We start from the raw sequence: 461,373 nt of genomic DNA, 5'->3' as shown, positions 1-461,373 counted from the left end.
CGGATGATAAAACTCCTGAAGCTGATGCAATTGATTTTTACCTACTGCGGCAACTCACCAATTCCCAACGGTGGCAAATGGGGGCAAAATTAAATCGTTGGGCAAAAACTGTTAGCTTGCGCGGGATGAAAAAAGCTTGTCCCTCAACCTACAAAGAGCGATTTGCTCGATCGATATTAGGTAGCAAGTGGTTGCCAATTTTAACCCCCACCAGTGAGCCCTCTATGTGGACGCAAGACCCCAGCGAAATTGCTAGACTGTTGCACCCAATTTTTGAAACATTAGGTGTCTCTTATTATATTACAGGAGGCGTTGCCGCTTCTGTCTATGGCGACCCGAGAACAACACGCGATTTAGATTTAGTAATTGAATTGCTGCGGGACAATATTTTTCAATTAGTTGCAGCACTTGAAACGGCTGGTTTTTACTGCCCTCCTGGTTCGGTAAAAGATATTCAAGAGGGTAGAGGGATGGTGTTGAGCGTCACTCACATGACTTTAGTATTGAACGCTGATATTGTGCTGAATTCTCATACTGAATTCGATCGCTCAAAAATGGCAAGACGACGATTAGAAGCGCTTGACGAAGCTGGTGTAGAACAATTTTGGGTTGCTTCTCCTGAAGATATTGTGTTGGCAAAACTGCTCTGGCGGCAACAGTCTCAGTCTCAAAAACAATGGAATGATATTTTGGGAATTCTGAAAGTCCAATCTGAGAATTTGGAGCGGGGTTACTTAACAGAGTGGGCCCAACAATTGGGATTGATTGATGATTTGAACCTAGCTTTTACTGAATCAGGGATTTGATGCGATCGCAATTCGCGCAGTGCGAGGGAAAAAAAGATCGATCGATAGTATAGAAAATAGTGCAATGGATAAACTAATCGAGTCTCCCCAATTAATCAAACGTATTTTGACCGAGTATATAGAATTGTGCGATCGGCCTTCTCAACAAGACATCGAGACATTCTTGATTGCAGACGAGCAAAACGGTCATTACATCTGGATGAATCTGGGCTGGCCTCATGGCGATCGCATTACCGGTATCACTGTTTACGTTCGGATTCGCGATCGCAAATTCTGGATTGAGGAAGACTGGACAGAAGATGGGATTGCAAAGGCTTTGGTGCGTGCAGGGGTTCCCAAGGAAGATATTGTGTTGGCATTTCACGAGCCTGGGATGCGGCAATACACCGATTTTGCAGTAGCTTCTTAGCACTTCATGAAACTTTATTCAGATGTCATCTTGCTGTGCAACCTTCCAGAAGAAGGACTTTATGCCGGCGATATCGGTACGGTTGTAGAACAACATCACCTTGAGGGACTAGAAACAGGTTATAGCGTTGAGTTCTTCGATTTGTTGGGGAACACTATAGCAGTTGCGACGCTACCTGGAAGTTATTTGCGATCGCCCACAAGTGCAGACATACCTAAAGTCATGATATTGTCCGAAGGATCTCGCCCCTAAATATTTACAAAACTAAATCTGGTATCCGATCTATATCTAGCTCTTAGAATAGATCAACCTGAGCGTTAAAATTGCAAATGTATGACAGCAAAAATACACCTCAGCAACTTGGGTAATTCCTTGGCTTTGCCAATGCCGGACTACGGCGATCGCATCGGGTTTAAGCGGTGATAATGCGCTGACGGCGGCTTTTGAAGAAAACGCTAGCTATCTGGCCTGCAGTGGCGGCAGCTAGGGTTCTGCGGTAGAATTCTACTCATGTAGCAAGGAGCTTTAAGCCCCTTGTCCGAGTTCCTACACACTATGCAATGGAATATCTAATTTTTAGAGAAGCCGATCGAGATGACATACAGGCGATCGTCAATATTCACAATTCTCATGCGCGCAGTCAAAATACGTCGATCGAGCGCGGCTTTTTGCTAACACAAATTACTGAAGATGAGATTGTCAAAAGCTTAAATAATTCATGCAGATATTTTGTGGCAGCTAAAACCGATGGGGAAATTCTGGGATTTGTGGCTATATCAAAACCCAAAATATCTGATGAAATGTTGGATAAAATTATCTGGAAAGATGAGGTTTTTCAGAAACGAGTCACAAGCGATCGGCATTTTTATCTCGAAAGAGTAGCAACAAAGTTAGATTGGATGGGTAGAGGTGTTGCTCGATTTATGTATAAAGAAATTTATCAATTTTTTCCAAATTCCTTTATTTCACTGTTTATTGTTACCCAGCCAATATCTAATACCCGTTCCCTAATGTTTCACCAAAAACAGGGATTTGAACAAATAGGAACTTTGCAAATTGACCTATTTCTAGATTTAGAAAATTATGAATGTATTGTGATGTTTAAAGAAACTTGAATTTATCATGAGTGAGTCTCCCACCAGATAGCCGACCTCAATCCAGCCTAACAGGAGTTACCAGAAGCGAGGGAACTGTTATCTCCGCAAATTGCCATCTCAAATAAGCTCGATCTAAGTCCCTTGGCGGCAGCTATACTTGCCATCCTCGCCGGAAAAACCTTTTTTCCCAAACAAAAAGCGCCCCTATTTCTAGGAGCGCTTTTTGCTAATCAAAAGCTAAAACTTAGCCGTTGATAGAAGGAGCAACCAAAGCTACTGGAGTAGTTTCAGCAGCAGCCAAGTCGAGCGGGAAGTTGTGAGCGTTGCGCTCGTGCATTACTTCCATACCCAAGTTAGCGCGGTTGATGACATCAGCCCAAGTATTGATGACGCGACCTTGAGAGTCGATAATCGATTGGTTGAAGTTGAAACCGTTCAAGTTGAACGCCATCGTGGAGATACCCAAAGCGGTAAACCAGATGCCGACTACTGGCCATGCACCTAACAAGAAGTGCAAGGAACGGCTGTTGTTGAAGGAAGCGTATTGGAAAATCAAACGACCGAAGTAGCCGTGGGCTGCGACGATGTTGTAGGTTTCTTCTTCTTGACCGAATTTGTAACCGTAGTTTTGCGATTCGGTTTCGGTTGTTTCGCGAACCAAGGAAGATGTTACCAAAGAACCGTGCATGGCGGAGAACAAGCTACCACCGAAGACACCGGCAACTCCCAACATGTGGAAGGGGTGCATCAGGATGTTGTGCTCGGCTTGGAACACGATCATGAAGTTGAATGTACCGGAGATACCCAAGGGCATACCGTCAGAGAAGCTGCCTTGTCCTATAGGGTAGATCAAGAATACTGCGGTTGCTGCTGCTACTGGTGCAGAGTAAGCTACGCAGATCCAAGGGCGCATTCCCAAGCGGTAGGACAGTTCCCATTCGCGACCCATGTAGCAAAATACACCGATCAGGAAGTGGAAGATTACCAATTGGTAAGGGCCGCCGTTGTACAGCCACTCATCGAGGGAAGCTGCTTCCCAGATGGGGTAGAAGTGCAAGCCGATGGCGTTGGATGAGGGGACAACTGCACCTGTGATGATGTTGTTGCCGTACATTAAGGAACCTGCTACTGGTTCGCGGATGCCGTCGATGTCCACTGGTGGGGCAGCGATGAAGGCGATGACGTAGCAGATGGTGGCGCTGAGCAGGGTGGGAATCATCAAGACGCCGAACCAACCTACATAGATGCGGTTGTCGGTGGATGTTACCCACTCGCAGAAGCGTTCCCAGACGTTGGCGCTAGAGCGCTGCTGTAAGGTCGTTGTCATGGTTTTATGATTGCGTATGAATTTGTCAATGTTCGGATGATGTTTATATTATTACGCCTATCGTTAAGGTTTGTAAAGGGGTGTGGCGACAGTTAAACTGATGACTGTGATTAGGAAAGCTGATGTAAGGAGAGAGATGGGCGGTAGCTTGCGGGACCCGACGCCATCGCCCCCGCGCGAAAAGAGATGACAGCGTGCACGCGCGGCGCACCTCAACCCTAACGAACGGGAGCGATGGGAGTTGGAGAAGGTGGAGAAACAGGAGCGATGGGAGGTGGAGAGGCCGGGATGCGAGGAGGTGGAGCACTGCTGAACTGCTGGAGTTGCTGCGGGGTTAGCGATCGCAAAATTCTCAGTCCGAGAGTGTCTCGGGAGATGCTTAAAGCGTAGGATGGCTCCAAATACGGGCGGAAATTGGATTTGTTGTTCAAATAGCTTTCCATGAAAGCTAGGCTGAGTCCGCTGAGGTAGCGGCGGGCTAAAGCTGGTTCGGGTCCGATGACCTCTGCTGGTGGCAGAAAGAGGCTTTGAGGGGATTCCTCGATCGTTGAGAAGTGAGTCCCGTTGTTCATCAGTACCAGATATTTGTTGGGCGATGTCAGCCAAGTGAACGGTTGAATTTGTTCGAGCAAAGCGGGGGCGACGGTATCGGCGCTGCCTCCGATTAGCATGACTGGGATTTGGATTTTGCTGAGGTTTGTTTCTCCGAGAATGCTGCTGACGATCGGGTTGACGGCAATCACAGCTTTGATGCGCGGGTCGTCGAAATTGTACTGGTTGCGCTCTAGCCCGCGGGCGCGGCACTGCAACAGCAGGGAGAGGTTCCAAGTTTGGTTTTCGAGCTGGCAGTCTTTGTCTAGCTGTGCAAAATTAATCCCCGCCCCGGCTAACGCTAAAGCCGTATAGCCACCGAAGGACTGGCCGATGACTCCGACTCGCTGCAAGTCGAGCTGCCCTTGGTAGGCCGGATCGGTTATGGAAAGTTTGGTTAAATAATCGAGCAAGTCTTTGATGTCGAGGGGGCGGTTGACAAATTCTGCTGGTTCTGCTACTTCATTGGCTCTCCCTGTTACTAAGTTTTGGATTTGTTGGGCGTTGCTGCCTGGGTGTTCGGGCACGGCGACGGCAAAGCCGTAGGAGGCTAGGTGTTTGGCTAAATACTCGAAGGAAAGGCGATCGGAACCTAAACCGTGGGAAATTACTACTACTGGGGCGGGTTGCGGACTCCGCTGCGGCAGGTAAATGTCCATATCAAACGTGCGATCGCGATTTGGACTCGTCAGAGTTACCGATGATTTTTTCCAAGTATAGGGGCCCGGTAGCTGGGGCTGCAGCATTTCGGCGGGCGGTATGGCGGGTTCCAAAGCTGCTTGTGCTTCAGACAACTGGGCGACTCCGGCGATCGTCTGATTGGAACGGTTGATCAGCGATGTCAGCTCGTTGGCGATAGCCAAGCCGCGGGCGATGTCAATCCTGATGCCATAAGTGGGGAATTTCCGCAGCACGTTGAGTATTGTCAGCCCTTCTGGATCTGAGGCTGCTAAAATCAGGGCCGATCGGATGGCATAAAATCCGGGCTGCCGAGCTTTGGTTTGAATTACTCGGCCCAAGCGTTTCAGCAGCACTTCTCCTTGAGGCGTGTAGAGGAATTGGGCGATCGTCACGTGGCTGATTTCAGCTTTTGCTTGCAAGGCGCTGCGAATCTCAGCTAGCTGAGATTTTTTGACGTACTGAGCGAAGCCGTCCAAATTCGAGTCTATTTTGCCTTCTTTGGCGAACAGTGCCAGGGATTCGATCGGAACTGATTCTTCTAGCGGCCCGTAAGTTACGTAAATTCGCTCGGCACCCATTGCCGGTGCGGCGGTGCAAACAGCCGTGAATGCAAACAATCCTAGGTATTTTTGGGCGATCGACCGCCGAGTGCGAAGGGCAGCAGGGGAGAGGCTCGAAAACAGACAGTTCATAACTTTCACACCTAGGACTTCTAATAATTAGTCGGTGAAATGATGTAAATTGTTTCGCCAATATTTAATGCCAAAAAATCGATCTGTTGCTTCGGATGCTTCGGAAATTAGGTTATCTTGGGAAGCATAGCCAAAAAAGCAATTTTCTGACCTGACAAGACTAGCTGAAATTTAAAATTCAACGCCGAGGGGTCAAACCTACTGGAATGCCCATCGATTATTTTTTCAGCTATGCAAGATATTTTCGATCGAGTTTGTAACTAAAGTCTGAGTGAGAGAATTTATCATGTTCAATGCAACTGCTATCCTGATTGACGCTTTTGTGCAAGAGCTGCAGGCCGGCTACCGCCGCACCTACGGCAAGTACAAGCCTGACTACCCTGAAATTATCGCCTGGGCAGGGACTATGGCTCTGGAAAATATCGCTAACTGCGATGCTCTGTACCACAATGTGGAACACACAATGCTCGTGGCTTTGGTGGGACAAGAGATTCTCCGCGGCAAGCATATTCGCGAAGGGGGAGTGTCGCCGGAAGATTGGCTGCACTACCTGATCTCGCTGCTGTGTCACGATATCGGCTACGTCAAAGGTGTTTGCCGCCAAGACCAAGAAGCTGTGGGACTCTACGCTACGGGTATTGACGGGGGCATGGTTTCTGTGCCGATCGGCGCAACTTCTGCCAGTTTAACTCCTTATCATGTCGATCGAGGAAAACTCGTAATTGACGAACGCTTCGGCGGCCACACATTAATTGATGCCGAACAAATCAAGCGCAATATTGAATTGACGCGCTTCCCAGTTCCTGCTAGCGAAACTCATCAAGACCGAAATAATTATTCTGGACTCGCTAGGGCCGCCGATTTGATCGGTCAGTTGAGCGATCCAAATTACCTGCGAAAAATAAGTGCCCTGTTCTACGAATTTGAGGAAGTCGGCACTAATAAAATCTTGGGCTACAAATCTCCGGGAGATTTGCGGCAAAATTACGCCAAGTTTTATTGGAATGGAGTTTTTCCCTACATTCCAGCAGCTTTGAACTACTTGGAATTGACCCAGGGAGGCAAACAAATTATTGCCAACCTCTACGCCAATGTCTTTCAGGTTGAACACGCTGAACCGCTCGCTTTCAAGCCAAAGGGTCAAGAATTAACCAAATACCCCGCCCATAGCCACTTAAACGGCGAAAAAGATGGTGATAGTCTTCAACCCGTGTCCGGGGAAAACAAGAAATTTACCGACTTTCAAGACTTAAATTTGTGATGATTGACGCGCTGAATTAGGCAGCTAAAAACAAGAATCATAATTAAAACAAGATGGATCTTTTAGTTGGGGATTCCTTTTTTTTTAGCTATGATCTAGCTAAAAATTAGTTGTTGATTAGGAAGAGTGAGGTCATGGAAACCAACAATATTGAAGTCGTTTTTAGCTTTGATACAACTGGCAGTATGTACCCTTGTTTGACACAAGTTCGTCGGAAAATCAAAGAGACGGTAACGAGACTGCTCGATGAAATTCCCGGCATTCGGATTGGAATTATTGCCCACGGAGACTATTGCGATGCTGGCAGCACCTACGTAACTAAACACCTCGATTTGTCCGGCGATGTCGGCAAGATTTGCAATTTTGTTCAAAATGTAGAGCCAACTGGCGGCGGCGATGCTCCAGAATGTTACGAATTAGTCTTGCACGAAGCTCAGTCACTTTCTTGGACTCCAACTAATTCCAAAACCTTGGTACTAATTGGCGACGACATCCCCCACGCACCCGCTCAAACTCCTCAAAAACTTAACTGGCGTCAGGAAGTAGATAAGTTAGCACAGATGGGAATTACCGTGTATGGCATCCAAGCTCTCAACCGCCAGCACGCTACTTTATTTTACAAAGAACTAGCCGAAAAATCTGGCGGTTTTCACCTCAATCTAGACCAATTTTCCTACATTACAGATTTATTTTTAGCAGTTTGTTACCAACAGTCATCTAACGAACAACTGCAAGCTTACGAACAAGAAGTTGTCAGCCAAGGTCGCATGAGTCGCGGATTAAACAAGATGTTTGATACCATGCTGAAGCGGGAAGACGCCACTGTTTACGAATCAGCAGAATTGCGAGCCGTAAAACCGGGGAGATTTCAGATTCTAGAAGTTGACAGCGAGATTTCCATTAAAGCTTTTGTTCTGGAAAATGGCTTGACTTTTAAAACCGGGCGCGGGTTTTATGAATTTACTAAAACAGAAACTATCCAAGGTAAGAAAGAAATTGTGCTGATGGAACGTTCGACAGGGGATTTGTTTGAAGGAGAAGCGGCGCGAGAAATGTTGGGTTTGCCAATGGGCGAAACTGTTCGCATCAAACCGAGCAATCTAGAAAAGTATGCGGTTTTTGTGCAAAGTACCTCAGCAAATCGCAAGCTGATGGGGGGAACTCGTTTCCTTTATGAAGTTGAAGATTGGGATCGTTAATTAATTTTAAATGTCCAAACTACAACCGCAGAGTGACCCAGAGCGTGGTAAAATCCGCTATAAGTAAGGTAAGGTGCGCCACAAGCACCCTACAAATAGTTGGTGCGTCGATGACTGTACGAGCTGTGTTTATCCTATACATCTGCAGTTAAAAAATATACATTTTAAAATTAATATGCAACCCGAAATCCAGCAGCAAATTCAAAAGTTGAGGCAGCAGCTACAGCAAGCTAGCTATGCTTATTATGTTCTCGATGCGCCGATTATGCCAGATGAGGTGTACGATCGACTTTATCGCCAGTTGCAAGAATTAGAATCAGATTATCCGGAATTAATTACTGCGGAAAGTCCAACTCAGCGGGTGGGAGAACAGCCTGCTACTCAATTTTTTAGCGTCAAACACAATATTCCTCTCTACAGTTTGGAAAATGCTTTTAATTTTGAGGAATTTGCTAAATGGCAGGAACGCTGGCAAAGGGTAGCGCCCCCCCTAACCCCCGATCAAGAAGGAAATGCACCCCCCCTAACCCCCCCTTATCAAGAGGGGGGACAAGAGGGAAATCCACCCCCCCTAACCCCCCCTTATCAAGGGGGGGGACAAGAGGGAAATGCACCTACGCTTAGCAATAAGAAAAACAGGGAAACTACTCCCCCCCTTAGCAAGGGGGGTTGGGGGGGGTTTCCTATGTTTGCGAGTTAAAAATTGACGGTTCTGCTTTAGCATTAACCTATGAAAATGGGGTTTTAGTTCGCGGTGCGACGCGGGGAGACGGCATTACCGGAGAGGAAATTACTCAAAATGTCAAAACTATTCGCTCGATTCCTCTGAAGCTCAATTTAGATAATCCGCCGCCTGTTGTGGAAGTGCGGGGAGAAGCTTTTTTGTCTTTAGCTGTGTTTGAGGAAATTAATCGGGAACGGGAAAAAGCGGGGGAACAATTGTTTGCTAATCCTCGCAATGCTGCGGCGGGTACGCTGCGGCAGTTGGATTCTAAAATTGTGGATAAGCGCAGGTTGGATTTCTTTGCTTATACTCTGCATTTAGATCGGGGTAACGAGGAGAATACCCAGTGGGATTCGTTGGAATTGTTGAGAACAATGGGGTTTAAGGTGAATCCCTATCGCAAAATTTGCTATTCTTTGGAGGAGGTTCGCGAGTATTACGAACATTGGGATACTGAGCGGCGGAATTTGCCTTACATGACGGATGGGGTTGTTGTTAAGATTAATTCGGTTTTGCTGCAAAAACAATTGGGTTTTACTCAGAGGTTTCCGCGTTGGGCGATCGCCCTGAAGTATCCCGCGGCTGAAGTGCCTACAATAGTAGAAGCTGTCACCGTGCAAGTAGGGAGAACCGGGGCTCTGACTCCTGTAGCGGAACTCAAACCGGTGCAGTTGGCGGGGACGACGGTTTCGCGGGCTTCTCTCCACAACAGCGATCGACTTTCCGACCTAAATCTCCATATTGGCGATACTGTGATTGTCAGAAAAGCTGGGGAAATTATACCAGAAGTTGTGCGAGTTTTGCCGGAACTGCGCCCCCAAAATGCTCAAATTTTCCAAATGCCCAGTTGCTGTCCCGAATGCGAACAGCCTGTAGTTCGGGAAAAGGGGGAGGCCGTTACTCGCTGCATCAATACATCTTGTCCGGCAATTTTGAGGGGTTCGCTGATTCATTTTTGCAGCCGGGATGCTCTGGATATTAACGGTGTTGGGGAAAAGTTGGTGCAGCAGATGGTTGATAGCAATCTGGTAGATTCTGCGGCGGATTTGTACGAATTGACTGCGGAAAGATTGATGAGTTTGGAACGCATGGGTAAGAAGTTAGCAGAAAAGTTGGTAAGTGCGATCGCCCAATCGAAAAATCAACCTTATTCGCGCGTACTTTACGGCTTGGGCATCCGCCACGTCGGCACAGTCAACGCTCAATTGCTGACAGAAAGGTTTGCAAATGTGGAAGAGTTAGCAGGGGTATCAGCGGCATCGATTGAGGGCGTTTACGGCATCGGGCCGGAAATTGCTCAAGCGGTTTATCAGTGGTTTCGAGTGCCGGCAAATCAAAGTTTAATTGCACGGTTGAAAACTGCGGGCTTGCAATTGCAGTCAGAAGCGAAAAATCCCAATTTAGCCAGCACAAATTTACAACTTGCAGGCAAAAGCTTTGTGCTTACCGGAACTTTGCCCACTTTGAAACGAGATGAAGCTAAAGATTTGATTCAAAAAGCAGGAGGTAAAGTCACAAGTTCCGTGAGTGCTAAAACAGATTATGTGGTTGTGGGAGAAGATGCGGGTTCTAAGTTGGAAAAGGCTCAATCTTTAGGGATAGAACTACTTTCGGAAGCTGAGTTATTAGAATTGCTATCGACACCATAAATAATTGGTGAAAGTCAATATATCTCTCTTTTCTCTTTCTCTGCGCCCTCTGCGCTCTCTGCGGTTCGCAAAAAAAGCTGATTCACTTGAGCCGTTTTCACAGAAAATCGCCAACAATTCTATTGCCCTAGGTGCAAAATAGCCGATCGCGAATTGGGCAATACCTCAAAAGGCATAGAAATCGCGTAAGCGTTGCCCGCCCCTACGGGGGCTACGCCAACGCAGAGGATCGTACTTGGTGAATATACATACTTCCCCGGCGGCTCTTCTCCAATCGGTTGTCGGTACAGGCTAGTTTTGCTAAAATTTGATAAAGTTTGCAATAGCGATCGCAATTGCCAGCTTAGCCAAATCCCAGCAATCATAGGAGATACATTATGTCTGAAATTCCAGCAGAACAAACACAAACAAACTTGACAACTCCAGAAATAACTACCGAAAGCTCGATTTCTGCTGTGGAAAAGGTGAAAAATAGTTTGGGAAACGTCCTAAATAGTTGGAAGTTGAAAGCAGGGTTAGCCGTTGCTGCACTGTTTGCAGTGTTGCTATTGGCTTTCTACTGGCAGCATATAATTGCAGTCGTAGGTATGAAGAGTTGGTCGGCGCGATCGGGAGCTCAGCCGATCGAATGTATGGTAAGAGATACTAATAATGACGAGTATGTCAGTTGCAGCGCCCTCCTCGATCAGCAAATTGTCCCTCTTGAGTGCAGTTCGAGTTTGTTCAATATCGGCTGTCGAGTCAATTACGGAACTGCCGCCCCAAATGCGAGACAAATCAACCCTAGATAGAGCATCTGCGGGTTTCTGATAATTTTTGAATCGCTCTGACTTAAATACGGATACAATCCCCACAGGAGTCGCGCTGAGAAAAAAAGTTTGGACGTTAGTTCAAGCCCCCAGATTCATCTGTGGGCTTGTATTTAAAATCTAAAATTTAATTAATTGCCCATCATAACCCATCATCAAACCTCTTAGTAGTGAGGACTTTAGTCCTCATAAAACTCGCTCAGACTTTAGTCATCATTACAACCTAGAATGGTTGATTTTACCCAACACGAGCTAAAGTATGACAGCTTACCAAGGACTTCCAATTAGAGTGAAACTACTCCAATAGTAAGGATGAGAAAAATTTTGGTTTGTTTGTTGTAAATTAGCAGGTAAATTTAACTTGCCGCCTGTTGTTACTAACTGTCCGTTTTCCAGTCGCACTTTACCGGACATTATTGCTTGTTGAGCGCGTTGCAAAGCTTCTGCCTTAGTTGTGGTTGCTTGCAACTGGTGGTAAAATTCGCTCATCAGCCCCAAAGTGCCTCCATCGTCAACATACCACAAACTACCTAAAGCAGATTTGGCGCCGGATTTTACTGCTAAACCTCCAAAACCTAACTCTGCTTCCCGATCGCCCATAGCAGTTCTACAAGCACTTAATACTAACAAGTCTACCTGCGGATTGCGCCAATTTAAACTCTCCATGCGATCGAGCTGCAATTTGGAATTCCACAGTTGAATGTAGGAATTGCTCGCTTTTCCCGGTTTGAATTCAGCGTGAGTTGCTAGATGAACGATCCGAAATCCTCCCTTGGCGTGTTCCGACGTGAGATTATCTAAAGTGAAAGTAGAATTGAGGAAAGATGGGCTGTGCCACTGAGCCGAAATCGCCTCCAATTCGATCGGCACACTGGGCAAGGGGTTTTGGTCAACAAATTCCGACCTTCCCATTGCTAGCACTGTGGCGTCTCTAACAGCTTTATAATCAGTATTAGTCGAACTAAAACTTGGAATTAGGCTGAAACTGTATTTTTCAATCAAGAAGCCTTTACCGTCGTGCAAAGCGGCAAAGGGCAGGCTCCGCAATCCGGGATCGACTGACAGTAATAAAGTTTGAATTCCTAAGTTTTGTAAGTCTTTTTCTAGGGGTGCGATCGCCCATTTATATAATTGCTGGGCGGCAGCTAGATAAGTGCTAGTACCGCGTTTTGCGGGATTGGTAATTTCATTGCGAAACTCCTGAACGGTGGGAAAAAGAGCTGCTCTGTTGGCTTCGGGGACGCTGTAGTGAATCGGTCGCCCCACGGGAGGAACTAAAATTAGTTCCAGTCGATCTTCTCGCGAGACTATGTAGATAATACCAGACCGCTTGCCCGGTTGCTGTGCGATATCTTGTAAAGTTTGTTGGAAAGTCGAAATCAAGGTTTTTTCCTCTGGGAGGTTGGCTTTTACCCCCAAGTATTCTCCAAATTCTTGATTCCTCATTTCTTCGATTCCCCAGACTGTTTTCTGTATGTCGTTACCTTCAAAAAGTCGATCGGGAGACGGGGCGTATCCCAGAACTAAATTAGAAGTAGGGTTGAGTGTTTGCGGTTGTGGTGGTGTTGGTGAGGGTGGTACTAAGTCGCTGGGTAATTGACTGGTGATACTTCGATCGAGGGTTAAAACTCGATCGGCTGCAGCACCGGGATTTTCTAGCTGGGGATTATTTTTTTTGCGCTGAAAGTCTTCTGCGTCGGGGGTTGAGGGTTGCGCTGCGGCTGTAGCTGCGGGCGCGGGCACTTGTATTTCCGTAGGAGCACTCGGAGTCGGAGTGACAACTGCACTCGGAGTGACAACTGCACTCGGAGTCGGAGTGACAACTGCACTCGGAGTGACAACTGCACTCGGAGTCGGAGTGACAACTGGAGTCGGAGTCGGAGTTACTGCCGGAGTCGGAGTGACAACTGGAGTCGGAGTCGGAGTTACTGCCGGAGTCGGAGTGACAACTGGAGTCGGAGTCGGAGTTACCAGCGGAGTCGGAGTGACAACTGGAGTCGGAGTCGGAGTTACCAGCGGAGTCGGAGTGACAACTGGAGTCGGAGTCGGAGTGACAACTGGAGTTGGAGTCGGAGTGACAACTGGAGTTGGAGTGACACTCGGAGTCGGAGTCGGAGTTACTGCCGGAGTCGGAGTGACACTCGGAGTCGGAGTCGGAGTTACTGCCGGAGTCGGAGTTGGCGTTGGCGGCGGGTCGATCGCGTCGTCAGTCGAAAACACAATATTACCAACACTACTAGAACGCGGAAACGACTGCGATGTAATGCTAGATTGTCCCGTTGTAATTGCACCCGCCGTACCGTTGCTAGCAGCATCCCCCACCACAAACGGTTGAATCGGCGTCCCTCCATCTCCGCCAGCGTGTGTAATTGCGATATTTCCGCTACCTGTGCCGCCAGCAGTAGAAATGCTAGCGACTCCCGTCGGCGACAGCGGTGTGGAAAAAGTACCCGTAGCGCGGAAAAAATTGCCTGTTATTGCTGTGACATCGCCGCCGGTGCCGCCAGTGCCGCCTTGGGCATTGATAAACTCTACTTGAATATCGCCGATCGGATCTAAAAACACATTGCCGGCATTTCCGACTATACCGCTAGAGTTAATTTGTCCCGCCGTAATTGAAGTTATCGCCTTAACAGTTATGTTGCCGCCACTGTTTGCCGATGTATTCAAATTGCCTGCGGTGAAATTGTTACCGCTTGTAAATAGAATTTCTCCGCCATTAGTAGTAATGTTTTTAACACTTATATCGCCCTTGGCAGTAATATCGACTTTACCGGCGGTGACATCTCCCGATAAGTTGACTTTTTCCGTGTTTAGTGCTGTCAATTGTTGCGCGTTAATTGTCGAGTTTCCTGTCACATTGCCAGCATTTTCGATCGCAAGATTTCCTAACTTGCTGGTGGCCCCCACCGCACCGTTGAAAGTGATGCTGCCGCTACCTGCATCCAGATTTAGGCTGCGGGCATTAATGCTGTCACTGTCGATCGCACCCAAAGCAATATTTCCCCCTGCGGTACTAAATACCGCATCCTTTGTCAAAACCACAGCATTGCTAATATTAATGTTGCCGTTATTCGTCGTAACATTACCGCCTAATTTAGTGTTTAATCCCGTAACATTAAAACCTGAATTGCTGTTAACGTTTCCAATAAATTCGGCATTTGATGCAGTAACATTCAAAACAGAAAGCGGTGCAGTTACTCCGATATTTCCTTGTACCAGCACATTGCCTGTAGCCGTATCTAAGTTCAACAAATGATTGCCGTCTATCGCACCAATTATCTTAATATCTCCGCCGCTGGTACTGAGATTAATATCGTTGCCGAGTGTGACAGTGCCGTTGAGAGCGATCGGATTTTTATTGGTATTGATGCCATCATTCAAATTAATTGTGGCAGCCTTGAGAGCAATGCTGCTGTTGTCAAGTCCGGTAATAGTGCCATCAAGTGCGATCGTACCTGTTCCAGTTTGAATATTTACTGGATCTAAAAATGTGAGATTAAAGGGAACACTAATATTGGCACTGCTATCCGATCGCCCGATCGCGATCGAGCTAAATCCATTTTGAATTAAACTAATTTCCGATGCAGTCAAATCTAAAGCGCTAGTATTGTTATCAATTCCGCCAACAACAATATTTTGTCCTGCTGTTGCGGGTTGCAGCGTTAGCGCGCCCGTACCAGAAACATTCCCGGCAAAATCAATTTCACCTGCTGTTAAATTCAGCGGGTTACTACCTGCCGATACAGTCGAACCGAAAGCAATAGTTGCATCTCCCAGCGTAAAACTTACAGGAGCTTTTAATGTCACCGGATTGCTAAAACTAATATTATCATTAGTTGTGGTGATATTTCCGCTAACCGCAACATTTCCCCCGCCATTTTGAATAAATGCACCGTCTAAATTCAGGTTTTTCTCAATATTGAGATTCACCTTATTGGTAATTGTGAGCGTGCCGTCATTGGTGGTTGTTACAGTTCCTTTGAGATTAACATTATCAGCCGCAATACCCAGATTGCCAGCTACGTCAACTGTATTGTTGAAAGTAATGTCGCTGCCTGCGAGAATCGGATTGTTGGCAATTGTCACTGCATCTCCGTAAGTTTGAGCGCCTGTTGTAGTGACATTTGCCTTGACTTGAGTTGTGCCGCCAGCATCTGCAGTCAAACTCGCGGCATTGACTGTTTGATTAAATGCGGTTGTTCCTATAGAATTAGCTGTTAAATTGCCGATCGCACTTGCAGCACCAACTGCACCATTGAAGGTAAGATTACCGCTAGCCGCCTTCACAGTCAAATCGCTGCTGCCGTCAACTGTATTATTGAAAGTAATGTCGCTGCCTGCGAGAATCGGATTGTTGGCAATTGTCACTGCATCTCCATAAGTTTGACTGCCAGTTGTAGTGACATTTCCCTTGAGTTGAGTTGTGCCGCCAGCATCTGCAGTCAAACTCGCGGCATTGACTGTTTGATTAAATGCGGTTGTTCCTGTAGAGTTAGCGGTAATATTTCCTAATGCCTTGGTATTGCCAAGTGCACCATTGAATGTAACATTACCAGCACCCGCATTTACGGTCAAGTCGCTCCCAATGTTATTGGCATCAACAGTATTATTGAAAGTAACGCCGCTGCCGGAGAGAATGGGATTGTTGGCAATTGTCACTGCATCTCCATAAGTTTGACTGCCAGTTGTAGTCACATTGCCATTAAGTTTAGTTGTGCCGCCAGCATCTGCAGTCAAACTCGCGGCATTGACTGTTTGATTAAATGCGGTTGTGCCTGTAGAATTAGCGGTAATATTGCCTAATGGCTTGGTATTGCCAACTGCACCATTGAATGTAATATTACCTGCACCCCCATTTACAGTCAAATCGCTGCCAATGTTATTAGCATCAACAGTATTATTGAAAGTAACGCCGCTGCCTGAAATAATCGGATTAGTGGCAATTGTCACTGCATCTCCATAAGTTTGAGGCCCAGTTGTAGTGACATTTCCCTTGAGTTGAGTTGTGCCGCCAGCATTGGTGGTGAAACTGGTAGCCTTGACAGCATTAAATGTAGTTGTACCAGCACTGTTGACTGTAAGATTTCCTAATGGTGTGGTATTGCCTACAGCACCTTTAACATCAATGTTTCCAGTACCAGTTTCTAAAGTGAGATTGCCACTGCCATCAATGTTATTGTTAAACAGAATATTGCCACCTGCTGAATTGCCATTGCTGACTAAGACGCTATCTCCCACTAAGGTATTGCCGTTAATTGTGATATTTTGAGATTGGGTGGTAATATTGCCGTTCAGGTTATTAGTTGGAGCATTGAGAGTAATTGAGGCATTATCAGTTCCCGAAATCGAGCTAGCGAGATTTACAGAAATAGTGCCTTGAGTATTGAAAGTCACAGGATCTTTGAAAACTATCGGCAAATTCTCTACAGCGATCTTGCCTGTGGTAGTATTAGTTCCGACAACAATTTCACTAAATCCATTAGCCAATGCCGATAAAAAGGGCGTTCCTAAATCGATCGCCTGCGGATCGTCAGGAAGTCCAGCCTGGAAGCGAATTCCGACATTTGGCGAAAAAGGCTGAATTGAAAAAGTACCTTTACCCTGAACGGAATCTGGGCCTCCCGAAAAGCTCATCTCATTGCCGCTAATAATAATATTTCCAGTACCGGGCAATCCCTTAGCATCAATGCCTTGTATCCCAACTTGCTTGAGAGTTGCGATCGCAATATCTCCGCCGCTACCAGAATTAGAACTAGAATTCCAAACTACTCCTGGGGCTGCAATAATATCGCCAGTTGTGCTAGTGATATCGATTTTTCCGCCATTACCAGCAGTGGAACTAGAGTTAAGATTGCTAGCGTCAATCGTATTGTTGGCACTGAGTGCGATCGGGCCACCATTTCCGGTAGTGGATGTGGTATCAATTGCCCCCGCAGTCGTATCAATATTGCCATTACTGCTGGTAAGAGCGATCGCCCGTCCGGGATTTCTCATACTACCAACGGTAAGATTGCCTGTAGTTTTAATCGAAAAATCGATCGGATTCTTAACATCGAAAGAATTGATTGTTGTCAGGGAACGTAAAGGTACTGTATTTCCAATGAAGCCGTTGGCATTAATAACGCCTGTTCCCGCAGTCAAAACTAGGTTGCCATCGCCGTCAACCGTTCCCCCAAAATTAATGTCGCCTGCATTCGTTAACCCAGTATCGAGAGTGACATTAGAACCCGTACCGAGAGAGACTTGCTTACCAAAGGTAATATTCTGTTCGTTGGTAAGAATATTTGCGTTTAAGTTAGTCGTTAGAGCGTTAAAAGTAATTGAAGCGTTGTTTGCACCTGTAATGTTTCCATTAACTGCAATTGTCCCAGCTTGCATTGTGATGGGGAAATTAAAAGTAACACCAGCGGGGTCAATTGCGATCGCCCCCGTCCCATCCGTCCGCCCAATCACCATTTGGGAAAACCCATTTAACGTGTCGAGTTCCGTCTGGATTAGATTCAAAGGAGGAACGTCAGGGTTGTTCTGAGTACCGCCTATCAGAATACCTAAACTCGGTGTCAGCGGCTGCAAAGTAATAGTGCCGGTGCCATTGACTTGAGTAGGCCCTAACAGTTGAATTTCATCGCCCGTCAAAGTGACATTGCCGCCCAAAGCCGCATCAATCACACCGTCAGTGAGGTTAATAGGAATGGAATTGTTGTTAGCCTTTCCCGTAAGGCTAATATTACCCGTTCCCGTAGCTTGTACCGTTACCGGCGGTAAGGCCGGGGCGAAGTAAATGCCGTCGTTGCTAGTTGATGTCCCTACACCGGTACCAATTAAAGCAATATCTCCATTCTGCGATTTTACAGTGCCTGAGTTGACGTATATCCCGGAATTAGTGCCTGTCCCTGCACTGCCCGTCCCCGTCAACGTCACCTTTCCCAAGCCTGCGGTTTGGACTGTAGCACCAACGTCTATATATATGCCTTCGTTGGTAATTCCAGCCCCACCGCCTGTACCAGTCAGACTGACATTTCCAGAGATCGCTTTCACTGTGCCACCCACAAGTCGTATCCCTTGATTGCTATCAGTCCCATTGCCCCCAACACCGCTGAGAGTTACATTCCCGGTGCCTGTGGACTCCACCAGCCCTTCCACCGAAATGCCCGTGTTGTTGCCCACGCTACCGTTACCTTTTCCAGTCAGGGCGATATCTCCATTCTGCGATTTTACCCTGCTGGGATTATCAATAGTTATCCCTTGATTGCTGTCAGTCCCCTTTCCTCCCGTCCCGCTGATGGTGACAGTCCCATTCCCCGGCGTTGAATCTACTGTAGAGTTGAATATTCTAACGCCAGTGTTGTTGGTTAAAGTCCCAGCACCTTTACCAGTCAAGTTTATATTTCCCCCAGCCCGTACTGTACTGCCGTCAATGGATATCCCTCGATTACCATCTGTCCCGTTCTCGCCAGTACCGTTGAAAGTAATACTTCCTGTTCCGATCGATTCCACTGTGCTGGTATCAATGTTAATCCCGTTGTTGTCGCTTCCAGTTCCGTTTCCTGTGCCAGTCAGGGTGATATTTCCATTAGCTGAAGTCACCTTAGATGTACCTGTAACAACAATACCTTCATGGGGGGTGGGGGTGAATGGGTTGGTTCCGCTAGTACCATTGAGAGTAATATTCCCGCTGCCAATAGTTTGTAGTGTGCTAGCATCGGAAATCAAAATACCATGATTGTTTGCTGTCGCCTTTCCTCCAATACCATTCAGGTCAATGTTTCCACCCCCGGCATTAAGTGTGCTGTTCTTGAACTCGATTCCCGGCCCCAACCCAAAATTCCCCTGACCGTTACTCAGGAAATTACCACCATTAGTATCGATCGTCGAATCTACGATACGGACAGCACCACCGTTTAGATTATCACTATCAGCATTCAGAGTAATATTGCCTCCCTGAGTAGTGATATTGGTATTATTAATATTAATATTATTATTAGCAATCAGAGTTAGGGAATTACTATTAGCCCAAGAGATCGGAGCGCTGACTTTAATATCGCCTTGATTCGCAAAAACGGAGGCAGTGGAAATAGTCACATTTCCCAAACCTAGCTGTGTTTGCAGCGTCCCATTATTAATCGTAGAAGTACCCGCCGATGGCGTAAATGCTCCCCCTCCTAAAGTGCCGCCTGCATCCGCACCTGTGCTAATAGTGATATCAGTAGGATCTAACAATAAGGTTCCAGCAATCCCAAAGGTCGATCGCAAATCAACTAATCCTTGAAAATCCAGCGATTGCTTTCCCGACACTTCCACAAAGCCGCCATTCCCAGAAAACAAGCCACCTCTCGCCGTAATATTGCCATTAAAGCGAGTAGTTTCATCAGCCCAAACTATGACTCGCCCGCCATTCCCATTACTAATAGCATCAGCATTAATCGTCGAGTCGCTGCTAACAAAAGTCCGCAAAGCATTGGGCACCGTACCCAAACCCTGATAATCTCCCCCAATCAGTACATTACCGCCGCCGTTAATCCCAGAAGCATCGATCTTGCCCGCAATAACACCTACTTTGTCGCCTAAAATAGTTACACTACCGCCAGTGTTGCCAGAGACATTGAGACTGCCGGATGCGATCGCAGTTCCCGCAGTTACCGGCACAGCAGCATTCCCCGTCAACACAACTTCCCCATTGGGATTTACCGTCAAACCCGTCGCCTGTGCCACACCTTTCCCAGTCAGCAACTCGGGCAAAGATAACACCGGCTGCGTCCAATTGTTGGGCAGCGAACTTTGATTTGCTGTCGGCTGAATATCCAAGCTCAATAAATTTCCAGCTTGACTGATCCGCACCAAATTGTTACCGGGTACGGCGCTGATGAGAATATTGCCGCTAGGCGCAGTTACCTGACCATTATTGACAACCGTACCGCCGATCAAACTTAAAGTTTGACCTGGTGTCACCGCCAAATTGCCTGCATTAACAATGCTTCCTCCTGGCAAATTTGTAAAGGCAAAACTGTTCGGCGCCCCGATTAAAGTTGCCCAATTGTTATTGCCGATCGCACTAAACCACTGATTGTTCCCAAAACCAATCCCTGTCGCCGTAGTAGCATTAAAAGATCCAGGCACGTTGAGGCTGGCATTCGGCCCGAAAATTATGCCGGCAGGATTCATCAAAAATAAATTGGAATTGCCACCCGTAACTTGAATTAAGCCATTTATTAAAGAAGGATTACCCCCAGTAATCCTTCCCAAAATATTTTGAATATTGGGATTCGTCAGAAAGTTAGCCGTTTGAGCCTCGCTGAGGCCAAACTGAGTAAAACTGTGAAAAAGATTAGCCCCATCTCCGCTGAAAGACCCCCCGGAAATGTCGTAGCGGTTGCCGTTGGGAGTAACAACTGTGTTAGTGCCGTCCGCTGCCGGGGTGATAGGTTGCGCGTTTGCCGAACCCGCCACTGCACTCAGCCAGCTAACAATGAATAACCATCCGAGCAAATGTAGTTTGTTGGGTGTCATTATTTTGAAAGATTTTGCTTAAAGTGCGATCGTATTTATCTGTCCTATATTTACTCATAAAAATTCCTCATGTCAATAGGAGCAGCCTATTTTTAGTTACCGAATAATTAAAATGGGACAAGGAAATGTATATTTTAAATTACTATGATTTACGTAAAAACTGTTTTTTTACTATAAATCAGGCGCGAGAAATGAAACTTGGTTTCTTTTTTTGACTTTGACTGCTTCCCTGACCCAATTACCTTAAAAAACCGGGTTAATTCGTCCGGGACTGTCGGTGAAAATATGGCACCGAACGCGAGGTTTAGGGGTTTAAAAAGCTCGGAATATTAGTCGAAAGTACGTAAGTACCGATCGCCTGTTATACAGCTTGCTGAGAGAGGCAAAAAAATCGCTCAAATCCCTACTCGCGGTCGCCGCTGCTTCTTTCTGCATGGGGCGAGCAGCTTGCAGACCGCTTTCAGGAGCAACTGACTCAACAGCGGACGTTCTCTCAAAAACTTTATATTTTTTGGATTAACTTTACCAAAACTTTATAAAGCTCCAGTAAAATTTTTATGTATTTTTGATGAAAGCCAATAGTTGCAAGTCTTGCACTCAACTTGAGACCGTTACCGAAACGAAGTAAGTGTAGTAGGTTGGAAGTCTAGGCAGGATGAAATTCTTGCTGTTACAGATTAAACTGTGGCAATCTGGTGTCAGTGAAAACTCTTAGAAGAAGCACTCATTTACTCCAAAACACCCTTAAGTGAGATCTGTATGTAGATTCACTGGTGTGGAGCCTCTTCTTGAGGTTTGACGATCGTCCTAAATATCGCAGGCTCGCGATCGTCGATTCGTGTCACGGCAACAGGGCATTTAGGGCATTTTCCGCCTTACTACCTAACAATACTGGAGGAATCAGGGTTATGACTACCTTAACGCTAGTCAAAAAAACATCTTTTACAGTCGCCAGCTTGGCAACCACAATGTTGCTCAGCATCTGCACGCCCGTCCGAGCTTTCATGTTTGGCACTGGCGGCATCCAGTTCGATCGAGATACCAATATAAACTTTACATTCGACCAATCTCACGGCAATTACCAATCCAGCTTGTGGGTAGCCCAAGCTGAGTCAGGAAACACTGGCTACAGCAACATCGCCAGACTGTTTTACGAGACTAAACCCTCAGATAACGGCAGCGCGGATGACTGGCAGGGAAGCTTCGGCAACGCAGTCACCTCCGACAACGGCTCCATCACCCAAACCTTCAAATTTTTGCAGGATCAAACTTATGCCCTCCTGCTGTGGAGCGACAGCGGCACCGGCAAACAATTCGAGCAGTACGCTTCCAGCAGCAGGTTCATGAACAGCCCCAAATGGTTTGCCGCCAACACCCAGTTCCGAAGAGATGACTGTCTGGTGGCGGGCTGTCAGCAAGCCGTGTTTGGCAACTTTAATCTCGACTACAACTCCACCAACTCATTTACCAACATCAACGGCGGTAAAGGCCCAGAACAATTTTCATCGGTCACCATGACCCAACTGGCTCAGGGCACAAAAATCTCCTTCGACGATGTTGGAGGAGGAAACGACTTGGACTTCCAAGACTTCAGCGTATCGGCTGAGTTAGCACCCGAACCAGTCACAGTGTTCGGGACTATGCTGGGGATCGGGGCTTTGGCTGCAGCTCGCAGGAAAAAAAAGCGAGGGCAGTAACCATAAAAATGACTCTTAACCAGCCCCATACAAATCTAAATAGTGCGTCTGTTCAGTGGTAATCTGAGGAATAGCATTTCTAAATGTTAAGACTTTTTCCATAACGGGAAAAATAGCATCCTAACAAAGGCACTATTCATGGTATCCACCGCAGAAAAAACGAACGTAGGCTACATCACCCAAATTATTGGACCGGTTGTAGACGTAAAATTCCCAGGCGGCAAACTGCCCCAAATCTATAACGCTCTCACAATTTCCGGCAAAAACGAAGCAGGTCAAGACGTTTCCGTTACCTGCGAAGTTCAGCAACTGCTCGGAGACAGCCAAGTGCGTGCAGTTTCCATGAGTACCACCGACGGCTTGGTGCGCGGCATGGAAGTAGTAGATACCGGCGAATCGATCCAAGTTCCCGTCGGAACCCCAACTCTGGGCCGGATTTTTAACGTCATCGGTCAACCCGTAGACAACCTCGGCCCGGTCAATACTTCTGAAAGTATGCCCATCCACCGCAACCCGCCGACTTTCACCGAACTGGAAACCAAGCCTTCGGTGTTTGAAACTGGGATCAAGGTGATTGACCTGCTCGCCCCCTACCGTCGCGGTGGCAAAATCGGTTTGTTCGGCGGCGCAGGCGTCGGCAAAACCGTGATTATGATGGAACTCGTGAACAACATCGCCAAAGCTCACGGCGGCGTGTCCGTGTTCGGCGGTGTGGGCGAGCGCACCCGCGAAGGCAATGACCTCTACAAAGAAATGATCGAGTCGGGGGTTATTGACGAAGAAGACCGCAGCAAGTCGAAAATTGCTCTGGTTTACGGTCAAATGAACGAGCCGCCCGGTGCTCGGATGCGCGTGGGGCTGTCGGCTCTGGCGATGGCCGAATACTTCCGCGATGTCAGCAAGCAAGACGTGCTGCTGTTCATTGACAATATCTTCCGGTTCGTGCAAGCGGGTTCTGAGGTATCGGCTCTGTTGGGTCGGATGCCTTCGGCTGTGGGATATCAGCCGACTCTCGGTACAGACATGGGCGACTTGCAAGAACGGATTACTTCGACTACCGAAGGTTCGATTACTTCAGTTCAAGCTGTGTACGTACCTGCGGATGACTTGACTGACCCCGCACCGGCTACGACTTTTGCTCACTTGGACGCTACAACTGTGTTGTCTCGCGGTTTGGCTGCCAAGGGTATTTATCCGGCTGTTGACCCGCTGGATTCTACATCTACGATGTTGCAAGTTAGCGTTGTCGGCGAAGAGCACTATGGTGTTGCTCGTCAGGTGCAGTCAACTCTGCAACGCTACAAGGAATTGCAAGACATTATTGCAATTTTGGGCTTGGACGAGCTGTCGGAAGATGACCGCTTGACAGTTTCTCGCGCTCGCAAAATTGAACGGTTCTTGTCTCAACCGTTCTTTGTGGCTGAAGTGTTCACCGGTTCCCCCGGCAAGTACGTCAAGCTGGCAGACACCATTAAGGGCTTCCAGATGATTTTGGCTGGCGAACTTGACGAATTGCCGGAACAAGCTTTCTATTTGGTGGGCGATATCAACGAGGCGATCGCCAAAGCTGAAAAAATGAAAGCTGACGCCAAGTAATTTTAGTCATGAGTCAGTAGTCATGAGTCAGTAGTCATGAGTCAGTAGTTATTAGTTATTTGTTATTAGTTATTGGTTATTGGTAACAACTGACAACTGACAACTGATAACTGACAACTGACAACTGACAACTGACAACTGACAACTGACAACTGACAACCGACAACTGAAAACTGACAATTTATGACATTAACTGTGCGCGTAGTGGCCCCAGACAAAACTGTTTGGGATTCTAATGCTGAAGAAGTAATTCTGCCGAGCACCACAGGCCAACTGGGTATCTTGAGCGGTCACGCTCCAATGTTGACGGCTTTGGATACCGGAGTGATGCGCGTCCGTCCCGGCAAGGAATGGGTGTCTATTGCTCTGATGGGCGGCTTTGCAGAAATCCAAGAAAACCAAGTGACTATTCTTGTCAACGGCGCTGAAAAAGGCGAAACCATTGATAAAGAAGCTGCTCGTACTGCTTACACCGAAGCAGAAGCTCGTTTGGAAAAGTCTGCTAGCGGCACTTTGCAAGAGCAAATTCAAGCCAAGCAAGCAATCAAACGCGCGAGAGCTCGTTTCCAAGCTGCCGGCGGCACGCTCTAGTAAGGGTAAGGACATAGTGCTTTTGTAGTAGGGACACAACATTGTTGTGTCCCTGCTGTTTTTCTCGCGTTGTGTCCCTAATGCCAGAGCTAAACTCCCGCCTCGGACAATAGAGATTGCATGGTTTCCCAAGATAACCCCTGCTGAAGATAGCGGGGGTTATTTGGATTGTAGGGGCTCTCCAGGCGATCGACACTGACAATTTTTGCTTCCTCCGGCAAAACAGGAACCTCTGGATCGCTCGCGGTCGATCGCGTCAGGGAGCTAGAAAAGCCTTTAAAAATAGCAATTTCATCGAATTCGCCGTCAATTTCGGCCTTGACGATTAAAACTTCGCGCGATCGTTTTACCGTGTATTGTTCCAAGCGACGAGCAATAGAGTCAGCCATAGCAAATCTCACTTTCCGGAAATCTGCTATAATATAGCTTAATTTTGTGGCTAATTTCAGGAGCAGCGAGCCAATATTTTATTCTTAATTTAACCGTTTTTAACCGCCCGAAGTAAGCGCACATAATATAATTAATCTAAATACAATAAATCATTTTTATGAGGTAAAACCTACTTGTCCGATATTGTATGAGCCACAAAAAAACTGGGTTTAAATCATTAAATATTAGTTTAATTTCTATTAAACAGCGTTTTAATTGGGGATATGCGCTGTTATTTATACTGTTTGTTTGCTTGAGTTCAGCCATTGCAAGTTGCAACTCAGAGCTAATAAATAACTCTCTAGCAAAAACCCAAAATGCACCCTCAAACTTAACAAGAGTTGTAAGAATCGGGCATCAGCGTTTCGGAGCGCTGTTTTATCTCAAAGCTAAAGGCTCTTTGGAAAGACGTTTAGCAAAAATGGGGTGGTCTGTAGAATGGACAGAATTTGCTGCAGGGCCGCCAATTCTAGAAGCAATAGGAAAAGGAAAAATCGATCTGGGTTATGCAGGAGTTGCGCCGCCAATTTTTGCCCAATCAGACGGCGTACCTTTTGTTTATATTGCTAATGATTCCGCTTTACCGGGAAGCATTGGCATCATAGTTCCTGAAGATTCTCCTATTCGGACTCTAGCGGATCTCAAAGGCAAGAAAATAGCAGCAACTCGGAAAACAGCAGGTCACTATTTGTTAATTCGGGCGTTAACTCAAGGTGGCTTGGAGTTAAAAGATGTCCAATTCGTCGATTTGCCGCCGCCAACAGCTCAGCAAGCATTTGTGAGAGGCGAGGTTGATGCTTGGGCTATTTGGCAGCCGTTTCTAGCTCAGTTACAGGAAACGATGCCTGTTCATTTCTTGACTAACAGTGACGGACTGATGAATGATCGAAACTTCTATTTGGCAAGTCGCTCTTTTGCTAGCGAGTTTCCCGATATTGTTAAAATAGTGATGGGAGAAACGCGACAGATGGCTACTTGGATAACTAAGAATACCGAGCCAGCAGCAGAATTTATCAGCGCTCGAAGGGGAATGAAAATAACCACAGCTATCATGTTAACGAAAAGCCGCCGCTACGATGTGCTGCCAATTCAAGACAGGGCTGTTGAAGAACAGCAGCGGATTGCGGAAATTTTCTTTCGGTTGGGACTGCTTCCCGATCGCATTTGGATTGAAGATGTTATCTGGAAACAAAAATTAGATCTATAAAACCATAACTCAGGCAAAGGTAACAAGAAATCAACGATCGCGATTCCGCAAGTCTTAAAAATGTGAAATTGGGTGTATCCTATAAAGTGAGTTCAAACTGTTAACTGGCAGAATCTAATGTCCTCAATTGCCAATCAACTGCGTTACGGTTTTGTCTCGATTGTTGTGGCAAGCGTATTGATGGCGGGAAGTACCTTAGCTTACCTCAGCTTTCGGGGACAAATAGAACAGACAAAACAGCTTCAGTACGAGCGATCGCAAGCTGCTGCTGTCCAAATTAGCGCTTATCTAGATAACTTGCAGCGCCAACTCAATTATTTGTCAGAATTGCGCGGTTTAACAGAATTTAATCCTGAAACTCAGCGCAGCATTCTTGAAGGATTGGTCAACAGCAACAGCGCCTACGAAGTGGTCGGAATTTTTAACAGTCAAGGTCAAATCCTACAGGCGATGTCGCCTTACGAATCCTTCTCTATCTACAGCTTAAATTTAGCAGGTATTTCAGCAGAAACACCTGTGTTTTGGGAGACTTTTCGGCAAAGTCAAAATTATGTTAGTCCAGTAGATGTAGATTTAAAAACAGCAGTTAATGTTGTTAATTTAGCAGTGCCTGTTCGCGACAATAACAATCAAATTGCCGGAGTATTATTTGCCAGAGTTAGTCTCAATTTTTTAACTCAAATTGCCGCCCGATCGCAAGTTGGAAAAACTGGATACAGCTACGTTCTCGATCACCGATCCGTACTGATTTCAGAAACCGGAAGCAAGATTAATCCGTATTTACTGCAAGATTTGCGAGGGCGATCCTTTGTGCGAGAGTTATCCAAATTAGCTTTAGCTTCGGCGATTCAATCTCCGATCGTTTATCGAGGCTTGCGCGGGGAAGAAGTTATTGGCACGGGTGCGATCGTGCGGAGGGTTCAGTGGATGGTGGTTGTAGAGCTACCTACAGCCGAAGCTTACGCTCCCGTGCGTAACCTCCTATACGTCATGGGTGCAGTTACCCTCGCCAGCGCCCTCGTCGCCGTGGGTTTGGGAGTGGCTTTTGCTCGATCGATTACACATCCTTTGGAATCCCTAACATCTGCCGCTACTAAAATGAGTAGCGGAATGTTTGAAACTCGGGTAAATATTGCGGCATCTAACGAACTCGGAAAATTAGCTAATGCTTTCAACAGCATGGCGGGTCAATTGGAAGTATCTTTCACAAAATTAGAGCAGCAAAATGCCCAATTGCAGCGACTTGACAAACTCAAAGACGAATTTTTAGCCAACACTTCTCACGAACTCCGCACCCCGCTTAACGGAATTATCGGTTTAACTGAATCATTGCTCGACGGGGCCACAGGACAATTGCCAGAAGCGACTATTTCCAACTTGGAAATTATTGCATCTAGCGGCCGAAGACTGTGCAATCTCATCAACGACATTCTCGATTTCTCGAAGCTGAGACACAAAAATATTGAACTGCAAATCAAGCCTGTTGGCATCCGAGAAATTGTCGATATTGTGGTGACTCTTTCTCAACCTCTAATTGGTACAAAAAATTTGCAGTTAATTAATTCAGTCACTGCCGACATTCCCCTCGTGGATGCGGATGAAAATCGGGTGCAACAAATTCTTTATAACTTAATCGGAAATGCGATTAAATTTACCGACAATGGTACTGTAGAAATTTCCGCTAATGCGATCGGCTTGGACTCGCCGCCTTTGGCAGAAAAAGAAAGTTCATTAACAAGCCAGCTTCAATCTTTAATTGTCAGGTCAAAACTGCAAATTACGGTATCCGATACTGGTATTGGCATTGCTGAAGATAAATTAGAACGAATTTTTAAATCTTTTGAACAAGCAGATGGTTCCACTTCTAGAGAATACGGAGGAACAGGTTTAGGTTTGGCCGTGACAAAGAAGTTAGTCGAGCTGCACGGCAGCGAAATTCAGGTATATTCAAAAGTAGGTATGGGTTCGCAGTTTACCTTTAGTTTGCCAATCTCTCAAAATCAGTATCTCGACCGCAAGCAGTTGCCAGCAACGGTTCGGCCGTCTTTAGTTTCAAGAACCAACGATCGCAAGTTAATAACTAATGCAACTGCTGCACCAACTTTTAATGATAACAGTTTGAGCGATGATAAAGAATGCCAAGAAAACAGTCGGGTTAAAATCTTGATTGTAGATGACGAAGCTGTGAATATTCAGGTATTGGCTAACAATTTACTTCTCGAAAAATATGCGCTCGCCAAAGCTAGCAGCGGTAGAGAAGCTTTAGCCCTTATAGACAGAGGCTACAAGCCCGATTTGATCTTGCTAGATCTGATGATGCCGCGGATGACAGGTTACGAAGTTTGCGAGAAAATCCGGGAGAAATTCACCGCTATAGAAGTGCCAATTGTGATGCTAACTGCCAAAAATCAAGTATCTGACTTAGTGCAAGGTTTCAATGCAGGAGCCAATGATTTTTTAACTAAACCGTTTGTCAAAAATGAATTGCTAGCCAGAATCAAAACTCACATCCGTCTGGCAAAAGTCAATGCAGCTTACGGTAGATTTGTCCCCCACGACTTTCTGCGATTTTTGGGACACGAAAGTATTGTTGATGTCCGACTAGGCGATCAAATTCAGAAAGAAATGACAGTTTTATTTTCTGACATTCGCTCCTTTACGGCTATCTCAGAAGGGATGACTCCCCAAGAAAACTTTAGTTTTCTCAACAGCTACCTCAGCCGAGTGAGTCCGGTAATTCGCGCTCACCAAGGTTTTATCGATAAATATATTGGCGATGCGATTATGGCACTATTTCCTGAGTCGGCAGATGATGCTGTTTGCGCGGCGGTGGAAATGCAAAAACAAGTTATGGTTTACAACCAGCACCGACAACTCAGCAATTACGCGCCGATTACGATCGGCATCGGTTTGCACGCGGGTAGTTTAATGTTGGGTACGATTGGTGAGCAAGAACGGATGGAAAGTACGGTGATTGCTGATGCGGTGAATCTCGCGTCTCGCTTGGAAGGACTGACTAAGGTTTACGGGGCGGGCATTCTAGTTAGCGACTCAATTCTAGAGCGTTTGGGCGATCGAGAAAAATATATGTGCCGATTTGTCGATCGAGTCACAGTAAAAGGGAAAAAATCTGCCGTGTCCGTGTTTGAAATTTATGATGCAGAAACAGAACAAAGCATTGAACTAAAACAGGAAACTGCTGCTGAATTTAAACTGGGTCTGGAGTTTTATTTCGAGCGAAAATTTAGTAAAGCGCAAAAAATATTTAAGGATATTTGCGAAATAAATCCTCAAGATAAGTTAGCAGCAATTTACTGTCAGCGCTCTCTGAAGAATCGAATGTATGGAGTGCCAGAAGGATGGTCGGGGATAGAAGCTTTGGATGAAAAGTAGGGATACGGCAATGCCGTGTCCGGCGCGGGGAGTAAGCTGTCGCACATTTAAATTGTAGATTCAGGGCGGGCGGGACGCCCAACCCCTACACCCCACAAGACTTTAATTTTTTTTGACATACCATTTAAATGCCGCAACAGCTTAGGACAGGGCATCCCCATGTCCCTGCAGTTCGCTTTTAATTTTAATAATTTGGTATAAAATTGAGGATGGTAGAAACGAGATCGGGTCATCCTTGCGTAAGTTTTGTTTAAGTACAAAATGGTTTATAATACTTACCAGAGGTAAGTTTTCGCTCCGAGTATTAATTGGGTCTTTTAAGCTAAATTAATGTTATGTCAACTCTTTATCTCAAGCGCTTAGTTGCCAAACTGTCAGTCAAAGCGAGCCTGCAAACTGTACTCATAGTTCCGTTTGTCTTGCAAGTATTTGCAGCAGTGGGTATTGTAGGCTATTTATCATTTAGGAACTCTCAAAAAGCAGTAAATGACCTTGCGGATCAGTTGATGGGAGAGGTGAGCAATCGCATCGAGCAAAATTTGAGGACTTATCTGCAAACTCCGCACCAAATCAATCAAAGCAAGCTGGATGCAGTGAAACTGGGTTTTTTGAACATGAAAGACTTGTCAGCTTGGGAAAAGTATCTGTGGCGGCAAGTGCAATTATATCCTTATATCAATTTTACGTCGATCGCTAATCAAGATGGAGAATATCGCACCGGCGAAAAGATGTCCAACGGCACTTTATTGATTAACGCCTCGGGCCCTTCTACAAATTTTGATTTTTATTCTTACAATACTAATGATACGGGCGATCGCACGACAGTAGCAGCCTACGTCAAAAACTTCGACATCCGACAGCACCCTTCCTACTCCTATGCGGCTCTAGCAATCAAACCAACTTGGAGTTCAGTTTATATATCCTTCCTAGAACCCACCTTGATCCTCAGCGCGCTGCAACCAGTTTACAACAGCCAGAAACAGCTAGAAGGAGTATTAATTACTGCTTTGCGTCTCGACAGTATCGGTCAATTTTTAACCAGCCTCAAAATAGGCAAATCAGGTCAAACTTTTATTATCGAAAGAAACGGCACGCTGTTGGCAACTTCCACACCCGAAAAACCTTTTCGCACCCAAAACGGTAAAAAAGAACTGTTTAAAGTTACAGAAAGCAGCGATGCAGTAACGCAAACTACAGCTAAATATTTAGAAAGTCACTTTCAAAACTTCCACCAAATTACCAAATCGCAGCAAATCCATTTTGAGATAAACGGGAAGCAGCAATTTTTAAAAGTCCTGCCCTTCCAAGACGGCAAAGGTTTAGATTTGCTGATTGTTGTCGTCGTTCCCGAAGCCGACTTTATGGAACAAATCCATGCCGGCAACCGAACTACAGTTTTGCTATGTCTGGCAGCGTTGGGCATGGCAACTGTGCTAGGAATTCTCACTTCTCGCTGGATTATCAAACCTCTTATAAAATTAAAAAATGCAGCAATAGCTTTGTCTGAAGGACAATTTGACCAAACTGTCAAGCTCGAGCGATCCGACGAGTTGGGCGTACTTGCCGCTGCTTTTAACAGCATGGCAGCACAACTGCAAGCATCTTTTACTGCCTTAGAAACTAAAAATACCGAATTGCAGCGACTCGACAAACTGAAAGACGAATTCTTAGCCAATACTTCCCACGAACTCCGCACTCCCCTCAACGGCATTATTGGGATTGCAGAATCTTTAATAGACGGTGCTACCGGACAACTGCCAGACTCAACAAATTTTAACTTAGCTTTGATTACATCGTCGGGGAAAAGATTGTCTTCTTTAATTAACGATCTTCTGGATTTTTCTCAGCTCAAACACAAAAAGCTCGAACTGCAAATTAAGTCCGTCGGGCTTCGAGAAATAGTCTCTGTAATTCTCACTTTGTCTCAGCCATTAGTAGGCAAAAAAAACTTGCAGTTGATTAACTCAGTCGCTCCTGAATTGCCGCCAATAGCAGCCGACGAGAATCGGTTGCAGCAAATACTTTACAACTTAATCGGCAATGCGATTAAATTTACCGAAAGCGGCAGAGTTGAAATTTCAGCAGAATTGGTAACGGGCAACGCACAATCACCGCCTAATTCCCAATTAGCGATTACTGTATCGGACACCGGTATTGGCATCCCCGAAGATAAATTAGAGCGAATTTTTGAATCCTTTGAACAAGCTGACGGTTCCACTGCTAGAGAATATGGCGGCACGGGTTTAGGGTTAACTGTTGCCAAGCAATTAGTGGAATTGCACGGAGGTAAAATTTGGGTATCTTCAACTGTAGGCGTCGGTTCCCAATTCATCTTTACTTTGCCCGTATCTGAGAGTCAGCCGGAATTTAGCAGCAGACAGCCGCGTTTAAGCGAGAATTATCCCATTTTTATCACTCCTGAATTAGCCCGCCAATCATCTATAATAAATTCTCCGAGATCGGACAATAGCGACTTGCTAGAAACTGAAAAAATAAAAGTTTTGGTAGTCGATGATGAGCCCATTAATATTCAGGTAATCATCAACAGTCTTTCTATAGAAAACTACGAGATTACTCAAGCCAGCAACGGCTTAGAAGCTGTAAATCTGATTGGATCGGGATTTAAGCCGGACTTAATTTTACTCGACGTAATGATGCCGCAGATGACTGGTTATGAAGTGTGTCGAGAAGTTCGCAAAAAATACTCGCCGTTAGAAATGCCGATTCTGATGCTGACGGCTAAAAATCAAACTACTGACTTGGTAGAAGCTTTTAACTTAGAAGCAAATGATTATGTAACTAAACCTTTTATCAAAAAGGAATTGTTGGCAAGAATTAACACGCAAATTCGCCTCGCTAAACTGAATGCAGCCTACGGCAGGTTTGTGCCGCACGATTTTCTCAACTTGCTGGAAAAGCCGAGTATTATTGAAGTAAAATTAGGCGAAAATCAGGAAAGAAATATGACCGTGCTGTTTGCTGATATTCGCTCTTTTACGGCGCTTTCAGAACAGATGACACCGCCTGAAAATTTTGCATTTATTAATACTTATTTGGGAAGGGTTAGCCCTGCCATCAGGAAAAATAACGGGTTTATTGACAAATACATTGGGGATGCAGTCATGGCACTGTTTCCTACATCTCCTGAAGATGGTGTACGAGCAGCAATTGATATGCAGAAAGAAGTAAATATCTACAACCAGCAGCGAGAAAAAAATGGCTTGTTTCCGATCGCGATCGGCGTCGGTTTGCACGCGGGAAATTTGATGTTGGGTACCATTGGCGAGCGAGAACGCATGGAAAGTACCGTGATTGCTGATGCCGTGAATCTGGCGTCTCGTTTGGAAGGATTGACTAAAGTTTACGCCGCCAGAATTCTAGTTAGCGGTGCAATTATCGATCGCCTCGACGATCCAGAAAAATATAAGTACAGATTTGTCGATCGAGTAACGGTGAAAGGAAAGACAAATGCTGTGTCGGTGTTTGAAATCTACGATACAGAAACAGAGCAGAGCATTGTACTCAAGCAGCAAACTGCGGAGATTTTTCAAGAAGCTCTCAATTTTTACTACGAGCAAAAATTTGTGGCCGCCCAAAAAGTATTTCAGAATATTTTACAAATCAATCCTGACGATCGGGTAGCAATGCTGTATTTCAAACGCTCTCGCAAGTATCGAATGTACGGAGCGCCGGAGGGGTGGTCTGGGGTCGAAACTTCGACAGAAAAATAGGGCGCGCACTGCACGCCCTACTCTCTTTAAAAGAGGCTTGCACAAACTTTAAAAGATATTTGTACAAACACCCAATTTATTCCACGTTTTAGGGCCGACAATGCCATCAGCAACGATTTGTTTTTGCTGTTGAAAACTGATGACTGCTTGTTCGGTTTTCGGGCCGAATCCTCCATCAGTATTTAGAGAAAATCCGCTGGCGTTCAAGAGTCGCTGAAGGTAGCGAACGTCCTCATTTTGAGTGACGCCATCGTTGCGTTCGAGTAGGGGAAAATAACGGCAGGAAGGTAATTCCATGTGAATTGCGTTTGTGGTTGGCATGGTTTGATTCTCCATTGGTTGTTTGCAAGTGGTTTAAAAGCACAGAAGTGCGGAAAAGATGTTAATTAAAGTCCTGGATGCACTTTTGACGGGCATAAACGAGGTTTCGGCTTCGCTCAACCACCAAGTTTTTTAGCGTTTGTGGGGGAGGAAAGGAAGTATTGCTGTGAAAAAACCCAGTTTCTTGCTACCGGTGCGGCTAGGATTAGTTAACTTGGACTTAACATCCGGGTTCATCTGTATAACAAGCGCCTAATAGACTCCAAGTTTGAGGGCCGACAATGCCATCAACAGCAATGTTATTTTCCTTTTGAAATTTGATGACTGCTTGTTCGGTTTTTGGGCCGAAGAATCCATCAGTTGCGACGGGATATCCCTTTTTAACTAAGGATTGTTGGAGATAGCGCACGTTTTGATTGGCAGTGGTACTATTATTTCGTTGCAGTGTGGGCAGTGAAGAGCAAAGAGGCAATTGGGTGTAAATTGAATTTGTGGTTTGCATGGTTTGATTGGGGATTAGTGGTTTGCAAGTCGTTTGAACTTGCTATTCCCCAGTTGTAGCTGTGGGGGGAAGTGCTTTAACAGTCGCTTTTTATAGTGACGCTTATCTGGGGTAGCTCAGATGAGTGACAGCCGGCTATCAAATCCGTTTTGTACAAAGTAATTGTCAAAGGCAAACAGCGGCGAATTTCCATTGTTTATCAACTTTTAGCATCTTTGCCACCAGCCCCACACCATAAGTAATATCACATCCGTTAGCATCGGAATAAGCTGTCGCGCATCTAAATTAGATTTTTAGGGCGGGCGGGACGCCCACCCCACAAAACTTTTAATAAAAATTACTATACAAATTAGATGCACGCCAGCTTAGTAAATTCGAGTTCACGGCGTTGACTGTTGACGGTTGACTGTTGACACCGTGAACAGTCAACCGTCAACAGTCAACATGATTCCGGTGTAACCGGAAATGATATAAGGCGGCGCCAAAAAACGCCCTCTGCAAACAAGGGCAAAGTCTCCAAAGGCTCTCTAATGGCTGATTTAAACCTGTTTACATAGTGTTGCATTATGCGGTTTAATCCCGTCTACCTACTTACCTGTACGGCTGTCGGTGTCGGGATGGATAGGCAGATTGACGTAGAGAAAGCGAGGCAATCAATCCTGTCACGGTGTAATCGATCCACTGTTGTATAAGCTGAGTAAGGGTCTTTTCTATAGAGGAGGCAAAAATACTGTATTTAAAGCTAGTTAACCATTTGAGCGAAAATGGCGATCGGGAAAATTGGTGTGGGGTTGCGACTTTAACTTAGAAGTAATATCGTAGTAGCGGTAGATAGTAGATTTCCGGCTGTCAAACAACTTGAGAATTGAATCAATGACAATTTCTGTAACTATCGGGTTAAAGTCGGAAATAAAGTCGTCGGCGTTGAGATTTTCTCGAAAAAATTCCTTAGCTCGATCGCACTGATAGCGCATTTCGTCAAAGCCAACAATTTTTACCACAAACGTTGTCAGGGGCGAGCTCTCCAAATCGGTATTAGAAGTGCTTTTAGCCCGCCCATTTTCTAATAAATTCAATACTTCTGCTTCTAAACTAATTTTAGGTTTATAAGGTTTCTCTATTTCGGGAAAAAAGCTTTCCAGGCGCACGCAGTTAGGAGTTTGATCCGGAATTCCTCCCATCATCATCGCCAGAGAAACCTCAATCCCCAAATCCGAAGAAAGAGCTTCTAGCAGGGCTAGGGCAGCCAGTTTGCACCCCAAATAAAGCTTCGCAATTTTGAGATTGTACTTAGCAGTAGTTTCCCAGCGCTGATAGGTGCGATCGTCTGGATATCCCTCAAACTGGCGGAAAATCATCTCTGGCTTGAGATAATTCAGAAAACCTTCCATCTTGAGCAAAGCAACTCGGTAGTCGCGAACCGTGTAAAAACCGCAGCAGATGAGGTTGTGATTGGTTTCCGGCAGTAAATTCCAGGTATTTGCCAAAAAATGGGCTGAACTAGGGTGAGCAAAACTCATCACATCCCGGTTAGAGATTCGCACAGCTTTTTTGACCGTTTCCCGCATTTCTCCGTCAGTCAAACTGAGGTTAAACAGGCTATTTATTGCTTGCAAGCGGTCATAAAGGCGCTGGCTTACCGTTACTCCTGCATCGGCGGCGCGAAACGGAATTGTTGCTTCAATGCAGCCTGCAATTTGAAGCAATTGCTGGCGTTTGAGAAATGGTTCTAGAGCTTTTGCTGCTACCACAGCGCTGAGAAATTCGTTTTGTCCAGCGAAAGGATTGAGGACTTCGCCCGGTACAAAATTGAATACCAGCATTACCATCTCGAAGATGGTATCTGCCGGCAGTTCAGATCGATCCCGAATTTGTAGTTGTTGGTTAACCTCTTTTGCAACAGGAGTGATGTAGTAGCTGACGTTAAAGTTAATGCTGCGATCGACTTGCACGTAGACGGTATCGTGAAATAAAGCTGCCAAAACCTCGATCGCGTCTTCCTTTCCCCCCACATCAAAAATATGTTCGGGAGTGTGAAAAAACCGCCAGGGCCCCATCATCGGCTGAACAATCAGTTCGGCAATCCGAGCGAGTTCATTTGGTTCGACTTTTGCTTCCAGGCGATCGAGCGCCCAAATAAGCCTTTCTAAGCACTGCAAGTAGGCTTGTTTGCTATCCATCACAGTCTTTCCCAATAACATTGCTGTCAGTCGATTTTAGATTTTAGATTTTAGATTTTAGATTTCCTCCACAGATGAATCTGGAAGCTTGAACCTGAGTCTAAAATTTTTATATCTCCACGACAGGAGTCGGGGCATTGTATCCGTTTTTGGGCGGGGTGAGGTCAGCCACCCTGGTGTTAGTTTGATTCTTTCGTAGATGCGCCCCGGCTTTTTTGACTTGGGATATTTGAGATTTTTGTTGAAGACTTTAGCGGGTATTTAGGAGGCAAATACTTACTTAAACTCAACTTAATTTCCGGTAGCTGACCTCCCCTGTTTTCCCAGTCTAATCAGCACAAAGTATGACAAGTAAATTACATAGATTACTAAACCTATCAGACCTAACAATCCCAAAAATTGGGGGTTTGCCGTAGGGTGAAACATTTGTTTGTACAGCCAAGGTGGATCTAACCAAACGCGGCAAAAAGGTTCATCAATTATCTGAATTTGAGATTTAAAGGCACAGCTTAAAAAGGGAAGTTGAGCTAGAGCGCCCAAACCGCTGTAAACAGTAATCGCCCACCGCCAAGCTGTAAAAGCCAGTTTCAGGGGCGACTGCGGTCGATCGGCAATTTCTTCGTTTAAATCCTCCCAAAACCACAGACTAGCAGGAATTAAGGCCCTCCCAATCACCGACGATACAAAGCTCACAGGCAGCGCAGCCATCATCAGGTAAAGTGTAATTGCCAGCAAACTCGCCACCCGCCAATAAATAATCGACAAACGGACGATCGCCTCAGCTTTTGCCACAACAGCCCAAATCAGCACTACCAGCGGGATCGAAATTGTTAATAACACAGACAACCGATAATCCATCCAGACTAGCGGTTGAAACCAAGGCCCGGTGGCTGCCAATAAAAGACTCAACATCTTTGGGAAAATATACTCACTTATTTGTCACAAATTTTACTACAAAAATGCTAAAAAATCAGCAACCAGAACACGGTCTTAATGTTTTAGTTACTGCTACCTTTTCTAAGGTACTTGACGCGCTTTGAAGGCTACTTGAGACACGATAGACGGCAATACCCTTGAGTTAAAACTGTTTATTCCTCAGAGCTCTCCTTCCCATCCTCGCCCCCCTTGGGGGACGCAAGAGGAAATTCTTGTCCCCCAAGGGGGGCGAGGGGGAAGCTGGCTGATTTGAACCGTATTGGAATAGAGGGCAAATCTCGCCATTGTTTCAAGGCTCAACCCCTAAATAAAATTCTCCCGCGCCAAAAGTTAGATTTCGGCGCGGGAGGCAAGGCATAGAGCTAAATGGCTCGTTTATTCGTCGTAGATGCGGCACTCAGCAGCGTCAGGATTGTCGTCGCAATATTTTTCAAAAGAATTCTTAGGTTTGACTTGCTTTTGGTGGGAAGCTTCTGCTTGCAGTTCTTCAACTGCGTCCCACGCCGCCGCGCATTCCCCGGAAGTGGCGCCCTTGAGGTCACAGACTGTACGAGCGCTTTCTAGTTCTTCTTCAATTTTTTCTTGGATGTTGCCTGCGGGTGTTGTTGTCATAAAACTTGTTGGTAGGAAAGTGTAGGAGAATATGGTTGTCCCCGACCTATTTCTAGGTAGTGTTAGCACGCGCCTTTGTTTAGTGAGCTTGTTCGGCTAACGGCACGTCCTTAACCCAAATAAAGATGTTTAACCGTTAACGACAGAGCAAGGGACTAGCTAAGCAGCCGCTTGGTGTCATAACTCAAAAAACGTAGACCTCTAAAGTCTTAGGCTAGTCAACTACAACTGAAGTTTTAGGTCAGAAGCCCAGTCACTTCCGTGCTGGGTAGTTGACTGTCACCTGATTAAGTAAGAAAGGTTTTCTGTTTGGATGTTAGTTTGGGTTGGATTTGCTGTTTCGGTCTGGCGACCCCAGCTAATAATAGCCTGAGATGCGCGGCTGTTGCAGCAGCCCAGAGAGAAACCATCCATAACTGCGATCGCAACAGCCGTCTCTACTTCCTGCTTGACTCTACTCCGTCGGCGGGGGAAGAGTCCACAGGCATCAATGTAGGTCGAGCTGACCTTACTTTTGATGAAAACATTACACGAGTTTGGTGTGTCAAACTGTATTGAGCTTTATCTTTTAAGATTTAGCTGAATACGGCATTTAACACTAAACAGATTAATGGGACACTCATGTTAACTTATGTTAACACAACAACGGCAATCGATGGGGAATCGATCGCCCAAGAATACCGTCCCTCCAGCGACCAGTTCCAGTTAGCCTAATGTATAGAGATAGTTTTATAGAGAAGTTCGCCTTATGTACACCCAAAACAAAATGCAGTGGGTCAGCGCTTTATCAACCCGTCCGTCTTTGGAATCAGCGCTCAAAGAAGTTGTAGAACAAGCCGATCGCGACCTAGAAGGCCCCGCCGATTTAGCGCTGATATTTATCTCGTCTGCCTTTGCCAGCGAGTATTCACGGCTGATGCCTTTACTCCGAGAACTGCTGCCGGTGCCCGCGATCCTGGGCTGCGGCGGGGGAGGAGTCATCGGCACGAACCGGGGCGGCCTCACCGAAGAAGTCGAGGGATCTCCGGCAGTCAGCCTGAGTCTGGCCCGCTTGCCGGGAGTGAACGTCAGAACTTTTCACGTCGGTGCAGAAGAACTACCGGACTTAGACAGTCCCCCGGATACTTGGGTGGATCTCTTGGGCGTGCCGGCCCGAGAAGAACCGCATTTTATCATCTTGGCTGACCCATTTTCCGCAAAAATTAACGATTTGCTGCAAGGGCTAGATTATGCCTATCCGGGTGCGGCGAAGGTAGGAGGGCTCGCCGGCGGGGACGGTGCGGGCAGGGGCGCAGCGCTGTTTTGCAACTATCAGCTTTACCGAGAAGGGACGGTTGGGGTAGCTTTGAGCGGCAATATAGTTTTGGAAACAATAGTGGCTCAAGGCTGTCGGCCGATCGGGCAGCCTTATCGGGTGACGGAAGGAGAGCGCAATATTTTGCTGAAACTCGAAGAACAAACCGACGATATCGGCAGCGGGGGCATCGAGCGATCGCCCTTAGAGGCACTTCGAGAGTTAGTTCAAACTTTGAGCGAACAAGACCGAGAATTAGCTCAGCACTCGTTATTTGTAGGCTTAGTCAGCGATGAATTCAAGCTGACATTAGAGCCGGGAGATTTTTTAATCCGAAATCTGTTGGGAGTAGATCCGAAAGTGGGAGCAATTGCGATCGGCGATCGAGTCCGTCCCGGACAGCGCATCCAATTTCACCTGCGGGATGCCCGCACCTCCGCAGAAGACCTAGAAATGCTGCTCGATCGCTATCAGCGGGCCGCCGAGTACAGCGGTACATCCAGTGCCGGGGCCTTGATGTTCTCTTGTCTGGGTCGCGGTGAAGGACTTTACGGCCAATCGAACTTTGACTCCCGACTGTTTGGCCGATACCTCAAAAACATTCCTCTGAGCGGCTTTTTCTGCAACGGCGAAATCGGCCCCGTCGGCGGGAGCACCTTTCTGCACGGCTACACCTCCGTATTCGGGATTTGCCGCCAAAATTCATAGTCAGCAGTCAGCAGTCAGTAGTCAGTAGTCAGTAGTCAGTAGTCAGTAGTCAGTTATTATTTGTTTGTTGTTTGTTCTAACTGAGATGTTGCACCATTCTCAATAAGCTTTTTATGAACAGGCTTTCCGGCCTGTTCCACAAGAAGAAAATTCACTCTTCGCTTCACAGGCATCTTGCCTGTTCTTGAGAATGGTGCAATATCTGAGTTCTAATAACCAATAACCAATAACCAGTAACAAATCACAAATCACAAATCACAAATAACCAAACACTAAAAGCGGCAGGAAACTGCCGCTTTTAGCTCTAACTATGTCTGGAAACCTTAGAAACTAAAGGTAGTCCGCAGGAGTCCGACCCAGATATCGTCGTTTCTGTTGTTGTGTTCGGGATTCAGAATCACGTAAACGCCCGGTGTCACCGCAATAAAGTCATTGACTTGGAAGCGATAGAAACCCTCTAAGTGATAAGAGGTGTTGCGGTTTCTGGCGACATCACTCTCAGTAACTTTTGGCGGTACACCGAAGACGAAGCCGAGGAGGTTGCCTTGCCGGCCAAAATCTGCCAGGGCCAAAGTGATAGCACCATTCTGGATGGTAGCGTCATTGTTGCCGCCCCGCAGTTGTTCAGCCTTCGTATAACCGTACCAACCGCCAATCTGAAAGCGGCTGCTGGGTTTGAAGTTAACCTGCACCCCAAAGTTATCGGATGCAGTGGGTGCTAGACCGAAGGGCTGGTTCGCCAAAGAACTGCCGGTGCTATTCAAGATGTTAACATCGCCTGCGCGATTGTATTTCCGGGTGTAAGTCAGGCCCAAATCAAACGGTTTGCTAAAAAAGCCTATCTGACCCAGAGCGCTGAAAGAACCGTCGGCAACCCCCCTGCCGTTTGCGGGGTTGGGAGCATCGCTCTCGCCGGCCAGATAGCCCGCGGTAGCTTGGAAGTTGCCGAAGTTGTAAGTCATACTTGCGCCAGCTCCCTGCGGCCCGCGGAATACGGCCGGGTTACTACGAGATCCAAATCTGGAAATTGAAGTTGTACCTGTAGACTTAAAGGGACTAGCTGTGTTTGCAATTTCATCCAGGTCAAGTCCTAGAGGACCGACAATGAATGTAGCGTTACCCGTCGGGAAACTATAGTACAGCTCCTCAAGTATGAAATTGCTACTCTCACCCCCCTCATAGCTTAGGCGAGCCATGTTGGTACCGGTAGCCGTGGCTCTGTCGTAGCGGGCGATGTTGCCTGCTTGCAAGCGGGTTTTGAGCAAATCTCGACCGGTGAAGCTTGTCAATAAGCTCAAGCGCACCCGGTAGCCGAAGTTGGTGACTGTTTTGTCGTCGCGAGTGCCAACTGCATCTCCGAAGGTGTCGCTGGCGGCAAAAATGACTTCTCCTGCCAGTTTGGTTGTGGTGGAGAACTGGTTGGCTTCGAGTTCTGCGGTGCGAGCTTCTAGGCCGTCTACCCGTCCGCGCAGGGTAGCGAGTTCGGCAGCAAATTCTTCTTGCAGGCGTTGCAGGATGGCTAAGTCGTCTCGGGTAACCAAGTTACCTGTTGACCCAATTAGTTTGGTTATGTTGTCTAAGCAAGCGTTGACGCCGGCTGCAAATTCGTAGCGAGTCAGGGCGCGGTTGCCGCGGTAGGTGCCGTCGGGATAACCTACGATACAACTGTAGCGTTCGACTAGGGATTGCAGGGCTTGGAATGCCCAATCTGTCGGGCGCACGTCGGAGAGCTGAGAGACTGATGTCACCTGGGACATTGTTCCCGACTGTTGGGCCGGCTGCGCTTGGGGAGCGACAGGGACGATGGGGCCGCCCATTCCGGCGGGTGCTGTCTGAGCAATTTCTACCTTCGTAGCTGGGGTAGTAGCTGGGGCAGTAGCTGAGGTAGTAGCTGGGGTGCTGGCGACTGCTGGCACTTCGATTTTCCCAGCAACTTCTGTCTGGCTGCTTTGCACTGCCAAGTCTGATGCTTGGGGCGACGGTGCGGCTGTGCCTGCTTCTGCCAGGGGTTCAGTCGCTGCTGCTGTGCTGGCGGGAGCGATTGGGGCTGCTGACTCCATGTCGATCGCCGTTGTTTGCAGTGATCCTGCGCTGGTTTCTGGTTCAATTTTTGCCAGTTTTTCAGCGTCTGCGGAGTTGGCGACCGGGGTTTGGGCCGCTTCGACGCTGCTGTTTAAAGCCAGCTTTTCTGGGGCAGCAGGGGCTGCTGCAACTGGTTCTGCAACTATTTCTTTAACTATTTCTGAAATTTTTGACTCAGATGACTGAGCTGTGGCTAGCTGGTTGGCTTCAGCGGTTGCGGGTGCTTCTGCGGCGATCGCAGTGGCACTCATGACTGATGATAGCCCCAGAATTGCCGGGGATACTAGCAGTAAATTCCAAAAAGTTCTGTTCATTTTCCTCACACCTTCACACTCTATTCAACTCGACGAGCAGCAATTCCCAACTGCTTATTTTTGTGGTTGCTTGCCTGTTGACAATAACTGCCAAAATAGAACCTATCCATAACTGTTGATTCACAGTAGGCGTGTCTACTTCTGCTTGAACGTAGGGGGCCGAGCCCTTATACCGTCCAGGCATCAATTCAGGTCAAGCCCACATTACATTACAGTTGATTATACCATCACGTGCTAGTTTCATCTGTCGATCGCCCGACTTGCTTGAGTTGCTCTGCGGGCGATCGACAACTGGTTCTACGGGTTCGACCACAATCTGCCTCTAACTGACAACTGCCGAGACTTCTCGGTTACGCCAGACTTAACAGACGGTTATAGGTAGGATTGTGGCTGCTTGTCGCATCCCTTATACAGCTTTATATCCTATGATGTCAAGCTTTTTAACCTAACTTTAAACGTCGCGACCCGGCAGGGGCTATTTTCCCCCATGAGTGGGGAACTAAGACCTCAAGGCTGGTAGATTGACCCGATCCAAACCAAAGTTCAGGCATGACCAATTTGGGTTTTTTGATGCCCGCTGCCATCGGGACTTGCCAGGGCGATCGCCATTTTTGAGATGGCCCGTCGGCGGGTTTAATTTCCCGCTACTTTAACATAATTTTTTTGCGGTCTGGCAGCAGCCTACTGAATCTCTGTTAGCTGAAATTATACTTTGGCGGCTTCGCTGTCTGGCGTTTGACAACCAGTTATTTTTGTGGCACAGCCTCGGGATCTCAAAGCACATTTTCTCTGTGATTTATGCCACTGCCCAAGTATCCATTGATTCTCCGGGCTTCCTGGACGCATCAACCGGGTTTGAGGAACGCAAATACTTGCTTTTAGGCGATCGGTCGAAGTTAAAAAACCGGGTTTATGAGAGTAAGGAGTGCATCCAAGACGGTTTTAATTTGCTAAGAACACAAGTAAATGCCGCAAGTTATGGGAGGGCGATCGAACAACCTGTAGATTGGGCAATGCACTCGCTCTTTCTAGGGTATGTTAAATTGAGGCGTACCATCTATATTTTTTGACACCATCTCTGACTGGGATGAAAAGAAAACTGCGGCTGTTAGTAGTGGTATTATTGCTATTAGGATTTTTCTTTCGCTTCGTCAACATTGACAAAAAGTTTTATTGGTACGATGAATTATTTACTTCCCTGCGGATTTCTGGATACACGCAAACAGAAGTGCTTCGTGAAATAAGGAATGAGAATTAAATAACTTACACTCTTGAAAGTGGGGTGGGTCCATGAGCCAGCCCTTTTTGGACGGGCGGAATCGGCCCATCCCACCATAACAATTAAAATTGTAAGTTATTGAATTCGCGATCCTAAGCAGCGGTCAGTTAGTAGCACCAAAAGATTTAATGAAATATCAGCGCCTCAATGCGACAAAAAATTTGGGCGATACTGTTAAAAGTTTAGCAATAGAAGAACCTCAACTGCCACCACTGTATTTTCTGGCAGTCAAGTGTTGGGCAAAACTATTCGGTGATTCTCCTGCCGCGACAAGAAGTTTCTCAGCTTGGATGAGTTTGTTAACGTTTCCTGGCCTGTACTGGCTGTGCCGAGAATTGTTTGCATCGCCGGAAGTGGCGTGGATAGCCGTGGGATTGCTAGCAGTTTCTCCCTTGCACGTGCTTTACGCTCAAGAAGCACGTCCCTACAGTTTGTGGCCTGCCCTGATTTTGCTTTCTTGTGCGTCTCTGCTGCGAGCACTGCGGCTGCAAAATAAGCTGAGTTGGAGCATTTACGCAGTAGCAAATATTCTGGGATTTTACACTCATTTATTTAGTCTGTTAGTTGCGTTAGGTCACGGAATTTATCTCGTAGGAACTCAAGGTTTTACGTCGAATAAAAAGCTAGTGAGTTACTCGATCGCAATTGCCGTGTCGTTGCTAGCATTTCTGCCTTGGATGGTAATTTTACTGGTAAATAAAAGTGCAGCAGCCGGGGCGACAAGTTGGGCTAATCTAGAAAGTCAGAGGCTATCTTTACTTAAGAATTGGGTCGGAAATATCGGTCGCGTTTTTTTTGATGTCGGGCTAACTTCTAATGCGATTTCCGTATATCTTATTGGTTTAGTGGCAGCGAATTTAAGTTTATTGACAATCGTAGGGTATGCAGTTTATTTTCTGTGTTCGGAAACGAACAAACAGGTTTGGCTGTTTGTGGTGACGGTGATGGCGGTGACAGCACTGGTACTCGTGCTGCCGGATGTTATATTGGGAGGAATCCGATCGACTCAAGCTCGCTACCTATTTCCGACTTATTTGGGGATGCAAATCGCTGTGGCTTACCTGTTAGCGACTAAAATTACCGCGCTGTGCCAAGCTGGAAACGGCAAATGTGGAAAGTTTTGACAGTTGTACTGTTAACGGGCGGGGTGCTGTCGAATGCCGTTAGTTCTCAAGCTGAGACTTGGTGGACTAAGGAATGGGGCCTTTGAAAATCCCGAAATTGCTCGCAGGATCGATCGTGCTCCAAAGCCGCTGCTTGTCAGTGATATCTCGGAAGTCAGTCTGGGAAATATACTGTCAATGAGTCATTTGTTAGAACCGAAAGTGCGGCTGCAATTGGTGTTGCTTGACCCGGAAGCGCGCCGTCGATCTCTGTTGTTTGACAGACCAACTATACCCAATATTCCTAGCGGTTTTAGCGATGTTTTTGTCTGCGGGCGATCGCAGAAGTTTAGTGCTAAGCTGGCTAAAAGGCAAAACTTGAAAATCGAGCTGCTTTCAGAACAAAAAACCGAAACGCTGTGGCTAGGCAAGTTAGTAAAAGAGTGAGGGTTTATGGAAGATTTTGGTATTATTATTGCCTGCTGCGACCAAGATTATCTGTTTGCAAAGGGTTGCTGTGCTAGCATCCGCTATTTCCTGGGAGATGTTCCCATCTGCCTGTTGATTGACGGTACGTTTTCCGTGAGTCCCCTAGAAAAAGCTTACGGAGTGCGCGTCATCAATCACGATAGCGTCTCTGAGCCACTTCTGAGAAACAGAAGCTTTGGTTGGGGAAAAAGTCATATGATTCCCTTTTGGGAAAGTCCTTGGCAAAATTTTCTCGTGATGGATGCAGATACAATTGTTTGGGGAGATGTCCTCAAATTTGCTAATTTTCAAGACTTCGACTTTATTATTGACCAGCCTTGTAACGATTACTCCGATGCCGATATCACGGAATTTTTCTTTGACATTCCGGGAGTCGAAAAGTATTTTCCAGATTTTCACTGGCGAGACTATCGTTCTCGCTATGTCTGTCCAGGCACATTCTTTGGGAAGCGAGGTGTTTTCAGCTTAGAGGAGTATAGAAAGATTCTGGATTTTAATGACGAACATCCAGAGATATTTAAGTATGGAGACATGGGCTTTTTTAACCTGATGGTCTTCCGCGCCGCTCAAGAGGGCAAACTGCGGGTGCAGAATGTGGATATGCAGTTGTTGGTGCCGGATTTTGACCAGGATTTGCTGAGAAAGCGGTTTCCGGTTGAGTCAAGCGGGCCAGCAGGCGATCGCACTCAGGCGACGGTGATTCACTGGTGCGGGCCGAAGCCGACTTTATCTAGTGGGAAAGTTTACTCGGAACCGATGAATTTTTGCCGCCGCAAGTGTGAGGAGGATGTTTGGAACCGCACGGGTTTGGCTGCCGAGATGTCGCTGCAAGTTGAGGATTTACAGCGATCGATCTACGTGTATAAGAATAAGTTTAAGAAGAAGTTTCGGCAGTTGGCGGGGAAGTAAGTAGGATTTTTTAACCGCAGATGTCAGCGGATGAACGGGGATGCACGGGGATTTGGGCTTACCCTTCGAGGGGTAAAGTTGGCCCGGCTGGGGGTAAAACTTGGCGGTGAATGCTTATTTTGTGGCTTTCCCGCTGAGTTTGCATTTCGACTGCGATCGCCTCAAATTCGACTTCCATGCAGCCGTAGGGAATCTCTAACTCAACACTTGCTCGGACGTTTCCCAACCCGTTAGATTTAAATTCGGTAATCCAGCGCGGCCCGTCGAGAATCAGGTAGGTTTGCCGATCGTACACCCAAACTTTCACATAAATTCGGGGCATTAATTCCGGGAGTTGCACTTGGACTTTTACAGCCTGGCCCGCAATGATTTCGGCGCGCGGCAATTCCAAAACCGGCATCGGTACTAACTCGTCTTCTGGCAAAACGTAGGGAATCGGGGGAGTGTCTTCTGCTGAGACAGTTGCAATTTTTTGAGCAACTTGTTTCGGCTGCGGGGGCTCGTCAAAAACGACAAATTCTCTAGCTTCGGGGCTAGTAGATTTGGGATCGGAAATTGTTTCGCTGGTTTCTGGTTGCTGCTGGGTTGGGCTGCTTTCTTCCACAACGGCAATTTCGTCGCTGCTATTTGCGGCTGCTTTTGGAGTTGGCGACAGGGTGGTTGCTTTGAGCCAGTCGGGAGATTCGGCGTTGCTGGCTAGGGAACTCAGTCGCGACCAAAATCGACTTTCGACGTTTAAGGTTTGAAATGCCTGTTTTGTGGGCGCTGGCGGGGTTTCTGGGGCTGTTGTTTCTGGTTGGGGGCTGTTTTCGGGTTTTTGGTCGATCGCTCCGATTTCGGCTGTTTGAGTGGGATTTGGGATGTCTGAGGCTTTGGTTTGTGGGTCGATCGACTCTGGGGCAGTTCGAGGCGAATTGGAGATTTCTAAGAGCAATTGCGATCGGCTGCTGTCGGGCAGTTTGTTACCGAATGCGGGCAATTCTAGACCGCCTGCACCTGGGGTGTGACGCGAAGCCAGTAGAGGGGGTAGGGCTTCCTTGGTTGGAGGTTCGGCGGGGGAGGGAGGGTCTAAGGATTTTTGTACTAGCTTGAGGAAGGATAGATTTTTGGCGCTTCCAGGCTGTTTTGAGGCTGTTGGGGAGAGTTCGGCTTGATGCTTTTCTTCGATGAAATTGTCTTTAATTTCCTCTAGAAGGTGCTCTAAACGGGCTGTAATTGTGAATAGTTTGGTGGCTAGGGTGACGCCGCCGCTGCTGAGAATTGCTTCTCCTAAAATTAGGCGGCTTTTGCACTCGGTTGGGATGTAGGTGACGCAGGCAAAGATGCAGGGGGGAACTTGTTCTGGCATCGGCTGCTGGATTTCTGCGAGAATTTTTGAGGTTTGGGGGTCGCGCAGGTAAATTTGCAGTTGTGCTGAACCGATGAGTTGTTTGAGTTCTAGCGCTTCGGATTCGGGGATGAGAGTTGCTGTTTTTCTGCTTTGTTGGGGGTGTTGGGGAATGTCGATTTTGCCGGAAATGATTAAGGGGCGACCGAGTTGGGTGACGAAGGTTTCTCGATCGAGGACGAGTTCGAGTTTGACGTGCGGTTGAGGTTGGGGGGTTTGGGGAATTGGGAATTGGTAGATTTTGGTCGGCTGCGGTGCTGAATCGGCTGCTGGGATTTGGGTTGGTGCGGGGCGATCGACCGGTGCTGCGATTTGTGGGGCTGCGCGATCGACCGGTGCTGCGATTTGTGGGGCTGCTGCGGAAGCTGCAGGTTCGATTTGGTCGATCGGCGGTAGGGGTTCGGAGGTGTCCGATTCTGCGGGCAATACTTCCAACTGAACGCCGTACTGCCAAGGTTTTAGTGGTGTTGATTTGGGATCTGGCAAGCAGGATAGTTCCCACAGTCCGGGTTTGAGCCTGGTGTAGGGAATGATCACGACTAATCCTTCGGGGTTGGTGCGGGCCGATCGGCTTTGGACTTTCCGCTGCGCCCCTGGGTCGAAGGAAGTATGGGTAACGCGAATTTCGATGTCGGTGTTGGGGTGCTGAATGCGAGCAACCACACGGTATTTACCTTCTAGAATTTCCACGTCTGAGGTTTCTAGGGGCAACCAGGCGCGATCGCCTTCTTTCTGTAGCAAAAATTCTAATTTTTTCATCTTTCTTTCCCCTTGAAGGCTCCCGCTTGATTCGTCACAGGTTGGCGGCGGGTTGTTTGCCGACAGCTACAGGCATTGAATTACTTTATCTCGTACAGTTTATCACCACTATCGGTCAAGAAAAAGCGCGCAGGATTACAGAACCCGAATTTGAGTTTCTTCTGTGCGATCGGTAGATCCCGGCGCCGGACTTAGGCAATGCCGTTTCGCTACGGATCTCGCGCACAATTATCGTGGAACAGGCCCAAAAGCCTGTTTCTTTCGGGCACTTACCAAGGACTGCCGATCATGCTGAAAGCTGCCCAATAATACGGATGAGATAAATCTTTGCTGTCGAGTTTGGGGATGGACGGGGGCAAGGGAGTTTCGTCTCGGGAACTTCGCAGTTTACCGCGTTCGATCGTCACTTTGCCTTCGATCTCGGCAATTTGTGCTTGCCTGAGAGCTTCAGCTTTAATGATTGGAGGGTCGTTTTGCCTGCGGATTTTTAACTGCTGGTAAAACTCACTCATCAGGGCGAGAGTTCCCGCATCGCTGACGTACCACAAGCTGGCGAGGGCTGATTTTGCTCCGGATTGCAGCGCTAAACCGGCAAATCCGAGTTCTGCTTCTTTGTCTCCCAAGGCGGTTCTGCAGGCGCTTAATACTAACAGTTCGAGGGGCGGATTGTTCCATTTTAAATCTCTCATTTGATCGAGGCCCAGTTGGGTGTCCCAAAATTGAATGTAGGAGTTATTTGGGGTTCCGGGGCGGAATTCCGCGTGGGTGGCGAGGTGGATGATTCCGTATTTTTGTTGCAGTCGCTGGGATTGCAAGTTTACTATGGTGAAATCTTCGTTGAGAAAGGATTGACCGGGCCACTGTCGGGCGATCGCGCCCAATTCTAACGGCACTGCAGGCAGCGGTTCTTTGTTTGCCGTTTCCGAAAACTTTGATGCTCCCATTGCTAGGACTTGGGTGTTTCTGAGGTTGGTGTAATTGCTGTCTGTGAATTTGAAGGCGGGGATGCGGGCGAGGCTGTATTTTTGGATCAGAAATTGCTGTCCGTCGTGCATTGCTGCTAGGGGTACGGTTCGCAAACCTGCGCCGACGCAGAACAGCAATGTTTCAATTCTTGCTGTTTGCAAATCTGTTTCTAGGGGTGCAATTATCCATTGGTAGAGTTGTTGGGCTGGTTCTAGATAGCTGGTGGTGTTGAGTTTTACGGGGTTGGTGATTTCGCTGCTGAATTTTTTGACTACTGAGAGCAGTTTCTCTTGTTGGGCTTCCGGGATGCTGCGGAGAATGGGCGGGCGATCGGGCAATATTAAGATTAATTCTAGTTGGTCGGTGCGCGGGAGGGCGTAAATTAAAGCTGGTTTTTTCTTTGTTTGAACTGCCAGGCGGGAGAGAGTTTTTGATATTGCTGCGGCGGTTTTCGCACGGGCCTTAAAGTCTTGTTCAAAGTATTTTTGATAGTCTTCTTCCCAGTCTTGTTCGATTCTGGTTACGGCTTCGGTGAGGTTTCCCCGATCGAGCAAATTTCTCATTTCTTGCCCGCCCGGCCCGCCCTGGCCTGTGTTTTGGGCAATTGTAGCGAGGTTCGCCGTGCTCCAGCAGAAAAATATTGCTGTCAAACAGTAAAAAATAGCTTTTTTAATTTTTTGATGAGTCGCGTGTTTTTGGCGTTGCTGCGGGGATTGATAGTGCATGGTTTTGGGGCGGTTGAGGGCGCAGTTGGCGGCAGCAGTTGGCAAAAGTATGTGGCTGGGAATATTTGGCTGTGCGGGCGATCGCGGCACGATTATAGCATTCAAGACAAACCGCAAATCTCTGCCGTAGGGCGTGGACACCAGCACCAACAGAGTCCCCGCCCCAAGAAATTCGCGATTTATGTAAACTTTTGTAGATTATGCAGAAGTTTTGCATAAAAATCGCAGATTCCGGCTGAGAAACGAATAGAGGGCTCTGCAGGAGGATGTGGCCGCACCAGCCGATCTCGATCGGAGAAATAGCTGAACTCCGGCCGGCTGCATCGCTGCTTAGAACAAATTTTTATGAGTATCCTTGGAACAAGAGATGCCTGCTAACGATGAAATTGACGATCGGCTCAAACAGCTAGCTATAATTGCTAAAAATCACCAGTCTAGAACTTTATGGCGACAGCAAGCTATGACCAAATTAATCACCCAGATTGAAAAAAATAAAATCATTAACTGGCCCCAAACTACTAATTTTTACTCCGAAAATGCTCGGGATTTTTGTGCGTAATCCCAACACAACTCTATCTGGCGCATTTGTAGGAAAATTCACAACTACCGACCTAAAAAATAAGTTTTTACCTCAATATTTTGCGGTTCACCTATGCCGCCGACGAAGACTTTTAGTTGATGTTGTAGCGGTTGAGGTGCAAAAACTTGGAGGTGTCCCTAAATGGATCTCGCATATTTATCTTCTACTAAATACTTCTCGACTTTCCCGTTGTCAAGCACTCTCATCGGTATCTGCCGCAAATTCCCGTCCAGTACAAATACTAATGTTTCAATTTGAGGGTTTTTCTTGAGTTCGGGTTCTCTAGGATTTGTGAATTTTTAAAAGCACCAATCAGCCGCAATACATCGCCTAAAATCATTCAACCAGATGCAGCAATTTCACTGTTGGGTAAGTTTTAAATAATTACTTTTGAGCGCGGATATATTGGGTTGTTAATTAAGTTCAAACAATCAAAGTCACCCGCTCTCAAACTGGAGCAAAGTATTGCAAGGTTGGCGGTAAAGTCCGGCGGATTGTAGATTTTGGGCGCCGACAACTTGGGGCCGGAATATTTCAGTTTTACTGCTATAGCCTTTCTCAAAAAGATGAGGTACTCTCGGGCATAGGCCTGGAGTGGGAATAAGGCATACCTCATTTTTGTGAGAACCGCTGTAGCTTGAATTATAGCAGAAACAGGTACTTGTAAACAACAAAAAAAGCCGTCAATCCTGCCCGTAAAAACCAATTTTTCCACCCGATCGTATTCATATTACAAATAACCAATAACAATTAACAACTGACTAATGACCGCAACTTAACAGCTTTGCCAAAACATTTCGCGTTATCTGCTGAGCTCCGGCATTTAAAACTGGCGGCCGCAACTGTGGCGCATTGTAATCGTCCAATCCCCAACCCCACTGCATCGAACCGGTGGCGAATACTGTCGCGCCCGAATCTGCTGTATAAACCGTCATGTCAGCATACCGAGTGCCGCCGCCGTGAGGGTATGGAGAATGGGCGACTCGAACTATATTTTTAGGGGCATTGCCAAACATTCGATCGACTTCATAACCCAAAAGTCCGGGCAACTTGTCGCCCTTTTTTAACCCAGTTTTTTCTAGCAGCCAACCTGGGGCATTTTCATCAATGACAATATCAGAATTAACTTGAAATGTCTCGTACATGACGCCGATTAAAGCATCTTCTGGACTGCCGAGAGTGCGGTCTCGCCAGCGAGTTGTTACTAAAGAATAAAGTGCTGGAGATTTATGATTAGTTGTTGCTATTTCAGCGCGTTCTGGTTTGTCGATGCCGTAGTTTAATTGCCCGCCTGCCGCTATTTCTACCGGCGAATTAACGGCGCCAAGTTTGACTTTCAATCCGCCCAGAGGGTCTAAATCGGCCATTTCTTTATAAGCAACTACAGTTCGGTTTACTTCGCCGGTAATCCGGCTGGGTTCTAGGCGAATCTGCCAGTAGCAAATATTGGAAGCAAAAAAGCCGATACTGACGCCTTCATCTCTAGCTGCTTCTATATTTTCCCGCATATCTCGCGACCAATATTCGTCGTGACCTACGGACAAAAATGCTTTGTGAGACAACAGCAACCGGGAGTTAAAATGCGTGTCGATGTTGGTGGCATAGGTAACGTCGTAGCCTTCTTTTTCCAGCCACCTGACCATATTGTATTCCCAACCAGCGCTCGAAGTCCTCCTTTTTGGCTGAAAATTGGTCAGAAATTCCCCCGCACCTACGCCGTAAGCTGCCTTGCGGTTGGGACTCATGGCGTAGGGCCGATTAAAGGAAACTTTGTAAGCTTGTTTTCCCTGACTGTTCCAGCGGTAAAGCGATTTGTAGCCCCAATTGTTGTATGCTTGAAAAGTGGTGACGCTGGATTGAAATAAAATGTCGGATTTGCGATCGTCATCCCGGACTACAAATATGATATAACTTTGCTTTCCAGTTCGGCTGGCTGTTAGTTTGGCTAAATAAATGCCGCTTATCCAGTCCTCGGTGCGATCGGGAATTCGCAAAATATACGGGTCTTTCCAATCGCATTCTATCAGTCCCGATGCTTCATCTTCTTTCGGCGGAGGCTGTCTGGTTCCCTTGCGAATAATTGGGTCGTTCATCCGCCGCCCGCCGAGTCCGTCATACCATCCGGTGCGGAATATTTCTATGGTATAATTCGGTTCTTTCGTGTTGACAAATAATTTAATTTCGCTGCCGACATTGACGCTGGTCAAAGAGGCGTAACCTTCGATTTCTCGCTTGGTGGCAGGATTTTCTAACTCCCAGTCGGCGGTGCCGGCTTTTTGGTTTTCTCTGGCTGTGGGATTGGTGGCGATCCTCTGCGTTGGCGTAGCCCCCGTAGGGGCGGGCTTTCCTTCGGATCGCAACGCTTTCGCTAATGCACTTTTTTCGGAATTTGAATAGTTTTGAGAAGGTGCTGCGCTGTTATAAAAAAATGGGGCTGCTAAGCCGATCGAGAAAGCTTTAAGAAACTTTCGGCGGCGCAATTTCCACAATAGTTTAACTGTCACGGGTAATAAGTCTATGGATTTTAGGTGATGGGTTTTAGAGTTGGGTTTTGGTGTAGCGGGCATAACACTAATTAACATTAACCCAAAAGACATCATACCTGAGATAGATTGTGTCCGATAGTACGGTGTCAAGTGCGATCGCGATCGGACTGGAGCACGTGTCTTAGTATTTCTTCACATATCGCGATTTCGGTCTATGATATATGCCTTATGGCGTATTTGTGTTTAAAGCCCGTTACCGCGTATCGCTGATGAGTCAATCAACCAATTCACCGCTATCCCAACCAGTTTCTCGAAGAACCGCCCTCAAATTCCTCGGAGTCGGTGCCGCCGGCGGGCTGCTGGGCTACTCTCGGTTTTCCAAGCCAGAGCCCGCCGTTTTTGTGCAAGATTCTCTTGACTTGCCGCGAATACTGAATCAGCGCAAAACCGTTGCAGTTGTCGGGGCAGGCTTGGCCGGGCTCGCCTGTGCTTACGAACTCTCCCAGCGGGGTTTCGCCGTAACATTGCTCGAGAAATCGCCCCAACTCGGCGGCAAAATTGCTAGTTGGCCGATTCAAGTCGGGAACGAAACTTTTATGATGGAACACGGTTTCCACGGTTTTTTTCCGCAATACTACAACCTCAAAAGTGTGGTTGAAGAACTAGAAATTACCGATAACTTTGTATCTTTAGAATCCTACGCCGTTCTGTTTCGAGACGGCAAATACAAACCCGAAGTTTTCCGTCCCAACCATTCAGCTTTCCCCTGGAATATAGTTGACTTGGGGATATCTTCTCCCAATCGGCTCAAGTGGGGAATCAATCTGACAAAACCCGCTCACTGGGAAGTGTTTCGAGAAATAGGCGGTTTTCAAACTCAAAAAAGTTTCGATCGCCTCGACAATATATCAGTTGCCGACTGGGTAACAGGTGAATTTCCGCGCGGACTTTATGACTTGTATTTTCTGCCTTTTGCCAAGTCCAGCCTCAACGCTCCCGACGAATTGAGCGCGGGAGAATTAATGCAATTCTTCCACTTTTACTTTTTCGGAAATCCAGAGGGTTTGGCCTTCAACGGCACGCGGCAAGATATGGGCACGAGTTTGGTGCAGCCTATTGCCAGAGCGATTGAAAGCAAAGGCGGCAAAGTATTAACAGATGTCGCAGTCAGTGAACTTCGCTGGGAAAACGGCAAGATTGATTCTCTGAGTTACCAGTCAGGAGACGTGCAAAGTAAAATACCTTTTTGGGTGAAGCGAAACGCGCTGTTAACTGACAGCAACTCTACCGAATATTTCGGCGCTGGGGACAGCGTATTTGCCGCGGCACCGTCGGGAAAAGAAGCAATTTCTCTGAGCTGCACTCACCAAGGCTGCACAGTTCAGAAACAAAACGACGGTCAATTTCACTGTCCTTGTCACGGGGCAGTTTTTGATGCCGAAGGGCGAGTTGTCAGCGGGCCTGCTCAGCGGGATTTGCCTCGATTTAAGGTGGTCGATGAAAAAGCAGATGAGGTACAGTTGGTTTCCGCGGCGAACAATTCCCAGACGCAGAATTTCGCGGAAACATTGAAGGCTGATTACTATGTTTTTGCGGCAGATGTTCCGGGGATTCAGCATTTGTTTAGTTTAGCCAGCGGTGAGGTGAATCCGCAGGTGCAGAGTCGGATAGAGAGTTTGAAAATAGCCGATCCGTTTGCGGTGGGTCGTTTTTGGTTCGATCGCGAATTTCCATGGGAACACAGCAATTTCAGTTCGCTTTCCGGCTACAAACTGACTGACAGCATTACGCTTTACCACAAAATTCAGGATCAGTTCATCGAGTGGAATCAGAAAACTGGCGGTAGTGTAGTGGAACTGCACGCTTATTGTTACAAGGAGAAGGAATTTCCGAACCAGCAAGTTTTATTGGCTACTTTTGAGCAAGAATTGTACGAAATTGTGCCGGAATTAAAAGAGGCAAATATGCTGCACCGGGAATTGGTAAATCAAAAGAATTTCTCTGGATATCCGCCCGGTAGTTATGCGGAAAGACCAGAAACTTGCTGCGCTGTTCCCAATCTTTTGTTTGCGGGAGATTGGGTGAAAATGCCGTTTCCGTGCGGTTTAATGGAAAGGGCGGTTAGCAGCGGTTTGTTGGCAGCTAATGCTATTTTATATCAGGAGGGTTTGCAGAGGCGATCGCTCTTGACGGTGAATCCCGAAGGCGTCTTAAAAATCTAAGGTTTCCAGCGGGGCGGGTTTGATAAATCGTCAATTATCGGCTGCTATCCTCGGTGAAACCCGCCCCCTGTCATACCATTTGAGATTTGAGATTTGAAGAAATGGGAATCACTGATTCAATAAGGGTTTCGAGGTTTCCTAAAGTTGCATTCTTTTTTTAGATGAGTTACGGTTTGTGCGTGTGGTTTCGCTAAGAAGAAAAGCCAGAGCTTGCGAACAAAAAAATATCTGCGTTAAGCGGGGTGAATATGCGGTTAAAATATTATTGAATGAGTATAAAGCAATAATAGATGCTGAATAGTAACTGCCAAAGTCGCAATAAATCTGTAATGTTTGATGCTTTTGCAACAGAATACGATTTCGCTGCCACCTTGCAAAACCAGAACGATTTTTTTACTAACAACCTATCTGCCAGCAAAGGTGCAGCATTAGATATTGGCTGCGGTTCGGGAATTCTGGCTTTTGAATTAGCCCAGTATTACGATAGTGTAGTCGCCGTCGATTTGTCAGCAAAAATGCTAGATATAGCCCGTCAAAAACGCTCAGCCCCCAATATCGAATACATCCAAATGGATGCCAGTCAATTAGCACTCGATCGCCAATTTGATTTAATAGTTAGTGCTGCTACTTTTCACCACCTGCCCAACCTCCCCGCCGCCCTCTCATCAATTAAAAAATTGTTAAATCCGCACGGAAAAATCGTCTTTCTAGATAATATATCGGAAGTCGAGACACCTGCTACAATAGGCTACATATTAGGTGCAGCGAGAGATTTTAGACCAGACTGTTCCACCTACGGATTTCGCAATGCTTTAAGATTATTAAAATTTCGATTGTCGCCTGGGTGGTTGAAGCATTTAGCTAGCGATAGATATTTGTCAGAACGGAGATTTAGAAAAATTTACGGTCGTTGCTTTCCGGGCTGTTATTTTGTAAAATTGGGTTGTTTTATGGGCGTAATCTGGGAATATTTGTAATGCAAAACAACGCGATAAAATCGGGATCTGTAAGGGGACAAAAAACTCACATCCGCCAGTTGGGCATTAATCTCGATCGCTGGTATGCCATCGCCCGCAGCACCGAGGTGCAAAATCAGCCGCTAGCTGCGAAAATCTGGAATCGGGCGATCGTACTTTTCCGCGACAGTTCAGGCAAAATCAACGCTTTAGAAGATAGATGTCCGCACCGGCAAGTTAAACTCAGCCACGGCCAAGTTAAAGGCGATTTAATCGAATGCGCTTACCACGGATGGCGGTTAAATGCAAGGGGAGAATGCGCCGAAGTCGATTATTTAGCAGAAAATCAAAAGCTACCTAACTGCAAAATTCGCTCCTATCCAGTCAAGGAAAAAAACGGTTTTATCTGGCTGTTTCCCGGCGACGAAACGCAAGCAGAAAAAATAGATTTATTAGATTTATCAGAGTGGGAACATCTCAATTATATTGCCACAGTTTCAGTCATCGACTGTCAAGCACACTATTCATTTTTAATTGAAAACTTGATGGATATGTACCACGGACACTTGCACGATGATTGGCAAGCTTGGGCAAATCCGGTGTTAGATACTTTAGAAGAAGATGAGCATCAAGTAACTGCTCGCTATCAGGCACAAAGTTATTACAAAATAGATAAAATTTGGTCAATTTCTCAGTTGTTTTTTAAATCTCTGCGCCGACTGCACCCGGAACCGCTGGAGGTGAGCTATATTTACCCGCACTGGGTTTCAACTTTGGGGAGCGACTTTAAGATTTACTGCTTGGTTTGTCCGGTTAGCGAGACAGCAACTCGCGCTTATTTAATTCATTTTACCTCATTAAATGCGTTTTGGCGGCTGCACAAATTGCCTGTTTGGTTTCGCAAGTTTATCAAAGATAGTTGTTTCGGTGCTGCTCAAAAGTTATTAGATGGTTTGGTGCGGCAGGATGTATTAATGATTGAAGAAGAACAGCAGGCTTTTTTGCAGAATTCAGAAAGAAAAAGTTATGAATTAAATCGGGCTTTAGCCAGCGTGCAAAACTTGATGAAAAATCAGGCGGAAAATGGGTAATTCAGTCGCCGAGTCAAACCTGCACAGGCTAATATGTATATTTCCCAAAAATCAGGGAATTACAACCGAGGTAAATTCGGCTAGTCCTGAACGCAGAAATTGTATTTGGATGCGCTAGGATTTAGACTAAGAGTTATTTTAAAAGAAGATGAATTGGCGATCGGGGAATGAAACCGATCGCCAATCTGCGTTAATCTGCGTTAATCTGCCCCTATCTGCGGTCAAAAAAATCTAAATCCCGCAGCACAAACCTTACTTTTTAGGTTGTTGCTGCTGGTAAACGCTGATAACTTTATCGGCATAAGTAGCAGTTGCGCCACTTTTACAAGCTGCGGAGTCCCCTGTCATCCACCAGCAAGCGGCGCGGCGTACAGCGGTTAATTCATTGTTGCTGCTAGCTTTGTATTCGTCGCGCAGCAAATCGCCCACAATACAGGTAACAATTGATTTGGCTTTTGTCGCGTCTGCCTCAAATTGTTGGGGTGTTAAATCTTGTTGGGTACAGAATTTTGCCCAGCGGGAAATATTGCCCGGTAAAACTTGCCACTGACTGTACATTCCGTCATTTGCGGCTTGTGGCGGGGCGGCTTGTCGCAGCGCTTCTACGAGGGCCGAAACTTGGGCGTCGGTGACTGCTTGCGCTGCTGCTGGAAGTGCTTGCAATCCGAGGCTAATTATCAGGCTGCCGAATAGTAGATTGGTTTTTGCGATCGATTTAAAATTCATTCACAATGCCCTGTTTGATTTAAACTTTGTTCCCTCAAACAAGGTTTACTATTTTGTCTATCGAATACCTCTGTCTTAAGTATGATTTGCTTGTTGAAGGGACTGTCGATGCCCTACGATAGAAATTGCCGATCGACTGCGATCAAATTATGGAAGTACAACCGAGGGAAATTAGACGTTACATCCGACCTGATGGCAGGATTCCTTTTTTAGAGTGGTACTATTCCCTACGAGATGGCAAAGCCCAAGTTAAGGTTGATGCAAGGCTTGAGCGAGTTAGTCTCGGCAATCTGGGGGATTATAAGTCAGTCGGAGATGGTGTCTGCGAACTCAGGATTAACTACGGCCCTGGCTACCGGATTTATTTTAGACAAATAGGAGCGACAATTGTGCTTCTGCTCTGTAGTGCGGATAAAAGTACCGGTAGTCCTGCACAAGTAAGGATGTAATTCCATGAAACCCCTTCTGTATAAGGATTGAGCCTGCCCAAAACCTTACTGTTGCAGGACTACCAAAGTACCCAAGAACAAGATATTCTCAAAGCGAAGGAGTATTCGGCAGACTATGAAAGAAATGAAAATGCCTACCAGCGATAGCTACCGCGAGTCCCTAATTGAATCTCTCAAAGATGCCGAACACGCTGGTGGTTTTATCGGGGCTATCTTGGAAGAAAAAGACCCTGAACCCGCACTTTTGAGAAATGCCATCAGAAAGGTAATTGAGGCTCGAATCAGGATGAATGCTCTTTCGGAGTCAGCAAAAGAACATCACGAAAAACTTGACAAGATGCTGACTGAAAGCGGCGGTTCGGAAATTTACTGTTTGGTAGAATTACTCGAAGCATTAGGATTTAAACTAGAAATTACTGTCGCAGATCCTGAGTGGTCGGCTGACTCGGAATCAACGGATTTTGGGGAATCAGAATTATCGCCCGAACCAGCTAATTTATAGCAGATTGCAGTTTCATTTCGAGCGAAATAAAGCTTCATAGAGGTTATCTGTTGTGTGGGGGCGGGTTTATATAAATTGTTGGCGGGTCTCAAATTTTATTTGTAAAACCCGCCCCTACAGGCCATCGTAGGGGCGGGTTTCACCAACCATTTATGTTAGAAACCTACCATCTCAAAAACGCGCCCCCGCTTGGGCGGCAAATCCGCAATTAGTTATATCATCGCAGTTCGATCGCCCTCACCCTTCCCTCACAAAATCTAACAACCGATGAGCCATTTCTAGCTTGCTGCAAGATGCTATTTCTACTTGCTTGCCGGCGGCATTAATTAATATTGCTTCATTGGTATTGCTGCCAAAACCTGCACCTATTCGATCGATCGGGTTGGCGGCAATTACATCCAGTTTCTTCGCCCGCAATTTCTCCAAAGCCGGCTTGACAATATCCCCAGTTTGTGCTGCAAAACCGATTAGTTTTTGGTGCGGCTGTTTCAAATTTCCCAACTCTGCCACAATATCCGCTACCGGTACCAAAGGCAAACAATTCGGGAGCGATCGCTTCGGCAGTTTTTCACTGCTGTACTCAGCCGGTCTCACATCCGCTACCGCCGCCGCCATCACCGTCAAATCCGCATCGTGAAAGCATTGCAGCATCGCCTCCCGCATTTCTCGTGCACTCGTAACTGCGATCGCCCGCACACCTGAGAGCGGCAACTCGCCAGTTATACTGTGTACCAGCGTCACTGTCGCGCCCCGGTGCCCTGCAGCTTGCGCCAAAGCTATACCCATTTTGCCACTGGAAGGATTGCCGATAAACCGCACCGGATCGAGGTGTTCCCGCGTTCCTCCCGCACCGATCAACACCCGAAGGCCCGCTAAATCTCGATCGCCCTTCGCATACAACAGCGATTCAATATGAGGCAAAATCTCATCAGGTTCTGCCATGCGGCCGACACCCGCGCGATCGCACGCCAGCATACCCGCCCCCGGATTCGCCGCATGATAGCGCCGATAACTCAACACTTCCCGCCAATTCCGCTGCACCGCCGGCTGTTCCCACATATCCGTATTCATCGCCGGTGCCAGCAAAATTGGGCAAGTAGAAGCTAAGACAGTATTAGTCAGCAAATTATCAGCAAAACCCCCCGCCAACTTAGCCAAAGTATTAGCCGTCAAAGGAGCAATCACAAAAACTTCCGCCCATTCTCCCAGTTGAATGTGCAAAGGGCGCCCGTGACTTGCTTGCCAAAAATCTTTGTCAGTAAAAGCAGGATGGCGGCAGAGAGTAGCAAAAGTCAAAGGCGTCACAAACTCCCCGGCCGCATCAGTAAGAATAGCTTTAACTTCCGCTCCAGCTTTCGCTAAAGTTGAAACTACTTCGCAAACTTTGTAAGCCGCAATCCCGCCGCTAACGCCGATTAAAATTCGTCTGCCTTTCATGTCATACCATTTTAGATTTTAGATTTTAGATTTTAGATTTTAAATGGGGAATGACTGATGAATACCAGGGTTGATATCTGGGCTACATTCACATTCTTTTTTGAAACGGGTGTCATTTTATCATAAAAAAGAATCAAGAAAGAAATTAAGATAAAAACAGACTAAAATCCCTCACTCATCTGTTTAATCTGCAACAAAATATGCTGCTAACTTCTTCCTCAATTCCGTCGAAAATTTTAAGCTAGATTTTTCAGTCTATGCTTCGTCGTAGGCTTCCATATCCAGAAGGTGGAGATAAGGTTCAACCAGCTCCGGCCGCTGAAAGGCAAGCGATCGCAACAAATGCCAATCATTCAATCCCTCAAAAGGATCTGTATAATCGTCAACTTCCAAACGGACAGCCAATTCTGCCACGTCCTGAGAAGTAAGTACAGCAATATCGCGCGATGCTTTGGTTAAAGTTTTCATTTTTTCCCCTGCCCGAGACTTCCGCCATACTATATACTAAACCTTTAATCAGATTTCGACACAGTTTCTACAACAAAACTTCGCATTACATCTATAACTTCCGGCAGAATCTCGTGTCCCATGTTAAATTCTCGATACTGCACCGCAGCTCCCCAAGCCGTCAAACTCTCGCCCGATCGCACAGCAGCACTAACGGGAACAATAGTATCTTGAGTACCGTGTACGATTAAAACAGGTGGCAAAACACTCCCCGCAACTGGCGCAATCTGGTGTAAATAACCGCTCAGACAAATTAAACCAGCTAAAGGCAAAGTCGATCCCACATCTAGAGTCATCGCTCCGCCTTGAGAAAAGCCACCTAAAATCGTGCGAGACAAAGGCACGCCCGTGCTGCTTTCCAAAGACAGCAAAAATTCTCTCAGCAATTGCCGGCTTTCTACCAATCCCTGAGCGTCTTTGGTTTGAAGGTCATACCACGCTTTGCCGCTCGTTACCTGGGGATGGGGAAAGGGGGCATCGGGAAATACAAACTGATAATCCGGCAAATTGAAAAAGGGTGCTAAGGAAGTCAAATCCCGAGCATTAGCACCCCATCCATGCAAAGCGACAATCAAAGCGACAGGTTTGCGATCCGTTGTGGGCGGAATGCTAATAGATTGTAAAGACATCGTAGTTAATAATTGGTAATCTGGGCTTGCTACAATTATAAATTGTCACGACAGGTAAAATCCCAGATATTTGTTTTGGGCGATATTTAACTATAAATTAAGACGCGCTTGGCAATAACTCTAACTCAGGAAAGTTGACTGTTAATTGTAGGGTGCAAAATAAGCACCCGGAGCATCTTTCACAGGCATGCAAGCCAAATGCTCGCTAGATATATATAGCCCAGTCTCACCAAGAGTGAGGTCTGTCTGGTAAGGGGGAATGGGTAATGAAGAATGGGCACTACCGTGCTTTTGAACCGCAAGCTTTTTCATGATTACCTTTTTCCCGATTACCGATTACCGATTACCGAAAACCCAAGCCTCCGCGAATCTTTTTGATAACTACTATATGTCAATCGAGTTCTCCGGTTCCCGCTCCTCAAAACTATTTTGACAAAATTGAAAGGCTCCCAATTTCTTCAGCTAATTCACTTGATATTACTTCTCAAAAATGCTGCAACCGTAGAGTACATCTAAACCATTAGACATTAAGTCGTTCCCAATTATAAAATCTAAAATCTAAAATCTAAAATCTAAAATGGTATGACACCTACCGCAGGTGAACTCTTAGAAAGAGATTGCTTAGACTGTTGCCGCACCGGCACCTCAATCCAGAATTCAGTTCCCTCTCCCGGAGCCGATACGCACCTGAGCGAACCTTGATGTTTGTCCACTATTTGATAGCCGATCGACAATCCCAAGCCAGGACCTTGGCCTACAGGCTTGGTAGTAAAAAACGGATCGAACAAACGTTTTTTGACATTCTCAGTCATGCCCGTTCCATTGTCAGCGATTCGCACGCATACACAATTAGAACTTAAAAGTTCAGTGCGAATCCGAATAGTAGGTAAAAATGCAGAATTCGAGGCGTTGTTTTCGAGCCTTTTTTGATTTTCTGCATCCGATAAAACATCAATAGCATTGACCAAAACATTCATAAATACCTGATTCAATTGTCCCGCCCAGCACTCCACTAAGGGCAAATCTCCGTAGTCTTTGATGAGTTTAATGCCAGAAAAATCAGCTTTTGGTTTCAGCCGACTATCCAAAATCATCAAGGTGCTGTCAATGCCTTGGTGAATGTCAACCGCCTTCATTTCAGCTTCATCCAAGCGCGAAAAATTCCGCAGAGAAAGCACGATCTGGCCGATCCGTTCAGCTCCCATATTCATCGATTTTAGGATTTTAGGCAAGTCTTCACTGATAAACTCCAAATCAATATCTTTTAGTTTCTCTTGCACTTCGGGCGTTGGGTTGGGATATTGCTGCTGGTATATTTCCACAAGTTCCAGCAAGTCTCGAGTATATGCGCCTGTATGGATCAGGTTGCCAGAGATGAAGTTGACAGGATTGTTAATTTCGTGAGCAACTCCAGCCACCAACTGCCCCAGGCTGGACATTTTTTCAGTTTGGATTAGTTTAAATTGAGCTGACTGCAAATTTTTTAGTGCCGTTTCTAGTTCAGCGGTGCGCTGTTTTAGTTGAATTGTGCGATCGTACACTTGCTGTTCTACTTTTGCAGTACGTTCTAGAGACATCAACAGGTAAATCGTCAAGCTGCCAGTCATCAATAGCCCGATCGCGCCAATTGCCAGCGAACCTTGATGCGTGCTCATACTGTTGTACCCCTTTCCAGGCAAAACAAGCAGCCTCCACTGGCGGTCTGCTACGTTAAATAGGCGAGTGCAAGCACTCGGATATTGACAGATTTTTCCCCGCAAATTAGTTAACTCTGGCTTTTCGTGTTTTGGGTTATCTATCAACTGCTTAGCTTGTGAGTCGTAGCGAACCAGAAACCGTTCTTTCTCTATAGCAGAGTTGTCATAGAGGTAAAAATTAATCTTGTCTAAATTTAGCGATTCTAAAGAGGAATCGACCATATTGGTAATCTGAAACAGACCTGCAATAACTCCCATGAGGTTTTGGCGGCCGTTAACCGAGTTATCTGCAGAAGTTGTGCGGCGGGGTACTGGTAGAAATACTTGCAATCCCGGTTGATTGTTGCTGACTAATCTAATCCGCGGGGAAGCCGCTATTTGCCCGGTATTCACCGATTTCTCTAAAGCTGCTTTGCGATCGGGGCTGGAGGCAACATCAAAACCGATCACTTTGTTATCTTCTTCTAATGCTTCTCTGTAAATAATGGGAAAGTATTCCGATCGCGCTTTTGCTTTGACCTGCTTTTTGTCAGGAGTTCGTTCGTAAATTTGAAATGTCGGAAAACCTTCGGATCGAATTGTCCGTTCGTAAGCTGTTTTTTGGGCAGCCGGCACGCGCCGAATCCAATTAACAGAATGTATAGCAGTATTTCGGGCAAGTGCAGGTTGAACGAAGTGCTTAAAATCTTCTCTGCTAATTTCAGTAGATGCCCTGTAGAATCCTTCAAGTGAGTACAGAACTTCTAAATTTTTATTGATGCTTTGCTGCAATGTCACATTCAGGCGATCGGCTTGCTGATGAAATTCCGCTTGCATTCGTTGGTTTTCCCCATGCCACACGACGGCTGCGGCTGCCAATGACAAACTCGTACCGGTGCAAAGAGTCAAGGCTGCTGGAATGTAGCGACGGTGCGACAGTAAAGTTTCCGTCAGCGAATTAAACCAATTGCTCGCAACATTCATATTCTCACACCTTCTGCCACCGGAGTGCAATTCGTTTAAAGACTTGTGAAATTCCTTGATAGCACGAAGGACACCGCACAAACGAGATTGTCTAAAAACTTACGATCGCACGAATAGGACTTACCCTGAGAAAGCCTAGTTGTACCAAAATATTGGTGTGGTAACGAAAAAGCTGGGAAGAAACCGGGTTTCTTCCGAATAGTGCATCCGCGACTGAGGAATTGAAACCAATTGTAACTAAGTGTAACGAAGCCAGTTCCCATCTGGGCGCTTCCAACTTCCTGCCCCGGAAGAACCGGGGAACAAGAAAAAGCCTCGATCTGGTGTGGCGGGTACTCAATACCCGCCCTACAAAGCCAACTTAAATTTGGAACCGCTTACAAAACAGTCCCTATTTCCTTCAAATAAACCCGCGTAAACGGTTCCCCATCCCCCAGAGTATACTGTTCGATCAATCCCTGGCGGCGAATAGAAATACTACTTCCTTCCCTTACCACCACAGTATCGTCCTCAGTGCTTTCTCTGACCAACATCATCTCAATTTCTCCCGGATTGTCCAGCACCACCATATTGCTGCCCCGATAAAACATTCCCTCAGCTTCCAAAATATCTTCTGGATATTCAGCAATTAACAAATCGAGCTTGGGATGCCGCAGCAAACTTTGCAAGTTCAGATGGTAATTCTTATTCAAAACTTTTTCAGAACGGTTAATAAAAAGCCCGCCGCGACAAACAGCACCGATTGTCCAATCGGGATGCTGCAACAGAATATGGTCGATGGTTTCTTGTAGGTCATGTACCGAAATTCGGTTGAAAGTAATAATCGGAATTCTGGCGGAGTTTGCCGATTGAAAGAAAGTTTCGATAATATGGGAAGGCACATCAACCCCTTCGCCGACAGCGGGGTTGAGGTGCATAAAAATTCCCGGCGCGGCATTGATCTCGATAATCCCCAAATTGCCTGTTTTCCAAGATTTGGCGAGAGTTTCTGTTACCACATCAATCCCCAAACAAGTTAACCGAAAATGTAGGGCGATATCTTGAGCCAAAACAATGTTATCCGGGTGAATAGTGCCGGTAGCGTCGATGCTGACGCCGCCTGCCGAAAGATTAGCGACTTTGCGTAGATACACAGTGCGATCGCGAGTTAGCACGCTATCCAATGACAGCCCTTGTTCTTCCAGATACATTTCCATCGCTTCGTCGGACTGAATTTTGCTCATCGCCGAAGTTGGCGTATCCAAACGTTCTGGTTTGCGGTTTTCACGGCGGATCAATTCGCGAATTGTTGAGTCGCCATCACCTGTTACCGAAGCGGGCCGGCGTTCAGTTGCAGAAACAAATTTGCCGTCAACGCACAGTATCCTAAAATCCGCTCCTTTGATGCTGTTTTCCACAATTACTCGTACCGGGTCTGTTTCGGGAATGGCCTTAACTGCTCTTTTAAAAGCCACCTGCAATTCCTCGGCATCCCGGACATCTGCTGTTACGCCAATTCCTTTATGACCGACTACTGGTTTGATAGCAACTGGGTAGCCAATTTCTCTAGCAACTGCCAGAGCTCCGTTTTCTGTGGAGACGATATCGCCTTTGGGAACAGGAAATCCTAATGTAGCGAGAAAAGCTTTACAATCGTCCTTGCGCGTGGTAAAATCTGAGTCTAAGTGGCTGTCACAATCAAAGGTAGTTGCAGAGCCGCGAATCAGTTTTTTACCGTACCCGTATTGCATTAATCCTTCATCCCACAAATAAAATGCGGGAATGCCTTTTTGGGATGCCGCTCGCATTAACGAATAAACTGTCGGGCCTCCGTAAACTGACTGCCGGAACATATTTTGCAGCGCGCCCATTTGTGATTCCAAGGGAAAGTCTTGATTTTGATTGATGGCTTCAAACCAATCCCAAACTGCGTAAACTACGGCTCTGGCGGTGCGGGCGTGAAGTGCTTCTATGCTGATTCTGTTAAAGTGAGAAAACGGCTTGATGTTCCAGTGTTGGAAGTGCAAACCCATGTCGAGTTTTGCTACTTCTGAGGCGGTACGGCCGAACAGTTGGGCGTGGTTCGAGAAAGTTTCCTGCAAGAGTTGCGGGTAGCGATCGCCAATAATTTCCTGGTAATGTGCGATCGGCAAAGGTTCGCTCGCGCCCGTCACCGCTAAATCAAAAACAAAAGCCGCGGTGTCTAAATAAGGGTTGGGCCCGATATAGTGTTTGAAGTTAAAAACATCAAAAATATCGGTTTTTCGAGCATTGACGCGGGCTGTTTCGGTGCTTTTTTCTTGCAGCATTTTCTAACCTCCTTTGATATAATTTTTTACGGTAACTTTATAGTCGGTGCACGGGATACTACCTGCGGGCATAGATATTCCAGCAGTGAGACAAATACTCCGAGCAATTCTGTCTTCAGTATTGCCAGAGAGGGGGAGTGGGATAGTAGGGGAGATGGGGAGATGGGGAGAGGGGGAGATGGTGAGAGTGGGAACATATTCCTTGTTCCTTCAACATCTGACTAAGCATTGATGACTAAGCACTTATGACTAATGACTACTTCTTTCCTCCTTCCCAAAAAAAGCTATAACTTTTGAGAGGTACACTGTGTACTTATAATTGTTTATGACAGTGAAAGAAAATTTAAGAGGCAGCAAATTATGAAAATCGCACAAACTGCTCTCAGAGAAAAAGTCCACCACTTAGCTGAGGAAGCCTTTCACCGGAAACTAATTTCTGGCTACGGCGACGGTCAAAACAGCAACGAATATCAGATTGTCTGGAACGGCAAACCCAGACACCTACCTTTAGAACGGGCGAGTACCATATTGAGCAATTTGATCGAGCGATCGCACTAACGGGCGATCGGACTAATTGAGGACTTACGCTCATCAATCCGATTTCTACGAGCAATCTGAGGAGGATTAGCGCAGAATCGCATCGGAAACCGGATCGATCGCGGCGCGCGCGTCAGTCCTGTAATTTAAGCTCATTTCTTCACCCCTCCTATCTCCTGTTAGGGGGGGTAAGTTTGTTTTGTGGATCGTCGAGGATGAGTAAACTCCCAGATCACCCTTGCTGCGTGCGTCCTAGAGTGGTAGAAGCCTGATATTTTTTGGTATCTATATATACCTTTGGGCAGTTCTCGGACAAAGGAATTTTGTGTTTTAGTGAAATTTAATAAATTAAAAGTGGAGATCGTATGGCGAGCAACGAAAATCAGGGGAAGTTGCTAATTATTGGGGGCGCGGAAGACAAAGAGGGGGAGTGTAAAATTCTGCGGGAATTCTTGCGGTGCGCCGGAGGCACTAAAGCCCGCATTGTAGTGATGACGGCTGCAACAAGCCTGCCGGGAGAAGTAGGAGATAATTACATCCGAGTGTTTGAGCGACTTGGCGCTGAAGATGTGCGAGTTGTTGACACCCAGAGACCCGAAGATGCCAACAATCCAGATTATTTAGAAGCGATCGAACAAGCCACTGGCATATTCTTTACCGGCGGAGATCAAGCGCGGATTATTAGCTGCTTGAAAGACACCAAACTCGACGCAGCTATGCACAAACGCTACTCGGAAGGGATTATCATTGGCGGCACCAGTGCCGGCGCGGCAATGATGCCAGACATGATGATTATTGAAGGAGACTCGGAGACAAATCCCCGCGTTGATGTGGTAGCAATGGGCCCGGGAATGGGTTTCCTTCCAGGAGTTGTCATCGACCAGCATTTCGCCCAGCGAGGTCGTCTGGGACGCTTAGTTTCGGCACTCTTGCTGCAACCTGCCGTGTTGGGATTTGGTATTGACGAAAATACAGCTATTTTAGTCAGCGGTGACGAGTTGGAAGTTATTGGCGAAAGCGCTGTAACTGTCATCGACGAGTCGGAAAAACTCCACGACAATCTAGATGGACTGTTGAAGGATGAGGCTTTGGCGATTTGCGGCGCCAAGTTGCACATCCTCCCCCACGGCTACCGGTTTAACCTGAAAACTCGCCAGCCGGTGCTCCATAACGTAGCAACTACAGCAGAGAGAGAAACGGCGATCGCCTAATTTACTTGCAACTGGCAAACATCTTAAAATTATGTAAGGCGAGCACTGCACACCTTACCCCTTCTACCAAGTAGGATGGTTAAAAACCCAGTTTCTGTATCCAAAAATAATAAAAAGAAGAGGATTTTACCTCTTCTTTTATTGCTGCGGTTTTGGGTTTTTTAAGCGCTTTTCTGTTCGCCAAAAATCGACTGCTGCCCTTCTTCAGTCGATATTAAATTCCACCCTTGAGTTCTCAGCTTCTGAAATGTTGCCCATCCATGAGAACCGCCCGGTTCCCGGTAGTCGGCTACAGCCAACTGCGGAAAAGCTGTATAAGGCCGCCACGCCTGACGGGGATCGGTACGCAAGTGCAATATCTTTTCTCCATTGCCTCCGAGTCTGGGCAACCAACACATTTGTTTTAGCATTTTTAACACTCCAGAGTATTACAGTAACGGTAATTCGCCAACATCCCACATTAAACTTTTAGAGCCTTAGAGCCACTGCTCGGAATATCTAACGGGTAACAGGGACGAATGAGATTTTCACCAATTACCAATTACTGAGGTAGCAGCAGTCGTTAAAGCTGATTTTGGTTCTACAAAGTTGGTCGGTCAACAACTATAAAACAAGTGCTGCCAAGACATAAGCAAAAATAATCATTGCTATTATCGGCTCACACTTGACTTAAAGTCGCAGGAAAACCAAGTTGAATAAAGGATTCAGGGTTCTGGTTTCCCTTGCCTTATAATTACACGCTCATCGTCGCTCTTTCCGCATAAAATGACATCTTTCTACGGTATTGCCACTGTAGGCTAAAAAATGTTTCTTTAGTTACAAATGTTAAATATTTACCACGATTTATCTAGTTATCAAAAGTTAAATTACTTTTCATACAATACTTCGGACTGTTTTTGATAGCAAACCGTAGAATAAGGGTTTCAAGGCTCCAAGGCAGTTCGCTACCAACGGAAAATCCAGGGCTTCAGACTACTAACTAAAAACAGTCTCGACTATTTTTCATAAACAGCACTTAATAATTTTTAGTTACTTTAACTACATTTTTGATTAAAATCAGGTTCCGGGTACTTAGGGGCGCACCTTACTCAATCGCTAGGTTTCGCACTACTAAATCCTCCGGGTGCGCCAAGCACGTTACAACATAATAGTTACAGGTTTAACTCTTAAGAACGATGGCGACAGATTTGCAAAATTGTAAAAATCAATACTAATCACACTTATAGCAATCCTAAATGATTCAGATAAATTTGTAGGGGTAGTGCTAAGAGTGCCTACCCCCTATCTATCGGGCAACCGGGCGTGGGATTGCCCCTACAATAATTATGCAAATGATGCGAGGATTGCTATATAAGTTCTGCTAACAAGGTATTCATGGCCGCTGCAATTGAACTCAAACTCTTCGCTCCCAACAACACAGCAGCTACACTGCGAGGCTCCTTTTGCAAATGGGCAGAAATTCCCTTAGAAAAAGATGACAAAGTTTATTTCCGCACTAACATTAAGTTAGAAGACGGTATTTATCAATACAAATTCCGAGTTCAGTCGCAAAGTCCAGGTTTTGAACCGGACGAATGGTTAGAAGTCAATGACCCCTACGCGACTGAAATTAACCGCACTACTGATACAAGACAAGTACAGTTCGCATCAAAGCAGGCGCGCGAATTATTGATATTTATGTTTGGCAGCACGACGACAAAGAACTCCCCAATAATGAAGAATTAGTCGTTTACCAAATGCACGTTGCTGATTTTTCCGGGCCGGATGGTTCCGACAGTTGCGGTAAATTCCAGCAGGTGAGGGAGAAATTAGATTATCTGTGCGATTTGGGGATAAATGCGATCGAACTAATGCCAGTTAATGAATATCCGGGCGATTATAGCTGGGGCTACAAAGTCCGCGATTTCTTTGCTGTAGAGTCCAGTTACGGTGAAACCGCAGATTTGAAGCAATTGATTGACGAGTGCCACGGACGGGGCATTCGGGTGATTCTGGACGGGATTTACAACCACTGCGATGAAGAATGTCCCTTATTGGTAATCGATCGCAATTATTGGTACTACCGCGACAAACACTATCCCGAAGATCCCGCTAACTACTGGGGCCCGGAGTTTAACTACGAAAACTTCGACCCCAAACTCGGCATTCGTCCCGCTTGGAAATTCATCGGCGATGTCGTTAATTTCTGGATTCAAGAATATCATATCGACGGCATTCGCTACGATGCAGTCAGGCAGTTGGACAATCGAGATTTCCTACACCGGATAACTCGTGAAGCGAAAAAAACCGCCGGCAACAAGCCATTTTACAACATAGCAGAACACATTCCCGAACTTCCCGAACTCGTCGCTGCGGACGGGCCGATGGACGGGTGCTGGCACGAAAGTTTTCGCATTTTTGCCATATAAAATCTGGTGGCGAAGACTTTCGATATCGAAAAGCTCAAGCAAGTTCTGGAGCCCAAACAACAAGGCTATCAAACCACAACTAACGCGATCGATTATTTAGGCAGTCACGACCGCGACCGCTTGCTGGCCGAAGCCAGATTTCGGGATATCGATCGAGAAGCGGCTTTGAAACGCGCTAAATTGGGAGCGGTTTTGTTAGTCACAGCAGTAGGAATACCGATGCTGTGGATGGGCGAAGAGTTTGGACAATCCACTCGGCAAAATCCCAACCAGCCGAATAAACTGCAATGGTCTTTGTTGAAAAATCAGCCCAATCATGAGTTGTTGGAATACTACAAACACGTGATTCGGCTGCAGCAGCATTTGCCGGCACTTTATCCCGAAAATATTGAATTCATCCACGAAAATCCCGAAGCCAAAGTGCTGGCTTACTACCGCTGGAGCGATGAGGGAACGCGAGCAGTAGTTGTCGCTAATTTTTCGGATACTTATCTATCTGGTAACTGGATTCCTAAGTTTCCGGCGGGAACTTGGCACGAGTGGATGTACAACAAAATCGTAGAAGTTGGGGAAGAAGGGTTTAAGTTTGATTTGCCGGAACGGTCAGCGCAAGTATTTGTTTGAGAGCGGGAGAATTATGTCTCCAGGCAGATGATCGGCGCAGTTGTACAACAGTAAATTGTATTTAGGATGGGCGCACCAAACTCAACAAACCGGGTTTTTCTACCGGGGTGGATGGCTGTAACGATACTTTTTTGTAAAAAAAATTCGGTTTCTGCATCCAAGAGTGCGATCGTAATTCCTGGTATTGAGAATAACAATTACAGGGCGACTTGCCAACCGTGAATTAACAGGTCAATTAACAGGTCAATTAACACAAACTTTTGTTGGAGGACAAACTCTATGGGCTGGCTAAAAAGATTGTTTGGTTTAGAAAAACTTGAAAATCAAGAAACTGTTGACGCTCCTGCTTACCAAGCACCTGTAGCTCAATCTCAAGCTCAAGCTCAACCTGCTGCGAGCGCTCAGACAATCCCGCCGGAACGCATGGGCTTGAATGGAGAATACGATCAAAGCGGTTTAGCTAAACGGGTGGCTCAGGCTTTCGATGCAAATCCAGATGTTGCGGATATTGAGACTGTTTATGTGGCTCAACATGGCACTACGGTGGTTCTCAAAGGTACAGTTCCCAGTCAGGAAATTGTCAACAAGTTGGTGACTATTGCTAAAGGTGTTAAGGGTGCAACTGGGGTGGAAACAAATCAAGTTACTGTCGGCTAACCTGACGGTTATTTCTAACCGTTAGGAGTTAGCAGTTAACACTTAACTTAACTGCTAACTGTTAACTCCTAACTGTCTTTTTTATCTATCATGGTTTGAAGAGAAAATATGACAGGGGAAACCTTAGAACCTACTCGGGGGAAATTAGAACGGACTCTTTCGCAGGGAATTCAAGCTTTGTACCGCTCTCAACTCGGACACCCAACGAGTCAGGCGCTCTGCAATCTTTTGGATAACAAATTGATAATTGTTGTCGAAAACGGGCTGACTCAACCCGAAAAACTGCTGGCTCAGAACGGTCAGGAAGATTTGGCTTTGCAGGTGCGGACACAATTAGAATCAGCTCTCGAATTGCCCCTGAAAGAATTAATCCAAAAGGTTTTGGGCGTGGGAGTTACTGATTTGCTCCGCGATGCGACCTTGGAGACAGGCCGCACTGGAACGATCGCAATTTTGGACTCTGCACCTCAAGTTCGTGATTCTAATTATAAATCTAAAACTCCACCAAAACCAGTGGAGAGTTGAGGTGCTGGCGGATAATCTTTTCTAAATCTTTGATGTTAAAAGGTTTGGAAAGGTATTCCACGCAGCCGGCTTGGAGAATTTCAGCGCGGTCTTCTGGTTTTGCTAGTGCTGTAACAGCAACAATCGGAATATGTCTGATATCGGGGTTTTGTTGGACGCGCTTTACTACTTCCATACCGTCTATATCCGGCAGGCAAATGTCGAGTACGATTAGGTCGGGCTGTCGATCTACTGCTGCTGAAAGAGCTGCGTACCCGTCAACTGCTCCCACGCACTCGCAGCCGAATAAATCGAGTATTTGTGTCAGCAGCTCTAAGTTGTCCTGATTGTCGTCTACAGCCAACACTAAAGGACGCTTCTCAACCGAGGGTTGAGCGCTAATGAAAGACGATGATTCCAATTTATTGTTGCAATGAGGGTAGTTCATAAATGCCGATCGATACGATCAAAAAATTTGTGCCCGAGGCATTCTTCAAGTGGCACTGCGGCACTTGAAACAGATTGGCTCGTATTTGTAGCTCTCCCATGACCAGTCTTTGGTCTAACCCGATACAATATGGCTGCAAGCTGCAGGCAAAACGACCGCAGTTGATTGCTTCTAGAGCATCTGCTTAATTCTACCTCTCCGAGCGCCAATTACCAACTGAGCTCATCTTGGTGCCTCAGCCTTGGTAAAAATACGCAATAAATACGAAAAATCTTACCAATCAAGCATCCTCGCTTAATAGCATTGAATAGTGGCGACAGCTTTTTATGATATTAACCACATTAGACATGGGTTCCTATACAGGTATCTACCTAAAGGAAGATTATAACCGCTACTAAATTTTAATAACTTCCACCTGCTGAGATATACTTGATTGCTATACTTTAGACTTCATTTTTTAAGTAGTAATGATTGCAATTTGAACCAGTAAAAAATCATTTTTTACATGATTTTTACCGGATATTAATCTAGGATGTTTCGATGACAATTGCAATCAGAGACGACCTGACTTACATTTTACTGAAAAAGATTGGCAGCGGCAACGGCAGGGGAGAGTCGGAAATTAGAAATGCAGCGGAAGAATATGTCGGTCACCAGGTGGCGGAAGCGGAATTGCTGGGTCATTTGGACTACCTCAACCAAAGGGACTCGATCAAAGCTCAGTTTAGTGGCGAGCCTTATGGAGGAGCTGAGTTGTTGCCGCCTTTAGTGGCTTTTCCAGAAGCTGATTTAACAGAAAAAGGCCGCAAACTGTTACACAAAATGGAGACGAATCCTCCGACCTCGCTCCACCAGGAAGGATCGGCAGTTCCTATCGGTTCAAAGGATATGCCGTTTTTGGAAAAAGTGATGGTAAAAGGTCACTTGGAGGATATTTTTGATGCCCGCGACATTACCGAATTGGTGTACCGGATCGTGCGCGGTGTGATGACAACAGAAGCCAGCGATCGCGTGGAATCTGAATTGCACAAAGAAGTTTTGCCTACGGATGACAAAACCCTGCAACAAGAAATAGCAGATCTCTGGAGAGATACGAATCCGCTGGTAGGATTGCTCAGCCGGGTGCGTCGGGCTTTGACCGGCTCGCCTGCACCTTTGGGGATCGATGGCAATTTGTTTGTACCGAGGGTGGAACTAGAAGGCGCACTTCCTTCGGGAGTCAAACCGGAAACTGCGATCGCGGCTGTATTTTCGGCAACGAAGGATGAGCTTTCCGAGGAGCGAATTCAGGAAATAGCTGGCTTTTTGCCGGACAGAATTCGGGGAATTTGGGAGTCGGCTTAACGAGACCTTTGAAAGTATAAATACTTACCAGCCGGGTTGACCAACCAGTATTCTCCCTCCAGAGGGCAGAATACTGGTTGGTCAAGCCGGTTTCTCTATACCTTTTGTCTTGTAACTCTGCAATTGTTTTTTAGTGAGGACTTGAGTCCCGATCGAACTAGATTGGACTTGAGTCCTCACTAATTGTCCGATCGCTCTTTCCTTGCTTTGTAAGTGCTGTGAAAAACCCGGTTTATCACCTAAATTTGTCGGAAAACCAGAAATATCCGCAGAAACCGAGTTTCGCGCTCTGGGGTTGGGTCAAGCCCCTAGACGCCGCGAAATTGTTGTAATGTATAATACAGGGCAAGTTAAGACTGTGGCTCGCACAAATGCTGTCAACAGCCCGGGAGATCAAAAGGCATGACCCGCACCAAAGTTAGACAAATGTCACGATCGACTTTAGAACAAGAGATTTTACTCAATCGAATTACCAATCGCATCCGCAACTCTTTAGAATTACAAGAGATTTTGACGACAACTGCCCGAGAAATCCGCAGCTTTTTAGAGAGCGATCGAGTAAAAGTTTATCGCTTTGAGGCCGACGGTAGCGGTGAGGTCATTGCTGAGTCCATCAACGGCGACAAATTGCCATCTATGCTGGGTTTGCGCTTTCCACCAGGCGACATTCCCCAGAGTGCTCGGGAAATGTTTCTCAAAGCGCGACAGCGAGTGATTGTAGATGTGGAATTGCAGCATCAAACAATTAATCGGTTAGATTGTCCCGAAACCGGCAAAACTTTAGCAGTTGAAGATATTACCTATCGTCCTGTAGACCCCTGTCACGCTGAATATCTGAAGGCTATGGGGGCACGTTCTTCTCTGACGGTGCCGATTTTGCATCAAAATCACCTTTGGGGGCTGTTGGTGTCTCACCACAGCCAACCGAAACGGTTTAGCGATCGAGAATTGAAAATGGTGCAGTTGCTTGTCGATCAACTTTCAATTGCGATCGCCCAATCTTTTCTGCTGAGTCAAGCTAGACAGCAAGCGCGCGACGAAGCCGTTATCAACCAAATTACCAGTTTGCTGCATTCTCCCCTGGAACTCAACGAAATTCGGAAAGCAGTTCTCGAACAAACTGTCAAGCATTTGCATGGTTCAGGAGGGCGACTCTACCTTGCAGCCGAGTTTGGCGATCGGCCCGCTTTGCTTTATACCTGCGGGCAGCAGCCTGCAGACATCGACCTTGAACTCAGCCCGTTTTGGCAGCAGATTATGGGGAGGGCAAACCAAGACGATCTAGCACAAACTGCCGATCGTACCAGCCAATTAGGTATTGTTGAAAATTTATATTCTCAGCATTATAGTTCAATTGATAACAATATTTCCAGTTTGATCGTACCGCACTTGTACGCAATTTCCGATATTGCTAAAGAACCTCAACTCCAATCTGTATCTGCCAATTTAGTCGCAGCTTCCATTCGCTCATTTTTGGCAGTACCGCTGCAATACCGCCAACAGTGCATCGGCTGTCTCACCGTTTTTCGCAGCCCTATAGAAACCGAAATTTTGTGGGCGGGGCGTTGCAGTTCGGACACCCGGCACGATCGTCCCCGACAGTCCTTTGCAGCTTGGAAAGAAATCAAAACCGGCGAAGCTCAAAAGTGGACTAGCGAGGAACAGAAGCTAGCACAATCTTTAGGAACTCACCTGTACATGGCTGCAATGCAGAGGCGCGTCGAGGCGATGATCAGACATCAAGCTTCTCACGATCCATTAACGGGTTTACCTAATAGATTACTGTTTAATGAAAGGCTGTCTTTAGCTTTAGCTAGCGCTCACCAAAATGGAGAAATGCTGGCGGTAATCTTTCTAGATTTAGATAGATTTAAAAATGTTAACGATACTCTCGGTCACCCAGTGGGCGATTTGTTGCTGCAAAGTGTATCTCGGCGTTTGACTAACTGTTTGCGCGTGGGGGATTCGATGGCCCGTTGGGGCGGAGATGAATTTACTGTGCTGCTGTACAATATCAACACCCCGGAGGAAGCAACTAAGATTTGCCAGCTAATTATCCAGAGTTTAAGCAGCCCTTTTGATTTTGAGGGTCTGGAACTTTATATTAAGGCTAGCTTGGGAATTGCTTTGGCTCCTTACGACGGAGAAGATGCAGAAACTTTGCTGAAAAATGCTGATGCTGCGATGTACAAAGCTAAACAGAAAGGTCGCAATAATTATCAGTTTTACACGCAGGCGATCGGCAGTAAAGTCTCCGAGGATCTTAACTTAGAAAATCATCTTTATAAAGCTCTAAAAAAATCTGAGTTTGTCCTCCACTATCAACCGCAAATAAACTTAAAGACTGGTAAAATAGTCGGCATGGAAGCTCTGATTCGCTGGGAACATCCCGAACGCGGTTTGATTCCTCCCGATCGATTTATTCCCTTAGCTGAGGAAACAGGATTAATCTGCCAAATTGACGAATGGGTGATGCGGACTGCTTGCTTGCAAAATCGAGCGTGGCAGTTACTGGGATTGCCGCCGATGCGGATAGCGGTGAATTTATCAGCCCGCCAGTTTCTGCAACCTCACACCGTACAAATGATTGCTGAAATTTTATCAGAAACCAAGTTAAATCCCGAGTATTTAGAAATAGAAATTACCGAGAGCATTGCCATGACAGATGTCAGCTTTACGGTATCGGTATTGCAGCAGTTGCAGGACATGGGAATTCACATTGCTTTGGACGATTTTGGCACCGGTTATTCTTCGCTGTGGTCTCTGAAAAACTTTCCCCTCAATAATTTAAAAATAGACAAATCTTTCGTGGCAGATTTGGTGACCGGCAGCAGCGGTGCTACTATTGTGAAACTGGCGATCGCCTTGGGACAGGGGCTGAATTTACAGGTGATTGCTGAGGGTGTGGAAACAGCAGAACAGTTGGCGTTTTTGCGATCGCATCAGTGCGATATCGGTCAGGGTTACTTCTTTAGCAAACCAATACCGGCGGCGGCTATAACTCAATTGTGCCTAGAAAATCAATCTGGGAAATAATATCGATTGCGGTGCCACCGGAATCGATATGACAGCTTAGGATCGGGAATTAAATAATTTACACAAGTTTGTGGCGTGTCCCGCCCGCCTTTCTGGACGGGCGGGACGCCCATCCCACAACATTGGTGACAAGTTAAGACTTAATTGCATTTGTCAATCAGTAATATTACTCAAAAAAACTGCTGTTTTAGGAGTGGAAAATTCACGATTTGAGAGGGAGTAGGTATACATATCACCCTCGGCACGATCGCACGATCGCCCTAATCTCAGTTTTGGGCCCAAAATCCGAGTAAATGTTGAGCATAATTGCTGATTGACAACTGCTTTCTTAGCTTAACTTGTTACCAATGATCCCACAATAACCATCACGTATTGTAAGTTATTTAATTCTCATTCCTTACTGCCAAACAAACACTTTCGCTTCGTATTCCGGCAAGTCAATCATAATATTGTCATCGCCAGATTCAATATCATAATTCCCCGTCCATTCGTGCCAAGTTCCGTTTGCCGGGAAGTGGGGAACGCTGTAACCTGCCAGATAATTTTCCGACATATTTGCCACTACTACAACTCTCGAACCTTCATCGTTCCAGCGAGTGTAAGCAAAAACTTTCGAGTCGGGGTCTTCGTGGAAAAAGTCGATGTTTTCTGTGTAAAGTGCTTGGTTATTTTTACGCAGGTGAATCAAGCCTTTGTAATATTCCCACAAACCTTTATTCTGGTCATTTCCTAGCAGCGTCCAGTCAATTTTAGATTGCTCAATTGTTTTACCTTTGTATTCGCCAAATTCTTCGCCCATCCAAATCAGCGGCACGCCAACTGCTGTCATTAACAGCACGGTTCCCAACTTCGCCCGCTTGAATGCGGCTTCATCCAAAATTCCGCGATCGCCCAATTCGGCAAAAATGCGATCGTGGTCGTGATTGCTCAAATAATTGACTACATTCGTAGCACCCAAGAAACCTTGCCGCTTGCAGTCGATTATATCTTTGAGCCGTTCTAAATCAAAATTGTCCCCGCACAGTTGTGGAATTATGGAGTGATAGAAACTGTCGTGCCAGCAGCCGTCCATCGGCCCGTCTAGATTGGTGATGCTGGGATTTTCGGGAATGTATTCGGCAACGGTATAAAACGGTTTGGGGCCGGCGACATTTTTGGCTTCTTGAACGATCCAGTGCATGAAATCGTAGTTAGCAATTTGTCGCGCCGCGTCGAAACGAATGCCGTCGAGATGATATTCTTGAATCCAGAAGCGGACTGTATCGCCAATAAATTTGCGCGCCGGGAAAGTTCCTAAATTTTCGTCGTAGAATTCGTAGTTAAATTCCGGGCCCCAATTGTTGTCAGGATCGCGGGGTTCGTGGTGGTACCAATAATCGTGATCGATTTGAGTGAGGGGGCTCGATGCTTCCGAGTGGTTGTAAATCCCGTCGATGATGACGCGAATGCCGCGCCCGTGACACTCGTCTATCAGGTTTTTGAGTTCTGCTGTGGTTCCGTAGCTGGACTCGGTAGCGAAGAAGTAGCGGGGGTTGTAGCCCCAACTGTAGTCGCCTGGGTATTCTTTGAGGGGCATGAGTTCGATCGCGTTGACGCCGAGTTCGACTAGGTAATCGAGTTTTTCGACGACGTGCTCGTACTTGCCGCGGGCGAAGGGATCATCTTCGCCGCCGGAAAAGTCGGCAACGTGCATTTCATAAATCACTAATTCCCGATCGGCCGGTAGCGGTTTGTCGTCGTGTTTCCAGACGTAGGTATCGACAATGCGATCGCCGTCTTTGATCCGAACAATGCCGTTTTGAGTAGGATCGTCGATGTCAGTTGCGTAGGGATCGACCACATCTACCCACCGATCTGCTTCCAGAAACCAGCTTTTCGACTGAACGCGGAATTTGTATTGATAAACGCCATCCTCCAACTCAACTCGCGTGCGGAAATAACCCTCTTCGTCCTTTTCCATCGGAATCTCTTCCCAATTAGAAAAAGAGCCAATCAAGGCAGCTCCTTTGTTGTAGGGAGCAAATAAATTGAATTCAATTGGGGCGGCCATAATACCTCTTTCTAAAATATTTCAGTAGCAGTTGATACTTTTAATTTCGCAAATTTAAGCGAACTCAGGCATCACTCTACGGATATAATTTGTTTAAGGCTTAACTCTTCCTAAAAGTATCGTAATCTGGCCTCTGTCTCCGCCTTTTATGAATTGATATCGCGCCATATTGGCAGTGCCAGCGAAATTTATCTAACTGGGGATCGCTCAACAACAAGTATTAGTAATAGGCTAATTTTTTAGCATCTATCTTAAGGTAGATTCACTTTTGAAAATATTTTCAAAAATATCTGTACAGGGATAGATGCGGCTTTAAATTTATTACTTTTTTTACCACAAACAATTCCTCGGCTGGTGCACACTGCCTACCCTAATTTTTTGGTAACAATTAGTCAGTCTGTGTGCACTGCACACCCTAAATCCGCGGCCGTAAGGTGCGCCCAGCGCACCCTACTTTTAACTTGATTTTGCCTGACGATAAGGCTTCATCCAACCAAGCCAGAACGCAGGGCGAGAACGGCTGCCTGAGTGCGGTCATCAGCGCACAACTTGTTGAGAATATTGCGGACGTGAGTCTTGACTGTACCGACAGTAATGTACAGCTTTTCGGCGATTGCAGCATTGCTGTAACCCTGTACGATCAGTTCCAAAACCTCTAATTCCCGCTCGGTTAAAGGGTAAGTCTCAATGATGTGACTAAACTCGGGTTCGGCCGCCTTAATTGTGACTCTTTTGCCCTCAGCCTTCGGTTCTTCCGGCGCGGGTTCCTGAGTGCGAGCTTGTTTCAGGACGATACGGGCGATCGCCGGATCGATCCAAGAGTTACCTTCGTGAGTTACTTTTACTACGTCTAATAACTGATCGAAGCTAATATCTTTCATGCAGTAAGAGTCAGCTCCGGCGGCAAAAGCTGCCAGGACTTCTTCTTCATTGTCCTGAAAAGTCAGAATCAAAATTTTTGTATCTGGATCGGACTCCGCTACGGCTTTTTTGAACTTTTGTGTCAGTTCAATGCCGTCAAAATCCGGTAAGCCAATGTCTACAATTGCCACGTCAGGCTTTGAAGACTGAAGCAGTTTCAATCCCTCTGTAGCGTTAGCTGCATCGCCGACAACTTCTATCGTGTCACGCTGTTGTAAAGCTGTGCGGATGCCGACTCTTGTCAGGTCGTGGTCTTCTATCAAAGCAACGCGAATTTTACTCATCTTTCTTCCAATAGTCCGCTAAACTTTTAAAATATCGTCAACTGACTCAGCTAAACTGAGAAAATTTGAGAATGTACCCTGATTTAGGGTTTTACAGGTCGCACATCATTTTAAAGCATACTCATGCAGCCGCCAAGAATGCAAGTTAATTTTTAAGTTATTTTGCGGCGGTGGCTGCAGGAGCCCGATCGGGACCGACAAGCTCTCAATGTTTTAACAGTTTAACTGAGTTATCTCCTTGTCCGCCCGTTGATAGAGGTAAAGATACCACTACCCATATAAATTTAAAGTATAAAAATTTTTGATGCGCCGAGACTGTCAAAATCAATAAAGCTAGCAGCACGAGTCTTGAGCTGATGTTAGGGCTCCAGTCCAATGCTTATTTATATAACCTGTTATGACTCAGTATCACGGCAATAAGTCTTTTCAGTCAGAGTTTTCCGACTCTGAAATGTTACACAAAGTATCTGAAATAACATCCCCCCAACCGCAACTTTGCGACGGCGAAACTCAGGACGATCGCCTGTGGTCGGCAATTCCTCGCATAATTTGGAAAACAAAGGCCGACGGCTGGGCGACTTATTTCTGTCAGCGCTGGGAGGAGTACACGGGCGTACCAGCAGCAGCTTTGGGTTTCGGCTATCTGGCGCGCGTCCACGCAGAAGACCGCCCTCGTCTATTGGCGAGCTCGCATACTTCTAAGTTTCAACTGCCAAGTTAGGAAATTCTATTTCGTCAGCAGACGCGAGAGGGCACTTACCGCTGGAACCTAGCCAGAGGAGGGCCAGCTCATCTAGACAGTCAGGAAGTTTTGGAGTGGGTGGGAACCTACATAGATATGCAGCAGATCGAACAAACTCAAGCCGAGCCCCAAGCAGAACCAGAGTTTTGGCGCCATCAAGCGCGCTCGGAAGCTAACTTCAAAGATGAAAAACGGTGTGAAGCCCGGACGGTAATAGAGGCTGGGCGGGAGTTACAGGTGATAGAGCAGTTTACAAATATATTGAGCCAGCGCGCGGGTAATTGGAATGAATTGTTGCAAGCGATCGCGGACGCGACTGTAGAGGCGATCGCAGGAGCGGAATTTTGCCTGGTTGCGCTCCCGGAGAGCGATAGCAGCGGGCTCAAACTCAGCGCTGTCGGGGGCGCGGAAAACTTTGCTGCGGGCAAAAACCCGCACGTGCCAAACAAGCTGCTGTGGAAAGCATTTGCGACGGGACAGCCTGTACTGTGGCGCTCGGAGTGCGACGGCCCGCTGCCGGCGGCGGGCTGTGCAGCGGCGATCGAGTCGGGGGAAAGCGGGCGTTTGGGCGTGTTGGCTATCGGCAACGGCAAAGACAGCACGGCGATTGACGCCCATACTCAGCAACTGCTGGCGGTGATGGGAAAACAAGCTGCGATCGCGATTAACAGCGCGCGGGCGATCGAAAAATTAAAAAAGCAGGAACAGCTTTTAGACTTGCAAAACGAGCTGCTAATTCGCCAGCAGGAAGAACTGGAAAATCAGGGGCGACGCATTCAACAGCAAAAATTGCAACTGCTAGAAGCAGCCAAGTTAAAATCGCAATTTTTGGGCCTTATGTCCCACGAATTGCGAACTCCCATGAATTCGATTATCGGCTTTTCCCAATTGCTGCTGCGCCAGCACAAACAACTGCTGAGTGCCCAGCAAACAGAAATGGTGGGACGCATTTTACATAACGGCAAAAACCTGCTACTGCTGATTAACGATATTCTCGACCTCTCGAAAATCGAGAGTTGCCGCACAGAATTAAAGAGTGAAAAATTTGATTTAGCGCATTTAGTAATGGATGTCGCCCTGGAATTCATAAATCAAGCCGCCGAAAAGAATGTGGCAATGTCCGTCAGCGTCTGCTTGCAGGATCGGTTTATAGTTAATGACAAGTTGCGCCTGCGGCAAGTGTTGGTCAATCTCATTTCCAACGCGGTTAAATTCACACATCAGGGCAGCATTTACATTGAGGTGCGGGAATTAAATGGCGATCGGCTAATTATCACCGTTCGGGATACAGGAATCGGCATCTGTGAAACCGATCTTCCCCACATTTTCGACAAGTTCCGCCAAGGCGACCAAAGCACAACTCGCCACTATCCAGGCACCGGTTTAGGACTAGCTATTTGTGCCTGTTTAGTCAAAATGATGGACGGCACAATTATGGCAGAAAGTCAACCCAAAAAAGGTTCGACATTTCGGATGGAATTCCCGCGAAAAATTTACCCGAAAAAACTCACTTCTTGACTGAAAACCTTTTTATATTTAGGATCGTCAATTAAATAATTTCCCTTTTTTCTTGTGGGATGGGCTCTTATAGCCCGTCTATCGGCGACGGGCTCATAGGCCCATCCCACAACAAACAGGAAAAGTGGATTTTATTTAATTCTCATTCCTTATCATAATGGCCTGTTCTCACTGCTCATACAAAAACTTTCGTCCCTCTCTAAGACACGAAAAAATAAATAGGACTAAGAGCAAAAAAAGGTTTTACCTACTAATTATAGCGGTAGGGTGCGCCGAGGCGCACCCTACATATAGAGGTTTTGGGTAATTCCTTTATTCTTGAGTCCCTCTCTGCTAGGAGGAGAGTTTGTGCAGGATAGGTTGCAAAAGCAGACTCTTATCTACAGACTAGAAGTTTTCCCTACTTGAGCCTGAGTAGCAATTGGTTTAACATCGGTGTAGCCCATATTATTAGCTACGTCGCGCAGCACCGAAATTTGCTGTTCAAAATCAAGACCTTCAATTTTATCCAACAGACCATTGACAGCCTCTGTTGCCTCATATCCTTCAGGGATATCGACAATTCTTTCCCCCATACCAATAGCCCAAGCATACCAAACCAGCAACTGATTGTTAGCAGTTAAAGCTCCGTAAGCGTGAGAATACGGCGTGTCGTCGCGGTTGACAATACCTCGCATTATATTCAGTTGTTCGTCGTGAGAAAGCTTGTAAAAATCATCGAGCAGCACGGGAGCTAATTGCGGTTCGGCGGCGGCGGGAGCTGCTGGTGTAATTGAATCTCCCATTTTTTCATAAACAAAGTAGAGCAGCGCCAGCTTTTCATCTGTACCCAACCCGTTGATTGCCTGAACTATGTTTTGAGTGTCGTTGGAGAGAGAGTGAGGATTGGTCGCGGCGGGTGAGTTCATAAACAAAATTCCTTAAAAATGCTTCCAGAATATATAAATATCAACATTTGTAATTGCCCGTCACCATCCCCGAGAGGTAATACGATTTTAGATTTTAGATTTTAGATTTTAGATTAAACAATGGGGAATGGCTTAGTATTTATGGGTTTGGAGCTTGCATATAGTTGCATTAGTTTCGTAAACTCGTGTAATGTTGACCAGCCACATTAGAATAAATCAGCCTTGAGATAGAAGCCAGCGATACATCTACGGGTAGATGAAAAAGTAACGAAATGGAATCACAATAAATACAGTTAATTGTTAAATAAAACTAGCAAGGAGTCGGCTATGTCTCAAATCAATACAGAACCAAATAACACTGAAAGCTTTGACGCTCAGCAAATCACTGAAAGCGCGGAAGCTGGAGAACAAAAGTTGCCGACCGTTGATGTATCAGCAGACTACGAAGCTTCAAAAGAATTCAGCGTTAGTGACATCGATCGCACGGGTGCCGGCGCTCAAGCTGCCGCCGCTGCAACTGCACCTAAATTTCCTATTCCCGCTTCTAAAGATATCGCAAAGCCGGCAGATACAAGCGGCAATCCCGATGATTTTCGTTCGATGGCTCAGGACATTACGCCTGCAGGTACACCGGGCGAAGTTACCGACGATGTGATGCAGAAAGCGATCGATCTTGGTACTCCGGGAAGTTAATTTAGAAATTCTCCATCCTCGACGGACAACCTCTGTATTGTAGAGTGCTTGTGGCGCGCCTTACCCCTATAATTCGCGCGTCAAGCCACTTTTTGCATACGTCCTGAATTTTCAAGTGAGTGCACGATAAGCTGCAATACAGTACGGACACAACAAGGTTGTGTCCTTAAAGCGTTAAATTTAAGTCTCTCTAATCGCTTAAATTTAAGTCGATCGCCAGACAAATTTTTCCGACAGTGCGATCGCTCAAAACTTCAATTACCAAATCCACGCGATCGCCCTCCACCATCGACTTAATAAATAACTCGGGATGCAGCGCTTTCCAGAAATATTCGACAAACCGATTAATTTCGGCCTCTGACATTCCCGACTTCCCCGCCGCCATCATTTCCCGTTCCGCCTGATTGCGCCAGACTTGAGAAATGCGATAATCTTGGGGATACAAAACCATCAACCGATCTAATCGGTTCCACAGCGGCAGATAGTCGTGCAGCTTCGCATTCATATCCCGCGCAAACTGACAGTCGCTTTCTGTGGAAATCGGAAACGGTGCAGCAGCCAAAAACTCGTTCAATTTGGCATCAACCACAGGATTGACGCCGACAAACCAACCTTCAAAAAGTACAATATCCGCACCGGAAATAATTTCTGGTTGACTTCTATCTCCTGCACCTCCCCAGGCAGATTTGTCAAACCTGGGAATTTCTATATTTTTAATTATATCCGGTTGTAGCGCATCAGATTTGGGATTGTCAACTGCTGCTAAATTGCGAGTTCGATCACCGCGCAACTTGTCTAAAACTGCGATTCCCAAGTCAATATCGTGAGTGCCGGGGGGGCCGCGCCAAATTAAACGCGGGTCGGCTTTTTGGAGTTGTTGGCGATCGGCATAAGTCTTGTAAAGATCGTCTAAAGAAAGACTGACAGTAGAATATCCCAATTTTCCCAGAATCAGCCTCAAAACTTGGCATAAAGTAGTTTTTCCCGTTCCTTGCCCTCCTAAAATTCCTTGAATTAAAGGACGGTTTAAACTTTGTTTGGCAGCCGATAATTGCAAGGCCAGCGGCAGCCAAAGATTCCACAAAGTTTCGAGGAAAACAGTTGACTTTAGCGGGAAAGTATGCAGTTCGTCAAGAAGAGAAAAGAATAAATCGGTTTTGCAGCGGACAACATCGGCTACACTGTCAGGAGTAATCCCAAAAGCGCGCGCTCGCAAATCATCCGCAAGTTCCCACAAAGCCAGGTGATGGAAGTCGGAAGCGGTCGGGCGATCGCCGGCTTGCCACCGATGTAAAATTTCAACAGGGGTTACAGTCGATCGATCCATATCCTAAAAACTCTCTATGCGGGGGCGGGTTTTGTACAAATATTATCTGCAATTGACAAATATTTGACCCCACCCAAAACGGATACAAACCCCAACGCCTGTCGTGGAGAGATCCCAAATTTCGACCCCAGTTCAAAATCCCAAATTCATCTGTGGAATACATCTCAAATCTAAACTCCTTCGACTGAGGGCCCAGCCCGAAGTCTAAAATCTCAAATCGACTGACATTAAACTCGGCACTACAGATTCAAATTTTTTTAAGCGTAGGTTTATATAAATACTATTTACAACCAACAAATATTTGAGCATTTTTTAAGATCCCAGTTTAAAAGCCTCCACAAATAAATTGTAAGTCAGACCAATTTTCAGAGCATTGAGCATCTGCACCCAGAAAGAACGGTCGTCAGACCGCAGGCTACCGTAAACCAGCCTGTTCGCGAACTCGGTCAACAACACCAACAGCCCGGCTGCGATAATATCCCAGTCTGCAGATTGTCCGGCGATCGTCGAAATAGCTGTTCCCAAAAAAGTGCCGAACAGCAGGCTAATTATCAGCAGCGAAATCCGCCGCCAAGGATTGCTCAGCCAGCCTCGGAAGCGATCGCCCAGAACATCAATCAATCGGTTAATTCGGGTATTCTGCATAAAAGTTCTACCATTTGAGATTTGAGATTAGAGATTGGAGATGGGGAATTACTGATGACTATTGGGGTTGGGAGTACGGGCATAGAGTGGCACTCTTTTTTTCAACTGGTTTTAAAAGCTATACCGATGAGTCAACAAATGCCCGGCCCGACCAACTCCAAATCCTTACCGGAGTCAGTATGTCGCCATCTAAAATCTCAAATTTAACATCTAAGATGGTATTAAGCGATCGGCAACTTATAGCCGAGAACGCTCAAGAAATTTAAGTGTAACTGTCTCTTGTGGCACAGCAGCCCCTGGTTTTACATTAAAAATAGTTAAGACTCATTGCGGGTGCAGTCTATCCTTTAAGCCTAAAATCTATGAATCTTAAAATTTACCAGATCGTAATTGGAGTGTCGATCGTCCTAATTACAGGAATGTTTCTAGGGCGTTTTGAAATCACTATCTCCAACGGTTCAAATCAGTCGAGCGATTGGCCCTCACAAGCCACCGCACTCCCCCCACTACCCCCCGTTTCCTCAGTCGCGACAGCTTCAGCAGACACCGCCAGCGAGCCCAAACCCGACTCAACACCAACCCCCCCAGATCCAGAGGAGGAATTGCTTTCCTCAATTCCTGCAAATACTAAAGCCGCCGGCAGTCTGCGCGTCAGCAACCGCAGCGAACACCCAGTGCGAGTGGCCCTGCTGTCGAAACGGCAAGCCAAGGAATCCTACGGCAAACCCGCGCACTGGGATTTTGCGCCCGGAGAAGGTGGCGACAAGGGACTGATGCTATCGCTGCCGGAGGGCAAGTTACAAGTCAAACGGGGAGACATTTTAGTGGTTTTTGCTCAGGATGGTTCTCGCCACTACTGGGGGCCTTACGTCGCCGGGGAGACAGCCTCGCCGGCTTGGAACAGCACAGCCGGAGAATGGCAATTAATTTTGCAGCCGTGAACGCTTAGCTGCAGGTGCCGAGATTTTGGTAGAGAAAGCCGGTTGATACGGTCTTGTTGAGAATGGTGCGGCGATGTGAGTTTGACCCGATTCGCTCGAATTGGGAGTTTCGAGAATGCGAATCTTTCGGTAGAGTCTCTATAGAGAATATGCTGAGAACCCCGGTCTTTCAGACCGGGGATGAAAGCTAGTGGCAGCTTTTAAGCTGCAAGTCAAAGCCACAAACATTTTTAGCTCTTTTTTGACACCTCCTACAAAAAACAGTAGAATTTTGTAGGAGGTGATCGATCGCGTGTTAACTATAACTTACGAGTACAAGCTAGCGCCCACGCATGAGCAAGTACAGAAGATGGAACACACGATAAATGTGTGTCGAAAAGTATGGAATTTTGCCTTGCGCGAACGCAAAGATTGGCTCAATTCTCGAAAGTGTCCAGTTAATGCTTGTTCAATCACATCAGAATACATCATTCGGTCAGATACTCCCTACCCCAACTACTTTGAGCAGGCCAAGTCTTTGACCCGGGCGAAAAAACAGTATCCCGAACTTGCGACTGTAAATGCTCAAGTTCTGCAACAGGTTTTGAGAAAGCTTGAAACAGCATTTGTTGACATGAAGCGTAAAGGGATGGGTTTCCCTAGATTTAAGAACAGATATAGACTTCGGTCGTTTGTTTATCCTCAATTGGGAAAAGGTCAATTACTAAAAGGCAATCAAATCAAGTTGCCTCAGTTGGGATGGATAAAGTATGTCAAATCACGGGAGATTCCTGATGGGTTTGTTGTGAAACAGGCTCGAATAGTCAGCAAAGCAACAGGTTACTTCATGATGCTTGCGCTGGAATGTGATGTTAATGTACCATTACCTGTGCCTTCTGGTCATCCAGTAGGGATAGATTTGGGACTAGACCAATTCTTAGCAACATCGGATGGTAAATTAGTTGCTAGACCCAAGTTTTTCCAAACCAAGCACCGCCAGCTTAAATTGCTGCAACGCAGGTTAAAAAACAAAAAGAAAGGGTCGAACAACCGTCACAAACTAAATAAAAAAATAGCTGCGTTACATCAACACATTACAAACACTAGAAAAGATTGGCAATTCAAACTGGCTAATCATCTGTGCGACCAAGCTGGAATGATATTTGTTGAAGATATCGATTTTAGGGTTTGGGCGAAAGGGATGTTTTCAAAGCACACGCTTGATGCTGGATTTGGTCAATTTATATCGATCTTGCAATGGGTATGCTGGAAACGTGGCGTGTATTTTGACAAGGTGAATAAAGATTTCACTTCGCAAGTATGCCCACAGTGCGATACTCACACCGGCAGAAAAGAACTTGAAGAACGAGTTCATCATTGCCGTGAGTGTGGATACACAACCCATAGAGATGTAGCAGCAGCTCAAGTGATCCGTAATCGCGGATTGTCCGAGGAGGGACGCTTCTTGGACATTAAAGAAAATGCCTGTGGAGATGGTCTGACGGGGACTGGCAACAGTCTAGTTAAGAATCGACGAGACAGGAAGAAAGGTTAGGAGACACGGATGAAAGCCTGCCTCGTAAAGTCTTTTGAGAATCCCCGCGCATTCATGCCGGGAAGTACGTCAAGCGAGCTAAAATTTTAAATCTAAAATCGCAGGAAGTTTGGGTGAAGGAAGTTATTAAAAGTTTGTCAGAGTTTAGAAATCGCCCGTTAGCGAAGCCCTCGAAGAGGATCGCACCAAAGCTGCTGTCACTGTTGTGGCTGTTCGCGATCGCCTGGGTAGGTTTCTTGTGGAATCTCGGCAACATCGGTTTAGTTGACGAAACCGAACCGTTGTTTGCCGAAGCCGCCCGTCAAATGACGGTGACAGGAGATTGGATCACTCCTTATTTCAACGGCGAAACCAGGTTTGACAAGCCGCCGTTGATTTACTGGCTGATGGCGGTGGCTTACCGCACTCTAGGCGTTAACGAATTGGCCGTGCGTCTTCCGTCGGCCTTGTGCGCGATCGGTCTGACTTGCCTCGGATTTTATACCCTATCGAAGGAAGAAGGAAGAAGGAAGGAGGAAGAAGGAAGAAGGAAGGAGGAAGAAGAAACAGAGAATAACAACTCAAAACTCAAAACTCGCCGTCTCCCAATCTTTCTTTCTACTCCTTGGATTGGTGCTGCCCTAATAGCTTTAAACCCCCACACTATTGCCTGGGGACGGACTGGCGTTTCAGATATGCTATTAGTCGGCTGTATGTGTTCGGCACTACTCGCCTTTTTCCTCGGTTACACTCTAGAAGAACAGAGAGAAAAAGCCGAATTTTCTACCGTTTCCGCTTCCCGATTTCCCAATAAGTGGTATCTGACTTTTTACGTACTAATTGCCTTAGCAATTCTGGCTAAGGGGCCGGTGGGAATTGTCGTGCCAGCGCTGATTGTTGGCAGCTTCGGGCTTTATTTGGGAAATTTTCGGCAACTTTGGCGCGAAATGCGCCCGGTGTCGGGAATCTTGATTATTCTGGCGATCGCCCTGCCTTGGTACATTTTGGTTATTTTAGCCAACGGTCAAACTTATATTGACAGTTTTTTCGGCTATCACAATTTCCAGCGTTTTACTGGAGTAGTCAACAAGCACTCGGCACCTCGGTATTTTTACTTTTTTGTAGTGCTAGTTGGTTTTGCACCTTGGTCGATTTATTTGCCGGTGGCGATCGCCCGCACCCGTTTTTGGCAGCGCAGTTACTGGCGCCGTCAACCGCGATCGGCTCAGTTGAGTTTATTTGCCCTCTTTTGGTTCGCCTGCATCTTTGGCTTTTTTACGATCGCCGTGACCAAATTGCCGAGTTATGTATTGCCTTTAATCCCCGCCGCTGCGATTTTGGTAACGCTGCTGTGGAGCGATATTATTGCAGGCAACGAACCACAAAACAGGCAGATAAAGTTAGAAAAAAAACCTAATTCTTTACCGCGAGGGCTGTTAGTTACATACATTTTCAATGTCGTATTTTTATTAATGATAGCCGGAGCAACTTTCTACTGCTACAACTGGCTGGGAGACGACCCGGCAATGCCCAATTTTCCCCAAGCAATTCAGCAGTCGGGATTGCTGATTGTCGGCGGTACGATTTGGATAACTACAGCGGTGGCGATCGCACTTTTACTCTGGAAGCGGCAACAACGCTGGATTGTGGTTGCTAACCTCATCGGGTTAGTAGCATTTATTATCTTTGGTCTTACTCCAGCCTACAAAGTGGTTGATATCAACCGCCAGTTACCTCTGAGACAGTTAGCGCAGGTTGCGGTGCAACAAAAACTGCCAGGGGAAGAGTTTATTATGGTTGGTTTCTGGAAACCAAGTCTGGTTTTTTATACCCAAGGGCCGGTGACTTACTACCGAGCTGTCACAAAGGCGATCGACTACATTAAGGAGTCTAAAAACCCAACTTCTCCCTCTATTTTGTTGCTGGGATATCCCGAGAAATTTGTGGAATTAGGATTGCAGCCAAATCAATATCAATTGTTGGACAGTCGGGGCGCTTACCAACTCGCTAGGGTTCTGAGACAAGCGTTTCGCTAGTGCCTGTAGTGCGATCTCATACTTGTTAAACAAGGTAGAAAAATGATTGAAACTAACAATCTTCAACTACTTCCCGTCGAAAGGATTCACGTAGAAGCTTTTTTACGCAATAAAAGCGAGCTTGCAGCAATTTTAAATGTCGTAGTGCCTAATAGCTGGCCTCATTTCCCGGAAGCATTTTCCATCCCTGCTGACGAATCTTGCGAATCCAATCCGCCTCCAACTGACTGGCACAGCTACTTCTTTATTCATCCAAAAAATGAAGTGCTTGTCGGCAATGGAGGTTTCAAAGGCTCACCTGATGAGTCGGGGACTGTAGAGATAGGTTATGAAATTGCTTCCGAATATTGGAATCGCGGATTTGCAACTGAAGTGGTACAGGGAATGATCGATTATGCTTTCGCTCACGAGGAGGTGAAAGCAGTCATCGCCCACACTTTAGCTGAAAAAAATGCCTCGAATAGAGTGTTGCAAAAAGTGGGAATGAAGTTCATTGCAGAGGTGGGCGATCCTGAAGAAGGCAAGATATGGCGATGGCAAATAACCAGGGATGAATATCATCCGACTTGAACTTTAACGCCGTTTGGCTGCCGTTTGGCTAAGGGTTTTGGCGGTAATTTGAAGGTTCTCGGTTGGAGCATTAAATCTGGCAGATTGAATAAAAGCTATAATCCAGTCATTACCTAAAACCCAAAGCTCGGAGCCTACAATGGTTTCAATTCTCAACAAATCCTCCTCGTTAATCCATGAAATTTGCATTGAAAAAGTCGATCGGTGGAAGTTGTTCAAATTTAGTGAATCGCTGCAACAGCGCAGGGAAAATTTGTTAGAGAAGAAGAAGGCAGATCGACTCATGGCAGAAGAGGTAGCGGAACTAGACGGCATTGGGGAATTAGATCGCATCTTTACCCACATCAATGCAATGATGGAGGCTCAAGATGTCGATCGGCGATCCGACGAGACAGGCGGTTCGAGAAAGAGCGAGCTATTTATGTGAATACTGTCATATAGTTGAGCTGTATTTGTTGCTAGGAATCCCGGAAAACAGCTAGATATGGAGCATAAGAAAATGCTCGATTACGTTTTTGCCCAGTGATTTCTTCCAGAAGACCTATATTACTAAGAGCCTTAATTAAGGCGTTGGCGTTGGGATATGACAAACTTGTAATTGCTGCAGTATGTTCTACCGTAAAGATTGGTCTGAAATAAAGACTCTCAAGCAATGCGATCGCATTACCCGATCTACGACCCATTGCGTTGAGTACCAATTGGCGATGTTCTTCTTTTAAGTTGACTATTTTGCGGGCAGTAGCGGCAGCTTCCTGAGCCACTTCGTAAACACCACGCAGAAAAAATTTCAGCCAAGCTTCCCAGTTGCCACTTTCCCTAACAGCCTGAAGACGATCGTAGTATTCAGAGCGATATTTCTTGAAATAGTAAGAGATGTAGAGTAATGGGCGTTGTAGTATATTTTGTTCACACAGCAGAAACGTAATTAATAATCGCCCTGTTCTTCCATTACCATCGAGAAAAGGGTGAATTGTTTCAAACTGAGCATGAGCCAATCCCACTTTAATCAAGGTAGGTATAGGTTGTGGACTATGCAAAAACTTCTCCAAATTATCTAGAGATTGGAGCATTTCATAGGGTGGAGGAGGAACATAAGTAGCCTCAGCCAACGAACATCGTCCTGCACCAATCCAATTCTGGGTGTGGCGAAACTCTCCTGGAGCACGCTCAGCACCTCTGACCCCTTGCATTAACTCTTTGTGAATTTCTCGAATTAATCGCAAAGATACAGGGAGACTCTTGAGCCGTTCAAGACCATAGTTAATAGCAGCGATATAATTTACAACTTCAGCTACCTCTTGAGGATTTTCCGGTTCCAAAGCTTGAGATTCAAATTCTAGGACATCTATCAAAGATGTTTGTGTACCTTCAATTTGGCTCGATAGAACTGCTTCTTTCCGAACATACATAAACACAAAGAGATCGGGATTTGGTAGAGCATCGGTTGCTCCATCTAGCCGACCCAATGCACGATCTGCCTGAGACAGCAGATGCCACATTTCCTGATCCATAATAATTTCAGGTGTGGGTGGCAGCGGATTAGGTATAAAGGCTTTGTAGCCTGCCATCTGTTCCACATATTGACCTGCTCTAGTCCCAATGACCATTGTTATCGGTTCCGTTAATACTGAATACTCTTCAACGCTATATTATCAAAACTAACTTCTTTTCGTTAATAAGCATATTGTTGTCACCCCCCCCAGGAAAACTATGCGCTACATCTAGGGGCTTAGAATGCAACCTAACACTACGGAGGTTGGCTCAATACAATGATGGAATCCAGGCGATCGCCCACTAGACGTGCCATAATCAGCGATATTATCTGGTACGCGATCGCCTGAACCTATGGATGCGCTAATCGGCAAAACTTTACAGGGTGGAAAGTACACCCTCGAACAAGAACTGGGACGCGGCGGCTTTGGGATTACTTTCAGGGCAAATCACCGCTATTTAGGACAGCCTGTAGTCATTAAAACCCTCAACGAATCTCTGCGGCAGCAACCCAATTTTGCTGAGTTCGATCGCAAGTTTCAAGACGAAGCGAGGCGGTTGGCTTCCTGCGTTCATCCGAATATTGTCCGCGTCAGCGATTTCTTTGTCGAAGACGGGCAGCCTTACATGGTGATGGACTACGTTCCGGGTCAAAATTTGGGCGATGTCGTATTCCCAAATCGGCCGCTGCCAGAAGAACTCGCTATTCTCTACATAACTCAAATTGGCGCTGCTTTAAAAGTTGTTCATCAAAAGGGTTTGCTGCACCGAGATGTCAAGCCGCAAAACATTCTTTTGCGCCAAGGTACTCAGGAAGTCGTGCTGATTGATTTTGGCATTGCCCGCGAGTTTACTCCTGGTGCAACCCAAAGTCACACTAATATGGTGTCCGACGGCTACGCGCCCCCAGAACAGTATTTCGCCCAAGGAAAATATACTCCCGCCACAGATGTTTACGGTCTGGCGGCGACGCTTTACACTTTACTGACAGCACAGGTGCCGGTGGCTGCAATTTTGCGTACAAGCCAACCGATGCCTTCACCCCGCGACTTGCGGCCTCAGCTAAGTGCGGCTGTCAGCTCTGCGGTGATGCGGGGGATGACGGTAGAAGCTCAAAATCGCCCTGCTAGCGTGGATGAGTGGCTGTCGCTGCTGCAGGGGCAGGGGGGTGCAGCGTCGCCGAGCACCGGGCCGACGGTAGCGGTGATTCCGGGACACGGGCCTCAGTCGCCTGCGGGTTCCAGAACAGCGCCGGCACGGGTGTCTTCTGGGGACAACAACCGCAAGGTTTGGTGGATTTTGGGGTTCGTGGCGATCGCACTTCTTGTTGCAGGTTTGGTCGGTATTGCTAGGGTTTTCCTCAACCGGCCGTCTTCGGAACCCGCACCGGTGGCCCGGGACGATCGCACTTCGGCCCCAGCAGTTCCAGAAGCGCGCGTGAACTCCACACCAATTCCCGCGCCGACACCAACGCCAGCCCCGACTCCCAGAGAAACTCCGCCGACTCCCAGAGAAACTCCGCCGACTCCCAGAGAAACTCCAGCGCCGGCTGCTGAAACTCCAGCACCAGCGCCAACTCCGACACCAGCGCCAACTCCAACACCAGCGCCAACTCCCGAGGCTGTCGAACCCACACCAACAGAAAAACTTGTTGACAAAGAGTTGCCGCCAGATCGATCGCCCGCACCCAGCCCCGAAGAACCGGGAACCAATTATCAGAAGACTCCCACAATCCCTGGATTTGCGGTTGGTACGCCGGAAAGTCAGATTTTATCCCAATTGGGAGAACCGACTGACTCTCAAGCCCGGGGCTATTGGCCGAATACTCGCACCGCACTTTACGAAATATTGCCAAATCGGATTACTCTCGGCTACATTTACGATCGCGATTCGGGCCAGCTAGTACAAACAGAGGGTTCTTTTGCCCAGTCGGTGGACGATTTGGTGGTGCGAACCGCCTTAAACGGGATGGTGGGCGGTGCCAGCCGGGAGATTTTGCAAGGCTTGGGCGACGTGCAGCAGCGCCGGAGCAATCGGTTTACGTTTAGGAAGGGTTCGCTGGAAGGGACGATCGAACGCAATGAGCGCGATCGGATTTACATCGGCGTCTGGGACGAGAACTTGCATTAATTAGGAATTACGCACGGGTGGTCAGAAACCGGGTTTTTACCTGAGAAGAGGCGTTACAGCACGCAAAAACAGCAAAAAACCCGGTTTCTTTAATCCCCAATCGAAAATCTAAAATCTAAAATCTAAAATCGACTTGACGATCGGATTTACATCGGCGTCTGGGACGACAACTTGCATTAAACTTGGCAGCGCTGACATTTTTGACCACTGTCAATAAACCTGGGCGGGCTCTTCGGCCCACCCCACAGGAAAACTCAACTCTTGTGGAACATGCCGGACAGCCTGTTCAAAAAAATGGTGCAAGATGTAAATATTCCCGACTCAGCTTTGTGCCAAAATCGAAAATCCAAAATCTAAAATCTACAATCGCTTGACTTGACGCAACACGAAATATTGTCTATGATTAAAGAACACACGAGGGGCTGTAATGGTTTCGACAGGGTGGCGAAAGCTGCTCCGTGATGCAGGTCGAGAGTGAGTCTCCTCTCGCTAATACCGGCTCAAACAAAAAAGTAAATGCGAACAACATCGTTCCTTTCGCTCGCAAAGCCGTCGCTGTAGCCTAAAAACTTCTTAAGCCCGGTTTAGAGTGTATGCAGCCTAACTCCGTTAACGGTAGCATAACAACCCCCAACGGATGCCCTAGCTAAACGTTTCTAGTCGGCTAGCTAGGAAAGCAATCACTAGAAAATCCCCCCATTTGGGATAAAAATGGTTCCCGCCCCGAGGATCAGAGGGGATAAACCTGTGAACGATCGGAAGGTAAATACCCGCTTTGGACGGCAGTTCGATTCTGCCCAGTTCCATAAGAGAAGTGACGTAAAATCAATGGTTTAAACCATTTGAAAGTTACTTTAAAGCATTAAAAGGGCAGAGATTTAAATCTCTGCCTTTTTGTTTGGCTCAGATAGCTCAACTCATCCGTGTATCCGTGTCAAAATCCGTCCAGTGCTCTACCTTTTCCCCGCGAGGGGACTGAAATATTTGCTGGTCGTTTTTCAATTTGCGTCCTCACCGCCTTGCAAGCGTCAACCGTCAACCGTCAACCGTCAACAGCCAACCATAATTTACGAACTCATTAGCTACGCTGCAGGCTCATATAATTAGAACTTCACCCTGTCTGTGCGTTCTTGGAGCCTGTCGGGCGATATACTATTAGGCGGTAAAGCATTAAAAATCTTTACAAAGACCCCGATTTCTAAGCCTACTCCTACAAAGGACGGGTGAAAAATTATATGCTGAGCGCTCAAAAGCTGGAAAAATGAACCCAGGAATTGACTTACAAGGAAGTTTTGTAGAAGCCCTGATGAATTTGGGCTTACCGGCGGACATCGCCAAAGTGCTTTGGCTACCGCTGCCAATGTTGCTGATGATTGTCGCTGCCGTTTTCGGGGTACTGACTAGCGTCTGGCTGGAACGGAAAATTTCCGCCGCCGCTCAACAACGGGTAGGCCCGGAATTTATCGGCCCTCTGGGAGTGCTAGCACCCGTTGCCGACGGTCTGAAGTTGGTATTCAAAGAAGACATCGTACCGGCAAAAGCTGACGCGCTGCTATTTACCCTAGGCCCGGTAATTGTGGTGATTCCAGTTTTTCTCTCCTACTTAATCGTGCCCTTCGGAGAGCATATGCTGATCGCCGATATCGGTACAGCAATATTTCTGTGGATTGCCTTGTCTAGCATTCAGCCGATCGGCTTGCTGATGTCCGGCTATGCTTCAAACAACAAATACGCCCTCCTCGGAGGACTCAGAGCCGCCGCTCAATCCCTCAGCTACGAAATTCCCCTAGCTTTGGCAGTATTGGCAGTTGTGATGATGTCCAACAGCCTCAGTACGATCGACATCGTACACCAGCAAGCCGGCTACGGCATTCTCGGCTGGAATATCTGGCGGCAACCCGCAGGTTTCCTGATTTTCTGGATCGCAGCACTAGCAGAATGCGAACGGTTGCCCTTTGACCTCCCGGAAGCAGAAGAAGAATTGGTAGCAGGATATCAGACTGAGTACACAGGCATGAAATTTGCTTTGTACTATATCGCTTCCTACGTTAACCTCGTCCTTTCTTGCCTGCTAGTAGCAGTTTTGTACCTCGGCGGCTGGGAGTCCCCGATTCCTGTCGAAGTGCTGACAAATGCCCTGGGATTGAGCGAGACGACTCCTTGGTTGCAGGTAATTACCGGCTTGCTGGGCATTACAATGACGATGCTGAAAGCCTACTTTTTCTTGTTTCTGGCAGTTCTGCTCCGCTGGACTCTGCCGCGAGTTCGGATCGACCAATTGCTAAATTTGGGATGGAAGTTTTTACTTCCCGTGGCTTTAGTTAATTTGCTGTTGACCGCAGCTTTGAAGCTTGCCTTTCCCTTTGCTTTTGGCGGTTAATTCGTAATAGGTAACAGATCATAGCTAAGCTAGAGTAGCTGTTAACTCTCATTACCTATTATCAATTAGCAATCACCAAAAACTCAAGTACAGAGAGAGAACACCATGCTAAAATTCCTCAATCAAGTAGGCGAATACGCCAAAGAAAGTTTTCAAGCTGCTAAGTATATCGGTCAAGGGCTATCTGTTACCTTTGACCACATGAGACGCCGCCCGATTACGGTGCAGTATCCTTACGAAAAATTGATTCCGTCCGAACGTTTTAGGGGCAGAATTCACTTTGAATTTGACAAGTGCATCTCCTGCGAAGTTTGCGTTCGGGTGTGTCCGATCAACTTACCTGTAGTGGATTGGGAATTTAACAAAGACAGTAAGAAGAAACAACTCAAGCACTACAGTATCGATTTTGGAGTGTGTATCTTCTGCGGCAACTGCGTAGAATATTGTCCGACTAATTGTTTGTCGATGACAGAAGAATACGAGTTAGCCGCCTACGAGCGCCACGAATTGAATTTTGACAACGTGGCCCTCGGACGTTTGCCCTACAAGGTTACAGATGACCCGATGGTGACACCGATGCGGGAATTCGCTTATTTGCCGAAAGGTGCGATCGACCCCCATGAAGTTTCCTACACCGATCGCCGCGCCGGTCTGCGTCCAGAGGAAATTATCGAAAAGTAGGTAATGGGCATGGGGCATGGGCCAAACAGGGCATGGGGCATAGTTAGTAGTTAGTGGTTAATGGTTAATGATTACTTGTTAGTAGTTGTTCTAATAACAAATAACAAATTTCCCATGCCCAATGCCCTGTTTGCCCTGTTTGCCCTGTTTGCCCTGTTTGCCCTGTTTGCCCAATGCCCAATTAACAGAGGATAAAAAATTGTGAATCTAGCCGAAGGGGTTCAAATTGTTTCGTTTGGCATACTGTCCGTAATGATGATTGCAGGAGCACTAGGAGTAGTGCTGTTCTCAAATATCGTTTACTCAGCATTTTTGCTGTGCGGCGTATTTACCAGCATTGCGGGCTTGTACCTGTTGCTGAATGCCGACTTTGTAGCAGCAGCGCAGGTATTGATTTATGTTGGCGCTGTTAACGTCTTGATTTTGTTTGCGATTATGTTGGTGAACAAGCGCGAAGATTTCCGCACTCTTCCCAACGCTTGGGTGCGTCAAGTAGCCACAGCAGTAGTTTGCGTAGGCTTGTTTGCACTGTTGGGTACGATGGTGGTGTCTACTCCTTGGGCTATTGTCGCAACGACGGGAGCACCGGCCGAAAGTTCGATCGTCACAATCGCCAAACATTTCTTCACCGACTTTTTGCTGCCTTTCGAGTTAGCATCAGTGTTTTTGTTGATGGCAATGGTAGGAGCAATTGTCTTGGCGCGCCGCGATTTCTTCCCGGATGAACTGTCAAAAAAGCTATCGGAAACACCTGCTTTGAGTTTGCCGGAAAGACCTCGCGAATTAGTTTCTGCCGGAGATGTGTCTTCGCCAGAATCTAAGTAAAAGTAGTGAGTCTAAATGATTCGTACAATTAATGTAGGGGTAATTTCCCCGTGGTTGCCCATATCGGAGGTAAGTACGGATCGCTACCCCTACTGTATGAATGATTTAGACACGCTATAGTAGGGTGTTCACTGCACCTATCTCTCTGTCTTGTAGTAATGTTGATTGAGAAAGACTCAAAAAATTTATGCAACTGCAACTCCAGTATTTCCTGTTATTAGCCGCCGCACTTTTCTGTATTGGTATTTACGGTTTGATTACCAGCAGAAATGCAGTGCGCGTGTTGATGTCGATCGAGTTGATGCTGAATGCTGTCAATCTCAATTTGATGGGTTTCTCCAATTATCTCGACCCCGTACAAGTTAAGGGCCAAGTATTTACCGTGTTTGTAGTTACGGTAGCGGCGGCTGAGGCTGCGGTGGGTTTGGCAATTGTTTTGGCGATTTATCGCAACCGCAATACCGTAGACATGGAAGAATTTAACTTGCTGAAGTGGTAATCGATCGATAGTCATCAGTCATCAGTCATCAGTCATTAGCGACAAACTAATGCAGATTAAAGACTGATGACTAAGGACTAAAGACTAAAGACTAACAACTAATGACTTCTAGTAATTTCTAGAGTAATTCTACCCCCGAAATCAGGGATGGGGGCAGCAGGTTTCGAGAGTTGTAGTTTAACTTTCTCGACTAACGGTAGTTGTAAAAGCGCTTGAGTAATAGTATCTGCTAGGCGTTCGATTAATAAAAATTTAGACTCTTGGACTAGCTTTTGAATCAGAGTTATTGCGCTGCGGTAATCAAGAGTATGTTGAATATCATCACTTTTTCCAGCTTGCGATAAATCCAGCCAGAGAGTAACATCCACTTCAAACCACTGGCCCAAAACTTGCTCTTCCGGCAGATAGCCAGTATATCCGTAGCAGCGAATTCCTGTAAGTTGAATAGAATCCATTTTGCAATAAACTAAAAGTGCGTTGCCTAACCAATCTGTATTAAACCAGATAAAGTTCTCTTTCTCTTCCCTCTCTTTTTTTGCCCTTTGCCCTCTTCCTCTTCCCTCTGCGCCCTCTGCGCCCTCTGCGGTTCAATCACTCTTATTCTATCTTAAATTTCACAACTCTCCTCCTTTCTCCAACTTGTCCAATAAATCCTCAGCAACTTCATACCATTTCCGCCTAATTTCAGCATCTTCTGGCTTTTCTGTCAAGCTGCGCCCTTGTAATTCTGGATATTTATTGTAATATAATTCATCAACTTTTTGATAGAATATATCTTGCTCAATGTTGAGATTTTTGCGTCGTTTCCCAATCTTTTCTTGACGCATTATTTCGGCTTCCTCTAAGGATGTATCGGGAGGTGGCTGGCGCGAAGAAAATTTAGGTAAATCCGGCAATTTGGGCAACGTGAAACCAGATTTGACTACACTAAAAGCTAAGATTCCCGGCACCAAAATCACAGTTAAACTCGCGACTGCTTTCCAAGGAATTAACTTGAAGGTGCTGTTGTGGTTAACAATTTGAGGATTTGGGCGAACAGGAGTATGATTGCTGGTAGCAGTTTGAGTGGTGTTTTTGAAAGGGCGGCCGACAAAGTTCATTGTCACCATTTGGGAGATTATACTGCTAATTTGAGAGAGTTTGGGATCTTTGAGTGCTTCGCGGACTGCTTTTGCGGATTGGTAGCGATCGCCCGGTTGTTCTGCTAACATCCGATCCAACACAGTACCGAGATTTTGACTGACACTGACGTGCGATCGCCAATCCCAAGTTTTGCCGTTAATATCGTACAATTTTTGAGGCTTTTTCCCAGTTAGCAAGACTAAAGCCGTGACGGCTAAAGCGTACAAATCGCTAGCTGCAGAAACTTTCCCCAGCCGCATTTGTTCGGCTGGCGAATAACCCTGTTTGCCGATCGCCGTATCCGATTGTCCGTTAAACTGAAGTACGGCATTGGCTGCGATTTGCTTGACGGAACCGAAATCAATTAAAAAGGGTAGTTTGTCAGCATCATGCTGAATAATGTTATCCGGAGAAATATCGCGGTGAATTAAATTTTTTGAGTGGATGTATTCTAAAACTGGTAAAAGCTGAAATAGCAGTTGAGTAACTTCGGCTTCGGTAAAATTTTTACCTTGTTGCTGACGCGATATCAATATTTCTTCGTAGGTTTGACCTTTGATATAATCTTGGACTAAAAATAAAGATGGATTCCCGCCCAAATCGGTTCGCAGCAGTTCTCGAAAGCGGGGGATTTGCGGGTGTTGGAGGTTGTAAAGCATACTCGCTTCGCGATCGAACAATTCGGCCGCTTTCGGGCTGTGAACCACCGGAGAAAACTCTTTGAGTACGCAATGTTCGTTGTAGCGGTTGATATCTTCGGCGAGATAAGTGCGCCCGAAGCCGCCCCGGCCCAATTCGCGGAGGATGCGGTAGCGTTTTTCGAGAGTCGAACCTGGGGTGAGGAGGGAGGAGTTAGACATAAACCACGGCAAATTGTTCGATTTGGGGAGTCGCCGAGCACAGTATAGCTCATTGTAGCTAAGTTTGTTTGAATGCTAGGGAAGGAACGGCGATCGCTTTTTTTGGGATGGATGAAGGAGAAGAGACACTTTACTTAAGATTCAGTATCTACAGGATATCGTAGGGGCGGGTTTTACCAACTATCTATGTTAGAAACCAAAAATATAATAAACCCGCCCCCACTTGGGCGGCAAATCCAAATCTACATTTTTGGCATTCGATCGAACATCAGGTTAATCTGGATTATCGGCTGTCTAGGGGCGGGTTTATATAAATTGTTCGCGAACATCAAATATTGTTGGTAAAACCCGCCCCTACAGGCTTTTTTATTGTCGGGTTCGATCGGCTATTGAGGATTTACAAATCCCGATGAGTAAACCCCTTCGCATCCTTCCCTACATAACTAGCAGCAACATGGCCGTTTCCAACAACTCGATACTTATAGGTAATCAAACCCTCTAAACCAACAGGCCCGCGAGGTGGCATTTGCTGCGTGCTAATCCCCACTTCGGCACCGAAACCGTAGCGGAAACCGTCGGCAAATCGAGTCGAACAATTGTGATAAACTCCGGCAGCATCGACTCCATTTAAAAATGTTTCGGCGGTTTCGCTATCTTCGGTGACAATGACATCTGTATGTCTGGAACCGTAATTATTGATATGATTAATTGCCTCTTCCACAGAATCTACTATTTTGATTGACAAAATTAAATCGCTGTATTCTGTAGACCAATCAGCTTCATTTGCTTCGGCAATATTTTCGAGGATGGCGCGAGTTTTTTCGTCCCCCCGCAGTTCGACTTTTTTCTGCTGCAAAGCTGCGGCGACAGCGGGCAATAAAACGGGGGCGATCGCGCTGTGAACTAACAAAGTTTCAATGGCATTGCAGGCCGCTGGATACTGGGTTTTTGCATCTACAGAAATCTCTACTGCTTTCTGAATATCCGCTGCTTTGTCGGCGTACAAATGACAAATGCCGTCGGCGTGTCCCAACACGGGAATTCGGGTATTTTCCTGCACGAACCGCACGAAGGAGTTAGAACCTCTGGGAATAATCAAATCTACATATTCATCCATTTTTAGCAGTTCGATTGTTTCTTCCCGCGTGGTAAGCAATTGCACGACTTCTGGATTAACCGCAGTTTCTGCTAATGCTTGATGTATCACTTTTGTCAAGACTTCGCAGGAGCGAACAGCCTCTTTGCCGCCTTTGAGGATGACGCCATTTCCTGATTTGATTGCCAAGGATACTATCTGAATTAAAGCTTCGGGGCGCGCTTCAAAAATAATGCCTAAAACGCCCAAAGGACAGGTGACGCGCTTCAGAATTAATCCTGTATCCAATTCGCGGTGAATTTGTACGGAACCTACGGGATCGGGGAGTTTCGCAACATCTCGCACGCCCGCGATCGCACTTTTCAACTTGCTCTCATCCAACTTTAGGCGATCGTACAGCGGTTTCGCAATTCCATCCGCCTCAGCCGCCTTGCAGTCAGCCACATTCGCCGCCAAAATATCCGGCGCAGCAGCTTCTAAAGCTTTCGCAATAGCTTCAATAGCTTGATTTTTGGCATCAGCGGACAAAACTGCCAACTTTCTAGCAGATCCGCGCGTTTTTTGGGCAATTTCAATAATAGACATGGCAGTCACTTTTAAATAGTTTTGATTGTTGGGTTTTGAGTTTTGAGTTTTGAATTTAATCCGCAAAAATAAATTTTGGGGCAGTTTTCAGTCTTAACAATTATAGAGAAAATTCTATATTTTTGTTGAGACCCCTGACAGCAATCCGCATTCACAGGTTAAAACAGTGAAGTATAGATAAAATCCCACGGTCATTTCCATTTGTCAATAACCTTTGGAGATTATTATGTCATCTCATGCCCCTTTACGCAAGGCAGGGCGAGCCGCCAAAGCCGGCGTTAAACTGATACAGAAAACTGGCCCAAATCTCGTTTTAGCTTCCGGCGTCACCATCAGCCTGCTGTTTGGTATGGTGTTAGCGCTATCTTTAGCCTCTGTTTTGATTCTCAACAGTCCCGATCCAGTCGCCGGATTGGCGATCGCACTTCCCATAACTCTAATTTTTAACGTCGGTGCTTTTTTCCTATCGCCTTACTTGATGGACTTAACCCAAAATTGGCTCTACAATACTCGCTGGGTTTCCCTAGCAGAAATTGAAAGCCTAAGTCCCGAAACAGCGAAAGTTATTCAGAAGGTTTGCAAGCAGAAAAAACTCTCTTCTGTGCGTTTAGGAATTATCGACGACCAAAACCCTACTGCTTTTACTTACGGTTCATTTCCCAACAGCGCTCGCTTAGTCGTCAGTCAAGGTCTTTTTACCTATTTAGACGACGAAGAAATTGCCACTGTTTACGCCCACGAACTCGGTCACATCGTCCACTGGGACTTTGCAGTAATGACTTTAGCTTCGACTTTAGTGCAGATTACTTATTTAATTTACACTACAGCTCAAAGAATGGGTCGAAGTGGTGGCGACAAAGCTAAAGATGCCGCCGGTACTGTAGCTGCTGTTGCTTATTTGTTTTACATCGCCGGCACTTATTTGTTGCTGTATTTGTCGCGGACTCGAGAATATTTTGCCGACCATTTTGCTGCCGAAACTACTGGCAACCCCAATGCTTTGTCTCGCGCTTTAGTAAAAATTGCTTACGGTATTTTGGAAGAAGGACAAAGGGCAACGGAACCCAGCCGTTTGTTAGAAGGAACTCGCGCTTTAGGCATTTACGATGCCAAAGCTGCCACATCTACTGGGACTGCTTATCGGATTTCTTCGGAACCAGAAAAGATTGGGCGAGTGTTTTTGTGGGATATGTTTAATCCGTGGGGTTGGTGGATGGAGTTGAACTCGACTCACCCGCTGACTGGTAAACGAGTTCGCGCTTTGAGCACTTATGCCGAACAATTAGGCTTAGATATTGAGTTTGACATGGGCCGGATTGTCGGCGAAGGCAATCTTTTGAGCAAGCGGAGATTGTACGGAAATTTTGTGTTCGATTTACTGCTGTACAGTGCAGAAATTCTGGGGTTAGCGGTGGGTTTTGCGATCGGCATTGCGCTGTATGCTGTAAACCCGATGATGATGGCTGCTTGTCCTTTAATCGGTTTGGGCGTGGGAATTTTGCTCAAGACTTTGGTGATGTTCCCGAATTACCAACAAGCAGAACATTTGGATGTTTTAACCTTAATGTCTGACCCTTATGCAAGTCCTCTGCGGGGTCAACCGGCGCAACTGCAAGGCGAATTAATTGGTCGCGGCGATGCGGGTTATACCTTCGGTTCTGATTTAAAATTGCAAGACAGAACGGGAATGATTTATCTGCGCTATGCTTCTCGTTTTGGACCAATTGGTAATTTTCTGTTTGGCATGAAACGGGTTAAAAGTTTGATTGGAATGGATGTTAGGACTTTGGGTTGGTTCCGCCGGGGTGTTGCACCTTGGATGGATTTGATTCAGCTTGAAAGCGATAGCGGTACGGTGGTTAACAGTTATCACCGCTTTTGGTCTTTTGTGATGGGTATAGGTGCGATCGCGATCGGTATTGCACTTCTATTCGTGTCATTTCCAGCTTAACAGTTGACAGGTGAAACCTTTTAAGTTAAATATCATGAAGCTCGATTATTCGAGCTTCTTTTTTTTTGTTAGATACGGTATGATCGAATTTAATACCGCCGTAAATTATCTTTTTTTTATCAAAATAGTGAGTTGACGAACCGCTCTCGACGTGTTAGTGAAGGGCCGCCATAGCGCTCTTGTCGCACAGAAAGGAAGAAGTAAAAAAGGAGATATGTAATCTTATGGTGGGAAGGAAGTAGTTCGGTTGCGAGCAAACATGACAATCAAAATTGCTACAATTAGTTTGTTGTTGATAGTATTAACTTTAGCAGTCAGCAACCCCAGCAAAAAAGTTAGGGGTAACTCAACCAAATTGACCGCCCAAACGGAAAATAGGGACAAAAAAAATACCGTGCAAAGTATTCTCGATGAAAGCGCAAAATTAGAAAAACTAGCTGGTGATTTTCAATTTATAGAAGGCCCGATTTGGCATCCTGACGGCTTTTTGCTGTTCAGCGATATTCCCGCCAATATTATCTATAAATTCGGCTCAAATCAGCAAGTTGAGGTATTTCGCCGCCCTTCGGGAAAAGCCAACGGGAATACTTTAGACAAAGAAAACCGCTTACTTACTGCCGAACACGAAAATCGCCGCGTATCCCGCACAGAAAAGGACGGCAAAGTTATCACGTTGGCGGATAGATACCAGGGCAAGCGGCTCAACAGTCCGAACGATTTGGTTGTTAAATCCGACGGCAGCATTTATTTTACAGATCCGTCCTACGGTGTTAGTAAAGACCGGGAAGAATTGGGTTTTTACGGTGTTTACAGGCTGGCACCGGACGGAAAATTAACTCTGCTGGTTAAGGATTTGGTGCTGCCGAACGGCATCGCCTTTTCACCAGACGAGCAAAAACTTTATGTCAACAATTCGGAAGCGGGATACATTGCCGTTTTCGATGTAAAACCGGACGGAACTGTTACAAATGAGCGACTTTTTGCTGAGTTAAAAGATGCCAGTCAAAGCGGAGTTCCCGACGGTTTAAAAGTTGATTTAGAAGGGAATGTTTACAGCACCGGGCCGGGGGGAGTGTGGATTTTTTCGCGGGATGGCAAGGTTTTGGGGAAGATTTCTGTGCCTGAGACGGCGACTAATTTGGCTTGGGGAGAAAGCGATCGCAAAACACTTTACATTACTGCAAGTAAAAGTCTTTATCGAATTCGGCTTAAAATTGCGGGCGTGCGGGCTGGAAAACGATCTAAAATAGGGCGAAGTTGAAAGTAAAGCGGTTTTTATTAGGGGTAATTGACCGGGCCTGATATAATCGTAGGTTTGAGAATCAGTCCTGCCCGATTCTTTAATCTCAAATCTCCAATCTCAAATGGTATTAATAGCTCGGTTGCACAAATTTCTGACTGCTACAGTCGATCGCAAATCCCGATCGCACACAATATTTTGGTTGACTCTGAGCCTGACATTTGCCGCAGTTTATGGTATTTTAGGACTCAAGCAAGTCTTCAGCGCCGAGTATATGGTGCAAGACGATGCGAGGCAGCACGTTTTCTGGATGATGCGGTTTGTCGATCCTGAATTATTCCCCAACGATTTCATTGCTAATTACTTTCAATCTATCGCCCCCGCAGGATACAGCACCCTGTACAAATTAGCCGCAACAATTGGCATTCACCCGCTATTATTTCACAAAATATTGCCGCTATTTCTCGGCTTAATCTCCACTTATTACTGTTTTGGCCTTTGCCTAGAAATGCTGCCAGTGCCGATGACTGGATTTATTGCATCTTTGCTGCTAAATCAGCATATGTGGATGACTGACGATTTGGCTTCCACAACGCCAAGAGCTTTTATATATCCGATATTTCTGGCTTTTTTATATTATTTGTCGCGCAGTTCCTTGCTGCCTTGTTTAGGGGCGATCGCCCTAATCGGACTATTCTATCCTCCTTACGCCTTGGTTGCTGCCGGAATTTTAGTTTTGCGGCTGCTATGCTGGGAAAATCGCGGTTTGCGCTTGTCGGGCGATCGAACTAATTACCTATTTTGCAGTACAGGTTTGGGAGTAATCTTTTTAGTAATGCTGCCCTATGCCTTAGATAACTCTGAATTTGGCCCAACTTATACCGCAGCAGAAGCGAAGCAAATGGGCGAATTTGCCCCCAACGGCAGAAATGCTTTTTTTCGTCCAAATCCGGTAGATTATTGGCTGACAGGGCGGGGTAGCGGGATGTTTCCCAAGTCGCTGTTTACGCCTGTAACTCACTGTGTAGCGCTGTTATTTCCGCTGCTGCTGTTTTTGCGATCGGCTTTTCCCTTAGCAAATCAGATTCAAAGCAAAATTTGGCTTTTGCTTCAGCTATTTTTAGCATCATCGGCGATGTTTTTTGCGGCTCACGCCACCATTTTTAAGCTATATCAACCAGGTCGCTATACTGCCTACAGTTTGCGATTTATTGTAGTTTTCATAACTGCGATCGCCCTCACTTTAATTATCGATGGAGTCGGTCATTGGGCCTCAAAAAGCGCAACAATATTTGATGTAAAAAATCTAGTTGCACTAATTATGACAGGGACAATCGCTATCGCCGTTGTCCTTTATCCCTGCTTGGTCGAACAATTTCCCACAGTCGGGTATGTCGAAGGTAAAATGCCGGGTTTGTACAATTTTTTTGGGCAACAACCTAAAGATATTTTGATTGCTTCAATCGCGGCAGAGACTGATAAGTTGCCAACCTTTAGTCAGCGTTCAGTTTTGGTTGCAAAGGAATATGCAGTGCCGTATCAGAAAGGCTACTACAGCAGATATAGGCAGCGAGTTACCGACTTAATTCGCGCTCAATACACTCCCGATCGAGCTGTATTACAAAATTTTATTAATCAATATGGAGTTGATTTTTGGATGCTCGATCGCAATGCGTTGACTCTTCAGTATCTAGAGGAGTACGGCTGGATAGATCAGTTTGATACTACAACGCAGGCGATGCTTTCTCTCAAACAAGGGAAAATTCCCGCCTTAGCTTCAGCAATGACAAGTTGTGCTGTTTTTCAAAATGAAATTGTAGTGGTGTTGGAGGCGTCTTGTATTGTGAAATTGACCGGGAATTAAGGCGAGGCAGAGCCTTGGAATATGCGTTCTCAGGAATAGCAGGGGAACTAGAAAGAACTATTCGGATTCTGAACCTACAATTGCTGCACGGATCTTCTGTAAGCTGTTGTGTATTTAATTTGTATGTTGAGGGCGGGATCTCCTGCCCACCCCACAAAGGGAAAGATTTATTTTACTATGCAATTTAAATGCGGATTAGCTTAGGAGCGATCGCCCAATACGCTACAATCGAAATAAGAGATAATGGTGCGGGTCAATGACACAAGTTCTCGATCGCGAAACTCTCGATGGGCGAGTGGTGCTCAACGGCACTTGGGATCAATTCAAGTTAATCCAGAAGGTTGCGGAAGATTCCCCTGGCATAAAGTTGTCTTTTTTTGCAGGGGCGATCGAGATTCTGATGCCGGGATTCCAACACGAAAATTTTTCGGAAATCATCGGTTACTTGGTGACTACTTTTCTGCTGCAACAAGGTATTAAGTTTTACCCTTCTGGTTCCATGACGCAGGAGAAGGCACCAGAAGCTTCTACTCAAGCAGACAAATCGTTTTGTTTGGGAGAACCTAAGTTGATTCCCGATTTGTCGATCGAGGTGGTTTATACTAGCGGTGGACTGAGGAAGTTGCCAAAATATCGAGCTTTGGGCGTGCCTGAAACCTGGTTTTGGGAAGATGGCACGCTGCGGCTGTATCATCTCCGGGAAGATGGCTACGATCAAGTAATTCAGAGTCAACTTTCAGGATTGGAAACGCTGGATATCGATTTGCTAAGACGCTGCATTTTAATGGGTGAAACTGATTTGGCTGCAGCGGTTAAGGTTTTTGGGCAGGGAATCTCGATCGATCGTACATGACAGCAAGACGTTCGATTTTCCGGTGGAGGCGATCGAAATTTTAGTGGTTTTGGCAACATCTGAAAAAAAGAGCATCCCCAGATCCCGGACTTCTTAAATAAGTCTGGTTCTGCTGTTGCTGGGAACGAGAAATACAGTCTTTTGTAGGGGGAATCCCCCTGCGGTTGCCACTCCTCAGAGGTAATGTTGCGGATATCGTGCAATTAAATAATCTCCGAAATCCAAGATGAATATAGATTCGGGGTCAAGTTCACAGAAAATGAAAATTGCACAAAAGCTCGATCGCCAATTATCTCTTGGGCAAAAACATGACAACACTTTACGTCAACCCGCAAACAGGCAGCGATTCCGCAGTTGGCAGCCAATCGGCCCCATTCAAAACTATAGCCCGCGCGATCGCCCGCACTGCATCGGGAACTACGATTCACTTATCACCGGGAACTTACAGCGCTGCTAGCGGCGAAAAATTCCCCTTGGAAATTCCCTCGGGAGTAAAAGTTATTGGCAATGAAACTAATAAAGGTAGAGGCATTCTGATTCAAGGAAGCGGCAAATTTGTCAGTCCCACCGCTGCAAGCCAAAATATCACCATACTGCTAGCAACTAATTCCCAATTGCGCGGAGTAACTGTCACCAATCTCGATAGTCGCGGCACGGGAGTCTGGATTGAGTCAACTTCTCCAACTGTGGCTAACTGCACTTTCACACTTTGCAAGGGCGAAGGCGTTTTTGTCGCGGGCAACGCTAATCCTGCGATTCTCGACAACATATTTGTGGAAAACTCAGCGGCTGGCGTAATTGCGGCGGGAACTGCTAAGGGAGCAATACGGCGCAATATTTTTCAAAAGACGGGTTTCGGCATTTCTCTGCAAGCTCAGTCGGCTCCTTTGATTGCTGACAACCAAATTTTGGAAAATCGCTCCGGTATAGTTTTAGCAGGGGAATCTCAGCCGATTTTACGCAATAATCGCATCGAAAAAAATACGGAAGACGGTTTAACTGCCGTGGATAAATCGCTGCCAGATATTGGTACGGCTCAAGATTTGGGCGGCAATATTTTTCAGAATAACGGTGAATTAGACTTGCAAAACTCGACTGGGGTTAAGATTTCTGCGGTGGGCAATCAGCTCAATCCTTCGCGGGTGAAAGGTTTATTTGATTTGGGCAATGTGACGACGGCAACTCCGACTCCCGGCGGGCTAAAGTTCAGCGACATCAGTACGCATTGGGCTAAGGATTTTATCGATCGCTTGGCAAAGATGAATATTGTTAGCGGGTTTCCCAACGGCACTTTTCAACCTTACGAGATCGTAACTAGAGCTCAGTATGCGGCTGTGTTGGCGAAGGCGTTTGAATTGGTGCCGCGCCGTGAGGCGACGGTTTTTAAGGATGTGGCGGCGGATTTTTGGGCCAAGGGAGCGATCGACCAAGCTAATCGAGCTGGCTTTTTGGTGGGATACCCTGACAGCACGTTTCGCCCGGAGCAGAATTTGACTAGAGTTCAGGCGATCGTATCTTTGGTAAACGGCTTGCAGTTGGCGGGCGGCAACCCCAATTCTTTGAGCGTTTATGTCGATCGAGCTCAGATTCCCAGTTTTGCCACCGACGAGATAGCAACCGCCACAGAGCGCAAAATCGTGGTCAACTATCCCGCGCGCGAAAAGCTTTCCCCCGCCCACGACATCACCCGCGGCGAGATATCCGCCCTCATCTACCAAACTCTGGTAGCCACAAAGCGGGCCGAGCCAATTAACTCTCCCTACATCGTCTAAGGGAATTGGGAGACGAGGGAGAGGATAACTTGGGGCACAAAGAACTCACATCTTGCACCATTCTCGATTAACAGGCTTTCGGGCCCGTTCCGCGAAGAGTAGATTTTCTTGTGGGGAGTAGGGGTTGGGCAGGAGAGCCCGCCCTGAAAGGATTATTGAGAATGGTGCAATATCTCAGAAGAACCAACCCATATCCCCTCGCACTTGTCTCCGATTGCCTCACTCTCACTCACTCTCACCCACTCTCACTCTCGTCGGCTCTCCCAAGTCTTGATTTGCGAGTACCCGAATCGTTTTATGATTAAACATTAAGAAATTAAGCAATCCTTAAGGTTCGACTGTCAGATTATGGCTAAAATTCAATTCTCTCGGGGTATAGACGAAGATGCTGTGCCCGAAGTGCGCCTAACCCGTTCTAAAAGCGGAGAGCAAGGCACTGCCACGTTTACCTTTGAAAATCCCAAAGCTCTCAGCAGCAGCAGTACCGAAGACATTACTGGAATGTACATGATAGACGACGAAGGCGAACTCCTCACTCGCGAGGTTAAGGCTAAGTTCATCAACGGTCAGCCTGCTGGTTTGGAAGCTGTTTATATAATGAAAAGTACCGCAGAATGGGATCGATTTATGCGTTTCATGGAACGCTACTCGGAAGCAAACGGCTTAGGATTTAGCAAGGCATAATTGATGGGGAATAGGGCATGGGGCATGGGGCATGGGGCATTGGTTATTGGTTATTAGTTATTTGATAATGAATAACTGACAACGAACAAATCACAACTAACTAATGATTTCTTCCCTCTTCCCTTTTCCTGATTTCCTCTTTCTTCTTGCTTCTTCCTTTTTCCTTCAACATCTGTTATATGACGCCAATTCCTCACCCCGACTTATCTAACATAACCGTCAATTGCGCTATCATTACTGTTAGCGACACGCGATCGGCTGAAACAGACACTAGCGGCTTGTTAACTAAGAAGCTGCTAAAAGATGCGGGTCACTCTGTGGTAGCTTACACTGTTGTTAAAGATGATGCGGCAAAAATTGTATTGCAAATGCAGGCTTTTTCCCAGCGTGAAGATGTGGATGCAATCATTGTTAACGGCGGCACGGGTATCGCTCCCCGAGATACGACTTATGATGTGATGGAGAGTTTGCTCGACAGGATTTTACCGGGATTTGGGGAGATATTTCGGTTTTTGAGCTATCAAGAAATTGGTTCGAGGGCGATCGCCTCTCGCGCCGTTGCAGGGGTGTATCAAGGCAAGTTAGTCTTTTCACTTCCGGGCTCTAGCAATGGCGTGAAACTAGCTGTGGAAAAGCTAATTTTACCCGAATTAGTTCACTTGGTGACGCAGTTGCGCGGTGGGTGAGGGCTGAATTCGGTTAATCGACAGACCCAAAGCAATTTGGTTACAAGCCCCCCGATGCTTCCGTAGCGAGAAAATAGCTCGCTCATCCTCATCGCAAGCCCCCGGTTTGATCGGTGAGGTCGCTTTCTTCAATCTCTTCAATCTCTTCAATCTAAAATCTAAAATCTAAAATCTAAAATCGATCGACTGACTGCATTCACCGCAAGAAACGGGTGGCATTGAGCCTAGTCTGTGGCTAAAGTGAGGAAACATCAAAATTCCTTTGACTTAGACTAGATGATTTCGATGAAAAATGCGAGTGTCTGTGCTAGCGAAGATTATCACCGGATTGCTGGGGCGATCGCCTTCATGCGACAAAACCACCTAAACCAGCCCAATCTGGCAACTGTGGCACAACACGCCGGACTGAGTGAATATCATTTTCAACGGCTATTTACTCAATGGGCCGGCATTAGCCCCAAGCGGTTTTTGCAATATCTGACAGTTGAATATGCCAAGTCAAAAATCACTCAGAGTAAAAGCCTTCTCGACCTAACATTGGACGTGAGGCTATCGAGTCCCGGACGATTGCACGATTTATTTGTGAACTTAGAAGCAATGTCACCAGGGGAGTTCAAAGCAGGCGGAGCAGGTTTGCAAATTCGCTATGGCATTCATGATACCCCTTTTGGCAAATCTCTAATCGCGACAACTGCCCGCGGTATTTGTAATCTTTATTTCTTGGATACAACAGACGAACAAACCGCCGCCCAAAGACTGCGATTGACCTGGAAAAACGCTGAAATTATCCGCGATGAGCCAACCACTCAATCATTGCGCGACCTGATTTTCAATTCAGAAACTCTCAGCGAGCAAAAACCGCTAACACTGTTGGTAAAAGGCACTAACTTTCAGATTCAAGTTTGGCGGGCACTGTTGCAATTGCCATTTGGGGCGATCGCAACTTATCAAAGTATAGCTCAAATGGTAGCACGCCCAACTGCTGCTAGAGCTGTAGGAAATGCGATCGGTAAAAATCCGATCGGCTATCTAATTCCGTGTCACCGAGTCATTCGAGAATCTGGAGAACTCGGTGGCTATGGCTGGGGAGTAGAGCGTAAAACAGTCATGTTAGGTTGGGAAGCTAGCCGTACAATCTGCGATATATCGGGAAGAAAAGCTTAAGTTACATAGCTAGACGATCGACGAGAATCAACCGGGGGAATCCATATTTGGTGAGAGATACAACCCCTTGAACCTGCTGTGAATTGCCTTTGCTAGCTGCTTTTTTCCATCTTTCTCCGAGCGAATGTTCCATAGAATTTCCTCGCTGCATCGGTACCGCGTTAGCAGGTTGAGTGAAATATTCCCCCGACCTTCTTACCTTTTGTTTCCGGTTGCATCAGTATAGTTCAAATATCCCAACAGTCAGTTGCCCCGAAAGCATAATTTTACTGAACACTCAACAGCCAAAAGTCATCTCCCTCGTGCAACCGGAATTACTATCCAGCAAAATAGGTTATTCGATGAAAATCCCAGCCACTTTGTCTCCATTCATCGTCATGTGTACGACAAATTCATCTCCACCATCTTCAAAACTCAGTTTCCACAAATAAATCTGACAATTACCTTGTTTTAGATCGCCAAAATAATTAATTGAATATCCCTTTTGCAGGCGAGAAGCGAGCTGATCGCTAACGTCGTCAAACATTTTTTGTGTAATGCTCGCTTTGTAGCCTGCATCACCAACTGTTGTAAAAAGCTCGTAATTTTTCGATGCTGTCGCATCCAAAATAACCTGCAAACAATCGATGACGTTTTGAGAGGGGGCTGTCGGGTTCATGATGATGTCCTTCATTGAGGGTTTGATCAAAATGTGTAACAAATGGCGCTACTAATAGCTCCTACGGCCGTCTAATATGAAATCCGGTAGCACGGGAATTATTTATCGGTAGGGGCGCGGTTGCAGAAATCTTTAAATCCACAGATTAGACTATTTACACTCACACACCGCCCCAAGAATTGAATAATATCTATGCAACTTTTATATTTATAGCAGTTTTCAATCGAATTAAATAAAGACAGCTTTAGACACGGCACTGCCGTGTCCTACCCGATATCTGTAGTTCACTATACTGAAAAGCGCTATATTGCTTTAGCAACAATAGTGCGGTGTCGGACGGTATTGCAAGTGATTGTCGGCTGGGCAAAACCCGAATCAATTAAAGCTTGCTCAATATCCAACCCAAAATACTGATCCAAATAAGGCTCCGTACTCTTGAGCAAAGTCAAAATATAAGGAGGCATTTTGGCGTAAACTTCCGACTGAGGATTCATATCCATAATTGTCAAATGTCCGCCAACACGCAACAAACGCCTCGCTTCCCGGAATATTTCTCTAGTAGCTTTCTGCGGCAATTCGTGACAAACTAAACAAATAGAAACTAAATCAAAAGCAGCCGCAGGCAAACCAGTAGATTCAGCAGCAGCGTGAACCCACGTCGGAGATTTTTGATTTAAAGATTCAGATTCTCGCTGTTGGGAACGGTATTTAGCAACTGCTAAAAAATAAGGAGACAACTCTACCCCAGTCATCTTAGCTTCCGGGTAAACATCCCCAAGAGCAAACGTACTCAATCCCACACTGCATCCCAAATCCACAATATCTTGCGGTGAAGAAGCAATCTGAGATTTTATGACTTCGTGATAGCTAGCGCGGAGTTTAGCATCGCCTTCGGCACCCGCTTCCGGGCAAATTCCCGAGTGAACTGTACGGGCGGCAACTTCAACTTCTGTAGCAGCTTCCCAACTCATATTACCTTTTTCATAAGCGTGGAATGAAGTTAGATAATATTTGGGGTAAACAAGATCGGGATTTTGAACGCTGAGCAATTCTGCATCCCAATTTCGAGCTAAAAGTGCTTGGGCTTCTTGTCGCCAATTCACTCCGATTTTTTCTGCTCTTTTTATCATCATTTCCCGCGCTTGGTGCTTGGCTAGATTAGCCAAAGGTTTGATGGATAGTACGCCATTTACTAAACGCGAGGCTAATCCGGGAGTTTTGCTAACTGCAACAGTCATATTTTATTTTTTTCTATTTTGCGCCATCCATTTTAACACGCCTAGGCGATTTTGAGTCGGTCAATATAATGAAACTTAACTTGGTGCTGGCAAGTGAAATGTAAATGTTTTGTGGAAAAGACTTTTTTTTAATGAACCGCAGAGGGCGCAGAGAACGCAGAGGAGCGAGAAGAGAGAAAAGCTCAGAGGATTGCAAAACTGGAGCTGGTCGTCTAATATTTATTTGTGCTTACCTACTTAGTTCTGGGGAATTCATCGGAATTCTGGAATCACATTTGCCGAAGTTGGAGTATTTGGAAGAACACTTTAAATCTGGCTATTCAGGAGTTTGTGATGAGCAAATCTATTGTGGAATTGGTTGACAATTTGCCGTCGGGTGGCGTCACTGTGATGATGCTCAAATCTCTCGATTTTGTGGTGCCGGGGGAGTGGAACAATCTCACGGGTTTTGATAATACTATTCAAGCGGTGACAGGGGAAACAAAGCGGAAATTAGTTGAGAAAATTCGCGATCGCGCGATCGAGCTTTACGCTAACCCCAACGAGCCCTATCAAGGCGCAGTCAGGCTTTACCAGTTAGCAGACAGCGCCGACAGTGCGTTAGGTGCAACGGCTATGGCGAATAAAATCGGCGAAAACATCGGCTTTCTTTCCTTTCTCAACCGCCTCACTCCCAAAGCTGACACAACTCAAACGATCGACTTGTGCGTCAAAGTGGCGATCGAGCTAATTGCCTTCTGCAAACTTAACAATATTTCCCTTGACAATGTGGGAAATTTTGGTAATTATTTATCCCATTACAAAGGCGAATCTCTGATGCGGATGGCTGCATTAGTATGTGCTGACGGTTTAATTCCCCTTGGCCCGGACTTTATTAGAGCAGCACAAAATACTCTAGGCGGATTGAATCCTTCAACTTTGCAGCAAAACTCAACATTCCAAAATATCAGCAACCTAATTCCCGGCGCAAATAATTCACAAAAGTTCGGATTTGTGACAACAACTTTCGCTTCAGCGCAAGGTTGGATGAACAATTTAGTACAGTCTCGCGGCTTAACTCCCGCCATAGTTTTAGGCCATCTCAAGCAATACATTGATGTTGCCGATGACAAGTTGGATTATGTGGCGGCGTTTTTAGACATGACTACCAATTATTACGAACATACGGGAATTCAGACGGTTGCTCGCCGATTGATCGATCGAGCTTATGCTGAAATAGCCTCTGGCAGATACTAGAAAACTCGTTCTCAGGTGAGGGAACAGTGCGAGGCCCAGCCTCTGGATATGCGTTCCCAGGCTGAGCCTGGGGACGAGCGAATAAACCTGGCAATGTGAGTTAAAATAAGCTGATTATGTTTAGCAAACCTCTTTTAATCGCATTGTGAAAAACAAATCGCTTCCTTCATCCGTAACAGTCAAGCTAGGCAAATTTGTCTGGACATCAATGTGGCAATTAATGATGTCAAAACTAGCGCCGCCCGATCGCACGGGAGCATACATTCGCCCCAGCAGCAGTTTCCGCAACTTTGTCAGCACAGAAGCAGACAACCCTCACCAACCCGCTGCGGGACGGTATCGCCTCTTCGTGGGTACGGGATGCCCTTGGGCGCACCGCACTCTGGTGACGAGGGCGCTCAAAGGGCTGGAAGATGCGATATCCGTGTCTGTTGTCTATCCCTCGGAAGGGGGAATGTGGGTGATGGAGTCGGAGACTTTTGGCTGCAAGACGATGCCGGAACTTTACCAGTTGGCTTTACCGGGCTATCAGGGGCGGTGTACGGTGCCGGTGCTGTGGGATGACTCGACAAAGACGATCGTCAATAACGAGAGTTCGGAAATTATTGTGATGCTAAACTCGGAGTTTAACGAGTTTGCTAGCAATCCTGAAATGGATCTTTATCCTCTGGATTTGCGATCGCAAATTGATGAGTGGAATGAGAAGATTTACCAATCGGTGAATAACGGCGTTTATCGCTGCGGTTTCGCGCAATCTCAAGCTGCTTATGACTCGGCTTGCAGTGAATTGTTTGCTGTTTTAGACGAGATCGATCGATCGCTTTTGAGGAGTCGTTATCTTTGCGGCGATCGGGTAACATTAGCAGACGTGCGGCTTTTTACTACTCTATTCCGTTTTGATGCAGTTTACTACAGCTTGTTCAAATGCAATGTGCGCCGCATTCAAGATTACGAGCATTTGGGAGCTTATCTGCGCGATTTGTACCAGTTACCGGGAGTTGCTGGCACTTGCGATTTGGAGGCTGTGAAGCGCGATTATTACGGCAATTTGTTCCCGCTGAATCCCGGCTGCATTATCCCCGCTGGGCCCGATCCGGCGAGTTTGCTCAAAGCTCACGATCGCGCCGGAGTCAGAAACCGGGTTTCTTAACAAAATCGGGCGTGAAAATGCCAGAATTATCGCAGAAACCCGGTTTCTTGGATGGCTGGGCGATCGCGTGGGGAATCAGAAACCGGGTTTAGCTCGTTACCAGGCTCTGCCTGGGAACGCCTTCCCAGAGGCTGGGCCTCGCCTTAACCCTCTAACAAACCCTCCATCCTCTCCTTTACTCAAACCTCACGATCTACAAAATATTGATGTTATTTTGAAGTGAGATTAAGCAATATTCAAAATCAAATCATGTCTGGCGATCGGCCTTTCATCTCAAAAGGCGATCGTACTTATATACAAAAATCAAAACAAGGAATTGGCAATGTTAGAAAATAAGGGCGATCGGAAAGTACAGCAGCGCATTGAACAGGCACGGCGAGAGGGAGCAATAGCACTCGATTTAGGGGGTCTAAAATTGAGGGAACTGCCAGAGGCGCTCGCATCCCTCACCCAGTTGCAACGGCTTTACCTCTCCAACAACCAACTGACGGAAGTACCAGAGTCGATCGCATCCCTCACCCAGTTGCGACAGCTTTACCTCTCCAACAACAAACTGAGGTCACTGCCAGAGTCAATCGCATCCCTCACCCAGTTGCAACAGCTTTACCTCTCCAACAACCAACTGACGGAAGTACCAGAGTCGATCGCATCCCTCACCCAGTTGCGACAGCTTTACCTCTCCAACAACAAACTGACGGAACTGCCAGAGTCAATCGCATCCCTCACCCAGTTGCAACAGCTTGACCTCTCCTACAACCAACTGACGGAAGTACCAGAGTCGATCGCATCCCTCACCCAGTTGCAACGGCTTTACCTCTACAACAACAAACTGACGGAACTGCCAGAGGCGCTCGCATCCCTCACCCAGTTGCAAAAGCTTCACCTCTACAACAACCAACTGAGGGAACTGCCAGAGGCGCTCGCATCCCTCACCCAGTTGCAACTGCTTTACCTCTCCTACAACCAACTGACGGAACTACCAGAGTCGATCGCATCTCTCACCCAGTTGCAACGGCTTGACCTCTCCTACAACCAACTGACGGAACTACCAGAGGCGCTCGCATCCCTCACCCAGTTGCAACGGTTTGACCTTGACAACAACCAACTGACGGAAGTGCCAGAGGCGATACGCTCCCTCAACCAGTTGCAACAGCTTTACCTCTCCTACAACCAACTGACGGAAGTGCCAGAGGCGATACGCTCCCTCACCCAGTTGCAACAGCTTGAGCTCCACAACAACCAACTGACGGAAGTGCCAGAGGCGATACGCTCCCTCACCCAGTTGCAACAGCTTGAGCTCCACAACAACCAACTGACGGAACTACCAGAGTCGATCGTATCCCTCACCCAGTTGCAACGACTTGACCTCTCCTACAACCAACTGACGGAACTACCAGAGGCGCTCGCATCCCTCACCCGGTTGCAACGGCTTTACCTCTCCAACAACCAACTGACGGAACTACCAGAGGCGCTCGCATCCCTCACCCGGTTGCAACGGCTTTACCTCTCCAACAACCAACTGACGGAACTGCCAGAGGCGCTCGCATCCCTCACCCAGTTGCAACGGCTTGATCTCGACGACAACCCTCTCAATCCTGACCTCGCTGCTGCCTATGAGCAAGGCACTGAAGCCGTCTTGCAATACCTGGGGGCAAAAGCATAAGCACAAATCACCCTGAATGAAGCCAAACTGATTTTGATCGGTGAAGGCGAGGTGGGCAAGAGTTGTCTTTTGGGCGCATTGCGCGAGGATGAATCGCTAGAAAGTCGTCCCACCACTCACGGCGTTGAAATTAAGCCAGTTATTGTCACCCATGCCGACAGTGGCACAGAGATATCACTCAATGGTTGGGATTTTGGCGGTCAACCGGTTTATCGATCGACACATCAGTTGTTTTTCAGTGCACCAGCCGTGTATCTGGTGGTGTGGAAGCCGCGGGAAGATCCCCAGCAGGGCTTTATTGCAAATTACCCTCTGGTGCGAACACTCTCGTCAACCGCTTCCCGCCTTAAATCCTAACGACAAAAAGAAGGGAGTTTATGAATTGGAAGTGTCGCGCCAATGGTTTACCAAAGCAGCCCCCTATCTCAAAATTTTGACCGGAACCCTTAGTCTAGTCTTACCTGTCGCAGCCTCGGCAACCAAGCTAATGCTAGATGAAGCCACCTACAAAGGTATTGAAGAGGAACTCGATTTCGGACAAAAAAGCATCGAATCTACCTTGAAAGGAAGCGATCTAGCGACTAATTTGTCTACCGAAAGTGAAGCCCCTGATTGGCAACAGGGCGAAGCAGCCATCCGCGCCCAAGGCTCGATTTTGCGAGAATTACACGCCCTACTAAAAGCAAAAGATCCTGGCTTTGGTGGCTTGGTGCGGGTGCAGAACAGACGCCGCGAATTCCTGTGGGTTCACGAGCAGTTTGTAGATGAGTATTAAAATTTTTCTATTGACACCATTATTGCGATCGTGTGATAATTTAAACAGGAAATCTCAGGTTGCCATGCTCTGCCTGGAAGGAGAGCAATACCAAATCCAGCATCTAAGCATCTAATCTTCAAGCCGGCCTGGGAATGAGGAAATAGTCTCGCTAAATGTCCTGACTGTGATTTTCCGGCCTAAATCCTGAGCTAGTAAATCGATACCGTCAATAACTTTATTTGGCTCTGCAATACTCAAAACCTCATAGCATTTTTCCCGATAATCGGGACGATCTTGGAAATACTGAATCGCTCGATCGAGCGGTTCCATAACTTGATAAGCTGCTTCCGCTTTGTCGATCGCCCTTTGGGGAATAGCACTCGCCAACCTTTGCACAGCCAAGTCGATTAAATCTCTAGAATTTACCCGATCGCTCGGCCATCGATCGGCATTTGCCAACAACTTTTCTGCTATACTATCAATTTGATTCAAACAAGGAACAGGCGACCAATTTGGATAATTTGGTTCGCCCAAATCAATTCGCCCTTCACAAACCATCTCGAATTTAATAGTAGTGCCATCAACAATAACAGGAAATCTTATCCCATACTGGTTGGCTTGAATATCGTTCGGGAGAACAATGCGTGAAGCGAAGCTATCCCCAAGGGAATCGCGACTACCAAAAATCGCATCATAGCCTCCTTCTGCAACTTTTCGGCGCAGGAGACGGTAGCCACGATCCATCGGACACATAAAGTCAATATCCTGGCTCAACCGATATTCTCCGTGTTCCATACTTACCAACGTTCCTCCGCCAAAATACGCCCGACATTCCTGTAGAAATTCGACATTCAAGTGGCTGAGTACAGTTAATATCTTTTGATGAATTTCGCGTTTAAACATTGCTTGAGGACTTACCCAATTTTCGGGAGTGTTTGGCGAGCAACTGCTTCCCAGTTCCGCAATTAGCCAAGACTGATGCTGTTGGCTAATTGCTTGAATAAAAGCCAGTTCCTCAAAGCTAGGTGTTCCCAAAACTCCCCAATAATGCCAGCCGGATTCGTAGCGGCATAGCATTTCCTTGAAACTCAATTTTTTTACATCAGCAACTTGCCAGCAGATAGCTTGAAGGAATGGGAGTTCGGCGGGAATTGTCAACCCAGTTGCTATTTCTTGATGGTTCATCTGCTTTCGGGGAAAGCGAGGCTCTGCCTCTGGATATGCGTTCCCAGGCAGAGCCTGGTAACGAGGAATTTTGTTTGAGTCCGCCTGCGCGGACTTTGTTTGTGGAGCATCCGAATTCTATTCGGCGGGTTCTATTCCCTTGGTTTCTAGCTTCCCGATAAAATCTCTTCGAGTGCTAATTTCAGCGTCGGATATTGGTATTGAAAACCGCTAGCTAAAGTTTGTTTGGGCAACACTTTCTGCCCTTCCAAAACAACTTTTGCCCCGTCTCCCAACAGCAATTCTAAAGCAAAACTTGGCACCGGCAACCAAGAAGGCCGCTGCAAAACTTCTCCTAAAGTTTGACACAATTCATTCATCCGCACCGGATTCGGTGCTGTCGCATTCAAAACACCTTCAACTTGCGGATTTTGCAAAGCGTACAAAATTAAATCAACCACATCCTCGCGATGAACCCAAGAAAACCACTGTTTTCCTGTGCCAATCGGCCCGCCTGCAAATAGTTTAAAAGGTGGCAGCATTTTTGCCAGCGCGCCTCCCATTCCCAAAACTATCCCCAACCGCAAAATTGCTAGCCGCGTTCCCGCATTTTTTGCAGGTTGGGCGGCTGCTTCCCAGTCTTTGCACACTGCTGCTAAAAAATCGTCTCCCGCAGGGCTAGTTTCGTCAAACTCAGCGGTTTCGCTGGTTCCGTAATAGCCGATCGCCGATGCGCTAACAAACACAGAAGGCCTAGGATTAGCATTGACGATCGCCTCGACCAATTTTGCCGTCGTCAGTCTGCGACTGTCCAGAATTGCTTGCTGGCGCGCCTCTGTCCACCTTTCCTCCGCAATCGGCACTCCTGCTAAATTGACAACAGCGTCGCAGCCAGCGATCGAATGCAGCCAATCACCAGACTTCGCTGGAGTGTAGGCGACAACTTCCAAATTCGGATAAGCTGAAGCCGGAAAAACTCGGCCAGCCTTCGCCGCATCCCTGCTGAAAACCAAAACTTGATGTCCCGCAGCTTGCAGCTTCTCCACCAGCCGGCTACCTACAAATCCCGTTGCTCCCGCGATCGCTACTTTCATTTTTTACCCGCAATGCACATCAACAGTAGTTTAGACGATCGTCCAAACTTGTTTTGAATTATACAAAAATAAAGAGCAGCCTCGATCGCCTCCACACAAGCCAAGTGTATTTTCATTAAACTGATAAAGGACGCGAGGATTAAAAACAATGCCTGCAAAAAAACCAAAGCTTCTAATTGCTGCCGCCATCGTCGCAGCAGGTAGCGCCGCGGTCTACTTTTACTTCCAGGGTTTGAACAACAAAGTATTCAACCCTCAAGAGAGTGCCAAAGTTATACCTGACGAAGCCATGATGGCCGCGTTCATCTCCCCCAATCCCCAAGCGCTGGCCGAGTTGCAGCGATTTGGCACCCCTGGGGCTCAAAAGCTGGTCGGCATGGGTTTGAAGACCTTTCAGGAACAAAGCTTGGCAGGCACCCAAATCAACTTTGACAGGGACTTAAAGCCTTGGCTGGGGGGGGTGATGGTCGCTTTGCTGCCCCCTGATGCTGCGGCAAAAACTGAGCCTCCTAAGCTGCTGGTTGTAGTCAGCGTCAAAAATAAAATTAGCGCTTGGAATTTTGCGAATAAATTAAAATCTCAACAAGGTGCAACTACTCAAGAAACCGAGTATAAAGGAGTTAAAATTTCTGAGATTGCAGAGCCAACCGGCAAGCGCTACAGTGTGGCTTTGCTGAACGACCAATTAGTGATGGCTCCTTTGAAAAAGCCTGTGGAATTGGCGATCGATACTTTTAAAGGAGAACCCTCCCTAGCCACCCAGCAGAGTACAACTAAGTTTTTTGCAGAGAGTGCTGGTGTCAAGAATCCGATCGCAACTGTTTATATTGCTGACTATCCTGCGGCAATTGAGCAATTGAAAGCTAATTTGCCCGCAGATATCCAGTTGCCTTGGACAGTGTTTTCGCAGTTCAAACAAGTCAAGTCTTTGGTTGCGGGAATTGGAGCGGATAGTGAGGGATTGAGGGTAAAAACTATTGCTCAGTTAGACCCTAAATTCGTGCAGCAAAATCCACAATTCGCATCGAAATTGTTGCCCAGATTTCCTGGTGAAACTATTGCTTTAGTCGGCGGCAAGGGACTAGATCAAATTTGGTCGCAAGCGACAGCCCAGGCAAAAGATAGCCCGGAAGTTGACAGGGGAGTTCAGCAGGTGAGGGATAGTTTTAAGCGGTTGGATCTGGATGCGGATCGAGATGTTTTTGGTTGGATGAACGGGGAATTTGCGATCGGGGCGATCGGTTCCAATCAAGGCATTTTGTCTCAGTTGGGGATGGGGGCGGCGATGATTTTTGAAACTAGCGATCGCCCTGCAGCCGAAGCAACTCTGAAAAAACTCGATGCGATCGCCAAAAGCAATCCTACAGTCAGCGTCGCCCCCAGACAAGTTCAAGGCAAAGAGGTTACGGAGTGGCAAATACCCCAGCAAGGAACTTTATTCGGGCACGGTTGGCTGAATGAAAATTCTGTGTTTGTAGCTTTCGGCGGCCCTTTAGTTGATGTGATTACTTCGACGCCACCGCAACCGTTAAGCAGCAGTCCGAGTTTTCAGGCGATCGCCACTTCTTTACCGCGGGCCAACCAAGGTTACTTTTACATAGATATGGAAAAAACCATGTCTTGGGCTAACCAATATTTGCTCGCAGTACAGCCAAATTTAGTTTCCCCGCCCGCCGCTGAATTGCTGAATTCTCTCCGAGGAGTTAGCGTAGCCACAGCTTCTACGCAACCGACAACTGCTGAGTTGGAGATGCTTTTTGCCTTGAAGAAATCTAACAATTAGCTAATCGGGAATCAGTAATTCTTCCTTCTATCCTTCTATCCGTTAAATCCCTTACACTGCGCGTTGGCCAACTTCCTTCAGACCAAAAAAGTTGCTCAAAAAAAAGTTGCTGCCTCTCTGGGGAGGGCAGCTACTCAAATAAAGCATCTTAAAGTCTCTCAAAACTTCAGAATTAACCTTCAGACATTCCCGATTTATTCGGCAATTGCAAATCATCCGGGTCTACGTAGTGACAAACTGCTTTGTCCATGCAAATCAAGGCCCAGCCGGATTTATCGATGCTCATCAACTTGTAAGAAGCTGGCTGAATAAAGAAACCTTTGTGGTTGCGGGTTGCGGGTTTGATGTTAACGTGGCTGTCAGTGCTCATCTCTTTACAACTCCTAGTATTATGGTAGTAAAATTTCAAAACCGCTGAGCGGGTTTGTCAATCGTCTAAGTTTTCAAATACTAGCACTGACTTTCTGAGTTTTCCATAAAGTTATTTATTGATTTATTACGATCTCGTAATAAATCCCCAAGCCGATTTCCTCGATCCCCGTCCAAAAATCGACTTGTTTGCGCGGTTACGGCTCCAGAAGCCACTGTTTAACCCGAGCTAGACTCTTCCAATCCGGTTTTCGGCTTAATCCTTCTTCAAAATTTTTTTTAACTTCGTCGAGTAACTCTTCCGAAGCCATCAGGAGTTGCTGAGCGACTTCTACGTGGGGGCGCACCCCTTTTTCTTTGAGGTCGAGGATGGCAACTGCTAGGTTGATGCGAGCTTGGGGGTCATGAGGGTTCAATTTAACGGCTGTTTTCGCTGCTTTTTGAGCCGATGCGGGTTTATTTTCCAACAGGTAGAGCCACGCGAGGCTAGCCCAGGCATTGCCATTTTTGGGAGCTTTTTCGCACACTTCTTTAAACACGGGGATCAGATTAGCCGGGGCTTCGCCAGCTTGATAGCGATCGAAACCGTCTTTAAACAATTCTTCAGGGGTCATTCGATTTTAGATTTTGGATTTGAGATTTTAGATGGGAAAGAGCATTGGATGCCGGACGCAGCAAGGCAGTCCGAGGCATTCTCAGCAATTAGCAATTACCAATCCCCAATGCCCTCTTTTCCGATTTATGTAGAAAAAGAACTGCCACAACCGCAAGTTTGAGTTGCGTTGGGGTTAGTAAACTGAAAGCCGCCCCCGATCATAGCATCGCTGAAGTCGAGAACCAAACCGTAGAGATAAAGAATGCTCTTGCGATCGCAAACTACCTGAAAACCGTCGTAGTCGAACACTTCATCGTCGGATTTGACAGTGCTCGGATCTGCGAAATCCATCACGTAGGACATTCCAGAGCATCCGCCCTGGCGCACCCCTACCCGCAAGCAGAGGTCTTTACCCTGTTTTTCTCTCAGAGCTAAAACTTGACGGACAGCAGAGTCCGTCATTTGAATTCCACGCTGTTGTGAAGTGGCTTGAGTCATAATTTGCCGAACTCCTGAGATTGTCTAATGCTAAGAGTTTAATCTTATCCCTCCATTGTACAGGCATTCGCCAGAAGGCTTTCGGTTAGACGCTGACGGCAGAATTTTTAGCTTCTAATTTTTAATTCCCGTGGGGCCTCGTTCCCAAGCTCGATGTCCTCTCCCCCTATAGGGTTTATGATTGATAAGCAGCGGTTGACCGGCTACCGGCACCGCAACAATGCTTCACCCAACGGGCTTACTCTATGGCAGCGCTGAATCGCACTACTCTTCGTCGGCTACAAAACTTACCTCAAATTCCCAGCGTGTGGGAGGGCGATCGCCGACCCTTATCTAATGCTGACTCACACATGATGATAGATGACGATGACGTTCTAGAAGCTGGTGGCGAGTGCATTCTCTGGGTCGATGGCTCCGAAGGAGTCGTGAGGGCTATGGACATGGTAGGCCCAGATGCCGGCCCAGAGGCGCTCGTCCGGGCCCTGCTACGGGCAATGGAACATCCCCAAAGTCCGGCTCCCGCAGTCCGGCCCCAAAAAATAGTAGTCAAAAACCGAGAAATTCAATTTTATCTGCGGGGCGTACTTCAAGATTTAGGCATTTCCATTGACTACGTGCCGGAATTGCCCTTAATTGACGAAATATTTCGCGGCATGGAAGAGGTCGCCATCAACAGACCTCCTGAGTTGCCCCCTCAGTATGCTGAAGTTTTAATGGAAAAAGCTGCTCAAATTTGGCAAGATACTCCGTGGCGGACTTTGAGCGAACACCAAATTATTTCTATTGAAATCAATCAGTGGGATGTCGCCAGCCTCTACGTGTCCGTATTGGGGCAAGGCAGAATGGATTACGGAGTTTTACTGTACCGCTCTCTAGAATCCTTGAAACGGTTTCGAGAACGAGTCGTCAACGATGAATCTTTTGAAGATTTAGAACAGGCTTTTTTAGGGCAAGACTGTTTGTTTCTTACCTTTGAAAGTGCCGCCGATCTGGATGAGGACGACGACGAAGAAATTAATTTAGCCGATTTGCCTCCATCGGAAATTGAACCCAATTTCGGCAACTTACATCCTTTAGAAGGATTGCGATCGATTCTTTACGAAGAAGAAGCCCTCACGATGTTAGTTGCTCTCGAAGCATTTCATCGCTTTTTCCGCAACGGCCGCCGGAAATTGGGCTCAGACACTTTTCCCAGTCTTAGCAGCCGCTACCGCATCCCAGTGCCACAGCCTGACGGAGAAATTCAACAGGTATCTGTTAAAGTTTCCACCATGCCCGAGGTATCAGACGAATTATTTCAGATGCTCGGTGATGACGATGATGACGATGATGATGAATTTGACAAGCCACTGCTGCGGGACGATTTGGTGCCGCAAAATTCATTTTTGAGTCTCGGCGCCGTACCTTGGGAAACGGTAGAGTTCCTGCGCCAAAGTGTCCAGTTTTACCAAGGTGCAGAAATTGATATTAATACCGCCGGAGATGGTTTGCCGGTGGTGATGATCCAAACTTCTCATCCGAAGGCAAAAACTATGATTCAGGATTTGAAAGAAGCTGGAGGGGTGAAGGGGATTGGTTTTAATCCGGGCGAAAATCCTTTTCAGGATGAGCAATACGACTTGGGTATTTTGCAAACAAAAAATGGGGATCTGTATTTGTTTGGGGAGTTTAATGAAGACGATCCGGTGCATCAGGAAGCTCGCAAGAAGTGGGACAGTCGCTGTAAATTAACCAACGGTTGGTGCGGTTTGATTATTGCTAAAGGGTTGATGGGTGCTTCTCGCGGTCAGCCTCAGTTTAAGGATATGATCGCTTTGCTTGAGGTGCGCTGGGTGTCTGCTAAAGACTTGGGAATTGGGCCACTTCAGTTGATGCCGATGTTTTGAAGTTAGTTGACTGTTGACTGTTGACTGTTGACTGTTGACAGAAGGAAGAGGTAAAAGTAATTTGTAAGGTGCGCCGCAGCGCACCGTGGTTTTTAAATTATTAAGGAGAATGATTATGTCAAATTCAACTCAAAAGCGAGAAGTTTTAGTCGCCCTTGATGCTGAATTCGCCGATCAAATAGACCGACTTACTGATAATTGGACGGAGGCGATAGAGCAGGCTCTCCGTCTCTGGTACGCTAAGCAAATCGAAGATAAGTTGCGGAAATTTTATCAAAACCGCAGCAAAGCAGATATTGAGGATGAAAAAGAATGGTTTAATTTGGTAGAGGAACAGATAGAAGAAACATGGAGCAGCGATGGACTCTAACTCAAAAGCGAACACTTATCCTCGCCAAGGTGAGATTTACCTTTCAAGAGCTTTGCGCCAGTTAGGAGATACCAAAAAAAGACCTGTAGTTGTGGTTTCCCCCGATATCCGCAACGAGTTTACTGATTCTGTCATTGTTGTTCCTTTCACCAGTAACCTTGCAGGAGTAGAAAATCCTACTCGTGTCTTGATTCCTGCAGGTGAGGGAGGATTGCAAGCTGATTCTCTAGCTGTATGTGAAAACGTTTCTGCTTTGCGGCAGACATTCCTAGAACAAGGCCCTTACGGTCAACTTAGTGCGGATGTCCTAGCAAGAATTCAGAGGGCTGTACAAGTGTCGATCGGCATTTATGAACTTTGAATGTTTCGGAAATTCTAAAATTTGTTACAATCTGTAAAAATACTGGAAAGGATAGGTAAAATGCGGGTTGCGATCGCAGGTGCGGGACTGGCTGGAATGACCACAGCAGTCGATTTAGTGGAGGCCGGCCACGAAGTAGAAATTTTTGAGTCCCGCCCCTTTGTCGGCGGCAAAGTCGGCAGTTGGGTAGATCCCGACGGCAATCACGTTGAAATGGGTTTGCACGTCTTCTTCGGCTGCTACTATAACTTATTTGCCCTGATGAAAAAAGTGGGAGCTTTTGACGATTTGCTCCTCAAAGAACACGTCCACACTTTTATCAATCGAGGCGGCGAAACTGGTTCTTTGGATTTTCGCTTCCCCGTCGGTGCTCCGTTTCACGGATTGAAGGCATTTTTCACTACATCCCAGCTATCCGTACAAGACAAAATTCAAAATGCGATCGCCCTGGGAACTAGCCCGATCGTCCGAGGTTTGATAGACTTTGACGGGGCAATGAAAACTATCCGCGATTTGGATAAAATTAGCTTCGCTGACTGGTTCCGCAGCCAAGGTGGCAACCAAAACTCGCTCAAAAGAATGTGGAATCCGATCGCCTACGCACTGGGTTTTATCGACACTGAAAATATTTCAGCCCGGTGTATGTTGACAATATTTCAATTCTTTGCATCCAAAACCGAAGCCTCTGTCATGCGGATGCTGGCCGGTTCTCCCAACGAATATTTGCACAAACCAATTGTGGAATATTTGGAAAATAAAGGAGCCAAAATTTACACGCGGCGCAGAGTCCGAGAAATTCAGTTTGAAGAAGGCGAAGAAACCCGCGTGACAGGCTTGGTAGTAGCTAACGGCGAAACAGAAGAAAATATTACCGCAGACGCTTACGTTTTCGCCTGCGACGTGCCGGGAATTCAGAAAATATTGCCCCCAGCTTGGCGCAAATGGTCGGAATTTGACAACATTTATAAATTAGATGCGGTGCCGGTGGCGACTGTACAATTGCGGTTCGACGGTTGGGTAACGGAACTGGAAGACGAAGCCAAGCGCAAACAGTTGAGCCATGCTGTAGGAATCGATAATTTGCTATATTCAGCAGATGCAGATTTTTCTTGTTTTGCAGATTTGGCGCTGACAAGTCCCAAGGATTATTATCAAGAAGGACAAGGTTCGCTGTTGCAGTTGGTGCTGACACCGGGAGATCCGTTTATCAAACAAAGCAATGAGGCGATCGCCCAACACGTACTCAAGCAAGTTCAGGATTTATTCCCCTCAGCGCGGGAATTAAATATGACTTGGTACAGTGTAGTGAAGCTCGCTCAATCTTTGTATCGCGAAGCACCGGGAATGGATGTTTTCCGCCCTGCTCAAAAAACGCCGATCGCCAATTTCTTTCTAGCAGGAAGTTACACTCAGCAAGACTACATTGATAGCATGGAAGGAGCGACACTTTCAGGCCATCAAGCGGCTAAGGCAATTCTCGAAGCTTACGGTCATTAGTCATTAGTCCTCTCTCGTTTTCTCTGGTTCCCAGGCTATGCCTGGGAACCAGAAAGAAACAATTCTTCAATCTAAAATCTAAAATCTAAAATCTAAAATCGCATGACTGATTGGTTAGAACACAGTGTCCAAGTAGAAGTGGCAATTCCCATCGAATTAGCGTGGCAACTCTGGTCAGATTTAGAGCAAATGCCGCGCTGGATGAAGTGGATAGAATCTGTTCATGTTCTCGAAGAAGATCCAGAATTGTCTCGCTGGAAACTCGCAACTGGCGGGTTAGAATTTAGCTGGCTTTCTCGGATTCTCAAATTAGTGCCGAATCAGATAATTCAGTGGGAATCGGTAGACGGCTTACCAAATCGAGGTGCGGTAAGATTTTACGATCGCAAAGACAGCAGTATCGTCAAGCTGACAGTGGCTTACGGAATTCCCGGCTGGCTGGGAAAATTGATGGATAACCTATTTCTCGGCCGCGTGGTTGAATCGACAATTCAGGCTGACTTGGAAAGGTTTAAAGAGTATGCTCTGAAGGTGAAAGCGACATCTTAAATTATGAGGAATAAACTCATGACTACAAACTGGTTATTAGTCATGACTTTAGTTTTTTAAGTTCTAATTTAGGACTTATGCACCAGAACCAAGAAACCGGGTTTTTGAACCGAGATTGAAAGTTGGAAGCAAATATATTGGTTAAAAACTCGGTTGCTGTTCGCCCGTGCGTCCAGGACTATAATTGTAACGCGAGAGTCGATCGCCCTTTTGCCTCAGTATCATAGAGAGATGCTGCTGATTCCTTCTCGGTTCAGTTATGAGTTACTGCCTAAACCCCACCTGTCAAAAGCCGCAAAATGCCGACCGTACCCAATTCTGCCTGAATTGCGGCTCCAAACTGTTGCTCAGAGAGCGTTACCGCGCCATCAAACCCCTCGGGCGCGGCGGTTTCGGCCGCACTTTTTTAGCAGTAGATGAAGACAAACCCTCAAAACCGCGCTGTGCAATTAAACAGTTTTTCCCCCTATCTCAAGGTACCAGCAGCAGCGAGAAAGCAGCAGAATTATTCAACCGAGAAGCGGTGCGGCTGGACGAGTTGGGGAAACACCCGCAAATTCCCGAACTGCTGGCGCACTTTCAGCAGGAACGCTATCAGTATTTGGTACAGGAATTTATAGAAGGTCACAATTTACAGGAAGAGTTGGTGCGGACTGGGCCTTTCAGCGAAAGCCAGATTCTCAGTCTGCTGAAGGATTTATTGCCAGTATTGCAGTTCGTGCACGATCGCAGTGTAATTCACCGAGATATTAAACCGCCCAATATTATCCGCCGCATTTCTCAAACTCCCATCCTTTATACTTACCCAACATTAACTGGGGAATTAGTTTTAGTTGATTTTGGCGCTGCAAAAGTTGTGGAGGGTTTGAGAGAAACCGGTACAGTCATCGGTTCTCCCGAATTCGTCGCGCCGGAACAAATTAGAGGTCAAGCGGTTTATGCCAGCGATTTGTACAGTTTGGGAGTAACTTGCATTTATTTGCTGACTCAAATATCTCCTTTTGATTTGTTCGATATCAATCAAGATGCTTGGGTTTGGCGAGACTTTTTGAAGGTTCAAATCGATCCGAAATTAAGCCGCATCCTCGACAAAATGATCGAACCGAGTCTCAGCCGCCGCTACAAATCTGTAGCTGAAGTCTTGAAAGATTTGCAGTCGGCGGGGGCGGGCACGGGGGCACAGCCTCTACCAGCGCCTAAAATTTCCGTGCCGCAGAGGACGGCTGCGGTGCAGAATGCTGTGCCGCCAACGGTTGCAGGCACAATTATACCTGTGCCGCGGATGCAGCAGGCCCGGCCCGCACGCGCGCCTACTTGGAGGTGCGTTCATACTCTGGTAGGGCATTCTAGTGCTGTCACGTCGGTAGCTTTCAGTCCCGACGGCGCGACTTTAGCTAGCGGCAGTGAGGACAAGACGATCGAGATGTGGAAGTTGGATGCGGGTAAGCGGTGGTACACTCTTACGGGTCATTCTGACTGGGTGACTTGTGTGGCGTTTAGTCCTGATGGGGCGACTTTGGCTAGTGGCGGCCGGGACAAAACAATTCAAATTTGGGATTTGAATAAGGGTAAGTGGTGGTACGCTTTGCGGGGTCACGAAGACAGGGTTTATGCTGTGGCATTCAGTCGGGACGGTCAGGTTTTGGCTAGCGGCAGTCGGGACAAAACTGTGCAGTTGTGGAATTTGAATAAGGGAAGGCGGATGTCGGCTTTGACGGGTCACGCTGGCGGGGTGGAGGCTGTGGCTTTTAGTCCTGGCGGGGAGTTGTTGGCAAGTGGCAGTCGGGACAAGACTGTGCAGTTGTGGGATTGGCAAAATGGTCGATCGATTTGTACTCTGGCAGAGCACGGGGATTGGGTGCGGGCGATCGTTTTTGCTGCGAACTCGCCCAGCCCCCCTTTGGTAAGGGGGGGAGTAGGAGAAGGATTGATTTTAGCTAGCGGGAGTCGGGATGGTACGGCGAAGCTGTGGCGGGTGGATGCACGGGGGCGAGGAACGCTGTTGCGGAGTATGAGGGACAATTCTGGGGATGTTTTGTGTGTGGCGTTTAGTCCCGATGGTCTGGTTTTGGCGACGGGGAGTCGGGATGGCACGATTTATTTGTGGGATGCCGGCACGGGGGGTTTGCTGGAAATTCTGACGGGCCACGGGGAGGAGGTTTTGTCGGTGGCGTTTAGTCCCGATGGAAGGAGTTTGGCTAGCGGTGCGGGCGATCGAACTGTGAAAATTTGGCGGGGGATTGGGGATTAGGGGCGATGTCAAGAGTGCCAGCCTAAAAAATCTTATATTTATGCTTGACAGGCGATCGAATGTTCTGCTACATTAGGAATTCGTGAGGACGCATAGCTCAGTTGGTTAGAGCACTACGTTGACATCGTAGGGGTCACTGGTTCGAGTCCAGTTGTGTCCATGAATTTCCATGCTTTAGCGCTCAAAGGTTTTAGGTTTGCCCTCCTAGCAAAAGTTCCGTTTTCCGCTCATCTGTCGCTCAATCTTGCTCTTGAACATAGCTAAGTATTTCCAAAACCACCTCCATATCTGCCAAGTCCGCCCTGGATTTTTTGCGCCGCGCTTTTAACTGGTTGAGTAAGTCGGCCGGCTCTGGAAATTCTGCGACGGTCGGAGCCAAGGTTTTATTTTCTTCCCGATCGCGCGTCACGGTCGCAAGTTCTTCCTTCAAATTCTGAACTTCCAAACCCAAGTCACCATTCCGCTCGTGTAACTGATTCAGTTCCTTGTCCCATTCTGCAAGTTGCTTGTTGGCTGCTTTCAATTCCTGCCTGAGTGATTCATCGTTGCCGTCACTCAGGCACTCAATTTTCCCAGCCGTTCCTCAATGGCGGCCATCCGCTCCATTACGGGGTCAAGGCGATCGGCTACAGCCTTGTCTACAGTGTCTACAATATTTGTAGACATGACGCTATCATTGCTTCGTGTAGACAAATCTGTAGACACTGTAGACAGCGCGTTAGTATCGCTTGGCGTAGACATTGTAGACAGCGTTGTAGACATACTTGATATTTCCTTGAGAATGCGTTGTGCAGATTGACTCACCGACTCACCCTCTAGTCTTTGAGCCTCTATCCAGTTGAGGAAGTGACCGGAAGCCCTGAACGATACGACTTGACTTTGACTCATTGTAGACACCTGTAGACAGCATTTGTCTACAATAACTGATAACTGTCTACAGTGTCAACACTTTGTAGACAAAAGTTGTATACACGAAAATCCCCCAATTAAGGGGGATAGGATTGAGCCGTCAGTTGTCAGGCAGCGGCTAAATTTCTCCTTGGAGACGGATGAGTTCAGTAATTCGATCGCGAACGGCTTCCACTTCTCCTTCCAACCACTGAGCAATCGTAGCTATGTCGTATTTTTTGCCCGGTGCCTGCCAGCCAAACATTTGTGTTTGGAGAGTTTGTAGTTGTTCTGGGTAGTATTCGTGCCACCACACCAGTGCTATGTCTCGCATCGCCTGGGCATCTTCGGGAGTAATTTTCCGAGTTAATAGCTGAGGTTGCGGTAGCAGTTCTGCTAACTTCCGCCGCTCGTCATCGGTAAGTTGAGGGAGTAAATTGCAGACTTGACTGAAAGGTGAGGAAATTGTGGAGCCATTGGAGCCAGCGCTCTGTGTAAGGGTTTTTGGGGAGCCAACTGTGGAGCCAGTATTGTTTGGCTCCACAGTTGGCTCCACAGTATCCCTTGCTCTGTCTACTGGCTCCAATGGCTCCACAGTTTTTGTGGAAGTTTGCACAAATCCAATTCCAAGCAGATATCTTTGGTTCCTCCGCTCCATGTCATCTCGTTCGCAATAGCGACACACTTGGAGTTTAGGGAAAATCTCGCTAAACCTTGACCCCAACTGGTTTATAGCTTTTACAGGAGCGTCATACTTACTAGGAAGTTCATTCCAAATCAACTTCTCCTTGGTGCCGCTAGTCTCTCTCTCTAGAATCCCTGCATCCTCATACCAAGCTTGCAACCGCTCCCACAAATCTTTAACCCAGACACGACCGCCAGACTGAACCTCCAAACCAACCTCGCGGGCAAACTGCCACAAGTGCCGACTTCCCTCCTGAGCTTCCCGCATCGCCTCACGGGTTGCCTTGTAGTCAATCCCCTCTTTCAGTAGCAGTGGCAACCGCTCCAACATCTTGTTGAGCATCGCCGGTGCAATCCGCTCAAGGATAAAGTTCTCATCATCCTTGAAACGTGGGTCAGCTTCCAACTCACCCTGAGACGGGTCAGCGTTGTGCTTGTATGTTTTCTCAAAACTCAGGATGCTGTAGCGGTCATCAATGGCGGCCGTCCCTCCAGTGATAGAGGGGAGTTTGTTGCAGTTGGCGAGAAAGATGGCCGCAGGCTTGTACTCATAACCATCCTTGCCCTTGCGTTCAATATCAATGATGTCGCCTGTGATTAACTGCTTAAGACTCTGGATTGTGTCTAAATCTATTTTTGGGGTATTCTCCGAAGCCCAGTTACAGATACTTCCTTCAATCCCTGCCAGAGAAAACTTGCGGCCATTGTCATAGGATTTGAAGTCTGACAGCGACTTCCCGGTCATCCCCCGCCCAAAGACAGCAGACAACACAGCCCGCAATGTATCTTTACCGTTAGACCCCTCGCCGTGGCACAGCAAACCTTTAACGCCCCGTCCCGTCAGCTTGGAGCGGACAAGCTTCAAATTCAACGCAGCAGCAGCAGTCCGCAAAAATACCTCACGCTGCGACGGCTCCAAGCATTCCAAAAGGCGATCGCAATCAGTCGGGTCAATATCGGGGTCATACTTGCAGCCGACATAGGTATAGACCTGGTTAGGGTCATGTGGCACAAACGAGTGAGAACCATCAGGGTTAATTTTCACTACCCCGTTAGAGCAGTTCAAACCGTCAGGATTTATCTTGTTTGGGTCAACCCAGTTCTGATCGATAACCCACTTCAGAATCTCAGTTCCGTTACTAGACCTAGCTCGGTTGTTGACCCAAACACCCTTTACCTTCTCCGCATAGGTATTGAGCCAGCCACCTATGCGGCGCTTTTCCTCGGATTCCGATCGCAATTCGTAGTGACTGCCGACATAGCGATAAAGTTGACCTCCAATAGCTTTCCAGTGACCGTCTGAGTAAAGTGCAGCCTCTGCCTTCTGTACGAAGTTTTGCAGTGCAGTCGGTGCGGTGTCTGGGATGTAGTCGTTTGCACTACTGTCATACTTCTGGCATACTACTTCTTCTCGCGTGCGCGGGTGAGGAGTTAGAGAAATAGAAGTAATTGATTCCGTTGCAGCGTCGTTGACTGCTTCTTCTACCCGCCGAATGAATTCCTCACTATCTATGGCTTCCAAGATTTCTCTGATGTCTCCCGCCTCTGGAATATTTGGGTAGATGACACGCGGGTCAACAACCACGCAAGGGAGCTGAATGTGACGGGCAACCAGCCAAACTTCTTGACCCTTCTTGATACCCGCGTCATCGTTATCGCGAATTACTCCGACCACGACGTTTTTGCCTGTCGCTTGCAGAGTTTCGAGCATTATCTGAATTTCAGGATGACTCCAGTTAGAACCTTGCAGAGTTAGTCCTGCAAGACCGATACTTCTGGCACGGTCTACGTTGTCTTCTCCTTCCAGCATCGGAACGAGGACGGGTTCACCGTCTGGTAGTGCTTCTAGTAGTTCGATAACCTCCTTAATCCGATATGCCGGCCAACGAGTATCGCCCTTGCTCCAGACTTCCTTGCCACTATGGTCTATGTGAATTTGGCGGCAAGTTTTGTCGCGTCCCTTTGGCTTGCTTGTATCGGGCCAATCAAACCGCAAAACCTTTTGAGTGTCGCTGTAGGCGTAGGTGATTTGTGTGGCACTGTCTGGAACGCCTTTGGGAACGTATTTGGGTTGTTCGGCGCGAGATGGTTTTCCGGGTGCGGGTAATCTCAGAAGTTTCGCGCCGATCGGAATCGGTACGGGTCGGTATTCCTTCTTTTTGGCTTTTGGCTTCGATGCTTGTGGTGCGGGCTTGTCCTCTTTGCACTCTGCTAAAAATTCAGCCAGTGGCCGGATAGCTTCCCGAATATCAGCGGTTGAGCAAGCGTTCGTCCAGCATTGGTACTTGCCGTTCTTGGAGTTAATCCCTAAGCTATGACCTTCGCAGACAGGGCAAGTGTAGTAATTTTTGGCTTTGCCTGGTTCCAGTTTGTCGAGATGGTCGCGGATGTCGAATTTTTTGGGGGTGCTTGAAGTTTGCTCGTTATCTGGAGTAGAATTGTCGTACATAAATTTGGCTCGCCCCTTAGACGAGTTGAATGTGGATAAACCCTCAAAACCGTTGCGCTCAGGTCTCAATTGAAAGCAGCGGTTTTTTGGTGTCTAGAATTTGTTGAAAATTTAGAGCATAGGAGAGACCGCCCCGCGAGTTAAATTGCGGGTGCGATTAAGCTGTCGTTACGGGCACAGCCACCTATTTCAACGTCAGGCAGTGGCACAAAACCCTTTGGCGGGCCATTGCAAGAAGGTTCTGGCTGCGACAGCAGTAAACGACTGAGGAAGCTTCGGAATGTAGTCCGACTTACAAGGAAGCGCAGAAACGTGTCAGGGGTTTTGTCCCAAAAAGCCTTGATGGAGCAAAACTTTACTTTGCGGAACGACCACAGGAGATGGCGGTTTCCCCAAAGAAGGTGCTCAAAGGATTTGTCCATGCTCCGCTTGTCCTTGAGTTGGCGGAGAAGTTGCTCGTTAGAAACCTGAATCAGAACTGTCCAGAGCGCTAGACTGTGGGCCTTGTACTTTCGCTCCTTTGCCAAATGGAACGTCAACGGCAACCCACCGAGGATGCCGCGAACTATTAATCGCTCTGTCAGCTCTACAAGTTTTTTCCTCTCTGCCGAACACTTTAAGCACATCGTTTTATTCTAGCCGCTAGCCTGAAAACGGAAAAAACACGAACCGGAAACGTAAAAAAACTCACTCGTCGGATTTAAAGGTAAAAGCAATCGACGACCAGCTCGTAACGCGGAGTTTAGCGCCGCCAAGTCAGAGGGACTTTTGTCTGAAAATTCGGAGGAATTTTACCCTTATTTCCCTAACCAGTCTCTACCACGTGGGTATTAACATCCACGAGTGATTTTTTTTGGAGAGAAACGTAGACAGAGAGCGGGTTCCAGAAAAAGCAGTTTTTGGGGTAAAGTAGGGCGATTTTCACCCCCCCGACTAAGCCTTTGTACTTACTCTCCCTGACCACCCAAAACCGCATCCCACGGTCGAGGTTGTGGTTCCCCCGGTGTTGGTGTTGGCGGGGCTGCTACCCCAAGCTGGGGTAATTGCAAGTCGTTGAGGTAGTAAGCGTACTGATTGCTATCCCCTCGTTGCGGGTAGAACTTGCCGTTAGTTTTCCAGAAGAAATCTTTACCTCGCAAAACCGCCAGAACTAACTCTATTTCTGACTTAGTACCAGTCAATCTTAAGGCTGCTGTGGTTGGTACGTTTGGCTGCTTAGTCATCACCTTCCCCTTTCACAAACGGCATCAAGAATTCATATTCAGCCTTCGCGTCCCGGTAAGCTTGGCTACTGCCTGCACTAACTCCCCAAACTTCTTTAAGGATTTTATTCTTGCCAGTGATGCCCTTGGCGTGGCATTGCAGAATTAGTTCGATTTGTTCGCGCTGCCTAGTGGATAAATTCACTACTGCGAGTTCGCCAGAATCGCTAGAAGTCTGATTCAGTAGCAATTCTAGTGATTCTCTTATCGAATCGAGTTCTGCCTCTTGTTCGTCGGTTCGTTCGTTTGTTGCCAGAATTTGTTCTGCTTCCTGTTGTCTTTGTTTCTGAGAAATGTATACGCTTGTCGAGATTTCATCCACCACATCGGCGGTAATTGCCCGCTCTTTAATTGCCTCAATCTCCCCTTGTTCTGACAGTTTGCGGGCGATGTTGCCAGCGGTAACAGCACAAGCAATCGCAGCACACAAGCTGACACCTTGCAGTGCTTTGTGAATGTCTAGCTTTTTGTCCAGGGCTGCTAGTGGAGTCAACCACAGCACTACAGAGGACGCACTCAACACAAATAATTTTAGCTGCATAGAAATACCCCCAAACCAATCAGCAGCATCACCAAACCGCCGATTAGAAGCGCTTGTAAATCAGCCACTGAAATCTTAAGCAGTTTACTCAGGGAATAGTCAAGCAACCAACTAAGCCCCCAAGCAATCGCAGTCGCTGCTAACAAGAATAAAACGGCTTTCATTGCCATCGGATGCAGACTCGCTATCCACCCCAAAAGGGAGAAAGCGACGCATCCGGCAACGAAGTAGTTAGCCAGATACATCGCTTTCATTTAGTTAGCCCCTCCCGTCAGTTTGGCTTTAATCGCATCAATCCGAGTGCGGGCATCGCTGTCAGCTTTGTCAATCCCTAAACCCAGTCGAGCGTAACCGGGACGCAAACTGTGTAAGTGCTTAGCCAGTCGAGTGTCTGAGCGTTTTTTGCCCAGTTCATTATCGGCGACAACACCCTCATATTTGCGGTGATGGCGGTGAACTTTAGCGTCGGCTTCTTCAATTTTTGCCAGTGCTTCATAGGCGCGTTTAGACTGTTTTGCACCGTCTGTTTTCTCCTTTGCCAAATCCTTCACCGCGTCGGCTTCATCTTTGGAAAAGTAGCGCGGTGCTGGCACAACTGGCACACTACGGATGCTGGAAAAATTACCAGGATTTAGCGGTGTGATGACGCTTGCATCAGTGCTTGCCAAAACTTTTGATTTGTCGATTGCGTGTCCGCCGTCGTTGCTGGCAGTGAGTTTGCCAGCATCAGAATTACCGCCGAAAAGGCGTAGTTGTAAGCTCATAATTTTGTCCCGATTTGAATGTTGATACGAACAGGAGAGGGAAATAAATTCAGGGGATTGATTTGTCGCCACATAGGGCTTGCTGAATCAGTGAGAAAAGTAAACAGTGTATGGGTTTTCCGAACAAAAAAGTAGTAAGGGTCGCCGTGAAAAACAGGTATAATCAGTCAAAACCCGTGCATCACCACCTGCGATCGTGTATAGAAAAGCTGAGCTTGCCCCAAGCTCCCCATCCGACTTTGAACTCCCCTTTGAAGGAAGATTGTCAGAAGATAACCGTTGGGTAAAAATGACCCAACTAATTCCTTGGTTAGAATTTGAATCAGAATATGCTGCAAATTTTCCGACCGAAATGGGAGCACCCGCTTGCATCATTTAGGATGGCATTAGGGGCATTAATTATCAAAGAAAAGCTGGGAATCAGCGACATAGAAACAGTAGAACAGATCCGAGAAAACCCATACCTGCAATACTTTATAGGTCAATCAACATACAGTAATGAACCCCCATTTGATCCATCATTATTAGTCCACTTTCGGCAGCGAATCAGTGCAAACTTAATCAAGAAAGTGAACGAACGGATGGTGGAAAAAATGCGCGAAACCACCCCAAAACCGCCCGAAAAAAAAAAGGATTCGGACGCAAAAAATGAATTAACCAATCAAGGAAAATTAGTCATAGATGCGACCTGTGCTCCAGCAGATATTAGCTATCCCACCGACTTAGGGCTATTAAACCGAGCCAGAGTTCATACCGAAAAAATCATCGATATTCTCTATAAATCCCTCAAAGTAAAAATCAATAAAAAACCCAGAACCTACCGGAAAATAGCCAGGAAAGACTACTTAGCAGTAGCAAAACAACGACGACCTAAACGAAACAAAAAAATCCAAGCCCTTAAAAAACAACTGCAATATATCAAAAGAAACCTCGCTAATATTGAACAGCTAATCGAATCAGGTGCCACCCTACAAAGTTTGACCAAAAAGCAATATAAAACCTTGCTAGTTCTCACAGAAGTCTATCGCCAACAACTCTGGTTATTGGAAAATAAAAAACAGAGTATATCGGACAGTTGGGGTAAGTTTAAGCCAACCGCACATCCGTCCCATTGTTAGAGGAAAAGCAGGAAAACCCGTAGAGTTTGGAGCTAAACTGTCAGCGAGTTGCAGTGAAGGATATGTATTTTTAGACCGGATAAGTTGGGATAACTTTAACGAATCAGGAGACTTAAAAGCACTCATTTGAAGCATTTAAAATTTACACAGGATGCTATCCAGAATCAGTCCATGCCGATCGCATTTATCGAACCAGGGAAAATCGAGCCTGGTGTAAAGAAAGAGGAATTAGAATTAGTGGCCCCCCTTTAGGAAGGCCACCAGCAATTGTTAGTAAGGAAACCAAGAAACAAGCCTGGGAAGATGAAAGAATTCGTAACTCTATTGAGGGCAAATTTGGACAAGGTAAAAGAAGATTTAGCTTGAATCGAGTGATGGCAAAGCTTGATAATACTTCGGAAACAGCTATTGCTATTACTTTTTTAGTGATGAACCTTGCTACCTGGTTAAGACGGGTTTTTTGTGTGTTTTTATGTCAAAAACCAAAAATCACACCTATTTATGGTTCAATGATTATTAAAAGCTATAACTGGGCAAGTTATAGTCAACAAAAAGTTATGTTTTGCCGAGCTTGAATTGCCCATTAATTGCGATCGCGATTTTTCCTAACTTATTCAGTAAGCCCCACATAGACATAGCCAGTACAAACACCCCCGTCGATGCGAGTATGAGTGCGATGAGTTGCCCAAGGTCAACCCAGTCTAAAAAGCTAGTGGAATTCTGGCGGGTGAAGCCACACACAGGGAACGAACCGTCGTTAGTCCAATCTAGGGTGTCTACAGTGTCTACAGCTTGCGGGTCAAGCGGTTCAGGCGTGGTGTCTAGCGGTATGTCTACAGTGTCTACAGCTTGCGGGTCAAGCGGTTCAGGCGTGATGTCTAGCGGTATGTCTACAGTGTCTAGTGGCACGTCTAGCACTGTGTCAAGCGATTCACCGTCAACCAGGTAAAGTTCCAGCAGCGCTTCCCACGTAGCAGTTTTAGAAAGCTTCCCAAACTGCTTGGCGTCTTCATTGGTGAATCCACGGTCAAAGGCGATCGCCCTGAGTTTGTCAATGCGACGGTAGCTGATGGCGGGCTCAGTCATGGCTGACAAGCCTCAAGTCACCGCCGATTACCAAGTACTCATCGAAGCAGGGGTAAATAGAATCCGGGCCTTCGCCAGAAGTCCAATTAACTAGGTAAGCCCACTCACTTTGGGTTGGATGCCAAGAAACTCCAACGACTTCACCAAACTCGACACACTCTTTGTCGAACTCATCTATCCAGTGGTCGGAAATCTTGTCCCCGATAAGAAATTTCGGGCGGGGAAGTTGAGCAAAAATTGCTGGTGAAAATACAAATCGGTACAGACTGCTATTTGAGCGTCTTAGATTTTCGCGACGGGCTAAATCCTTCCAACTGAATAGATGTCCAAATTTTCGGACACGAGATTGCGTAAAGAATTGCGATCGTCCGTTGGGACAATCGGCTGAAAGTGGCATAATTTATAGGCTCCAAGCGTTGTTACGTAACGGTTGGGGAAGTCGTGGTTTGGCTAGCATTGCAAGTGCTCGTCAACCGCGCATCAATCTTCCTTAGTTACTCACGATTGCAGACTTACGATTCCTTGTCAACACAGGGACTGTAAAGTTTTGTTTCGAGTTATTCGGCAAGCAACTCCATCACTGCGTCGGGCGTAATGCCATAAATAGCAGCTAACAGCTTGATACTTTTCCCGTCACTTCCCAACTGTTTAAGCACCCCGATCGCACCAATTAAAGGAATAGCTTCCTTTGTGGATTGAGTTAACAAATCAATTGTCGTCTTCGTATTGGCTCGTTTTTTGTAAGTCCCTTCATTCATCTGTGTTGAATGCCCCAAACTCTTAGCTCTTGTTTCCTGAGACATCCCTGCCATTTGACCGTTCAGGTTTGCCAGGTGACGTAAAGCGTGAGTTTGACTTAAATTTTTACCCCACCTTGCTAGAACGTCTCGCGCTCTTTGGGCATAAGCCTTAGAAATCGTGTTTGGATTATTTGATAACGAACTGATTTCCGGCAGTTGACCAGACTTAATTTCTAAACGTTCTATCAAGTCAGGATGAGTCGGTGCTAGCATCGGCACACATAATCTATAACCAGTTTTAGTCGTAGTATCTAACAATGTTTTCTCCCCCACTACAGCAATCATTTTTTTATTATTTGACTCGCTTAATGGCGGGATAGTTACACCGTCTTTTGTTTGAAATGGTCTATCAATATTCAGAATTGCAAAAACTTCATGAACTCGAAAACCATACACTAACTGCATCGAAAACACCCACAACCAACGCTGACGAGATTCTAGGTTGTATCGCCTATCGTTAGGAGGGATGTTTAGAGCGTCATCCCGAAGCTTCAAAAAATCCTCAACCGATAAGGTTTGAAGGTCTTGCCTAAATTCTACTTGTGTACCATCAATTTCTTTGAGTTTGCACAACAAATCAAAGTGACCGATTGTTTCAACTAGCTTACGCATGGCGCACAGGCAGTTCTTAAAACATTTAGTACCTTGTTTTTTGCTGTTGACTACTGAGAGAATATCTGACAAGTTTACAACCCTATCCTCTGGCAATAGCTTGAAATAGTCACCATAAACACATCCCCAAGAATACTGCTGACTGATACTACTCCTGTCACGCTGCTGACGGCGTTTAGTACGTCCATCCCAGTATTCTTCCTCTACTTTTGCGACAGCCTCACCGAACGTCATTAAATCATTTTTGACAACGTTCTTTTCTAGAATTACATCATCATACCAGGCTAAAAATTGACTCTCGCTAAAAAACGATTTTAGTGCGCTAGCAACCAAGTGAGCCTTTTTTAGAGCGTCAGTAATGCCTTGCATCGTCAGGTAACACCCACAGGTTTTATTGACCCGCTTGTCACCTAGCTTGAATTGGAGAGTAATGTAAGACCCCTTAGCCTTGCTATCCTTCTTTAGTCCTACCCCTTTCGGGCATTCTTTCTGTGCTTGCTTGAAGTAGTCGAGAATCCGCTCATACCCAATAAGGTAGTCAGCGGATGTACTGAGTGTGACTGGATTAGATTTTTCGCTCATCTTTCGCTCAATCTTCCATAGTGCCGAGTCGCTTACTGTGTAAAGCATACAGCAGACCGCTCAGTTTTCGCTCAAACGCAAAATAGGTTGCCTAGCTCGATAGAAAACATGGGCTAGGATGGCGGAAAATCGTAGAATAATTCCGAGAGCTTAATTCGAGTCCAGTTGTGTCCATACCAGAGTTCATCCATTTGGACTGTGTGTTTTCCAACTTCTTTCGGGATGACCGTGGCGAAAGAGTTCTATTTCATGCCCCTTTTGTTGATGTGTGACAGTTGTGGGTGCGGAATGTGGGTTGAATCTGCGCTCGATCGATATTGAGGTTTCTCGGATTTATTCAGCAAGCCCTAAATAGTTCAGATTGCTCAAATTTTGGGCAGTCATATCAGTGAGCTTGCCTTCTCAACTTCACTGGAATCAGCAAATTCTAGGAAGCTGTTCACCGCTCAACATTTCCAGGAGGCGATCGACTCCAATTTTGCTGTTGAGAATGACAGATTTAGCGGGTTGCTCTCTCACCTCACCGATCGCACAAGCTGTTTTTGCGTCTCCTCTCTTTTCCTGATAAGCCTCCATAATCCCCAGTGCTCGTTCTGCATCGGAAGATGGGACAAATGCGATGAATCGTCCTTCATTTGCAATATATAGCGGGTCGAGTCCCAAGAGTTCACAGGCTCCGCGAACATCCTCACGCACGGGAATTTTTTGTTCGTCAATGTCGATCGCTACATTTGCTGCTGATGCGATTTCATTCAGTGCACTGGCTAGCCCACCTCGCGTTAAATCCCGCAAGCAGTGAATTTCGATGTTCGCACTCAGAAGTTCACCCACTAAATCTGCTAGAGGAGCTGAATCACTTTCAATGGTTGTTTCAAACTCCAATCCTTCACGCACTGCCATAATAGCAATTCCATGTCTGCCAATATCTCCACTCAGAAGAATGATATCCCCAGGTTGAACTGAGGTGGGATTAATTCTCTGGTTGTGTTCGAGAATGCCAACACCTGCGGTGTTGATAAAAATACCGTCTCCTTTTCCGCGATCGACCACTTTAGTATCACCAGTCACAATCTTGACGTTGGCGGAATCAGCAGCTTGTTTGAGAGATTGGACAACGCGCCATAGCGTTTCCATCGGCAGTCCTTCTTCTAGAATGAAGCCCAAGCTGAGATAGAGTGGGCGTGCGCCTGCCATTGCTAGATCGTTGACTGTGCCGTGAACGGCTAGCGAACCAATATCACCACCGGGAAAGAATAGAGGACGCACGACATACGAATCAGTCGTGAAGGCGATGCGATGACTAGAGAGCGACAAGACAGCAGCATCATGTTGAACATCGTTTGGTGAGCCGAAAATCGGCAAAAACATCTGCTCAATCAACTGATGCATCAATCGCCCACCGCCACCGTGAGCGAGGAGTACGGTTGGGTACTGCTGAATAGGAATCGGACAGGATAGGGTAAAGTTTTTAAGACGAGTCATAAATGAATTCGAGCTAGCTGAGAGTTACTGGCGATCGCTACGCCTCTAATCGCTGATTCATTGGACGGACATTTGTGGAAAACGCATACATATACCCATCGTTGCGGTGGATTGATTTACAGTATTTATGACGGACTGGGCTAACCTTGCCGAGTGGCGTTCTCATTTCAAAAACTCCGCTTTCTCTAACCGTCAGCCTGCCGATGTGAGTGCCTGCAAACTTCCCAAAGAGAAGAATTGCACTTACCATGTCACCTGTCCCAAACCCAAAAAACGTTTTGCACCGCGTTCTGTGCTTGACAGGAAATCCGTATTTATTGGTTGTACACATTTGACGGCTGCCCCATCCTTTAGCTGCAATTAACAACGGTTGCTTCGTGAAAACTTGCAGGACTTCTACGTTTCCTACACAAGCTGCATCCAGCCAATGAGTTTTAGGTAGTCCTAAACGAGAGCGGTTGTACTTTGTTTTACCTCCTGTTGAAACTTCTATTGCCAATCCTGTTTGTTTAAGTTGTTGAAACAATGCCCAGCGGGTTGAATTCACAGCATTTGCATCTTTCAAAGGTTGTGAGGCCTGTTTCAAAATACGGGACAAAATGTCAGGCTTTTTGGACAAGAAATCCCGAATATCTTGATTGCCTTTGGCTTGGTTGCACCCACGGCAGGCTAGGGTAAGATTGGAAACGCGATCGCTTCCCCCTTTTGATTTTGGGTGGATATGTTCTACCTCAAAAGGTACGTTTTCAACACCGCAATAGGCACATTTTCTCCCCCACTTTGCTAACAAGTATTCTCTGACTTCATAACCCGCCAGTTCCCCTTGCTGATACTCCTTGCCGGATATTTCAGGATTCTGCATTGCGAGTAGGTCAAACAGGACTAACTCTTGGGATATGCCTGTGACTGGGACATATCGACGGATGCGGTTGACCCAAGTCACGATGTTTTTCACTCTGGATTCTAAGCTTGGTGGCAACCATCCGGGCGCTCTTGTACGGTTAAGAAAACGTGGTTTGCGGTAACGAGTTTTGCGGTTACGGCGATTGCGACGAATGGCGCGACGTGACTCTAAGTCATTTTTAATTTGTTGCCCGCGATGGGTCAACTCAGCACCCCAGATAACTTGATTGCCCTGTACGATCGCCAACCCAGTAGTTTTAGAACCTGGGTCAATTTTTAATTGAGCGGGTTGCGTTTTTGGGTGATCAACCGCATATTTCAAAATAATTGTGAACGGGTAACGGAGATATACAGCAGCTTGGGTTAGTTTTAACAATCGTCTTGCTTGTCCTGGTGCTACCGGCTCAAGTGGTTGTTTGTTGGTGTCTAAAACGAATACAAAGTTAGACATTTTGTCCTCTGATTGCTCAGGTTATGTTTTCCTCGCCAAGGTTTTGATGGCTTGTTGGGTTAGAGACACTGACTTAACCAAATACATCTGTTTAATCTCTAACGACAGAGCTACAAGCTGGAAAGCACCCGTAGGTGTCATCACCCTCAAAACGTAGTATTCAAGATACTTAGGCTGGCTATTTGTCCAGTGTATGAACTAGCTGTCTAGTCTTGTCCACTGTTTGGTGAATAGCTGCCGATAACGGTAGTAGGCAGCACAGGCTCCTTCTGAAGAAACCATCGGTGCCCCTAAAGGATGTTCGGGAGTACAGCGAGTGCCAAATGCTGGACAATCATGAGGTTTACGGATGCCTTGAAGGATGAGTCCGCTGAGGCATTCGGAGGAAATGGGGGGATGGGGAAATGGCGAGATAGGGAGGAGTCCTTTGTTGTGAACATCGAAGGCGGCATAGTGTTCGCGCAGTCCTAACCCGCTTTGAGAAATCTCACCCAAGCCGCGCCAGCAGCGAGGGACAACTTCAAACACGTCCTGGATGAGATGCTGTGCTGCTTCATTGCCCTGTCTGCGAACCGATCGCGCATACTGATTTTCAACTTCTGCTGTGCCCTCTTCCAGTTGTTTGATGCACAAGTATATTCCTTGCAAAATGTCAATAGGTTCAAATCCCGTGACTACAATTGGAACGCGATACTTGGGCGCGATCGCTTCATACTCTCGATACCCCATTACCGTACAAACGTGTCCTGCCGCCAGAAAGCCCTGCACCTGGCACGTGGGAGAGGATAAAATCGCTTCCATTGCTGGAGGAACAAGCACATGAGACACCAGCAGTGAAAAGTTGGTCACGCCCTGTTGCTGAGCCTGATACACTGCCATTGCGGTTGCTGGGGCGGTTGTTTCAAACCCAACTGCAAAAAATACAACTTGCTTGTCAGGATTGTTTTGGGCGATTTTCAGCGCATCCAATGGAGAATAAACCATGCGGACATCGCCACCCAATGCTTTAACTGTGAGCAAATCGGAGGGAGTAGACGCGGCATCGCTAATCGCCGATCCCGGTACGCGCAGCATATCCCCAAAGGAGCAAAAGATAACGTTCGGTAGGGCAGCTAGTGCGATCGCTTCATCAATAATCTCAGCCGACGTGACGCATACGGGACACCCCGGGCCATGAATTAAGGTGATTGTTTTGGGTAAAAGAGTATCAATGCCAAATTTAACAATTGAGTGAGTTTGTCCTCCACAGATTTCCATGATGCTCCAGGGACGGGTGGCGATGGAGGCGATCGCGTCAGCATACTGCTGAGCCAGTTGGGCATCCCGATATTCGTCAACAAATTTCATCAGTTCTCATCCTGCTCAACCTAGTGTATCCATTCAGGTGCAAAAGCATTAAAGCGACAACCGCTCTAGACACCTTCTTCGCCAACAGCAGCATCCTCAATTCGTTCTGGCTCCTTACAGTTTCTCCTTTGGCGTTAATCTGATGGGCAAAGTTGCTTTTGTGTAGCTTGAATTGCATCAAGCAAGCTGGAAAACTATTGGAACCAAGTCTGATACCATTGCTGCATCTGCTCGATTTCAGTACTTTGATTTTGGATGATGGATTTCGCCAGATTGCGAATTTCAGGATGCTTACTATCTAGAACCATTCCAGCCATCATCACCGCCATTTTGTGATGGGGAATCATCTGCTCAATAAATGCTTTGTCAAAGTTAGGAGCATTTTTTAGAGATTCTAAATCCGCCCTCATCATGCCCCCACCCGAACACATGGACATCATTCCCCTTCCTGATGAAGCAGGTACCTCAGTGCCATACCACTGTTTATACCAAGCTTTCATCTGCTCGATTTCTCGGTTTTGGTTTGTTTTAATAGCTTCAGCTAGCTTTTTAATTTCCTGATGATTAGCTTTGCTTAAGGCAAGGTTTGCCATATCCACTGCTCCTTGATGGTGAGGAATCATCATCAGGATAAAATGCTGCTCGGCTTGTTGTTGAGACATCATGCCCATACCGGAAGGAGTAGCAGTTGAACACCCTTGGGGATGGTGTAAAGGGTGTTTTAAACCTGGCGGGTTTTGTTGTGTCTGGGCAAGAGTATTTTGTTGTGAAAATTGAGTCTGAGCTTGTGTACTGTTAATGACTAAAAAACTTGCAAAGGCACTACTGAATAATAAACCACCAAGACCATAAATCAAAGATTTTTTATTCATTTTTCTACCTCGTTGCTATTTTTCAAAGTGATACCGGATGACTATGAGGTCACTGGTTGTTGAGGGGTGTAAGTTTGAATCGCTTTCATGTATTGCACTCGCTCGAATTCGCTCGGATTCGGGCAGTAACGCTGGCTCATAGTACCGTAGAGTTCACTGATAGAAGCGTAATCATGTTCTTGCATCCACTGCCGTAGTTCCTGTTCAATCTCCTGGAGATGGTTAATCCCATGCCGCAGCAGAGCACTCACAATCATTGTCACTTTTGCTCCTGCCATTAGCATTCGCACCACATCAACCCCTTTCTGAATGCCGCTAGTTGCCGCTAAATCAGCAGCAATGCGCCCATACAAGATGGCAATCCACCGCATCGGCAAACGCATCGCTTGAGGAGTGCTCAGAAGAACGTTGGGTTTGACTTCCAGTTCTTCCACATCAATGTCCGGCTGGTAAAAGCGATTGAATAACACCAGCGCATCTGCTCCTTCCCTCGTCAACTGATGCGCCATATTCGCTAAATTGGTGAAATAAGGGCTGAGTTTCACGGCAACCGGAATTGTCACAGCCGCTTTCACTGCCTTGAGAATATCCAAATATTGTCGCTCGATCGCTTCACCTGTTAGATGAATTTCGGTAGGAATGTAGTAGATGTTGAGTTCAAGTGCATCTGCTCCAGCTTGCTCAATTTGACGGGCGTAGTTTGTCCAACCTCCTAGAGTCGAGCCGTTGAGACTGGCAATGATGGGAATATTCACTCTCTCTTTGGCTTTGCGAATATGCTCTAGATAAAGCTCAGAACCAACGTGAAAAATTTCGGGTTCAGGAAAGTAGGTTAGTGATTCAGGATAGCTTTCGGTACCCTGTTGCAGATGGTGGTGCATTGTGAACATTTCCTGCTCAATTTGCTCCTCGAAGAGTGAGTGCAGGACGACGGCCGCAGCTCCAGCATCTTCCATTCGTTTGATATTATCGATATCTTCGGTTAGAGGAGCGGCTGCACCAACCACCAGGGGCGATCGCAATTCCAATCCCATATAAGTTGTGGTTAAATTCATTTTATTTCTCCTTCTTACGATGCCTGAGAAGAATACCCAATTTCAGGGCGCACGGTTGTGCGCCCCTACAATAGTGTTTACTGGTTTGCAGGTTCTGACTGTTTGTCACTGTTGGAAGGAACAGAGTTTCCGTCGTGATGCCCGTTGGGTTGGCCCAGGTGCTGTGCAGCCAGATACTGATACATTTGCCAACGAGTATTGACATCCGCTTGAGCGAGTTCTACTAACCGCTTCGCATCTTCTGGTTTAGTGCGAGTTAGCATCTTGAAGCGGTTTTCGCTGTACATCGCCTGCTCAACCGATATCTTGGGCGATCGCGAATCCAAAATCAGGGGATTTTCACCCCGTTGGGTCCGACGCGGATCGTAACGGTAGAGCAACCACCGCCCCGATTCGACTGCCGCCTTCTGCTGCTGCATTCCCGTTGCCATATCAATACCGTGAGCAATGCAGTGCGAGTAAGCAATGATTAACGAAGGCCCATTGTAAGATTCCGCTTCCAGGAACGCTTTGAGCGTGTGTTCATCCCGCGCTCCCATCGCGACACTGGCAACATAGACATTGCCATACGTCATTGCCATGAGTCCCAAATCTTTCTTGGGTGCAGGCTTACCTCCGGCGGCGAACTTCGCAACCGCACCTCTGGGTGTGGCTTTGGACATCTGCCCACCTGTATTGGAATACACTTCTGTATCCAACACCAGAATGTTGACATTGCGACCGCTGGCAAGGACGTGATCGAGTCCACCATAGCCGATGTCATAGGCCCAACCGTCACCGCCAATCAGCCAGACGCTCTTTTTGACTAGGTAATCGGCGAGGGATTTTAGAGTTTGAATTTGAGATTTTAGAGTTTGCTCTCCCTCTAACTGATTGCACCATTCCTCTAAGCGTTGCTTGAGGATAGCTACCCGTTCGCGTTGCTCGACTATATCGGCTTCGTCCTTTTGTTCTGCATTGAGAATGGCGGATGCTAAGTCAACTGGAATTGGGGAACTGCCATTCATACTGCTCGATAGCTCTTGCAGGAGTTCTCTGGCATATTCCATTTGCTTGTCGATCGCAACTCGGAAGCCCAAGCCAAATTCTGCATTATCTTCAAATAGCGAGTTTGACCATGCCGGCCCGCGACCTTCCGCATTGTGCGTCCAGGGGGTTGTTGGCAAGTTACCACCATAGATAGATGAGCATCCTGTCGCATTCGCTACTAACATCCGATCGCCAAACAGTTGCGATACCAGTTTGACGTAGGGCGTTTCACCACAACCCGCACAGGCACCGGAGAACTCAAACAACGGTTCCTGCATCTGCTGCTGAGCAATCTTGTGCAATTTCAGTTGGGTGCGATCGGGGTTCGGTAAGCTGAGGAAGAAGTCCCAGTTTTCCCGTTCTTGTTCTCGCAAGGGTAACTGGGGAGCCATGTTAATTGCTTTCTTCCTGGGTTCGGCTCTGTTCTTTGCCGGACAAACATCGACACAAATCCCGCAACCCGTGCAGTCTTCAGCCGCCACCTGGATCGTAAATTTCAGATTCGTCCAGTCATGGTCTTTGGCATTCGCACTCTTAAACGTTTCCGGTGCATTTTCTAGTGCTTCTGGTTCATAAACTTTGGAGCGGATCACGGCATGGGGACACATCATGACGCATTTGCCGCACTGCACGCACACATCTGCATCCCACACTGGAATTTCCTGGGCAATGTTGCGCTTCTCCCATTTCGAGGTACCGCTGGGATAAGTGCCATCAATCGGCAACGCACTCACTGGAAGATCGTCTCCCTGCCGTGCCATCATCTTGCCGAGCACGTCTCGAACAAAGGCTGGGGCAGTATCGGGAACTGGGGAGGGCGCTTCTCCTACCTGATTGGGAATAGGGGATTGTTGATAACTCTGATAATCCACTTCGTATAGATTATCCAGGGTGCGATCGACCGCTTTCAAATTCATTTCCACAATCGCCTCACCCTTCTTGCCGTAAGTCTTGCGGATCGATTGCTTGATGCGTGCGATCGCTTCTTCACGGGGCAACACGCCTGCAACGGCAAAGAAACAAACCTGCATCACGGTGTTGATGTGCCTGCTCATGCCCGTCTCGCGCGCCACCTGAGAAGCGTTAATGACGTATAACTTCAACTGCTTCTCAACAATTTGCGCCTTCAGACGCTCTGGTAACCGCATCCAGGTTTCTTCTGGATTGTAGGGACTGTTGAGCAAAAAGATAGCTTCCGGTTTTGCAGCATCCAGCAGATCGAATTTCTCGACAAATTCCCATTGGTGGCAAGCGACAAAATTCGCACTGCTAACCAGGTAAGTTGAACGAATTAGTTCTGGACCAAAACGCAAATGGGAAACCGTAACAGAACCAGATTTCTTGGAATCATAGACGAAGTAACCCTGAGCATAATTGTCTGTTTCTTCGCCAATGATTTTGATCGAATTCTTATTTGCGCCCACTGTCCCATCGGCACCCAAACCATAGAAAATGGCTCGTACTACGTTATCGGGTTCAGTGGAGAAGCTGGGATCGTAGTTTAATGATGTATGGGTGACATCATCGTAAATGCCAACAGTGAAATGATTTAGTGGCTCGTCAGCCGTCAGATTATCAAAGACAGCCTTCACCATTGCAGGGGTGAATTCTTTAGACGATAGACCGTAACGACCTCCGACTACCTGAATATCGTGACGGTTGCTTTCAACTAGCGCACTCAGGACATCAAGATATAATGGTTCACCCGTGCTGCCTGGTTCTTTGGCGCGATCGAGTACGGCGATCGCTTTCACACTTTCGGGCAGTGCAGCAACCAATCGACTACCATCAAATGGTCTGTACAAGCGAACTTTCAGTACACCTAGTTTTGCACCGCGAGCATTCAGGTAATCCACCGTTTCATGCACGGTTTCGCAACCCGAACCCATCAATACAATGACTTGTTCCGCTGCTGGATCGCCGTAGTATTCGTAGAGTTGATACTGTCTCCCCGTCAGTTGGGCGAATTCATCCATCGCCTGCTGTACGAGATCGGGACAGGCGTTGTAGAATCGGTTAACGGTTTCCCGCGCTTGGAAATAAACATCCGGATTTTGGGCTGTGCCGCGAATCACTGGGCGATCGGGTGTCAAGGCGCGATCGCGGTGCGCCAAAATCAGTTCATTCGGAATGAAAGCGCGTAACTCGTCATCCGATAGCAGTTCCACTTTTTGAATTTCGTGGGACGTGCGGAAACCATCGAAGAAGTGGAGGAATGGAATACGAGATTCCAGTGTGGCACGAGTGGCGATCGCCGCTAAATCTTGCGACTCTTGCACCGAGGCCGAACAAAGCAACCCGCAACCCGTTCCTCGGACAGCCATTACATCACTGTGATCGCCAAAAATCGAAAGTCCCTGTGCCGCTAGCGATCGCGCCGCAATGTGAATCACCGCAGGCGTTAGTTCACCCGCAATCTTGTATAAATTGGGAATCATCAGCAGCAAGCCTTGGGAAGCCGTAAACGTTGTGGTTAACGTTCCCGCCTGCAATGCTCCATGAACCGTTCCGGCTGCACCTGCCTCACTTTGCATTTCCACAACAGAGGGAACAGTTCCCCACACGTTGCGCTGTTCGGCAGATGCCCAGGCATCGGCCCATTCACCCATCGTTGAAGCCGGTGTAATGGGATAAATTGCGATCACTTCACTGAGTCGGTAGGCAACGCGAGCAACAGCTTCGTTACCGTCTATCGTGACAAAAGTTTTTAATGGCATTGCCTCATCCTCTTTTCGTCATTACAAAAGTTCAGTTTGTTCGTTCTTGGCAAGCCTCTTACATCTCCATGCTAGACATAAATCGTGAGGCTCTTGTGAGGATTAGAATAAATATTCACAAAGATGAATAAATTGAAATTGAAATTGACAATCCTAGGGTATTTCTCCAACTCCTGTATTAATTGGCGATGGTTCAGATTCAAACTGACTCAAATAATTTAATGTTTCTTCTGCTTCTTCGGGGTCAACAATACTGAGTGCAAAACCCACGTGTACGATGACGTAATCACCAATTTTCACCTCTGGCACATAGGCGAGGCTAACTTCTTTGATAATGCCACCAAAGCTAACTTTACCTGTGCGCCAAAGCGAGGAGTTTCCATTGCGCTCAGAATTGTCCTCAATACCGATCACTTTACCGGGTACAGCAAGGCACATTTTCACTCACCTCCTGATTGATTTTGCAATGTTCGTAATGCAGCCATAATTTGTCCAGCCGCAATGCCTCCGTCATTGGTTGGAATTCGGTGATGCCAATAAATTGAAAAACCTTCTGTTTTGAGTCGAGCGATCGCACGTTCTAGTAAATAACGATTTTGAAAACAACCGCCCGTTAACACAATTTGTTCAACACCGACTCGGTTGGCGATCGCCACCATTCCCTCAATTAACGTGTTGTGAAACTTTGCCGCCACGATTTCTTGAGAAATCTGCTCGTGAATGTCATCGAGAATGGCATTGAGCATCGGTGAATAATCGAGAATCATAGGAGAGTGTGCAGGACACAGCAATTCATACGGATAAGCTTCATCCGTCTTGAAGCCATTAGCCGCAAACTCCAGTTGCATCGCAGCTTGCCCTTCAAAACTAGCTTGCTGACACAACCCCAACAAAGCAGCGATCGCATCAAACAAGCGTCCGGCACTCGACGTTTTTGGAGTATTCAATTCTCGTTGCAACATAGCCTGTAAGACTTTAAGTTTTTGCCGCGAGAAAGCTTGCACAGACGCTAACTCCAACATTTCAAACGCCCGATTTCCAAAGCATTCGTAGAGCAATCCCAAAGCGCATCGTCGAGGTTCTTTGACTGCCTGTTCTCCTCCAGGTAATGGGAACGATCGCAGATGAGCCGTTCGTTCAAATCCGTTAGCTAGGATGTTGAGAAACTCGCCCCCCCAAATCGTCCCGTCTAAGCCATAACCCGTTCCATCCCAGGCAATTCCCAACACGGGGGGTTCGAGTTGATTGTCCACCATGCAAGATAGGACATGAGCATAGTGATGCTGCACTGGAATTACGGCTGTAGAAGTAGGAAAGGCAGAGGGCAGAGGGCAGAGGGCAGAAGGAAAGCGTTTCTGTTCAGTTGCCTGCTTGCTCTCTGCTTTCACTTCAATCAAAGCATTGGCAAATTGAGTCGAGTAGTAGTCTGGATGGGCATCAGTTGCGATCGCAGTGGGCTGAACCTCGTAAATATTAAGTAGATGGTGAATCGCTTCTTGAAAACGATCGATTGTTGATAAATTATCGAGATCGCCGAGATGCTGGCTCATCAAAATTTGATGATTGAGATACAGCGCAACGGTATTTTTTAGATGAGCGCCAACAGCGAGGATGACGGATGAATCATGAGAGGTTAATTTCGATGGTGGTGTAATTGGAAAGGGAGCATAGCCTCTGGCACGACGCAGAACGATGGGTCGATCTGCACGAATCGATCTAACCCCCCTTAATCCCCCCTTAGTAAGGGGGGAAACTTGCTCTTGCTCCCTCCCCTTAGTAAGGGGAGGGCTGGGGTGGGGTTTAAAGTGTTCATGCAGAACGATGGGTTCCTCGCCAACCACCCGCACGATGGAATCGTCAACAGGACGGGCGATCGGGCGATCGTGAACTAAGAACAAATCGGCAATATTCTGTAATCGGTTCAGTGCATCTAATTCATCCGTACAAATCGGTTCGCTAGAAAGATTTCCACTCGTCGCGACAATCGGAAAACCGAGTTCTGACAGCAAGAGATGATGCAACGGCGTGTAGGGTAGCATCACGCCTAAATAGGGATTGCCGGGAGCAACAGAGGGAGCAATTGTAGATTTGAAATTGTGGATTTTAGATTGAAGGAGAACTATCGGTGCTTCAGAAGAAAGCAGCAATTTTTCTTCCTCTTCGGAAACCTGACAGTGTTCGCGGATTAGCTCTAACGAAGGATACATTAACGCGAGGGGCTTATCAGGCCGCCGTTTGCGATCGCGGAGCGTTCTCACGGCTGTCTCATTGCCAGCATCCACAACTACATGAAATCCGCCTAATCCCTTAATTGCCAGAATTTTACCCTGACGAATAGCATTTGCCGTTTGCAGCAGTGCCTCATCGTGGGTTGCTAACGTCTTACCTTGACGATCCCAAAGTTCTAAATGGGGGCCACAAGTCGGGCAAGCGTTTGGTTGAGCGTGAAAGCGTCGATCCAGAGGGTTCTCGTACTCTGCACGGCACTCCGGACACATCTGAAATCGCTGCATCGTGGTGTTGGGGCGATCGTAGGGAAGCGATCGCAAGATGCTGAAACGAGGGCCGCAGTGCGTACAGTTGGTGAAGGGATAGCGATAGCGACGGTTGGCAGGATCGTAAATTTCGTGCAGACAGGCCCGACAGGTTGCGAGATCGGGCAGAATCAGAGCAGATTTAGGAGTTGCGATTGAGGAATGAGCCGCATCTGATGGACGAATTTCAAAATCGGTGTATCCTGCGAGGCTCATCCACTGAGTTTCTATGTGCTGCAAAAAGGCATGATGCGGTTTTTCTTGCTGCAGGCGTTTCTGAAAAATCTGAAGCTGTTCGATAGTACCCTCAATGTCGATCGAGACTCCGCGATCGGTATTTTTCACCCAGCCCACAACTCCCACGTCTTTAGCCAACCCGTAAACGAATGGGCGAAAGCCGACTCCCTGCACGATGCCTTCTACAGTCAAGCACAGCCGACGTTTGGTTGAGTTTTGTATAAATTTTGATTCTGTCGTCAGCATAGCCCTTTCTCCTGATAACTTAGGACTTACGCAAAATGATGAAAAAACGAACCACAGAGTACACAGAGGACGCGGAGAAATAAGAGGAAAGAGAGAGTTTTTGCGTAAGTCTTGAACTTGCACAGGCTATTGAATGGCAGTTCCCAGGTAACTATACCAAGCTTCCATTCCCTGTCCAGTTCGAGCAGAAACTTCCAAGAGGGTTGCTTGGGGTGCGACGCGCCTAATGTTAGCAATAGCCTGTTCTCTGTCGAACCCCACGGCTTCTGCAATGTCGATTTTGTTAATCAGAACGACATTTGCCGTTTTGAACATTGTGGGATACTTTAAAGGTTTATCCTCTCCTTCTGTCACGGATAGCAACACAACTCGCATCGCTTCGCCTAAGTCATAGCTAGCCGGACAGACTAAGTTACCCACATTTTCAATAATCAACACGTCCAGAGCATCCAGATCGAGCTTCTGCATTGCCCGTGACACCATATCTGCTTCTAGATGGCACGCATTCCCCGTGGTGATTTGTACGGCGGGCGCACCAGCACGGCGTAAGCGCTGAGCATCATTGTCTGTTTCTAAATCACCCACAATCACACCGATCCGTAAAGGGTGTTGCAGGGATGTCAGTACGCGACTGTTCAAATCCTGCACCATGCGCTCAATCAGTGCTGTTTTCCCCGAACCCGGTGAGGACAGAATGTTGAGTGCCAGCACCCCTTTTGCCTGAAAATATCCTCGATTGCGTTCTGCTAAGCGATCGTTTTTCGACAGCAGGGATTCGTGAATGGCAAGGGTGTGTGAAATGTGCGATCGCTCGTGCAGATCGTGATGGTTTCCTGTTCCATTACCCGTGAAATCCTGGTGAGAATGTTGATGCTCATGTTGGCGATCGTGAGAATGAGAATATTCGTGCAGGTGGGAATGTTCGTGATGTGTAACCCCATCAATCGCAACTGCTCCAACCTGGTTGCAACCACAATCTTGACACATATTAAGAAACCTCCAGCGAAGTAAGTTCGAGTTCTCTACCCTGACGGATTTCTGTGCAGAATTGATGACACTCAGGACACTCGTAAATCCAATCAGAAGGTTGAAATTCACGTTGGCAATTTGGGCAATAGCAAACGGCTGGAATGGAATCAATGCTGAGTTGGGCGCGTTCGGCAATGGTTCCCCGTGTCACAACATCAAACGCAAAGGCTAATGCTTCTGGCTCCACTCCCGACAATTGACCGATGCGTAATGTCATGCGGTGAATTTGAGCTGCACCCTCACGGTTCGCGTACTCCAGAGCAATATCTAGTGTGTTTTGCATGATGCCAACTTCGTGCATATCAATTAGGAAGTGAAGGGAAAGGGAAAAGGGTAAGTCTCAAATACTTTTCATGATAATCGCCTTGTGAGTTGGTGAAAACTCAGTTTTCAAAGGGTTCGATCGTAAGTGATCATCCTTCTGCTGCTCTGTTGAGAAACCAGTTGTTTAATCTTTACTAAAGCCAAGTCAACGTTTTTTATTGTAACGGGAGAAAGGGTTTCATCAAAGGAAAAGTTAACGGCTGGAATCAAAATTTGGTAAGCAGTAGGAATAGCTTTATACAGGGTACAAGTTAGAGCTAGTATCGATCGCGGATCGGCATAGTGTCCTGTAAAGCTGGCTGCATAATTCGGTCTGAGTTGTTCGATTTTGACCTCTGATAGTGTAGCAACCGCATCTACAAAAATGACGGTTTTAGCCTGGGCGATCGCTTCAGCTAAGTCTGGTGTAAGTTGATGTACGGCAAGCGATCGCACACGATCAAAATTCCACTGAGCGACGGCTTCGGCAATCTGATAACCGGCTCCATCGTCACCCCGAATCGTGTTGCCATAGCCAATGATGAGATAGCTAATTTTTTCGTTGTCAGTAATATTCAAAGACTGCCTCCTTTGCTGATGGCGGAGAAATTAAACTAGGGCAGACTGTGAGAGGTCAGCACTTCAGATTCCCGACTTCTTTTAGAGAAGTCGGGAATCTCGTCTTCAGCCTCTAGAAATCTCGTTCAATATCGTTCCATCGGGTGCAACCAGTTGAACGTGTAAAGGCATTTGTCCCGCCGCATGGGTGGAGCACGATAAACAAGGATCGAAGCAGCGAATTCCTGCTTCAACACGATTTAGCAAGCCTTCTGGAATTTCATTGCCGTTGCTATTGCCGTGAATATATTGCTTGGCGATTTGAGCAACAGTTTTATTCATTGCTAGGTTGTTTTGTCCAGTGGCAATGATGAGATTAACCTTCTGAATCAAGCCATTTTCATCCACCTGATAATGATGGAACAGAGTACCGCGCGGTGCTTCACTAACTCCGATCGCTTCCAGTTGATTCACCGCACCGCGAGCGCGAACTCGATTGGATAGGATATCTGGATCGTCCATGAGGGCTTGGATTTTCTCCAAACAGGCCAGGATTTCAATCAATCGAGCATAGTGGTAAATGAATGAAGACGTGGCAACCCCACCAGCCCGATCGCGAAACTCATTTAACTCCCGATCGGCGGCTTCTGTACCGATGTAATTACACACATTGAGTCGAGCCAGTGGACCAACTCGATAAATGCCATCGGGATACCCTAGTGGCTGGTAGTAAGGGAATTTCAGGTACGACCATTTCTCAACGGCTTCGCCTAAGAATTCCTGATAGTTATCTTCGCTCAGGTTGTCAGCAATAATAGTGCCTTGACTATCAGTAAAGCGGAGATGCCCGCCGTAGTGTTCCCATTCGCCATTCTTGCCAACAAGTCCCATAAACAGCGAAGGGAATTCACCAAAGATGTTCACTTCATCTTTGAGTTCACCATCAATCATGTTTTTGAATAGCCCCAAAGCCAGATTGATGGTTGCCAATGATTCCGGTAAGCCATCGCAAATCCACTGTCTGCCTTCCTCAGAAAGAGGCGATCGCACCCCTCCCGGCACCGTCCAAGCCGAGTGAATTTTGCGTGCGCCCAAGAGTTCGATGATATTTTGTCCAAATTGCCGCAGCCGGATGCCAGCTCTTGCCAGATCGGGATTCGCTTCAATTAACCCAAACACATTTCGTTTTGCGGGATCGCTATCCCAGCCCAACAAGAAATCGGGACTACTGAGATGAAAGAATGAAAGTGCATGAGATTGAGTAATCTGTGCCAGGTTCATCAATCGCCGCAGTTTCTCGGCAGCAGGCGGAATTTTAACGGCTAAAATTTTGTCCCCAGTCTTCGAGGATGCTAGCAAGTGACTCACCGGACAAATGCCGCAAATCCGAGCGGTAATGCCTGCCATGTCTGTGAAAGGTCTGCCTTCACAAAACTTTTCAAATCCCCGATATTCCACGACATGAAACCGAGCATCTGAGACTTCACCCGCCTCATCCAGAAAAATTGAGATTTTAGCGTGTCCCTCAATGCGTGTAACAGGATCGATAACAACAGTCTTCATAGCACCTCTCTCTTCTCGTGAGCTGTCATTAGTCCGTTTTCATTTGCACCTAACCATCAACCATCAACCATCAACCATTACCCAAACTTAATCATGTCTCGCCCTTCCATGCGGGGTTTTTCCCCTTTGAGCAGAGGTTCAAGCGTGGCTCGAATGCGATCGGCCGATGGCGGACATCCGGGCATATAGATATCAACTGGAACAACCTGATGCACGGGCAAGACGCGATCGAGCAATTCCGGTACAATTCCTGGCTCGTGAGGTAGTTGTCGCCCCGTATCTGCCAATTCGATATAAGCCCGTTTGAGAACGGGTTCAGCACCCCTCAACATATTTCGCATACCAGGAATGTTTGCCGTCACGGCGCAATCCCCAAAGGAAATTAGGATTTTGGTGCGTTGTCGGACTTCGTGGATCAGTTCCAGATTGTCTTCGTTGGCAACGCCTCCCTCCACCAGACAAACATCAACGTTTTCGGGATATTCCTTCACGTCCGATCCAACGGGACTATAAACCACATCCACATGCTGAGCGAGTTCAATTAACCACTCGTCTAAATCCAAAAACGACATGTGGCACCCGGAACAGCCTGCTAACCAAACGGTGGCAAATCTTATCTTGTCCATTCCTTCTTCTCCCGTGCCCTCACCAAAAATTCCAGCTTGTTGCGATCGCGTTCTTTCTCGCCAGTTGTTTCGCCTTTACGGAAAATCGATCCAGTAGGACAGGCATCGACACACTTCCCGCAGGAAGTACAGGCATCCACTGCACCCCAAGGCTGATTCATTCCAGACACGATGTAGCAATTCGCGCCCCGTTGTGCCACATCCCACACATGCGCTCCCTCAATCTCATCGCAGACGCGCACGCAACGAGTACAGAGGATGCAACGGTTGTGGTCTATACTAAATAGCGGATGCGAATTATCGACTTTGCGATCGGGGAAACGATACGGGAAGCGAGCATGATCCATCCCCACTTCAATGGCAACATCCTGTAACTCGCAATTACCATTTGCCACACAAAAGGCGCAGACATGATTGCCCTCGGCAAACAGCAACTCAACAACCATGCGGCGGTAGTCTTGCAGCTTGGGCGAGTTGGTAGAAACCTCCATCCCCTCAGCCACCTGAGTGACGCACGCAGGAAACAGTTTAGGGGTTCCAGCAATCTCTACCATGCACAGACGGCAAGCTCCGATATCTGATACACCGTCAAGATGACATAGCGTAGGAATGGCGACTCCAGCCTCTCTTGCCGCTTGTAGGATGCTTGCGTCTTCTGCGATCGCTACATCAATACCATCAATTTTGAGCGTTTTGACTGACATATCAACCTCACAAAGATTGCGAAACGGTGACTTTGCCGTTGTGTTCGACTGGAGATTGCAGCAAATCTAAATACTCCTGCTTGAAGTATTTCAACGTGCTGAGTACAGGATTTGGAGCCGTTTGACCCAACCCACAGAGGCTCATTTCCTTAACCATGTAGCAGAGGGCTTCTAGCTGTTCCAAGTCTTTCTGCGTCGCCTGACGGTTCGCGATTTTATTCAACAGCGCATGAAGCTGAACCGTTCCCGCACGGCACGGGATACATTTGCCACAAGATTCATCCCGGCAGAATTCCATGTAAAACTGAGCAATCTCCACCATGCTCGTTTCGTCATCCATGACAATCATGCCGCCCGAACCCATCATCGTGCCCAGCTTTTGCAGTGATTCGTAGTCCACAGGGGTATCAAAGAATTCAGCCGGAATACACCCTCCAGATGGTCCTCCTGTTTGCACTCCTTTCACCTTGCCACCGTCGGGAACCCCACCTCCCATTTCTTCTACGATTTGACGCAGGGTGGTTCCCATTGGGACTTCAATTAAGCCCGTGTTCTCGATCTTGCCCGTAAGTGCAAAAACTTTGGTTCCCTTACTTTTCTCCGTGCCGATACTGGCGTACCAGTCTCCACCGTTACGGATAATGGGCGCGATATTGGCATAGGTTTCGACGTTGTTAATCAGGGTGGGACAGCCCCACAACCCGGATTCAGCGGGATAGGGTGGACGGGGGCGGGGAATTCCTCGTTCGCCTTGAATGGAGTGCATCAATGCGGTTTCTTCGCCGCAAACGAAAGCACCTGCCCCAATGCGGATATCAACCTTGAAGTCAAACCCAGAACCAAAGATTTGACTGCCCAGCAATTCATATTTCTTTGCCTGCTGAATCGCTTTTTGCAGGTGTTTGATGGCGAGAGGATACTCGGCGCGGATGTAAATAAACCCGCGATCGGCTCCAATTGCATAACCTGCGATCGCCATTCCTTCCAGCACGCGATGGGGATCGCTCTCCAACACGCTGCGATCCATGAACGCACCGGGATCGCCCTCGTCCGCGTTACAAATCACATATTTTTGTCCCGGCGGCATCTTCGCCACCGTTGCCCACTTCAACCCGGTGGGATACCCGCCGCCACCTCGTCCGCGCAGTCCACTCTTGGTGACTTCTTCAATCACCTCAGTAGGTGTCATTTCCGTGAGAACTTGATAGAGCGGCTCGTATCCGCCTGCTGCAATATACTCTTCAATGCGCTCTGGGTCGATCTTGCCGCTATTCTCCAACACGATCGGCATTTGGCGCGTCAAGAAAGGATGGTTCGGGTCGCCCTTTGTCGCGGTAGCAGTTCCTCCCTTCAGTGCAGCGATGATGGAGGGTGCATCGTCTGGAGTCACCTGTTCGTAAAGCGTACCGCTGGGATCGACTTCTACCAACGGCCCCCGCCCACAAAACCGCATACATCCAACACTGCAAACCTTTACCTCTGCCTCCATTCCTGTCTGTTGAACCGCAGCTTCCAAGCCATCTCTCACTGCAGCAGAACCAGAAGACAGACATCCTGCGGCTGTGCAACACCGAATTTGAGTTGGCTTGCGGCGATCGCGTTCTTGTTTCGCAATCTCATGTAATTCTGTGATATCCATGCTGTTTACCTTCACGCAGTTGTGACCTACGATCGGCTTTCCAAGTGGGTGAATCTTGATGGCAACGTTTTTGTAGCGATCGCGATCCAGAAAGCCATTAAACATTCAGGCGTTGCAGCGCCTTAACCTTGTCTAGAGCCGTTTCTAGGGTTTCCTTACCGCTGACTCTGCCATCAATGACGATCGCTGGAGCAATGCCACAAGCGCCTAAACACCGTGCCGCCATGAGCGATACTTGGCCATCCGCTGTTGTTTCACCCACATCGATTCCCAACTCTTTTTCTAGAGCTATCATCAATTTGCTGGCACCTTTGACATGGCAAGCTGTTCCCAAGCAAACCACACAAGTATGAGCGCCGCTGGGTTTAAGTGAGAACAAATGGTAGAAAGTTGCCACACCGTAGACTCGGCTCAATGGCAGTTTTAGCCCTCTGGCAATGTAAATCAGAACATCTTCTTCTAGAAAGCCAAATGATTCCTGTGCTTTGTGAAGTATCTCAATCAGCGCATCGGGTTGGTATTGATGCCGCTTCATCGTCATATCCAATGCTTTAAAGCGGCGGTCGCCACTGGCATGACCCTTGGCAGAAGGAGATTTAGCAGGGGATGCAACGCCAGCACCTGTCGAACCTTGTTGGTCTTGAAGAGGTGGGTAAGGCATATTAATTAACCCTCAATTACAGCAATTTCAACTTTTTTTTGCTGATTATTAGATGACCTGTATTAATCAAGACAAAATCGGTCGTTTGTAAAAATCGATAATTAAAATTTAAGCTCCTTAGAGGCTTGCTACTTTTGCAACATTTGTATTGCTTAACTCTCTTTGCTACAAACTTTTAGCCTTCTAAATCTATCTTATGATGTGACAAGTCATGAAGTGACACAGCAGGTAAATTTCTTCACAATTTGTCATGACTTTGCCTGGGGGAGCACTTCATGGCAAATCCGCCATAATAGCCCGCTTTTTCTCTCCAGTCATAGAGACGCTCCGCCGGAGCATCTTCCACAGATTGGTGATAACGGGCATCCAGGGGAATCGCCAGCTAGAGCTAGGGCATCGGTTGTAAACAGCGATATCTGCTAGATCCTCGACTTCTTACAGAACTCGCGGATATCGGTATTCTGTTTTTTCAGGTGGGCTTACTTATCGACGATTTATCTCCAAGTCGATCGTCCAAAAATGCGAACTCAATTTTTGGTAAAATCAAAACATTCTACCCGCAACCAAAGCGCTACCTGTGGCCAAGTCAACTGAACCCAACAATCCAGAGAGTCCGAGCCAACTTGCCCGCACGCCTCTGTACGACCTATCATTAGAACTCAAAGCCCGAATGGTGCCCTTTTCCGGGTGGGAGATGGCGGTGCAGTACGCAGGCATCAGCAGCGAACACCAAGCAGTACGCCAGCAAGCAGGAATGTTCGACATTTCCCACATGGGAAAATTTGGTTTGAGAGGGAAACAATTAATAGAAAAATTTCAACCGCTAGTCCCCTCAGACTTGAGCCGCTTGCAACCCGGTCAAGCTCAATATACAGTCTTGCTAAATGCCCAAGGCTGCATCTTAGACGACATTATTTTCTACTGCCAAGAACCCGACCCTATCACTAGCGAAGAACGTGCAGTAATCATTGTCAACGCCGCCACTCGCATCGCAGACAAAGCATGGATCGCCACGCACTTAGAATTGAGCGAACTTTGTTTGACAGACATTTCAGAAGATCGAGTTTTAATCGCAATTCAAGGGCCGGAAGCTGTTAACTATCTCCAGCCTTTTGTGGAAGACAAACTCGCACAAATTAAGGCTTTCGGCCACTTAGAAACAAACCTGTTGGGACAGCCGAGTTTTATCGCCAGAACTGGTTACACCGGCGAAGATGGGTTTGAAATCATGGTCGATGCCGAAGTTGGAAAAGAACTCTGGCAAAAACTGTTAGCTGCTGGCGTTGTACCCTGCGGTTTGGGTGCGAGAGATACCTTGCGTTTAGAAGCGGCAATGGCTCTTTACGGTCAAGATATCGACGACAATATCACGCCTTTAGAGGCTGGATTGGGTTGGGTTGTTCACCTCGACACCAAAGGCGATTTTATTGGGCGGGAGGTTTTGGAACAGCAGAAAGCGAGTGGAGTGTCGAAGCGCTTGGTAGGGTTAGAAATGCAGGGGCGGCACATTGCGCGCCACGGCTATCCGGTAATATTTGAAGGCGAAACTGTAGGAGAAGTTACTAGCGGTACATTATCGCCTACTTTGAATCGGGCCGTAGCCCTCGCGGTTGTTCCGGCAAACTTAGCTAAAATCGGTCAGCAGTTAGAAATCGAAATTCGCGGGAAAAACTATCCGGCTAATGTGGTAAAAAAACCATTTTACCGATCGCCAAACCGACCTAATTAAATTAAGCAAGCAAGCCTTAATTCAGGGGCCGAGTAGGAGCAACGGCCGAAAAAAAAGCGAAGTGTATGTGTTCTTGTGGAACGGGCTTCTAGCCCGTTGCTCATATGGGTCGAGAAGAGTCATCTACTAGCTTAGCAAATGTTCGCAAAGTTGCAGCATAGCGATCGCCCGCCACATCCATCAAATCATTATGACCCGCCCCATCAACCCAAAAATTTAATTTCGGCTGCTTCGCCGCTGCAAACAACTGTTCTCCATGCCAAAAATGCACCACCTCATCAGCCTTACCGTGAATCACCAAAACAGGCGATCGAACTTTGCCAATCTTATCAATATTCACAAACTTGTCAAAGGGTAAAATCGGAATCCGCGTCAACACCCGAAAAGCCGAAACAAACGAACTTTCAACCACCAAACCGCCGACTTTTTGCCGCGAAGCCAAATCAATTGCCGGCCCACCCCCCACAGAACGCCCGTAAAGAATAATTTGCTGTGCAGGTACTCCCAAATGTTGGGTTAAATAATTGTAAGCAGCCTCAATATCGCGATAAGTATTATACTCAGAAGGCTTTCCCTGACTCGTCCCGTAACCTTGATAATCATAGGCAAAAACAGCAAACCCGCTATCTCGAATCTCTCTGAGCAGCCACAAAATGCTCTCCAAGTCTTCCGCATTCCCGTGACTGTAAAGTATGGTATATTTAGCTTGCGGGTTGGGAAAATGAACAGTAGAAATTTTCACGCCATTAGCTGAGCTAACTTTGATAACTTCCCCGATCTCGCTCTGACTAGATGGGGGAGGTTGAAAAATTAGGCGTTCTGAAAAAAAGAAACCGTAAAAACACAGAAATGCGTAAATAAAAATTAGAGATCGCATCAGTCGTTTGACAGAAAATTCTCCGACAAGCAAGCGTTTAATATTTTTTCTGTTCCACTTAGTCATCACTAAACGCCCATAGTTGAATAAGATTTAACTAATACTTTTTTATTGGGAGAAAAGACATGGCAGAATACCCACAGGACTTGAAATACCTAGACAGCCACGAATACATCCTACTCGAAGGCGACATAGCCAGGATCGGCATCACTGAGTTTGCCGTGAATCAATTAGGTGATATCGTATTTGTGGAATTGCCAGAGGTCGGTACAAAGCTGGAAAAGGGCGAAGCTTTCGGTTCAATCGAGTCAGTGAAAGCAGTTGAAAGCTTGACAGCGCCAGTTACCGGCACTGTCGTAGAACGCAACGATGGCATTGTAGAGGACCCTGAGATGGTGGGGGATGACCCCTACGGCGACGGGTGGCTGGTGAAAGTGCGCGTTGACAATCCCAGCGAAGTGGATGACGCTATGTCTGCCGAGAAATATAGCCAAATGATCGCCGAAGCTGAGTAGTTTTGAGTTTTGGGTTTTGAGTGGGAATTTGGGCATAGGGCTCGTTGATTCCTCGATTCCTCCACCATCCGCCAGGGGTTGAAACCCACGGGGCTCATAGCACAAGTCGTCTAAAGACGACTGAAATACTAACCAGTTGCGCGGGGAGTTGCGATAAGTGCGCCTTAATCTACAGTCGTCTTGAGACGACTTTAGCTATGAGACAGGGGTTTCAACCCCTGTCGGACTTTGATAGAGGCAGAAAATCTTGCTTAGTCGGCCACCGACGACTTCAGGTATGAGACAGGGGTTTCAACCCCTGTCGGACTGTCGGACTTTGATAGAGGCAGAAAATCTTCCTGGTTTTCTTAGCAAAATGTTACAAACAAAGAAGCAAAAGTCTATTCAGGAGAATCCGCCTTGGTACTCTACAGCCCTCAACTTGAACCCAGTCAGCAGCAAAACCTTGTTCCCATGAATGGTTTTGCGGGGCGCCACATTGGCCCGACACCCAGCGAAATCCAGCAAATGCTGGATGTTTTGGGCCTTTCCAGCCTCGATGAGTTGATTGACAAAACGGTTCCTGCGGCGATTCGCATTTCTGGACCGCTACAACTTCCCGCAGCGCAAAGCGAGTACAGCGCTTTGGCAGAATTGAAAGAAATTGCGGCAAAAAATCAGGTATTTCGATCGTACATCGGCACAGGATATCACGACTGCATTACACCCCCGGTCATCCAGCGGAATATCCTAGAAAATCCCGGCTGGTATACAGCTTACACTCCCTACCAAGCCGAAATTGCTCAAGGGCGATTGGAAGCTTTACTGAACTTCCAAACCATGATCGTTGACCTCACGGGTTTGGAAATTGCCAACGCTTCCTTGCTGGATGAAGGGACTGCGGCTGCAGAAGCGATGGCGGTGAGTTACGGCGCCAGCAAAAATCACGCAAAAGCGTTTTTTGTTTCCCAAGATTGCCACCCTCAAACTGTGGAAGTGGTGCAAACTCGCGCTAAGCCGCTGGGAATTGAGGTAATTGTCGGCGACCATCAAAGCTTTGAGTTCGATCGCACAATCTTCGGCGCTCTCGTGCAATACCCCGCCACAGACGGCGCAATTTACGACTATAGGGATTTTATTCGATCGGCTCACGAAGTCGGCGCATTAGTTACAGTCGCTGCCGACATTTTGAGCCTTTGCTTGCTCACACCCCCCGGCGAATTCGGCGCGGATATAGCCGTAGGAAGCACTCAGCGCTTCGGAGTGCCGATGGGATTCGGAGGGCCCCACGCAGCCTATTTCGCCACGCGAGAAGAGTTTAAACGGCAAGTTCCCGGTAGAATTGTCGGCGTTTCTAAAGATGCCAACGGCAAATCTGCTTTGCGTTTGGCATTGCAAACTCGCGAACAGCACATCCGGCGCGAAAAAGCAACCAGCAATATTTGTACTGCTCAAGTTTTGCTGGCAGTGATGGCGAGTATGTATGCTGTTTATCACGGCCCGTCTGGACTGAAAGACATTGCTGAGAAAGTATGGAATTTAACTGCACTTTTGGCATCCGGGTTAAGAAGTTTCGGATACAAAATTAGTTCTCAACATTTCTTCGATACTGTGCGGGTAGAATTGGGAGACAAACCGCTGTCTGAAATTCTAGAAGCTGCTAAAGTTCGCAAAATAAATCTCCGAGTTTTCGATGATTCGACAGTGGGAATCACTTTAGATGAAACTGTCACGGTTGAAAATGTACAAGAATTGTGGAAAATTTTTGCACGGGATAAAGATTATATCAGGGCAGACGGGCAGAATGCTCTCAACATTTCGCTGGATGCAGACGCATTGAGTTCCTATTTGACCTTACCAGATTTTTGCGATCGCACCAGCAGCTATCTCGCCCATCCAGTTTTCAACACCTACCATTCAGAAACTGAACTTTTGCGCTATTTGCACCGTTTAGAAGCCAAGGATTTATCGCTAAATACATCGATGATTCCCTTGGGTTCTTGCACAATGAAATTGAATGCAACAGCAGAGATGGTGCCGGTGACTTGGGCCGAATTTGGCAAGATACATCCCTTTGCACCCCGCGATCAAACTCGCGGCTATCAAAGGATGTTCGTGCAACTAGAACAGTGGCTGGCAGAAATCACCGGTTTTGCGGGAATTTCTTTGCAGCCAAACGCCGGTTCTCAGGGCGAATACGCGGGTTTGTTAGTTATTCGCCAATACCACGAACACCGAGGCGAATCTCACCGAAATATCTGTTTGATTCCCCAGTCAGCCCACGGTACAAATCCGGCTAGCGCGGTGATGGCGGGGATGAAAGTAGTTGCTGTAGAGTGCGATTCTCAGGGCAATATTGATGTTGCCGATTTGCGGAAAAAAGCCGAAAAGCACAAAAATGAATTGGCGGCTTTGATGGTGACATATCCATCTACGCACGGCGTTTTTGAGGAAGAAATTAAAGAGATTTGCGAGATAGTCCACAACTGCGGCGGACAAGTTTATATGGACGGCGCAAATATGAATGCTCAAGTTGGTTTGTGCCGCCCCGGTGATTTTGGTGCTGATGTTTGCCACTTGAATCTGCACAAAACTTTCTGCATTCCTCACGGTGGCGGTGGTCCGGGTATGGGGCCGATCGGGGTAATGTCTCATTTGGTAGAATTTTTGCCCAGTCATTCTATTCTTAACAGTCAACAGTCAACAGTTAACAGTCAACAGTCAACAGTTAACAGTCAACAAAAATCAGTTGGTGCTATTTCCGCCGCGCCTTGGGGAAGTGCCAGCATTTTGACTATTTCTTGGATGTACATTCGGATGATGGGAGGAGTGGGTTTAACTGAGGCGACAAAAGTAGCAATTCTTAATGCTAATTATATGGCAAAACGGTTAGAATCTTATTATCCAGTTTTGTACAAAGGGAAAGCTGGTTTAGTGGCGCACGAGTGTATTCTAGATTTGCGATCGCTCAAAAAATCTGCGGCTATTGAAGTGGAAGATATCGCCAAACGCCTGATGGATTACGGCTATCACGCGCCGACGGTTTCTTGGCCCGTCGCAGGTACGGTAATGGTGGAACCGACTGAAAGCGAATCAAAGCAGGAATTAGACCGTTTTTGCGAGGCGATGATTGCCATTCGAGGCGAAATTGCGGAGATTGAAAAAGGTAATGTTGACGCGCAAAATAACGTCTTAAAAAATGCGCCGCACACCGCAGAATCTCTGATGGTTGATGAGTGGAATCGTCCTTATACTCGCGCGCAAGCGGCTTATCCGGCACCTTGGACTCGCGAACATAAGTTTTGGCCGGCGGTGGGCCGGATAGATAATGCGTTTGGCGATCGCAATTTTGTCTGTTCTTGTTTGCCAATGGAGGCTTACAGTCAAGGCTAAATAACTCTCTCCGGGTGCGTAATTCGCACCTTACACACACACTATTGTGGGGAGTAGGGGTTGGGCACGCGAGCCCGCCCCACAAGTTATAGCCTTTTTCAGATAGATGAGGTACAAGTTTAGATTTTAGATTTTAGATTTTAGATTTTAGATTGGGGGATTGAGGAATTGTTAATTAATTAGTAAATACCTCATCTTTATGAGAAGCGCTATATATCAATTCCGGTTACACTCCTGATGATCGGGAGTGGGGAGTGGGAAGAAGTGGAGAGTCGGGGAATGTGGAATTATTGACCTTGACTCGATCGTGCCCATCCAACCGGAAACGATATTAAATTTAAATGTAGAACTGCTGATTAACCTAGATAAACGCGCTGAAAATAATGTAATACAACAATCAAAATATTCCAGGTCAAATAAAAAATGAATAGACGATTTTTGTGGCTTACTCCCGAAAATAAACCGCGTTGGATTACCCTATTATTGTTAGGTTTTTTGGCTGCTTTGGGCGTAGCGGCAACAACAGCTTACATCAAAATGGCGATCGCCCAAACTATCGGCCCGGCTTTGTCTGTTGATGTTACAGCCGATCGACATTCCATCAGTCCCGACATCTACGGTATGAATGATTATGCGATCGATCCCATACTCGCCCAAGAGTTGCGAATTCCAGTGGAACGCTGGGGGGCAAATCACGCCAGCCGCTACAACTGGTTAGTCGATTCTTCCAACAGCGGCGATGACTTCTTTTTCGTGGGTGGCGGCGACAATAAAAATCCTGTTCCCGGCGATTCTATAGATAAAATTGTCAAAACCAACCGCCAAAACGGCAGCAAAAGCATCGTTACTATTCCGATGATTGGCTATGTAAACAAATTTAGCACTTGGAACTGCGGTTTTCGAGTATCCAAATACGGCCCGCAAGAAAAAACAAACCCCCACATTTTTCCAGAAGGCGATAAGTGCGGCAACGGTAAGCGTCCCGATGGCACTTTGATAACTGATAATAATCGCCTTGATGTCAGTATTACTAGCAATCCAGAATTTCAAAAAGCTTGGGTTCAACACTTAGTTAAAACCCACGGTACTGCTGCTAACGGGGGCGTGCAAATTTATCAAATGGACAACGAACCAAGCGGCTGGGGAAATACTCACCGCGATGTTCATCCAGAAGCGACAAGCTACGATGAATTGCGCGATCGCACTTATCAATACGCCTCAATGGTAAAAGCTACAGATCCCACTGCTAAGGTACTCGGGCCGTCGGATTTTGGCTGGCCTGTCTATGTGGATTCTCTGGTAAAAGGCGATCGCGAAAAACACGGCGGTGTCTGGTTGGCGCGGTGGTACTTGCAACAAATGCGCGCTTACGAACAGCAAAAAGGTGTTCGGATTCTCGACTATTTCGACGAACACTACTATCCTGCGGCGGACGATACCTGTTTGGCCAATTGTCCCGCCGGCGATGCCAAAACCCAAGCGCTGCGACTGCGATCGACTCGTTCTCTCTGGGATGCTACCTATACTGATGAAAGTTGGATAGGAAAATACAATCCGCCCTTAACAATTCTTCCCCGATTTAGAGAGTGGATCAAAGAAGATTATCCAGGTACAAAACTCGCGATTACTGAATACAATTGGGGCGGTTTGGAGTCGATTAACGGGGCGTTAACCCAAGCCGATGTACTGGGGATTTTTGGGCGGGAACAAGTGGATTTAGCGACGCTGTGGGGGCCTCCTAAGTCTTCGGAACCGGGTGCTTATGCTTTCCGAATGTACATGAATTACGACGGACAAGGCGGTAAGTATGGGGATACTTGGGTGCGATCGGGTAGCACAAATCAGGGACTTTTGTCAATCTACGGAGCCGATCGTACCAGTGATGGTACTCTGACGCTGGTAATTATTAATAAAACGAACAAAAATTTGACTGGAAAATTGAGTTTGAAAGGATTTAAACCTGCGGGTAAAGCTCAATTTTACACTTACAGCGAGGCGAATTTGCAGGCGATCGTCCGTCAGAACGATTTAGGTGTCAGCGATACTGGATTCCAGGCAACTTACCCAGCTAATTCTATGACTTTGGTGGCTATTCCCAAGGCTAATTCTTAGGGGACTGAACTTAACAGACGGGAATTCCCCGCCAGAACCGAAATCATTAAACCGCAGAGGACGCAGAGGACACTGAGGAAGAGAAAAGAGAGATGAATAATTCTGACCGAAGAACGAGACGCAAGCCCCTGGCTTTAGACACGGGGATAAGTCGGTAGCGGTTTCAACCGCATTCAGTATTTAACAAATATTAATACAGAATTAATGCCGTATGCAAGTTCATGCTGTATAACTATGTTATGAGCGTTAATTACAAATCCAACAAAAATGTTGTCTACTCTTGCAAGTACCATATAGTGTGGTGTCCAAAATATCGCCGAAAGGTTTTAATTGAGGGTGTTGATACTCGTTTAAAGGAAATACTGTTAGAAGTTGCCACTGAGTTTAACAGTGAATTAATCGAAATGGAAGTAATGCCAGATCATGTCCATCTCTTAGTCGAATGCGATCCTCAGTTGGGAATTGCTAAACTGATTCGGTACATGAAAGGACGTTCCTCTCGATATCTCCGCCAAGAATTTCCGTGGCTAAAAAGTCGATTGCCAACGCTGTGGACTAATAGCTACTTTATTGCGACTGTTGGCGGTGCGCCTATTTCGGTAATCAAGCAGTATATTGAGAATCAAAAAAATGTCTAGTTATGGATGTCAGCAAAACCTGCTCAGTCCAAACCGAGAGTTGAGAAGCGTCCTAGAATTTGTATGCGAAGAGTCGAACAAGCTAGCCAACTGCGGGACTTACTATTCTCGTCAGTTGTATTTTAAGACTGGGAAAATTCCTGGCAAGTACGATTTGCACAAATTATTCAAAGACAACCTTCACTTCAAAGCACTATATTCCCATGTTGCTCAACAAACGTTGACCAGCGTCGCAGAGTCTTTCAAGTCGTATATTGGATTACTCAAGGGAATTTCAATTGGCACGGTAACACAACGCCCAAAGCTGCCGAAATATCGCAAAAATAGCTTGAAAGTTGTGACGTTTCCAAGGGCAGACGTAAAGCTCAAAAATGGGCAACTGAGGTTTCCATTAGGAAGCAAGGTTAAACTATGGTTTGGCATTGGTGAGTTCTATTTACCAATACCGTCCAACCTAGACTATAAGAAAATTAGAGAGATTCGCATTTTGCCAAGAAATGGGCAGTTTTATGTCGAGTTTGTCTACCAAATTCAGCCCACAGTGATTGAATTAGATGCTAGTAAAGTCCTGGGTATCGATCCAGGGCTGAACAATTGGTTGACCTGTGTTTCCAATGTGGGAACAAGTTTTATCGTGGATGGACTGCATTTAAAATCATTGAACCAATGGTATAACAAGCGAGTTGCAGTGATTAAAGAGCATAAGCGTCAAGGTTTTTGGTCTAGTCAATTGGCGAGGATTACGGAAAAACGGAATAGGCAAGTCAGGGATGCTGTTAATAAAGCAGCTAGGTTAGTATTGAATCACTGCCTTGAAAACCAAATAGGCACAGTTGTTTTTGGGTGGAATAAAGGGATGCGCCAAGAAATAAATCTTGGTAGCAAAACAAATCAAAACTTTGTTCAGATTCCTACCGCTCGATTGAAAGATAGAATCTCTCAGCTTTGCGAACAATATGGTCTTCGGTTTGTTGAAACTGAAGAAAGTTATACAAGCAAGGCGAGCTTTTTAGATTCGGATGAACTACCTAAGTTCGGTGAAAAAACTGAAGGGTGGAAAGAATCAGGGAAGCGTATCAATCGCGGTTTGTATCGGTCAAAAGATGGAAGCAAAATCAATGCAGATTGTAATGGGGCTGCGAAGTGCGATTCGTTCAGTCGAAACCGAGAAATTGGGGGATGACTGGCTTCTACAGGGTAATCCATGAGGATTGAGTTCGCACTTTAATCCCTTGTAGATGACAACTTCATAACCTTGCAGGTGAGCGTTAGTATCCTAGAAAACGATAAGTCCTGCCCCTCAGACGTAGAGGTGAAAGCATATCTCCCACTGTAGAGACTAGCCATCAATCGGTGAAGCGGAGATAAAAGCGGAAAGAGCCACTAGCCTAAAAGTGGTATCCCGTGAGCAAGTTCCTACGGATAGCAAATGCGAAGTCACTGCCTGAATCACCGTTACGGCGAACCAGCGAAATAAGGCTTTATGCGCTGGTAGTCCCAAAAGGGCATTAGTACAGGGTGGTATGAGAATTTTGCCCGACATACCTACGTTACCCAAAAACTCGGTGAAGAGGTGACATCCTAACGGAACAGACCAATGGTTATGAGGAACGAAGTAACCCACCTGATTACTCTCGAAGAGGTCGAATACTTCGAGCAGTCAGCTAAGACGAAACATCTGGACTTCCAGGTAACAGGTGGTAGAGATTGAGTCAAAAGCCAACGCCTCACTGCAATGGTGAGGATATGCTAACGGACTTACGGTAATACGGATGGTATAGCTACAAGTAGCAATGAATATGTTATGAACACGGTAGAAAAACCGATGTATGAATGGAACGATATCAACTGGCGAAAGCTAGAGCGTAACGTTTTTAAATTGCAAAAGCGGATATATCAAGCGTCTAATCGTGGTGATGTCAAGCTAGTACGCAGACTCCAGAAACTGTTGATAAGTTCTTGGGCAGCAAAAGCATTATCGGTTCGTCGGGTAACACAAGATAATCAAGGAAAGAAGACGGCAGGCGTGGACGGTGTTAAATCGCTGACCCCAAAGCAACGTCTCGCACTGATAGATAAAATATCATTGGGTTCAAAGGTTAAGCCAACACGCCGAGTTTGGATACCCAAACCAGGGACAGATGAGGAAAGACCGTTAGGCATACCGACAATGGAAGACCGAGCCTTGCAAGCGTTAGTCAAACTGGTGTTAGAACCAGAATGGGAAGCGCGATTTGAACCTAACTCATACGGGTTCAGACCAGGACGCTCGTGCCACGATGCAATAGGAGCAATATTCAGTGCGGTAAGTCAGAAATCAAAATATGTGCTGGATGCCGATATCAGTAAATGCTTCGACCGCATTAACCATGATGTACTTCTCTCAAAATTAAATACCTATCCTACCCTACGGAGACAAATCCGGGCTTGGTTAAAAGCTGGTGTTATGGATGGAAACAAGCTGTTCCCAACTGATGAAGGGACACCACAGGGCGGGGTGATTTCACCTCTACTTGCCAATGTCGCCTTACATGGGATTGAGGAATTGATTATGGGTTTAGCCCCAAAATTCGAGATGAGAGACTCTCGTGGTCATACTTATGGATTACGAGACAAAATCAAATCGATTTCACTGATACGATATGCGGACGATTTCGTAGTTCTCCATGAGGATGTAGAAGTTGTGAAGCTGTGTAAGGTTGAGATAGAGAAGTGGTTAAGTGACATTGGGTTAGAATTAAAGCCGAGTAAAACAAGATTAGCCCACACCCTGAATAAACTAGATGATGAAAAACCTGGATTTAACTTTCTAGGATTCAACATCAGGCAGTTTCCAGTAGGAAAACACAACTCAAGTAAGGGAACTAGAGGCACTTTATTGGGCTTTAAAACTATTATCAGCCCTAGCAAGGAAAGTCAGAAAAGGCACTACAGAAAAGTTGCGGAAGTAATAAATAAATCGCGTGGGTTAAACCAAGCGACTTTAATAAAAAATCTCAATCCTATCATTAGGGGTTGGTGTAACTACTTCTCAACAGTCGTCAGCAAGAAAATATTTGATAGGCTGTGGCACTTAGTGGTTTGGAAGCTTCTCAAATGGGGTCGCCATCGTCATAGGAACAAGGGCAGAGGATGGACACGCCTTAAATACTTCAAAACCGTAGAAGGCAATAACTGGGTGTTCGCAACCGGAGAGGGTAACAATCCTCTAAAGCTCATACAACATAGTTCCACTGAAATAAAGCGCTATGTAAAAGTAAAAGGGATGGCATCACCCTATGACGGTGACTGGATATATTGGAGTTCAAGAATGGGAGTACACCCAGAAATACCCGTAAGAGTAGCCAAACTACTCAAGCGACAAAAAGGGAAATGCGCTCACTGCGATAACTACTTCAAAGATGGAGATTCGATAGAGGTTGACCACATCGCCCCCAAATCGAAAGGTGGAAAGGAATCGTATGATAATTGGCAGCTACTCCATCGACATTGCCACGACACAAAGACTGCCAATGATGGCAGTCTTGGTAACAAATCTAGCTGCAAAAGTGCTAAACCTAAGCCACCAGTGGAACCAAGCCTTTGGGCTTGGGAAAACGATATGTTGGTAATGACGTACTGATGACAACAGCCGTTTTATTGAGGAGCGGAATGATGGGAAACTATCACGTTCCGTTTTGGAGAGCAGTGGAGGAGGCGACTCCTTCACTGACTTTAATCATTTTGCGGAAAGTATCGGCAACTTTAGGGCTATGCCTGAAAGGAGTCTGTAGGGGCGCTTTGATTTCGCCTTTGAAGGTTCGTATCTGGACTCTTCAAGAATCCCCGTCCCTTTAGGGCCCGGGAGTATCAAATTTTTAATCTGAAATTATACCTGAATCGTCTATGCGATCGTCGTTAGCATCCGAGTGTGTTAGGGGACAAATACAACTCTCCTGTCCCAGCCACTGCGATCCTACTTGATGCAGGGCTGTCATCACCGGTTGAATTTGGCGACCCTTGGGCGTGAGAGAATATTCTACACGGGGCGGAATCTCGGCATAAACGCGGCGATCGACTAACCCTTGAGATTCCAACTCTCGGAGGCGTTGGGTGAGGGTTTTGGTGCTGATACCAGGAAGTGCCGCGAGTAATTCGTGGGTACGCCTCGCGCCTCCAAACAGTTCGCGTAGAACCAAAATAGACCATTTATTGTCCAACAAATCCAGCACAAATTGAATCGGACATTTAACCTCTATGCACTGACTCGCTTCCACCATAAACTCCCTTCAAAATGGATATTCCAGGGGTAGATAACTGCGCGATCGCAATCTCAAGCTGGGTTGGACTTCTAAAATGTTTGTAACGTTTTTTTGATTTGCCAAACCCGAAAATTAATATTTCTTTAGAAATGGCTCAAGCGTCCTATTTGCTTCAATGCTTTACCTCAAGTAACTATAGGATAGCACTGGTAACTGACTTGTGGGCGATCGCGGATTAAGGCAATGTGGTGCACAGTCATCTATTCCGAAAAATCCACTCTCCACTCCTATGGTCAGTTCAATTAGTAAATCGGAGTCTGCTGGTCTGCCATCCGGCATTAAAGCACCCGTTCAAGAAACCCTGTTAACACCCCGCTTTTACACCACCAATTTTGATGCCGTTGCCGAAATGGATCTGTCCGGTCAACAAGCAGAATTAGAAGCAGTTGTAGCAGAATTGCGCGCGGACTATAACCGGCACCATTTTGTCCGCAATCAAGAGTTTGAGCAATGCTGGGACAACATTGATGGCGAAACGCGAAAGGCATTTATTGACTTTCTAGAGCGCTCCTGTACCTCAGAATTTTCGGGTTTTCTGTTGTTCAAAGAACTCTCCCGCAAACTCAAGAATCGCCAACCGTTGTTATCGGAAGCCTTTAACCTACTGGCACGGGATGAAGCGCGCCATGCAGGTTTCTTGAATAAAGCAATGGCAGATTTTGGGTTGTCTCTGGATCTGGGCTATTTAACAAAAAATCGTACCTACACATTCTTCCCTCCCGAATGGGTAATTTATACTGTTTATCTGTCGGAAAAAATTGGCTACTGGCGCTATATTTTGGTGTATCGCCATCTCCAACAACATCCCGAACATCAAATTTATCCCCTGTTTCGCTACTTCGAGAATTGGTGCCAAGACGAAAATCGGCATGGGGATTTCTTCAAGGCATTGTTGCGATCGCAGCCTCAGCTTTGGAATAACTGGAAGGCAAGACTCTGGGCGCGCTTTTTCCTGCTGACGGTGTTTGCCACCCACACTATGACGGTGTTGGAACGCTCCACATTTTATGACTCGATCGGCATCGACCCCCAGGAATATAACAAGCAGGTGATCGATCGCACCAATGAAACGGCAAAACGGGCGTTTCCCAGTATTTTAGATACTCACCATCCAGAATTCTTTCCCCGTTTGGAGCGATGCGCGATCGCCAATCAGAAGCTAGCAGAAATCTCAAGTAACCAGCGCCCTGCCGCCATCCAATTTTGCCAAAAATTACCCTTGATTGCTGCGATTTTCTGGCAGTTGTTGCGCCTTTATTTACTGCCCTCGATTAATGCTGAATCGTCCAGAACCGCTATTAATTAGGAGATATTGCCATGACTAATCTATCGACACGCCTCCGAGAAGGCACGATCCAATCCCACACCACAGCCGAAAATACGGCATTTATGAAATGCTTTATCAAAGGCATTGTGGAACGGGAACCTTTGCGTAAACTATTTGCCGATTTGTACTTTGTTTACAGCGCCCTAGAAACGGCTTTGCAGAACCATGTCAGCCACCCGATTATCGGGACTCTCTATTTCCCTGAGTTAAATCGCACTGAGAATCTGGCTTGCGATCTAGCTTTTTATTACGGTGAAGATTGGCTGGAGGAAATTACGGCTTCGCCAGCGGGTTGTGTGTATCGCGATCGCATTCAAACCCTCTCAAAAACCGATCCAGTCCTGCTGATTGCCCATGCCTACACCCGCTACATGGGTGATTTATCCGGCGGACAAAGCTTGAAAAACGTGATTCGATCGGCGTTGTCTCTGCCGCCGGATCGGGGAACAAATTTCTATGAATTTTCCCAAATCTCGACACCAGAAGCAAGGCGAGTATTTAAGGAACGCTATCGCCAAACCCTGGATGAGTTTCCGGTGGATGCTGACACGATCGAGCGAATTGTCGCAGAAGCAAATACGGCATTTGCCCTCAACCGGGATGTGATGCACGAACTCGAAGCCGATGTCAAAGCGGCGATTGGAGACCATACCTTTGATTTGCTGACTCGGCAAGATCGCCCCGGCAGTACAGAACGCCACTCTCATGCTGCCCAGCGAGAATCTGTCGCGAAATAGATCGATCGAGGAAAACAAGATCGATCGTATCTCTAAAATATGCCGGGGCTCTGAAGTTATATCGTTTCCGGTTGCATCGGAATCATAAAATCGAGTCAACAGTTAACACTCAACCATTGAGTTTTTCGACCCCGAGTCAACAGTAAACAGTCAGTCGATTTTAGATTTTAGATTTTAGATTTTAGAATTGACTCCACAGATGAATCTGGAAGCTGGAAAGTAGGTGTAAAATATTTCGCTTGTCAACTGTCAACTGTCAACTGTCAACTGTCAACTGTCAACTGTCAACAATCACGGACGGTGCAACCGGAATTGATATTATACACTACCAAAAGGACACATCAGTTAATGAAACACTTATCACAAACAGTTGAATTTGATGCTGCATTGTTGAATAAATACAACCAGCCTTTACCTCGCTATACCAGCTATCCACCCGCCACAGAATTAAGCACTGACTTCGATCGCAAAGCATTTATAACCGCGATCGCCGTCGGCAATCACAAACAAACTCCCTTATCGCTTTACTGCCACATCCCCTTTTGTGAAACGCCCTGTTATTTCTGCGGCTGCAATACCATCATTACCCAGCGCAAGGAGGTGATACAACCCTATTTAGGGTATCTCGCTAGCCAAATTCGCCAAGTTGCCACTTTGGTGGATGCCGATCGGCTGGTGCATCAGTTGCACTGGGGCGGCGGCACGCCCAACTATCTCGATCGCAGTCAGGTAGAGTGTCTGTGGAACCAGTTAAATCGATATTTTCGGTTCGATGACGCGGCAGAAATATCGATCGAAGTCAATCCTAGCTATATCGATCGCGAATATATTCTATTTCTGCGACAATTAGGCTTCAATCGGATTAGCTTTGGCATTCAAGACTTTAATCCCACCGTGCAGGAAGCAATCAATCGGGTGCAGCCCGAAGCGATGTTGTTTGATGTGATGGATTGGATTCGGGAAGCAGGGTTTGAAAGTGTCAATGTAGATTTGATTTACGGCTTACCTTTCCAGACACAAGCAACGTTCCAGGAAACGGTACAGAAGACCTTGCAATTAAATCCCGATCGCATTGCCGTCTTTAATTTTGCCTATGTTCCCTGGCTCAAACCGGTTCAGAAACGGATGCCGGAATCTGCTTTGCCGACTGCTGGCGAAAAGCTGAAAATTCTGCAAAGTACGATCGCCCAACTAACCCAAAATGGCTATGTGTTTATTGGCATGGATCACTTTGCCAAGCCTAACGATGAACTGGCGATCGCGCAACAAGCTGGGCAACTCCATCGTAATTTTCAGGGTTATACCACTAAGCCCGAATCGGATCTGTTGGGCTTTGGCATGACTTCCATCAGTATGTTGCAGGATGTGTATACCCAAAACCACAAGGGATTAAAAGACTTTTATCGGGCGATCGATGGGAACGAATTGCCGATCGAAAAAGGTGTTATACTTAATCAGGACGATCTGATTCGGCGCACAGTAATCATGGAATTAATGTGTCAATTCCAACTGTCGGTGCAAGATTTGGAAGAAAAATACCATCTCGGCTTCGATCTCGATTTTAATGACTATTTCGCCCAGGTTTTGCCACAACTTGATGCCTTAGAAGCCGATGGGTTAATCAAACGTTGGGGCGATGGCATTGAAGTAACAGCGATCGGGCGATTGCTAATTCGCAATATTGCCTCCGTGTTTGATAGCTATCTCATCCCCCACTCCAGCAAACGGTTTTCCAAGTCCCTATGAATCATCGTCAATCGATTGCGCGATTTTAGATTTTAGATTTGAGATTGACTTGCGCGAGATAAATGCTCTTTCTTGAGGATTTTCGATTTTCGATTTGGGATTGATTCCACGGATAAATCACGTGGCGGGTATCACCTTTGAAATTCGCTTGTCAGAGTTGTTAACTCAGATTTGTTAACATAGTTAGGGACGGATAAATACTTTCATAACCGAGTTGTTGCGTAAATTATAACCAATTCAACAAGGAAAAAATCTATGTTCTGCGAACAATGCGAACAAACAGCAAGCGGACAAGGATGCCATCAGTTTGGTGCTTGTGGGAAAAGTCCCCAGGTGAATGCTATCCAAGATCTGCTGATTTATTATCTGCGCGGGTTGGCTCCGATTGCCCTGAAAGCAAAGGAGTTAGGCATTGATACTCATGCAGTGGATGTCTTCACCTGCGAAGCGATATTTGCCACGATGACGAATGTCAACTTTTCCGAAAAGCGGTTTGTTGAGTATCTCCAGGAAGCGATCGCCCATCGCGCCAACCTCAAGGCTCAAGTACAGCAAGCAACAGACAATCCACCCACTTGGGCTGAAATTTCCAACTGGGAACCCAACTTTGACGAGAACCTCGTTGAGCAGGGTGAGCAGATTTCCCTCCAGTTCCTCAGTCAGTCTGCCTCGGATGTGGATATTTTCTCGCTCAAACTCACCGTACTATACGGCGTTAAGGGTCTTGCCTCCTACACCTTCCACGCCTACGAAGTTGGACAGGAAGACGAGCGGGTGTATCGTTTCATTTATGAAGCGCTGACCGCTCTCGATAACCAGACCTTGGGCTTGCAGGAGTGGGTGAATCTTGCTCTTGAGGTGGGAGCCATCAATCTGCGATCGATGGAACTGTTGGATGCCGGACATACCACTACCTACGGGCACCCAATTCCCACGCCTGTTCCCCTCAATCCACGGCAAGGGAAGGCGATTCTGGTTTCAGGACATGACATCAAACAACTCGAAGCCATACTGAAGCAAACCGCAGCCACTGGAATTACGGTTTACACCCACGGCGAACTTCTCCCCGCCCACGGTTATCCCAAACTCAAACAGCAGTACCCCCATCTCTACGGTCACTACGGCACCGCTTGGCAGAACCAAACTAAGGATTTTGCCAAGTTCCCCGGTGCGATCGTGATTACGACCAACTGCTTAATGCCAACTCATTCCTATTATGAAGATAAACTCTTTAGCGTTGGCCCAGTCGGCTATCCCGGCATTATTAACTTGAGTGCGATCGACAGTGGCACACCCGATTTTACTCCCGTTATTGAGAAAGCACTGGCACTTCCCGGCTTTACTGAAGATGCACCGGCCAGGGAAGTCACAGTTGGTTTTGCCCACAATACAGTCCTAGGGGTGGCAGATAAAATCATTGAGGCTGTGAAACAGCGTAAAATCCGCCATTTCTTCCTGGTGGGGGGCTGTGATGGAGCCAAACCCGATCGCAACTACTACACCGAGTTCGTCGAAAAAGTGCCTGATGATTGTGTCGTGCTCACCCTAGCTTGCGGCAAGTTTCGCTTCTTCGATCGACAAATGGGCGACATTGACGGACTACCCCGCCTGATGGATGTTGGTCAGTGCAACGATGCCTACTCCGCGATTCAGATTGCTGTAGCCCTAGCCAATGCCTTTGAGGTAGGTGTCAACGATATACCCCTGTCCATGATTCTGTCCTGGTATGAACAGAAGGCAGTAGCCGTCTTGCTAACTCTCTTGCATCTGGGGATTAAAAACATTCGCCTAGGGCCGACATTACCGGCGTTTATTTCTCCCAATGTATTCAAGCTTCTGTCGGAGCAATACAACTTGCAGCCCATTACCACCCCCGATGCCGATCTGGCAGCTTGTTTGAACTGAGTGGGAGTTCTGGGTTTCCATCTGTGCGTGCCTTTGGGGCTTTGTTTGTGTAGCCGCGATCTTTGCCATTTATATCTCTTCTATAAGTGCAATAGCATCCCATAAGGGGTGCTATTGCACTTATAGAAGACTTGTCGTTCAACCGCTTAGCTCTTAATGGCAGGAGTCACTAGGGCGATCGGTTGAGCTTCAGCAGAAGCTAAATCCAGGGGGAAGTTATGGGCATTGCGCTCGTGCATCACCTCAATCCCTAGATTGGCACGGTTGAGGATATCTGCCCAGGTGGCAATCGGTCGTCCCTGGCTGTCTAGGATGGAATTGTTGAAATTGAGTCCATTCAGGTTGAAAGACATGGTGCTAATTCCCAATGCCGCAAACCAAATTCCGACTACGGGCCAGGCAGCCAGGAAAAAGTGCAAAGCGCGGGAATTATTGAAACTGGCATACTGGAAGATCAGCCGTCCAAAGTAGCCGTGGGCTGCTTGAATGTTGTAGGTTTCCTCCTCTTGACCAAATTTATAGCCATAGTTTTGAGACTCTTGTTCGGTCGTTTCGCGCACCAGACTGGAGGTTAGTGACATACTCCCACATCAAACTGAGTACAGTTATGATGTGGGCTTCTTAGCAGCCCGATGAAGGGTGTGCAAGATTTCCTTTACGGTACTGTCATCCATAGTTCCCACCACAGAAAGATTCCCGCTACGGCGTTTTATACTTGGGAAAATGTCCAACCCAAGTCTCTTTAGATTTATCGCAGCATTAATATCGCGATCAACCATCAGAGAGTTTTGCTCATCCCAATAATTCCGTATCCCACAATCGGTAAAAATGATTTCATTCCGATAGCACAGAACCATTGAAGTATAAGCAGGTTTTTGCGAAACGACGACTGATCCAGCTTTTTCGGCTATGTATTCCAGCGTCTTGAAAAATTGACCGAACGCAGCATCCAACCAAGATTTATTCAATCCTGATTTTGCTGATTGACCGTTCGGAAGGTAATTACCCTCATCGTCTTGCTTAACTTTATTCCGCTTTGTTAAGCCCTTTAAGTTCAAATCTTCGTGAAAGAAAAACTTAGCTCCAGACTTGACAAGTTTGTGAGCCGTTTTGTAATGGAAGTCTTGGCGAGAACGCGCTATTTTTTGGTGTTGTCTCGCTTCTTTTTTGGCTAATTTTCGTCGAGATTTAGAGCCACGTTTTTGCTTATTCCGCTTCCTTGAAATGCGGTCTAACTTAGATTGGTTTTTACGAAGTGGTTTTAACGAAGGCAACTTTTCGCCCGATGATGATGCCAGGTAGACATCTTCATGCAGTACCGCATCCAACCCGATCGAGTTGTTCCAGTTTGGGGTAATTTTATCAGGAATAAACTGCGGTACTGAAGCGTCTTCAAGCATTATTTGGATGAACCAACCGTCAGCCTTCCTAGTTACGCTGATTTGCTTGACGCTAAACCCATCAGGGATTAGACGGTGCATCCGAACTTTTATGATGCCTAGCTTTGGCAGTCGGATATAAAGCCAATTCTTACGAACCAACTTAATCCAGTCGCTGTTAGCTGTAGAAAAAGTCATCGTCCGGTAGTCTGCCTCAGTCTTGAAGCGGGGTTTACCCGATCTTCCGCCCTTACTATCCCCTATGACAAACCGCTCGAAAGCTTTGTCTACTCGCTTAGAGACATCTTGCAGTACGGTTGAATCTACCTGCTTAAAATCCAAAAGTTCGCCACTATGAAAAACTTTTACTAGGTCTTTCTTAATGACGGGCAATTGTTGTTTTTGGGAGTAGTAGTTGGGCTTCGCACGGGGCGCAGAGATGCTAGCAATCAATGGACAAGCATTTATAGCAGTGCGGTTCATCTCCCACCAATCAAATCGATCACCTAACTGTCGATTATACCAATAGCGACAGATTCTCAGCCAATGGTTGAGGGTTAACTTTTGATTAGTGTCGGGATAGAACTGGTACTGGTAGGTCGCTTTCATTGCATCGTAGCCGATACGCATTAATTAGTGTTAATTTATCAGAGAATGTTGTTTGGTGTCAAGTCTATGAGTACAGATTTTATCCATAAAGCCAGAGGAGTTTCCGATCTCAAGTGTCATTTAGTGTTGACAACCAAGTATCGGCGGAAAGTTCTGACCGATCAAATGTTGTCTAGGCTTGAGGAAATTTTCAAGAACTTAATGGAAAAATGGGAAGGAAGATTGGTAGAATTTAATGGTGAGCGTGACCACGTACATTTGCTGCTTCAATATACACCGCAAACTGAACCAAGTAAGCTTATCAACAATCTTAAGACTGTATCTAGTCGCTATTTGCGGAAAGAGTTTGTAGATGAAGTTGAAAAAGTTTACTGGAAAGATGTTTTTTGGACAAATGGATATTTTATTGCTTCATGTGGTGGCGTGACGGTTGAGCAATTAAAGAAGTATATTGAGGGGCAAGATAGACCTGTAGAATAAGATTTGTTCGTCTCGTCATCCATCTGTCCACCGCTCAAAGCTGCGCCTTGAGATTGTGGACAGATGGAATCCTCGTCTCACGCGCCTTTCATCCCACACCAACCTTGATCGGTATGGTGTGGGGATTCCCGTCTGTCTAGCTAAAGACCCGTGCATGGCACTAAACAACGCACCGCCAAACACGCCTATTACACCCAACATATGGAACGGGTGCATCAGGATGTTGTGCTCGGCAGAGAACACGATCATGAAGTTAAAGGTTCCAGAAATTCCCAGCATTAAACCGTCTGAGAAACTGCCCTGTCCGATCGGGTAGATCAATAACACGGATGTTGCTGCTGCCACAGGAGCAGAGTAGGCAACTGCAATCCAGGGACGCATTCCTAACCGATAGCTCAGTTCCCATTGCCGACCCATGTAGGCATAGATCGCAATCAGAAAATGGAACACGATTAGTTGCCAGGGACCGCCATTATAAAGCCATTCATCCAGGGAAGCGGCTTCCCACATTGGGTAAATGTGCAAGCCAATGGCATTGGAGCTAGGAACCACCGTCGCGGTGATGATGTTGTTACCGTAGAGCAGCGAACCGGATACAGGTTCCCGCAACCCGTCGATATCCACGGGGGGAGCCGCAATCATGGCGAGGACAAAGACAATGGCTGCGGTTAGGGCTGTCGGAATTAAGAGGACTCCAAACCAGCCAATATAAATTCGATTCTCTGTACTGGCGATCCAGTTGCAGAATCGCTCCCAAACATTAGCGCGATCGCGCTGTTTGAAGATAGCTGTCATGATTTCAAAAAAATGAGGAAAAGTGATATTGTAATCTGGCTCAGAAACAAGAATTAAATAACATCGATTTTTGGAAGCTATTTAATTCGCGCTCCTGCAAAAACATTTTTACTTTAATCCTCTCTCGCCTACAAGTCAGTTACCGGTGCTGTCTCATAGTTGATTGGGGTAAAGCATTGGCTCAAATTCTGAACTTGAGACACTTATAAAAAAATTGTTACGATTTGTTTTTGGTCGCTCGAAAGAACGCTAGAACATTAGACCGCATCAGCAACTCGGTAGTGCATCCAAATCAGTGTTGAACGGGTTAATAAGTCATTGCGCTCGTGCCAGCGAAAATTTAACAATTTTTTCGGAATAGCTTCAATCTATTAGCCGTTCCCAATCTTTTACTCGCCGTAACTATAGGGGCTTGAACGTAACTATCTTGTCGGCAGAGTTGAGATCTGTAAGATGGTTGGTTATCTGGTGGTGGAACCGAACCTGAGTTAAGCTCATCCCACGCCTGAAGGCGGTTATGACCCGTTTAAGGATTGCGATTTGAATGCTAAGGCTGTGGCAATTGAGCCTTTGTTAGATCGAATTGGTATTCCTTATGACCCGTCAAAAACTGAGGCAGAAGCCAGAAGACCATTTGAGATTGTGGAGTGTTTTTTTTCTGATTAGCGATCGCTGGCAAAAATATCCAGGCGATTGGGAGGTTCTCTATGGCACGCAGGCGCAAAATTCATCTATTGACTTATGTTCGAGCAACAATTGCTTTGACGTTGCTTGTTGTCTGGAGTCTAGCAGCAATTACTGGCTTTCTTTTGGAGTTTTCCCCCAAAGGATATGGAACGGGGCGGCTACCTTTGTTCCTAAGTTTAACTAGATCGCAATGGGGAGATGTACATTTTCTTGTTTGTGTTATTGCTCTATGCGTAACTGTTGTTCATGTATTGCTAGACTGGCGAGTCTTGCGTGGATATCTCAGTTACCTGCTCAAATCTCATCAACATCCTGACTTGTTTGAACAACGATCGCACATCAGAAAAGAGTTTTTTAGTATTCACAACCGACCAGATGAACCAACTCAAAAGTAAAAAAAATTCGAGTCTCTCAAGGAGGATCGCCATGTTTAATAATGTGGGTATGCTCGATCGCCTCATCCGCTTTAGTTTAGCAGGCGTACTGCTTTACCTCGGCTTTGGTGTTTATGGAGGTTCGGCATTAGGAATCGGATTAGGAATTCTTTCAATTATTCCTGCCCTGACAGCTTTAATTGGAACTTGTCCGCTCTATAGCTGGCTAGGCATTAATACTAAAACCCAGCATCCCCAAAAATATTAAGTCTGCACCCGGAGATGAGAAATGGAAGAAAGTATCCCACTCGAAAATCCTTTAATGTCCAGAAGGCAGCTACTCAACTTTCTCACAGGAGCCGCTGTCGCCGCCACAGCTACTGCGGCTCTTTATCCTGCAGCCAAATTCTTTGTTCCGCCAGCAGAGGGGAGTGAAGATGGCTCGCTTCTCGCTAAAGATATTTACGGAAATCTGATTCCGGCCAGCCAGATTTTAGCATACCCCCTTGGAACTCGCGCCTTAGTTGCCGGATTGGCTGGGGAACCTACCTACCTCACCGTCAGAGAAGATGGTACGCTCCATCCTTGGGGGATTGTCGATAACTGCACCCACTTGGGCTGTACTTTCCCTTGGAATCCCAATGACAATCAATTTCAATGTCCCTGTCACGGTTCTCGCTATGACCCAGAGGGCACAGTAGTACGCGGCCCAGCACCTCTTCCCCTTAAACTCGTCCGCGTGGCTGTCGCAGAAGAGGCGATTTGGATTTCTCCGTGGAAAGAAACCGATCCCCGCACGGGAAAAAAACCCTGGTGGGTTTAGCCATGAATGATATCCAAACAAATCTGATTGAAACCGACGAACAGACGTGGGTGGCGCTGCGGGTGGCGCTGCGATCGCCCAAGGCGCGCTTTCAGCGATCGCAGCTTGGGATCGAAGTAGCAAGTGAAGCCACAAACGGAACAACAGGCTGAGTCTTGCTGGAATCGATCGATGTTGAGTTTTTCTAAATGTTTATTTCCAGTCTTGCTGGCGATGGATTTACCCATCTGCGTAATTTGTTGTTTTGTGAGGTAATTAATGACCGCTAAACTGTTGCCAACAAATCCGACTCGATATCCACTGGATTGGACTGCGGTATTCTTTTTCACCACAATTCATGCTCTCGCACTTTTAGCACCCTGGTGCTTCTCCTGGTCTGCCTTGGGGATGACCCTCTTTTTGCACTGGTTATTTGGCAGTATTGGCATTTGTTTGGGCTATCACCGCCTATTGAGCCATCGCAGTTTTCAGGTGCCTAAAGGGCTGGAATACGCGATCGCCCTGATCGGTGCCACTGCTTTACAAGGAGGGCCTATTTTCTGGGTGGCGGGTCATCGGCTGCACCACGCCTATACCGAAGATGTCGATAAAGATCCCTACTCTGCCCGTCGGGGGTTCTGGTGGAGCCATATGCTGTGGATTTTTTACCCAAATTCAGAATTCTTCGATTATGAACAGTACCAGCGGTTTGCCCCCGATCTGGCACGCGATCGATTTTATTGCTGGCTGAATCGAAACTTTTTGCTGCTGCAAATCCCGCTGGGTTTACTGCTGTATGCGCTGGGGGGATGGTCGTTTGTCATCTGGGGTATGTTTGTCCGAGCTGTTTTACTCTGGCATAGCACCTGGTTTATTAACTCGGTCACTCACCTGTGGGGATACCGTACCTTTGACACAAATGACAACTCACGCAATCTTTGGTGGGCGGCTGTTCTCACCTATGGCGAAGGTTGGCACAATAACCACCACGCCCATCCTAACGTTGCCAAAGCAGGCTGGCGCTGGTGGGAGTACGATCCTACCTGGTGGGCAATTTGGCTGTTAAAGAGATTGGGTATCGCCCAAAAAGTGGTGATGCCACCAACTTAAAATGGCATACCTTAAAATCAAAAATATATGGAGATCGATCTGAAGCGATGTCTACAGTCACTACACCCTCCACTTCTGTTTACGGTCCTGTGCAATCCTGGCGCTTTGGGCGATCGCTAGGGATCGATCCGATCGGGCCTGATTCTAGTTGCTCGTTTAACTGCGTGTATTGCCAGTTAGGTGAGATTGAACACCAGACTTGCAATCGCCAGGTTTTTGTCCCGACTCAGAAAATTCAACAGGATCTGCAATCTTTCTCAGTCTGCGATGCGAACACCATCACCCTCAGCGGTAGCGGTGAGCCAACTCTGGCGCTGAATTTAGGCGAAATTCTGGTTATGGTGAAGGAGATGACCGGGAAGCCCGTTGGCGTATTGACAAACGGCAGTTTGCTGAACGATCGCGCGGTGTGTGAGGAACTGGCGATCGCCGATTGGGTAGCTGTCAAAGTTGATGCCATTGCTGCTGAATCATTCTGTCGCATCAATCGCCCCATGCCAAGCATCAACCTCCTGGACATTTGGGCCGGTTTACTTCAATTTCGCCAACTCTATTCAGGACACCTGGCCATTCAGACGATGCTACTCACCGAGTGGAACGAACAGGATCGGGCAGAGTACATCCGGCGGATGCAAGCATTACTGCCCGACGAAATCCAACTCAACACGCCGACGCGACTTTGCCCCCTGACGCATCAGCTAGAAGCACGAGGGAACGATCCGCCCAATGCCTGTTTGTATCCGACAAGGCAACTGAAGCAAGTCAATCCTGAAGTGCTACAGGTTTTTGCCGATCGCATTGAACGTGTCACAGGAATTCCAGTGCGTTACCCATTATTAAAACAAGAGGGAGAGAACCGATGAAACCTCAGAAAACAAACCCATATTTTCAGCTTTTAGACATTCCCCCTGGCTATCTCAACATCATGGGATATGTAGACGAGTCGGAAGTGAATGGGCCTGGTTGTCGAGCCGCGATCTGGGTGCAGGGATGTCTGCGGGAGTGTCCGGGCTGCTTTAATCCGGCTTCCTGGTCCTTTGAGATCGATCGACTAATCAGCGTTGATGCCCTTGTCCAGCAGATTCTCAGCAATCCTCGCAATCAAGGCGTCACTTTTTCGGGCGGAGAACCTTTTTGGCAAGCTGCAGCCTTGGCAGATTTGGCACGCCAAGTCAAAGCAGCAGGATTAAATGTCATGTCGTTTACTGGCTTCACGTTAGAACAATTGCGATCCCAACAGGGGCCCGCCGGTGCTGAGGAGTTGCTCGAACAACTCGATATTTTAATCGATGGTGCCTACGTGCAGTCTTTGGCAGTCAACTCACCCGATTCTCTCGTTTCTTCCAGCAACCAGCGCGTCCATCTTTTCAATCCTGCTTTTGGGGATCGACTCACTTGGTCGAGCGATCGGATGGAGATTCATATTCTCAAAGATGGCAGTCGGATTTTCACAGGCTACCGGGGTCAATCGATTTTAGATTTTAGATTTTAGATTTTAGATTGACCCCACGGATAAATTCGGGGGACTCCTTCATCGGATACAGGTTTTTTATTTCTGGACGGATGAATCCGGGGGCTTGTATCCTGGATGATGAAGGTCAAATGAATCTGGCCGAGTCGGAGTTATGAACCCGATCGCATTAAGCATCGAGCATCCAAGCAATACACTTTTGCATTTGATTGCTCATTGTTTGTCGATCGGCATTATACCTGCGGCCGTGTCCCGGCAAGACCCATTCAAACGAGTAATTAGCCAAATTCTGCATTGATTTGATTTGTTCCGGCCAAGAATACCAACAGACTTCGCGAAAGCCAACTAGCTGCTGCCAACTTTCCGACCAAGCAAGATGATCGCCGGTGAACAAAAACTTGTTATTGTAAAGCAAAACTGTGTGACCTTTCGTGTGACCAGGTACAGAAATAATCAACAAATCATCTGCGATTTGATGCGGTTCGCTACCAGACAATTGAATTTCTACACGGGTGCATCTCACTTTGGCACATACATCAAATTGAAAGTTGACCGTTGAGATAAGCACAGCGAAGAGCAAGCATAGAGGAAACGTTCTCAATATTCCATTGCGCTCCCGATATTTTTACCCTTAATCCAATGCGTTTTATTGTTGATTCCACTGTTCCAGAACCAATCGAACTTATGGATTCTTCTTTGTAGTATTGGTAATTTACTATTCGGCAGCGATGGGTATCTAAATAATTGCAAAACGTTTTAAATGCTTGACCTTTAAAGTCTTTAAATAAATTTATAACTTCATCAACTTTGCCTTGCCATAACATATTTTCGGCTAATTTCAATCGTTTTATTGAACCCCCTACCTTGTAGAGATTTTCTTTCAGATGATACCAATCTAAGATTTCTTGTCTTTGTTCATTGTCTCCAATTTCTTTAAATATGTTCCAAATTCCGGCATGGCCATCTCCGAGGCAATACATAGGATGTAGTAATTTTTGGCTATTAGTCCAATCAATTAAATCTTGATTATTTTGAAAAAACGCTCCCGCATAAATATTATCTAAACACACGGCTTTATAGTCTTTCCAGTAACAGCTCTCGCCCTTGGTTGCGTTGCGTAGTCTGACTTTACCGCCATCCAATGTAATTTCTTTGACTCCTTGTTGAGATGTAGGCAATTCCAATTCTTGTCTTTTGACTAATCTTTGTAATGTACTGTGAGAAATTTTGATCCCAGTAAATTTTTCCAAATCTTTTTCTGCCATTTGATAAGATTCGTTAGCACTGATTAAAAGACAGCAATTTTCCATCAGGGGACTAAATTGACTGTAAGCTTTTAAGCCAAAATATTTTGCCTGATTATCTGTAATGTCGAGCGATCCGATTATTGATTTTATTTTTCGGGGTTTTCCTGTTTGAATTCCTGATACTGCTGAAAAAAAAAGCTACCTATTTCTGGACCAACCTCTGATAACATTTTCTGACGGACTGCTTTTTCTATACTTTCAAAAGTTTTTAACTCAGTTGGCTCTGTATTTCTGTAAAGAATTTTTGCTACCGCTTTTAAGTGGGCTTTTAGTTGTTGTTGGTCTGAGGGTGTCATTTTATTTACCTCATCTTTATTTGACGATTTTACTAGCTTTTTCATTTTAACTCTTTTTTGACACATTCGCAAAAGTGAGATGCACCCTTCTACACTGCGAGTACCCGCGTTAATTTCGTCAGCATGGAGAATGCGATCGCACCCAAAACGATCGCGGTATTGTTGATGGTCGGCCACATCATCGCGGTGAGTCAAGTACATATAGCGAATGCCGCCCATTGCTTCTATGTTTTTGACTAGCGGCGGCACAAAACGGGGAGAATCAACTAAAATGTTTCCTTCGGGGCGGACAATTAAATAGCTGGCTGCGGCGTAGGATTTCTCGGAGTGGTAGCCGCAGTGATAGACATTTTCTGCTACGAGTGCGGGTAAAAGTTGCTGAGCTTGTTTGATGCTTTGGGGTTTTTCTACAGTGCCGATCGAACTTGTGGGACAAGACAAAAGAGCCGCGAGCGATCGCATTTCTTCAGTTTCATTAGTTGGCTGGTGGTAAACCGCAGACTGTTCTCCCGCTTGAGTAAATACTTCAGGTGCCATCCACCGACAAGTATCACAGTCTATGCAGGTATTATCTACATAAAAGTTACCGTTAATATTTTCAGTACGCCTCCGATTAATGTTAGCCATTTTTCTACCTCTTAATAACTCATATAAATTATGGTAACTTACTATAACGAATACCCCCGACATCCCGACGGGGGTTGAAACCCGTCTCACAGCACAATTCTGTTAAAACTCACATCTTGCACCATTCTCAAGAACAGGCTTTTCGGGCTGTTCCACAAAGAGTAGATTTTCTCGCTTCACAGCCCGAAAAGCCTGTTCAGAAAAGGCTAATTGAGAATGGTGCAACATCTCAGTTAAAACCGACTGATTATCACTTCCTATTTATAGTAGCTTAGTCTCAGTCCTCTTGAGATGACCGATACTTGGAGGTAGGGGTTTAAACCCCTGCCGGACTCTTGCTTCAGCGTGCAAGATCTAAGTTTAAATCAACAATTCTACTGCTGCTTCTGGGCCGCTGGAAAAGCACCCGCTTTCACCGCCACAGTAACAGGTTGTCCGCCTCGGCTCAATTCAAGCTGCAGATCGCTGCCCACTGTACTTTTCTCGACAATTTGCTGTACGCTGCCAGCATCGCTGACTTCTGCACCGTTGATTTTCTTGATCACATCGGCAACGCGAACACCAGCTTGTGCAGCCGGAGAATTTTTTACAATTCCCAAAACTAACACGCCTTTATCTTCAGTCAGCCTCAATTTAGGGTTGGGATTTTTATTGAATTCTGCCTTGACTTCGGGAGTAATGCTCAACATCCGAACGCCGAGATAAGGATGTTCGGCTTTTCCTGTTGTTACTAATTGGTCGGCAATTTGTTGTGCTCGATCGATCGGAATCGCAAAACCCAATCCTTGAGCGCCTTGAATAATCGCCGTATTCATGCCGATAACTTGGCCGCGCTGGTTCAGCAGCGGGCCGCCAGAATTACCGGGATTGATCGCAGCGTCGGTTTGAATGAAACTGACGCGCTTGTCGGGAACACCGACATCGGCGCTAGAACGGCCTGTAGCGCTAATAATTCCCACAGTCACAGTATTGTCCAAACCGAGGGGATTGCCGATCGCGATCGCCCATTCTCCCGGCTGTAATTCTTCAGATTTGCCCAAATTCACCACAGGCAAATTGTTAGCTTCTATTTTAACAACAGCCACATCAGTAACTGTATCGACGCCTAAAACTTTGCCGACAAATTCGCGGCCATCCTTCAGTTTTACCGTCACCGTATCCGCGCCATCAACAACGTGAGCGTTAGTCAAAATGCGGCCGTCGGAACCAAAAACAAAACCCGAACCCGAACCCCTTTCTACCCGATTTCCCGGTTGAATGGGAGATTCCGGGCCGAAGAAGCGGCGGAATTGTTCGGGGATTTCATCTGGAACTTGGTTCGTCACCGTGCGAGACGAATTGATCCGCACCACTGCCGGGCCGACTTCCTGGACAACTTTAGTGACAAAATTAGAGTCTTGAGAGGGTAATATATTTGCAGGCAATGCTGAGATTGGCGCTGTAGTTGAAGGTTGAGCTTGAATCGCGTTAGAACTTCCAGGAACTTTAGAAGTTAGGGCATTGCACCCAACAGTTGCGGTGGAGCCGAGCAAAAGGAGAGATAAAAAAGCAATTTTTCTCGGCAAATAAAAACGGCGAGAACGCTGAGAGTCAGCAGGGACATTTTTGGTTGACATCGTATTGATTTGGTGAGAGTTAGAGGGAGAGTTATAATTATGGTTTTGCATTTTTAGCACCTACTCTAATTAACTTAGAACTAAAGGTTCTTTAATTTTAATTCAAGCATTGATGAACTCTGCTTGACTGGTGGGGTTTACCCTACAAGCTGGGGTAGAAACCGGACAGTCGCAGGCAAATTGTCTGTGGATTCCAGCTTTTGAGTGCGATCGAACTGGGTCGGCACTGGCGAATTGCTGTCTGAGTGCGATAATACAAACTACGGTAGCCAGCTCGCATATTCCGCATTTCCCGCGAACTTTTCACAGGATTGATATCCGAAGTCATTCGATTTTAGATTTGAGATTTTAGATGCAAGGATTGACTTGCGCGAGATAAATTCGGGGGATGCAAGGATTTTAGATTTTAGATGCTTTCGATTGATGCCACGGATCGATCGCGTGGCGGGTACCACCTTTGAAATTCTTGGTCAAAAATAATCCTGGACTCAACAAAACCAGGTTTCTACGCAAAATCTTCGTTGGGAGCGATCGACGTTAACCTAGAAACGAAGTTTTTGACCCCGCCTGCATCCAGGAAGGATAGCAGCTAAAGCACCGGAAAGCCTCACCCTAAAGCAGGAAGTAAAAAACCTGTAAAGCCTCAAGCTAAAGTACCAACTAAACCTAAGTCAAAATAGCCTGCAAAAACTCTCTTCAAATCTAAAATGTGAACCTATGGAGGAATTTTATTGCTCCATAGGTTCAATGGAACTAACCGAATCGATTTCCCTCGACTTGTTCCTCGAACTTTCCAAAATATCAACAGTATTCTTAATAAAACCAGCCATCGGCACAGCAACTAACAAACCTGCTACTCCTGCCACCTTAACGCCCACCAGCAGCGCCACTAAAATCCACACGGGATTGAGACCGATAAAACCGCCTAATAACCGAGGAGCAACCCCGCTTTCAATTATTTGCTCAATTACTGTAGCGACAGCTAAAACTGTGACGCCGAGCCAAAAGTTGTTTAATGCGATCAGCAAACTGACAATGCAAATACTGAAAGGTGCCCCAAAGGGAATCATAGTCATTACACCCACACCCAAACCGAACAGAAGTCCGAAGGGAACTCGCAAAATTAAAAAAGCAACAGTGATAGACAGTCCCATCAAACCCGCCAAAGTTGCTTGCCCGACGAAGTAGTTGTGGAAGCTGCGCGCCAGCAACTCTCGCAATAGAATGCTCAGCTTGGAGGGAAACCATTTAAACAATCCTTCCCATACGCGATCGCCGTGCAAGAGCAAGTAAAATGTCACGACTATTGTGAGGAGAAAATTCAACAGCCCGTCTGCAGCACCCAAGCCAAATTTGAGAATTTCGCCAGTGAGTGACTGCAATTGAGATGAAAGTCGATCGCTCAATTGAGTAGTCAAACCGCTGACATCAATGCGGAGATTGCGATTTTCCGCCCAATTGTGGAATGCTTCAATCTGTTCTGTGCCAGAAACTATCCAAGTCGGCAGTCGGGTGGCGAGTTCAGTGATTTGGTTTAGCAGAATGGGAGCCAGAGTTAGACCTAAAACCACCAATACCAGTAAAGTCAAAAACAATACCGACAAAATTGCTCGATCGCGCTTCAAGCCGTATCTGTGCAGAAAGCGCACTGGATAATCTAGCAAAAAAGACAGCACTGTAGCCACTACCAAAACTGTAATCAGGGCGCGAAAATATTCAAAGACTAGGAGGGCTAACCAGCAGTTGAGTACCGCTAGGGGAAATACCAGTCCGTAAGTCCACCACTGCGGCAGTTGAGTGAAACGTCTCATCTAAGTTAACCGAGCTAAAATTTGAGATGCAAGATGTGAGATTGACACTGCTATTTGCCGTTCTCCGTTAACCATTTTATGTTGCATTTATTTATACCCGATCGCTGAAAATTCCCAGTTGCTCGACCCGCAGCGGAAATTTGGTTGCTGGCAGGCAGTGCCTGCCACAACCATGTTATATCGTTTCCGCTGGTATGGATATATCACCTGCGAAAAAAATATTTTTTGCTGTTGGCAAGGCAGCATTTTGCAGCGGGCGATTCAACCTTTTTCCCCGTGCCGTTCGAGAGCTAATTGAATTAAACGGTCTACTAATTCCGGGAAAGAAATACCGTCCGCTGCCCACATTTGCGGATACATACTGGTAGCTGTAAAGCCGGGAAAAGTGTTAATTTCGTTAATCAAAACTTCTCCGGTTGATTCAATGTAGAAAAAGTCTACTCGCGCTAAACCTGCTGCGTCTACAGCCAAAAATGCTTGCACTGCCATTTCTTGGATTTGCGAGACGATCGCACTGCTGACTTTTGCCGGGATTGAGCAGTCGGCTTGTCCCAGAGTATATTTAGTTTCGTAGTCGTAGAAATCGCTTTGAAAAGTAATTTCTCCCACCGTTGAAGCTTTGGGGTTGTCGTTTCCCAAAACTGCACATTCTAATTCTCTAGCAACTACACCCGCTTCGACAATTATCCGCCTGTCGTAGCTGGCGGCGCTGTCGAGGGCTGCTTCTAACTCAGCGCGCGATCGAGCTTTAGAAATTCCCACAGACGAACCCAAATTCGCCGGTTTGACAAAGCAAGGATAGCCCAAATCAGCTTCAATTTTATCACAGAGTTTGGGGAAAACGCAAGGATTAGACCAGATTTCGGAACGGTTGACAGCGATGTATTTTACCTGCGGTAAACCAGCCTGAGCAAAAGCCATTTTCATCGCAATTTTATCCATTCCAATGGCCGAACCTAAAACCCCGGAACCGACAAAAGGAACTTGCATTAATTTCAGCAACCCTTGCACCGTACCGTCTTCGCCGTTTGGGCCGTGCAAAACAGGGAACCAAACATCTACGGCATTAAAATTAGGAAACTGTCCAGCGGGAGAATCGTCTTGTCCTGTTTGTTCCTCTATTTCCAGAGGTTTTCCGCTGGCTAAGATTTGTTGAGGTAATGTTCCCGACAGCCAGCGGCCGTTTTTTTGGATGTAAAAGGGCAGAACTTCGTATTTAGAAGCATTTTCCTCCGCAGCGAGGGCGCGGGCGATCGCCCGCGCCGAACTAATTGAGACTTCGTGTTCGCCCGATCGCCCCCCGAACAATAGCCCGATCCGCATCGTTGTCATTTTTCACCACTCCTAGGACTTTTCGACAAATATACACGCAGTTAGCGCAACGAAGGCACATACGAACCGCTTTAAAACTACTTATCTCCTCCCTTCCACTCTTCCTCTGTGTCCTCTGCGCTCTCTGCGGTAAAAAAAATTACATCTTCTTAGAAAAGTTCACCAGTAAGCCGTCCCCTATCTCATTCCGGTGCTATTTAAAGCATTTCCCCCGTCAAGCTAAAAGCGCGAATATCTGTAATTTTAACCCGCACCATTTTACCCGCCAATTCAGCAATATCGCCCTTAAAAAATGTGAGGCGATTGCCCCGAGTGCGCCCCATCACCTGAGTTGAATCTTTAAGATTTTGGGCTTCCACCAAAACCTCTTCAGTGCGTCCGAAATAGCGCTGCGATCGTTCCATCGCCGTTGTTGTCACCACGTGATTTATCCGTTGCAGGCGATCGGCTTTCACCTCCTCACTCAACTGATTTTCCCACAAAGCCGCCGGCGTTCCCGGGCGAGGCGAATAAGCCGCAGTATTCACCAAATCGAAACCAACATCTTCGATCAACTTCAAAGTCTTCTCAAACTGCGCTTCCGTCTCCCCGGGAAAACCGACAATCGCATCCGCAGTAATCGAAGCATCCGGCATATAACGGCGAATTGTATCAATGATCCGGCGGTATTTCTCCTGAGTGTAACCTCGCGACATCGCCTTCAAAATATCATTATCTCCCGACTGAAAAGGAATGTGAAAATGTTCGCAAACCTGCGGTAATTCAGCACAAGCCTTAATCAATCTCTCCGTAAAATAGCGCGGGTGGCTAGTAGCAAATCTGAGGCGATCGACTCCCGGCACATCCTGCACAAAATAAAGCAAATCCGTCAAAGTATGCTGGTGGCTGCCGTCCGGTTTTGTCCCCGGCAAATCGCGTCCGTAAGCATCAATATTTTGCCCCAACAAAGTTACTTCCTTGTAACCTTGACGGCCCAAATCCTCCATTTCCGCGCGAATTGCCTCCGGCATTCGCGACTGTTCAACCCCGCGAACATTCGGGACAACACAATAAGTGCAGCGTTCATTGCAGCCGTAAATTACATTCACCCAAGCAGTCACCTTGCTGTCGCGGCGGGGCTTAGTAATATCCTCCATAATCTCAACAGCTTCAGTCGCCACAACTTGATTGCCCTCAAAAACTTGTTCCAGCAAATCTTCAAGTCGGTTAGCGTGTTGCGGCCCCATCACTAAGTCTAATTCCGGCACTCTCCGCAGCAGCGCTTCACCTTCCTGCTGCGCCACGCATCCAGCTACAACTAAAGTTAAACCCGGTTCTTGGCGCTTGCGATGAGCTTGCCTTCCGAGGTTAGAATAAACTCTTTGTTCGGCATTATCGCGAATCGTGCAAGTATTGTAGAGAATCAAGCTAGCTTCGTTCGGGTCTTCCGAGAACTCAAAGCCCATATTTTCCAGAATGCCGGCCATCCGTTCCGAGTCGGCTTTATTCATCTGGCATCCGAAAGTAGTGATGTGATAGCGGCGGGGTTTAACGGTCATGGCGAATTGCAAGCAATAAAAAATATAGGTTTTCAACCTTAACCAACTATTATATAACAAGTCTAAACCCTTTGTGAACTTTTATTTTTATCTGTCTTTTATCTTTCTCAGCACCCTCTGCTGTTTATTAGACTTATTGCATAAATCTTTGATGGATAGGGGAAACCGCAGATAAACGCAAATGCCTTTCAAGATAGTTTGTGAAGGCATACAATCTTGCCTATTAAAAAAACCACTTTCACAAATCTCTAGGGTGTGTGAGGCGCGGCGAGTAATTTCGGCCACCCACAATCAATCTTAAACCGCGCGTCACGCACCAAAATCTAGTTTTGGCGGTGGGTGAGTGTTAAAAATCTCACAGTTTGAATTCAAAAATTCCTCGCCCTCACGCACCACAGCGAAAGTCCTAATGCTAAGGTTTATTTGGGCCTATTTCTCTATTTATTTTGTCTGTAAAAACTGTAAAATTGTTTTGGCAATACCTTGTGCAGCCAAATAAGGAACCCCATTGCCAACAGTTTTAAACATATTAGTCAACGTCATCTTTGGGGGCAGGGAAAAATCTTTTGGCAGTGACTGAATAGCCAGTGTTTCTGCAACAGAAAGCCGACGAAGTTTGTAAGGGTGCAAGTGAACTTCGTTATTGCCGTAACAAGCTGTTGGCGAATAACGCCACCGGTGCAATCGCTTGAAAGATTTTTTTGAATCATCTCCTTCATCAACCGAAGCAAACCGCTTAAGGCCTGCTTTGGGTTGGAAATAGTGTTTGGCATTGGGATGGTTGAGAACGTCATTTTTTTGGAACCAAAATTCTACCGTTAAATCTTGGGGAATGCCATCAGGACAAGGCACGAAACCATCACCTGCAAAGGCAGTTCTATCAGGCCAAGGATGAGAAAAAAATTCTGATTTGGGATATAATATCTGACTTTGCCAAGGAAATAAACTTTCGGATAACATTGGGCTTTTTTCCTCTAGGGAAATGCCCAGATTTTTGACAATGTTTTTTCTAAATCCAATCAAAATAATTCTATCCCTATCTTGCGGAACCCCGTATTCTATCGCATTAATTAAACGTTCGACAAAAACGTATCCCGAATCAGCCAACTGATGTTTTAGTTCGTCGTAAAAAGCTTTATGTTTTTTTGTTCTCCACAAACCTTTGACATTTTCAAATAAAAAGAAATCTGGCTGCTGCTGGCAAATCAATTCAATGTATGAAGCTGAAAGTTGACCTTTATCTCCTTCCCCACCTCGGTTTTTGCCGCCAATAGAAAAGTCAGGACAAGGCGGCCCCGCGATAAATCCTACAATATCGTGATGCTTGCGGGCATCCTGCATCAATTCCCGCAGGCGAAAAGCTGGTTCTCCCCCTACAAGTCGAGTTACATCTGCTTCCTCTCCTTCGCAATATCCGTATTCTGGTAGCGGCAAATTCAGGCACTGCCGAGAATAGCGGTATGCTTGCATGAAAGGTGGGAAAATTTCATTGACATACGCTACATTAAAGCCGATCGACTCAAAACCCAGATCGAGCAAGCCAGAACCCGAAAAAAATGAGAAAATACAAGGAGGACGGTGCATTGAAGGATGACAGCAATTTTGAGTTGAGCTTACTATAAATTATGTTGGGTGCCCAGGTATCGGTACACCTGACTGTAAATTCTGTAGGGAATTGGGAATTGGGAATAGGGAATTGGGAATTGATAGAATAGCCGGAGCGGGTTTATGAGATTATGGGTTTGAGGCGATTATTTTTGGTAAAAACCGCCCCTACAGGTATTATTAAAACCATTGCCCGCCTCGGAAACGCCAGTGGGGAAACAAAATCCGCATCAGTGTTTGCGACGCCAGATAAATAGCCAGCCACACTAAACTATAATGCCAAGCAAAAGCTCCCAAGTCAAAATCTTGTGCAGATATTCCCGGCAAACCGATAACTTTGATTAAAAATAACACAAAAAGCGCTTCCCAAATTCCAGCGAGCAATTGAAACGCGCCGGGCCAATCTCGATCCCAGCGAAACTGCTGGATGTACATATATAAAGCATCCCAGCCGATGCCAAAAATCGCTACATACCCTAAAATCCAGAAAAAGATTGAGCCTGATTTGGAGGTAATTAAACCCAGACAAAAGGGCAGCGTTACTAAAACGCCTACGGTTGCAAATAACAGTAACCGAGTTTGCCAGCGGCCGAATAAAGTGGGAGTCATGCGATTTTAGATTTTAGATTTTAGATTTTAGATTGAATGGCAAAATTGTTCGATTTTGAATTGAGATTTTAGATTTTAGATTGAACGCGAAGCTTGTTTAAATCCATTAAATCCCGTACATTGCTTGTTGCCGAAGTTAGTCGGGAGATTTATTAAAAATCCATTTCAACCACTGCACGAACGATCGCCAAACGCTCAATTTCCGCACACCCGGAACTCGGTTGGCGGCCAGACTTTCAACCGATCGCAAGGCGGCGTATTGCAACCCCAAAAAACTGTCTACCGGCGCGTAAGGCCCCCCCAAAGTAATCGCGCCTGCTGCGTATACCCGGCCTTCTGTGTTGCTAGCAGAAGAATTCCGCAATTCGGGCACTTCAAAATCGTTGTTAACACTCAGCCGGCCCAAACCGTTGAGGGGAAGATTGTATTGAGCTACCAAATCGTTTAACAGGGGACTGGTTTTTACCTTAGCGTCCAAACCCGTAGCGTCAATAATAAAATCAGCTTCTAACTTAATTTGCCCCTTGAGTTCCTTCTCCTGAATGTACGTCACGGTGCGGTTTTGACTGTCGCGCTCGACTCGCTCGACTTCCCCGAAGGTAATTTGATACCATCCTTGACTTAAACCTTCTTTGACAATCCGCCGCCAGTCGCTGCGCTGCGCTGTGGTAGTGCCGCCCCAGTCGGTGAGCAACTGCGGCCGAAATTCGGGGGCGGCTTGTTCCAAAAGTACGCGGAGTTCCCCGCCCCAGCAAGCTTTCGGCCAGTTGAAAGGTTGAAATTCGTAGTGATTTTCGACTCTTCGCTCAGCGAGTTTAAATTTGTTACCTTGAGGTTTGGGCGATCGCATCAAATGCAATACTTGAATGTTGCGGTTCCGCTGTCGCGCTTCGTAAATCCGCTGCACCACCCGCGAAGCTACAATTCCCCTGCCTCTAATTAACACGCTGCCGCCGCTGGCCTCCAATTTTTCGTAAACGCCGTCGTGGTTTTCGTAAGCGTTGACAACCGACTCAAAATCCTGGGTTTTTTCGCGGTAGGCTTGCAAGTCCGGCAAAAATTGAATGGCGGGATAGCCGGTGGCTAAGTGTACGTATTTGGCGATTAAAAAAGCGTGGTCGCGGCGATCCGCATTCGATCGAGAATAAGCGATCGCGTACCTGCCGTCATCTGTTTTGCGAATTCCCCGCACTCTACCGTAGCGAAACATCTGATTCCACCCAATGCGATCGACTTCTCTGTCAATAGAATCAAACACATTCCCCGCGCGAGGCGTATAAGTTTCGGCAAAAGTCGGTTCGGCAAACACCTGCCACATTAACTTCAACGACATTCCCAAACGCCCTTTGTGCAATTCCCGCCAAGCTTCCCGCAAAGCATAGGGAGGCCACCCCCAAATGTTGTCTGGACAAGAGTCAGAATTCGATCGCAGGCGTTCCTGCAGCGGAATTTGAGAATTCAGGCACAACCGACGGTAGCGGGCGTAAGGTTGCTCTTCCATGCCCAAAACCGCAATTCGATCGGTTTTCACCCCGCAAATTCTGAGCAAATCCACCCAAATAAAGCTGCCCAAACCGCCGCCAACGGCAGCCCAGTCAACTTCTGCCACTGGGAGTCCCATAGATTCTAGCGATCGCATTGACACTTGAGAAGCGTGCAAAAATTCGATCGGCGGAAATTCTCCCCTACTACCTGTTTGAGGAAGCGGCGACACCGGAGGCTGCCCCAATCCGGGGTCTGGCCCATTGGTCTGCGGGTTAAAGAAAATGTGAGAATTGACCGACGGCGTTTCTGGGGAATTAACAGCAAAAGAAATGCCGATCGCGTAGGGCCCAACTTGCAGCATATCCCCGTTTGCCAGCACGCACCGGGTTTGGCGAACCCCGTTAACAAAAGTACCGTTGCGGCTGCCCGTGTCAATCACTGCGATCGTGTCGCCTTTCCCGGCAATCACTGCGTGGAAGCGAGAAACTTGACTGCTGCTGAGGGCAATTCTAGAAACTCGTTCCCCGTTGATTGTGGCGGGCATAGCATCAAAAATTCGTCCCAAAGCGATGGGCAAGTCGAGTATCGGGGAACGACAATCCCCGGTAAGTGTATCGTTCCAAGTCAGTCGCAGGCGCAAGGGTTGAGAATTCATGATTATTTTTTAAACATCAGCCGTCGGCTTTGAGCTTTCTGCAAAAAAAGATTTTTGAAGTTGAGAGTGTTTAGCGGATAGCCAGACTTTCCCTTTTTCTTAAATCTTGCACCATTGTCAATTAGCCTTTTATGAACAGGCTTTCCGGCCTGTGAAGCGAGAAAATTCACTCTTCGCTTCACGGGCCGGAGAGCCCGTTCTTGAGAATGGTGCAACATCTCAGTTTTTCCAACTTTCACGGAGAGATCACCACACTCGCCGCCGCCGCCAAAGAAGTACCGCACCACGGACACCCCGCATTCAACTGCGCGTAAGGCGAAATTCGGCTGCATTTGGGACACTGCAAACCATATTTTGAAGCCCCCGTCGGCTGAAAGTTACCAGGTGCGGGAGGCCCGGACAGCAAAACTGTCTGGGGCGCGGCTACCTGCACCTCCGTCACATTCACCACCTCAATTTGCACTTGGCCTAAATGGATGTGACTTCCCGAGTTCAATTTTGCTTCGCCTCGGGCGAGAATTTTTCCATCTACTAGGGGCGGATTGCTTTCGCGCAAATTCCGCACTGCATACTCCTGCAATTCCTGATTAAAAAATATTTCAACGTGCAGCCCCGATACGCTGGGATGGGAAAATACTAGATCGCACTTCGCGGGATCGCGCCCTAGCCTCACGGTTCCCGGATTTTTGCTCGGCTGTCGGTTTTGAATTGTCTGAGTTTGGCGCACCCCAGCTTCTGTCCATGCTAAAGTGAGCTGCTTGGTCATGATTGTATGGTTTGCTCAAAAATCTAAAAAAATATTAACTGATTTATTTTGAGGACGGACTTCCTCACCAAAAAACTTAATTAGAATTAATTATTGAGGCCGACTCGATCGCACTTCTAAAAATATTACGGGCAGCTATACAAAAAAGCCCTGACTTCGGGGCTTTTAGTGCTCGTATTGGCTTTTTTTGAGAGACTTAATCGCGCTTGCCAGCTTTTCTTTCCCGCAAAATTATCGATCGCAGTGCAGCTTGGTTAAAAAATTGCCGCTCAAGATGTGCCAGCGATTGCTAAAAACTAATTCCTGTCGGGTTTTCACCTTTGCGAAGCTTGAGTGCGCTAGTGACGAATTGTGGAGGTTGGGCGATCGAACTACCTGGGTTACTTCGATCGCCCCACATCCTCAAACGCTCACTGTCCTGGTGCTATCTCTCACGCTGCCACTGTGGAATCTTTCATTACAAGGCCAGCCTTGAAAGACTTATTCGCTCTTGCGGCTTTTCCGACCGCCTTCGCGACCAATTTGAGCCATGTGTTCGCGATTTCTGCTGACAGCTTCGCCGCCTTTTTGGCCAGCTTCTCTGGCTTCTTCAGGGGTGAATTCGTGTGCAGTTCCTTTCTCGTGTGCAGCTTTTCCGCCTTTGCTAGCAATTGCGCGCTGTTTTTCTGCATCCATAGAAGCGAATCCGCGTTTGCTTTTCTCAGCCATGACTGTCTCCTTGTTTTTTTCTGATTTTTTAGCTCGATCGCGCCTTCGCCTCCCACTGTCGTGGTTGCTTCCAGTCAGTGGTGAGATATCCGACGGTAAATTATGAAACCTCATCAGACGAATCTAAGCTTTTGGTTTAACTCGCATAATGACTCTTTCATAATTTACAAATGTGAACTAAAAATAGTTCACGCCCGGGCACTATAGTTAGAGCCGCCAATGTTTAAGCAGGTTACTGTGTTTCTATCATTCTATAAACGCCCCCAACTTTTATACCTCTTTCTCAGGTATAGTCATTCTTTAGTTCGCTGGAAGGATGGAACCGAAAGCTGATTGGCGGTAGACTCAGAGGATTTTTCGACTCGGGCGGCGCCACCTCAAAAACTAAAAGTCCAAAGACGGATGCTTTTTTGGTCTTTTTACTTTTTTCTTGATGCCTTCCGCGCTTGCCACTTATCCCTATGTACTTATCCCTATGTTAGTTGGTCTGCCGATCGAGTTGTTTCTGGTAAGCGATATTTTGGGGCGCAGCGCAGGACGTACTCGATCGCACTTATCAAGTTTACCTTATGACCTATCGAAACATAAATCGGTTTTACCCCTGTTTGCGTCCTCAGCGCTGCGCCTATCGTCGATCCCGACCGCAGCAAGGGTTGCCAACTGCCCCGGTCGAGCCCGACTTCTGAATGTTCGCCAATAAATCGATTTTTGGCAACTCCGATCGTGGCAATCCCTGTCAAAACCCCCAAATGGCACGCCAGACCGAATCTGCGGGGATGGGCTAGTCCTTGACCGTCGCACAATATCAGGTCTGGTCTCAAACTGATATTTTCTAAAGCTTCGAGAACTGCAGGCACTTCTCGAAAAGACAGGAAACCCGGAATATAAGGAAAAGTTGTAGGACTGCGAACTACAGCTTGCTGCTGCAACTGCAAGTCGGGAAAGCTCAGAACTGTTACAGCGGCCCGCGATACATCGTTTGCGCTGTCGTAGCCGACATCTACGCCTGCGACGTACCGAACAGTGTCCAGTTGATTTGCGGTAATTACCTCTGACCGAAGCTGTTCTTGAATGGCGATCGCCTCTTCAACTGTCTGCGGCCAAGGGTGTCGCTGCAACATTTTGATTTCTCTTCAACCGTTCTCATCTAACCTTAACTTATTTTCAGGCATTTTTAAACTCGGATTTTTATCGTTTGTCGCTATAAATTCCCAACTTGGCCAAGGAGTCTTTTTTTCTACTCAGGAGGGTTGAGCGAGGCGGGCCGATGCCAATTCTACAAATAGAGTCTGTAGGTGGGAGAGTGAAATTCTATCTTTCGGTTGTGGTGGAACCAAACCCCAAAGGTTTTACCGGCACGCACCTCTAATTTTCTCCTCAAAATTTACCGGAAAACTGGGTTTAAAGCCCCGTCCTTCTAGGACTGCTTTTCCTCTTTAAGTTGATCGATCCAGTCCTCTACAAGTTGGGTCATTGTTTTTTCTTTCTGTTTGGCAATTCTCCGCAACTTCTCTAGCCGACTCACGACAATGCGAATACTTAATCTTTCTCTGACCATTTGGCTACCCAATTGCTACCTATTATGTTATCATAGTTAGCATGAAAACATTGAAGTTCAAGCTATATCAAAGCAACCAAAATAAACACCTCAAGCGAAGTATCAATGCTGCCGGAGTGATTTATAACCATTGCATTGCACTTCACAAACGGTACTACCGGATGTGGGGTAAGCACTTGAATTGCAGCAAACTTCAAAGTCATATCGCCAAACTCAGAAAGCGTAAAGCATTCTGGCAACAGGTTGGATTTCAGGCTGTACAGGATATCTGTCAACGCATCTCGATCGCCTACCAACTGTTCTTCAAGCATCACAAGAAAGGAGTTAGACCGCCCGGATTCAAGAAAGTTCGCAGATACAAATCGTTCACTCTCAAGCAAGCTGGCTACAAATTCTTAGGTGGCAATCGAATTAAGATTGGAAATCGCGTTTATCAGTATTGGAATTCCAGAGAGATAGAAGGGAAGGTTAAGACGTTAACCATTAAACGCACGACCTTAGGAGAGTTGTTCATGGTTGTGGTCGTTGACAGCGTTAAAGAGCCTGAAACCCAAGTCGAGACGAGTAGAATCGCTGGCTTTGATTTCGGCTTGAAAACGTTTCTCACCTGCTCAGATGGAACAAAAATTGAATCACCGCAATTTCTGAAACAATCCCTCAGCGCTATCAAGAAAGCAAATCGTCAGCATTCCCAAAAACGGAAAGGCTCAGCGAACCGAGAAAGAGCAAGACTTAATCTAGTTCGCAAACACTCCTGACGTAGTGAATCGTCGCTCTGATTGGTTCTGGAAATTGGCTCACGAACTAACTGATAAGTTCGACGTGCTGTGCTTTGAGACGTTGAATCTAAAAGGAATGCAACGACTTTGGGGACGTAAAATTTCAGACCTTGCATTCGGCGAATTTCTCCAAATTCTCGAATGGGTTGCCAAAAAGAAAGGAAAAGAAGTAGTTTTCATTGACCGTTGGTATCCATCTAGTAAGACTTGCGTGCATTGTGGACACGTTCTGAAAGAGTTGGATTTTTGAAATACTCACCGACCTGAAGGTGCGGTGATTCTTGACGCTTCATAGAGTTCTGCTAACCGTTGCTAGCCTGACAAACCCTCTGCGCCCGTTTAGAGTCGTGGCGATTCCCCATCCCGACTTTCTCTATAATTTTAGCCGCATTCTCATCTCTGTCTTGCTCAGTACCACAACTCATGCAAACCACTGAACGAATAGACAAATCAATTTTTCCCCACTTAAAGCCACAGTCCGCACAGACTTGGCTAGTAGGTTCCCACCTACTAATTACTTGAAACTCTCTGCCAAATTTTTCGGATTTGGATTCACAGAGAGTTCTAAATTCTCTCCATCCTTGTTGGCTAATCGCCCTTGAGAGTTTCCGATTCTTCAGCATTCCTGACACGTTCAAATCTTCCAGAATAATCACTTGGTTTTCGTTGACGATTTTGGTTGATAATTTATGCAGGAAATCTTTACGGGTGTCCGTAATACGATTGTGTAGTGTGGCGAGCTTGATTCGAGTTATATTTCTCCTTTTGGAATCTTTGGGCTGGCGGGCTAACTTGCGTTGGAGTTTGCGAACTTTCCGGTCTAACTTTTTGTAGCTAGGACTTTCGGCTTTTTCGCTGTTACTCATTACTGCAAAGGTTTTGATTCCCAAGTCAATTCCGATACTTGGGTTTTTAGCTTCGACTTGAATTGGTTGAACCTCTACAACAAAACTTAAAAAATAACGGTTTGCACAATCTTTGATTACTGTGACAGAGCTAGGTTCTGAAGGTAGATTTCTCGACCATACTGGATTGACAATACCAATTTTAGCTAAATAGACACCCCCATTTTTGAAGGAAAACCCTCCCATCCTAAATCGCGCTGATTGCCTATTTGTTCTTTTTTTTAATTTAGGATACTGAACTTTACGACCTTTCCGCTTTCCCTTACAGGAGTTGAAAAAGTTCTGGAAAGCTGTTTCCAAATCAGCTAGAGACTGCTGTAAGGGGATATTAGAAACTTCACTTAACCAAGCTCTTTCTTCGGTCTTTTTGGCTTGGGTTATTACTATTTTCTGAAGTTCAGCAGAGCTTGGCTTTTTCTCAAACTGTTTGCAGAGCGCTAGGGCATCATTCCAGACTACTCGACAGCATCCAAACAACTGAGCTAAACTCTGCTGTTGCTGATGAGTCGGATAAATTCTGTATTGATACCTTGCTTTCATTATTTTCCGTTACTTACTTGCTTTATTATACTAGGCTTTACCAACAAAATTAAGAGACTTCAAAGAGAATTAATGCCGTCTTGAAAGACGGGGCTTGTATCCCCATTTCTTGGTCAGTTCGTGAATGGCGCTGTCCGTCCTGTCAAAAGGTGAACGACAGAGACGAGAACGCGGCGATAAATATTTGTGTGGTTGGGGCATCAACCGCTAAGTTAGGTGATGTTAGACAGGCTATGCCTGCAATTGCTGTCTGAGCTTAGAATCCCTTCGCCTTTAGGCAGGGGAGTATGTCAAAAAAAATACCTCTTTGATGCTGATTTTTTAGCTTTCGAGAAAGCTTTCTCTTTCGGCTCGCCATTTTATCGCTGGTGGGAAAGCGATCGAGCTATCTATTTACTTAGGCTTTATCTAAAAAACTCCTCTTTGTCAAGATGATTGACACATTTATTCATCAATATTCTCACCCAGCTACAAGTGCCATTGTTCATCCCCGCTCATCGAGCTCAGAGGTTCCCAGACCCAGACAACTATATGACTTTTATGAATCAAATCAATGAATTTATGAGTTGTTGCACCATTAAAATGAAGTTATTATCTTAGATAATAGCAAATAGAAAACTAACATCAAGTAACACAACATAGGTTAATTAACATATGAAAACCATGCAAAGTGTTCGGTACAACCTAGCTCTCTACATCGTCGGCGGCATCGTCTTCATCATCGCCGCCTTAATTTTAAAACCTTTTACCATCGTCGGTGCAGGGGAACGCGGCGTCATGATGCGCTTTGGCAAAGTTCAAGACGCGATTTTAGATGAAGGCATTCACCCGATTTTACCGATCGTCACCTCTGTAAAAACTCTCAGCGTGCGGGTACAAAAAACAGATTTGAAAGCAGATGCAGCATCCAAAGATTTGCAAAGCATTACTACAGATTTGGCAGTCAACTGGAATGTTGACCCCGCCAAAGTAAATCAAGTTTTCCAACAAGTGGGAGACGAAGAACAAATTGTTGCCAGCATTCTGAGTCCGGCAATTTCGGAAGTTCTCAAAGCAGCAACTTCTAAAAAAACCGCAGAAGAAATTATCACTAAGCGCACCGAACTCAAAACAGAAATCGACAACAGCCTCAAAAAGCGTTTAGAACCTTACGGCGTCATCGTCAGAGATGTTTCGTTAATAAATTTTGGCTTTTCGCCAGAATTTAGCAAAGCCATCGAAGCCAAACAGATAGCAGAACAAGAAGCAAAACAAGCAGAATTTGCAGTTAAAAAAGCAACTCAAGACGCTCAAGCTGAAATAAACCGCGCTAAAGGTCAAGCCGAAGCACAACGCTTGCAGCGGCAAACATTAACTCCCGAAATATTGCAGCAGCAAGCAATTGAAAAATGGAACGGTCAGTTTCCGACAGTAATGGGAGGAGGCGGAACTTTGCCATTAATTAATATTGCGCCGCCTAGTTCTCAAGCTGCAACTCCTCCTAAATAAGCTGCTGCGGATCGTGATGGCCAGGGCGCGGGGAGAAGGGGAGAAGGGGAGAGGGGGAGAGAGTCTGAGGGGGAGAAGAATAGAGGGTTTTTCACTGCGGAAGTGAAGATGTGCTTTTTTAAATGCCGAACAGCAAGGGTAGAAAATACAACTAACAACTAAGGCGAAATCCCGCTTACTTAAATGCCCAGATACAATTTACGTTGCGCGAGTCCTGAAAAACGTTAGAGTAAGAAACAACTCGGAAATTGTAAAGGTTTGCTTGAAAGTTCGGCTGATGGGAGATCGGGAGAACCAGTCAATTTCTAATTTAGGTGAAGTGGGGGGTGTCGGCGATCGCCATACTGCGTCAGAAGCGCTGTGGCTGCGCGATCGAGCCTTGGCAGCTACTAGCTGCGGCATTGTCATTGCTGACGCCAATGCACCAGATTGTCCCATAATTTATTGCAATCCGGCCTTTGAACGGATGACAGGTTACTGCGCCAGCGAAATTTTGGGGCGTAATTGCAGATTTTTGCAAGGCCCGGATACCGATCGAACTACTGTAGCTAAGATCCGCGAGGCCTTGCGCCAAGGTAGAGCAATCCAGACACCAATCAAAAATTACCGCAAAGACGGCACTCCTTTTTGGACAAAATTATCGCTATCTCCCGTGCGAGACGACAAGGCTAATTTGACTCACTTTGTAGGAGTTCAGTCTGACTTGTCGGAACCCCTATGTGAAGTGCAGCAAGCATTGCAGCAAGCTAACGACCAACTGCAAACGATTTTGGAAGCAGTTCCGGGAACAGTATCTTGGATTAGCTCGGATTTGCGCTATTTGGGGGTTAACCAGCACTTAGCCAAACTTCACGGTTTGGCGCCGTCGGCTTTTGTCGGTCAAGATATTGGTTTTCTGGGTGCTAGCTCGGATTTTAACTCTTTTGTGGTGGAGTTTTTTGCCGGGGACGCTACGGAAGCGGTTAAAGAACTCAACATTAAGGTACAAACCGACGGGGGACAGTCCGAGGGATACTATTTGATTGTGGCTCAAAAGTACGATCGGGGCAAAGCAGCTTGTCTGGTAGGGATTGACATTACCGAGCGCAAGCGGGCAGAAGAAGCTCTGGTGCTGACTCGCAAGGCGGTGGAAAGTTCGAGCGACGCGATCGGCATCAGCGATGCGAACGGCACTCACATCTATCAAAATCAAGCGTTTTCTCAGCTATTTGAATGGGACACGGCAGAGGAATTTAAACTGGCCGGAGGTATATCGGCAGTTTTTGCTGACCCCGCAGTCGCCAGGGAGGTACTCGACACGATCGCCCAAGGTTATTCTTGGTTTGGTGAAATTACCAACCGCACTAAAAGCGGTGAAACTTTGCAAGTGTTGCTGCGGGCCGATGCTATTAAAGACCGCAAAGGGAAAATTGTCGGTCTGATTTACATGAATACCGATATTACCGACCAAAAGCGCACGGAACAAGAGCTGCGACAAAGCGAGAAGCGCTTTCGATCGTTGATTGAAAATGCTAGAGACATTATTGTGATTCTCGACGAGAAAGGCTTTTGCCGCTATGTCTCTCCTTCCCTAGAGCGGATTTTGGGCTACCCGACGGGGGAAGTGCTCGGCCGGTCTATATTTGACTTGATTCACCCTGACGAATTGCTGATAGTGGATCAAGTGTTCAAAGGTGTCATGCAAATGCCGAAAGTTAGCCTGGGAATGGCGGAATACCGAGTGCAGCACAAGGACGGTTCCTGGTGCGTGTTGGAAGCGGTGGCGACGAATTTGCTCAACGAACCTTCGGTGCGGGGAATTGTGGTCAACTGTCACGACGTGACTGAGCGCAAGATGGCTGAAGAACAATTGTTGCACGATGCTTTGCACGATGCGCTGACGGAGTTGCCCAACCGTGCTTTGTTGACTGACAGGTTGGGGCAAGCTTTTGCCCGCGCCCAACGGCATCCGAGCGAGCAGTTTGCGGTGCTGTTTCTGGATTTGGACAGGTTTAAGGTGATTAATGACAGTCAGGGACACCGCACGGGCGATCGGCTGTTGGTGGCTGTGGCTCGCCGTCTCTTGACTTGTTTGCGGCCAGGCGATACGGTGGCTCGTCTGGGGGGAGATGAGTTTGTGATTTTGCTTGAGGAAATTAAAGGTGTTGATGAGGCGATCGCCCAAGCAAAGGCAATTCTCAAAACCATCGAACGACCGCTTTATTTGGAAGGTAATAAAGTTTTAATTACTGCTAGCATCGGCATTGCTTTGAGTACCGACAAATATCAGTGGCCGGGAGATATTTTGCGCGATGCTGATATTGCGATGTACCGGGCCAAAGCTCTCGGTAAAGCTCGCTACGAAGTTTTTACCAGTGCGATGCACACTCGGGCTGTGGCTTTGATGCACTTGGAACACGATTTGCGGGAGTCGGTTGAAGAACTAAATTTGAAATCTTCGATCGTGGATTTCGCCTGCGGGACGGCGGCGGAAAACTCGCCGATGAGTGAAATCGATCGGAGATTGGAGCGTCCGAAGTCGCCATTGACTACTTTAAAATTGGAATGTCCTTTTACTGTTTATTATCAGCCGATCGTTTGTTTGAAAACTGGCTCTGTTATCGGATTTGAGGCGCTGGTGCGCTGGCTGCACCCGGAACGGGGTTTAGTTTCCCCGATGGAATTTATTGCGATGGCTGAGGAAACTGGGTTAATTATGCCTTTGGGTTTGTGGGTTTTGAACGAAAGCTGCCGCCAAATTATTAAGTGGCAGAGTTTGAATTTACCTGTGGGAAATTCGCGGCTGACTGTAGCAGTAAATCTTTCGGGGCGGCAGTTTTCGGAACCGGAGTCGATCGAGCAAATTAAGCAAGTTTTGCAGGAAACGGGTGTTGACGCTCGCTGTTTGAAGTTGGAGATTACCGAGAGTGTGGTGATGGAAGATGGGGAAGCGGCGGCGGCGATGCTTTCGCAGTTGAGAGAGTTGGGGATCGATCTGTGCATTGATGATTTTGGCACTGGTTATTCGTCTCTGAGTTATTTGCACAAGTTTCCGATTAATATTTTGAAGGTCGATCGCTCTTTTGTCAGTCGCATCGGAGAAACGGGTGAAAATTTGGAAATCGTGCGGGCGATCGTGATGCTGGCCCGCAGTTTGGGGATGGAGGTAGTGGCAGAAGGGGTCGAAACCGCCGCCCAGTTGGCTCAAATGCGGGCGATCGGCTGCGAGTACGGTCAGGGGTACTTTTTCTCTAAACCTCTCGACAGCGAGGCAGCTACAGCCTTATTACAGCGATCGCCCAAATGGTGAACTGAACTAAATATTTAACCGGATCAAATTGCTTGATTGTCAATCAGGGCGATCGATCTTTTCGTACTCAATGCCTTGAGTGTTAAAATCAAAATTGAGTATAATAATAAACTATCGAGATAGGTAAAAATATATGTCTCAATCTATTGTGCCAGCAGTCGAAGAAAAACAGATCGATACTTCGCCCACATTAACTTTTGAAGAATACAGAGTTTATCAAAGCAATGACGATGTAAAATATGAATTGTACAAAGGCAAATTAATACCGATGGCAACGGCTAGCGCATTACACACCAGTATCTGCGAATTTTGGGTTTACAAATTGCAGCGTTACCTAGCTGAACACAATCTAGATTTAGTCGTAAAAACTTCTGTGGGAGTCAGAACCGAAGATGCTACATCCCGCATTCCCGATGTAGTTGTTTGCACAGAAAGTTTGTGGCAACAAGTTCTTGCCAGACCTGGTTCTGGCATCTTAGACTTGAGCGAAACACCTTTATTTGTAGTAGAAGTAGTGAGCCAAGATCGGCGGGCAGATTATGTACTTAAACGAACAGAATACGAACAGGCTAACGTGCCGGAATATGTGATTGTCGATCCGACACAAAACAGACAGCGGGTGCGAGTTATGGCATTTCCAGAAGGTGATGACGTTTATACACAGGTAGATTACTTGCCGGGTGAGGAAATGGTATCTGTAGTATTTCCCAATCTGAGATTATCAGTCAATGAAATTTTAGATCCGCCATTGGTAGAAGGGTTAATTAAGGCAGAACAAGCTCAATTGCAGAAAGCTGAAAGATTGGCGGCGAGATTGCGGGAATTGGGCATAGATCCTGATGCTGTGTAGGAACTTGGATGAAGTACGTGAAGCGAAGATATCCCGAAGGGAATCGCCCTTGACGTATCTCAATCATCTAGCGGCAAGTCGTGGAGTCAAGAAGGGCGATCTTTGCCGAACCGAAGCCTATACTGTTAAAATCAAAATTTAGTATAATAGAAAACTATCGAGATAGGTAAAAATATATGTCTCAATCTGTTGTGCCAGCAGTCGAAGAAAAACAGCTCGATACTTTGCCGACATTAACTTTTGAAGAATACCGAGTTTATCAAGGAGAATCTGATGTAAGATATGAACTGTACAAAGGCAAATTAATCCCGATGCCAACAGCCACAGTTTTACACATCAAAATTTGCGAATATTTAGTTTACCAATTGCAGCGTTACTTAGCTGAACACAATCTCGACTTAGTAGTAAAAACGGGTCTGGGAGTGAGAACAGATGAAGATAAATCTCGGATTCCCGATGTAGTTGTCTGCACTCAAAGTCTTTTGGAACAAGCTGCTGCTAGACCAGGTGCAGGTATCCTCGAATTTGATGAAAAGCCGCTGTTAGTGGTAGAAGTTGTCAGCGAAAATCGCCGCGAAGATTACGTGATTAAACGCGGAGAGTACGAATTAGCGAATGTGCCAGAATATTGCATTGTTGACCCTAAAGTTGGTAAGCAAAAAATTAGGCTTTTTGCATTGATTGAAGGTGAAGATGGTTACACGTATACAGATTTCTTGCCTGGTGAGGAAATTGTGTCTGTAGTATTTCCCGATCTGGTTTTATCGGTGGATGAAATACTAAACCCGCCATTGGTAGAGGAGTTAGTTAAGGCAGAAAACGCTCAATTGCGGCAACTCGAACAGGAAGCTGCAATGGAACGCGAACGCGCCCAAGAGCAGGGTCAACGTGCCCAAGAGGAGCATCAACGCGCTGAAAGGTTGGCGGCGAGATTGCGGGAATTGGGCGTAGATCCTGATGCTGTATAGGAAATTGGATAAAGTACGCGCGAGCGAATCTATCCCGCTCTTAATCGCCCTTGACGTATCTCAATCATCTAGCGGCAAGTCGCGCAGGAAATAAAAGCGATCGCTTTGCCAATTTTCGCCTTTAATTCGCCCTAAGTAACCCGTCAAAGGTGAGGAAAGTTCTATTAAAATTTGGTGCATTTCTTCATATTTTAAAGAAGGTTGGGGCGACATAGAAAAGGCATAAGCACCGTGAAGCTGATTAAATTCAACACTTGTTGATTTTGTTCTTTCCAAAAAGTCTTTGACTAGCTGAACTATGTGCGATCGCACTTTAAGCTTTTCCCGCACCTCGTCAATATAGCGATTAACCTTAGCATCGGCTTCCTCACCAAACGGCTGTTGTTCTAAACAAGGTTTTAACTGTAATAAATCGATCGAACCTGGTTGCTTAGCTTTCAGTTCAACCAGCTTTTGCAATGTTTCAGGGCGAATTACGTTCATTTTACTACCAATAGCTGCTTGATTAGCTGGATTAGTTAAAGGCCCAGCCGCCAAAATAATTTTAACGGATCGATCGAACTTATCTTGACCCAAGTGAGTCAAACCTAAATGAATTAGTTGAGCCGTTACACTATTAGGTACACTTTCAAATTTGCTAGCTTTGCACTCTCCCGCTACTGGATAGGGAGTCTCGCAATAAAAGTCTAAACCACCAGCGCCGCCTGTCGATTCTGGATTGAGACTAGCTTTCGGATTGGTGTTAGAATTGACAAAACCTAGCTTGACAAAACTTTTGCGGACTAACTTTTCAAATGTATTACCATCGCTAGAGTTTCCGATTTGTGCGATCGCACTTATCCATGCTAAATCCGGGTCTGGTTGTGTTGTGGGTAATTTTTCCGACCAACCTAGAAACATTTTGATATCATCGTTGAGCGGATTGGCAGCTAAGTTGCTACTACCAATTTCCTCAACTTGCAACTGCAAAGCTTCTAAATATTTATAAGGATAGACTTCTCCCGCCACCAAGAGAGCTTTACGCTGATAAAAACTAGCTTCAGAAATCACCGGAGTATCAATCTCGCTATTCATTGCCATCACATCGTCGCGCTGCGGCCAATAGAAGGCTCCTGACTCTGTTTGCACATTGACTACGCAAGGATTAGACAGGCGATAAACTCGTAAAATCAATAGCTTGAGAACTTGGTATTGTGCAAAAATATGTTCCAAAGCTTCCAATTTCCAAACGGTTGACTTGGCAATCTTCTCTAGAAGGTACTTTTGTTGTGGATTAATCCGCCAATGATATTCACAACGCGCCCATACTTTAATCTGAATAGGATATGTTTGAAGTTCAGCAAATGCACTTTCCGCCTTCGTCAAATATTGAGTCTGATAGTATTGATCGAGGCTAAGATTATCAGGAAGGTGTTGACTGGGATAGAGCCAGAGTACCTCACCTTCTCTGATATTTTGCCTGAATGGTACAGCAATTAGCCTGCCTAATGTTAGCAGGTCAACATCACAAGCTGGTAATTGAATACCCTTAATGATTCCAAGATTCATGTTAAGTAGGAGCGCTTAGAATTTCACAAAGTAGTGGATTTTTAGCAGCCAGGTTTAATTCTTGAACGAAGTCAATCACTTCCTGCTTAGTAAACCCGTAGTTCTCAGCCTCCTCGTAAATTTGATGAAGTGCTGCTAAAGGCTTGATCTCATCCTTCTTTAGAACAACAACTTCACCTCCTTGTTCCTGTACAAGTTTTTCTTCAAGCTGTTTGCCTTTCTTCCAACTGAGGGGAACGGGTGTTGAGCGGACTAAGCAACCACGAGTAATGTTATGTTTGGCATATTTCAACAGTCGTTGCATTACTGCATTGAATGTCATGCCCGTCAAAGTTTCGGAAACTCTGACTCCAATTCTTACTGTTTTTTGTTGAAGAGAATCGTGGCCCTCAATAATCAAATGTAGATCGTGACCTGCCTGATTAATATGTGTAACCGAAGTAATTATTACATTTTCTGTTCCACATTTAGGAATCATTGCCATTGTAGAGGCAATAATAGCAGCTAACTGATCATCGTTTTGTTCGGGGACTGAAACTCGATTCAAGAGTTCAGAATAAGAATCCAGAAACTCTTGCTGTTTATTGTTGATCGGGTCTCTCGTTGAAGTTCCTGGATCTACAATTTCCACTGAATCAAATTGTTCAGCACACCATTTCATCAAGTCTCGCACACCAGCAGCTTTACTTGCAATACCTCTGATTTGATTAGCATCAAAAGGATATAAATTAGGGTAATCATCAGAATTTAGATTATTTTTGCTGTGAAACCAAGCTAGCCTCAATTTAACAAGCTCTAACATCTGATCAGAAGTAGGTGGGTTTGTAGCTACAGACCTTTGTCCTACACGATCGGGTATGCCACTTCCCATTTGTTCAATTTCCTTCCAGGTGTCGCTAATAACGCAACAGAGGAGAAGTACATTGCTACATTGAAAGTAAATTCTATCTATGCAGCTAGCTACTATTTGAGCAGCGCTATCTCCGCAGTCATTACCGACACTAACTTGGTCTAGTTGATCGAAACAAATCAATACGGGGCGTGATGAAACTCCAGCAAGCTTACATATCTGCTCTATGAACCAAATAGACTTTGCATCTTGTTCTTGCTGCGAAAACTCTGGTAAACCCCTTTGCTTGGTTTCAGGATGATCTATACCTTGAATCCAAGCCATACCAACTTGAGCGATTGGAGCCGATCTAAATATGAGAAATAAAACGGCTTTCAAAAAATTAAAGTCAAGGTCATGTTGAGATTCTAAGATTGCTTCGATTACCTCATCAATAAATTCATATCTTTGAGGTTGGTTGAGATTTTGAATGAGGTATTTCCTTAATTCTTCAGGATGATGGCATTTTTCAAGATAGGGCTGGTATTTTTCTTCAAATTCTGTTCCCTTAAGAGTCGCAATCATAGACGCAGCAAGTTGCTGCCATTGCGTTACTCCTCTGACATCTTGGTGCTTAAAGCTGAGTGAAAGATAGAATCGTACATGGGAGTCAATTCGACTAGCGTTAGTAAATTGAGGGATGTAGGCAAATACAGCTCCGCCCTCACGCTCAATAGTTTTCCATATCCGGTGGATTGTATGACTTTTGCCTGTGCCTCTATCACCTTTGACTGCAATCCCGATTTTATCAGAATATTTTTGGCGGACTTCAGAAATTGCTTTATAGATTGTTTGGTCAACCTGTTGGTTGAGGTCAGGGAGATCAGTTACGACTTCACCCCAAACCTCATCCGCGCTTACGATGGGTTTCAATTTGAAAGGATTCGGCTGTTGCTTGCGTGCTTCTTCAAACGGTGTATACGGATCAGTCATTGTTTTCTGCCTCAATCTCAAGATGGTTTGCTAGCGAAAAATAAAAGACCTCTTATGTCATCGCTGATCGAGTCTTGCTTTTGTTCATCAGTTGCTCCACGAGCCTCTCCACTTTGGAGATAAAATAAACGATCGGCCTGCATCTGCATAATCAAGTCTTTGAAATTCTCCCGGCTAACCTGTTCCCCTAGCTCACGGCGCAGATGCCAGATTGGGACAAGTCCCATGTAGTTGTAGCCTTTGTCCAATTTCTCAAATAGGGCAAGGGCTTGAGACTTAAAATCCTCATAGGATGCGATCGCCCCTGCATCCGCCTTCCCCTTCTCAACCGCAACACTTGCCGCACCATCCTGATGCCGAATCCACTTCAACAAAGAATTTCCCAGCCGAGTACCAATTTGAGAACCGTCAAACTCAAACAGAGAATCCCGACTTTTCAGCCCCTGCGCTAAAACTTCTTTCCCCTTCGCCGTCAATTCCACCAGCGTCACCCGATTTACCAGCGAATACTCGATCGCCCCAGTCGCCTGCAACTCGCCGAGCACTTCCACATATCTCTGACTCGTCTCATTAGTCCGCACAATTCGCTTAGTCAAATCCCCCTTTTTCACCTTCATCTTCCCGCCGCTCAAATCCCACAAATTCAGCAGTACCCGAACTTTCGCCTTCGCATCCCACACCGCTTGCTCTTCTGGTGTCAAAGTTATAGGCACCGCAATTTCACTATTCTCAGACATATTCATACCTTTAAATACTTGTTTTTACTTTTAAAGTGTACCAGAAACCTTGCTGAGAAACATTTAAACTTTTCCGCAAAAATCCGCGCGACGCTATGCACAACTTATGCAAAGTTAATTTAAAAATAATAGGCATTGACTAAAATGTGATTGTTTGATAAAATAGCGAATCAAACAATCTATCGCACTTCACATTCTCCACACTAAATGCGATCGAAACAATTTTAAGCACAGCCCGCTACGCTCTAGCAACCTCAACAAATGTAGCGATCCCAACCGCAGCTAACAACCAGCAAATTAGCGTAACTGCGACTTTAGTTCAATGCTCGATTCTGCCTTTAGAAAGACGAATTCAACTTAAGCATCTTGTTACATTGCAGTGGCAATCAAAACATTCAACAACAGTTTACCCATGAAAACTATTCCAGACCAAATTTCCAACATCAAAGAAAAACTTCCCGACTTTACTCCCACCCCTCCCGGTTTAAAAGCTCAAGCCTCTAGCCACGACCTCAAAGCGCGTTTAGATTGGGGCGAACCCGGACTCACAATCATCGACGCCCGCGACTTTGAAACCTTCGCCAAAAGCCACATTACCGGCGCCGTACCCATGCCAATATACGAATTAGTCGATCGAGCACAATCCAGTTTAGAACCCATCCGCGACATCTACATCTACGGCGAAAACGACGAACAAACCGCCGAAGCTGCCAATCTTCTCCGCGCAGCAGGCTTTAGAAGAGTAGCCGAACTAAAAGGCGGAATTCCTGCTTGGAAAGCCATCGACGGCCCCATCGACGGTGCAGTCGAACATGGCAATCCCGGCCCCGATGCCTACAACGTTTTCTCTCGCTTGCAACACCACGCAGAAGCGCAGAAAATCAACAAATAATCACACCGAATACCTAGATACCCGACTTATTGAAGAAGTTGGGCATCTAACCAAATAATTTGTTTGTAGTAAGGAATCGAGCTCTCTCTTAAAGCTTGCAGTCACTAAGCACTAAAGTCCTTACTACAAACTTAATTGCGATCGTATAACCGGACTAGATATTAACAGTCGCGGACGCACAAAGTGCTTTAACAGGCTACTTATAGCGTAAAGTGAACAATGCACATCCTACATAAACAAGTGTGTGTCTCCAACACTCGTTAACACTCCTTCCTCGCGTCCAAAAATGCTTTGACTTCCCTTAAAACTTGCCGATTCCCATCAAAAGTAATCAGCTTAACTGCATCCTCAAAGGAACTCCAGACCGAATTTTGAACTTCCTCTACTTGCAACTGAACTTCCATAGAATTTACAAAAGCCAAAAAATAAGTAACAGTCTTTTCAATTGATTCCCCTTCCTTCGCACAGGAATAATGTTCCACAGAACTAGGCTTCCCTTCCTTAACAAAGGAATAACGTTCCACAAAAATAGGCTCCTCAATCACTTCACAATCGCGGATGCCAGTTTCCTCCTCAAACTCCCGCTTCGCCGTTTCTAGAGCAGATTCTCCCTGATTCGCGTGACCTTTAGGAAACGCCCAATGTCCCGCTTGATGTTGAATCAACAAAAACAAACTATCAGTTTCAGTCGCAAAAACTGGCACAATGCCAAAAGCTTCATCTTTCATCTTTTTACTGACACGATTTTACATATCAAAACTAATATTACCACCCCAACCGAGTCGGCTGTTCGTAAACCCGCTTCAAAGTATTAACATCTCTCGCTGAAATAGGCGGAGGATTTCTCACCTGAGAAAAATAAAGCACATCAGTTTCCATCAAACTGTGGCCCCAAATTCCCAAAGCGTGACCCAACTCGTGCCGCGCCGTCGCCGGAATATACTTACCCACTTGAGTCGGATTCAAATAAACCGAAAACCGATGAGATAACACAGTTTTATCCCCATCCCGACGGGCGTACAATTCATAGGTAGCCTCTCCAGAGCGCGATCGCAAAACCCCTTGACGCAAAGGCGGAGTCCGACGTAAAATCCTAATATCAGCCACCTCCGAACTATCCACTACTTCCAAAGGCAAATAAACCCCCCATTCCCGCACCACATCCAACACAGCCGCCACCCATTCTTCAGACTTATTAGCATCAACTGGACGCTCAACATAAACCTGAATCGGAAACTTCGACCACAGCAAATGACCGAAATTCGGTGGCTTAACCCGGTCAAAATAATCACCGCTATCGGTGGAATCTTGCCAATTCGCCAGCGTTGGCGGCAAAGGGTGAACCTGTGGATTCGGCAAACTATTCGGGAGAGAAGAAAGACTCGCGGCTGGAGTATTAACCTGACTAAAAATTATCAGGCTAAAACAACATACAGCCAATCCCAAACCAGCCAGCAATCGAGGTTTTAATGTCACTTTCCCCAACCGCATTTTTGCAACCGCACTTAAATTACATCTTTAGGGCGGGCTAGAAGCCCACCCCACAATATTTATTTATGTGGCACGGGCGTCTCGCCCCTGAGCTCATGTGGCACGGGCGTCCCGCCCCTGAGCTCATGTGGCACGGGCGTCTCGCCCCTGAGCTCATGTGGCACGGGCGTCTCGCCCCTGAGCTCATGTGGCACGGGCGTCTCGCCCGTGATATTGAATCTTATAACTTAGGCGCCAACCAACCAGCACTCAAAATCACAGTCAAACCCATAAAAACAATAGACAGACCCCAAGTAATCCGGTTCAGACTTGTTTCTGCACTCTTGGCGCTGGTAAACAATTGAGCTTGTCCGCCAATCCCTCCAATGCCATCGCCTTTAGGACTGTGCAGCAACACAAAAACCACAAGTCCTAAAGCAGACAAAGACCAGATAACTTGTAACACAGAAACAATATTCATAATCTGGGGTAATTGGTAATTAGTAATCGGTAATCAATCATCATATCAAATTCAGTCGATCGCGCACAAACTCGCTTAGGGGCACAGCATCGTACCCATTGTTGTCAAATTAAGCTGTTAGTCCGCCAGTCCGCCAGGGAATGAATTCCCTGTCTCAAAGCGAAAGTCCTCTTAAGAGGACTGAAAAGAAGAATTTTTGGTGCTGCTGAATCCAAGTATGATTTTGCCTGATGGGGTAATTCTAAGCTTACGCTGTCAGCGGTGGGGCAACCACAGGGGGATTGCCCTTACAAATTTCATACCCCAATCCAGCAACGCGGAATTTTTAAACTCATTAGTCCTCTTGAGAGGACTTTTGCTATTAGACAGGGAATTCATTCCCTGGCGGACTACCGGATGGGCGGGAGGACTGGGCGGATGACAGCTTAAGTTGACACCAATGCACGACGACGTGTCCCTACTGCAGCGTCCCTACTACAATCGGACTCGCACCGGAGTGCGATTGGCACGAACTTCAAACTCAGCCGATCGAATCATAGAGCGTCCCGTCATCTCCGGGGGCTGAGGCAACCTCAACAGCTCCAGAATTGTCGGCGCAATATCCGCCAAACAACCGTCAGCCCTCAGAGGAACATCCGTTCCGTGACCCGGAATCTTCAGACCTTCGCCTTCTACCAGAATAAACGGCACGGGGTTAGTAGTGTGAGCCGTCCAGGGATTCCCGTCCTCGTCAAACATCTGCTCAGCATTGCCGTGGTCAGCAATAATAATTGCCGTACCTCCAGCTTTACTAATCGCGCTCAACAGCCGCCCCAAACATTTATCCACAGTTTCGATCGCAATTATCGTCGCATCCATCCTCCCCGTATGACCAACCATATCCGGGTTAGCGTAGTTAATCACCACAAACGAATAAATGCCTTTTCCCAAAGCCGTCACCACCCCATCCGTCACCAAGTCCGCCGACATCTGGGGCGCCTCATCGTAAGTAGCCACCATCGGACTCTGCACCAACTCGCGGTCTTCCCCTGCAAAAGGCTCTTCCAGACCCCCATTAAAAAAATAAGTCACATGAGCGTACTTTTCAGTTTCCGCCGTCCGCAACTGCCGCAAACCGTGCTTAGAAATCACCTCGCCCAGAATATTGTTCAAATTCTGCGGTTCAAAAGCCACCATTACCGACAGTTTCGGGTCGTACTGAGTAAAAGTCGCAAACGCCAGGGGCTCAATTAACTGCCGTTCAAACCCCTTAAAATCGGGAGATACAAAAGCCTGAGTCAATTCTCTAGCCCTGTCCGGGCGAAAATTGAAGAAAATTAGCCCATCCCCGGATGCCACAGCCCCCGGAGCAATCCGAGTCGGAACAGCAAACTCGTCGGTCACTCCGACCGCATAGGAGGCCTGCAACACATCCACAGCCGATCGACCGTCAGGAGCACCCTCAGTCGTCATCACCTCGTAAGCGCGCTGGACGCGATCCCAGCGCTTGTCCCTGTCCATCGCGTAGTAGCGGCCGCTAATGGTCGCAATCCGACCGACCCCTACCTCTGCGATATAACTTTGAATCTTGCCTAGAGCTTCGACACCCTCTTTCGGAGTAGTATCACGACCGTCTGTAATGGCGTGAATGCAAACATCAGAAATTCCCCGTGCTTTTGCTAATTGCAGCAAACCCTTAATATGACTGAGATGGGAATGAACCCCACCTTCAGAACAAAGACCAGTCAGGTGCAACTTGCCGCCCGTGGCGCTGACTTTCTCGCAAAGCTCAACCAGCGCCCGGTTGTTGAGCAAAGAACCATCTTCCACTGCATCCGAGATCCGCACCAACTCTTGAGGAACCACCCGGCCCGCGCCCAGATTCAAGTGACCAACCTCTGAGTTGCCCATTTGCCCATCTGGCAGCCCTACCGCCCGGCCCGATGTTTTAATCAGAGTTCTGGGATAAGCGGCCCAGAGACTGTCCATCACGGGTGTTTTTGCAGTAGCGATCGCATTTCCGTCTTTTTCTTCACGATAACCCCAGCCGTCTAGAATAATCAGCACTACAGGAGATACAGACGCTTGTGCCATGCGAATACCTTATTTACAATAATTAATTTCTCGATTTTCATGATTTCCGATTTTGCGGAACATCTTCCGCTAATCAGTTTACATATTTTCTCGGCTCCGGCTGAACAAAGCCCAGCAAAATTCCCTTAGACACAGCGTTTTGGGAACTAATTTCGACCTGCTTTCGGAATTGTTTAATTGATTGCCTTGCCCTGTACTGTGAATGCACAGTCGGAGGCTGTTACCGATCTCACCAACAGCCACCCTGCTTTTGCCGCCGAATTTTCACGAATTGTTCAACGGTAGGTTGCTATTGAAACACTGAAAAGATTACCACAGATGGCGGGCTTTGACTACTGCCTTAAGGAATAGATTAAACAGTTTTGACTGGGCTGGGAATAACTTCAAACCAGTTGAGCAAAAATCGGTTTCCGAATCCGCTCACTCTCAGCGGACATAAAATTCTACAACATCTTTTTTAATTTTGACATCGTAATTGCCAAAGAAATCGTGGCCGAGCAGACCTATTGGCATTTGTTTCGCGATCGCCACTTCGACATTTTGGATCGCAGCACCCCCAACCCGAATCGATCGCACCACACCGATCGGGAACTCGACAAAGCTACCGTCAGCGATCCCCGCTCTCACGGTACGCACCGGCCTCACTCCCAGTGCAGTAGCCATCTGCTGAGAAATCAAAGTGCCGCTCGCCCCGGTATCGACAATCATCTCAAAAGTTTTGTTGCCGTTAAATACCACATCAATCACCGGCGTCCCGCCAGCGCGGCGCTTGATTTTAGCTTGAAATACCTGTGGATTCCGCCGTGGCTGAGCCGGTTGATTTGCTGGGGGTTTGGCACCAGAATTGGATGGGTTCCAAAACTGAGAGTACAATTTGCCCGTTGTCAATCCCGATCCCGTTATAGCGCGAGCGGGCTGCTGGGAACTCCCATCGGGCATCAATGTCATCACCTGGGTTGCTGGCTGATGTGAATCAGAATGCACCTCGCCGCCCCCCACAGATCCCGCACCCACCAAAACGGTCGCAAAAACAAAGCCCGATCGCCAAATCCGCTTGAGAATCACTTTTGCCATGATCTAAATACCTTGATTGCTTCAATATTTCCCACAACGACCGCCATTGATATCCTAACTTGCTCCAGAAAACCCAGCGCCCGAAGAACCCGATCGGATCGTCACGAAAACTTGGCAATTTTCAAGCGATCGCATAACATCGAACACAGTTGACACTCCCGAGCCTGAAGGCGTGGGGATTCTTTGATCTACGAGCCAGTTTGCTGAGGCAGGATTTCTCCAGCAACAGTAGAGACTAATTCTCCCAAAGAGTTGCTTGGTTCAAGACCAAAGGTTCCGGTATGCCCTACCGTACCTAATCCTCGACTAAGGATATTTCTAGCTGCGTTTTCGTCCCGATCCAAGACACAACCACATTGACAAGCATGAGTTCTTGTAGATAGCGTTTTTTTCACGATTTGACCGCAGCTAGAGCATTCTTGACTGGTGTATTGGGGATTCACCGCAACCGTGATTTTTTCAAACACTTTTCCAAAGTATTCAAGCCAAACACGAAATTGATACCAAGATGCGTCATTAATGGACTTAGCCAGACAATGATTCTTCACCATATTTTTGATTCTCAAATCTTCGTAGACTACTACATCGTTCGATGAGATTACGCACCTTGCTAATTTCACAGCATGGTCTTTACGTTGTCTACTTATTTTGAGATGGCGCTTACCTAGAATCTGCCGAGCTTTGCCCCTGTTTATTGAACCTTTCACTTTCCGGGATACGCGACGCCCATAGCGTTTGAGGACTTTCTCACCTTTTCTTAAAAACCTCGGATTTTCAACCGTATTTCCGTTTGAATCGGTGTAATATTCCTTCAATCCCACGTCTAATCCGATCGTAGTACCAGAGGGTTCTGTGTTTTCTTTTCTATCGACATCCACACAGAATTGGACGTACACGCCATCAGCACGTTTGACTAATCTCACCCTTTTTATTTGGCTAATTTGGTAAAAATGTAGATCGCGTGTGCCTTTTAGTTTTAATCGTCCAATTCCTTTTTTATCCGTAAAGTTGATTGATTTCCGATCGTCAGCAAGTTTCCATCCAGTGGTTTTGTATTCCACCGAGCGGCCATCTCTTTGAAATTGTGGATACCCTTTTTTACCAGGAATATTTTTCTTGCAGTTATCGTAAAATCGGGAGATAGAAGACCATGCCCGTTCTGCACTAGCTTGTCTTGCCATTGAGTTGAGTTCGTCGGCAAAGGGAAAATCGCGAGCTAGTACGGCGCAGTATTTATTTAAGTCGTTTTTGCCCACTTTCTTGTTGTCCATCCAATAACGCAAACAGCTATTGCGGACAAACTTAGCGGTACGAATTGCTTCGTCTACTGCTTTGAACTGATTCGATTTTCCGTGGGCCTTAAACTCAAAAACTAACATGGTCTTACCTCCCATCTTATACTATAGGCTCCAGCATAAAATCTTCAGTAAGTTATTAATACGTTACAATTAAAGCCGTCCTTTTAGGACGGGGTTTAAAACCCAAATTTTTGATAAACTTATAAACGGCAACAGGCTGTAATTGCAAAGCCTTGTTGGAGATCTTGAAATTAAGCATTTGGGGACGATCGGCAATGCACAAACTTTTATATTTTGCAACTATAGGACTACTAGCTTTCTCGATCGCAGGCTGCGGTGGCGAGGGCAGCAACACAGCCAGCCCCAGCCCCAGCCCCAGTGCAGCCTCTCCGTCTCCGGCAGCCTCTGCCAGCCCCACCCCAGGAACTCAGACATTCCAGTCTCCAGTAGTAGCGGCCCAGCCTCCAGGGTTAATTCGATCGACTAACCCAGACGAACGAGCCAGACAGGCTCAAACAAATATCGGCGACAAAAAGGACAGGAATCCAACGCTTCCGCTTCAGCCAGTGCCCCAAGGCCCTTTGACAGCCAATCCTTCTCAGTTAGACCCCTTTGGGCCGCTGCCGCCGATCGCGGTTCAAAACCCTCCGGGAGTTGGCGATGTCCCGGGCGGAATCCCAGCAGGGCCGATGACAGTCAATCCGTTGCCCAAACTGCCACAGCGACAGGTGGCCATGATACCTAAACTGCCAGAACTATCCCGCCCAGTCCAAATTGGAGGAACTAAGCTTAAAGGCCCGGCCGCTCCCCAAATCAATCTCAGCCCGACAGCAAGAGGCGTGGTCAGCGAATTCAGGACGCTTCAGGCTTTGCTAGACGACACCACACAAAACTCTGAGTACAGTACAGATCTGCGTACATTGGTTACTACTATTTACGGAAGAGAAGGAGAAAAGAATTCAACCAGACGAGAGTTACTCCTAACTAACCGACCATTCTTCAGAAGAATAGAAAAGGCCCTAGGTGAATATGTGACAGCCTCAAACTTGTGGGATATTTACGGAGAAAAATCGCCTCCTGATGCTCTCCGGTGTTCCATAGTGCCGGAAATTGCCGAGGCAATTGAGGTATATCGACCGCCGACAGTAAGAAGGGGGGAACTGTCCTGCGTGACGCGAATCAATATGCTGCAAGCAGTTTGGCGGCAGGGCAAGAACAGAGTGGATGCAGCCCTCCGCGATCAAGACTATGAGGGGCGAACTATCGCAAAAGCGCCTCTTCTGCCAGTTCTATCCGAAACTCGGACAAATCGTCAGCCAGAAGGCGAGAAAGCCCTGGGTCGGCAATTAGCTTCGTTGCCAGAAGTGCCGGGGCTAAGCCCCCCGCCATTAGGGCGCCGCCTAGCGGGCCCCGGAGATCCTTCTCTGCCGGGAGGCGAAGGCGCGCAAGTTGGCTCGCCCCGCCAAGTTCCGGGAGTCAATGCGCCTCAATTGGGCAGTCGCCCCGGACAGCCTGGTTTTCCAGGAGGCGAAGGCGCACAAGTTGGCTCCCCGCGCCAAGTTCCGGGAGTCAATGCGCCTCAATTGGGCAGTCGCCCTGGACAGCCTGGTTTTCCAGGAGGCGAAGGCGCACAAGTTGGCTCCCCGCGCCAAGTTCCGGGGCTGAATACGCCTCAAGTGGGCGGCCGTCCAACTTCATCACCAACTACCGGTAGGAATCCGCGCCGTCCAGCACCCCCGCGCCCGCCCCAGCCAATTGCAGCTAGACCCATAGGAGTGCCGGATCTGCCGGAACTGCCAGTAGACAAGCGGCCGCCCCAGTGGAGAGACCCCAATCCCCCACCCCCTCCGCAGATACCCGTAGTTCCAGCACCACCGCCACCGCCTTCTACTGACCTCGCTACAGGTACTGAAGTTAGCGGGGTGGTAAAAGTCGGGAACGAGACGCAAGTGATTGTCAAAGTACCGAATGAACCAACAAGTCGATATGTCAAAGTAGGGCAGCGGTTGTCTAACGGACAAGTGTTGGTCAAGCGGGTGGATATCAAGCCCGGAGCCGATCCAGTTGTAATCCTAGAGGAAAACGGCGTTGAGGTTGCCAAAGGTGTGGGCGAAAAACCTGCAAGTCGCGAACAAAAACCCGCCAATGCAGTTATTAGCCGTCTGTTAAATCCGAATAGCTCAACGCGGCGCTGAAAATTGACATTAAAGCATGAAAAATGCTAAGGGCAAAAACTCAAATTTTTGCCCTTAGCATTTATGGCTGATATCGAATCTGAAGGTAAAATTAACATAGAGTGAGTTAGTCGCTTCTGGGAAGAAACATTAGGGATTAAAAAATAGAAGACTTTTCAGCGAGTCTTAGCTTTTGTAAAAGCTCTATCACTAATAGAAGTCAAAGGAGATTTCCCATGCTCAGTTCAATTCAAAAATTAGGGATGGTGATATTAGTTGCTTCTTGTATCGGAAGCGCCACTAATCTCTTGAATCCCCAGCCATTAATCGCTCAACCAAAACCAGAGCCAAAACCAGAGGCAAAACCCGAAGAAGGAAAACGCCCTCCCTTCTGCCAAGGAAACCCTCCGACGGGGAGAGTGAAATGCAATTACGAGGGAGGCGATAACTACGAGGGAAATTTCGTCAACGGCCTGCCCGACGGCAATGGAGTCTACGTGTACGCTAATGGCGATCGCTACGAAGGACAATTTCGGAAAGGAGTGCCAGATGGTAGAGGGACATTCATTTTTAAAGATGATGCCCGCTACACAGGCGTGTTCCAAGACGGCACGATGAGATCGGGGACGGTCGTTTTCCCCAACGGCGAGCGCTACGTCGGAGAGTTTGCAGTCGTCAGGAACGTTCAGACTGATGCCATTAGCAGCCAACCTGCAGGGCGGGGTCAATTTTTTTACTCCAATGGCGATCGCTATGAAGGACAATTCTTTGCAGGTTCGCCCTTTGGCCCAGGGGTATTAGTACGCAAAGACGGCACTCGCTGTTCAGGCAGATTTTTTAATCAAGAACTTGACGCTAGTGTCACCTGCACTTTCCCGAACGGTACGCGCTATGAAGGAGAATTGCGAAAGGGAGTGCCTCACGGTGTCGGAACGATGATCGATGCTAGCGGCAGGCGCTTTCCGGGGGTATATCGCAACGGCAAACGCGGATTTTCGTAAAGCATAATATTGAGGTTTTCAGGCCACTTTTGACCAGAAATCGGACAAAAGACAAATGACGAAGCAAAATAATATCCAGAAGCGTATAGGAGAGACTTAGTTAATGATTTCCCGTTTTAAAACCAGTGGAATCGCTCTATTAGTTACATCTGTGTTGGGAATTGGTAGTTACGCGACTTATCCCTTGCCATCAATGGCGCAAGGAACAGGAGCTAAAACCGGTCGCTGCGTGCCAGCTATCCCTACAGGTAGAGTTAGGTGCGATTACGACGATGGCGATAGCTACATCGGAGACTTCGTTAACGGTTTGCCGAGTGGCACGGGGGTATACGTATATTCCAGCGGCGATCGCTATGAGGGGCAATTCCGTCTCGGCCAGCCAAACGGTCGAGGACAATTTATATTTAAGGACGACGCCCGCGTCGAGGGCATATTCCGAGATGGCAAAATTAGCTCCGGGACAGCTATTTTTACTAATGGCGATCGCTATATAGGGCCGTTTTCTCTGGATTGGAAAGTGGGTACGCCGACTGGACAGGGACAATTCATTTTTGCTAACGGCGATCGCTTTGTCGGTCAATTTTTGGGGGGCAAGCCTTTAGGTGCGGGAGTGTTCACCCGCGCTGACGGTACCCGGTGTTCGGGACAGTTCTTTAATCAAGAACTCGATGCTAGGGGTAGCTGCGCGTTTTCTAACGGTATCCGCTATCAGGGAGAGTTCCGTAAGGGATTACCTCACGGCAAAGGCACAATTATCGATACCAGTGGCCGGCGGTTTCCGGGAGTGTTCCGCGACGGCCAGCGCCTCGAACGATAAACTGGGAATAAGTGCGATCTATTAGTAAGGGCAGGTTGAGGGCTAATATTTTTTGCACCAAACCTGCCATTGCTGGGTTTTAAAGTCAAAACTATTGATAATTTACGATCGGCTTTTTCTCAACGAATTGCTAATGTTAAATATCCACTTAATGGAGTTAATGGAGGCGTTTTGATATGACAACTACTGCTTCTGCTTCCGGGCGCACCGGCCAGTTTCCCTTCGACTTTGCGCCGCAGCGGACTCAAGATGCTGATTTGTTGCGACAACTCAATTTTGTGCCCGGTTTGAAGGAAGTCTTGACTTTGCGTCAAGTTCATGCTTTGGAACACGCTACGGTTTGGGTACTAAGCCAATCGCTTGGTGCGACCACAGCAAGAGCCGATAATGAGTTATTGGGCGGGATGTCCACAGACCAAGGGTTTTATCTTTATGGCCACGTTAACATTGCACAGTTGCGTCAGGCAGTGCGCGAGGCTTTGCAGCGGATTGCCAGCGGAGAGTGGGATTTAGCTGTACATCCCCGCTGTGGCACGAATTTGTCGGTGGCAATGCTGCTGACGGCAGGACTTGCTGTCGGCATCCATTTAGCCCTGCCTCGGGGGCCCATTCTGCAACTGTTAGGTTTGGGTGCAGCGGCGGCTGCGGCTGCTCAGTTAGCTCCTGATGTGGGATCTCTGGCTCAGCGTTACGTCACAACTGCTATTCCGTTTAATTTGAGTGTGGTTGATATTACTGTAAGTCACGACTTCTGGGGACGCGAAGCTCATTTTGTTCGGGTGCGTTGGGTTGAATAGTTGCACAGTATCAAGCGCGATCGATAGATCTAACTCATCTGCGTTTATCTGTGTTTATCTGCCTGTATCTGCGGTTAAAAAAAGAGAATTTTGCAACCGCCGATGACAATGGGTGAACGCGGATTCACGCAGAGGTCGAGCATAGATATCTGAATAATTCCGATGCAGCGCGGATTTGATATAACTAATAACAATTAACTCATGAATTCTGGGTCGTCCAAGCTCCTAAATGCGATCTGGATCTACTCCTAATTCTCGCAACCTCACCGCCAATCTTTCAGCCCGTTGGCGCTGCTCATCAGCTTGCTGCTCAAGTTCCTGGAACCGAGCTTGTTCTGCTTTAATCAACCCTTCAACTAATGGCGGAGACAGTATTTCACTCACTGATAATGTCAGATTGGGAAATACTACAGACACCATTTTTTGCCCCGGCACAAAATCTGTTTGTGTATAGATGTCTTCACCTTCAGGAAAGGCTAAAACTCGCACCAGTTCTTTGTTAGGTGTAGGGTCAACAATTACATATTCAGGCACGTTAGCTAGTTCGTACTCAGCTCGTTTAATCACATAATCGGCGCGCCGATTTTGACTCACTACCTCTATGACTAACAGGGGCTTTTCCTCAAAATCGAGGATACCAGAACCTGGTCTAGCGGCAGCTTGTTCCAAAAGACTTTGAGTGCAAACAACTACATCAGGAATCCGAGAGGTATCTTCTTCTGTTCTTACTCCCAGACCTGTTTTTGCTACTAAGTCAAGATTGTGTTCCGCTAGGTAACGCTGCAATTTGTAAACTAAATATTCGCAAATTTTGATATGTAAAACTGTTGCGGTTGGCATCGGAATTAATTTGCCTTTGTACAGTTCATATTGTAGATCGGAATCAGTTTGATAGGAACGGTATTCTTCAAAGGTCAAGGTGGGTGAAGTATCAATTTGCTTTGATTCAACAACTGGCACTACAGATTGAGACATATCTTTTCACCGATGTCGATATAATTCTATTATATTCAATCTGCCTCGATCTGGGTGCATTGGCGGTTAAAAATTCCCAATTATCGATCGCACTCGCCACCAGAATAGTCAGAGAATAGTTGAATAGTGTAAAATCAACTTGACGATCGCCCCGACAACTCGACCTTACCCTTCCGTACACCATCCGAGTTCCTATGTCAATCAAAAAGATTCTTTCCATAGCGCTGTTAATTTTTATCCCCATTTCCATCGCCGCTGAGTATTTGCACTGGGGTTCCCTGGCAGTTTTCATCACATCCGCTTTAGGCATTATACCTCTGGCGATTTGGTTGAGCACAGCAACAGAAGAAGTGGCGATCGTTACAGGCCCATCCATAGGCGGCTTATTAAATGCAGTCTTCGGCAATGCTACGGAATTAATTATTGCCATAGTTGCCCTGAAAGCTGGCTTAATTGACATTGTAAAAGCCAGCATAACCGGTACAATTATCAGCAACTTGCTCTTAGTCATGGGATTTTCCATGCTGCTAGGAGGAATCCGCTACAAAGAACAGGAATTCAAGCCAATAATCGCGCGGGTGAACGGTTCCACGATGACTCTAGCAGTGATTGCAATCCTGCTGCCGACAATGGTAATTTATACATCCAATGGAGTCGAACCCGCAGCCATTCAGAATCTTTCCTTAATAACTGCGATCGTCCTAATTGCAGTTTACGCTCTAACTCTCCTATTTTCATTAAAAACCCACAGCTATCTTTACGAAGTTGGGTTACTAGAACTAGAGTCAGAAAATCCTCAAAATACCAAAGATGAATCTACTACGCACAAACCGAATTTGTGGCTGTGGCTAGGAGTGCTAGTTGCCTCAACTGTTGCCGTTGCTTTTGAATCAGAAATTTTCGTGGGTGTTGTCGAAGAAACTACCAAAGGATTGGGATTGACGCCGCTGTTTACAGGGGTAATTCTGTTGCCGATTGTTGGCGGCGCGGCTGAATATGTAACTGCGGTGGGAGTGGCGATGAAAAACAATATGGATTTGTCAGTTTCTGTCGCGATGGGTTCGAGTTTGCTAGTTGCTTTGCTGGTAGCGCCCGTGTTGGTGATTATCGGATTAGTGATTCATCAGCCGATGGATTTAAACTTCAATCCCTTTGAAGTAGTTGCAGTTGCCATTGCCGTGACAATTGCCAATCTAATTAGTCTCGACGGGCGTTCTAATTGGCTCGAAGGAGTGCTGCTTTTAGCAACATACACCGTGTTAGGAGCAGCATTTTACTTTCACCCGATTACTTAAACTAACAATTTTTTGGGAGGGGCAATCCCCCGTGGTTGCCCCTCTTCCCTGGAAAAAAACTTATCTTATTTCTGGTTTGTTATTCCTCTTTGTCTTCTGCAGTTAATTTAAAAAAAATTGAGGGCAGAAACTGATTACGGACAGCGACACTGTTGAACAGGAAAACACTCTCGTCTGCAACTCCTTTTTCGGCCTTTACTGTCGCGACAATCAGAAGTATCCCGACATTCTACCTTATCTTCACAAATTTGCTGACGGGGAAAAGTACCTAAGCTTTGTATAGAAACTTCAGCCGTAAGCGTACCCTGTTCTATAACTTGGTCATTTTCTTTAATTTCATAGACAAACTTATTTTCTCCCTCTAAAACCGAAAAAGTTCTTGTTTTGTGGCTGTTACCCAACTTAAATGCAAAATCCTCGGAGAACTCACCTTTATTGTAACTTCTGTCTGTGTAGGGATAGGGGTTAGTATCCATGCCATCAGTCACATTTTTAATCACCACCCTCCTGTTTGGGGCGGGAGGAGTCTTGCTGGAGACAAATCGAGCGCTTTGCGAATCAGGGGAGAAGACAGTACCGGCACACGAACCTACATATTCTGTGCGCTTAAATTGAATCAAATTAATATTAAAAGCGTTTTCGTTCTTGACCCTAAATTGTGCTTCGCTAGTCTGCTGGGCGCTAACTGTGAAAGCTGCTAGCGTCAAAAAAAAAGCCCCCACCAAAATACCTAGGAATTTGATTTGTGGCCTCCCCGTAATAAATCTGGCGTGTTTCATCTCTCTCTACCTCTAATGTGAATAGATAGCATTTTGTTGAGGAGTTATTTTAACTTGAGAGCTGATGTGTTGTCAAAGTAGCTCCAATAGGTTTCTAGTAAGGGCTTGAGTCTTGGATGCTGAGTTGCTAAAGGAAGGACGGAAGTTATGACTGTGAACTTTGTAGAGTCAGGAAGGGAGTCCTGACTACTCACATCTTGCACCATTCTCAAGAACAGGCTTTTCGGCCTGTTCCACAAAGAGTGAATTTTCTCGCTTCACAGGCCGAAAAGCCTGTTCCTAAACAAGTAATTGAGAATGGTGCAACATCTCAGGAGTACGAACTTAACTACCAAGTTACTCGATCGCGCCATTTATCTAAAATCTTGTCGCCGACTCCCTGTACCCGTGCCACATCTTCCAAAGAGGTGAAAGGTTGCTGTTGCCGCGCTGCAATAATTCTCTCGGCTAACTTCGGGCCAACCCCAGGCAAGGTTTCTAATTCTTCCTGACTCGCTGCATTTAAATTAACTAACTTTTTACCCGGAGCAATCTGAGGTTTAGCACTCGGAGATTTTGATGCTGCTTGTAGTGAATCGCACTCTTTTTTCTTAGCGTCAATTCTCTGTTTGATTCGGGCGGGAATTCCCAAGGTTGCACCTTTGTAAAGCCGATCGAACTCCCGCTCAAAATGGGCCACAACTGTGGGACTCTCGATCGCCAGCAGCGTCTCGTCATTCCCGCGATTTGCCGCCTCACTCCAGTTGTGAGAACCTGTAAGCACCGTTTTGCCGTCCACAACGCCGAATTTGTGGTGCAGGCGATCGCCCATTGGTAACAGCGGCACTCCCACCGCAGTCAGCGGCTTTCTCCAAGGGCGATTGTCAGTTTCTAACTTGCAATCTTGCATCAAAGTCGCCCCCATCATATCCAACCCTTCACTGTAAGAGCGATAAATAAAATTAGAGTCTATTAAAGCTCGCACCGCAACTCCCCGGCTAGCTTCAATTTCCAAAGTATTTGACAACCGCTGAGCCGAAAATACAAACAGTGCCAAATCAACCGACTTTTTCGCACTACCCAAAGTTCGATTTATCAAACCGTTAGGGCTTTTTTCCCAAGGCAAAGTCTGGGAAGTCGGCGAAAATTGCACCGCAACTGTCGCATTTCCTATTTTCACTTTTTGCACTTGACGAAACGGCTTTTTGATGCCAAATTTGCTGTCCGGTTTGCCTCCGGGCCCGTCGCCCCACATGATGTTAAATTCTTGAGTAAATAGTTGCGCTAATTGAGGATTTTCAATTTTCAGCAAATTGTTCGCATTGCCGCGACTTGCTGCTGTCTTGAAATCTCCGTGTATATCGCTTGTTGTAAAATTAGCAGAAGTGACGATTACGGTTTTGCCGTCAATTACTACAAATTTGTGGTGCATCAAACCGCTGCCTTTACTGCCGTCAGCAGTATCGTCAATTACAGGAATACCCGCATCCTTGACAATTACCAAAGCATCATTTTGCTTGATTTCATCGGCAGTCAATTTACCGTCTTTATTGCGATCGGCAAGTTGCACAAATTCGTTATAACGATCGCGCTCTCTTTCCGGTAATTTCGCTAACTCCTGCGCTGTAAAATCGCTCCAAGGGCGACTATACATATGTTCGACAATTAATCTCACTTTAATTCCCGATCGCCCTCGTTCGGCCAAAACCCTCGCAATCCCGGGCAAGCGAAACTCCTGAACCGCTACATCTACCGTCGATCCAGCACTGGCTACGGCCACAGCGATCGAGTTTTCTAAATCATCTCCAGGTCTAGTTTGCTGGCGGTAAGGCTCTGTATAACTCGAAGCGATCGACTGATTGAAGTATACTTGCAACAAGGGGTCTTGAGGCAATGGAGCCAGACTGAGAGGTAAATTCTGCACGTCTTGCTTTGTTTGTCCGCAGCCCGCCAGATTGATCGCCACCAGCCCCGCACAACAGAAACCGAGTAAATGATAATACAATACAGCCACAAAAGTTTAAAAAATATAGAGGTTATTAGCCGAACCACAGTTCAAAGCTATTGGATCGAGTAAAGTTACAACCTATTAAATTTATGCAAGGGAATAGATTTTACGTCTTGTAGAACTGCCTCGATGCCGGAAGCATCACTGGTAGGGTAGCAGCATTCAGGGGCGTGGGTCAAACCCTATACCGCTGCTTTATGGCTAAAAGAAAAAGAATTTTTCCGTGCGGTCACAAAGGATATGGTAAAGCGTGCCATCGCTGCACGCAAGAGTTGCTGGCGCAGCAGCATTTCGTTGAAGTGCTGACACAAAAACAAACCAAAAAACAAGAGAGGGAAGCATCATTTGCTAGAGATATCATCGATCTCAGAGGTCTGCCCGACCACGTAGTCACTAAAGCCCGGGCAATTATAGCAGCTTTGGGCGAAAATAAGAATTACAGAGATTTCGGCGGCAAACGCCTGCGTCACAACCGTTTGATAATCAGTATTCCTGTAACTCGCAACTACAGAATGCTTTGTGAAGATTGCGGCACTTTCTTAATTCCCCAAAAAGTTTTGTCGCACGAAGACTACAACGTCTGCAAACCAGGAAGTCATTAGTCATTAGTCATTAGTCATTAGTCATTAGTCATTAGTCATTAGTCATTAAGTAGATCCACCTGAAAGGTAAAATAGCGATCGCTAAAAAGCGTGCTGTGTATCTCTTCCTTGTTCCTTATTCCTTATTCCTTTAAAATCATGCAAATTTATCTCGACTATAGTGCCACAACACCCGCACGCCCAGAAGCGATTCAAGCCATGCAAAAAGCCCTGACTCAACAGTGGGGTAATCCTTCCAGCTTGCACGAGTGGGGACAAAGGGCGGCGACAGCTTTAGAATTAGCAAGAATGCAGGTTGCTAGCTTGATTAACGCGCTACCGGAATCGATGATTTTTACCAGTGGCGGCACAGAAGCAGACAATTTGGCAATTATGGGAATTGCCCGTCTTTATACAAAGCCGCAGCATATTATTATCTCCAGCGTAGAGCACTCCGCAGTAGCAGAACCGGCGCGACAACTCGAACAGTTGGGATGGGAAGTGACGCGCCTACCAGTGGATAAATTTGGGCGAATTCACCCTTTGGATTTGCAAGAGTCGCTGCGATCGAATACAGTGTTAATTTCAATCATTTACGGACAAAGCGAAGTTGGCACGCTGCAACCAATCGAGGCATTAGGACAAATTGCGCGCGATCGCAATATCATGTTTCATACCGATGCAGTTCAAGTTGCCGGCAAGCTGCAAGTTGACGTGCAGAAACTGCCCGTAGACTTGCTTTCGGTTTCCAGTCACAAACTTTACGGGCCGCAAGGTGCAGGCGCGCTTTACGTGCGTCCGGGAGTAGAATTAGTGCCAATGTTGGGGGGCGGCGGGCAAGAATTGAAACTGCGTTCCGGGACACAAGCGCTGCCGGCAATCGTCGGTTTTGGGGTGGCGGCGGAGTTAGCTTTGCAGGAAATAGATGTGGAAACGCCGAGGTTAATTGCATTGCGCGATCGACTTTTTGACCGATTATCCCACGTACCCAGTTTAGTACCAACTGGCGATCGATATTGTCGGCTGCCGCACCACGTCAGTTTTTGCATAATCTCCCCTTCCTCTCGCCCTTATCAACAGAGAGATACAGGGCGAATCACAGGCAAAACTCTAGTGCGGCAGCTAAATTTAGCAGGAATTGGCATTAGTTCCGGTTCTGCTTGTAGCAGCGGCAAACTAACTCCCAGTCCGATATTATTAGCAATGGGATATGACGAAATCGGCGCAGTTGGTGGAATTCGATTGACTCTAGGACGAGAAACCACAGAAGCTGATATTGATTGGACAGTAATTGCGATCGAGCAAATTTTGGATAGATTAATGCCCAAAGTAGCATTATCTAGACGTTAGCAGGAAAATCTGCGGTTAAAATTCCCAAGAAACCCGGTTTTTACGATTTTTATCGACTGTAATGAAGTATCTCTCAAAAACCCGGTTTATCACCACCCCCGCACAATCAAAATAATCTTTCATACATCCTGTAGGGGCGGGTTCACCAACCATAATTGCCTGAAATAAACAATCTCAAAAACCCGCCCCCACCAACCAACAATCATCATTTACATTTGGGCGATGCGAGGCAAATTGTAGGCTGACGTGGGTTCTAGGTGGTGGCAGGGCGGGTTTATATAGATGGTTGGTAATTGTTATATGTGGTTGGCGAACCCGCCCCTACAAAATATCGTAAAATCATGCTAAAATAAATCCCGGTGTTATTCACAACTCCCCAAAATGGAAGAAAAGCGCGCCCAAGCCTATCTGCAATTAATTCACACCCTGCTGAATGCCCCCAACGGAGACGAACCGCAAATATTACAGGATAACTCAGAATTACTCGATCGCGGATTTCTGGAAACTTGCGAGTTAGTAGCATCAACGTTGGCAGAACAAGGAGGCGAAAATGGCGCTAAATTCCTCCGACATCTAGCCCGTTACCTAGCGGAAATCATCGAGGTTAACGATGACGTAGATAGCAATAACTCTGCCAGTGAAAATTTCCAAGAGTATGCAAACTTTTTCCTAGAATTATTGCAAGCCGAACAAGATAGCAACGGGGATGTAGCAGTAATTTACCCCATGCTGGAAGGGCGACAACATCTCCTCAATGCCACTTTTGCCGAGACTTTACAGCAAGTGGCGCATAAGTTAATTGCCGGCGAAAACTCAGAAACTATTAGCTCAATTATCGGTCTTATTGAAAATTTGAGTATTCATATTAGTGACTTTCCCAGTGGGAATAAAGCGAACAATATTGAAATTGCCATTACTGGTTATCAAATAGTTTTAAATAATCGCGAACCCGGTAGTGAAAAATGGACGCAAACTCAAAATAATCTGGCTACTGCCTACAATAACAGCAAAATACCAGGCGGTTGAAACCGCGTCTACACAAACTAAGTCCGCCTATGCGGACAAGCGAGATAATTTAGAAGTGTTGAAATCCTCGATCGAGCTTTAATACAGTATCACGATCGATACCGCTGCTATCAGTCAACCAGATATCGGTGCTCTCCGTAGCTGTTCCCACAATCGCAGCACCATCACCGATTTTTTCGACTAATAATTTAGCATTTGCGATCGGCAAAAACAGCACTAACTCGAAGTCTTCGCCGCCGTATAAGGCCCAATCTAAAGCTTTTTCGGGTGATACTATTTCGCTGAAAATATCGGGAATCGGTATTTTGGTGCGATCGACTTTTGCGCCAACACCGCTAGCCCGACAAATTTGAATAATCGCATCTGCTAAACCGTCGCTGCTATCCATTCCCGCAATTGCAATTGAGGATTGAACCCCCCCCGGCCCCCCCTTAGCAATTGGGGAATTAACCCCCCCCGGCCCCCCCTTGCTAAGGGGGGGAGAATTGAAATCTTGCTTCCCCCCCTTGCTAAGGGGGGGACTGAGGGGGGGTTCCATCGCACCTTCACAACCCAGTATTTCCCAAACAACCGGCAAAACATCCAGCCTCGGTTTAGGGCACTGGTGAGCGAGAATTAAAGAAGCTCGATCGACTTCTGTAAGATTTTGCCCGAATTCTGGATTTAACAGCAATTCTAATCCCGCGCGGGAGGCTCCGTGAACGCCGGTAGCCACAATCGCCCAGCCCGATCGCGCATTTGACCGACTAATGGTACGATCGCACTCAACTTGTCCAAAAGCCGTAATCGCCACCGTCACCACGGGCGATCGCACAACATCGCCACCGACGATCGGCGTATCATATTCTTGCAAGCAAGCCGTCATCCCCCGATAAAACTCTTCCACCCACTCCACAGCAGTATCCGCCGCCACAGCGAGGGCTACAGTCACCGCCAGAGGCCTTGCTCCCATCGCAGCTAGATCCGACAAATTTGCCGCTGCGGCGCGCCATCCTGCGTAATAAGGCCCCGTAGTGCGATCGCTAAAATGCACTCCATCCACCAACATATCTGTAGTGATAGCCAGAGATTGGTTGAGATTTGCAGCCATGACAGCGCAATCATCACCCACTATCTCTGCGGGGCAGAATTTTTGCAATATTCTTAAAAGACCTTGTTCACCGATATCTTTAACTTGCATAATTTTGAATTAGTCGATCGCACTTTCTCAATTCACCATTCCTTACCCGAACTCGGCGGCAAGCGCAACCTAGGAAACCTATAAAAAGTATCCCCTTCATCATCTACCTCTAAAACCGCCGAAAAAATCTTAACTTGCCGAGTTAAATACTGCTGAGCAACTTCAGCCTGAACCCTAGCATTAGCCGCCAGTTGAATCAATGAAATTTGACTGTTTTGAGTTTCTAACAACTGATAAAAAGCCTCGTCTAACCGCTGTTTTTGCTGGCTTTCCTGGACATTTTTTACAATTAACAAGCCTGCGAATCCGCCCAAACCAATTACCAAAAAAAGTTCTAAAATTGCCATACTTTAGATTAAATTCCTGATTTCAATAACGCAACTATAAAAATTATCTATTTTTCCAGCCAGATCCGGCGGGCTTTGTCTGTGTAAAAGCGATTTCAATCGCCGTTACCTTTATTTAGAAAACAGTTCACTGCTTGTCACTATTGATTTTTTCAGCCCGCGCAGGCGGGCTTTGTTTGTGTAAAAGCGATTTCAATCGCCGTCACTTTGGTGTAAAAGCGATTTCAATCGCCGTCATTAATTAAACTTGAGGTCGCACCAAATTTTCGATTCCTTTAACTACCTTAGCAGATACAATCTTGTCTCCCTGCTTCAGTTGCTCCAAAACTTCTTTGCCTTCAATCATGTAACCAAAAACAGCATAGCGGCCGTCCAACAGATTCAGGCCAGCGGGCGTGAGTTCAGGTTCAAACAAGAAAAAGAAAAACTGAGAAGAAGCGCTATCAGGGTCAGTTTCTGTACGGGCCATGGCCACTGTACCGAAAGCAGAAAAAGGCAAAACAGGTTCGTCGCGATAACGCCCCGCATCTTCTAGAGTAATCCCGTAAATAGGTTCTTTTTCGTCCCTGACGAGCACTTCTAGCGGTATATTCCGGTATTTGCCAGTAGCTGGGTCAATAAAACCAACTTCCTTGCCTTCGGGGTCTCCCGTTTGCAAAACGTAGGATTCTTCCGATCGAATAAACGGCAAACCGTCATAAAAACCTCGATCGACCAAATCCACAAAATTACCAGCCGTAACCGGGGCGCTGTAGCCGTCAACCACAACAGTAATTTCGCCTTTTTCAGTTTGTACGGCCACAGTAGCGCGCCCTTTCAGTTGAGGCAGATTAGCATACTTGGCAGGCACTTCAAACGGAAACTTTTTCACCATCAACTCTTCGATTTCGCCTACCGAACCTAGGATTGTGGCTTTCAAGTCAATCACTTTGTCCCTGTCTTTAGCCTCAACAGCCTTTTCCAGTTGAGCAATTTTCTCCTTGACTCCTGCAACTAGCGCCTCAGCTTCCGGCTTTTTCGCGTCGGGAATACTCTCTAAAAGGTCAGATTCCCGAAGGTTGAGAATCCTGGAAGCCTTGCTGACATCGCTGCTAATGGGGCCCCAACGTTTAGATCGTATGTGGTTGCCAATGTCTTCGAGACTGATTTGCAACTCTCGCACAGTCTGATTGTCAATAGGTAAAGCGAAGCGCAGCAGCGCCCGGCCGTCCGTAATCGCATTCCCCGCAGGCATGCTGCTGCTGGGGCGTTTGGCATGGGAAACTGCACTGAAACTCAGGGAGAGAGTGAACAGCAAGAGTGCTAAAGCGACGGTTTTGACCCAGCGCTTGCACGTATCGATCGAGAAATTAGGCCAATGCAACATAACTTTAACTTTTATTGCCTCTCTTATCTTCCCACAGCGCTGCCCGCCCTCTAAGCTGCTACCTATCTAAAGTGTCTGTTGGTTTGGCCCGGGAGGGAGTTGCCCACTAGCAACAGTCAATCGATTTGAGATTTGAGATTTTAGAGGCGAGCTCACGGATAAATTCGGGGGCTCCTCGATCGGATACAGGTTTTTGATTTCTGGACGGATGAATCCGGGGGCTTGCATCCTGGATGCTTGATTGTCAACTGACAACCGCCCGCTGCCCACTGCCATTAACATTTCAGTACAGCACTTGCTCCCTTTGAACGGTAAAATAAAATGCCAATTGCTTTTTGATGCCGTCAGCTAGAGTGCGGCTTTAAGCTGACCCCGCTCAAAAACGGATACAATCCCCAGACTCCTGTCGTGGAGAGATCGAAATTTTAGACCAAGGTTCAATCTCCCAAATTCAATGCGAGAGTAAATCTCAAATCTAAAATCTCAAATCTAAAATCGACTGACTGTAGTTCCCCCGTGCCGCCAAGGCGACGGGATTGCCCGCAAAAATTTATATGATTTCCAGTAACGACTTTCGACCAGGTGTTTCAATTGAATGGAATAACGGCGTGTGGCGGGTTATCGAATTCCTCCACGTCAAGCCAGGAAAAGGCTCGGCTTTCGTGCGGACAAAATTAAAAAACGTCCAAACCGGAAACGTAGTAGAACAAACCTTCCGGGCGGGCGAGACTATGCCTCAAGCCAACCTGGAAAAGAGTGTGATGCAGCATACCTATAAAGAGGGCGACGATTTCGTCTTTATGGATATGGAAACTTACGAGGAAAGTCGCCTCAATGCTAAGCAAATAGGCGATCGTGTCAAGTACCTCAGTGAAGGGATGGAAGTCAGCATCCTGCGCTGGAACGACCAAATCATGGAAGTGGAACTGCCCAACTCTGTTGTCTTGGAAGTGCTGCAAACCGATCCGGGAGTCAAAGGAGATACTGCCACTGGTGGCAGCAAACCCGCGATCGTCTCCACCGGAGCTCAGGTTATGGTGCCTCTATTTATTTCCATTGGAGAACGGATTCGGATTGATACTCGTGAAGACAAGTACCTCGGCCGAGAGTAGAAACGAGGGAGGAAAAGGGAGTTTTTAGTTTTGAGTTCTGAGTTATGAGTTAAAGAAGTTAAAATTCAATACTCATCGCTCACAGCTTAAAAACTATCCTTTTTGCCTCCAAACTAGGTGAATTATCCTAGCTGCGCCTGGTTCTGAATTTTCAATTTTCAATTCTCAATTTTCAATTCTCAATTACCCTTGAATCTGCTGTGCAACTAGACTTAAACCAGCTTTGTGACCTGCTAACTGTATTAGACAAAACTGGCATTTCGGAACTCACCTTAAAAAGTGGGGATATTGAACTGACAGTACGCAAAGGCATTCTGGCAAGTTCACCAGCCACCTCTGCTGCGCTCCCTGTTACCGTCGCGACTGTGGCTCCGAGCCTGTTGGGCGCGGTTCCTAGCCCCACCTTAGCGTCACCTCCTGCGGTTGACCAAAATTTAGCAGCGGATCTGGCAGCCCCTGTACCCGTCGCCCCTGTCGCCGTACCTGCTGCCGTACCTGCTTCTGTCGATACCAAATGGGTGCCAATTATCTCGCCGATGGTAGGAACCTTTTATCGCGCTGCTGCTCCTGACGAGCCGCCTTTTGTCAATGTGGGCGATCGCATCAAGGTCGGCCAGACAGTCTGTATTATCGAAGCGATGAAGCTGATGAACGAGATCGATGCTGATGAAGTCTCCGGTCAAGTGATGGAAATTTTAGTTCAAAATGGCGAACCTGTCGAATACGGTCAAGTGTTGATGCGAATTAATCCGGATTGAAGGATTACTTTATTGTTATGGACAGAATAAATGCTAATATTTCCCGATCACTTCTCTCCGGTGAGTTTGATGAAGTCATCCCAGCCTGTCCCGCAAGAGGTTGTGCAACAAGTTGCTGAGTATTTCAGTATTTTGAGCGAACCCATGCGTTTACGAATTTTGAACTTGCTTCGCGACGGCGAAAAATGCGTGCAAGAATTGGTGGAAGCTACTCAAACGAGTCAAGCCAATGTTTCTAAGCACCTAAAACTCATGCTCCAAGCTGGTATCCTCACTCGCCGGAGTGAAGGAACTTCAGCTTATTATAAGGTGCAAGACGAGTTAATTTTTGAGCTGTGTAATATGGTGTGCGATCGGCTTGCCACCCGGATCGAACAGCAAGCCCTACACTTTCGGGCATTTAGCCTCACTACGAAGCACTGAAAATTAGTCCCCAGCCCCCAGTCACGAGTCATCAGCCATGAGTCATCAGTTATCAATCCCTACTCTCTGCCTTCAGACCGATGACTAATGACTCCTAACTAATGACTCCTAACTAATGACTCATAATTACTAAAGGGGAAAATTTTTGTCAAAACTTTCGCGGGTACTCGGCTGAGCCACCTCCAAACCTTCGCCGCCTAAAAGTTCTAATGGCTTCCCTTCCACCGAAATCCAAACCTTGGTATTCGGTTGTAAACTCGTAGCCGTATAGATAACTTGCCCTAACCGGCCAGTCATCGAATTGCTCCCTCCCCCCGAAGTAAATTCGGCCGACAAATCGACATACACTCCGTCATTCTTGACACTCAAACTCCGCAGTTTTGTCCCCTTAGGAATTTCGCTAGAAACAGTTGCATCCTTGGGCCCAGCCAACAAACTGTTAAAAGCAGCTTGTAAAGCTGCATCAGGCTTGTCAGCTTGTTTGACAGCTACTTTCGTCGGAACTCCCTCAAATTTGCCGCTCGCATCTTTAACCCAGTAGACTTGCACTGTCTGAACATCAGTCTGCGGCAACGGCTTTGGCTGCGGCGACTTTGGGACTAGAGCCTGCGGCGTCTGAACCTGTGGCGTCTGAACCTGTGGCGTCTGAACCTGTGGCGTCTGAACCTGTGGCACTTGTACAGGATTGGGAGGGGGTACGGGGATAACTACAGCAGGAGATTCCGCAGGACTTGGGGACAGCGGCGGAGCGGTAGTTTGAGCAGAAGATTGCGTATTTGCGGGGGTTGGCGAACGGTTCGCGGTCCACCAGGCAATGCCCCCTCCCGCCAGTAAAGCCAACCCGCAAACACCGGCAATGACGGCTGTGGAGACGCGGCGTACTTCTTGTCCATCTTTCATAATACAAATCCTCCTTAGAGATAGAGCGCTAGACACGGTGAGGAGCTACTCCCGATACGCTACATTTGTTTTTGCTGAGATTCAGGAACTGGGCACAGCTAAACTGAAACTATCCTGGCATCTTTAACAGCTTAGGAGCCATATTTAATTTTGACACTCTCCCGCTCAGAAATCGGCTAAAAGTCTGAAGGTAAAATGTGGAAGGCACTTATGCTCTGGCATATCTGAAGTTTACCTGACATTTTATCTAACTCGTAAATTACTATAAATAAGTAATGTTTTGCCAAACATCACAATCGGTAACACGTTGAAAATCTTTAATATTTTTAGTTGCAATAATGATTTTACGACCAGGATATTGCTCTTTGAGTAGACACCATTGAGCAGCCATAATGCAGTCTACATCAATGTTCTCCTTGATTTTATTAGATTGACTCAGATATCTTGCTTCAGCCCATAGTTCGGCAGCCTTTTCTAGCACAGCAAAAGTTACTGGTTTAAATTCAATTAAATCTCTCAGGTTGTCTAACTCTTGAACACTTTTGCTTTTAATACGAATGAATTCGCGTCTAACTTCATAATCACAGATATCAGAAACAATTATACGCGCACCTTTCGACAATAGGCGTTCAAACCATTTTGTGCATTGATGAATCTCCGTGCCTAGCTTCTCATCTTCCGAAAATTTTTCATCAAGAGGCGTAACCAACAAAGCAAGAATATTAGAGTCTAGAATTACAATCACTCTACAATTTCCATCCTTTTGCTTCGCTAATAGTTTCTATTTGTTCTAGTCGTGAATTTGCCCAATCGATTGCAGCTTGGTTCTTCTGAATTTGCAATTCACGAGTAAAGATTTGATTTGAATGAGAGTCTATCGAAGGTTGTTTTTCACTTCTTGTTCGGTTTTCTTCGATTTGCCATAATACTGCTCTAGCAGTGTTTTTTAATCCAACTAAATATGAAAAAACAGATTCCTTCTGATTGGCTTTATCCGGTTTTAGGCTAGAATCATTTAAAAATGCCAATGTTATATTCTTAAGGTACTCTATTAAGTCTTGTGGGAAGTAGAGAAGATATTCTTCTAAAAGCTCTGATAGTCCCACCATACCCGTGTAGAGAGCTCCATATTGGCGTACTCGATCTATTTCTTCAAACGCAAACAGCATAATACCCAGAGCTATGATTAATTCCCTAAAGCCATCCATGTATTTTTCATGAGCTTCAATTTCTTTGAAGGTATCACGTGCTAAAAACTCACTATATTTTGCTTTAAGTTCGCTGAAAAATGGTCTGTATTCAGAATAATAAATATCAGATTTTTGACGTGGATATTTGGCGGCTCTAATCCGTTCTGACACCTCAACAATTTTCAACAGATATTTAAATGATTCTTCTTTAGGAATCCGCGCTTCATCAGATTCAAACAGCTTTTCTAAGGAATGTTTGATTAAACTCAGCTCACCCAACATCACCTCCTCAGTGTTTGACAGCAATGCTCTAATTGAATTTTCTGTAGTGACTGTCATAAGAATGCAACTCCATAAAGAAGGCTTTTATGCTCTATGGGAGCAAAAGAACTACAAGCAGCGTATTCCTTCTATCATGATACATGACAATCTCGTTGAGACTATAATTTTTCCCCCAAACAAAAAGCGCCCCTATTTCTAGGAGCGCTTTTTGTGATTAATCAAAAGCTAAAACTTAGCCGTTGATCGAAGGAGCAACCATTGCTACAGGAGTAGTTTCAGCAGCAGCCAAGTCAAGCGGGAAGTTGTGAGCGTTGCGCTCGTGCATTACTTCCATACCCAAGTTAGCGCGGTTGATGACATCAGCCCAAGTATTGATGACGCGACCTTGAGAGTCGATAATCGATTGGTTGAAGTTGAAACCGTTCAAGTTGAACGCCATCGTGGAGATACCCAAAGCGGTAAACCAGATGCCGACTACTGGCCATGCACCTAACAAGAAGTGCAAGGAACGGCTGTTGTTGAAGGAAGCGTATTGGAAAATCAAACGACCGAAGTAGCCGTGGGCTGCGACGATGTTGTAGGTTTCTTCTTCTTGACCGAATTTGTAACCGTAGTTTTGCGATTCGGTTTCGGTGGTTTCGCGAACCAAGCTAGAGGTAACTAAGGAACCGTGCATGGCGGAGAACAAGCTACCACCGAAGACACCGGCAACTCCCAACATGTGGAAGGGGTGCATCAGGATGTTGTGCTCGGCTTGGAACACGATCATGAAGTTGAATGTACCGGAGATACCCAAGGGCATACCGTCAGAGAAGGAGCCTTGTCCTATAGGGTAGATCAAGAATACTGCGGTTGCTGCTGCTACTGGTGCAGAGTAAGCGACGCAGATCCAAGGACGCATTCCCAAGCGGTAGGACAGTTCCCATTCGCGACCCATGTAGCAAAATACACCGATCAGGAAGTGGAAGATTACCAATTGGTAAGGGCCGCCGTTGTACAGCCACTCATCGAGGGAAGCTGCTTCCCAGATGGGGTAGAAGTGCAAGCCGATGGCGTTGGATGAGGGGACAACTGCACCTGTGATGATGTTGTTGCCGTACATTAAGGAACCTGCTACTGGTTCGCGGATGCCGTCGATGTCCACTGGTGGGGCAGCGATGAAGGCGATGACGTAGCAGATGGTGGCGCTGAGCAGGGTGGGAATCATCAAGACGCCGAACCAACCTACATAGATGCGGTTGTCGGTGGATGTTACCCACTCGCAGAAGCGTTCCCAGACGTTGGCGCTAGAGCGCTGCTGTAAGGTCGTTGTCATGGTTTTATGATTGCGTATGAATTTGTCAATGTTCGGATGATGTTTATATTATTACGCCTATCGTTAAGGTTTGTAAAGGGGTGTGGCGACAGTTAAACTGATGAGTGTGATTAGGAAAGCTGATGTAAGGAGAGAGATGGGCGAAAAAAGTCCATTGCTAGGTAGATCGAGATGACAGCTTAAGGGAGCATCTCATATTTGTAAAAACACTGATTCTGGCTCCTGACTTCTGCCTTCTGACTCTTTTCTCCTGGCTTCTGACTCCTGACTCCTAACTCCTATTTCTAGCGGAGGGCTGCAAAAGTGACATACTCCCCAGCTTAATCATGCCGGCACCAACTCCAACCGATAGCGGTACAGAGCCACAGGATGCCCCCCAGCAGCGAAATAATCCGGGTCTTGCGGCGACAAATAAATCGCTGTCACCTGATCGGCCTCAATTCTTTTACTCGCAGAATCGCCATTTTTCCCACCTCCAACAACTCGATAAGCCGTTGTTGTTTCCACCTCGTTTAAATAAATATCAGACTCTCCCCGAAACACCTGCTGAGAAATCTCTGTAGACACAAACTCGCAAGGATTCGGCGTCTCAGTTCCCCGACTGGTAACAATCGAAATTAATTGGCGTTCCCCTTTCAAAACTGTAATTTGGCGGTTGGGATTGGTCGGATCGACTTTTACCGAAAGTACGCCACCGTCGCCTAAATAAGCCTGGGCAATACTCAAACCGTTAAAAGTGCGATCGGCTACAATATTTTGAGCCTTTTTAAATGTATAATTAGAAATTAAGCCAATATTTTTTTCAGGTTGAAATCGCACTTTAAATAATACCGGCTGCTGCAAATACTGGCGGTTGCTTTCAAACCCTGGCGTGACAATATTTGGCGCTAAAGGAGCGGCTAAATCTACCAAAGTGCTAGCAACATTCCAATTCCCCGCCATCCAATCGGGATATACCAAATCTCCCTTAGCTACAGCGATAGGAGGCTTGCTTTCCCAATTGGGAAAACTTGATATGCGATCGCCCAAAACCCCCGCTCTCGCACCGCCACCCCACAGCAACACCAGCAAAGCCAAACAAAAACTCCAAATTACCTTCATACCCAATTACATTCAAACAACTAACTTTCTGTCTCTCTTTCTCTTCTTTATCTCTTCTGGGCGTTCTCTGCGCCCTCTGCGGTTCATTAATTCAAAAATTAGACAACAAATCAGTTAAACATCTTACTTTCTACCATTTTCATAAACTGGCAAGATGCCTGTCGCACAAACATAAATGTTCTGCTTGTGGGGAGTAGAGGTTGGGCAGGATGCCCGCCCCCTATATGCAATTTAAAGGTGAAAAAACCTATGTTTTAAAGCGCCTCAACAGGTGCAGGTTCCCAAACCTCCCCGTATTTTTCCTTCAATTCGTGCCAACTTTCTACCTGTCCCGGTTCGTATTCCCCCGGCTTTCCCCACTGCAAAAACGCGCTCAAAGCAGCCTCATTTTGTTCGTCGATAAAACGGATTGCATAAGTAGTGAAATTCCCTCTTTTCGCCTCACCCGTTTCAAACTTCACCTGTTTTATTTTATCCATATTTAGGTGAAACTCAAATATTTCGGCGTGCATATTGGCATATTTACCCTTCGGCAACTCCGCATAAAACAGCTTGTGAATTGAACCGCGCACTTCCAGCACCGCCGCGCTGCTAGTCACGATTAAACGCAGCGTTCCCAATTGTTCGCAAGCTTCCAAGAATTCTTTCAGGTTAGGCATAATTTAATTTTGGAATTGGGTATTGGGTATTGGACTTTGAGAATTATAATCAACAACAACTAACAATCAACCAATGACTGCTGACTAATGACTAATGACTACTAACTACTGACTACTGACTATTTTTCGTGCAGTTCGTAAGCAGCGACAATCCGCTGCACTAGAGGATGTCGCACCACATCCGCCTGAGAGAATTCGCAGAAAGCAATGCCCTCAACGTTGCGTAGAATGTTTTGGGCGACTGACAATCCCGACTGTTGGTTTGGCGGCAAATCTGTTTGAGTGATATCGCCCGTCACTACCATTCTCGATCGAAAGCCCAGACGAGTCAACACCATTTTCATCTGAGCCGGCGTCGTATTTTGAGCTTCGTCCAAAATTACGAAAGCATTGCTGAGAGTGCGCCCCCGCATATAAGCTAAAGGAGCTACTTCGATCAAGCCTCTTTCCATTAAATCAGCCATTTTTTCCGGGTCGATCATTTCTTGCAGGGCGTCGTAAAGCGGGCGCAAATACGGATCGACTTTTTGCTGCAAATCTCCGGGCAAAAACCCTAATTTTTCGCCAGCTTCCACGGCTGGCCTGGTTAAAATCAGCCGTTCGTACTGCTTGCTCAACAGGGCTTGGACGGCGAAAATAGCAGCTAGAAATGTTTTGCCAGTACCAGCGGGGCCAATGCAAAATGTCAGGTCGTGCGTGCGTACTGCTTGGACGTATTGCCGCTGCTTGAAGGTTTTGGCTCTAATTTCTTCGCCGCGGCGGGTTCTGGCTAGAACGTCTCGCTGCAAGTCTTGTAAATCGCCTTGGCGGTTGGTATCCAAAGCTTGGCGCGCTGTCTGGATTTCAACTCCGGTAATATTTTTGCCTGATTTCCAATAGTCGGAGAGCGATCGCACTAATTTATGACACAATTCTACTTGACTTTTTGTGCCAGAAATCAGCAGTTCTTGCCCTCGCATTACCAGGTTAGCACCGGTTTGCTTAGAGATCATTTTCAGGTTTTCTTCTTGATTACCGGCCAGCGACATTGCGCTTTGAATGCTCGGTAACTCTATTATTAGTTTTTCATTCATGCCAACATAAGCTCCTCCAAATAAGCAATTAAAAGTTAACAACTAAACGTTCAACCCGTCACTATTTGCGAACTAAAAGACGCCCGTTACTAGGTTTTACCTAGTATCTAAGGCGTCTTTTAGATTTAGCTCCCAAATGAGTTTGGTGCTTGAGGCACAAATCAAATCTCCCTTCTATTAAGTCAGGCTATTTCAGATTTTAGATGGGAAATTTTAGATTTTAGATTAACCTGATGCCGCTGACATTTGAAATTTAAAATTTTACATTTGTTTCCGATCGCAAAACCGGCCATCTCAAATCTAACGGGGCTTGTAATACAAAGTCTACAACAGGCAATCTAAAATCTAAAATTCTTTCTTGGCTCTGCAGTTAGTTAATAACCGGGAGTATTTCTGCTCGTTCTAAACGTAGGTGTGTTAGTACGGCGAGGTTGTTCTCTCGGAGTTCTGCTAGCTAAGGGACTCGGCGAGGGAGGCGGCGTCCGGGGTCGGAAGTCGCCTCGCGGCTCCCGCGAGCCGCGATCCGGGCGGTCGCGATCCGGGCGCTCGCGATCGCCTCTGGGCGGGCCCGATCCGCGATCGCTCGCTTCACGATCGTATATATCTAAGTAGAGGGACTGACCCGCCGTCTGCGCCACCGCTTCGAGCGTAGTTCTAATTGCCTGAATATTGCGTCCGCCCCTACCGTAAACCCGGCCTTTGTCCGGATCTTCAAAAGCCAGCCTCACCCAGACCCGCGATTGGCGCGGGTGCAGTTCGCAATCAACCCGCAAAGAGCCTGGGGTCTCTAAAAAAGGCCCAATTAAAAACTTAACCAGTCCAGCATAGTTGGGACTAGCTGGCTGTTGCTGTGCTGGATTCAACGTTGGCTCCGGCTCCGACTTGTTCAAATACATGGGCTTTTCTCAGGATGTCACGCACGGTGTCAGTTGGCTGAGCGCCTTCTTGCAGGCGCTTGACAATCGCTGGAACATCCAGCCTGGTTTCGTTATTTCTGGGGTTGTAATAGCCGAGCTCTTCTAGGGGACGGCCGTCGCGGCGAGTAGAACTGTTCATCGCTACAATTCGGTAGCTGGTCTCGCGTTTTTTCCCGTATCTCTTCAATCGCAGTTTGATCATCTTCTTGCACAATAGTCTTGTTCCAATTCTAAGCTATTTTGTCAGTGCTCCTTCCCCGAACCCCAACTCAACCCCTATTTCTTAACCTCCGACCAAAATATCGCTGCGATTTGCTGCCCCCAAGGCAGGTCTGGCGCCGTCAATGTGCGGTGTAATTGCTAGTGGCAAAATCGATGCTGTTCCCCACTGCTGCACCAATTTTTGCAAAAATATATCTTGCTGCGCCCTCAAAGAGTCCCAATCGGTGCCGCGATTAATAATTGCAAACCACACTAAACCCCGATCGCGCGTGGGTATGGCTCCAGCCAAAGCAATTACGGTGTCCAAAGTACCAGTTTTCACCACAGCCGATCGCGGAATGTGCCGATGTTCCACAGTGCCTTTATCGCGCCCGGACACCGGAAACAAGTCAGCAATCGTCAGCCCAGTAGTCTGAAGGTTGCGGGCTATCGCCTGCATCATCCCACAAGCGGCCCTCGGAGACATCTGATTTTCCACTCCCAATCCCGAACCGTTAACTAATTGAAGTTCCTCCTCCGGCATCCCCGCAGCCCAAGTCGCTTGCTGCTGCACTATCTTGGCCCCGCCCAAATCGTCGGCCAGCATCTGAGCCATTTCATTATCGCTGTGGACGTTCATCTGCTTGAGAATTTCGGCTAAAGGGAGCGATCGGCGTTTCAGCAGCAAATGCCCCGAACTCACAAATTTCTCAGCAATGACGCTGCCGGCAACCGTTACTTGCGGTTTTCTAGTTCCTGGAGCCATCTTAGAATACATTGCCACCACGTCCGGAGGCCAATTGCTACCCTCAAGAGCTTGCCGCAGTATCTCCCCCGCAGCCAAAGGATCGGACTCGTAATTCATGCGGAAATTGCCTGTCACCACCAAATTGCCCGCCACGCGCTCGATACCCATTTGATTGAGAGCATTGCCAACGGCGATCGCCTCCTCCCACACAAACAGCGGATCGCCCCCGCCGCTGACCACCAAATCTCCCTCCAACACCCCATTCCTAATCGGCCCCGTTCCCCGGAACCGCGTTTCAAACTGATAATCCGGGCCCCAAGTCTCCAGCGACGCCAGAGAAGTCGCAATCTTAGTCAGAGAAGCCCCAGGCATCAGCGTCTTGCCCTGCTGACTTACCAGCGGCACCATTCCCGCTTGCACCCAAATTCCCTGATTCCCATCAATCAGGTTCTTGTCTTTCAACTCTTTTAAATATTCCCGCACCGTCGCTTCTGCCGGCAAGTCTGGATTTGCCGCATCTATTCCCCCAAAAGCCAAATCTTCAGCCACCACTAACCCGGGTATCCCTCCCCGCCAAGCCAGCACTGACGCAGCATTAGACCCGACACTGCGTACCCCGGCCATGTCCAGCCACAGAGATAAGATTCCTGAGCTAAATAAATCCAGCATTTTTTACTCCTAAAGTCAATCGATTTTAGATTTTAGATTTCAGATTGAAGAAAGCGCTCCCACTGATAAATCCGGGGGCAAGTGATGAGGATGGGGAGCTTTTTTCTCGCTCCACGGATGAATCCGGGGTTGCCGGACTCAAGTGCTTGCGGTCGTGTAAACTATTTCATTGATTTTTTCAATTTGCAGTCAAAAATAGTAAAGTAGTGACAAAACAAGCTCTATCAGAGTAGTCGGAAATGACAATTGTCCGATCGCCGTAGCGAGTGGATTTTAGTTCTTTATTCAGACTTCTGGATTCACGCTCCTGACTTCCTGGTAGAATTTTTAGTGTTTCTCAAACATTGGTCAATGGGATCGACACGCGCAAGAATTGCAATAGACGCTATGGGTGGGGATCATGCCCCCGCCGAAGTTGTAGCTGGAGCGCTTAAGGCACAAGAAGAATTAGGCGTAGAGATTTTGCTCGTGGGCGACCCGCAGCAAATAGAAGACTCGCTCCGGCAACAAGACGCGATCGGCCGCGTCTCTAAAGGTCAGCTAGAAATCGTTCCTTCAGAAGGAGCGGTGGAAATGCACGAAGAACCTTTGAGTGCCCTCAAACGCAAGCCCAACGCTTCGATTAACGTAGCGATGAACTTGGTAAAGCAGCAGCAAGCTGATGCTGTGGTGTCCGCCGGTCACTCCGGCGCGGCAATGGCTGCTGCCCTGCTCAGGTTGGGCCGGCTCCCCGGAATCGATCGCCCTGCGATCGGTGCGGTTTTGCCGACAATGGTACCGGGCAGCTCTGTACTCATTCTCGATGTCGGCGCTAATGTGGACTGCCGCCCCAAATTTTTGGAGCAGTTCGCTCTTATGGGAACTATTTACAGCCAGTGCGTGCTGGGCGTCGCCGAACCTAAAATCGGCCTGCTCAACATTGGCGAAGAACCTTCTAAAGGCAACGACGCAGCGGTACGTACTCACCAGTTATTGGTGGACAACCCAAACATTCCTTTTGTGGGCAATGCCGAAGGCCGCGACGTGCTGTCGGGGAACTTCGACGTGATTGTCTGCGACGGGTTTGTCGGCAACGTGTTGTTGAAGTTTGCCGAAGCGGTGGGCGAAGTCGTGGTGCAAGTGCTTAAGGAAGAATTGGCTGCCGGACTCAAAAATCAAATTAGCGCTCCCCTCCTGCAAGAAAGCCTCAAGGGCTTTAAGCAGCGGGTAGACCACGTTGAACACGGTGGCGGTTTGCTATTGGGCGTTGCTGGAGTTTGCATTATCAGCCACGGTTCGTCTCAAGCTGCCTCGATTTTTAATGCCATTCGTTTGGCGAAGGAGGCTATTGACAACCAAGTGCTGGAGCGAATTCGATCGTCCAATCACCAAAGCGCTCTGGAACAAGAAGCTGTGAATTAGAGGCAGTAAGTAGGAATTAAAAATTAAAAATGTAAAATTAAAAATGTCAGCTTAAACCAACTGTTTTGCTTAAAAAAAAGTAATTTCAGCAGTTTAAAAATTTTAATTGGTAGTTTTTAATTTTTAATTTCTAGATGGATCGCTCATAAATGGAGAGGAATGTTGCAGCAATCAGGGTTCGGCATTGCCGTCACGGGTAGCGGTTCTTGTACACCGCAGGTTTCGCTGGATAATAACGGTTTGAGTCAGATAGTAGAAACGAATGACGAGTGGATTGGGGCGCGCACGGGCATTCGCTCCCGCAGGCTGGCGGACGATCGCACTTCTTTGTGCGATTTAGCCACGGAGGCATCGCTGTCTGCGATCGCCATGGCAGAAATTTCGCCGACAGATATCGATTTGATTATTTTGGCGACTTCCAGTCCTGACGATTTGTTTGGCACTGCCAGTAAAATTCAATATCAGTTGGGCGCGACAAAAGCTGTGGCTTTTGATTTGACAGCAGCTTGTTCGGGCTTTGTTTTTGGTTTAGTTACAGCCTCGCAGTTCATTCGGACAGGGGTTTATCAAAATGTTTTGCTGATCGGAGCAGATATTTTATCTCGCTGGGTGAATTGGTCGGATCGGGGTACTTGCATTCTATTTGGAGACGGTGCAGGTGCGGTGGTATTGCAAGCTTCAGAAGTCGATTCCTTTTTGGGGTTTGAAATTCGCAGCGACGGCACGCAAAATTCCTCTCTCAATTTGGCTTACAAAGCCGAGTCAAAAAAATTAATTGAAGGCGTCAGCGTCGGAATTGGCGGATTTCATCCCATCACAATGAATGGTCAAGAAATCTATCGCTTTGCCGTGAAAAAAGTGCCGGAAGTCATAGAAAAAGCTATGTTTCGGGCAAATGTCACAGCAGCAGAAATTGACTGGCTGTTGTTGCACCAAGCCAATCAGCGAATTCTCGATGCAGTTGCCCAAAGGCTAAAAATTCCCCCCGAAAAAGTAATCAGCAATTTGGCGAATTACGGCAATACCTCAGCGGCTTCAATTCCCCTTGCCTTAGACGAAGCCGTGCGTCTGGGTAAAGTTAAAGCGGGCGATACTATTGCTGCTGCTGGTTTCGGTGCAGGTTTGACTTGGGGGGCTGCGATTTTTCAATGGGGAAGGTAAAGCGATTTTCGATTTTCGATTGGCGATTTTCGATAGGGGAATCACGGTAATACCATTTTTGATTTTCGATAGAGAATCACTGATGAAGTATGGGTTGAGATCGCGGGCCAGCAATTTTATTCTGTTTGAGAACTGGTATAATATTTGGCAGCTTGAAACTTGCCAAGCGTGATAGTTGGGAGTGCGACCCTTGAAAAATACAAATCCTTTAACACGCCATACATAGGGCAAGGTTCGCAGCAGTGCACCACCCGGACAGCAGTTATTGACAAGGGCGTGCTGAAATGGAAAATCCTCTATTCTTCGATCGACTTTCCCGGTTTGAAGGTTGAAAATTGTGCTACGCCTATTAATCAAATTAAAGTAGCAAAAAAAAATAAACCTGGTAAAAATCGCAGTTAGATGTTATAATTATGAGTCGCGAGTAGATAGTTCGTTAACCGAAAGATAGCGGATACCAGCGAGCGAACTTAGAAGCGGGAAAGAAAGAATTTTTGCAATCACCAATTAGCAACCACCAATTAGCAGATTACCGGAAAAATGACTAAAACAGCATGGGTATTTCCCGGACAAGGTTCCCAGGCGATCGGGATGGGTGCAGACTTATTAAACTTGCCAACAGCCAAAGCCAAATTTGAGCTAGCTAAAGAAATTTTAGGTTGGTCTGTCCCGGAAGTTTGCCAAAAAGAAGAAGCAAAATTATCTCGGACTCTCTACACTCAGCCTTGCTTGTTCGTAGTAGAAAGTATTTTGGCCGACTTAGTGCGAGAAAAAAGCGATCGACCAGCGGTAGTTGCCGGTCACAGTTTAGGAGAATACGTTGCCCTCTACGCAGCAGGCGTCTTTGATTTTGAAACCGGATTGCGCTTAGTCAAACGCCGCGCCGAACTCATGGACACTGCCTCCGGCGGGCAAATGGTGGCTTTGATCGGGTTCGACAGGCAGGAACTAGAACTGCAAATTCAATACAGCCGAGACGTAGTGCTGGCAAACGACAACAGCGAAGCACAAGTCGTGATTTCTGGAACGCCCGCAGCAGTAGAAGATTTGCTTGCCAAAATCAAAGTCAAACGCGCTGTTAAATTGAATGTTTCCGGTGCGTTTCACTCTCCCCTGATGGCATCAGTCGCGGCAGAGTTTCAACTAGCCTTAAAGTCTGCAAGATTTTCCGATGCAAAAATGCTGGTGCTCTCAAACGCAGAACCGTCAGCCACTACCAGCGCAGCCACTTTAAAGCAGCGGTTGACTCAGCAAATGACCAAAGGCGTGCGGTGGCGAGAAATTTCCCTGCAATTGCCGCAACAAGGAATCGATCGGGTAGTGGAAATTGGCCCCGGCAAAGTTCTGACAGGTTTGATCAAACGGACTTGTCCCGATTTAGCGTTGGTAAATGTTAGCAGTTTTGCAGATTTGCCGGCTTAATCTATTTTTAGCCTGTTATTAAATGGCAGGTTAGAAAATAGAGAGTTAACAGGCCTGAAAATTGCCGAAAAACAAATAGCACAACAGGCAAATCCGAATATTGCCTGTTGTGCAAATTGGGGAAATGCTCAAGACTGGTCGAAAGTCGGCGGCCCGGCGGGCCCTATTAAAGTGATAAATCGACCGGCAGTTAGCGGCACTCACCAAACCTTTAAAGAACAAGTGCTCGGAGGTGGCGAGTTTGGCACGACGGCAAATATTACCACGCTCGATCGAGATGCGACAACTCCCCTGCTGCAAGCTTTAGGCAACAACGGCATTGGCTATGCGACTTTCGCTCAAGTAGCCAATCAGAAAACGGTGCGCGTTGTTCCCGTTAACGGTGCGACGCCGGATGCGGGAAACTATCCTTACAAGCGGCAGTTGTACTACACCTACAAAAATCCTCCTAGCCAAGCAGTTAAGGATTTCTTGGGCTACGCGACTTCTTCGGAAGGACAGAAAGCTATGCTGGCCGGAAATTGAGCCTTTGCAAAGCCAGCATAAATTCTGGCGCTACACAAGCAAATAGTCCGCCAGCATAAATTCTGGCGCTACGCAAGCAAAGTCCGCCTGCGCGGACTATATTCTTCAGTCCGCGCAGGCGAACTTCGTTTGACTCTCGAGAGCGGTTTCAACCGCCGAATCATCTCAAACGGACTCGATCTGATAGGCTAATATTCGATGTAATTTAAAATCTCAGGTTTTCTGTGAGCAAAAGTCGCGAACCAGTCGAAAGTTTACTTCTCTACTATTTATTCAAATGGTCAATTGTCAGCCCGATGCTGCACCTGTACTTTCGAGGCCGCATCTACGGTGCAGAAAATGTTCCGACAGAAGGGCCGCTGGTGGTAGTCAGCAATCATGCCAGCGATTTTGACCCGCCGATTTTGTCTAATTGCATGAGGCGGCCGGTCGCATTTATGGCGAAGGAAGAGTTATTTAAAGTTCCTATTTTGAAGCAGGCAATTACGCTTTACGGTGCTTATCCAGTGAAGCGGGAAAGTGCCGATCGCAGTGCAATTCGATCTGCTATCAACTCTTTGGAAAATGGCTGGGCGACGGGTGTATTTTTGCAGGGAACTCGCACGCCAGACGGCAGAATTACTGAACCTAAATTAGGTGCGGCCCTGATAGCTGCTAAGGCAAAAGCCCCGCTGTTGCCTGTTAGTTTGTGGGGAACTCACGCCATTGCATCGAAAGGTTCGGGATTGCCGCGTCCGGTGCCGCTGACGGTGCGAATTGGCAAGCTAATTGAAGCGCCCGGTTCCTCGGATCGCGAGGAGTTGGAAGCGCTGACTCAAAGATGTGCGATCGAGATTAATGCCATGCACGATTTGGGGCGCTGATTTGCTTGGAGGATGTTTTGTATAACAACTTACGAAGAAAGCTGGTTTGATAGATAAAAAACATCGTTACAGGTTTGTAGTGAGAACGAAGACTCCTCGTTACAAACCTATTTTATTGCGCTTGTACGATGCCTCTGACATAAGCGACAGCTAAAGGCGAAATTTTTTCTGTAACTGCTGCGATAACTTGGCGATCGAAGTCAGTCCAAACTCTGGGGCGATCGAACATACAAGGCTGCAAAACCCCCCACAATAAGCCGTCAGCACAAAGGTGAGCGTGAATCAAAGCTCGATGTCCGAACTCTTTGGCCTCAAAATTTTTGTTGACAACTTCAGGATTTGCTGTTTCAACATCCTCAACAAAAATCGAAGGTTCAGTTCGCAAAGCTGCTGCAAATAAAGGGTCTTCTTCTCCTAAAGATTCTGGTTCTTTTTTCCATTCCGCGTCCCAAACCTCGGGATAGTTTGAGTTGCGACGCCAGCAGTAAGGTACTCTGCCCATTTGCGTTTCAGGATTGCGGAGGTAGAGAAAGACCCGATCGCAATTTAACACCTCGCCTAAAGCCGGCACCAAAGCCGAAAAAACAGCATCCGCAGTCTTGCTGTCACTCAAAATTTGCTCTAGAACCTGCGGCAGAATTTGGTCGGTCATTAACTTTAGCTTTTGAAGTTCATCTACTAATTTTAAACTAATCCTTCTTGTCTCTTCTTTTACGCATTTGTCATCAGCGTCTTGGCGGTTCGTTAAATCGCTATCGGAGACAAGTTTTCAAACCAGAGGGAATGGAAAAAATTTAAAACTTGCTTAATCCTTCCCTGGGTTTATTGAATTCGGGCTTGGGTGAAGTTAGCACCCGTATAACCGGTTGTCAGCCAAAGAATAGCCCTAGCGCCGTCGCGAACAGCTTTTTGCATCGGTTCGGGGGTTCGCCCAGACGGAACTGCCACAGGCTTAAAGCTAATGCCTCGACTGCCGAGCACGATTTCGCCGATAATCTGAGCTCGCCGCATATGATCGTCAGAAGTGATCAGATACACGCTCTCAATCCCTTGAGCTTTCAATTCATCTACCAGAGTGGTAAAATTTGTTACCGTATCTACCGCTCTGTAGTCTAAGTGCACGCGGTCGGACTCAATTCCCGCTTCTGAAAACACCCATTCCGCGAACTCCGGATTGCTGCCAGACGACACCCAAATCGGCAATTCAGGATGCGATCGAGCAAATTTGGCCGCAAACACCTCTCGCTCCGTAGCCCCACCTAGAACTAACAAAGCTTGGGGTCTCTGAAATTCGCTCTTAACGTGCTGATAGCCAAACCAACACGCCATCAAAAGCCCTACTAGGAACCAAAAACTGCGTGAAGTGTTCAAACGCTTGTAACGCTGCGTGTTTGAATTGATTCTTAACCACATCTAAACCTATAAAAATTTTATGTAACTCACAAAGGAACCATAACAAAAAATACCGCACGTATAGCCCACTAACAGGAATTAAAAATTAAAATTTAAAAAAGGGTCGGGGGATCGTAGGATTTTAGATTTTAGATTTTAGATTTTAGATGGACTCTACGCTGGTGGTGGGGCATAAACAGGTGATTTGAGATTTTAGATTTCAGATGGACTCTAGAGAGAGGTTCTGGGTAAGTCCTCGTCTTCAAGCAAGTATTCGTCCTTGGGCGAATTCCTTAGCGGATATGCAAAAAAGAGGAGCAAAACTTAAGCTTTCCCCTCCTCCTGTTAATTTTTCTTGATTTTTAACGGGACTGGCCGGGTTCGAACCGGCGACCTAGCGCTTCAGATTTGTGTGAGTTTCCCCACTCTCTGGACTATACCTTCACCATAGGCTTGCAGCTTTTAGGTGGTGACCGTCTAGTCTCTAAACCTTCCTGATTTCAATATAGGCGATTGTTTAATCGCGCTGAACTCAGGCTTGGCTTGGTATTGCCTTAGAGTCCTAGGAACCCACGAACTCTTTAGGTTTCACCAAATTTGACCACATTCACTCCCAGAGTTTCCTCGCGGGGTGCCCGATTCTTCAGGAGGCGCTTGCTCTATCCATCTGAGCCACAGCCCCAGTTGCTAAACAGTTTTGATTATAGCAGTTAATGTCGATTTTGATTTTTTTTTGATGATTACCGATCGCCCGTTGCCAGTTTCGCAGCGATGCGGGCAAAGTTTTCTGCTGCGGTGAGTTTACCGGCACCGTAACAGGCGCGCTGCCTCCATGCGGTGACGGGAAGATGTCCGGGGGGAGCATCTTCGTTGAAGGAGAGCTCGCTGTAATATTTCCAATTTTCCTTGACTCTCCAGCCGACTCGATCGCAAAATTCAGTATAATTACCCCCGCTAGTTTCCCAAATCTGCTGCTGCACGCTCAACCCGAACCGCCCGCTGCTGTATTGTTGCCAAAGTTGGTCGATCGTGCGAAGGTCTGTAGGAGGAAAACTGTCAATATCGGCTGCACTCAGCCAGCCTTCGTCTTCCCTAACAGCGATTTGCAGCAAGATTTCCCAAGTGTGTTCGTCAGCTTTGCGCCATTTTCCCGTTTCTAATAGCTTTGTCAGTTGTCGGTAGTCCATCCCCACTTCGGAGATAGCCGGAGTTGAGTCAGGTATGGCGCCGATTTTGTCTTCCAGCCGCAGTAGAGTGCTGACAATCAATTCGGGGTTTAGTTGTTCGAGGCGGTACAGAACCCATTCTAACTGAGATTGAAGGTACGTGCGGGCGATCGCATTTTGCTGCAATTCCCCCTGCAACTCATCAAATTTAGCTGACCAATTTTGTTGGTTGCGGGCCAATTCCCACATTTGTTTTGCCCACTGCAATCTAACTTGTTCTTTTTTTAAATAAGTTTTGGAAGGCTTAGCACGTTGCGGGTAGGGAGTCAAATCCCAGCCGCAAATCGAGCAAAACTCTGCTTTTTCTTCTATGTATTCAGCACCGCACACTGGACAGTTAGACATATTGCCATTTATTCGGTTGCCAAGTAATTATATGACATCGGGTAAATTAACCATAATTCGATTAGGTATGCACTTTGCAGCCTACAATTACAGTTTATCTTTAGTAATGTACGCTTTTCGCACCCCAAAGTTTGAGTTAATTATACCGCTCTAACAAGGCAAGCGAATAGTAAATAAACTGCCTTTGCCCAACTCTGATTTTACCTGGATCGTGCCGCGGTGAGCTTCGACTATTTGGCGGCAGAGGTGCAGTCCCAAACCTGTACCGGATTTCTTGTGAGTTCCCGGGCCAAACCTTTCAAATAACTTTGCTTGTTCGGTGGAAGAAATGCCTGCGCCGGTGTCTTGGATTTCGATGATTACCCATGCCAGCGGTTGGTTTTTGAAGCTTGTATAAGCAGGTGAATTGGCAGCTTTTAAGCTGACATCTATTGAGCCGCTGTCGGTGAATTTAATCGCATTTCCGATTAAATTTGTCAGCAAGCGGTGCAGTTCCAGACGATCGCCCGGATACTTCGCAATCGGCGCACTTTCTGCACTTTCTGTCAAGTCTAAATTTACCGACAAACCTTTAGCATCCGCTAGGGGAGCTAGTTCTTCAGCTACCTCAGTAATAAGCTGGCGCAAGTCCACGGCAGCGAAACTTAGGGATTTGCGGCCTGCTTCGTAGCGGTAGACTTCCAGCAGCATATTTACCATGGCGATCAGGTTTTGGTTGCTGCGAACCATCGTGCCGAAAGCGTCGCGCATGGGAATGGAAATTTCTCCCAAAGCTCCCTGCTGCATTAAAGTTAGCATTCGATCGGCTGCTACGAGGGGCGTCCGCAAGTCGTGAGCGAGTCGGGAGACAAAATCTTCGCGCTGGAGGGCGATCGAATTGCGCTCGTCTACGCTGTGTTTGAGCCGCAGGAGCGATCGTACCCTCGCCAGCAGTTCGTCCATTTCAACTGGTTTGCGGATGAAATCGTCTGCTCCCATGTCAAGTCCCTGGACTACGCTAGCACTGTCGTGAGCTGTAATCAGCAAAATTGGGATAAAGGGCAATTCCTTATTTTGTCGGATTCGTTTAGTGACTTCGTAACCGTCCATTCCCGGCATCATCACGTCTAGCAGCACCAAATCCGGGGCTGACTTGTCAATTTGACTCAAGGCAGAAAAGCCGTTTTCCGCCGTGCTAATTTCGTAACCTTCTTCTTCTAGGATTGTCTGAACCAACAAAACATTATCTGGTGCGTCGTCTACCACCAGAATCCGATCGGCTTTTGTGGCATTCGGAACAGATAAATAACTCATTTAATTGCTAGCCTGGAAATAAATTCTAAACTTTTATATGGCATCCGATTTATGATTTCACATTTTTACACTTCTTAACTCTGTCATAAGGAATATCTCAAAACTTCATCAAATCTTTTTACTTTTGATCGCTCCGATGTAATACGATCTACTACTTAGTTGTCATCGTATGCACGCCGTCCCAATCCTCGGGCGGGGGTACTTCCAAATAGCTCAGGGAGCGGTCGAGGTGAACTTCCACAGGTCGATCGCTCGGTCGCATAGCTAAAGCGGCTTCAAAACAATTAATAGCTTTGTGAAAATTTCTAGCAATATAAGCATCCCGACCGTTGCTGTAAAGTTCCAAAAACCGAACGGTTTCCCCGTCGATGGGTTCAGAACTATTTTGCAGCAACTCGTAAATACCAACTGGCTGATTTTTGCCCTTAACCCGAACCTTGTCTAACTCTCGCACCCAAATCCCTTCGCGGCACAAACTGTATGTAAATTCGCTCAAAATTATATCGCATCCGTACTCCTTTGTAAGCTGTTCCAATCGCGAACTCAAATTCACCGCATCCCCGATTACCGTGTAATCCATTCGCTTTTGGGAACCAATATTTCCCGAAACCACCTCTCCGGAACTAATCCCAATTCCGAAGCGAAACGGATCTGCGCCGGGGCGAGAATCATTAAACTCTTTCAAACGGCGACGCATATCTAAAGCCGACTGAACCGCCATCCAACCGTGACTTTCCGGGGGATTCAGCGGCAGGGGCGCGCCGAAAACCGCCATTAAAGCATCGCCGATAAACTTGTCTAAAGTGCCTTCGTAGTGGAAAACAGCCTCGACCATCGTCTCAAAATATTGGTTCAGCAGGGATACCACATCGGACGCTCCCAAATTTTCGGTCAGCGTGGTGTAGCCGCGAATGTCGGAAAACAAAATAGTCACTTCTTTGCGTTCGCCCACCATCAGGGCGCCTTCACCCAAGGCCATCACTTTATCTACGACTCCAGGAGTTAGGTAGCGGTACATCGTATTTTTCATCCGCTTTTCGCGGCTGATGTCTTCGAGTACCACTAAACCCCCCCGCACGCCGCCTTCTGGATTTAGCAGCGGGTTGACAGTCAAATTCAAACTGCGTTCAATTACTTTAATTCCAGAGGCGGGGATGGGCAGCGGACAATAAGGGTGATACAGGGCAGAATTTCGCAGCGCAAATAGAGATTGGGCATTAGCTAATTCTGCCAGCGCTACTTCCTCAGTCCACGCGCGGTTTTCGCCCCAAGCGTAATATAAATTAGGCTCCGCGCGATCGGGCACGGCCAAAATATAACTTTCTTCTCCTTCTTCTTCTTTTTGTTGGGAATTGAGCGTTTTTTCTACCAACAGTCCCACCGTTAAACTTTGTTCGGGAACGTAATGTCTGGCAGCATTTTTGAGACTGTCTTCTAGTCGAAATTGCAAATTGTCGATCGGCACAACTTCCCAAACATAGCGATTCACCAGTTTATCTTCCCAAATCTGAAGATTGTGTTTGCTTTTAGCTTGATTTACCGGACAGCCCAACAATTCTAGGGCTGCTTCGTTGATCGTCACAACTCGCCCCTTCAAATCCGTGGAAATCACTGCATCAGAAAGACTTTGCAGCATATCTTTCTGATACTGCTTTTCCACCATCACGTTCTGAAACAGTTGAGAATTTTGCAACGCCATTCCCGCTTGGGAATTAAACGCTCGCAAAAACTCTTCGTCGGAAGGGGTGAAAGTACCTTGGTTCTTATTAATTAGCTGAGTTACCCCGATCAGCTCACCTTTAGCGTTGTGGACCGGCATACACAAGACAGTTCGAGTGCGGTATCCCGTTTGCTGGTCTGTAGAGGGGTCAAAGCGGGGATCGTCGTAAGCATCTGTAATATTTAGAGGTTGACCAGTCGAAGCCACGTAGCCAGCAATTCCCCTATTCGCAGGAATACGGATTTCCATCATCGTTGTACCGTCGGCCTTGGCAACTTTTGTCCAGAGTTCGTTGGTTTCCCGATTTAACAAAAATAGCGTGCTGCGATCGGCCTGCATCAAGTCGCGAGCTTGATCCATGACAGAGCGCAAAGTTGTTTCCAAGTCAAGACTTTGACCCAAAGTCGTGGTGGCTCTCAAAAGTGCGGCAACCCCTCGCTGGTTGCGGGCCACGACGTAGAAAGACTGACAGCTTTCGAGAATAATCCCGATCGAATCTGCAAAAGCCTGGAACTGCTGTTCGTCTTCCTCGCTAAAGGAGACATTGCCAGCTTTATTTAACAGTCTGACCACGGCTACGGGTTCGTGTTGGCTCTTGCTGCTAAAAATTGGCATACAGAGGATGGTTCCGATCTGGTAGCCCGGTGGTTCGTCTACTTCGGAATTAAAATACTCGTGCGATCGAGCTTCGGCGACATTTATCGATTTTCCGGTTGTTGCTACGTAACCTAAAATGCCTGCATCCATCGGCAAGCGCACTTCTACATCCTCGCCCGTAAGTGGATCGACTGTTTTGTGCCACAGTTGATTTTTGTTGGAGTCAACCAAAAAAATTGTTGTCCGGTCTGCTTGCAGAATTTGACCAATTTTGACAGTGAAGGCATCTAAAAGTTGCTCTAAGAGACTTTCGAGTGCTTCATTGTTAATCAGGTCCATCGCCCGGATAAATTGCTGAAATTCAGCCGTGATAAAGTCCAGCAGGCACACTAATTCAGGAACTGGCAGGCTCTTAACACGGGAGGTCAATGCCCCCATAAAATTGACTTGAGTCAGTGTAGCCAGAACGCTACCAGTATTGGAGAATGTCATGATTAACTGCTTGCTCAGAGGGGTAGACTGACCGCAGGTCGATCTGCGCGAGATTCGGCGGCGGTGCAAACTCTTGAATTTGTTTGCAAGCGCATCGGCACTCGCTTGTCGCTTTGATGAATCGTGAGTTCAAAAGTGGCGCACGCAACTTCAGTTTGCTTGTTATGTATGCTCGATCGATCTTTTTTACAACCTCGATACTGATGAGGGTTCGTCAATTCAAGCTGAACTTGAGTTCGCAAAACTGCTAGCCTGAAAATTAGGTGACAGGCTTTAGTTCGATCGAGAGTGCAATGTGGATTTGACGCTCTGTGCTCGGCCCCAGCGCGCGGTGTGACTCTTTTAGCGCACTCGGCGACCGTATCCGGTCAGGTAAAGGGCGCTATGAAAGCAGCGCGCAAGGCATTTCTACAGAGCTTACTCATAGTTTAATGGTAAACGCCACAGCAGGATAGCGACGGTAATTTATGCAGCAAAAAAGTTCGATCGGTCTTTGAAAATATCCCCCTTCACTACCAACTGACGATCGAACAGCGAAGCTAAGCTGGCGGTGATGTTTAAAGGTGCTACAGATCCTGTCCTGACATTTAGGCCGCTGTGGGCACAGACTGGGCAAACACCACTGATTGATAGTACCGCTGGAGTTGTGCTGCAGCGGCGGCCCAACCCCAGCGTTCGGCTTCTTTGCGAGCGTTTTGGCGCAGGGTTTCCCGTTCTTCGGGATTCGCAAACAGACGCTGGGTGGCGGCGAGTGCTCCTTCTTCGTCGGCGGGGTCAAATAAATATCCGTTAACACCGTCGGTGACGATATCGGGAATTCCGCCGCTGCGCGCCGCCACTACAGGCGTCCCCGCAGCCATTGCTTCTAGGAGCACTAAGCCCAGGGTTTCGGTGCGGGAGGGAAAAATGAAGGCGTCCGCCGATGCGTAAGCTCTTGCGAGTTCTTGCCCCTTGAGGTAGCCGACAAAATTGGTGGGTGTACCGGCAAAATATTGTTCGAGGGTTTGCCGATGCGGGCCGTCTCCCACTAAGGCGAGGCGGGCGTCGGGAATCGCTGCGAGGACTGGTTTGATGCGTTCGATTTCTTTTTCTGCACCGAGGCGGCCGACGTACAGCAGCAGGGGACTGTCTGGGTTATTTGCAGAAAGGCGCGATCGCATTTCTCGACTTGCCAATTCCGGGACAAACATTTCAGTATCTACGCCCCGCTGCCACAAATCTACCCGATCGATGCCGTGGATTCTGAGTTCCTCCACCATCGCTGTAGAAGTGCAGAGATTCAATTCTGCTTGATTGTGGGCACCTTTGAGCAGTTCCCACAATAAAGGTTCGAGGACTCCAAAACCGTAATGGTGCAAGTATTTCGGCAAATGGGTGTGGTAAGAAGCCAAAATCGGAATGTTCAACTTTTTGCCGTAATATATGCCGCCCAATCCCAAAATTGCGGGATTGACAACGTGAATAATATCCGGTTTAAACTGCTGTAATTGGCGACCGACAGCCGGAGAAGGCAGTGCCATTTTCAGTTCCGGGTACATCGGCAAAGGCAAACCCTCCACACCGTAAACTCGCGCGCCTTTGTATTCTTTAATCCCGTAATCTGGAGAAAATATCATAACTTGTTCGCCCGCGCGCTGCAAGTGATCTACAGTGTGAATCAGGCGCGTCACAATGCCGTCTATTTTCGGCAGAAATGTTTCAGTGAAAAGAGCAATTTTCATAAAAATAAGTTACTTAGGGAGCCGATAATCCTAGCCTCTGGAAGATGTCGGGGTCGATGACAGGATACACTGTCTCACAAGGAGTCAGTAATTGCGTGCGATCGCCTCCGTTATATTGACGCTGTTGCTGCACGAATTGGGAAATATCCTCGATTTTAACAATCCATTCTCCCGCGTAACTGGCTAAAACACTGCCGCGCAAACCCAGTTGAATTGCCCGCCGTTCCAGTTTTGCTCCACTTGGGTGACGATCCGGGTCCCATTGCAGCCGAACAGCCGAATTTTTAACAGCTTGTTGCCATTCTTTTTCGCTTCCATACACTGCTGGAACGAAATTAGAATGGACAGCAGATGCTAAAATTTCGTCCCACGCCGATCGCTTCAGCCAAACAGCCAGAATTACTTCTTGTCCGGGTTTTGTTCCCCATGCCGATCGATACATCATCCATAGAAAATTGGGCTTAATCCAACTCATGCGATTCAGACTAAATTCCCCACCGAAATAACCTTGTTCCGCTGCAAAAATACCGATCGCCGGACGGTAGGCTTGGTACACTACGACCGTATGTTCATCAAATTGTGCCAGAATGTGACGACCTGTTTTCGGCCATTTACTTGCCTGGTTTAAGTAGGGTTCTGTTAGCAGCGTCACCACAACTAATTACTCTCCTGATGTTTCTGGGGGGCAACATACAAACTCCGTGAATTCCAATCGATACAATTATCCCACCTAAAAGCAATCCCACACCTTCGGCAAAGCAATTAATTCTGTGAATTTCCTGTGCTGTTCTGGCAATTGATATTTCTGTTCCAGTAGCATATGGGGCTTCGCTAACGGGCGCGGTAATTTTGATTACTCGCCGTTAGTGCAGCCCATTCCGGTATTAAATAATAAGAACGAACTGCACTCGGTGAAAATCCCGGCAAAACAACCAAAAGCAACAGAATAATCGTGCGAATTTCTACGGCATTTATTCCCAAAAAGCCAGCATTAAAAACCTTATGGAATTTTTTAATTAACCGCAGAGGGCACAGAGGACACAGAGCAAAAGATCGAAAAGATAGATCGTATTAATATACAGCAAACTCCATGCAGAACTTGCGAAGCCTTCCCCTCTCTTCCCCTCTTTTCTCTTACTTCGCGCCCTTCGCGCCTTCGCGGTTCGTTAAAAAGCTCTTTCCCCGCAGATAGAGGCCAGAACTTACTTCCAAGAAACCTTCGGCAAAATCTGGTTTTTATCGACACGGTGCTGATATTTTGTAGCAAAATTCAGCAGAGAATCGAGCAGTGAATCTGAGAGATAGTGCGGCTGCAAACCGAGGTCTAGCAAATTGGTGTTTTTGGCATTGAAATAATGCTCTTCTTTCTCGACTCTGGGATTTTCGATGTTGTTGATTTCTACTTTTAATCCCATTGCCATGCCTGCTTTTTGCACCAAGGAGGCTAAGTCGCCGACGCTGAATTGTTCGGTGAATTGGTTGAAGACGCGGAATTGTCCGGCTTCGGCGGGGTTGGCGATCGCCAATTCCACGCACCGCACGGTATCCCGAATGTCTAAGAAGCTGCGGGTTTGTCCGCCAGTGCCGTAAACCGTCAAAGGATGACCGATCGCAGCTTGGATGCAAAATCTGTTCAATGCCGTCCCAAATACTCCGTCGTAGTCTAAACGGTTGATCAACAGTTCGTCCATGCCGGTTTCATCTGTGAGCACGCCGTAGACTACGCCCTGATTTAAGTCGGTGGCTCTTAAACCCCAGATTTTGCAAGCAAAATGGATGTTGTGGGAGTCGTGGACTTTTGACAGGTGGTAGAAACTGCCTGGTTGTTTGGGATAGGGTAGTGTATCCTTGCGGCCGTTGTGTTCGATCGTAATGTAGCCTTCTTCAATGTCAATATTCGGCGTGCCGTATTCGCCCATTGTCCCCAATTTCACTAGGTGACAGTCGGGGAAGTCTTCGCGGATGGCGTACAGCAGGTTGAGTGTTCCGACGACGTTATTGACTTGGGTGAGGACTGCGTGTTCGCGATCGATCATCGAGAAAGGTGCCGAACGCTGTTCGCCGAAATGGACGATCGCCTCTGGTGCAAATTTTCTCATGCTTTTGCTGAGAAAATCGTAGTTGGTGATGTCACCGACGAACAAGTCGATCGACTTGCCCGTTAAATCTTGCCATCGCTGGAGTCGTTGCTGAATCGGTGCGATGGGAGTGAGGGTGTCGCTGCACAGTTCCAGATCCCAGTGCCGCCGCACGAAGCTGTCGAGGATGCCAACTTCGTAACCTTTGTTAGAAAGGTAGAGTGCGGTTGCCCAACCGCAATAGCCATCGCCACCAATAACCAGGACTTTCATAAATCAACGGTGAATCTTGCTTGCCAATACTGGGTTAATGTACCAGGTATTGGTGCATTCTGAACCTTTAATAAGCGCGTGTTCGCCGAGGAGGTACTCTGTTTTTTGAGATTAAACCGGAACTTCGTCGGCGAAACTGGCCCGGCGGGTGAATTCAAAGGGGCCGGCCTGGGCTCCCCAGACGTGGGCGTCGGTTTCTGGGTCACGTCCGCGATCGTGGCTAGTAAATTTGTCTTGGTCTATCTCGAATTCGCTGTCTAGATAGGTTTTTTTGCCGTTTCTGACCACCGCGCAGCCTTTTCCTGGTTCGACAAACCCTTTGAAGCTTTTGCCCGTCCACTGCGTAATAAAGGTGCAGCCGGGAAGCAGTGTCAGTTGTGCTGTTTTGATTTCTTGCAGCCGTTGCGGGTCGCGGGAAGCGCCGTAGAATTGTTCTTCGTTTTCTATGGCATAATTTTCGATGTCGATTCGATCGCCCGCCGGGACTAATTTCAAAACTCGGACTCGGTACGGTACATTCAGTTCGATATCGTAGGCTTGTTCTAGATACAAGCTGATCCCGTCCAGAACTTCGATCGGCAAAGGTCTCATGCAGACGCGGATGTGGGCGAAGAATGGCGGGTTTTCAAAGGCTTGGGCTTGGTTGCTGAAATCGGCGGCCATCCAGCGGGCGAGGGTGACGATATCGGTGGAATGAGACATATCGATTTTAGATTTGAGATTTGAGATTTTGGATTGAGGGAGTAGAAATTATTTTAGGGGAAATTCAGGTGCGATCGGGCTTGAGATCCCTGACTTCTTTAAAAAGTCCGGGATTTGGGTATGCTGTTTTTTTCAGGTAGCCTTACTTATCGGGAAATCATGAAACTACAACCAGTCGAATCCAGCATGATAAAAGCTGTGGGTTATGACGAAACCACTTCTACTCTGGAGGTTGTTTTCAATAGTGGCAAAACCTATCTATATTCTGAAGTGCCGAATAATGTCTATTTAGAACTGATGGACTCTGATTCCAAAGGGAGTTACATGAGAGATTGTGTTATTGACTGCTATCCGTACCAACAGGTGAAGAAACGGCGGCGGTAAGTACGGCATTAATCTAGGCGTTTTGAATATCTAATCGTGATTTTTGCGATCGACTAACTCTCACCCAGATTTTTTGAGTGTGGAGGTGAGAGGCACAATTGGAATTGCTGGATACTCACCCTTTGTTTACCACCCACATTCCGCACCCTCAACTGGCACACACGCAGTTGGGGTGCTCCGTCCGAGTCTCTCGTCCGAGATAATAATCAAAAATACCCGCGACCTGTTGGGTCACAATCGCATCGACCTGTTGGGGCAAGTTGAAAATTAACTGCTTTCGGGCAAATCCTAGATTCTCGATATCTAACAACACCTTCATCCGTCATAATTAACTATTAATCGACAGCAGATATTTCCAGCAGCCTGATAATTACACATCACTACTGAATCAAATATTTATGAAATTTCTGTCAGTTTTGCTCATCAAACAAACTGCTCGATCTCAGATTAATAAATAATAAGACTTACAGGAGAGCGGCAGCAAGTTCAATATAGCCATTCGCTCGGCTGTTAAATTAGAAATTTGTTGAATCCCTTGTAGGCTCACCAGATGAATTGATTGAAATATCTGGCAAATCCAACGGAGCGTCGGTCGATTAGTTTGTTTGCCCAACTGATTTTTCAATTGGGAATTAGTGCGTTGCAAACTGTGACGCAGTAACCTTTGACCTAAAGTATAGACTAACAAACACAAACCCATTACCAATGCCAAAGCTTCGATTCTTTCCGGCGACTTGAGAAATACACTGTCCGTAAAAAACAGCGGATCTTTCAAGAACCCAAACCCTCTTTCTGCTGACTGCTGTTCTTTGTATTTCACAATCATATCGTCAGGCTCTAATTGCTGAGTTTCCAGCACATTAGTGGCGAGAATAAACCTGCCACAGGCTTTGGTTTCTTTGGCGATCGCACCTGTATCTGGTTCCAGTTTTGCTTGAACTTTAAATCTCTGTTTCGAGCTGGATTTCTCGCGAGCATTTGGATCGTTAGTATTAGTCTTTACTGTAATTTCTTTGCTACTAACTTGGGTGATATTGTAAAATTTTAGTTGTTTGGATAAGCGATGAGCTGCGGCGGCAGCGTCGGCGGCACAAGCAAATTCAATTTTTGAGAGTTCTTGCAGTTTATTCTCAGCTTCAGCCTGGGCTTTTTGAGTTTTTTTCGAGTTTTTGTCGGTCTGAATCGCGTCGCAAACTGCTCTCTACTACTAGCCATCTTTGTTCAATTCCACCATAATTACTTTTGTGTTCTGACCAGCTATATCCACTCACAGAACTGGGGGTAAATTCTGCTTCATTTAACTGAGATACCAGTTGCTGCGCTTGCTTGATACTCAACGGTACGCGGGTTAACCATCTTAAATTGGTTAACATTTCTAAGTTAGGAGCTGAATATAATGCACTATCTGCAACCATTAAACTGTCAAGGTTTAACTGTTGTTTAAACTCCTGACAAATTGATGCGAATATGGCTCGATCTGATTCATTTCCCGAACCCACCCGTAAAAATAGCGGTACATCTCCATCGCTACTACAAATTAAATCTAAAATGAATTGTTTTAAGTCGGGTCTGCGATCGCGGGAGTAGCCGTAGGTAATCTTAATTGGCACGGCAGATGACACGGGTTTAGTTGACTCGCTATCTTCGCTATCTTCGCTATCTAGCGCCGTTTCTGGCTCGATAACAGATACAGATGGTAGCTCGGATTCGTATTTGCCATGCAGGTGAAAGGAAGTTGAATCTAAATGGGATGTCTCTGTATCGAGCTCAAATTTTTGAGCTGCTGAAGCGGCAATAGTTGTAAATATTTGGCTGCTGCCTGCTAAATATAGCTTGTCTAATACTCTACCTAAACGGTATTCATTCAGGTGTGATGCTTGAATACCTTCACCCATTAAATGTTCGAGCGCTTTGCCTTCAAAAAATTTAGGAAATAAGTATAATGGAGCGGAAACAAGCCCTAACCCATTGATAATCATTGCTTTGACTGCTAGACCTGGACTGACAATCTCACCCGGTTGTTCCCCTACTAACTCATTGATTTTTTGGACAATTTCTATTTCATCAACTAGACCTGCTATTAAACCAAGATGGTCGAGGTTAGAGACGGCGAGTTCAGTTGCTTGATGCACGGGTTTCATTCGATCGAGCGGATTGTTTGCTACTTGAGTTTAGACTATTTTTATCCTCCGCGTCGCACGGGGGATAATTGGTTTTTGTTGTTAATTTACACGCTCGTACATTTTCCAACTGAATCGATCGCTTGCTCGATCACCTGACACGGCAGGCGAGAGTATTTCTACTCATCTAGAGCCGACTGATCGACTCGGACGGGGCACCCCAACTGCGTGTGTGCCAGTTGAGGGTGCGGAATGTGGGTTACCACTCGGTGTCCCCAATGCGATCGTCCGTTTCCCAATTACGAAAATCCCCCGTCCATTTTTAAGCCAATTCTAGTTTCATCTTGTCATCAATGTTTGAGTCGAACTCTGGCCCAAGTTATACTAATTAATTTATAGGAATCTCAATTACAAAAGTTGTCCCGCTGCTGACGGTCGAATTACAGGTTAATTTACCCCCATGTTTTTTGATAATAGCATAGCTGACAGATAAACCCAAACCTGTACCGCTACCCACAGGTTTAGTTGTAAAAAATGGCTCGAATATGCGTTTTTGGATCTGGGTAGGAATCCCACTGCCGTTATCAGCGATCGCAATTCTTACCCACTCTTTTTCTATGACTTCCGTCTGAATCTTAATCAAAGGCTGTTTATTAGTTTTACTAACTTGTTTGAGAGCATCAAGAGCATTACTAATAATACTGAGAAATACCTGATTCATCTCACTCGCATAACAGGTGACACGAGGAAGGTTGCCATACTCTTTAATCAGTTGTACCTTGGGTTGATTATCACTTTCTTGGAAGCGGTTTTGTAAAATTAGTAAAGTGCTTTCAAGTCCGGCGTGTAAATCTACAGATTTCATGTCTGCTTCGTCTAAGCGAGAAAAATTACGCAAACTCAGGATAATTTGTTTGATTCGTTCGCTTCCGACTTTCATGGATTGCAGGATCTTAGTTAAATCTTCCGTGATAAATGCTAACTCAATTTCCTCAATCCTTGCTTTAATTGCTGAGCTTTTCTTTGGATATTCTTGCTGATAAAGTTCCAGCAAATTCAGCAAAGATTTGAGATAATTTTCTGTCGGAGGAAGATTGCTATGAATAAAAGTAACTGGATTGTTAATTTCGTGTGCTATTCCCGCTACGAGTTGACCGAGGGCTGACATTTTTTCACTCTGAATTAGTTGTGCTTGGGTTTGTTGTAAATTTTTCAATGTATGCTCTAAATCAAAAGCTTTTTGGCTTAACTCTTCTGTTTTTCGCTCTACTTCCGCTTCCAAGGTTTGAGAGTAGTTCTCTACTTGTTCGTACAAACGGGCGTTTTCAATAGATATAGCAGCTTGAGCGCTAAGAATTTGGAGGGTTTCGATGCGATCGCTTGTAAACGCTCCCACTGTTAGATTATTTTCTAAATACAAAATCGCGCTCGATTTTCCCTGCTTGCTAATCGGAATACATAAAGCTGATTTAGGCTGCTGGGTGATGATATAGCGATCGCCTGCAAATTGAGTGGAAGCACTCAAGTTATCAAAAACCGCCGTTGTTTGACTTCTGGCTACAGAATAAATCAAACTTTGGGGTAATTCTTGGCATTCAGCTAAAGGAATATGCCTCTTTTCTGTCTGGTTTTCAGTCGCTTTCGCCACTACTAGCCATTTTGCCTCTCGATCGATCGCTAAAAGTCCGGTTTGCGCTCCGGCATGGGCGATCGCAATTTGCATCAAAGTGGCTAATAGTTTCTCTAATTCAATTTCCTGTGAAATAGCTTGTGCTGCTTTCATCACCGCCGGAAAATCCAACCATAAATTCTGGCTGTTGCTGTTACTGGTGCTAGTTAAGCTTCTCATCAGCGTGGGAGAGATTGTTCCCTCAGATATGATAGCTCGTTTAGTCGGTTGGAGAATAGCCTCTAGTAGTTGGGGATAGTGCTGTTCTAAATAAGCAACTTTCGCCTTCGCACCCCATCGGGTGTAACAGTAGTATGCTTCCTCCATATATCCAGAAGCAAATTTTTCTTTGCCCCACTCCAGATAAAATTTAGCTGCTAGTTCATTAGCTAACGCTTCTTCTTGGATATATTGGTTTTCTTTGGCTCCGGCAATTGCGCGATCGTACAAATCTCCTGCTTCATAATTCTTGCCTAAAAGTCGGCATTTTTCTGCCTCTACTAAGTTAACTTTGTGTTGGTGATTCATCGGAGCATAACGCGCCCACTGAGCCAGAGTAGTTTGATGGGTTTCTACCAAATGGAGAGTCTTAGAGCGCTCAATTTCTGACTGCGTAGAAAATACTGCCAAGTAGGTTAACCCGGCATAAAAATGGAAAACCGGAGTATGAATTACTCCGGCTGCTGCCATCAAATAAAGATTAGCTTGGGCTATGTATTCTAGGGCATTGGTGTAGTTGCCAAATAGATAGCCAAGAATCAATTTGTATATATAGAGAAAAGCGAGAGCTGTAAACTCATGATCCTGATGGTGCTTGGGAATCATCACCGTTTCATCGTAGGCGGTTCCGATTAATAAATCCGGTTGATTGACAACTTCTATCAAACTCTGCGCCATCTGTTTTTTCATCTTCAGATAACCCAGAGGAGAATCTTGCTTAACTTGAGCCAAGACAGCACAGTAATTTTCTATTTCTGGTTCCCAATCAGAGAAATTCACTCCAGCGAAGAAACTATCGTCAAAATAAACACTAATATTGTAGCCAGCATTTAGGAAATCACCAGTTTCTATTCCACTCATATAGCCCTCTTTTGCCGTTATAATTACTGCCCTTAGTGCTTCTTGACGGTGCTGGAGAAAACAGCCAAAGAAAAGTAAAGTTATGGACTTAAATTCCCGGACATTCAACTGATTGAGTACGCTCAGTGCCACTCGACCAAAGCAATAGCCTTTTTCTACTTCTCCCAAAAAGACAGACAGCACCATGCCATAACTTGCATACCCGATTGTTGATGCGGGTGCATTTCCAAATTGGAGTGATAGACTGACCATTGTAGAGCCGTGCAGAGGCAGCAAGGCAGGATTTCCCGCAAAAATGGGCGAAAACAACATTGCTAACAGTTGCATAGCCGCAATTGTCCGAGGATCGCTCATCACAGGGAGGTTAATCAGTTCCTCAATCTGTTTGCCCTGGAGTCGATCGGCAAGGGTTTGTAGTGCTTTGCCTGTCAAGGCTTCGTCAGGTTCCGATGAGAACTCAACCCCTAATTGTGTTAGGGCATTTCTGCCTACTGCGATCGCTTTTAACATCTGACTTTGGGCTGTCAGTGCGTTGATTTGAATCTCAAATATTTTGACTTTATCTAGTATTGTTGTGGCAGATCGCAAAACCAGATCGGCCATTTCTTCCATACCATCAAAATCAGCATTCAAGTAGGCAGTTTCCGCCGCAGCTACATACAGATTGAGGGTTAATTCATACTGAGTTTGCCAACAGTCTGGGGTTAGCAACTCAATCCCTATTTGCACAAAACTTCTGGCGGCTGAATAGGCTGTAGAATTTCTGGCTTTCTGTCCTGCTGCTAAGTTAAGTCTGGCTAAGGCTTCTCGTTCTTGGGCTTGAGTAATTAACCGAATTCCTAAATTCAAATGCCCGACAATATCAAATAGCTTGTCCTCCTTTTCTATTTCTGATAAGTTTTGTTGGAGCAGTTGACCGATTTTGAGATGAGTAGCCTGTTTTTGGTCTGAGGGAATCAGAGAATAGGCAGCTTGTTGAACGCGATCGTGCAAAAATCTGTATCTAGCATTTTGTTTATTAGCATTTTCATCCTCGGGGCTTAAGTTATTATTGCCTTCAACCTGATAAAACTTATAAACATTGCTAACAGGTAAAATTACTCCACCCTGCAATGCTCTCCATAAAACTGTCGCCGTCTCTGTTTCCGATTGTTGTGAAACTATTGCCAAATTATGCAAATCGAACTGCGCTCCAATACAAGCAGCCAACTTTAAGACATCCTGAGTTGGAATTGGTAATTTCTGCAATTGCAACGCCATGAATTCAACAACATCATCAGTAATTGCCAAGGCTTTGATTTGGGCAATATCGCACTGCCAATGCTGGATATCCCAATTAAAGGTAATTAACTTGTCATCGTGTAAAGCTTTGAGGAACTGAGTTGCAAAGAAAGGATTTCCCTTGGTTTTTTGATAGACTAATTTTGTCAAAGGCTGGGCAAGAGATAGTTCGCAATTTAGCGTATCTGCTACCAATCGATTAATATCTGATTCTCTTAACGGCGGTAATGTAATCGTATTTACCGTTGCCCCTGTTTTGAGCAGTTCCTCTACGGTTAAGATAAATGGATGGACAGGGGAAACTTCATTATCTCGATAAGCACCTAATATCAATAGATGTCCTGTATCTTGTTGGGTCAATAATGAAAGCAAATTCAGTGATGCAGAATCAGCCCATTGCCAGTCATCTAAAAACATCACTAAGGGATGTTCTTTACTGGTAAAGACTTTGACAAATTTTTGAAATAATAAATTAAAGCGATTTTGGGCTGCTGTTCCTGATAATTCTAGGGATGGTGGCTGTCGATCGATGATGTTTTCTAACTCAGGAATTACATCAATTAATACTTGCCCATTGTCTCCCAATGCTGCGAGAATATTAGTTTTCCATGTTTGCAATTGTTCTTCTGATTCTGATAATAGTTGCCCCATCAAATCGCGAAAAGCTTCCACGAAAGCCGAAAAGGGAATATTCCGTTGAAATTGGTCATATTTCCCTTTAATAAAATAGCCGCGTTGCCGAACAATGGGTTTATGTACTTCATTAACTACTGCGGTTTTCCCAATCCCAGAAAAACCCGCTACTAGGATTATTTCTGTTGTGCCATTGGCGACGCGATCGAAGGAATTTAATAGTTGATTGACTTCGGCTTCTCTTCCGTAGAGTTTTTCGGGAATTAGGAAGCGATCGCTGATATCTCGCTTTCCTATTTCAAAAGGTTCTATTGTGCCTGTAGTTTGTAGTCGATCTAGACAGATTTCTAAATCGTGCTTAATTCCCAAGGCACTCTGATAACGATTTTCGGCATTTTTTGCGATCGACTTACTGACAATTTCTGACAAAGCTAGGGGAATTTCTGAATTAATTTGATGGATGGGTATTGGCTGTTTCGCCAGGTGACAATGTACCAATTCCATTGCATCTTCCGATCTAAATGGCAATGTTCCCGTCAATAATTCATAAAATGTGATTCCCAGAGAATAAAAGTCAGTGCGGTAGTCTATGCCGCGATTCATTCGACCAGTTTGTTCGGGAGAAAGATAGGCTAATGTACCTTCTAAATGATTAGTATTCTGAATTTCTTGGGTTTCTCTCGGAAGTAGAGAGGCGATGCTAAAATCAATTAATTTGATTTCTTTTGTTGCAGGATCTATCAGAATATTAGCTGGTTTTATGTCTTTGTGTATGACTCTATTTTGGTATAAGTAGTGCAAAGTTTCTGTTATTTTAAGAGATATCTGGAGAAATTCACCTAAAGGTAAATATTGATATTGGGGCTTTTCATCCGTGGCTATTTGGAGATAATCAGATAGGGAAATTCCACCAAAGTCTTCCATGACTAAGGCATAGCCATTGCCATTAACTTCTAGGGTTAAGGGTTTGATAATACTAGGAAAGTCGAGATTTTTGGCAATGGTATATTGGTTGCGGAATTGAACGAGTTCGTTAAAGTTGGGGTATTCATTTCGCAGTAATTTGATGGCGACGGGTTGTTGGTCGCTGGTACGGATGCCTCGATAGACAAGGGTGCGCGTACCTGTGTATAATTGCTCTGTGATTTGATAATCTGGTAAGTTGGCGATCGCATTCATAGTTTGTTAAGCTAATCTTAAGTTATTTTGTATTGCTGCCCAAGTAGCAGGATTTACTTGTTTGGGATAAATTTCTAAACAAGCTCGATTGTAGCTAATTACTTGTCAAATAGTCTCAGAGCCCAGGTTAAAACTCCCGCTTCGCAATAATTGTGAGGTTGTGTAAGTAGGTGCAGATATTTAAACAGAACGGGAGCATCTCATATTTGGAAAAATACTTCTTCTGGCTCTTTCCTTCTGCCTCGCAGCAAGAGAGCCTCCTGCCTCAAAACTCGAATTTCTAGCTTGGTTGCTTTCATTGAGATGCTCCCTGTATCCTCCAATTCAAAGGCTTTGGGATTGCTTCGCGACCCTCACAATGAAATTAATCATAAAAAAATGGCGTTTGTACTTGACAAACGCCATTTTATAGAGTTACAAACGGGGCGTCTTATCTTGTTTAAACGACGCTAACCATTCGCGAATTTGGTCGGCCGCAATCTCGCGCCCGCCCAAACCAAAAGCTAGAGCAATACCAACTGCGATCGCCCCAAGCAGCAGCCCGAAAGCCAAATTCACAATATCGCTGCCAATGCCCATCTGTTGCAGCGCCAAGGCCGAAACAAAGGCAATAATCGCGATCCGAGCCGTTTGGCCCAAAAGCCGCGCTTGACGAGTTCCAGAACTGGCAATCAAACTAAAGGCCAGATTCGCCAAATACAAGCCGATCGCAAATACCACCAAACCGGCCAGCACCCGGCCTGCAACCAGCACAATACCGCTAACAATCGCCGTCAGCGCTGGAATTTGCAGCACGTCGGTAGCCGCCACCACTGCAAACAGCATGATGCCCACCTGCACCACAATGCCGACAAACTCAGAAGGCGTGCGGGTCGGAAGTTCGGGTTCCTGAAGAATCGTTGCCTCCGGATCGATCGAACTTTGCGGTAGCCTCAGCGGCTGTTTCGGTGGCTGCACTCCCAACCAAGAAAAGACATTGTTAAAGCCAATTCCCGTCAGGATATTAGTCACCAAATCGCCGATCCAGCGGCCCAAAATGTAAGCAACCGCCAGAATCAGCGCTGCCGTGAAGATTTTGGGAACCGCGCCCAAAATGTCGTTGAGCATCGCGACTGCAGGCTGCGAAATCGCTTGAATGTCCAAAGCGTTCAGAGCTGCGATCGCCGTTGGAATCAAAATCAAAACATAGACGATCGTCCCGACAATCCACGACAGCGATTGTCCGCCCGAAGTCCGCGAAATTCCAAACCGAGCGCCCAAACCGTCCGCCCCAGCAGCGGCCAACAGATTTGTGACAATCCGCCGCACCACCACAGCCAGCAGCCAGCCCACAAACCCAATCAGCACAGCTTCCAGAATTTTCGGAATTGCCGCCAAAATTTGGTTGAGCAAATTATTAACTGGAAGCAGAGCCTGCTGCATTTCCAGCGAGTCGAGAATTAGGGGCAAAAACAGCAGAAAAATGAACCAGTACAGCGCATTCGCCACAGTATCGCTCAGCAGCAAAGGGCGCTCAGCGGGCGCAGCGCCCACCTCCTGATTCAAGCGCTCGTCCACGCTAAAAGCCCGCATCGCCCGCGATACGGCCATTTTGGCTACAGTTGCCAATACCCAAGCAATCCCCAACCAAATTAGCGCGCCGGCTAACTTCGGCAAGAAACCGGTAATTTGATTCAGAAAAGTATTGAGGGGTTGCGAGACAGCCGTTAGATTCAGCCGGTTGAAAAAGGCAATGAGGAAAAAGACAAAAATGATCCAGAACACCGCTGCGGAAATCCATTTTTCCACTTGCGGAGATCCTGCTCCTTCCGGGCGGCCGGTAATCCAAGCAGCCAGCCGGTTGTCGAGGGTAGTCTTCTTGAGCAATCCCCCGACTACAGATGAGACGAGGGCTGATACTATCAAGCCAATTAGCAGGATACCGACAGCCCAGAGGAGATTTTCAATGTTTGAGCCCTGAATGAAATTGTTAATTCCGCGTTCGGCATCTGTCAGCGGATTCCCGGGCTGGGCCTGGGCCAAAATGCGATCGGACAAAGCCGCTATGGGGCCCGATATCGGTTGAGTTATTTCTTGCCAAGTTTCATTCATTTTTTTCTCAGGTTAACGTCAGATTTGACAAGGAGAAGACGAAACTTTAATAATAGTTCCAAAAAATCTAGACATCGCCTAAATTTAATGTTTGTACACTTTTAACCGTACTGGGTTAACTACAAAACCCTCTATCGAATTAGGGATAAACCCATCTCCGACTGCTTTTTTGCCAATATTCAAATAACCGTTTACATCGGCATTTATGAATCGTCCTGTTTTGGTTTTGAACAATCCTCTTTTTACCCTACTGCCAATGTAGTCGGAATGTTGTTGAATTGGTTCCAAATCCAAAGCTGAACATTTGGAGGTGTAACTCTCCTCAACTAACACAACTTGAATTCCCGCAAGTTTTCCTTTATACTGCAACATTTGCAGAAACCGGCAATGGGGAATACAGGCAAAATTTTGATTTCTAATCTTACCAGTATTAATCCCATCTTTAAAATCATGGTTCCAGCCTATAACCAGCAATCCCATTTGATGATCGACGAGTTCTTTAATAATTGTACAACTCGTCCTCTGGAAGTAATAATCGACTTTACAGTTACGCTTGTGCCACAATTTGGCGATTTTTTTACTGTTTTTTTGCTGTGCGGGCAGCAATGATTTCAATGCCGATGAAACTTGATTGCAGTATTGGTTTGTTGACTTAACAGCCCGTCCGTCGTAGATTGTCGGTACTAACCCAGGAACATTGTAGGTTAATGTTGCCAGATTGTTTAATCCTAAATCTATGGCAGCTACTCTCTGATTAACTTGTAAAGGCTGTTCTAACTTTTCATAGAGCACCTCGACAACATAACCAGCTACTTTGGGAACAATCCGGATTTCCAGAATCGAGGTGACTTTTGAGGGCAACCAAATATTAGTCCCAGAGGGGCGAGCATATCCTTTTTTTAAGGCTCTTTTGCTGACAGCTTGACAATTAAATACAACTACAAAGCGCCTGTCCTGTCTTTTTCGCTCTCTGGAACCTTTACAATCAGGGATTTGCGGTGCTGCTTTAAATTTAGTTGGGTTTTCATGATAGTTTCGCACCGCTAGATAATAGCTAGTCCATGCTTTGAGGACTAAGCCGATCGTGCTTTGCGCTAATTTTGCGGGCAGTGCTTTGTAATCAGGACTTGTTTTGAGTGCGCGATCGACAGCCAGAGCTTTTGTTTGTTGGCTGGCGAAAAAGTTTTGACGGTAGATGTAGTTAGCGCTGTTGTAAAGGTTTTTGCACAGCCAAGACAGTCGATCGGCTTCTCGATAAAACCTATGATTTGGTTTAATGACGTGCCTTGCGACTAGCTGCATAATTGGTATATATACTTTAATTCAAGATGATACACTGTATTTATGAGTGTGTCAATCTTTTAATTTCTGGAAAAATTGACGTTACAAGTAAATAAATGACTATAAAGTAAGCAAAGTTTTGTAATACCCTCCTTGTTGCAGGTTCTCATGTCAATTCGTCAAGTTTTCGAGCAATCCATTGAAATTAGCGCTGCTGCTACTCTGGTGGAGCAGTGTATAGTCGATCGCACTTTAATGCACAAGTGGCTCAATCCCCTGCTGCGCTGCGATCCCCAGGGCGAATGGGATACTGCCGTAGGAAGTCGCAGCTTATTTATCATAAAAATTCCGGTTTTGCAACCCACTTTAGAGAGTGTTGTGTTGGAGCGACAACCCGGTTTAATTGTTTGGGGGTTTGACGGATTTTTCAAAGGATGCGATCGTTGGGAATGCCAGCCCCAAATCCAAGGAACTCTCTTGATTAACCGCTTTGAATTTCAAATTCCCAATCCTTTAATTAGATTTGGTTTCAATCGCTTTGCAGCCCCTTGGACGCAGAAAGATATGAAAGACCAACTCCGCCGACTCAAGCGGGTAGCCGAGCAATTATCTCAAAAAATGGGTAAGGGGTAATGAATCAGGGGTAATTGGGAACTTGTTCGATCGCGTAGCCGAAGTATTGGTAATTTATAAGAGCTCAAAACTCAGAGCTAATAGGAAAAAAAGCACCAATTTCCAATTCCCAATTCCCTGGAATTTCAGTTATTTACTTCGCACTTCCTGATGAACTGGGCTGACAAATCATTTGTCTGGCAGAATTCACCGCTTGACCGGCGGTATTTTGCAAAGCCGGGGAATTCTGATACAAAGCTTGCAAATCTTGCACGTCTTTAATCACTCGCTCGTAGATAGCCATAGCTTGATTTCCGTCAACTTCTAAAGCCGGAGGATTGTAATTTTGCATCACTTCTATCAGTGATATTTTGCCATCTTTGGAAGCTGCGACTAAAGCATCTCGCAGTGCCGGCGCGCTTTGAAGCCTAGTTGCCGGTGTATAAGCAACTTCCCCCAATTGTTTGAAAACAATTTCCCCAAAATAAGTGCTTGCCAGCCGCGCTACTAATTGGGAATCTAAAGCCACTTCTCGCGTTAATATTTCGCGCGCAGATTCGGGAGTTTGTTTCGCAATACTCAGAACGCTTTGCAGTTGAGATGATGCTTGGCCTGTTTGTGCAAAGCTTTGCAAGTCGCTCATCGGTAATGTTACGTCAACAGCACCGTATTTTACGGTAACATTGTCTAATGCAAAGGCTTTGCCGCTGCTGAGGAATACTGCACTTGTTCCCAGCAAAAGCGCCAAACCTAATGATAAAGACTTTGACATTCTTTTGGTTAAATGGGCTGACAGCGGTTGCATTCCGTTGAGATAACCTTGTTGAAACTGAAAGTTCATGAGTTTGTGCCTCTTTAGGTCAAAATACTTTTTAGATCGCTTGTCTGTGGGGGTATCAGTGCGGGTATCAGTCGGGAAAGTGGACTCGGAAGTTCGGTAAATGACCTATGATTTTACAGTCATGTCAAGCAAATTTAACCTATCACAAGATAGGTGTTAATTGACCATTAATATGTTATGATTAGCTGTTTGACAATTTTAGAGACCTTTGCAAAACTTATAAAAGCGAGATTTGGTCGTCGGACAGCAGTTGATTGAGTGTCGCTTTCACGTATTATAGTGTGCGACATATAGCGAATTTAAGTTCAAAGATCTCGATCGAGCCGATCGACCAATTGGCGAATTCTAGCAGCATCAGGAGCATTCGGAGCATTTCTCAGGTATAGTTCCAAGTCGTGGCGCGCTTCCACTAAGCGGCCAACTTGATAGTAGAGAATTCCGCGATCGCGCCGTTCACCCAGCGCATCAGGAAACAGCAGCAAAATCCGTTCGATCGCCAAGAGTACCCTCACAGCATCTCCCTGTTGCAAGTAAATCGCCTTGAGATTTCCCAGCATTCGCCCCAACAAATGCCGGCGACTTGCCGGGGCGAGAAAAGTCGGCTGCAACTCCATAGGTTGACCGTAAATTTGAGAAAGTCTGGCTTGACAATCTTCAGGAAACAATATCTCGCCGCCGTTAAACGCATCAACAAAAATACCAGCATCTTCAAAATCCGGTCTAATTAAAAAATGTCCCGGCATCCCAATTCCCACCATCGGAAAATCAATGCGCTTAGCAACTTCCAAATAAACCAAAGATAAAGATATCGGAATACCAGTACGCCGATCGATCACTTGATTCAAAAAGCTATTGCGGGGGTCGTAATAATCAACATCATTGCCCGCAAACTGCAACTCCCCGTATAAATAGGCGTTAATAGTTTGAATAATCCGCAGCGGATAATTCTGTGCCGGCAGGCGTGAGCGCACTTCATCTGCGATCGAGTCGAGAGAATTTAGATACTCCTCTGGCTCTAAATTTGGGTATTCTTCCAAGGCCATATAGAGGGCAGCTTTCGCCAGGTCTATCGAGCCATCTGGCTGATTTATTTCTCGATAAAATAGTTGTCGGGCGATCGGAAAATCCATATTTATGATTTATTTGATTTTAATAGACATTTTATACGAATATCCTGTTAAGCTGCTACCCATTTAAATTGAATCCAGAGACGGGCAAGATGCCCGTTCCGCAATAATTTTAGAAAAATTGACTTTCAAATTAGATGCACAACAGCTTACCCAAAAAAATATTAAAAACATCTCTCTTCTCTTCCTCTCTGCGTTCTCTGCGCCCTCTGCGGTTCAAAAAAAACAGTTCTGTATGTAACGCGCACCTTACAGCTTAACTTTTAACCTTCAAATCCCGTGACTTTTACCAATCACCCAACTGCGGCGAAAAATCCGAGCCAAAGTCGATTCTTCCAAAGCAAAATAGATAGGGCGGCCGTGAGGACAAGTGCGCGGATTGCGAGTTTGCTGCCATTCATCCAACAAATTTTGCATTTTGGAAAGACTCAAAGGAGTACCGTTTTTCATAGCAGTGCGGCAAGCAGTCGCAACTTGAGCCGCTTGCAAATCTGCGACTTTACTGAGTTCAAAAAGCGCATCCGCACAGTCATCTCGATCGGCTAACAATTCAGGAACTTCGCGGGCAGCCCATAGCTGTTCGCCAAAACTTTCTACTTCCAAACCCAAGCGGGATAAATTCTCAATTTGCAGTGGAGATAATTGACTGAGAATTACTGGTTTTTCCAGATATTTTAGCTGCCAAGCCGCGCACAATTGCTCGTATAAAACGCGCTCGTGAGCGATGTGTTGTTCCACCAACCACATTCCGCTGGAATGTTCGGCAACAATGTAAGTATTGTGAACTTGAGCGATCGCCCTCAATTCCATCAATCCTATTTGATTAGCTTTTTCCTGTTCGCAGCCTTCCTCATTCTGCCTAGCCGAAATCCCGACAGTGTAAGCACTTTTTTGTTCTGATGCCTTCAGCAATTTTCCCACTCGATCGGGAATTGGGGCAGGCGGCAAAACTTCATCGTTCAAATGCAAAGCGCGAGTAATTGCCGTGCTAACTTGTGCTTGCCAAAAACTCGGATCGTGCAGATAAATTTCTACTTTAGCCGGGTGGCGGTTCCAGTCGATTTCTGAGGGGGAGATGTGCAGGTGGACAAAACACACGGGATAGCGATCGCGCGGACAAGTGCGGGCAAAGGCGCTGAGAATAGTTTGCTCTAATTCGGGCGATCGCACAACTCGCCGATTTACCCCCACCTTCACCCAATCCGGCCGCCTGCGGTGACAGCGATCGGGCAAACCAATTACTAACTCCAAACGCTGGGAATTGGGCATTTGGAATTGGGAACTGGCAACGGGTAATTGGTAATTAGGCTTAACTGTAGCGCCCACAAGTTGAGTTTCTACCAATAAATTGGCTGCTTTCTGATTTTGAGGACTCGCAGGCAAATCTAACTTTAAATACTGCAAATCGCTCGATCGCACACCGCGCACGAATTGAGGTAAAAGTTGTTCCGCTGTGCTACCAGGAGTTACGTGCAAACAAGGCGTACTTCCTTGACGCAACTGCCAATTAACGCGCGGGTGACAAATAGCAATTTGCTGAAGGGTTAATTGGATCGATCGCATTTGCTGTGCGGGCGACAAAAAACTGCGGCGCACAGGCCAATTGCCAAATAAATTATCAACAGTCACCACCGTACCGGGAGCGATCGCCGCTGTTTCCACCTCCACAGCAACGCCCGCGTTATTGTAAACCACCCGCCAGCCCGATCGAGCATTTTCAACTCCCCCCTTGTTAAAGGATGATTTGGCGGGGGTTGGCGCCGACTCTCGATTTTCCGAAAAATCCCCCAATCCCAAATCATTCGATCGGCTCAAAACCTCCAAACAGCCCAACTGAGCTAAACTGTGCAAAGCTTCCCCGCGAAATCCCAAAGTATCAATTTTGTAAAGGTCAGCTTCAGTGGTAATTTTGCTCGTACTGTGAGGCGAAGCCGCCTGGCGCAAATTTTCCAGATCCATTCCCGTACCATTATCTGCAACTTGCACCCGCCACTGTTCCGGCCAGACAGAAACAACGATGCGAGTTGCGCCAGCATCCAGAGAATTTTCAACTAATTCTCGTACCGCAGCGGCGATCGAGTCGATCACTTCGCCGGCGGCAATTAAATTGATAACTTCTGTGGGTAAGGTTTGAATAGTAACTGGCATCAGATTTTTAGCAGTTCGTTAATTCAATTCTACTTGATTCTGCAAGTCGCTACACAGTATTAGGACTTACGCTCTTAAACCCGGTTTATTAGAAAAATATTGTTTGATAACAAGATATCTACGGGAGCATTTCATATTTGGAAAAATATTTCTTTGGGCAGCTTCCTTCTTTATCTTTCCTTCAGCCTCGCAGCAAGACATCCTCCTGCCTCACAACTCCAATTTATACTAGCTTAGCTGCTTTCATTGAGATGCTCCCATATCTACTCATCAACCAAGTCTCTGAGGCTTAGCGATAAAATCCTAAGTATATATTTTCCTACATACTTAATTTTGATCTGCTAAATCCATGATTTTCGGCAAGCGGATGTAAAAAGTTGTGCCTTTTCCGTCCTCTGACTCATAAGTAATTTTCCCTTTGTGAGCCTCAACGATCGACTTAACAATTGCCGTTCCCAACCCAGTACCAGTCCGTTTGCCGTAAGTCACGAACGGTTCAAATAACTTTTCCTTAATTGTCGTCGGAATACCTGGGCCGTTATCGTAAATGCTAATTTCTGCCCACTCCTCACTTTGTGTCACCGCAATCTCCACCCGACCCCCTCTTCCGCCAAAAGCCTCAACAGCATTCCCAACTAAATTTTGTAAAACGCGCAAAATCTTATTTTCATCCGCTTCCACTATTACTTCTGTCACCCGTACTGCTAAATCTACTTTTGCTGCTTCACAATACACTCTGTTCAACTTTTCAAACTGCTGCAACGTCTGAATTAGATTAACTGGTTTTTTATTTAATACAGAATTACCGCGCGAAAATTCTAATACTTCTTCAGCCATTCCCAGCATTCGATGAACTTGCAATTGAATCAGTTCGCACCACTCCTGAGTTTCCTCATCTGGGTGAATTTCTTTGAGCATTTCTGTGGAGAGTTTAATTCCGGTAAAAGGACTTTTGAAATCGTGAATAATTGTACTCACCATTTCTCCTACCAATACCATTTTTTGTTTGTGTATCAACTGGCTAACATATTGATCCGTGGTGTCCCGTAAATTTTTAGTAATGAAACTAAACATTTTCAGTACCGAACTGCCTTTAGCAACCTGGAGAGTTGTTATTAGTTCTTCACGACCTATTTTGGCCAAAGTCGAGCCTGCAACTGCCACAGCTCTAGCACTGCGCGGCTCTCCGTCTAAAACTCCGAGTTCGCCAAAATAATCGTCTGGCTTAGCGACAGCAACAGTTTGATATTTATGATTTTCAAGCCGCTTGCTAAACTCGACTTTACCTTCTAAAACTAGATATAAAAAATCCGCTATTTCTCCTTCTTCAAAAACGAGCATTTCCTCAGCAAAACTCTCCAAAACAGCTATTTGGCAAAGGTGAGCGGCTTGCTCTGGTTCAAAATAAGACATAAATCGATGAGATGCCAGATCCATGTGAAAATACCTGAGACTTAATTTAAACAGTTTCTTTCTTCTATTTTTGCCGATCGGCATCGGTGCGTTAAAAATATACAATACTGCTTTAATCTGGCTCTCTTTTCTAGCCTCCCAGGCTGTGACGCAAGGATCGGCGTCAGGATGCAGAGCCAGACTAGGACAGCAGCACCAGCAATCTCACCACAATTCTCAGTTAATTGACTAAAATACATAAATATTGTACTATTTCTGAGATTTAAATTGGATGTGGGGGGGGTCTGCGGCCACCTCAGAAGATTTTAACTGTAGAGAGATCGTTTGACACTCCTCGACCTGAAGGTACGAGGATTCTTGGATCGTCCAGTCGATTTGCTCATTAATGCTGCCATCAATGAGTAGAGATCATCTGTCCTCAAGCGTGAATTTCGATGTGTCCCACCGTATTTAAATTAAATTTCGCCTGTTTCAAACCTTTTGTTAAAATGTTTTTGGCGGCATTGTGGTCACGATCTAATATAGTACCGCATCCACAAATATGGGTTCGAGTTGACAGGGTTTTTTTGACTAAATTGCCACAATTTGAACACTCTTGCGAGGTGTATTGAGGTGCGACGGCACACATTGTTTTTCCGTACACTTTTCCCAAATACTCCAGCCACTGAGCAAATTGTGACCAAGCTGCATCGTTAATTGATTTGGCAAGCTTGTGGTTTTTCACCATATTCCGCGCTTGAAGGTTTTCGTAGGCTACAAAATCGTTAGATATTACCGCGCACAGCGCCGTTTTTACGGCGAAGTCTTTACGCTGCCTGCTGACCTTTAGGTGCTTTCTTCCTAACTTGTTAATTGCTTTTTTTCGGTTCTTAGAACCTTTCTTTTTTTGAGAAACTCGCTTTTGCAATCTCTTCAAAGCTTTTTCACTTTTTCGGAGATAGCGAGGATTGGCGACCGTTTCACCGTCGCTATCGGTATAAAAATGGTTGAGTCCAACATCGATTCCGATAGCTTTACCAGTCGGAACAAGTTCCTCTTTTCGCTCTACGTTGATGCAAATTTGTGCGTAGTATCCGTCGGCACGGCGTATAACTCTGATTCGTTTAATCTCGTCGGGTGCATAAAAATGCAAGTCTCGACTACCGATTAATTTGAACTTCCCGGCGGCAAAACCATCCTTAAACGTCAAGCATCTTTTGTCGTGAGAAAGTGCCCAGCCGGATTGTTTGTACTCAACGGCTCGGGTATGCTTTTTGAACTGTGGAAATCCCTTTTTTCCTGGTTTTTTAGCTTGGCAATTAGCAAAGAAACGTTGAATGGCAAAAATAGCACGTTCCGCCGAAGCTTGACGTGCTGTTGAGTTAAGCTTGCCTGCCCATTCAAACTCTTTCGCCATGAGGGCGCATTGTTTGTACAGGTCTACTAACTTAATTCCTTGATTGTCTATCCAATGTCTCAGAGTTTTATTGTCGGGTAGGAGAGCATACGTCGCCGCATCTCTCCCCCCTAAGAACCGTACTTGACACTTTCGCATCATACGGCTCAAGCCTCCAGAACCTCAGAACTTTTACCCGTATGTACGTGCTTGTGGCAGGTGAGGTGTAGGTGGACTAGGTTGTTTTCCCTATTAGTTCCCCCATCTTTCACTTGCATTTTGTGGTGGGTGTGTAGCTTTTCTCCATTGAACAGGTGTTCACCGCATACGGGGCATCTCCAGCTTTGGCTCTGGGCTACATTGAATAGCTTTGAACCTTTGGCAAAATATGTTTTTCCGTAGTTAGTTCTACGTTTTTCCCAGTATTCGGTAAGGTTGGGGTCATCAGGGGACGCCGTTCCTTTGATTTTGACGTGGCGGGTTATTGGTAAGTCTCCGAGTTTCGTTAGGATTAGGTTTTTCTTCCTCCCATTTCTGTCTTCAACTGCTGCATGAAAGTTCCATTTCCTGCCATTGACAGTGATGAAATACTTTCCTGCCACCCACTTCTTCCCCTTGTTTGGATGTCTGCTTAGTGACCATTTCCAGATTGCCTGAAAAATTTGGTGGTCAACATAGCTGAACACTTCGCTACTTACCCCGTGCTTATAGTAGTTTCCCCACCCCCTGATTCGGGGGTTTAGGTATTGGATAACTGCTTCCGGGCTGGCGTGTTTATTGGTTTTTAGCCATTCCCGAATTTCTCTAAGGAATAGTTTGACTTTTTCCTTTTGAGGTTTTACTAGACAGCTTTCCTGGAAGTGTCGGACATTAAATCCCAGAAAGTTGAATCCTTGTTCTATATGAACAATATTGGTTTTGTCCTCATTTAATTCCAGTCCTCTTGTCTTGAGGAGTTCCTTTACCGAGGGAATTATTTCCTCAATATCCTCTTTTGTTTCGGCGGTGATAATGAAGTCGTCAGCGTATCTGACAAATCCATATTTAGGCGCTCTAGGAGACTTGTTCTTCCCTTGCCTTTTCTTAAATTGACTTAGGAATTGTTCTATTCCGTCCAGCGCTATATTAGCTAAAAGGGGTGAGATTATCCCCCCTTGTGGTGTTCCGCTTTTCGTTTCGTGGAATATCTCAGATTCTACATAACCTGCTTTCAGCCACTGTTTAATTAACTCTCTGCCTGGTATTTCTCCAATAGTTTTGAGTATGAAGTTGTGGCTGATGTTGTCGAATGCGCCTTTGATATCTGCGTCTAATACCCACCTGTCATTCCCTTGTTTATTAAGGCGAATCCAAGAGTGTTCTATGGCATCATGACAGCTTCTACCTGGTCTGAAACCGTAGCTGCTACCCTCCATTCGGGCTTCCCAACTAGGTTCCAGTGCATTCTTGATTACTGCTTGTGCTATACGGTTTTTAACTGTTGGAATCCCTAATGGTCTTTGTTTTCCATTGGCTTTTGGAATATATACCCTTCTAGCGGGTTGAGCTTTCCACAGGGTGTAATCCTTCATTTCTTTGACGAGTTTTACTCTTTCGGAGGGGGTGGTTGCCGTCTGACCGTCTATGCCAGCCGTCTTTTTCCCCTCGTTTTCTTGAGTTACTCTCCGCACTGACAGTAGTAGGTTGGAGTAGCTACATATCATCAGTTTCATAAGGCTGCGAACCTTATTCCACTGTCCGTTCTGGGTTGCTCGATAAATTCTCCGTCTCAGGTTTTTAATCCGTCTATTCACAAGTTTCCAGTTGATGGATTCCCATGTTCTCAACGGTTCCTTCGTTCCGATGTCATTACTGACCCTATCTTTCACGTCGGTTCAATTCCTTTACTTTGATTTATCGCTGAAGACCTACCAGAAGTCTGCCACCTTTTGGTGAGAGGCAAATTTTGAACCCCTATCCAGGGCGTTACCCTTGGCTTTCGCTTTTTCTGGCATCCTTTACCCCCTCGGCAGTTCCGTCTTCCTTACGGTTGACCTACTTGGGCTTTCGACCTTACCCAAGAGCTAGTGGGGTTTACCGTGTTTCGTGTATGTGACCTGCGAGAGGTTCGGGTTCCATCTATACTCCGACAGGGGTTTTACTCCTTCATCGTTGATGTCCGAACTTCAACGACTTACCTGCTTGCCTTTTGGCATGGCGTATCAGCTCATTTCGCCATTGTCATTTCACGGAGCTTACGATGATTCACTTTCGTTAACCCTTACCTCCCTTTCCCTTGCCGGATATATCAAACGAGCTGTCCGTATTCCAGCTTTTGTGCCTTGCATTCCCTTAGTTTCATTACTTACTATCTCGGTAGGCGGGGTACTTGACCCTTTTACATGGGAATATGGGGAAGGAGTCCCATAGAGGAGACGGCTCCTCAGTCTTTAGTGCTGATGCACCTACACACGACTTTCACGTCGCACTCGCACAAATTGAGCCGTCCGAATCATGTCGTCGATGCTCCGATATTGCTCTGCTTTGCCCTTTAACTTGAACTCTAATACTATCATGGAAATAGTCTACCACTTTTACAGAAACTTTTATTTGCCAGCCTGTATCTTTAACGAATCTTCACAGTTTTTATTATAATTAAAGCCGTCCTACAAGGACGGGGCTTGAGACCCAATTTCTTGGTAATTTAAATGCCGATCGACCGAGTTTACAAAAATTAACGCTCCGCCGATAAAACGATCGCAGCATTCTGCCCGCCAAAGCCAAAACTTAAACAAACCGCATTTCTGACAATAGCCGATCGCGCACAGCGAACAAAGTCTAATTCAAACCCCGGTTTTTTCATTCCCGCGCAAGGCGGCAACATCTGATATTTAATACTCATCAAACAAAAAGCCACGCCCAAAGCTCCCGAAGCTCCCAAAGTATGACCCGTAGCCCCCTTAGTCGAACTAACAGCAACTCCTCGGTGAAATAACTTTTCAATTAACAGTGCTTCGTGTCGGTCATTTAACTCAGTTGCAGTACCGTGAGCATGAATAAAATCTATATCAATCGCCGCTAAATTGCTGCGTTTCAAACATTGATTTACCGCCGCGATCGCACTTTCTCCCCCCAGATCGGGCGCATTAGCATGACAAGCATCATTTGTCAAGCCAAAACCGGAAACTCGACCGTAGATTTTAGCACCGCGACGCCTTGCCAACTCGGCAGATTCTAATACAAATAAAGCCCCGCCTTCACCGAGTACAAAGCCTTCCCGATTTTCATCAAAGGGATAGCACCCAGTATTTGCCAAAGCACCCATCCGGCTAAACCCAGCCAGAGTCAGCGGTGTGATAGGCGCTTCCACAGCACCTGCGATCGCCCGCTGACACTCACCGGTGCGGATTAAATCAACAGCGCGGGCGATCGACTGTAGGCCCGTCGCACAAGCAGCCATCGGCGCCAGTACCGGCCCCGTCGAACCAATTGCCCTCGCCGCTGCGATCGCCCCCATGTGAGGCAAAAAATTCACAAATTGAGAATTGGGCATTGGGCATGGGGCATTGGGCATGGGGCATTGGGCATGGGGCATGGGGCATTGGGCATGGGGCATTGGGCATTGGGAATAGGTAACTGAGAATTCTCTTTCCTCTTCCTTCTTCCCTCTTCCTTCTTCCCTCTTCCTTCTTCCTTCTTCCCTCTTCCTTCTTCCCTCTTCCTTCTTCCTTCTATCCTTTACATCCGTTACATCTTGTACAACGCTCGTTGCCGAACTTCCTTCGCTTGCCAACAGTTCCAAATTTGCCTGGAATCCGCGGCTAGAACCGATCGCAATCCCGCAATCGGGCAAAGGCAAAGTCAAATTAGCATCTTGCACAGCATCTGCTAAAACCTGTCGAATTAAAGTTATTAAATCGACAGGTTTAGTGCCAATTAAAGCCAAAGGTTGCCGTTCAAGTTCTAAAAAAGGTTGATGTTGCCGAATTCCTGATTCCCCAGCCAACAATCTTTTCCAGCTACAATCCAGAGGGCCTAAAGCAGAAACCAGGCCAATTCCCGTAACAACAACATCCACATCTGCCCTCAGCTTCCCAAGTTTTTACTCATTAGTCATTAGTCATTAGTCATTAGTCATTAGTTATTGATGATTGGAACTAATTATTAACTACTAACCCACGACCAACGACTGATATCGTTTCCGGTTGCATCGGAATTATAAAATCGAGTCAACAGTCAACAGTCAACATTCAGTCAGTTTTTAGACTCAACAGTCAACAGTCAGCAGTCAGCAGTCAACAGTCAACAGTCAGCAGTCAACAGTCAACAGTCAACAGTCAACAGTCATCTCGATCGTGCAACCGGAATTGATATGACGAGTGACGACTGACTATTGACTACTGAACAGGCTTAAAATTTTCCAAACCCTGAGTAACAGTAGCCTTATCAATGCGATCGCCCGCTTCAATCTTATCAATCACATCCATGCCTTGCTTGACGTACCCAAAAACCGCATAGCTACCGTCCAAAAACGGTACATCGGTCAAAGTAAAGTAAAACTGAGAAGAAGCCGAATCAGGACTCTGCGATCGAGCCATAGCAACAGCCCCGCGAGTGTGCATCAACACGGGTTTCTCCTTAACCCCAGCTTCTTGTAGCGTCGCGCTGTAAGTCGGATTGGCAGCACCTTGAGCTTTAATTTCCAGAGGAATCCTGCGTTCTACAGTAGTTTTCGGGTCAATAAAACCGCCAGTTCCCAGTCGCGCTGTAGGAAATTTAGGGTCTTTGCCCTGGGGGTCGCCGCCCTGAACTACAAAAGGCTGAGGTTCCCGCACGACTCGGTGAAATACCAGCCCGTCGTAGACTCCTTTCTGAACCAAATCGACAAAATTGCCCGCAGTAATTGGCGCATTTGTGCCGTCGAGTTCGATCGTAATTGGAGAACCTTTAACCGTCATCACCACCGTTGCTTTTCCTTCCAAGCGTGGCAAATTGCTAAATTGCGAACTCGCCGCTACAGCAGCAGCAGCAGCAGAAGGAGACGGAGACAAAGAAATATTTTCACCTGACGCCGGATTCGATGTCGGAGTCGAGTTTGCCACAGGGGAACTACCGCATCCTGCGACAAACAACGCACCAATTATTAAAATTGAGAACAACCACCGCTGAATTTTGATTGGCATTTGCATTTGTATTTTCACTTTGAGTCAATTACGGACTTGGCAACTAAAGATGTTAATTCAATAGTCCCAACTGTTTTTAGATCGAGCGTCTAAAAACCGCGATTTTCCTGGGATAGCGAACTTGCCCGATCGCCTTGAAACCCTGATTCTACGGTTGGCAATCAAAAACTATCCGCAGTATTGTTCATTGATAGATTCAAAAATTGGTAACGGGCTTACTCGCAGATCGATCTTTTTCACTTACCGGGTAGGTAAGGTGCGCTGCAGCGCACCCTACGAGACATTACCCATCTAAAATCTCAAACCGCAAATCGAAAATCCCTAAAGTCCTTCTAGGGGAACTTGCAAAAATCGAGCCAATTCGGCCGCTTGATTTTCCACTTCCGACAAAGCAATCGGCTGTCCGACTCTAGTCAAGGGAAACTGACGGCGGTCTTTGAGCTTAAGATAAATACTGCGCCGGGGACTGAGACCTTCTTTAATGTCCACCCGCACAGATTGCACGTCTGATGTCTTGCAAGTAAAATCAAGCTTGCGGTTTTTGCCGGGAAAACCCCAGCGAAAGATCCGAATGTTGCCAGTTTGCCGATCGAACTCGTTGTAACCGCCGCCGAGATCCCAGAGAATAGTCAGCCACAGGTAAAGCGCCAACAGCACGCCGCAGACACCGTAGAAACTCATCGCAATGCCTTGGGGGATGAAAACGAGCTGAGTCGGGTCAGAAAAAGGCAGCAGGTTAACGTGCAAGTAGCTGGAAATGCCCGACAGCAGGAAACCAGTCCCTCCAATGCTGACCACCGTCGCCCACCAGTAATTGCTGAAGCGGCGGGAGCCCAAAACCGGGTAGCGCAGGACAGGATCGATCGAGGTCATTGTTTTTGCAGTCATAAAATTAAACAGCCTTAAAGCCAAATCTTAATTCAATTAGTCCACCGAGCGTGAGGCTTCGCTGACGCAATCGCAACGAGTGGGTGGGGATTGTGTATCAACTCCTGCTAATTATGGTCAACTACCCGCCATCAAGCGGAGTACCGCTATGATGGGGGCTTGTATCTGAACTCCACCTCAATTCCGAAAACCTCGAAAGGATTTCAGCTTTGGCTTCACGGCTCGATACATGAGGGAGTGCTGACAAGACCCCGGTACTCATCCAGGTTTGCCGGACGAGCAACGTTCTAAGTGCGATATTTCGCGCCCCAACCAGATCTGCATGAAGTTGATGCCCACAGCATTCACAGCGGAAAATCAGCCCCTTGTTCGGTCGATTAGCCTTTGAGGTATGCCCACATTTAGGGCAACTTTGCGAGGTGTAATGTGCCGGAACTTTAGTAGCTAACGAGCCAACCAGCACAGCCTTGTAATCGATATAGCCATGCAATTCGGCAAACGACCATTGAGCCACGTTCCTGTTAGCTTTCCGTTGTTTCTTGCTTGCCCGTTTGCCCGATTTAGATTTAGTTCGATCGCGTATTCCGGTCAGATCTTCTAGTCCAATCAGGCTGTTAGGCTTGGCGATTTTACTCGCAATCTGGTGGTTCACATCAGCGATAAACCGTCTCTCCCGTCCCGACAAAGCGATTAATCTTCGCTTCGCGGAACGGGTGTCTTTTCGCTGTAGAGATTGTCTGGCTTTTTGATAACGGTTGGCTCGATGTCTAGCCGCCTTGCCCGAATAGAAACTCGACTTATTAGCTAAGTCTGTTTCGACTGCGAGGTATCTCATTCCCACATCTATACCAGAAATTCTAGTGATGTTCAGTGGGTCGAGAGTAGGCGTTTCCACCTCCAAGCTCACCATTAGATAGTAAGTCTTCGAGGATTTCTGGTAGACAATTTTAGCAGCACCGATCTTCTTGGACACTCGCATCAGATCGATGTGCTTGTTGTAGCCATCAAACGGAACAACAATTCGACCATCCAGGGTGTTAATACTAACCCGTCGATCCTTTTTAAAGGAGTAGTCGCGCTGGTAATTAAGCGTACAAGTCCGCGAGGTGTATTTGGGAGCTCGATCGAGTCCCTTGTACCGCCGCTTGGTATACCCAGCTTTAATCGCCTCGCTATTCTGCTTGGCTTTAGTCCACAGCGTCTTAAAAGTCGCAGCAACTTGTCTTGGCACGTTACACGCCATCTGGGAACCAAGCCCAAATAAGGCCCGTAGCTCCGAGTAGACCAACTTTTGTAGTTTAGCTCCGTTGCCAGATTTACCGTTATCAAATGCCACTTGGGATGCGTAGTTCAGCGCATCCCGATAGGCCAAAGAAACCTGAGCTACCGAGATTTTTTGCTCGGCAGTCAGGTTTAATTTGAGTTTTGCGGTAATTACTTGGCTCACAACTTCTTCAACAGATAATAGGATAATCTTACCCTGTGAAGGATTTGAGTGCAAGCGCAGAGTGTTTGTTCGTTTCCTCAACCACCGCCAACTCGCCGCTTGGCGACGAAGGGTCAGTTGGATTGTTGCTGAGCATCGTCAACCAAGATGGCATTCCTCTCAACCACGCTTTCATCGAGTACGCCTCTAGTGGGGGAACCCTGCTGTTCTAGTTGAAATTTATGAACTTCTAATATATAGTTATGTTAACTTTAATTAGAAACCTTGGTCTTTTAACAAGCAAAAGGATTTTACCCCAATGACAATCGCAGTCGGACGCGCCCAGACCGAAAGAGGCATATTTGATGTCCTCGACGACTGGCTCAAACGCGATCGCTTCGTCTTCGTAGGCTGGTCTGGCATCCTGCTATTCCCCTGCGCCTACCTAGCCATCGGTGGCTGGTTAACAGGCACCACCTTCGTCACATCCTGGTACACCCACGGTTTGGCAAGTTCCTACCTCGAAGGAGCCAACTTCCTCACCGTAGCAGTCTCCACCCCAGCCAACAGCCTCGGACACTCCCTGCTGTTCCTGTGGGGCCCAGAAGCACAGTGGGACTTCACCCGCTGGTTTCAACTCGGCGGGCTGTGGACCTTCGTCGCCCTCCACGGCGCCTTCGCACTGATCGGCTTTTGCCTGCGTCAGATCGAAATCGCCCGTTTGGTAGGCATCCGTCCCTACAACGCCCTAGCATTCACCGGCCCCATCGCCGTGTTCGTTTCGGTGTTCCTGCTTTACCCCTTGGGTCAATCAGGCTGGTTCTTCGCCCCCAGCTTCGGCGTCGCAGCAATTTTCCGCTTCCTGCTATTCCTGCAAGGCTTCCACAACTGGACCCTCAACCCGTTCCACATGATGGGCGTTGCAGGCATCTTGGGCGGCGCGCTGCTGTGCGCCATCCACGGTGCCACCGTAGAAAACACCTTGTTTGAAGACGGCGACGGTGCTAACACCTTCCGCGCCTTCAACCCAACTCAGTCAGAAGAAACCTACTCGATGGTGACAGCCAACCGCTTTTGGTCGCAAATCTTCGGAATTGCCTTCTCCAACAAACGCTGGTTGCACTTCTTCATGCTGTTCGTACCTGTCACAGGCTTGTGGATGAGCTCCATTGGCATCGTCGGTTTAGCATTAAACCTGCGCGCCTATGACTTCGTATCACAAGAATTGCGCGCTGCTGAAGATCCTGAGTTTGAAACGTTCTACACTAAGAACATTCTGCTTAACGAAGGCATTCGTGCTTGGATGGCTCCGACAGACCAACCCCACGAAAACTTCATCTTCCCTGAAGAAGTTCTGCCTCGCGGTAACGCACTTTAAAAAAATCACGATTTGGATTTCAGATGAATTTAGTTTTTTTAAATTAATCTGATATCCAAATCCCAAGTCCCCGGCGCAGGCGCGGTACTCCCGTGCCCTACTAGGGAACAAAAAAACCCAAAATCCAAAATCTAAAATCGTTGGAGGTTCTACCGGGTGGTAACGCTCTCTAATTCCTACGCAAGCGGTCGCGACCAAGAATCCTCCGGGTTCGCTTGGTGGTCTGGCAACGCTCGTTTGATCAATCTCTCCGGCAAACTGCTGGGCGCCCACGTCGCTCACGCTGGCTTGATCGTGTTCTGGGCCGGTGCAATGACTTTGTTTGAAGTCGCTCACTTTATCCCAGAAAAGCCTATGTACGAACAGGGCTTAATCTTGATGCCCCACATCGCTACTTTGGGTTGGGGCGTCGGCCCCGGCGGTGAAGTCACGGATATCTTCCCGTTCTTCGTAGTCGGCGTTCTTCACTTGATTTCATCTGCTGTTCTCGGTTTGGGCGGCATTTATCACGCCGTTCGCGGCCCGGAAGTTCTCGAAGAATACTCTTCTTTCTTCGGCTACGACTGGAAAGACAAGAACCAGATGACCAACATCATCGGCTATCACCTAATTTTGTTGGGTGGCGGCTGCTTGCTGCTGGTGGCTAAGGCCATGTTCTTCGGCGGTGTCTATGACACTTGGGCTCCGGGCGGCGGCGACGTGCGTATTATCACGAACCCCACCCTCAACCCGGCTGTGATTTTTGGCTACTTGGTTCGCTCTCCTTTTGGTGGCGAAGGCTGGATTGTCAGCGTCAACAACATGGAAGACATCATCGGCGGTCACATCTGGCTGGGCTTGATTTGTATCGCTGGCGGTGTGTGGCACATTTTGACCAAGCCTTTCGGCTGGGCTCGCCGCGCCTTAATCTGGTCTGGCGAAGCTTACCTGTCTTACAGCTTGGGCGCTTTGTCCATGATGGGCTTTATCGCTGCCTGTTTTGTCTGGTTCAACAACACTGCTTACCCCAGCGAATTCTACGGCCCGACGGGCCCGGAAGCTTCTCAAGCGCAAGCTTTGACCTTCCTGATCCGCGACCAACGCTTGGGTGCTAACGTCGGTTCTGCACAAGGCCCCACCGGTCTGGGTAAATACCTGATGCGCTCTCCTACTGGCGAAATCATTTTCGGCGGTGAAACGATGCGTTTCTGGGATTTCCAAGGCCCTTGGTTGGAACCCTTGCGCGGTACTAACGGTTTGGACTTGAACAAAATCAAGAATGACATTCAGCCTTGGCAAGCTCGCCGCGCGGCTGAGTACATGACTCACGCTCCTTTGGGTTCTTTGAACTCTGTGGGCGGTGTGGCGACTGAAGTTAACTCGTTTAACTTCACTTCTCCTCGTTCTTGGCTGGCCTGTTTCCACTTTGTGATGGGTTTCTTCTTCTTGGTCGGTCACTTGTGGCACGCTGGTCGCGCTCGCGCGGCTGTCGCTGGCTTTGAGAAGGGTATCGATCGCGAAAATGAACCAGTGCTGGCTATGCCAGACTTAGACTAATCGATCGAATTTATTTCTGATTTGATTGTCTAATCGAAAAAAGCTCCTGCCGTTAAGCAGGAGCTTTTTTTGCTCCCATATCTGCTGGAAAAAGCTGCAGATTGTCGATCGACTCTTCTCCGCTCCGGCTAGCTGCAAATCCAATCCTAGACGTAGAAACCCGGTTTCTGAGTTAACCTTTTGAATTCAATGCTGTTTTTTCCCGTAAGCTCGTTCCTCAGCGAGCTTTTGCATCCAGGACTGAGATATTTCGGTGCGACATTCATCGGTGCCGGTGAATCACTCTGCAAGTCTTGAAACTTGACAATTTTAATCCGTTGGGGTATGGAGCTTGCAAGGCAGGCTCTACAAAGTTTATATTTAAAGTACAAAACTTTTAATCCCACACAATTGAAAGTTGCAATGGAAAGTTGCAATTATCGCTACAGGTGCAAAACTAATCGACGCTCGGCATCAGGATATTTATATTTTATTAAATGACTGTCCTTGTCGAATTTTTTAACAGGCACAAAACTTTTTGGCCGCTTACTGTTATTGCTAGGAAAGCAAAAGATTAATAATGGACTCATTAAAGATCGAAAATGTCAAGGTGAGGTTCGATCGAGCAAATTTGCTCGAACGCATCGCCAACCGCATTCGCCGCTCTCTAGAACTACCCGAAATTCTGAGCGCAACAGCAGCAGAAGTTCAATCCTTCTTGGGAACAGACAGAGTAAAAATCTACAAATTTCATAGCGACGGTAGCGGTGAAGTGATTGCCGAATCAATTAACGGCAACCGCTTGCCATCCCTATTGGGTCTGCATTTTCCAGCAGACGATATTCCCCCTCACGCCCGCGAACTGTTCGCGCAAGTACAGGTGCGATCGATCGTCGATCTAGATTCCGGGCAGCTAGGCCAAAGTCCGCGCCGCGAGGCGGTTTCCGCCCAACTGCTGCCCGACGAAATCCGATTTCGCGCGATCGACCCCTGCCACGCTGAATACTTGACTGCACTCGGCGTCAAGGCTTCCTTGGTAGTACCAATTTTTCACGGCGCAGAATTCTGGGGGTTGTTGGTATCTCACCACTCCGAGTCTCGGAGTGTGACAGAAAACGAACTCCAAGGCGTTCAGATGGTGGCAGATCAGCTCGGCGTCGCCATAGCCCAATCAACCCTCCTCGCCCGAGCGAGGGCGAAAGCTCAACGGGAAGCTGCCGTCAACCGCGTCGCCGCCGCCCTTAACTCGCAGCCGGCGATTGAACTCCAAACAGCTTTGGCAGAATCGGTAGCAGCACTAGACGCCGCCGGCGGCAGGCTGTGCATTTTTGCCACGCCATTCATTTCCGACAGCAGCAAGGTTACGAATCTAGTTCCCTATTCGGATAACTCGAATCGGGAACTCACAGTCTACACTTGTGGCTCAGGGCCGAAGATGGGAATTTCGGCAAAATACCCGCAGGTGGAGCAATACAGCGTCTGGCACGAATATTTTAAATCCGGCGAGCAACAGGTTTGGGCAATTCCCGACTTGTACCAAATTAGCAGTTTGAGAAGCCTGCAACCTGCATTTCGATCGACCAAAATTCGCAGCATTTTAATCGTACCGCTCAGAACCCGCCAGCAAATATTCGGTTACTTGACCATTTTTCGAGAAGAATTTGACACCGAAACTCTCTGGGCTAGACAGTTTGATAGCGACGCGCGGCTCGCCCAATCTCGGATATCTTTTGAAGCGTGGAAAGAGTCAAAAACTGCCCAAATTCGCGAATGGAAGGCTGAAGAAATTGAATTGCTCCAAATTTTTTGCAGCAAGTTTTCTAATGCTATTAACCACTACAAACTCGATCGAAAAATAGAAGAACTTAACACAAATTTAGAAAATCAAGTTCAAAAGCGCACTGCTCAACTACAGCAGTTGACCCAACAGCAGCGAGTGCTGTTTGAAGTAGTGGCAAAAATGCGGAAATCCCTCGACTTGAACAAGATTTTTAGCACGATGTCCCAGGAAGTGCGGCGGGCTTTAAATGCAGATAGAGTTGGGGTGTACCGCTTCGATCCCGCATCGGAATTTAACGAGGGCGAATTCGTTGCCGAAGATGTTTTGCCAGATTTTCTGTCAGCAATGGCAGTCAAAGTGAACGATCGCTGTTTTGGAGAAAACTACGCCAATCTCTACTCTCAGGGACGAGTTCACTCAATGTCCGACATCAAACAGGCCGGGCTGCAAGATTGCTATGAGCAACTATTGGAGCAATTTCAGGTCAAAGCTAGTTTAGTTGCACCGGTGATGAAAGGCAAGGACCTTTGGGGGTTGCTGTGCGTGCACCAGTGTTCGGCTCCGCGCAATTGGGAATCTTCCGAAATTAAGTTTGCCACCCAAATTTCTGCTCAGCTAAGCATCGCTTTAGAACAAGCAGATTTGCTCGCTCAGACTCAGCAGCAAGCAGTTGAGTTGCAGCGGGCAGCAGAGCAGGAGCGAATACTGTTTGAGGTAGTTGCTAAGATTCGACAATCTCTCGATTTAGATACAATTTTTAGCACGACAACTACAGAATTGCGGCGGATATTAAAGGCCGATAGAGTTGGCATTTATCGCTTCGATGCTAGTTTAAACTGTAATGAAGGCGAATTTATTACCGAAGATGTTTTGCCGGGTTTTTATTCGGCAATGGATGTAAAAGTTCGCGATAATTTCTTTAGCGAAAACTATGCCCAAAAATATAGTCAGGGACAGATTCAAGTGCTACAAGATGTCGAAAATGCTGGACTTTCGGACTGCCATGTTGCTCTTTTAGCTCAATTTCAAATTAGAGCTCAGGTGATTATGCCGTTGATGAATGGCAGCGAACTTTGGGGCTTGCTGTGCGTGCACCAGTGCGGCAGTTCCCGCAATTGGAACAGTTCGGAAATCCAGTTTGCTACGCAAGTAGCAACTCAGTTGAGCGTAGCATTAGAACAAGCAGATTTGCTTGCTAAAACGAGGCAGCAAACTATCGATTTGCAGTGGGCATCCGAGCAACAGCGGATACTGTTTGAAGTGGTGGCCAAGATTCGAGAATCTCTCGATATCAACGCGATTTTTAAGACTGCCACCCAAGAAGTTTGTCAGTGTATGCAAGTTGATAGAATTGCTGTCTATCAATTTAATCCTGATTGGAGCGGCCATTATGTGGCCGAGTTTGTGAAAGATGGCTGGATAAAATTGGTAGGGGAAGGTATCAGTACGGTTTGGCAAGATACTTATTTGCAGGAAAACCGAGGCGGCAGGTATGTCAATAATGAAACTCTAGCCGTTGACGATATCTATCAAGTTTGCCACTCGGAGTGTGTTGTCGGTATTTTAGAGCAATTTCAGGTGAAGGCTTATGCGATCGCGCCCATTTTTGTAGGACAAGAACTTTGGGGTTTGCTGACAGCATATCAACATTCTGGAACCCGCTGTTGGGAAAGTTCAGAAGTTAACTTTTTAGCTCAGATTGCCAATCAATTAGGCGTTGCTATCCAACAAGCCGATTTGCTGGCTCAAACCCGACGCCAAGCAGAACAAATCGCTCAAAGTTTAAAGGATTTGCAGCACACTCAAGCTCAATTAATTCAAACTGAAAAAATGTCGGGTTTGGGGCAACTGGTAGCCGGCATTGCTCACGAAATTAACAATCCGGTTAATTTTATTTACGGCAATCTCAATCACGCTAGTGAATATACTGCTAGCTTACTGAGTTTGCTGAAACTTTACCAGCAGCAATATCCCGATTATAGTCCTGAAATAGAGAAATTAATTGAAGATATTGACTTGGAATTTCTGCTAGAAGATTTGCCAAAATTGCTATCGTCAATGAAGGTGGGAGCCGATCGCATCCGTCAAATAGTTCTGTCTTTAAGGAATTTCTCTCGTCTTGACGAAAGTCAAATGAAAGCAGTGGATATTCACGAGGGCATTGACAGCACGCTGTTAATTTTACAGCACAGGCTGAAATCTAATGCGGACAGCGCAAACATTGTGCTAGTGAAAGAATACGGCATTTTGCCTCTAGTTGAGTGTTATGCTGGACAGTTGAATCAGGTGTTTATGAATGTAATTGGGAATGCGATCGATGCTTTGGAATCCCACAAGTTGCTCGCCGGTCAATCTGTAGCTCCTCAAATTAAAATCTCTACTGCTGTCGGTCAACTTAATGGTACTATTCCTAGCGCGGTGATTCGGATTTCTGATAACGGTACGGGAATTTCGGAATCTATGAGAAAACGCATATTTGACCCTTTTTTCACGACTAAGCCAGTGGGGAAAGGTACTGGATTGGGACTGTCAATTAGTTACCAAATTGTGGTAGAGAAACACGGCGGCGGTTTAAAATGCAATTCGGAATTGGGGAAAGGTACTGAGTTTGCGATCGAGATTCCGCTGCGACAGCAGTTATAGTCATTTCAAATAAAAAAGAGACACTATTGAACGCAGTAGTCACAGATAAGTTCATCTAAAGATGTCCCAGGAGGAGCATACATTCTGGCTCGCTTGCTTGGCACTAAAATCGTGTTCAATATCGTTCAGGTCGGGAGAATATTTTGGGAGAAAAAGAACTTGATGCTCCGTTTCCTCTACCAGTTCTCGGATGGCTGTTTTTCGATGAATCGGTGCATTATCCATGATTAATATAGATGGCTCTGTCAGAGAGGGTAATAAATATAAAGATAACCACCCTTCCTGGGGGGGTGACAAAGAGAGCTAAGAGCTAGGCATAATCTGAGTTACAGCCTTCATCCCCCGTTGATAAAAGTGGCGCTTATTCGGGGTTAATTTCATTAACTCTTGAATTTCTCCGGTATATTTGTCTAGGTATGTAACCCATTGTTGGCTATCTAGACCGCTGCCAAAGGTACTCCGCCTCTGATACTTTCTTTTTGATTCTTTAGGACGAACAATATACTTTTTGACTGATTTCATTTTCAGCGTTGTCCCTTGCATAACAGCATTACTATAAGCGAGTGCTATTAATAAAATGAGGGTCATCAGTCGCTTACCTTTTAAGCCTGTTCCCTCTAAATAATAACCTCCACTTTTATAATCTCGAAACATCTCTTCAATTCCCATCCGCTTTTGGTAGGCAGCGATCGCCCTATTGAGAGAGCCTAAATTGGTCAGGATAAACCAACCCTCCTTAACCGATATGCCCCGATATTTTCTTTTCCATTTACAAGCCACATCAAATCCCCCTATCGGTTGAGTCTTTCTGACTTGGACTCCAGGGAAATAGAGAGAAATTCCGGGAACTAATCCTACCTCCTTCAACGGCTTCCAGATTTGAGGTTCGGTTTCGATACAAACAGAGCATTTAAGCCGTAAACAAAAATATACACCTGCCTCCCTGATCCAGTTAGCCAGCTCGACCGAGCAAAATTCCCGGTCTCCTAAAACCACTACTTTATAATCTTTCAAAAGCGGTAAAATTTCTGAGATCGCATCCCTTTGTTCTGCCAAATTACTACTTCCTAGCTTGGGTAACAGAGACCAGGATAAAGGGATAGCTCTCTTCTCCCAAACCAGGCTTACCATGAGTATGTTTATATATCCCCATTGGGTGCGATCGATGACTATTGATAAAGTCTGGCCCACTTGGCAATAGGTGGTTAACCAATAAGTTATCAGGGGATACCAAATCTGGCGTTCCGGTTAATTGAGGTAAATCCAAGAACCTTTGTAATTTCCGACGCCGGCTTTCGGCAGTAATCGGGTAGGGAAACACTCGCGCTAATTGCTCCAACTTAACTTGTCTTTCCGATTGCAGTAGATTGAGCAGGATACTTAATACTAAAAACTGAGTACGAGTTAAGTGTTGCTGGAGATGCGTCTGATAAAATAGAGGTAACATAATTTGTGATAGGTCGTCGGTACTTTGAACGGGCCTATCTTTTTTTACCACAAGTGGGTCAACGCCTTACCTTGTCTAGCTTCTAACGGGGTTGTCACCCCCCCAGCCACCCTTCAAAACCTTCTGCATTGAGGCTGCCCGTAAAAACCATTGGGGCAATTAAGTCCTTTTTTCCTTTCCTTCTTCCGGCTACTAGATTTTCTCTTTTCCCCCGTTTTCCTGACTTTTCACCCCAAATTTTTTTGCCTTTTTTTGACCAGCCATAAGCACAATCTTGAAACTCTTCAAATCCTGACTCATCAATAAAAACCCGACTTTGGCTTCCCGATACTTTAATCAAGTCTCGGAGATATCTGTAGTATTTCATTCTTGCTTCTGGGTTTCTCTCCTGGTAACGAAGTTCTTTTTTTTTTCGAGTAATTTTCATTTCTTTAAGAGCATAAGATATGGCACTTGGTCTTACTCCAAACTTCTTGGCTCTGTCGATTAATCTGGCATCTGGATTCTCTTTTACATCCTTTTCTAAGGCTTTCCAATCTAGTTTTCTCTTACGTCTTTTTACCTTGGTGGCTGTAAGGTCTGTCCGACCCAGCCACCGATATATCGTTGCCCTTCCCACCTGAAAAAGTTCTGCTGCTTGAGCGATACGACCGCCCTTTTCTACATAATCTACTACTCTTTTTCTCAAATCTATACTGTAAGACATTTTCCTAGCAACTTCATTATTTTTATTCATTTTACCTCATTTTTAAATAGTCTCATACTTATTTGAAATGACTATATTAGTCATTAGTCATTAGTAATTAGGACTTGCTGAATAAGTCCGCGATAGCAACAGCAAGATCAACGATCAATTCAAAGCGGTCGCGAATATAAGTTGATATTGCTTGAGATGCCCATACCTATAATTAAAGCTGATCGCCAAGCGGTGAACAGGAGTGGTTTTGAGTTCAAGCTGGGGGGGTGACAAAGAGGCTTAGGATATAGACCGAATAAGGGTTGCAGCCCTCATGCCTTGTTCATAAAAGCGACGTTTAGAAGGAGTTAACTTCATTAACTGTTGCACCTCCAAAGCATATTGTTCTAGATAATCAACCCACTTTTCGGCATCTACGCCAACACCAAATGTACTCCGTCTACGGTATTTTTTCTTGGGTTCTTTGCGACGAGATACATATTTTTGTACCTGCTTTTTTTTCAATTCAGTGCCTTGAAATATTGCCGAACTGTAGGCAAGCGTCATCAGGAGAATCATATTAATAAGTCTGTTTCCTTTGAGGCTAGTCCCTTCAAGATCGTAGCCTCCTTTTTTACAGTCAAGGGAACATTTCTTCAATGCCCATCCGCTGCTTATAAGCATTGATTGCTGCTGGCAATGAACCTAAATCCGTGAGAATAAACCAAGCTTCTTTAACTTGACATTTCCCATAATTTCTTTTCCATTTACAAGCAAGCTCAAATCCGGTGGCAGGTCGAGTTTTTCTCACTCTTTTTCCTTGAACATACAAAGATGTTCCTGGTACTATTCCTAATTCATCTAACCTTCGCCAAATTAAATTTTTCATTTCGATACAATGATTCTTTTTTAGTCTCAAGCAAAACGACACACCCTTTGATTTAAGCCAGTTTCCTAAATCAACAGAACAAAATTCCCGGTCTCCTAAAACGATAACTTTATATTCTGAAAATCCTGGTAAAATCTGCTCTAAATTTGTAGTTTGTTCCTCCAAGTTACTGTTTCCTAATTTTGGCAACAGCGACCAGTATAATGGAATTGCTCTTTTTTCCCAGATTAGGCTAACCATAAAAAGATTAATGCGCCCCCATTGACTGCGGTCAATTGCGATTGATAAACGAGTACCAACACGACAATAAGTTGTCAACCAATAAGTAATTAATGGGAACCAAATTAATGAAATAGTTAAGTGTGGCAAATCCAAAAATCTTTGTAACTTACGTCGCCGACGCTCGACGCTCGACGCTGGGTGCATCTCACTTTGGCACATACATCAAATTGAAAGTTGACCGTTGAGATAAGCACAGCGAAGAGCAAGCATAGAGGAAACGTTCTCAATATTCCATTGCGCTCCCGATATTTTTACCCTTAATCCAATGCGTTTTATTGTTGATTCCACTGTTCCAGAACCAATCGAACTTATGGATTCTTCTTTGTAGTATTGGTAATTTACTATTCGGCAGCGATGGGTATCTAAATAATTGCAAAACGTTTTAAATGCTTGACCTTTAAAGTCTTTAAATAAATTTATAACTTCATCAACTTTGCCTTGCCATAACATATTTTCGGCTAATTTCAATCGTTTTATTGAACCCCCTACCTTGTAGAGATTTTCTTTCAGATGATACCAATCTAAGATTTCTTGTCTTTGTTCATTGTCTCCAATTTCTTTAAATATGTTCCAAATTCCGGCATGGCCATCTCCGAGGCAATACATAGGATGTAGTAATTTTTGGCTATTAGTCCAATCAATTAAATCTTGATTATTTTGAAAAAACGCTCCCGCATAAATATTATCTAAACACACGGCTTTATAGTCTTTCCAGTAACAGCTCTCGCCCTTGGTTGCGTTGCGTAGTCTGACTTTACCGCCATCCAATGTAATTTCTTTGACTCCTTGTTGAGATGTAGGCAATTCCAATTCTTGTCTTTTGACTAATCTTTGTAATGTACTGTGAGAAATTTTGATCCCAGTAAATTTTTCCAAATCTTTTTCTGCCATTTGATAAGATTCGTTAGCACTGATTAAAAGACAGCAATTTTCCATCAGGGGACTAAATTGACTGTAAGCTTTTAAGCCAAAATATTTTGCCTGATTATCTGTAATGTCGAGCGATCCGATTATTGATTTTATTTTTCGGGGTTTTCCTGTTTGAATTCCTGATACTGCTGAAAAAAAAAGCTACCTATTTCTGGACCAACCTCTGATAACATTTTCTGACGGACTGCTTTTTCTATACTTTCAAAAGTTTTTAACTCAGTTGGCTCTGTATTTCTGTAAAGAATTTTTGCTACCGCTTTTAAGTGGGCTTTTAGTTGTTGTTGGTCTGAGGGTGTCATTTTATTTACCTCATCTTTATTTGACGATTTTACTAGCTTTTTCATTTTAACTCTTTTTTGACACATTCGCAAAAGTGAGATGCACCCCCGACGCTGAGCTGGTAATTAGAGAGGGAAATACGCGGGAGAGCCGTTCTAATCTGATTTGTTTTTCGGATTGTATCACGGGTAACAAGATTTCAATTAGCTTAAACTGAGCTAACGTTAGTTTTTTGTCTCTCAGGAATGCGGTAGAATGTTGGTATCATTATTTTTTGGATAGGCCAGCGTATAACAATTTTGCTGCCTATCTTTTTTTAGCACACAGTGGCTCCATCCTTACTCCCTCTTTGTTTCAGCCTGGTTGTTACCCCCCCAGGAGTTCAAGACACAAAAAAGCACAAAAAACCCGCCGAAGCCAGGTGGAAAGATTCATCACTAAAAAAGTAATAGCAATCGCAGTTTGGGAAGTATGAGCAAGTTTGGTCATCACGCGAGCCAGACTAAATCTTCGTTTAGCTTGTCCAAACTTTCCCTCAATAGTGTTGCGAATTTTCTCATCAATTGTAGCTTGCTTCTTTTGTTCATTACTTACATGAGCAGGTGGTCTTCCCAAAGGAGGGCCACTAAGTCTAATTCCTTTCTCTTTGCACCAAGCTCGGTTATCTCGCTTTACGATAAATCCCATTTGTGACAAGTTAAGAAAAAGTGCAAATTGTCAAGGGGGTAGACAAAAAAAGGTAAAATAGGATGAAACCTTTACCGGACAAGCAGTTGAGCCATAATTAAACCAGTTGTGAATAGCAAAAAACGAATCAACCGAGATCGTGCAAAGAAAAAAAATAGTCCCCAAGTAGAAAATGAAGCGATTGCGAATCACCTGGAAGATTTATTAATTCCAGCAATGGCGGCCCAAAAAACTTTTTATCGCCAACTAAATTTAAGAGATAGAATTCTAACACTACCATTAATGATGGCAGCAATATTAAGTTTATTATTGCCAAATGTAGCAGGAGTAACAGAATTAACTAGATTATTAAATAGAGAAGGATTTTTATGGTGTGAGCCGTCTGAAATTAGTCAACAAGCATTATCACTCATATTTTTAACTTTTCCCGCAGTTTTATTTGAAAAAGTATTTAAAGAATTACTGCCTCATTTTCGTCGGGAATGGTTGACTAGAAAATCGAGACCATTACCAGATAGTGTACAATTTGCCTTAAAAAACTTTGAAAATATCTGGATAGCTGACGGCTCAACATTAGAAGCATTATTTCGTAAACTAGAAAGTTTATCCGATGTTCCAATTGGTCAATTATCCGGGAAAATGGGAGTAATAATAGACCTAGTAACTCATCTTTCCGAAGAAATTTGGTTTGGGAAAAACCCGAAACAAGCAGATACTAATTGGGAGGAAGACTTACTAAAAACAGTTAAGCCAAAAACCTTGCTGTTATTAGATATAGGCTTCTATCACTTCGCTTTTTGGTCAAAATTAATCGAGCAAGAAATTGGATTTATTACTCGGATTAAGAAAGGTGCATCTTATCAAGTCGAGCGGGTATTAACCAATACTTATGATGTCAAAGACCAGATAATTAGGATAGGTGCAGGGACAAAAAAAACACCAGCGTTGACTATAAGATTAGTACAAATTCGCTCGAAAAATTCCTGGCGTTCTTATCTAACAAGTGTCCAAGAACCCGAAATATTACCCCCTATGTAGTAGCAGATTTATATCAAAGACGCTGGCGAATTGAAGAGGCATTTTGCCTAGTAAAAAGATTACTAAATCTCAGCTATTTATGGACAGGTTCGTTAAACGTAATCAAGAGACCTCTTGCAAAAGTCCCCAATAAGGGCAATAGTGAGGTGATCGAGAGGAAAAACTGATGACTTACGAACAAGTGCAAAGCTTAAAGCCAGAAGCCTTCAAGAGATTCTGTGGCGTTGGGTCTACAACTTTTGCAGAAATGGTGTCAGTTCTAGAACAACAGAAACGCAAGAAACGTAAACCCGGTCGTCCGTCTAAACTGAGCTTAGAAGATCAGGTACTACTGGCATTACAATATTGGCGAGAGTACCGTACCTACTTTCACATTGCTCAAAGCTGGAACATCAATGAATCCACTGCGTTCTGGATCGTGAGGCACGGGCAAGGATACATTGATTCGTTCAGGTCGGTTTAGCTTACCCGGAAAGAAAGCACTGCTGCAACCGGACTCAGTTTTAGAAGTGGTTGTGGTCGATGTGACCGAAAGTCCAGTCGAGCGTCCAAAAAAAAACAACGACAAGTGTTTTCGGGCAAAAAAAAGTATCACACCTTGAAGTCACAACTAGTGGTCAATCAAAAGACGGGAGCAATTATCTGCAGAGCTTCGTGGTAAAGGCAGAAGGCATGACTTTCGCCTATTCAAGAGCAGTAAAGTTAGGCTAGCCAATAAAATTAAGCTTTTAGGCGACAAGGGTTATCAAGGAATTGGGAAACTTCATGCCAATAGTCAGATACCTACTAAAAAGCCCAAAAGCTCTAATTTATCTCAGGTTCAACGGCAGGAAAACCGTACTCTGGCAAGCGAACGTATTATTATTGAACACGTTAATAGGAGGCTGAAAATTTTTCGGATTCTGTCGGAACGTTACCGAAATCGCCGACGCAGATTTGGTTTACGTTTCAACCTGATTGCAGGCATCTATAACTATGAACTCAACCTTTCAGAATGACTTTTGCAAGAGGTCTAAGCTACAAATCTGGGGTACTTGGCTATTTTATGCGATTTTAGTAGATTTAGGAAATGCGGTTGCAGATGAATTAGGAGTGCCAATTGAACCTGTTTCATTAGAAATGATTTATCGGGGGATGTATCATTTTTCTGTGGGCTATCAAAAAGGAATAGCTTCTGACCTAGTTAAGTATTTTGCCGACGATAAAAATCAAGATTTAGGGATTGTTAAGCGACGACGAAAACCTCATGTCAGGCTAATTATTTCTCCTTTCCCTTGAACTCAAAGAAGTCCAGAACAATTTTTTTTTAATAATAAAGGAACAAATGGAGTCATATTTTAATTGGATCAACAGGTAAAAAATGAGTAAAATTACTCATTGACAATAGTGCTTTTAGCTTAACTTGTGAGTAATGGCTTGACCTTGACGGAGTTGGTAGAGGTGTCTTGGCAGCGCCCTTAAGAATGACCCTTTGGTAGTTTCTTAAGAATCCCCGTGCATTTATGCCGGGGAGTGTCAATTAATTGACTTTCACAGATTAGTTTCGCTCTTTTGCAGTTCTTGTTGGAGAGTATTCTTGACACGATCGTACTCACCCTCGATTTGAGCCAATAGGGTTGAGGCTCGATCTAGTTCACCAGAGGTACTCATAACTTCTAACCTGGCACAAAGCTGGGCCAGAGGAGCGGCGCTTAGGTTCGCACTACTGCCTTTGAGGGTATGAGCCACTCGCTTTAGGGTTTGAGTATCCGCCTGGGCGATCGCTAATTTCATAGATTCTAGCAACTTTAGAGATTCCTCCAAGTAGCAGTTCGCCAGCAAGCTCAAAATCTGGGTTGAATCTCGATCGATGCTTCTACAGAAAGCTTGCAATTCAGTGAGGTTAACCGCTGGCACATCAATTTCTGGCTTGTTGCTATCTGATTCCTCCTTTTGGGCCTGCTGCGGTTCCGGATTGGGCGGACACTGACTCAGCGCTTGGATGAGAGCATCTACTCGAATTGGTTTACTGATATAGTCATTCATGCCAGCATCAAGACAAACCTGGCGATCGCCCTGCATAGCATTTGCCGTCATGGCAATAATCCTGGGACGAGTATGAGCCGGCCACTCCTGGCAAATACGACGGCTGGCTTCTAGTCCATCCATCTCTGGCATTTGTACATCCATCAGCACTACATCATAAGGCTGGCGATTCAGGGCTTCCAAAACTTCCAATCCATTGGCAGCAATATCGGCCCGGTATCCCAAACGCTCTAACAGCAGCAGTGCCACCTTTTGATTTACCAGATGATCTTCTGCTAAAAGAATTCGCAGTGGGAGTCTCTGGGCCAGTTTCATATCATCCTCGACAGATCTAGGAAGTTGTTGTTGAACTTTTTTCGGTTGAGCTTGTAGCACATGGATCAGTATTTGATAGAGTTGGGATTGTTTGATGGGTTTGCTTAAACAAGCCGCAAAGTGGGTGGAGAGCGCTGAAGAACCCGCTTCTGGGTAGCCCATTGAAGTCAGCAACACGAGGGGTAAACGGTGGCACTTAGGATGCTGGTGGATGGCTGAGGCGAGTGTGAGGCCGTCCATTTGTGGCATTTGCATATCTAAAATAGCGATATCAAAGGTTTCTCCACTGTCAAGCCAGTTGAGCGCTTCCACAGCCGATGGGGCAGCCAGACTCTGCATCCCCCAAGTCTCTGCTTGCAAGGTCAGAATTTGTCGGTTAGTGGGCTGGTCATCCACGATTAATAAACGCTTGCCAGATAGTTCTGGTAACATTTCCATCGGTTCGGATAACTCAGTAGCAACAGAGGATGCCACAATCGTGAAGTAGAAGGTGGAACCCATTGCGACTCGATGAGGCTTAGCGGGTTGCCATTTTGGTGAAGGGGTTCCTCCGACGTAGCCGGAACTCTCAACCCACATCATGCCGTTCATCATTTCACTCAGTCGCTTACTGATCGCCAGACCTAAACCCGTCCCGCCATACTGCCGAGTCGTCGAAGCATCTACTTGACTAAAAGACTTGAACAGTCGATCGAGGCGGTTGGCTGGAATGCCAATACCTGTGTCTTGAATGGCAAACTGGATTTCATACAAGCTTTCTGGCAAGTTCCCTGGCTCAGAAATCGTTTTGTCAGAATCAACTGCAGAGGCTTGCACCGAAATGGTAACTTCCCCAGTTTCGGTAAACTTAATCGCATTGTTGAGCAAGTTAACTAGAATCTGACGGAGACGGGTGACATCACCCAAAATGAAATTAGGAGTCAGAGGGTGGATCAGGTAGCCCAACTCAATCTCCTTCTCATCTGCTTTAACTGCAAGTTGGTCGATCGCACCTTCTATGCAATCTCTCAAGCTCAAGGGATGCTTTTCTAGCTCTAGTTTGCCCGACTCAATTTTAGAGAAGTCGAGGATGTCGTTGATGATACTCAGGAGGGTATCTCCACTATTGCGAATCGTCTCGATAAAGTCTCGCTGTTGAGCCTTGAGTTCTGTATCCAGCAGCAATCCCGTCATCCCAATAACCGCATTCATCGGAGTGCGGATTTCATGGCTCATCATCGCCAGAAACTCACTTTTGGCTCGGCTCGCTGCTTCTGCTTCCTGTCTAGTTTGCTCTAAAGCAAAGTTTTTCAGAGTTAATTCTTCTCGCTGTCGAGTTTCTTGCTCTAGTAATTTGGCTTGAGCTAAGGCAATTCCTACTTGAGCCGCCACTGATTCTAGCAACTCGACTCGATCGGCAGTCCAATCACGGTAGCGATCGCACTGGTGCAGACAAATGGCACCATTCGGTTCTCCTTGATAAGAGGTACGGATTGCTAATTTGGATTTCAAGTTGAGGCTGCGACAAATTGACTCAGCACAGGTGAGCAATGATTCGCAATAGACATCCGGCGAGGCGATCGCTTCATCCCCAGCCATCAACTGTTTTGCATATGCAGGACTGACCGCCAGAATGTCATGCTCCCGGCTGGGGGCAGATCCGGGTGCTAGATACTCTGCAACAACAGGAAACTGAGGCTGCGGATTGTCGAGGTATGTGCGAATTAAGCAGCGACTGACGCCAAAAGCTTGCCCAATTTGAACAGCCGCCGTTTCAAATATCTGCTGAGCATTGAGGCTTTGACGAATTTCTTGAGTAATTTGCTTCAGCAGTAGGGCTTTTTGCAACTGTCGCTGTAGTGCTTCTTCTGCCTGCTTGCGATCGGTAATATCTTTCATGAAGCAGTGATGCCCCACAAAGACATTTTGCTCGTCGTAAGCAGAGACCATCACCAGTTGTTTGTAGAAGCTGGAGCCATGTTTTCCCATCCCCCTAGCTTCCACTTCGACTCTGCCATCTCTCAACATCTGCTGATAAGCAGCCACCATTTTCTCAATATCTTCAGGATGAACCGTTCTTTGCCAGTCCATCCCTAGCATTTCCTCCGGCTGATAGCCGGTGATGGCGGCATAAGTGCCGTTAACGAAGATATAGCGTCCTTGAGTATCGAGTCGAGAAATGCCTGCCACGGCATTTTCTAGCGCCGCACTCATTTGTTGCAGTTCCGCTTCGGCTCGTTTGCGAGAGCTAATTTCAATCAGAATGCAACCCACCGCTACAGGCTGGTCTGTATCCTTGAAAATGGGGAAGTGAGAAGCTAACCAGTGGCGCTTGATATTCGTTTGGCTTGCTACCTTTCCACTCACTTCCAAGTTGATGGAAGGTTGTGCAGTCGTTAAAACCTCTTGTAACAGTGCATTCATGCCAGGAGCAAGTTCCCCCAAAATATCATCGGTGGTCTTGCCTAAATGAGCCTCCACGGACTGACCATTGATTGCAGCCAGTGCCTCATTGATTTGTAAAAATCGAAACTGTCGATCGTGAATGCAAAGCCCTACTCCTGCCAGGGAAGCTCCTTTAAAGAAAGCATTCAATAATTGCTCTCTGGCTTGAATTTCCTGCTCTAACTTTTTGCGGTTGGTAATATCGCTCTGAGAACCAGTCATACGGACAACTCTGCCCGCTTCATCCGAAAGCGCCTGACCTCGAGCCAAAATCCATTTGTAGCTCCCATCCTTGCAAAGCACTCGATGTTCTGTAATATAAAAGGGAGTTTGGCGCTGAAAGTGATCTTGAATTGCTTGCATCACCCATCCGATATCATCTGGATGAATTCGCTTACTCCATTCATCTAAGTGATTCGGGATTTCATGCTCCTGATAGCCCAACATCTCTTTCCAGCGAGCCGAGAAGAATACTTCATTGGTGTTGACGTTCCAATCCCATACCCCGTCGTTACTACCGCGCAGGGCGAGTTCCCACCGTTGTTCGCTAGCTTGCAAGGCTGCTTCTGCTTGATGCCGTTCGATTTCACTACCAATCCACTGAGCCATCAGTTTCAGTAATTCCACATGGGCAGATTTAAACCTATGTGCACGGGGAGATTTACTAGAAAAGCTGAGGGTACTGTAGACTTGGCCTGCAACTAAAACTCGTGTCCCAATATAAGCTTCCATGCCAAGGGAAAGATCGGCAGGATGGCAACGCGATTTTGAGGTGCCTGTATGTTGGATGGTTAGGGGTTCATCTGTGTCCAAAGTTTCACAGCACAAAGTTTGGTTAATATCAAAGACATCACCTGGTTTCAAGACTCGATCGGGCGATCGCGCCACCATCACCTCATAACGATTATCTTGCACGCGAGCCAAGATGCCACATTCAAGCCCAAACGTCTGACATCCCATGTCAATCAACGCTTGGATGCGCTGCTCAAAATTGAGATTTTGGGTAGCAGTGACTTCATATAAAGCTCGTATTGCCGCCTCTCTTGTTCGTAGTTCAGTTTCGGCTTGTTTGCGTCTCTTAATTTCAGCTTTCAGAGAGCGATTGATTATGGATAATTTTTGCGTTCGTTCTTCAACCCGCTGTTCTAATGTAGCGTTAGCGTGTTTAATCTCCCTAAATTTTTGATTGAGCGCGATCGCCATCAATTGAAAATTGCGAGCAAGCTCATTGATTTCAGTAACAGAGCTATGTTTCCATGCAAATGTTTCTTCTGAAAGCTTATTGGGTAAGTCAGTAGTCGCACGAGCTAAATAGGATAATGGCTTGACCAATCGTTCGCTAACCAGCGTTGCAAACAAAAATGCCAACATTGTGATGACGAGTAGAATACTAAAGTCAGCCTTGTAGCGATTTTGTAAATTTTCTACATAGGGAACTGCTGGAAGTTGTAAGCGTAATTTCCAGTCCAGATCGGAGCCAATCATAAATTCCTGTATATACATAGAATTTTTCCAACGGATCATCGGATTGTTGCCCTTGCTAGGAACCCACTGCTGCAAGGTTCCCTCTAAGGTGCTAGTGCTGCCTTCCTTTGACTCCTGAACACCGGTCAAAAGCTTTTGGTCTGATTGATTGCTGGCAATGACTCGGTTGTTTTCATCGAGCAATGTAATGCCTAGTTGCTGATTGTTTTCCTGGAAAATGTAGAGAGCTTTGATCTTGCTTAATGCTAATGAACCGTGGAGCAGCCCAAGAAAATTACCTTGAAGTTGCAGGGGTACATTCAATCCTACATGAGGTTCGTCTACTAATATATCTTGGTGGATAGGATTCATCCACGGTCTCAACCGCTCTTGAGCCAGGGGAAGTAGAGATTTATGTTCCGTACTTTGTTCCATCAACCGCCGACTGGTTTGATTTAAAGGAGAAGAAGTAGCTACAATTGTTCCCGATGAATCGACCACATAAATTTTGTCGAAATCGGGAAACAAATTCTCGATCAGGCTAATGTTTTGTTGTAGCCGATCGGATGATTTAATCGCTTGATTGGCCGCAGTGGCTTCTTCTGATATGAGCGATATTTCAGCTAATTGTTTCAAAGCTGTGAGGTATCGCTGATGCCATCGAGATATGGCGCTAGCGATAGTTTTTGCGTTTGTTTGTAACTCCGTTTGCACCGTCGTTTGGATTTGACCAACAAAGTATCTACCATCAAAAACTAATAGGATCATTCCTGGAATAAAGACAAAAGCAACCAACAGATGAAAAATAGTTTGTTTTAAAGAAAGGGCGATATGCTTTGAAGGACTAATCCACCGATTAATCGGCGCATACGAAATGATTAAGCTGGCAACTAAGGCATTAAAAATGCCGTTGACTGCTTGTTTGCACATAACGAGGATGGTCTGATTCGCCTCCATGTGCATGATTTGACCGTAGAAAATCCCAACGAGGGGCATTCCAATTAAGAACCAGTAAATCCCATCGAATAAAAGGATATTTGGCTGTTTGCGCTTGCAAAGAAACCCTACAAACAGAGCCTCAATTACCAAAATAATCGTGGCGTATGGATGATGCCAAAGGATATAAGTATAGCTGCCTGCAATTAGACCAGCCAAGCCTCCCCAGCCCCAGCCGAAGTAGTAAGTAATAATCAGTATGGGAATACTACCAAAGAGGAAATCAACCCCAAAGAAAAGAGACAAATTGAAATAGTTGCCCAGAACACCCGCACCAGTGAGAAGGGCGATCGCACCTAACCATCTTTTATTACGCACTGAGCTAGACTCTCCCATAAAATTCTATAATTGCTACTTGCTGAATATGAACTGATTCCGATAAAAAAGCGTCGTAGAGGTACTCTCGTTCTCTCCCTGACAGTTTCCCTGAAGGTCCCAGAACCGATTATTTAGGCTTTCAGACTAAAATCAAGGCTTGCTCGTGCAGGACTTGATTTCTCGCTCGACTTTTTTAATATGGTTCACGAACCAATCTAGCAATTGTTCATTAACCTTAATGGCTAACGAAAGACTCGATCCTTTGGTTTGTAGCTCCTGTCTAACTTCACTCAGTGTTTTAATAAATTTGGTAGGAACCGCTGCATTGTTAGATGCGACGGGGCATTTGTATCTTTGCCTAAAATTTTCTTCAAAGCAGAAGTTTTGTGCTATATACAAGTCTAAAAAATATACAATACCTTTTATTTCTTCCTTTCCACGGTTGGCGAACATGGCATCCACTAAGGTATTGAGTTGATCGATCAATTGTTTATACTGGCGGTAATTTTCTGGAAGACCAATACTTAAGGAATCATTCCCAATGACGAGAGGCATAATGTTTACCCTGATGATTTAACGGGTGGATTCATTAACTCTATGAATCTTGGTACAAAAAGTATTACGACCTTGGGATTTGGCTTGATAAAGTGCTGCATCGGCAGCAGTAATTAAAGTTTCTGGCAAGATCTCTTGGGTAGGAATTAAACTGGTAATACCGAAGCTGAGCGTAATGCAATTATGCGGAGAACTCTTATGGAGTATTGCTAAAGCTTGGATGCGAGCCTGCATTTGCTTGACGATTTGGACGGCTCCCTCAAGCTCTGTGTCCGGTAAAATCACTACAAATTCTTCACCTCCATAACGTGCTACTAAATCTCCAGCTCGATTAATACTGCGATTGAGATCTGCCGCAACTTTCTTTAAACATAGATCCCCTGCTTGGTGTCCGTAAGTATCGTTGTACTGCTTGAACAAATCGATATCACACAAAATCAGTGACAAAGGATTTTGCTCTCTAGTCATGCGTCGCCACTCTTCCTCTAGCTGTTGGTCAAACTGACGGCGATTGGCAATCTGAGTCAAACCGTCAATTGACGCGAGGTATTTTAATTGTCGATTGGCGGCTTCTAGCTGCTGGTAAAGTAGGGTTTGTTGCTGTTGCAAGTGGAATTGCTGAATCAACCGTCGCACTCTCTGTCCCAGAACAGCCCAGTGAATCGGCTTAGTGATATAGTCAGCCGCTCCCGCTGCAAACGCTCGATCGACAGATTCTTTGTCTTCTAAGCTAGTAATCATCAAAATAGGTGGGCGATCGCTCTCAGGATATTCAGATAATTTTTGACAACAAGCAAAGCCATCCATAGTAGGCATCACTGCATCTAGCAGGATCAGGTCTGGATGTACTTCCTCATAAGCTGCTAGCCCTGTCAACCCATCATTAGCTTCCGCCACTCGGTATTTTTCCTTCTGTAAATACAGTCGAAGTTGCAAGCGCATCAAGGCATCGTCATCCACAATGAGAATTAGAGAGGACGGTTCCGTAGATGGATTAGTCGAAATGACTGACTCTTCTAATGATTGATACATATGTCATGGTGTATCTTAAGCTCTGGAAAAATTCTAGCCTAGCATATTTTGAGCTTGGGATGGAAAGTGAAAAATTGACCAATATGTCATAAATTATACACCAGCTAAGCTGTCGCAACAAAATCCTAGGCAGCGTCGGGTTTGTTAAACCAACAGCCCCAGTCTACTTAGAATTTATCGCTTTTTTTCGGAGATATAAAGTCTGCTAAATCAAGCTACAGAAAAGGCTATGGCTTCATTAGAAGATAGCCTTAACAAGGCGGGAAATATGAGCGGTGCCGCTTCAGATGCCCTCCAAAGTGCTATCAATGCTACTGTCAAAGATTGGATTGATTCTCACCCTCTAGTCTTCTGGTTGGTGAATCATCCGTTGGTATTTTTAGAAAGTTTGCTGCTATTTATATTGAGGATTTTAGGTTTTGTTCAGGCTTGAGGTAGCTTGTTTGCAGAAGGATGGTTATTTATTCTGCAAAGCCCGGTAAAATTTATGCAAGGGGTGATGAGTGTCGGCTCTAAATCTGTAAATAATGTCGGTGGAGTGGCTGTAAACTCATTGGTTTCAAAGCAGCCCGAATACAAAAATAATTCAGCTTTACAATTGAGGGGAGTTGAATCAAACAGTTTGGAGTCTCAAGAACGACTTGCTCATATTTTGGCAAGGTTGGAGGCAATTCGACAAGAGCAGAATCAGCTTTTACAAGAGGCGTCGGCTATTTTAGGCAACAAATTTAAGGCAGAGTGAGAAGGTGTGGGGCGATCGCAACTCGTGGTAAATTTAAGACATCCAGGCTTTCCATCAAAGCCAGAGCCATGAAGGCTTGTAGTCGATCGCTCAATACGCCATGCCCGATTCCGAATTTTCCGATGATTTAAAGTGGACGCCAGAAGCCAAGGCGAAGCTGAAAAATATTCCCTATTTTGTCCGGGGACAAGCTCGCGTCCGCATCGAGCAGTTGGCCCGCGAAGCCGAAACCGAAGTCGTCACCGTTGACTTAGTTGAGCAAGCTCGCATCGAGTTTGGGCAATGAAGGATCGAAAGGTACGCTAAAGCTTTAAACTATAAGTTGCCTGATTTTGATGTTCACAGAGCTACTGAGTCACCCGTGCGGAAAATAGTTATTGCTGGCAACTGGAAAATGTACAAAACTAGGACTGAATCCCTAGAGTTTCTTCAAGGATTCATGTCCTGCCTGACGGAAACCCCAGAGGAACGGGAAGTCGTGCTTTGCGTTCCCTTCACTTCCTTGGCTGTCCTGTCGAAAAATTTGCACGGCAGCCGGATCAGACTCGGTGCTCAGAACGTCCACTGGCAAGAGTCTGGAGCTTTTACTGGGGAAATTTCCGGGCCAATGCTGAGTGAACTTGGTGTCCGTTATGTCATCATCGGCCACAGCGAGCGGCGCCAATATTTTGGGGAAACTGACGAAACGGTGAATTTGCGGCTGAAAGCGGCTCAGAAATACGATTTAATTCCGATTCTGTGTGTAGGGGAAACCAAGCAGCAGCGAGATGCAGGCGAAACTGAAGCTCACATTTTTTCTCAGTTGGCAAAAGATTTGGTTGATGTTGACCAAGAAAAGTTAGTCATTGCTTACGAGCCGATTTGGGCGATCGGCACTGGCGATACTTGCGAAACGAAGGAAGCTAACCGAGTTATTGGTTTGATTCGCAGTAAATTGACTAATCCGGGCGTGCCAATTCAGTACGGCGGCTCTGTTAAACCGGAGAATATTGATGAAGTCATGGCTCAGCCTGAGATTGACGGGGTTCTGGTAGGCGGTGCTAGTTTGGAAGCTGCGAGTTTTGCTCGAATTGTCAATTATCAGTAATAGGTAATTGCTAATAGGTAATTGCTAAGTGGTAAGTGGAACAAGGGCAGCGGGAATTAAACAGCTATCGCCTACAATTGTGATGTGCCGTTCAGTGTTTCTCGGCTCGGGAGAATTAACCTATGACTGCGATCGTTAAACCCAAACCAGCCTTAGACGAGTTCCTCAAACTTCCTGAAACTGAACCGGCCTCAGAATTTCTTGAGGGAGAAATCATTCAGAAGCCCATGCCTCAAGGTGAACACAGCGTACTTCAAGGTGAGCTCTGCAAGACTATCAATCAAGTAGCGAAAACTCGGAAAATTGCCAATGCTTTTCCCGAGTTGCGCTGCACTTTTGGCGGCGCATCAATCGTGCCAGATGTAGCAGTATTCCGATGGGAAAGAATTCCTTTTTTGCCGTCTGGTAGAATTGCTAACCGCTTTGACATTAATCCCGACTGGTCGATAGAAATTCTCTCGCCAAACCAAAGCCAAACAAAAGTGCTGAGTAACTTACTGCACTGTTCGCGAAACGGCACTGAGTTGGGGTGGTTACTAGATCCAGAAGAAGAGAGTATTTTGGCGGTATTTTCCGGACAAAAAGTAGAACTGTACAAAGGTGCAGCTCTGTTGCCAATAATTGATAAAATTGAATTAGAATTGACAGTTGAAACTGTTTTTAGCTGGTTAAGTTTTGGTTGAACAGTCCTGGACGCATTAAGACTCAAAGAAACCGAGTTTTTTACAGAATCTGTGGGTGGCAACGAAATATTTTCGTGAAAAAACCCGGTTTCTGGCTACCCGTGCGTCCAGTCAGATATCAAATCCCACGATCGCCATGACAAATAACCCAGAAAAAATTACCATTAGAAATAAAGCTTTCGAGTGGGGAAAACGCACTTATTTAATGGGCGTTTTGAACGTAACCCCTGACAGTTTTAGCGACGGCGGAGATTTCAATACCATAGAATCTGCTTTAGCGCAAGCGGAAAACATGGTAAAATCCGGGGTAGATATTATTGATATTGGCGGTCAATCTACTCGGCCCGGTGCAGCGGAAATATCATTAGCAGAGGAGATCGATCGCGTTATACCTCTCGTACAAATACTGCGACAAAAAGCCGATATTTTTGGCTCAGTTCCTATTTCGGTCGATACTACCAGAGCGCAGGTTGCGAAAGCTGCGGTAGAGGTGGGAGCTGATATCATTAACGATATTTCGGGAGCTACTTTTGACTCGGAAATGCTGTCAACCGTTGCTCAGTTAAAAGTGCCAATAATTTTGATGCACATTCGGGGAACTCCCCAGACGATGCAACAACTCACAGATTATCAGGATTTAATCGGGGAAATTGGGGAATTTTTAGAGAGTCGAATTGCGGCAGCAGTTGCTGCGGGGATTGACAAATCTCAAATAATTCTCGACCCCGGTATTGGCTTTGCTAAGAATTACAGTCAAAACTTAGAAATTCTGCGAGAGTTGCGAAAATTCCGTGTTCTCAACTGTCCGATTTTAGTCGGAGTATCGCGAAAAAGCTTCATCGGTCACATTTTGAATCAGCCAGAAGCGAAACAAAGAGTTTGGGGGACAGCGGCGGCTTGTACAGGTGCGATCGCAAATTTGGCAGATATCTTGCGTGTTCACGATGTCAGAGAAATGCACGATGTTTGTCTGGTTGCCGACGCTATCTTCAGGAATCAGTCTTGAGAAGTGTGAGTATCAATAACTTTCATGTCTCCGCCCTCAGAATGAATCACATCGGGCATAGAACCCATCAGCTCGCCCAAAGCTTCCGTCATGCTTCTCGGGTCCATAAACAGAATTTTGGCATTGTCGCTTTCGCCCAATTTTTGTTGAGCCTCTAAGTATTTTTCGGTTACTAAGTAATTCAAAACTTGCTTGCTATTCGGATGGGAGTCTAAAGCTTCAACTAAGAGCCTCATGTACTCCTTAGTGCCGATCGCCTTATTGACCATTGCTTGCCACTCGCTCTTGGTGGCGCGCTCCAATTCCATAGCTTCTTGCACTCTTTTCGGAGGTGTAATGCTTTGAATTTCCACCCGAATTACTTTGACACCCCAAGTTTCGGTAGCTTCGTCCAACTTTTTGAGTAACTTTTTATTCATGTCATCTCGGGAACCCAAGATGTCTTGCATGGGCAATCGACCAATTTCAGCGCGAAACGTCGTTAAAACTAAGTTGGCGATCGCATTTTCAATTTGATCGATTCCATAATAAGCTTTCTGTAAATTCACAACCCGCCAATACACAACGGCATCGACTTCGAGAGCCACATTATCTCCAGTGATTGCTGACTGAGGTTTAATGTCTAAAACTCTTTCACGGCTTGTGTCCACACAGACGACTTTTTCGACCAGGGGACTGATAAAGTGGAATCCGGGCTTGAGGGTGCGCTTGTATTGACCCAAACGTTCGACTAAAGCTTCATCGCCACCGCTGACTATTTTGACGCTGGAGTTAACAGCGTAGCCGAGGATGAGCGCAAAGAGCATGGTAAGAATAGACTGCCCCATTTCTACTTTCCTGCTAAGGTTGATTGAGAATCGATCGAAATTCTACTCTAATTTAACTCAAAATCTGCCTCACAGTGCTAAGATATCACGACTGTTAATAAGTCCTAACAGTTACTCGTATTCCCTCGGACTCTTGCCTTGGAGTCTTGACTCGGACTTAATGTGCCCGATTTGACGGCAGGATATCAACAACACATTTCCACAAAAATGAAAAACGATCGAAAGTTTCGCTTGTTCAAACCTTTGAGGTGGATCGCCCCAAGCATTTTGGTGGGTGCAGGAGTCTGCAATGCCGCAGCGGCCCAACCGGCACAAGCTGAGACAATCGCCCTGCAAATCTCCCAAAACTTGCAGTCGCAGAACTTGCAGCCCCCGCGCCGAGGCCCTGCTGTTCGGGAAGTTATATCCTACGAGATGAAGGGAGACGAACTCAGGATTTGCAAGCAGGAAGGCAACTCCGAGAAAAAGTGCCAAGTTGTAGGTAAAGGCTACACGGTGGGTTTGAGAACTGCCAACGACCTTTACGGTCAAGGAAATGCTGTCAATGCCGAAGCTTTGTACCGGCAACTAATTGCTCGCTATCCCAAACAAGCGGATGCTTATTACAAGTTGGCAACTATGCTGTCGGGGCAAGGTAAAATGAGCGATGCGATCGTTCTATTCCAAAAAGCAATTGAAGTCAACCCGGAGCACGCCAAAGCTCACAACGATTTAGGCGTGGCGATGGCAAGTCAGGGGCAGTTGCCCGAGGCAATTGTTCAGTGGAGACAAGCGGTTAAAATTAACGATCGATATCCCGATGCTTTAAACAATTTAGGAGTCGGTTTGTACCAGCAAGGAGACAAGGCAAACCAAGCGGAGGCAGTAGCCAGCCTCAAAAAAGCTAAGGAGTTATTTCTCAAGCAAGGCAGAACTCAAGCGGCTAACAGAGTAGATAAAATTTTGGAAGAAATTAATTCCCAGTCGAGCGGTTCCTAAACTCAACCGCCGATCGCACATTGAAAGAAAAAACATCTTTGGCGATCGGCGTCAATCAGGGTTCAGCGGCGGTTAAACAACCCCAAAAACGAGTATTTAAAGCATTTCCTTCAAAACTTGTAAAATCAAATCTCCATCCACCCGATCGCTCACAGCAGCCTCACCCAAGCGCACCGGCAGCACAAACCGCACCTTGCCATCCTGCACCTTCTTATCGAGTTGCAAAGTATGCAAAATTTCCTCAACATCCACACCCGCCGGCAATTTGGCAGGTAAACCCGCTTTTTCAATCAAAGCAGACTGGCGGCGATCGCACTCTCGATCCCACATTCCCAACTCCACAGCCAACCGGCTTGACGCAGCCATGCCGATAGCCACTCCTTCCCCGTGATTGATCGCCTTGTAATTCGTCAAACTTTCCACAGCATGACCGATGGTGTGCCCGTAATTCAAAATCGCCCGCAAACCCGATTCCTTCTCGTCTTTGCTGACCACCTCAGCCTTAGCTTGGCAAGACCTACTCAAAATTTCTGCCAACAAATCCGCCTTCACATAGCGCATTTGATCCAAACGCTTGCAATTCTCCAACTTCCCGAAAAGTTCGGCATCCCAAATCACCCCGTACTTGATGACTTCCGCCATCGCCGAACGAAACTCCCTCGCCGGCAGAGTTTTGAGTACATCCGGGTCAATCAAAACCAAGCGCGGCTGGTGAAAAGCCCCGATTAAATTCTTCCCTAAAGGATGATTGACCCCCGTTTTGCCGCCAATAGAAGCATCAACCATCGCCAGCAGGGAAGTCGGAACTTGCACGACATTAATTCCCCGCAGCCAAGTCGCCGCAGCAAAACCCGTCATATCGCCCACCACCCCGCCGCCCAAAGCCACCATTGTCGAGGAACGTTCTAAACGGTTTGCCAAAGCCGCACCGTAAATCTTCTGCACCGAATTTAAAGTTTTGTACTGTTCTCCCGGTGGTAAAATACAGCTACTGACTTCCAGACCGGCCGATTCGAGGGCTGCTGTTGCTCTTTCGCCGTACTGCCGAAAAATCGACTGATTCGACACCAGCAGCACTTTTTTGCCCAAACTGAGATCGCCCATCAGACTGCCGAGTTCGTCTAAACCGCCCGATCGCACGCAAATATTGTAAGATTGTGGGCCCAAGTCAACTTTAATTATGGATTGCATATTTATCTAATTTAGATATTAGATTTTAGATTATAGTTCTTATAGGTCTTTTTATTGATTGTTTTGGAGAAATTGCAATGACTCTTAGCGGAGCAATAACTTATTTTGGGATTTTTGGCGGCGCGATCGGCTTGGCGACAGTGCTGATGTTTGGTCTGCGGGCTGTCAAACTCATCTAATTCGCCTGCTTTGTGACTTGGAACTCAGAGATTGAAACCTCTGGTAAAAGTATTAATCGTGCGAAGTCTTTGCGCCCAAAAAATATCTGATTAAACTTAGAGATTTTGCGCGCAAATGCTTCGGTCGATAGAACCTGAGATTAAAATTAGGAATGAGAATTAAATAACTTATACCAATTTAATATGAAGCTGCATAGAATAGGGCTTCAAGAATAAACTTGTAAGATGACAACGAACTAATTTGCGAGCGGAGTGATTTTTTCAAGAACTTGTTTCAATCGCTCTCGTAATTGCTCAAGTGTTGTAAAAACCTCTCCAACAAGTTCCTTTTTGATATATTCCCAGACTCTTTCAATTGGATTAAGTTCTGGACTATGTGAAGGTTGACAGACAGGAATTAAATTTTCTGGCACTGAGAGAGTTCATTAGTGGTATGAGCACCCGCTCTATCCATGTGAATGATGGCTATATCTTCACCCAATTGTAGAGAAAGAGCGTTAATAAATTTCTGAAAATCTTCTCCGTTAAGCGAGCGCGTATTCTTGGCAAAAATGCCAGCCACTCAATGCTTCGACTACCCCATACAACCAAAAATTTTCACGTTTCCATAGTAGGGGAGCAACTGGTTTTACACCCCTGGCTGTAATTAATTTTCCTGTCAATGTTTTTAATCCCAACCGGGTTTCATCTTCCGACAAATATCGTAGCCTTTTACCCTTGCCAAAATATTTTTGAAACGTCAATACTGCTGGAATGATGTTTTTTTAAAAAGCTCCACTGCTTGTAAGTCCTGTAAAGCACTTTGCGGACGTGGCACTGTCAGTGAGAGCTTGGAGACGATAATGTACCCAGGCATAGACTGTTGCATAAGTCAGTTCTAAATTATACTCTGTTTTTAACCATTCCACAATTTCCCCGTAGCTTTTGAAAGGCGTTCCTGTTGCCAAGCGTTCTTTAAGTCCTGAAGCGTGCCTCAACAGTCAAGTGTGGTACTTGTCCGGGGGCTTTTTTTACCAACAATAATTCTGAATCAGGCAACAAGTTGCTTAGACATTCCATTCAATTATTAATTCACTATCTAAATTTTGGAGATGTTCCAATTCCCTATCAAAATCAAAAAAATTATTTGGTCGTGTCCGATCGCCGGCGTTGCTTAGTCATACCTTAATTCAGCAACGCCGGATTTGGGATTGAAGAATCAAATCCGTTGACATCGGAATTATTAATCTTTCTGTTCTATTCCTCTGCGCCCATTAGTGACAAGTTAAGACTTGATTGCATTTGTCAATCAGTAATATTACTCAAAAAAACTGCTTTTTTAGGAGTGGAAAATTCACGATTTAAGAGGGAGTAGGTATAAATATCACCCTCGGCACGATCGCACGATCGCCCAAATCTCAGTTTTGGGCCCAAAATCCGAGTAAATATTGAGCATAATTGCTGATTGACAAATGCTTTCTTAGCTTAACTTGTTACCAATGCTCTGCGCCTGCGTAGCGGCCTCTGCGCTTAAGTCATTCCGAAACAACCGTAAACGATATCAAACGTTCTGCAATGGCGTCGCCAACGCGCAAAGCATTCGCCATAATCGTCAGTGTCGGGTTGACTCCAGAATTGGAGGGGAAAAAGCTACCATCAACGACATAAAGGTTATCGACATCGTGGGTGCGGCAGTTGAGGTCTAATACTGAGGTTTTGGGGTCGCTACCAAAGCAGCAGGTGCCGCATTGATGCCCCACAGCTTGCAAAGGAATGTTATTGCGGGGATAGAGGCTAAACGGGATGACGTGCATGGCATTTCGCTCGATCGACTTTAGCACCGATGTCCAGCGATGAACCAGGCGATCTGCAGCTTCAGTATTATTCAGGGTGTAATCCACGTGTAACTTGTCACCGACAACACGCACGCGATTGTTAGGGTCGGGCAAATCCTCGGTTTGCAACCACCACCCCACGGATCGTTCAGCCATCAGGTGAAGTTCAAAGCCTGGAATCAATTTCACGTAGGGTGCTAAAAGTGGGGGCGCTTCCGCCGGAATCATATCTGGCAGTACATTTCCGCTATTTTGCACCATGCCCATAGGGTAGGGAAAATCCGGTTCGCCCCAGTAGAAGTCGTTAACGGCGATCGTCTTTTGAAAGTTGGCTCGGTTGGGTTCAGTATGAATTGATAATAGTGCGATCGCCTGATGCTTCATAAAATTGCGTCCCACTCGATCGGAACTGTTCGCCAGTCCGTGAGGATGCTTGTCATTAGCCGATCGCAACAGCAAGGCAGCCGAGTTGATCGCCCCGCAAGCCACTACGACAATATCAGCAGAGAACTGATACAACTCGCCGTTAACATCTGTTTCAACGGCGGTAACATCTCGCCCCGACGGGCTAGTGTGTAGCTTGAGAACTTTGGCATTTGCGAGCAGCGTTACATTAGAGTACGCCTCGCGGGTAGGACGAATGGCATTAACCTCGGCATCAGCTTTGGCACCCACCAGACAGGGATAGCCGTCAAAGGTATCGCAGCGAATGCAGGGACTTTTGGTGCGATCGCTCTCGTTCAACTTCAGTCCCAACGGTAGATGAAACGGGTAGTAGCCCAGCTTGTGGATGCCATCGGTCAGCGTCTGCATATCCGGCTCATGACTCACCGCAGGATAGGGATAGGGCTCACTGCAAGGCGGTTCCGTGGGGTCTTTGCCTCGCTCTCCATGCACGTCGTACAGCTTTTCTGCCTGAGTGTAATAAGGCTCAAAGTCTTGATACTTGAGTTCCCACTCTGGGGAAATACCGCCCTTGTGGATTACCTGCTCAAAATCTCGCTCTCGCAGTCGTAGCAACGCTGCCCCATACAGTTTAGTATTTCCACCCACCCAGTAGCCCGTCTGCGGACGAAATGCCTTACCGTCTTTGTCGTACCAGTGTTCGTCAGTGTGATAGCGTTCCTTTTGGTAAACTTCCTTAGCGCTCCAGTTGTCTTTTTCACGAGGTAGAAAATCACCTCTCTCCAGCACTAAAATTTTTTGACCGGTAGATGCCAAGCGGTGAGCTAATGTGCCTCCACCTGCTCCTGTCCCGATTATGATGACATCATAGTGAGTTGTTGTCATTTTCATGGCAATTTTTGCGGAAGTGATTCTCAGTTTATTTATTTAAGACTGACGCAACTAATCCAATTAGTAAGGTTCATCAGAGGTCAGAATCTTGATTGTATCCCTAATTTTTGGCATGACATTTTGCTTGAAATTACTGTAAGCGATCGACAAAGCTGTAATAATATCTCTTGCGATAGATTCTTGGCTCCAGGTTATCGTTTTAAACTCAATTAAGTCCTCTGTCTGATGGCTGAGGATTCAAGTATAACTAACGAAAGACTCTCAGTTTTCATTTTGAGCGCACCTCAATCAAGTTAAATGGCAGGAAATACTCATGCCTGAAACTATCGAAATTTATGACGATCGTCTCCGATCGCTTGTGCGCCCAGCTCCCTCGCTCCAAAAGCTGGCGACCGATGCCGTTCACAGCGAAGGTCCCGTTTACTTCCACGAAGACGACAGCCTGGTGTGGAGCGATGCTCACGGCAACCGACTGTGGCGCTGGAGTGCCGCTGATGGAGCCAGCGTTCTGCGCGACCCGTCCGACTATCAAAGTGGGAATTACCGCGACTTGGAGGGTCGTCTGGTTGCGTGTTCGTCAGGTTTACGTGCCATTATCCGACGCGAGTATGAGGGTCAGTGGCAGGTTTTAGTTGACCGTTATCAGGGTAAGCGCCTCAACAGCCCGAACGACCTGGTAGTAAAAAGTGACGGCACAATTTGGTTCACTGACCCGCCCTACGGCATCACTGAGCCAAATCAAGGATATGGCGGCGAACAGGAACAACCGGGATGTTTCGTATACCGCTTTGACCCAGCAACGGGTGAGATCGGTGCGATCGTGACGGACATGGTTCGCCCTAACGGACTCGCTTTCAGTCCCGACGAAAATCTGCTGTACGTATCCGATACCGCTGCCTTCAACATCCCCGACGGGCCTCATCATATCCGCGTGTACGAGGTTGTAAATGGTCGGCGTGTAACCAACGGTCGCGTATTTGCAGCGATCGAGCCGGGTGAACCCGACGGGTTGCGCGTGGACGAGTACGGCAATATCTTTACTAGCTCTCAGGATAGCGTGCAGGTGTATGCACCTGATGGCAGTCGCTTGGGAAAAATTATGGTACCGGAGGTAGTCGCTAACTTGACCTTTGGAGGAGCAGAACGCGATCGCCTGTTTATTGCGGCAGGCACATCATTATATGTTATTGACCTCAATACTCGTGGCGTTCAGCGACCTTAATAGCTTGCTAAGAGCGCCCTACTATGCCAAAGCACAATGCTAGCGCGATCGCAGTTTGCTCAGCATTTACTAGCACAGCTTTAGATTCTTACAGTTCCAGCTTGCAGAAATACAGGTAAGTATTGTAAAACTTCGTTGAGTTTGCAAGCACTTATAAGCAATAGTAGTATGATCTTATCATAGCGGTCGAGTGAAATACGCGCAATCTCAAAAATAAAAGCCTTAAATGCAGTTAACAGAACGACATATCATTAAATCAACGTCACACCGTTTCGCTGAAATTGATGGACTAGCTTTTAAATCCAAGAATCTCTACAATGCCGCCAACTACGTCATTCGTCAGAGTTTTATTTATGGATGGGGCTATGTCAATTACAGCGAAATGAACGGCTTAATGAAGTTTTGTGAAGTATACAAAGCTTTGCCTGCCAAGGTTAGCCAACAAATCTTGATGGTGTTGGACAAAAACTGGAAATCTTTCTTTGAGGCAGTTAAAGCTTACAAAACAGATTCCTCTAAATTCACTGGTCGCCCAAAACTGCCGAAATACAAAGATCAAACTAAAGGGCGAAACATTCTCGTTTATACAATTCAAGCAATTAGCAGCAAACAGTTGAAAAAGGGAATCATTAAACTTTCGGGGACTGACCTTTCGATCAAAACTAAAATTAATCCCGATCGAATTTGCCAAGTCAGATTAGTTCCCAAATGCGATTGCTATGTAATTGAGGTGATTTATGATGAACCAGAGTCCACCTTTAGTGGTGACAAATTTGTAGCTAGCATTGATTTAGGACTGGATAATTTAGCGGCGCTAACTTCAAGTCAACCGGGGTTTACCCCACTGTTGGTTAACGGGCGACCGTTGAAATCTATCAACCAGTTCTACAACAAGCGCAAAGCCAAGTTGCAATCTCAGTTGAAAGGAAATCGCAGAACCTCATGTCGCATTCAGCGCTTAACTCGCTGTCGCAACCAAAAAGTTGATAATTACTTGCACCATGCCAGTCGCCTAGTTGTTGACCTTTTGAGAGCCAAACAGATTGGGACGCTAGTAATCGGTAAAAACGCACAATGGAAAACCGAGATCGATCTAGGGAAGCAAACTAACCAAAACTTTGTCAGCATTCCTCACGCTCGATTAATCGAGATGTTGGATTACAAAGCTCGACTGGTTGGAATCGAAGTAATTGTACAAGAAGAGTCCTACACGTCGCGAGCGAACTTCCTGGGTTTAGACCCAATCCCAGTTTACGGAAAAACTGATAAAGACCCCGTTTTCACGGGCAAGCGAATTAAACGAGGTTTGTACAAAACATCAATTGGTCAATTAATCAATTCTGATGTTAACGGTTCGTACAATATCCTCAGAAAAGCAATCCCAAATGCCTTTAGCAATGGGATAGGGAGCTGCGTAGTTGGGCCAATGCGGGTCAATCCGCTCAAAGTAAAAGTGAAAGGGGCGGGGCTTGAAGCCTCCCATGTCTATAAATGACTATACTTTTACCAGCTATCCACACCGTTCATCCAAATTTCAAGGAGAAAAAAATGTCAATCAATAAACAAATTCCGGCAGAGCAATGGGTAGAGTTTTGCGATACGTTTACAAATGGTAACAAGGGACGTTTGATTGTGCTGGAAGCGATCGATCCGGAACTTGGGGCTCAAACCCCTGTTAAAGATCAGCCACTATGGTCGTTGGTCTACGATCCGGTCGGTAAAGGGAATGACTTAACCATTGAGATCGGACGTAATGAAGTTACCTACGGTCATACAATTGATGTTCCCAATGACTTGTGGCAAGAACAAGACGATAACGGCAAGGTTATTGCTTTACAAATTAAAGCCGAGGGTGGAAGTCAAACGATTGTGCGGCTGCTCTAAGTTGCGAATTCTACATCATATTATCTCCGTTTGATGAGGAATGGTATCTGATGAAGTTCTGTAGGGGCGGGTTCACCGATATCTTTGATAAGTATAAACAAATTCTCTAAACCCGCCCCGCCTATACAATTGGGATGCAACGGGATTTGATATCATTTAAGTCTCTCGATCAAACAGGTAGTTTTTATCTCAATCGTGACTAGACTTATGTAAGAGGAAAGACGCGATCGGAAAATAACTGTCTTGCCGCTGAGCTTGTTCCGCCAGCATTATTTGTAACACAACCAAATTTAGACACGAAGAGTCAAACCTGATAATGATTTACAAATTTGTTTTTGGCTTGGCAGTCAGTTTTCTATTAACTACTAACATTTCATCTAATCTACCAGAGCTAGGTCTCAACCTATTCAGTTCGCTTAATACTGTTTTCCCCGCCGGACTTCAAGGCGTAATGCTTTTACTATTAAGAGTTAGTGTCGGTATATTGTTCCTACTGCACGGCTATCCTAAAATAACGCATCTTCGACAGTGGGCTGATTCTTTGAAAATGCCTATATTTCTTTGCTTTCTATCAGCAGCATCGATGTTGGGCGGCGGAATTTGCCTAATTTTGGGATTGCTTACACTTTTGGCGAGCTTACCAATTCTGGGTTCAATGGTGTTTGCGGCCTATTTACACATCTCCCAAGGTAAGCCTTTTGTGGCTCGCGATCCCTATTTAATTCCTGAAGAACAGTATCAGGGGCCTTTAGGAAAAGGCGAACCGCCGAGTTGGGAAAAGGCGTTTATGTACTGTGTAATGTTGATGGCGATCGCGGTTTTCGGTCCAGGTGCGTATTCGCTGGACGCTCTGATTTTTGGACGGTGAACCCAGGCTTACTTCTCAGATGGATTCTATGTCAAGCTTTTTCAACTAATCATTGCTAAACAATACAGCATTTTTTAGGTAAGTGAGGTACATAGCAAAGATAGAGGACACGGCAGTGCCGTTTCCCTACAGCGATCGATCGCTTGATCGGTGTACTTTATCAACGTGGATCTGCTGTACGTTAAAAACTTTTTTGTCTCATTACTTGTATCAAAAAGATTAAGGATCGCGAATTAAATAACTTACAATTTTAATTATTATTGTGGGATGGGCGTCCCGCCCGTCCAAAAAGGACGGGCGGGACGCCCATCCCACTTTCAAGAGTGGAAGTTATTTAATTCTCATTCCTAAGCCGAAACCAGTTAATTTAATTTAAAGAGGTAGCCTAGTAATGCCATCTGGCGATCGACAATCTCTTAACTGGCTGTTGCAGCCCTTTGTGCTCAAGCCCGGTAAACCTGACATCCTCTACGGCTTGCGTACCCTTTTGGCGGTGAGCGGGCCCATTGCAGTTGGCTTCATTGCAGGTCATCCGGCTGCAAGTACGATCGCGGTGATGGGAGCCATGTTTGTTGGCATGGTCGATGCGGGTGGAGCCTACCGTCAAAAAGCAACTGTCATGCTCGCAGCAACCACAGGCGTTACTGTCGCCTTGCTAATGGCGAATCTGGTTAGCAGTACCCTGTGGCTAGCTATTCCAGCCACTTTCTTAGTGATGTTCATCGCTGGCTTAGCTGGTCTGTTTGGTACTACCGTCGCGACGGTTAGCCTGGTTACATCAATTATGTTTATCGTCTCGCTAGCCAAATTCGCTTCGTTCCCAGATTTATCTACTGTTTTTCTGCAATGTGCGCTGTGCCTAGCTGGAGGTGTCTGGGCAATGGTGCTATCTCTAGGATTGTGGGTGCTGCGCCCTTACACACCTGCGATCGAGGCAGCCAGCAGTTGTTATGCCACATTGAGCAAATTTTTGCGAATGGCAAGCGAGATACCCTTAACTCTGGAGGAGCGTCGGAAGTGGAGAGAGCAATTCTTACAAGCTCAAGACAGCGTAATACAGAATTTGACCTCTGCCCGGAGTGTTTGGGGCGCTGTGTGGACGGGCCGAGAAAGTGCTGATTTGCGGGGCAATCAGTTACTCGTTTTAATTGAGGATGTCAACCAAATTACTAATTCAGTTGTAGCACTGGTGGAACTGTTAGCGATCGCCTCCTCTCGTCCCCTATTCCAGCAGTTACACAGAGAAATCCAGCAAGTGATGGAACAATCGGCAACGGCTGTGCAAATCTTGTCAGAATCCCTCGCCAAAGGAAAGAATGTTGTTGGCTTGGGAGATATGGATCGGGCGATCGAGGCACTAGAATACCAGTGGCAAGTCCTGCACTCTCAAACCCTGAATCAAGCTAGTGTCGATCGGACAGATGACTATGCTGACTTAGTGAGTCTTGGCAAAATTGTAGCTAGTCTGAAAGCGCTAGCAGAACAAATTCATACCGATGCGGAAATTGCCACAGATTTACAGCGGGGAGAAAGACGCAGCATCGCCCAGCTAAACATTTATCCCCCGATACAGCCACAGCGTTCTTCGATCGTTGACACGCTGCGGAATAATCTCACCTTTAATTCTGTTATTTTTCGTCACGCTTTGCGGCTGGCGCTAATAGTAACAACTGCCGAATTAGTAGCTTTTCTATTGCAAGAACCCACAGGTTATTGGATAACGCTCACTGCTGTAGCTGCCCTAAAGCCTAATTTTGGCGGTACTTCTCAGGCAACTGTGCAACGGGTGATTGGAACCACATTAGGGGGCATCTTTGGGATTGCCCTGGTCATACTTATCCACAATCCAGTGGCGATATTAGTCTGTCTTCTGATACTTTTAGTCACTGCTATGTCGGTGCGATCGCTAAGCTACGGCATCTTTATCACCCTCCTCACTCCCGCAGTCATATTGCTACTCAACGTGACAAGTAAAGGCGGCTGGGAGATTGGAGTATTACGCATTGTCGATAGCTTAATTGGAGGCATTTTAGCATTACTAGGTAGCTATTTGTTATTCCCCAGTTGGGAGCGATCGCAACTTCCGGCAAAACTAACAACAACTATTCGCTCTAATCTCGCGTACTTTCAACAGGTTGCAGCTAGCTACATCAACCCCGAACAAAAGTGCTCGACTGAAACTATCAGAAACCTGCGTCATCAAGCGGCATTAGAGAATGCAAATGCTGCTGCTGCGGCTCAAAGGTTATTCAGCGAACCCCGTCACGTTCAAGGAGAAGTAGAACCGATCGCGATGCTAATACTCTACATTCGTGCCTTTTTCAGCTCTGTCACAACTTTAGCAGAACATCAGCAGAAATTTAGCGGAGAGTACCAATTTGCAGATTTCCAGCGATTTACCGATGCGATTGTCCAAATTTTAGAGAACTTAGCAAATGCGCTGGAACAGGGACACCCACCTCTAGCTTTACCGGATCTAGATATTTATATCGAAGCCATTCACAGCGATCTCGAACAGTTACATCTCACTAGGATATCAGAGTTGGCTACAAATCCAAGTTCTGTAACGTCAACGAGGCAAGCTGTTAGAGAACAAACTCCTGTTTCAACACAACTAGATCGAATTGCCCATGAAATGAAATGTCTGCATTGTGCGATCGAGCGTCTGCAAAAATCTTTGGATGAGAGTTCAACTAAATAACCAAATACTTTAAAAATATTTGACGGCTTTTGCTAGTTAGGAATTATGTTTAACGGTTATTCCGCAATCAGCAATACACCATGTCCGTCAGCGTCTTTGATTAAACAACCTTGGCGATAAGGACAGCAGCTTTCTGTAAACTCCACAACCCGCGACGACACAAACTCAATCCCATTCTGCCGCAAAATCTCCACAGCTTGCTCAATGTCGTTGACAACTAGCTCAATTTGCATATTGGCAATATCGCAACTTCTCCAGTCACTCGGCATGGGACGACTATTTGGAGGTACGAGATAGTCTAGCAGTTCAATACCTAAACCGCCTCGATCGGGTCGCAGTGCTGTAATTTGGACTTCAACTTCTTCTGGTAAATTATCGAGTCTAGCTTGCGTTTCACCTTGGTTGAAACTGCCACCCTCAACCTGCATTCCCAGCAAGTCGCGGTAAAATTTTAGACTCTGTTCAGTGTTGCTAATCGCGATCGCACTGTGGTCGATTCCGAGAAACAAGCGATCGCCCTGCTGATGCCACTTCTCTTGCCCTTTATCAGGAGGAAACCAAATTAACTCTAAAGGGTGGCGATCGCAGTCTTTGAACTTGAAGGCTCGTACACCAGCAGATGCTTTATTCTCAGGCGGTATCGTCTGCGGTTCAACTGAAATTGGGTCAATTGGAAACGATCGCAAATGAGCGTAAGCCCGATCCATATCACTAACTGCGATCGCCAAATGTTGAAACCACAAATCATTACTTCGCGAATCCCTGGGAATCGGTTTTCCCTCAATATTGAGGTACTGCATCAGCTCAATCAGTTCATCTCCAAGCTGCAAGGTGACAATGCGAATTGTTGCCTCAGCCACGCCTGCTAAGTCGCTGTAACCCTCTGTTTCCACCGTGATGTCTGAAACTGGTTTAAACCCTAGTGCTTGCGTATAGAAATCCTGAGAGCGATCGGCATCACTCACGGTTAATCCAATAGCACGAATTCGCTGTACTTGAATGGGATTCCACATAATAATTTTGGGCGTTGCTGAAGACGGGTATGATATCAATTCCGGTTAGATCGGAATGATTAAACCACAGAGGGCACAGAGGACACAGAGAAAGAGAAGAGAGAGATAATAATTCCGATGTTAACGGATTTGATAGGAATTCAAGATTTCCCAATTGCTATAAGCCCCGGTAGGGTGAGTTTTGTAACTAAAGCGAAAAGTTGATTCATACGCCAGAATCAGCAATGCCAAATTTTGAGCTTATCGAAAGCGGCAAGCCTGCGCGATCGTCGGCGTTTCTTCAAGTTGCACAATCATCAAAACTGCGGGCACATCGCCGACTGTGCCAGAAAGATGTCCTTTCTGTCCCTGCGCGTTCGCTTTCGTATTCTGGTCTTCTCCAAAGGAAATTTCACCAACACCCATTTCTACTCGTTGCCCGTCCATCGTCTCTACAAACCAGCGTCCCGATAGCGGAATAATCCACTGGGGTTTCGGATTTTCATGCCAAGTGCCAATCCAGCCCACAGGTTGCACCGTAAAGACGACGGTAGCGCCGACTTGCTGCATCTGTTCGAGCCACTGAGGAGAGGCAGGTGGTGAAATGCTCTTGAGAGTGAAGTCTTGAATTTGGCAGCGGGACTGGTGGCTGATACCGTCTTCGTCAGTCCAGACGTGCCAATAGTCGATCGTCGGGGGTATTGGATGTTCGCGATCGCTCGATCGCGATTCTATTTGTCCGTGGGATGAAGGATGAGTCATAAAAATAAATTTCCTAAGACTTACGGGTTGACTAAAAACATTATCTATGTGTTCTAGATGGTACATCACTGCTCAGATTCGCCAAAATATGCTCGCGGACAACTAAAGTGAGTAGTTATTTATTAATTGCTATAACTGTCTTTGCCCGAGTATGTGAGATAAGCAACAAAACCAACAATCAGAATAGTTAAGACAATGCTGATCTGCCCCGTACCAAAACCTACTCCACCAAGATCCTGAGATTTACCGATCCAATCTGCGAAGGAAGCGCCCAATGGTCTAGTCAAGATATATGCGAGCCAAAAAGCCCCTACCTCATTAAGTCCCGATCGCCAGTACGCGATCGCTGGTAGAGCAAATAACAAGGCAAACAATACACCTGATGTGAAGTACCCCAAACCCCAAGTTGATGCTGTCATATCACCTGCGGCTGTGCCAAGCGCGAATGTAGCCATAACGGTTGCCCAGTAAAATAACTCGCGGCGAAGTGTGTAAATATGATTAATCGATAAAGTCTTCTCGCTCATATACCAAACTGCAAAAATAATACTAAGTACGATGGAAAATCCTACAGTCGATAGGAGATACGAAACACCTAATACAACATGGATAGCATCAGCAGCCATTGTTCCGAATATAGCGACCATACTAATAGCTAACCAATAGACCCAGGGAATATATTTCCGTACTGAAAACTGTATTGCTAAAGCAATCACTAATCCACTTCCCCCCAGAGCGACCGCAAAAATTGGGTTCAGCTCATGGGCTAGGTAATCTGAAGTTGTTTCGCCCATTCCCGTAGTCAGCAACTTGATAATCCAGAAAAAGATCGTAACTTCTGGCAGCTTTTTGATCGTGCCATGCTGTGCAGATTGTTCTGTACTGTTTGGTTTTGGCTTCATATCTGGGTGGATTTTAGTTGCGGCTTTACTCAATATACAGCACTTGGCGCGACCGAGATGTACAGCAACTTATACCTCTGTGAATCCTTTTTCTAGTTTACTTTGACTTGTGTGTACGCGGTAGCCTTGGCAAGGGGGGACGGCGCAGCCGGGGGGTAGAGATTTATAATCATAGTTTCAAGAATTGGTATTAGGAGTAGAGAATCATGGTTTATCGTTTACCTGCTGAATCAACTTGGCAATTAGTGCTGTCCATCCGGTTTGGTGACTTGCGCCCAATCCAGCCCCGTTATCGCCGTGAAAGTATTCGTAAAAGAGAATCAAATCGCGCCAGTGAGGATCTTGCTGAAATTTTGCAGTACCACCGTAAACCGGACGCTGCCCATCTTGATTCTGTAAGAAAATAGCGATCGCTCGTTGTTCCAAATAAGCCGCCACCTCCCAGAGATTGAGCATTACTCCTGAACCTGTGGGACACTCTACTTTAAAGTCATCACCTAAGTAGTGATAGAACTTTTGCAAAGATTCAATGAGTAGAAAGTTAACTGGAAACCAGACGGGCCCGCGCCAATTAGAGTTACCGCCAAATTGGTTAGAAGTAGATTCAGCAGGCTCATAGTCTACCTGATAGCGAGTGCTATCCCAATCGAAGATAAAGGGACGATCTTGGTGATAGCGGGAAACCGATCGGATACCGTAGGGTGAGAGAAATTCATCCTCATCTAACAATCGTCGCAGTATACGGCGCAGGGCTTCGGGGCTGGTTATGGCAAGCAGGCGGCGAGCGCCTTCTCCCTCAACCGTCATACAAGCAATGTTTGTTGCTAGTTCGGGACGGTTGTTGAGAAACCACTCAATTTTGTCTTTTAACCCCGGTACAATTTCTAACAAATCTGGCTCCATAGTATCAACTGCAAATAGGGGTATCAGTCCCACCATTGACCGTACTTTGATTCGCACGTCCTCTCCGTTGGGTAAGTGCAAGGCATCGTAATAAAAGCCGTCTTCCTCGTCCCAGAGGACAATTTTTTCAGGCCCTACATGATTAATGGCGTTAGCAATGTAGAGGAAGTGTTCAAAAAACTTCAACGTCATATCGCTGTATGTTTCGTCCTCACGGGACAGTTCCAGAGCGATCGCCAGCATATTTAGTGAGAACATACCCATCCATGCCGTACCGTCTGCCTGTTCTAAATAACCCCCCGTTGGTAATGGCTTGCTGCGGTCAAATAGCCCGATGTTATCTAGTCCGAGAAATCCTCCCTGAAACAAGTTTTGCCCTCGCAGGTCTTTGCGGTTCACCCACCAGGTAAAGTAGAGCATCAAGCGGTGAAACATTCGTTCCAAGAATTTGCGATCGCCCGTTCCAACTCGTTTCTGTTCAATTTTGTAAACGCGCCACGCCGCCCATGCTTGTACCGGAGGATTGACATCGCCAAACGCCCACTCGTAAGCGGGTAATTGACCGTTGGGGTGCATGGTGCGATCGCCAGTTAGTAACAGTAATTGCTGCTTGGCAAAGTTTGCATCAATTAATGCCAAAGCAATGCAGTGGAATGCCAAATCCCAGGCAGCAAACCAAGGATATTCCCACTTATCGGGCATGGAAATAATTTCTTCGGTGTAGAGAGTCCACCACTGGGCATTACGCCCAGTGAGGCGTTGACTGGGCGGGGTAGGTTCCGCTGAATCTCCATGCAGCCAAGTACGGACATCATAGTAGTAAAACTGTTTGCTCCACAGCAGTCCGGCAAATGCTTGTCGTTGAACGTTGCGGCAGTCCTCATCTAGACCGGGGGTGAGCGTTTCGTAAAATTCGTCTGCCTCGGTTTGACGCTGGCGGAAGGTATCGGCAAATGCTGCATTAAATGGCGTGTCAGTATATTGGTTGGTGAAGCGAAGTTGAATTACATTCGTCTGTCCCGCCCCAATTTCTAATTGATACCAAGCTGCTGCTTTCGTGCCAACCTGATTCGGATTCACTGCATCCTGGTTGTTGTGAATTACATACTCGTGGAAAGCGTCTTTCACATAAGGCGAGGCATTAGCAACTCCGTAGAGGCGTTGGCTGTTAGTTTCATTTTCTGTAAATAAAAGCCGATGATTCCCTTCGCAAAATAACCAATAATCTCCATATTTCTCAGTGTTCGCCTTAATTACACCATCAGCAACTTTCGATAGCTGTGACTGCGGTTTATTATCCGTCCAGATCCAGGTATTGCGAAACCACAGGGTAGGTAGCACGTCGATGTTGGCAGTTTCCGCGCCCCGATTCGTGATGCTGATGCGAATGCAAATATCGTCTGTAGAGGCTTTGGCGTATTCTGCAACCACATCGAAATAACGATTATCGTCAAACACGCCCGTATCCAATAATTCAAATTCTGGTCGATCCTTGTGGCGATGGGCGTTCTCCTCTACAAGCTGAGTGTAGGGAAATTCCTGTTGCGGATACTTGTACAACCAGCGCATATAGGAATGGGTAGGCGTGTTGTCTAGGTAGAAATAGTATTCTTTGACATCTTCTCCGTGATTTCCTTGTTCGTTGGTCAGCCCAAACAGGCGTTCTTTTAAAATTGGATCGCGCCCGTTCCACACTGCTAGACCAAAGCAGAGTTGACTGTGGCGATCGCACCATCCACCCAGTCCATCTTCACCCCAACGGTAAACGCGCGATCGCGCACGATCGTGAGGAAAATACTCCCAAGCTGAACCGTCAGGTGAATAGTCTTCTCGCACTGTACCCCATTGGCGATCGCTCAAGTAAGAACCCCAACGATACCAAGGTTTATCCGGTTCGCGATTCTCCTCTAAGCGTTGCTGTTCTGCGTTCATCTAGCCCCCCGTCGCAAACCCTGGATACAGAGTCATGCCGCCGTCTACAAATAAAGTTTCACCATTCACATAATCTGAGTCATCCGAGGCAAGCCAAACAGCAGCTTTAGCGATGTCTGTTACATCTCCAACCCGTTTGGCGGGAATGAGTTTTAGTAATTTTGCCTCAGCTTCTGGCGTGTCCCAAGCTGCCTTATTAATTGGGGTTTTAATAGCACCGGGTGCAATGCTGTTGACCCGAATCCTGTGCGGTGCGAGTTCTTGGGCAATACTCTGCATCATCATGTGGATGCCGCCCTTACTGGTAGCGTAGTTGACGTGACCCGCCCAAGGAATTACCTCGTGTACCGAACTCATACAAATGATTTTGCCTGCGGCACTGGAGATATGTGGCTTCACGCCCCGCTTGAGAAACTCTTTTGCCGCTTCGCGGGCGCAGAGAAATTGTCCGGTTAGGTTCACGCCAATCACCAAATTCCAATGGTCGAGAGTCATGTCTACAAAGGCTGAGTCTTTTTGCAATCCGGCGTTGTTTACGAGGATGTCGATCGTGCCAAAGTGCTGGTACATTTGGTCAAACATCGATAAAACTTCCTCTTCTTTGGCGACGTTTGCACCAATGGCGATCGCGTCCCCACCTAGCGATTTAATCTCGCTGACAATCTTCTCTGCTGCTTCCTGTTCAGAATGGTAGTTGACTAAAACAGAAGCACCCGATGCAGCCAAAGCACGGGCGATCGCTTCACCAATACCGGAACTTGCACCCGTTACCAGTGCTTTTTGACCTTTAAGAAGATTAGGGGAATAGCTCATATTTTTTCCTCATCTTGTTTCCTACTTAAGTAAATTTGTACCTAATTAACAACGACTTATCTCATCCTCAAACTATTAGGATCGGCATGGAAGCCAATTGTCACAGTTAAATCAACTTGTAGGGTGCGTCATATCCAAAAAATTGGACACGATCGCTAATTTTATCGCTCTGACGCACCTAATTAATTTAACTAGCAACTTGCGTTAAGCGTCTATTTCTAAGGGTAGAATTTTTTGACACTCGTCGATAACATAAAATTACATATTATTTTAATATTTAAAAAATGTTTTATGTGGTACATAGGAAATTTTAGGTCATTAGTGTGTCAAAAATATGACCAGCGCTCGCCTTAAAACTTTAGAGAGTTGAAAGCCGAATGGCTTTAGAAGGAATGGTTGTTTTTTCGCCTTAGATCAATCTTTAGATAGATATGTTTGTTTAGAATTAGTCTCAATCTGTATTTAGAGAAATCCCTATCAGCTCTCCGCCGGGAGCAAGTCCCGTAAAAAAAGCGATGCCTCTGCCTCTGCCTCTCAATAACGCGAATCTACCTTACCCAGATCCGCTCCATCCCATCATCGTTCATTTCGCGATCGCGATGGTGTTTTTCTCCTTCTTCTGCGACGTGGTGGGCTATTTTACCCGCAATCACCGTTTGTTAGAGGTAAGTTTCTGGAATATGTTTGTTGCTTCAGTCAGTATTTTCCTCGCCGTCATCTTTGGTCAGTTTGAAGCTGGTTTGGCCCAACCTTACGAAGCCGTCAAGCCGACACTGAATTTGCACACAATTACAGGCTGGTCGCTTTCGGCAATTCTTGTCGCAATTACCGCATGGCGATTCGCGATTCGCGCCCGCAATCCGCTGAAGATACCTGTTCCGTATCTAGGTGTAGCAACATTTTTAATTTGTTTAGTATGCTTTCAACAATATTTAGGTACTCAGTTAGTTTGGGTATACGGGCTGCACGTAGAGCCAGTAGTTGAAGCAACAAAAAATGGAGTCTTACAATGAACTCCCAACTTATCGAGCAGTTGTGGTTCAAGCTAGGTGCGAACGGATTACCCTACGAAGTGCCTATTCATCCGCAGCTAGTGCATTTCACTTTGGGTTTATTCATTATTGCCATAATTTTTGATATTGCAGGAACGCTGTTCCGGTTTGAAAAACCAATCCTCAAATTTTTGGCTCTGACTGCTATTCGTTCCAGCTTTTTTGATGTTGGTTGGTACAATCTTTTAGCTAGTGCTGCGATCGCGTTTTTTACTGTCGCGGCGGGCTTTTTTGAGATGATGCTGGCAAACCCACCCACAAATATGAAAAGTGCCTGGGGGTTAGGGGCTGGTACAACGATGCTGTTGCACGGTATCGGCGGGATTTTACTGTTAGCAGCGATCGTTGCCATGACCGTGTGGAGGGGGTTACAGCGCTACCGTTGGCGCAAAGATGCCACGATCCAAGTGCAGTGGAGCTACTTGTTGGTGGGTATTGCCATGTTGGGACTGTTATTTGTTCACGGAACATTAGGAGCGCAGATGGGAGATGAGTTCGGGATACATAATACGGCTGCAGGCTTAATCCGACAAGGTAAAAATCCCAATTTGCTACTCAAATGATACCAAAAAAGCTACTACAAGAAGTGATTTTACAGGGGATGCGATGAGGAAAATTTTCGACGCGCTATTATTAATGGTTTTTATCGCGGTAATTCTGGTAATAGCCCGCTGGATTGGAGACCAAGCATACTCTTGGATGCCTGTTCAGGCAACCGCAGAAGCGGAACGAGTCGATCGCATATTTAGCTTTTTAACCTCCGTGGGAACGTTCATCTTTTTGGCGATCGCAGGCACGATCGGATACTCAATTCTCATCGGTCGCGCGCCCAAGGGAGACTGGAGTCACGGTCATCCTGCCAGAAGCGATGTGAGGCTGGAAATCCTCTGGACTGCCGCCCCTACTGTGCTGGTGTTGTGGCTGGCGCTTCAAAGTTTCAACATTTATCAACAACTAGAGATTGAGGGTCTAAAACCAGTGGTGCATCTGCACCTATTGGCAGAACCTGCTGCTGCTGCAACAGTCAAAAACAACACTCAACCTGTGGCTGAAAATATTGAGGTTGTTGCTAAACAATGGGTTTGGTCTTTCCGCTACCCAAATAATGTTATCAGTAACGAATTACACCTAAAAGTAAATGAACGTACCCGCTTAAATTTGCATTCCCAAGATGTGATTCACGGTTTTTACGTACCTGAATTTCGGTTAAAGCAAGATATCATTCCCAACCGCAACATTGACATTGTGTTAACACCAACTAAAATCGGCAAATTTCACCTGCGCGATTCCCAATTCAGCGGCATCGACTTTGCTTTGATGGTGGCAAATGTATATGTTGATTCAAGTGAAGCTTATAGTCAATGGCTTTCTCAAGCTGCTACCCGTAAATAAAAAATATATGACAAATAACTCTATCGAAATTACTGACGACTCCGAAAATCGCAACAGCGAACCTGATACCAACTGGCGGGAGTATTTCAGCTTTAGCACCGACCATAAAGTGATTGGTGTTCAGTACATGGTGACGACCTTCATTTTCTTTTTGATTGGTGGACTATTCGCGATGATTATTCGCGGCGAACTGCTTACTCCCGAATCAGATTTGGTCGATCGCTCTTTATATAATGGCTTATTCACCTTGCACGGCACGGTGATGATTTTCCTGTGGATTATCCCATTCAATGCTGGCCTTGCCAACTACTTAGTGCCGTTGACGATCGGGGCAAAAGACATGGCGTTTCCGGTTCTGAATGCGATCGCTTTTTGGATAATTCCCCCAGCCGGTATCCTGCTACTATCGAGCTTTTTAGTACAAGGTGGGCCTCCCCAAGCTGGCTGGTGGTCTTACCCGCCAATCAGCCTCCAAAACCCAACCGGTTATCCCATCAACGGCGAATCAATTTGGATACTGAGTGTAATGCTTCTGGGTATCTCATCGATTATGGGGGGAGTCAACTTTATTACTACGATTGTTTGGATGCGGGCACCGGGGATGACGTTTTTTCGGATGCCGATTTTCGTTTGGACAGTTCTCAGCGCCCAGTTGTTGCAACTAATTTGTTTACCTTCCCTGACGGGCGCGATCGTCCTGTTATTTTTCGACCTCACTTTTGGCACAAATTTTTTCAAACCCCTCGAAAATGGCGACCCAATCATCTATCAGCACCTATTTTGGTTCTACTCCCATCCGGCAGTTTACGTGATGGCGCTGCCTGCTTTCGGCATCTTTTCGGAAATTCTACCCGCCTTTTCTCGCAATCCTTTGTTTGGCTATCGATCGGTTGCGATCGCCTCTTTCGGAATTGGTTTAGTCAGCATCTTTGTCTGGGTACACCATATGTTTGCCAGTGCTACACCCAATTGGATGCGGATACTATTTATGGTTTCCTCAATGTTAGTTGGCGTGCCTACTGGTGTCAAAGTATTTGCTTGGACTGCCACCGTTTGGAACGGCAGATTGCATCTTTTAACCCCGATGTTATTTGCCTTGGGAGGTGTAGTCATGTTTGTTTTCGGTGGCATTACTGGCATCATGCTTAGTTCTGTACCGTTTGATATTCATGTCAACAATACCTACTTTGTGGTAGGTCACTTCCATTACGTCGTCCACAATACAATCACAATGGCAATCTTTGCGGCGATTTACTTCTGGTTCCCGAAGATAACCGGGCGGATGTACGCGGAAGGCTGGGGAAAAGTGCATTTCTTTTTAACTTTGATCGGCGCTAATCTTACTTTCTTCTCCATGCACCCATTGGGTTTACAGGGCATGGTACGCCGTGTTTCCTCTTACAATCCAGAGTATCAGGGGTGGAATATTGTTGCTAGCTTGGGGGGCTTTTTGTTGGGGATGTCTACGCTGCCGTTTATTGCCAATATGGTCGGTTCTTTGCTATTAGGTAAAAAAGCACCTGACAATCCCTGGCACGCTACAGGATTGGAGTGGAAAACTTCTTCACCGCCACCGAGGGAGAACTTTGAGGAAATTCCTGTTGTCAATGAGCCACCTTATAACTACAACACCTCTAAAGCGATACCAGAGGCTGCCGTTACTCAAGAATAGATGAGGCGAGAGGGGCTTTGATATCAACTTAACATCAAACATCGATCGCCCCTAGCCCCACTTAATCAGGGGGTAACAAGAAAGAGCATTCAAAGTCCCCCTCCGGCGGGGAATTTAGGGGGATTTAGACTTAAGTAAAAATGATGCAATTACGTTAAAAAACCGGGTTTTTGCGTAAGCCCAAAATCCCCAATCCCAAATCCCAATTCATCGCAGTCATGTCAAATCCTACACATCATCATATAGACGAAAGCCCGATCCGTTTCGAGCGCCTAGTACAGTCCCTGCCTAATTGGTTGCAAAGGTTCTTGCCAATTGGTGGCGGGCTGGCTCACGATCATCATGGTAAAGGGATGTTCGGCGTTACCGTATTCCTACTGTCGGAGAGCCTAATCTTTCTCAGTTTTTTCTTCACCTATATTGCGCTCCGATTGACCCATCCCAATTGGTTGCCACCCGGCGTCAAAGGGCCGGAATTGTCTCAATTTATCATTTTTAATACAGTAGTGCTGCTTTCAAGTAGCTTCGTTATTCAAGCCGCAGAAAACGCCCTCAAGCGCCATAAAATCATTCAATTTCGCTGGCTTTTGGCATTGACTTCTGGGATGGGAATTTACTTTTTAGTTGCTGTGGCGATCGAGTGGAGTAACCTCAACTTCGGGCTGACGGAGGGGCTGATGGGTGCAACATTCTACCTGCTGACAGGCTTCCACGGGCTGCACGTGCTTGCGGGCATTATCTTGCAGTTGCTGATGCTGGCTCGTTCCTTCATTCGGGGCAACTACAATAAAGGTCACTTCGGCGTCAGTGCAAGTACCCTGTTCTGGCACTTCGTTGACGTGATTTGGATTGTCCTATTTTCGCTGATATATCTCTGGCGAACTTAGCAATTTACTATCTCAAGATGGATGGTTGTTTGTTACCAAATCGTATTTAAATATTGCTATATAGCTTTTCTCAGGTAAATTAGGTGATCGCGGGCCTTGGCACAACAGGGCATTTGGTATTGGTGGTTCCTTGTCCCGCTCCGAATAGAATTGCGCGTACCTCATTTTCTTGAAAACCGTTATATTAAGGAGATGAGTTTGCAGATACGGTACTAGGAAGAAAAGCCACTAGGAAGAAAAGCAGATTATGAAATGTTTGTTACCGCTATAACCCCAGGCTTTCTTACCTTTTTCGCTCAAATTCAAGGAGCTTTTTTATGAATTGGCTAGCTCAAAAATTACCAGAAATCATCGCAATTTACTTTCTCGCTGCTGCTGAATCTGTTCAAAAAGATCCGCTAATTGACAAACGCGGAGAAACCATTGTGGACCTTGGCGTTGTCCTCCTGGCGGTTAGTTTAGTGATGGCTGTCAAGATTATTAGCCCGAAAGTTGAACACGCTATTCTGCTTGCTATCTTTCTCAGCTTGGCATTAATTACTTTCTTTTTCATTAAATAGCAGAAGTCGCGTTGCAGCTCCGATTTTCAATTCACTGTCAACTGTCAACTCTCAACTGTACTCTCAATTACTGGAGAAAAATGATTGTATGAACAACCCAATTTATCAGACTGTTATCCTTGGCGGTGGTTTTGCTGGTCTGTTTACAGCTTTGCATCTAGCGCATGAACACTATCCTCGGAGCGTCATCCTAATTGATAGCTCTGAACGCTTTTGTTTTAAGCCTTTACTTTATGAGTATTTTAGTGGCGAGATGGACGCTAATCAGGTTGTACCAACTTTTAAGGAACTGCTTGAGGATAGCGGTATCATTTTTGTGCAAGATACGGTTCAATCGATCGACCTCCATGAACGGGAAGTCAAATTAACTTCCGGGGACTGCTACAACTACAGCAACTTAGTATTAGCTTTAGGTAGCGTTACGGGCTATTTTGGCGTTGAGGGTGCTAAAGAATATGCCTTTGATTTTCGCACCCAAGAAAATGCGATCGCCCTCGATCGCCACCTGCGCGACTGCTTGCAGCGAGCCGTTCAAATCGAAGACCCCGAACAGCGTCGTCGGCTGCTAACTGTAGCTGCGATCGGTGGCGGGCCAAGTGGTGTGGAAATGGCAGCCACTTTAGGCGATTTGCTACCTCATTGGTATGAGGCATTGGGAGGTAATCCTCAAGAAGTCCGGGTGGTACTAATCAATCACGGCAACGAAATTCTCAAGGGTGATATTAACAGTCATTTACGCGAAACTGCCGAGCAAGAATTGCAAAAACGCGCCGTACCAGTAGAGTTAATCGCGGGAGCAGAAGCGACCGCTATTCGTCGAGATTCAGTTGAATACAAGCGCGATGGAAAGTCTGAAATATTATCAGCATCTACCGCGATTTGGACAAGTGGAACTGCTACACATCCACTGATTAAAAACTTGCCGATTCCCGACGAACACCGCGACAAACATGGTCGCTTACACGTTACTCCCACTTTGCAGTTGCCCGATTTCCCAGAAGTTTTTGCAGGTGGTGATTGTGCGGTGGACGTGCAATCATCAACGGTTGAGGGCCACGAGTACAAGCATATCGAGCTGCATCCCGAACTCATATCCTACTCATCTGAACCGCACAAGGATACGAAACCTCTGCCTGCCACAGCCCAAGTAGCCTATCAGCAAGGAGCTGCGATCGCGCATAATCTGAAAGCGATCGCATTAGGACATGAGCCAAAACCAGCTCAAGTTAACCTACGCGGAACCCTCCTCAAACTAGGGTTAGAAAATAGTGCCGCTAACATTTACGACGTTGTTGAAGTGACAGGCGAAGTCGGTCATCTGATTCGCCAAGGCACTTATCTAGAACTATTGCCAACTCCGGTTCATAACTTCAAAGTCACTACAGACTGGCTAAAAGACGAGATATTCCACGAACACATGAATTCTGGTGATGGGGTAAAGCAAGCTGTCCAGGTTGCTCAAGTTGTTGGTGGAGTTGTCGTGGGCGCTATAGTTGCCAAAAAATTGCTGAATATGCTAAGTCATGACGATCGAGACCAGAAATCCCGATCGGGAATCTGAGGGCGCAAGCCCGTAGTTTTTAGCTCTGGGGCTTGGATAAAGCGCGTAACTCATCCCAAGAGTAGTGCCGGGGCAACTCAATCTCCTGGTTATCGGCTCCCAAGTCCAATCCTATGGCCTCGTTTACCTGCTCAGCTACTTCTGCGGTCAGTTCTGCGAGGGCATTTCCGGCGATGCTACCGGCGATCGCCCCCGCCACTGCTCCCAGCGTTGCGCCCGCGCGCCCACCGACTGAACCCCCTATTGCGGCACCGGCAACACCACCGCCTGCTGCACCAAGACTTGTGGCGAGGGGATGGGAAGTAGATTGCTCTGGAGTGGAGTCGGGGTTTTCATGATGCTGTTTGTCGTTCACGATCGTTTTTTCCTTAGCTTAGAACTACAAGACTTGCACTTATGATGACCGGAACCTGCGATCGAAGCGCCGGTAGGGACACGGCAATGCCCATTGGTGTCAAGTTTACGATCGATACCTGTCGGGTACTTTCTTTTTGAATTAAATCTACAAGTTTTTTAACGGCTGCTGCGAAATCTACCAAAAATAATGGAATCCTTAGTGTATAAGGATTCCATCTATCGGAGCGGCGGGATTTGAACCCACGACCCCTACTACCCCAAAGTAGTGCGCTACCAAGCTGCGCTACGCCCCGACAGCTTTAACAGCTTAGCATAGAATCCCCGAAAAAGTCAAAAAACTTTTAAAACTTTTGCGGTCTGCACCAAACTCGGAACCGCAGCCGCCGGCCAAAAACCCTCGCACCTCCTGCCAGCATTCAAGATCAATTGCACGCTGTAAGCTTCGGGATAGCCTTCCACCTGCACCCACAGCAAGTCGCTTTCGGCTTCAATGGCGATTTTTTCCTCGTCCATTAACTCAGAGGCGATTTGACTCATTGTGCCGGCCAATTGCCCCAACAATCGGCAAAAATCGTTCAACTCAGCCTCCGTGAGTTCGATCGCCCAACCGTCGCCAGCCACCAAACCCTGAAACTCCTGCGCCTCCGGGTTCCATCCCAAACGCCACCCAACACCCGTTTTAATTACACGTTCCACCATTAAGGGATTTTAGATTTGAGATTTTGGATTTTAGATTAGTAGGACTTATCTCAATTCCGGTTGCATCGGAATAGTCAAATCCAGTCAACAGTTAACAATCACGGATGGTGCAACCGGAATTCATAGAACTCATCTGCGTTAATCTGTGTTTATCTGCCCTCATCTGCGGTAAAAAAAATATAATTTCTCGGGCCGCAGATGACAAGGGATTCACGCCCATTTACGCAGAGGTCGAGAATAGAGATAGGAATAATTCCGATGCTAACAGATTTGATATTACCCATAAATAGCAAAGAAACCGGGTTTTTTACCATTTTCAAAGGTCGGGATGCAATATTTTCGTAAAAACCCCGGTTTCTGCATTCCTGAGTATTAAGGTGCCAGCAACTTCGCATCTCCGGGCTGGGGTTGAGGTATTGTCGGTGTGTTCGATCGCCCTTGTGGTTTTTCCCCCGCCGCCGGTGTGCGCCCACCCCCGGAATTCTCCGTAAAAACATCAACCAAAGCTTGAACCAAAGCATCCCGCTGTGCTCTATTTAACCTTTGAATAGCCGCGCGATCCTGTTCCATTGGATTCGATCGCAAAACGTCCTTTCCCGGATACACGCTTTCTACCAAATAATCGGGAGTCGCCCCCAGATAGTCAGCTAAACTCAACTTCCAATCAAAGCGGTAATTGGGCGGCCGTCCTTTGACAAATACGTGATATCGAATCAACCGCCCGACTAAAGTATTGGTAGGATCGACTTTTCCTGTTTCCTTAGAAATGTAGTTATTCTCCATCGGGAAATCCGGCAATTTTTCGTACACCAATTTCCACGCATCTTGCACCCTCACTTGCCGCGGCGCAGATTGTTGAGCCACCCGCTGCACTGAGGGCGACTCAGAACTCCGCAGCAGCGAAGGTTCCAAAGCTGACATACTCAGTTCCCCGGATTCTAATACCCAACTCAAAAGCGTGAAAATCGCTACACTCAAAGTAACAAACAGAAAACTTAAGCCCTGCTTTAATCTATTCACGGTTTTGACAAGAATTTCAAAAATAGAATAATTTCATAAACTTAGCCGCCAGGAGATTTCCTAGTTTATAATTTTACGATTTACGATCGTCAACCCGGTTTCTTAGCAAAATCAGAGGTTTCTTAACGAGGTAGCTAGGAATAAACCGGGTTTCTCGTCCCGCGCGCCCAAGTCTAGTTTGAAAAAGTTGTGAGTTTTGAGTTGACAAAAATTGCTGGCAATTCACCACTCAAAACCCAAAACTCCCAAAGTCTAGATGTCTCCGATAATTTCCGGCTGAGTCAGTTCGTCCGACATCTCAAATATCGCCCGCATTACAGGTTTCATTTGATGGTCGTCCATATTGTCAAAATCTTCATACCGACGGCGTTTTGCGCGGTTCGCCACCTGCACCGTAATCCGATAGCGGTTGGATGCACCGTTAATCAACTCTTCCGCGCGACGGGTTAGCTGAGTTGAATCGAAGGTTGGACGCTTAACCATGAGACTACCTACTTTATGTAATGTTACATTCTAGTCTAGTATGTCAAGATTCATAATTTATTAACTGAGTATCATTGCTTATGCAGGTAGCAACAGCCTATTCCTTTGGTCACTTGCATCGGGGAAATTCTCATCCCCTCAAATTGGTTGCTTTCGGTGACAGCTTAATCTACGGTTTCGGCGACGGTGTAGGCGGTGGCTGGGTGGAAAGATTGCGGCGCCAGTGGATGTTACCGGAGAGTGCAGGACACGTTTTATACAATTTGGGCGTTCGGGGCGATCGGGCTTATCAAGTCTCCCAGCGCCTGGAAAACGAGTTTCGGCACCGGGGCGAGCTCAGAAACCGCGTCCCGGATGCGATTATTCTTTCGGTAGGTCTCAACGATTCGGCGAGAGTGCAGTCACCTACCGGGCGCAGCTACACTGATTTTGAACATTTTAAAACTGTTTTGGATCATTTGTTAAACCTGTCCCAACAACTTTGTCCGGTGATATTTGTCGGGATGGTGCCGGTGGATGAAAGTAAAATGCCTTTTCAAGATTGTTTGTATTACAGTCATGCTGACCAATATCGGTATAAAGAGGCAACGAAATTAGCTTGTCAGTTGCGGGGAATTCCCTATTTAGATATTTTTGATAAATGGATAAATCGGGGCAGTGATTGGTGGCGATCGCGCCTGATTGCTGACGGGCTGCATCCCAATGCAGCGGGGTATCAATCTTTATTTGAAGATGTGACAAGTTGGGAACCGCTAGCCTCCATTAGTCATTAGTCAGTAGTCATTAGTCATCATTGCTAATTTGCGCGACATTCTGAAGATGCCCTTAGCCTCTAGATTGAGCGAAATTAGCCTGACTTGCACCGCTCAAACGGAAGATTATCAAGCGAAAACTCAAAAACTACTAAAAAGTAACAATCGGTACTTAAAATGGCAAAATCATCCAAAAATTCCCCAGTTAGTCTAGATGCACTTATTCCCCGAGAAGCATTTGAAATTAAAGATCAGCAGGAACGCAATATGGGAAGAAGTATCCTCACTATGGGTATTCGCGATCTAGAACAAGGTTCCTTCTTTTATCCATATTTACGAAAACCGGATTTTCAAAGAGAAACTAATGAATGGGATGCAGAAAAAATCTGCGAGTTCATTGAGAGTTTTTTAGATGGAGATCTCATCCCCGCAGTTATTCTTTGGCGAGGTAGTAGCCACTATTTTGTCGTTGATGGTTCTCATCGACTGAGTTCGTTACTTGCTTGGATTAATGATGATTATGGGGATGGTAAGATTTCTAAACAATTTTATGATGGCAACATCACTGACGAGCAGAAAGAGGCAGCAAAAGAAACTCGCAAACTAATTAAAGAGAAAATAGGAGCTTACAAAGATTATCAATCATTGACATTACAACCAGGTAAAGTTAACCCTAAAATGCAGGAAAGAGCTAGGAACTTAGGAGCTTCAGCGATTTCACTTCAATGGGTTGAAGGTGATGCTATGAAAGCGGAGGAATCTTTTTTCAAAATAAACCAGAAAGCAGCCCCGATTAGCGAGACTGAGATGAGGTTGCTACAAGCACGCAAAACACCTAATGGTGTGGCGGCGCGTGCGATCGTGAGAAGTGGTAACGGTCATAAATATTGGTCGGAGTTCTCTGAACAAAAACAGGATGAGATTGAAACAGTAGCGCAAGAAATACACGAACTTATATTTCAGCCCAAACTTTCAAATCCCATTAAAACATTAGATGTACCAATTGTGGGGAATCTTTCATCGTCGGATAAACTGGAATTAATTTTAGAATTTATAAATATTGTCAATAACATATCAACCGATAATGAGTTGGGAGAAGATTCAAAAGGCGATAAAACCATTGAGCTGCTAAAGCAGTGCAAAAAAGTGGCTCAAAGAATCAATAGCAACGATCCTTCATCTCTGGGTTTACATCCACTGGTATACTTTTATACTCAACAAGGAAAGCCAAAAATTGGTTCCTTTTATGGGGTGGTCAGTTTAATTTTACATTTACAACAGACTAAATCCTGGTCTAAATTGATAAAGGTAAGAAAAGACTTTGAATGGGTAATTTGGAATTATGATATGGTTCCACAACTTGTTGCTAAGAAGAGTGACGCATTACAAGCTAGAGAGCTAGTGAGAGACTTCTACTTAGAAGTCATTAATAAGTTGTCAGGAGGTGTAGATAAAAAAAATGTTATCACAGAAATAAAATCCGGTGATAAAAAATTTACAACTTTGAGAATTCCAAAGAAAGCCGACACTGGTGAAATTCAGAGTAAAGAATTTTCTAGAGAAACCAAAGCATCTGCATTTATTAGAGATGCTCTACCAGGCTGGCCAGTTTGTAAAATTTGTGGAGGGTATCTGCCTAGCCGATTTAACAGTATCGACCATATTACAAGAAAAGCTGATGGGGGTTTAGGAACTTTAAAAAACGCACAATTAACTCACCCCTACTGCAATACTACCTATAAAAATTGAAAAAAAACTTGTGTTCGATTTAATGTAGAGCCAAAATATTGCGATCGCCGATAGTTAAATTTTAGCGACAGGCAATTGCTTTTTTGTTAAATCAATCTCATACAATTTGGTATGCGCTCGCGATCGCATATCAAACCGCTTTGTCCGTAAATCCTGTTAATTGCAGAGACAAGGTAGATAAGGGAGATAAGCAACATAAGGATTTTAAGGGATTTAAGCTTTTTTAAATTCCACACTAATAATAAAAATATTTATTTTAAAATACCGTATCTTCCCCGCACTAAAAATAAAAGCATTCAATAATGATTACATAAGTGAGGAAAAAAGCAAGTTCGGGCAGAATCAATCAGCCTATCAAAAGCTTGCTTGTCCTCAATAAAAAACTTGTGTAAATTGGAGAATCAAAAAATGTCTGTATTACATCGCATTAAATCCGGTACATCTGTTTTATTAACATTGGGAACAGTTGCCGGAACCGCAGCGCCGATGCTAGCTCCCGCGCCTGCTTTTGCTCAGACAGCTTTTTCGGATGTTAATAATAACTACTGGGCAAAAGACTTTATTCAAGATTTGTCAGAAAGAGGCATTATCAAAGGATTTCCCGATGGCAGCTTCCGCCCGGATGCACCGGTAACGCGGGCTGAATTTGCGGCAATGGTGCGTTCTGTGAAAAAGGCAAAAACCCGCGCTGCTGTAAGGTTTGTCGATGTTCCGTCTAATTTTTGGGCAAGCGGGGCGATCGCCGAAGCTTACGAAATGGGATGGATGTCTGGCTATCCCGGCAATGTTTTCAGACCCACACAGCAGATTCCTCGCGTTCAAGTTGTAGTCGCTTTAAATAATGGAATGGGCTATGAGCCTACCTGCAATTTTCAAGATGTTCTCAGCTACTATAATGATGCGGGTGAGATTCAAAGTTATGCTGTCAAAAGCGTTGCTGCTGCTACTGAAAAACAGTTGGTTGTCAGCTATCCCAATCCTAAATCTCTCAAACCCAACAAGTCAGCAACGCGAGCTGAAGTAGCTGCTTTTATCTATCAAACATTAGTGAGTACCAATCAAGCAAGAGCAATTAATTCTCCTTACATTGCCAAGATTGATGTTAGCGAATCTGTTGCTGTGCAAATTCCCAAGGGGGTGACTATCCCAATCGAGTACACAAAAGGCAAGATTTTGCTCGCCCCTAATGACAAGTCTCCGATTACGCTGACTGTAGCTGCTGATATCGCGGGCAATAACGGCCAAGTGCTGATACCGGAAGGCTCGAAAATTAGCGGCGAATTGCGATCGACTGCTTCGGGCGTTCAGTTTGTGGCTCAAGAATTAAGTATCCTCAACGGCAACAGAGTGCCTCTCAATGCCACTTCGCAACTGATTACTAAGAAAGAAACTGTTACCAAGGGCGTTAATGTTGGCAATCTGATTAAGAATACGGCGTTGGGTGCAGCAGCAGCGGCGGCGATCGCAGGTGTTACGGGCGATCGGGCGATCGCGACTGAAGAGGTGCTCGGCGGTGCGGGAATCGGGACTTTGATCGGGGTGTTTTTGGGTAGAGATAAAGTCGATTTGTATGCTGTTAATCCCGACACCGATTTAGATTTGCTGTTGAATTCCGATTTGGTAGTTGCTACTGCCAGCACAGGCATTTGTAGCGCTCGATAGAGCCGATACTTGGAAATTTGCTCAAACCCCTCGCCTTGCTGGAGAGGGGCTTTAATGTGCGTATTTTACCTTGCTACAGGTGCATCTAATCAAATAATTACCCAGGGATTTTTTTTAGTGTGAATTTCTACGGACATCCCAAACTTTCGCGGGTAGAAACTCCCGTCACGGGATTGACACCATCTGCTTTCTCGCACAGGATACTCACTTGATAAGCGTCGATAATCGCGTCACTAAAATCAGCGCCGGAAATTGCAGCATCAAAAAACCGAGTTCGAGTCATAATTGCCTCGGTAAAATTAGCATTCGTCAAATTAGCGCCGTCGAATGTAACTCTATCTGCCAAAGCGCCGGAGAGGTTGGCACCTGACAAGTTGGCATTCAGCAAAACTCCTTTAGTCAAAATCGCATTAGTTAAATCAGCACCTTGAAAATTTGTTCCCCGCATTTCAGCGGCCACAAATGTTCCCCCCGCTAAATCCGAGTTGGAAAAATCGCGATCGGACAAATTAATATTTGTGTAATTAATATTTGTTTTCGGCAGGGCAAATGCCGGAGTAGCACTCAGCAGCACCCACGCACAAGCCAACACTAAACTTAAAACCAGGCTGAGGAAAATTCGGAAAACACTTTTCATGATGATGGGAATGGGGAATTGGGCATAGTTGACTGTTGACTGTTGACTGTTGACTGTTGACTGTTGACTGTTGACTGTTGACTGTTGACTGTTGACTGTTGACTGTTGACTGTTGACTGTTGACTGTTGACTGTTGACTGTTGACTGTTGACTAATTAAAATCGCTTTACCCAATCTTCGCCGACGCGAAGTGTCAAGTCAGAATTAATTTCACCGGTAGAAGATGCTTCAAGTTTACCGCCACCTAATTCTTTTTGCAGTAGATTTGCTGCCTCTAAATCGCCTTGCTGAACAATAATTTGACTTTGACGCTGCTTCTGGGGCGAATCCTGCACTACAGATACATTAAAAAAGCCTTTTTTTGTGAGAAATTCACTAACGGTTTTGGCTGCTGTCGGTTTGCTAGAAGCGTTTTGGACGGCTATTTTGAGGTTTTTGGGCAAAACAGACTCGGTTGGATTGCGAAATCGTCCTTGTGCAAAATCCGGCACGCTCTGGTTGAAATATTGTGTCATAATGCGATCGCGCCCGAGCGCATCTACCATCCAATAACTCCTCAAATCCCCTGTTTCTGAACTAGAACGTCCAGGCAACATTACCATTTTAAAATTATCTCGATCCAATTGCAAACCGAAATTTGCCAGCGTCAATATTTCCTCATAATTTAGGTTTGTATCCACATATTTTTGCATCAATCGAACAATTTGTGGCAAGCGCACCAATACTGATGGACTTGCGAGGCGGTCTCGAATAGCTTGAATTAAAGATTGCTGCCGCTGAATGCGGCCGATATCTCCTAAACCGTCGTTGCGAAATCGAGCAAATTGTTCTGCTTGTTCTCCGTTGAGAGTTTGCCATCCCTTGCCTAAGTTTATTTTTAACTTTTGAGCGGTATCTGTATAGGACATCGCGCGAGGTACAAATACCTCAACTCCGCCCAACAAATCGACTAATTCCCGAAACGCATTGCTGCTGACTCGCACGTATCTTTCAATTGTCGTATTGTTCAGCATACTGCTAACCAATCGCGTTGCCAAAGCGGCTCCTCCTCTAGCATTGGCTTCGCTAATTTTGCTGAAGCTAATTCCGGGAACTTCGACTTGAGTATCTCGCGGAACTGAAAGCAAACTAATAGATTTATCTCTAGGATCGAGGTGAAATAAGAGTATGGTATCGCTGCGACCGTTAAATATCTTAGGGGAATTGGCGGCAGCTTCCGGCACGCCGTCAATTCCCAAGATCAAGATATTAACTGACCGCGACAGGCGGTATCCTGAGCGGTTGGAGGATAGATAGTCAAAGCCCGTCGCCTCTAATACTCTATTGATAATTGGCGGTTCCACGGGAGCTAAAAGGGCAGTAATTGCCCCCAATGTGGCCGAGATTGCGGCTGTGAAAACTAGGAAAAATAGCCCCACTATATACAGGAAGAATTTAGGCTTTTTTCGAGATGTTTGATCGACTGGTGTAACAAAGTCTCTTTTAAAAATTGACAAGTTTTTCATTGACTTGCTGTTGATTATTGCAGTTTTTCAGCTTTGCAGTAAAACTTGGGCGGTGCTTCTGGAAAGTATTTGAACATAGCCGGACACAGCCAGCCTTCGAGATTTTTCGATTCCCACCGATACCAGTTACCGCCGTATTCTGCTTTCAACCACAGCATTTCTGCTTGATATCCGGGAAATGGATTGGCTGAAAATAAGAGTCGGAAACCTTGAGCGGCATTGGGAATGTCTGCGACAAGCGCGTTAATCATTTCGGGGACGCCCTGAACAAATGGTTCTCGGACAAGTCCGACTCGCTCGTCGTCAAAAACCCAGGTGTACTGTTCGCGATAGGGGTAAATTACCATCATGGCATTGGACATGGTATTCGCCTCTTTTGATTTCCTTTGTTTTGTCTGCGAAAATGCAAGTGTGGATACATTATATTATGTTGCGCGGAAGTTGTGCGCTATCCGATTTGACAACCCTGTTTTAACTTAGGAAATTTTGCGGGTTCTTTACAAATTTTATTCGGTTTGGGCGGATGGGTGAAGTTGAGGGCGATGGGGTTTTAGAGGTTTTTTGGGGAGTTTTTTATTTTAGGTAAATAGTAGCCCAATTAAACAGGAATAAAGGTGATTCCTGGCATAATTTTGACTCTTATTGTGCCTATTTGTCTAACCCTTACTACGTTTATAGTAAGGACGAATAATCTGTATTCTCCGAAACTATGAGAACCGACACCCTAACTACAAACCTATAACTGTTTGTAGCTGGGTGTGATGTTTCTTTTCGGGAAGCTCCAGCTCAAATTCTCGTCAGCTCAACCAGCGCCTTAGCTAAATATTGATACTGCGGCAAAGTATTGTATAACTGAGCCGAGAGCCTCACCAACTGCTTGCTAGCATCCGGCCAAGGAATCACCGGAACTTCAATTTTAAAAATCTCCCACAGCGCCTCTTGCAAAGGTGGAATTCCTCCCTTTGCAACCACATCAGACTGGGAGTCTGGCAGTGGCACAACTGCCATCGAACCCACCATTTCATCAGGACAAGGCAGTGGCAAATCTAATTTGTCCGCCAATATTTTTCTACCCGCCAATGCTAAAGCATGATTTTTCGCCATCAATTCCGGCCAGCCGCCGCTCAACAAAGAACCCATAAAATCAATAGCTACAGGCACGCACAAATAGGGACTCGGATCGACTGTTCCCATCCAGTCAAATTCTAGTTGAAAGCGGGATTTATCAGCGCGGGGCGAGTTAGCACCGTGACTGATTGTAGTTGGTCGAATGGCATCTTGCTTGTCGCGCCGCACGTATAAAAAGCCCGCACCTTTCGGCGCGCACAGCCACTTGTGGCAATTTCCCGTATAGTAAGCCGCGCCAATTTCATCTAAATTCAGTGCTACCATTCCCGGCGCGTGAGCTCCGTCTACCAATACATCCACGCCACGGTTAGCTAACTCACCGACTAACTGTTTGATGGGAAAGATTAAACCTGTTTGGCTCACAACGTGGTCTAATAAGGCTAACTTTGTTTGCGGTGAAACGCACTTAATTATTGCTTCAATAATTTGGTCGGGTGACTCAATGGGAAAGGGGACTTCTGCTACTATTACTTTAGCGCCTGTACGCTCGGCTACAAAATTAAGTGTGTTGCGGCAAGCGTTGTATTCCTGATTTGTAGTGAGCAATTCGTCTCCCGGAGAAAAATAGAGCGATCGCAAAACTGCATTTACTCCCGTGGTCGCATTCGGGACAAAGGCTAAGTCATCCTCACTCGCACCGATAAAGGCGGCTAACTGATTTCTTGCATTATCCAATAAGGGTTCAAATTCCCGCATTAAAAAGCGCAAAGGTTCTCTTTCCAGTTGTTCCCGAAAAGCGGTTTGCGCTTCCAGTACGGGAATCGGACAGGCCCCAAAAGAGCCGTGATTGAGGAAAGTTATATTGCGATCGAGCAACCAATATTCGTTAATCATTAGTCAGTAGTCAGTAGTCAGTAGTCAGTAGTCAGTAGTCAGTAGTCAGTTAACTGTCAACTGTCAACTGTCAACCGTTAACCATTTTACCTTTTAATTGCTCAAACTCTTCTAATGTATTGCAATTGGATAACATTACTGCTTCTCGTTCCCCTACAGGTAGAGGGATTGCGGAGATTTGATTTAACCACGCTTGAAAGGAACGTCCCCCTTTGTCAATAAAACTTTGCAAACTGGGCAGAGCTTTTTGGCGGTAGAAGCCGCACAAAGGCTCCCAGCGCGAATTTTGATAAGGCACAACTGCTAAAGTTGATGGGGGAAACTCTGTTAACTGACTTGCCCAGTTTTGAATAATCTGGGCATCCAACAAAGGCAAATCGCAAGCTAACAGTAAAATCCACTCGGCGGCAATTTCTGTCAATCCCTGAGTCAATGCAACCAAGGGCCCGGAGCCCGGATTGTACTCTACCAGAAATTGGGATGTTTCGGTTAAGGTCGATCGATAGCGATCGGGCCAAGCAGTCAGAACATAAACTTCGGGGGTTACAACTGCGGCAACTTCCAACGCCCGCTGCAATAGGGATTTGCCGTCAATTTCCAGCATAGCTTTATCCCTACCCATCCGCGAACTTTGACCGCCTGCAAGTACAATTACAGCAATTTGATGATTGTCATTAGTCATTAGTCATTAGTTATTAGTTATTAGTTATTAGTTATTAGTCAGTAGTTATCGCAAGAATTGCCTGTTTTGAACAGGCAAGATGCCTGTTCCACAATAATTATTGGAGATGTCTAGTAGTCAACTGTCAACTGTCAACTGTCAACTGTCAACTCAAAACACTAACGGCGTGGCTAACTTCCTCAAGTTTTTGCACGACTTGACCGCTATTCAACAAATTTTCTGCCTCAATCAAACCCGAGTTCATATCCAAACAAACTCCGCTGCGCCACAGATAAAATCCGCCGTTCCAGATAGCGGACTGCATCAATTCCGAGGGTTTTCCCAGCAACACTTCCTGCATTTGTTTGAATAACTCAGAGGCTGATTCCAAGGCAGGATTTGTGCTGCTAAAACCGTAATCTCCGTGGGATAAAAGCAGTCGCTCGAACTCGGCATCCGGCTTAGCAATGCCGATAATCGCAGTACGATCGCGCGGCAAATCGCAGCTTCCCTCCAATCCTTTGACTGTGGTATAATTTTTGATTCCCCGCAACTCAAAGGCTTGTTGAAACATACCTTCTGTGGGCGGGTGGACGTAACCGGAGATGACGTTAACGTCGCCGGTACAGGGACACCACATCAACTCCATTGTCGAAAAAGGTGGCCGTTTACCAATTTCGCGGCGGTAGGGAACTAAAGCGGCGGCTTGAGGAAAATGCTTGGGAAGGTAAACAAAACCCAAACCTGTATTGTCAAAAACTTGCTGGACTTTTTCTAAACTCAGTTTTCTCCAGTCAACTCCCAAACCGCGCCAAATTTCAATCAGGGGAATGCCTTCCTTGGTTGGCATGGTATCTCCCCCGTGCATGAGACTTGGCACGCCAGAGGCGGCTAAAATTAGGGCGGTTATTGGGCTAATTGGAGCCGTGCGCGATCGCCCGTCGTAAGCAACGCCAAACACGGCGACGGTAGAGACGGAAAACCCTTTTTCTCGGTTTGGGGGGGCAAGCACTGGCCCCAATTCTTCATAAGCATCGAGCATTCCGGCTAATTCTTCCCCAGTGGGCCGTTTAATGCGGTGGGAAATCATAAAAGCTCCGATTTGAGCCGGTGTTGCTTCCCCCAGCAGCATCATCCGCGTGGCTGCTGCTGCTTCGGATCGAGTTAAGTTTTCTCCTGTGTGTACTCCGCTGCCAATTTTTCGCAGCAATTCTCTAAATGCGTCACTCATAACATTTGAAGTTGGTAATTGGTAAGGGGTAATTGGTAGTATTTGAACCGTTTTAAATTTAAATTTTAGAACTATCTATTTAAAATTATCGAATTATACCAGTTACCAAAAAGCAGGCAATTGTTGGAAATATCCAAACCGTTATTTCATCAGTCATTCCCCATCTAAAATCTAAAATCTAAAATCTAAAAAGGTATTAACTCCCTGATTTTTCTAGCTTGATGACATCACATGGCGGCACAAATTCGCGTACCAGATTCCAGAAATGGGCGATCGGCGGAATTTGCATTCGATCGTGAGTTGTCACCAACACCACTTCGCGAGTCCAAGCGGGATCGGTCTGAGATGTTGTACCATTCTCAATCAGCCTTTTAGGAACAGGCAAGATGCCTGTGAAGCGAGAAAATTCATCTTTTGTGGAATGGGCATCTTGCCCGTTCTCGAGAATGGTGCAAGATGTTAGATCGGCCGCCGATTGACCGATCGCCGAAACCTTGGAATTTGACCGCTCTTGGGCGATCGACCGAACGGCTAAAGTGCGATCGGTTTTCGCCTCCACCAAAGCTGAATGCGGCAGCAAAGCAATCAATTCTCCCTGCCGCACCACACCCCGAAAAGCATCAAGAGTGTTGAGTTCCAAAACAGCATGAAGTTTAGCACCGATGCGTCCAAATTGTTCTTGCACCATCCGCTGCATTCCGTACCCGTCCTTAAACACCACTTGCGGGTAACAAATCAATTCCGGCCAAGGTACTCGATCGTACTGGGCCAGGGGATGACCCGCCGCCATCAACACCTCGATCGGCTCATTGTAGAGCACCTCAACCAACATTTCCGGGGCTTGAGTAAAATAGCGGTTGTTCATCACCACCGCGATGTCCACCAAACCGTCTTTGAGGACTTTCAGAGCTCGATCGCTACCCAGGGAAGTCACCCGCAACTGCACGTCTGGATAGTCGCGGCAAAACTTTTGCAGTACAGGCGGCAAATAAGCAGCGCAAACTGAATGAATCGCAGCCACGCAAAGTTCTGGCTGCTTTCCCGCCAGTAAGTCTCCCAATTCTTCTGCAGCATTTTGCCAAGTCTGACAGATTTTGCGAGCGTGAGGCAGCAGGCATTCCCCTCCCACAGTCAGTTTCGCGTGGGCCGTGCGGTGAAACAGCGACAAACCCACTTCCGCTTCTAATCCCTGCACTTGGCGGCTAATAGTCGATTGGGTTACGCCACACTTCCGGGCTGCTTGCTGAAAGCTACCAGTTTCAGCAACTGAAAGAAATGCTTGAAGCTGCTCTAAGCGCATGGAGGTTTAATTCGAGATGGTTTCAGAAATTTTACTGGAAGATAATCTGTGACATTAACCTATTTAGTAACAGAATTTAGTAGACTTTGATACAGGTACAGATTAGTTTTGATTCCAGGGCGAGAGGCGGGGATGCTTCGCTCCAAGCATCAATCTGCTCCGGCAGGATTTCTGAGCCTCCAAGTAGAGGTCGATTCTCCTATGTTGAAGGGATTTCTGAATCTGCAAACTTATCAAAAAATACATTCAATAAAGATGAATTTATCTAATTTTGCAAGCTTCTAGCTAAACCGTTTCAATGAACTGCACTCTAGAAACCCGTTCATCAAGTGCGCTCAATTGCTTTGTTTTTACGTAAGTTGTTTGTTCAAAAGATAGTATTGAATTTCCTACCTCCTTGGGAATTATAGTACCTGACTATCCCTAAACCTCTCAATAAATGTACGAATATTGCAGGAAGGTTCAAACCTACTGTGAACTTTCCTCCCCGGACTAAAGTTAGTTTTGTTTTATGTTTTTTTGTGTATAAACTAGAAATTAGCGGGTCAGCAACACAAGTGCAACTAGGATCGATCGCACAGGAAAGCCGAAATGTTGCCATTTATTAAGATTATGTCATTTAACCACAATTTTATTCCGCAAGATGGCTGTTGCCAGTGGCAACCCCAGTTGATGGGACTGCACGCGGTCAGCAATTTGTTAATTGCCTTGGCTTATTATTCAATTCCAGCAATTCTGACATACTATGCCCGGAAGCAGCGGGACGTGCCTTTGAGCAAGGGGTTTCTCCTATTGGGAGCCTGGTTTTTCTGCGGCGGGACAAATCATTTGATGCAAGTTTGGATGCTGGTGTATCCCAGCTACTGGCTGTCAAGTTCGATCGCCGCCTTAACCGCTATCATCTCTTTGTGGGCTTTAGCGTCCCTGATACCCCGGATTTCTCAAGTGTTGGCTTTGGCTGGGGCGGCCTATTTTCCAGGAAATACGGCGCTGGGAACTGAAAATGTCGATCGACTGCAAGCCGACTCTGCTATTAAAAATTCCGTCGCATCCCCCACAACCGAACTCCAGCAAATTAACGAGCAATTGCTTGCAGAAATAACACAGCGCGAGCGAGTCGAGGACCTCCTGCTTGACACTGTAGGCAAGTTGCAAGAAAGCGAAGAACGCTTCCGCGTTTTTCAGGAATTATCTCTAGACGGATTTAACGTGTTCCGCAGCATTCGCGACGAATCCACAATTGTGGATTTTGAATGGGAATACGTCAATCCCGCAGCGGGAAAAATTCAGCATAGTACCCCGGGCGAATTAATCGGCAAGCGATTGCTGCAAGTGCTGCCGGGCCATAAAGATAACAATTTGTTCGACCGTTACGTGCAAGTTGTAGAAACAGGAATTCCCCTCGATACCGAGATTTATTACAACAGCGAAGGCATTGTCGGCTGGTTTCGGATTATGACCGTTAAATTGGGCGACGGTATTGCTATTTCTTTTGGCGATATTACTGAGCGCAAGCAAGTAGAAGCATCCCTGCGCGAGGCGCTGCAAAAACTCACTTCTCATTTTGAGAATACTCCCCTAGCGGTGATTGAGTGGGATGAAAACTTTCGTATCAGCGGCTGGTCGCCGGCGGCAGAGAAGATTTTTGGCTGGGACAAAATAGAAGTTTTAGGCAAGCGTTTTAGCGAATGGAACTTTATTTATCAGGGCGATTTTGAAGAGGTAAAATCTGCAATTTATAGTTTAAAAAAACCAGAAAATCGCTGCAATGTAGTTCGGAACAGCAATTATAATAAGTACGGTTCGTTGGTACGCTGCGAATGGTACAATTCGGCTTTTTACAGCGATTCTGGACAGTTGATATCGGTGCTGTCTCTGGTTTTGGACGTGACGGAACGCTTTAAATTTCTGGAAGTGCTGCGACAGTCTGAAGAGCGGTTTCGGATTGCTGCAGAAAGTGCCAGCGATTTGATTTACGAATGGGATATCGAGACCGACATCGTGCTGTGGTTCGGTCAGGTAGACGAACATTTAGAGTACGAAAAAGGCGGATTTCCGAGGACAAGAGCAGCTTGGAACAAGATCTTGCACCCGATCGACCGCGATCGAGTTTTGGCCGCAGTCGATCGGTATTTGAGCGCGCCAGACAGTTCTGCCGCCCCATTTTTTCAGGAATACCGCGTTCAGTGCCAGCGGGGCGGCTTGCTCCACTGGATCGATCGGGGCAAAGCAGTGCTTGACAAACAAGGAAATCCCTGCAAATGGATCGGCGTGATTAGCGATATCACCGCTCGCAAAGAGGCCGAAGAACAGCGGAATTGGGCATTGGCGCGGGAACAGGCCGCCCGTCGCGAAGCCGAAGCCAGCGAACTGCTTTACCGCGTCCTCGCTGAAGCCATCCCGCAAATAGTTTGGAGTGCCAGAGCTGACGGCTGGTGCGACTACTACAACCAGCGCTGGTTTGAATATACTGGCTTGACGCTGGAGGAAACTCAAGGCTGGGGGTGGCAGCTAGCCCTGCATCCAGATGACGTGGAAAATTGCGTAGAAAGCTGGAAAAGCTCGGTGGAGACAGGGAAGACTTACGAGGTGGAATACCGCTTTAAACGGGCATCTGACGGGGCTTACCGCTGGCATCTGGGCAGGGCATTGCCCGTGCGGGACGCTGAGGGGAAAATTCTCAAATGGTTCGGGACTTGTACGGATATTGACGATCGCCAGCGATCGGCCCAGACAGCCTATTTTAGCGCTCAAGCTTTGGCTTTGCTGTCGTCGGCTTCCCTGGATTACGAGGAGGCGCTGCAAGGTTTGGCAGATTTAACAGTACCCGCGCTGGGGGATTGGTGCTGCGTGCATTTGCTCGATGCCGACGGCTCGATCCGCTTGCAAGCAGTTGCTCACTCAGATCCGAGCAAAGTCGCTCTGCTGTGGCAAATCGATCGGCGTATGCCGCTCGACCCCCAGGGACGGCACGGAGTAGCAAAGGTGCTGCGGACTGGTGAGTCGAAGCTCTACCCAGAAATACCGGAATGGGTGATCCAGGCTGTTGTGCCGGACAGGGAACTGCAGTTGGTGCTGCGATCCCAATCCCAGGTGCTGTCGGCAATCTGCGTGCCGCTGATCGCTCGCGGGCGGACGCTGGGAGCGATTTCGCTGCTGTGCGGGGAGTCGGGCCGCCGCTGCGGGCAGGAGGATTTGGTTTTGCTGGAGGATTTGGCGCGGGATGCGGCGGTGGCGATCGACAATGCCCGGCTTTACCGGGAAGCAGCGGAGGCCAACCGGATTAAAGACCAGTTTTTGGGAACGCTTTCTCACGAGTTGCGGACGCCTCTGAACGCCATTTTGGGCTGGGCGCAGATGCTGCGGCAGCGCAAGTTGACTCCCGAAAAAACGGCCGTCGGTTTGGAGACTATTGAGCGAAACGCGCGGTTGCAGACTCAGATGATTGAGGATTTGCTGGACGTTTCCCGGATTGTGAGCGGCAAAGTGTGTTTGAAGCTGTTCCCGGTGGATTTGGTGCCGATTGTAGAAACGGCGGTGAAGGCGCTGCTCCCTGATGCTGAAGCTCGGGGAATTGAATTGGCGAGTTTTTGCGGCGAAGGGGTGAGCTCGGTGAGGGGCGATGCTACTCGTTTGCAGCAGGTGGTGTGGAATTTGCTCTCGAATGCTATTAAGTTTACGCCGCCGTCGGGTCGCGTGGAAATCACGCTCTCGGAGGATGGGAAACCGGGAGCAGCCGGTGGCGCTATCTTGTCTGGGCCGTCTCCGGTTCACTCTGTTTCGATCGTTGTCAGAGATACGGGAATTGGCATCAGCAAGGAGTTTTTGCCCTTTGTGTTCGATCGCTTCCGCCAAGCTGACAGCACTTCTACGCGCAATTACGGCGGGCTGGGACTGGGATTGGCGATCGTCCGCCATCTCGTGGAACTCCACGGCGGCACTGTCTGGGCCGAAAGTCCTGGGGAAGGACTCGGCTCGACTTTCGGAGTGCGGCTGCCAATTTAGTCAGTTGTCAGTTAACAGTTAACTGTTGTTATTGGTTACTGGTTATTCGTTTTTTTAATACCAGGACTCTGCTCTTGAGTGTAAGATTCATTGGTAAAATAGTAATGGCTGTGCGGTTCGTTTTTAGGACTTACTCCATTCACCACTAAGCCCAGAACGTGCTGATTTGATTTCTTCAATAGCTCCTTCGCAAAAGCCACAGTACCAGAATGAAGAACTCCAGGTCGCACTACCAATAAAATCCCATCGGCTTTATTTCCGAGAATCAGAGCATCAGCAGCAACATTCAAAGCAGGAGTATCAACGATAACTGCATCATAAGTAGCCGAAAATTGCTTAATTAACGAAGTGAGCCGCTGCGAGTCCAACAGAGCCATTGGATTAGGCGGAATCACCCCGCAAGTCAGCACATCTAAATTATCCATAACTTGGGCGATCGCATCCCCAAATCCAGCTTGTCCGACTATCACGTTGCTCAAGCCTACTTGATTGGGAAGTTCCCAAATCCGATGTTGAACAGGACAGTGCATATCCGCATCTACCAACAAAACCTTCCTTCCTAATTGAGCTATAGCTACAGCCAAATTAGCCGATACAGTAGACTTGCCTTCTTGCGGTAGCGAACTACTGACAACAATCACTTTCAGCTCTTTATCCGAACTCAAAAACCTCAGATTTGCCTGAAGCATTCGGTAAGCAGCACTGCTCGAAGTATGAGGAGTATCTCTAACCACAATCTGTCGGGGAGAGAGCTCTAAATCCTGTGCTGCAGACTTAAGCGGGCGGGAATTACGCCGAGGATTTTTGTCAGGCTTTTTATGAAAAGGAATCACCCCCAACAAAGTAAACCCAAACAATTCCCTCGCCTCTTCAATAGTTTTGACAGACTTATCTTGAGACTCTAAAAGCATCGCCACACCTATCGCCAGCAGAGTTCCCAACAAGCCGCCCGATACCAGCAATAAAGACTTGCGAGAACGCACTGGTTCTGTCGGAACACTCGCCTGTTGGATAATCCGAGCATTACCCACTTGCTGATTTTCAGTAATCCGAATTTGCTGGAGTTTTTTCTGCAATTCTTCATAATCAGCTTCGGCTTCTTGGAGTTTCCTTTCAAGTTCCCGCTTTTCCTTCTCTAGCTTCGGCAAAAGTTTTACCCGCTGCCTGTAGCCAGCTAGAGCATTTGATAAAATAGTAACTCGCTCAGCCAAACCCTGGCGTTCTACATCTACCTTGATAAATTCTTCGATCAGTTTTGGTTTCACTTCTCCTATCTGTAAACTTGGATTTTGCAACGGCTGTTGTCCGCCTAAAACTTGTTGTATTTGTTGGTCTAGTAAAGCTTTCATAGTAGCTTTCTTAGTTTCTAACCTAGTTATCACAGGCGAAGTTTCCACGTAGCGATTTTGCTCAATTGCTAACTGCCGCTCTATTTGTTTGTATTCTTTGAGAGCTTCCTGCACTGTGCTAGATTGGCTGAGATTGCTGGCGGTCAATGCTTGCTGGGGATTCATTTGTAATTCATCTTCAAATGCTTTAGACTTAGCACTTGCCTTGAGCAAATCTGACTTAGCTTGGTCGATTTGACTTTCGAGTCCTGCCATAACTGCCACTGCTGATTTAGCTTCTTCTTCAAGATTTACCACTTTATTATCTTCTTTAAATTTGCTCAATTCTGCCGCTGCTTTCCGCATAGCTTTGTCGGACTTAGGCAGTTTCCTTTCAATAAACTGTCGAACAGATACAGCTTCTAAGCGATTCACTTTTTGATTGTTGTCAATATAAAAGTTCATCAGGTTTTTTACGACATCCGCTGCTATTTTTGGGTTTTGGTCTTTGTATGAAACCGTTAGGATATCAGCTCCACGAATAGTAGCTATTGTCAGGTTTTTTAAAAAAAATTTTGCTTTCAAATGATTATTTGTTTCGTCTTTTAACTGAAGTATATTTATAGTTTTTTCTACATTTTCTAGAGAACGAATCAGTTCTATCTCCGTAGTCAGAGGGTTACTTTGCTCCGCCGCAGGAGTCAACTGTCCGATTTCTTTTCCCAATTCTGTTAAAGCAGATCCAGGAGTTGTTTTCTTAAATAACAGCTTTCCTTCTGCTTCATAAACTGCTTTTTGCTTCAGCGTGGTGTAGGCGGTGAGTGCCAGAACCGAGGCAAACACAGCTAAGGCTGGCAGCCACCTGCGTTTGAGAATCTGCCAGTATTCCTGAAATCCAATACCATTTTCAGTTGATTCCATCAGTTACTCCCGAAAAATGATTTTTTGTAAACAGTAACACCCTAGGCTTTTCAAATCATTATTGAGGATATCTATTGTATCACTTAAGTCTAGCATTGTCATGGTTTTAGCAACTATATTTGTGTTCCCCAGAACAAAAAAAATATATATTTTTGTTAAACAAAAGTAAAGAATTATAAATTTCCGAGCAATGGAATAAGTATAAGGAGAAGATAGACTCAGCATTAAGAGTTCACGATTTAATATCAAAAAATAATAAAAAACAATTAGGAGGCGGGAAATATTCTTGGTAATCGTCTTAATGATATCACTTGAGTGATGCCGGATTAAAAGAAAGGCTGATTAATTTCAGCGGGCAGGGTGGTATAAAAAAGTACCTCAGTATTAGGTACTAGATATAGTTTTAGTAAAGTTTTTGGGTAATAGGGTTGTGATGAATATGATAGTCAAAAAAATCAGCAAAGTGTTGGTGGGATTAAGAACCCGTCATTTTTTGATAATCGATGCAATTTGTTTGGGGATCGCACCATTACTGGCCTTGGCAATTCGTTTAGATGATACATTGACTCTGGCTCCCTACCTAAACAGTCTAGCGGTAGTTACAGTATTATTTGTAGCAGTCAAATTAGCAGTATTTTATGCCGGGGGCTTCTACAAGCGTTACTGGCAGTATGCGGGTCTGGAAGAAATGGCACAAATAACGATGCTGATAGGTATATCCCTAACAGGAGAAATTATCTTGTTCCAAGCACTCTACCAGCTAAATAATTCGCCGATCGGCAATCTGCCACGATCGCTGCCGCTACTAGACGCTATCATCAGCTTTTTGTTAGTGGCGGCCATTCGTTTCAGCATTCCAGCCCTAGAAAGATGGAACCAAAAACCGTGGAAAGTTCAGCAACGCGATCGCGTCCTGATAGTCGGTGCGGGCAGTGCAGGCACATCTCTGGTGCAAACGATGCAGAGGAGCCCAGAGGTAGGACTCGATCCAATCGCTTTCATAGACGACGACCCCAAAAAAATCAGCAAGCAGATTCGCAAACTGACTGTAGTCGGCAATCGCTGTAACATTCCGGAAGTAGTTCGATCGCTAAATATCGACAAAGTTATGATTGCCATCCCCTCAGCTCCGGGAAAAGAGATTAGGGAGATCGTAGAAATTTGTCAGTCAATAGGAATTCCAACCAGCACCCTCCCCGGCCTCAATGAAATCATCAACGGTCGCGTCAGTTTAGGTAGTCTCAGAGAAGTAAAGATTGAGGACTTGCTCCGCCGCGCCCCCATCCAAACCGATATCCACAAAGTCTTGCGATTGATTGGAGGCAAGAAAGTTCTAATTACTGGTGCCGGCGGCTCCATCGGCAGCGAACTTTGTCGGCAAATATTAAAGTGCGAGCCTGCGGAAATCATCATCGTCGGACACGGAGAAAATTCTGTATTCAACATTCAACAAGAACTAACAAAAGTCCTGTCAGAACTCAAAAAGACAAGCAAAACCCAAACAGATATTACTCGCCTGACAGCTTTCATCGCCGATATTCGTTTGCAGGAGCGATTAGAGTACGTTTTTTTAACAATGAGACCAGACATCATTTTTCATGCGGCCGCTCACAAACACGTACCCATGATGGAATTAAACCCGCCCGAAGCGATTACTAACAATGTGCGGGGGACGAAAAATCTGCTGGATCTGGCATTGAAATATAATGTGCAGCACTTTGTGATGATTTCCACCGACAAAGCGGTGAATCCAACTAGCATTATGGGAGCTAGCAAAAGAGTTGCCGAAATGCTGGTGCTGCAAGCAGCCAAAAAAAGCAAAAACCCCTTTGTAGTGGTTCGTTTCGGTAATGTTCTTGGCAGCCGGGGTAGTGTCGTACCTACTTTCCAGCGACAAATTGCTGAGGGCGGGCCGATCACAATTACCCATCCAGATATCACTCGCTATTTCATGACAATTCCCGAAGCAGTTCAACTGGTTTTGCAGGCAGCAGTAATCGGCAAGGGCGGGGAAGTTTTCATGCTTGAGATGGGAGAACCAGTCAGAATTTTTGATTTGGCAAAAGATTTGATTCGGCTTTCAGGATATGAAGTTGGTAAAGACCTAGAAATCGCGTTTACGGGGCTGCGACCGGGAGAAAAATTGTTTGAAGAACTGTTTATTCCCGGTGAGAAATACAACCGCACTAAACACAAAAAAATTCTCAGTTTGGGCAATGCCAGCCGCATAGTGAAAGAAAATATTAACCGGGAGGTAGAAGCTCTTTGTCAAGCGGGCGATCGCAATGATACCAATTTAATAGTCTCAATGTTACAGCAGTTAGTGCCTGAGTACGTACCAGGATATTCAACAGCCAACTTGCACGCAATTACAGCCCAAGAAACAACCGCTCCGGCAAAGATTAGCAGTGCAGCATCTGTGCAGTTAGAGAATGATTTGCGGGTGGCTCTTGCCAATGAGGAGTTTCGGATTCACTATCAGCCGATCGTCTGCCTGGAAACCGATCAAATTAGTGGTTTTGAAGCGCTGTTGCGCTGGCAGCACCCCAATCGAGGTTTGCTTTGGCCAGACGAATTCCTAACACTGGCAGAAGAAACGGGTTTGATTCTTCCTATTGGCGAGTGGGTACTGCGGCAAGCTTGCAGCCAGATGCGAATTTGGCAGTCGCAATTTGGTCTTGAGTCTCCTTTAACAGTAAGCGTCAATCTGACTGGCAAACAGTTTTTCCAAGCTGACTTAATCAATACGATTGCCAAAATATTGCAAGAAACAAATCTCGATGCTTCTAGTTTGAGATTAGAAATTCCTGAATATGTTGTGACGCAAAATTCCGAGTTGGCTGGGTCTGTTTTTCTCAAACTTAAAACTTTAGGGTTGCAAGTACAAATAGACCACTGCGGTCTCAGTGATGTATCATTAACTCACCTCTACCAATTGACGCGGCTTAAGTATGGGAAATTCGACAGTTTGAAGCTAGATTGCTCTCTAGTCAGCGGGCTGGATGCTAACAACGACAACTTAGAAATTCTTCATAAAATTATGGCGATTGCTCAGGATTTAGGTATGGGCATGATTGCCACAGGAGTAGAAACGAGATGGCAAATAGCTCAGCTAAAATCTATGAACTGCATCTACGGACAGGGATACTTTTTCTCGAAGCCTGTGGAATGTGCGGCGGTAGGGAGATTAATTGGGGCTAAGGGTGCTAAAAGTTAATGGGGCATTTGTCAAACTTATCGGTTGAGCACTAAAGAATCGGTTCAGTGATGGCGGCGCAACCGCACTAACGATGAAAGCTAGTTGGAGAAACGCATTTGAGATGGGAAAGATCGCACAAAAATTAGCAGTAATTGGGCTTGTGCTGATGTCAGCGACATCATGCCAACCCTGTGCTGCTAATTCTACTTCTTATAAAACTACACTGTATGAAAACAGTTATGAGAATTTTCCAAATCCCGAAAGAGGTTTTTTTGTTCCGTTTAACCCACTCGGTAAATATGAAAGTTCTCCCTTAAAGGTAGCCGACCTAGAGAAAGTTAGAAGCGAAAATATGAGTTTAGTTCGCCGAATTTATACTATTGCGGATTTTCGAGATAGACCCCTTTCCAAATCATTTCTGCAAAAGGTATCAAATGACTGTGAAATAGTCCGAAAAGCAGGTCTAAAAATTATTATCCGGTTTGCGTATAACTGGCTGGGAGGTGGGCCGGACGCTCCGCAAGAGCGAATACTTTCCCATATAGAACAGTTAAAGCCAATATTTGCAGCGAACTCCGATACTATCGCTTACTTAGAAGCTGGTTTTATTGGTTATTGGGGAGAGTGGAACCGCTCTACAAACGGTCTAGATAAAAATAGTGAAGCCCGGAGAACTATTCTATTTAAAATTCTCTCTGCGGTTCCTACTGAGCGGATGGTTGCTATACGATACCCCTACTACAAAAGAGATGCTTTCAATAATAAAAATCCTCTCACTTCTCAAGAAGCATTCAATGGCAGCTATAGATCCAGAACCGGAGCTCACAACAATTGTTTTTTAGCTGCTATTGATGACTGGGGTACATATAACCATACCGATCCAAAAATTGTAGATGCTCAGAAAACGTATTTAAACTTAGATAACCGATATGTAGTACAGGGTGGTGAAACTTGCAATCCTAGCGAATATGACGATTGTCCAAATGCTTTAGCCGATCTGGAAAGAATGCGCTGGAGTGCCTTAAACACTAACCTATATGATGGACTGCCAGTATTGAGAGGCTGGGAAGAACAAGGCTGCATGAAAGAAATCCAACGCCGTTTGGGCTATCGCTTCCGCCTTTTGAATTCCGTCATTCCAGTGAAGGTAAAAGCTGGTCGCACATTTTCAATGGACTTGAAAATTACTAATGATGGGTGGGCTAGTCCTTACAATAAGCGTTTAGTAGAAGTCATGTTGCGCGATCGGCAAACGCAAGCGCAATATTATTTGGCAGTCACAGAAGATCCTCGAATGTGGATGCCCGGTACTGACAAAAGCATAAACATTAAGGGCGCCATTCCAGTCACCATGCCTTCAGGAGAATATGAAGTGTTATTAAATTTACCCGATCCAGCTCCTAGATTATATAACCGACCGGAATATTCTATCAGGTTTGCTAATCAAAAAGTCTGGGAAGAATCCACAGGCTATAATTCTTTATTGCAAAGCGTGATTATCGAGCCAAGAGTAGCAGGAGATGAGTCTTCCGGAGAACAACTCTTTAAACAGCGTCAAAAGGTGTCCCATTAGTAGCCTATGTTGCTACAGTTGACAAATCAAAAGTGTTCCCATATGAAAATTTTGTCTCCTCAAAAATTACTTGATTTTTGGCATCAACAGACAAGTGGCTCTGTAAATCGCCAAATTTTTGGTGCGGCTGTTACAGTTGCTTTAGGAACGATAATTGTTAAAGCAGTAGCTTTAGTTAAAGAATTAGTAGTGGCATGGAAATTTGGTACTGGCGATACTTTAGATGCGTTTTTAATTGCCTTGTTGGTGCCTGCTTTTATTACAAATGTTGTATCTAGCTCCTTTAATGCAGCCCTTATACCTACTTATATTCGTGTGCGAGATCGGGAAGGTACAAACGCAGCTCAAAGACTTTTTTCGGGAGCTACAGTCTGGATTTTTGTAGTGTTAGCAATTGCAACTATATTAATGGTGGTGACTGCACCGATATATTTACCCTTAATTGCCGGAGGGTTCAGTCGGGAAAAGTTAGATTTGACTTTTAAGTTGTTGTGCGCGATCGTACCTGTTGTCCTGCTGGAAACTTTTATGACTAGCTGGCGTGCTACTTTGAATGCAGGAGAGCGTTTCGCCTTAGTCGCTCTTGCTCCAATTTTTACTCCGATTATGACTATCCTATTCCTCTTAGTGCTTCATTCTTGGGGAATCTTTAACTTAGCAGCAGGACTTGTCTTTGGTGTAGTATTGGAAATGGTTGCGATCGGAATATCGCTGCACCAACAAGGTATTTCATTGATGCCAAAATGGTATGGATTTGATCCTCACCTGAGACAAGTAGCAAGTCAATATATCCCGGCAGTTACGGGAGCACTGTTAATGAATACCGCAACTATAGTAGATCAATCAATGGCAGCAATGCTGTCGCCAGGCAGCGTAGCATCTCTCAACTACGGTAACAGAGTAATTGCCTTGCCAATTACCTTGATTACCACAGCATTAAGCACGGCTGTAATTCCGTATTTTTCTAAAATGGTTGCCCGCGAAGATTGGGCAAATGTACGTCACACCCTTAATCGTTATCTGGGACTAATTTTTGCATTGACCGTGCCGCTAACAGGATTCTTAATTTTATTTTCTGAGTTAATAGTCCAACTCCTTTTCCAAAGAGGCTCTTTTACAGCTAATGATACTCATTTAGTAGCTCAAATTCAATTCTGTTTCGCTTTTCAAATACCATTCTATATTGGAAATATTTTGTTGGCCCGGTTAATGATATCCATGAGACTTAATTATATTTTGATGCGAGTGTCGGCATTTAACTTGATTCTTAATATAACTTTGAATTATATTTTTATGCAATGGATAGGAATCAAAGGTATTGCCTTGTCCACCAGCTTTGTCTATCTATTTTCTTTTTTATATATGTTTGTTTCGGCTCAGCAAAATTTAAGAAAAATAACAGAAGCGAGTCAGACAAAAAGTTAATTAATGTAAATTAAGAATGAAAATTGTTGTGTAAACAATGAATATATGAGAAGATAGTATTATCTCTTTGCCCACTATCAGCAGCCATGAAAAAAAAAGTTGTATTCCTCATCCGCGATTTAAACTACGGTGGTGCTCAAAGGCAATTAGTGACCTTACTAAAAGGTCTTAAAGACTACTTTGATATAACCTTATTATACTTTTACCCAGGGGGGGGTTTAGAAAAAGACTTAAATGAAAGTGGAGTGCGATCTATCTGTCTGGAAAAACGACAGCGTTGGGATGTATTTGGCTTTTTTTGGCGTCTTGTTAAATATCTCAGGCAAATCCAGCCGGATGTGCTGCACGGATACTTGGGCGAATCCAATTTAGTCGCTATTTTTGTCAAGCCATTTTTTACTTCAACCCGGATAGTCTGGGGAATACGGGAATCTAACACCGATCCCAATCTTTATGGTTGGCTAGGGCGTTTTCTCTCTCAGATAACGCCGATTTTATCGTGCTTTGCTGACTTAATAGTCGTCAATTCCTATGCTGGAAAAACCTATTATATAACCCAGGGATATCCCGCCAAAAAGATGGTAGTCATTCTCAACGGTATAGATGTTGAACGTTTTCAGCCAGATCCAAAAGCAGGGGCAAAAGTCAGAAAGGAATGGGGGATTTCACCGGACATGATTTTAATTGGTTTGGTGGGCAGATTGGCACCCATGAAAGACCATCCCACTTTTCTTAGGGCAGCCGCACTAATGTGTCAAGAAAGACAGAATGTGCGTTTTGTCTGTGTTGGTATCGGGCCGGAAAACTACGCACAAGAATTGTATCGCTTGACCGATGAATTGGACATTGGCGATCGCGTTATCTGGGCAGGAGCACGCCCAGATATGCCGGCGGTAAATAATGCCCTAGATATTGCTTGTTCTTCTTCTTCCCACGGCGAAGGGTTTGCTAATGTAATTGGAGAGGCAATGGCTTGTGGCGTACCTTGTGCGGTGACAGATAATGGGGATTCGAGGTTAATTGTTGGCGATACGGGAATGGTCGTACCGCTAAGTAATCCTCAGGCTTTGTTTCTTTCGTGGATGCAAATTTTAAGCAGCGATCGCCCACAATTATCGATAATGGCGCGGCAGCGTATTATCGATAATTTTACTACCAAAAAACTTCATGAGACAACCGAAACAGTTTTAAGAAAAATAATTGAAAACTCGGAGTTATTAGATGCTTGAAAGTGTTTATTTAGTATTGATAGTTCTGATAATAATTATAGAGTTTATCAGAAAAAAAGACAATGAAATAGATTTTTTAAGTATGTTTAATCTGGCTTTCATACTCTGGTATCCATTGCCTGGATTTCTAATAGCTTTTGATGTTCAAAAAGCTGTGGGGGCTGACTGGGAAAGTGTACTCGCTAATACGAATAGCTGGCAAACTGCTACAGCAATTTTTATAGGCTACTTTATTGTAGTTAAAGGATTTTATTCAACGTCTGCTCGAACGCTAGGAAAGAAAATTGTTATTAAATCTCGTCACAGTGGAATTATTTTTTGTTATACAATTTTTTTACTTTTATTCTCATTGGCATCAATACAGATATATAGCTCAGCTTTTGGTGGAATTTCCAATGCCATAACGCAAGGATTAGCCGCACGATCGGGTTGGGTGTCAACTGGGGCGCTAGGTTTCTTTATGAGATTTTTATCTGGTACTGGTTTTTCATCCTATTTATTAGCAGCTTTTGTGTTTGAAAAGAATACTGGAAAACACAAATTGTTGAAGGTTGTGTTATTTTTGGGATCTGTAGCTAGTGCATTAATTTCTTTTATGTTGAGAGCAGGACGATTAAACATTATTTACTACATTCTGGGATTTTACCAGATTTATATACTAAAAACAAAAAAAATTCCCCGGATATCAAGTGCTATTTTTATTATATTTACGGCTTTATTTTTATTTTATGGTAAAAATTTATTTTCTAGTCTGAGTGCAATTCCAGATGGATTTGATGCTGTTATAGATAGGTTTAACCAATCTATACAAGATAATGCCAGGGATGAAGGGTTTAGCTTTTATGGTTTTATGAGCAACTTTTACTATACAGTTTTTTCACTGGATACGGCTTTTAGCAAAAGTTACGACCTTCGCTGGTTTATAGATATATTATACGGAATTTTGAGTTTGGTTCCCGACCGTTTATTAGGTAGCGAATCACCAGAAACCGTTCTGTATTATAATACTGTCTTTATTGTGGGCTCGTTTGATTATGCGATACCGACTGGCTTTCTGGCTTTCGGTATATATAGTTTGTGGTGGCCCGGATTGGTGATAGTTTGCTTAACTTATGGATGGATTGGCGGCTGCCTACAATCTACGCTGGAAAAACATCTAAGAGATGTGTTTTGGATGCCGTATTTTTATGCTTTAGTAGCTCAAATATGGGTTTTCTTTCAAGGGAGCGATCCGGAGTCATTTTTCCAATCTAATTTTATGTTATTGGCAGCAAGTTTCTTGCTGATGGCTTTAGGCAGCAAAATTTTGATAGTTCGGCGCGATCAAAAAATAAGCTCTGTTCATGGAAATTAAAACTATGGGTAATGACAGTAGTTCTGAGAAAAAGGTGTCAATTATATATATCACTACCGGACTGTCAACAGGTGGTGCAGAGAGAATGCTCTACAATTTGTTGTCCAGAATAAACCGGCAGCGGTTTTCTCCTGCTGTGGTTTCTTTAATGGATCGGGGGACGTGGGGCGATCGCATTGAATCTTTAGGCATCCCCGTCTATACTACGGATATGAAACCCGGAATGGCTACACCAGCAGCAATATGGAAATTAGTTCGCCTAGTGCGAAAACTCCAGCCAGACTTAATTCAAGGTTGGATGTATCACGGCAATTTAGCCGCACAATTAGCGAGTTGGCTGTCCCTGTTGAAAACACCTGTTTTGTGGAGCATTCATCATTCAATTAGTTCATTGGAATCAGAAAAAAGTTTAACGGTTAAGATTATTAAATTGTGTGCTTATCTATCCCGGTTAACTGCTCAGGTGATTTTTGTGTCTCAAGCTAGCAAGCTACAACATGAAGCTTTAGGTTATAACCGTCAAAATAATTGCGTCATTCCCAACGGTTTTGATACTTCCTTATTTGTGCCATCACTAGAAGAGAAATTAGCGGTGAAAGCTGAGCTAGGATTAGCAGAAAAAACGATAATAATTGGCGCGATCGGTCGCTATCATCCGATGAAAGACCATGCTAACTTTCTGCAAGCTGCTGCTTGGCTGTTAAAAACCTATCCAGATGTACATTTTTTGTTAATTGGCACTGAAGTAGATCGACAAAATATGTGTCTAATAAAATTAATTGAAGAGTTGAAACTAGGGGATCGCGTTCACCTGTTGGGAGAGCGCACTGACATCCCTCGCTTAACTGCTGCATTAGATATTTCTACTGTCGCTTCTGCTTACGGTGAAGCATTTCCTTTGGTTGTAGGAGAGGCGATGTCCTGCGGGGTGCCTTGCGTCGTTACAGATGTAGGTGATTCAGCTTGGATTGTTTCTAATACCGGAAAAGTAGTACCTCCAAAAAATGCTGAAGCGCTGGCAACTGCTTGGAAAGAGTTAATCGTTCTAGATTGGGAGGAAAGGGAAACTTTAGGAAAATCAGCTAGAGATAGAATTGTTGAATTCTTTTCTTTAGACTCTGTGGTAGCTCAGTACGATAAATTGTATGAAAGTACCTTAAATGCTAGCTAAAAAACGCAAATAAATTCCTCATATGAACAGTCTTCTAATTATCACTACTATTCCAGCAACTATCCACGCTTTTTTGCTGCCTTTTGCCGAGCGCTTCCGTGAGCTGGGTTGGCGAGTGGATGCTATGGCTTGCGGAATTTCAGATAATGCTGAATGTTTGCAGGCATTCGATCGCGTCTGGGAGGTAGAATGGTCGCGGAATCCTCTAGATACGAGAAATTTTTTAGTTGCTCCGCGAGTGATTCGAGAAGTGGTAAAAACAGAACAATATGATATAATTCACGTACATACCCCAGTCGCTGCTTTTGTTGCTAGATACGCTCTCAAAGATTTGAAAAAGAAGCAAAAATTTCAGGTCATTTACACGGCTCACGGTTTTCATTTTCATCCTCTAGGTAAACCGTTAAAAAATGCTGTTTTTATGAATTTGGAAAAACTGGCTGGGCCTTGGACTGATTATTTAGTCACAATTAATCGCGAGGATGAATCAGCAGCAAAGCGCTACAAAATTCTTCCTCCTGAAAGAGTCCGCTATATGCCGGGAATTGGAGTGGATATCGATCGCTACAGCCCCAGTGCTGTTTCTGAAGCTGATGTCAAGCAAGTGCGTCAGGAAATGAGCCTTAACGGGGAAACTCAACTGTTTCTCTCCGCGATCGAATTCATTCCCCGCAAGCACCCCCAGGATGTCTTAAAGGCTTTTGCTAAACTGGCTCGACCTGATGTTGATTTGGCTTTTGCTGGAGACGGCCCCATGCTGGCGGAAATACAGCAAATGGCATCGGATTTGGGTGTGAAAAATCAGGTACATTTTCTCGGAAACCGCCGAGATGTTCCGACTTTAATGCGAGCTTCTGTGGCGACTCTGCTGGCTTCGGAACAGGAGGGATTGCCTAGAAGTATTATGGAGTCTTTGTCGCTAGAAATTCCGGCGATCGGCACAGATATTCGTGGCACTCGCGACTTGCTTGAAGGAGGTTGCGGCCTTCTTGTCAAGTTAGGAGATATCGACGGGTTGGCTCAGGCTATGGCTTGGGTGCTCGATCGCCCGGTTGCAGCTCGCGAAATGGCACAGCGCGGTAGGGAAAGCATACTTGCTTACGAACTCCAGAATATCCTGAAGCAACACGAGGCTTTGTACGCTGAAATCAACCATCAACCATCAACCATCAACCATTAACCATTAACCAATGAGTAATATCGTTACAGGCGCGGCAGGTTTTATCGGCTCTCACTTAGTAGAAACTCTGTTAAAGCAAGGTGAGAAAGTTATCGGAATTGATGAAGTCAACGATTATTACGATCCAGAATTGAAGAGAAAAAATCTCGCTCTTTTTACCAAACATCCAAATTTTCAACTGCTGGAAGACAATATTTTATCTTTGGATTGGCGATCGCTCTTAGCTAATACAGAAGTCATTTATCACCAAGCAGCGCAAGCAGGCGTGCGCGCTAGTTGGGGAGAAGGTTTCCGCAGCTACACCGAGCGCAATATCAATGCAACTCAGGTCATTTTAGAAGCAGCAAAAAATGCACCGCAACTGAAAAGATTTGTACTAGCTTCTTCATCATCGGTGTACGGCAATGCTGAAACTTTCCCTACCAGTGAAACTGCCTGCCCTCAACCAGTTTCTCCCTACGGAATTACTAAGTTAGCCGCTGAACGTTTGTGTTCGCTTTATTATCACAATTTCGGCGTTCCGGCAACCATGTTGCGCTATTTCACCGTTTACGGGCCTCGCCAGCGTCCCGATATGGCATTCCACATATTTTTTAAATCAATTTTGCGCGGCGAAGCGATTTCAATTTACGGAGACGGACAGCAAACCCGAGACTTCACGTTTATCAGCGATTGCATTGCTGCTAATGTAGCTGCTGCTAAAGTTCCAGAAGCTGTGGGCGAAATTTTCAATATAGGAGGGGGAAGTCGAGTTGCTTTAGCAGAAGTTATTCACATAATGGAAAACATTGTCGATCGCCCGATTCGCATCAATTACCTACAATCGAGCAAAGGAGATGCGCGGGATACTAGCGCTGACGTATCCAAAGCTCAAAAAATATTGGGATATCAGGCACAGGTTTCTTTGAGGGAAGGATTGAGGCAAGAATGGGAATGGGTGCAGTCTTTGTATGGTTAGGGCCTACTTAACCTACTTGACAGATGCAGCTACCGTTCGCGATTCAACCGAACATGAGATAAATTTTTGTTTGGCAGATCAGAAAATAAATAGGGCTTGCTGAATAAGTGGTTCAAGTAAACAGTGTATGGATTTTCGGACGAAGAAAGGTAGTAATGGTGCAATAAAAACAGGTATAATGACTCAAAACCCGTGCATCACCATTTGCGCTCGTGTACCGAAAAGCTGAGCTTGCCCCAAGCCCCCCATCCGACTTTGAACTCCCCTTTGGAGGAAGGTTGTCTGCTGACAACCGTTGGGTAAAAATGGCCGAACTAATCCCTTGGTCGGAATTTGAATCAGATTATGCTGAAAATTTCCCCACCGAAATGGGCGCACCCGCCAAGTCATTTAGGATGGCATTGGGGGCATTAATTATCAAAGAAAAACTGGGAATTAGCGATCGCGAAACAGTAGAACAAATTCGCGAAAACCCATACCTGCAATACTTTATCGGTCAATTAACCTATAGTAATGAACTCCCATTTGACCCATCACTATTAGTTCACTTTCGGCAACGAATTAGTGTGAATCTAATCAATAAAGTGAACGAACGAATGGTCAAGAAAATACGGGAAACCACCCCAAAGCCGCCTGAAAAAAAAAAGGATTCGGACGCAAAAAATGAGTCACCCAATCAAGGAAAATTAATCATAGATGCGACCTGTGCCCCAGCAGATATTAGCTATCCAACCGACTTAGGACTATTAAATCGAGTCCGAGTTCATACCGAAAAAATCATCGACATTCTCTATAATTCTCTCAAAGTAAAAATAAAGAAAAAACCCAGAACCTACCGAAAACTAGCAAGAAAAGATTACTTAGCATTAGCCAAACAACGACGACCTAAACGAAACAAAAAAATCCAAGCAATTAAAAAACAACTGCAATATGTCAAAAGAAACCTCGCTCATATTGAACAACTAATCGAGTCAGGAGCCACCCTACAAAGTCTGAGCCAAAAGCAGTATAAAACTTTGCTAGTCCTCACCGAAGTCTATCGCCAACAACTCTGGTTATTTGAAAATAACAAACAGATTATATCGGACAGAATAGTAAGTTTAAGCCAACCGCACATCCGTCCCATTGTCAGAGGAAAAGCAGGGAAACCCGTAGAGTTTGGAGCCAAACTGTCAGCGAGTTGCAGTGAAGGATATGTATTTTTAGACAGGATAAGTTGGGATAATTTTAACGAATCAGGAGACTTAAAAGCACTCATTTGAAGCATTTAAGAATTACACAGGATACTACCCAGAATCAGTCCATGCAGATCGCATTTATCGAACGAGAGAAAATCGATCCTGGTGTAAAGAAAGAGGAATTAGAATTAGTGGTCCCCCTTTAGGAAGACCCCCAGCAAATGTCAGCAAAGAAACAAAGAAACAAGCTTTAGAAGATGAGAGAATTCGGAACTCTATTGAGGGCAAATTTGGGACTTGCGAAAACGAAGATTCAGCTTGAATCGGGTGATGGCAAAACTTGATAATACTTCACAGACAGCCATTGCTATTACTTTTTTAGTAATCAACCTTTCTACCTGGTTAAGACGGGTTTTTTGTGTGTTTTTATGTCAAAAACCGAAAATCACACCTGCTTACGGGTCAACCATTATCAAAAGCTATAACTGGGTAAGTTATAGAAAACCAAAAATTATGTTTCGTCGAGCTTGAATCACCCATTAAGTGAGATGCCTACGGCTGGCTACGCCTACGCGATTTTTCTTAACTTATTCAGCAAGCCCTAAATATTCAAGTAATTGGTTGATCGGACTCTTTGTGGTTAGAGACTCTGAAAAAACTTCGCCACGATATCTATCATTTGCCTGAATATCTATATTTGGAGTCTATTAGCAACAACGCCCTAGCAGAAGCTAGGACTTGCATAATTTTGGGATGAATCTTGTGGTTTGGCCCCCAGATTTATCCCAAAAAAATAAGGGTTTTCAGCTTTGATAAAATTCAAAATCGTCCCGCAAATATGCAACGCCCAAATTTTAAAGTTTCTGTAACAATACTTCGGACAGTTTTTGATTGCCAACCGTAGAATAAGGGTTTCAAGGCTCCAAGGCAAGTTTGCTACCAACGGAAAATCAATGGTTTCAGACGCTAGATCTAAAAACAGTCCGGACTATTGCTGTAAAAGTAAGCGATCGCCCCAACCAGAGGTTCACAAAAGCTTCATAAAGCACCGAAGTTATTTAAATTTTCTGTAAAGCTAACAGAAGTGATTACCGTATAAACCCGGATTGTGCAAGACTCAGGGAAGTACAGTAAATTGCTGTTGAGGTGTACAATCATGAGTATTTACGAATTACTACCGATCAAATCAAACTCACAAATATCGCAACTTAATCAACGAGTAAATCCCAACAAAGTCAGCCAATTGGTTAAGCGGGTATTAGATAGATTATGTGCAGCGATCGCCCTTTTGGTGTTCTCTCCCGTAATATTAATAGTTGCGATCGCCATTTACATCCGCATGGGTAGCCCAATTGTCTTTAGCCAACTGCGGCCGGGCAAAAACGGCGAGGTTTTCCAATTCTACAAGTTTCGCACCATGACGAGCGATCGCGACGCTGATGGCAATCTTCTCCCCGATAATGAACGCCTGACAGCGCTCGGGCAATTTATGCGTAAAACAAGTCTTGACGAACTTCCCCAACTGTGGAACGTTCTTAAAGGCGAAATGAGCTTTGTTGGCCCTCGCCCCCTATTAGTGCAATATCTAGAACGCTACAGTCCGGAACAAGCACGCCGCCACGATGTTATGCCCGGAATCACCGGTTGGGCCCAGGTAAATGGTCGCCGACTTCTAGATGGAAACTGGCCCGAAAAATTCAGGCTGGATGTTTGGTATGTCGATAATTGGAGCCTGTTATTAGATTTAAAAATACTTTTCCTAACAGTATGGAAAGTCTTACGACAAAAAGAAATTAGTCAAGAAGGCCAGGCTACGGGTGAAGAGTTTAAAGGTAATCAATAAGGACTTCAAATCAATGATTGCTAGATGGGAAGTCGGCTCAGAATTTCATTGGTCGGATGATGCCCTGACACCATCATCATCGGAAAAATTATTCCCCGAAACCTACGAACTATTTTCCACTGCTACTGGCATTTTATTGGCTATAGAGCGTTTTTTGAAAGGGGATAGCGAACGTCGATTAAGGCTGCATTTACCGACATATTACTGCATGGAAGTTGCCGCCAAAATCAGTAAATTTTTTGAGCTGTGTTGGTATCGCGATTTGCCCACCGAACCACTCCCTGATTTTAATACCCTTCACCCCTTACCAGGTGATTTGGTGTTGGCAGTTAATTTGTTTGGCGTGCGGGAAGGGAAAGCTTGGCAAGATTGGCTGACTCAAAATCAACATATTGTCTTGATTGAAGACCACAGCCACGATCCGTTCTCCCTTTGGGCACGACAAACTACCGCTCACTACGCGATCGCATCTTTACGCAAAACACTACCAATTCCCGACGGAGCAATGATTTGGTCGGGGCAGAAAATGGAACTGCCTCGACCTTCTAAATCAGAATCATCCGCCGCCGCAAAAAAACTCACTGCCATGTTGCTAAAGCGAGCCTATTTGATGGGTGCGGATATTTCCAAAGATAGCTATCGAACCCTACAAACAGAAAGCGAGGAAGATCTAAGTAATGATGGGGATCGGTCTGTTTCCACCCTGACAAAAAATATTCTGGGAAGTTTAAATATTTCCGCAATGAGACAACAGCGAGAAACCAATACCAGAGATTTTGTAGATATGATCTTAAAAGAAAAACCTCAAAGTTACCAACCTCTTTTTACAAATTGGTCTACAAATTATGTTCCCTTTAATAGTATTATCCTCTGCAAAAACCACCAAATTAGACAAGAACTACGTCGCTTTTTGATAGGCAACAATATTTTTGCTCCTGTTCATTGGTCGCAACCAGCAAATCAATTATTCGGCAACGATTACCAAGCATTAGATTTATCCCATCGCCTGCTGACAATCCCAACCGACCATCGTTATTCCTACAACGATATGGAGCGCCTGGCAGAAAAAGTCTCTAAGTTCACCCAAAGTCATGTACCATTAAATATTTAGTCAAATTTCATAAGTAACAGGACAAAATTATTACATGAACGTTCAAATCATTAATTTGTTAAACCCTTTATGGCGGGAAATTTTACAAAAACTACACCATGATATTTATCATTTGCCTGAATATGTTAATTTAGAGGCAAAAAGAATTAATGCGACGGCAGAGGCTATTGTGATAGATGATGGTGAAAAAGTGTTTTTTTTACCCTATTTACTCCGCCAGTGTGAAAAGTTAGTTAAGAACGAAACAACCCAAGAAGTTTGTGATGTAGTGTCGCCTTATGGCTATCCGGGAATTCTGTTGAGCGAATCAGCAGCCATGACACCAGAGTTTTTACAGTCTGCGATGTCCGAGTTTATATCTAAGTTGCGGGAAAGAAATGTATGCTCTGCTTTTCTGCGGATGCATCCGATTTTGAATCAAGGATTAAATGAAATTTATTCATCTGATATCTGTAAAGTCTCTGGACATACTGTTGGAGTCGATATAAGTCTTTCTATTGAAGAAATATGGTCGCAAACTAGGTCAGATCATCGTAAAGATATTAATCGACATAAACGGTCTGGATTGATAGCAAGTATGGTTCCATTTGAAGATTATTTTGATGAATTTTTTGACTGCTACAATCAAACAATGGAGCGTGTAAATGCTAAACAGTTATATTATTTTGACCGGAATTTTTTTTCCTCTTGGTTAGATAATTTAAAAGAGCATATACATTTAGGCATTGTTAAGTTTGATGATGAGGTGATGTGTGCTTGCTTATTTACTGAGTGTTCTGGAATAGTTCAATCTTATTTGAGCGGGACAAAAAATAAGTTTTTAAAACAATCTCCTGACAAGTTACTATTTAATTATGTCCGATTTTGGGCCAAAGAACGCGGTAATAAATTTGTGCACCTGGGAGGTGGATATGGGGGCGCTAAAGATGGTGTATACAATTTTAAAGCTGGGTTTTCTAAACAAATTTATACTTTCTTAACATTCCGATTAATTACAAATGTAGAGAAATACCATCACTTAGTTGAGTTGCAAGCAAGCGCTTTGGAGACGGATTCTGCAACACTGCTCAATTCAGGGTTTTTCCCTGCCTATCGTGCTTTACCATAACAGCAAGCTCGTAGTAAATAAGCCTGGTTAGAAGTCATGCTCAAACAAATCCTCCTATCAACACCTCACATGGGTTCTCTCGAACAGGAGTTCGTCAAAGAAGCCTTTGATACTAACTGGATCGCTCCTGTTGGTCCCCATGTAGACGCTTTCGAGCAAGAATTCTGCCAAGTAGTTGGCGCTAAACACGCAGCGGCTGTTAGTTCCGGAACCGCAGCTTTGCATTTGGCTTTACAATTAATTGGTGTGGCTTCGGGAGATGAAGTTTTTTGCTCGACTCTAACTTTTATTGCAACTGCTAGCCCGATTACTTATCTTGGCGCCAAACCAGTTTTTATCGATAGCGATCGCACTTCTTGGAATCTCAACCCCGACTTGTTCCGAGAAGCGCTTGAGAAACGAGCAAAAATTGGTAAATTACCCAAAGCTGTTGTTATCGTACACCTCTACGGTCAAAGTTGCGATATCGACCCAATTCTGGAAGCTTGCAATGCTTATGAAATTCCGCTAATAGAAGATGCGGCCGAATCTCTAGGGGCTAGCTACAAAAATAGATCGCCTGGAACCTTTGGTAAAATAGGCATTTTCTCATTCAACGGCAATAAAATTATCACCACTTCCGGCGGCGGAATGTTAGTTTCCGATGACCAAAAACTGGTAGAAAAAGCTCGTTTTTTGGCAACACAAGCCCGGGACCCCGCTCCTCATTACCAACATTCAGAAATTGGCTACAATTATCGTCTCAGCAATGTTTTGGCTGGAATTGGTCGCGGTCAACTACGGGTTTTGGAAGAGCGAGTTGAAGCGAGACGGCGCAATTTTGACTTTTACAAACAAGCTTTAGGAAACTTGCCGGGAATTGAATTTATGCCGGAAGCTGCTTTTGGCAAAGCTACTCGCTGGCTGACTTGTTTGACGATCGATCCAGCCTCTTTCGGTGCAGATAGAGAACAAGTTCGCCTAGGACTTGCTCGAGAGAAAATAGAAGCGCGTCCGGTTTGGAAACCTTTACACTTACAACCAGTATTTGCTGATTGCGAATGTATGGGCGGTGCCGTGGCCCAAGAGTTGTTTGAGTACGGGCTTTGTTTGCCTTCTGGCTCTAATTTAACTGATGAAGATTTAGATCGGGTGACAAGTGCGATCGCCCAAATTCACAAAGAAAATCGATGATATAGCCGAAGAAAGTTCGGCAACAGATTCTCTAACGGATGTAACGGAGGCCACTCGATTTTAGATTTTAGATTTACGATTTTGGATTAACCTCTCCTTGTAAAGAAGAGGCTTGAAAATTGATTTTTTTATTTGATTCTCCGTGAACGGAGAGGCTTGAAACCTTTATTTTAGATTCTAGATTTAGATTTTAATCTAAAATCCAAAATCTAAAATCTAAAATTGTCTCGGTCAGGAAGAAGAAAGATGCGAGCGCTATTATTATATCCCTAAATTTTTCAAGAAGTAGGGGATTTGGGTATTCTATCTTTTGATTAATTTTATTGCCATTCTTGCAGGGCGATCGCAATTCCTTGTTTCAATCTTGGTTCGAGACTCTCTTGTTTCACTAAGTTTTCTAATTTCTGCCTGACCTCGGCAGCACCTAGCTGTTTGAGCGCTGCCATGCAGTGTAGCCTGACGCTGCTGTCTGCGTCGCCCAACATTGAAATCAGAGCATCTAGCCCTCTCATATCTCCTAATTTTCCTAAACCTAAAGCTAAAGATTTTTTGCTAACTGCCTCCTGCACGGCAGGATGATCGGTTTTCAACAAATCAATCATAATTTCAGCAGCAGCAGCTTTTAATTCCGGCTTTTCTACTCGCCCTAAAACAGTGATTATCTCTTGATAAACAGTAGAATTTATGTTAATAAATTCGGTTATCAATGTCTGATGTAAATATGCTAAAGCGGTTGCAGTTTCCATCCAGCTTAGGGCGCGCACAGTTTCGATTTGCAATTCAACCGGAGTTGTGGGCGATCGCAGCAATTCAAATAAAGCAGCCGCTGCAGCATCGGTTTTCACTCGCCCGATCGCGATCGCCGCTTGCTGACAAACTTCTAATCGAATGTCCGAAAGCAAAGGTTTGAGCAAGTTAACTAAATCGAATTCTGCATCTAAATAGGCGCGCACACCGAGAGCTCGCACGGCTTCTTTTCTGACTGCTGTTGCCGGATCTTTGAGTGCTGCTACCAGTACCGGCGGGATGCGGGAATCGTGAAAGCTGCTCAGGGCCTCGATTGCGTGCGCCCGCACCGCAACTTGAGAGTCTCCGACTACGCTTAACAGCGGTGCTATGGTTTCGGTGCGCCGAATTTGGGCGAGTGCTGCTGTGGCAAACTGTCGCGAGTCTTCTTGGAGTAGGAGAGTTGCGAGGGATTCTATGGCTGTCGGGCCGAAATTCCCTAGGGTTTCGGCAGCGATTTGGCTCAATTCTTCGTCGGAATTTTTGACCAATTCTACTAAAGCTTGAATCACTTCCGGGCGATTCCCTACGGGATAGCTTCGCTTCACGAACTTTCCGAGAATGCGGGCGGCGAACCACCGGGGTTCCGTGTCTGCGTCTTCGTCTTCGAGCACGGCAATTAAAGGTGCGATCGCGCCATTTCCCAGATTGGGCAATACTTTAGCAATTTCCCAGCGGTCTTGAAAATCGCCCCATTCCAAGGCTTGTATTGCTAAACTGACAGCTTGCTCTAAAATGTCTTGTTCCTGCGGCTTGCTACCGTCGGCTGTCACTTGCTGCAAGCATTCAACTAACAAGGGCCAGTTTTGGCGATCGGCAGCGACTTGCGCTTTTTGTAAAAAATTATACATGATTTTAAATTAAGTTCGATCGAGAAGCGAGGTTTTTTGAGGTTTTTTGCTGCTAGGTCAGAGCGGGAGGGAGCTACTTTTTACGAATCTTTTGCTACAATTATCCATTTTTTAACATTTTTGTCAATCCATCATAACTGGTAAAATAGAAGTAAAGCATTAATTTCATGAAGTTAAGGCATCAAGCTATACTTTTTGTAATATAAAATATGCAATATTCCTCATTAAAAATCAACAAATGAAGAAAGCTCTACTTTTAGTAAACCAGCACTCCCGAAAAGGGCAAAAGCTATTATCTCAAGCCACTGTAGAATTAGAAGCACTGGGTTTTGAGTTAATGGTAGAATCTACCGACCACGCCCGCGAAATTTCCGACACTATTCGCCGCTACCAAAATCGAGTCGAATTAGTAATAATTGGGGGTGGCGACGGCACTCTCAACGCCGCCATAGAAGGTTTGATAGACACCAAGTTACCCTTGGGTATTTTGCCGATGGGAACTGCTAACGACCTAGCCCGCACTCTGAAAATTCCTACAGCTTTATCGGCAGCTTGTCAAGTAATTGCCAGCGGTAAAGTTCGGCTAATAGACTTGGGTTGGGTTAACGGCAAGCATTTTTTTAATGTTGCGAGTTTGGGATTGAGCGTGGAAATTACCCAGCGACTGACTAAAAAAGTGAAGCAGCGCTGGGGAGTGTTAGCTTATGCTTTTACTGCTTTGCAGACAATTTTGTCAGCGCGACCGTTCCGAGCAGAAATTAAGATAAAAAACCAATCTTTTAATGTTAAAACTATTCAAATTGCCATTGGCAACGGCCGCTATTACGGAGGTGGCATGACAGTTGCCGAGGATGCCACAATCGACGACAGGCGACTGGATTTGTACAGTTTGGAAACAAAAAACTGGTGGGAAATCATTGCTTTGCTGCCGGCCATGAGGCAAGGAAATCATACCAGTTGGCCTAACGTTCGCGCCTTGTACGCTCAAGAATTTGAGGTTAATACTAGCAAACGCCGTCCGATTAATACCGACGGTGAAATCACAACTCACACGCCTGCAAAATTCCGAGTGATTCCCCAAGCTTTAGCAGTTATAGCTCCTTCATAACTCATGATTTATATAATTATGTTGTGGAACAGGCCGGAAAGCCTGTTCATATATTCGCCACGGGCAAGATGCCCGTGCCACAAGCAAGATGCCCGTGCCACAATTAATTAATCTATAAATTATCTTGTGTTGTGGAACAGCCCCGAAAGCCTGTTCATGTATTCGCCACGGGCAAGATGCCCGTGCCACAATTAATTAATCTATAAATTATCTTGTGTTGTGGAACAGCCCCGAAAGCCTGTTCATGTATTCGCCACGGGCAAGATGCCCGTGCCACAGTTAATTAATCAATAATCGCCTCCAGCGCCGTATTGCCACGCTTCAACTAATCGGTGAAAATAGTATTGCTGTTCCGGTGCTAAATTTTTCACCTGCGGTTCTACGGCTTTCCCCAAAGGCTGCAACCCCGTATAAATTCCTAAATTTACATAATGAACCATCCAATCTAGCAAATTAGCTATTCCAACCTGCGGGATAATTTTCATAACTAATCCGGGATGGCTAATTGCTGTTTTAAACAAGGTTTTTGACAAAGCCGGAAACAGCACGATATCCTGAAGAAACGGTTTGAGTACCGGTTCTCCCAACTCTTCCATTACCTGAAATACTGCTGCCAAAAGTTGATTGATTTGATTGGGGTCTATTTTTTGATTCATTGCAGCACTCATCGAACGTTGAAACAACCAGGTAACTGATAGATTCGGCTGGTAAGGCTGCAAAAGTGCGAGGGAATTTTTGTCGAGACTGTCGCTTGTCAAAGCTTCGTCAATTCCTAGAGTCAAGCGTTTCAGGTGGCGCACCATTGCCCCGAAACCGCCGAAGCTGAGGGGAGATTGGCTACCGCTGCTGTCTCCGACTGGGAGTATGCGATTCCAAGGCGTTTTTAGAGGACTTTGGCGATAGCAGGGGAAGAATCCGTAGAGTGCTCTTTGGAATTTTAACTGTTCGAGTTCGACGTTTTGATATTGGGGAAGCAAGCGCAAATACTCTTCAAATAATGTTTCTAGACTGAATCTTTCTGTGTCGGCGTCTATGTAGGTAAATAAGTAGGTGGTGCGGCCGTCTCTGGCTGGAAATGCTTCCCAAAAATATTGACACTGATTTTGCATTGGGGTGAAGGATGCAAATATATCGCCAGTGTCGTTTTTGGGGTATCCTCGAGCGCAACTGCCGACTACTAAACATACGGCGTCGGGTTTTTTTCCTTGTCTTGCTTGGCGGACAATGGGGGAAAAATGTCCCATTGCGTCTAATAATAATCTGGTTTTAAATAAATTTGTAGCAGGTTGTGTATCGGTATTTGCCGATTCTACCAAGACTCCATCCGGGTGAATGGTTGCTGTTTTAAATGGTGTATTTTCAAATAGCTTTCCTCCAGCTTGGAGAAATCGCTGTTTCAAGGTTTCTAGGAGGTAAACTGGGTCTATTCCGATGTTGAGTACGTCGCGCACCCAGATGTCGGGGGTGTTGGCAAAGCTGATGCGGGCTGGGTTATATTCGGTGGCTATGGCTTTTTCTATCTCTTCAACAGATAGTAAGTTTAGTTCTAAGAATGCGTCTAATTCTTTGCGCGAAATGTTCCATTCTTGGTCGCGGCCTCGCAGGGTGCCGCGTTCGAGCAAGGCTACTCGCCAACCCCGCACGGCTAAGGCTGTACCGATTAATATTCCTAGGGTTCCGCCGCCGATAACTATGTCGAAGTCGAGGTTTTTGAGGGGTTGTTGGCTGTGTTTGACTGCTTGGGGCGCTGGTGCGGTGTTTTGTTTGAGGTTTTCCCAGAGTCGATCGACTTTTCTCAGGCCTCCGAGGGCGTCTCCTGGCACTTGGGAGAGGATTTGTTCGGTGAGGGACATCGGGTTTTAATATTAAACAGTGGTTGATATTTTATAATTTAGCTTAGATTAACATTTGCGACAGTTTCAGGGCTGACGCATGAGGGTTATAAACCAGGTTTCTACGAATTTTCCGACGAGGAACCAGAAGTATAGAAAGAAACGGGGTTTTTGATGTCGCGAGTGCGCTCGCGAACGGAGCTTTTATAATCATACAGAGAAACCCGGTTTCTGAAAAAAAAACCGGGTTTCTACCTCTCGTTGGTCACTCTAAGGAATTATCTTCAATCAGCCGTGCTTAATTCTTCAACTCGCAGCCGATCGCACAAAATTCGCTCGCACACAATAGCACCCGTCTCCGCACTCCTGCAAACTTCTAACTGAGCTTCCGGCAACGCTTCAAACAAAAAACGTTCTCCCGGAAACACTGTCCGCTCAAAATACCAATTAGGAATATTTGTAATGCGAGCGATTTGCACTTTGCCAGTATTATTAAGATACCAACACAAAATGCGCGTATGACCTTCGGAAATTACCTGATTTAGTGTCAAATTCATTTTTTTAACTTGTTTGTGCAATTGTGCGAGCGATCGGCGAAAAGCCTAAACTTAATATACCATATTACCAGTTAAAACACATTTTTTTTTACATTGTTTGGGTTAATTCATAAATTTCGCCGGGAAACATCAGCGCCTTCCACGTATTCCCAAGAAGGTGCAAAAGCCGGCATTGCTAAAGTGCAAGATTTCCACCCTCCCCTCACAGGTGCGTTCAACAATTGACAGTGACCGACTGAACCTGTTGCCTGTTGGTAGTGACCGCAAAAATTACATTTGGAAGCCGGATTGCAAACGCGCTCGCTAATTACAAGGCAGGGCTGGTTTTCGGTTTGGTTGCGCTCGATAGTTAAAGTGTTCATTAAATTACTTTTTAAATGTTCAGTCTTAAGTATGACGGCTGGAGTGCAGTCGTGGCGTCTATCTCAAGGCTTAGTTCCCCTTTAAGTTTTGTTTAGGGATCGATAGAAAATATATTATTTTTGAGATGATCGAGGTAGGGAGCAATTGAATTTCCTTTCCGTCGTATTGGCGGTCCCGGCTTTAGGCTCGATCGCGCTTGCCAGGGGGTATACTTCTTCAGACAGAGCTAATTATCCTCGCTTAACTTGCTAAACAAATCGGCTAAAATTGTGTTAGAAAATAAAAAACCTTCGGGATCGCTCAACCTCAAATTGCCGGAAAGCGGCAGTTTTGCTCCCTCGCCTAAAGTTGCGCTCGCCCTATCCTCCCTCATAATTTCCACCCATCCTTGTCTCCAGTAGGGCTGCAAACAACGCCAAATTTTATCAACCGTTTGTTGAGTAAACTTTTCAGTCAGCGCCGACAGGCTAACTCCTTCTGCTAAACGCAAGCCTAGCATCAGGGTTTCTAACAAAACGTCATTTTCTGAGACTTGAAAATTTTGCTCAATTGCTGGGTAAATATCCGGCTGGGTTTCCCCTCCAAGTTTTGGGGTAGCAGGGGAATTGAGGTCAGAGATCGATCGCACCCACTGATAATATTCTTGAGTTTTCCGAGGCCTTGTTAGCCTCAGACCTTCCACGTAACTCGCCGCCCCCATTCCCAAACCGTAATAAGGGCGATTTTCCCAATAAACGCGGTTGTGGCGGCACTGATAGCCATCGCGAGCGTAATTAGAAATTTCGTAATGTTCGTAGCCAGCCCCCGTCAGAATTTCCCGCGCCAAACGGTACATTCCAGCAGCGGTGTCATCTGCTGGTAGCGGCTGCGCGCCTGCTTCAAAGTAGCGCCCGAAAGCAGTTCCCTGCTCAACAATTAAGTCGTAACTCGACAGGTGAGTCGGGGAAATTTCCACCGCCGATTTCAGGGAAGCTTCCCACTGTTCTAAAGTTTGGTGCGGCAGTCCCGAAATTAGGTCTAAACTGAAATTGACAATACCAGCCGATCGCACTATTTCCACAGCTTCAAAAATATCAGCGACAGAGTGCGATCGGCCGCAAGCTTGCAGCAATTCATCCTGAAAAGCTTGCACTCCCAAACTCACTCGATTTACTCCCGCCGCTGCATATCCCCGCAACTGTTCTAAAGTAAACGTACCCGGGTCGATTTCTATAGAAATTTCCGCCTCAGCAGCAATCCCAAATTTGCCGTCGAGAGTCTCTAAAATATTGCTCAACTGACTGACAGAAAGCAGCGAAGGCGTGCCGCCACCAAAAAAAACTGTTTTCAGAGATGCGCCTAAATTTTTAGTTTCTTGAATTTCTTGACACAGTACGGCAACGTATTGGACTATGGTGCCGGAATTCTCGCCATTTTTGCGATCGCCCACCACAAAAACCGGAAAATCGCAGTAGTAACAGCGGCGGCGACAAAAAGGTATGTGCAGGTAAGCCGAACTCGGAATGCCGGAATTTGCCACTTGCACACTTTTTTTTAATTCAAATGTTAAATAATCTGTGGGAGGGTTCATTACATCTGACGCCGAAAGCGCAACTTCAAATCTAAAGTTTTAATTAAACCATCATGAATAATTATGTATATTATGACATTTTCTTACCAAAAAAGCGCTGCGAACGATGGCGTCCCGCCCTCGCCCGTGCTACGGCTCTTTTAATTTAACCTCGTACCGATTTCGATCTGCCCAAATTCCCGAACAGCTCGCAGGGCGGTTTATTCGCACCTAGTGCCTGCTTTCGGCGGGGCGTGGTAAATGCCGATCGACTCCCTGGCAGATCCCCTAAAGGGTACAACCGCGAAATATAAGTTTATGAAAATCCCTGAGTAAATAGGGCGATATCCGACCAAAGCATGAAAACAAGTATCAGCACTGGAAAGATATAATGTGAATAAATTCATTAACCTAGAACTAATGCTAGACGCAATCATAATTATCTCATTCATAGTCGCAGGTGCAGGCATCGGCTATTACGGAGTCGAACTCCTGCCGAGCAATCTGCTCGAGCAAGTTACAAATATACAAGGTTTAAGTTCTGTACTAGGCTCCTTTGGAGCATTAATCGGGTTCGTACTCGGATTAGTGGCTCAAACCACCTACCGCCGGGTGGAAAAACAAGTCCGCGATATGCCGGTGGAGATGCTGCTGACGCGGGCGATCGGCTTAATCATCGGACTGCTAGTAGCAAACTTAATGCTGGCTCCGCTATTCCTGCTGCCAATTCCCCGAGAGTTCGGCTTCATCAAACCTCTAGTCGCAGTCTTGGGTAGCGTCATGTTCGGCTTCACAGGCGTCAGTTTGACCGACACTCACGGCCGGGCTTTCTTGCGCCTGATCAACCCCAAAAGCTTAGACACGGTGTTGGTAGCCGAAGGAACTTTCAAACCAGCCTCTGCCAAAGTTGTCGATACTAGCTGCATTATTGACGGCAGGATTGAAAACCTGCTAGAAACAGGTTTCCTCGAAGGTCAAATTATTATCCCGCAATTCGTGCTCCAAGAACTGCAACTGATAGCTGATTCCGCCAACGACCAAAAGCGAGTGCGCGGGCGCCGCGGCTTAGATGTACTCAACCGCATCAAAGAAACATATCCCGAACGGATTCAAATTCACTCGGCTGATTACGAAGATATTGCCACAGTGGATGCTAAATTAGTCCGCTTCGCCTTGGATATCGACGGCATTTTGCTCACCAACGATTACAACTTATCGAAAGTAGCTACCGTCCAAAAACTGCCGGTTTTGAATATCAACGATTTGACTCATGCGGTGCGCCCGACTTATTTGCCGGGAGATACGATCGAACTAAAAATCCGCAAAGAAGGCAAAGAACCCTCTCAGGGAATCGGTTACTTGGATGACGGCACAATGGTTGTCGTAGAAGCAGGAAGCAGCTATGTCGGCGGCGAAGCCCGAGTCGTAGTCACCAGCGCCCTGCAAACCAGCGCAGGCCGCATGATATTCGCCCGCCCTCAAGAGTCCGTTATTGTTTGAAACTGACTTTTGAAACTGAGTAACAATGGCCAGGGCAATCAGAATCAAATTTTGCGATCGCTGTTCCCAATCTGCCCCAACTCTCTACCGCGCCCGGTATGACGAGTCGGGGCAGTGGTTTTTTTTGTGTCTTAAATGTTGGGAATCGGTAAGTAAAAACAATCCTTTTTACTTCTACGGCGGCACTTGGAAAGCTAGCAAGAAAAAATAACAATTACCAGCTTGTTCTTCTTTTCTCTTCCTTCGTGTCCTTAGCCTCTTCGCGGTCAATCATATCAATATCTAGCAATCCTTGCAGGAGTCGTAAATTTTTTACCCCACCCCAACCCTCCCCTTACCAAGGGGAGGGAGTAAGAAATTCACCAATAATTTAGGATTGCTATATAATTACGAATTCTTCCAGTGATTCAGGAGTAATTAAAATCAACCAATCCCGATCGCATCTTCATACAATGTCTCGATCGCACAGCTAAAATTAACGCTAGTAAACTGAACCTCTTGCCCTTGACTGTAAGGATAAAGCACCCATAAACCCTCTGCATTCCGGCGAAAACACTCTACACTAACTCTTTCTTGATTGATTAATACATACTCTTGCAAACTTTCAGAAGTACGGTAATCAGCAAATTTATCCCCTCTGTCAAAAGCCGCTGTAGTCGGCGATAAAACTTCCACAATTAAGCGCGGGTAGCGAATGAAATCTTCAGCAGCATTTCTGTCCCGTTCATCACAAGTCACCGCGACATCGGGATAGTAATAGAAATTTGATGCCTCAATCCGAACTTTCATATCTGCCATATAAGTTATGCAGCCACTTCCGCGAAGATGATTTCTCAACAGTGCAAACACATTTCCCGTAATAATGACATGAGGTTTGCTTTCCCCTGCTTTTGCATAGATTTCACCTTGCCTGTACTCGTGTTTGATGGGGCTGACTTTCTCGGCTGCTAAATAATCTTCAGGAGAGACGTAGGTGTCGCTTTTACTTGCAACCATATAATTTTGAGGTTGGTGAGGATTACATAATTATAGCCGTAGCTTGCGGGGCGGGACGCGATCGCCCTTTTTCAGCTTTCCCCCAAAGTTTCAACGTCGGCGCGGGGCCGGAAGCCTCGCGCTATTGCCATTTTGCGGTTGCGGTTTTTCTTGCAGCTTCATCGTCAAACTAACCCGCTTTAACTTCTCATTCACCTCCAAAACCCGCACTTTCACAACTTGTCCGACTTTAACAATCTGTTTCGGATCTTCCACGAATCGATCGGCTAATTGAGAAATGTGAACCAAACCATCTTGGTGCACTCCCACATCAACAAAGGCTCCAAAGTTAGCTACATTTGTGATTATGCCTTCTAATTCCATCCCAACTTGCAAATCGGAGATTTCTTTGATTCCTGCTTGGAAAGTGGCATATTTAAACTCGGCGCGCGGGTCTCTGCCCGGTTTTTCTAGTTCGGAAATAATGTCTCGGAGTGTGGGTTCTCCGACTTTTTCTGTGACATATTTCTTGATGTTTACAGTCTTGATTTTTTCCGATATTTGTGTTATTTCTGTCAGCGGCAAGTCTAAATCCTTGGCGATCGCCTGCACTACAGGATAACTTTCGGGATGAACTGCTGTATTGTCTAGGGGGTTTTCGCCGCCGCGAATGCGGAGAAATCCCGCTGCTTGTTCAAAAGCTTTTGGCCCGAGTTTGGGAACTTTCAGGAGTTGGCGGCGATTTTTAAATGCGCCGTTTTCGTTGCGGTAATTGACGATATTTTTGGCAACTGTTGCCGTCATTCCCGACACAAATGTCAGCAGTTCTTTGGAGGCTGTGTTTAAGTCAACTCCGACATAATTAACGCAGCTTTCGACTGTTTCGTCGAGTTTCTTTTTGAGCAGTTTTTGGTCAACGTCGTGCTGGTATTGACCGACTCCTATTGATTTCGGGTCGATTTTCACGAGTTCGGCGAGGGGGTCCTGCAAGCGCCGTCCGATGCTGACTGCGCCGCGGACGGTGATGTCGAGATCGGGAAATTCGGCGATCGCCACCTCGCTTGCTGAATAAATCGATGCACCGGATTCATTCACCATGACTTTAATCGGTTTTCTTTCCATTTCGGCCAAAACTTCCGAAACAAATTCGTCTGTTTCCCGGGAAGCTGTACCGTTACCGATCGCGATTAATTCAATTTTATATTTTTCAATTAAATGCTTGACAATTTTACCAGCTTGCTGTCGCTGAGCTGCAGCTTGGTGCGGAAAAATTGCTTGATATTCTAAAAATTGCCCGGTTTCATCTAGGGCGGAAACTTTGCAGCCCGTGCGAAATCCCGGATCGATCGCCAATGTGGGTTTCATTCCCGCCGGCGCCGACAGCAGCAACTCGCGGAGGTTGGTTTCAAAAGTGGCGATCGACTCGATATCGGCGGCGGCTTTATTGTGCGATCGTACTTCTGTAATTAACGAAGTCTTCATCAGTCGGTTGAAGGCATCCTTCAAAGTCGATTGATAAAACTCTTTAACTTCCGGTATCCTAGTTCTAATTTCCTGAGATTCCAAATAAGCCATCACTGCGGATTCATCAAAGCCCAGTTCCAAATCTAAAACCCCTTCCGTTTCCCCGCGAAACAGCGCTAACATATTGTGCGACTGAACGCTTCTCGCTGCAACTTGGTAATTGCGGTACATTTCAAATTTAGTGCTTCCTTCCGGGAAATCCTCTTTAATTTTCGAGACAAAAACTCCCGTTTTCATCAAAAACTCTCGCAAGTAAGCCCGCAATTCAGCTTTTTCCGAAACCGCTTCCGCCAAAATATCCGCAGCACCTTTGAGAGCTTCTTCTGCTGTTTTCACTCCCTTTTCTTCCGAAATGTATTTAGCTGCCTCCGCCTCAAAATCTGCTGGTTTAGCCGTCGGTAAATTCAGACATTGGATAAAATTTGCCAGCGGTTCCAAACCTTTTTCCCTAGCAATTGTCGCTCGCGTCCGCCGCTTTGGTTTGTAAGGCAGATACAGGTCTTCTAGTTCGTTTTTTTGCAAACACGATTCGATTTTTGCTTGCAGTTCTTCAGTGAGTTTCCCCTGAGAGCTAATCGTATCTAAAATCGACTTTTTCCGCTCTTCAATTTCCGTCAAATATGTGAAGCGATCGGAGATATCCCGCAACTGAATTTCATTCAGCAAATCCGTGCGTTCTTTGCGGTAGCGGGCAATAAACGGAATAGTTGCTCCCTCGGCGAAAAGTTCCAGAGCATTATTGACTTGAGACAGATTAATGGAAAGTTCTCGAGCAATCAGTTGAGGAATGTCGATCATAGTGCAGAATTTCGGAACAGTCATTCGATTTTAGATTTTAGATTTTAGATTTTAGATTTTAGATTTTGGATTGATTCCACGGATAAATTCGGGGGCGTGAGGATTTTAGATTTGAGATTTTGGATTGATTCCACGGATAAATTACGTGGCGGGTACCATCAACAAATTTTTGGTCAATTTTAGATTTTAGATTTTAGATTTTAGATTAACTTCACAGACGAGAGGAAGAAAATGGATCGTCCCGATTTTGTTAAAATCGTTTTCTAGGAGTGCGACCGTCGGGCACAGCAAAGCCGATATATCTCGCTTCTAGCTCTCCGGCTTGCACTCCTGTGAAAGCCTGATTGGGATGCTCTGGTGATGTTAGCATAAATGCAGTAATTTCTCAATATTATATGTTGCCTTTTAAATATCCTGTGCCGCAAACCGATCCGCCGCGATCGCCCAGAGAAACGCTGCCGACGATGTACGATTTACCCAGCGAAGACCCGGAGGAACCTGGTTTGCCTGACGAATTTCACGATTTGCAGCCGCAGTTGTTGAGCCTGACGTTTCGGCCTCGGAATTATCCGGCTTCTGAGATATTTAGCGGCACCGACATGAACCTTTATTATGACGTGCATCACACTCTGTGGCACAAGCGGCCGGATTGGTTTGCAGTTGTGGGAGTTCCCCGACTTTACGATCGATCCGAACTGCGGATGAGTTATGTTACTTGGCAGGAAGGCGTGAATCCTTTTGTAATTGTAGAACTGCTGTCGCCGGGAACGGAAAAAGAAGATTTAGGCGACAATACCGATGAGGAAAAGTTGCCACCTCAGTCGGGAAACGCTGCGGGTAACGGGCAAGTTTTGGAGGCGGAGGCGAAGGAGGAACCGCCGAGAAAATGGGAGGTTTACGAGCAAATTTTGCGGGTTCCTGTTTATGCGGTTTTCAGCCGCTATACTAACAAATTGCGAGTGTTTGAATTGAAGGGCGGACACTATCAAGAATTAGAATTGCCCGAGTCGCGAGTGTGGATTCCTGACCTAAGTTTGGGCTTGGGTTTGTGGCAAGGAGAGTTTCAGGGAATCGATCGACTGTGGTTGCGCTGGTATGATGTTGATGGCAATTGGATTCTGACTGAAGCGGAACAGCAACGGCAGCGGGCCGAGTCAGCGGAAGCTCAATTGCAGTCTTTAATTCGGCGGCTGCGGGAATCTGGCATCGATCCCGATCGATTTTTAAACGGTTAGAGAGGACTCAAGTCCTGACTAAAAACTGGTTCGCAGTCAGAACTTGAGTTTTTTTTTACTTCAACATCAGACTGAAGGCCTGACTATACACACACAGGCTTTAACATTTGATCGAAACTTGATTGGTTGCGGCTGGTTTGCTTGTTGCTGGTACTCTTTGGGGTCAAGTCATCCGCGTAGGGAGATTGATGCAAATAAGCTTTACCGACAGAACCAAAAAGTTGCAATTTGTCAGAAATGACCGATTGCATGGCATCGATAGCTTTTTCCATTATTTCCAACAAATCCGGTTCTGACAAAGAAATGCTACTTTTTAACACGTCCATATAAGCTTCGCGAACTTCTGTATTCACATTAAATTTCGATACTCCGAGTTGAATACATTGATGAATAATTGATTCCGGCAAACCGCTAGCACCGTGAAGAACTAACGGCACTGAAACAGCAGCCCGGATTTTTGCCAGACGCGGAAAATCGAGTTTCGGTTCGCTGAAATATTTGCCGTGGACGTTACCAATTGTTACGGCTAAAAAATCCACCTTAGTTTCTTTGATAAACTCTACTGCTGCTACGGGATCGGTCATCCTTGCCGCTTTCTCATCGATTGTCAAACCTTCTTCCTTGCCACTAATTCTGCCGATTTCTGCTTCAACTGCCGCACCGTTAGCGCGGGCTAATTTAGTCATTTCCCGGCTAAATATTAAGTTTTGTTCGTAGGGCAAAAAAGAAGCGTCTGCCATAATTGATTTGATACCGGCGGCTAGGGCGAGGTGAATGTCTTTTTCTGAGGTGCTGTGATCTAAGTGTACTGCGATCGGCACTAAAGATTTGCGGGCCGCTTTGATGCACAGCGCGACTAAAGGCGATTTTCCGTATTGGAGGGCGCTGGGGTGAAGTTGCAGTATAGCAGGACTGTGCAGCGCTTCGGCCGCATTGATGACGGCTTTTACTCCTTCGAGGTTGTAGACGTTAAAAGCGCCGATCGCATAACCATTTCTCAATGCAGTGTTCAGCAATTCGCTAGTTGAGGCGAGCATATAGTACCTGCTTTAAAAACTTTTCTGAATGTTCATCATTCTATCAATGTTTAAGAGCAAGCTCTGCTTAATGTGTGTTTATTTTAATTGCGAATTCTTCGGCTACGATTTATGTGAAGTGCATTTATTCTTGGGTAAGGTGCGCCCAGCGCACCCTACTATTTGTTTGGTGAGCCTAGCGCACCTTACTCCTTAAGTGATTTAAACTATGTTTGTGCGTTACCAGCGTGCAAACCGCACTCTTTTACCGTCGCTTCTTCCCACCACCAGCGACCTTCGCGTTCGTGTTGGTTCGGCAATACCGGCTTCGTACAAGGTTCGCAACCAATGCTTACAAAACCGCGTTCGTGCAACTTGTTGTAAGGCACATCCAAAGCTCGAATATATTCCCAAACCTCTGCCGAAGACCAGTTTGCTAAGGGGTTGAATTTAATTAATTCATGGTCGGGAGTTGAGAATGCCGTGTCAACTTCAATGACCGGAATACCGTTGCGGGTACTGGGACTTTGGTCTTTGCGCTGGCCGGTAATCCAAGCATCGAGAGTATTTAATTTGCGGCGCAGCGGCTTGACTTTCCGCACACCGCAGCATTCTTTGTGACCGTCTTGATAAAAACTAAACAATCCCTTTTCTTCTACTAGGGCTTGTACTTCTGCAGCATCGGGAAACATTACTTCTAATTTAATGCCGTAATGTTTTCTGACTAGATCCAAAAACTGATAAGTTTCTGAGTGCAGTCGTCCGGTGTCTAGGGTGAAAACGCGGAAATTATTGGTGATTTTTGAGGCAAGATCGATCAGAACTACATCTTCAGCCCCGCTGAAAGAAATGGAGATATTGTCAAAATTTTCTAGGGCAAATTTGAGAATGTCTCGCGGTGTTTTTTGACTGTATTCTGCTTCTAGGGCGGCAATGTTGAGATTTCTTTCGATGGCAACCATATTTTCGGGTTTTCGGTGTTCTTTTCCTCTAGCCCTTTATTATAGCCGATCGCCGTCTCTCCCTCACCGACTAATTTCATAATCAAGCAATTTTGTCTGCAGCCGCCGGATTCATCCGTGAAGCGAGAAAAAAGCTCCGACTGCTCATCACCAGCCCCCGGATTTATCAGTGGGAGCGCTTCTTCTATTCTAAAATCTCAAATCTCAAATCTCAAATCTCAAATCGATTGACCGCATCTTGCAGCAGTCTTTTCGGCTGGGCCCACAATCAAGCTCAAGGATGGCGATCGCCTGCTGGTAGCAGTTTTGGGGAACCCAACACTTCTCTACTGGGTAAAATGGGACTCTCTATCGGCCCATTGATATCAAATCTGTTGGCATGGGAATTATTCCTATCTCTCTTATTATCTGCGTGAATCTGCGTCAATCCCTTGTCCGGGGCGGTTCGATAAATTATTTTTTTTTTACCGCAGATGAGGGCAGATGCAACACAGATTAACGCAGATGAATTAGATTGTTAACTGTTGACGTTAATTTACTATTCCGATGCTACCGTAATTCATATTAATTTGCCATCCAATTATAATTGGATGGCAGCATAAAATTTTAAATATCATTGCTACAATACTCCTGTTTGACTTGTCTCATTCATAAAATAACAGCGCTTGGTCAGCGATGCGGTGCTGTATTTTGCCTGAATCCTTACCCTTTTTTTTCCATATTAGCACCGCTATAGCTACTTTTAAATTGCGTTTTATGGCGCTGAGAAAAGAATTTATATAGCACTATTTAGGTATCACATAAAACTAAACTATTGAAAAAAAGCTAAATAAAAAGTAGAAACTCCGGTTTTTTTATCCAATATATCCTTAGATTGAAATCCTCAATCATTGGTAAAATTATTACTCTCTCAGATCGGTTCGGGGAGGGTTGGGGTGAAGATTTACAACTCCTGCAAGGATTGCTATACTAAGAGCTGTGGGTTTTAAAACAGCGAATTACCAAGCATAAATTACTAATTGCCGCTTAATTTATTCAGAGCGATTGCGTTAGTAAAGTAAATTTTTATCGCTTTTTATCGCTGACATCTAACCTTCAGCCATACGATCGGCTATATTGTATTTGGAAGTACATTAATTTGTCCGCAAAGCGGTCTCGTCTCATCGCCGCCGATCGCGTCAGCTTCTAAATAAATATAGTCCGCTGTCAACAACAGCAAGGAAGTGTGGAATCATGTCAAAAGTTTTAGTAGTAGACGACGTAAAGAGCGAACTAGAAATCATCTGCCGCATTCTTCAAGATGCCGGATTGGAGGTGATCCGGGCTGGCGACGGCGAAGAGGCGATCGCCATGATCCGAAAAAAGTGTCCGGCTTTGGTCGTTTTAGATGTAGTGATGCCGCGAATGAACGGGTTTGAAGTGATCAGAGAATTGCGGGGCGATCGCGCAACTGCCAAATTGCCCGTAGTATTTTGTACTCATAAAAACACCGAGATCGATAAAGCTTGGGGAACTGATTTAGGGGCAGACGCTTACGTCAGCAAACCCTTTGAACCTCAGCAACTCGTCCACATAGTGCAGCGCTTGCTTTTAGCGTAAACCCAATATAAAGCGATCGGCCGCTTCCCAAAAAATATTATACCGACAAACCCCGTTTTTTTTAAATAAACTGGGTTTTTGAATACCATAAAAGTTGATCTTTAATGATAAAAACCTGGTTATTTGCCCCGCTGCGATTTATTTAACGGAAACATTTGAGACACCCAAAGTGATGCTGCAAAACTCGATCGCCGATCGCCTTTCCTGTTAAAGCCAAACTTTAATTGGTAAGCTACACTAGGAACTAAAAATAAGCCATGAAAATAACGGCTCCCCCCCCAGGGGGGAATCAGACAAGTGCAACAAAGCAATTTCTCCTGTTCGGTCAAGGAGGCAGTCTGTTCGGCATAGAGTTAGAGGCAGTGCGGGAAGTCCTTTCCCTCAGGGAACAACCGATTTCCCTGGTTCCCAACACCCAGCCATTTTTGCTGGGATTAACCAACTTGCGAGGCGAAATCTTAGCAGCAGCAGACTTCGGAGTGTTTGTCGGTATTGAGTCGGTTGACACCTACCACCCAAACAGCCGCATCTTAGTTGTAGAAGCGTCGGATCCGCGAGACGTGAGATTGTTGTCGAAAATGCGGCTGGGATTAGCCGTCTCCCGCGTCGAAGGAGTTTTAACTCTCAATCCCGATCGCATTGTCTCAGCACTAGATGTCAGTCCCGACCTAGCTCCATTCTTAAAAGGTCTGTACAATTCCGAAGGACGCTTGCTAATGATTGTCGATGTAGAAGCGATCGCCCATTCCGAACGCTGGTAAAAATCAACAATACAGATAAGTCTGCAACCGCTTTGCATCAATAATTTTAACTAACGATCGCCCGCATCCGATTTGCCCATCCTTAATTTTATGATCAAAATTCTCTATACCTCGATCGCAACGACTTTCACCCTCACGTTGCCTGACTTCTCCCAATCGGTGGTAGCTGGGGCTGCTAATTGCATCATTTGTGCGTGTTACTTTGCCATCGCCTGGCTAATCAGCTTAGGTTTGTGGCGAAACCGTAAATTCGGGTTCGACATCTTCGCCACAGTCACAGCAGGCATATTTTGGAGCTGCGCTTTCGGTCACAGCGGCCACGCCGCCGAATACCTGGGACTGCCGCACTCTCCGGTGGCGCAAACAGTGTGGGATTGGATAACTGTAATTCCGGCGATCGCTTTTTTGAGTTTGTCCAACCGCTACGACTTCTTAGTAGGTTCCACCCAAATCCTTAACTCTAAAAAACAAACAGAACAAGCGCTGAGCGAAACTAACCAGCGATTTCACGCAATCTTCGACCAAGCTTTTCAAGCGATCGCATTATTGGAGCCAGACGGTACTGTGATCGAAGCCAATCAGACAGCAATAAAATTGGGCGATTTCCCAGCATCAGAAGTCCTGGGGCTGAAATTTTGGCTGACATCAGGGTGGGCATCATCTCCAACCAACCAGCAGCGCCTAAAAAGAAACATTCAACAAGTTTCTGCCGGTAATTTTGTCCGGGAAGAATACGAAATCACCGGAGCTAACAACCAGGTAACAGTAATTGACTTGTCGTTTAAGCCGCTGTTAAATGAAACAGGAGAAGTATTTCAAATCCTCGCAGAAGGTCGGGAGATTACCAAGCGCAAACAGGCCGAATCCGCCTTGCAGCAGCTAAGCGCAGAACTAGAGCAGCGAGTGAATGAAAGAACCGAGCAGATACGGCAAACTAACACACAATTGGAACAGGAAATTATCGATCGCACCGCAGCCCAAGAGCAATTAAAAGCCTCAGAACAATTCTTAAACAACATCCTCAACAGCATCCCCGACCCGATTTACGTCAAAGACCAACAGCACAGGTGGATCACCTTAAATGATGCCTTTTGTCAATACATAGGTTACAGCAGAGAAGAACTAATTGGCAAATGCTACGATCAGTTTTTGTCCAAAGAAGAAGCAGAGAAATATCGCGAAAAAGACGAATTAGTTTTCTTGACAAATACCAGCATCGAAATCCAAAAAACTATCACAGACCCAGCAGGAAACACCCGCTTTCTCTCCGCCCAAAAATCTACTTTTGTAGATACCGACGGCAGGAAATTTCTCGTTTCCGCGATGAGAGATATCACCAAGCGCGTGCAAATGGAAGAACAACTGCGGCAGACACTGGCAGAAGCAGAAAGCTCCCAAAACTTGCTGCGGACAGTCATTGACGCTACGCCAGACTGCATCTTTGTCAAAGATCGAAACTTGCGCTACACCCTAGTCAATGCAGGTTTCGCCGCCGCCTTCGGCAAAACTCAAGCAGAAATTATCGGCAAAGACGACGCAGAAATCGGCATATCGGTCGATCGAATTTTCGCCAACTTCCACGCCCAAAGCGATTCCGAGAACCAAATCCAAAACTTCCGGGCCGGCAACCACCTAGCGCCCGGTTCCAACGACTTAGCCACCTTAGCCGACGGCAAAATACACACCTTCGACACCCAGAAATTGCCCCTCAAAGATGCAGAAGGCAACATTTTAGGAATGGTCGGCTTCGCGCGCGACATCACACAGCGCCGCAAATCTGAACAAGAACTATTGCGGTTCAAAGCAATTTTAGAAACCACAACAGACTGGGTAGGGATCGCCGACTCCCAACAGCGCACCATTTATCTCAACCGCGCAGCCAGAGAAATGTTGAGAGTTGGCGAAAACGCAGATTTAGCCGGATTCAGCATTTCCGACCTGACATCGCCCAAAAGTATCGACACTCTGATCGACGTCGGCATCCCCGCAGCTTGCCGGGAGGGGGCGTGGAGTGGCGAGGCAATGTGGCGAACTTTAGACGGCAAAGAAATACCAGTTTCTCAAGTAATTATTGCTCACAAATCCGAGAAGGGAGAAATTGAATTTCTGTCAACGATCGCCCGCAACATTACAGAAAGCAAGCGCACAGAAGAAGCCTTGCAGCAGAACTTGCAAATGCTCGACCTGGCAAGCGACGCCTTGATCGTTCGGGATCTGGACGGCACGATTAATTATTGGAATCAGGGAGCCGAACGGATGTACGGCTGGACAAAAAAAGAAGCCTTGGGGAAACTCACCCACAGTCTATTGCACAGCATCTTTTCCCAGCCTTTAGCAGCTATCTCGGCACAGTTAGAAGAGCATAATTATTGGGAAGGAGAAGTAATTCACACCACCAATTATGGCACCCATATCACGGTATTCAGCCGCTGGAATTTACAGCGAGACGAACAGGGAAAACCCAAAGCAATTTTAGAAACTAACAACGACATCACGGAGCGCAAGCAAGCCGAAATCGAAAAGCAAAGATTGATTTCGATCGTAGAAAGCAGCTCGGATTTTATTGGGACGGCAACCCTGGAGGGAGAGGCAACATACCTGAATGCCGCTGGAATGAAACTAGCAGGATTGGCAAATATTGAAGAAGTCAAAAGCAAAAGTGTTTATGACATCTTCTGTACAGAAGATGTTAAGATTTTAAAAGAAGAAATCCTGCCAGCTACTGTGCGAGACGGTTTTTGGCAGGGTGAATTCCGCTTGAGGAACTTTCAAACCGGCGAAAACTTCCCGGTTGACTTCACCCTATTTACCGTCAAAAACCCGGAAACCGGCGAGCCTATGGGGTTGGCAACAGTTACTCGCGACATCAGCGATCGCAAACGCGCAGAAGAGATGCTGCGCGATCGCGAAAGACTGTTCCGAGCCATTTTCGACCAATCGTTCCAATTAATAGGTCTGCTCAAACCGGACGGAACCGTTTTGGAAGTCAACCAAACAGCCCTCGCCGTCGCCGGACTGGAGCGAGAAGACTTCCTAGGCACGCAGTTTGTAGATAATTTGTGGTGGCAAATTTCCCCAGAAGCCAAGCAAAAAGTTCAAGCTGCGCTCGCAAAAGCCGCCGCCGGCGAGGTAGTCCGCTACGAAGCCGACGTGCTCGTTGCTGGGGGTGCTGTGATAACTGTGGACTTCTCCCTCAAGCCGATCGTAGACGACAGCGGCAAAGTCGTGCTGCTGATTCCAGAAGCTCGCGACATCAGCGATCGCAAAGCCCTAGAACGAGAATTAGTTTTGCGTCAAACCCGCTTTGACGCATTTTTCACAGCCGCCCCGGCCTCAATGTTTATTTTTGACGAGCAGTTGCGCTTCGTCCAAGTTAACGAGAAATTAGCGGAAACCACCGGCGTCTCAGTTGCCGAACACCTCGGCAAGACGGTGAGAGAAGTTATACCCGAAATGGTCGATACCCTACAGCCGATGTTGCAGCAGATTCTCGCCACCAACCAACCGTTTTTAAACGTTGAGGTGTCGGGCACAACCGTCAACAAACCGGGCGTCGTGCGAGATTGGCTGGCGTCATACTTTCCTTTGCCCGGATCTGACGGCAAACCAATCGGTGTCGGCGGTGTGGCGATCGAAATTACCGATCGCAAAAAAGCAGAAGAAGAGCTCGATCGATTTTTTACCCTTTCCCTAGACTTGGTTTGTATTGTAGATTTTGAAGGGAAATTCAAGCGCCTCAATCCCGCTTGGGGAACAACCCTCGGCTACACCCTAGAAGAAGTCGAAAACCAACCTTTTATCAATTTCGTCCATCCAGACGATCGCGAAGAAACCACAGCCGAAGCGGGAAAAGTATACGATGGCGCCGAAGTACAGTTCTTTGAAAATCGGTATCGGTGCAAAGACGGTTCCTACAAGTGGCTGTCGTGGAAAGTGCGACCTGAAGCCGAACAAAAGCTCATGTATGCAGTCGCTCGCGACGTTACTGAAACCAAACAGGCGATGGTGCAACTGGAAAAAACAACAGCCCAATTAGCCAGTTCCGAAGACCAATTTCGCCAGCAAACCAATCTCTTGCAACTGCTAATAGACAGCATTGGCGACGGCATAATTGCTGCCGACGAAAAAGGCAATTTTCTTTTGTTCAACCCCGCCGCCGAAGATATCTTTGGCATGGGTGCGACAGATGGTCTTCTCAACGAATGGTCAGCAAGATACGGTTTATTCTTGCCCGATACCGTAACTCCCTACCCCCCAGCCGAAATACCTTTAGCGCGCACGGTTCGAGGAGAAGCCTTTGACGAAGTAGAGCTGTTTACCCGCCACGCAGGCAAGCCAGAGGGCCTGTGGGTGAAAATTAACGGCCGGCCGCTCAAAGACGAAACCGGGGCGCTCAAAGGCGGCGTAGTCGTTTGCCGCAACGTCACCGAACAAAGAGCATCCCAGCAGCGAATGCAGCAGTTGGCCGAGGCACAGGAACGCTTGCTGCAAGAACTCAAAACTCGGCAGAATGCTCTCGACGAATCGGCGATCGTCAGCGAAACCGATCTCCAAGGCGTGATTACCTACGTCAACGACAGATTCATTGAAATCTCCGGTTACAGCATGGGAGACCTTTTGCACCGCAACCACCGCATCATCAATTCCGGCTACCATCCTAAATCATTTTTTGAAGAAATGTGGGTGACACTTTCTCGCGGTTTGGTGTGGAAAGGGGAAATCAAAAACCGACGCAAAGATGGCTCGTTTTACTGGGTAGATTCGACGATCTCCCCCATCTTTGATACCAGCGGCACAATAGTCAAATATATCGCCATTCGCTTTGACATCACCGAGCGCAAAGAAGCAGAAGAACGACTGGAAAAATTGGCAGCAGAACGCAAAGCTGAAGCTGATTCTCTGACGCAGCAAGTCCTTAAATTGTTGGGAGAAATTAAAGGCGCGGCTCAAGGCGACTTGACAGTCAGGGCGGAAGTGACTAACGACGTTTTAGGTGCTGTCGCCGACTCTTTCAACTTCTTAATCGGTTCTCTGCGGAAGGTGGTAACGGGAATTCAAACTTTAGCCGAACAGGTAACATCTGCCACGGGCGAGTCAATTAACAATACCAGTCAACTCACCCAACAGGCGGAAATTCAAGCAGCACAAATATCGGCCATCATGCGCGAAATCGAGCGGATTGTGAATTCGATCCGCGAGGTGCGAGATGTTTCGGTGCGCGCCGAAACAGTTGCCCAGCAGTCTTCTCAAACGGCTGAAGTCGGGGGTATGGCGGTCGATCGAGCTGTCGAAGGCATTAACGGGCTCCGGTTGACGATCGCCTCTACCTCGAAAATGATGAAGCGTTTGGGCGAATCTTCGCAGCAAATTGGCAAAATTGTGACTTCGATTTCTCAACTTGCTTCGCAAACTAATTTATTAGCTCTGAATGCTACTATTGAGGCGGCGCGAGCCGGCGAACAAGGTTTAGGCTTTGCAGTTGTTGCCGAAGAAGTGCGGAAATTAGCAGAAAGATCCGCCGGCGCTACGGAGGAAATCTCGGAAATTGTCGGTACAATTCAAGAAGAAATCAGCCGCGTGATGAAGGCAATGGAATCCGGGACGCTGGAGGTAGTGGAAGGCACTAAGCTGGCAAGCGAAGCTAAAACTCACCTCAATGCCATCATCGAAGTTAGTCGAGAAATGAATGCTTTGGTGCAGAATATTACTATCGCATCTGCCAAGCAAACTGTTTCGGCTGAGGGAATTGCTAACAGTATGCAGCAAGTCAACGAGATTGCTAATACGACCGCACAAAAAGGTGCGGATGTCAAAGCATCTTTGGACGAGCTGTCTGGTTCTCTGGGCCAATTGCAAAAGTCGGTGGCGAATTTCCGCAGTTAGTCATTAGTCATTAGTCATTGGTCATATTAAATCCGGTTAAATACCACAATTCCGTAGGGGCTGGTTCATCAAAAATCTTGAATTATTACCGACAATCTGCATAAACCCGCCCCCTCCCAACGCAAAAAGTGCGATCGCATTTCTGTCGTTGGGGCAAGAAACCGGGTTGGTCCGAAAAATTTGGGTTGAGTACGATAAATCTAGGAAGAAACCCGGTTTCACCAGATTATTTGGGTGGTGCGGGTTGAAATGAACCGGACATAATCTAAGAACTGACTAATGACTAATGACTGCTAACTAATGACTAATTTAATATGAATGATGACGATTTAAACGAATTAATAGATGCTTTCACCGCAGAATGCGAAGAGTTTCTCCAGTCAATGGAGACGAATCTGCTGGCGATGGAAGCTGCGGGTTTGAAAGAGCGACAAGCGGCAGTTAAAGAAATGTTTCGGGCGGCTCACTCGATTAAAGGTGCGGGTTCGATGTTGGGCTTTCAAAACGTATCGGCGGCGGCTCACAGGCTGGAGGACTGTTTTGTCATTTTGCGCGATCGCACAGACTTGTCGGCTCTGGAACCGACTACTGTGAGTGTTTTGCTGCAGGGGGTGGATGCTCTCAAAAAGATTACGATCGAATCAGTTCAACACTCCGATGTCACAACTCCCGATCAAACCGAAAACTTGGAGGCGATCGCCCAAATTTTCGCCCAGTTCCAGGCCAAGTACGGCAAGTCAGAACAGCCGTCAGTCCCCGCAGTCAGCCAATCTGCTGCCCCGGAAACCCTGAAACTGATTTTTGAACACCAAGTGCCGGCACTCTTCAATCGCCTAGAAACCGAGCTTTCTCAAGCTTCCGAGGCAGATTTGGCACAAAGCGTCACCGCCCTCAACCAGGTTTACTACCAACTATCGGGTTTGGCTGGAATGCTGCAATTGCCGGATTTTGGGAAAGTCGCCGCAGCCCTGAGAGATTTGATTGACTCTCCAGACTTGACTTTACAACGGTTGCAATCCGACGGTTGGGCGATCGCCCAAAACTTGCAAACCGCACGCCAACAAATATTGGAAGGAAGGGCGATCGACATCCCCGAAATCTCCCCCACTCCCACTCTCCCACTCTCCCCCACTCCCACTCCCCCCGAAATCTCCCCCTCCCCGACTGTCCCCCCCTCCTCGACTCTCCCAGTCCCCAACCCGCAAAGGCCGACAATCCGGGTAGACTTAGAACGCTTAACTGAATTGGTGAATCTAGTCGGGGAATTAGTCATCAACCGTACAAATTTAGAACTTCAAGAATCCGAACTGCGCGACGAAGTAAAGCGCATCCGCCGCAATATCGTAGATTTGAGCCAATTTGGCGGTCAGTTGCGAGAAGAATACGACAGACTGAGCTTTGCAGACTGGAGAGGGGGAAACGGGAACTCTGGATTGAGAAAACTTGCAGCAGCAGAAACAGAATCCCCAATGATTGCTAGCGGCAAATCCTCTCCGGTTCATGCTCACTTCGATATCTTAGAGATGGATCGTTATACAGAGTTCCACTCGACAGCCGCAGAAGTCATCGAAACTGCCCAAGCAATTTCTCAATCCGCCACCAAATTAGACACCTTAGCCATGAAATTCGAGCGCAGTACCGACCAACTGCGCCGCATTACCGAACAACTACGCAGCCGCGTCATGCAGTTGCGAGTCGTGAGTTTCAGTCGCGCCGTCGATCACTTGCCCAGAGCGCTGCGGGAGATGTGCCTCACATACGATAAGGAGGTCAACCTGCTGCTAGTGGGAAGAGATACCAAAATTGACGAAAGTTTGCTCGACGCTTTGCGCGACCCCTTAATACACTTAGTGAGAAACGCTTTCGACCACGGCATCGAAATGCCTGAAGTTCGGAAAGCAAGCGGCAAGCCGGCCAGCGGTCAAATAGAAATAGAAGCCCGCCACCAAGGCGGCCAAACTATTATTACTGTCGCCGATGACGGCAAAGGAATTGACCCGGAAATGATTCGCCGTAAAATTGTCACAAAGGGTTTGGCTACGGAGGAACAAGCTCAAGAATTTTCCATTGCCGAACTCTACGATTTTCTGTTTTGGCCGGGTTTCAGCACTACAGAAGGGGTCAGCGACCTTTCGGGGCGGGGAGTCGGGCTCGACGTGGTGCGAACAAATTTGCGGACTGTGCGGGGGACTGTGAAGGTAGACTCTCGCCTCGGAAAAGGTACGAGTTTTATTATCAAACTGCCACTGCTGCTGTCGATTACTGATGCTTTGATGGTGAAGACCGATCACAATAAAATAGCGGTGCCGCTGGATGCAGTCGAGGAAATTCTGCACATTAAAGCCTCGGAAGTTCACATTGCCGGCAATCAGCCGATGCTGTGGTGGCGGGAGGAATTTATTCGTTTGGTGAGGATGCAAGATTTGCTCGAATACAGCGTCCTCCCGCCGGATGCCCCGTCTCCTGACCCTTTGACCCAAGAGGAAATTCCCGTCCTGGTTTTGGCTTCTACCGAAGGAATGCTGGCGGTGGCAGTGGAACGGCTGATCGGTCAGCAGGAAATTGTGGTTAAACCTTTGCCACCGCCTCTATCCAAGCCTCGCGGCGTTTTGGGGACTACGATTTTGGGGGACGGGCGCGTGGTGAATATTCTGGATGTGGACGATTTGGTGGGCCAACCTGTGGTAAATAGTTCGATCGCCGCTGTCTCCGGTAAAGTGCATGAGATACCGCCGAGTTCTAGTAAGTCACCGCAGATTTTGGTAGTGGATGATTCCTATACAATTCGCCAGTTGCTGTCTCTGACGCTGACCCGTGCTCGCTACCGGGTGGTACAGGCTAAAGACGGGCTGGATGCCCTGGAAAAGTTGCAAAATGGTCTTGATTGCAGTTTGGCGATCGTGGATATTGAAATGCCCCGGATGGATGGATTTGAATTGTTGCGATCGATCAGATCGACCGAGCGGTTTGCTAAGATTCCCGTAGCCATGCTAACATCCCGTAGCGGGGAAAAACATCGGCAAATGGCAATGGAATTAGGCGCAAATAAATACTTCACCAAACCTTACAGCGAAGCCCAACTTTTACAAGCTATCCCAAAATTAATCCACCACTCAAGAATTTAATCCAAAATCTCAAATTTCCCATCAAATAATCCCTAATCTCAAACAAAAATTATGCCAAAAATAATTGCACCACCGAATAATATTGGGAAGCTACGCAGCCGAATTACCTGCTAAAATCCCATAATCTAAAATCTAATAATCTCAAAGCTCAAATCTCAAATTCAATAATCTTCTATCAATCTTCTATCTCAAATCTCAAATCCAATCAAGAATCTTCAATCTATCAATCTTCAATCTCAAATCCAATAATCTTCAATCTTCAATCTCAAATCTCAAATCCAACAATCTTCAATCTTCAATCTCAAATCTCAAATCCAACAATCTTCAATCTATCAATCTATCAATCTTCAATCTAAAATCTAAAATCTAAAATCTAAAATCGCATGACTCACGCCAATTACAATCGCCGCTTTCGGAGCAAGAAACAAGTCACTGTTAGAATTGCCCCTAAAAAAATTGTTTCCTTTGAACTAGGAAAAATTTACTATGCTGTTCCTATTGAACGAGTGGAACGCATTGTTAAAAACTTTAATGTCTACGGCCTTTTACCTAACGGTAATAGTTTACTGCGGCATCAAGAAGAACTGATTACCATAATTAATTTATCCAAAATATTTCCCAGGAGCCCGAGCATTGCTGAGTGCAAATACCTGATTATTTGTACCTTAAATAAAAGCGATCGGTTGGGGATTCCCCTTCCTGATATGCCAAAAATTTTGGAAATTACCGAAGAAAGCTTCTGCGAGATTCCCGAATTGTACCGTCAACAGCAACTGCCTCCGGTAATAGAAAAGTTAATTCGCGCACCTGATGGTTCCGAAGTTTTTTATCTAAATTTTGATTTATTTAGCGAAATGTAGGCTGTTTACTTTTCGAGGTATTATACCCTATAAATGGTATTTTTGCAAACAAAAAGTTATAGATTTATGAAAAAACTCACAATCATGTCGATCGCCCTACTAATTTTTGCAGCAACTCTCGAACTGCCGAAGGTGGGGCTGCAACTAAGTGCGATCGGGCAAATAGAAACACCCCAACCAATCCCAACACCCCAACCAATCCCAACACCCCAACCAATCCCAACACCCCAACCACAAACACCCCAACCAATCCCAACACCCCAACAAATCCAAACACCCCCAATACAAACACCCCAACCAAAAGCAAACGACCCCAAAAAGCTCGGCTACGTCTCCCCAGAATTTGCCGAAAATTTCTCCCAGCAACAAATCGACCAAATCAACGCCAACGTCGAAACGCTGCTGCTAACTCAAAGCTGCTCCCGCTGCGACCTCCGAGCCGTAAAATTAGTTAACATTAACTTAAAAAACCCCATCCTTACAGGAGCAGATTTATCAGATGCCAACCTCAGCGGTAGTCGGTTCGAGATCTCAGATTTTGTCAACACCAATCTAGCTCGCACAAACTTAAGCGGAGCAGAATTAGTTGGAGCGAGAATCAGCAACGCTAACCTCAGAAAAGCTAACTTGACAAAGACAAATCTAGACGGTGCAGACTTGCGATTTTCCGACTTGAGAGATGCCAATCTTTCCGATGCCAACCTCCGCAATGCTAATATAGATGGCGCTAGTATCGATCGAGCAAGTATGGCCGGCACCACAATGCCCGACGGCAGAAAAAATAATTAATAATAGAGGTAGTCTTATGTCGCCGATTAAACAACGCCTTCTCGAAGCGATCGAACGGACTCCTGAGCCACTTTTAGAGCAAACGCTGGCATTTCTGGAATTTTTGACCAGTCGGACACAATCGGCGATCGCCCCAGACTTCGACTCAGATTTTGACTCAGATACCGACTCCAACGATCGAATCCTCGCCGATCTCAAAGCCTCCCTCCACCAAGCCAAAGCGGGACAAACCTTTCCCGTATCGGAACTCTGGGACGGTATCAATGTCTGATATGTCAGTCCAAGTCAAATTCACGGTACTCTTCAAAAGTCGCCTCAAAGGACTCGCTAAAAAGTATCGCCAAATCAAACCGATATTCAGCCAGTCCTTGATGAGCTTATCCAAGGAAACTTCATAGGAAACCAGATTACAGGGACTCAATACACCGTTTACAAAGTCCGGGCTAAAAACAGTGATGCCCGAGTTGGTAAGAGCGGCGGTTATCGCTTGATTTATCAAGTTGAATCACCGACTCAAGTTGTTTTACACCTGATTTACTCGAAATCAGAACAAGCAAATGTCTCCGCCGAGGAAATCCAAACTGCGATCGCAGAATACCAAGCGAACCCAGACGAATAAGCCATTTTTCAAATCTAAACGTTTGCCCTTCTTGCTCTTTGAGGCGCTCGCTGTCATCGTCAAAATCCGTGTCGTGCCTTCCTTCAATTCTATTCAAACAGCCAAAAACCTCTGAATCACCTCATCACTTAACTCGCTAGTGCTTCCAGAAGCCACAATCCCGCCTTTTTGCATAGCATAATACCAGTCAGCTTGCCGCACAAAATGCAAATGTTGCTCCACCAACAAAACAGAAATTCCCCTAGTCGCAACCACGCGGCGCACCGCAGCTTCAATATCTAAAATAATCGACGGTTGAATCCCCTCCGTAGGCTCATCCAAAACCAGCAACTGCGGCTCACCCATCAAAGCCCTAGCAATAGCTAACTGCTGCTGCTGTCCCCCGCTCAAATCACCTCCCAGGCGATCGAGCATAGTTTTCAAAACAGGAAATAAATCAAAAATTTCATCAGGAACTTCAGGATTTTTGATTTTGGTTGGTTTCGCTTCCAAACCTAACAATAAATTTTCTTTCACCGTCAAACGGGGAATAATTTCACGCCCTTGAGGCACATAACCAATTCCCAATCTAGCCCGCTGGTGAGTCAACTTAGAAGCAATAGATTCTCCGCCAAAAGCAATAGTGCCACTGCGCGGTTGCAGCAACCCCATAATCGTTTTTAGCATAGTAGTTTTGCCCACACCATTGCGGCCGATCAAGCAAACCATTTGCCCCGCCATGACACTTAAATCGACATCGCGCAAAATGTGACTTTCGCCGTAATAAACATTCAAATTAGAGACTTGCAGCATATATTTAATAATTGGTAATTGGTAATTGGTAATTGGTAATTGGTAATTGGCATCGTGTCCGTTGAATTACCCGCGCTCAAATTTGGTCGCTGGGGCGGGTTTCTGTAGATTGTCGGTGAGGATGAAAGATTGTTGGTTAACCCGCCCCTACAAATCTTGTGGTTAATTTACCAAAGATGATATGTCAACTGTCAACTGTCAACTGTCAACTGTCAACTGTCAGGTTTTCCCAAATATACCTCAATTACCCGATCGTCATTTTGCACCTCATCCATAGTCCCCTCGCACAAAACCGCACCCTGATGCAACACCGTCACCTGCCGCGCAATTTGCCGCACAAACTCCATATCGTGTTCAATTACCAGCACCGAATGACTTTCGGCCAACGAAATCAGCAACTCTCCAGTTAACATCGTTTCCTCATCCGTCAAACCCGCCACAGGTTCATCTACCAACAACAAATCAGGAGATTGAGCCACCAACATTCCAATTTCCAACCATTGCTTTTCCCCGTGAGAAAGCAAACCAGCCGAAATATCAGCTTTAGCAACTAAACCAATTGTTTCTAACAAACCCGCAACCGTGCGTTTTTCAGCAGTAGAAGCAGGCTTGAACAAAGTCGAAAAAACATTTTTATGGCGGCTGCAAGACAATTCCAAATTTTCGCGCGGCGTTAAATTTAAGTAAACTCGCGGCGTCTGAAACTTGCGGCCAATTCCCAAGCGAGAAATCCTATCTTCCGACAACTTGCGTAAATTTTGTCCCTTAAATAACACCCTGCCCTCTGTCGGCTGCACCTTCCCGGTAATTGAATCGAGAAAAGTTGTTTTCCCCGCACCATTGGGGCCAATAATAACTCGCAGTTCGCCCGCATCCATACTAAAATTTAAACCGTTGATGGCCTTAAAACCATCAAAACTCACAGTCAAGTTTTCTATTTCTAATACTTTGCCATTCATAGGTTATTTTTTCGGGTAGGGTGCGTCAGTTAACAGTGTCTGGGTAAGCCGGAAAATCTGTTGGCTGACGCACCTGACTGACAGCGGTGATTTTCTCTGATAAGGTGCGTCAGTTAACAGTCTCTGGGTAAGCCAGGAAATCTGCGGGCTGACGCACCCTACACAAGCACGTAAACGGTTATTTTGCTCTCAACTAAAACTGCTAGAACTGCTCGACATTGGAGGTGGAGAAGCAGCTAAAATTCGCTCGGCTAATTTCGAGAGCGGCAAACTTTGTACATATACTTTTCCAGGCCCAGTCATCTTTGCCAAAAACAAGCCTTCACCTCCAAATAAAGCATTTTTAAACCCCCCAACAAACTGAATATCGTAATCTACAGTCGGCGCAAAAGCTACCAAACAACCGGTGTCTACTCGCAACACTTCGCCAACTCCCAAATTTTTCTCCACTATTGTTCCTCCCGCATGAACAAAAGCTAGCCCGTCACCCTGCAATTTTTGCAGAATAAAACCTTCTCCGCCAAAGAAACCGGCACCTAGCCGCTTGGTGAAAGCTACCTCAATTTCAATGCCGTTGGCCGCACAGAGAAATGAGTCTTTTTGACACAAAAATTTACCGCCAAGTTGGCCTAAATCTAGGGGAATTACTTTACCCGGATAGGGGGCGGCAAAAGCGACGCGGGCCTTGCGGTTTCCGGCGTTGACAAAGGTGGTAATGAAAAAACCCGCTCCTGTCAGCATCCGTTTGAAACCTTGAAATAAGCCGCCGCCTGTGGATGTTTGCATTTGGATGTCGCCTTCCATGTATGTCATGGTTCCAGCTTCAGCCCTCACGCCTTCTTTGGGGTCGAGTTCAATCTCGATGAGTTGCAAATCGTCGCCGTAGATTTTGTAGTCAATAATATCTGCCATATGTTGCCCCTCAAGTTAAAGAACGAAGCTACTTGCTAAAGATATATAAGTAGGTGGACATATATCTTGCGCCTCCTCAGACAGAAACCCAGCTTTTCCCCAGTCTATTGGGATTGCTTTGTTTGTCTGTTGTAGGTGACATTTGTTTAGATCAGCCTACTTATAAATTACACGATATTTTTGCACTCAATGTTCAAGTTCTTCTTTTTCGCGCTGCACTTGGGGGTCTTGTTCCAGGCTGGGGTAAGTAGATGCGTACTTGGGTCTTCTGAACAAGCTGCGGATTTTGTCGAAACCTTGATGTTGCAGCCATCCGACTAAGCCGTCGGGCAGCACTGTGACTACTATTAGGAATAGCGCGCCTTGGAAAAATAGCCACACTTCGGGGAATTGTTCGCTCAAGAAACTCTTGCCAAAGTTGACTAGCAGCGCTCCTAATATTGCTCCCGATAATGTGGCGCGACCTCCCACCGCGACCCAGATTACCATTTCAATTGAAAAAGCAATATCCATTGCTTTTGGCGAAATAATTCCGGTTTGTACGGTAAATAATGCGCCTGCAATCCCGGCTAAACCGGCGGAAATTGCAAAGACTAAAACTTTGTAACCTGTGGGATTGTAACCTGAGAAACGCAGGCGTATTTCGTCGTCGCGAATTGCTACTAGCAGGCGACCGAAACGCCCGCTGGTCAGCCAGCGGCAGAGGGCGTAAGTTGCTGCTAGAAATAGTATGGTGAGAATGTAGAAAATATATTGAGTATCTCGGTCATTGACTGTGGCTCCGAACAGGGTTTTAAAGTCGGTGAGTCCGTTGGTTCCGTTAATCAGTTTTTGCTGACCGTTAAAGAAGTTAAAAAATACAATGGTTGCTGCTTGGGTGAGAATTGAAAAGTAAACGCCTCGAATCCGATTGCGGAATACTAAATAACCCAAAAGTGCGCCCAATATAGCGGGGATGAGAACTACTGCGAATACTGAGAAAGGAAATGAATAAAATGGTTGCCAAAACCAGGGGAGTTCGGTAACGCCGTAGAGGTTCATAAATTCTGGCAATTGACTGCTGGCGGTTGGGGGAATTTGCAATTTTAGGTGCATGGCTAAGGCGTAGCCGCCGATCGCAAAAAACACCCCATGCCCTAAACTAAGCAAACCCGTGTATCCCCAAATTAAGTCTATGCCGAGGGCTGCAATTGCTAGTGCTAAAAATCTCCCCAATTGATTGAGCCGAACGTCGGGGAGTATTCCTGGGATGAGTAAGATGAATATGAGGGCGATCGCGCTGACAATTGCCGCTTCTTTTAGCCAGGGTTTTTGATGTGTTTTCTGCATTTTTCGCTACACTCGCAGTTGTAATTTTTAATTTTCTACCGTCCGCCCTTTTTGCGGGAAAATCCCTCCCGGCTTCACTTGCAGAAAAGCCATAATTAAGGCGAATACCATTACTTTTGCCATGCTGGTTGTGGCGAAAAATGTGAAGAAGTCGGCTAAAGGCTTGACAGGAGCGAACATTAATGCTAAGGTTCCAGAACCGATCAGGTAATTTGCAGTGCCGATCGCGATCGCAGCAACTACACTCCCCACAATCTTGCCGACACCGCCCACAACCACCACCATAAACGTATCGACTATATAATTTTGTCCGGTATTTGACCCTACCGAACCGATCAAACTAATCGCGCACCCAGCGACACCTGCCAGCCCCGAACCCAAAGCAAAAGTCAGCGCGTCTACTTGTTCGGTAGGAATTCCCAAACACGCGCTCATGCTGCGATTTTGCGTCACGGATCTAATCCGCAATCCCCACACAGACTTTTGCAAAAATAGGTAAATTCCCGCCAAACAAATTCCTGTCAGCACAATAATAAAAACTCGGGCGTAGGGCAACTGAAAATTGCCCAGCGGTATGCCGCCCCGCAACCATTGCGGTGCAGTTACGTCCACATTTTGAGCGCCAAACCAAGGTTGAGTTACTGCCAGTTTGTAAGTTTGCCCTAAAAATGCGCTCACCGCCCAGGAAATACCCAAAGACAGAGGTAAAATTAGGGCGATTATTTTGTTGCGAATGCGATCGAAATCCAGGCGAGATTTGAGCAACCGCAAACCGCCAAAAAACAGCAAACAAAACACCGCAATCCCAATTACCAACACCCAACTCACGCTGCGGACAAACTGCTGCAAAATTAAACTTACGCCCCAAGTTGCCAGCAGAGTTTCTAGCGGCCGCCCGTAAAGATAGCGAATCACTCCGCGTTCGAGAATCAATCCTACCAATGCAGCGACTAAAAAAGCTAGGGGAATTGCAAATAAAATATAGGTTTCAAAAGCAAATCCTCCCATGCCTTTGAAGACATTTTGCACCACGAAAGTTGTATAAGCCCCCAGCATCATCAACTCGCCATGAGCCATATTAATCACGCCCATCAGCCCGAAAATAATAGCTAATCCCAGGGCTGCAATTAGTAAAACTGCGCCGATGCTAATGCCGTTAAATAAACCATCTAATATCGCCACTTTTGTTACTCCTGCATCAACTCGGTCAACTTTGTTTGCGGATAATTAGGGGCGGATTTTATCCCATTGGTGTCAACTTAGAACTAAAACCCTGTGTATATTTCGCTTGTAGCCGAGTCTAGATCCCCCTAAATCCCCCTTAATAAGGGGGACTTTGAAGAGTCCAGTTCCCCCTTATTAAGGGGAGTAGGGGGTGAGGCAAGAACGCTCTTGTCCCCCCCTTCGTAGGGGCGGTGCCCCCGTGCCCGCCCTTGGCGCCGGGGGGATCTGGCTTAACCCAAGGGTATTGAAATTGGTATTACCTACTTAGGATCGTCAATTAAATAATTTCCCTTTTTTCTTGTGGGATGGGCGTCCCGCCCGTCCCCGATAGACGGGCGGGACGCCCATCCCACAACAGTCATGAAAAGTGGATTTTATTTAATTCTCATCCCTGATCAAGCTTTGAATTTTCCACCTTTTGCGGGATCTGACCAATCGCAAGAAAAGCCTTTTGTTTCAGCGACAAACTGATTCCAAGGAACTGGCTGCACTGCTTGTGGCGTAGCATAAGCGATGTTAAACAAACCGTCGTCTCTCACTTCGCCCAACCTCACAAATTTAGAGATGTGGTGGTTGTTTTCCATCGTAACTTTGCCCTCCGGCGCTTCAAAACTTTGACCCAAAGCTGCTTCCCGCACTTTTTCCAAATCGTCGGCTGTCCCTGCTTTTTCGACGGCTTGCTTCCACAGGTAAACCATGATGTAAGCTGCTTCCATCGGGTCGTTAGTCACTCTATCTTTGCCGTATTTTGCCTTGAAAGCTTCCACAAATTTTGTATTGGCCGGAGATTCCACAGTCATGAAGTAATTCCAGGCGGCGTAATGGCCTTTAAGATATTCTACGCCGATCGCCTTTACTTCTTCTTCCGCAATACTGACCGACATTGACGGATATTTGTCCGGGCCCAAACCTGCACCCTGCAACTGTTTGAAAAATGCTACGTTGCTGTCGCCGTTGAGGGAATTGAAAATGACGCCGCCGTCTGGCAAAGCTGCCTTAATTTTAGTAATAATTGGCGTGACTTCTGTCCCGCCCAAAGGAATGTAATCTTCCCCAACTAATTCGCCGCCTTTGGCAGTTAGCTGTGCCTTGATAATGGTATTTGCCGTGCGGGGGAAAACGTAGTCAGACCCGACCAAGAAGAATTTTTTGCCTTTATTTTCTAGCAGCCAGTCCACTGCTGGTTCAATTTGTTGGTTCGGTGCCGCCCCGGTGTAAAAGATATTTTTGGAACACTCTTGACCCTCGTATTGTACGGGATACCAGAGCATATGATTTTTTTCTTCAAATACCGGCAATACTGCTTTGCGACTGGCGGAAGTCCAGCAGCCAAAGACTGTGACAACTTTATCTTGGTCGATCAATTTTTTGGCTTTTTCTGCAAAAGTCGGCCAGTCTGAGTTGCCATCTTCTACTATTGCTTCGATTTGTTTTCCGAGGACGCCGCCAGCTTTATTGATTTCTTCTATCGCTAATTGTTCGGCATCAACAACGCTTTTTTCGCTAATTGACATCGTGCCGCTCAAGGAATGCAAAATTCCTACTTTGATCGTGTTTCCACTGCTTGCTGCTGGTGTAGTTCCTGTTGGTGTTGGAGAAGCGGTTGGAGTTGCTGTTGGAGTGGGAGTTCTACAAGCTTTTAGAAATAAACTTGATGTTAGGGTAGCAGAACTGTATAAAATAAATTTCCGCCGATCGAATCGCTTTGTCATTTTTTCTTGTTACTCTTCAATAGATGAGTCAGATGATTGAGAATAATAACACATAGCGACTTGATATTAAGACTGGCTTCTGAAGACTGTTGTATTTTTAGATACAAAAATTATTATTTATTGACAAAAAGAAACTTTTCTGGGGATTGATGCCAACTGCTGCAAAAACTGGGCTGATATTATCAGGACTTACGCATTCCGACGCCTAGAAACCGGGTTTTTCACCGAATCTGCGGGGGGGAACGAAATACAGCATATTCGGTGGTTCATGAAGTACACTATAAAGCTATATTATGTGGTGTTAATCGGTAGGGTGCGTCGCTGCTTCTAATTTGATAAAGATTGCTCGCCATCCGGGTGGCGACGCACCTTACTCGCGTCGCAAGATTTTGTGTACCACATATACATGGAATATGCTGTATTTTCCTAAAAAACCCGGTTTCTGATTCCCTATGCGTAAGTCCTAATTATTTTAGATTTTAGATTGGCTGATGACATAACGCTTTGCAGCTTACCTACCGTTGCATTCTGTTCTGAAACCGGGTTTAGACACCAAAATACGTCTTTTCAGCAATTAGTGTGACATTAGAAACCGGGTTTCAAAAGATAAATTATCTTATTGATGCTAGGAGTGAGGCAGCAATCGGGTCATGGCACAAAATAGAAACATAGAAACCCGGTTTCTGGTTCTCCCCAGGTTGTTGATGCTAGGAGTGAGGCGGCAACAGGGTATATCGCACTTGCATAGGCGATTGTCAAAGCAGGTGACGATCGCACTTCGCTTTGAGTACGATCGTCACCTGTAGAAATGCCCCTGATTTATGGAGAATAGCGGACTCGAACCGCTGGCCTCTGCGGTGCGATCGCAGCGCTCTACCAACTGAGCTAATTCCCCTGATTGAGTTTTAATTTAGCATTTTAGATGCGGGATTGCCGAATCTAAAAGGCTTACAGGTCTTGCTTGCTCTCACGTTCGCAGACCGTCACTTACACTAGCACGTAACTGCTAAAAAGGTCAAGTGTTTTTCGCAGCCGGCTCAGTGGGGGCGATCGAGCAAAGTGCCGCCACTCTATCCAACTCTAAATCAGCAAAATAGTCCACCGTCCAATTAGCTTGGCGCTGGATCATGTGAAACGGGTAAGTGTGAGTCACCCCCGCTACCTGAATCCCGGCTTTTTTCGCCGCTTCAATCCCCGCAAAAGTATCTTCTACCGCCAAACACTCGATCGGTTGCAGGTTAAAGTGGGGATATTTCTGGTTGAGAAGTTCCACAGCCAATAGATAGCCGTCGGGTGCTGGTTTGCTCGCCGTCAAGTCGTCGCCTGCGACAATTAACTCAAAATTTGCTGCCAAACCGGCCCGATCTAACACCAATTCTATATCCGATCGCATTGCCCCGCTAACTACGGCCATTTTCAGTCCGGCGGCCCGAACTTTGTCAATAAATTCTGCCAAACCCGGATAAATTGGCAGTTTCTCCAAAGTATCTATTTGAGCTTTGTAAGCTTCTGCCTTGCGCTGCAGCAGCCGATCGAGGTATGTTTCTGTCAAAAATCGTCCCCGGCGCTCGAGCAGTGCGGTAATGCAAGCGCGATTGCTCCTTCCCAAACAAACTTCTCGAAACTCTCCACGTTTGAGCTGGAGATTTTCATCGAGCATCAATTGTTCGATTAATTTCTCGTGAATCGGATCGTCATTAACAATCACGCCATTAAAATCAAATAAAACTGCTTTTAGAGTCATTAGTTATGAGTTATGAGTTATTAGTTATGAGTTATGAGTTATTAGTTATTAGTTATTATTCAGTCCGCGAAGGCGGACTTTGTTTGTGTAGCCCCGAATTCAATTCGGTGGTTATTCTGTAAATCAAGCCGGAGCTGGAATGCCCGGTAAATCGCCATCAAAATCAGGAGTTCGATCGCCCCAATTCCACCCCCTCGCCACCTTTGCCTGTTCCAAATCTTCCCCAGGCAAAGGTTTCACGCCCTGCGTCACCTGATTCACCCACCAGTGTTCGTGAGTTTGCACCGCCGCGAATCCTGCCGCCCCCGCCCAAGCATCGAGGCTGCCAGCCGCGTAAGACTTAATATAAGGCTCTTCAAACATATCAGTCAGCCACTCTGTCTGCCGCAAAGTTTTTTGGTTTCCGTCCAAAATTGCCACTTGTCCCCCAACCTTCAGCAGTCGGAAGCTTTCTCGCAAAATTGCCCGCGATACAGCAGGCGGCGTCTCGTGAAACAGCAAGGAAGCTGCGACTAAATCGAAGCTGGCATCGGGAAAAGCAACGCTTTCGGCATTTCCGTGCAACCACTGGATATTTAAGCCGGCTTTTTGGGCTTTCATTTCAGCAACTACCAGCATATAAGGCGACAAGTCCAAGCCGACAACTTCCGCTTCGGGAAAAGCTTGCTTGAGCATGAGCGTTGTCGAACCGGTGCCGCATCCCAAATCGATGATTCGGCGCGGTTTCACCCGCACAGCGTCAATTAAACCTTGCCTGACGACTGTTTCGTGGGGAGGCAAAACATATTGGGTAATTGGATCGTAGGAAACGGCGGCACTGGGGTTGAGGTAGCCGCCTTTAATGCCGTGAAAGTTTTGGCTGCTGTAATATTCGGGATAAACTAGGTTGGGTTGTCGGTAGCGATCGCCCGCTCTTTCCCAGTCGATACCTTCGTAGAGTCGTTTCAGTGCTTCTTCGTCGATCGCCAGTCGCATCAGGGGCGACAAAAAGCGCTCGAAAATTGTATCCTTGCCAACAGCCATAAAACACCTTTAACAAAAACTCTTCTAATTTTAGCCAACGGGCGTAAATTTAGCATTCATTAAAACAGTTGATCCCCTCTTCCCTCTTCTCTCTATCCCTTACCTGCGTTACAACGTTACACAATCCCTGGGCTTCCTTTCCACTTCCTTCTTATACCAGTTTTTATAAAAAATGCAACTATATACCAGCTTCAAAAGCTTGTTTTCTCAAGTATTTCAAAATCTAAAATCTAAAATCTAAAATCTAAAATCGTCTTACTTTCCGTTACTAATAGGAATTTTTACAACAAACTCCGTACCACCGCCCGGAGGTTGAGAAATTGTGATGCTGCCTCCGTGTCCATCTACTACAATTTTGTAGCTAATTGCTAACCCCAAACCCGTGCCTTTGCCCACCTCTTTAGTAGTAAAAAATGGGTTAAAAATTTGGTCTTTAACGCTGTCGGCAATGCCGGGGCCGTTGTCGGCGATCGCCACTTTCAGAAATCTAGCGCCATGTTCGCGAACTACTCCCGTGGAAATAGTAATAATTTTATCCAGGCGTTCGATATCGTTCAAGGCATCGATCGCATTACTCAGCAAGTTCATAAACACCTGATTTAGCTGAGAGGGATAGCACTCGACTGAAGGCACTTTCCCGTATTTCTTGACTATATAAATTCTATTTTTAATGCGGTTGGAGAGCAGCAGCAAGGTGTTTTCTATACCTTCGTGAATGTCCGCTAGCTTTTTGTCAGATTCATCTAGGCGAGAAAAGTTTCGCAAAGAAAGAACTATGCTGCGAATGCGTTCGCTTCCTATTTTCATAGAATTCAATATATGCGGCAAATCCTCCTCGATAAATTCTAACTCGATTTCTTCGGTAAAATCTGCAATTTCCTGGGGAACCTCTGGGAACGCTTCTTTGTATAAACTCACCAACTCTAATAAATCTTTAGTATATTTGCTGGTGTGAGGCAAATTAGCCGAAATGAAGTTAACAGGGTTGTTGATTTCGTGCGCTATTCCAGCCACCATTTGACCTAGGGATGACATTTTTTCGCTCTGCACTAAATGAGTTTGAGTTTTTTTCAGTTCATTTAAGGCACTATTAAGCAGTTTTACTTGGTCTTGCGTTTGACTGTAAAGGTGAGCTTGAGTAATTGCGATCGCCAATTGGTCGGCCACAGCTTTTAATAGTTGGATTTCCTCCCGGCTCCAAAGCCAATGAGTAGCGTGGCTGCAAATTAAATAACCCTGCGGCTGGTTCTGAGTCTGGACAGGTACGGCTAAATAGCTATTAGCTTTAAGTTCCGGCGGTTGACTTACACCCTTCGCCCAAGTGTCGCTCGAAAGAAGAATTGGTTCGCCTTGACCACTCCGTACTAACACATTTTCTAGAAAGTAAGGCTCAAACTTTATGGCTTGTGTCGCAGAATCAGACGGGCAACATTCCCACAGGATTTGCAAGATTTTTTCTTGCGGTTTGTACCAACCAAAAGCCGCCAGTTCTAGGTGCAGCAAACTTACTATTTCTTCGACTGTACTTTGCACAATCTTGTCTAATTCCAGGGAAGCGCGAATGCGTCCGGCAATCCGGTTGAGCATGGCTTCTCGCTCCGCTTGAGCGCGATTGTTTTCGGAAGAGTAAATTAGCCAAATTGCTGCTAGCATTGCCGGGACGAGCAGTCCGGCCACTACGGATGTCAGCAAATTTAATGCTTGCAGTTGGGATTCAATATTTTCGCGGGGAATTACTAAAGCCATCGACCAGTTAACTTCCTTGAGGGGAGCATAGGCTACATACACCCATTTGTTATCTATTTTTACCAGTTCGATATTCGTCTGGCGGTCGATCATCTGCCGCGCAATTGTGGAGAGTGCGGGGTCTTGTGACTGTAAAAAGCTTGGGGCCGGGCGGTCGGTATTTCCGATTAAGTTATTGTTGGGATGAACAATTGGCACTCCTTTCGAATTGAGTGCAAAAGCATAACTGTCGGAACCGTACAGCAAGCTGTTAGCGACAGATGTTACTCGGTCTAATTTAATGCTGCCCGAGAGGACTCCAATTACTTGATTGGGAGCGGGAGGTAAAGCCCAAATAGGAGCTGAAATGACGATCGTCGAAACTTTTGTAGTGCGGCCGATCAGCGGGTCGGAAACGTTGATCTGCCCGGCGATTGCTTTTTTAAAGTGTTGGCGGTCTTTGCTGTTCCCGCGGTTGCCTAAAGTGTTAATAAATGAGCCGTCGGGTTGAGTTAATGACAGGACGAAATACTCTTTTAATCTGTATATTTCTCCTTGCAACCGGGGCTCGACTAATTGCCAATTGAGAGTGCCAACCCTAGGATCGTAAGCAATGGTTTCTATTTCTGCTTTGCGGCTGCTTAGCCAGCGGTCGATTTCGTCGGTGCCTTTTTCTAGTTTTAATAGGGCTATTTGCTTTAAATTGTCGAGGATTAGTCCGCGCACAAAAAAATAGCTGATGCAAGCAGTTGTGCTAATGGTTAAAGCGGTGGTGCCAAGAATTAGCAGGGTCAGCAAATGGCGGCGCTGCCGTCTGTGCTGCCAAAGACTCTGCGCTTGCTGCCACCGCGATTGAGCAGAATTGCTGATGTTTTCCCAAAAGTGGCGCAGCTTTTTTGCTTGGTGTGGCGGTGGCGCAGACACAGATCCGGCTTGATTTGCTGGGTTTTGCATCATCAAATGTTCTCTCCGAATCAAATTCATCAAACGGTATTGGTCATTCGGCAGAATTAATATCAGCCAAGTCGTGAGACCAGTTTCAGAAAATAATGCAACTGTAGACCGGTCCTCCCAACCCTGGTAGTCATCAGTCATTCCCAATCTAAAATCTAAAATCTAAAATTTAAAATGGTATGACTTGCATTCCTGACTGCAAACAATTCTTATTCCGATCGCACGCTCGCCTTCTATTTTGGCATCAGCTTTATATTTGGACCTTCGGTTTACCTACTTGAGGTTAGTGCTTGACGATATCTTTAATATCTATCTCGTTTGTATAACAAAATAATTGTAAATAACACAGAGAAAATACGGAGTTTTTTAAATTAGCAATGTATTATAAGGTAGAGGTAAATACTTGTTGACAAAATTACACATTTGCGCTATAATCTCACGGGTAAATTTTTTCGTCTAAAGCTTTTTTTGCCAAGCGGGTTGCATAAACGGTGAGGGCGATCGTTGCTAGCAAACCAATGCCGTAGAGAGCCCACTCAGCAGCAGTGCGCGATCGCCCGCTAGATCCGAGTGCAGCCAAACTCCCGGCGAGGGAACCGATATAAACATACATGACAGTTCCCGGAATCATGCCGATCCAAGATGCGAAAAAATAGTCTTTTAGAGATACCTGCGTGACTCCAAAAGCATAGTTAAGCAAATTAAACGGAAAAATGGGAGAAAGCCGCGTCAGCAGCACTATTTTCCATCCTTCAGAGGCAACTGCGGAGTCGATCGCCTTAAATTTTTGATTGTCCTCTATCTGCTTGGAAACCCAGTCGCGAGTTAAATACCGCCCTACCAAAAAAGCGCAAGTTGCGCCTAAAACTGAGCCGATGGAAACACAAACCGAACCGCCAACGACTCCAAACAAAACGCCAGAACCGAGAGTCAGCAAAGAACCGGGGATAAATAGAACCGTTGCGACAATGTAAATTAGAATAAAAGCTGCCGGGCCCCAAGGGCCGAGACTCGCGATCGACTCCAAGGCATTTCTCAGAATTCCTTGGAAGTTGAAAAACTTTGCCGCCACAATCAAAGCCACAGCTAAACCAATCCCTAAAATCAGCTTCCACCTATTTGATGGCGGCGGATTTTCATCGGGCGATCGCGAATCATTCATTACCTAAACTCCCCACTCATTCATTGCATACACTGTCAGGTTTGTAGTTGCGCTTTAGCGATAAAAAACTCTGTAATAAAGCGCAATTTTTCCCTTAAATTAAATCAAAGTACCGCCACAGCTAGAACCGCTACCCGCCGTACAGCCGTAACAATAAGCAGCCGTTTGCACCTCTTGAATCACATCTAAACTGCCAGATGCGAGCAATTTAGCAGTATTTATCTTTTCCCCGCTGCCAGTTTTCGCCGGCAGATTTTCCATTTGGTTAAAATCGCAGTCGTAGACATTGCCCAAATAGTCGATCGACAATTCGTTACGGCACATTAAATGTTCCAGAGTCCCGCGATTAAAATTATCCTCCAAAAACCCCAGATAAGGCTTGTGAAGTTTCTTATGTTCCAAATGAAACTTAGTCCGTCCCACCGGCAAATTAGTAATCGCGAACAATTGATTAAAACAAATCCCAAAATGTTCCGCTAAATAAACCTTGTAATCTTTCTCTAACTTGCCTTGTTCCGGTGTTAGCGAAAACTTGTCTGTTGCCGGCACTTGTGGATTGTACACCAAATCCAGAGTTAAATTTGGGTTTTTCCCGTATCCCAACTGATTTAGCTTTTGCAGCGCCCGAATCGAACTGTCAAAAACACCGCTGCCGCGCATTTTGTCCACATTGTCAGCTTGGTAGCAGGGAAGCGACGCCACAATTCTGAGTTGGTGCTGCGCGCAATATTCGGGAATATCTTCAAAACCTTTTTCAAAGTAAATCGTCAAATTAGAACGAACAATGACCTCTTTACCTGCCGCCCTGGCAGCTTCCGCTAGCGGTTTAAAACCGTAAAGCATTTCGGGAGCACCGCCTGTGAGGTCAACAGTTTGAATTTGAGGAAAACGGCGAATGATTTCAATTAATTGGTCGCAAATTTCCGGGGAAAGTTCTTCTGTTCGTTTCGGGCTAGCTTCTACGTGGCAGTGAGTGCAAGCGAGGTTGCAGCGTTTGCCCAGATTAATTTGTAAAACTGTAATCTGCTTTTTAGTTAAAGCTGAGTGAAGTTTGTTTTTGAAAGGCGTGACTGCCGTCTGAATCATTTGCTCACCTTTTGGTCTGTGCTCGCAACGAATGTAGAGGCGTTCCGGCGGAACGCCTCTCATAATTTAGCACTAATTCTTTGGATGCGACAGTGACAAATTTTAAGTGGTCGCTACAAAGTTAATTGAAACTCACATCTTGCACTATTTTTAAGAACAGGCAAGATGCCTGTTCCACAAAAAGATGCCTGTTCCACAAAAAGATGCCTGTTCCACAAAAAGATGCCTGTTCCACAAAAAGATGCCTGTGAAGCGAAGAGTGAATTTCTTGTGGGGTGGGCATCCTGCCCGCCCGTAAAAGGCTTATTGACAATACTGCAACTCAGTTAAAACTGACATCTTGGACTATTCTCGCTCGCGCAGGCTTTCCGGCCTGTTCCACAGGAGAGGAATTTTCTCGCGGAACGGGCCGTCGGGCCTGTTCATAAAAGGCTTATTGACAATACTGCAAGAGCTGAGTTAAAACCGACAAGGCAAGAATTCTAATTTTGACACTAATCTTACTTTAGAGAGTCAACTAATGTTTCAACTCGTGCTTTAATTTCATCTCGAACGCGGTGAAAAGTTTCGATGGGTTGTCCGTCGGGATCGTCGAGTTGCCAATCTTCAAACACTTCTCGCAATACCCATGCTTCGGGTAAATTCACCCCGCAGCCGCACAGAGAAATTACGGCGTCGTAGTCTTCTGCATTGAATTCGTTTAATGGGTTGGATGTTTGATCGGTGATGTCAATGCCGATTTCTGACATGACTTGAATTGCTGTCGGATGAACTCTGCTTGATTCTAACCCGGAACTGGTGACTTCAATCTTGCCTGCTCCGATGGTTTTAGCAAATCCTTCCGCCATCTGCGATCTGCAGGAGTTTCTTTTGCAAACAAACATTACTTTTTTCATGGTTTTTGTTGGTTATTGCTTGTCGGAAAATTGTATGACTAGGCTAGACAGACCCGGGCATATTACGTCTAAAAAATCGCTTCTCAAACCACACTGCAAGGTTAACTAAACTAATCAGCACAGGAACTTCTACTAAGGGTCCAATCACCGCAGCAAAGGCGGCACCGGAGTTAATGCCAAACACGGCAATGGCGACAGCAATGGCCAATTCAAAGTTATTGCTAGCAGCAGTGAAAGCCAAACTTGCTGATTTAGCATAGTCAGCTTTTATTTTCCATGCCATGTAGAAACTTACTAAGAACATTAGCACAAAGTAGATGAGCAGCGGCATCGCTATCCGCACCACATCCATTGGAATCTGAACAATTAAATTTCCCTTTAAGCTAAACATTACTACGATGGTGAACAACAGGGAAATCAGCGTAATTGGACTGATTTTAGGAATGAACTCGCTGTGATACCAATGCTTGCCTTTGGCTTTTACCAAGGCGGCGCGAGTTAAAAAGCCAGCCAGAAAGGGAATTCCTAAATAAATGAAAACACTTTGGGCAATGTCTCCAATTCCTATGTTAACAACGCTGCCTTTAAACCCAAATAAGGGCGGTAAAACTGTGAGAAAAAACCAGGCATAAACGCTGTAAAATAAAACTTGGAAAATACTGTTGAATGCCACAAGTCCTGCTGTATATTCAGTATCTCCTTTGGCTAACTCGTTCCAGACAATTACCATCGCAATACAGCGGGCTAATCCAATCATAATCAAGCCGGCCATATATTCAGGGTAATCATGTAGAAAAGTGATGGCTAGCACAAACATTAAAATCGGGCCGATTACCCAGTTTTGCAATAACGAGAGAGCGAGAATCTTAGTATTGCTAAAGACATCCCCTAACTCTTCATATCGCACCTTGGCAAGGGGTGGATACATCATCATAATTAAGCCAATGGCAATCGGGACATTCGTTGTTCCCACTTGAAATTGGTTGATAAATCCTTCGATACCTGGGATGAAAAATCCCAAGGCAACGCCGATGACCATTGCCAGAAAAATCCATAAGGTTAGGTAACGGTCTAAAAAGGAAAGTTTCTTTAAAATGGTTGAATTTTTCATCATTTATTTTGGATACCTCCTAGGGAAAGGCCAACTTTAGATACTCTTAGCAGAGTTAACCTCAAGGGCGCGATTTGCGACGGCGATCGTCTCTTTAGCGGCTTGTTCTTTGCGTTCGCTGTAGCGATCGGTCAAATAGTCGGTTTGCTCCCGCAACAGCAAGGTAAACTTGTACAGTTCCTCCATTACGTCGATCGCCCGATCGCGGTAAGGCGAATCCTTCATCGTTCCATCTTCATTAAACTCCTGATAAGCCTTCGCAACCGAAGACTGATTCGGAATCGTAAACATCCGCATCCAGCGGCCCAAAATTCTCAAAGTATTGACAGCATTAAAAGACTGCGAACCGCCGCTGACTTGCATCACCGCCAAAGTTCGGCCTTGAGTCGGTCTGACGGCCCCAATACTTAAAGGAATCCAGTCAATTTGATTTTTCATAATGCCGGTAATATTGCCGTGCATTTCTGGACTCGACCACACTTGACCCTCCGACCACAGGCTCAATTCCCGCAACTCTTGAACCTTCGGATGAGTATCGGGAACGCTGCCGTAAATCGGCAGTTCTAGAGGATTAAAGAACCTAACCTCTGCACCGAAATCCTCAATAATTCTCGCTGCTTCTTCCGCCAACAAGCGGCTGTAAGAACGCTCTCTTAACGAGCCGTATAAAAACAAAATTCTCGGTTTGTGCGTAAAAGTTGTCATGCTACTTTCAATTAAAGTCCCGAAATCCGTTAGATATTTCCCGATAAACTGCGACTGCTAATTGTGCCCCCCAAATCGGAGCAACCCAGTAAACCCAGTGGTGTTCCCAAATGCCGCCAACTAAAGCCGGGCCGAGAGACCGTGCCGGATTCATGCTCGCTCCGGTAATCGGCCCCATAAATGCAGCTTCTAACCCTACAGTTAAGCCAATTGCTATCCCGGCAAACCCGATGTGAGCGCGTCTGTCAAGTCCTGAACCGAGGATAACAAACATTAAGATAAAGGTCAAAACAGTTTCTAAAATTAGAGACTGCAACCAGTTACCGTTGAGAGGGATAGTTGCACCGAGATTTGCTACTTTTCCTAGGGTAATTAGCAGCACTTTAGAAGCTGCGATCGCACCCGCACACTGCCCTAAAACGTAAGGCAAAACTTTATATTTTGGGAAATAACCGCTCGCCCAAAACCCTAAAGTTACGGCCGGATTAAAGTGTGCGCCGCTGATGTGTCCTAGGGCGTAAATCATCGCAGTTACTACTGCACCAAATACAAAACTGATGCCTAAATGAGTTACGGAACCAGCGCTAGTTTTGTTAACCATCACCGCACCCGTGCCTGCAAAAACCAAAATAAATGTACCTAGAAATTCGGCGATCGCCTCTCGCCTGCAATCGGGCCGAGCACAAGCTAACCGATGAGCTGTTGCATCCATCGCTCTCAACTAATTGGTTCCATCCCATCATATCAATAAAACTTGATATGTCAATTCTCAAAAAAGCAATATCAGTATTTGAGTGATTAAGAAATGTTGATGGGTTAACCCGCGTCGGAACAGGGGCGCGCCGGCAGGATCTGGCTGAAGCGGCGGTATTCGGCGAGGTACTGTTCGAGGGCGACAAACTGAGCTAAATTGAGGCTGTAGTAAATCCAGCGGCCTTCTTGGCGGCTGCGGACTAAAGCTGCATCCCTCAAGGCTTTGAGGTGAAAAGAGAGTTTAGACTGAGGGACAGAAAGTCGATCGCACAAATCGCACACGCACAACTCCTGTTCCCGCAGCAACTCCAAAATCTGAAGCCGCAGGGGGTCAGAAAGAGCGTGAAAGCCAGCAGCGATCGATTTATCTGCAACAGGAGGCGCGATCGGAGAATTTTTAACCATAAATTACCCTTAAAATTTTATTCAAAAACTCCCCGCGCGATTTCTTTTTTTACCGTTAGATTCGATCTGGTTATCCTTTGATGGCAATCCCAAATCAACTGCGAACTCTTTCTCTTTTAGGACTAACGATTAATATCGTTTCCGGCGGGGTGGGCACGATCAAATCAAGGTCAATAATTCCCCCTTCCCCACTCCCCACTCCCCATCATAAGGAGTGTAACCGGAATTGATATAATTCTCTTACCGATGCAACACCCAGTAAGCGCAGCCGCTGATTGCCGCAGCAATTGGCAAGGTCAAAATCCATGATAGTAGAATCTGATAGAAAACGCGCACATTAGCTTTTTTTGAAATCAATCCTACACCAAAAATTGAACCTACCGAGACATGGGTAGTAGAAACTGGAAGTCCATAGCGACTGGCACCAATAACTAAAAATCCTGTCACTAAGTTTGCCACCAGCCCTTGACCTGTATTCATTGCTGTCAGCTTTTTGCTCATTGTTTAGGCAACTTTTTTAGCATTCAATAAACCGCCGATGGCCATTCCCAAAGCTACTGCTAAACTTCCCCACTGAACAGAGACTGCTTCACCGACTAACATCAGCGAAACAATTTTAGGAGTATCGTTCAATCCTCTGGCAAAACTGACGATTCCCGCGCTCATAAAATGGCAAACATCCACTAACTTTTGGCTGGGAATTTGTAAGAAATTTCCCAGGTACTTTTGCGTGCATTTATCTAGAGAATCGACCGCGACATCAGCGGTTGTGATGCACTTAAGTATGTTAGTTGCATCCGGTTGGGGAATGGGAATAATCTGTTGAGTTTTGCCAGCGCAAATACACCATTCTTTTTGGATTCCTAAATAAACTCGCAGGTAGCGAGACAGCCCATAAATTAAAGCTGCTAATGGAATCGCTATCATGGGACTCAGCAACAAAGGCATTAGAAAAGTGTTCTGCAATGCTGTAAAATTAACTTGAGTACCAATTGCGACTAAACCTGCACCGACAAGCGCACCTGTAAGACCGTGAGTTGTGGAAATAGGGAATCCAGTTAAGGTAGCAAGAATAACGGTTAAACCCGCAGCGATGGCGACTGCCAAATGAAAATCTGGGGCATTGGCGATATCGTCGGGAACTAGCCCTTTGCCCGAAAAGCTTTTTACCAGCGTTTCTGCTAAAAAAATAGAAAAGACTGAACCTGCAAAAGTTGTAATCGTGGCCCAACTAATTGCTGTTTTATAGTTCGTTGTCTGACTGCCAAACAGTGTCGCCACGCCTTTAAAATTATCATTAGCACCATTGCAGTATGCTAAAAAAAAGGTGGCGATAAATAGCGCAATAAGTAACATTCTCTTAGTCAGAATAAGTGTGGTTTATTTGAAAGAGTTTTTGGTCGGGGCCCCTACAGCACCGAATTTGATTGTATAGACACAGTTGCATCAAATAAAATAATTAAAATATTAATATTTTTTTTACGAGGCGAGCGATCGCGTCTTAATTTCGCGCCAGCAAAATGGGCGCGATATTGAACGATACTCTAATGAAGGATCGGCGCTCGCGGACGGTACACTCACCCCACCCATTCACTTAGGATTTTGTACCCTTGCTGGCACATCTGTCAGTCCCGCCTTCTGCATCAGTGAAATCACCCCTATAGATAGAATTCCCCCAATAATTGCCCCGACAACTATCAGGATAATAAAGACTTTTTGCAGAGTTTTTTTAGTGGCCGGGTGGTACTGTCTCGGCAATGCTTCACCTTGCTCGTCAACTTCTTGCTCCAAGGGGTCTAGCGGATTGGAGGGATTTGAGTTAAAAGGATTGGGCGCTTGATTCATGGCTAGTTTTGGTTAAAGGATATAAAGAACTATTTTAACTTGCGATTTGCCGTAGCAGCTTATATAATATATTCTGGTTTGACTCAATACTCTATAAATTTTATTAAGATTGCTAAAATAAGGATTAACCCGGTTTATTGAAGAAACCGGGTTTCTCAACATACTAAAAGTTATATGTCACGCTTCTGCTTTTGACAAACGATCGAGAGAAATTGTTGCCGCCTCAGATACTTGAGAATTGCTATCTTTTTCTAAGTATTTTAAAGCCGAAACGCTCTTAACACTCGGCAAATTGCCCAAAGCTTCAGCCAGCCTCTGGCGGATCAGCCAATCTTCCGACTGAGCAAAATTGAGGAGGCGATCGATCGCCCCAAGATCTTTAATTTCTCCCAAAGCCGAAATTGCCGCCTGCTGGATCACCACTTGCTCGCTGTCGAGAGCTTTCAGCAGCACCTCGCGGGCCCGGGCATCTTTGAGATTTCCCAGAGAAACAGCAGCACTGAAGCGCACCAGCCATTCCGTATCCTCGTAAAAAGCCCGCACCAAAGCATCAAAAGCTCTGATATCTTCCAGATAGCCCAAAGCACCCGCAGCGTCAGCGCGAATGCCGTAATCCGGGTCAGTTTCTAGCAATTTGACTAGAATGGGATAGCACTCTGCTGTGGGTTTGACCCCGAGAGCAAACACAGCCATCGATCGCACTTGCAAACTTTCGTCGTTCAACACCTTTTTAATCAAAGGCACCGCCTCTGCAGCAGGCACATTCCGCAAGTTGGCCAAAGCCACCATTCGATCGGCGGAATTTTCGCTTTCTAACTTGGCTGCAATTTGCTCTAAGCTTAGAGTTGTCATTATGGATAAATCTTGTAGTAAAACTTTACATTCGGGTTATTTTGATTATAGGGGAGTCTCAGGGGAAAAGCAGGCAGTAAAAACCGCCCTGCGTATTTGAGATGAGTAAGATTGCGGATTAGTGAGACGATGAATCTAAAAGTTCAGATTGCGTGGAAATAATCAATGAGAAAGTTTATTATTTAAATCCCAAGCACAGGCGAGGTGTTTCTGCCGTTCCCTAAGGCTTTGCCCGATAGTTAGCCGCCCTCTGACAACCTGCAATCCACTATGCCGTTTTACCACCCGCCCCTTTACTCCTCAGCCTTAGAACAAGCGATCGATCGCTACCCCCTCACTGCCGGGCCAGAAACTTCCTTAGCAGTGGCGATCGCCCTGATGAGTCAGTTGCAAAACAGTTGTCCCCTAGTCAAAACACCTTTACCCTCAGACCGGGGGGCGATGACCGAAACATCCGCGCCGGAAAAGGTGCGGGCCCGCTGCGTGTTCGTCGTGCAGAACCAGCAGACTATTACCACAGGCAACTTATCCGACAACCACAGCCGCGGACTGTTAATCGGCATATTAACTCCCGCCGACCTAGTGAGGCTGATAGCTTCTGGCACAATAGACAGCCAGCACAAAGTAGCCCTGCACAAAATACCAATTTCCGAAGTGATGTCCCCGGTGTCGGTCTCCCTCACAGAATCCGATGACCAAGACGTGTTTACCGCCTTATCCTTATTTCGCCAGCACAAGATTCGCTATTTGCCGATCGTCAATCAATTTCGCCACTTGGTAGGAGTGCTGACGCGGGAAAGAATTCGCCAAGTATTGCAGCCTTCAAACATTCTTAAATTGCGGCGGGTAGCAGAATTAATGACTACGCCAATTACAGCGCCTCACACCGCCTCGCTGCTGACTATAACCGAACTGATGTCAGAGCATCAGGTCAGTTGCGTAGTGATTACAAAAAACAAAGAATTAACAATGGAGAAGCCCAAAGATGACTATACCTCCATTTTTCACTATTCCTTTCACCAACCCCTGGGAATTATTACCGAATATGACATTGTGCAGGCACAGTTTCTCGAACTAAATTTCAAGCAAACCCCAGCTCAAAAAGTCATGAGAACTCCCCTGCAATTTCTTCAACCTTCCGATTCCCTATGGACGGCGCACAAAGAAATGCAGCAGCAACAAGTGCAGCGGTTGGTCGTGTGCGGGGGGCGCGGAGAACTGTTGGGAATTATTACTCAGACCAGCTTGCTCAGAGTCCTCGACCCCACCGAAATGTACCGAGTTGTCAAACAGTTGCAGCAGTCGGTTTATCAATTGCAAGCCGAAAAAGTGGAACTGTTGCAAAGTCGCAATGCCAAACTGGAACAGCAGGTGCGGGAACGGACTGCAAAACTCCACGAACAATTGCAGCGCGATCGGCTGTTAACTCACATTTCCTTGCGGATTCACCAATCCTTAAACCTCGAAGAAATTCTCAACGCCAGCGTCGATGAAGTCCGCCAAGTTTTGCAAGCTGACCGAGTAGCAATCCTGCATTTAGAGTCCAGCAATTACGGCATTGTAGTCGCAGAATCCGTTGCCGAAAATTGGCCTTCAATCTTGGGAGAAATCATGCCGGATAATATTTGGCAAGAATCTGCTTCGGTGGTCGAACAGGAAATTTATGCGGTTCCGGATCTCGACCAAGCCTGTTTGAGCGCCGAAAAATATGCCCGGTTCCAGCAAGCGCAAATCAAAGCTTATTTGATTGTACCAATTTTGCAAGACGGCAATTTGTGGGGGATGATGTGTGTCCATCAGTGTTCCCAATCCCGTCAGTGGCAGCCTTCGGAAGTGGATTTGCTGCTGCAACTGGCAACTCAAATCGCGATCGCCATTCAGCAAGCCCAACTCTATCAGCAAGTCCAAAATCTCAACACCGACCTCGAACGCCAAGTCCAAGAACGCACCGCCGAATTGCAGCAAAAAGTTCACGAACTCCAGCATTTAAACGTCCTCAAAGATGAATTTCTCAGCACCGTTTCTCACGAACTGCGGACGCCTTTAGCTAATATAAAAATGGCTATTCATATGCTGAGAATTTCTCCCACACCCGATCGACGCCAGATTTATCTAGAAATTTTAGAAACAGAATGTACTAGAGAAACAGATTTGATTAATGCTTTGCTAGATTTGCAGCGGCTCGAAGCGGCAACTTGTCCGATCGACCTCGAACCAGTAAACTTAGAAGTCTGGCTGCCTACTATTATCGACCCGTTTTACACCCGGGCCCACGACCGCCACCAGGATTTGCGAGTAGAGTGCGATCGGCACCTCCCCACGATCAGTTCCAACCGCGCTAGTTTGGGACGAATTTTAGCCGAGCTCCTCAACAATGCCTGCAAATATACTGCCAATAACGGCGAAATTTTTCTGAAAGTTGAGTGCAAAAACGGAGACTGGGAACAAGACGGACAAAGGACAAATTCGCGACAAGCAAGTGCTGTGGCTTCAGAAATCCAATTTACACTCAGCAATCAATCGTCCATTTCCATAGAGGAATTGCCTCGAATTTTTGAGAAATTTTATCGAGTTCCCAACGCCGATCCTTGGAAACAAGGAGGTACAGGTTTGGGTTTAGCTTTGGTTCAAAAACTTGTCGAACAGTTGCAGGGAAAAATTGAGGTTGAAAGCAGGAATGGCTGGACTAATTTTACCGTCACATTTCCTACCAACCCTGATGGAAATTAGTCCGCAATCAATCAATTTTAGATTTTAAATTTGAGATTTGAGATTTTAGACTTCGACCTAAGACGTTCGCCGAGCCCTTAGTCAAGTCGCGCAAGCGTCGAACGATTTTAGATTTTCGATTTACTCCACAGACGAATCTAGGAGATTGAACAAAAGTCTAAAATTTTGGGAGTTCCATGACTCCTGTCGGGGGCTTGTATCCATTTTTGGGGGTCATCTTTGTGGGTCTCACTCTTTTTTAGGAGCTAGTTTGCGGATACCAGACGGTGCTGGTGCCAAATTCAAATATTCATTTTTATCTTCAACAACTGACGATCTAGATGGTGGATACTTCTTGCGTTTAGGGGCATGATTCGCAACTGTTCCCAAGCATGGTATGCCAAAATTTTCTAATTGACTGAAAACTTTTTTGACAACTGAAAGAGGAACCTGCTGAATTGCTACAACCATCAGTATTCCATCGGTGCGCGCCGCTAAAAAATTCGTATCTTTACTGTCCGCCAGCGGCGGCGTATCGTAGATAACTAAGTCAAATTGTGCCTGAAGTTCTTCCATTAAATACTGCATCTGAGATGATGCCAGGCGTCTGGCAGTACCAGAACCCGGGAGACCTGCAGTTAATACAAAAAGATTATCTGCTAGATGCGATCGTTGGATCATTTCATCGGGTTCGTTTTTATTGTCGAGCAAGTTGCTCAATCCCTTGACATTAGGCAGTTCCAACAGCAAGTGCAGGCTGGGCGAATGCAAATTCGCGTCTACTAACAGCACTCGCTGACCCGCCAGCGCTGCCACGTGAGCTAAGTTTAAAGCAACGGTAGATTTTCCTTCGCCAACTGTAGCCGAACCAATTGCCAAAGAGCTAATCGTTCGATTTGAAGAAAGAAAGCGGATATTAGTATAAAGAGAGTCAAAAGCTTCTATAAATTCCGCAGCATTTTTCTTATTACCCTCTTTTCCTTCAAGATAAGCATAGGCATTAGCAATAGAAGGCTGCAATTTTCTAGCATTTTTGTCAAGAGGAATTGCTCCCAATAAAGGCGCTTCCACCGCATCTTTAACGTCATCAGTACAGTAGAAAATATTGCGGAACTTTTCAATGAGTATAGCAGCTCCCAGACCCAAAACTAGCGCCCCAACAACTGCCATCATCAATTTGTTTTTAGCTTTCGATGCAACTGGCACGAGGTTGCCCTTAGCATCTCGCGGTATGCCTGGTTCAGAAATTATTTCCCAAGGTACTTGGCTTTGAGCTGCTTGGACGCGCAGAGTTTCCCGCTGGCTTAAAAGTTGATCGCGGGTGCGGGCGGCTACTTCTAATTGCTGTTGCAGTTCGTTGTAGCGGCGGGCTATGCTGGGGAATTCTGTTGCTTGTCGGTTTAAATTGTTTTTAGTTTGGCTGATTGCCTGAAGGCGAGCTTCTAAAACTTCAACTTGGTTAGCAGTATCAACCAATTGTTTAATCAAGCCTATGCGAATAGAATTTTGAAAATTCTGAACTTTAGAATTGGCTTGGGTGCCTACTAAATTTTGCCCCAAAATTCGATCTGTTTGCTGGTTGAGCAAAGCTACTAAATTTGCCCGCTTGCGCTCTAAAGCTTCCACTATAGGGTTAGCAGATTTAAAACGAGCTGTTTCTACAGCAATCTGACCTTCTACTTCCTTAACCTTGATCAGCAACTCTTTATATTGAGGTTCTTCGCTTAAAGCGGAAGCGGCAATAGCTTCATTTGGTGTAAAATCTAATTGTTTTTGCAAGTTAGCGTACAGCGTTTTCTGTTCTTGCAGTAGCCTTTGAGTTTCTAACTCTAAAGTTTCTACGGTACGAACTTGCTGGATTAATTGCGCGCCTTGTTCTTTAGGATCGGTAATCTTTTGCTGCTGCTGTATCACCTGTAACTCCGATTTCAGGTCGTTTACGCGCTTATTGAGTCCCGGAAGCTGGTCTTCAATAAATTTAACACCTTCACCAATCCGAGTCTTGCGTTCCTCAAGACTGTACTTTAAATATTTCTTTTTAGTTTCTTGTAAAACGAACTCAACTAACTTAGGATCGGTCCCCATGAAGCGAACTTCCAAAATTTTAGTGAGGGTCATCTCATTTTCTCCAATCCGCACAACCACTAAAAATTTTTTAAGAACTTCCTCGGTAACTTCTGGATATCGTTTTTGGACTTGTTTAACAATAGCCGACAGCATCTGAGGACTCTGGAGAATTTGAAGTTGAGTTGCGTAGTCCAAACTAAAAAAATCTCTATTAGGTACTCCTCCTCCCTCGCTGCGATTGGCTAGGGCAGAGGGGTCAGCAATTCTTGCCTCCGTTGTCACGGGTTCCACTAGCATCCGAAAATCGCCTTGATATGTTTTCTTGGCTCCCTTGATCTGATAAACAACTCCACCGCCTACTAGACCTATAATGCCAATAATGATTAAGGCTTGTCGCTGAAAAGTCCTCAACAACGGCTTTAGATTCAATCCTTTCTGAGGCTGCGCGCTTAACTCTTCTCCCTCGTCACCGGAAAATTGCTGCACCTGTCGGCTCTGGTTGCTAATGGGTACGATATGAGCGTCCTGTTCTCTTTCCATGTTGACCTCTTGGATATTTTGTGGGTACAATCAGCTTTCTTCTGCGAGCCTTCGGGTTGATACTTTTAGCATTGGCTTAAGGATATCACACGAAATTATTGGTTGGTCGAGCCCACTTCCTTCTAATAGTTCTCACTACTTTCACATAGTATACAAAAATAACTAAATCCCTATGCTATGCCGGTGGCAAAAGTTCTTTTACAACTGCTGGAGAGTTATATCAGACTGCATTTGGGTCGCAGTGTTGTGCTTGTATTTAGGGTTTCGGGGCGACGAAGCCAACTGTTTCAGGTGTTGCTCCGCTTCGAGACAGGGGGTTCAATAGCTTTACCAAACTTTTACAATTGACCGTCATACCTCAGCCGCTGCTGGCGCTGGTATTGGTTTGTCCTCTATGCCATTTTTCGGCTCAGAGTCAACGGCAGAAGCAGTTGTTAACTTAGGCGCTAACTGACCGACTAAAAAGTTTTGCATTTCCCATGTAGATATAATTGGGAGCATCTCAATGAAAGCAGCAAAGCTAGAAATTGGAGTTTTGAGGCTCTCTTGCTGCGAGGAAAGAGTCAGAAGTCAGGAGCCAGAAGAAGTGTTTTTACAAATATGAGATGCTCCCGGTATAATTAGCCACATTCAGCAGATTTTTGGAAACGGCAACTAATCTAATCAATTTCCGATAAAAATCTATTTCTTCTCTTAATTATAAAATTTTTGAGGATCTGGATGACTGATTAAGTATATACACTTACTGATTGTTATAATTATATCACAAACTACTCTCTCTAGTGCGCGACAGTGCCCGACAGACATAAAATTTAATAAGTTGTGTTCTCAAGCTCGATCGACATCTCGAACAACTCAAGCCTTCGGGGTTTTTCTACCGGGGCGGATGGCGCGGCGCGATTTATGTATATTCGTAAAAAAAAAACTAGGTTTCTGGGTTCCGGGGCTATTACTAAAACTATCGCTTTTATTCGCCCTCCGAGCAAGCTATAGCAATCCATTCGGGAAACGCGCGACGGGCTTTTTTTGGAATTAACCGATGCCATAAGAAGATGACACATTGTTAAAGAAAAAAAGACTTCGCACAGGATTGGAGGATTGCTATTGCTCCCGCTAGGATTAGCTCTTGGTAGTTGTTATTTTTCTATTTTACTAATTACCAACAACTCCTTATTAGCGATTATTGATGTTGTGCTTTTCTTTCTCGAAGTTTCAACAATATTTCTGCATGAACTTCGCGGGTTATGGGATAAAAATATGTAAGAATCATGCCAGCAATTAAAGCAATTGTGGGCAGCGGCCCGATCGCAACTCGAATCGCAAAGAGCGCAGAATCTGGCTGTACGGGTGCCGGCTGTCCGGGAACTGTAGATAGAAATCCAGCTCTTGCTAATGCTTGGCCTACCAACCACAAACCCCCTGCCAATCCGATTTTTTGCAGCAGTACCATAAACGAATAGAAAACGCCTTCGCGTCTTTCTCCTGTTTGCAGTTCGTCGAGTTCGATCACATCCGGTATCATCGACCAAGGTATTAGATAAGCCGTGGAAACTCCGACACCTGCCATGACTGCTAATAAGTACATCTGCAATACTTGTCCTGGTTGCAGAAAAAACAGTCCAGCTTGGGCAATAATCCACAAACTCATGCCCATAAAATATACGGCTTTTTTGCCGTATCTCTCGCTGACTTGACTCCAAACAAATAGCATGATTAGTGCAGTGCCTTGAACTGCGATCGCCACCAAGCTAAAAACGTACTGGGGCTGTTGCATCCAGTTAACAACAAAGTAGGGAATAATAGTAGCAGTCAACTGCACTCCCAGCCAAGAAAAAAGATAAATTCCAATTACGTACAAAAAAGGGCGATTGCTAAAGGCAATCTGCAACTGTTCTTTCAGTGGCAAGGATGTAGAATTATCTAGTTCTGCGTTTTCTAATAGTTTGGCTGCGACGTGCTTGCGAGTTCCCAAAACGCACCAGTACAAAGGCAAGACAGAGATAACTGCACAGATTGCACCTAATACTAAATATTGTTGATTTGGGTCTTTTTCAAATACACGAAAGATAATTAGAGCTAAGATTAATGAAAAGATGCTGCCGCCAATGGAGAAAGCAAACCGAAAACTATTAAGGCTAGTGCGTTCGTTGTAGTCTTGAGTAAGTTCTGGAGTCAGGGCAGTGTAGGGAAGATTGACAGCCGTGTAGGCGGTGTTGAACAAAATGCCGATCGCAACATAGTACCAAAATAACACTGTGTGATCCGTGCTAGGTACAATCCACTGCAATAAGAAGAATATGCCGAAGGGAATGCCACCATATATTATCCAAGGATATCGGCGGCCCCAAGGGTGAGAAGTGCGATCGCTCAAAACCCCCACAATCGGGTCATTTATGGCATCCCAAACCTTGCCGATCACCAAAATATTGCTGGCTAAGTCGGCAGGTAAACCAGCGACATTGGTAAAGAAAACTAGGAGGTAAAATGCCAAAACATTAGCGGTAATTGCCGGGCCGAGGTCGCCGGCACCGTAAGCTAATTTTGTCGAGAAACTGAGTTTTTGTGTTGCGGGCTTTTTGGCGGCTGGTTGAGGGGGGGAAGTGTTGCTCATAAACTTTGATTTCGAGATTTTTTGGCAGTCACAGTCTTTCCAGTAGGAGTATAACTCACGCTACGCCCTAATACTAAGTTTTTTGTAGCGATCGGGACGATTGTGACAACTTGGTAATTGATAATTGAGAATTTGGAATTGATAGATTTGTAGGGGCGGGTTCACCAACAATAATCGCCCCAAAACAAACAATCTCAAAAACCAGCCCCCACCCAACTTTCCAAGCCAAATGTACGTTCAGATTTACGGTGGGGTGGGGGCTGGTTTATATGAATTGTCGGTCATTGTTATGTATGGTTTGTGAATCCGCCCCTACAACGTGGTGGTAATTCGAGCGATATCAATATACACAATACCCGTAGATACCGTAGGGTGCGCCGCCACAGATAATCTACTTTCCAAGCTCTAAAATCTAGCAGCTACGCACCATACCAGGGGCGGGTTGTACCCGAAATATCGATCGGTAGCTAAAGATATCGATCAACCCGCCGCCCACAGACTTAAGGAAACAGTTGCGAAATCTGAACTTCTATTTCGGGAAAGACCAGCATTGACAAAACATCATCTTCATTAAATACTGTTTCTTGTCGGTAGTTTGCCTCGCCCGGTTCGCGAAAAACATAAACTTGCCGCGTGTTAACATCAAGTATCCAATAATCAGTAATTCCCGCCTTAGCATAAGCCGTTGCTTTCCGCTTGCGGTCTGTTTCTAAAGTCGTGTCAGCTATTTCTATTAATAAGAAAATATTGTCTGGTGCGGGATGACAATCTTGGTACAGCCGAGGGTCAATTTGCACGCTCAGCAATATCCGGTTCTGGTTCTGAATTTATACTTAGAGTAACCGGGTCTTGGATGCGAATTAAAGCAAGTCCTGCCAGCAGATTTCTGAGATAGTCGGCTGCACAGAGGTTAGTTGCTGCGTGGGGAGGATTTTTTGCACTGCTTGAAATAATTTGCCCGTCAATTAATTCGACTCGTTCATCGGGATTGAGAATGCCTGTTTCGGTCATGCGGCGGTATTCGTCTACAGTCCACAAGCGTAAATCTGTTACAGTCATTGCACAATTTCTTTTGGCGATATTATCTATTATCCTAAAGGCCGAAACCGTTTTTTTATCAAAATACTGGATAATAGACTTTAACAATGGTAAAAAACCCGGTTTCTTTGGTATAGTCCGGGACTACTTTAAATCCAAAATCCCCAATCTAAAATCTAAAATCTAAAATCTAAAATCTAAAATTGTTAGGTCAGCAATCTAGATTTAGCTGTAATTGCTCCCACACACCACAAAATGGCATTGACAATTTCCGATCGCTGAATATCTTCTGCGTCTAAAAAACTTGCAAACTCTTCCTCAATATTCAAATGGTCTGCAAAATCATAAAGTATGCGCTTGTATTCAGTTGGCATCGGTATTAAAGTAGCTTTCACTAAATCGAAAAGTGCGTTCAAACAGTTGAGGATAGTAGCTGATTCGTCAAAATCTTCGGCATCGAGCAAGTACAGCGTTTCTGCAATGTCGCAAATAGCGTCTATTTGTGTGGGTGGCTTTCCCAGTTCGCTGACATCGATATTGCACAATTGGAGAGCGTTAATCGCTAGTTCTGGACGGGTAAAAAATACAAGTTGACCGCCGGCTACTAAGGGCGGCTCTTGTTCTCCATAGACAATTAGAGTATATAGATTTGGTATTTCGGTGCTGGGGTCGATCCGGAAACCGAACAGCCACAACAATTTTTCTGTATTTGGGTTCGCTGTTTGCAGTGTTGTTGGGAAAATTTTGGGTTCTGACATGAATTTTTCATCCCTATAATACGCTCTTAAACTCGGTTGATAGGCAAGTTTTTGGTGTTATAAATCTCGAGACGAGCCGGATTAATAAGGCAAGAGTGCGTCATCTTTTTCCTGTAAATTTTGCTGGATTATGTCGCAGCATTCGGCAACAGTTGCTCTATTTTCCATTGCTGCTACTAGGGCTTCGTAAGCTGATTTGTGGCTTTCTAGCAGGTTTTTGGCTCGCAGCAAACCCCAGTTTTGTTTGAGTTGAATCTCGGAACTGGGACGGCGCAGTTGTGTTAAAATTGCACTAATTTTTGTGCGGTCTTCTGCTCCTCCTTCTGCACTGCCGTAAACAAATTTTTCGGCGACTATTCCGGCCATCCACACGGTGCAGTATTGGTCTAAAAGTTGGGCGGAAAGAGTGCCATTTTGGAGTTGGGATGCTAATTGTTCGTCTTCAAATCGGACGCCGCCTTGGGCGGTTTGGCCTTGTTTAAAGGCTTCCCAAGCGTTGAGGGCGTAGCTGGTTACGGGAATTCCCAACAGGTACGCGACTAGGAAGTGTCCGGCTTCGTGGTGAAGGATACGATCGCGCTTTTCTTTGGAAGTTCCCCCCAGCCAATCTAATAAAATAGTACCGCCTTGACCTTGCCACTGGAAACTGTCAAGGGTGGCTAGCCCCAACAGGCAAAAAGTGGCGATCGCAGGTACGGCTTCGGGCAAGTTGAATAGGGGCCCCAACAATATTGAAACGGTGATGGCAAAGATAGAAATAGCGATAATATTCAAAGAAGTGTCTTTCATAATGGCGAATGGGTAACTGGGAATTGGTAATGGGTAATTTGTAATAGGGAATTGGTAATGGGAATGGGTTTTAGAGGTAAACTCAGGTACGATCGCGCGATCGGTTTGGCAGCGTCGGGTCGATCGCACGACCTGGGACTTCCGGCAAAAACACCACCTTCCAGTTTGACTGAAAATTGTCCCTCTGAAGCCACCGATATTAAAAAGATATTAAAATAAATCAAAGTCCAGTAAAAGTGTTAGTGGAATCATTCATGTCAGTTTTGGCAGCGATCGCAGTTTTAGGTATCTTGATTGTCGTTCACGAACTCGGCCACTTCCTGGCGGCGAGACTTCAACACATCCACGTCAACCGCTTCTCCATCGGTTTCGGGCCCATCCTGTGGAAGTACCAAGGCCCGGAAACTGAATACGCCCTCCGCGCCTTTCCCCTGGGAGGTTTCGTGGGTTTCCCGGACGACGATCCCGACAGTACAATTCCCCCAAATGACCCGAATTTGCTCAAAAATCGCCCCGTGCTCGATCGGGCGATCGTCATTAGTGCAGGGGTAATTGCCAACTTAATTTTTGCTTATTTCCTGCTGGTAGTGCAATTGAGCACTGTCGGCGCTGCACAAATGAACTACCTACCGGGAGTTAAAGTCCCCGAAGTCGCCGCCGAAGTCAGTTCGGCCGCGAAACAAGCGGGAATTCGATCGGGCGACGTTGTTCTGTCTGTTGACGGCAAGGAATTGGGCGCTTCCGGCGAAGCAATCAAATTATTGGTCACAGCAATCCAAGATCATCCCAACCAACCCCTAGCTTTGGAAATTCAGCGCCAAGAACAAAAATTTGTGGTGACTGTAATTCCTGAAGAGTCGCCCGACGGCAAAGGTCGCATTGGCGTGCAGCTAACTTCTAACGGCACTGTGGTGCGGCAGAGGGCCCCAATTGTAGAGGCGTTTAGCAAGGCCGCTACAGAATTTGAGCGGATTGTGGTGCTGACGGTTCAAGGTTTTGGGCAGTTATTTAGCAATTTCAGCCAAACTGCCGACAAGTTGTCCGGGCCTGTGGCGATTGTGGCGATTGGTGCAGGTATTGCCAAATCGGATGCTGCGAGTTTGTTTCAGTATGCTGTGCTAATTAGCATCAATTTGGCTGTGATTAATATCTTGCCTTTACCTGCTTTAGATGGCGGCCAGCTAGCTTTTCTGTTCATAGAAGGACTGCGGGGCAAGCCTCTGCCGAACCGCATTCAGGAAAATTTTATGCAGACTGGTTTGGTGTTGTTGCTGGGTTTGGGAGTTTTCTTGATTATTCGCGATACTGCTAATTTGGCTGGGTTTGATTTGCGAAATTTCATGCAATAGTAAATGAAGGAACAAGGAAGAAGGAAGAAGGAATAAGGAAGAATTATGTCTAGTTTTCCGTTTTCATATTTTCCTATTTTTCCCTCTTCTTTTTTCCTACGCCAGCGAGGTATAGCCTCTGGTTATGGGTTCCCCGGTCCTGCCTGGGAAGCAGTTAAAAACCAATAATAAATGACTAATGACTACTGATATCTAGTCCGATCGATTGACCGTAATATCCCGGCCGGGCGGGTTTTTGAGATTGGAGATTGTTGGCAGATATTGGCAGGTTTACCCGCCCCTACCAGATTTCGGGCGAAGCGAAGCGGAGGGAATCGACCGGACATAATATGATTACTGACTAATGACTAATGACTGCTGACTAATGATTAAAAAGTTAAGTTTAAAACAACGATCGCTCGAAATTCTGATTCGCCTCAAACGCCTCTATCCAGAAGCTCCTTGTACTCTCAACTACGAAACTCCCGTGCAGTTGCTGGTGGCGACGATTCTTTCGGCTCAGTGTACGGACGATCGAGTAAATTTGGTAACGCCGGCTTTGTTTAAGCGTTTCCCCGATGCGGTGGCTTTGGCAAATGCTGATATAGAAGAACTCGAAAGTCTCGTGCGATCGACTGGTTTCTACCGGAATAAGTCTAAAAATATTAAAGGTGCTTGTCAGGCGATCGTCAATAAATTTAACAATCAAGTGCCGCAGCGGATGGAACTGCTGCTAGAATTGCCCGGAGTTGCCCGCAAAACTGCTAATGTCGTTCTCGCCCACGCTTTTGGTATTAATATGGGCGTGACCGTAGACACTCACGTCAAACGTTTGAGTCAGCGGTTGGGATTGACCGAACATACCGATCCTACAAGGATCGAGCGGGATTTGATGATATTGTTGCCGCAGCCGGATTGGGAAAATTGGTCGATTCGGTTGGTTTATCACGGCAGGGCAGTTTGTAATGCGAGAAATCCGGCTTGCAATATTTGCAAACTTGCAGATTTGTGCCCTTCTGCTAATAGTTAGGTGTTGCACCAAGGTTAAGTACAGGCAAGATGCCTGTTGCTAAAAATGTTGAGTGATTGTGGAACAGGCAAGATGCCTGTTGCTAAAAATGTTGAGTGATTGTGGAACAGGCAAGATGCCTGTTGCTAAAAATGTTGAGCTATTGTGGAACAGGCAAGATGCCTGTTGCTAAAAATGTTGAGTGATTGTGGAACAGGCATCTTGCCTGTTGCTAAAAATGTTGAGCTATTGTGGAACAGGCATCTTGCCTGTTGCTAAAAATGTTGAGTGATTGTGGAACAGGCATCTTGCCTGTTGCTAAAAATGTTGAGTGATTGTGGAACAGGCATCTTGCCTGTTGCTAAAAATGTTGAGCTATTGTGGAACAGGCATCTTGCCTGTTGCTAAAAATGTTGAGTGATTGTGGAACAGGCATCTTGCCTGTTGCTAAAAATGTTGAGCTATTGTGGAACAGGCATCTTGCCTGTTGCTAAAAATGTTGAGTGATTGTGGAACAGGCATCTTGCCTGTTGCTAAAAATGTTGAGTGATTGTGGAACAGGCATCTTGCCTGTTGCTAAAAATGTTGAGTGATTGTGGAACAGGCATCTTGCCTGTTGCTAAAAATGTTGAGTGATTGTGGAACAGGCATCTTGCCTGTTGCTAAAAATCTTGTTGACAAAAGAAATAATTCAAATAAAAGCGATCCGAAATCACCAAAATATAGTACAATAGTAGATTGTGATTAATCTAAGGATATCAACAGATTATGGCTAAAAAGAGCATGGTCGAGCGCGAGAAAAAGCGCCAGAGACTCGTAGACAAGTACGCCGACAAGCGGGAAGACCTGAAAGAGCAGTTTGACCAAGCTAGCAATCAGATGGACAAAATGGCGATTCACCGCCAACTGCAACAGCTACCCCGCAGCAGTTCGCGGACTCGCTTGCGGAACCGCTGCTGGGCAACTGGACGGCCCAGAGGTTACTATCGTGACTTCGGACTGTCTCGCAACATGATGCGAGAAATGGCTCACGAAGGTCTTTTGCCCGGTGTTGTGAAGTCTAGCTGGTAGCACGAAGGAAGAAGGAAGTTCGGCAACGGATTCTGTAACGGATGTAACGGATGTAACGGATGTAACGGATGTAACGGATGTCAGGAAGAAGGAAGAAGGAAGAAAAAAACTCACAATTAATCGGCAGGATTAGGTTTGGGGTTGATTTTTGTTTCAGACTTATGAGTTAAATTTTCCTCCTTCTTGCTTCACTGACCGCAGCATTTATCGATGCCGAGACTTTCGAGTAACAAGTCGCTGACGGCATTGGCGATCGCAAATTCGCCGTAGAAGCTTTTAGAAAAATCATAAGCCTGCATTTCGGTGACGATCGCAATTACGAGGCTGCCCACGTCATTTTCGCCTTCCATGCGCTGGCGGACATAGATTTGGGCAGCTCTTTTAGCTATTTGCTGGTTGGCTGCTTCTGGGATAAACTCGGAATCTAGCCATGCCAGCAGCGTTTCTTGGAGCCATTGGCCTTCTTGTTCGGGGTTTTTGGCGGGCGGTAAGGTAATAGGTTCGATGGTTTCAGACATGATTATTCCTAATTGCTAATGTTGACTTTGAAAAGTTAACTGAGAAATGACAACTGATAAATATATGCAATATGATATACCGACAATTATACAAGGATACGCGCAAGGCTATTTCTTGATGGCAAATGACGGGGAGGAAAGTTTGGGGTGGTATTCGAGCCGTCAGCGGGCGCTGATTCCCCTGGATGAAAGATTTACCTATCCGAAATCCCTGCGCCGCCAACTCAATCAAAATCGGTTTTCGGTGGCTGTGAACCGCGATTTTGGGGCGGTGGTTGAGGGTTGTGCCGATCGCGAAACGACTTGGATTTCTAAGCAGCTCAAGCAGATTTACTGGGGTTTGTATGAGGCCGGTTGGGCTTACAGCTTCGAGACTTGGTGCGGGGACGAATTGGCGGGCGGTATTCTCGGATTGTCGATCGGCGGTGCGTTTATTGGGGAGTCGATGTTTTACCGAATTCCCGAGGGTTCTAAGGTGGCGATGGTGAAGTTGGTGGAGAGATTGCGCGATCGATCTTATCTACTTTTCGACGCTCAAATGAACAATCCGCACTTGGAAAGATTCGGAGCTTATACTGTTAAGGAAAAACTGTACAACACTCTTTTACAAGCAGCTTTGAAGCGCCGCTGCTCGCTATTTTAAATATTTCGTTACTAGATATTTTGTTGCGGTTTCCGGCGCGGGTAGCTGCTTCAAACAATAGTATAATTAAGCTGAGATACTTCTCGGAGACAACCGCTATGCAACTCTCAACCGAAGAAATCATTTATCCCTCCAGCGACGGTCAACCGATGGCAGATAGCACAATTCAATACAAATTAATTGTCACAATCAAAGAAGGTTGCGAGTCACTGTTCAAAGATGACCAAAACGTGTTTATAGCCGCCGATTTACTGTGGTATCCAGTTGAAGGTAGACCAGATATTTCTCAAGCGCCCGATGTAATGGTGGTATTTGGGAGGCCAAAGGGCGATCGGCGTTCCTATATACAACATCGAGAGGAAAATCTTGCTCCTCAAGTCGTGTTTGAGATTCGCTCCCACAACGACAGCCAAACCAAAATGAATAAGAAACTTTCATTTTACCAGCGTCATGGAGTTGAGGAGTATTACCTTTACGATCCCGAAACAAATGAATTAGAAGGCTGGCAAAGACTTGAGGGAATCTTAGAAGTAATTGAACCGATGGAGGGCTGGAGAAGTCCAAGATTGGGAGTGCGGTTTGAGTTGGAATCGGAAGGTTTAGAAATTTATCGACCTGATGGACAAAAGTTTCTTTCCTATTCCGAATTAGATGAACAGCGAGAATTAGAGCGACGGCGGGCAGAACAACAATTTCAGCGTGCAGAACAACAATTTCAGCGTGCAGAAGAAGCCTCGCAGCGGGCAGAAGAAGCCTCGCAGCGGGCCGAACAAGAAGCTCAAAAAGCCGAACGTTTAGCCGCCAAACTGCGCGAATTGAACATCGATCCTGACAGCATCTAAGCTCGAACTAGGAGAATAAACCCGGTTTGTCAAAGAAATCGGGTTTCTGGGGATTGCAGTTATTTACTTTTTTCAGGGCGAACGGGGATATTTGGTCGATCGCCCCCCAGCTAAAATCACCTATACTACAATGTATAATACATAGAGTGGAGCCAAAATCCTTGGAGCTCAGAAAAATCCGAATCGAGGCCCCTTGAATGTGCCAAAATGTTCAAGCAAACATTAGTAAATCCTACACGGAGTAATTGTTGTGGATTCCAGATATAACCCCCAATCCATAGAAGAAAAATGGCAGCAGGCATGGGCTGAGCAAAACTTAGACCAGATGCCAGAAGATACGCAAAAGCCTAAATTTTATGCCTTATCCATGTTCCCCTATCCGTCGGGAAACCTGCACATGGGGCACGTCCGCAACTACACAATCATCGATGTAATTGCCAGACTCAAGCGAATGCAAGGCTATCGGGTATTGAATCCGATGGGATGGGACGCTTTTGGTTTGCCCGCAGAAAATGCAGCCATCGAGCGAGGAATTCCCCCCGCACAATGGACTTATCAAAACATTGCCCAAATGAAAGGCTTATTTCGCCGGCTGGGTATTTCTTTCGACTGGACAAAAGAAGTTACAACTTGTTCTCCCGATTATTATCGGTGGACTCAATGGATTTTCTTGCAATTTTTAGAAGCTGGATTAGCATATCAAAAAGAAGCCGCAGTTAATTGGGACCCGATCGACCAAACAGTCTTAGCAAACGAACAAGTAGATAACGAAGGTCGTTCCTGGCGTTCCGGTGCCAAAGTCGAGCGCAAATTATTGCGGCAGTGGTTCCTCAAAATTACCGATTATGCCGAACAGTTATTAAACGACTTAGACAAATTGCCCGATTGGCCTGAAAGAGTCAAATTAATGCAAGCCAACTGGATCGGCAAATCAGTCGGTGCTTACTTGGAATTTCCGATTGTCGGCATGGATGAAAAAATCGCCGTTTTCACCACACGTCCCGATACAGTTTACGGCGTCAGTTACCTTGTTTTAGCGCCGGAACATCCACTAACTCAGCGCGTGACAACCGAAGACAGAAAAGCCGCCGTAGAAACCTTCATCAAAGAAGTGGCAGCCCAAAGCGAGATCGATCGCACAGCCGAAGACAAACCAAAGCGCGGCATCCCCACAGGCGGCAAAGCAATCAATCCTTTCAACGGTGAAGAAATTCCCATTTGGATCGCCGATTATGTGCTGTACGAATACGGCACCGGCGCAGTTATGGGAGTACCAGCCCACGACACGCGAGATTTCAAATTTGCCAATCAATATCAACTGCCAATTAAAGTAGTAATTGTGGATGATGATGAGATTCCGCTGACCGAAGCTTACACAGAAGCAGGAATTATGATTAATTCCGAAAGCTTCAACGGCATGGATTCAATTAAAGGCAAAGCAGCGATTATTCACCATGCCGAAAATGCAGGTTATGGCAAAGCCCGAATCCAATACCGCTTGAGAGATTGGTTAATTTCTAGACAGCGTTATTGGGGCGCTCCGATTCCCGTAATTCACTGTCCCAACTGCGGCACAGTACCCGTACCTCAATCAGATTTGCCCGTATTGTTGCCGGAAAATGTAGAATTTACTGGCAAAGGTTCGCCCTTGGCAAAGATGGAAGAATGGGTAAACGTTCCTTGTCCGAGTTGCGGCACTCCGGCGAAGCGGGAAACAGATACGATGGATACTTTTATCGATTCTTCGTGGTATTTCTTGCGCTATCCCGATGCTCAAAATCAACAGCAAGTCTTCGACAGTGCGAAAACAAATGATTGGATGCCGGTAGACCAATATGTCGGCGGCATCGAACACGCCATCTTGCACTTACTGTATTCGCGGTTCTTTACGAAGGTTTTGCGCGATCGGGGTTTGATCGATTGCGACGAACCATTTAAACGCCTGTTAACTCAAGGCATGGTACAAGCAATGGCCTACAAAAATCCTGTTACTGGCAAATACGTTCCCCCAGCAGATATAGACCCCGCAAATCCAAAAGATCCTCAAACTGGCGAAGTTTTGGAAGTCTTTTACGAGAAGATGTCCAAATCAAAATATAATGGCGTTGACCCCTTGGAAGTTATGGGCAAATATGGGGTAGATACGGCGCGGATGTTTATTTTATTCAAAGCACCGCCCGAGAAGGATTTGGAGTGGGACGACGCCGATGTGGAAGGGCAATTTCGCTTTTTAAATCGCGTTTGGCGCTTGGTAACAGAGTTTTGTGGGGCAGGCATCTTGCCTGCTACCGAAGTACCGGGGACGGGCGGGACGCCCATCCCACAATTAAATAGTCCCGACAATTTGGAAAGCCAGAATTTGAGCAAAATTGAGAAGGATTTGCGGCGGGCAATTCACACTGCAATTAAGGAAGTTAGCGACGATTTGGAGGGTGATTATCAGTTCAATACTGCTGTTTCTGAAATGATGAAACTCAGCAATGCTTTGAATGATGCCAAATGTAAAAATTCGCCAATTTATGCAGAAGGAATTAACACTTTGATTCGCTTGTTAGCGCCTTTTGCGCCGCATATTGCTGATGAATTGTGGCACAATACTGGTAACAGTGAATCGGTACACGTGCAAACTTGGCCGACTGTCGATCCATCTGCATTAGTTACCGATGAAATTACGCTGGTAATTCAAGTTATGGGCAAGACTCGCGGCACAATTCAAGTGCCTTCAGGTGCTGATAAAGCTGCTTTGGAAAAGTTTGCTCGCGAGTCGGAATTGGCCAAGCGTCACCTGGAAGGTAAGGAGATTAAAAAGGTAATTGTGGTGCCTGGAAAGTTGGTTAATTTCGTGGTAGCTTGAGGAGTGTAAAAGTCGCTACCTGTAGGCAACGTATCGCTTCTCCACAAACACAACCTAATCTCCTTTAAAAAAAATATAGGGCAACTATTATTTACTGTGAGAGTAGACAAGTTGCCCTTTTTTAACTAACTTTAAGGGAATTTTAGGATTGTTTAGGGGCTCGTTTCTTAGCCTCACCTTTTCTTCCCATTCTTTAAATTTAGGTTCCAGCATTTCAGGTGTAAGTTTATAAATCTCTTTGAGAGTTATGCCTTCATACAGTCCAATATACCAAGCTTCTACTCTGCGATACTTTTCAAGTATAATTTCATTCAAATGATGGTGAGTAGTGACCCCACCACTTCTATTGAGAGCAATATTTATTGTTTTAAGTTCGTATTCTTTTCCTTCAGCATCAATAGCATCGTTTCCTTCACGTCCAGGTGATATCCGCAGCCCTAAAAGGATTAATAACTGTAAAGTCTTTCCCCCGTTATCTTGAAAAATATCCGCAATACCATATTCACTCGCCAGATTTTGCAATTCTTGGATGCTTTTCATAGCATTTTCTAGCCGTTTAGCATCTGAAATGCGTTCTGCTTCCGTGGTAACAGCCTCTTCAACAGGCTCTACAACTGACGGAGAAACAGGTTCAGCTATCAGGGTGCTAATGAGAGCTGTACTCTCGCCGCTTTGGCTAAAACTGATTAAATAAGTAGCGGGTACATCGAGCGCTTCAGCTAGAGCGAAAATGACTTCAAAGGATGGCGATCTTTCACCGCGTTCCAATAAGCTGATATAGTCAGTAGTCTTGTCTATGAGTTCTGCTAACTCGTCCTGTGTCATCCTTTTTTCTCTGCGTAACTGACTTACCTTGGCCGCAAATTGTTGTCTGGCTTCTTTGTAATTCATACCCCTCACAATTGATAAAAACGAACTGAAAGTTCGCTTTGTGAATGGTACGAAGAATTTATACACTATACAACGTACTGAAAGTACGGATTTAGTAAAACTGAAAGTACGGATTTAGATATAATGACAGTAGGCTGTGTCTGTTGTACCTTAAACTAATATAAATTAAGCATGAGTAACATTTTGCCCGCCCCAATTTACACCACCCAATACGGTCAATCTTATTTGGGAGATTCTCTTCATCTCCTGAATAGTCTGGCTAGCAATTCTGTAGATTTGGTGATTACATCCCCTCCTTTTGCATTGCAACGCCAAAAGAGTTATGGAAATGAAGATCAAGATTTATATGTTGATTGGCTGCTGGGCTTTGCTCCTGAAATTAAAAGAGTTCTCAAGGATACTGGAAGTTTTGTTATAGACCTTGGAGGTGCTTATCAAAAAGGAATACCTGTACGATCGCTGTATAATTACCGCGTGCTTATTAGGTTATGCGACGAGTATCGATTTAAACTTGCTCAAGAGTTTTTCTGGTTTAATCCTTCCAAACTTCCATCTCCTATAGAGTGGGTGAATAAAAAGAAAATCCGGGCTAAAGATTCTGTGAATACTGTTTGGTGGCTTTCCAAAACGAATCAGCCTCAAGCGAATATTACTAAAGTCAAAGTAGAGTATTCTGAGAGAATGAAAAAACTTTTGAAAAATGCTGAGGAATTTTACACGCCCAAAGAACGCCCTTCCGGTCACAATATTAGCGATCGATTTTCCAAAGATAATGGAGGTGCTATTCCATCTAATTTGCTAGAAATTTCTAATTCGGAAAGTAATTCTCAATACTTGCGTTGGTGCAAAGAGTTTAATGTTAAGGCGCATCCGGCACGTTTTCCCCAAAAATTACCGTCATTTTTTATAAATTTTCTTACTGAACCGGGAGACTTGGTAGTAGATATTTTTTCTGGTTCTAATACTACGGGTTATGCAGCAGAACAATTATTAAGAAACTGGATAAGCTTTGAAAAAGAAAAACAATATGTTGCTGCATCAATATTTAGATTTTTGCCTCAAGAATCTTTTGGCGAAGCGGATACAATATACAACCAATTGTTAACTGAGGAAGCATCAGGATTGATTTTACCTCAAACTAGGCTACTTTTTGAAGTTAATAATTATTCTTTTTAATTGAATCAAACGGTCGAGTTTTTATTGGAGTTACCACAATGCTCGCAATACAAAATAGATACAGACATTGTTTGCAATTGCTATTTTTAATAGGAAAAATTTGGGCGATCGCCTACATTGCTTCCTGTATACTCTTGTTTTTTCTACAAACTCGTTTGATCTTTCAGCCAACACCTGCCATCGCCAAAACACCGGATGCTTTTAACATCCCTTACCAAGAAGTTTGGTTGCCAGTTAAAACTCGATCGCGCAAAATTGAAAAACTTCACGGTTGGTGGCTGCCCGCCGCAAATCGAGAATCATTAGGAAGTCTATTGTACCTGCACGGCAGGGGTTTGAACATCGGTGCTAATATCAATCAATCTTACCGCTTTCGGCAATTGGGTTTTTCGGTATTGCTGATTGATTACCGGGGCTACGGCCGCAGTCAAGGCAACTTTCCCAGCGAATATCGGATATATGAAGATGCGGAAACCGCTTATAATTATTTAGTGAAACAGCGGCAATTGTCACCCAGCGAAATCTTTTTGTACGGTCATTCAATGGGTGGTGCTGTTGCTGTGGAATTAGCGATCGCACATCCGCAAGCTGCGGGATTAATTGTTCAAAGTTCGTTCACTTCAATGCTGGATATGGTAGAACGCTACAGTATAATGCGGCTGTTTCCGGTGCGGCTGCTGCTGACACAAAAATTTGATTCTTTGGCTAAGGTTAAATTGCTGCGAATTCCGGTTTTGTTCGCCCACGGGACTGCTGACCCTTTGATTCCCAGTGGGATGAGTAAAAAGTTGTATGCTGCTTCTCCTGAACCTAAGAAAATTTTACTTGTTCCTAATGCTAAGCACAATAATGGAGATGTTTTTTTTAACAGTAGCGAATACAGTCAAACTATTGTTGATTTTGCCGATAATTATAGAATGAGATGAATGCAAATTACGCTCGATCTCTGTCAATTATTTGTACTTGATCTCCAAATTCTAGCTGCAAGACTGATTGAGCGCTGCCGCCATTAACTGCAATTTCTACCCAACCGTCAGAACCAGTTATGGCAATTAAATCGCCCGGTTCGCTGTCGCTGTAGGTTTTACCGCTGGGGATGCGAATTATATCAGAACTATTGCTAATTGTTACTGACCAATTGTTACCTGTAATGCAATTATTGGGGATATTAGTAATTAGATTGCCAAAGCGATCGACATATTGAATGCAGCCTGCTGCACCTGTGGCTGTAACGGCACAATTTGGTATCTCTAAGGCTACTAAACTTGCAGGGTCGATCGCATCTCCCAACTCTTCCAACAGCACCCCGTTCGCCAAGTGAGCGCCCGCTGCAGCGAAAATATCGCGACCGTGAAAAGTGCTGCTGGGTTGAGGTGTTCGCCAGTATTTGGGGTTGGTGAGTTCGACAGATGCGATCGCACTTTCCCGACTCAACACCCCGCTAAACAACCCGTTATCGGGCCCGACAAGAAAGCAATTAGCACATTTAATCGCAACAGGGCGTCTCTTGCTTCCCACCCCCGGATCGACGACAGCAATATGTACGGTTTCCGGCGGAAAATAAGCAAAAGCAGTCATCAAACAAAACCTCGCCGCTGCAATATTTTGAGATGGTATTTGGTGCGTAATGTCAATGACTTTTAACTGCGGGTTAATTTGGGCGATCGCACCTTTCATCACTCCTGCATAAACATCACTTAATCCAAAATCCGTCAGTAGAGTTATAATTCTATTTTTAGACATATATGCAAAGGTAAAAATATGGTATCACAATGGGAAAACTTTCTGCAAAACTTGGGAGAATGGCACGGTTCCTTTACCCAGTTATCGGCGCGAGGAGAGGTACTTCAAGATACTCCTAGCATTATTTCTCTCGAAGGTTTGAATGACAACAAAACCGTGCGATTGAAACTCCGTCGGTTTTCCCCAAATCCCAGCGGTGTCGGCGAACCCAAAGTGAGCGAACTTGTTCGAGAATATCAGGGTTTGGGACGAGATATCTTGTTTTTTGAGAATGGAGCTTTTTGTCAGGGAACTATTCAACTAGCGCCTTATTCTGAGTGCGGTGCCGAGTTTGGTTTTATCTACAATTATCGCCG

General features: G+C 46.0%; 378 protein-coding genes, 3 tRNA genes, 1 other RNA gene and 16 pseudogenes (2 of these 398 running past the window's edge). 189 read left to right on the top strand and 209 right to left on the bottom strand.

Translation table 11 applies throughout. The features are described from left to right. The 4 genes from OSC7112_RS07845 to OSC7112_RS07830 form a co-directional block, all read left to right on the top strand. On the top strand, positions 1-806 hold the 3' portion of the coding sequence (locus OSC7112_RS07845) for a hypothetical protein (RefSeq protein ID WP_015175408.1). Its footprint begins 52 nt before the window's first position; 806 of the gene's 858 nt are visible here — the last part of the coding sequence; its start codon lies off the left edge, out of view; the stop codon is at positions 804-806. Positions 807-870: 64 nt separating this feature from the next. After that, positions 871-1,215 (top strand): XisI protein, encoded by a 345-nt coding sequence (locus tag OSC7112_RS07840; protein ID WP_015175407.1) that lies wholly within the window; start codon positions 871-873, stop codon positions 1,213-1,215. Positions 1,216-1,221: 6 nt separating this feature from the next. After that, positions 1,222-1,467, top strand: coding sequence for a DUF4926 domain-containing protein (locus OSC7112_RS07835; protein WP_015175406.1), 246 nt, complete (start codon positions 1,222-1,224; stop codon positions 1,465-1,467). Between the two features lie 308 nt (positions 1,468-1,775). Continuing rightward, on the top strand, positions 1,776-2,330 hold the full coding sequence (locus OSC7112_RS07830; protein WP_015175405.1) for a GNAT family N-acetyltransferase: 555 nt from the start codon (positions 1,776-1,778) through the stop codon (positions 2,328-2,330). Positions 2,331-2,556: 226 nt separating this feature from the next. Here OSC7112_RS07830 and psbA (OSC7112_RS07825) read toward each other — a convergent pair whose 3' ends face one another. Next, the gene (gene psbA, locus OSC7112_RS07825; RefSeq protein ID WP_015175404.1) at positions 2,557-3,639 is read right to left on the bottom strand and encodes a photosystem II reaction center subunit D1; all 1,083 of its coding nucleotides are present in this window, start codon (positions 3,637-3,639) and stop codon (positions 2,557-2,559) included. Positions 3,640-3,857: 218 nt separating this feature from the next. Beyond that, the gene (locus tag OSC7112_RS07820) at positions 3,858-5,603 is read right to left on the bottom strand and encodes an alpha/beta hydrolase (protein WP_015175403.1); all 1,746 of its coding nucleotides are present in this window, start codon (positions 5,601-5,603) and stop codon (positions 3,858-3,860) included. 286 nt (positions 5,604-5,889) lie between these two features. Here OSC7112_RS07820 and OSC7112_RS07815 point away from each other — a divergent pair, with 286 nt between their 5' ends. The 4 genes and pseudogenes from OSC7112_RS07815 to ligA all read left to right on the top strand — a co-directional run bounded on the left by OSC7112_RS07815 (position 5,890) and on the right by ligA (position 10,436). Continuing rightward, the gene (locus tag OSC7112_RS07815) at positions 5,890-6,864 is read left to right on the top strand and encodes an Npun_R2479 family HD domain-containing metalloprotein (RefSeq protein ID WP_015175402.1); all 975 of its coding nucleotides are present in this window, start codon (positions 5,890-5,892) and stop codon (positions 6,862-6,864) included. A gap of 134 nt (positions 6,865-6,998) precedes the next feature. Next, on the top strand, positions 6,999-8,063 hold the full coding sequence (locus OSC7112_RS07810; protein WP_015175401.1) for a vWA domain-containing protein: 1,065 nt from the start codon (positions 6,999-7,001) through the stop codon (positions 8,061-8,063). A gap of 175 nt (positions 8,064-8,238) precedes the next feature. Then, positions 8,239-8,547: pseudogene (locus tag OSC7112_RS42550) on the top strand (DNA ligase LigA-related protein); the annotation flags it as partial. 185 nt (positions 8,548-8,732) lie between these two features. Beyond that, complete coding sequence (ligA, locus tag OSC7112_RS07800; protein WP_083888128.1) at positions 8,733-10,436, top strand: NAD-dependent DNA ligase LigA; 1,704 nt, start codon at positions 8,733-8,735, stop codon at positions 10,434-10,436. A 119-nt stretch (positions 10,437-10,555) separates the two neighbouring features. Here the strand turns inward: ligA and OSC7112_RS07795 are convergent, their stop codons facing one another. Then, positions 10,556-10,801 (bottom strand): hypothetical protein, encoded by a 246-nt coding sequence (locus OSC7112_RS07795; protein WP_015175400.1) that lies wholly within the window; start codon positions 10,799-10,801, stop codon positions 10,556-10,558. Between the two features lie 12 nt (positions 10,802-10,813). On the opposite strand from OSC7112_RS07795, the gene OSC7112_RS07790 reads away from it, so the two are divergent. After that, positions 10,814-11,227, top strand: a complete 414-nt coding sequence (locus OSC7112_RS07790) for a hypothetical protein (RefSeq protein WP_015175399.1) — start codon at positions 10,814-10,816, stop codon at positions 11,225-11,227. Between the two features lie 285 nt (positions 11,228-11,512). Here OSC7112_RS07790 and OSC7112_RS07785 read toward each other — a convergent pair whose 3' ends face one another. Next, positions 11,513-20,755, bottom strand: coding sequence for a CHAT domain-containing protein (locus OSC7112_RS07785; RefSeq protein WP_015175398.1), 9,243 nt, complete (start codon positions 20,753-20,755; stop codon positions 11,513-11,515). A gap of 908 nt (positions 20,756-21,663) precedes the next feature. On the opposite strand from OSC7112_RS07785, the gene OSC7112_RS07780 reads away from it, so the two are divergent. From OSC7112_RS07780 to atpC, 3 genes are all read left to right on the top strand, one after another. Further along, positions 21,664-22,452, top strand: a complete 789-nt coding sequence (locus tag OSC7112_RS07780) for a PEP-CTERM sorting domain-containing protein (protein WP_015175396.1) — start codon at positions 21,664-21,666, stop codon at positions 22,450-22,452. 138 nt (positions 22,453-22,590) lie between these two features. Then, positions 22,591-24,048 (top strand): F0F1 ATP synthase subunit beta, encoded by a 1,458-nt coding sequence (atpD, locus tag OSC7112_RS07775; protein WP_015175395.1) that lies wholly within the window; start codon positions 22,591-22,593, stop codon positions 24,046-24,048. 183 nt (positions 24,049-24,231) lie between these two features. Beyond that, positions 24,232-24,639: an ATP synthase F1 subunit epsilon gene (gene atpC / locus OSC7112_RS07770; protein ID WP_015175394.1), complete on the top strand. Its 408-nt coding sequence runs from the start codon at positions 24,232-24,234 to the stop codon at positions 24,637-24,639. Between the two features lie 89 nt (positions 24,640-24,728). Here the strand turns inward: atpC and OSC7112_RS07765 are convergent, their stop codons facing one another. After that, complete coding sequence (locus OSC7112_RS07765) at positions 24,729-25,028, bottom strand: DUF7734 family protein (RefSeq protein ID WP_015175393.1); 300 nt, start codon at positions 25,026-25,028, stop codon at positions 24,729-24,731. Positions 25,029-25,216: 188 nt separating this feature from the next. On the opposite strand from OSC7112_RS07765, the gene OSC7112_RS07760 reads away from it, so the two are divergent. The 3 genes from OSC7112_RS07760 to OSC7112_RS07750 all read left to right on the top strand — a co-directional run bounded on the left by OSC7112_RS07760 (position 25,217) and on the right by OSC7112_RS07750 (position 33,399). Then, positions 25,217-26,275 carry an aliphatic sulfonate ABC transporter substrate-binding protein gene (locus OSC7112_RS07760; protein WP_015175392.1) on the top strand — a complete coding sequence of 353 codons (1,059 nt, stop codon included), beginning with the start codon at positions 25,217-25,219 and terminating at the stop codon, positions 26,273-26,275. 117 nt (positions 26,276-26,392) lie between these two features. Next, entirely contained in the window at positions 26,393-29,668 is a 3,276-nt protein-coding gene (locus OSC7112_RS07755) for a response regulator (protein ID WP_015175391.1), read from the top strand. A 335-nt stretch (positions 29,669-30,003) separates the two neighbouring features. Beyond that, entirely contained in the window at positions 30,004-33,399 is a 3,396-nt protein-coding gene (locus tag OSC7112_RS07750) for an ATP-binding protein (RefSeq protein ID WP_015175390.1), read from the top strand. Positions 33,400-33,447: 48 nt separating this feature from the next. Here OSC7112_RS07750 and OSC7112_RS07745 read toward each other — a convergent pair whose 3' ends face one another. The 5 genes from OSC7112_RS07745 to OSC7112_RS07725 all read right to left on the bottom strand — a co-directional run bounded on the left by OSC7112_RS07745 (position 33,448) and on the right by OSC7112_RS07725 (position 37,950). After that, a complete protein-coding gene (locus OSC7112_RS07745; RefSeq protein WP_015175389.1) occupies positions 33,448-33,720 on the bottom strand; it encodes a peptidoglycan-binding domain-containing protein in 273 nt (90 codons plus the stop codon). Positions 33,721-33,940: 220 nt separating this feature from the next. After that, positions 33,941-34,222, bottom strand: coding sequence for a peptidoglycan-binding domain-containing protein (locus OSC7112_RS07740; RefSeq protein WP_015175388.1), 282 nt, complete (start codon positions 34,220-34,222; stop codon positions 33,941-33,943). Between the two features lie 746 nt (positions 34,223-34,968). Beyond that, positions 34,969-36,423: a hypothetical protein gene (locus OSC7112_RS07735; protein ID WP_015175387.1), complete on the bottom strand. Its 1,455-nt coding sequence runs from the start codon at positions 36,421-36,423 to the stop codon at positions 34,969-34,971. Between the two features lie 270 nt (positions 36,424-36,693). Next, positions 36,694-37,314 (bottom strand): DUF3177 family protein, encoded by a 621-nt coding sequence (locus OSC7112_RS07730; protein WP_015175386.1) that lies wholly within the window; start codon positions 37,312-37,314, stop codon positions 36,694-36,696. Positions 37,315-37,713: 399 nt separating this feature from the next. Beyond that, positions 37,714-37,950 carry a Calvin cycle protein CP12 gene (locus OSC7112_RS07725; RefSeq protein WP_015175385.1) on the bottom strand — a complete coding sequence of 79 codons (237 nt, stop codon included), beginning with the start codon at positions 37,948-37,950 and terminating at the stop codon, positions 37,714-37,716. A 309-nt stretch (positions 37,951-38,259) separates the two neighbouring features. Here OSC7112_RS07725 and OSC7112_RS37960 point away from each other — a divergent pair, with 309 nt between their 5' ends. Further along, positions 38,260-38,508, top strand: a complete 249-nt coding sequence (locus tag OSC7112_RS37960; RefSeq protein WP_150111512.1) for a hypothetical protein — start codon at positions 38,260-38,262, stop codon at positions 38,506-38,508. Positions 38,509-38,698: 190 nt separating this feature from the next. After that, positions 38,699-39,952: an FIST signal transduction protein gene (locus OSC7112_RS07720; protein ID WP_015175383.1), complete on the top strand. Its 1,254-nt coding sequence runs from the start codon at positions 38,699-38,701 to the stop codon at positions 39,950-39,952. A 323-nt stretch (positions 39,953-40,275) separates the two neighbouring features. Here OSC7112_RS07720 and OSC7112_RS07715 read toward each other — a convergent pair whose 3' ends face one another. Then, on the bottom strand, positions 40,276-42,348 hold the full coding sequence (locus OSC7112_RS07715) for an iron uptake porin (protein WP_015175382.1): 2,073 nt from the start codon (positions 42,346-42,348) through the stop codon (positions 40,276-40,278). Between the two features lie 13 nt (positions 42,349-42,361). Beyond that, positions 42,362-42,532: a hypothetical protein gene (locus OSC7112_RS39490; protein WP_015175381.1), complete on the bottom strand. Its 171-nt coding sequence runs from the start codon at positions 42,530-42,532 to the stop codon at positions 42,362-42,364. A 607-nt stretch (positions 42,533-43,139) separates the two neighbouring features. On the opposite strand from OSC7112_RS39490, the gene OSC7112_RS07710 reads away from it, so the two are divergent. From OSC7112_RS07710 to OSC7112_RS07700, 5 genes are all read left to right on the top strand, one after another. Further along, entirely contained in the window at positions 43,140-43,418 is a 279-nt protein-coding gene (locus tag OSC7112_RS07710; RefSeq protein ID WP_150111511.1) for a hypothetical protein, read from the top strand. 17 nt (positions 43,419-43,435) lie between these two features. Then, the gene (locus OSC7112_RS39485; RefSeq protein ID WP_190274345.1) at positions 43,436-43,606 is read left to right on the top strand and encodes a hypothetical protein; all 171 of its coding nucleotides are present in this window, start codon (positions 43,436-43,438) and stop codon (positions 43,604-43,606) included. Positions 43,607-43,755: 149 nt separating this feature from the next. Continuing rightward, positions 43,756-44,751, top strand: coding sequence for a glycosyltransferase family 39 protein (locus tag OSC7112_RS07705; RefSeq protein WP_051041490.1), 996 nt, complete (start codon positions 43,756-43,758; stop codon positions 44,749-44,751). 33 nt (positions 44,752-44,784) lie between these two features. Then, positions 44,785-45,177 (top strand): hypothetical protein, encoded by a 393-nt coding sequence (locus OSC7112_RS34365; RefSeq protein WP_051041489.1) that lies wholly within the window; start codon positions 44,785-44,787, stop codon positions 45,175-45,177. 6 nt (positions 45,178-45,183) lie between these two features. Further along, positions 45,184-46,128 (top strand): hypothetical protein, encoded by a 945-nt coding sequence (locus OSC7112_RS07700; RefSeq protein WP_015175380.1) that lies wholly within the window; start codon positions 45,184-45,186, stop codon positions 46,126-46,128. 58 nt (positions 46,129-46,186) lie between these two features. On the opposite strand, the gene OSC7112_RS07695 is transcribed toward OSC7112_RS07700, so the two are convergent. After that, positions 46,187-48,274: a hypothetical protein gene (locus tag OSC7112_RS07695; protein ID WP_015175379.1), complete on the bottom strand. Its 2,088-nt coding sequence runs from the start codon at positions 48,272-48,274 to the stop codon at positions 46,187-46,189. 26 nt (positions 48,275-48,300) lie between these two features. On the opposite strand from OSC7112_RS07695, the gene OSC7112_RS39480 reads away from it, so the two are divergent. Then, on the top strand, positions 48,301-48,450 hold the full coding sequence (locus tag OSC7112_RS39480; RefSeq protein ID WP_190274344.1) for a hypothetical protein: 150 nt from the start codon (positions 48,301-48,303) through the stop codon (positions 48,448-48,450). 93 nt (positions 48,451-48,543) lie between these two features. On the opposite strand, the gene OSC7112_RS07690 is transcribed toward OSC7112_RS39480, so the two are convergent. Beyond that, a complete protein-coding gene (locus tag OSC7112_RS07690) occupies positions 48,544-50,112 on the bottom strand; it encodes a CHAT domain-containing protein (protein WP_015175378.1) in 1,569 nt (522 codons plus the stop codon). A gap of 220 nt (positions 50,113-50,332) precedes the next feature. Between OSC7112_RS07690 and OSC7112_RS07685 the strand changes: the two genes are divergently transcribed. Next, positions 50,333-50,524: a hypothetical protein gene (locus tag OSC7112_RS07685; protein WP_015175377.1), complete on the top strand. Its 192-nt coding sequence runs from the start codon at positions 50,333-50,335 to the stop codon at positions 50,522-50,524. A gap of 158 nt (positions 50,525-50,682) precedes the next feature. On the opposite strand, the pseudogene OSC7112_RS42635 reads toward OSC7112_RS07685, so the two are convergent. Together OSC7112_RS42635 and OSC7112_RS40780 are read right to left on the bottom strand one after the other, a co-directional pair. Then, positions 50,683-50,811 (bottom strand): annotated as a pseudogene (locus OSC7112_RS42635) (hypothetical protein); the annotation flags it as partial. Between the two features lie 495 nt (positions 50,812-51,306). Beyond that, a complete protein-coding gene (locus tag OSC7112_RS40780; protein ID WP_223300782.1) occupies positions 51,307-53,049 on the bottom strand; it encodes a N,N-dimethylformamidase beta subunit family domain-containing protein in 1,743 nt (580 codons plus the stop codon). 251 nt (positions 53,050-53,300) lie between these two features. On the opposite strand from OSC7112_RS40780, the gene OSC7112_RS07670 reads away from it, so the two are divergent. The 3 genes from OSC7112_RS07670 to OSC7112_RS07660 all read left to right on the top strand — a co-directional run bounded on the left by OSC7112_RS07670 (position 53,301) and on the right by OSC7112_RS07660 (position 57,300). Further along, entirely contained in the window at positions 53,301-55,253 is a 1,953-nt protein-coding gene (locus tag OSC7112_RS07670; RefSeq protein WP_041622981.1) for an FAD-dependent oxidoreductase, read from the top strand. Positions 55,254-55,543: 290 nt separating this feature from the next. Beyond that, on the top strand, positions 55,544-56,230 hold the full coding sequence (locus tag OSC7112_RS07665; RefSeq protein ID WP_015175374.1) for a class I SAM-dependent methyltransferase: 687 nt from the start codon (positions 55,544-55,546) through the stop codon (positions 56,228-56,230). Further along, complete coding sequence (locus OSC7112_RS07660; RefSeq protein ID WP_015175373.1) at positions 56,230-57,300, top strand: aromatic ring-hydroxylating dioxygenase subunit alpha; 1,071 nt, start codon at positions 56,230-56,232, stop codon at positions 57,298-57,300. The genes OSC7112_RS07665 and OSC7112_RS07660 overlap by 1 nt, the downstream gene beginning before the upstream one ends. Before the next feature lie 252 nt (positions 57,301-57,552). On the opposite strand, the gene OSC7112_RS07655 is transcribed toward OSC7112_RS07660, so the two are convergent. Next, a complete protein-coding gene (locus tag OSC7112_RS07655) occupies positions 57,553-58,026 on the bottom strand; it encodes a hypothetical protein (protein WP_015175372.1) in 474 nt (157 codons plus the stop codon). 149 nt (positions 58,027-58,175) lie between these two features. Between OSC7112_RS07655 and OSC7112_RS07650 the strand changes: the two genes are divergently transcribed. Both OSC7112_RS07650 and OSC7112_RS07645 read left to right on the top strand, forming a co-directional pair. Then, the gene (locus tag OSC7112_RS07650; RefSeq protein WP_015175371.1) at positions 58,176-58,475 is read left to right on the top strand and encodes a type II toxin-antitoxin system RelE/ParE family toxin; all 300 of its coding nucleotides are present in this window, start codon (positions 58,176-58,178) and stop codon (positions 58,473-58,475) included. Positions 58,476-58,590: 115 nt separating this feature from the next. After that, positions 58,591-58,977 carry a helix-turn-helix domain-containing transcriptional regulator gene (locus OSC7112_RS07645; RefSeq protein ID WP_015175370.1) on the top strand — a complete coding sequence of 129 codons (387 nt, stop codon included), beginning with the start codon at positions 58,591-58,593 and terminating at the stop codon, positions 58,975-58,977. 237 nt (positions 58,978-59,214) lie between these two features. Here OSC7112_RS07645 and coaBC read toward each other — a convergent pair whose 3' ends face one another. The 5 genes from coaBC to OSC7112_RS07620 form a co-directional block, all read right to left on the bottom strand. Then, positions 59,215-60,414 (bottom strand): bifunctional phosphopantothenoylcysteine decarboxylase/phosphopantothenate--cysteine ligase CoaBC, encoded by a 1,200-nt coding sequence (gene coaBC, locus OSC7112_RS07640; protein WP_015175369.1) that lies wholly within the window; start codon positions 60,412-60,414, stop codon positions 59,215-59,217. Positions 60,415-60,669: 255 nt separating this feature from the next. Next, positions 60,670-60,882, bottom strand: a complete 213-nt coding sequence (isiD, locus tag OSC7112_RS07635; protein WP_006632739.1) for a protein IsiD — start codon at positions 60,880-60,882, stop codon at positions 60,670-60,672. A gap of 44 nt (positions 60,883-60,926) precedes the next feature. Then, positions 60,927-61,550, bottom strand: coding sequence for an alpha/beta hydrolase (locus OSC7112_RS07630; RefSeq protein WP_015175368.1), 624 nt, complete (start codon positions 61,548-61,550; stop codon positions 60,927-60,929). A gap of 572 nt (positions 61,551-62,122) precedes the next feature. Beyond that, positions 62,123-64,210: a CHASE domain-containing protein gene (locus OSC7112_RS07625; protein WP_015175366.1), complete on the bottom strand. Its 2,088-nt coding sequence runs from the start codon at positions 64,208-64,210 to the stop codon at positions 62,123-62,125. A gap of 377 nt (positions 64,211-64,587) precedes the next feature. After that, a complete protein-coding gene (locus OSC7112_RS07620; protein ID WP_015175365.1) occupies positions 64,588-66,498 on the bottom strand; it encodes an ATP-binding protein in 1,911 nt (636 codons plus the stop codon). Between the two features lie 360 nt (positions 66,499-66,858). On the opposite strand from OSC7112_RS07620, the gene OSC7112_RS07615 reads away from it, so the two are divergent. Beyond that, entirely contained in the window at positions 66,859-67,056 is a 198-nt protein-coding gene (locus OSC7112_RS07615) for a hypothetical protein (protein WP_015175364.1), read from the top strand. 344 nt (positions 67,057-67,400) lie between these two features. Then, complete coding sequence (locus tag OSC7112_RS07610; protein ID WP_015175363.1) at positions 67,401-68,246, top strand: cyanophycinase; 846 nt, start codon at positions 67,401-67,403, stop codon at positions 68,244-68,246. 161 nt (positions 68,247-68,407) lie between these two features. On the opposite strand, the gene OSC7112_RS07605 is transcribed toward OSC7112_RS07610, so the two are convergent. Next, on the bottom strand, positions 68,408-68,656 hold the full coding sequence (locus OSC7112_RS07605; RefSeq protein WP_015175362.1) for a hypothetical protein: 249 nt from the start codon (positions 68,654-68,656) through the stop codon (positions 68,408-68,410). 964 nt (positions 68,657-69,620) lie between these two features. On the opposite strand from OSC7112_RS07605, the gene OSC7112_RS42135 reads away from it, so the two are divergent. The 5 genes from OSC7112_RS42135 to OSC7112_RS07590 all read left to right on the top strand — a co-directional run bounded on the left by OSC7112_RS42135 (position 69,621) and on the right by OSC7112_RS07590 (position 72,460). Further along, positions 69,621-69,971, top strand: coding sequence for a glycogen-binding domain-containing protein (locus OSC7112_RS42135; protein WP_317623936.1), 351 nt, complete (start codon positions 69,621-69,623; stop codon positions 69,969-69,971). Positions 69,972-69,982: 11 nt separating this feature from the next. Then, positions 69,983-70,654, top strand: coding sequence for an alpha-amylase family glycosyl hydrolase (locus OSC7112_RS42130; RefSeq protein WP_317623935.1), 672 nt, complete (start codon positions 69,983-69,985; stop codon positions 70,652-70,654). A gap of 6 nt (positions 70,655-70,660) precedes the next feature. Further along, entirely contained in the window at positions 70,661-71,278 is a 618-nt protein-coding gene (locus tag OSC7112_RS42125) for an alpha-amylase family glycosyl hydrolase (protein ID WP_317623934.1), read from the top strand. A 279-nt stretch (positions 71,279-71,557) separates the two neighbouring features. After that, entirely contained in the window at positions 71,558-71,935 is a 378-nt protein-coding gene (locus tag OSC7112_RS07595; protein WP_015175361.1) for a BON domain-containing protein, read from the top strand. A 108-nt stretch (positions 71,936-72,043) separates the two neighbouring features. Next, positions 72,044-72,460 carry a Na-translocating system protein MpsC family protein gene (locus OSC7112_RS07590; RefSeq protein ID WP_015175360.1) on the top strand — a complete coding sequence of 139 codons (417 nt, stop codon included), beginning with the start codon at positions 72,044-72,046 and terminating at the stop codon, positions 72,458-72,460. Here the strand turns inward: OSC7112_RS07590 and OSC7112_RS07585 are convergent. Then, positions 72,429-72,860 (bottom strand): response regulator, encoded by a 432-nt coding sequence (locus OSC7112_RS07585; protein ID WP_223300781.1) that lies wholly within the window; start codon positions 72,858-72,860, stop codon positions 72,429-72,431. The genes OSC7112_RS07590 and OSC7112_RS07585 overlap by 32 nt on opposite strands. A 567-nt stretch (positions 72,861-73,427) precedes the next feature. On the opposite strand from OSC7112_RS07585, the gene OSC7112_RS07580 reads away from it, so the two are divergent. Both OSC7112_RS07580 and OSC7112_RS07570 read left to right on the top strand, forming a co-directional pair. After that, on the top strand, positions 73,428-74,231 hold the full coding sequence (locus OSC7112_RS07580; RefSeq protein WP_015175358.1) for a DUF2267 domain-containing protein: 804 nt from the start codon (positions 73,428-73,430) through the stop codon (positions 74,229-74,231). Between the two features lie 402 nt (positions 74,232-74,633). Next, a complete protein-coding gene (locus OSC7112_RS07570) occupies positions 74,634-77,267 on the top strand; it encodes a bifunctional diguanylate cyclase/phosphodiesterase (RefSeq protein WP_015175357.1) in 2,634 nt (877 codons plus the stop codon). A 397-nt stretch (positions 77,268-77,664) separates the two neighbouring features. Here the strand turns inward: OSC7112_RS07570 and OSC7112_RS07565 are convergent, their stop codons facing one another. Continuing rightward, complete coding sequence (locus OSC7112_RS07565; protein ID WP_015175356.1) at positions 77,665-79,317, bottom strand: alpha-amylase family glycosyl hydrolase; 1,653 nt, start codon at positions 79,315-79,317, stop codon at positions 77,665-77,667. 485 nt (positions 79,318-79,802) lie between these two features. Next, positions 79,803-80,522, bottom strand: coding sequence for a response regulator (locus tag OSC7112_RS07560; RefSeq protein WP_015175355.1), 720 nt, complete (start codon positions 80,520-80,522; stop codon positions 79,803-79,805). Between the two features lie 397 nt (positions 80,523-80,919). On the opposite strand from OSC7112_RS07560, the gene OSC7112_RS07555 reads away from it, so the two are divergent. Continuing rightward, positions 80,920-81,243, top strand: coding sequence for a hypothetical protein (locus tag OSC7112_RS07555; protein ID WP_015175354.1), 324 nt, complete (start codon positions 80,920-80,922; stop codon positions 81,241-81,243). A gap of 99 nt (positions 81,244-81,342) precedes the next feature. Continuing rightward, on the top strand, positions 81,343-82,782 hold the full coding sequence (locus OSC7112_RS07550) for a GAF domain-containing sensor histidine kinase (protein WP_150111509.1): 1,440 nt from the start codon (positions 81,343-81,345) through the stop codon (positions 82,780-82,782). A gap of 380 nt (positions 82,783-83,162) precedes the next feature. Here the strand turns inward: OSC7112_RS07550 and OSC7112_RS07545 are convergent, their stop codons facing one another. After that, entirely contained in the window at positions 83,163-83,690 is a 528-nt protein-coding gene (locus tag OSC7112_RS07545) for an orange carotenoid protein N-terminal domain-containing protein (protein ID WP_015175352.1), read from the bottom strand. Between the two features lie 327 nt (positions 83,691-84,017). Between OSC7112_RS07545 and OSC7112_RS07540 the strand changes: the two genes are divergently transcribed. Further along, positions 84,018-84,383, top strand: coding sequence for a hypothetical protein (locus tag OSC7112_RS07540; RefSeq protein ID WP_015175351.1), 366 nt, complete (start codon positions 84,018-84,020; stop codon positions 84,381-84,383). Between the two features lie 190 nt (positions 84,384-84,573). On the opposite strand, the gene OSC7112_RS07535 is transcribed toward OSC7112_RS07540, so the two are convergent. Next, positions 84,574-85,710 carry a glycerate kinase gene (locus OSC7112_RS07535; RefSeq protein WP_015175350.1) on the bottom strand — a complete coding sequence of 379 codons (1,137 nt, stop codon included), beginning with the start codon at positions 85,708-85,710 and terminating at the stop codon, positions 84,574-84,576. A gap of 312 nt (positions 85,711-86,022) precedes the next feature. Then, on the bottom strand, positions 86,023-86,355 hold the full coding sequence (locus OSC7112_RS07530; protein WP_015175348.1) for a DUF565 domain-containing protein: 333 nt from the start codon (positions 86,353-86,355) through the stop codon (positions 86,023-86,025). A 362-nt stretch (positions 86,356-86,717) separates the two neighbouring features. Here OSC7112_RS07530 and OSC7112_RS07525 point away from each other — a divergent pair, with 362 nt between their 5' ends. The 5 genes from OSC7112_RS07525 to OSC7112_RS07505 all read left to right on the top strand — a co-directional run bounded on the left by OSC7112_RS07525 (position 86,718) and on the right by OSC7112_RS07505 (position 91,842). Further along, positions 86,718-87,296, top strand: coding sequence for a hypothetical protein (locus OSC7112_RS07525; RefSeq protein WP_015175347.1), 579 nt, complete (start codon positions 86,718-86,720; stop codon positions 87,294-87,296). A 292-nt stretch (positions 87,297-87,588) separates the two neighbouring features. Next, a complete protein-coding gene (locus OSC7112_RS07520; protein WP_015175346.1) occupies positions 87,589-88,830 on the top strand; it encodes an RNA-guided endonuclease InsQ/TnpB family protein in 1,242 nt (413 codons plus the stop codon). Between the two features lie 113 nt (positions 88,831-88,943). After that, positions 88,944-90,845, top strand: a complete 1,902-nt coding sequence (locus tag OSC7112_RS07515) for an ArnT family glycosyltransferase (RefSeq protein ID WP_015175345.1) — start codon at positions 88,944-88,946, stop codon at positions 90,843-90,845. Between the two features lie 42 nt (positions 90,846-90,887). Next, positions 90,888-91,415: a GNAT family N-acetyltransferase gene (locus tag OSC7112_RS07510; protein ID WP_015175344.1), complete on the top strand. Its 528-nt coding sequence runs from the start codon at positions 90,888-90,890 to the stop codon at positions 91,413-91,415. A 139-nt stretch (positions 91,416-91,554) separates the two neighbouring features. Continuing rightward, positions 91,555-91,842 carry a hypothetical protein gene (locus OSC7112_RS07505; protein ID WP_015175343.1) on the top strand — a complete coding sequence of 96 codons (288 nt, stop codon included), beginning with the start codon at positions 91,555-91,557 and terminating at the stop codon, positions 91,840-91,842. Between the two features lie 31 nt (positions 91,843-91,873). Here OSC7112_RS07505 and OSC7112_RS07500 read toward each other — a convergent pair whose 3' ends face one another. Next, positions 91,874-92,983 carry a Fic family protein gene (locus OSC7112_RS07500; RefSeq protein WP_223300861.1) on the bottom strand — a complete coding sequence of 370 codons (1,110 nt, stop codon included), beginning with the start codon at positions 92,981-92,983 and terminating at the stop codon, positions 91,874-91,876. A 277-nt stretch (positions 92,984-93,260) separates the two neighbouring features. Here OSC7112_RS07500 and OSC7112_RS07495 point away from each other — a divergent pair, with 277 nt between their 5' ends. The 6 genes from OSC7112_RS07495 (at position 93,261) to nuoK (ending at position 99,421) form a co-directional block, all read left to right on the top strand. Next, positions 93,261-95,036 (top strand): serine/threonine protein kinase, encoded by a 1,776-nt coding sequence (locus OSC7112_RS07495; RefSeq protein ID WP_015175341.1) that lies wholly within the window; start codon positions 93,261-93,263, stop codon positions 95,034-95,036. 418 nt (positions 95,037-95,454) lie between these two features. Beyond that, positions 95,455-95,845: a transfer-messenger RNA gene (gene ssrA / locus OSC7112_RS35425) on the top strand. 452 nt (positions 95,846-96,297) lie between these two features. Further along, positions 96,298-97,416 (top strand): NADH-quinone oxidoreductase subunit NuoH, encoded by a 1,119-nt coding sequence (gene nuoH / locus OSC7112_RS07490; protein ID WP_015175340.1) that lies wholly within the window; start codon positions 96,298-96,300, stop codon positions 97,414-97,416. Positions 97,417-97,521: 105 nt separating this feature from the next. After that, entirely contained in the window at positions 97,522-98,097 is a 576-nt protein-coding gene (gene ndhI, locus OSC7112_RS07485; protein WP_015175339.1) for an NAD(P)H-quinone oxidoreductase subunit I, read from the top strand. Positions 98,098-98,298: 201 nt separating this feature from the next. Next, positions 98,299-98,922, top strand: a complete 624-nt coding sequence (locus OSC7112_RS07480; RefSeq protein WP_015175338.1) for an NADH-quinone oxidoreductase subunit J — start codon at positions 98,299-98,301, stop codon at positions 98,920-98,922. 193 nt (positions 98,923-99,115) lie between these two features. Next, the gene (gene nuoK, locus OSC7112_RS07475; RefSeq protein ID WP_199292736.1) at positions 99,116-99,421 is read left to right on the top strand and encodes an NADH-quinone oxidoreductase subunit NuoK; all 306 of its coding nucleotides are present in this window, start codon (positions 99,116-99,118) and stop codon (positions 99,419-99,421) included. A gap of 98 nt (positions 99,422-99,519) precedes the next feature. Here nuoK and folB read toward each other — a convergent pair whose 3' ends face one another. The 3 genes from folB to OSC7112_RS07460 all read right to left on the bottom strand — a co-directional run bounded on the left by folB (position 99,520) and on the right by OSC7112_RS07460 (position 103,084). Continuing rightward, the gene (gene folB, locus OSC7112_RS07470; protein ID WP_015175336.1) at positions 99,520-99,876 is read right to left on the bottom strand and encodes a dihydroneopterin aldolase; all 357 of its coding nucleotides are present in this window, start codon (positions 99,874-99,876) and stop codon (positions 99,520-99,522) included. A 159-nt stretch (positions 99,877-100,035) separates the two neighbouring features. After that, entirely contained in the window at positions 100,036-101,403 is a 1,368-nt protein-coding gene (locus OSC7112_RS07465) for a serine/threonine-protein kinase (protein ID WP_015175335.1), read from the bottom strand. 397 nt (positions 101,404-101,800) lie between these two features. Continuing rightward, a complete protein-coding gene (locus OSC7112_RS07460; protein ID WP_041622978.1) occupies positions 101,801-103,084 on the bottom strand; it encodes a glutamate-5-semialdehyde dehydrogenase in 1,284 nt (427 codons plus the stop codon). A gap of 226 nt (positions 103,085-103,310) precedes the next feature. Here OSC7112_RS07460 and OSC7112_RS07455 point away from each other — a divergent pair, with 226 nt between their 5' ends. The 8 genes from OSC7112_RS07455 (at position 103,311) to OSC7112_RS07420 (ending at position 113,298) form a co-directional block, all read left to right on the top strand. Continuing rightward, entirely contained in the window at positions 103,311-105,035 is a 1,725-nt protein-coding gene (locus tag OSC7112_RS07455; RefSeq protein WP_015175333.1) for a zinc metalloprotease HtpX, read from the top strand. Positions 105,036-105,294: 259 nt separating this feature from the next. Continuing rightward, complete coding sequence (locus tag OSC7112_RS07450) at positions 105,295-106,296, top strand: SMP-30/gluconolactonase/LRE family protein (protein ID WP_015175332.1); 1,002 nt, start codon at positions 105,295-105,297, stop codon at positions 106,294-106,296. Positions 106,297-106,399: 103 nt separating this feature from the next. Next, on the top strand, positions 106,400-108,139 hold the full coding sequence (locus tag OSC7112_RS07445; protein WP_015175331.1) for a hypothetical protein: 1,740 nt from the start codon (positions 106,400-106,402) through the stop codon (positions 108,137-108,139). 256 nt (positions 108,140-108,395) lie between these two features. Then, positions 108,396-108,992, top strand: coding sequence for a Uma2 family endonuclease (locus OSC7112_RS07440; protein WP_015175330.1), 597 nt, complete (start codon positions 108,396-108,398; stop codon positions 108,990-108,992). A 308-nt stretch (positions 108,993-109,300) separates the two neighbouring features. Next, positions 109,301-110,764: a DUF1565 domain-containing protein gene (locus OSC7112_RS07435; RefSeq protein ID WP_015175329.1), complete on the top strand. Its 1,464-nt coding sequence runs from the start codon at positions 109,301-109,303 to the stop codon at positions 110,762-110,764. A 348-nt stretch (positions 110,765-111,112) separates the two neighbouring features. Next, positions 111,113-111,448: a photosystem II reaction center protein Psb28 gene (psb28, locus tag OSC7112_RS07430; RefSeq protein WP_015175328.1), complete on the top strand. Its 336-nt coding sequence runs from the start codon at positions 111,113-111,115 to the stop codon at positions 111,446-111,448. 179 nt (positions 111,449-111,627) lie between these two features. Next, positions 111,628-112,134 carry a MogA/MoaB family molybdenum cofactor biosynthesis protein gene (locus tag OSC7112_RS07425; protein WP_015175327.1) on the top strand — a complete coding sequence of 169 codons (507 nt, stop codon included), beginning with the start codon at positions 111,628-111,630 and terminating at the stop codon, positions 112,132-112,134. A 276-nt stretch (positions 112,135-112,410) separates the two neighbouring features. Further along, complete coding sequence (locus OSC7112_RS07420) at positions 112,411-113,298, top strand: methylated-DNA--[protein]-cysteine S-methyltransferase (RefSeq protein ID WP_015175326.1); 888 nt, start codon at positions 112,411-112,413, stop codon at positions 113,296-113,298. Between the two features lies 1 nt (position 113,299). Here OSC7112_RS07420 and OSC7112_RS41670 read toward each other — a convergent pair whose 3' ends face one another. The 3 genes from OSC7112_RS41670 to OSC7112_RS07410 form a co-directional block, all read right to left on the bottom strand. Further along, a complete protein-coding gene (locus OSC7112_RS41670) occupies positions 113,300-113,431 on the bottom strand; it encodes a hypothetical protein (protein ID WP_263053592.1) in 132 nt (43 codons plus the stop codon). 201 nt (positions 113,432-113,632) lie between these two features. Next, complete coding sequence (locus tag OSC7112_RS07415) at positions 113,633-113,956, bottom strand: hypothetical protein (protein ID WP_015175325.1); 324 nt, start codon at positions 113,954-113,956, stop codon at positions 113,633-113,635. Between the two features lie 302 nt (positions 113,957-114,258). Further along, complete coding sequence (locus OSC7112_RS07410; protein WP_015175324.1) at positions 114,259-115,194, bottom strand: class I SAM-dependent methyltransferase; 936 nt, start codon at positions 115,192-115,194, stop codon at positions 114,259-114,261. A gap of 333 nt (positions 115,195-115,527) precedes the next feature. Between OSC7112_RS07410 and OSC7112_RS07405 the strand changes: the two genes are divergently transcribed. The 5 genes from OSC7112_RS07405 to OSC7112_RS35415 all read left to right on the top strand — a co-directional run bounded on the left by OSC7112_RS07405 (position 115,528) and on the right by OSC7112_RS35415 (position 120,018). Further along, positions 115,528-116,430, top strand: coding sequence for a hypothetical protein (locus OSC7112_RS07405; protein ID WP_015175322.1), 903 nt, complete (start codon positions 115,528-115,530; stop codon positions 116,428-116,430). Between the two features lie 208 nt (positions 116,431-116,638). Then, positions 116,639-117,580 (top strand): glutathione S-transferase family protein, encoded by a 942-nt coding sequence (locus tag OSC7112_RS07400; protein ID WP_015175321.1) that lies wholly within the window; start codon positions 116,639-116,641, stop codon positions 117,578-117,580. 322 nt (positions 117,581-117,902) lie between these two features. Beyond that, positions 117,903-119,243: a leucine-rich repeat domain-containing protein gene (locus OSC7112_RS07395; RefSeq protein ID WP_051041488.1), complete on the top strand. Its 1,341-nt coding sequence runs from the start codon at positions 117,903-117,905 to the stop codon at positions 119,241-119,243. Positions 119,244-119,249: 6 nt separating this feature from the next. Beyond that, positions 119,250-119,600 carry an ADP-ribosylation factor-like protein gene (locus OSC7112_RS35420; protein WP_083888126.1) on the top strand — a complete coding sequence of 117 codons (351 nt, stop codon included), beginning with the start codon at positions 119,250-119,252 and terminating at the stop codon, positions 119,598-119,600. Beyond that, positions 119,542-120,018: a hypothetical protein gene (locus tag OSC7112_RS35415; protein ID WP_150111508.1), complete on the top strand. Its 477-nt coding sequence runs from the start codon at positions 119,542-119,544 to the stop codon at positions 120,016-120,018. The genes OSC7112_RS35420 and OSC7112_RS35415 overlap by 59 nt, the downstream gene beginning before the upstream one ends. A gap of 111 nt (positions 120,019-120,129) precedes the next feature. Here OSC7112_RS35415 and OSC7112_RS07385 read toward each other — a convergent pair whose 3' ends face one another. Then, positions 120,130-121,185: a nucleotidyl transferase AbiEii/AbiGii toxin family protein gene (locus OSC7112_RS07385; protein ID WP_015175320.1), complete on the bottom strand. Its 1,056-nt coding sequence runs from the start codon at positions 121,183-121,185 to the stop codon at positions 120,130-120,132. Positions 121,186-121,331: 146 nt separating this feature from the next. Next, complete coding sequence (gene thyD / locus OSC7112_RS07380; RefSeq protein ID WP_015175319.1) at positions 121,332-122,258, bottom strand: thylakoid membrane protein ThyD; 927 nt, start codon at positions 122,256-122,258, stop codon at positions 121,332-121,334. Positions 122,259-122,406: 148 nt separating this feature from the next. On the opposite strand from thyD, the gene OSC7112_RS07375 reads away from it, so the two are divergent. Continuing rightward, complete coding sequence (locus OSC7112_RS07375; protein ID WP_015175318.1) at positions 122,407-124,041, top strand: DUF3352 domain-containing protein; 1,635 nt, start codon at positions 122,407-122,409, stop codon at positions 124,039-124,041. A 172-nt stretch (positions 124,042-124,213) separates the two neighbouring features. Here the strand turns inward: OSC7112_RS07375 and OSC7112_RS07370 are convergent, their stop codons facing one another. The 3 genes from OSC7112_RS07370 to OSC7112_RS07360 form a co-directional block, all read right to left on the bottom strand. After that, on the bottom strand, positions 124,214-124,411 hold the full coding sequence (locus OSC7112_RS07370) for a hypothetical protein (protein ID WP_006632682.1): 198 nt from the start codon (positions 124,409-124,411) through the stop codon (positions 124,214-124,216). 196 nt (positions 124,412-124,607) lie between these two features. Further along, on the bottom strand, positions 124,608-125,024 hold the full coding sequence (locus OSC7112_RS07365; RefSeq protein ID WP_015175317.1) for a tetratricopeptide repeat protein: 417 nt from the start codon (positions 125,022-125,024) through the stop codon (positions 124,608-124,610). Positions 125,025-125,149: 125 nt separating this feature from the next. Further along, positions 125,150-125,503 carry a HesB/IscA family protein gene (locus OSC7112_RS07360; RefSeq protein WP_015175316.1) on the bottom strand — a complete coding sequence of 118 codons (354 nt, stop codon included), beginning with the start codon at positions 125,501-125,503 and terminating at the stop codon, positions 125,150-125,152. A 245-nt stretch (positions 125,504-125,748) separates the two neighbouring features. On the opposite strand from OSC7112_RS07360, the gene OSC7112_RS07355 reads away from it, so the two are divergent. The 7 genes from OSC7112_RS07355 (at position 125,749) to OSC7112_RS07325 (ending at position 132,577) form a co-directional block, all read left to right on the top strand. Next, on the top strand, positions 125,749-127,389 hold the full coding sequence (locus tag OSC7112_RS07355) for a DUF6930 domain-containing protein (protein ID WP_015175315.1): 1,641 nt from the start codon (positions 125,749-125,751) through the stop codon (positions 127,387-127,389). A gap of 115 nt (positions 127,390-127,504) precedes the next feature. Next, a complete protein-coding gene (locus OSC7112_RS07350) occupies positions 127,505-127,759 on the top strand; it encodes a hypothetical protein (protein WP_015175314.1) in 255 nt (84 codons plus the stop codon). Then, positions 127,749-128,120, top strand: coding sequence for a type II toxin-antitoxin system PemK/MazF family toxin (locus OSC7112_RS07345; RefSeq protein WP_015175313.1), 372 nt, complete (start codon positions 127,749-127,751; stop codon positions 128,118-128,120). Before OSC7112_RS07350 ends, OSC7112_RS07345 begins: the two co-directional genes overlap by 11 nt. Positions 128,121-128,180: 60 nt before the next feature. Further along, entirely contained in the window at positions 128,181-129,617 is a 1,437-nt protein-coding gene (zds, locus tag OSC7112_RS07340; protein ID WP_015175312.1) for a 9,9'-di-cis-zeta-carotene desaturase, read from the top strand. A 102-nt stretch (positions 129,618-129,719) separates the two neighbouring features. Then, positions 129,720-130,166: an SRPBCC family protein gene (locus OSC7112_RS07335; protein WP_015175311.1), complete on the top strand. Its 447-nt coding sequence runs from the start codon at positions 129,720-129,722 to the stop codon at positions 130,164-130,166. A gap of 259 nt (positions 130,167-130,425) precedes the next feature. Further along, positions 130,426-132,417: a serine/threonine-protein kinase gene (locus tag OSC7112_RS07330; protein WP_015175310.1), complete on the top strand. Its 1,992-nt coding sequence runs from the start codon at positions 130,426-130,428 to the stop codon at positions 132,415-132,417. An 86-nt stretch (positions 132,418-132,503) separates the two neighbouring features. After that, positions 132,504-132,577, top strand: a tRNA-Val gene (locus tag OSC7112_RS07325). A 78-nt stretch (positions 132,578-132,655) separates the two neighbouring features. On the opposite strand, the gene OSC7112_RS07320 is transcribed toward OSC7112_RS07325, so the two are convergent. The 8 genes from OSC7112_RS07320 to OSC7112_RS07285 all read right to left on the bottom strand — a co-directional run bounded on the left by OSC7112_RS07320 (position 132,656) and on the right by OSC7112_RS07285 (position 139,005). Continuing rightward, positions 132,656-132,940 carry a hypothetical protein gene (locus tag OSC7112_RS07320; RefSeq protein WP_015175309.1) on the bottom strand — a complete coding sequence of 95 codons (285 nt, stop codon included), beginning with the start codon at positions 132,938-132,940 and terminating at the stop codon, positions 132,656-132,658. A 32-nt stretch (positions 132,941-132,972) separates the two neighbouring features. Then, positions 132,973-133,305, bottom strand: a complete 333-nt coding sequence (locus tag OSC7112_RS07315; protein WP_015175308.1) for a hypothetical protein — start codon at positions 133,303-133,305, stop codon at positions 132,973-132,975. Positions 133,306-133,444: 139 nt separating this feature from the next. Continuing rightward, a complete protein-coding gene (locus tag OSC7112_RS07310) occupies positions 133,445-136,438 on the bottom strand; it encodes a DUF5906 domain-containing protein (RefSeq protein ID WP_015175307.1) in 2,994 nt (997 codons plus the stop codon). 140 nt (positions 136,439-136,578) lie between these two features. Beyond that, positions 136,579-137,064 (bottom strand): hypothetical protein, encoded by a 486-nt coding sequence (locus OSC7112_RS07305; protein ID WP_015175306.1) that lies wholly within the window; start codon positions 137,062-137,064, stop codon positions 136,579-136,581. 321 nt (positions 137,065-137,385) lie between these two features. Then, positions 137,386-137,661: a hypothetical protein gene (locus tag OSC7112_RS07300; protein ID WP_015175305.1), complete on the bottom strand. Its 276-nt coding sequence runs from the start codon at positions 137,659-137,661 to the stop codon at positions 137,386-137,388. Then, on the bottom strand, positions 137,654-138,241 hold the full coding sequence (locus OSC7112_RS07295; RefSeq protein ID WP_015175304.1) for a hypothetical protein: 588 nt from the start codon (positions 138,239-138,241) through the stop codon (positions 137,654-137,656). The genes OSC7112_RS07300 and OSC7112_RS07295 overlap by 8 nt, the downstream gene beginning before the upstream one ends. Further along, positions 138,232-138,495: a hypothetical protein gene (locus tag OSC7112_RS07290; RefSeq protein ID WP_015175303.1), complete on the bottom strand. Its 264-nt coding sequence runs from the start codon at positions 138,493-138,495 to the stop codon at positions 138,232-138,234. The genes OSC7112_RS07295 and OSC7112_RS07290 overlap by 10 nt, the downstream gene beginning before the upstream one ends. Then, a complete protein-coding gene (locus OSC7112_RS07285) occupies positions 138,496-139,005 on the bottom strand; it encodes a hypothetical protein (RefSeq protein WP_015175302.1) in 510 nt (169 codons plus the stop codon). It lies immediately after the preceding gene. A 196-nt stretch (positions 139,006-139,201) separates the two neighbouring features. On the opposite strand from OSC7112_RS07285, the pseudogene OSC7112_RS07280 reads away from it, so the two are divergent. Then, positions 139,202-140,698 (top strand): annotated as a pseudogene (locus tag OSC7112_RS07280) (IS5 family transposase). Here OSC7112_RS07280 and OSC7112_RS07275 read toward each other — a convergent pair. From OSC7112_RS07275 to hoxE, 19 genes are all read right to left on the bottom strand, one after another. Next, entirely contained in the window at positions 140,679-141,209 is a 531-nt protein-coding gene (locus OSC7112_RS07275) for a hypothetical protein (protein WP_015175301.1), read from the bottom strand. The pseudogene OSC7112_RS07280 and the gene OSC7112_RS07275 sit on opposite strands and share 20 nt — an antisense overlap. Then, entirely contained in the window at positions 141,202-141,606 is a 405-nt protein-coding gene (locus tag OSC7112_RS07270) for a hypothetical protein (RefSeq protein ID WP_015175300.1), read from the bottom strand. The genes OSC7112_RS07275 and OSC7112_RS07270 overlap by 8 nt, the downstream gene beginning before the upstream one ends. A gap of 160 nt (positions 141,607-141,766) precedes the next feature. Beyond that, a complete protein-coding gene (locus tag OSC7112_RS07265; protein WP_015175299.1) occupies positions 141,767-143,251 on the bottom strand; it encodes a hypothetical protein in 1,485 nt (494 codons plus the stop codon). Positions 143,252-143,620: 369 nt separating this feature from the next. After that, positions 143,621-144,685, bottom strand: a complete 1,065-nt coding sequence (gene hypE, locus OSC7112_RS07260) for a hydrogenase expression/formation protein HypE (protein ID WP_015175298.1) — start codon at positions 144,683-144,685, stop codon at positions 143,621-143,623. A gap of 37 nt (positions 144,686-144,722) precedes the next feature. After that, the gene (gene iscB / locus OSC7112_RS07255; protein ID WP_015175297.1) at positions 144,723-146,039 is read right to left on the bottom strand and encodes an RNA-guided endonuclease IscB; all 1,317 of its coding nucleotides are present in this window, start codon (positions 146,037-146,039) and stop codon (positions 144,723-144,725) included. Between the two features lie 198 nt (positions 146,040-146,237). Further along, on the bottom strand, positions 146,238-147,386 hold the full coding sequence (hypD, locus tag OSC7112_RS07250; RefSeq protein ID WP_015175296.1) for a hydrogenase formation protein HypD: 1,149 nt from the start codon (positions 147,384-147,386) through the stop codon (positions 146,238-146,240). A 194-nt stretch (positions 147,387-147,580) separates the two neighbouring features. Continuing rightward, positions 147,581-148,258 (bottom strand): DUF305 domain-containing protein, encoded by a 678-nt coding sequence (locus tag OSC7112_RS07240; protein WP_015175294.1) that lies wholly within the window; start codon positions 148,256-148,258, stop codon positions 147,581-147,583. A gap of 41 nt (positions 148,259-148,299) precedes the next feature. Then, positions 148,300-149,313 carry a dihydroorotate dehydrogenase-like protein gene (locus OSC7112_RS07235; RefSeq protein ID WP_015175293.1) on the bottom strand — a complete coding sequence of 338 codons (1,014 nt, stop codon included), beginning with the start codon at positions 149,311-149,313 and terminating at the stop codon, positions 148,300-148,302. A gap of 77 nt (positions 149,314-149,390) precedes the next feature. Beyond that, positions 149,391-153,059 carry a pyruvate:ferredoxin (flavodoxin) oxidoreductase gene (gene nifJ, locus OSC7112_RS07230; RefSeq protein WP_015175292.1) on the bottom strand — a complete coding sequence of 1,223 codons (3,669 nt, stop codon included), beginning with the start codon at positions 153,057-153,059 and terminating at the stop codon, positions 149,391-149,393. A 153-nt stretch (positions 153,060-153,212) separates the two neighbouring features. Next, positions 153,213-153,497: a HypC/HybG/HupF family hydrogenase formation chaperone gene (locus OSC7112_RS07225; protein WP_015175291.1), complete on the bottom strand. Its 285-nt coding sequence runs from the start codon at positions 153,495-153,497 to the stop codon at positions 153,213-153,215. A 2-nt stretch (positions 153,498-153,499) separates the two neighbouring features. Then, positions 153,500-156,076, bottom strand: a complete 2,577-nt coding sequence (gene hypF, locus OSC7112_RS34355; RefSeq protein ID WP_015175290.1) for a carbamoyltransferase HypF — start codon at positions 156,074-156,076, stop codon at positions 153,500-153,502. Between the two features lie 126 nt (positions 156,077-156,202). Further along, complete coding sequence (gene hypB / locus OSC7112_RS07215) at positions 156,203-157,063, bottom strand: hydrogenase nickel incorporation protein HypB (RefSeq protein WP_015175289.1); 861 nt, start codon at positions 157,061-157,063, stop codon at positions 156,203-156,205. A gap of 1 nt (position 157,064) precedes the next feature. Then, positions 157,065-157,406, bottom strand: a complete 342-nt coding sequence (gene hypA, locus OSC7112_RS07210) for a hydrogenase maturation nickel metallochaperone HypA (RefSeq protein ID WP_015175288.1) — start codon at positions 157,404-157,406, stop codon at positions 157,065-157,067. An 89-nt stretch (positions 157,407-157,495) separates the two neighbouring features. After that, the gene (locus OSC7112_RS07205) at positions 157,496-157,987 is read right to left on the bottom strand and encodes a hydrogenase maturation protease (RefSeq protein ID WP_015175287.1); all 492 of its coding nucleotides are present in this window, start codon (positions 157,985-157,987) and stop codon (positions 157,496-157,498) included. Positions 157,988-158,092: 105 nt separating this feature from the next. Beyond that, on the bottom strand, positions 158,093-159,529 hold the full coding sequence (locus OSC7112_RS07200) for a Ni/Fe hydrogenase subunit alpha (protein ID WP_015175286.1): 1,437 nt from the start codon (positions 159,527-159,529) through the stop codon (positions 158,093-158,095). A 77-nt stretch (positions 159,530-159,606) separates the two neighbouring features. After that, the gene (locus OSC7112_RS07195; RefSeq protein WP_015175285.1) at positions 159,607-160,155 is read right to left on the bottom strand and encodes an NADH-quinone oxidoreductase subunit B family protein; all 549 of its coding nucleotides are present in this window, start codon (positions 160,153-160,155) and stop codon (positions 159,607-159,609) included. Then, positions 160,143-160,859 (bottom strand): bidirectional hydrogenase complex protein HoxU, encoded by a 717-nt coding sequence (hoxU, locus tag OSC7112_RS07190; protein WP_015175284.1) that lies wholly within the window; start codon positions 160,857-160,859, stop codon positions 160,143-160,145. Before hoxU ends, OSC7112_RS07195 begins: the two co-directional genes overlap by 13 nt. A 7-nt stretch (positions 160,860-160,866) precedes the next feature. Next, positions 160,867-162,498: a NuoF family protein gene (locus OSC7112_RS07185; protein WP_041622975.1), complete on the bottom strand. Its 1,632-nt coding sequence runs from the start codon at positions 162,496-162,498 to the stop codon at positions 160,867-160,869. Between the two features lie 97 nt (positions 162,499-162,595). Continuing rightward, the gene (hoxE, locus tag OSC7112_RS07180) at positions 162,596-163,159 is read right to left on the bottom strand and encodes a bidirectional hydrogenase complex protein HoxE (protein ID WP_015175282.1); all 564 of its coding nucleotides are present in this window, start codon (positions 163,157-163,159) and stop codon (positions 162,596-162,598) included. Between the two features lie 577 nt (positions 163,160-163,736). Here hoxE and gcvT point away from each other — a divergent pair. Beyond that, positions 163,737-164,888: a glycine cleavage system aminomethyltransferase GcvT gene (gene gcvT, locus OSC7112_RS07175; protein WP_015175281.1), complete on the top strand. Its 1,152-nt coding sequence runs from the start codon at positions 163,737-163,739 to the stop codon at positions 164,886-164,888. 100 nt (positions 164,889-164,988) lie between these two features. Here gcvT and OSC7112_RS07170 read toward each other — a convergent pair whose 3' ends face one another. Continuing rightward, positions 164,989-165,831: an alpha/beta fold hydrolase gene (locus OSC7112_RS07170; RefSeq protein ID WP_015175280.1), complete on the bottom strand. Its 843-nt coding sequence runs from the start codon at positions 165,829-165,831 to the stop codon at positions 164,989-164,991. A gap of 59 nt (positions 165,832-165,890) precedes the next feature. Here OSC7112_RS07170 and gcvH point away from each other — a divergent pair, with 59 nt between their 5' ends. The 6 genes from gcvH to ltrA (OSC7112_RS07135) all read left to right on the top strand — a co-directional run bounded on the left by gcvH (position 165,891) and on the right by ltrA (OSC7112_RS07135) (position 176,024). Next, on the top strand, positions 165,891-166,280 hold the full coding sequence (gene gcvH, locus OSC7112_RS07165; protein WP_015175279.1) for a glycine cleavage system protein GcvH: 390 nt from the start codon (positions 165,891-165,893) through the stop codon (positions 166,278-166,280). 453 nt (positions 166,281-166,733) lie between these two features. Then, positions 166,734-169,652, top strand: a complete 2,919-nt coding sequence (gcvP, locus tag OSC7112_RS07160) for an aminomethyl-transferring glycine dehydrogenase (protein WP_223300859.1) — start codon at positions 166,734-166,736, stop codon at positions 169,650-169,652. A gap of 423 nt (positions 169,653-170,075) precedes the next feature. Beyond that, the gene (locus OSC7112_RS07150; RefSeq protein ID WP_015175277.1) at positions 170,076-171,764 is read left to right on the top strand and encodes a glycoside hydrolase family 44 protein; all 1,689 of its coding nucleotides are present in this window, start codon (positions 170,076-170,078) and stop codon (positions 171,762-171,764) included. A gap of 239 nt (positions 171,765-172,003) precedes the next feature. Beyond that, complete coding sequence (tnpA, locus tag OSC7112_RS07145) at positions 172,004-172,402, top strand: IS200/IS605 family transposase (protein ID WP_041622973.1); 399 nt, start codon at positions 172,004-172,006, stop codon at positions 172,400-172,402. Then, the gene (locus OSC7112_RS07140) at positions 172,395-173,585 is read left to right on the top strand and encodes an RNA-guided endonuclease InsQ/TnpB family protein (protein ID WP_051041485.1); all 1,191 of its coding nucleotides are present in this window, start codon (positions 172,395-172,397) and stop codon (positions 173,583-173,585) included. The genes tnpA (OSC7112_RS07145) and OSC7112_RS07140 overlap by 8 nt, the downstream gene beginning before the upstream one ends. A gap of 621 nt (positions 173,586-174,206) precedes the next feature. Next, entirely contained in the window at positions 174,207-176,024 is a 1,818-nt protein-coding gene (ltrA, locus tag OSC7112_RS07135) for a group II intron reverse transcriptase/maturase (RefSeq protein ID WP_015174099.1), read from the top strand. Positions 176,025-176,259: 235 nt separating this feature from the next. Here the strand turns inward: ltrA (OSC7112_RS07135) and OSC7112_RS07130 are convergent, their stop codons facing one another. Then, positions 176,260-176,661: a winged helix-turn-helix transcriptional regulator gene (locus OSC7112_RS07130; RefSeq protein ID WP_015175275.1), complete on the bottom strand. Its 402-nt coding sequence runs from the start codon at positions 176,659-176,661 to the stop codon at positions 176,260-176,262. A 271-nt stretch (positions 176,662-176,932) separates the two neighbouring features. Between OSC7112_RS07130 and acsF the strand changes: the two genes are divergently transcribed. From acsF to hcp, 4 genes are all read left to right on the top strand, one after another. After that, complete coding sequence (gene acsF, locus OSC7112_RS07125; RefSeq protein WP_015175274.1) at positions 176,933-178,009, top strand: magnesium-protoporphyrin IX monomethyl ester (oxidative) cyclase; 1,077 nt, start codon at positions 176,933-176,935, stop codon at positions 178,007-178,009. Between the two features lie 11 nt (positions 178,010-178,020). Beyond that, positions 178,021-178,767: a biliverdin-producing heme oxygenase gene (locus tag OSC7112_RS07120; protein WP_015175273.1), complete on the top strand. Its 747-nt coding sequence runs from the start codon at positions 178,021-178,023 to the stop codon at positions 178,765-178,767. Between the two features lie 348 nt (positions 178,768-179,115). Next, a complete protein-coding gene (gene hemN, locus OSC7112_RS07115; protein WP_015175272.1) occupies positions 179,116-180,513 on the top strand; it encodes an oxygen-independent coproporphyrinogen III oxidase in 1,398 nt (465 codons plus the stop codon). Positions 180,514-180,768: 255 nt separating this feature from the next. Continuing rightward, on the top strand, positions 180,769-182,418 hold the full coding sequence (gene hcp, locus OSC7112_RS07110; RefSeq protein WP_015175271.1) for a hydroxylamine reductase: 1,650 nt from the start codon (positions 180,769-180,771) through the stop codon (positions 182,416-182,418). Positions 182,419-182,564: 146 nt separating this feature from the next. Here hcp and OSC7112_RS07105 read toward each other — a convergent pair. After that, a pseudogene (locus OSC7112_RS07105) lies at positions 182,565-182,993 on the bottom strand (photosynthetic reaction center family protein); the annotation flags it as partial. Between the two features lie 30 nt (positions 182,994-183,023). Beyond that, on the bottom strand, positions 183,024-184,427 hold the full coding sequence (locus OSC7112_RS07100) for an RNA-guided endonuclease InsQ/TnpB family protein (RefSeq protein ID WP_015175270.1): 1,404 nt from the start codon (positions 184,425-184,427) through the stop codon (positions 183,024-183,026). Positions 184,428-184,472: 45 nt separating this feature from the next. Between OSC7112_RS07100 and tnpA (OSC7112_RS07095) the strand changes: the two genes are divergently transcribed. Beyond that, positions 184,473-184,886: an IS200/IS605 family transposase gene (gene tnpA / locus OSC7112_RS07095; RefSeq protein ID WP_015175269.1), complete on the top strand. Its 414-nt coding sequence runs from the start codon at positions 184,473-184,475 to the stop codon at positions 184,884-184,886. Between the two features lie 141 nt (positions 184,887-185,027). Here tnpA (OSC7112_RS07095) and OSC7112_RS07090 read toward each other — a convergent pair. After that, a pseudogene (locus OSC7112_RS07090) lies at positions 185,028-185,681 on the bottom strand (photosynthetic reaction center family protein); the annotation flags it as partial. A gap of 707 nt (positions 185,682-186,388) precedes the next feature. Between OSC7112_RS07090 and OSC7112_RS35410 the strand changes: the two are divergent. The 7 genes from OSC7112_RS35410 to OSC7112_RS07060 all read left to right on the top strand — a co-directional run bounded on the left by OSC7112_RS35410 (position 186,389) and on the right by OSC7112_RS07060 (position 190,146). After that, complete coding sequence (locus OSC7112_RS35410; RefSeq protein WP_015175268.1) at positions 186,389-186,763, top strand: DUF4405 domain-containing protein; 375 nt, start codon at positions 186,389-186,391, stop codon at positions 186,761-186,763. 31 nt (positions 186,764-186,794) lie between these two features. Then, a complete protein-coding gene (locus OSC7112_RS07080) occupies positions 186,795-187,010 on the top strand; it encodes a YgaP family membrane protein (protein ID WP_015175267.1) in 216 nt (71 codons plus the stop codon). Positions 187,011-187,031: 21 nt separating this feature from the next. Then, positions 187,032-187,565: a cytochrome b6-f complex iron-sulfur subunit gene (gene petC, locus OSC7112_RS07075; protein ID WP_015175266.1), complete on the top strand. Its 534-nt coding sequence runs from the start codon at positions 187,032-187,034 to the stop codon at positions 187,563-187,565. Between the two features lie 2 nt (positions 187,566-187,567). Then, complete coding sequence (locus tag OSC7112_RS39475; RefSeq protein ID WP_015175265.1) at positions 187,568-187,717, top strand: hypothetical protein; 150 nt, start codon at positions 187,568-187,570, stop codon at positions 187,715-187,717. Positions 187,718-187,823: 106 nt separating this feature from the next. Further along, positions 187,824-188,654 (top strand): acyl-CoA desaturase, encoded by an 831-nt coding sequence (locus OSC7112_RS07070; protein ID WP_015175264.1) that lies wholly within the window; start codon positions 187,824-187,826, stop codon positions 188,652-188,654. Positions 188,655-188,701: 47 nt separating this feature from the next. Next, complete coding sequence (locus tag OSC7112_RS07065; RefSeq protein WP_015175263.1) at positions 188,702-189,517, top strand: radical SAM protein; 816 nt, start codon at positions 188,702-188,704, stop codon at positions 189,515-189,517. Further along, entirely contained in the window at positions 189,514-190,146 is a 633-nt protein-coding gene (locus tag OSC7112_RS07060; protein ID WP_015175262.1) for a 4Fe-4S single cluster domain-containing protein, read from the top strand. Before OSC7112_RS07065 ends, OSC7112_RS07060 begins: the two co-directional genes overlap by 4 nt. A 148-nt stretch (positions 190,147-190,294) precedes the next feature. Here OSC7112_RS07060 and OSC7112_RS07055 read toward each other — a convergent pair. From OSC7112_RS07055 to OSC7112_RS06995, 12 genes and pseudogenes are all read right to left on the bottom strand, one after another. Further along, a pseudogene (locus OSC7112_RS07055) lies at positions 190,295-190,633 on the bottom strand (MBL fold metallo-hydrolase); the annotation flags it as partial. 28 nt (positions 190,634-190,661) lie between these two features. After that, positions 190,662-191,728, bottom strand: a protein-coding gene (locus OSC7112_RS07050; RefSeq protein WP_150111641.1) for an ISKra4 family transposase whose coding sequence is annotated in 2 segments (ribosomal slippage) — positions 190,662-191,560 and positions 191,560-191,728 — 1,068 coding nt in all. Because the reading frame shifts where the segments join, the coding sequence is not laid out codon by codon here. An 87-nt stretch (positions 191,729-191,815) separates the two neighbouring features. Further along, positions 191,816-192,355: pseudogene (locus OSC7112_RS07045) on the bottom strand (MBL fold metallo-hydrolase); the annotation flags it as partial. A 374-nt stretch (positions 192,356-192,729) separates the two neighbouring features. After that, positions 192,730-194,022 (bottom strand): HhoA/HhoB/HtrA family serine endopeptidase, encoded by a 1,293-nt coding sequence (locus tag OSC7112_RS07040; protein ID WP_015175260.1) that lies wholly within the window; start codon positions 194,020-194,022, stop codon positions 192,730-192,732. A 91-nt stretch (positions 194,023-194,113) separates the two neighbouring features. Continuing rightward, on the bottom strand, positions 194,114-194,299 hold the full coding sequence (locus OSC7112_RS07035; RefSeq protein WP_041622410.1) for a hypothetical protein: 186 nt from the start codon (positions 194,297-194,299) through the stop codon (positions 194,114-194,116). Between the two features lie 400 nt (positions 194,300-194,699). Continuing rightward, a complete protein-coding gene (locus OSC7112_RS07030) occupies positions 194,700-195,782 on the bottom strand; it encodes an AI-2E family transporter (protein WP_015175259.1) in 1,083 nt (360 codons plus the stop codon). 261 nt (positions 195,783-196,043) lie between these two features. Further along, positions 196,044-197,114: a D-alanine--D-alanine ligase family protein gene (locus tag OSC7112_RS07025; RefSeq protein WP_015175258.1), complete on the bottom strand. Its 1,071-nt coding sequence runs from the start codon at positions 197,112-197,114 to the stop codon at positions 196,044-196,046. A gap of 197 nt (positions 197,115-197,311) precedes the next feature. Next, positions 197,312-198,652 carry a tRNA (N6-isopentenyl adenosine(37)-C2)-methylthiotransferase MiaB gene (gene miaB / locus OSC7112_RS07020; RefSeq protein ID WP_041622409.1) on the bottom strand — a complete coding sequence of 447 codons (1,341 nt, stop codon included), beginning with the start codon at positions 198,650-198,652 and terminating at the stop codon, positions 197,312-197,314. A 441-nt stretch (positions 198,653-199,093) separates the two neighbouring features. Further along, positions 199,094-200,236, bottom strand: a complete 1,143-nt coding sequence (locus OSC7112_RS07015; protein WP_015175256.1) for a DNA cytosine methyltransferase — start codon at positions 200,234-200,236, stop codon at positions 199,094-199,096. A 201-nt stretch (positions 200,237-200,437) separates the two neighbouring features. Further along, on the bottom strand, positions 200,438-200,866 hold the full coding sequence (locus OSC7112_RS07010) for a hypothetical protein (RefSeq protein ID WP_015175255.1): 429 nt from the start codon (positions 200,864-200,866) through the stop codon (positions 200,438-200,440). Positions 200,867-201,002: 136 nt separating this feature from the next. Further along, positions 201,003-203,006: an FHA domain-containing protein gene (locus OSC7112_RS07005; protein WP_015175254.1), complete on the bottom strand. Its 2,004-nt coding sequence runs from the start codon at positions 203,004-203,006 to the stop codon at positions 201,003-201,005. Between the two features lie 235 nt (positions 203,007-203,241). Then, on the bottom strand, positions 203,242-203,772 hold the full coding sequence (locus tag OSC7112_RS06995; RefSeq protein WP_015175253.1) for an FHA domain-containing protein: 531 nt from the start codon (positions 203,770-203,772) through the stop codon (positions 203,242-203,244). Between the two features lie 187 nt (positions 203,773-203,959). On the opposite strand from OSC7112_RS06995, the gene OSC7112_RS39470 reads away from it, so the two are divergent. Then, positions 203,960-204,247, top strand: a complete 288-nt coding sequence (locus OSC7112_RS39470) for a hypothetical protein (RefSeq protein ID WP_190274342.1) — start codon at positions 203,960-203,962, stop codon at positions 204,245-204,247. Positions 204,248-204,252: 5 nt separating this feature from the next. Here OSC7112_RS39470 and OSC7112_RS06990 read toward each other — a convergent pair whose 3' ends face one another. Both OSC7112_RS06990 and nfi read right to left on the bottom strand, forming a co-directional pair. Then, entirely contained in the window at positions 204,253-204,480 is a 228-nt protein-coding gene (locus OSC7112_RS06990; protein ID WP_015175252.1) for a KGG domain-containing protein, read from the bottom strand. A 473-nt stretch (positions 204,481-204,953) separates the two neighbouring features. After that, positions 204,954-205,601, bottom strand: coding sequence for a deoxyribonuclease V (gene nfi / locus OSC7112_RS06985; protein WP_015175251.1), 648 nt, complete (start codon positions 205,599-205,601; stop codon positions 204,954-204,956). Between the two features lie 478 nt (positions 205,602-206,079). Here nfi and OSC7112_RS39465 point away from each other — a divergent pair, with 478 nt between their 5' ends. Both OSC7112_RS39465 and OSC7112_RS40775 read left to right on the top strand, forming a co-directional pair. Then, positions 206,080-206,796 (top strand): RNA-guided endonuclease InsQ/TnpB family protein, encoded by a 717-nt coding sequence (locus OSC7112_RS39465; protein ID WP_223300778.1) that lies wholly within the window; start codon positions 206,080-206,082, stop codon positions 206,794-206,796. 4 nt (positions 206,797-206,800) lie between these two features. Then, positions 206,801-207,067 (top strand): zinc ribbon domain-containing protein, encoded by a 267-nt coding sequence (locus OSC7112_RS40775; RefSeq protein ID WP_223300777.1) that lies wholly within the window; start codon positions 206,801-206,803, stop codon positions 207,065-207,067. Between the two features lie 52 nt (positions 207,068-207,119). On the opposite strand, the gene OSC7112_RS06975 is transcribed toward OSC7112_RS40775, so the two are convergent. Beyond that, positions 207,120-208,262 (bottom strand): RNA-guided endonuclease InsQ/TnpB family protein, encoded by a 1,143-nt coding sequence (locus OSC7112_RS06975; RefSeq protein ID WP_015175249.1) that lies wholly within the window; start codon positions 208,260-208,262, stop codon positions 207,120-207,122. Positions 208,263-208,342: 80 nt separating this feature from the next. On the opposite strand from OSC7112_RS06975, the gene OSC7112_RS42315 reads away from it, so the two are divergent. The 5 genes from OSC7112_RS42315 to OSC7112_RS06955 all read left to right on the top strand — a co-directional run bounded on the left by OSC7112_RS42315 (position 208,343) and on the right by OSC7112_RS06955 (position 214,857). Further along, a complete protein-coding gene (locus OSC7112_RS42315; RefSeq protein ID WP_223300776.1) occupies positions 208,343-208,516 on the top strand; it encodes a zinc ribbon domain-containing protein in 174 nt (57 codons plus the stop codon). Positions 208,517-208,916: 400 nt separating this feature from the next. Continuing rightward, positions 208,917-209,750, top strand: a complete 834-nt coding sequence (locus OSC7112_RS06970) for a prohibitin family protein (RefSeq protein WP_015175248.1) — start codon at positions 208,917-208,919, stop codon at positions 209,748-209,750. A 277-nt stretch (positions 209,751-210,027) separates the two neighbouring features. Further along, complete coding sequence (locus OSC7112_RS06965) at positions 210,028-213,039, top strand: EAL domain-containing protein (protein WP_015175247.1); 3,012 nt, start codon at positions 210,028-210,030, stop codon at positions 213,037-213,039. Positions 213,040-213,172: 133 nt separating this feature from the next. After that, on the top strand, positions 213,173-213,889 hold the full coding sequence (locus OSC7112_RS06960; protein WP_015175246.1) for a Uma2 family endonuclease: 717 nt from the start codon (positions 213,173-213,175) through the stop codon (positions 213,887-213,889). Between the two features lie 176 nt (positions 213,890-214,065). Further along, complete coding sequence (locus tag OSC7112_RS06955) at positions 214,066-214,857, top strand: Uma2 family endonuclease (RefSeq protein ID WP_015175245.1); 792 nt, start codon at positions 214,066-214,068, stop codon at positions 214,855-214,857. Positions 214,858-214,917: 60 nt separating this feature from the next. Here OSC7112_RS06955 and OSC7112_RS06950 read toward each other — a convergent pair whose 3' ends face one another. The 3 genes from OSC7112_RS06950 to OSC7112_RS06940 are packed head-to-tail and all read right to left on the bottom strand — an operon-like array spanning position 214,918 to position 218,964. After that, entirely contained in the window at positions 214,918-216,405 is a 1,488-nt protein-coding gene (locus OSC7112_RS06950; RefSeq protein ID WP_015175244.1) for a DUF1802 family protein, read from the bottom strand. Between the two features lies 1 nt (position 216,406). Then, complete coding sequence (locus tag OSC7112_RS06945; RefSeq protein ID WP_015175243.1) at positions 216,407-218,227, bottom strand: hypothetical protein; 1,821 nt, start codon at positions 218,225-218,227, stop codon at positions 216,407-216,409. 17 nt (positions 218,228-218,244) lie between these two features. After that, positions 218,245-218,964 (bottom strand): hypothetical protein, encoded by a 720-nt coding sequence (locus OSC7112_RS06940; RefSeq protein WP_015175242.1) that lies wholly within the window; start codon positions 218,962-218,964, stop codon positions 218,245-218,247. Positions 218,965-219,376: 412 nt separating this feature from the next. Here OSC7112_RS06940 and OSC7112_RS06935 point away from each other — a divergent pair, with 412 nt between their 5' ends. Beyond that, on the top strand, positions 219,377-219,856 hold the full coding sequence (locus tag OSC7112_RS06935) for a rhodanese-like domain-containing protein (RefSeq protein WP_015175241.1): 480 nt from the start codon (positions 219,377-219,379) through the stop codon (positions 219,854-219,856). A 260-nt stretch (positions 219,857-220,116) separates the two neighbouring features. Here the strand turns inward: OSC7112_RS06935 and OSC7112_RS06930 are convergent, their stop codons facing one another. From OSC7112_RS06930 to OSC7112_RS06905, 6 genes are all read right to left on the bottom strand, one after another. After that, complete coding sequence (locus OSC7112_RS06930; protein ID WP_015175240.1) at positions 220,117-220,584, bottom strand: bis(5'-nucleosyl)-tetraphosphatase; 468 nt, start codon at positions 220,582-220,584, stop codon at positions 220,117-220,119. A 37-nt stretch (positions 220,585-220,621) separates the two neighbouring features. After that, positions 220,622-221,347 carry a peptidase gene (locus tag OSC7112_RS06925; protein ID WP_015175239.1) on the bottom strand — a complete coding sequence of 242 codons (726 nt, stop codon included), beginning with the start codon at positions 221,345-221,347 and terminating at the stop codon, positions 220,622-220,624. A gap of 220 nt (positions 221,348-221,567) precedes the next feature. Continuing rightward, complete coding sequence (gene secG, locus OSC7112_RS06920; protein ID WP_015175238.1) at positions 221,568-221,807, bottom strand: preprotein translocase subunit SecG; 240 nt, start codon at positions 221,805-221,807, stop codon at positions 221,568-221,570. Positions 221,808-222,281: 474 nt separating this feature from the next. Next, positions 222,282-223,880, bottom strand: coding sequence for a 2,3-bisphosphoglycerate-independent phosphoglycerate mutase (gpmI, locus tag OSC7112_RS06915; RefSeq protein WP_015175237.1), 1,599 nt, complete (start codon positions 223,878-223,880; stop codon positions 222,282-222,284). Between the two features lie 426 nt (positions 223,881-224,306). Continuing rightward, positions 224,307-224,954, bottom strand: a complete 648-nt coding sequence (locus OSC7112_RS06910) for a retropepsin-like aspartic protease family protein (protein ID WP_015175236.1) — start codon at positions 224,952-224,954, stop codon at positions 224,307-224,309. Positions 224,955-225,142: 188 nt separating this feature from the next. Then, positions 225,143-226,333 carry an RNA-guided endonuclease InsQ/TnpB family protein gene (locus tag OSC7112_RS06905; RefSeq protein ID WP_015175235.1) on the bottom strand — a complete coding sequence of 397 codons (1,191 nt, stop codon included), beginning with the start codon at positions 226,331-226,333 and terminating at the stop codon, positions 225,143-225,145. A gap of 164 nt (positions 226,334-226,497) precedes the next feature. Here OSC7112_RS06905 and OSC7112_RS34350 point away from each other — a divergent pair, with 164 nt between their 5' ends. From OSC7112_RS34350 to OSC7112_RS06885, 4 genes are all read left to right on the top strand, one after another. Then, positions 226,498-228,447: a hypothetical protein gene (locus tag OSC7112_RS34350; protein ID WP_150111507.1), complete on the top strand. Its 1,950-nt coding sequence runs from the start codon at positions 226,498-226,500 to the stop codon at positions 228,445-228,447. Positions 228,448-228,662: 215 nt separating this feature from the next. Beyond that, positions 228,663-229,427, top strand: coding sequence for an MORN repeat-containing protein (locus OSC7112_RS06895; protein WP_015175233.1), 765 nt, complete (start codon positions 228,663-228,665; stop codon positions 229,425-229,427). 103 nt (positions 229,428-229,530) lie between these two features. Next, positions 229,531-230,244 carry an MORN repeat-containing protein gene (locus OSC7112_RS06890; protein ID WP_015175232.1) on the top strand — a complete coding sequence of 238 codons (714 nt, stop codon included), beginning with the start codon at positions 229,531-229,533 and terminating at the stop codon, positions 230,242-230,244. 176 nt (positions 230,245-230,420) lie between these two features. After that, on the top strand, positions 230,421-231,041 hold the full coding sequence (locus OSC7112_RS06885) for a DUF6391 domain-containing protein (protein WP_015175230.1): 621 nt from the start codon (positions 230,421-230,423) through the stop codon (positions 231,039-231,041). Between the two features lie 225 nt (positions 231,042-231,266). Here OSC7112_RS06885 and OSC7112_RS06880 read toward each other — a convergent pair whose 3' ends face one another. Then, a complete protein-coding gene (locus OSC7112_RS06880) occupies positions 231,267-232,016 on the bottom strand; it encodes a Uma2 family endonuclease (RefSeq protein ID WP_015175229.1) in 750 nt (249 codons plus the stop codon). A gap of 194 nt (positions 232,017-232,210) precedes the next feature. On the opposite strand from OSC7112_RS06880, the gene cax reads away from it, so the two are divergent. Then, positions 232,211-233,311 carry a calcium/proton exchanger gene (cax, locus tag OSC7112_RS06875; RefSeq protein WP_015175228.1) on the top strand — a complete coding sequence of 367 codons (1,101 nt, stop codon included), beginning with the start codon at positions 232,211-232,213 and terminating at the stop codon, positions 233,309-233,311. Positions 233,312-233,445: 134 nt separating this feature from the next. On the opposite strand, the gene OSC7112_RS06870 is transcribed toward cax, so the two are convergent. Both OSC7112_RS06870 and OSC7112_RS06865 read right to left on the bottom strand, forming a co-directional pair. After that, positions 233,446-234,090 carry a hypothetical protein gene (locus OSC7112_RS06870; RefSeq protein ID WP_015175227.1) on the bottom strand — a complete coding sequence of 215 codons (645 nt, stop codon included), beginning with the start codon at positions 234,088-234,090 and terminating at the stop codon, positions 233,446-233,448. Between the two features lie 328 nt (positions 234,091-234,418). Then, positions 234,419-236,083 carry a DUF655 domain-containing protein gene (locus OSC7112_RS06865; protein ID WP_015175226.1) on the bottom strand — a complete coding sequence of 555 codons (1,665 nt, stop codon included), beginning with the start codon at positions 236,081-236,083 and terminating at the stop codon, positions 234,419-234,421. A 191-nt stretch (positions 236,084-236,274) separates the two neighbouring features. Between OSC7112_RS06865 and OSC7112_RS06860 the strand changes: the two genes are divergently transcribed. The 3 genes from OSC7112_RS06860 (at position 236,275) to OSC7112_RS06850 (ending at position 239,034) form a co-directional block, all read left to right on the top strand. After that, positions 236,275-236,679, top strand: a complete 405-nt coding sequence (locus OSC7112_RS06860) for a DUF7682 family zinc-binding protein (protein ID WP_015175225.1) — start codon at positions 236,275-236,277, stop codon at positions 236,677-236,679. Positions 236,680-236,817: 138 nt separating this feature from the next. Further along, positions 236,818-238,008, top strand: coding sequence for a cysteine desulfurase family protein (locus OSC7112_RS06855; protein ID WP_015175224.1), 1,191 nt, complete (start codon positions 236,818-236,820; stop codon positions 238,006-238,008). A gap of 381 nt (positions 238,009-238,389) precedes the next feature. Next, positions 238,390-239,034: a hypothetical protein gene (locus OSC7112_RS06850; RefSeq protein ID WP_015175223.1), complete on the top strand. Its 645-nt coding sequence runs from the start codon at positions 238,390-238,392 to the stop codon at positions 239,032-239,034. 49 nt (positions 239,035-239,083) lie between these two features. On the opposite strand, the gene thiL is transcribed toward OSC7112_RS06850, so the two are convergent. From thiL to OSC7112_RS06835, 3 genes are all read right to left on the bottom strand, one after another. Next, a complete protein-coding gene (thiL, locus tag OSC7112_RS06845; protein ID WP_015175222.1) occupies positions 239,084-240,214 on the bottom strand; it encodes a thiamine-phosphate kinase in 1,131 nt (376 codons plus the stop codon). A gap of 32 nt (positions 240,215-240,246) precedes the next feature. Then, positions 240,247-240,561: a hypothetical protein gene (locus OSC7112_RS06840; protein WP_015175221.1), complete on the bottom strand. Its 315-nt coding sequence runs from the start codon at positions 240,559-240,561 to the stop codon at positions 240,247-240,249. 241 nt (positions 240,562-240,802) lie between these two features. Beyond that, positions 240,803-241,927 (bottom strand): peptidylprolyl isomerase, encoded by a 1,125-nt coding sequence (locus tag OSC7112_RS06835; protein ID WP_015175220.1) that lies wholly within the window; start codon positions 241,925-241,927, stop codon positions 240,803-240,805. A gap of 554 nt (positions 241,928-242,481) precedes the next feature. Between OSC7112_RS06835 and efp the strand changes: the two genes are divergently transcribed. From efp to OSC7112_RS06815, 3 genes are all read left to right on the top strand, one after another. Next, positions 242,482-243,039: an elongation factor P gene (efp, locus tag OSC7112_RS06825; protein ID WP_041622404.1), complete on the top strand. Its 558-nt coding sequence runs from the start codon at positions 242,482-242,484 to the stop codon at positions 243,037-243,039. A 200-nt stretch (positions 243,040-243,239) separates the two neighbouring features. Then, positions 243,240-243,797, top strand: coding sequence for an acetyl-CoA carboxylase biotin carboxyl carrier protein (accB, locus tag OSC7112_RS06820; protein WP_015175217.1), 558 nt, complete (start codon positions 243,240-243,242; stop codon positions 243,795-243,797). 30 nt (positions 243,798-243,827) lie between these two features. Continuing rightward, positions 243,828-244,220 (top strand): ArsR/SmtB family transcription factor, encoded by a 393-nt coding sequence (locus OSC7112_RS06815; RefSeq protein WP_015175216.1) that lies wholly within the window; start codon positions 243,828-243,830, stop codon positions 244,218-244,220. 129 nt (positions 244,221-244,349) lie between these two features. Here the strand turns inward: OSC7112_RS06815 and OSC7112_RS06810 are convergent, their stop codons facing one another. The 10 genes from OSC7112_RS06810 to OSC7112_RS06765 form a co-directional block, all read right to left on the bottom strand. After that, on the bottom strand, positions 244,350-245,120 hold the full coding sequence (locus OSC7112_RS06810; protein WP_015175215.1) for a GerMN domain-containing protein: 771 nt from the start codon (positions 245,118-245,120) through the stop codon (positions 244,350-244,352). Between the two features lie 262 nt (positions 245,121-245,382). Continuing rightward, a complete protein-coding gene (locus tag OSC7112_RS06805) occupies positions 245,383-245,865 on the bottom strand; it encodes a type II toxin-antitoxin system VapC family toxin (protein ID WP_015175214.1) in 483 nt (160 codons plus the stop codon). 1 nt (position 245,866) lies between these two features. Continuing rightward, on the bottom strand, positions 245,867-246,649 hold the full coding sequence (locus OSC7112_RS06800; protein ID WP_015175213.1) for a hypothetical protein: 783 nt from the start codon (positions 246,647-246,649) through the stop codon (positions 245,867-245,869). Between the two features lie 175 nt (positions 246,650-246,824). Continuing rightward, the gene (gene psbA, locus OSC7112_RS06795) at positions 246,825-247,907 is read right to left on the bottom strand and encodes a photosystem II reaction center subunit D1 (RefSeq protein ID WP_015175212.1); all 1,083 of its coding nucleotides are present in this window, start codon (positions 247,905-247,907) and stop codon (positions 246,825-246,827) included. Between the two features lie 324 nt (positions 247,908-248,231). Beyond that, positions 248,232-249,008 (bottom strand): DUF6816 family protein, encoded by a 777-nt coding sequence (locus OSC7112_RS06790; RefSeq protein WP_015175211.1) that lies wholly within the window; start codon positions 249,006-249,008, stop codon positions 248,232-248,234. 254 nt (positions 249,009-249,262) lie between these two features. Continuing rightward, a complete protein-coding gene (locus tag OSC7112_RS06785; RefSeq protein ID WP_015175210.1) occupies positions 249,263-249,667 on the bottom strand; it encodes a ChuX/HutX family heme-like substrate-binding protein in 405 nt (134 codons plus the stop codon). Positions 249,668-249,786: 119 nt separating this feature from the next. Further along, on the bottom strand, positions 249,787-250,740 hold the full coding sequence (locus OSC7112_RS06780) for a PhoH family protein (RefSeq protein ID WP_015175209.1): 954 nt from the start codon (positions 250,738-250,740) through the stop codon (positions 249,787-249,789). A gap of 374 nt (positions 250,741-251,114) precedes the next feature. Continuing rightward, positions 251,115-251,603 (bottom strand): KH domain-containing protein, encoded by a 489-nt coding sequence (locus OSC7112_RS06775; protein ID WP_223300775.1) that lies wholly within the window; start codon positions 251,601-251,603, stop codon positions 251,115-251,117. Continuing rightward, a complete protein-coding gene (gene rpsP / locus OSC7112_RS06770) occupies positions 251,575-251,859 on the bottom strand; it encodes a 30S ribosomal protein S16 (protein ID WP_015175207.1) in 285 nt (94 codons plus the stop codon). Before rpsP ends, OSC7112_RS06775 begins: the two co-directional genes overlap by 29 nt. Positions 251,860-251,940: 81 nt before the next feature. Further along, complete coding sequence (locus tag OSC7112_RS06765) at positions 251,941-253,275, bottom strand: D-alanyl-D-alanine carboxypeptidase (protein WP_015175206.1); 1,335 nt, start codon at positions 253,273-253,275, stop codon at positions 251,941-251,943. A 351-nt stretch (positions 253,276-253,626) separates the two neighbouring features. Here OSC7112_RS06765 and plsX point away from each other — a divergent pair, with 351 nt between their 5' ends. The 5 genes from plsX to OSC7112_RS06735 all read left to right on the top strand — a co-directional run bounded on the left by plsX (position 253,627) and on the right by OSC7112_RS06735 (position 258,647). Then, the gene (plsX, locus tag OSC7112_RS06760) at positions 253,627-254,676 is read left to right on the top strand and encodes a phosphate acyltransferase PlsX (protein ID WP_190274418.1); all 1,050 of its coding nucleotides are present in this window, start codon (positions 253,627-253,629) and stop codon (positions 254,674-254,676) included. 159 nt (positions 254,677-254,835) lie between these two features. Continuing rightward, positions 254,836-255,837: a beta-ketoacyl-ACP synthase III gene (locus tag OSC7112_RS06755; protein ID WP_015175204.1), complete on the top strand. Its 1,002-nt coding sequence runs from the start codon at positions 254,836-254,838 to the stop codon at positions 255,835-255,837. Positions 255,838-256,377: 540 nt separating this feature from the next. Beyond that, positions 256,378-257,259, top strand: a complete 882-nt coding sequence (fabD, locus tag OSC7112_RS06745) for an ACP S-malonyltransferase (protein WP_015175203.1) — start codon at positions 256,378-256,380, stop codon at positions 257,257-257,259. A 3-nt stretch (positions 257,260-257,262) separates the two neighbouring features. After that, complete coding sequence (locus OSC7112_RS06740; protein ID WP_317623950.1) at positions 257,263-257,784, top strand: substrate-binding domain-containing protein; 522 nt, start codon at positions 257,263-257,265, stop codon at positions 257,782-257,784. 224 nt (positions 257,785-258,008) lie between these two features. Beyond that, positions 258,009-258,647: a lysophospholipid acyltransferase family protein gene (locus tag OSC7112_RS06735; protein WP_015175202.1), complete on the top strand. Its 639-nt coding sequence runs from the start codon at positions 258,009-258,011 to the stop codon at positions 258,645-258,647. A gap of 112 nt (positions 258,648-258,759) precedes the next feature. Here the strand turns inward: OSC7112_RS06735 and OSC7112_RS06730 are convergent, their stop codons facing one another. The 9 genes from OSC7112_RS06730 to OSC7112_RS06685 form a co-directional block, all read right to left on the bottom strand. After that, positions 258,760-259,299, bottom strand: a complete 540-nt coding sequence (locus OSC7112_RS06730) for a GAF domain-containing protein (protein ID WP_015175201.1) — start codon at positions 259,297-259,299, stop codon at positions 258,760-258,762. A gap of 170 nt (positions 259,300-259,469) precedes the next feature. Continuing rightward, positions 259,470-260,060 (bottom strand): YdcF family protein, encoded by a 591-nt coding sequence (locus tag OSC7112_RS06725; RefSeq protein WP_015175200.1) that lies wholly within the window; start codon positions 260,058-260,060, stop codon positions 259,470-259,472. Positions 260,061-260,779: 719 nt separating this feature from the next. Further along, on the bottom strand, positions 260,780-261,610 hold the full coding sequence (locus tag OSC7112_RS06720) for a GUN4 domain-containing protein (protein ID WP_015175199.1): 831 nt from the start codon (positions 261,608-261,610) through the stop codon (positions 260,780-260,782). 150 nt (positions 261,611-261,760) lie between these two features. Next, on the bottom strand, positions 261,761-262,903 hold the full coding sequence (locus OSC7112_RS06715; RefSeq protein WP_015175198.1) for a sensor histidine kinase: 1,143 nt from the start codon (positions 262,901-262,903) through the stop codon (positions 261,761-261,763). 151 nt (positions 262,904-263,054) lie between these two features. Then, positions 263,055-265,712 (bottom strand): GAF domain-containing protein, encoded by a 2,658-nt coding sequence (locus tag OSC7112_RS06710; RefSeq protein WP_015175197.1) that lies wholly within the window; start codon positions 265,710-265,712, stop codon positions 263,055-263,057. A gap of 587 nt (positions 265,713-266,299) precedes the next feature. Continuing rightward, positions 266,300-267,433, bottom strand: coding sequence for a glycosyltransferase (locus OSC7112_RS06705; RefSeq protein WP_015175196.1), 1,134 nt, complete (start codon positions 267,431-267,433; stop codon positions 266,300-266,302). A 13-nt stretch (positions 267,434-267,446) separates the two neighbouring features. Beyond that, on the bottom strand, positions 267,447-268,088 hold the full coding sequence (locus OSC7112_RS06700; protein ID WP_015175195.1) for a DUF4291 domain-containing protein: 642 nt from the start codon (positions 268,086-268,088) through the stop codon (positions 267,447-267,449). 547 nt (positions 268,089-268,635) lie between these two features. After that, positions 268,636-269,784 carry an NAD-dependent epimerase/dehydratase family protein gene (locus tag OSC7112_RS06690; protein WP_015175194.1) on the bottom strand — a complete coding sequence of 383 codons (1,149 nt, stop codon included), beginning with the start codon at positions 269,782-269,784 and terminating at the stop codon, positions 268,636-268,638. Positions 269,785-269,895: 111 nt separating this feature from the next. Continuing rightward, a complete protein-coding gene (locus OSC7112_RS06685; RefSeq protein ID WP_015175193.1) occupies positions 269,896-270,486 on the bottom strand; it encodes a chromophore lyase CpcT/CpeT in 591 nt (196 codons plus the stop codon). 159 nt (positions 270,487-270,645) lie between these two features. On the opposite strand from OSC7112_RS06685, the gene OSC7112_RS06680 reads away from it, so the two are divergent. Beyond that, entirely contained in the window at positions 270,646-270,870 is a 225-nt protein-coding gene (locus tag OSC7112_RS06680) for a KTSC domain-containing protein (protein WP_041622401.1), read from the top strand. A 442-nt stretch (positions 270,871-271,312) separates the two neighbouring features. Here the strand turns inward: OSC7112_RS06680 and OSC7112_RS06675 are convergent. The 4 genes and pseudogenes from OSC7112_RS06675 to OSC7112_RS06660 all read right to left on the bottom strand — a co-directional run bounded on the left by OSC7112_RS06675 (position 271,313) and on the right by OSC7112_RS06660 (position 282,225). After that, positions 271,313-273,002: pseudogene (locus OSC7112_RS06675) on the bottom strand (IS1634 family transposase). Between the two features lie 376 nt (positions 273,003-273,378). Continuing rightward, entirely contained in the window at positions 273,379-278,832 is a 5,454-nt protein-coding gene (locus OSC7112_RS06670; RefSeq protein WP_015175191.1) for a trifunctional serine/threonine-protein kinase/ATP-binding protein/sensor histidine kinase, read from the bottom strand. Positions 278,833-279,246: 414 nt separating this feature from the next. Further along, on the bottom strand, positions 279,247-280,923 hold the full coding sequence (locus OSC7112_RS06665) for a mechanosensitive ion channel (RefSeq protein WP_015175189.1): 1,677 nt from the start codon (positions 280,921-280,923) through the stop codon (positions 279,247-279,249). 84 nt (positions 280,924-281,007) lie between these two features. Further along, the gene (locus OSC7112_RS06660; RefSeq protein ID WP_015175188.1) at positions 281,008-282,225 is read right to left on the bottom strand and encodes an RNA-guided endonuclease InsQ/TnpB family protein; all 1,218 of its coding nucleotides are present in this window, start codon (positions 282,223-282,225) and stop codon (positions 281,008-281,010) included. Between the two features lie 147 nt (positions 282,226-282,372). On the opposite strand from OSC7112_RS06660, the gene OSC7112_RS06655 reads away from it, so the two are divergent. Continuing rightward, complete coding sequence (locus tag OSC7112_RS06655; RefSeq protein ID WP_015175187.1) at positions 282,373-282,837, top strand: SRPBCC family protein; 465 nt, start codon at positions 282,373-282,375, stop codon at positions 282,835-282,837. Positions 282,838-282,970: 133 nt separating this feature from the next. Here the strand turns inward: OSC7112_RS06655 and OSC7112_RS06650 are convergent, their stop codons facing one another. From OSC7112_RS06650 to OSC7112_RS06605, 10 genes are all read right to left on the bottom strand, one after another. Continuing rightward, entirely contained in the window at positions 282,971-283,657 is a 687-nt protein-coding gene (locus tag OSC7112_RS06650; RefSeq protein ID WP_015175186.1) for an alpha/beta hydrolase, read from the bottom strand. A gap of 305 nt (positions 283,658-283,962) precedes the next feature. Further along, on the bottom strand, positions 283,963-284,787 hold the full coding sequence (locus tag OSC7112_RS06645) for a SirB1 family protein (protein ID WP_015175185.1): 825 nt from the start codon (positions 284,785-284,787) through the stop codon (positions 283,963-283,965). Positions 284,788-285,054: 267 nt separating this feature from the next. After that, a complete protein-coding gene (gene mutL, locus OSC7112_RS06640; RefSeq protein ID WP_015175184.1) occupies positions 285,055-286,932 on the bottom strand; it encodes a DNA mismatch repair endonuclease MutL in 1,878 nt (625 codons plus the stop codon). Between the two features lie 327 nt (positions 286,933-287,259). Next, positions 287,260-288,369: an ATP-binding protein gene (locus OSC7112_RS06635; RefSeq protein ID WP_015175183.1), complete on the bottom strand. Its 1,110-nt coding sequence runs from the start codon at positions 288,367-288,369 to the stop codon at positions 287,260-287,262. A gap of 394 nt (positions 288,370-288,763) precedes the next feature. Continuing rightward, positions 288,764-289,882, bottom strand: a complete 1,119-nt coding sequence (locus OSC7112_RS06630; protein WP_015175182.1) for an RNA-guided endonuclease InsQ/TnpB family protein — start codon at positions 289,880-289,882, stop codon at positions 288,764-288,766. A 5-nt stretch (positions 289,883-289,887) separates the two neighbouring features. Beyond that, entirely contained in the window at positions 289,888-291,588 is a 1,701-nt protein-coding gene (ltrA, locus tag OSC7112_RS06625) for a group II intron reverse transcriptase/maturase (RefSeq protein WP_015175181.1), read from the bottom strand. Between the two features lie 845 nt (positions 291,589-292,433). Beyond that, positions 292,434-293,777 (bottom strand): beta-ketoacyl synthase N-terminal-like domain-containing protein, encoded by a 1,344-nt coding sequence (locus tag OSC7112_RS06620; RefSeq protein ID WP_015175179.1) that lies wholly within the window; start codon positions 293,775-293,777, stop codon positions 292,434-292,436. Between the two features lie 319 nt (positions 293,778-294,096). Then, on the bottom strand, positions 294,097-294,888 hold the full coding sequence (locus OSC7112_RS06615) for a peptidylprolyl isomerase (protein ID WP_015175178.1): 792 nt from the start codon (positions 294,886-294,888) through the stop codon (positions 294,097-294,099). Positions 294,889-295,203: 315 nt separating this feature from the next. Then, the gene (locus OSC7112_RS06610) at positions 295,204-295,770 is read right to left on the bottom strand and encodes a photosystem I assembly protein Ycf4 (RefSeq protein WP_015175177.1); all 567 of its coding nucleotides are present in this window, start codon (positions 295,768-295,770) and stop codon (positions 295,204-295,206) included. A gap of 121 nt (positions 295,771-295,891) precedes the next feature. Next, positions 295,892-297,217 carry an RNA-guided endonuclease InsQ/TnpB family protein gene (locus OSC7112_RS06605; protein ID WP_015175176.1) on the bottom strand — a complete coding sequence of 442 codons (1,326 nt, stop codon included), beginning with the start codon at positions 297,215-297,217 and terminating at the stop codon, positions 295,892-295,894. A 44-nt stretch (positions 297,218-297,261) separates the two neighbouring features. On the opposite strand from OSC7112_RS06605, the gene OSC7112_RS39455 reads away from it, so the two are divergent. From OSC7112_RS39455 to OSC7112_RS06585, 4 genes are all read left to right on the top strand, one after another. After that, positions 297,262-297,429, top strand: coding sequence for a hypothetical protein (locus tag OSC7112_RS39455; RefSeq protein ID WP_190274341.1), 168 nt, complete (start codon positions 297,262-297,264; stop codon positions 297,427-297,429). Between the two features lie 86 nt (positions 297,430-297,515). Beyond that, positions 297,516-298,574, top strand: a complete 1,059-nt coding sequence (gene psbD, locus OSC7112_RS06600; RefSeq protein WP_015175175.1) for a photosystem II reaction center subunit D2 — start codon at positions 297,516-297,518, stop codon at positions 298,572-298,574. Between the two features lie 156 nt (positions 298,575-298,730). Further along, entirely contained in the window at positions 298,731-300,110 is a 1,380-nt protein-coding gene (psbC, locus tag OSC7112_RS06595; RefSeq protein WP_015175174.1) for a photosystem II reaction center protein CP43, read from the top strand. 559 nt (positions 300,111-300,669) lie between these two features. Continuing rightward, complete coding sequence (locus tag OSC7112_RS06585; protein ID WP_015175173.1) at positions 300,670-304,512, top strand: GAF domain-containing protein; 3,843 nt, start codon at positions 300,670-300,672, stop codon at positions 304,510-304,512. A gap of 23 nt (positions 304,513-304,535) precedes the next feature. On the opposite strand, the pseudogene OSC7112_RS36900 reads toward OSC7112_RS06585, so the two are convergent. The 7 genes and pseudogenes from OSC7112_RS36900 to OSC7112_RS06550 all read right to left on the bottom strand — a co-directional run. Further along, positions 304,536-304,794: pseudogene (locus OSC7112_RS36900) on the bottom strand (transposase); the annotation flags it as partial. Positions 304,795-304,815: 21 nt separating this feature from the next. Next, a complete protein-coding gene (locus OSC7112_RS06575; protein ID WP_263053591.1) occupies positions 304,816-305,703 on the bottom strand; it encodes an IS4 family transposase in 888 nt (295 codons plus the stop codon). A 359-nt stretch (positions 305,704-306,062) separates the two neighbouring features. Next, a pseudogene (locus tag OSC7112_RS06570) lies at positions 306,063-306,665 on the bottom strand (IS630 transposase-related protein); the annotation flags it as partial. 270 nt (positions 306,666-306,935) lie between these two features. Beyond that, positions 306,936-307,202, bottom strand: a complete 267-nt coding sequence (locus tag OSC7112_RS40770; protein ID WP_223300774.1) for a hypothetical protein — start codon at positions 307,200-307,202, stop codon at positions 306,936-306,938. 73 nt (positions 307,203-307,275) lie between these two features. After that, positions 307,276-307,893: an IS4 family transposase gene (locus OSC7112_RS06565; protein ID WP_263053590.1), complete on the bottom strand. Its 618-nt coding sequence runs from the start codon at positions 307,891-307,893 to the stop codon at positions 307,276-307,278. 75 nt (positions 307,894-307,968) lie between these two features. Next, positions 307,969-309,035 (bottom strand): ISKra4 family transposase gene (locus tag OSC7112_RS06560; RefSeq protein WP_150111641.1). Its coding sequence is split into 2 segments (ribosomal slippage): positions 307,969-308,867 and positions 308,867-309,035, totalling 1,068 coding nucleotides; the frame shifts between segments, so codons are not numbered across the junction. Between the two features lie 346 nt (positions 309,036-309,381). Continuing rightward, positions 309,382-309,684: pseudogene (locus OSC7112_RS06550) on the bottom strand (transposase); the annotation flags it as partial. 234 nt (positions 309,685-309,918) lie between these two features. Between OSC7112_RS06550 and OSC7112_RS06545 the strand changes: the two are divergent. The 3 pseudogenes from OSC7112_RS06545 to OSC7112_RS06535 all read left to right on the top strand — a co-directional run. Then, a pseudogene (locus tag OSC7112_RS06545) lies at positions 309,919-310,847 on the top strand (IS4 family transposase); the annotation flags it as partial. A 59-nt stretch (positions 310,848-310,906) separates the two neighbouring features. Continuing rightward, a pseudogene (locus tag OSC7112_RS35400) lies at positions 310,907-311,738 on the top strand (IS5 family transposase). A 16-nt stretch (positions 311,739-311,754) separates the two neighbouring features. Beyond that, positions 311,755-312,015 (top strand): annotated as a pseudogene (locus OSC7112_RS06535) (IS4 family transposase); the annotation flags it as partial. A 255-nt stretch (positions 312,016-312,270) separates the two neighbouring features. Here OSC7112_RS06535 and OSC7112_RS06530 read toward each other — a convergent pair. From OSC7112_RS06530 to OSC7112_RS06520, 3 genes are all read right to left on the bottom strand, one after another. Continuing rightward, positions 312,271-318,300, bottom strand: coding sequence for a response regulator (locus tag OSC7112_RS06530; protein ID WP_015175170.1), 6,030 nt, complete (start codon positions 318,298-318,300; stop codon positions 312,271-312,273). 132 nt (positions 318,301-318,432) lie between these two features. Continuing rightward, a complete protein-coding gene (locus OSC7112_RS06525) occupies positions 318,433-318,837 on the bottom strand; it encodes a bacteriohemerythrin (protein WP_015175169.1) in 405 nt (134 codons plus the stop codon). Positions 318,838-318,855: 18 nt separating this feature from the next. Then, on the bottom strand, positions 318,856-319,869 hold the full coding sequence (locus OSC7112_RS06520; protein WP_015175168.1) for a response regulator: 1,014 nt from the start codon (positions 319,867-319,869) through the stop codon (positions 318,856-318,858). Between the two features lie 229 nt (positions 319,870-320,098). On the opposite strand from OSC7112_RS06520, the gene OSC7112_RS39450 reads away from it, so the two are divergent. The 6 genes from OSC7112_RS39450 (at position 320,099) to folP (ending at position 323,387) form a co-directional block, all read left to right on the top strand. After that, positions 320,099-320,302: a hypothetical protein gene (locus OSC7112_RS39450; protein WP_051041482.1), complete on the top strand. Its 204-nt coding sequence runs from the start codon at positions 320,099-320,101 to the stop codon at positions 320,300-320,302. Between the two features lie 6 nt (positions 320,303-320,308). Further along, positions 320,309-320,611, top strand: coding sequence for a hypothetical protein (locus OSC7112_RS39445; protein ID WP_190274340.1), 303 nt, complete (start codon positions 320,309-320,311; stop codon positions 320,609-320,611). A 100-nt stretch (positions 320,612-320,711) separates the two neighbouring features. Continuing rightward, positions 320,712-320,897: a PCP reductase family protein gene (locus OSC7112_RS06510; RefSeq protein ID WP_006633749.1), complete on the top strand. Its 186-nt coding sequence runs from the start codon at positions 320,712-320,714 to the stop codon at positions 320,895-320,897. Positions 320,898-320,972: 75 nt separating this feature from the next. Beyond that, entirely contained in the window at positions 320,973-321,698 is a 726-nt protein-coding gene (gene tpiA, locus OSC7112_RS06505; RefSeq protein ID WP_015175167.1) for a triose-phosphate isomerase, read from the top strand. 122 nt (positions 321,699-321,820) lie between these two features. Beyond that, positions 321,821-322,381: a Uma2 family endonuclease gene (locus OSC7112_RS06500; protein WP_015175166.1), complete on the top strand. Its 561-nt coding sequence runs from the start codon at positions 321,821-321,823 to the stop codon at positions 322,379-322,381. A 136-nt stretch (positions 322,382-322,517) separates the two neighbouring features. Continuing rightward, the gene (gene folP, locus OSC7112_RS06495) at positions 322,518-323,387 is read left to right on the top strand and encodes a dihydropteroate synthase (RefSeq protein ID WP_015175165.1); all 870 of its coding nucleotides are present in this window, start codon (positions 322,518-322,520) and stop codon (positions 323,385-323,387) included. Here the strand turns inward: folP and OSC7112_RS06490 are convergent. Next, complete coding sequence (locus tag OSC7112_RS06490) at positions 323,378-324,214, bottom strand: SPFH domain-containing protein (protein WP_015175164.1); 837 nt, start codon at positions 324,212-324,214, stop codon at positions 323,378-323,380. The two genes, folP and OSC7112_RS06490, sit on opposite strands and share 10 nt — an antisense overlap. Before the next feature lie 207 nt (positions 324,215-324,421). Here OSC7112_RS06490 and OSC7112_RS06485 point away from each other — a divergent pair, with 207 nt between their 5' ends. Further along, positions 324,422-325,192, top strand: a complete 771-nt coding sequence (locus tag OSC7112_RS06485; protein WP_015175163.1) for a tetratricopeptide repeat protein — start codon at positions 324,422-324,424, stop codon at positions 325,190-325,192. 96 nt (positions 325,193-325,288) lie between these two features. Here OSC7112_RS06485 and aroB read toward each other — a convergent pair whose 3' ends face one another. Beyond that, positions 325,289-326,383, bottom strand: a complete 1,095-nt coding sequence (aroB, locus tag OSC7112_RS06480; protein WP_015175162.1) for a 3-dehydroquinate synthase — start codon at positions 326,381-326,383, stop codon at positions 325,289-325,291. 77 nt (positions 326,384-326,460) lie between these two features. Between aroB and petL the strand changes: the two genes are divergently transcribed. Then, on the top strand, positions 326,461-326,562 hold the full coding sequence (petL, locus tag OSC7112_RS06475) for a cytochrome b6-f complex subunit PetL (protein WP_015175161.1): 102 nt from the start codon (positions 326,461-326,463) through the stop codon (positions 326,560-326,562). A gap of 236 nt (positions 326,563-326,798) precedes the next feature. Here petL and OSC7112_RS37925 read toward each other — a convergent pair whose 3' ends face one another. The 3 genes from OSC7112_RS37925 to OSC7112_RS06465 form a co-directional block, all read right to left on the bottom strand. Next, complete coding sequence (locus tag OSC7112_RS37925; RefSeq protein WP_150111506.1) at positions 326,799-326,975, bottom strand: transposase; 177 nt, start codon at positions 326,973-326,975, stop codon at positions 326,799-326,801. A gap of 351 nt (positions 326,976-327,326) precedes the next feature. Beyond that, positions 327,327-327,539, bottom strand: a complete 213-nt coding sequence (locus OSC7112_RS39440; RefSeq protein WP_190274339.1) for a hypothetical protein — start codon at positions 327,537-327,539, stop codon at positions 327,327-327,329. Between the two features lie 537 nt (positions 327,540-328,076). Beyond that, entirely contained in the window at positions 328,077-329,672 is a 1,596-nt protein-coding gene (locus OSC7112_RS06465) for a GMC oxidoreductase (protein ID WP_015175160.1), read from the bottom strand. A 313-nt stretch (positions 329,673-329,985) separates the two neighbouring features. On the opposite strand from OSC7112_RS06465, the gene OSC7112_RS06460 reads away from it, so the two are divergent. The 5 genes from OSC7112_RS06460 to OSC7112_RS06440 all read left to right on the top strand — a co-directional run bounded on the left by OSC7112_RS06460 (position 329,986) and on the right by OSC7112_RS06440 (position 336,347). Then, positions 329,986-330,894 (top strand): SMP-30/gluconolactonase/LRE family protein, encoded by a 909-nt coding sequence (locus OSC7112_RS06460; protein ID WP_015175159.1) that lies wholly within the window; start codon positions 329,986-329,988, stop codon positions 330,892-330,894. Between the two features lie 226 nt (positions 330,895-331,120). Beyond that, on the top strand, positions 331,121-332,389 hold the full coding sequence (locus OSC7112_RS06455) for an RNA-guided endonuclease InsQ/TnpB family protein (RefSeq protein WP_015175158.1): 1,269 nt from the start codon (positions 331,121-331,123) through the stop codon (positions 332,387-332,389). 53 nt (positions 332,390-332,442) lie between these two features. Continuing rightward, positions 332,443-332,778: a DUF5335 family protein gene (locus OSC7112_RS06450; RefSeq protein ID WP_015175157.1), complete on the top strand. Its 336-nt coding sequence runs from the start codon at positions 332,443-332,445 to the stop codon at positions 332,776-332,778. A 316-nt stretch (positions 332,779-333,094) separates the two neighbouring features. Beyond that, positions 333,095-333,646: a DoxX family protein gene (locus OSC7112_RS06445; RefSeq protein WP_015175156.1), complete on the top strand. Its 552-nt coding sequence runs from the start codon at positions 333,095-333,097 to the stop codon at positions 333,644-333,646. A 391-nt stretch (positions 333,647-334,037) separates the two neighbouring features. Continuing rightward, the gene (locus OSC7112_RS06440) at positions 334,038-336,347 is read left to right on the top strand and encodes an FUSC family protein (RefSeq protein WP_015175155.1); all 2,310 of its coding nucleotides are present in this window, start codon (positions 334,038-334,040) and stop codon (positions 336,345-336,347) included. A 56-nt stretch (positions 336,348-336,403) separates the two neighbouring features. Here the strand turns inward: OSC7112_RS06440 and OSC7112_RS06435 are convergent, their stop codons facing one another. The 5 genes from OSC7112_RS06435 to OSC7112_RS06415 all read right to left on the bottom strand — a co-directional run bounded on the left by OSC7112_RS06435 (position 336,404) and on the right by OSC7112_RS06415 (position 342,651). Beyond that, positions 336,404-337,360, bottom strand: a complete 957-nt coding sequence (locus OSC7112_RS06435) for a VOC family protein (RefSeq protein WP_015175154.1) — start codon at positions 337,358-337,360, stop codon at positions 336,404-336,406. 240 nt (positions 337,361-337,600) lie between these two features. After that, positions 337,601-338,101 carry a cupin domain-containing protein gene (locus OSC7112_RS06430; RefSeq protein WP_015175153.1) on the bottom strand — a complete coding sequence of 167 codons (501 nt, stop codon included), beginning with the start codon at positions 338,099-338,101 and terminating at the stop codon, positions 337,601-337,603. Positions 338,102-338,223: 122 nt separating this feature from the next. After that, positions 338,224-339,003, bottom strand: a complete 780-nt coding sequence (locus tag OSC7112_RS06425) for a COG4705 family protein (protein ID WP_015175152.1) — start codon at positions 339,001-339,003, stop codon at positions 338,224-338,226. A 204-nt stretch (positions 339,004-339,207) separates the two neighbouring features. Next, positions 339,208-341,838: an MGH1-like glycoside hydrolase domain-containing protein gene (locus OSC7112_RS06420; protein WP_015175151.1), complete on the bottom strand. Its 2,631-nt coding sequence runs from the start codon at positions 341,836-341,838 to the stop codon at positions 339,208-339,210. Beyond that, on the bottom strand, positions 341,839-342,651 hold the full coding sequence (locus OSC7112_RS06415; RefSeq protein WP_015175150.1) for an SDR family oxidoreductase: 813 nt from the start codon (positions 342,649-342,651) through the stop codon (positions 341,839-341,841). It abuts the gene before it with no gap. Positions 342,652-343,166: 515 nt separating this feature from the next. On the opposite strand from OSC7112_RS06415, the gene OSC7112_RS06410 reads away from it, so the two are divergent. From OSC7112_RS06410 to OSC7112_RS06380, 7 genes are all read left to right on the top strand, one after another. After that, positions 343,167-343,664, top strand: coding sequence for a DUF2231 domain-containing protein (locus OSC7112_RS06410; protein ID WP_015175149.1), 498 nt, complete (start codon positions 343,167-343,169; stop codon positions 343,662-343,664). Continuing rightward, on the top strand, positions 343,661-344,266 hold the full coding sequence (locus OSC7112_RS06405; RefSeq protein ID WP_015175148.1) for a DUF2231 domain-containing protein: 606 nt from the start codon (positions 343,661-343,663) through the stop codon (positions 344,264-344,266). The genes OSC7112_RS06410 and OSC7112_RS06405 overlap by 4 nt, the downstream gene beginning before the upstream one ends. 43 nt (positions 344,267-344,309) lie before the next feature. Then, positions 344,310-345,095: a cytochrome c oxidase subunit II gene (locus OSC7112_RS06400; protein ID WP_015175147.1), complete on the top strand. Its 786-nt coding sequence runs from the start codon at positions 344,310-344,312 to the stop codon at positions 345,093-345,095. A 7-nt stretch (positions 345,096-345,102) separates the two neighbouring features. Further along, the gene (locus OSC7112_RS06395) at positions 345,103-346,767 is read left to right on the top strand and encodes a cytochrome c oxidase subunit I (protein ID WP_015175146.1); all 1,665 of its coding nucleotides are present in this window, start codon (positions 345,103-345,105) and stop codon (positions 346,765-346,767) included. A 218-nt stretch (positions 346,768-346,985) separates the two neighbouring features. Next, the gene (locus tag OSC7112_RS06390) at positions 346,986-347,654 is read left to right on the top strand and encodes a cytochrome c oxidase subunit 3 (protein WP_015175145.1); all 669 of its coding nucleotides are present in this window, start codon (positions 346,986-346,988) and stop codon (positions 347,652-347,654) included. A gap of 317 nt (positions 347,655-347,971) precedes the next feature. Then, positions 347,972-348,214, top strand: coding sequence for a hypothetical protein (locus OSC7112_RS06385; RefSeq protein WP_015175144.1), 243 nt, complete (start codon positions 347,972-347,974; stop codon positions 348,212-348,214). A gap of 88 nt (positions 348,215-348,302) precedes the next feature. Further along, a complete protein-coding gene (locus OSC7112_RS06380) occupies positions 348,303-349,775 on the top strand; it encodes an NAD(P)/FAD-dependent oxidoreductase (protein ID WP_015175143.1) in 1,473 nt (490 codons plus the stop codon). Positions 349,776-349,794: 19 nt separating this feature from the next. Here the strand turns inward: OSC7112_RS06380 and OSC7112_RS06375 are convergent, their stop codons facing one another. From OSC7112_RS06375 to OSC7112_RS06350, 6 genes are all read right to left on the bottom strand, one after another. Continuing rightward, positions 349,795-350,130 (bottom strand): hypothetical protein, encoded by a 336-nt coding sequence (locus OSC7112_RS06375; protein WP_015175142.1) that lies wholly within the window; start codon positions 350,128-350,130, stop codon positions 349,795-349,797. Positions 350,131-350,143: 13 nt separating this feature from the next. Further along, positions 350,144-350,314, bottom strand: coding sequence for a hypothetical protein (locus tag OSC7112_RS39435; protein ID WP_190274338.1), 171 nt, complete (start codon positions 350,312-350,314; stop codon positions 350,144-350,146). A gap of 37 nt (positions 350,315-350,351) precedes the next feature. Beyond that, positions 350,352-350,425 (bottom strand) — tRNA-Pro (locus tag OSC7112_RS06370). Between the two features lie 37 nt (positions 350,426-350,462). After that, positions 350,463-350,831 carry a DUF1818 family protein gene (locus OSC7112_RS06365; protein ID WP_015175141.1) on the bottom strand — a complete coding sequence of 123 codons (369 nt, stop codon included), beginning with the start codon at positions 350,829-350,831 and terminating at the stop codon, positions 350,463-350,465. Between the two features lie 372 nt (positions 350,832-351,203). Next, complete coding sequence (locus tag OSC7112_RS06355; protein ID WP_015175139.1) at positions 351,204-351,851, bottom strand: hypothetical protein; 648 nt, start codon at positions 351,849-351,851, stop codon at positions 351,204-351,206. A gap of 252 nt (positions 351,852-352,103) precedes the next feature. After that, entirely contained in the window at positions 352,104-352,334 is a 231-nt protein-coding gene (locus tag OSC7112_RS06350) for a DNA-directed RNA polymerase subunit omega (protein ID WP_015175138.1), read from the bottom strand. Positions 352,335-352,414: 80 nt separating this feature from the next. Between OSC7112_RS06350 and OSC7112_RS06345 the strand changes: the two genes are divergently transcribed. From OSC7112_RS06345 to OSC7112_RS06335, 3 genes are all read left to right on the top strand, one after another. Then, the gene (locus OSC7112_RS06345) at positions 352,415-353,107 is read left to right on the top strand and encodes a GDSL-type esterase/lipase family protein (protein ID WP_015175137.1); all 693 of its coding nucleotides are present in this window, start codon (positions 352,415-352,417) and stop codon (positions 353,105-353,107) included. A gap of 156 nt (positions 353,108-353,263) precedes the next feature. Next, complete coding sequence (locus tag OSC7112_RS06340) at positions 353,264-354,835, top strand: HNH endonuclease family protein (RefSeq protein WP_015175136.1); 1,572 nt, start codon at positions 353,264-353,266, stop codon at positions 354,833-354,835. A gap of 408 nt (positions 354,836-355,243) precedes the next feature. Further along, positions 355,244-356,497 carry an S-layer homology domain-containing protein gene (locus OSC7112_RS06335; RefSeq protein ID WP_015175135.1) on the top strand — a complete coding sequence of 418 codons (1,254 nt, stop codon included), beginning with the start codon at positions 355,244-355,246 and terminating at the stop codon, positions 356,495-356,497. Between the two features lie 127 nt (positions 356,498-356,624). Here the strand turns inward: OSC7112_RS06335 and OSC7112_RS06330 are convergent, their stop codons facing one another. The 7 genes from OSC7112_RS06330 to OSC7112_RS06300 all read right to left on the bottom strand — a co-directional run bounded on the left by OSC7112_RS06330 (position 356,625) and on the right by OSC7112_RS06300 (position 363,793). After that, a complete protein-coding gene (locus OSC7112_RS06330) occupies positions 356,625-357,308 on the bottom strand; it encodes a pentapeptide repeat-containing protein (protein WP_317623932.1) in 684 nt (227 codons plus the stop codon). Continuing rightward, entirely contained in the window at positions 357,290-358,639 is a 1,350-nt protein-coding gene (locus tag OSC7112_RS06325) for an LCP family protein (protein WP_015175133.1), read from the bottom strand. Before OSC7112_RS06325 ends, OSC7112_RS06330 begins: the two co-directional genes overlap by 19 nt. A 14-nt stretch (positions 358,640-358,653) precedes the next feature. Then, a complete protein-coding gene (locus OSC7112_RS06320) occupies positions 358,654-359,001 on the bottom strand; it encodes a DUF6717 family protein (RefSeq protein ID WP_015175132.1) in 348 nt (115 codons plus the stop codon). A 424-nt stretch (positions 359,002-359,425) separates the two neighbouring features. Beyond that, on the bottom strand, positions 359,426-360,601 hold the full coding sequence (locus OSC7112_RS06315) for an aminotransferase class V-fold PLP-dependent enzyme (RefSeq protein ID WP_015175131.1): 1,176 nt from the start codon (positions 360,599-360,601) through the stop codon (positions 359,426-359,428). 70 nt (positions 360,602-360,671) lie between these two features. Further along, on the bottom strand, positions 360,672-361,283 hold the full coding sequence (locus OSC7112_RS06310) for a molybdenum cofactor guanylyltransferase (protein WP_015175130.1): 612 nt from the start codon (positions 361,281-361,283) through the stop codon (positions 360,672-360,674). A gap of 145 nt (positions 361,284-361,428) precedes the next feature. Continuing rightward, complete coding sequence (locus tag OSC7112_RS06305; protein ID WP_015175129.1) at positions 361,429-362,493, bottom strand: anthranilate phosphoribosyltransferase family protein; 1,065 nt, start codon at positions 362,491-362,493, stop codon at positions 361,429-361,431. 196 nt (positions 362,494-362,689) lie between these two features. Beyond that, positions 362,690-363,793, bottom strand: coding sequence for a LysR family transcriptional regulator (locus tag OSC7112_RS06300; RefSeq protein ID WP_015175128.1), 1,104 nt, complete (start codon positions 363,791-363,793; stop codon positions 362,690-362,692). Positions 363,794-364,405: 612 nt separating this feature from the next. Between OSC7112_RS06300 and OSC7112_RS06295 the strand changes: the two genes are divergently transcribed. Further along, the gene (locus tag OSC7112_RS06295; RefSeq protein ID WP_223300773.1) at positions 364,406-367,798 is read left to right on the top strand and encodes a PAS domain S-box protein; all 3,393 of its coding nucleotides are present in this window, start codon (positions 364,406-364,408) and stop codon (positions 367,796-367,798) included. Between the two features lie 35 nt (positions 367,799-367,833). Here OSC7112_RS06295 and OSC7112_RS06290 read toward each other — a convergent pair whose 3' ends face one another. Next, entirely contained in the window at positions 367,834-370,047 is a 2,214-nt protein-coding gene (locus OSC7112_RS06290) for a GumC family protein (protein WP_015175126.1), read from the bottom strand. A gap of 439 nt (positions 370,048-370,486) precedes the next feature. Between OSC7112_RS06290 and OSC7112_RS06285 the strand changes: the two genes are divergently transcribed. From OSC7112_RS06285 to OSC7112_RS06225, 13 genes and pseudogenes are all read left to right on the top strand, one after another. Next, positions 370,487-373,264 carry a polysaccharide biosynthesis protein gene (locus tag OSC7112_RS06285; protein WP_150111504.1) on the top strand — a complete coding sequence of 926 codons (2,778 nt, stop codon included), beginning with the start codon at positions 370,487-370,489 and terminating at the stop codon, positions 373,262-373,264. 73 nt (positions 373,265-373,337) lie between these two features. After that, positions 373,338-374,819, top strand: a complete 1,482-nt coding sequence (locus OSC7112_RS06280; RefSeq protein ID WP_223300772.1) for a DUF4832 domain-containing protein — start codon at positions 373,338-373,340, stop codon at positions 374,817-374,819. A 42-nt stretch (positions 374,820-374,861) separates the two neighbouring features. Continuing rightward, positions 374,862-376,244: a murein biosynthesis integral membrane protein MurJ gene (murJ, locus tag OSC7112_RS06275; protein WP_041622397.1), complete on the top strand. Its 1,383-nt coding sequence runs from the start codon at positions 374,862-374,864 to the stop codon at positions 376,242-376,244. Between the two features lie 86 nt (positions 376,245-376,330). Then, positions 376,331-377,473 carry a glycosyltransferase gene (locus OSC7112_RS06270; protein WP_015175121.1) on the top strand — a complete coding sequence of 381 codons (1,143 nt, stop codon included), beginning with the start codon at positions 376,331-376,333 and terminating at the stop codon, positions 377,471-377,473. Beyond that, the gene (locus OSC7112_RS06265) at positions 377,466-378,827 is read left to right on the top strand and encodes an oligosaccharide repeat unit polymerase (RefSeq protein ID WP_015175120.1); all 1,362 of its coding nucleotides are present in this window, start codon (positions 377,466-377,468) and stop codon (positions 378,825-378,827) included. The genes OSC7112_RS06270 and OSC7112_RS06265 overlap by 8 nt, the downstream gene beginning before the upstream one ends. Further along, complete coding sequence (locus OSC7112_RS06260) at positions 378,817-379,998, top strand: glycosyltransferase family 4 protein (protein ID WP_223300771.1); 1,182 nt, start codon at positions 378,817-378,819, stop codon at positions 379,996-379,998. The genes OSC7112_RS06265 and OSC7112_RS06260 overlap by 11 nt, the downstream gene beginning before the upstream one ends. A gap of 22 nt (positions 379,999-380,020) precedes the next feature. Further along, complete coding sequence (locus tag OSC7112_RS06255) at positions 380,021-381,178, top strand: glycosyltransferase (RefSeq protein WP_015175118.1); 1,158 nt, start codon at positions 380,021-380,023, stop codon at positions 381,176-381,178. A 10-nt stretch (positions 381,179-381,188) separates the two neighbouring features. Further along, positions 381,189-382,136, top strand: coding sequence for an NAD-dependent epimerase/dehydratase family protein (locus tag OSC7112_RS06250; protein ID WP_015175117.1), 948 nt, complete (start codon positions 381,189-381,191; stop codon positions 382,134-382,136). A gap of 212 nt (positions 382,137-382,348) precedes the next feature. Next, positions 382,349-383,845, top strand: a pseudogene (locus tag OSC7112_RS06245) (IS5 family transposase). A 625-nt stretch (positions 383,846-384,470) separates the two neighbouring features. Continuing rightward, positions 384,471-385,157 (top strand): sugar transferase, encoded by a 687-nt coding sequence (locus OSC7112_RS06240; protein ID WP_015175116.1) that lies wholly within the window; start codon positions 384,471-384,473, stop codon positions 385,155-385,157. Between the two features lie 13 nt (positions 385,158-385,170). After that, positions 385,171-386,268 carry an aspartate aminotransferase family protein gene (locus OSC7112_RS06235; protein WP_015175115.1) on the top strand — a complete coding sequence of 366 codons (1,098 nt, stop codon included), beginning with the start codon at positions 385,171-385,173 and terminating at the stop codon, positions 386,266-386,268. 34 nt (positions 386,269-386,302) lie between these two features. Continuing rightward, the gene (locus OSC7112_RS06230; protein WP_015175114.1) at positions 386,303-387,376 is read left to right on the top strand and encodes a GNAT family N-acetyltransferase; all 1,074 of its coding nucleotides are present in this window, start codon (positions 386,303-386,305) and stop codon (positions 387,374-387,376) included. Positions 387,377-387,412: 36 nt separating this feature from the next. After that, a complete protein-coding gene (locus OSC7112_RS06225; protein WP_015175113.1) occupies positions 387,413-388,549 on the top strand; it encodes an aminotransferase class I/II-fold pyridoxal phosphate-dependent enzyme in 1,137 nt (378 codons plus the stop codon). 320 nt (positions 388,550-388,869) lie between these two features. Here the strand turns inward: OSC7112_RS06225 and OSC7112_RS06220 are convergent, their stop codons facing one another. After that, positions 388,870-390,186: a HEAT repeat domain-containing protein gene (locus OSC7112_RS06220; RefSeq protein ID WP_015175112.1), complete on the bottom strand. Its 1,317-nt coding sequence runs from the start codon at positions 390,184-390,186 to the stop codon at positions 388,870-388,872. A gap of 238 nt (positions 390,187-390,424) precedes the next feature. Here OSC7112_RS06220 and OSC7112_RS06215 point away from each other — a divergent pair, with 238 nt between their 5' ends. Next, positions 390,425-391,294: a lipid kinase gene (locus tag OSC7112_RS06215; protein WP_015175111.1), complete on the top strand. Its 870-nt coding sequence runs from the start codon at positions 390,425-390,427 to the stop codon at positions 391,292-391,294. 287 nt (positions 391,295-391,581) lie between these two features. Here OSC7112_RS06215 and OSC7112_RS06210 read toward each other — a convergent pair whose 3' ends face one another. The 4 genes from OSC7112_RS06210 to hemW form a co-directional block, all read right to left on the bottom strand. Beyond that, complete coding sequence (locus tag OSC7112_RS06210; protein ID WP_015175110.1) at positions 391,582-393,147, bottom strand: FAD-dependent oxidoreductase; 1,566 nt, start codon at positions 393,145-393,147, stop codon at positions 391,582-391,584. Positions 393,148-393,410: 263 nt separating this feature from the next. Then, positions 393,411-393,683, bottom strand: coding sequence for a DUF1830 domain-containing protein (locus OSC7112_RS06205; RefSeq protein WP_015175109.1), 273 nt, complete (start codon positions 393,681-393,683; stop codon positions 393,411-393,413). Positions 393,684-393,790: 107 nt separating this feature from the next. Beyond that, the gene (locus OSC7112_RS06200) at positions 393,791-394,045 is read right to left on the bottom strand and encodes a hypothetical protein (protein WP_015175108.1); all 255 of its coding nucleotides are present in this window, start codon (positions 394,043-394,045) and stop codon (positions 393,791-393,793) included. A gap of 227 nt (positions 394,046-394,272) precedes the next feature. Further along, on the bottom strand, positions 394,273-395,616 hold the full coding sequence (gene hemW / locus OSC7112_RS06195; RefSeq protein ID WP_015175107.1) for a radical SAM family heme chaperone HemW: 1,344 nt from the start codon (positions 395,614-395,616) through the stop codon (positions 394,273-394,275). Positions 395,617-396,015: 399 nt separating this feature from the next. On the opposite strand from hemW, the gene OSC7112_RS06190 reads away from it, so the two are divergent. After that, positions 396,016-397,095 carry a PIN/TRAM domain-containing protein gene (locus OSC7112_RS06190; protein WP_015175106.1) on the top strand — a complete coding sequence of 360 codons (1,080 nt, stop codon included), beginning with the start codon at positions 396,016-396,018 and terminating at the stop codon, positions 397,093-397,095. 25 nt (positions 397,096-397,120) lie between these two features. Further along, positions 397,121-397,306, top strand: coding sequence for a DUF8622 domain-containing protein (locus OSC7112_RS06185; protein ID WP_015175105.1), 186 nt, complete (start codon positions 397,121-397,123; stop codon positions 397,304-397,306). Positions 397,307-397,518: 212 nt separating this feature from the next. Here OSC7112_RS06185 and OSC7112_RS06180 read toward each other — a convergent pair whose 3' ends face one another. Then, positions 397,519-398,091 carry a Uma2 family endonuclease gene (locus tag OSC7112_RS06180; protein ID WP_015175104.1) on the bottom strand — a complete coding sequence of 191 codons (573 nt, stop codon included), beginning with the start codon at positions 398,089-398,091 and terminating at the stop codon, positions 397,519-397,521. A gap of 90 nt (positions 398,092-398,181) precedes the next feature. Continuing rightward, a complete protein-coding gene (locus tag OSC7112_RS06175) occupies positions 398,182-400,392 on the bottom strand; it encodes a Tex family protein (RefSeq protein ID WP_041622396.1) in 2,211 nt (736 codons plus the stop codon). A 395-nt stretch (positions 400,393-400,787) separates the two neighbouring features. Between OSC7112_RS06175 and OSC7112_RS06170 the strand changes: the two genes are divergently transcribed. Beyond that, on the top strand, positions 400,788-401,627 hold the full coding sequence (locus OSC7112_RS06170; RefSeq protein ID WP_015175101.1) for a Uma2 family endonuclease: 840 nt from the start codon (positions 400,788-400,790) through the stop codon (positions 401,625-401,627). An 83-nt stretch (positions 401,628-401,710) separates the two neighbouring features. Here the strand turns inward: OSC7112_RS06170 and OSC7112_RS06165 are convergent, their stop codons facing one another. Both OSC7112_RS06165 and OSC7112_RS06160 read right to left on the bottom strand, forming a co-directional pair. Beyond that, positions 401,711-402,664 carry a class II fructose-bisphosphate aldolase gene (locus OSC7112_RS06165; protein ID WP_015175100.1) on the bottom strand — a complete coding sequence of 318 codons (954 nt, stop codon included), beginning with the start codon at positions 402,662-402,664 and terminating at the stop codon, positions 401,711-401,713. A gap of 206 nt (positions 402,665-402,870) precedes the next feature. Then, complete coding sequence (locus OSC7112_RS06160) at positions 402,871-403,605, bottom strand: phosphoadenylyl-sulfate reductase (protein WP_015175099.1); 735 nt, start codon at positions 403,603-403,605, stop codon at positions 402,871-402,873. Positions 403,606-403,832: 227 nt separating this feature from the next. Between OSC7112_RS06160 and OSC7112_RS39430 the strand changes: the two genes are divergently transcribed. The 9 genes from OSC7112_RS39430 (at position 403,833) to OSC7112_RS41665 (ending at position 417,241) form a co-directional block, all read left to right on the top strand. Next, entirely contained in the window at positions 403,833-404,021 is a 189-nt protein-coding gene (locus tag OSC7112_RS39430) for a hypothetical protein (protein ID WP_190274337.1), read from the top strand. Between the two features lie 817 nt (positions 404,022-404,838). Next, positions 404,839-405,204 (top strand): response regulator transcription factor, encoded by a 366-nt coding sequence (locus OSC7112_RS06150; protein WP_015175098.1) that lies wholly within the window; start codon positions 404,839-404,841, stop codon positions 405,202-405,204. A 257-nt stretch (positions 405,205-405,461) separates the two neighbouring features. Continuing rightward, positions 405,462-405,965: a chemotaxis protein CheW gene (locus tag OSC7112_RS06145; RefSeq protein WP_015175097.1), complete on the top strand. Its 504-nt coding sequence runs from the start codon at positions 405,462-405,464 to the stop codon at positions 405,963-405,965. Between the two features lie 90 nt (positions 405,966-406,055). Further along, on the top strand, positions 406,056-411,848 hold the full coding sequence (locus OSC7112_RS06140; RefSeq protein ID WP_015175096.1) for a PAS domain S-box protein: 5,793 nt from the start codon (positions 406,056-406,058) through the stop codon (positions 411,846-411,848). Positions 411,849-412,162: 314 nt separating this feature from the next. Then, positions 412,163-414,973: a hybrid sensor histidine kinase/response regulator gene (locus tag OSC7112_RS06135; RefSeq protein WP_015175095.1), complete on the top strand. Its 2,811-nt coding sequence runs from the start codon at positions 412,163-412,165 to the stop codon at positions 414,971-414,973. 383 nt (positions 414,974-415,356) lie between these two features. Then, entirely contained in the window at positions 415,357-415,833 is a 477-nt protein-coding gene (locus OSC7112_RS06130; RefSeq protein WP_015175094.1) for a chemotaxis protein CheW, read from the top strand. A 66-nt stretch (positions 415,834-415,899) separates the two neighbouring features. Continuing rightward, complete coding sequence (locus OSC7112_RS06125; protein ID WP_015175093.1) at positions 415,900-416,622, top strand: pentapeptide repeat-containing protein; 723 nt, start codon at positions 415,900-415,902, stop codon at positions 416,620-416,622. A gap of 16 nt (positions 416,623-416,638) precedes the next feature. Continuing rightward, the gene (locus tag OSC7112_RS06120; protein WP_015175092.1) at positions 416,639-416,893 is read left to right on the top strand and encodes a hypothetical protein; all 255 of its coding nucleotides are present in this window, start codon (positions 416,639-416,641) and stop codon (positions 416,891-416,893) included. 216 nt (positions 416,894-417,109) lie between these two features. Next, positions 417,110-417,241: a hypothetical protein gene (locus tag OSC7112_RS41665; RefSeq protein ID WP_263053589.1), complete on the top strand. Its 132-nt coding sequence runs from the start codon at positions 417,110-417,112 to the stop codon at positions 417,239-417,241. A 93-nt stretch (positions 417,242-417,334) separates the two neighbouring features. On the opposite strand, the gene urtE is transcribed toward OSC7112_RS41665, so the two are convergent. The 6 genes from urtE to urtA all read right to left on the bottom strand — a co-directional run bounded on the left by urtE (position 417,335) and on the right by urtA (position 424,169). After that, complete coding sequence (gene urtE / locus OSC7112_RS06110; RefSeq protein WP_015175091.1) at positions 417,335-418,033, bottom strand: urea ABC transporter ATP-binding subunit UrtE; 699 nt, start codon at positions 418,031-418,033, stop codon at positions 417,335-417,337. Between the two features lie 212 nt (positions 418,034-418,245). Continuing rightward, positions 418,246-418,992, bottom strand: a complete 747-nt coding sequence (urtD, locus tag OSC7112_RS06105; RefSeq protein ID WP_015175090.1) for an urea ABC transporter ATP-binding protein UrtD — start codon at positions 418,990-418,992, stop codon at positions 418,246-418,248. Between the two features lie 189 nt (positions 418,993-419,181). After that, positions 419,182-419,904, bottom strand: a complete 723-nt coding sequence (locus tag OSC7112_RS06100) for a TIGR00266 family protein (RefSeq protein ID WP_015175089.1) — start codon at positions 419,902-419,904, stop codon at positions 419,182-419,184. Positions 419,905-420,090: 186 nt separating this feature from the next. Next, entirely contained in the window at positions 420,091-421,233 is a 1,143-nt protein-coding gene (gene urtC / locus OSC7112_RS06095; protein ID WP_015175088.1) for an urea ABC transporter permease subunit UrtC, read from the bottom strand. 27 nt (positions 421,234-421,260) lie between these two features. After that, the gene (locus tag OSC7112_RS06090) at positions 421,261-422,415 is read right to left on the bottom strand and encodes an ABC transporter permease subunit (protein ID WP_015175087.1); all 1,155 of its coding nucleotides are present in this window, start codon (positions 422,413-422,415) and stop codon (positions 421,261-421,263) included. Between the two features lie 437 nt (positions 422,416-422,852). After that, on the bottom strand, positions 422,853-424,169 hold the full coding sequence (urtA, locus tag OSC7112_RS06085) for an urea ABC transporter substrate-binding protein (RefSeq protein WP_015175086.1): 1,317 nt from the start codon (positions 424,167-424,169) through the stop codon (positions 422,853-422,855). Between the two features lie 650 nt (positions 424,170-424,819). On the opposite strand from urtA, the gene OSC7112_RS39425 reads away from it, so the two are divergent. Continuing rightward, on the top strand, positions 424,820-424,975 hold the full coding sequence (locus OSC7112_RS39425; RefSeq protein WP_190274336.1) for a hypothetical protein: 156 nt from the start codon (positions 424,820-424,822) through the stop codon (positions 424,973-424,975). Positions 424,976-424,991: 16 nt separating this feature from the next. Here the strand turns inward: OSC7112_RS39425 and OSC7112_RS06080 are convergent. From OSC7112_RS06080 to OSC7112_RS06010, 14 genes and pseudogenes are all read right to left on the bottom strand, one after another. Further along, a tRNA-Ala gene (locus tag OSC7112_RS06080) sits at positions 424,992-425,064 on the bottom strand. A 120-nt stretch (positions 425,065-425,184) separates the two neighbouring features. After that, positions 425,185-425,913: an HAD family hydrolase gene (locus OSC7112_RS06075; protein WP_015175085.1), complete on the bottom strand. Its 729-nt coding sequence runs from the start codon at positions 425,911-425,913 to the stop codon at positions 425,185-425,187. Positions 425,914-426,036: 123 nt separating this feature from the next. Beyond that, a complete protein-coding gene (locus tag OSC7112_RS06070) occupies positions 426,037-426,936 on the bottom strand; it encodes a class I SAM-dependent methyltransferase (RefSeq protein WP_015175083.1) in 900 nt (299 codons plus the stop codon). Between the two features lie 255 nt (positions 426,937-427,191). Then, complete coding sequence (locus OSC7112_RS06065) at positions 427,192-429,618, bottom strand: ATP-binding protein (protein WP_223300770.1); 2,427 nt, start codon at positions 429,616-429,618, stop codon at positions 427,192-427,194. 433 nt (positions 429,619-430,051) lie between these two features. Then, the gene (locus OSC7112_RS06060; RefSeq protein WP_015175081.1) at positions 430,052-430,777 is read right to left on the bottom strand and encodes a TVP38/TMEM64 family protein; all 726 of its coding nucleotides are present in this window, start codon (positions 430,775-430,777) and stop codon (positions 430,052-430,054) included. 99 nt (positions 430,778-430,876) lie between these two features. Then, positions 430,877-431,863 (bottom strand): arsenosugar biosynthesis radical SAM (seleno)protein ArsS, encoded by a 987-nt coding sequence (gene arsS, locus OSC7112_RS06055; protein WP_041622951.1) that lies wholly within the window; start codon positions 431,861-431,863, stop codon positions 430,877-430,879. A 500-nt stretch (positions 431,864-432,363) separates the two neighbouring features. Continuing rightward, positions 432,364-432,759: an arsenate reductase, glutathione/glutaredoxin type gene (gene arsC / locus OSC7112_RS06050; protein WP_015175079.1), complete on the bottom strand. Its 396-nt coding sequence runs from the start codon at positions 432,757-432,759 to the stop codon at positions 432,364-432,366. Positions 432,760-432,802: 43 nt separating this feature from the next. Then, complete coding sequence (arsB, locus tag OSC7112_RS06045) at positions 432,803-433,873, bottom strand: ACR3 family arsenite efflux transporter (RefSeq protein ID WP_015175078.1); 1,071 nt, start codon at positions 433,871-433,873, stop codon at positions 432,803-432,805. 33 nt (positions 433,874-433,906) lie between these two features. Beyond that, positions 433,907-434,575 (bottom strand): arsenical resistance protein ArsH, encoded by a 669-nt coding sequence (gene arsH, locus OSC7112_RS06040; RefSeq protein WP_015175077.1) that lies wholly within the window; start codon positions 434,573-434,575, stop codon positions 433,907-433,909. Between the two features lie 7 nt (positions 434,576-434,582). Then, on the bottom strand, positions 434,583-435,287 hold the full coding sequence (locus OSC7112_RS06035) for an MIP/aquaporin family protein (RefSeq protein ID WP_015175076.1): 705 nt from the start codon (positions 435,285-435,287) through the stop codon (positions 434,583-434,585). Positions 435,288-435,391: 104 nt separating this feature from the next. Beyond that, a complete protein-coding gene (locus tag OSC7112_RS06030; protein ID WP_015175075.1) occupies positions 435,392-435,733 on the bottom strand; it encodes an ArsR/SmtB family transcription factor in 342 nt (113 codons plus the stop codon). A 240-nt stretch (positions 435,734-435,973) separates the two neighbouring features. Beyond that, a pseudogene (locus OSC7112_RS34335) lies at positions 435,974-437,089 on the bottom strand (inorganic phosphate transporter). A gap of 234 nt (positions 437,090-437,323) precedes the next feature. Further along, a complete protein-coding gene (locus OSC7112_RS06015) occupies positions 437,324-437,578 on the bottom strand; it encodes a hypothetical protein (RefSeq protein WP_015175074.1) in 255 nt (84 codons plus the stop codon). Between the two features lie 177 nt (positions 437,579-437,755). Continuing rightward, positions 437,756-438,430 (bottom strand): HEAT repeat domain-containing protein, encoded by a 675-nt coding sequence (locus OSC7112_RS06010; RefSeq protein ID WP_015175073.1) that lies wholly within the window; start codon positions 438,428-438,430, stop codon positions 437,756-437,758. Between the two features lie 270 nt (positions 438,431-438,700). Here OSC7112_RS06010 and OSC7112_RS06005 point away from each other — a divergent pair, with 270 nt between their 5' ends. After that, the gene (locus tag OSC7112_RS06005) at positions 438,701-441,160 is read left to right on the top strand and encodes a CBS domain-containing protein (RefSeq protein WP_015175072.1); all 2,460 of its coding nucleotides are present in this window, start codon (positions 438,701-438,703) and stop codon (positions 441,158-441,160) included. Between the two features lie 228 nt (positions 441,161-441,388). Here OSC7112_RS06005 and OSC7112_RS06000 read toward each other — a convergent pair whose 3' ends face one another. From OSC7112_RS06000 to OSC7112_RS05980, 7 genes are all read right to left on the bottom strand, one after another. Next, positions 441,389-443,746 (bottom strand): GumC family protein, encoded by a 2,358-nt coding sequence (locus OSC7112_RS06000; RefSeq protein WP_015175071.1) that lies wholly within the window; start codon positions 443,744-443,746, stop codon positions 441,389-441,391. Positions 443,747-444,097: 351 nt separating this feature from the next. Then, entirely contained in the window at positions 444,098-444,220 is a 123-nt protein-coding gene (locus tag OSC7112_RS41660; RefSeq protein WP_263053588.1) for a hypothetical protein, read from the bottom strand. A gap of 706 nt (positions 444,221-444,926) precedes the next feature. Beyond that, on the bottom strand, positions 444,927-446,357 hold the full coding sequence (locus OSC7112_RS05995) for an MFS transporter (protein ID WP_015175067.1): 1,431 nt from the start codon (positions 446,355-446,357) through the stop codon (positions 444,927-444,929). 500 nt (positions 446,358-446,857) lie between these two features. After that, positions 446,858-447,154, bottom strand: coding sequence for a Uma2 family endonuclease (locus OSC7112_RS41655; RefSeq protein ID WP_263053587.1), 297 nt, complete (start codon positions 447,152-447,154; stop codon positions 446,858-446,860). Next, positions 447,144-447,416, bottom strand: a complete 273-nt coding sequence (locus OSC7112_RS41650; protein ID WP_263053586.1) for a Uma2 family endonuclease — start codon at positions 447,414-447,416, stop codon at positions 447,144-447,146. The genes OSC7112_RS41655 and OSC7112_RS41650 overlap by 11 nt, the downstream gene beginning before the upstream one ends. A gap of 185 nt (positions 447,417-447,601) precedes the next feature. Continuing rightward, positions 447,602-448,153 (bottom strand): hypothetical protein, encoded by a 552-nt coding sequence (locus tag OSC7112_RS05985; RefSeq protein WP_015175066.1) that lies wholly within the window; start codon positions 448,151-448,153, stop codon positions 447,602-447,604. Positions 448,154-448,234: 81 nt separating this feature from the next. After that, positions 448,235-448,942, bottom strand: coding sequence for a hypothetical protein (locus OSC7112_RS05980; protein WP_015175065.1), 708 nt, complete (start codon positions 448,940-448,942; stop codon positions 448,235-448,237). A 57-nt stretch (positions 448,943-448,999) separates the two neighbouring features. Here OSC7112_RS05980 and OSC7112_RS39420 point away from each other — a divergent pair, with 57 nt between their 5' ends. The 4 genes from OSC7112_RS39420 (at position 449,000) to rpsN (ending at position 452,350) form a co-directional block, all read left to right on the top strand. Beyond that, a complete protein-coding gene (locus OSC7112_RS39420; RefSeq protein ID WP_015175064.1) occupies positions 449,000-449,161 on the top strand; it encodes a hypothetical protein in 162 nt (53 codons plus the stop codon). Positions 449,162-449,196: 35 nt separating this feature from the next. Continuing rightward, positions 449,197-450,291 (top strand): RIP metalloprotease RseP, encoded by a 1,095-nt coding sequence (rseP, locus tag OSC7112_RS05975; RefSeq protein WP_015175063.1) that lies wholly within the window; start codon positions 449,197-449,199, stop codon positions 450,289-450,291. A gap of 364 nt (positions 450,292-450,655) precedes the next feature. Next, positions 450,656-451,300: an endonuclease III gene (gene nth / locus OSC7112_RS05970; protein ID WP_015175061.1), complete on the top strand. Its 645-nt coding sequence runs from the start codon at positions 450,656-450,658 to the stop codon at positions 451,298-451,300. A 747-nt stretch (positions 451,301-452,047) separates the two neighbouring features. Next, complete coding sequence (gene rpsN / locus OSC7112_RS05965; protein WP_015175060.1) at positions 452,048-452,350, top strand: 30S ribosomal protein S14; 303 nt, start codon at positions 452,048-452,050, stop codon at positions 452,348-452,350. A gap of 188 nt (positions 452,351-452,538) precedes the next feature. Here the strand turns inward: rpsN and OSC7112_RS05960 are convergent, their stop codons facing one another. Continuing rightward, a complete protein-coding gene (locus OSC7112_RS05960; protein ID WP_015175059.1) occupies positions 452,539-452,868 on the bottom strand; it encodes a DUF8822 family protein in 330 nt (109 codons plus the stop codon). Positions 452,869-452,914: 46 nt separating this feature from the next. Between OSC7112_RS05960 and aat the strand changes: the two genes are divergently transcribed. The 3 genes from aat to leuS all read left to right on the top strand — a co-directional run bounded on the left by aat (position 452,915) and on the right by leuS (position 457,207). After that, positions 452,915-453,511 (top strand): leucyl/phenylalanyl-tRNA--protein transferase, encoded by a 597-nt coding sequence (gene aat / locus OSC7112_RS05955; protein ID WP_015175058.1) that lies wholly within the window; start codon positions 452,915-452,917, stop codon positions 453,509-453,511. A gap of 98 nt (positions 453,512-453,609) precedes the next feature. Then, a complete protein-coding gene (locus OSC7112_RS05950) occupies positions 453,610-454,353 on the top strand; it encodes a Uma2 family endonuclease (RefSeq protein ID WP_015175057.1) in 744 nt (247 codons plus the stop codon). A gap of 250 nt (positions 454,354-454,603) precedes the next feature. Beyond that, positions 454,604-457,207, top strand: coding sequence for a leucine--tRNA ligase (leuS, locus tag OSC7112_RS05945; protein ID WP_015175056.1), 2,604 nt, complete (start codon positions 454,604-454,606; stop codon positions 457,205-457,207). A gap of 87 nt (positions 457,208-457,294) precedes the next feature. Here the strand turns inward: leuS and OSC7112_RS05940 are convergent, their stop codons facing one another. After that, the gene (locus tag OSC7112_RS05940; protein ID WP_015175055.1) at positions 457,295-458,098 is read right to left on the bottom strand and encodes a helix-turn-helix domain-containing protein; all 804 of its coding nucleotides are present in this window, start codon (positions 458,096-458,098) and stop codon (positions 457,295-457,297) included. Between the two features lie 225 nt (positions 458,099-458,323). Here OSC7112_RS05940 and OSC7112_RS05935 point away from each other — a divergent pair, with 225 nt between their 5' ends. Both OSC7112_RS05935 and OSC7112_RS05930 read left to right on the top strand, forming a co-directional pair. Continuing rightward, on the top strand, positions 458,324-459,274 hold the full coding sequence (locus tag OSC7112_RS05935) for a DNA-methyltransferase (protein ID WP_223300769.1): 951 nt from the start codon (positions 458,324-458,326) through the stop codon (positions 459,272-459,274). Positions 459,275-459,312: 38 nt separating this feature from the next. Continuing rightward, positions 459,313-460,200: an alpha/beta hydrolase gene (locus tag OSC7112_RS05930; RefSeq protein ID WP_015175053.1), complete on the top strand. Its 888-nt coding sequence runs from the start codon at positions 459,313-459,315 to the stop codon at positions 460,198-460,200. A 7-nt stretch (positions 460,201-460,207) separates the two neighbouring features. Here the strand turns inward: OSC7112_RS05930 and OSC7112_RS05925 are convergent, their stop codons facing one another. Then, positions 460,208-461,017, bottom strand: coding sequence for an SAM hydrolase/SAM-dependent halogenase family protein (locus OSC7112_RS05925; protein ID WP_015175052.1), 810 nt, complete (start codon positions 461,015-461,017; stop codon positions 460,208-460,210). Between the two features lie 18 nt (positions 461,018-461,035). Here OSC7112_RS05925 and OSC7112_RS05920 point away from each other — a divergent pair, with 18 nt between their 5' ends. After that, positions 461,036-461,373, top strand: the 5' portion of a protein-coding gene (locus OSC7112_RS05920) for a DUF3598 family protein (protein ID WP_015175051.1). 511 nt of this gene lie beyond the right edge of the window; the window shows 338 of its 849 coding nt (coding positions 1-338); its start codon is at positions 461,036-461,038; the stop codon falls past the right edge of the window.

Origin of the sequence: Oscillatoria nigro-viridis PCC 7112 (assembly GCF_000317475.1) — a bacterium.
In the GTDB taxonomy this organism is placed as follows: Bacteria; Cyanobacteriota; Cyanobacteriia; order Cyanobacteriales; family Microcoleaceae; genus Microcoleus; species Microcoleus nigroviridis.
The sequence above is the reverse complement of the archived record's forward strand: the minus strand, read 5'-3'. Positions and strand labels throughout refer to the sequence as shown.

What these genes read in the sequence shown, in the direction of transcription:
- iscB (WP_015175297.1), bottom strand. Translation starts at nt 146,039, where the DNA reads ATGTCTAACTTTGTATTCGTTTTAGACACCAACAAACAACCACTTGAG.
- OSC7112_RS06720 (WP_015175199.1), bottom strand. Translation starts at nt 261,610, where the DNA reads ATGTCTAACTGTCCAGTGTGCGGTGCTGAATACATAGAAGAAAAAGCA.
- OSC7112_RS34365 (WP_051041489.1), top strand. Translation starts at nt 44,785, where the DNA reads ATGCCGTTAGTTCTCAAGCTGAGACTTGGTGGACTAAGGAATGGGGCC.
- OSC7112_RS07530 (WP_015175348.1), bottom strand. Translation starts at nt 86,355, where the DNA reads ATGCAGAATACCCGAATTAACCGATTGATTGATGTTCTGGGCGATCGC.
- petC (WP_015175266.1), top strand. Translation starts at nt 187,032, where the DNA reads ATGGAAGAAAGTATCCCACTCGAAAATCCTTTAATGTCCAGAAGGCAG.
- nifJ (WP_015175292.1), bottom strand. Translation starts at nt 153,059, where the DNA reads ATGCCATTAAAAACTTTTGTCACGATAGACGGTAACGAAGCTGTTGCT.
- OSC7112_RS06310 (WP_015175130.1), bottom strand. Translation starts at nt 361,283, where the DNA reads ATGACTAATGACAATCATCAAATTGCTGTAATTGTACTTGCAGGCGGT.
- OSC7112_RS07140 (WP_051041485.1), top strand. Translation starts at nt 172,395, where the DNA reads ATGTCTAGTTATGGATGTCAGCAAAACCTGCTCAGTCCAAACCGAGAG.
- OSC7112_RS06280 (WP_223300772.1), top strand. Translation starts at nt 373,338, where the DNA reads ATGAAAGCTAGTTGGAGAAACGCATTTGAGATGGGAAAGATCGCACAA.
- OSC7112_RS06000 (WP_015175071.1), bottom strand. Translation starts at nt 443,746, where the DNA reads ATGGAAAGAGAACAGGACGCTCATATCGTACCCATTAGCAACCAGAGC.
- OSC7112_RS06180 (WP_015175104.1), bottom strand. Translation starts at nt 398,091, where the DNA reads ATGGTTGCAAGTAAAAGCGACACCTACGTCTCTCCTGAAGATTATTTA.
- OSC7112_RS06860 (WP_015175225.1), top strand. Translation starts at nt 236,275, where the DNA reads ATGGCTAAAAGAAAAAGAATTTTTCCGTGCGGTCACAAAGGATATGGT.
- OSC7112_RS07555 (WP_015175354.1), top strand. Translation starts at nt 80,920, where the DNA reads ATGACTCAGTATCACGGCAATAAGTCTTTTCAGTCAGAGTTTTCCGAC.
- gcvH (WP_015175279.1), top strand. Translation starts at nt 165,891, where the DNA reads ATGGCAGAATACCCACAGGACTTGAAATACCTAGACAGCCACGAATAC.
- OSC7112_RS06850 (WP_015175223.1), top strand. Translation starts at nt 238,390, where the DNA reads ATGGAAGAAAAGCGCGCCCAAGCCTATCTGCAATTAATTCACACCCTG.
- OSC7112_RS06500 (WP_015175166.1), top strand. Translation starts at nt 321,821, where the DNA reads ATGACTGCGATCGTTAAACCCAAACCAGCCTTAGACGAGTTCCTCAAA.
- OSC7112_RS06450 (WP_015175157.1), top strand. Translation starts at nt 332,443, where the DNA reads ATGTCAATCAATAAACAAATTCCGGCAGAGCAATGGGTAGAGTTTTGC.
- hcp (WP_015175271.1), top strand. Translation starts at nt 180,769, where the DNA reads ATGTTCTGCGAACAATGCGAACAAACAGCAAGCGGACAAGGATGCCAT.
- OSC7112_RS06855 (WP_015175224.1), top strand. Translation starts at nt 236,818, where the DNA reads ATGCAAATTTATCTCGACTATAGTGCCACAACACCCGCACGCCCAGAA.
- arsS (WP_041622951.1), bottom strand. Translation starts at nt 431,863, where the DNA reads ATGATTCAGACGGCAGTCACGCCTTTCAAAAACAAACTTCACTCAGCT.
- OSC7112_RS06905 (WP_015175235.1), bottom strand. Translation starts at nt 226,333, where the DNA reads ATGTTAGTTTTTGAGTTTAAGGCCCACGGAAAATCGAATCAGTTCAAA.
- OSC7112_RS07615 (WP_015175364.1), top strand. Translation starts at nt 66,859, where the DNA reads ATGAAAATCGCACAAACTGCTCTCAGAGAAAAAGTCCACCACTTAGCT.
- arsC (WP_015175079.1), bottom strand. Translation starts at nt 432,759, where the DNA reads ATGAAAAAAGTAATGTTTGTTTGCAAAAGAAACTCCTGCAGATCGCAG.
- OSC7112_RS06870 (WP_015175227.1), bottom strand. Translation starts at nt 234,090, where the DNA reads ATGAAACACGCCAGATTTATTACGGGGAGGCCACAAATCAAATTCCTA.
- rseP (WP_015175063.1), top strand. Translation starts at nt 449,197, where the DNA reads ATGTCAGTTTTGGCAGCGATCGCAGTTTTAGGTATCTTGATTGTCGTT.
- OSC7112_RS07725 (WP_015175385.1), bottom strand. Translation starts at nt 37,950, where the DNA reads ATGACAACAACACCCGCAGGCAACATCCAAGAAAAAATTGAAGAAGAA.
- OSC7112_RS06215 (WP_015175111.1), top strand. Translation starts at nt 390,425, where the DNA reads ATGAAGAAAGCTCTACTTTTAGTAAACCAGCACTCCCGAAAAGGGCAA.
- plsX (WP_190274418.1), top strand. Translation starts at nt 253,627, where the DNA reads ATGGGATCGACACGCGCAAGAATTGCAATAGACGCTATGGGTGGGGAT.
- OSC7112_RS07460 (WP_041622978.1), bottom strand. Translation starts at nt 103,084, where the DNA reads ATGTCTATTATTGAAATTGCCCAAAAAACGCGCGGATCTGCTAGAAAG.
- OSC7112_RS06220 (WP_015175112.1), bottom strand. Translation starts at nt 390,186, where the DNA reads ATGTATAATTTTTTACAAAAAGCGCAAGTCGCTGCCGATCGCCAAAAC.
- OSC7112_RS06945 (WP_015175243.1), bottom strand. Translation starts at nt 218,227, where the DNA reads ATGACTGATCCGTATACACCGTTTGAAGAAGCACGCAAGCAACAGCCG.
- OSC7112_RS06200 (WP_015175108.1), bottom strand. Translation starts at nt 394,045, where the DNA reads ATGAACACTTTAACTATCGAGCGCAACCAAACCGAAAACCAGCCCTGC.
- hypD (WP_015175296.1), bottom strand. Translation starts at nt 147,386, where the DNA reads ATGAAATTTGTTGACGAATATCGGGATGCCCAACTGGCTCAGCAGTAT.
- OSC7112_RS07080 (WP_015175267.1), top strand. Translation starts at nt 186,795, where the DNA reads ATGTTTAATAATGTGGGTATGCTCGATCGCCTCATCCGCTTTAGTTTA.
- OSC7112_RS06320 (WP_015175132.1), bottom strand. Translation starts at nt 359,001, where the DNA reads ATGTCCAATGCCATGATGGTAATTTACCCCTATCGCGAACAGTACACC.
- OSC7112_RS07510 (WP_015175344.1), top strand. Translation starts at nt 90,888, where the DNA reads ATGATTGAAACTAACAATCTTCAACTACTTCCCGTCGAAAGGATTCAC.
- OSC7112_RS07785 (WP_015175398.1), bottom strand. Translation starts at nt 20,755, where the DNA reads ATGACACCCAACAAACTACATTTGCTCGGATGGTTATTCATTGTTAGC.
- urtE (WP_015175091.1), bottom strand. Translation starts at nt 418,033, where the DNA reads ATGCTGCAAGTCTCTAATTTGAATGTTTATTACGGCGAAAGTCACATT.
- OSC7112_RS07005 (WP_015175254.1), bottom strand. Translation starts at nt 203,006, where the DNA reads ATGAATTCTCAACCCTTGCGCCTGCGACTGACTTGGAACGATACACTT.
- OSC7112_RS06995 (WP_015175253.1), bottom strand. Translation starts at nt 203,772, where the DNA reads ATGACCAAGCAGCTCACTTTAGCATGGACAGAAGCTGGGGTGCGCCAA.
- OSC7112_RS06145 (WP_015175097.1), top strand. Translation starts at nt 405,462, where the DNA reads ATGAAAATAACGGCTCCCCCCCCAGGGGGGAATCAGACAAGTGCAACA.
- atpD (WP_015175395.1), top strand. Translation starts at nt 22,591, where the DNA reads ATGGTATCCACCGCAGAAAAAACGAACGTAGGCTACATCACCCAAATT.
- OSC7112_RS06435 (WP_015175154.1), bottom strand. Translation starts at nt 337,360, where the DNA reads ATGTGGAATCCCATTCAAGTACAGCGAATTCGTGCTATTGGATTAACC.
- OSC7112_RS06465 (WP_015175160.1), bottom strand. Translation starts at nt 329,672, where the DNA reads ATGAAAATGACAACAACTCACTATGATGTCATCATAATCGGGACAGGA.
- OSC7112_RS06420 (WP_015175151.1), bottom strand. Translation starts at nt 341,838, where the DNA reads ATGAACGCAGAACAGCAACGCTTAGAGGAGAATCGCGAACCGGATAAA.
- OSC7112_RS07275 (WP_015175301.1), bottom strand. Translation starts at nt 141,209, where the DNA reads ATGACTGAGCCCGCCATCAGCTACCGTCGCATTGACAAACTCAGGGCG.
- OSC7112_RS07665 (WP_015175374.1), top strand. Translation starts at nt 55,544, where the DNA reads ATGCTGAATAGTAACTGCCAAAGTCGCAATAAATCTGTAATGTTTGAT.
- OSC7112_RS06125 (WP_015175093.1), top strand. Translation starts at nt 415,900, where the DNA reads ATGAAAAAACTCACAATCATGTCGATCGCCCTACTAATTTTTGCAGCA.
- OSC7112_RS06835 (WP_015175220.1), bottom strand. Translation starts at nt 241,927, where the DNA reads ATGTTGCATTGGCCTAATTTCTCGATCGATACGTGCAAGCGCTGGGTC.
- OSC7112_RS06290 (WP_015175126.1), bottom strand. Translation starts at nt 370,047, where the DNA reads ATGGAATCAACTGAAAATGGTATTGGATTTCAGGAATACTGGCAGATT.
- OSC7112_RS06005 (WP_015175072.1), top strand. Translation starts at nt 438,701, where the DNA reads ATGCCGTTTTACCACCCGCCCCTTTACTCCTCAGCCTTAGAACAAGCG.
- OSC7112_RS07720 (WP_015175383.1), top strand. Translation starts at nt 38,699, where the DNA reads ATGTACACCCAAAACAAAATGCAGTGGGTCAGCGCTTTATCAACCCGT.
- tnpA (WP_015175269.1), top strand. Translation starts at nt 184,473, where the DNA reads ATGAGTACAGATTTTATCCATAAAGCCAGAGGAGTTTCCGATCTCAAG.
- arsH (WP_015175077.1), bottom strand. Translation starts at nt 434,575, where the DNA reads ATGACAACTTTTACGCACAAACCGAGAATTTTGTTTTTATACGGCTCG.
- OSC7112_RS06755 (WP_015175204.1), top strand. Translation starts at nt 254,836, where the DNA reads ATGTTGCAGCAATCAGGGTTCGGCATTGCCGTCACGGGTAGCGGTTCT.
- OSC7112_RS07685 (WP_015175377.1), top strand. Translation starts at nt 50,333, where the DNA reads ATGCCTGCTAACGATGAAATTGACGATCGGCTCAAACAGCTAGCTATA.
- OSC7112_RS06410 (WP_015175149.1), top strand. Translation starts at nt 343,167, where the DNA reads ATGCCTCTGCCTCTGCCTCTCAATAACGCGAATCTACCTTACCCAGAT.
- OSC7112_RS07605 (WP_015175362.1), bottom strand. Translation starts at nt 68,656, where the DNA reads ATGCTAAAACAAATGTGTTGGTTGCCCAGACTCGGAGGCAATGGAGAA.
- OSC7112_RS05985 (WP_015175066.1), bottom strand. Translation starts at nt 448,153, where the DNA reads ATGTCAGAACCCAAAATTTTCCCAACAACACTGCAAACAGCGAACCCA.
- OSC7112_RS39465 (WP_223300778.1), top strand. Translation starts at nt 206,080, where the DNA reads ATGAAAACATTGAAGTTCAAGCTATATCAAAGCAACCAAAATAAACAC.
- OSC7112_RS07630 (WP_015175368.1), bottom strand. Translation starts at nt 61,550, where the DNA reads ATGTCTTTACAATCTATTAGCATTCCGCCCACAACGGATCGCAAACCT.
- OSC7112_RS07035 (WP_041622410.1), bottom strand. Translation starts at nt 194,299, where the DNA reads ATGACTTCGGATATCAATCCTGTGAAAAGTTCGCGGGAAATGCGGAAT.
- OSC7112_RS06305 (WP_015175129.1), bottom strand. Translation starts at nt 362,493, where the DNA reads ATGAGTGACGCATTTAGAGAATTGCTGCGAAAAATTGGCAGCGGAGTA.
- OSC7112_RS06510 (WP_006633749.1), top strand. Translation starts at nt 320,712, where the DNA reads ATGCCCGATTCCGAATTTTCCGATGATTTAAAGTGGACGCCAGAAGCC.
- nfi (WP_015175251.1), bottom strand. Translation starts at nt 205,601, where the DNA reads ATGTTGCAGCGACACCCTTGGCCGCAGACAGTTGAAGAGGCGATCGCC.
- isiD (WP_006632739.1), bottom strand. Translation starts at nt 60,882, where the DNA reads ATGAAAACTTTAACCAAAGCATCGCGCGATATTGCTGTACTTACTTCT.
- OSC7112_RS06460 (WP_015175159.1), top strand. Translation starts at nt 329,986, where the DNA reads ATGCCTGAAACTATCGAAATTTATGACGATCGTCTCCGATCGCTTGTG.
- OSC7112_RS07445 (WP_015175331.1), top strand. Translation starts at nt 106,400, where the DNA reads ATGGTATTAATAGCTCGGTTGCACAAATTTCTGACTGCTACAGTCGAT.
- OSC7112_RS07200 (WP_015175286.1), bottom strand. Translation starts at nt 159,529, where the DNA reads ATGAAGACTGTTGTTATCGATCCTGTTACACGCATTGAGGGACACGCT.
- OSC7112_RS07505 (WP_015175343.1), top strand. Translation starts at nt 91,555, where the DNA reads ATGGTTTCAATTCTCAACAAATCCTCCTCGTTAATCCATGAAATTTGC.
- atpC (WP_015175394.1), top strand. Translation starts at nt 24,232, where the DNA reads ATGACATTAACTGTGCGCGTAGTGGCCCCAGACAAAACTGTTTGGGAT.
- thyD (WP_015175319.1), bottom strand. Translation starts at nt 122,258, where the DNA reads ATGAAAGTAGCGATCGCGGGAGCAACGGGATTTGTAGGTAGCCGGCTG.
- psbA (WP_015175212.1), bottom strand. Translation starts at nt 247,907, where the DNA reads ATGACAACGACCTTACAGCAGCGCTCTAGCGCCAACGTCTGGGAACGC.
- nth (WP_015175061.1), top strand. Translation starts at nt 450,656, where the DNA reads ATGATTAAAAAGTTAAGTTTAAAACAACGATCGCTCGAAATTCTGATT.
- OSC7112_RS07120 (WP_015175273.1), top strand. Translation starts at nt 178,021, where the DNA reads ATGACTAATCTATCGACACGCCTCCGAGAAGGCACGATCCAATCCCAC.
- OSC7112_RS07370 (WP_006632682.1), bottom strand. Translation starts at nt 124,411, where the DNA reads ATGAGCACTGACAGCCACGTTAACATCAAACCCGCAACCCGCAACCAC.
- OSC7112_RS07240 (WP_015175294.1), bottom strand. Translation starts at nt 148,258, where the DNA reads ATGAATAAAAAATCTTTGATTTATGGTCTTGGTGGTTTATTATTCAGT.
- OSC7112_RS06440 (WP_015175155.1), top strand. Translation starts at nt 334,038, where the DNA reads ATGCCATCTGGCGATCGACAATCTCTTAACTGGCTGTTGCAGCCCTTT.
- OSC7112_RS06525 (WP_015175169.1), bottom strand. Translation starts at nt 318,837, where the DNA reads ATGCCTCTCGTCATTGGGAATGATTCCTTAAGTATTGGTCTTCCAGAA.
- OSC7112_RS06800 (WP_015175213.1), bottom strand. Translation starts at nt 246,649, where the DNA reads ATGACAGTCACTACAGAAAATTCAATTAGAGCATTGCTGTCAAACACT.
- OSC7112_RS06100 (WP_015175089.1), bottom strand. Translation starts at nt 419,904, where the DNA reads ATGGCAGATATTATTGACTACAAAATCTACGGCGACGATTTGCAACTC.
- OSC7112_RS06650 (WP_015175186.1), bottom strand. Translation starts at nt 283,657, where the DNA reads ATGAACTTTCAGTTTCAACAAGGTTATCTCAACGGAATGCAACCGCTG.
- OSC7112_RS05940 (WP_015175055.1), bottom strand. Translation starts at nt 458,098, where the DNA reads ATGAATTACAAAGAAGCCAGACAACAATTTGCGGCCAAGGTAAGTCAG.
- OSC7112_RS07570 (WP_015175357.1), top strand. Translation starts at nt 74,634, where the DNA reads ATGACCCGCACCAAAGTTAGACAAATGTCACGATCGACTTTAGAACAA.
- OSC7112_RS39420 (WP_015175064.1), top strand. Translation starts at nt 449,000, where the DNA reads ATGGGAATGGGTTTTAGAGGTAAACTCAGGTACGATCGCGCGATCGGT.
- OSC7112_RS07655 (WP_015175372.1), bottom strand. Translation starts at nt 58,026, where the DNA reads ATGAATTTTAAATCGATCGCAAAAACCAATCTACTATTCGGCAGCCTG.
- OSC7112_RS07840 (WP_015175407.1), top strand. Translation starts at nt 871, where the DNA reads ATGGATAAACTAATCGAGTCTCCCCAATTAATCAAACGTATTTTGACC.
- OSC7112_RS06250 (WP_015175117.1), top strand. Translation starts at nt 381,189, where the DNA reads ATGAGTAATATCGTTACAGGCGCGGCAGGTTTTATCGGCTCTCACTTA.
- psbA (WP_015175404.1), bottom strand. Translation starts at nt 3,639, where the DNA reads ATGACAACGACCTTACAGCAGCGCTCTAGCGCCAACGTCTGGGAACGC.
- OSC7112_RS07440 (WP_015175330.1), top strand. Translation starts at nt 108,396, where the DNA reads ATGACACAAGTTCTCGATCGCGAAACTCTCGATGGGCGAGTGGTGCTC.
- OSC7112_RS06300 (WP_015175128.1), bottom strand. Translation starts at nt 363,793, where the DNA reads ATGCGCTTAGAGCAGCTTCAAGCATTTCTTTCAGTTGCTGAAACTGGT.
- hypA (WP_015175288.1), bottom strand. Translation starts at nt 157,406, where the DNA reads ATGCACGAAGTTGGCATCATGCAAAACACACTAGATATTGCTCTGGAG.
- mutL (WP_015175184.1), bottom strand. Translation starts at nt 286,932, where the DNA reads ATGCCAGTTACTATTCAAACCTTACCCACAGAAGTTATCAATTTAATT.
- OSC7112_RS06210 (WP_015175110.1), bottom strand. Translation starts at nt 393,147, where the DNA reads ATGTCCCTCACCGAACAAATCCTCTCCCAAGTGCCAGGAGACGCCCTC.
- OSC7112_RS05950 (WP_015175057.1), top strand. Translation starts at nt 453,610, where the DNA reads ATGCAACTCTCAACCGAAGAAATCATTTATCCCTCCAGCGACGGTCAA.
- OSC7112_RS06130 (WP_015175094.1), top strand. Translation starts at nt 415,357, where the DNA reads ATGACTCACGCCAATTACAATCGCCGCTTTCGGAGCAAGAAACAAGTC.
- OSC7112_RS07355 (WP_015175315.1), top strand. Translation starts at nt 125,749, where the DNA reads ATGGCAGCGCTGAATCGCACTACTCTTCGTCGGCTACAAAACTTACCT.
- hypB (WP_015175289.1), bottom strand. Translation starts at nt 157,063, where the DNA reads ATGTGTCAAGATTGTGGTTGCAACCAGGTTGGAGCAGTTGCGATTGAT.
- OSC7112_RS06940 (WP_015175242.1), bottom strand. Translation starts at nt 218,964, where the DNA reads ATGTCTGAGAATAGTGAAATTGCGGTGCCTATAACTTTGACACCAGAA.
- OSC7112_RS07315 (WP_015175308.1), bottom strand. Translation starts at nt 133,305, where the DNA reads ATGAGTCAAAGTCAAGTCGTATCGTTCAGGGCTTCCGGTCACTTCCTC.
- OSC7112_RS07780 (WP_015175396.1), top strand. Translation starts at nt 21,664, where the DNA reads ATGACTACCTTAACGCTAGTCAAAAAAACATCTTTTACAGTCGCCAGC.
- OSC7112_RS06490 (WP_015175164.1), bottom strand. Translation starts at nt 324,214, where the DNA reads ATGGGGCAGTCTATTCTTACCATGCTCTTTGCGCTCATCCTCGGCTAC.
- rpsN (WP_015175060.1), top strand. Translation starts at nt 452,048, where the DNA reads ATGGCTAAAAAGAGCATGGTCGAGCGCGAGAAAAAGCGCCAGAGACTC.
- OSC7112_RS07170 (WP_015175280.1), bottom strand. Translation starts at nt 165,831, where the DNA reads ATGACTAAGTGGAACAGAAAAAATATTAAACGCTTGCTTGTCGGAGAA.
- OSC7112_RS07435 (WP_015175329.1), top strand. Translation starts at nt 109,301, where the DNA reads ATGACAACACTTTACGTCAACCCGCAAACAGGCAGCGATTCCGCAGTT.
- OSC7112_RS39485 (WP_190274345.1), top strand. Translation starts at nt 43,436, where the DNA reads ATGAAAAGAAAACTGCGGCTGTTAGTAGTGGTATTATTGCTATTAGGA.
- OSC7112_RS06075 (WP_015175085.1), bottom strand. Translation starts at nt 425,913, where the DNA reads ATGACTCTAAAAGCAGTTTTATTTGATTTTAATGGCGTGATTGTTAAT.
- efp (WP_041622404.1), top strand. Translation starts at nt 242,482, where the DNA reads ATGATTTCCAGTAACGACTTTCGACCAGGTGTTTCAATTGAATGGAAT.
- hypE (WP_015175298.1), bottom strand. Translation starts at nt 144,685, where the DNA reads ATGACTCGTCTTAAAAACTTTACCCTATCCTGTCCGATTCCTATTCAG.
- OSC7112_RS06610 (WP_015175177.1), bottom strand. Translation starts at nt 295,770, where the DNA reads ATGACTGCAAAAACAATGACCTCGATCGATCCTGTCCTGCGCTACCCG.
- OSC7112_RS07670 (WP_041622981.1), top strand. Translation starts at nt 53,301, where the DNA reads ATGAGTCAATCAACCAATTCACCGCTATCCCAACCAGTTTCTCGAAGA.
- OSC7112_RS07730 (WP_015175386.1), bottom strand. Translation starts at nt 37,314, where the DNA reads ATGTTGAGTCTTTTATTGGCAGCCACCGGGCCTTGGTTTCAACCGCTA.
- psb28 (WP_015175328.1), top strand. Translation starts at nt 111,113, where the DNA reads ATGGCTAAAATTCAATTCTCTCGGGGTATAGACGAAGATGCTGTGCCC.
- OSC7112_RS06230 (WP_015175114.1), top strand. Translation starts at nt 386,303, where the DNA reads ATGAACGTTCAAATCATTAATTTGTTAAACCCTTTATGGCGGGAAATT.
- OSC7112_RS07545 (WP_015175352.1), bottom strand. Translation starts at nt 83,690, where the DNA reads ATGAACTCACCCGCCGCGACCAATCCTCACTCTCTCTCCAACGACACT.
- OSC7112_RS42135 (WP_317623936.1), top strand. Translation starts at nt 69,621, where the DNA reads ATGGCCGCTGCAATTGAACTCAAACTCTTCGCTCCCAACAACACAGCA.
- OSC7112_RS06690 (WP_015175194.1), bottom strand. Translation starts at nt 269,784, where the DNA reads ATGAAAGTCCTGGTTATTGGTGGCGATGGCTATTGCGGTTGGGCAACC.
- OSC7112_RS07695 (WP_015175379.1), bottom strand. Translation starts at nt 48,274, where the DNA reads ATGAAAAAATTAGAATTTTTGCTACAGAAAGAAGGCGATCGCGCCTGG.
- OSC7112_RS06140 (WP_015175096.1), top strand. Translation starts at nt 406,056, where the DNA reads ATGATCAAAATTCTCTATACCTCGATCGCAACGACTTTCACCCTCACG.
- OSC7112_RS07795 (WP_015175400.1), bottom strand. Translation starts at nt 10,801, where the DNA reads ATGATTGCTGGGATTTGGCTAAGCTGGCAATTGCGATCGCTATTGCAA.
- OSC7112_RS07410 (WP_015175324.1), bottom strand. Translation starts at nt 115,194, where the DNA reads ATGACTGTTGCAGTTAGCAAAACTCCCGGATTAGCCTCGCGTTTAGTA.
- OSC7112_RS07815 (WP_015175402.1), top strand. Translation starts at nt 5,890, where the DNA reads ATGTTCAATGCAACTGCTATCCTGATTGACGCTTTTGTGCAAGAGCTG.
- OSC7112_RS06885 (WP_015175230.1), top strand. Translation starts at nt 230,421, where the DNA reads ATGACAACTACTGCTTCTGCTTCCGGGCGCACCGGCCAGTTTCCCTTC.
- ltrA (WP_015174099.1), top strand. Translation starts at nt 174,207, where the DNA reads ATGAACACGGTAGAAAAACCGATGTATGAATGGAACGATATCAACTGG.
- OSC7112_RS06455 (WP_015175158.1), top strand. Translation starts at nt 331,121, where the DNA reads ATGCAGTTAACAGAACGACATATCATTAAATCAACGTCACACCGTTTC.
- OSC7112_RS06190 (WP_015175106.1), top strand. Translation starts at nt 396,016, where the DNA reads ATGCTAGACGCAATCATAATTATCTCATTCATAGTCGCAGGTGCAGGC.
- OSC7112_RS07705 (WP_051041490.1), top strand. Translation starts at nt 43,756, where the DNA reads ATGAAATATCAGCGCCTCAATGCGACAAAAAATTTGGGCGATACTGTT.
- OSC7112_RS07015 (WP_015175256.1), bottom strand. Translation starts at nt 200,236, where the DNA reads ATGCACCGTCCTCCTTGTATTTTCTCATTTTTTTCGGGTTCTGGCTTG.
- OSC7112_RS06670 (WP_015175191.1), bottom strand. Translation starts at nt 278,832, where the DNA reads ATGAATGCGATCGCCAACTTACCAGATTATCAAATCACAGAGCAATTA.
- OSC7112_RS06390 (WP_015175145.1), top strand. Translation starts at nt 346,986, where the DNA reads ATGTCAAATCCTACACATCATCATATAGACGAAAGCCCGATCCGTTTC.
- OSC7112_RS06990 (WP_015175252.1), bottom strand. Translation starts at nt 204,480, where the DNA reads ATGGCTGAGAAAAGCAAACGCGGATTCGCTTCTATGGATGCAGAAAAA.
- OSC7112_RS06265 (WP_015175120.1), top strand. Translation starts at nt 377,466, where the DNA reads ATGCTTGAAAGTGTTTATTTAGTATTGATAGTTCTGATAATAATTATA.
- OSC7112_RS05980 (WP_015175065.1), bottom strand. Translation starts at nt 448,942, where the DNA reads ATGAAAGACACTTCTTTGAATATTATCGCTATTTCTATCTTTGCCATC.
- OSC7112_RS06970 (WP_015175248.1), top strand. Translation starts at nt 208,917, where the DNA reads ATGAAAACCATGCAAAGTGTTCGGTACAACCTAGCTCTCTACATCGTC.
- OSC7112_RS07790 (WP_015175399.1), top strand. Translation starts at nt 10,814, where the DNA reads ATGTCTGAAATTCCAGCAGAACAAACACAAACAAACTTGACAACTCCA.
- OSC7112_RS06135 (WP_015175095.1), top strand. Translation starts at nt 412,163, where the DNA reads ATGAATGATGACGATTTAAACGAATTAATAGATGCTTTCACCGCAGAA.
- OSC7112_RS06120 (WP_015175092.1), top strand. Translation starts at nt 416,639, where the DNA reads ATGTCGCCGATTAAACAACGCCTTCTCGAAGCGATCGAACGGACTCCT.
- folP (WP_015175165.1), top strand. Translation starts at nt 322,518, where the DNA reads ATGACAAATAACCCAGAAAAAATTACCATTAGAAATAAAGCTTTCGAG.
- OSC7112_RS06150 (WP_015175098.1), top strand. Translation starts at nt 404,839, where the DNA reads ATGTCAAAAGTTTTAGTAGTAGACGACGTAAAGAGCGAACTAGAAATC.
- OSC7112_RS06170 (WP_015175101.1), top strand. Translation starts at nt 400,788, where the DNA reads ATGTTGCCTTTTAAATATCCTGTGCCGCAAACCGATCCGCCGCGATCG.
- hoxU (WP_015175284.1), bottom strand. Translation starts at nt 160,859, where the DNA reads ATGTCAGTCAAAACGCTCAAAATTGATGGTATTGATGTAGCGATCGCA.
- OSC7112_RS06425 (WP_015175152.1), bottom strand. Translation starts at nt 339,003, where the DNA reads ATGAAGCCAAAACCAAACAGTACAGAACAATCTGCACAGCATGGCACG.
- cax (WP_015175228.1), top strand. Translation starts at nt 232,211, where the DNA reads ATGTCAATCAAAAAGATTCTTTCCATAGCGCTGTTAATTTTTATCCCC.
- OSC7112_RS06340 (WP_015175136.1), top strand. Translation starts at nt 353,264, where the DNA reads ATGGCAAAATCATCCAAAAATTCCCCAGTTAGTCTAGATGCACTTATT.
- OSC7112_RS07700 (WP_015175380.1), top strand. Translation starts at nt 45,184, where the DNA reads ATGGAAGATTTTGGTATTATTATTGCCTGCTGCGACCAAGATTATCTG.
- OSC7112_RS06910 (WP_015175236.1), bottom strand. Translation starts at nt 224,954, where the DNA reads ATGGCAAAAGTGATTCTCAAGCGGATTTGGCGATCGGGCTTTGTTTTT.
- OSC7112_RS06895 (WP_015175233.1), top strand. Translation starts at nt 228,663, where the DNA reads ATGCTCAGTTCAATTCAAAAATTAGGGATGGTGATATTAGTTGCTTCT.
- OSC7112_RS07425 (WP_015175327.1), top strand. Translation starts at nt 111,628, where the DNA reads ATGACGCCAATTCCTCACCCCGACTTATCTAACATAACCGTCAATTGC.
- OSC7112_RS06395 (WP_015175146.1), top strand. Translation starts at nt 345,103, where the DNA reads ATGACAAATAACTCTATCGAAATTACTGACGACTCCGAAAATCGCAAC.
- OSC7112_RS07070 (WP_015175264.1), top strand. Translation starts at nt 187,824, where the DNA reads ATGACCGCTAAACTGTTGCCAACAAATCCGACTCGATATCCACTGGAT.
- OSC7112_RS07345 (WP_015175313.1), top strand. Translation starts at nt 127,749, where the DNA reads ATGGACTCTAACTCAAAAGCGAACACTTATCCTCGCCAAGGTGAGATT.
- OSC7112_RS06060 (WP_015175081.1), bottom strand. Translation starts at nt 430,777, where the DNA reads ATGAATGATTCGCGATCGCCCGATGAAAATCCGCCGCCATCAAATAGG.
- OSC7112_RS07385 (WP_015175320.1), bottom strand. Translation starts at nt 121,185, where the DNA reads ATGAACCATCAAGAAATAGCAACTGGGTTGACAATTCCCGCCGAACTC.
- gcvP (WP_223300859.1), top strand. Translation starts at nt 166,734, where the DNA reads ATGAATGGTTTTGCGGGGCGCCACATTGGCCCGACACCCAGCGAAATC.
- coaBC (WP_015175369.1), bottom strand. Translation starts at nt 60,414, where the DNA reads ATGAAAGGCAGACGAATTTTAATCGGCGTTAGCGGCGGGATTGCGGCT.
- OSC7112_RS06285 (WP_150111504.1), top strand. Translation starts at nt 370,487, where the DNA reads ATGATAGTCAAAAAAATCAGCAAAGTGTTGGTGGGATTAAGAACCCGT.
- nuoH (WP_015175340.1), top strand. Translation starts at nt 96,298, where the DNA reads ATGAACCCAGGAATTGACTTACAAGGAAGTTTTGTAGAAGCCCTGATG.
- petL (WP_015175161.1), top strand. Translation starts at nt 326,461, where the DNA reads ATGACTCTTAGCGGAGCAATAACTTATTTTGGGATTTTTGGCGGCGCG.
- OSC7112_RS07745 (WP_015175389.1), bottom strand. Translation starts at nt 33,720, where the DNA reads ATGCCAACCACAAACGCAATTCACATGGAATTACCTTCCTGCCGTTAT.
- OSC7112_RS06445 (WP_015175156.1), top strand. Translation starts at nt 333,095, where the DNA reads ATGATTTACAAATTTGTTTTTGGCTTGGCAGTCAGTTTTCTATTAACT.
- OSC7112_RS07040 (WP_015175260.1), bottom strand. Translation starts at nt 194,022, where the DNA reads ATGCAAAACCATAATTATAACTCTCCCTCTAACTCTCACCAAATCAAT.
- OSC7112_RS07820 (WP_015175403.1), bottom strand. Translation starts at nt 5,603, where the DNA reads ATGAACTGTCTGTTTTCGAGCCTCTCCCCTGCTGCCCTTCGCACTCGG.
- ndhI (WP_015175339.1), top strand. Translation starts at nt 97,522, where the DNA reads ATGCTAAAATTCCTCAATCAAGTAGGCGAATACGCCAAAGAAAGTTTT.
- urtA (WP_015175086.1), bottom strand. Translation starts at nt 424,169, where the DNA reads ATGACAAAGCGATTCGATCGGCGGAAATTTATTTTATACAGTTCTGCT.
- OSC7112_RS07735 (WP_015175387.1), bottom strand. Translation starts at nt 36,423, where the DNA reads ATGTTATTGGGAAAGACTGTGATGGATAGCAAACAAGCCTACTTGCAG.
- OSC7112_RS07405 (WP_015175322.1), top strand. Translation starts at nt 115,528, where the DNA reads ATGAGCAAATCTATTGTGGAATTGGTTGACAATTTGCCGTCGGGTGGC.
- murJ (WP_041622397.1), top strand. Translation starts at nt 374,862, where the DNA reads ATGAAAATTTTGTCTCCTCAAAAATTACTTGATTTTTGGCATCAACAG.
- OSC7112_RS06240 (WP_015175116.1), top strand. Translation starts at nt 384,471, where the DNA reads ATGAGTATTTACGAATTACTACCGATCAAATCAAACTCACAAATATCG.
- OSC7112_RS07760 (WP_015175392.1), top strand. Translation starts at nt 25,217, where the DNA reads ATGAGCCACAAAAAAACTGGGTTTAAATCATTAAATATTAGTTTAATT.
- OSC7112_RS06035 (WP_015175076.1), bottom strand. Translation starts at nt 435,287, where the DNA reads ATGGATGCAACAGCTCATCGGTTAGCTTGTGCTCGGCCCGATTGCAGG.
- OSC7112_RS06840 (WP_015175221.1), bottom strand. Translation starts at nt 240,561, where the DNA reads ATGGCAATTTTAGAACTTTTTTTGGTAATTGGTTTGGGCGGATTCGCA.
- OSC7112_RS07835 (WP_015175406.1), top strand. Translation starts at nt 1,222, where the DNA reads ATGAAACTTTATTCAGATGTCATCTTGCTGTGCAACCTTCCAGAAGAA.
- OSC7112_RS06785 (WP_015175210.1), bottom strand. Translation starts at nt 249,667, where the DNA reads ATGCCTAACCTGAAAGAATTCTTGGAAGCTTGCGAACAATTGGGAACG.
- OSC7112_RS06930 (WP_015175240.1), bottom strand. Translation starts at nt 220,584, where the DNA reads ATGAAAGATGAAGCTTTTGGCATTGTGCCAGTTTTTGCGACTGAAACT.
- OSC7112_RS06030 (WP_015175075.1), bottom strand. Translation starts at nt 435,733, where the DNA reads ATGGTTAAAAATTCTCCGATCGCGCCTCCTGTTGCAGATAAATCGATC.
- OSC7112_RS06325 (WP_015175133.1), bottom strand. Translation starts at nt 358,639, where the DNA reads ATGAAAAACTTGTCAATTTTTAAAAGAGACTTTGTTACACCAGTCGAT.
- rpsP (WP_015175207.1), bottom strand. Translation starts at nt 251,859, where the DNA reads ATGATCAAACTGCGATTGAAGAGATACGGGAAAAAACGCGAGACCAGC.
- OSC7112_RS07650 (WP_015175371.1), top strand. Translation starts at nt 58,176, where the DNA reads ATGGAAGTACAACCGAGGGAAATTAGACGTTACATCCGACCTGATGGC.
- OSC7112_RS06385 (WP_015175144.1), top strand. Translation starts at nt 347,972, where the DNA reads ATGAATTGGCTAGCTCAAAAATTACCAGAAATCATCGCAATTTACTTT.
- OSC7112_RS06205 (WP_015175109.1), bottom strand. Translation starts at nt 393,683, where the DNA reads ATGAATTTGACACTAAATCAGGTAATTTCCGAAGGTCATACGCGCATT.
- OSC7112_RS07270 (WP_015175300.1), bottom strand. Translation starts at nt 141,606, where the DNA reads ATGCCACTTTCAGCCGATTGTCCCAACGGACGATCGCAATTCTTTACG.
- OSC7112_RS06260 (WP_223300771.1), top strand. Translation starts at nt 378,817, where the DNA reads ATGGAAATTAAAACTATGGGTAATGACAGTAGTTCTGAGAAAAAGGTG.
- hemW (WP_015175107.1), bottom strand. Translation starts at nt 395,616, where the DNA reads ATGAACCCTCCCACAGATTATTTAACATTTGAATTAAAAAAAAGTGTG.
- OSC7112_RS07295 (WP_015175304.1), bottom strand. Translation starts at nt 138,241, where the DNA reads ATGCAGCTAAAATTATTTGTGTTGAGTGCGTCCTCTGTAGTGCTGTGG.
- OSC7112_RS06950 (WP_015175244.1), bottom strand. Translation starts at nt 216,405, where the DNA reads ATGAATCTTGGAATCATTAAGGGTATTCAATTACCAGCTTGTGATGTT.
- OSC7112_RS07150 (WP_015175277.1), top strand. Translation starts at nt 170,076, where the DNA reads ATGAATAGACGATTTTTGTGGCTTACTCCCGAAAATAAACCGCGTTGG.
- OSC7112_RS06615 (WP_015175178.1), bottom strand. Translation starts at nt 294,888, where the DNA reads ATGCAAATGCCAATCAAAATTCAGCGGTGGTTGTTCTCAATTTTAATA.
- OSC7112_RS06765 (WP_015175206.1), bottom strand. Translation starts at nt 253,275, where the DNA reads ATGCTGGATTTATTTAGCTCAGGAATCTTATCTCTGTGGCTGGACATG.
- acsF (WP_015175274.1), top strand. Translation starts at nt 176,933, where the DNA reads ATGGTCAGTTCAATTAGTAAATCGGAGTCTGCTGGTCTGCCATCCGGC.
- hemN (WP_015175272.1), top strand. Translation starts at nt 179,116, where the DNA reads ATGAAACACTTATCACAAACAGTTGAATTTGATGCTGCATTGTTGAAT.
- miaB (WP_041622409.1), bottom strand. Translation starts at nt 198,652, where the DNA reads ATGACCGTTAAACCCCGCCGCTATCACATCACTACTTTCGGATGCCAG.
- OSC7112_RS06065 (WP_223300770.1), bottom strand. Translation starts at nt 429,618, where the DNA reads ATGATGCAAAACCCAGCAAATCAAGCCGGATCTGTGTCTGCGCCACCG.
- OSC7112_RS07565 (WP_015175356.1), bottom strand. Translation starts at nt 79,317, where the DNA reads ATGGCCGCCCCAATTGAATTCAATTTATTTGCTCCCTACAACAAAGGA.
- zds (WP_015175312.1), top strand. Translation starts at nt 128,181, where the DNA reads ATGCGGGTTGCGATCGCAGGTGCGGGACTGGCTGGAATGACCACAGCA.
- OSC7112_RS07365 (WP_015175317.1), bottom strand. Translation starts at nt 125,024, where the DNA reads ATGACCCCTGAAGAATTGTTTAAAGACGGTTTCGATCGCTATCAAGCT.
- OSC7112_RS06235 (WP_015175115.1), top strand. Translation starts at nt 385,171, where the DNA reads ATGATTGCTAGATGGGAAGTCGGCTCAGAATTTCATTGGTCGGATGAT.
- OSC7112_RS06175 (WP_041622396.1), bottom strand. Translation starts at nt 400,392, where the DNA reads ATGATCGACATTCCTCAACTGATTGCTCGAGAACTTTCCATTAATCTG.
- OSC7112_RS07395 (WP_051041488.1), top strand. Translation starts at nt 117,903, where the DNA reads ATGTTAGAAAATAAGGGCGATCGGAAAGTACAGCAGCGCATTGAACAG.
- OSC7112_RS41650 (WP_263053586.1), bottom strand. Translation starts at nt 447,416, where the DNA reads ATGACTGTAACAGATTTACGCTTGTGGACTGTAGACGAATACCGCCGC.
- OSC7112_RS07350 (WP_015175314.1), top strand. Translation starts at nt 127,505, where the DNA reads ATGTCAAATTCAACTCAAAAGCGAGAAGTTTTAGTCGCCCTTGATGCT.
- OSC7112_RS06400 (WP_015175147.1), top strand. Translation starts at nt 344,310, where the DNA reads ATGAGGAAAATTTTCGACGCGCTATTATTAATGGTTTTTATCGCGGTA.
- OSC7112_RS07060 (WP_015175262.1), top strand. Translation starts at nt 189,514, where the DNA reads ATGAAACCTCAGAAAACAAACCCATATTTTCAGCTTTTAGACATTCCC.
- OSC7112_RS06010 (WP_015175073.1), bottom strand. Translation starts at nt 438,430, where the DNA reads ATGACAACTCTAAGCTTAGAGCAAATTGCAGCCAAGTTAGAAAGCGAA.
- OSC7112_RS06810 (WP_015175215.1), bottom strand. Translation starts at nt 245,120, where the DNA reads ATGAAAGATGGACAAGAAGTACGCCGCGTCTCCACAGCCGTCATTGCC.
- OSC7112_RS06725 (WP_015175200.1), bottom strand. Translation starts at nt 260,060, where the DNA reads ATGTGGTTAAGAATCAATTCAAACACGCAGCGTTACAAGCGTTTGAAC.
- OSC7112_RS07010 (WP_015175255.1), bottom strand. Translation starts at nt 200,866, where the DNA reads ATGACTCCCACTTTATTCGGCCGCTGGCAAACTCGGTTACTGTTATTT.
- urtD (WP_015175090.1), bottom strand. Translation starts at nt 418,992, where the DNA reads ATGAATGGCAAAGTATTAGAAATAGAAAACTTGACTGTGAGTTTTGAT.
- OSC7112_RS07495 (WP_015175341.1), top strand. Translation starts at nt 93,261, where the DNA reads ATGGATGCGCTAATCGGCAAAACTTTACAGGGTGGAAAGTACACCCTC.
- OSC7112_RS07740 (WP_015175388.1), bottom strand. Translation starts at nt 34,222, where the DNA reads ATGCAAACCACAAATTCAATTTACACCCAATTGCCTCTTTGCTCTTCA.
- OSC7112_RS42130 (WP_317623935.1), top strand. Translation starts at nt 69,983, where the DNA reads ATGCACGTTGCTGATTTTTCCGGGCCGGATGGTTCCGACAGTTGCGGT.
- OSC7112_RS06925 (WP_015175239.1), bottom strand. Translation starts at nt 221,347, where the DNA reads ATGCGGTTGGGGAAAGTGACATTAAAACCTCGATTGCTGGCTGGTTTG.
- aroB (WP_015175162.1), bottom strand. Translation starts at nt 326,383, where the DNA reads ATGCAATCCATAATTAAAGTTGACTTGGGCCCACAATCTTACAATATT.
- OSC7112_RS06165 (WP_015175100.1), bottom strand. Translation starts at nt 402,664, where the DNA reads ATGCTCGCCTCAACTAGCGAATTGCTGAACACTGCATTGAGAAATGGT.
- hoxE (WP_015175282.1), bottom strand. Translation starts at nt 163,159, where the DNA reads ATGCCTTACCCACCTCTTCAAGACCAACAAGGTTCGACAGGTGCTGGC.
- OSC7112_RS06965 (WP_015175247.1), top strand. Translation starts at nt 210,028, where the DNA reads ATGGGAGATCGGGAGAACCAGTCAATTTCTAATTTAGGTGAAGTGGGG.
- OSC7112_RS07030 (WP_015175259.1), bottom strand. Translation starts at nt 195,782, where the DNA reads ATGAGACGTTTCACTCAACTGCCGCAGTGGTGGACTTACGGACTGGTA.
- OSC7112_RS05995 (WP_015175067.1), bottom strand. Translation starts at nt 446,357, where the DNA reads ATGAGCAACACTTCCCCCCCTCAACCAGCCGCCAAAAAGCCCGCAACA.
- OSC7112_RS06070 (WP_015175083.1), bottom strand. Translation starts at nt 426,936, where the DNA reads ATGGCTGTTGGCAAGGATACAATTTTCGAGCGCTTTTTGTCGCCCCTG.
- tnpA (WP_041622973.1), top strand. Translation starts at nt 172,004, where the DNA reads ATGAGCGTTAATTACAAATCCAACAAAAATGTTGTCTACTCTTGCAAG.
- OSC7112_RS06380 (WP_015175143.1), top strand. Translation starts at nt 348,303, where the DNA reads ATGAACAACCCAATTTATCAGACTGTTATCCTTGGCGGTGGTTTTGCT.
- OSC7112_RS06585 (WP_015175173.1), top strand. Translation starts at nt 300,670, where the DNA reads ATGGACTCATTAAAGATCGAAAATGTCAAGGTGAGGTTCGATCGAGCA.
- OSC7112_RS06935 (WP_015175241.1), top strand. Translation starts at nt 219,377, where the DNA reads ATGAAAACTATTCCAGACCAAATTTCCAACATCAAAGAAAAACTTCCC.
- gpmI (WP_015175237.1), bottom strand. Translation starts at nt 223,880, where the DNA reads ATGGCACAAGCGTCTGTATCTCCTGTAGTGCTGATTATTCTAGACGGC.
- thiL (WP_015175222.1), bottom strand. Translation starts at nt 240,214, where the DNA reads ATGCAAGTTAAAGATATCGGTGAACAAGGTCTTTTAAGAATATTGCAA.
- OSC7112_RS07765 (WP_015175393.1), bottom strand. Translation starts at nt 25,028, where the DNA reads ATGGCTGACTCTATTGCTCGTCGCTTGGAACAATACACGGTAAAACGA.
- OSC7112_RS06485 (WP_015175163.1), top strand. Translation starts at nt 324,422, where the DNA reads ATGAAAAACGATCGAAAGTTTCGCTTGTTCAAACCTTTGAGGTGGATC.
- OSC7112_RS06365 (WP_015175141.1), bottom strand. Translation starts at nt 350,831, where the DNA reads ATGGTGGAACGTGTAATTAAAACGGGTGTTGGGTGGCGTTTGGGATGG.
- OSC7112_RS07450 (WP_015175332.1), top strand. Translation starts at nt 105,295, where the DNA reads ATGACAATCAAAATTGCTACAATTAGTTTGTTGTTGATAGTATTAACT.
- OSC7112_RS05960 (WP_015175059.1), bottom strand. Translation starts at nt 452,868, where the DNA reads ATGTCTGAAACCATCGAACCTATTACCTTACCGCCCGCCAAAAACCCC.
- OSC7112_RS07610 (WP_015175363.1), top strand. Translation starts at nt 67,401, where the DNA reads ATGGCGAGCAACGAAAATCAGGGGAAGTTGCTAATTATTGGGGGCGCG.
- OSC7112_RS06790 (WP_015175211.1), bottom strand. Translation starts at nt 249,008, where the DNA reads ATGAAGGTAATTTGGAGTTTTTGTTTGGCTTTGCTGGTGTTGCTGTGG.
- OSC7112_RS06890 (WP_015175232.1), top strand. Translation starts at nt 229,531, where the DNA reads ATGATTTCCCGTTTTAAAACCAGTGGAATCGCTCTATTAGTTACATCT.
- OSC7112_RS06815 (WP_015175216.1), top strand. Translation starts at nt 243,828, where the DNA reads ATGCTAATATTTCCCGATCACTTCTCTCCGGTGAGTTTGATGAAGTCA.
- OSC7112_RS07755 (WP_015175391.1), top strand. Translation starts at nt 26,393, where the DNA reads ATGTCCTCAATTGCCAATCAACTGCGTTACGGTTTTGTCTCGATTGTT.
- OSC7112_RS06665 (WP_015175189.1), bottom strand. Translation starts at nt 280,923, where the DNA reads ATGAATGAAACTTGGCAAGAAATAACTCAACCGATATCGGGCCCCATA.
- psbD (WP_015175175.1), top strand. Translation starts at nt 297,516, where the DNA reads ATGACAATCGCAGTCGGACGCGCCCAGACCGAAAGAGGCATATTTGAT.
- OSC7112_RS40770 (WP_223300774.1), bottom strand. Translation starts at nt 307,202, where the DNA reads ATGACGCTTGCCTACAGTTCGGCAATATTTCAAGGCACTGAATTGAAA.
- OSC7112_RS07595 (WP_015175361.1), top strand. Translation starts at nt 71,558, where the DNA reads ATGGGCTGGCTAAAAAGATTGTTTGGTTTAGAAAAACTTGAAAATCAA.
- OSC7112_RS07620 (WP_015175365.1), bottom strand. Translation starts at nt 66,498, where the DNA reads ATGCTGCAAGAAAAAAGCACCGAAACAGCCCGCGTCAATGCTCGAAAA.
- OSC7112_RS07500 (WP_223300861.1), bottom strand. Translation starts at nt 92,983, where the DNA reads ATGGCAGGCTACAAAGCCTTTATACCTAATCCGCTGCCACCCACACCT.
- OSC7112_RS06780 (WP_015175209.1), bottom strand. Translation starts at nt 250,740, where the DNA reads ATGAATGAAAAACTAATAATAGAGTTACCGAGCATTCAAAGCGCAATG.
- OSC7112_RS06315 (WP_015175131.1), bottom strand. Translation starts at nt 360,601, where the DNA reads ATGATTAACGAATATTGGTTGCTCGATCGCAATATAACTTTCCTCAAT.
- OSC7112_RS06295 (WP_223300773.1), top strand. Translation starts at nt 364,406, where the DNA reads ATGTCATTTAACCACAATTTTATTCCGCAAGATGGCTGTTGCCAGTGG.
- OSC7112_RS07540 (WP_015175351.1), top strand. Translation starts at nt 84,018, where the DNA reads ATGTCTCAAATCAATACAGAACCAAATAACACTGAAAGCTTTGACGCT.
- OSC7112_RS07750 (WP_015175390.1), top strand. Translation starts at nt 30,004, where the DNA reads ATGTCAACTCTTTATCTCAAGCGCTTAGTTGCCAAACTGTCAGTCAAA.
- OSC7112_RS07560 (WP_015175355.1), bottom strand. Translation starts at nt 80,522, where the DNA reads ATGAGTAAAATTCGCGTTGCTTTGATAGAAGACCACGACCTGACAAGA.
- OSC7112_RS06270 (WP_015175121.1), top strand. Translation starts at nt 376,331, where the DNA reads ATGAAAAAAAAAGTTGTATTCCTCATCCGCGATTTAAACTACGGTGGT.
- OSC7112_RS07330 (WP_015175310.1), top strand. Translation starts at nt 130,426, where the DNA reads ATGAGTTACTGCCTAAACCCCACCTGTCAAAAGCCGCAAAATGCCGAC.
- OSC7112_RS07235 (WP_015175293.1), bottom strand. Translation starts at nt 149,313, where the DNA reads ATGAATTTAACCACAACTTATATGGGATTGGAATTGCGATCGCCCCTG.
- OSC7112_RS07065 (WP_015175263.1), top strand. Translation starts at nt 188,702, where the DNA reads ATGTCTACAGTCACTACACCCTCCACTTCTGTTTACGGTCCTGTGCAA.
- OSC7112_RS07465 (WP_015175335.1), bottom strand. Translation starts at nt 101,403, where the DNA reads ATGTCTAACTCCTCCCTCCTCACCCCAGGTTCGACTCTCGAAAAACGC.
- OSC7112_RS07590 (WP_015175360.1), top strand. Translation starts at nt 72,044, where the DNA reads ATGACAGGGGAAACCTTAGAACCTACTCGGGGGAAATTAGAACGGACT.
- OSC7112_RS06730 (WP_015175201.1), bottom strand. Translation starts at nt 259,299, where the DNA reads ATGACCGACCAAATTCTGCCGCAGGTTCTAGAGCAAATTTTGAGTGAC.
- OSC7112_RS06185 (WP_015175105.1), top strand. Translation starts at nt 397,121, where the DNA reads ATGGCCAGGGCAATCAGAATCAAATTTTGCGATCGCTGTTCCCAATCT.
- OSC7112_RS07185 (WP_041622975.1), bottom strand. Translation starts at nt 162,498, where the DNA reads ATGGATATCACAGAATTACATGAGATTGCGAAACAAGAACGCGATCGC.
- OSC7112_RS07195 (WP_015175285.1), bottom strand. Translation starts at nt 160,155, where the DNA reads ATGGACAAGATAAGATTTGCCACCGTTTGGTTAGCAGGCTGTTCCGGG.
- OSC7112_RS06975 (WP_015175249.1), bottom strand. Translation starts at nt 208,262, where the DNA reads ATGAAAGCAAGGTATCAATACAGAATTTATCCGACTCATCAGCAACAG.
- fabD (WP_015175203.1), top strand. Translation starts at nt 256,378, where the DNA reads ATGACTAAAACAGCATGGGTATTTCCCGGACAAGGTTCCCAGGCGATC.
- OSC7112_RS06520 (WP_015175168.1), bottom strand. Translation starts at nt 319,869, where the DNA reads ATGTATCAATCATTAGAAGAGTCAGTCATTTCGACTAATCCATCTACG.
- OSC7112_RS07535 (WP_015175350.1), bottom strand. Translation starts at nt 85,710, where the DNA reads ATGGATCGATCGACTGTAACCCCTGTTGAAATTTTACATCGGTGGCAA.
- OSC7112_RS06255 (WP_015175118.1), top strand. Translation starts at nt 380,021, where the DNA reads ATGAACAGTCTTCTAATTATCACTACTATTCCAGCAACTATCCACGCT.
- OSC7112_RS07300 (WP_015175305.1), bottom strand. Translation starts at nt 137,661, where the DNA reads ATGACTAAGCAGCCAAACGTACCAACCACAGCAGCCTTAAGATTGACT.
- OSC7112_RS07830 (WP_015175405.1), top strand. Translation starts at nt 1,776, where the DNA reads ATGGAATATCTAATTTTTAGAGAAGCCGATCGAGATGACATACAGGCG.
- OSC7112_RS06685 (WP_015175193.1), bottom strand. Translation starts at nt 270,486, where the DNA reads ATGTCTCATTCCACCGATATCGTCACCCTCGCCCGCTGGATGGCCGCC.
- OSC7112_RS06660 (WP_015175188.1), bottom strand. Translation starts at nt 282,225, where the DNA reads ATGCAGCTAGTCGCAAGGCACGTCATTAAACCAAATCATAGGTTTTAT.
- OSC7112_RS05925 (WP_015175052.1), bottom strand. Translation starts at nt 461,017, where the DNA reads ATGTCTAAAAATAGAATTATAACTCTACTGACGGATTTTGGATTAAGT.
- OSC7112_RS06015 (WP_015175074.1), bottom strand. Translation starts at nt 437,578, where the DNA reads ATGAATCAAGCGCCCAATCCTTTTAACTCAAATCCCTCCAATCCGCTA.
- OSC7112_RS41660 (WP_263053588.1), bottom strand. Translation starts at nt 444,220, where the DNA reads ATGCAAAACTTTTTAGTCGGTCAGTTAGCGCCTAAGTTAACAACTGCT.
- OSC7112_RS07455 (WP_015175333.1), top strand. Translation starts at nt 103,311, where the DNA reads ATGTCATCTCATGCCCCTTTACGCAAGGCAGGGCGAGCCGCCAAAGCC.
- OSC7112_RS07265 (WP_015175299.1), bottom strand. Translation starts at nt 143,251, where the DNA reads ATGCTTTACACAGTAAGCGACTCGGCACTATGGAAGATTGAGCGAAAG.
- OSC7112_RS06680 (WP_041622401.1), top strand. Translation starts at nt 270,646, where the DNA reads ATGAAACTACAACCAGTCGAATCCAGCATGATAAAAGCTGTGGGTTAT.
- OSC7112_RS07715 (WP_015175382.1), bottom strand. Translation starts at nt 42,348, where the DNA reads ATGAACAGAACTTTTTGGAATTTACTGCTAGTATCCCCGGCAATTCTG.
- OSC7112_RS41670 (WP_263053592.1), bottom strand. Translation starts at nt 113,431, where the DNA reads ATGGAACATTCGCTCGGAGAAAGATGGAAAAAAGCAGCTAGCAAAGGC.
- OSC7112_RS06655 (WP_015175187.1), top strand. Translation starts at nt 282,373, where the DNA reads ATGTCAATTCGTCAAGTTTTCGAGCAATCCATTGAAATTAGCGCTGCT.
- OSC7112_RS07335 (WP_015175311.1), top strand. Translation starts at nt 129,720, where the DNA reads ATGACTGATTGGTTAGAACACAGTGTCCAAGTAGAAGTGGCAATTCCC.
- OSC7112_RS06710 (WP_015175197.1), bottom strand. Translation starts at nt 265,712, where the DNA reads ATGACATTCTCCAATACTGGTAGCGTTCTGGCTACACTGACTCAAGTC.
- aat (WP_015175058.1), top strand. Translation starts at nt 452,915, where the DNA reads ATGACAACTGATAAATATATGCAATATGATATACCGACAATTATACAA.
- OSC7112_RS06635 (WP_015175183.1), bottom strand. Translation starts at nt 288,369, where the DNA reads ATGGATCTGGCATCTCATCGATTTATGTCTTATTTTGAACCAGAGCAA.
- OSC7112_RS06405 (WP_015175148.1), top strand. Translation starts at nt 343,661, where the DNA reads ATGAACTCCCAACTTATCGAGCAGTTGTGGTTCAAGCTAGGTGCGAAC.
- OSC7112_RS07305 (WP_015175306.1), bottom strand. Translation starts at nt 137,064, where the DNA reads ATGTGCTTAAAGTGTTCGGCAGAGAGGAAAAAACTTGTAGAGCTGACA.
- OSC7112_RS06345 (WP_015175137.1), top strand. Translation starts at nt 352,415, where the DNA reads ATGCAGGTAGCAACAGCCTATTCCTTTGGTCACTTGCATCGGGGAAAT.
- OSC7112_RS39450 (WP_051041482.1), top strand. Translation starts at nt 320,099, where the DNA reads ATGGCTTCATTAGAAGATAGCCTTAACAAGGCGGGAAATATGAGCGGT.
- OSC7112_RS07225 (WP_015175291.1), bottom strand. Translation starts at nt 153,497, where the DNA reads ATGTGCCTTGCTGTACCCGGTAAAGTGATCGGTATTGAGGACAATTCT.
- OSC7112_RS07580 (WP_015175358.1), top strand. Translation starts at nt 73,428, where the DNA reads ATGACAATTGCAATCAGAGACGACCTGACTTACATTTTACTGAAAAAG.
- OSC7112_RS06955 (WP_015175245.1), top strand. Translation starts at nt 214,066, where the DNA reads ATGTCTCAATCTGTTGTGCCAGCAGTCGAAGAAAAACAGCTCGATACT.
- OSC7112_RS39490 (WP_015175381.1), bottom strand. Translation starts at nt 42,532, where the DNA reads ATGCCTGGACGGTATAAGGGCTCGGCCCCCTACGTTCAAGCAGAAGTA.
- OSC7112_RS06630 (WP_015175182.1), bottom strand. Translation starts at nt 289,882, where the DNA reads ATGATGCGAAAGTGTCAAGTACGGTTCTTAGGGGGGAGAGATGCGGCG.
- OSC7112_RS07810 (WP_015175401.1), top strand. Translation starts at nt 6,999, where the DNA reads ATGGAAACCAACAATATTGAAGTCGTTTTTAGCTTTGATACAACTGGC.
- hypF (WP_015175290.1), bottom strand. Translation starts at nt 156,076, where the DNA reads ATGCTGACGACAGAATCAAAATTTATACAAAACTCAACCAAACGTCGG.
- OSC7112_RS06960 (WP_015175246.1), top strand. Translation starts at nt 213,173, where the DNA reads ATGTCTCAATCTATTGTGCCAGCAGTCGAAGAAAAACAGATCGATACT.
- arsB (WP_015175078.1), bottom strand. Translation starts at nt 433,873, where the DNA reads ATGATGAAAAATTCAACCATTTTAAAGAAACTTTCCTTTTTAGACCGT.
- OSC7112_RS07285 (WP_015175302.1), bottom strand. Translation starts at nt 139,005, where the DNA reads ATGAGCTTACAACTACGCCTTTTCGGCGGTAATTCTGATGCTGGCAAA.
- OSC7112_RS07660 (WP_015175373.1), top strand. Translation starts at nt 56,230, where the DNA reads ATGCAAAACAACGCGATAAAATCGGGATCTGTAAGGGGACAAAAAACT.
- OSC7112_RS07360 (WP_015175316.1), bottom strand. Translation starts at nt 125,503, where the DNA reads ATGACTCAAGCCACTTCACAACAGCGTGGAATTCAAATGACGGACTCT.
- OSC7112_RS07100 (WP_015175270.1), bottom strand. Translation starts at nt 184,427, where the DNA reads ATGCGTATCGGCTACGATGCAATGAAAGCGACCTACCAGTACCAGTTC.
- OSC7112_RS07025 (WP_015175258.1), bottom strand. Translation starts at nt 197,114, where the DNA reads ATGACAACGATGCGGATCGGGCTATTGTTCGGGGGGCGATCGGGCGAA.
- OSC7112_RS07415 (WP_015175325.1), bottom strand. Translation starts at nt 113,956, where the DNA reads ATGAACCCGACAGCCCCCTCTCAAAACGTCATCGATTGTTTGCAGGTT.
- OSC7112_RS07625 (WP_015175366.1), bottom strand. Translation starts at nt 64,210, where the DNA reads ATGAATGTTGCGAGCAATTGGTTTAATTCGCTGACGGAAACTTTACTG.
- OSC7112_RS35410 (WP_015175268.1), top strand. Translation starts at nt 186,389, where the DNA reads ATGGCACGCAGGCGCAAAATTCATCTATTGACTTATGTTCGAGCAACA.
- OSC7112_RS06160 (WP_015175099.1), bottom strand. Translation starts at nt 403,605, where the DNA reads ATGGTTGCCATCGAAAGAAATCTCAACATTGCCGCCCTAGAAGCAGAA.
- OSC7112_RS39475 (WP_015175265.1), top strand. Translation starts at nt 187,568, where the DNA reads ATGAATGATATCCAAACAAATCTGATTGAAACCGACGAACAGACGTGG.
- folB (WP_015175336.1), bottom strand. Translation starts at nt 99,876, where the DNA reads ATGGATTCTATTCAACTTACAGGAATTCGCTGCTACGGATATACTGGC.
- OSC7112_RS07420 (WP_015175326.1), top strand. Translation starts at nt 112,411, where the DNA reads ATGATTTCGATGAAAAATGCGAGTGTCTGTGCTAGCGAAGATTATCAC.
- OSC7112_RS06225 (WP_015175113.1), top strand. Translation starts at nt 387,413, where the DNA reads ATGCTCAAACAAATCCTCCTATCAACACCTCACATGGGTTCTCTCGAA.
- OSC7112_RS07290 (WP_015175303.1), bottom strand. Translation starts at nt 138,495, where the DNA reads ATGAAAGCGATGTATCTGGCTAACTACTTCGTTGCCGGATGCGTCGCT.
- urtC (WP_015175088.1), bottom strand. Translation starts at nt 421,233, where the DNA reads ATGCAGAAAACACATCAAAAACCCTGGCTAAAAGAAGCGGCAATTGTC.
- OSC7112_RS06415 (WP_015175150.1), bottom strand. Translation starts at nt 342,651, where the DNA reads ATGAGCTATTCCCCTAATCTTCTTAAAGGTCAAAAAGCACTGGTAACG.
- OSC7112_RS07645 (WP_015175370.1), top strand. Translation starts at nt 58,591, where the DNA reads ATGAAAGAAATGAAAATGCCTACCAGCGATAGCTACCGCGAGTCCCTA.
- OSC7112_RS07310 (WP_015175307.1), bottom strand. Translation starts at nt 136,438, where the DNA reads ATGTACGACAATTCTACTCCAGATAACGAGCAAACTTCAAGCACCCCC.
- OSC7112_RS39425 (WP_190274336.1), top strand. Translation starts at nt 424,820, where the DNA reads ATGGCACAAAATAGAAACATAGAAACCCGGTTTCTGGTTCTCCCCAGG.
- OSC7112_RS05930 (WP_015175053.1), top strand. Translation starts at nt 459,313, where the DNA reads ATGCTCGCAATACAAAATAGATACAGACATTGTTTGCAATTGCTATTT.
- OSC7112_RS06880 (WP_015175229.1), bottom strand. Translation starts at nt 232,016, where the DNA reads ATGTCTCAATCTGTAGTGCCAGTTGTTGAATCAAAGCAAATTGATACT.
- OSC7112_RS06350 (WP_015175138.1), bottom strand. Translation starts at nt 352,334, where the DNA reads ATGGTTAAGCGTCCAACCTTCGATTCAACTCAGCTAACCCGTCGCGCG.
- OSC7112_RS07400 (WP_015175321.1), top strand. Translation starts at nt 116,639, where the DNA reads ATGTGGCAATTAATGATGTCAAAACTAGCGCCGCCCGATCGCACGGGA.
- OSC7112_RS06530 (WP_015175170.1), bottom strand. Translation starts at nt 318,300, where the DNA reads ATGGGAGAGTCTAGCTCAGTGCGTAATAAAAGATGGTTAGGTGCGATC.
- OSC7112_RS06335 (WP_015175135.1), top strand. Translation starts at nt 355,244, where the DNA reads ATGTCTGTATTACATCGCATTAAATCCGGTACATCTGTTTTATTAACA.
- OSC7112_RS06645 (WP_015175185.1), bottom strand. Translation starts at nt 284,787, where the DNA reads ATGGATTTTCCGATCGCCCGACAACTATTTTATCGAGAAATAAATCAG.
- OSC7112_RS06430 (WP_015175153.1), bottom strand. Translation starts at nt 338,101, where the DNA reads ATGACTCATCCTTCATCCCACGGACAAATAGAATCGCGATCGAGCGAT.
- OSC7112_RS07375 (WP_015175318.1), top strand. Translation starts at nt 122,407, where the DNA reads ATGCCTGCAAAAAAACCAAAGCTTCTAATTGCTGCCGCCATCGTCGCA.
- OSC7112_RS07130 (WP_015175275.1), bottom strand. Translation starts at nt 176,661, where the DNA reads ATGGTGGAAGCGAGTCAGTGCATAGAGGTTAAATGTCCGATTCAATTT.
- secG (WP_015175238.1), bottom strand. Translation starts at nt 221,807, where the DNA reads ATGAATATTGTTTCTGTGTTACAAGTTATCTGGTCTTTGTCTGCTTTA.
- OSC7112_RS07525 (WP_015175347.1), top strand. Translation starts at nt 86,718, where the DNA reads ATGAATCTTAAAATTTACCAGATCGTAATTGGAGTGTCGATCGTCCTA.
- OSC7112_RS06715 (WP_015175198.1), bottom strand. Translation starts at nt 262,903, where the DNA reads ATGAGTTATTTATCTGTTCCGAATGCCACAAAAGCCGATCGGATTCTG.
- OSC7112_RS06705 (WP_015175196.1), bottom strand. Translation starts at nt 267,433, where the DNA reads ATGAAAATTGCTCTTTTCACTGAAACATTTCTGCCGAAAATAGACGGC.